This is a genomic window from Paenibacillus sp. FSL R5-0341, assembly GCF_037975235.1.
GTDB classification, from domain to species: domain Bacteria; phylum Bacillota; class Bacilli; order Paenibacillales; family Paenibacillaceae; genus Paenibacillus; species Paenibacillus amylolyticus_A.
In genome coordinates, this window is the sequence record NZ_CP150241.1 from 4611124 (window position 1) to 5072496 (window position 461373).

Genomic DNA, 461373 nt, shown 5'->3' on the forward strand with positions numbered 1-461373 from the left:
GTGACCAGCTTCATCGAAGCGTATTTAGCCAATTCTTCTTTTTCCTTCTGTGTACGACGACGGAAGTTGTCAAAATCAGCTTGTGCACGGACATAACGCTGCTGTTGCTCCTCAGCCTCTGCCTTCAGACGTGCAAGCTCATCCTGCTCCTGATCAGCGATTTCTTCAGCTTGTGCTTCTGCAGCGCCAGCTTCATTGACAGGCTCCTGCTCAGCTGCTGTTACTTCTTGTTCTTCTGTAAATGATTGCTCCTCTTTCAAGATGTTCACCTCCTTATACGAATGAAATGGTTCATTCCCGTCTCTTATTTGAAACGATGCGTCAGCATCGCCGTCAAATCACGGGATAGTGTATTTAAAATATGAATGACACGTGCGTAATCCATCCGCGTGGGTCCCAGAATACCGATCGAACCCAAAGCCTCGCCGTCCAATGAATAGGAGGCTGTAATCAGGCTGCAGTTAGCAAAGGCTTCATGATCATTCTCAGTGCCGATTCGCACTTGAATACCAGATCCACCCGGCACGGGCATCATCAATTTCATGAGTGTTGGTGTCTCTTCCAGCAGATCAAGAATATCTTTTACCTTTTCGATATCTTTAAACTCCGGTTGAGTCAACATGTTGGTGGCACCACTGAGGAACAGACGATTGTCATGTTCGTTGTCAAAGGCACTGTTCAGCACCTGCATAACTTCCTCATAACGTGTAATATGCCGTTCCATCTCTTGCCCAAGTTCGGTATAGAGACGGGATTTTAATTTGTAAATTGGTACGCCCACAAGCTTGGTATTTAACAGGCGAACCACATTCTCCATCTCGGCGACCGAGATTTCTGGTGGAATCTGGACCGTCTTGTTCTCTACCTGACCTGTGTTGGTCACGATGATTGCCACAGCTTCACTCTCGTTCAGCGGAAGCAATTGGAAGTGACGAAGGGACGTATGGAATACTTCCGGTCCAAGCAGGATCGAAGTATAATTCGTCATATGTGACAAAATATTGGATGCATGCTGAATAACTTGTTCCATGACGTTCAGCTTTTCGGCGAAGAACGACTTCAGATCATCCAACTCTTGAGGCTCCACCTGATTCCAGGGAACCAAATGATCGACATAATATCGATAACCTTTATGGGAAGGAATTCGTCCTGCCGATGTATGCGGCTGCTCCAGAAAGCCCATATCTTCAAGGTCCGCCATTTCATTACGGATCGTCGCCGGACTGTATCCAACATCTCCCCTTTTGGAAATGCTCCGGGACCCTACGGGCTCAGCTGAACGGATATAGTCATCCACTATAGCGTTCAGAATCATTCGTTGACGCTCTGTTAACATGGTGAGTATTCCCTCCTTCTGACTGTACTGTCCCATGTCGTTAGCACTCCGGTTAGATGAGTGCTAAGCGGTAATACAAAAATACCAAACTGACGTGATCATTGTCAAGTGAGTTTGATGAGTGGGCTCATCTATTTATAGTATAGACCAATGTCGGCGAGTACTAACAACTTTATTGAACATCCTTTGAAGTAAAAAGGACTGCATGTAGGGCAGAGGTTGACTCGGCTCGATCCATGCAGTCCATTCAGTTGTTAGGCCGAAACGTTAAGCTCTTTCAATACCGCGATCTCATCACAACAATCCTGCTTGCTACAATGAACACAGTCGGTCCATACTTTCTCGGGGAAAATCTCTTTCTCCACCACGGCAAAGCCGTTTTTGAGGAAGAAGGACACTTCATACGTTAACGCCATAACCTTAGGGATTTGTTGTTTCTCCGCTTCTTCTACCAGTCGGTCCAGCAATCGGGAGCCAATACCGAGCCCTTTGTGTCCTTCCGAGATACCGAGTGATCTGACTTCCACCAAATCATTCCCCAGACGACAAAGCGATCCGCAACCCACGACTTCACCATCGACTTCGGCTACAACAAAGTGCTCCAGCTGTCGGTGCAGTATTTCCCGTGATCGCGGAAGCATGATCCCACGCTCTGCATAGCCCTTAATCATTTCATACAGTGGTTCAACATCTTCCGGCACGGCTTTTCTGCATATTACCGACATCCTGCTCTCCTCCTATTACCAAGCTTTCCAGAGGAAAGCTGACTTCGTAGTTGTTAAATTAACACGCTCTGTAAAATCAATATGAATAAATATACAACAAAGCGTATAGAATTTCAAGCTACGAATTCAGCGATATGGACCCGATAAACTCCGCAAAAACGTCATTTCCGAACAGGATACCCTGCTCGCTCAGTCGGAAGCCGTCTGCCGTACGCTCAAGCAGTCCTGCGTTAAGCATTTTGCCCAAAGGCTTCGCAAACACTTCTTCCATGGACTCTCCGAACTGTTCGCTAAATCGTGAGGCCGAAGCTCCCTCCAACATTCTCAGTCCAACCATCAGATAATCTTCCATGGCCTCCGGGCGAGCAATCTCGAAATGATCCAGACGAGGCAGCCCTGCGCGTGAAGCTTCAACATAAGGATTTATACCTTTAATATTCATATGCCGTTCGCGGCCCACATATCCATGTGCACCTGCACCCAGACCATAGTAGTCCTCATTACGCCAGTAGGTAATATTGTGACGACTCTCGAAGCCTGGCTTGGCAAAGTTACTGATCTCGTATTGTCCGTAGCCTGCTTCCTTCATACGTCTCATTAATAGAAGATACATCTCCAGCTCGTCATCTTCATGAGGAAGAGGTAACTGGTTCTTCTGATACAGGGTATGGAAAAGTGTATTCTCTTCTACTTTCAGGCTATAAATGGAGTAATGCGGCAGATCCAGTTCCAGCGCTTTGTCGATACTCTCATTCAACATCTCTACGGTCTGGTTCGGCAACCCGAACATCAGGTCAATGGACAGGTTATTCAAGCCCGCTTTACGAGCGTTCTCCAAACTACGATATACATCATCCGTGTTGTGAATACGCCCAATGCCTGTCAGCAAATCATTCTGAAAAGCCTGTACCCCAAAGCTGACGCGGTTAACGCCGCCTTCTTTCATCGCAGCGAGCTTCTCCGCATCCGTTGTTCCCGGGTTGGCTTCCATCGAAAATTCAATATCGTCCGCCCAATTTGGGAAATACGTCTTGACTGAACGTAGAAACACCGCCATCTCATCCGGTTTCAGAGCTGTTGGCGTACCGCCACCTACAAATATGGTCTTGATCTCACCCGGTGGATTTGCCTTAACTGTATGTTCCATCTCCCGTTCCAGCGCTTCGAGATATTGCATCACGGGCTGATCTTTGAGAACGTAGGAGTTAAAGTCGCAATAAAAACATTTATTCGTACAAAAGGGAATGTGAAGATACACCGCTTGGGGCGCACCTGTCTTCCGGCTGTGTGCTGCCAATGTCATGGCAAGTCCCCCTCTATTTGAAAAAAGGAAAGCCATCCGGCTTCCCTTTCAGCTTAGTTATTTAATATTCTGTGTTGTACCATGTTTGCAAACAAACGTCCTAATCTAATTTGAATACACACATTCCGTGTTGTACCTCAAATTAGATTGTTTAGTCATCAATTTTCAGTACCGCCATGAATGCCTCTTGCGGCACCTCAACGTTACCAACCTGCTTCATCCGCTTCTTACCTTCCTTCTGCTTCTCAAGCAGTTTCCGTTTCCGCGAGATGTCACCACCATAACACTTGGCAAGTACGTTTTTACGCATTGCTTTTACCGTTTCACGAGCAACAACCTTAGTACCCACAGATGCCTGAATTGGCACCTCGAACATTTGCCGTGGAATCAGCTCGCGCAGTTTCTCACAGATAATACGTCCGCGGTTATACGCACGGTCACGGTGAACGATAAAGGACAAGGCATCGACTTGTTCGCCATTGAGCAAGATATCCATTTTCGCCAGATTGGACTGACGATATCCAGACAGCTCGTAGTCAAAGGATGCATATCCTTTGGTGCTCGATTTCAACTGGTCGAAGAAGTCATATACAATTTCGGACAACGGGATCTCATACGTAATCGTAACCCGGGTTGTGTCCAAATATTCCATATTCACATATTCGCCACGCTTGTTCTGACACAATTCCATAATGGTACCTACATAATCATTCGGTACGATGATGGCTGCTTTCACGTATGGCTCCTCGACATAATCAATCCGGCCTACCTCAGGGTAGTTGGATGGGTTGTCAATTTGCATTACTTCACCATTGGTCAGCGTCACGTGATAGATTACACTTGGTGCAGTGGTGATCAGCGGGATGTTGAATTCACGCTCAATACGCTCCTGGATAACGTCCATGTGAAGCAGTCCAAGGAATCCGCAACGGAATCCAAAACCTAGGGCACTGGATGTTTCCGGCTCAAAGCTGAGAGAAGCATCGTTCAATTGCAATTTCTCCAACGCTTCACGCAGATCAACATAGTCCGATGTTTCGATCGGATAGAGACCGCAGTAAACCATTGGATTAATTTTGCGATAACCCGGCAAAGGTTCCGGTGTTGGATTTTTAGCATCAGTCACCGTATCCCCGACTTGTGTATCGCCTACATGCCGAATACCAGCAACGATAAATCCAACATCACCCACGTTCAGCTCGTCCACGATGGACATGCGAGGTTTGAACGCTCCAACTTCAATGACTTCAAATGTTTTACCTGTTGCCATCATTTTGATTTTGGAACCGGATTTGATTTTGCCGTCAACAACTCGTACATATACGATTACACCTTTGTACGGATCATAATGTGAGTCAAAAATCAGCGCTTTCAGCGGTTGATCCGGGTCGCCAGTCGGTGCAGGAACACTCTGCACAACTTGCTCCAGAATTTCTTTGATTCCGATACCTGCCTTGGCCGAAGCCAGAACAGCGTTGCTCGTATCCAAACCAATAACATCTTCCACTTCCTGCTTCACCCGATCAGGATCGGCGCTTGGAAGGTCAATTTTGTTGATAACCGGTAAAATTTCAAGATTATTGTCCAATGCCAGATACACGTTAGCGAGTGTCTGGGCTTCAATTCCCTGAGCCGCATCCACAACGAGTAGAGCGCCTTCACATGCCGCGAGACTCCGTGATACTTCATACGTGAAGTCTACGTGTCCCGGTGTATCGATCAAATTCAATAGATACTCTTCACCATCATCCGCTTTGTAAGTCAGTGCTACTGCTTGTAGCTTGATCGTAATTCCACGTTCACGTTCGAGATCCATCTGATCCAGTACTTGTTCTTGCATTTCTCGTGTTGTCAGCGCACCTGTGTACTCCAAGATCCGGTCCGCAAGTGTTGATTTGCCGTGATCTATATGTGCAATAATAGAAAAGTTACGAATTTTACGTTGTCTTGCCCGAATATCAGTCATTCCTTACCCCCAGAAACAGCCTAGTGTCAATCACTTCATTATAACAGTTGATGCAGAGTGCATCAATCCCGTGATGTCTTAACTTTATAATAAAGTGTGATCATGAAACTCCCAGAGGTTATATTGTACCTTTAAATCATGGTATTTTATTCAGCAACTCCGCTAAAAAGAGAGACCACCCACTTGATTCCACTATGAGAGAGATTTTGCAATAGTCCAGCTGTTTTGTCTGCCAACACATCCACCGGAGCCTTACTCTGATCTGCCCCAAGCACTTGGCTTGGTGACTGAACAGGTACAAACGGTGGTTCTTTGACTTCCTTTTGGACAGGTGCAGTCGGAACAGATTCGGTAACCGGTGAAGTTGGCTCTGTTGTCACAGCGGTTGACGTGCCGTCTGATGGATTACCCATATGAAAGTTGCTGCCAGCCAGCTGCATTCCAAACAGCACACCCAGCAACATTAATACAGCGATGGATAACAGTCTTTTACCGAATCTGGACATATGCTTTGCCTCCTGTCACTCTCTACTATTTTGGTCTTCATACATATATAGTCCCTATCCACCCTGTGATGACGTTTCTGCACTGGCTTTGTCCACCTTCTGATCTTCCCAATACACTTGGGCAATCATGTCAGCGAGAATTTTGGATGTCCGTTGTAACTCAGCCCCTGTATTATCGATCCCACCAATCTCAATCAAAATGCTGTTGGGTGAAAGGGTTTGGTTATATTCTCCGTTGTTGGCTCCTCCACCGTCCTTGCCCCAGACACCACGGGATACCCCAGGATACTTGGCTTCCAGTTTCTTATGAATTTTTGCAGCAAAAGCTTCATTCTGCCGCCAATTCGGATTTTCATGTCCAATAATGAAATATACTTTGGCGTAGCCCAAGTCATTAATAGTAGTCGTTGTTTTGCCATGACGCTGTGAATCACGATGAATGTCTATGAGATACGTCAAATCATCATTTTGAGCGAGTGCCGCTTTTACCGTTTGACGGGAATATTTATAGGAATAGTTCCAGTTATAGTCCTTTACTTTGGTGGGGTAATCATCCTTCGCATGCTCTACGCCGATTCCCAGCTTCTCCAGACTGTCTGAGAGATAGGTTCCCACTTGAAACACATTTCCTGTTGATTTGCCTGATGATGGGTTATCACTCTTCGTGCCTAGCAGTGGATTGTAGCCTTCCCGTGGATGAGAATGATAGATGAGAACTGATTTTTTGCCTGTTGTCGGTGAACCGCTATTGTCTTTCTCGCCATCCTTCGCTGGAGGATCTTCTTTAACTTCTCCCTCTCCAGGCTCGCTCGAATCAGGCGGGTCCGTGTTGTCCTGACCTGGTGGAACATGCAGCTCACTACCGGGTTTTCCTCCATCCGCTGAAGCTGTATCCGTAAGACCAGGACCGGGCTGATAATCTTCGGGAGCCTCAGCTTTTTCGTTACCCGAGCCTGGCCGGAGCAGTACAGGTTGGTTCGAACCCATGCCCGGCATTTCTCTCGCAATCAGGCTTTTGGGGTCTTGAGGGTTTACATTCGTCAGCAATTGGAAAACAAAAGAGGTGAGATTCTCACCGGATATGGCAGAGGTCTGTTCTTTCTGGGTGAGATGGGGCATCTCCATACCGAGCATATCGACGAAAAAGCGGCTTGATACGGCGCTCGCAAATCCTTTCATGGAAGAAACGGGTGAATTATTCAAGCGTTTCTCTGCCATTCCCCCGAGACCAAGTACGACAAAAAACAAGGCAGATATGATCATAAGCAACAACAACGTACGGCCCATGGCCAGCACGTGCAGACATCTTTTTTTCCACTTCCCAATATTCCAGGCCAATATCTTGTTCATTCTGCTGTCTCCTTCCCTGCTGGACAACTCTTATACTTCAACTCTATGAGTGCGCCCAATTTGATAGAACAGGAAAATGAAAGATTCCGGGAACAAAAAAAGAAAGTCCGATAGATTCGGACCTTCTTCTCAGCAGTTTAAGTTTTAATGTGTATAGGCGGCTACGTTATCTGGATTCACTGCATCATGGAGGGCGGCGTTAAGTCCTGTAGCGATAACATTGGCGATTCCCTCAATAAACTCATCAATTTCTTTGGGAGTAACAATGAGGTCATGCCCCAGTGGCTCCAGTACCTCTTTCACCAGACTTAGTCGATCTTGCTCACCGATGTCGTCCAGCATACCCATGATCTGTTTCGTCTGATCCGTTTCCTGGCGGAAGTGTGAGCGCATCATCTCAATGACATTGTTCACAATGGTGGACGCATAACATACAGTCGGTACGCCGATGGCGATGCAAGGAACGCCCAATATTTCACGGGTCAAGCCACGTCGTTTGTTACCTATACCTGAACCCGGGTGGATACCAATGTCGGCTACCTGAATCGTTGTGTTTACACGTTCCAAGGAACGGGAGGCCAGAGCATCAATCGCAATAATCGCATCCGGCTTGGTCCGGTCTACAATCCCCTGTACGATGTCACTGGACTCAATGCCCGTTGTACCTAATACGCCGGGAGCGATCGCGCTGACTTCCCGATACCCTGGTGCAACCTGATCAGGCACCAATTCAAAATACTGACGGGTCACCATCAGATTTTCCACAACAAGTGGACCGAGTGAATCCGGGGTGACATTTAAGTTGCCCAGGCCAACAATCAAAACCTTGGATGTTTTGTTGATTCCGGCCTTAACCATAAAATCTTCCATCTCACGTGTGAACTCGGCGGCAACGCGCTCCTGTAACTCCGTATCCCCATTCCGTAGTGACGGCACCTCCAAAGTGACATAGTGGCCTTTCACCCGACCAATGGCTTTGGCTGCTTCATCATTAAGTACATCAATACGTGTGATCGTAATACCCTCTTTTTTCTCTACGTCTTCCCGTAGTCCGGGAATCGTCTGTTTCTGTCCACCTTGCGCCATTTCCTTGGAGTCGATTGCCAAATCGGTACGAACTGTATAGTTTTGCAAATCCAGTGTCATTCTGTCCCTGCCTCCCTTACCGCATTTGAGCATATTGTGTGGGAAAAAGAGTTTCTTTATGCAGCATGTCGAACATCGTAGGAATATCTGTTGCATTTTACATGCTAGCGTGATAGAATATTTTAAGTTGTGAAACGTTTGTATTCATGCAAATGCCTTACAGGAGGTGAATGTAATGCCAAACATCAAATCCGCTGTTAAACGCGTAAAAACGAGCGACAAGCGCCGCGCACTCAACGCTTCCCAGAAGTCTGCACTCCGTACAGCTGTTAAAGCTGCTGATGCTGCTCTGGTAAGTAACGAAGTTGATACTGCAAAAGCTGCGATTCAAGCTGCTTCCAAAAAGCTGGACAAGGCTGTAACTAAAGGTCTGGTTCATAAAAATGCTGCAGCACGCAAAAAGTCTCGCTTGGCGAAAAAACTGAACGCTCTTTCCGCACAAGCGTAAGAAGCGTTACTTATACGATCCAATGGAAAAATCCTGAACAGCATAGGCTTTCAGGATTTTTTAGTATCTGATTCGTTAAGTATAAGACACAGATAAAGCGACCTTTAATCCGATGATCTAACCATCATGGAGCAAAGGTCGCTTTGTTTGTATCATAATAGTATTCTATTACGTTTACGTACTCATTCACGCACCAAGTCTTAATAAGAAAAGCTCCAGACCCAGCACTTTATCCACCGCTCCTGTTTTCATCTGGTAATCCAGTTCACTAAGGTGACTCAAGATCATTCTCAGACGATCCGGCTGAAATTTACGCGCTTGTTCACCCGCAATCTTAACGGCATATGGATGCAGACCAAGCTGACTGGCGATCTGCTGCTGGGAGTAACTTTGCTGGCCTAACTCTTTCACCTGAATCATGATCCGAAACTGACGTGCGATTAAAGCTGCAATTTTAATCGGTTCTTCCCGTTGTTTCAGCAACTCATAGAAAAGAGCCAGTGCTTTCTCCAGTCGCAAATTAGCGAGTTCTTCCACCAGCGAAAATACATTCTGCTCTGTACTACGGGCAACCAATGACTCGATATCAACGCGACGAATTGTCCCCCCATTACCCGCAAACAAACATAACTTGTCTACTTCAGCAGACAGGGTCTGCAGACCTGTTCCCGCGTAGCTGATCAACGTGTCCGCTGCTCCCGTCTCAAAGGAGACATCCCGCTGCTTCGCCAGTTTCACAATCCAATTCAACAGCTCCTCTCCACTCAGTGGAGCAAAAGCAAGAACTACCGCCTGTTTCTTGACAGCCTTCACCAGTTTCTTACGCTCATCCAGCTTGTCCCCTTGGGCCAGAAAAACAATCGTACTGTACTCTGCCGGATTTTCCATATATGTAAGCAGACGATCAACCTGGTGTTCAATCTTGGATTCTTTACCTGCGGTAAACAGACTAGCATCCCTTACAATAATCAATTTCCGCGGAACTAGAAAAGGTACAGTCTCCGCTTCTTCAATAACGACCTCCACAGCCGTTTCAGACAAATCATATGGAATAATCGCAAAATCACGATGTTCTTCTTCAATAACCTGTTCCTTTAACATATCCGTAAACTGCTGTATCTGATACTTTTCCGTTCCATACAGCACATAGATCGGAGCCGGTTCTCCACTACGTATTGCCTTTGTTGCACTTTTCACATCCATTCACGGTGCCTCCTTATCCCTCTTATCCTACCAGAAAAAACGCAAGACAACAAAGGGACCTTACATCCAGTTTACGGATGAAGGTCCCCTGTCCTACATCTATATAAACGCAAACACCAGCAGTTCTAGAAAAAGCCGGTGCGCGGTCATACGACGTCAGTTGTTTGAACTGAGATAGGACGTTTTGTTACTTCCAATATATGCTTGTCATACTGAAAATGTTCTTTCGTTTAGTGGCGTTGAATCCCAATTCCACTTATTTCGCAGAAGCTCCACCTGAAACAGAAGTTACATTAAACGAGTTCTTCGCCGTTGTTCCGTCCTTGTCCGTTTCGTAGTTAAATAGGGTACCATCCTTCGACCAACTTGCTGACTTCAGCGTCCCCTCTATATTACGTTGCTCAACCAGATTAAGAACATCCGGTTCATTGGCAGGTTTGGAGTATATGCTGATTTGATCACCAAGAAGCATAACTACATAGGAGCCGTCAGGTGAATTCCATTCTTTTGGTGCTGCCGTTGTAGCCATTCCTTGATCCGGTCCTGCCAATCCTTTGTTTCCTCCAGAGGTATCTACACCTGTACCGGAATCAGTGGCAGCATTGCCTTCAACCGGAGCATCTTCATTTGTGTTCGGAGCTGTATTTTGAGAAGCGAAGGATTTCGCGTCTCCATTTTCTGGTTCGGTTGTTCCATCCTCTTCACCATCTGTAGAAGATGTAGGAGCACTGCCTGATTCTTGATTTCTCTGCTCAGCGTCTTGGCTCTGACCCTGACTCTTCTGACTATCGGTCGAAGGAGAACTGGACGAATTATCCTGAGTTCCTTTATTCGGAGCAGGCGTTGATTCGGTAGCCGGTTGTTGAGGTGTCGGATCTGTCTGAACTTTAGGCTCCTGCACCTGATCTCCACCATTCTCTTCAGGCATTGTTTCAGATCCCAGGTTATCTCCTTCCGTTGAGGAAGCATTCGAATCATCCACAAATACATCGTTGCTGCTTGGTTGGGATGAAGTTGAAGGATCATAATTCTCAATATTTTTGCTCAATGCATTCTGATCCACATTACCGCTCTCTTGAGTAGCTCCAGAGCTCAGCAACATGGAATCGGCATTCTCAATCTGTTCAGGCTCATATCCCCAGATGGCGAATCCCAATACAACTGCCGCAGCCGCTGCCCCCATGGACATTCGTCCTGCCATCGAGTTAAGCCATTTTTGTTTTTGCTTCGTTTTCCGCTCACTTGAACGTTGTAAATTCTCAAATGCAGCGGGGACAGGATTCATTTCCTGTATGGTGCTACTTTGCTCCCTACGCGCTTCGTCTATAGCATCAAGCTGTGGCATAATCGCATCAACCAGACTAAACTTCGGGCTTACTTGCGGTAATTCTTCCAGTTCTCTGGAAAGAGCTCTGAGTAAACTAAAATTCTCGGCGCACTCCGGACACTTGGCCACATGCTGTAGCATCTGCGCGGTTTCCGCTTCGCCCAGATCATGATCCAGATAGCGGTGCATCCATTCCACCACCTCTTCGCATTTCATCCTGTCACACCACCTTTCTGATATTCCTGTAGTAGATTCTGTAATTGCTGTCTGGCTCTAAATAAATAAGATTTCACCGTATTCAACGGAAGATCGAGACAATCCGCAATTTCATTGTAGGATAAGTCCTGCAAATATCTTAGAACAATAACGGTACGATGATGCTCGGGAAGCTTGTTGATCGCATCCTGAATGTCTTGGGCCACGTATGTAGACATGACCTCGTACTCCACATCCTGATTATCCTGAAAAACCATGTCATGTTCGTCAATGGAGACGGACGGCTTGGTTCTTCTGAATTTATCAATACAGATGTTCGTGACGATGCGTTGTACCCATGTTTTGAATTGGGCCTTTTCTTCGTATGAATTGATTTTGGTGTAAATTCGGATCAACGCTTCCTGAGCAGCATCCAAAGCGTCCTGTTCATTATTTAGAATGTAATATGCGGTCCGATAGACGTGTTGTTCAATCTCCCGCAATAGGGTAATTAGAGCGTCGCGATCGCCCGATTGAGCGGCTCTGATGAGTTCCGGCTCTACCACAAAGGATCCCCCTCTCCCTGCAACCTTACAGACGTGATCATCAATAAAATTGTTGCAAAGTTAAGTATTTTTTTAATTTGCCATAACAAAATAACGGCGTATGTATTAGGGCCGCTGAAATCTTCTCTTAGAATAACAGAAATCGCATAACGAGTCACCAAACGAGTCTAAAAGGGATTCCATTACTTACACGACTCAATTCAAATGCAATGGCATACATTATAGCTAACCACTTATTTGGTCCCTCAAAATAAAAAAAGTCGAAATTTGTCCAAATTTAAGCTATTTTTAATGCAATTTTCATGAAAATAGTGTATTGTAAATTTACATTCATAAACACGAGGTGATGAGCATGCCAGCTCTTGCGAAAATTCAAGCTTTAAAAGAACAAATGCCCAAAGAATACCAAAGTATTTCCCACTTTGTGGAACACGCATTGGAGTCCATTGATACTCTGGTCGAAGAACATCGGAAGTACGTAGCTGCACAGGCATTATACGGCGATAAAATCGTTGGATCGGAAGAACGCTTGTACAGAGAAACCGTACTTGATGTTAGAGCACAGTTGTTGATGACTCTTGAGAAAACCGTAGAAGATCTGTTGCACAAAGGCGACAAACACTGGAACAAACACTTTAAGGATGGCGTGGAGTAGTTTTTATATTTCTTCTACACTTTGAAAAAATGGCCCGTTTTCCGATATTCTCCCTTCTGGAGTGTAACGGAAAGCGGGCTTTTTTTTGTGCTGTACTGGGCTGTGCTGTATTTTGCAATCAAATGAAGTGAGGAATCCCTGTCATCTCGATCAGAATAAAAATTGTTTTACTTATTTTCCTCCAACCTCTGTATGTTAAAATATATCAACTACCTTAACCTATCTTTTGTTAATATAGTTATTCAAGATGGAGGTCAATATTCAAATGACAAACACCCATAGAATCAATAGGCCGCGCGGAAAAATACTTGCAGCTTTATTAACTGCAATTGTGATTTCACTTGTAATGGGGATATATCACTACGTTCCCTTGGATGAAAGAATAGAGAATACTCACTATTATTCATTCGGGTATAAATTTACGGTTGGCTTATTGATTAACCTCGCTATTTTACTTTTCTTAATTACACCACTTTCTATATTGGTTGATGGGTTACTTTTATACAGAAAAAAGGATAATACGCATATGAGATTGCTCGTTGCTATTGCCGCATATGCTCTATTAGGTTTCATAGGTGGAATCATCTACTCGATATTTACACGTAACTTCAATACTTTTTCCGCTCAGACTATCCACATTGTTGTATGTTCTCTTGTCTTTTTAACTTCCCAGTTGGTATTAAATCGGAGTTTTCTTCACTCATCTTCACACCGATAAATAGATCGCGTGCCGTCACTCAACTCCAAACAACTTGTATCGAACATCAATCTTCCCATCTTTCACTCTCATCTGGACCTCACCCATCTGATCCGTCCGATAAATATCTGACCCGGTAGCTTCCAGACGTTCCATCACTCCTGGATTGGGATGCCCATATGTATTGTTAACTCCTGCAGATATCACGGCGGTTTTGGCATTCCAGTATTGGAGCCAGGCTTCGGTGGACGACGTTTTACTACCATGATGAGCCACCTTTAATACGTCAATGGAGATAGATGATGATGCTGAAAGATCATTTGAATTGTCCTGCAACGGGCGTGTAAGTACCCTTTGTACAACTCCCTCTGTAACTCCAATATCTACACCTTTCTGTTCAAACTGGGCCGCTAATGAGCCATCTTGAATCATATAGAGCAGGTCCTGTTCGGCAGCAGCATCCATATCGCCAGTAAACAACATGGAAGTCCCAGCCATGTCTAACAAAAAGACAACGGAATCATGATTTTGGTGTTCAGACACAGGCAAACTACCCGATACATTTACATCCACATGTGCCAGATCTGGAGCTATAAAATGTAGACTCGTCTCTTTATCAGCCTTATAGGACATGCCCTGCTGAATGGCGTATAGAGGAATTTTGCGTTCCATGGCTGTGTCCAGTAATTTATCAAAGTTTTCTTTACCACTGGTTGTGCCATTAAACATGAAACGTTTAACCGGAATCTGTTCCAGCACAGCCTGTAGTCCTCCGGCATGATCCTGATCTGCATGCGTTACAATGACAGCGTCCAGTTGATGTATACCTCTCTTTTTCAATAAGGGAACAACCACCTTGGCTCCTACCTCATACGGATCACGCCTTGTTTTCCATGACTGTTCATTGTTCCCAAAGCTCACCGTTCCCCCACCATCCACCAAAATGTGTTTGCCTTCCGGGGTTGTAATCAATGTACTGTCCCCTTGCCCAATATCCAAAAACTGCACGATGCCAGCTCCAGCAGGCTTCGGAGTCTGGTATGCCCACCACAATCCAGCAATAAAGCTGAGCGCGAGCAACCCACACAACCATTGCTGAGCTTTACTCATTCGTTCATGTGCATAATATCCGGCACCTCGTGCGGTAAACGCACTTGTATACTCCGGCCAGGCTATACTGGCTCCTAATGTCGTTAAAGAAGTTTCTTTTTCACCTACACGGTTCTTACCTTGATCCTGTGCCACGGTAGACATCGAAGAGCGAATGCCCACATTTCCCATTGAAACTGGAGGTTGTCGCCTCACAAGAGGAGCCGTCTCCTCCTCAATAGACGCTGTTTCTCGCTGCTCACCATTGCCACGATACAATAGGTAGAGTAAGGCATACAACACAGCATAGTATGCGGCAATCCATAACAAGGAAGGTGTCGCCCAGATCAGCACAAAACCTGGCAGGCTGTTCATCCACTCCACGCTTACAAATGTCAGTTGGTTCAGTTGAATCGCTATCCATGCGAGGGGTTTCGCCAAAGGAACCCATATGAATGACAATAGCATGGCGACCGTCCCTAGAGGTAATACAATAGCACTGATCAAAGAAACCAGCAGAAAGTTAGCCACAAATGAGAGTAAGGAAAACTGGTTGAAATACAAAATGGTTACTGGGAACGAAATCAACTGAGCGGTCACCGTAACCGATGCTGTTGCAGCCAGAGATTTAGGCCAATTACTGAACAGTCGATTAATCAATGGCATATAGATCATCAAACCTGCGGTCACGAGAAAGGATAACTGAAAGCTGACGCTCAGCAAAAAGTACGGGTCCCACCACATCATCAGTAATGCTGCTGCACTAATCATCTGAAGGCCGTCTCTCGCGAGACCACGACGTGCCATATACAGACCAATCATGGACATAATTCCTGCACGAATCACTGAAGGTGATCCACCGGATAGCAGTACATAAGCTGGCACCAGGATCAGAACAATCGTGAGTGCCGTCTCTCTGGTAAGCCTTAACCAAGATAGAATGAGTAGCAGCGAAGCTACATATACAGCGACATGGGTTCCAGAGATTGCTAGAATATGCGTTAGACCCAGTTGTGAAAAATGACCATAGGTGCCTGGATCGATATCATTAGCTATCCCGATAATCAGACCCTTCATATATCCTGCATGAGGCTCAGGAAATAACTGCTCAACCGCCGAACCCAACGTATGCCTCGTCCAATCCGTCCATCGTAGTACGTTAAATAGTCCAAGCCCTTCAGGGGGAGCTGCTGTAACTGAACTGGCTCCCTTCACTTTGAACAACCAGTGTATGTGCAATGTTCGCAAATAACTCCGATAATCAAACCCGCCAAAGTTCCTGGCTTCTCCAGGAAGGGCAAAAGAACCATTGAGCGTGATTGAATCGCCCCTCTTCCAGCCTGCTGCTACCTGTTGTTCTTCTTCCTCCACCAGTCTGACTTGCACCATTAATTGTTCATCTATTTTGAATACAGATGATGCTGTCAGATCTGTATCTGCTGATGAATCCGATAAGGGCAATATTGAAGACATCTGTATCTTAAAGTCTGCCCGATCTCCATCAATGCGTACATTTGACACAAGCTCACCCTGAATTTCGGCTGCCAAACCGTCCAACTCTCTAGCAGAGATATGAGTAGTCTCGGGCAGTCTGCTATGATTGCGTGCATCATTCCATTCCCAATGTGCAGCACCTCCAATAAAGGCAGTGAGTAAAAATAAAATGGACCATCCACGAACATCAATGAAACGAAGTAAAAGTGGCAGACACGCCAGCGCTCCAATCATTCCCCAGATCAATGTCCAGCCTGTTAAAGCACATGCCATCCCGCTACCGCATAACCAGCAAATCGTAAAGCTTAGCAAAGGTCTACCTTTCATTCATCCCGTCTCCTTCATTTCACCCGATGAACGCAGAAAAACCCCCGGAAAGCCAATTCAGGCTTGCCGGAGGTTCTCCCTCGCGTATTCGACCATATTCACATTAATTGCTCACAGTCATCATCGTTTCCCGCGGGGGCTGATAATTCTCCAGTCTGCGGAACGTTATGCCCTTCTGTTGCATCATGTTGGTAACCTTACCGGTATCTTTAGGATAAGAACGATGAAAGACGATTTCTGTAATTCCACTATTCGCCAGCATATTTGCACATGTCCAGCAAGGTTCGTCGGTCACATACACAGACGAGCCTTCACGGTCAATTCGATCTGTGAATAAAAGCAAATTTTGCTCCGCATGGATTGTGCGAATGCAGCGTTGCTTTTTGACCATTTCTTCCCGACCATCGGTCACGACCAACTCATATTCTTCTGAAATCATGCAACCAGCTTCAGAACAATCCGGGACGCCGGTGGGTGCACCATTATAGGCTGTTCCCAGCAGTTTCTTTCCCTGAACAAGAACGGAACCTACGTGACGACGCGAACAGCGGGAACGGGTCGAGACCATATATGCAATGTCCATAAAATACGTGTCCCAGTCCTTGCGTACCTCTACTGTACTCATGCTGCTTTCCTCCCGCTCAACAAAATTTTTATTCTAATATTACCGGATCTGCACATACGGTGCCATCTTCTCCAGCATCTTCATGCCGATTCCTTTGACCTTCGTCAGATCACTAACTTTCGCAAAAGGACCATGTGCATTCCGATAGTCCACAATGGCTTGAGCTTTCTTCTCCCCAATTCCGGGAAGCTCCGTAAGCTTGGAGACAGGTGCCGTATTGACATCAATCTTGCCATTGTCGCCAGATTCTTCACGAACTACAGGTGGATTACTGTTCAAAGCCGTCTCGGAGGTAACCGAAGGATTCGAATTCGTACTTTGCGCAACTGGTTCAATCGAATTTGAGGTGTCCGGTGGATTAGCATCCGTCTGACTTGTAGTTTGAACTCCCGAATTACCTTCAACTGAAGCGCTCGCATGCTCTTTCGACTTATCTGCCTTTGCATCATTCCCAGTCTGCATTTCACTTGCATCCGATCCTGAAGATGCTCCTGTATTGCCCTGAACCGAAGTAGCCGACAGTACAGCAGGGAGTTCCTGCTCTATCGTCGGCTTCTCGGTGCCGAGCTGCAAGGGTTCCCAGCCACTAGGTGGTTGTTCACTTTTGCCCGACCATAATATAAGTATACTTCCAACCACCGCAGCAGCAATGGTCAGTCCTTTATTCCATCTCATTCTTCCACACCTCTCCCTGAATTCAAAATTATTCATTTCGAACACGGGCGGTGCTTCCGAACCGTTGAACTTTTCCTGATGAAACAAGTTATGCATTTTTCATGTCATGTGAAACAGGTCCTCACGCATAGAATAGAGGGAATGAACTGCGCCAGTACCGTAAAGCATGAAAGGAGGCCTGAAACAATGAAGGTTGGATTTATCGGAACCGGCAGCATGGGCAGCCTGCTGATCTATGCCCTGATCCAATCGGGTGCACTCGAGCCCCGGCAGATCGCCGCCAGCAATCGAACCCCGTCCAAAGTACGTCAGTTATCCCTCCGTTACCCCGGTCTGCATGAATCCCAGAGCAATCGGGAAACGGTGATCCGAAGCAATATCATCTTCCTGTGCGTGAAGCCGCTTGAATTCAAACATGTCATTGACGACATCCTGCCTGTCGTGAATCCCAATCATATAATTGTCTCGATCACCAGTCCCGTGCAGCTGCGACATCTGGAATCTTCACTTCCTTGCAAAGTCTCCAAGGTAATTCCCAGCGTCACACACCAAGTCGGCAGTGGAGCGTCCCTCTGCATACATGGCGAACGAATGACCAGTGAAGACCGCGCTGTGTTGGAAAGTCTGCTCAGTCATATAGGCAGGCCGTACCAGGTGGATGAAGCCTGTACAAGAATCACATCCGACTTCTCCAGCTGCGGACCTGCATTCATTTCGTTCTTTTTGGAACAGTGGATCGAAAGTGCCGTCAAGCTGACAGGCATCAAAAGGGCAGATGCCTGCGCTCTGGCTGGCGAGATGCTTCTGGGAACAGGCAAGCTGCTCACCGAAGGAGGATACACGCCGCAAGAACTTCAAGCTCGTGTCGCTGTACCTGGCGGTATTACCGCTCAGGCACTTGCACTGCTGAAGGTTAGTCTCGACGGTGTTTTCGACAATCTGATCCACACGACACATGACAAATATGATGAAGATTTGTTAAAGCTGGATGAACTATTCCGAGCCGGTGAGATTAACCGGCAACAATATTAACGAGTTTGCCTGGAACGGCAATGACCTTGCGAATGGTCTTGCCTTCCAGCGCCTGCTTAACAGGTGCCAGCTCCATCGTAAAGTCCTGCATACCCTGTGCATCCAGATCCTTCGCGATCGTAGCACGGGTTACGATTTTACCGTTTACCTGAACAACGATTTCTACTTCCGCATCCACTGTCATGGACTCATCATATTCAGGCCAAGCCACGTAAGAGATGCCACCTTCATGACCCAAACGGCTCCACAGTTCCTCTGCCATATGCGGTGCCAGTGGTGACAACAACTGCACAAAGTTCTCCATCGCTTCACGAGGCAGTGTATCGGCTTTGTATGCATCGTTGATGAAAATCATCAGCTGGCTGATAGATGTGTTGAAGCGCAGGTGTTCCAGATCTTCCGTAACTTTTTTGATCGTTTTGTGGGCAGTCCGTTTGAACTCATCCGTTCCACCGTCCACCGTAATCTTGTCATTGATGGCTCCTGTGTCTTCGTTAATGAAGAGACGCCATACACGTGACAGGAAGCGGTGCATGCCTTCAACCCCGTTTGCATTCCACGGTTTTGTCGCTTCCAATGGTCCCATGAACATCTCGTACAGACGCAATGTATCTGCACCGAATTCATTGACAATTTCATCGGGATTGATAACATTACCACGGGATTTACTCATTTTCTCATTATTTGTGCCCAGGATCATACCTTGGTTAACAAGTTTATGGAAAGGCTCTTTGGTATCGACAACACCCAGATCATACAGCACTTTATGCCAGAAACGAGCGTATAGCAAGTGAAGTACTGCGTGCTCTGCTCCACCAATATACAGATCAACTGGCAGCCATTGCTGCTGTTTCTCCTTGGAGATCAGTTCCTTGTCATTGTGCGGATCGATAAAGCGCAGGTAATACCAGCAGCTACCCGCCCATTGTGGCATGGTGTTGGTCTCACGACGTGCCTTCATTCCCGTTTCCGGATCTACTGTATTTACCCAATCCGTAACATTCGCCAGTGGTGATTCTCCAGTACCCGAAGGTTTGATCTGGTCGATATCAGGCAACAGCAGTGGAAGTTGATCCTCCGGTACTGTTTTCATCGTTCCGTCTTCCAGATGCAGAATCGGGATTGGTTCACCCCAGTAACGCTGACGGCTGAACAGCCAATCGCGCAGACGATAGGTCACTTTCCCTTGTCCTTTGCCGTTCTCTTCCAACCAAGCAATCATCTTGGCAACCGCTTCTTCATTGTTCAGTCCGTTCAGGAAATCGGAATTCACATGCGCGCCATCACCAGAATATGCCTCTTGTGTAACGTCTCCACCTTGAATAACCTCAAAGATATCCAGACCGAACTGCTTCGCAAATTCCCAGTCACGTGCATCATGACCCGGAACAGCCATAACCGCACCTGTACCGTAACCTGCAAGAACGTAATCAGCAATCCAGATCGGCAGTTTCGCGCCATTAACGGGATTGATTGCATAAGCGCCGGTGAATACACCTGTTTTGTCTTTGGCCAAATCTGTACGTTCCAGATCACTCTTACGAGAAGCCTGCTCCTGATAGGCCTGAATCGCTTCACGTTGGTCATCGGTTGTAATCGCTTCTACCAACTCATGTTCCGGAGCAAGTACTGTAAAGCTCGCACCGAACAATGTGTCCGCACGGGTAGTGAACACCTTGATGACTTCCTCGCGACCCTCAATGGCAAAAACAACTTCTGCCCCTGTGGATTTACCAATCCAGTTACGCTGCATATCCTTGATGCTTTCAGACCAATCCAGCTCTTCCAGGTCTTCCAACAGGCGCTCTGCATACTCGGTAATTTTCAGGACCCACTGGCGCATCGGTTTACGTACAACCGGATGTCCACCGCGTTCACTTTTGCCATCAATAACCTCTTCATTAGCCAGTACCGTTCCAAGGGCTTCACACCAGTTAACTGCGACTTCATCCACATAAGCCAAGCCTTTATTGTACAGCTGGATAAATATCCATTGCGTCCATTTATAGTATTCAGGGTCCGTTGTGCTGATCTCACGATCCCAGTCATAAGAGAACCCGAGAGATTTGATCTGGCGACGGAAATTGTCAATATTGCGGAATGTAATATGCCGTGGATGTTCACCTGTATCCAGTGCATGCTGCTCAGCAGGCAGACCAAAAGCGTCCCAACCCATTGGGTGCAATACATTGTAACCGCGCATACGTTTATAACGAGAAATTATATCCGTTGCCGTATATCCTTCCGGGTGGCCTACGTGCAGACCTGAACCGGATGGGTAAGGGAACATATCCAGTGCATAAAATTTTGGCTTAACTGGGTCCTCACCCGTTTTAAACGTTTTGTTTGCATCCCAGTATTGCTGCCAACTTTTTTCCATGACTTGTGGCTGATAGCCGTGTTTCGGCTGGTTATTCTCACTCATCTATTGTTCCTCCTTCAGGTTATTCGCTTTATCTTTAATTGCAACAAAAAAACCTCAGCATCCCGTAGCGTTTGCAGCGCTAGGGACGAGAGGTTGAATTCCCGTGGTACCACCCTAGTTAGCGGACGAACGTGCTTCGTCATCCACTCCCTTTGGACCTGTAACGGCGGTTAACCGATGCGGATTTCCATTCCTGAACCCAAGCTTTATACAAGCAGGTTAAACAGAATGGTGTAATCACCGCATTTCTCCAAGGCGAGTTCGCAAATCACTGTCAACCGGCTTGCACCAACCGCCGGCTCTCTGTTATGTACAGGAATTACTACTAATCCTTATCATCGAAATATGTATACAATATCGGGACCATTATATAAAAAAGCAAGCCCAAAGTCAATATTACACGTGATAATTGCCATCTTGGAGAACACAGTTCGAACCGTTCCATAACACTAGTTGTTATTTAGGATAAGCGAAAACGCTCAATGCCTTCCTCCAGATTATGAATGGTCCAATTCACATGTTCCTGATTATCATATTGGCGATAAGCACACTCAATACGTAGTACAAGATCAAAGTACAAGTCATACAGACTTCTTCTTCTCAGCTCACTTTCAGTCGTAATCGCATGCCCATACCCTTTCACAAAACCGGGAGTATAGTTAAAATGACTGAAATAATGCTCCATCAGAGGGTCTGCCCACAAAGAACGTTCAAAATCTATAATCGCTGTGATATGACCTGCATCCACTAACACATTGCCATCCCACAGATCCCAACTGACAAGCACAGGTTCTTTGACATCGTCCAGCACATCCGATTTTTCTTCAATCAAGCGTCTCAACTCAGGGTAATCCATCGAAAATGTAATCCCGGCTTCTTCCCCATCGACAAGAATGTCATCCATCAAATTCATAAATGCTTCTTTCCATGTGGAATATCGCTGTTTTTGCTCCGAGAAATATCCGAACTGCTCACCCTTGATTTCATTAATTCGACGATTGTACTGACCTAGCTGGTGTTCAATGGCTTCCTGCTCTTCCGCAGAATACAGATCCTTGACCTGATTATAGGGTGTTCCAGACATATACTCCATGATAAAATAACGCGCTGGAGCAATGGTTAATGAATCATCATAAGCCAGCAATTGGGGTACGGGAACATCCTGCAGCTCGCTGATAAGACGCAATGCCCCAACTTCGGCAATCATCAGATCCTGTTCACAGCGCATCAGATTTGTCGAAGCTGAAGGAGCAATTTTGAGTACCACTCGCTGTGCATCACTCAGTGTAATGAGATATGCGTGATTGGCCCAGCCATCCACCATTTCCTTGTACTCCTGTATACTTGCAGAGAAGTGCTGCTCTATTATGGCATTCAACTGTTCTGTCGAGAGTCTAGTTTTATATGTACTTTCCACTTATACACCTCACCTTGACTATTTATTGATTTTCTTAGAAAACGCTTTCCATCCGACTATTATGGCCTCCTTTACTATAACTAGCAATACTTTTTGTCACGTAATTATGTCTTTCCTAGCATTCCCTTGGTAGATTATAGAAGCTTGTTATTCATTTTCCATAGAAAATCAAACAAAAAAACTGCCCTTATGCATCATAAGGACAGTTCTCATTATTCGCTCTCATTTCACAGCAACGTAGAACAAGCGCTGTGCGCTGTCTCCGGCCTCTTTCCATTCAAAATCCGCATATACCTTCACGTCTCTGAAGCCTGCCTTGGACAACTCCAGCTTCATCCAGTCCGGGTCATACGCACGCTGAACATGAACTTCTTCAAAGCGCTGGTACATATCCTTGCTACCATCTTCCACACGCGAAAAGATACTGAGATGATGCTCGATCTCACAGCGATCCTGGTCCAGATCACAAGTCCAAATATAAGATACGGAGCGCTCATCCAGTACGAAAGGCTGCTCCTCATCATAACGAATAAGGGTATTGGGATGATGCACATCAAACAGGAACGTTCCACCAGGCTTCAGCATCTCATATGTGCGCTGGAATGTACGAACGACATCTTCTTGTTCAAGCAGGTAATTGACGCAATCACAGAAAGATATTACCGAATCCACAGGCTCCGGAACTCGCCAATCGCGCATATCCTGCTGCACCCAACGTACACTGCCTTCCCGATATAAGCGATGACCCTGAGGCGTGGCCTCCATCTTGCTGCGTGCAACCGACAGCATATCTGCTGAGAGGTCAATGCCTGTAACTTCAAAACCGGAGTTTACGAGCGGGATCGTAATAGAGCCCGTCCCACAGCCAAGTTCAGCGACACTTTTGGGCATTCCATGCTGTTCCCATGCTGTTCTTGCAAACCTTATCCAGTCCGGATAAGGCATATCTTCCATTAATTCATCATAGACGTAGGCAAATTTCCGGTAAGACATGTCAGGCACCGCACTTTCAATTTCATTTTCCAATCCTGTTAACAAAAGAAAAAGCAGGGGCATCCGGTGTATACCCAGCCTATCCCTGCCTTATCCGAGCTCCATGTTACAACTATTTAACCAGTAAAATTACTTGTTTTCACTTTGATCCGCAGGAGCAGTTTCGGACAGATACGTCCAGCTTTCCTTTTGAACCACCAATCCGTCTTTCATCAATTTGCCCAAGGCACGCTTGAAAGCAGACTTACTGATGCCAAAACGCTGCTTGATGATATCCGGCGGGGTTGCATCCGAGTAAGGCATGCCGCCCATAGGACGCTCTTTCATAAAGGCGAGCAGCTTGTCTGCATCTTCGTTACGTCCAACTTGTTTGAGTTGAGTCATGGCCAGATTCACACGTCCGTCTTCACGTACCAGTGTCACCCGACATTTAACTTTCTCACCAAGACGCAGCATATGGCTACGTTCAGATGAATGAATCATCCCAATCGCGCCAAAGCCCAGTACACCGCCCTCTACAAGTACAAAAGTACCCATCTGCAGTGGCTTGTATACCGTCGCTTCAACCCATTCGTTTAACCATGAAGTTGGCGCATGGAAAGACAAGGGTGAAAGCTCACGTTCCCCGGCCAATTTGGCACGCAGACGTCCCTGCTTGTCATGTTCCATGATTACAAAAACTTCATCCCCTACTTGAGGACGCAGTTCTTCCAATTCAGGCAGTTCACGAATAGGAAGCAGTAATTGCCGCCCAAGTCCCATTTCCAGGAAACAGCCCAGTCGTGGGTGAACATCAGCCACAACCAGTCGTGCCATTTCTCCAAGCATGAGATAAGGCTTTTTCATCGTTACGGCCAGACGATCTTCTGTATCAAAGAATACAAATACCTCTAGCATCTCACCAATCTTAATATCCCGTGTTAACTCGGTGTAGTGAAGCAGTACATCTTCCGATCCTGTCGTCAAAAAGAAGCCAAACGGAGACACTTCACGTGAAACCGGCAAAGAGACGACTGTTCCAGCAATCAAACTCATACAGTTTCCACCACTTTGGCATCAGACCATAGACGTTCAATGTTGTAGTATTCACGCTCGTCGCGGTGGAAGATATGAACAACAACATCGCCCATGTCCATCAGTACCCAACGTGCGGAATCCATACCTTCGATACCTTTGATCGTCGCTCCGGCTGCATGAGCCTGTTTGCGAATTTCAGTGGCAATGGCCTGTACCTGTGTATCGGAATTCCCGTGACAAATAACAAAATAATCTGCCACCAGAGAAACATTAATTAGATCCAACGCTACAATATTGGATGCCTTTTTGTCGTCAGCGGCAGCAACCGCCATATTCATAAGTTCTTTCGATGATACTGTCATGAACCAACCTCCATAATCTATAATTGTGCAATTAAGTCATTCCGCGACAGCATAGTCAAAGGATAAATGACACGTCGTTGCGAAATCAGCAAGCTGATCGTCGAATCGAATCCGGCAATTAAACCTTCCTCCAGACTACGTTCAGCCTGTTCGCGAATATGATCCACTCCCGGGAAATCTCGTCCCGGTTCAATGTAATCGGCAAGACATACCACTTTGTCCAGCAAGCTCATGCCTACCCGACCCGAGGTATGCCACCGGATGGCATGAATAACTTCGGAATCCGTTACACCGTAATCACGCTTGGCTACAAAAGCACCGACTTCGGAATGCCAGAGCTGCTTGTCATGCTGCAGAAGTTCCTGGTTTAATCCGTTATCACGGATGACCGCTTCCATCTCCGCTACGGGCCAGTACTTCGCCACATCATGCAATATCGCTGCCAGATCTGCTTTCACAGGATCAGCACCATATTTTTTAGCCAACATCACAGACGATTCCATCACGCCCAGTGTATGCTTCCAGCGTTTTTCCGGCATTTGACCAGATACGGCTTGAATCAGTTCCTCACGGCTTAGTGCCATATAAACCGCTCCTTACAATGTATTGGTGCACCTCATCAGGAATCATGAAGCGTACCGACTGTCCTTTGGCAAGACGTCTGCGTACGGCTGTCGATGAAATATCCACCAAGGGCATCTCGGCTAATAGGACCCGATCCTGTAACTCGTCTGGTAGATCATCCAGATGTAACTGGAAGCCCGGCCGACCAACCCCAATAAAGGTTAAGCGTTCGGCAAGTTCTTCAATCTGCTCCCATTTGGGAAGATAGTTCACCATATCCGCCCCGATAATGAAATAAAATTCATGTTCAGGATGGCGACGCCACAGTTCCTTCATCGTATCGATTGTATAAGACACTCCGCCCAGTTCCATCTCGATGCCCAGCACCTCATATTGCTGTACACCCTTCACTGCCGCTTCCGTCATGTCGAGACGTTGCTGTCCCGAAGCTCCGGCGCCACGTTTGTGAGGTGGAACATGGGAGGGCATGAACCAGATTTCATCCAGTGCATGTGAATCCCTTGCCGCCTCTGCTGCCAGGAGGTGCCCCATGTGGATCGGATCAAACGTACCACCCATGATGCCGATCTTCACCTGCGTCACGCTCCCTTATCTAGGTAGTTCGATTTGTTTGTTATCGCGCGATTCTTTGTACAGGATGATGGTGTTACCGATGAGTTGTACAAGCTCACTTCCCGTTTCACGGGCAACTTCTTCTGCCATCTCTTTTCTGTCCTCGTCATTGTTGTTCAACACTTGCACTTTCATCAATTCGCGCTTCTCAATCGCATCTTCGATGTGACGGAACAGGTGTTCATTCGTTCCACCTTTACCAATCTGAAATACAGGGGTCAGGTGATGTGCCTGTGACCGCAAAAAGCGCTTTTGTTTACCGTTTAACATGAATACTCCATACTCCTTATGTTGAGCAGGCCCTGATTGACAGTTCAAAGACTGTCCAGGCCTGACCGTTCAATTATTATTTTCACACTTCAAAACTGTTTAGTACAGCTCGTCTCATCGTCTCCACTGGAGCCGGAATACCGAGCCAATGTTCAAAGGCCACTGCACCCTGGTATACAAACATACCCAGACCACCGTGTACCGTGCACCCGCGTAACCGCGACTCCCGGAGCAGACGGGTTTCCAGCGGATTGTAGATCAGATCACTCACCGCTGCGCCTTCACGGATCAGTGTGGGATCAACCGGTGCTTCATCAACATGTGGGTGCATGCCTGCAGCCGTTGTGTTAATAACGATATCAGCCGTAGCCAGTACCGTTGCAGCGTCTTCTATGCCACTACCCGAGATCTCTCCCAAGCCATGGGCACGTAAATCCGAAGCGAGTGCAATAGCTCTGTCCGCTGTACGGTTCAGAATGTGGATGCGTTCAGGCTTCTCCAATGCAAGTGCATATATGACACCTCTCGCTGCTCCACCTGCGCCCAAGACAGCAATACGTTTACCCGCAAGCTCCGGCACAGCCTCTTCCTTCAGAGATCGGACATAACCAATACCATCCGTATTGTACCCTGTCAGTGTTCCACCTTCATTGACGATGGTATTCACCGCACCAATGAGGCGAGCACTTTCATCGATCACATCCAGATACTGCATTACCTGCTCTTTGTGCGGGATGGTGACATTGACACCACGATAGCCCAGTGCCACAATTCCCCGAACTGCCGCTTCCAGTTGATCTGGATGAACATGCAGTGGCATATACATTCCATTCACTCCTGCAGCCTGCAGAGCCGCATTGTGCATTGCCGGCGACTTGGAGTGAGCAATAGGATCACCCATGACACCAAGCAACACGGGAAGTGAAGAGTTGAAATTTTTCTGCTCAGACATAGGTCCGCCTCCGATCCATCTGATGTAGAGGTTCTGATAATACTAGATCAAGGATGGGCGGATCTGTACGCGAATGCCTTTTGGAGCATGAACAGCAACCAGTGCGCCAATATCGCCATTTACCTTAATCCAGCCCAGACCCGAGATGAATACATCCGATTGACTGCCGCGTTTGATGCGGAATTCATGTCTGGTCCATTCAGCCATCTCTGCTGCATCCTCACGGGTTGGTGGAGACAACAATTCTCCCAGGTGGTCGCGGTACAAGTCGTCTGCACGCTCCAGCTTCGTCCGGTGAATATCAAGCGCAGTGCTGATAAAACAAGTGAACGACTGACGATCACCTTCAACAAAGTCAAATCGAGCCATGCCGCCAAAGAACAGCGTCTGACCGGAATTCAACTGATACACAGCCGGTTTAAGCGGTTTTTCCGGCATGATGGCAGCGAGATCTTTACGTGAAACAATCTCGCTGAAACGCCATGGATACACGATTCCAGGCGTATCAATGATATATTTTCCATCATCCAGCGGAATGTTTACCATATCCAGCGTCGTTCCCGGATAACGGGACGTGGTCAGTTCCTGCTCCAGATCGCTGTAATCACGGATCAGACGGTTAATCAGTGTGGATTTACCCACATTGGTACCGCCAACCACGTACACGTCACGATCTTCGCGATACGTTCCCACGAGCTCAAGCAGTCGGTCGAAGCCCTGATTTTGCTTCGCACTGCACAAGACTACATCCACTGTGCGCAAACCTTGTTCCTTGGCTTGCTTTTGCACCCAGTTGCGAACCTTGTTCCAGTTGGTTACCTTCGGAAGCAAGTCCGTTTTGTTCACAGCAAGTAATACCGGGTTGTTGCCTACAAAACGTTGCAGACCGGAAATAATACTGCCATCAAAGTCAAACAAATCAACGATATGGATGACAAGTGCATCCTTATCCCCGATTTTGCTAAGCAGCGCCAGGAATTCGTCCTGATCCACCGTAACGGATGATGACTCATTGTAGTTTTTGATACGGAAACAGCGCTGGCATATAACCGGTTCACGATCCAATGCCTTCTCGGGGATAAACCCTGGTAATTCCGAATTTTCTGTTTGCAGATGCACGCCGCATCCGCTGCACCTTACGGCAAGATTGCCGTTATGCGGTTCTGTCATTTCTTCTTTTCCTCCTCAAGCCATAAGCCTTTCCTGCGTAAACTCGTTAGAGCAATCCGTTCCACGCGCCGATTGAAGCGGGTCATAAAGCCTTCGTCTCCTATGGAGATTGGCAGTACCAGAACGGTATATAGCCCCATTCGGTTCCCTCCATAGACGTCCGTAAGCATCTGATCGCCTACTACAATCGTTTTTTCAGGAGATAACTCCATCATTTTCATTGCTCTACGAAACGGTACATTCGATGGTTTGCGTGCACTATGCACAAACTGGATATCCAGCGGGGTCGCAAACAGGGATACACGATTCAAATTGTTATTGGACACAATCATTAGCTTGAAACCTGCCTCTTTCACACGTGCAAACCATTCAATCAGTTCGGGCGTAGCATCAGGGGCTTTGGCTCCAACGAGTGTGTTATCCAGATCAGTTATAATTCCACGGTAGCCTTGAGCGTACAGCTCTTCCAGATTAATGTCAAAAACCGTGTCTACACGCAGCTTGGGCATTAACATTTTAAACAAAGAAGTCACCTCAGTTTCATACGACACACTATATCACAAATCCGTCTTTCCTGAAAATGCATACAGCGCCTGATGGCATAGGAAAAAAGGAAAAACGGGACGGGCAACAACTATGCCCGTTCCGCTTTCAGTTCCTTCCGCAGCTTCAAGGCGGTCTGATAGACACCCTTCCAGTCGTCGGCAGTTACGGACGCCGGACTGTAGCGAGTCTGTTCAAACTTCGTAAGAAGCTCATGCAATGTCGCTTCTGCAGCCGGTTTGGCCTGGCTCCATCGAGTTACCGATTCACGAAGTGTTTCGTCTCCGCTCCGGGTCAGTCCTTTGCGTTTCACATACTGAATCCAACGCTCGGTCTCTGCCACTACCTTCTGTTCAGGGGTGAGCGGTCCACCTGTCCGTAGACGAAGCAGGAAGAATCGCATGGAGAAACGATTACGCCAGAACATGTATGCTACCCACAATACGATGATGGCTCCTGCAGCCCAGATAACAAAAGTCGGGATGGCAGACGTTGTCTGCTCAGGTGCAGGGGTCTGCTCTTCCTCTTGTACCGGCTCCTCTTCTGGCTGTTCTTCAGGCTCATCTACAGACTGTACATCAGGCTGTTCCGTGAGCAGCGGCATATCAAAGCCCGGCGTTGCTTCAACGGGAATCCATCCATACTCACCAAAGTAAACCTCTGCCCAAGAGTGTGCATCTGCATTGGTAACGGTGTAGGTCGTCTCAATCTCCGCGCCAGGTTGACGCGGAGCCTGCATGTCCGAATTCAGGGACAGTTGTCCAGGCGCATAACCTTTAACCCACCTTGCAGGAATGCCCTCCGAGCGCGCCATCATCACCAGCGCAGTGGAGAAGTAGTCACAGTAGCCCTCCATAATATCGAACAGGAAGCCTTCCACAAAGTCGCTGCTTACTTTTCGAGATAAATCCGGATTGTTCGTGTATTCAAAATTAGTTTGTAAATAGTTTTGCAGTAATGCCACTTTTTCATACGGCGTATTCGCAGATGCCGTTATCTCGGCTGCCAGATTCGACACCCGGTCAGGGAAACGGGATGGTAACTGCAAGTACATATCATCTGCCGGATTACTGTTATACAGATCTTCAAAAGACTTCGTACGAAGTTCATCCTCCACAATCACAGGGGCTTCAGATACGATGGTATATGTCTTGGGATACTGTGGTTGCTGACGGTCTGTCACCACATGCAGTTCAGCCTGTTCGGCATTCCACAGCATACGTTCCGTTCTGTCCTCACCGTTAATTGAACTCACTTCCGAGATCGAATAAGCACCAAACAGAATCGGATAGACATTGTCATTCAGCATCGTTACGTTCTGAGTCACTTGTTTGGTGTTCACGTTACCAGATTCATCATTCTCCAAAGGCTGTCCTGCTTCAACATTCTCTGTCGCACCGCGTCCACGGTCGTCCCAACCTGTGCCTGTGTACTCCGCACGTGTCTCACCGCGCCAGTAACTGCGCTCATTGGTCGTGACAGACATGACAGGGGTATAGTCGAAGTTGAATCCTCCACCAAGCTGATTGTCTTCCCTGCTGTATCCCGATTCAGTAGCCGCCGGAATATCGAGGTTACCGTTTCCAGCCTGACTAGTGGACGTTCCGGTAAAGTTACGCCAAGCCGTATATGGGTCCGTCAAGGTGGGTGGAATCTCCGGCATATTGACACTGGCTACAATAATCAAAGAAAAGATAATGGCAATATTGGCCAGGATTTTATAAGGATACCGGATAATTCGTTTCCATCCTTGTGGATACTGTAGCTGATAATTACGGAAATGCTGACATACAAGCCATCCCATGCCCGCGAACATCACCCAAGCGATTTCGATCCAGAGTGGAATCTGGGTAAACGAATCGAGAATCCCCATCGAAATGATGTTAACACCCAGAAAAACAAGAATTCGACGTGTTGTGGTCACGAGGCGCAGAGCAGCTTCAAGCATTACCCAAGCACACAAGGAGAACCAGATGTACGGCGTCATGTGCAATATAAACTGCTCCGCCCGGTCCGTTAAAGAACCATAAGGGACGTATACCGTGTAATCAATTAGCGTTTTATGCAAAATGTAAACAACGACAACCGCCTTGATGATCGTCCGATACACCGTTTTGAAGGGCAGAATGACCTCCAGCACACTGACTGCTGCAAGTGTCCATAACACCAGAGAAGTTGTCTCCGTATACCACGATTCCTGCGTAAACGATATCCACTGCATTCCAATCAGGAAAATCCAGAGCAATGAAGCTGCATGATACCAGGATCGTTTGCCTGTAACACTTTCATTTCCTTTTGTACTCATACAGAACCTCCCCCCATCACCGTTGGAAGCTCCTGCAAATGAGAAACCGTGAATGACCGCGTGCCTCTTCCACGCAACATGGCATTCCACTCCGCACTCCGGCGGGATTCACTGGTATCGATCAGAATATGACATGGAGTCATGCCCCGCGTATCGGCCCAGCGCAACAGTTCCAATATTTTTTCATCCTTTTGGGGAGAAATCACAACAAAATAAGCTCCCTGGGGCAGCTGACGCGCTATTCTTTCCACCCCAGGCAACAGCTGGGCATCCTGCCCGTTATATTGAATATCCACCAGATGATGCATCATCTTCTGTCGTTCCAGCAGACTTTCACTGGGGGCCATGAAGGATGTCTCCTCAGACAATGTCAATAATCCCATCCCCATCCGTTCCCTGGCACCATACTCCAGCAGAGAAGCAGCCGTGGACACGGCAATTTCGAATGCTTCCCCATGTTCATAACTTGCTGCCAGCGCATCGAGAACCAGAATGGTTTTCGGTACAGACTCATGCTCGAACTCCTTGGATTTCCAGTTTCCCGTCTTCGCCGTTGCATTCCAGTGAATACGGGAAAGTCGATCTCCGTATACATAGTCACGTACACCATTGATCTGGGTCGTCTCTCTCCTTGAACGAGTTAGCGCCGTCTGAGGACCGGATAACCGTGATTTGCGGTCGTAGAGCTGCCAATATGGAATAAATACCGTTCTTGGCAGTACTCGAAACTCGCCTTTGGCCTTAAACTTTCCGCGATGTTCAATCAGTCCAAATATGTCCTCACTGGCACATTCTGTTTCCGAAAAAACATACTTGCCCCGCTCAAGTGGCGGTGTCTGGAAAGACAGCTCGCCATTTCCTCGCATATTCGGAATCAAACTTTCTTTGAACGACCAGGATTCTCCGTTATGCCGGTGCAGCATTTCACGTACAACCACATAGGGAAGCGGGAGGAATCCCGGAATAGTCAGACTCAGCTGTACTTGAACCTGGTCACCTGCATGCAGCAGTTCTTCGTGATCCGGACCTGAAGATAGCTTGCGCACTCCCTGAGCACGTCTTACTCCGCTAAATCCAGCAATGGCAAGATACACACAGAGCAGGGTTACCATCGACAGCAACATGAGTGATGTCTTCCCGCCCTGAAACAAAACATAAGCCAGACAGCACATCCACACCATTGCGATGCTCCATACGCGTGGGTGGCGCAGCCCTCTATTGACTGTACTCAAAAGCGGCTTCATAAACTATTGCCCCATGGAGACGGGCACGCGTACCTGCTGGAGTACGGCATTCAAAACGGCCTCGGAACTCATACTGTCCAGTCTCGATTCGGGACGAAGCACAATCCGATGAGAGATCACATAAGGGGCCATCGTCTTCACATCATCTGGAAGCACATAATCACGTTCCTGCAAGAAAGCAAAAGCTTTTACGGCCATCATGAAGGATATGGCTGCCCGTGGGCTGGCACCCAGCAATACAGATGGGTGGGAGCGGGTTTGACGAACAACGTCAAGCAGATAGTCCATGACCGGATCACCAATAAAGACTTCCTTAATCTCCTGCTGGATTGCCGAGATTTGGTCCATATGGGTTACCGATTCAAGACGATCTACAGGTTGACCCAGCTGATGTGTCTTCAGCAGCGTTTTCTCAATCTCTTTATCGGGATAACCGAGACTTATTTTCAACATAAACCGGTCGAGTTGCGCTTCCGGCAATGTATACGTACCTTCAAAATCAATCGGATTCTGAGTTGCACAGAGCATGAACGGATGTGGCAGATCATACGTATCCCCATCAACGGTTACGCTGCGCTCCTCCATGACTTCGAGCAGAGCCGACTGCGTTTTCGTTGTTGCCCGGTTAATCTCGTCAGCGAGCAAAATGTTGGTCATCACGGGACCTGGACGGAAATAAAAGCGCTCATCCTTCGGATGAAACACGGATACGCCCGTAATATCACTTGGTAAAATATCAGGATTACATTGAATGCGTCGGTACTCTCCGCGCATGGATTTCGATAATGCCTTAATCAACTGCGTTTTGCCAGTTCCCGGTACGTCTTCAATCAGAACGTGCCCGCCTGCAAGCAAAGCTGTAAGTAAAAGTTGAATTTCAAAGGATTTCCCCATAATGCAGGATTCCAGATTCGAACGAACTGCGGATATGATTTGGATCGACTCTTTGCGCACAGGCATGTGGTCTAACCTCCTAAAAAAGCATACAGATTTCCTTTTATTGTACATGATCCACGGGCCTGAGTACACTCGAAGGAACTCACAATTTGTTTCCAGCCGTCAGATTCACCGCAGTTCACGCATGAATACGACAAAAAAGGCCCGGATACAAGTTATCCGAAGCCTTTGCTGAATCGCCTTATGTTAAAGTAGATATTCCATTCTATGTCAGCCTTTTGGCCTAACCACCAATGCGGCGAGAAATGAAAAGATGATCGCTGACGAAATCCCTGCCGCGGTCAGATCGAATATTCCCGTAATGACACCAAGCCATCCCTCTTTCTCCAGTTCCGTCAATGCTCCGTGCACCAAGGAATTACCGAAACTTGTGATGGGGATTGAAGCACCCGCACCTGCAAATTTAACCAAGGGGTCGTACAGGCCAAATGCATCCGCAAGCGCACCTGCCACAACAAGTGTGCTCATCGTATGTGCCGGAGTCAATTTGACACCATCCATCAGAAGCTGCCCCACAACACAGATCAAACCGCCAACGATAAACGCCCACAAGAACTGCATGACCTTTATCCCTCCTTTTCTATGGCTACCGCATGAGCAATACAGGGAATACTTTCACCCTGCTGGTACGAAATTGGAGACAGCAGTGCCCCGGTAGCAACGACGAGCACTCGCTTAAGATCACCCTTCTGCATTCGATTCAAAATGTGACCATAGGTTACCGTGGCAGAGCACCCGCATCCACTTCCCCCGGCAACAACATAAGGCTGTTTCTCCCGATCATAGATCATCAGGCCGCAGTCATTAAAAACCGTTTGTTCCATAGGAATGCCTTCTTTTTGCAAAAGCTCTTTGGTAATTGGCAGACCGACGGAAGCCAGATCCCCGGTAACAATAAGATCATAATAACTAGGCTCCAATCCCGTATCCCTAAAATGGGAAATCAGGGTGTCGGCTGCTGCCGGTGCCATCGCTGAACCCATGTTAAAGGGATCTTTGATGCCCAAATCCATAATGCGTCCAATGGTCGCTTTGGTAACTACAGGACCATCACCGGTACGAGAGACTACACCACACCCTGCACCTGTGACGGTATATTGCGCATAAGGCGGCTTCTGGGAGCCATACTCGGTCGGATAACGAAATTGTTTCTCGACCGTGCAGTTATGGCTAACCGTTCCTGCAAGGACGTAATCACCAGCTCCCGAGTCAACAATCATGGACGCTAGCGCTAACGTTTCCATGGAAGTAGAACAGGCTCCAAAGACACCCAGATAAGGCACACCCAGTTTTCGCGCTGAAAAGGAACTGCTAATAATCTGGTTCATCAGATCTCCACCGACAAAAAAGTGAAGCTCTTCCTTGGTGATATTGGCATTAACCAAAGCCAACTGGGAGGCCTGTTCCAGCAGTTTGCGTTCTCCCTTTTCCCACGTCTTCTCGCCGATCTCAAGATTGTCATAGACGTAATCAAAATCAGATGACAAGGGACCCTTGCCCTCATCAGGTCCTACAACTGCCGCTTTACCGATAATTCGTGGACGATCCTCAAACTGCCACGTTTGGCGGCCCAATCGCTTCATAGATGTCCACCTCCGAATCCCAGAAAGGCGTAAACGATGCCTACGACAAATGCTGCCACGACACCGAACACGATTACGGAACCAGCAAGTTTAAACATGTTGGCCCCTACACCAAGCACCAGTCCTTCAGCACGATGTTCCAATGCAGCAGAACACATGGAATTGGCAAATCCGGTAACCGGCACAGCCGTTCCTGCTCCTGCCCATTGAGCCATTTTATCGTAAACACCGAGACAAGTTAGAATAACCGATATGAGAATCATCACCGCCACTGTAGGACTGGAAGCCTCCTTGGATGTCATGTCGAAACCGGCCATAAAAGCCTCTTGAATGGCCTGTCCAATCAAACAGACGGTTCCACCAACCAGAAATGCCTTGAGGCAGTTCTTCAGGATTGGACGAGGCGGCTCATGTTTTTTGGCGACTTTCTTGTACTCCTTTTCATCCATGGATAGGGACGATGTTTTTTTTTCGCTTCCGGATGCAGATTGAGCTGGCAAGATACAAGACCTCCTCTATGTGAAAATGGATCAAAGCTATGGCTGAATGCCAATGGGTGTAATCCTCTATTCATTGTTTGTTAATGATCGGAAGGTTATGTATCCGGCGACAGACAGCATATGTTTCCAACAGGACATGCCGTGGAAGCAGGAATGGATTACGCCGGACTGAACACTTATTTAGTTACGTTCTATAAATAAAGAAGAACGATCACGAGCAAGATAAAAAGAACGATAAACAGTACTTTTTCCGTGCCCTCTTCTGGAGGCTTCATCTGATATCCTGGCTCCTTCCTGTTGCAGACAAGCGAATATTAAACATGAAGACCTTCAAAAAATGATGACATCTTCTCCATATATTCATATTCATTGCAGTGGCATCAGGACTGCGACTACAGCGGATAGAATCTTGAAATTCGGACACGATCCGAGCCCAAAACATGCCTTAAATACGTGACATAAACATGGACAATCACTAACGCAAGGTTCATACTGTAATGTGACCAGTGGTTAAATAACAAGTCCTCAGCATATTAAAGTGCATGTTCAAAAAGATAAAAGACTTTTTGAACTACATCTTAAAGGACAACAGGCGGGTAGCCGTTCTACTATGACCTGAACTACATACCAACAGAGGAGTTGTTGACACATGAATGAAAAAACGATGGATATGTTCCGTACATTAACGGAGTTTCCTTCCGCATCCGGTTTTGAACGTGAGCTTCGCGGATGGATGAAAGAGCAACTTTCCGCTTATACCGAGGAATTCGTACAGGATCGCCTGGGAAGTCTTTTTGGTGTATTGCGCGGGGAGGAATCCGGCCCTAAAGTTATGGTAGCCGGACACTTTGACGAAGTAGGTTTCATGACTACAGGCATTACAGAAACAGGCATGATCAAGTTCCGTCCACTGGGCGGATGGTGGAGTCAGGCTGTACTGTCTCAACGACTGGAAATCATCACACCTGATCGCCGGATTACCGGAGTTGTAGGCTCTACACCTACACACTTGCTGGACGAGTCCCAGCGGAGCAAACCTGTGGACCTGAACACCATGTATCTTGATATCGGGGCCGACAACCGTGCGGAAGCAGAATCTTGGGGCATCCACCCAGGTATGCAGATCGTGCCGATCTGTGAATTCACACCCATGGCCAATCCGAAGAAAATTATGGCTAAAGCGTGGGATAATCGTTACGGTGTAGGGCTTGCACTTGAACTGGTTGAAGCACTGCACAAGGAAAAACTGCCTAACACGCTCTATGCTGGTGCAACGGTTCAGGAAGAACTGGGGCTTCGCGGTGCACGTACGGCGGCCAATCTGATTCAGCCGGATATCTTCTTCGCACTCGATTGTAGCGCGGCGAATGATATGACAGGTGACAAGCAGTCCTTTGGACATATTGGACAAGGGGCATTACTTCGTATTTTTGACCCAGGTATGTTCACCCATCGCGGAATGGTGGAGTACGTGCAAGACACGGCTTCGTCCAATCAGATCAAAATGCAGTATTTCATCTCACCAGGCGGCACCGATGCAGGTCAAGTTCACCTGAGTGGAATTGGTGTGCCATCCACGGTTATTGGTATCTGTGCCCGTTATATTCACACCTCTTCTTCCATCATTCATACAGACGACTACGATGCAGCCAAAGAGCTGATCGTGAAGCTGGTGAAGGGTCTGGATCGGACAACAATGAATACCATAATTAATAACGCGTAACAGCTGACAAGAGACCTCCTAACTATATCGGGAGGTCTCTTTTTTATATCCACAACTATATTAGTTGAACTCATTTATACAGAAAGGTTATTCTGTCATCGGAGTAGCACGTGTAAATATTCTTTAGTTCCACGTACGTAGATCAATAGGCCGAACATTATAGGAAATTACACATAAGATACAATAACGGAAGATGAATTAAACACCAAACAGCGGGGGACCTGTTATGGCAGTGGGAAGGAACGGAAAATCGAATAAGGGTTCAAAAAAAACAAATGCCGCAAACACCCTTCTCAATGGCAACCTTAAAGGAAGAAATCTGGAACTTATCGTTGCAGCATTACTGGTAAGCGGGAAGTTAAGAGTGGATGCGGTCACGTTGTTTCGAGAAGCTACACTGGTCGTTGAACTTGTCGGACAATATAAAACGCTCCAAAATGTTACCCCGTCAAATCAAGATAAACTGGTGCAATTCCTTGATGAGATCGGTGGCGATATGACGTTGAATGACGTTATACGGGCTTTTCAACAGAGAATCAATTCCTAAACGCCAAGAAATGAGGTTAAAGTGATGTCTGACTTTGACGGAAATGGGTTCGCTGAGCTGTTAATCATTGTCATTCTCGTTGTTTTATTTGTATTCGGTTCTTCCGATATTGACGATCTTACCGATGCACCTTCACAATCCTAAATGGTCGCACGGATATTACAATCCATTGCACTACGAACTGTATACCTGTTGTAAACGCCAGTCCACAGTTTAGTGGACTGGCGTTTTTGGATGACTAGAGAAATAACGGTGAGAAAGCAATCCAGGCCAAAATAAGGGTAAGCACTATGCAGACATTCTCCACAACGGCTCCACGCTTGGTTCCTGTACTCATCAGATTGGCCCGTATGCGCCACTTGAGTGGTGGTAACGGGCGAATCCCCCGATTGGTTAGTGAATCAGCCAACAAGTGCATGGCATATGCCGTACCTCCCGCTACCCAGATCTCCGGTCCCTGCTGCTGAGTCGTGCTGTAAAGCAAGCCAGCCCATATTGCGGTTCCATACAATGTGTGTGTCAACCCCCTGTGGGTTAGCGTGGTACAGAGCATTAACAAGCTGCCTGTAATTAGATTCCATGGTGCGAATGCGTGACCATAGAATACCAGCCCGAGTCCAATGGCAAACATCAGCACTTTGCGGAGTGAACGGGAAGGCAGGAATGACACGAGCGCAATGAGGATCGCAAGCAACAGGTTCCACGGTTTGGCATGCACATAAAAGTACACGAAGACAGCTGTAGGCAACAGAATCGTCTGTAACAACCTGATCAGGCTGTTAGGTAACGCTCTCGATACCAGCAGCGAATTCGGCTCATCGATGTCAGGCAATAACGAACCAATCAGAGCAACCGTAACTGCCGGTGCTGTCACCGGCATACCAGCTAACTGCAGAACAGATAGCGATACGCCTGTCCCGATAATCAGGTGGGATCTTCCCATCATGATGCAAAAACTTCCTTTCGAAGAAATAGGGAACATATACGGCCCAGTTCCGATTTTACAACGAAAACAAAATAAGAACAATAGTTCGCATTTCTTATTTGTATGAAAATAAATATAACTTTCTGTGACCGGGCTCACACTATTAAATTTATGACTCTTCTATCGTTATTAGTGAATTAAATCACATAAACTGTCGTCAGCTACTTGTATAATTTCAAATATAAACCACTAAAATTGTTGGTAATGTACAGCGTCTATCCAAGGAGGCATACACACATGAACGGAAGAAAAGAGAAACTCGTTATCATTGGTAACGGTATGGCAGGAATCAGTACGGTTGAACAAATTTTGAAATTAACTTCGCGATTCGATATCACCGTTTTTGGCACAGAGCCTTACCCTAACTACAATCGCATTATGTTGTCTTATGTATTGGAAGGTAGCAAAACACTGGATGACATCGTGCTGAATGATCTCCACTGGTATGAGGATTATGGGATTACTCTCCATACAGGAACTACTGTAGCCCGAATTGATTCGGATACGCTTGAGGTCGTTACGGAGGATGGAAATCGCTTCCCTTATGACAAAATTATCATTGCCACTGGTTCCAACTCCTTCATTCTGCCGGTACCGGGACATGACAAAGAAGGTGTCGTTGGTTTCCGCGATATCGCCGATTGTAATGTCATGCTCGATGCTGCTAAACAGTACAAAAGAGCGGCCGTTATCGGGGGCGGACTGCTGGGTCTTGAAGCTGCCAAAGGTCTGGTACAATTGGGCATGGAAGTTACCGTAGTACATCTGATGCAGGATCTGATGGAGCGTCAGCTTGATCCGCAAGCTTCAGCCATGTTGAAGGCCGAACTGGAGCGTCAGGGTATCCGTTTCAAAATGGGTGCGCAAACGTCCGAACTGCTGGGGGGCGAACGCGTTGAAGGAATTCGTTTTGCCGATGATTCCGTACTCAATGTTGATTTTGTGGTCATGGCTGTAGGCATTAAACCCAATACGGCTGTAGCCCGCGAAAGCGGTATGGAAGTGAACCGGGGGATTGTCGTGGATGACTATATGCAGACTTCACTTGCGAATGTGTACTCGGTCGGGGAATGTACAGAGCACCGCGGGGTATGTTACGGCCTCGTTGCCCCATTGTTCGAGCAAGGCATGATTCTGGCGAAACATATCTGCGGAGTTGAAACGGCTCCTTATGAAGGTTCTGTTGTATCCACGAAATTGAAAATTTCGGGTGTGGACGTCTTCTCAACAGGTGAATTCATCGACAGCCCTGAGCACACCGTCATTTCACACAAAGATGACTGGAAACGGACTTACAAAAAAATTCTGCTTCGTGACAATAAAATGGTTGGTGCCGTGCTCTTCGGTGACATTACGGATTCTGCCGAATTGCAGAAACTGATCAAAAATCAAACCGAAATGACCGAGGAATTGTACGGTTCGCTCATGGGCACAGGTTGTGGCGGTCATAAGAAAGCAACCTCTGTTGAAACGATGCCCGAGGACGAGATCGTCTGCGGATGTAACGGGGTCACTAAAGGAACTATTGTCGATGTAATTACAAACCAGGGCCTTACCACTGTAGATGAAATCAAAGCCTGTACCGGTGCAACCCGCTCTTGTGGTGGATGTAAACCAGTTGTGGAACAAATTCTGCAATACGTGCTGGGAGACGGCTTCAGCAGTGGAGCCAAACAGGGAATATGCGGATGTACTTCTATGGGCCGAGATGAGATCGTAGCCGAAATTCGTCAAAAAGGACTGCAAACGACCAAAGAGGTCATGAATGTACTGGGTTGGACTCAACCTGAAGGTTGTTCCAAATGTCGTCCAGCGATCAACTATTACCTTGGCATGATTGCACCGGACACACACGAAGATGAGAAGGAATCCCGTTTTGTTAACGAACGCATGAACGCGAATATTCAAAAAGATGGAACATATACGGTTGTACCTCGGATGTATGGCGGGGTGACTACACCAGCGGACCTCAAACGCATCGCTGACGTTTCGGTCAAATATGATGTTAAAGCTGTCAAAGTTACCGGTGGTCAGCGTCTCGACTTGATTGGTGTCAAAAAAGAAGATCTGACTAAAGTCTGGGCTGAACTGGATATGCCTTCAGGTTATGCATACGCCAAATCGCTGCGTACGGTCAAAACATGTGTCGGCTCCCAATTCTGCCGCTTCGGTACACAGGACTCCATGGCCATGGGCGCTCGCATCGAACGTAAATTCGAACGTCTCGATCTGCCAGCCAAGTTTAAATATGCTGTTAACGGTTGTCCGCGGAACTGTGCAGAAGCATGTACAAAAGATATCGGTATCGTAGGTAATGACGGCGGCTGGGAGATCTTTATCGGCGGTAACGGCGGTATCAAAGCAAGACTTGCTGATTCCCTGTGCAAAGTGAAAACGGATGAAGAGTTGATCGAACTGTGCGGCGCCATCATGCAATATTACCGCGAGACAGGCAACTATCTGGAACGGACTTCCGAGTGGGTGGAACGCATGGGTCTGGAGCATATTCGCTCGGTGGTCGTGGATAACCTTGAGGAACGTAAAGCGTTGATGCAGCGGATTGAGTTTGCACTTGAACATGTTGAAGAGCCTTGGCAAAAAGCGATTCGCAATGAGGAAGGCCAAAGCAAAATGTTCCATGGTATCGAAGTATCGGCTCGTCCATAAACAAGCACGCAAGATCAATACTGGCGGAATGTTAAATAGATAAGGAGTGGTTTAAGATGACGACAAAACAATCAGGCACCTACTTCCCTGCCGGAGTAGTTGAAGAATTCCTGCCACGAATCGGAAGAGTAGTTGAAATCCAGGATCACCAGCTTGCTGTCTTTCTTACATCGGATGGTACCATCTTCGCTGCGGATAATCACAACCCCCACCCTAAGGGTGGGCCGCTGGCTGAAGGCATCGTGTCCGGGCATTATCTGTACGACCCACTGTATGATTGGAAAATCGACCTGACGACCGGACTTGTGCAAGCACCAGACAACGGTCAAGTACAGATGTATCCGGTGAAGGTAGAAAACGGTCAGGTCTGGATCGAAATATAGCTCCATTGAAACGTTCACAGATTGATGCAAAATAATGGGGGAAACCGTGATGTATACACCAAGTGTTGAGGGAATTATTGAAGCTGCGGTTAAAAAACGGGATCAAATGAACGCAAGCCTGCCACGTTACATGGTTGCTGCCTTGATGGCTGGTGCCTATGTGGGACTAGGCATCGTTCTGATCTTCAGTATTGGTGCTCCGCTCCTTGCAGCGCAATCACCACTGCAAACCATGTTGATGGGCATGTCCTTCGGACTCGCGCTCACGCTGGTCATCTTTGCCGGATCGGAACTGTTCACAGGTAACAATATGTTCTTTACCATGAGTACACTGGCAGGCCGAACCACAGTTAACGATACGCTGAAGAACTGGGGACTCGTCTTTGTTGGTAACCTGCTCGGCGCAATTCTATTAAGTCTACTCATTGTCGGTAGCGGCCTGTTCAAAACGGCTACACCGGAACATCTGTTATTCGTCGTCTCTGCCAAAAAGATGGCCGCTCCCGTATCGGAGTTGTTCTTCCGGGGCATTCTCTGTAACTGGCTCGTCTGTCTGGCGATCTGGATGGCAGCACGTTCCAAAGAAGATATCGCCAAACTTGTTCTCATCTGGTGGTGTCTGTATGCCTTTATCGCAAGTGGCTATGAGCACAGTGTTGCCAATATGACATTACTGTCTTTATCCTGGCTGCTGCCGAACCACCCGGATACAATCACAATGGCAGGCTGGTTCCACAACATGATTCCGGTGACACTTGGTAATATCATCGGTGGTGCCCTCTTTGTCGGCATGGCGTATTGGTATACTTCACCGGTGCGTAAAAAAGCCTAATTTTTGATTTTACTGCACATATGTAGCGTAGGTAACACAATATCTATACACTAAAGCCACGATGGATGCCGAACTCACGTTCAGTCACACATCGTGGCTTTTTATTGTTTGTCGATAAGCTGCTACTCTCTCGTACACCTCCCTTTCACCCTCTCGTCCTTCTATAGAGAATTAAAACTTCATTTTACCTTTGTCGCTATCCGCGTTAATCCACAGTTGACATAGCTGGCGTATAGTCGATGGATACTCACACTTATACTCAACCAGCAAAGGATGAACGCTTATATGGGAATTCACACGTACTTCAGGTCACTAAACGATCTTGAACGTATTATTCGTACACCTGGCAAATTCAAATTCGAAGAACACAGCGTATCCGCCCATTCGTGGAAAGTGGTACAGTACGCCAAAACGCTCGCAGATATTGAGGAACAACATGGAGTCATCATCGATTGGAAGAAGTTATACGAAATTACGAGCAGTCATGATTATGGCGAAATCTTCATCGGTGATATTAAAACACCCGTCAAACATTATTCACTGGAGCTGCGTTCGATGCTGCAAAAGGTGGAAGAAGGCATGGTTGAACATTTTATTAATGAAAATATTCCTGAAGAGTTCCAGCCTATTTTCCGCAGACAGCTGCGTGAGGGCAAAGACCAATCGGTTGAAGGACTGATTCTCGAAGTCGCAGACAAGATGGATCAAGTATATGAAGCCTTTGCTGAGCTCCAACGTGGCAATACGGAGAAAGAATTTATCGTTATGTACCGTTATGCCTTGGTCAAAATCAAAAATATCGACCTCCACTGTGTGCAGTATTTTCTGGAACAGATTCTCCCCGACATGATCGATGAAGGTATTCGCTCCCCGTTTGATATTCGCAAAATAACCGAAGAAGCTTTGGCCCAGTAATCAGCTCAAGTCAACATGGTGGTGCTCATCATCCATGGACAGGGCTTTTTTTCGTTCCTGTAATTGCAGTCGATACTCGCTAGGATACATTCCGGTTTTGTTTTTGAAGATCCGGCTGAAATAGTGGGAATCACTATAGCCTACCGCTCCGCCAATGGTCTTGATATCCATATTCTCGTGCGTGACAAGCATCCGCTTCGCTTCATTTATTCGCAGGCCTGTCATATATTTCAGCGGAGTCTCCCCTGTTACTTTCTTAAAACACTTCCCTAGATAGTCCACACTAAAATGCATCTGTCCCGCCATGTCCTGGAGTGTAATCTCATGCATGTAATTCTGCTTCAAATACAGCTTAACAGCCTCTGCGATATCCTCCGGCTTCACCTGCTCATCCAGTACGGCACTGACATGGGCAAGCGAATCCACTGCGCTCCCAAGCTTCAATTCCATCGCATCCAGCAGTGTACGAAGCTGCTCTTCCGACAATGGTTTGAGCAGATAATCCTCCACCTTGTAGCTGATCGCCTGTCGTGCATACTCGAATTCATGATAACCACTCAGAATGACAATCTTCACATGCGGGTAGGCAAAATACAGATATTTGGCCAATTCCAATCCGTTCATCACCGGCATCTGAATATCGGTTACAACCAGATCAGGCACAGTATGTTCAATGAGCTGTAATGCTTCCTGACCGTTCCTCGCTTCACCAATCACCTCAAACCGAGTGCCCAGCTCCTTGAATTTGCGTGATACATTACGGCGAATCAAGGCCTCGTCCTCCACAATAATCGTTCTGTACTTGATCGTCATGGGTTCAGTCATGCTCCTTTCGAATGGAACCACCTAGTGTAATCTGGACACCGCCGGAAGGCTTGTTTGCAATATGCATGTGGGCTGCAGTGCCATACCATAATTTCAATCGGACCCAAATATTCTTGAGTCCCATTCCGTTAATTTCGAGATCGGGCATACGCTCCCACTCCTGTGATTGTTCGATGTAATGCATGATCTTGGCAAGTGCCTCGGGTTCCATGCCAGGCCCGTTGTCTTCCACGTGGATCTGCCAAGTCTCCTGTACCGTATCCATTTCCCCAGTAATGTTCAGTCTCCACGGAGGGGTATCACCCAGTCCATATTTCATGGTGTTTTCGAGTAGTGGTTGTACCATCAGCATCGGAACCTGGATATGTTGCATCTCATCCGGAATATGGAACGCGTAGTGCAGATCATCCTCGAACCGAATCTTCATACACTCCAGATATCGCTCGCAATAATCCAGTTCCTCAGACAGTGGGACCCCGTTCTTACCCGGAGTAGAAATATAACGGAGCATGGATGCAATATGACCACAAAACGCGACAATCTGCTCATTCATGCCTTCTTCCGCCATGATGCTAATATTCGTGATGTTGTTGTAGAGAAAATGCGGGTTCATCTGGGATTGTAACGCCAGTAATCTCGCTTCTGTCTCCTGAGATTTCATCGCCAGCCTGTCCTGAAAGGACTGCATAAGCTGTTGATTCAACCGGATAAACGTATCATTCAACTCATCCATCTCTCGGATGGAACCGGGATGATCCAGCTTGAACAAATGCGCCGAAGCCTGACCTGATATCAGATCGTTCTCACCCGTCTTCTGAATAATGCGCTGTAAGCGATGGAGCGGTAAAGTGACCCGTTTGGAGATCAGATACGAGAGAACCAGAATCAGCATGAGAGTAGCTAACGTCGCACCGATAAACATCACAGCCATCCGGTTAAGACTCGCGAAAAGGGACTGCTTCGATTGCATGACAACAACGGTCCATCCCGTCTCCTGTGACGTCATGTACGTCATCATTTGTTTGGAATGATCGAGAGGATCAGTTACTTCTTGCATGGTATCCGGTGGAAATGAAAGATTTTGAATCAAGTCCACATCATCGAAATGGCCTGCTTCGGAAGCATCGGCGTCCGACGAAAGCGGATATAACCGTGTATTTTGTTCATCCATCACATAGATGCGAAGCTCTTCGTTACTCGCCTGCAAGTCATTCAAATGCTGGAACAGGGTTCCGGCATCCTGCAAAATCTCAACAACGCCCTGGCTGACATAATTGCCATCTTTGTATACCCGGGTAAGCGAAATGTAGGGTTGATCTGATTTCCCCTCCCCTGTTGGCATGGGCAAAGCTCCTCCCTCTAACAGACGGATCACTCGCCAGCCACTCCGCTCCCACGTTTCCTTGTACCAAGGTCGCTGAGTCAGATCTACCGACAGTTGCCCGTTGAATGCACCCGCACCCAACATCTTACCGTTCACATCATAGATATTGGCCTGCTTGGCTGTATTGGAGCTGCTGATAATCGCCAGAATGACATCAATCAGTGTGGTTGTATCCTTATACAATGCCGGATCACTCGTCAGTGTCTGCTCACTGTCCTCTGCTGGTGCCAAGTAGTGACTGAAGTGTTCTTTTACCAGATTGGAATAGACGATATTCATGGAGAAGTTGTTCATTTTCACCACTTCCTGATCCAGATTGCCGACAATCGATACCCCCAGTTGTTTCTGCTGTTCTTCACTTCGATGACGAATGTCACTTGCGAGAAAAACATACAGAAGCCCCGCCACAATGAGCGAAAAGATAATAAATACCGCAGAGTAATAGGCAAACAGACTTTGCTGAAGCGTTCCAAATCGATAGCGCAATCCCCACACACCTCGTCCTATGATGATATTGGTTACACCCATCGAAAATGTCCACCCAACAGAACGCTTTTGTCTATTGAGCGCATTCGTTCTTCGCAGTAAAGTTATCCACATAAGAATACGCTTACATTAAGTGTTTCGGCAAGTGACAATTTTCTTTATATTCCGGGAGGTTCAATGATGAGAAAACGATTTCTATTTTCGCTTGCAAGTGTGCTCTTGCTCTCCACCCTGCTGCTTGCCGGGTGCAACTCAGGTAAAAGTGCGGAAGGTTCGGGTAAGGTGACACTCACGTTTGGAACAAGCCAATCGGGTATTCCGCGTACAGGCATCATGCAGACGATGGCCAAGGAATATGAGCAGGAGACGGGTGTCAAAATTGACTTTCAGGTCGTTCCTGACGCACAGTGGCGTGACCTGATCAAGGTAAAGCTGGCCTCTGGCGAAGCACCTGACATTTTCAATGTCGATGTGGACCCACTGAGCATGCCGGCCAATGTAAGACCGGAGGAAAATGCCATAGACCTGACCAATGAGGAATTCACAGGTCGGATGTCCGAAGAGATTTTGCCAACTGTCAGTCACAATGACAAGGTGTACGGGGTTTCTTTTGCACCAACGAAAATCTGGTATGTGTACTATAACAAACGTATCTTCGCAGAGCTTGGCATTGAGCCTCCTACATCCTATGCCGAATTCAAGACAATCAGCCAGAAAATTAAAGATAAAGACATCATTCCGTTCTATCAAGCACCTGCCAGCGGGTGGTATCAGGTTCTGCCTTTGTTCGAAACGGGGCCTAACTATGAACAAACGACAGCTGGAACCTATGAGAAGCTGAACAATAATGAGATGAAAGTAGCTGATATGACACAGCTTAAGACGGTCATTGAGCAGTTAAAGGAATTTGCGGATCTCGGTTATTTCGGCAAAGACTTCTTGTCCAATACAGTTGAAGCGGGAATTGAAGCGTTTGGTCAGGAGAAAGCGGCTATGCTGCTGCGGGTGCCAGGTACGGAAAAGGAAGTGTCCGAAGCGTATCCGGAAATGGAAGACAACATGGGATTCTTCGTCATGCCATGGGGTGACAATCAGACGATTGGCGTGAATCCGGGCGGATCGGCTGCGATGTTCGGCAACAAGAACAGTAAACATCCCGAAGAAGTGCTGAAATTCTTCCGCTGGATTACCGAGCACGATCATCTGCAACGTGTGTTCGATGAAGGTGAAGGTAACCTGACGATCTGCTGGCCGGAAATCGAACCGAAGCTGACACAGGATTATATTGATTATGAGAAAAATCATGAAAAAGGTACGGTCATGCAGGCCGCTGTGAAATATATTGATCCACAATGGATGGATATTGGCAAGGACTTGTCAGGTATGTTCGCTGGAGCCATGACACCGGATCAGATTCTGCAAAATATTGATAAACGTCGGGCTGAACAAGCCAAAGTGTTGAAGGATGAAGCGTGGCAATAATAGCGTATCTTTCAGATAAACATAAACGCTGAACAGCGTTACATGCAGCGGGCATTTGCCCGCTTGTGTATTTTGGCAGGAAGGAAAGGTGTTACCGGTTATGAATGCAAACAAAATTTATCCCTGGTATTTTTCAACTGGAGCGATTGTGTTATATCTGCTGTTCATTGTCGCTCCCGCCCTGCTGGGCATCTATTACTCCTTCACTGACTGGAACAGCTATAGTTCGGAGAAGAACTTTATCGGTCTGGAGCATTTCCGTACGATTCTGGCGGGTGATCCGACCTATCTGCTTTTTATCAAAAATACAGTCCTGTTCACCCTGGTTACATCCATCGCCAAGACCGTTCTGGGCTTGTTTCTGGCCCTGCTGCTGGTCAGCGGTGTAAAGGCCGCCAATCTGCACCGGATGATTATCTTCTCCCCGCAGGTGCTGTCGTTCCTGATTGTTGGACTTGTGTTCAAAAGTCTGCTCGACCCCAACAACGGGTTCGTTAACGTAACACTACGTTCTATGGGACTGGACGTTCTCGCCCAGAATTGGCTGGGCTCCCTGACCTGGGCCATGCCATCCATCATGGCAGTGGATACGTGGAAAGGCATGGGGTACATCATGGTGCTGTTCATCGCCGGACTGCTCGCCATCCCCCGCGATTATTACGAGGCAGCATCCATTGACGGCGCCGGGTTCGGGCAAAAGCTGTTCCGAATTACGATTCCGATGCTGATGCCTACCATTACGATCGCGACGGTACTTAATATTACGTATGGGCTGAGAGTATTTGATGCCGTATACGTGCTCACCAATGGTGGGCCCGGCAACGCGACGGATGTCATTAACACGGCGGTCTATTCCTCTTTTGCCAAAGGGTATTGGGGACTCGGGAGCGCACTATCCACCATCCTGTTTGTTATCATGGCGATCATCTCCTTCTTCATCATTCGTTTGATGAATCGAAAGGTGGAATACTGATATGCGATTGAGAAAAAGACTGGCTTCGATCGGGTTAAATGCACTCGCCTGGCTGCTTAGCCTGGTGGTCCTGATTCCTTTTGTCGTCATCGTACTGAATTCATTCAAGTCGGACGCCGAGGCCAAAGTGCTGAAACTGACGCTGCCCGAGAAGTTTATCTTCGAAAATTACAAAATCGTCTATGAACAAGGACACTTGGGAGGTTCTTTTTTCAACAGTCTGCTGCATTCCGGGGCCTCTTCCCTGCTATTGGTGTTTGTCGTGGCTTTCTCAGCCTTCACGTTATCACGTAACCATTCGAGGCTCAGCAAGTTTCTGTACTTCTTCCTGATTCTCGGTATCACACTGCCGCTCAACTACATTCCGCTGATGGAAGTGATGAAGTCCATGGGTATGATCAATTCACATGTCGGCATGATTCTGCTCTACACGGCCATGGGCATTCCGATCTCGCTGTTCATTACGTATGCGTTTGTGTCTAACATCCCCAAAGAGCTGGATGAAGCCGCCATCATGGACGGATGTAATGGGATCAAGCTATTCCTGCGAATCATTGTGCCTTTGTTAACCTCGGTGCTAGTGACGGTATTTGTACTGAATTTCCTGAGTGTCTGGAATGAATTCACTGCTCCACTCTATATGCTCAACACGGTGGAAATGTGGCCGATGACGCTGGCTGTATATAACTTCTTCGGACAATTCAGTGCCCAGTGGAATCTGGTCAGCGCGGATATCGTGCTAACGTCCTTGCCTGTGTTAATTGTGTTCCTCATTGGGCAAAAGTATATTGTAGGGGGACTAACTTCAGGAGCCGTTAAGGGGTAAAAGATCTAGTTGACAACAACTCACTTTGTAACTATTATGGTTACAACGGTGGTGATTATCCATGAGACAAATCAGCAGTCGCTTTTCCATTGCGGTTCATACCCTGTCCCTGATCGCTGTTATGCCGAATGAATGCACCGGAGATGTGATTGCTCAGAGTGTGAGTACGAATCCCGTGATTATCCGGCGGATTATGTCCAAGCTGAAACAAGCTGGCCTGATCGACGTCAGACCCGGTGTGGGCGGTGCTTCCTTGTTGAAAGATCCGGCAGACATAACCCTTCTCGATGTATATCGAGCGCTTGAGGTCGTGGAGGATGGGGAGTTGTTTAACTTTCACAAACATCCCAACCCGAAATGTCCGGTGGGAAATATGATCGAACACACCTTACGTGCCGAACTCATTGAGGCTCAGACAGCCATGGAACAGCGCTTGAACCGTGTAACCATACAGCAGATGATGGATCAGATTCATGTCTCTGAATAAAAAAAGCTCATTGCGAGCTTTTTTTAACCCTTTCGTTGTAATCACACCTGTTATAACATTTTTGATTACAACCATAACAAAACACATATCCTAGGAGGAAAAGAAGATGAAAGTTTTGGTTACTGGCGCAACAGGTCACTTGGGTTCACTGGTCGTAGAGGCATTGTTAAAAACGGATTCTGCCAAGGATTTGGCAGTCAGTGTACGTAATCCGGAGAAAGCGGAAGCGCTCCGTTCTCAAGGTGTTGACGTTCGTCACGGTGATTTCGATCAACCGGAGACGTTGGAGAACGCTTTTGCTGGTGTAGACCGTCTGTTGCTCATCTCCACCGATGGTGACAATGAAACGCGTATTCGCCAACATCAGACAGCCGTGGATGCTGCCAAAAAAGCAGGCGTGGGCTTCATCGCTTATACAAGCGTTGTGAATACAGAGAAAAACACCCTGTCCCTGGCTGAAGTACATCGCGCTACAGAACAGGCTATTCGTGAGTCTGGCATTCCTTATTCCCTCTTACGCAATAACTGGTACCTGGAAAATGAAGCAGGCAGCCTACAAGCAGCAACGCAAGGCGCACCTTGGGTTCATGCCACCAACGACAGCCAAGTAGGCTGGGCCACACGTAGTGATTATGCTCATGCTGCCGCAGCTGTACTTGCAGGTGAAGGACATGAAAATACTGTGTATGAATTGTCTGGCAAACTGCGCACGCAAGCTGAGCTGGCTGCCATTGTTGGTGAAGTGCTTGGACAGGAAATCAACGTGCAGAACGTGGACGATGCCGCTTATGCTGACATCATGAAAGGTGCAGGTCTACCGGACTTTGTCGTATCCATGCTCGTTGATATGCAAAGTGCCATTCGTGAAGGTGCACTGGCTATAGAAAGTAATACATTGGAAACATTGCTTGGCCGTCCGGCTCAGCCACTTAGCGAAGGTATCAAAGCGATTGTAGGCAAGTAAGTTTTGAATATAAAAAGGGACACACCAACGAATGTTGGATGTGTCCCTTTTTTGGTATAGCTGAAGATCAATATAACGATATAAAAGTTGTTGAATGGATAACTACTATAAACTCAACCCATTCATTTACGACTGCAATTCGATAGGTGTTTGTTAATTTCCACGACAGTTCATCGCTCATTGCTCATAAGTCATGCTTCAAGAATATAACGTGCAGGAATATGATCGGCCAGCCAGATATTTTCATTTCCATGATAAAAGAGGATTCCATCTAGGGCCGCTTGAGCAGCATTGATTTTCAGAATGACAGGCTGATCATCCCGTCTTCGTCCCACCTGATTGGCCGTATCGATATCTGCGGACAGATGTACATATTGCCTCTGCCGTGGCTGTAAGCCATGTTCCATAATGGAATTCACTGCGCGTGCCGGGGTCCCATGGTACAGGATTTCCGGTGGCTCGGCAGGTGACTTGGATATCTTGTGCGGAGTCGAATGTCCATACAATGCCCGGATGCGGCCTGAAGAGATCTCATGTCTCTTTTTCTCCGAGGCTTGAATCATCTGCTCCAGATCAGCTTCCGTGACTTCCTTCCACTGCGGACTTTCATGCAAAGCCACCAGCAATTGCGAAATTCCCACCCAACCCTCTTCGTCCAGCTCCAGCTCATACTCCCACGGGGCATGTCGCAGAGCGTATGAGAGTTCCTTGCTTAATTTCATCAGATCCAATGTGATCACTCCCCAAATCTAATAAAACTCAATAAAACTCGTCTATTGCTGCGATTGAACCGCTGTTAAAATCTCCTGAATGTTACGAGCTAGCCCTTCATCGTCTTCCTGATTGAATTGATGGTGCCCATCGATCCCGCGATGAATAATGGTGTTCATCACCGGATGAACTTCCCGGTCAGAAGCCACTCGAATCAGGTCATCGGCAAAATCGACGGCTTGTTGCTCGCTGTAGTTGAACGGCTTAATTAGCATCCGAATACTCAAGGCATGAGCCTGTGGCTCCGCCAGCTGATCCCGATGCGTGATGCCATATACCGCACCAAAACCAAACGCAGCCATCACCTGACGCTCTAGTTCTGTCGTCTGTTCCAAAGGCGTGCCAATCAGCTCACACATTTTGTCCACCATCTGCTCCAGCTCGTTTGCCGCCGCAGCCAGAATTACGTCATTAATATCGTCAGCGTTGATAAATTCAGTCATATTGGTTTTCTCCATTTCTGAGCCGTATTTAATCCATCTCTCAGACTCTATGAGAACATTGTATCGGACATAGGGTGTTCCTTTCAAATCCATTTGTGCATAAAAGGCGAAGTGAATGCTTTCGAAGCAACTTTCTGACAGAAAGCTATTAGCTCCGCTTAAAATCTCTATTTATGCGTAGAGCAGTTTGGTAACTGTTCATATGCGTCATTGTTAATCCCGGCGTGGTTCATCGTTTGGCGCAGCTCCGAAACAAACTCCATAAAATAGATCTCAGGACTGCGGCTTCCGGCATAATACTGCAGGTCATAATCGTAATTAAACCTCGAATACACATCATGCAAATCGTCAACTAGCACCTTTTTCATATCCGCTCTCGTAATAGCCGGGTCCATACTGCACTCGTTGACCAGGGTCTGTAATGTCTCTTTGAGCGCCTGCTGATCGTAGGACGGGTTAGACAACAGATGCTGCAAATCGTACAGATCTTTGAAGCGTGGCCTCACTATTGTTTGATGCAGTTTCCATGCAATTTGAATGGAGAGTGGTACGGTGTGAGGAACGACAAAAGCTTCTCCAACCAGGGGTTGGTACGATAGAGCAACAGACTTCTCGTCCAAGTCGAGGTTAAAGGATATATCCAGATGTAGCTCATCGTCATCTTCATACACATTTTCGCTCCTTGGTTCACTATCAATATAAAAGGCAAGTTCCGTGTTCACCGTAGGGAAATCATCCGCCATCGCGTAGTCTATTCTGCGCCAGAAAGCATTCTTACTAAAGCTTCGGAAGACGATACCGTCATTCAAATCCATCTCTGTTACCCGGATCATCCAGTCTGTAAAGATTTCATTGGCCTGATCCTCAGTCTCAATTCGACCTGTATACAGAAAGTCGATGTCGTCCACATAACGAACATTGGGATTCTCCAAATACTGTCTTGTCAGTAAGCTTCCTTTTAATACAAATGGACTATTCACCAGAGAGGCACGCTTCAATAGAGCTTCCAACACAACAATGAATCTCTCATCCTCATTCAAGCTATGTAATTGTACACTTTTTCCGGACATCGTTCTCCTCCTCCATTCATCGTACTCAACTTCTGATTAGATCCATCCACGATCCAGTTCTTCCCGGCTGTCATAGATGCACAGTTCATATTGCTGTTTTAACAATTCGATCTTGTTCATTTGCAAAATGTCATGAATTTCTCCCACTCTACGATAAAACTGTTCTGCACTTTCATATTCCCGGACGGTTACGAATCTCACTTTCCCATCTGCATTCAGCGAGTTCCGTGAGATATGTCCGCCTGAGTCGGCGCATAACTGCTTCAACGTGCCCACATCATCAACATAAACTTTACCGTGCCATTCAAAATAAGGCTTGGACTGCGCCAGCATCGGCTGATCAAAATACGCTTCTTCCTTTGCCTGAATTTCCACCTTCGTCCGAACAACCGTGAATCCGCTATCCCGAAACTTCGCGGTAACCTTTTCAATAACGTTCTTCATTTCTTCATAATCCGTGCTATGTACAATGCCAGTGATCATCGGTTGATTAATATATTCACCTTGGTCCAAGACGATCAACACGGGCTTCACGTCCTGTTCATTGCAGATGTTGATAAAGGTTTCCTTCTCATTCTGCTTCAGATCACTCATGGTTACATGATATTCAAATTCCATCGGGTCACTTCCTTCTACTAATCTTGTGATATGAAATAATCATAATAAAAAAACCAAATCTCCTCTTTTACAAGTCGAATTGGTTTTAATTTGTTGTACAAATACACTTATCTTGCATACCATTTTATAAATGAGATAAAAGATTTTATGAATTACGCCGTCTCATGCTGCTTTTTCGGCTCCACTTCATAGACCTGCGTATGTTCGTTTTCAGCCAAAGACCATTCCACCGTTCCAGGTTTACGCACTTTCCACACCCAGGCTTGAACTCGGAGCGAACTTCTGACCCAGACCAGAGAAGCACAGCGTTTCTCGGAACGCACCGACAGCCCCCAATGAATAACACGTGCAAGCCAAGGATTCACATATTCATTATGTGAACGAACAGATGGCAGTTCATCCTGGAACAACCGTTGCTTCACGTCCATTGGTGGCTGACCGCATGTCCAATAATGGAGCAGAGCTGCAAGGCTATAGATGTCCGACATAGGTCCCTGACTGGATTTTTCCGAATAAAACTCCAGCGGAGAATAGCCAGCCGATGTAAATATCGCCTGTTTCTCTCCAGATTGCATAGGCCAACGGGTCGCTGAGCCGAAGTCCAGAAGTTTGGGCGTACCATCCTCCATCACCATAATGTTGGAAGGTTTCACATCCCGGTGAAGAATGCCTTGCTTATGTATATAATCCAATGTATCCACCAGTGGAAGCAGCGTCTCCGTTATGAATGCAGCATCGAGCGCATGATTGTGTTCATTCAGATACTCAGTCAACGTAATCCCTGTGCAGTATTCCATAACCAGATACCCCGTATCATTCGCTTCAAAATGATCCAAATACGAAACAATATGAGGATGATCCAGTGTCGATAACAGTTCACCTTCGAGCAGAAATGCTGCTAGCAACTCCTGATATTGCCCACTAAATCCACGCGATGAACAGAAGACTCCCCGCTTGTCTGCCTGACGCTCAGCCAGTCGCAGTGGGAAGAATTCTTTAATGGCTACCTTGGCACCTGTATTACGATCTCGCCCTGCATATACAATAGCCAACTCGCTGCTGGCCAATACCTGTCTTACCTGATATGTATCATTTATAATCACATTGCGTTGCAATGCCATTTTGCAATTGTCTTTTCTCATAACAGACCTCTTTTCAACCTTGTCGATCGGAAGACTTTCCGCGTAAATGCATCACTTGGTTCAACCAGTCAGCAATTCATCGCCAACCATCTATATAAACCAAATGATGCAATTTGAAACACCCAACGCGAAATTTTTAAATATTAATGATATCAAGCTTTCTACGATCTACTTCTAATCCCTATTCATACTATTATATAGAAGAAACGGGTTCTCTTATATAGAGTATCGACATATGGGATGAATTACTTTATTAAACTGGAAAAATACATTTCTCCATTCAACTATTACAGCTTTTTTAATAATTCTTTTGTAAAAACTGCCCTATTTCCTCGTTCATTTGAACCAGTACGTCCTGTGAAGGAAAATGTCCTGTATCATACTTGATGGCTTGAACATTCGGAATAATTTTTTGAGCCCGTTCAATACACTTATCCGCTGGGAAAAATACATCCTTCTCCCCCACCAACAACAAGGTTGGTGACGTATAGTTCACCAGTTCTTCCCGCTCCGTGAGCTTGGGCAGATCCTGATCTATACTGACGTATTTAAAAAGTTTGCCGATAATGTTTTTGTCCATTTCTTTCATGCAGTTGCACGACATGGTGTCCGTAATTTTTTGCAAAGAAGATGGTGAAGACGTCATGCGGTACTTGACGAGCGGTAGCGTGATATCCTGAGCTGTTTTGATTTTGGAATTGACAGCGAGACCCGCAGGAGCAACCAATACGGAGCACGAAATGCGTTCCGGAATATAGGTGGCCAATCTGAGGATAATGCCTCCTCCAAACGATGGACCGATAAATGCACTCTTTTCGATATCATAGTGATCCAGCAGATCCGACACCCATAATGCCAAACTATCAAACCGTGTCGAGATGCTGGCTTCCTCACTATAGCCGGGATGACCAATCGTATCAGGAGCAATAATCCGGTATTCTTTAAATAAGGAAGAGAACCATGACAACGTCATCGGATTCACACAATTACCGCCCTGAAGAATAAATAATGGCTTGCCATCTTGAGGACCTGTTAATAAAACATGCGTCTTCCCAAAACGTGTCTCCACATACTCCCGTGTAAATCCCTCACCCAACTCATTCAAATAAATCTCATACTCTTCAAGAATGCTACTCTTGCCTTCTTCACTTCTGTAAATGGAACTCATGTCTGCCTCCTGCAAAATATACTCAAATAACCCATTCTAGTGAATGGACTTGCTAATCAATGGACCAAAAAGATAAAGAGGGCCTGCAGATGACAGGCTCCTCCATATGTTTAACTAATCATATTCAGATGATTATAGAGCGGAAACTGGAAATTGTAAATAACGATTCTAATAGACCAGAAATAAAGGGCTCATCTAAAAAAAATATACTTATTTTCGGCCGTAATCCGCCTTGATTTCGCCCCACTGCTTGGTCTGCCATTTTAGCACTTTATTGCTGTACGTATTGGTCTGGAGCCACTGCTCCGCACGGTCAATCATCAGCCAGATCTCTTCCGTGGAGTTGTCCCGCGCTAACGTCGTGGCTACTTTTTTCTGCTTCAGCCATTTCATGGCATTGACCGAGTCGGTATACACCGTTTTGGTGCTGCCTTCTTTCTTCAGATGTGCTAGAGCATGTACAATGGCCAAAAATTCGCCCAGATTGTTTGTGCCTTTGGAAATCGGTCCAACGGAGAAAATAATCTCACCTGTGCGCGTGTCTACCCCTTTGTACTCTACTGGTCCGGGGTTCCCGCGTGTCCCCACATCAACAGAGATGCTGTCGTAATCCACTTCTTCCGACGTTTCCATACCTGCACTTCTTCCGCTACTGGCTGACTTCGTCTTCGACGCTCCGCCTGCACTTGAACCCCAGTTCCCTTTCCATCCGGCGCGATACGCTTCTTCTGCAGCCGCTTTGGATTCATACGATTTATATTTTGCTCCGGTAAAATGATCCGTTTGCGCTTTGCAATCCGCCCATGTATTATATACGCCTGGCTTCTTACCTTCCCAGACAACATAGTATTTCTGTTTCGCCACTGTGACCCGCTCCTTCATTTGCTACATTCAATACCTTATTGTAAACGATTGGGAGGTCGGAATGAAAGCAGTGGTTTGTTCTTTTAAAGAAAGAAGGTTATGAAAACTCTCCTATGTTTGGAGGATCACCCCATGTCCTCAACATCTCTAAAGCTACTTCCAAAAGCTTGCTTTGATTGTTTTGCATTTGTAGCTCAGTGATGTGTTGATACCTAAGTATTTGTGAATCCGATAGCCTATCCATCGCTTGCTCCAATAACATGAATGACTGTGCACTCACTTCCAGACTGGAATCCCCGATAAATGGGATGATGTTCTCTATATGTAGTATGTAATCCAGGTGTTCAAGAGCGTATAACAATGTGCCTCTGCTGCCCAAGGTCTTGGGGTCTGTTATGACTTCCAATAATGGCTCGACTGCTCGATTATCTCCAATATCAGATAAAGCGATGGCAATTTCATTTCGTAATACATTGTTTTCTGTAGATTTTAAAATTTCAATCAGAAAGGTTAATTGAGATGTATCCCTTTTCTCACCAATACATGCTACTTGTTGGATAGCACCTTCCATATCTCCTTTAGAAAGCATTTCTTGTATTATGTTCGTATACATCGTACGTAATATCACTCCTCTTTTGTTATAAGAAAGGACTACTTAAATAACATCGGTAATTTCCTTATTTTAGGATGTAGGATAATAGTCCCTTTATTATGGGACTATTTCACTTACTCCCCTTTCTTCCTTTCAATTGCATAATTCCCCCAACTCCAGAACAGCCTAATCACAGAGCATAGTGGATATAGAAAGGAACAAAATCAATGGACTGGATATGGAAATCCGTTTTACTTGTACTCATCGGCATGATTCTGTTGCGAATTGCAGGACGCAAGTCGATCTCGCAGATGAGTGTCGCCACAACGGTCATCATGATCTCCATCGGAACAACAATTGTGCAACCTATTGCGAATCATGAGCTTGGCAAAGCGATTGGGTCGGCATCGGTATTCATCGCAACATTGCTTGTGGTGGAACAGCTGCAATTGAAATTTAATGTTTTTGAACGGCTAATGAGTGGTAGTTCCAAAATCGTGGTAGAGGATGGAAAGGTCATTATCCCGAATCTGAAACGTATGCGTTATACGATGGATCAGCTTGAGATGCATATGCGGCAGAACGGAATTACAAGTGTAGACGATCTGGAGACGGCAACGGTGGAGCCCAATGGGCAACTCGGTTACGTGCTAAAACGACATGCTCGTCCCGTGAAGATTGGAGATCTGGAAGAGATACTACGAAACTATACGATTACAGGTAACAGTCCAGCAACGGGAGATCAGCCGCAACAACACAACAGCAGCAAATCTTCAACGCCTAGCGATAACTCCACAGATATTTTCCAAGAAGTCAGCAAAGGTGCTCATGCTCAGCCCGTCGACCCGAAGCTTCAATAGATGCTATCTAACCTCTCCAAAAAAACAATAGACCGGCCCTGCGAGCACGCAACAACATCGCTCCAACAGGTACGGTCTATTTTCACTTCAATTGATTATTTACAAGATTACTCCACGTCATCCAACCCAAGATATAGTCGTAATCAACGTGTGCTTAGGTAAGCAATACCCAAGCCACCCGTAACCGGGTTCTCATAGATTTCACAGTCTACATCGAATACCTCACCAATCATCTCGCGAGTCAGAATATCAGCCGGTTTGCCATGGACCACAATCTGCCCCTTTTTCACCACATAGAGATAATCGCAATATTCTGCTGCTAGTTCGAGATCATGGAGCGCTGCCAATATGCCAATGCCGAGTCCACGGACAATATTCAGAATTTGTAGCTGGTATTTAATGTCCAGATGGTTCGTCGGCTCGTCCAGAATCAGAAATTCAGGTTGCTGTGCCAGGACACGTGCCAAGACCACACGCTGTTTCTCTCCACCGGACAGAGAGGCGTAATTACGATCAGCATGTCCAGTCAGATGTACTTTTTCCAGAGCCTGCTCCACGATTTCGTGATCCCTTTCATTATCCGTTTCCAGCATTTTTTTGTGTGGGGTACGACCCATCATGACCATCTCGCGCACCGTAAAATCAAAACTCAACTCATTAAACTGGCCAACAACGCCCATATGTCTGGAAACAATCTTCGGGCTCGATTTGAGGATATCTGTATGATCCAGAAAAACCTTGCCTTGCTGCGGTTTAATCACTTTATAGATGCTCTTGAGCAGCGTTGACTTGCCACAACCATTTGGTCCGATCAGTCCAACGAACTGTTTACCGTTCACCTGTAATGAAATGTCCTTGATGATGTCCGTGTTCAGCACAGAGATGGATACATTTTCTACATTCAGTTTCATGTTTAATTTCCTCCAAAACCGTAGCCTTTTTTGACCAGCATATACATAAACATTGGCGCACCAATCATCGCCGTAATAATACCGATCGGCAACTCCACACTGGATATGAGAGATCGTGCGATCACGTCCGTCCAGATGAGGAAAATGGCTCCAAACAGTACGGATACAGGCATCACTTTACGATGGTCAGAACCCACCAGACCTCTGACGATATGTGGAATGATGAGTCCGACAAAACCAATCATGCCACAGCTCGCCACCATGACGCCTGTCACCAAAGCAGTTAACAACATGTATACCCTGCGGTACACACTCAGATTAATACCCAACGTAACGGCTGCTTCATCCCCCAATAACATCGTATTGAGAACTCTGGACTGCAACAGGAAAAACAGAATCGCTACCAGCACAACGATACCGACCAGCGGAAGCTTGTTCCATCCAGAAGCCGCCAGGCTGCCCATGGTCCAGAACGTCACCGTTTTGATGCCTTCGGCATTGTTGGCAAAATAAATAATAAAATTGGAGAAAGCGCTACATAGCGCATTAATGACCATCCCAGCAAGCACCAGCTTGACCGACGTCATTTTACCCCGAATCCCTGCCAAAGTCAGGACCAGTAAGGACGCCCCCATCGCACCGGCAAACGCCCAGAAAGCCACCCCGGTCTGTCCAAGCCACCCAATGGCACCGAATCCAATGAGAATCGCAAAAGTCGCTCCAAGTGAGGCTCCTGAGGATATACCCAGTATGTAAGGATCAGCTAGTGGATTCTGCACAGCAGCCTGCATAACAGCACCACACAATGCCAAGCCTGCACCAATAAACATCGCCATCAGCACACGCGGGAAACGAATCTGCCAAATGATATCTGTAAAAGAGCCCGCTTCAATTGGTGTTGCCCCCCACTGAAATCCCGTTAGTTTGTATAAAAGAATACGATATGACTCCGCCAGCGGAATACGAACCTGTCCAATGGAAACCGCAATCCCTACAGAGATAAGCGTAATAATGATTAAAACTGCAATCAGTAAGGCAAACCCCGATTTACTATGAATCAAAGACTCTCTTTTCCCCATACGCTGTGTCTGAACCTGAACCGTCTGTGCCATCTCTTCCCCCATCAATTCGCGTAAAATGTAGAACAAATTAAATTTAGCTATTTACAATGTGTTTTCTCGGATTATAATTGAGAATGATTATCTTTGTCAATTTAAAACACATAGAAAAGGGGTTCATCGTTTAATGAAATTCACATCTAGAACCATTGGCTTCGCTGCGCTAAGCCTCCTGTTACTGCTACTTGTAGCCTGCTCGAATGCTTCAACTTCTTCCCCTGCCGAAGAAACAACTTCAACAACTAACGCGACAGAAACTTCAGCTCCTGCTGAGAATACAAATAAAACGACGTACCCGCTCACCATTGAGAATTTCACGATCTCCGGTGAGGGCGGCGAGTGGAAACCGAAAGCGCAAGTATTCGATAAAGCGCCTGAACGTGTTGTCGCGAATACCCAATCTGCGGCTGAGATGCTCATCAAGTTGGGTCTGACTGATAAAATGGTCGGCGTTGCTGCTCTATACGGTTCCGTTACACCCGATGTCGCGGATGATTTCGCCAAAATTCCGGTATTGTCCAAGGATTATGTCGGTAAAGAGCTGGTTGTAGGCGCAAGCCCGGATCTGGTACTCGGACGAGGCGACTTGTTCGCAGATGCGGACTGGGGCGTGGGTACCGTGGACGGATTGAATGATATGAACATCCGTACATTCCTGCAAACGACGAATCACAAAGGCACACTCGATAGCCTGTATAGCGATATTGCACAACTTGGGCAGATCTTCGATGTTCAGGAAAATGCCGCAACATTCACGGAAAGTCTGAAGACTCGTGTTGCAGCCATTAAGGCAAGTGTAGCCGATCAGCCTGAGCACAGTTTTGCCTATATCGTACCGGCTACGGAAGACACGATTACCGTAAGCAGCATGCAAAACGATACGTTTCAACTTGATGCACTCGGCCTGTTGAAGCTGATAAATACGTTTGATGGAGTGCAAGGTGAAGTTAGTGTGGAACAGCTGATTACAGCGAACCCAGACTACCTGCTCTTGTCCGCTTATGCCGGTTCACCGGATATCGATAAGCTAATTGAGAACCTGTATGCCAACCCTGCCCTGCAAAGCATGAACGCGATCAAAAACAAACAAATCTATGTCACAGATTTCAGCCAGTTCTGGGGTTATGGATATCAAATTCTGGATGGTATTGAGAAAATGGGACAGGAAATGAAAGCTAATCCAATCAAGTAATCGCCGGATGTTGGCTTGTAATGTAGTATTGCAGTGAAGTATTAAAATGAAATAAAAGCAAAGGAGCAGGAGAAGACATTCTCACTGCTCCTTTGCTTTTATCCTCGTGTGCAATAAGTCATGGAACAAGGGCTTGACATTAGTTTGATAACAAACTATATTACACGTATGAAAACAAGAGACGCTATTTCACTCATATCCAAAATTAAAGAGAAGGTCAACCGCTTTATCCTGGCCGAGATGGCTGAGCAGGGAATCCAGGATCTCGCTACGTCTCATGGGGATATTATCTATGCCCTGTACAATAATCACAGGATGACCATGGCTGAAATCGCCAAAAAAATTGGCAAGGATAAATCGACGGTGACCGCACTTGTGGACAAATTGGTGCGGACAGGATACGTCCTCAAGGAGCGTGATGCAACAGATTCACGAGTTGTTCATGTGGCTTTGACTGCAAAAGGCGAACAATTAAAGCCGGTCTTTGAAGAGATATCGCAGCGCATGCTGGACGTGTTCTATGCGGACGTTACGGAAGCGGAGAAAAAAGAACTGCTGCGAATTTTAATGAAAATTCATGGCAACTTCTAATTTTTTTTGGAGAAATAGTTTGATATCAAACTAATAGTTTAGAGGAGGTTTTTGGTATGACGGACTACACTCAATGTTTACCGGAACATGAGGTAAAGAAGATCGGAGAACATGATTTACACTTGGAAATATTCCAAGGAACCCCGCCTCATGACGAAGAAACAACGACCAAGAAGCCCCCACTGCTGTTCGTTCACGGTGCATACACAGGCAGCTGGATGTGGAGCAAATATATCCCCCACTTTGTCCAGCACGGTTGGACCTGTTATGTCATGAACCTGAGAAGTCACTACAAGAGTCGGGTCATGGACATGACAAAGATTACGTTTGACGATTATTTGGAGGATATTCGTGAAGTGTTAGCCGAGTTCAACGAACCTCCCGTTCTCATTGGCTTTAGCATGGGTGGGATTCTCAGTCAAAAGATTGCAGAAACCGCTACTCTGGCAGGCCTGGTTGTGATTGACGCCAGTCTGAGCAGGGAAGTCCATGAGCTAATCCCCTACCCGGAAAGCAATCGTATCACACCTGGGATCATCATGCCTGCACCTGTCCGTGATGAACTGACCAGTATAGATGAGACGGCAGAAGACATTGCTTTTCAGCGTAAATATCTGCAAACGGAGTCTGCGAAGGCATTTGCTACCTTTTCAGTTCTGTGTGGAGCCGATGGAGTATCCATTAATGGTGATCAGATCTGTTGCCCCAGCTTGGTAATCAAGGCTGTTTCCTGTGAAGACGAAGATCAGAGAGGCAAATTAACCGCCAAGCAGCTGGATGCCGAATATGCCGGACTGTGGGATACGACCCATACGGGGTTACTGGTAGGCCAACGGTATATGGAAGCTGTCGATATCATCTTAGAATGGTTAGACAGATAGCAAGAATGTAAATACAAATAACCGCCCAATATCACTGGGCGGCTTTATTCTGCAACAAAAGTAAGACCTACTGTCTGTTTGGTCAAGACCCCATTTAGTAGACATTATAAAAAGACCCTAGGCTGCAAACTGGCGTCGGTACTCTACCGGCGTCAGTTTTTTCAGTTTCCGTTGTGGCCGTTTTCGGTTGTAAAAACGGATATATTTTTCGATTTTGCTTTGTGCTTCGCTAAGCGTTCGGATATGATAAGGATAGAGTCCTTCCGTTTTGAGATGCGAGAAGAAACTCTCCATCGAGGCATTGTCATAACAATTTCCTCGGCGAGACATGCTGATTCGGGCGCCAACCTTTGGCAGCATGTCGTGGTACGCATGAGACGTGTACTGGAATCCCTGGTCGCTGTGAACGACCAGTCCAGTCACGTCTTTTTGCTTCGCAAACGCCTTGCTGAATGTGCGAAGCACCAGTTCATTGTCGTTGCGTTCGCCTATTTCGTAAGCCACAATTTCGTTATTAAACAGATCCTTTATGGCTGAAAGATATATCCAGCGCTCTCCCACACGATATTGGGTAATATCCGTTACCCATTTATGATTCGGTTTTTCTGCACTGAAATCTCGCTTCAAGAGGTTCTCTGCTACACGCTGCGCAGGTGTATACGAGCTGCTGGAGCGTCGTTTACGACGGATTCGAGATTGAATACCGAGCATTTGCATCAGGCGGAGCACCTTTTTGTGGTTCATCCAAATCCCCTGATCTTGCCAAAGGAACAACTGGAGTTGCCTATAACCATATTTGCCTTCATATCGTTGATACGTTTGAAGCACCTGTTTCTTCGCTTTTGCGTCGCGATCGAATCGTTTGCGTTTTACATAGGCATAAAATCCACTCCGTGACACGCCAAACACATCACAAAGTTTCTGGATATCACCGTATCCCGCTACTTTTTCTATGATCTGAAATCTTTCTTGTTTGCTTCCTTCCTCCAGATTACCAAGCACTTTTTTAGCAACTCATTCTCCCGTTTCAGTTTTTGTACATAGCGGTCTTGATCCAAGTATTCTTTACGTCGACCTCGCTGATCCATCAGTCCAAATTCACCTTGTTCCCGATATTTTCGTATCCAGCGCTTCATACGTCCTGGATCATGAATCCCCAGATGTTCATTAATCTTTCGATAAGTCCACCCCTCAACCGTATGTAGACGAATAGCCTCATTTTTTATCTTCTCCGAATACGTTTTAAACTTTTGTCCCTTAATCGCCATAAAAAATACACCCCCTAGAATTTCATCGGCTGAACCCAGGGGTTTTTCCAATGTCTATTCTAAGGGGTGCACTTCAGTTAGCGCTCAGGTTTCTCTTTTTGAGAAGATAGATCCCCGCAACCAGGATAAACCACACCGGCGTAACAAACAGTGCAACACGCGTATCCTCGGCCAATGCCAATACTACCAGCACAAATACCAAAAACGTCAGAATTAAGTAGTTCGAGAACGGATATAGTGGCAGTTTGAAGCGGCTGCGACTCGCAAGTTCCGGCTGAGTACGACGATATCGGAGATGACAGATCACCATGATGCCCCAGACAAAGATGAAGCATACAGTCGACACGCTCGTGATCAGCGTAAACACGCCCTCTGGCATGATATAGTTCAACACAATCGCGATCAAAATAACAATCGTGGAGAAAAATAACGCGTTGGAAGGTACTTTTCTTTTATTCAGTCGTGCAAATGACTCAGGAGCGTTGTGATCTTTTGCCATGGAGAATACCATACGGCTTGTACTGAAAATGGCACTGTTACAAGCCGACGCTGCGGACGTCAGTACCACAAAATTCACAATCCCGGCGGCGGCTGCAATACCTACAGCTGCAAACACCTGTACAAATGGACTTTCAGTAGGCACTATAGCGTTCCACGGATAGATGCTCATAATAATCAGCAATGCGCCAACATAGAAGAGTAAGACCCGAATCGGAATCTGGTTAATCGCCCTCGGAATAACTTTCTCCGGGTTCTCCGTCTCCCCCGCTGTCAGTCCCACCAGTTCCATGCCTACAAAGGCGAATACCACCATCTGGAACGATATGATGAATCCATGCAATCCATTCGGGAACCATCCTCCATGACTCCACAGATTGGTGAAGCTCGCTGGACCCTGATTCGTTGTAAAACCTTTGAAAATCATATATAAACCAACAACAATGAGTGCCAGAATAGCCACGACTTTAATCAGGGCAAACCAGAATTCCATCTCACCAAACAACTTGACCGTTGCCAAGTTCATAATTAGCAAAATGACCAGCGCAATTAACCCTGGCATCCACTGAGGTACATTCGGAAACCAAAACTGCGTATACAATCCAACGGCCGTAATGTCAGCCATCGCAATGGATATCCAGCAAAACCAGTAGGTCCAGCCTGTAATAAATGCCGCCATATTTCCCAGGTAATCACGCACAAAATCGACAAAGGAATGATACTTCAAGTTGCTAAGCAGCAGCTCCCCCAATGCACGCATGATCAGGAACAATACAACACCCGTTATAATGTAGGCCAGCAAAATGGATGGCCCTGTTAGTTGGATCGTTTTGCCTGCTCCGAGAAACAAACCTGTACCAATCGCCCCTCCAATTGCCATCAGCTGCACATGCCTGTTTTTTAATCCCCTTGTTAACGTTTCTTCCTGCATGGTAAACCACCACTCTCTTTCTGCAAATGCTCTCTACGATGAAAAATAATATTAATCATCATATAATAATTTGCCCAGAATACCTATCCCTCTTTTATATATTTTTTTTTGCACAGCAAAGAGGGCCTCTTTGTGCAAGGTGCCCTCTGGTTTTGTACATATGTACGATCCCTCGTTATCTCATATCATGCTGATCATACATACCTAATGAAATATATTAAAATATATACCAAACATAGAACGGAAACGACTAAAAAGGCAATCGCCAATGAACGTTCGTTTTTCCAAATTCGAATCGCATTAGCAACACTAATCATCACTAGCGCAATCAAACTAATAACACTCGAATACAAATAAAATGAGTTGAACACGATCATCATACATCATACATCCTACGATCCAGATGAACCAATACCAAAGTGGAATCTTCTGAAAAAGCTGCTTCATTATGATTTAATCCTTATATATTAAATTGGTCAGTGTACAAGATATTCTTCAACAGGAATGAAATTTCCTTTATTTAGGTCATAATCCCAAATAATTAATACTATTTAGACCCGATTTTAAACATCTTCACAGTAAAAAGGGCTCCCTCTAAAGGCGCCCTCTGGTCTGTTCAGTTATTATTTTTGCTTATCCAATCAGTTCTGAGGATATCGATCAATGTAATTTCATCGCCCTCTTTGTCCGTACCAATTTCAGATAGCGCGGTGTATCAAATTTTCGATCTTAATGCATCTCGCTACAAATACGGAAGGTTCAGAAAGCACCATCTTTTTAACGAAAAGTGCTATCTAACCAACAACTATTTTTGCTTGTAAAACTCGTGATACAGCTTCATTAACGCCCGTTTCTCAATCCGCGATACATAAGAGCGTGAAATGCCCAGTTCCTTGGCAATCTCGCGTTGGGTGCGCTCTTCCCCGCCTGCTTCTAAGCCGAATCGACCAATCACGACTTCTTTTTCCCGATCATCCAGGATGTCGAGATTGCGATAAATTTTGCTTTTTTCAATCTTGAGCTGCACTTTATCTACAACGTCGTCGGCTTCTGTTCCGAGGATATCAATCAGAGTAATTTCGTTACCTTCTTTGTCCGTACCAATGGGGTCATGCAGGGATACGTCTTTACGTGTTTTCTTCAGGGAACGCAAGTGCATAAGTATCTCGTTTTCAATACATCTTGCTGCAAACGTAGCGAGTTTGGTTCCTTTGCCTTGTTGAAAACTTTCGATCGCCTTGATCAAACCGATGGTTCCGATGGAAATCAGATCTTCCTGATCTTCGCCAGTGTTGTCGAACTTCTTGACGATATGCGCGACGAGGCGCAGATTGTGTTCAATGAGCAAATTGCGGGAGTGTGCATTGCCTTCAGCCATAAGGCGTAAATGCTTGGCTTCATCATCCTCAGCCAGTGGCTGGGGGAACGCATTATTTTTGACATACGAGACGAGTAACGTTAACTCTTTAATGAATAGAGCAATTGCGGTAAACAATCCGGGCACAGATGACACCTCCTGCAGTTTTACAACGATCTGGCCTGAGCACGTGGGGGAACAGGGTCGATCTATTGTATGTAGGCAGGGGCCCAGAAGTGCACGTACACTTGAAAAAGAGGATGATCTTGCGAAGATTTCATACACTCACGGTAACAATCGACCCGACCTTCTGAAGAAGAAGAAATTCTTTCTCGACACTTTGAATAAAATATGTTTTCTCACCAAATAGGACGACATCATTCTCGACTAATGGAACATCGCTTTTGAAATAAATGAAATTATCGGTTTCTCGAAACGCACCTTTGTAGTAGAACATAATACCCCTCTCCCACTAATCGATATTTAGAAAAAAACCTCCACTCCCACATGTTAATGCAGGAGCAAAGGTCTCACATTCCAATTTCTAATTCACCGGAGCTGGCTCCACAGCATCCGGGAATTCCGGCAAGCGCTGTTTGCGCTCCATCGCCAAACTGATGAACAACCCTAGCAAGCCTAACCCGGCAATTACTGCTGCATACAAAGGCACGGATATAAGTCCCGTATGAGTAATTGCATATCCGCCAAGATAGGCACCGCCTGCATTTCCCAGGTTAAATGCGGAGTGACTTGAGGTTGTCGCCAAAAGCGGAGCTTCACGGGTCATATTCATGATTCGAATCTGCAATCCTGGCATAATACCAGAGGCCGCAACACCCCAGAAGAATATCGTAATTACCGCGAGATAAGGATTGTCCAGCGTAATCGTAAGTGCAGCTAGCAATACAGCCAAGATCCCAAAGTTGACGATCAGGGAAGGCATCAGCTTCCAATCCGCCAGACGACCACCAACCATGTTACCCAAGGTAACGCCGAAGCCGAACAGTACCAGAATCCAAGTCACATTCTGCTCGGCAAAACCACTGATGTCCACAAGCATTGGGGTGATGTACGTGAACACTGTGAAGAGACTTCCACACCCCATCGCTCCAACGAGCAGGATCAATAGTACTTGTGGACGCACCAGGTTCCGGAACTGCTGTCCGAGATTAGCAGGTGCACCTTGAGGTAGGATGGGAATAAAACGGATGATACCAATTAACGAAATGATACCCAAAATCGTAATCGCCCCGAAAGATGACCGCCATCCGAGCTGTTGTCCGATAAATGTACCGAACGGAACACCAATGATGTTGGCGATCGTAAGCCCTGCAAGAACAACGGATACAGCTCCTGCCCTTCTCTCAGGTGCAACGAGCCGCGTTGCCATGATTGAACCTACACCCAGGAACGTACCATGGGCAAATGCTGTTAATATCCGTGCCGAGATTAATAACCCGTAGGTAGGAGCAATGACAGACAAGGCGTTACCGATAATGAAAATGCACATCAGCAGCACCAGCAGTTTTTTCTGCGGAATCTTGTGTGTAAACACGGTCAATATTGGCGCACCCACCGCTACACCAAGCGCATATCCCGTAATGAGTTGTCCTGCCTGCGGAATACTTACATTCAGGTCTGTCGCTACATTGGGCAGTAAGCCCATAATAATAAATTCAGTCATACCAATTGCAAATGCGCCAATCGTCAGGCAAAACAGGGATAATGGAAACGCCCCTCGTTTACTGGGCTGTGAAGCCTGTGGTTCTGTTGTGTGTCCTGTGGTGCTCATAGATGTTCTCTTCTCCTGTCTCTTAATCAACGATTTTCTGTCGCCTTCAACCACAAGGCATCTGTTAATTGATCAAACGTTTCACGCATAGCCAGTTTGTCCCGCCAGTGTGCCGGAATGCCGCTTAGCCCGTAATAAGCACCTGCGATTTGTCCGTACACCGCACCCGTGGTATCCGCATCATCACCCAGATTAACAGCTAGCAACGCGCCTTCCTCAAAGCTTGAGGATTTATGGAACGCCCATAATGCTGCTTCAAGTGAACGAACCACGTAGCCACTGCCCTTGATTTCTGGCGGTTCTTTGCTCTGATACGAACCCATGACAACCTCTTCAATTGCGGGTGAAAAAGTAAGCTCTTCCCTCCACTGTCGGCATGTCTCCGGCATCAGCATGACGTTCTTGTCCGCTCCGCGCAGGCCAGCAACAAGTATCGCAGCCAATACCTCACATGCCTCCACACTTTCCGTTGCGGCATGTGTTGTACGGGAGCTCAGCCCTGCATAATGAACCGCCTCCTTCGGACGATTGGCGTAAGCCATCGCGACAGGCGCAAGTCTCATAATAGATCCATTGCCCGCTGTCATCGGGTCGGCTGATCCGCTGTAGGCTTCTCCAGTTAATTCAAACCTCTCCAAGGCACTTCGTGTGGCCCCGCCGATGTCAAAGCAGTCGCCTGTGCTGCTCATATACCCGACCTTGTACCAATTGGTATATCTGCGCATCTGATCCGCAGGATCAAAATCTGCCTTACGTACCAGACTTTCTGCCAGACATAAAGCCATGGATGTATCATCTGTCCACTGCCCGGCCTCAAGCCCGAATACGCCGCCTCCCACAATATCGGTAACGGGTTCGAACGTACCCGGAGGACTGAATTCAACCGTAGTTCCGAGCGCGTCACCCACTGCAAGCCCGATGAGGCAGCCATTGAAACGGTCCTTTTGCAGCATCTTTGTGTTCCTCCCTTACTCCATATACTTTCAGAATCTTTCTTTCATTTTCCCACATCGCTTCATCCGGCGTAAAGCTAATAAATCCAATAACTTAAGTTCCATTTCTTCTATTATAAAAGTGTCGAAAGCTGTTGAACGGTCAGTTCATCCCATTTTCATAAAAAAGTTTTATTTTTTTGAACTGAAAAAACGGTTTATTCAGTACACCGCTTACATGTAAAGGGCTTAACGGTTTGCAACGTTTATCATTTTCTGAAAACAAGTCATTCACGTGAAAACTTTCAATGTAAACATTCATGACGCGCTTGACCCTTCAGTTTGTCCTATGTTACGGTTTTATTAGCTTCAACGCATATTTTTTCCCAAATTAATATTCATTTTCGATCTACTGCGTCAACTAACATCCCGCAGTTTAATGAATATACGGGAATGAATTTGCAGAAAACTTTCACTTTGTTTTATCCCCAAACTAATTCTGAAACAGGAGGAACAAATTTATGATTAAGGCACTGGTGTTTGATTTCGACGGAACGATTATTGATACAGAGACAGCATGGTATATTGCTTTTCGTGATGCTTACAAGGAACACGGCGTGGATTTAACCCTGGAGATGTATTCACAATGCATCGGTACCAGTCTGAAAACATTTAATCCATATGAGTACCTCATCACAGATTTGAATCTTCCGATCGATCGGGAAGCGTTCAGGGAATCCGTTCAGTTGCAGCACGCTGCATTGATGAACAAAGAGGTCGTTCGTCCGGGCATTCAAGAATATCTTGATCAAGCACGTGAAGCAGGACTAAAACTGGCTGTGGCCTCTAGCTCCAAAAGAGAGTGGGTCGAACAGCATCTGGAACAACTGAAACTGAAAGATTATTTTGAAGTCATCCGTACGGCAGATGATGTTGCGAATGTTAAGCCTGACCCAGAACTTTACAATCAAGCACTTGAAGCCCTTGGAGTAACTGCAGACGAAGCCGTAGCGATTGAGGATTCACCTAACGGCGCGCGTGCAGCTGCTGCGGCTGGTATGCACTGCGTAGTCATCTCGAATACCATCACAGGAACATTGGAATTCGATATGCCTCACCAACGGCTGTCTTGCTTGACCGACCTCGCATTTAACGATTTGATTTCGAAGCCACTCGTCACTACCGTCTAAGGTCTGCACGAATTTCGCGATTTAATCCTTAAAGGGGGAGTTCACACATGAAAGCTGTACATTTTGGTGCGGGCAATATAGGCCGCGGTTTTATCGGTCATATGTTGTCCGCTTCCGACTACGAAGTCTGCTTTGTCGCACGTAACCCGAAGAAAATCTCCATGCTTCAACAGAGACAGGAATATCCGATTACCCTGGCAAATAGGGATCAGGATACAACGATTGTCAACAACGTGACTGCCATCAATGTGAGTGAAGAGGATCGTGTTGCCGAAGAGATCGCTTCAGCCGATCTGATCACAACCGCCGTGGGTGTATCTGCACTCGGAGATATCGCTGAGCCGATCGCCAAAGGCATTCAACTTCGCATGAAAAACAATAATCAGGCTCCGCTGCATATTATCGCTTGCGAGAACGCCATCGGTGGCAGCACCCGACTGAAAAAACGCATCTATCCATTCCTGGATGAATCAACCCGTAATAAAGCCGAACGTTATGTTTCTTTCCCCAATGCAGCTGTGGACCGAATTGTTCCGGCTCAAAACCACAAGGACCCGCTGCAGGTCACTGTTGAACCTTTTTACGAATGGGTCGTTCATCGTCCAGCACTTCTGGATGGTTTTAAGAAAATAGATGGCGTCCACTATGTGGATTCGCTTGAACCTTATATTGAGCGTAAAATGTTCACGGTAAATACAGGCCACTGTGTCGCCGCATACTTCGGCTATCTCGAAGGATTCAAGACGATCCGCCAGGTGATGAGTAATTCCACCCTGCGGGCCAAGGTGCGCCATGTTATGGAAGAGACCGGTCAAATGCTCATCCAGAAGCACGGATTCAACGCTCAGAAGCATAACAAATATATCGACACCATACTGGAACGCTTCGCCAATCCCAACCTGACGGATCAGGTTACCCGGGTCGGACGTTCCCCCCTTCGCAAGCTTTCGCCTCATGATCGGCTTGTTCGCCCAGCGATGCAGGCCAGTGAATTCGGAATTGAAATTCCTCATTTAACTTCTGCTATGGCGGCCGCAATGCTGTTCAATGACGAACGCGACGAGGAAGCCATGAAGCTCCAATACATGATTCGCGAAGAGGGTGTCTCCACCTTCATCCGTGAACGCATGGGAATTCCCGACGAACATCCCGTTCATCAGAATGTAATCGCCCGCTATCAAGAACTGAGAGGGCGCAAGGAATCGACTATACTAACCTGATATGATCTATTAGGGTTACTGGTTCGATCCCGCAAACTGAATAGAAGCATGGCCAAGAAGCCGGGAAGAACCTATGCATCAGCATTGTTCCTTCCGGCTCTTTGTCTTTGCACAGCACGGTACACTCTGTAATGTAGTAACCCCGTCAATAAAAACAGCGTATCTCCTCTCTCAAGGAAACACGCTGTTTAATGGTATCGTTTTAACTTACTTTATCGTTTGGCTTAGGCGTGTAGCTCATCCATTTTCTACTCATTCATGATTGAATTAAGGGACGCATATGCCATGGGCAGGAAACCTTCGGACGGTTCACCAATCGGTGCATGGATGTGGAAAACAAAACCATTGCCATCCAGTTCCTTAACAATAAAGTACTCTGTTTTCTTATCATTCTGGGACATCATGTATAGTTGTGCATCCTTCATCGGACCATTGCTGAGTTGTTCAGCCGTTAATTGCTTCACTTCTCCGGTTTCGGACAACTCTTCCTTGGCATCCATCTTCAGCGCATCCAGATTGTAATCCGCCGGCAGCTTCTCAATCTCTACCTCATAATCCGGATCAATCTTCATCGATAATTCCTGGTCTTCCGCGTCAAAAGCCATCGGTTCAAACACATAAAGTGAATACCCTTTCGCTTGTGCCAGTGTCACTGGGCGCTTCTCGGTCATTCCTTCTACCGTTACTTCCAGCTCTGACGTCTTCGGACGATCGGACGTTACAGTACCGCCTGCATTGGAACCGTTATTGTCATCACTTGATTCGATTTTTGCAATCTCAGTGAGGACCAGCTGTTTCGTTGTTGCATCAATGGTTTTCTCTACATATTTGAAACGAACGGAATCTTCGTCATCGATATCATCCAGTGACTTCTGCAGATTTTCGCCCACCTGGAATGACATCGGTTCTTCATTCACTCGAATCTCGACGGTGTGCGGATCAGCCCATCCAGTCAGAATGCCTTCGGCTTCGATTGCAGCACTTTCATTCGGCTGTTGCTCCGGTGCGGGTGACTGTTCTTCCGTATTATTCACTGGTGGCTGTGTAGCAGGATTGCTGTTCCCACAGGCCACAAGCGAGAATCCCATAAGTAAAACCAGTAGTGATGCACTGACTTTCATTGTATTTCCTTTTCGCATATGAACACCTCCGTTAGCTTATACGCAATGATGCTTGTCCATGTTGCTTCTCATCCATTGGCTTGGCTGTATACTAGTACTTACACGGGAGACAGGCGGCTCAATCATGCAAAATGTCTGAATGGTTGCTCAGATCCTCTGCTTAGCTGGCCTGATCCATCTGTACCAGTTTCGCATTGGCTCCGTTAAATGCTTTGGTCTGAAGATTAAATTGCTTTCGGAATTCAGCAAGCTGCGCATATTCGCTATTCCGTACCCGGATGGCTCGCTTGATCTTCACCAGATTAGGTTCCACACTTTCACTCATCAGGCCATATAACTGCTCATCTGCATTCAGACTCTGCTGATACGAAGCCACGAAATTTTCAAATGCACGTGCTCTTGCTTCAAATTGATCCAACACCTTCTCAGCCTGGGTCAACGTTTCTTCATTTTCAAACGATAGTTCCTTAAGGGAGCTGCGCAGGGCCACCGTCTTCTCGTTGGTTTCTTTCATGGCCTCTTCCGCCTGCTTCAACAACGTTCTTCGTTCATGAATATGCTCTGCTGCCTGATCCAGAAGTGCTTCGAGATCACTGTTTTTATTCTTGCCTTTATCTAAAATAGTCTTGTATAACTTCATGTCTTCCTGCTCATGACCAGCCAAGGCCTTCAAGCTCTGATCGATCACCTGACCGCTGAGCACCAATTGATTCACCTGATTTGCCGCAGGCTCCTGCGGCTCTCCACAACCACTTGCCAGCAGAATTAGCAATACGCTAAGTGCCGCAAGCGCCACTTTTTTACTCGTTAGCACCCAAGCCCTTCCTCTCTTGCATCATCTTGTTGTTATATTACAAGCGGCTATCTCCGCTAAAATTGGCTACCCAGTGTGCATCCGGATCGTATACTTCGAACTCGTAGCCCCGATCTTCCAGCAGTTTCAGAATACGTGGCAAAGCCTGCACCGTCTGCTCGCGCTCATGCATCAGAATTACTTCCTTGTCCCGATGTACACTTTTGCTCACCCGGGCCACAATCTTATCCGGCTGACCGGGAAGATTCCAATCGAGTGAATCTGTCGTCCAATCCCACATTTTGAACCCGGCCGCCGCAATGTCACCTCTGAACTTTTCACCGATCTGTGGACTGCTGCCATAAGGTGCACGAATAAGATGAGGTGTAAAACCAATCAAGTCCTGCACCATCTTCTGCTCTTTCTTAAACTCTTTCACAAAGTTCACAGAGCTGCCGCTCTTATACAGCTTTTTATAGTTGTGCGTCATGCTGTGGAGTCCAGGATAACTACCTTCCTTCAACAGCCGTTTCACTGCATCAGGATGCTGATTCAACTGACGTCCGATCATGAAAAAGGTAGCTTTCGCCTCATGCTGCTTCAATATATCCAGCAGTTGTTCTGTATATTCAGTTGGCCCATCATCGAACGTTATGTATGCCAATTTACGAACCTGACCCTGGAACCGTGCCGGCTCCTCCTTCGCATCCGGAGTAACTTGTATCATGCCGAGCTTGGCGGGCTGTTCTATTACAGTAATCGGAGGCGGCGCCACAGCGCTTTTGATCCAATGCGTCATTCCAAGGAATACATATGTAATACCGGTAACGAACAGTACCAGGAGCATTAGAGCTATGCTAATCCTTCCATACCGAATTTTTCTTCGTTTATGTGTTTTCGTGCGACTTGTGCTAGGCGGAATACTGCCACGTTCTCCCGCTCTCTCTTGTTGGACTCTCACTGTAATGCCACTTCCTTACTTTCATTTTTTCCCGATTATTGGTATATTATCTCGTTTCATGTCTCTATATAGAAGATTAATAGAAAAATGGATCGGGAGAATGACAGAATAGTTACAAGCCCGGTTACAATCTACTTATCTCTTCGTTCTCTTTATCTTTCCTGCGGTTACCTTCTCCTGTATAATGAAGTGATTTACGCCATCAGACTTCAAGAAGGAGCTACACCCATGACAAGCTTGAACCGTGCCGGCAGATCCATCTATCTGCTATTCTTTGTCGGCATTATCGCCCTTTCTTTTTCTTCGATCTTTGTACGCTGGTCTACCGCAGATGTTGCGGTCATTGCCATGTACCGTCTATTTCTGACCAATCTGCTAATGCTGCCTTTTGTCTGGAAATACAGACATGAGATGATGCGCCTACGCTTACGGCAGTGGGGCTTGCTGCTTGCATCCGGTGTGATGCTGGCCCTTCATTTCCTGCTCTGGATGGGTTCGCTGCGGCTCACCAGTGTTGCCAGTTCCACCGTTATTCTCGCGCTGGAGCCTATATTGATTCTTGCCGGTTCGGTATGGCTGTTCAAAGCCAAAATCAACCGCATGATGATCATCGGCATGGGCATCGCCCTGCTTGGATCAATCGTCATTGGCGCAGGAGATTTCCAGTTAGCAGGCACTGCACTGCAAGGTGATGTGCTGTCTTTGCTTGGCACAATAGCCGTCGCCGTCCATATGCTGCTGGGTCAATTTTTGCGAGCGGGACTTAGTGCATTTTCGTATAACTTCTGGGTATTCTTCGTGGCTGCTTGCACGCTGGCGGTATATAATCTGATCATGGGCCACCCGTTCGGGGGTTACGCTGCGTCAGAGTGGGGAATCTTCCTGCTGCTCGCCATTGTGCCAACGATCTTTGGACACTACCTTTTCAACTGGCTGCTTCAATATATGAATGCCACGACGGTATCCATGGGCGTACTTGGAGAACCCGTATTCTCTTCATTACTGGCCTGGATGCTGCTCGGCGAGTCCCTCAGTGCATTACAGATGTCTGCCGGGGTCGTCATTATATTCGGGGTATGGATTTTCATTCGATATGGCAAAACCAAACCTCAACCCATTCCTGCTGATGCTCCTATCGCTGGCAAAGGGCCTGTTGAACCTACAGTGGTGTAACTTGCGTTTGTATTAGGATTTTTGTAAAAACAACTGGGACTTGCACCACGCAGATTCCGGTTAAATCCATCCCACTACATATAAGGCGGTGTATTTTGATGAAAAATATTGTATCCATGCGCTGGCTGCTCGCCAGAATGTACGAACCGGATGTCGTCATTGCAGATTGCCGATTCTTGCTCGGTCAGCCGGAGGCTGGAAGACAAGCCTATGAAGCTGGACATATTCCAGGAGCTGTCTATCTTGATTTGGAAAAAGATCTGTCCTCTCCTGTGTCTGCGCACGGAGGACGTCACCCGCTTCCTGATCCGGCTGTGCTCGCAAGTCGTCTCTCCAAAGCTGGCATCGGCTCCAATAGTCGTATTGTTGCTTATGACGATCAAGGCGGCATGAACGCCTCACGATTGTGGTGGTTGCTTCGCTATATCGGTCATGAGCAGGTGTATATCATGGATGAAGGCTTCTCCGCTTGGCAAAATGCCAAGTTCCCGGTAACAACAGATGTGCCGGTACAGATCCCGTCTTCCTTTGATGTGAACGTACAGCCAGCAATGCTGGCAAGTGTTGAGGATGTGCAACAAGCCTCGGCAAGTGGCAGCTCCGTGCTGATTGACTCACGCGATGCCCGCCGCTATGCGGGTCTAGAGGAACCGATTGATGCCAAGGCCGGACATATTCCGGGTGCGTTGAACTACTTTTGGAAAGATGTGTTGGATTGGGATGGACGTTGGACAGGTACTGAGGTGTTAGAAGAGCGTTTCAGTAAGCTGGACAAGGATGGCGCGATTATCGTGTATTGCGGATCAGGCGTGTCGGCTTGCCCGAACGTGATTGCACTGGAAGAAGCGGGATATACGAATGTGAAGCTGTATTCCGGGAGCTGGAGCGACTGGATTAGTTATGAGGAGAATCCGGTGGCGACGGGGGAAGAAGACTAATTTTTATTCAATATACGGAGCTACTTGAATCGTCGAGCCTTGTTTAGCTTTGCTGAGGAATATCGCTTTATACTTCAATATCGCCACATTTGCTCTAGCTGCACTCGTACTGCAATTTAATCTTCAGCAAAAGGTACCAAGATATTAATATCTTTTGTAGTTATGTTAGTTGCAATTTGAGGAAGAAGTGAAGCACCTGTCTGATTTCCGCGAGCTGACTGAATTGACTTCGGCTTTTCTAGCCCATTTTCATAACGGGCTGGAGAAGCCGGATATACGAAACCTTCAGATCGGCTGTTTACATGTCCACTTGTCATTAAATCATCGATAATATTCATAACATCATCTGAAATAGGAACTGAAACGACATTTTTTTTGTATAAGACCTTCAAGCATAGTTTCATCAATCGGAACCCCCTTTTGCATTTTACGTTCAAGCTTTTCTTCCGCAGCTTTTTGAATATCCATTTTTTCACACTCCCTCACATCGACATGACATTATTACACGTAATTTATAAAGTCATTAGGTCGCGTTTCTCCCCCAAAAATCGAGTGAAGTTCTTCGCAAGTTGATTCCTGTGTTGTTTGTTCCTATAGCACGAAAAGAAAACATTTTATTGCTATCGGACCGTAATCCCAATTGAGCATTTCATAGTTGCACACCACACTTACCGCATGTAGGACATATGTCTCCTTTTCTACGAAAACGATTAAAAAATCTTTATAATCCACACAAAATGTTCGATATACAACAAATGAACATCCGCATATCCCATGTATGCATCCTGAAATCTACCTCAGAAATGTGGCACGGGAGAACAGAACAATACATATAACAGCTTGTTAGGAAACAGAGAAAGTTCTGTCTGGTTGAAAGGCAGGAACTAACAAAGGAGAGAAGATATGAAGGGACGAACGAGTCACAAACGAAACACAACCAGCATCTGCGTAAACTTGCTGTTATCCATGCTATTGTTGGTTAGCAGCTTGCCGCTATGGCCTAGCAAGGCAGCAAACGCTGCTGCAGAAGGGTCATATCTCTTATCCCTGAACAGACCGGTGTATAGCTCCTCATCCCTTGGTGGGAATACAGCCGATCATGCCGTGGATGGCAACAAAAATACCCGATGGGAAAGTGTGTGGCAACAGGACCCTCAGTGGATCTATGTTGATCTGGGTGCAGTTGCCTCCATCTCCAACATCTCGATTGAATGGGAAAATGCCTATGCTTCCTCCTTCGACCTTGAAGTGTCGGATGACGAAGTCAACTGGAAGCAAGTGTACTCCACAACGAAGGGTCAAGGCGGTCTGACAGAAGTGGAGGTTTCCGTCAATGCACGATATGTGCGTTTGTTCAGTCATGAACGGGCGCAGCAAGCCTATGGTATTTCTCTGTACGCGTTCGATGTGTATGGAACGGGTGGAGCAAATCCACCTCCAAAACCGACTGCCGCAAACCTTGCCCTTGGTAAATCGGTTCTAGCGTCGTCTGAAGAGATTGACGAACCTAGCCGCTCCGCCGAAGATAAGGCCAAGATGGAGAAGCGCGATTATGAAGCGCGCAATGTCACGGACGGTGATCCAGGTACACGCTGGTCTTCAATATATAAGGATCAGGAATGGATCGTTGTGGACCTTGGTCAACGTCAGGAAATCGGAGAAATTTCTCTGCAATGGGAAAATGCGTTTGGGCGTGCTTACGACATTCAGGTATCCGACGACGCAAAGCAATGGACTACGCTGTATCGGGAGTTACACAGCAACGGAGGACGGGATGACATTCCTGTATATTCAGAAGCCAGATATGTCAAACTCGCAGGTCTTGGCCGAGGTACAACCAACGGTTATTCACTCTATGCCCTTGATGTATATGAGTATATCCAAGGAGATGAAAAACCGGTCTACACCATTCCGTCTATCCCGGAGATGAGCTCGGTACAAGTCGGCGCTGGCAGTTATGCCATTAATGACATCACGATGCTGCAGCCGAAAAACCCTAAAAATCGCACTGCTGACATCACCGCCCCGATTCCATCCAATGACTGGTGGCAATCGATTCTCGTCTCGGATTTAGGAGACGGAAACAGTCTGGTCACGCTCCCATTCAAAAATCGATACACCAAACAGGGCCTTCATATTTTGAATCCTGGTGCTGGATACGTTTCTGCTGATGGCAACTCGATGGATGCAGACGGTGAAGCAGACCTCATCCTGACAACAAGCGATATGAACCCAGCCAAAGTCAATACCAAGATCGCAGGATACGGGGATTACTCCGCTAACATCATCATGAGTGATGATGACACAGCAAAGGTCAATACAACCTTTGTAAAAGGCTCCCCTTTCCTGTACAACACGTTTGAGAACCCGGACACCATCCTGATTCGTTCACCGAACATTACACGTCTCTTTGATGATCAAAACCGTGAGATTGTGTTGCAGGATGGGGAATCATGGACAGGAGATCATATCGGTGTAGAAGTCACCAATCAGGACAGAGCGCCTTCGCCGCAAACTTTTACAAGAAACTATGGTCTTTATGCACCTGAAGGAACCACATTTATCAAGCTGGGCAATACACTTAAGATTAAGCTGGGGTCAAGCGAAAATTATTTGTCGCTCGCTACTCTGCCATCTGCATCAGAATTAGCATACTATTACCAGCATGCCTATGCTTTTGTAACGGATACGAAGGTCGATTACGACTATAACGAAAGCACTTCACAAGTTACAACAACCTTTAACTCCGTTACACAAACGAAGCGTGCCAGCTTTTCCGCCGACACATTAATGGCTTTGTTCCCACACCAGTGGAAACTTGCAACAACTCCACTCACGGAGCTCGCTTACCCTTCTATTCGTGGAATGATGAAAGTGAGCGAAGGCAACAGCTTTACGACACAGGATCGTTTCTACGGCATTATTCCGCAATTTGTGGAGCCGGATGATCCGACATACTCACGCGCGCAATTAATCAGTTATCTGGATCAGCTTGATGCAGATACGTCAGGCAATTTAATGAGTGAAGATCCCTACTGGCAGGGGAAAAAGCTTCATCCGCTTGCGCTCGGTGTGCTCATTAGCGATCAGCTTGGTGATCACGAACGTCGGGACCACTACCTGTCCCTGTTAAGAAGCATTTTGACCGACTGGTACACCTTTTCACCGGATGAACGTCTGCACTCCTATTATTTTTATTACTCGGAGCAATGGGGAACGATCTTCCCTTATGGAAGCGGGTTCGGGGTCAATACCGGGCTGACGGATCATCATTTTACGTATGGCTATTACGTCTTTGCATCTGCAGTGCTGGCAACGTATGATCCAACTTTTGTACAGGATTATGGCGATATGGTTGAACTGCTGATCCGGGATTATGCCAATCCTTCACACACAGACGATCAATTCCCATGGATGCGTAATTTTGATCCTTATTCTGGTCATTCCTGGGCGGGCGGTTATGCCGACAATCGCAGCGGAAACAATCAGGAAGCTGCAGGCGAAGCTCTGTTCAGTTGGGTCGGACAATATATGTGGGGCGAAGTCACAGGGAACAAAGCCTATCGCGATGCGGGCATCTGGGGCTTCGTCACCGAGGAAAAAGCGGCCGAGCAATATTGGTTCAACTACGATGGGGACAACTGGCTGGAAGGATACAAACACGCTACTGTAGGGCATGTATACGGCAGTGCTTACCTGTATGGCACGTACTTCTCCAACGAGGCCGAGCATATTTATGGCATTCACTGGTTGCCGCCCGCAGAGTGGATGACCTATTACGGTCGTGATCCGAAGAATACCGCGGCACTATACAACGGTCTGATCAAAGATCTTGGTGGTCAGCAGGAGCACACATGGCAGCACATCATCTGGCCCTTCCAATCCATCGGGGACCCGGAGACTGCTCTTGCGAAGTGGGATACAAAAGAGATGCAGCAAAACGAAGTCTTTAACGCCTACTGGTTCATGCATAGCATGGCATCCACAGGAACACGTACCATGGATATTTGGGCAGATTCTCCCGCAGCAACCGTATACGAAAAGGACGGTGTCTACACGGCGCAAATCTGGAATCCGTCAAATACCGCCAAAACGGTTCGTTTTTATAATGCAAGTGGGGCCCTGGGTTCAGCTACCGTCTATGCGAAGGCTCAAGTGAAAGTAAATCCATTGGAGCATACAGTAGTCAAGCAGCCAGATGCTTCACAAGGCGTCACCTATCTGGATCGCAGCGAATGGACGATTACCGCCTCTTCCAGTTCGGAAGCAGTCGAACGCATGATTGACGGAGATTTGACTACCCGCTGGTCATCTGGACAAACGCAACAGCCTGGAGACTGGCTCCATATTGATCTGGGCAACGAGCAGATGATGGACACACTTTTCATGAACTCCGGCAACAACGGAGGTGATTATGCCCACGGGTATGAAGTTTACGTTTCGAAGGACGATGAGAACTGGAGCAAGCCAATTGCACAGGGAATAGGCTCATCTCCAAGCCTGTCCGTCGATTTGGGTATGCAGACGGCGCGTTATATCAAAATTGTATTGACTGCTCCCGCAGACAGTTGGTGGTCCATCTCGGAGCTCAAGCTCGCCCGATTTGGAAAATTGCCTCAGACCCCTGAGGATCCAAATCCAGTTCCGTTGTCCGATCGCTCAAACTGGATCGTGACCGCTTCCTCCACGCAAGGAACAGATGTCACAGCTCACATGCTGGATGGAAAACAAGACACATTATGGACGAATGGACGAAAGCAAACGAGCGGACAGTGGATTACGATTGATCTTGGGAAAACGAGTGCTTTTGATGCAATAGAGCTGGACCCGGGGAACGCGAAGAATGACTATCCGCGGCAATATCGTATTTTCGTTTCCGATGACGGGCAAAACTGGGGAACCTCTATTGCTGGAGGCGAAGGCGTGTCAGGACGTCTCTCTATCACCTTCCCTGAGCAGCAGGCACGTTATGTGAAGATCATGCAGACAGGTGAATCCGATCAATGGTGGTCGGTCTCTGAGCTATTTGTTAATCACTATGGAACAGGTAAACAAAAACGTCTGATTTCAGGTGCATGGTCCGTCACAGCGTCTTCCAATGAGGAAGCTGCAACGGCGATACTGGATGGCTCGAACCAAGCACGCTGGACTTCCGGTCAGGCACAAACAGGCGGTGAGTGGCTTCAGCTGGATCTGGGCAATTCAGAGACAGTGAACCGGATTGTACTGGATAGTGCGCACAACAGTGAGGATTATGCTCGCGGTTATGAAGTATACACCTCTCTGGATGGCATGGATTGGGGTAAAGCTGTGGCTACGGGTGAAGGGAAAAATGCCTTGCTCTTCATTGCATTCCCTGCTCATGAGGCCCGCTATATCAAAATCGTTCAGACCGGAACGGATTCTCACTGGTGGTCTGTAGCTGAAATCGCAGTTTATACTGCCGATCAGACACCATGGACACCCGGGGAACAGGATGATCTGCTGCCTACCGAACTGGATCGGACGTCTTGGACAGCTAAAGCTTCCACGTCTGAAGACGTTGGTGCACTGCTGGATGATGATCCGAACTCACGCTGGACCTCTGCATCCGGACAACAAGCAGACCAGTGGATTCAGATCGATCTGGGAAGCATCCAGAATTTCAGCCAGTTAACTATGGACTCAGGCAACAGTACCAATGACTATGCACGTAGTTTTACAATCGTCACTTCAACGGATGGTGAGCAATGGAATTCGGTTTCAGAAGCTGTGGGAACAGATTCTTTAATCTCAGTGACATTCACGAACCAGAAGGCACGATATGTCAAAATTGCTTTGACTACAGACAATGCTGAGTGGTGGTGGTCTATTGCTGAATTGAAGCTGTACCATTGATACGCTGAATTAAAAACCATCAATCTTACGCAGCATTAAGAAATCATTAATCAAGGATTTAAATATCGTTCGTGCAGCCACCTCTCTCCCTCAATTTTGCGGGACAGGGGTGGTTTTTTTTTGGTAATCACCCACTTCTAAATATAATAAGCAGTTATCTCGAATTAAAAACGTATTTTCAAATCACGAATACGAACGGCGGCAAAACACACATATCCGCCTAAGCAACTTTAGAGACCTGCATGTGCTTCTTTGCGCTGTTCCAATCAAAATATTGGGAAATTTAGGATTGACAGCGCAAGTTATCCAATTTACTATAATCATAGTGGAAAACTATGAATAAAATCAGTATCAATAAACCCACTAAAGGAGACTAGAAAATGGCTGCCCTCCAAACGTTTAAAGCATCTGCTCATCTGCAAAACGGAGTTCAAGTGAAAGTAACATCTCGAAACTTCGAGTTTATTATCGACGAGCCCAAAAACTTGGGTGGAACCGATACCGGCATGAATCCGGTGGAAGCTTTACTCGCCTCACTGGGAGCATGTCAGTCCATCGTAGCTAGGGTATATGCACCTAAATTTGGGGTGAATCTCAAGGAATTCTTTGTGGATGTAGAAGGCGATATTGACCTGGATGGCTTTTTCGACAAATCAGAGGTGCGTCCGGGCTATTCCGATATTCGGTATACATTCCGTATCAAAACAGATTCTCCCCAAGAGCAGGTTGAAGCATTTGTAAAATTCCTGGAGAGCAAGTGCCCAGTTGGAGATACGTTGGCAAATCCGGTTAATCTCAAGTTGGACAGAATTATCATCGAAAACTGAACAGTCTATACATACCGTGAAACCGGACTGATATTGAATTGCTAACCGTATAACATATTTAGATATAACAAAGCCCGCGTTTTTCGCGGGGTTCTGGTCATATCTAAATAAACTCGGTTATAAACTTCGTTTGGCCCTTTGAGAAAATATCCTGTTCGAATTAAAGACACTCTCCTTATTTGTTTCCAGCAACCGCCTTTCTGTACGAAGTAGATATAAAGTAGCCGCTTTTTTTTGATTCATGATAACAAAAAAACCGTGATGGACATCTGTCCACCACGGTTGAATAATGAAATCTATTATTACTTTGTACTTAACGATACATTTGCTGTTAACGTCTTGTCGATCGTCGTCCAGTTTACATAAGCACCTAGTATTTCATTAATAATAGAAACCGGAACTACGGTTTCGCCTTTTAAAAGCTTTGGTACGTTACGATTGAACACTAGTTTATCGTTAATTGAATACACATCTGAACCAATTTGAGCACTTATATTTTTCGCGCCTAATTTGATTTGCGTTGTACGCGTCTTATTATCCCATACTACTGTACCACCCAATAGCTCGGAAATGGTTCGAATCGGTACGTAGAACTCATCGTTATGAACAACCGGTTTGATTGTCGTACCACCTACATTCATGGCAACGTCAACATATTCAAGGAAATCGGTCTTTCGAATGAGTCCATGAACCCCTTTCGTTCGATCTACGACCTGAGATACTTCATAATCCGTTGCGGCCGATAGGTACGCATAAGCTACACTTCTATCCATATCAAGCTTATCGGATAAGAATTGAATCGATTCACGTACGGATTCTTTCATTGCTTCATCCAAATCAGGGTCCAGTCCAATTGGAATCCAATAATCCTCGGTTTCAGCAAAGGGTTGCGTGAATTCTCCACGATGTGGTAGTGATGGATCACCTTTCTTTAACACCGTTAACCGAACTGTCCCCCTTAAGGAAGCTTCCAATGCAGTTAACGCTACTTCCCCATCTCCTTGAGCAAAGTGTGGATCTCCAGTATAGAAGAGCCCACCTTTAACTTGAATCGGATAATAGATAGTTGCACCAACACCCAACTCATTAATATCCATATTCCCTCCTGTTTCAATAGGTGGGATAGAACTCACAACCTCGCTGGTATTTGGTGCAACCCCCATAACACCTAGAAACGGGTTAATTGGAAAACGAACATTTTTGCCAGCTTTTGTTGGTAATACACCATACCAATTGCCGTTAATTTCTTCAATAGGCGTAAATATAGATACATTATTATATAATTCCGGTTTTGTTGCGCTAGCTCCCTCTTGTGGGCCTGTATTTTCTGGAAATTCGTTAGGAAGGGCACCTTTACCATGGCGGTTAGAAATGACACCATATGGAACTCGAGTCTGCAACGAAAGGACTTCTACTTTAAGAACATCTCCTGGCTCCGCTCCCTCAACCGCTACTGGCCCAGTGATAATATGAGGTCCGTCTTCTACATAATCATGCTTAATCGCAGAAGCCGCAATCACCTTCGCATCATCCAACACTCCATCGGGTGAGATACCGAATTTGCCGAAGTACTCCACTGGATTTCTCCCTTGATCCTCCATCAGTCCCTCATGCGATACCGTATCAAATGTTACAGCACTTCCTGATGGTACAGTAAGAATCGGAGAGCTGTCTCGATTAGGCAGTGATCCCCAGCGAATGTTCTCAATCGCAGATGTTACATAATAATCACCTTCTACCTTATCGATGGTAGTTGGTTGCAGCGGCATACTGAAGCCCACTGAAGGTAAAGCACATGTAAGCATACCTATAATCCCTACTGAAACCCCAAATTTCCTAATGGTTCGGTTAATAAACATTACATCCCCTCCACTACTTATGTAATATTACCTAACACTTAAATACACACTATCATATAAATATATTTACAACAATGTTTTTTTGTTAATAAAAACAACATTATAAAGCTATATATCAAGAAAAATATATAAATATAAATTTTATCTCAATATACTTATCATATATAAGGTATATAAAATTTAAATATATTTAGTAAACTTGAGGATTCTCCTTCAGAGATTTGAACAAACGAAATTAAGTTACAGGGAAATTATGTATGTATTTCATGTATCTGATCCCGCCTTAGGAACACTACTGCATTCCGGTTCCGGTATAATCACCTGTCCACATGTGATTGCACTGGAAAAAGCGGGATTCTCAAATGTGAAGCTGTATTCCGGAAGTTGGAGAAATTGAATTAATTATTATCAGGAGAATCCAGTGGCTATCGGGGAAAAATAAAGACTAAAGAGCCCATGTTTTCGGCATACATCGTAAAAATCTTTTGAAACAATGGGTTTGAAGATATTTATATACTCCAGCATAAAAAATTCATGCTCGCCAATTCGCTCTTCATGAAGGCAGATTCGAGATACAACTTTAACGTTCTTACGTGGAGGCTGTTGTACAGATGCAGCAATGACCGCTTTGCGTCCATATTCCGAACGTTCATAATCGAAAACATCCAAACGATCAAGCTGATGTACAGTCCAATAGTTTTTTTCAACCGAACGACCGTCGTGGTAACACACCGTTGTCGGAATAAACTGGGTGTTTGTTTTCGTTTCCTCCAACAGCGTTTTAAAATGATCTGATACGTGTCTCGTTCCTGTAATCGTCTCAAAATAATCCACGTTCAGGTTGCGCACCGTAGACAGCAACTCAACCTCTGCCGTTGTCCCCTCTGGCAACGGATTCTCTATCGCCAAATAATTCATATCTAATTGGGGAGTGAAGGTCGTTCCGCCACTAATAAACCCTCTACCTGGATATTGAGATTCCAGAAAATAATAGTTCATAGAAAGAAGTCTCCTTTCCGAATTATGTGCTTTTCAAGTGTGGAGTGATCTTAAAACCGGGAGAGCCGGCAAGGTTCTAATTCATTTCTTGTGCCATCAATAATTTCACTTGCAGCCAGATGCGCAATCAGCGGTGCCAGCGTAATTGCAGAATGCATCACCGTCAGATAAAGTCCATTACTATGATCTTGGAAGCCCACGATCGGATAACCGTCTTCAGGCATGGGTCTCCATCCAACCTTTATGCTTTCCAGTTCCAGTTGATTTCCATGTTTTAGACTACGACGCAATGTGTCGAACGCTCGCTTACCGACCGCCTGCGGTCCGTTTTCCTCCGACTCGTCGATATAATCTTCCGCAGCCAGCAGCGTATAATCCGTCAGTTGACGCGCTTCAAATTGCGCATTGGAGATTAATGTGTGTATCAGTTTATTTGCAGTTTTCATCCGAATCAGAATGGAAGGTGACGACGTTACAGGCACGTGACAACCTAACGGGTTACAAAGTTCGGGTGTACCTGTTCCAGCGGCCAATACCACGACATCTGACTCCACAAAACCCTTGGACGTATGAACGCCAATCAGGCGGGAACCCTCCTGCTGCAGCTCTGTAACGTTGGTTTCGAACTGAATTCTTGCTCCATACGCTTGCGCTTTGCTCAACAACAGCTCCGTTACCGCTATAGGGTCCAGCGCACCTTCTTCGCTCACAAAAACCGCTTCATCCGGATACTTCTTCAGATTCGGTTCCAGTGCCTCAAGCTGCTCCCGGTTTAATTTTTGAGAGCCATGTTGCTCCCTTAGAGGCGGAGTGTCCCAAGTTAGCGCTCCATGCCAATGAATTTTCAGTTCAGACAACTCTTGCTGAAGTGTATGATATTCTTCCACAGCTGCATCATACAAATGCCAATATTCCGGAGCTACCCTATGCGTGGTATGTATCCAGGCAAACGATTTTTCCGTGACTTCACGCGCCGCGGCAGGGTGTCGTTCAATAACGGTGACATCTTGGTTTCGTTTGGATAGATGATAGGCCATACACGCCCCAACAATCCCTGCACCAACAATCACAATTTTTTGTTTATTCAAAACTAACTCTCCTTTGTCACCCTATCACCCCAAGGAATCCATTTTCCAAAGTTCGGAAGGGTTTGCTCCTATTTCGTTGATTAGACATTCTCCACCAACTTAACGATCTCGTCCAATTGCCCATCGACCGCCAGCGGTGTGTACATCCACCATTTGTCGTAGGATACCTTATGCACGTTTCTATTCCGAACAGCATTCAAGCTCCTCCATACTTCCGAACGACACAGTTTGCGAAAGGCGGCTTCGGCACGCGGGTTTTGCCCATTGACCATGATAAACAATCGATCCGCGTCATAATGACAGAGTTCTTCGAATGGAAGCTTTTCCGAGAAAGCGTTATGACCATTATAGTCATTAATGAATTGCTGCACGAGCGGATGAGGCTTCAATTGAAGAGAGCGGTACAGCACATGCCCCATGTTCCGGTCACCTGCCACGCGAAAGCCCGTATCATCGATCACCAGTGCCGCATACGTATCTTGCAGTCCGATAGTGGAACAGAGTCGCTCCTTTGTCTGGGCAACCTTAAGCTGATGTTGTTCCATCCACTCTCTGCTTCTCTTACGTTTGTTAACAACGGCAGATACACTGTCTAACTGTTGGTATACGTCCTGAGATTGCCAGGGGATACGTACCACCTCGGCGATCGTGGAAAATTGTTCGTATTCCCCTGTCGTCATATGCTCATATCCCAAAATAAGATCTGGCTCCATTTCGCGAATCGCCTCAAGATCGTATGGTGCCCATACAAACGGTTTCATCTCAGGCAAATACGGACGAACGTACTCGTTGCGGAATAAATGATAATCCGGTGCTCCGATCGGCGTCATGCCAAGTGCAAGCAAATGGGAGGTAAACAGCAGACCGATAACACGCGGCTCATGTTTCTTGATATAGACGCTGGGAGATACGCCTTCTTGCTGTTTGAACCTTCGGCTGAAATAAAACTCGTCCTTGAATCCAACCTGTGTGGCAATAGAGTGCATGTCCCGGCTTGATGATCTCAGCAAACGTTTCGCATGGTCGACTCGCACACGATGCAAATAATCCATTGGGCTTGTTCCTGTTACCTGCCTGAAAATATGGCTATACTGCCTCGTGCCAACGCAGGCGATAGCAGCCAACTCCCCCACCTTCCAATTGTGCTGGTAATTTTCCTCCATATGAGTGATGGTCCGCAGCACAGCCTCCTTGGTACTCGCCGGCTGATTCGCACAAGCCTTGACCGCAAAGTGAAAAACCGCTTCTTGCAGTAAAATTTCCCGCCTAAAGCGGCTCATCCCCATATCGGTCGTCCGTAGCTCAGCAATTTGATCGAGTAGTTCCATCAGATTGGCCAACGGCTGAATTGCAACCACTCGGTTTCCGATCATTGCCAGTGGATGTTCCTCTGGTTCTCCTTGCCAGTCGGCATCAAACTCTAGCTTATGCCCGTGCACGATATGTCCAGGCTGATGCTCCCACTCCAAGATCGTACCGGGGAGAACCAGAATACTGCTGCTTGGAACGATTGTAAGGCGTTGTCCGTCCAAAACGGCAACGCCTTCTCCCTCATCAATGACCCATAGTTCATAATTGTCGGGTGCAAACATCGTGTGTTCTATACCCGAATGAAACGTATATACATCAAGCCCAATCCAACGTAATCGTACGTTATCCATGGGCAAATCGAAGTTCTGCCACTCCACCGTATGTCACCTTTTTCTAAATGAAAACAATTCTCATCTACAACTTATTGTACGACAATTCAAATATGCAGAAAAGCCCCCTTTATCCAGGGAGCTTTTACACCAATTCTTCATTATTGATTATGTTGTTTGAACAATTCCACGGCTTCATCCAGCAGAGCATCCGTGGAGAATAACGTGTAAGACCACCATTTGTCATGTGGCACAATGAAGACGTTGCCGTTTTTGACCGCAGGGAGGTTTTCCCACAGGCTCGATTCCTGCATTTTTTCATAAAATTCCGTCGAACCCGGTTGGGTATCATTGACCTTAATGATCAAATAATCCGCGGTAAGCTCCGGCAATTTCTCCAGTGACTGCGGCTCCGTGTACACGACGAATCCATCGCTTTTATCAACCTCTTCCTGAACCCATGGCATGCGCTTTAATCCAAGCAGATCGTGCAATACATACCCCATGTTTCGGCTACCTGCTACTTGGAAGGAATCCTTGAAGATTTCTACAGCCGCTACTGTCTCGTCTGCTCCAACAAGATTGCTCATTTCAGCTTTGCGTTCTACTACTTTGGTTTCATGTTTCGTGATCCATTCTTCTGCTTCCGCTTTTTTACCCACGATATCGCCAATGTATCTCAGTTGATCGTATAGATTGTCTTCCCATGGATAGATAATCGTCGGAGCGATTTTCTCCAGTTGCTCGATTATATCCGCTTCGACAAAGGAAGAAGCGATAATTAGATCAGGCTGAAGTGATGCCACTGCTTCCATATTAGGTGGATAGTCTCCGGCAATTTCAACTTCGCTGGCAGCATTTTTTAGATAATAATCCTGTTCGATTTCATATTGAAGTCCACCTACTGGCGTAATGCCCAGAGCCAACAGTTGCGTTGTTGCACTGATGGAAAAAATGCGCTGCGGTGTCACGGGAATCTCTTTTGTTCCGGTAGGATCCGTGAAAGATTTCGTTTGTGAAGCGTTGGCGGATGCCGCCTCTTCCTGACTCGCAGTTCCTGCGTCCGTTGATAATGAAGCTGTCTGACTTCCGGTGGAAGAACCGCTATCGGCCTGTGTGCCACATCCCGCCATAATAAGGACCATCAGTAATATCATTGCTGCAGACATCATGCTATAGGTACCTCTTCGTTTCATTAAATAAATCTCCTCGCTTTGCAGTATTCAGTAATGAGAATCAATATCACTTAGAATAGAATACCGGACAGTCCTCTACTTTGCACATGGAGAATTCGGCGATTTTCTTTAGATCATTGAGAGGTCAAGACATCAAACATTTTTCGTCTTTATACTCGACAGTTATAAGAAGAATCCGGTGCTACCGAGGAAACGTTTTGGAAAGTGACAAAAAGCCACTAATATTATTATATAATAACCTCACCACATATAAGGCTGGCTTCAGCAGCTCATGGAAGGAAGACAACTCTCTATTGAAAGCAACCTTGAATGTACAAGAGCACATACTCATCTGGAATTGTGCATCGCTCAAAATCATGGATGTACGACATATTGTCATACAAGCCGACGAGTGCGTACGTCCTTACCTGTTCCCTGCCAGCGCCTTTCTGTACGTAACGCATGGCAGTGCAACTGTGATTTTGGACGGAAATGAGCATGCTACCAAACCATTCTATATGCTTCATGGGGGCAAAAACACCCGTCTGGACATCATGCCAACGGACGAATCCTTTCATTATTACCTAATTTTCTATAAAGCCTCCTTCCCGCTACCTGGCAAGCAGCATACACTTCAACAACCAGATCAACCATTGCCCTTCCACCTCCAGTACGGTTTTATTCCATACCATCCTGCCATCCTCTACGAAATCGCTGAGCGTATGCTGGGCGAATGGAATAGACCGGGACGCTTGGAGCGGCTCCATACCAAAACACTATTCTATCAATTTGTATATGAATTGCTCAGGCAAATGGATCAACAGCAGGTCAGCATTGTTAGACCTAACCTTGCTTCTCAGCTTATTCGCTATATGCAGGAGCACTACGCCCAGCCGCTGACGCGGAAAACACTCGCGCATACATTCCATTACAGCGTCCCTTATCTGTCCAAGTACTTCCGACGTGAAACTGGCGCAAGTATAATCGATTACTTAATCGGTATTAGGATGAACAAAGCAGGAACGCTGCTGCAAAAGACCGAGTTATCGCTGCAAGAGGTCGCTGCAAGCGTCGGATATGGTGATGTATCCTATTTTATAAGAATGTTCAAAAAGCATACGGGAGTCACACCAAAGCAATTCAAGGATGAGTCCGGACAAGTGGCGAGAGGTTCTTATCGTCCTATTCTTAGGCTTCGATCATCCATTGCTCCGCGTAAACTCCGTCGTTATATTGATATCAGAGATGATAATCATTATCAATATAGCGAAAAAGGAGATTTACGGATGTATAGAAGCAAACTACCTGTAGGAATTACCCTGCTGTTGTGCCTAACTCTATTGGTTAGCGCATGTTCCAGACCAGCAAACACGAATGGAAGCACTGGCAGTACGCAGAGTCCAACTGTAGGTGCAGAGAGTAATATCAGTAACACAACAACCGGCAGCTCGGAGATGGTAACCTATTCTGCGGTTAACGGTGAAGTACAAATCCTAAAAAAACCTCAAAGGGTCGTAATGGTGGCAGGAGCCTTTACCGGTCATTTGCTAGCGCTGGGCCTTAAGCCTGTTGGAACTGGTGATGAGTCCTTTAACAGTTATACAGAAGGAAAGCTCGATGACGTTGTCAACATCGGTAACGATGTACCCTACGAGAAAATCATGGAGTTACAGCCGGATTTAATTGTCGTTTGGAATGACCCTGAAACAATCGAAAAGCTGTCCAAAATTGCGCCGACCGTCGCTGTTGAATATGGAGTACCTCTGCGGGAGCAATTGATGGATTTCGGCAAGATGACTGGTAGAGAAGAGCAAGCGAAGGCCTGGATCGCAGAGTGGGACGCTAAAATCACTGAGTACAAACCACTCGTGGAGCAAGCGGTAGGTGATCGCACTGTTTCGATTTTTGATACGGGAAGTGCCAAAGAATTTTATGCCTACGGGAGCTTTGGTAGAGGTGGAGACATTATTTATGGCGAGTTCGGTCTGAAGGCACCGCCGATCATTCAGAAGGAAGCCATTGGTAGCGGCAAGGGATGGGCCAAGTTATCACTTGAATTGTTACCACAATACGCAGGAGATTATATCTTTATTAGTGGATGGACAGGTGATGAGAGTGGGGATTCCGTTTTTGAAGGTCCGATCTGGGATAACCTCCCTGCTGTCCAGAATAATCACGTTTATCGCGAGAACAGCCGTGGCTTCGTGTTTAGTGACCCGATTTCATTGGAAGCCCAACTTAAATTTGTCGTAGACAGCCTAACCTTAACAGAGTGAAATTCAGTAAACCAAGTTATGTACGAGGCGAGGAGCAATCCTCGTCTTTTTATGTTTTTGTATATTTCTTATCTTTCATTTGAAGAGAGTTTGAAAACAACAGCACACAAATAAACAGGGACCTCTCACCATGGTCGCAAGGGGTCCCTGTCTATGAACTTGTTATATAGTTAATTTCCGTTAAGTGATGGTAAGACCGCCGCTTGCATATCCGGCTACGGTCGTAGCCACATCAATTCCGGCTGTTACTGATGCTGAGAAGACCATAAGCAGGCGGTCACCGGCGGATACCGGAATACTCAGTCCCGTAGTCAAACCACTGGATATTGTGCCCAGCGCCAAAACGCCGGTCAGTGGAGGAGCCAAGGTTACCAATGCACCCGGTACAGCTGTAAAGGAGTTATTAGGTGCAGTGGAACGGAATAATTGTGCAGTTATAGTTACTGTAGATCCAACCAAGCTAAGTCCAGCTGTCGTGCTGAAATAACCGGCCAGTGAAGTAATCGTTCCTGCACGCGATGCGGAGAAAGCAAAGTTAAGCAACGTGCCCGCAGCGCCTGTGAGATCAATAATTCCTCCGTTCACACTTACTCCGGTAGCACTGTTGCCAAAACCAACTAAACTGGAAGTATTCAAAAGTCCACCCAAAACTGTAGTCAAAACCACTGGAAGTCCGGATGCATAAGGAATGATTGCTCCAGAACCTGATGCACCTGTAGCTCCGGTTGAACCTGCTGTGCCTGTCGCCCCTGTTACACCCGTTGTACCTGGTGTTCCCGTTGCCCCAGTCACTCCCGTTGTACCTGGCGTGCCTGTTGCTCCTGTCACTCCCGTTGTACCTGGCGTGCCTGTCGCCCCAGTCACTCCCGTTGTACCTGGCGTGCCTGTCGCCCCTGTTACACCCGTTGTACCTGGCGTGCCTGTCGCCCCAGTTACTCCCGTTGTACCTGGTGTGCCTGTTGCTCCGGTTACTCCCGTTGTACCCGGTGTGCCTGTTGCTCCGGTTACTCCCGTTGTACCCGGTGTGCCTGTTGCTCCGGTTACTCCCGCTGTACCCGGTGTGCCTGTTGCTCCTGTTACTCCCGTTGTACCCGGTGTGCCTGTTGCTCCGGTTACTCCCGCTGTACCTGGCGTGCCTGTCGCTCCCGTAGTTCCGGTTGCGCCTGTGGCTCCGGTGATGCTTGGGGTTTCACCCAGCAGTTCGGAAGAAACCAAACGATGGGCTGTTACCAAAACGCCTGTGCTGCTCTTACCCCATACGGATACTTGAACAGGATCATTAACCGTCGCTGGTGTTGTAAAAGTAAACTCAAAGGCATCAAAATTGGCATAATAATTGTTGGTTATGACTTGATTGGGTGTGATGTCAAGAGACTCACTGACATACAAAACTCTTATTCCACCATCCAGGTAATACCCTTGTATTTGTACGGTTGAGGCTGTCACATCACTGCGGTTATCTATTCTGACGGTAACTGTCTGAGTCGGTCTTACACCGCTAACAGCATTATTTTCTATCGGCCCGGTTGATAAAAAGCTCATCGCTACATCTCCTCTTTTGGGTATATCTTATCTGTTAGATGTCATTAACTGTTTTTTCCTGGGTTACCACCCGGTGTGCATCAACCAATTGTCCAGACGCCTGTTTGCCCCACACTGAAATCCCTACTTCCTCCACACCTTCCACATCTGTTCCAAAAACAAACTCAAAAGCATCTAAATCTGCAAAATAATTTCTGGTCACTGCTTCGTTAGGTGCAATACTGATCACTTCACTCACATACAGCGTTCTAGCTGTGCTTAGCACATAACCCTGAACGGATACAGTTACCGAGTCCACAGCAGCCCGACTTACCAATCTAATCGTTACCTGTTGTGTTGGTCTTACACCGGAAACCGGATTATTTTCTATCGGCCCAGTTGATAAAATAGCCATTTTCCCCATCCCACCTTTTTAAGAACCTCATACTCTAGCAGTATTTGGCATAAGCTCACCTGATAGTAATATTCAATCACTCAACCAACGGTGTGGACAAAACACAGGGGGCAATCCACCATTATCAATAAACAACAACCGTCTAAGCCCCAGGCTTTAGCTAACAAAGACGGGAATATATATAGCAAGGAGAAGAATTTATGCTACCGGAAGATAAAGAGAAAATAAGAGACTATATTTTTATAACTACTAGCATCAATTCCCGAAAAAAAACAAACGACCGTTCCCCCTTTAAATTACAGGGAAACGGCCGCAGCTTAAGACGTCTTTTTTCGTATTTACTTGATGAGGTTAGGACTACGCATATTAAAAACCTAAAACAGGTGTTGCCTCCGCCTGAACACCAATATCATCAACATCCAGAGCCTGAAAATAAAATAATAGTGGGGCGGTTCATTTCCTATCTAAAAGACTCCTTCGTAATCAAAGATTGCCGGAATAGCTGGCTCAGCTCCAGGAACTGATCTACCTCCAAACGGTGAACCGGTCTGAGCTCTTCGCTGCTTCTGGCTCTGGAATGAAGCGTAAGCTTCAGCCCTTCTTGTTGCAGCAAGTACTTCGCGTTGACCGGATAATGACGCCCCTCGAACAAGTGAAGTGGGCCAAGCAAGGTCTGTAATCGTTCGGCTCTTGCTTGATCCTGCTGCCAATTTTCAACGATCCATACGTACAAGTCCGGATGGAAGTTGGTCAGAATCCCACTGTAGCCGTGCGCACCTGCTTGCAGCGATCCCAGATACGAAGTGCCGTTGGCATTATAAATTTTGAGCGGTGTCCCTTGAACGGCTGCGACCTTCTGACGAATCTGTTCCAGATCACAGCTTGTTTCCTTGAGAAAGAAAAAACGTCCGCTATCTGCGCACCACTTCAGCAGTTCTGGAGACAACAAGCGATGGTACGGGATTGGACATTCGTACAGCCCCAGCCTCACATCTGGCAACCGTTCCATGATGGTGCTCAGATTGCGTTTCCACACCGCATCGTCGTCATCTGGACCTGCTATACGGCTTGTCACAAGAATGACAGCATCGACACCTGTCTGCGCAATTGCCGTCAACTCCGTGATTTGTTCCTGCAAATCATCCGAATTATGACCGGAAGCAACAACCGGCACTCTCCCTTTTGTTTTCTCCACCACGAATTTGGCCAAGTCTACTCTCTCTTGTAGCGATAGATGGAGCATTTCACTAGAAAGACAAACCGCGAATAGACCGTGCACACCCTTATCTAAATACCACTCAATTAATTCTTCTAATGCCGTATAGTCAATCTCATTGTCCTCCGTAAACGGAGTGAGCATAACTGGCCACACGCCGTCCGGGAATAAAGTATCGTTCAACATACTGCCTCCTCGCTGACGCCAATTCCATTCTCAGAGATGGCGACCTCCTGATATAATGAGTTCATACCTATCCCTATTATAAAATTGTAAACGCTATTATCGAATGACATAATAACGCCATTTCATGACATCATGTCGCCATGCGTGTCGTGCTGGAGAGAGTGTGGGTGAATCGAAATGGACATCGTTCAATATCAATTCTCGAATTTTTCCAAAATCCATAACGTCGATCTGAAATTGTACTATTGCGGTACAGAGCAGTGCTTGCCTGGACATGAGGTAGGCCCTATGGTGCGTGATTATTACAAAATCCATTATATCCATAGCGGTAAGGGGCGTTTTCATACGGGAGGCCGAACGTACACGCTGGGCAAAGGGCAAGGGTTTCTGATCAGTCCCGAGAAACTAGCGCATTACCAAGCCGATAATGAAGATCCATGGACATACTCCTGGATCGCATTCAATGGCATGCAGGTGGAACGCTATCTCAAGCGATCCTCTTTATCCAACGAACAGCCGTTATTTTCGTCCAATCGAGACGAATATATTCAATCCTGCTTTTTGGAGATGTTCAAAGCAACCGAGCATAACCTGACAGACGAACTTCGGCTGTTGGGCGCCCTCTATTCCTTCCTGTCCGTCATATTGGACCCAGCCTCCATGCCCGTTACCTCACCGGGGGCAAGAGGTCAATATGTGGAGCAAGCCATTGCATTCATCGAGCACAACTATGCAACGGATCTGACTGTCGAACAACTGGCTTCACGCTTGAAGATCAATCGCAAGTATCTGTCCAAAATCTTCAAAGACACCACCGGGTTCACACCTCAACAGTATGTGATTCAATACCGGATGAATCGTGCCAGCGAGCTTATTCAGAAGTCCTCCCTTTCGATGAATGAGATCGCATGCAGCGTCGGGTATAAAGACCCCTTTCAGTTCTCGCGTATGTTCAAAAAAGTGATGGGAGCAGCTCCACGAGACCACCGCAACGAAAAAAAGAAGTAACCTGCCCGAATCGTTCCATAAGATGCTCCCAACCGCTTCAAATGTCAGATTCTTGACGATCAAGTCAGAACCGTACGTCCAGGTAGTCAGCGTCATGATCATGATCAATTGAAAAAGCCCGCACCATATGGCGCGGGCTTTTTCCCGAATATACTCGGATCAAACTTTTTCGATACTTTACTTTATTCAGCAATCATCTTTGGAAACTCATCCAGCAACATATCGCTCGTCAGCATATCTTCATAATTCCATTTGGACTCGATAAAAGTAACTTTTCCGTTTTGCACAGCAGGTAGTTTTTTCCACAGTGGTGTTTCCAGCAGTTCCTTGAAGGACGATTCGGCTTCATCATTCTCAGGATACAATACGAACATATGGTCCCCCACCAGCATCTCGTGCATCAGCTCAGGTGAGATTTCAATGAACGGGGAGCCTGCGGCCGGCTCAATGCCTTTCACCTTCTCAGACATCTGGTAGCCTTGCGGCTGATACAACAGTTCAGGCACGCCGCCTGTTTTCATCAGATACATCTCGTCCGATCCCAATAATACATCAGCACCACAGCCGTTTCGCCTTCAGCGACTTGGCCTTGATCCCGTATCTCGCTCCACATCTTCTCTGCCTTGACATTGTAATCAGCCAGCAATTGCTTGGCCTCATCCTGTTTGCCTGCAATCTCCCCGATCACCGGAAGACGCTCGTTCAATGGCAAATTCTGATCAAAGACAACGGTCGGTGATATTTTGGATATTTCATCATACTGCTTATCCAGTACATAGCCCAGCATGGTCAGATCAGGTTCCAGGGACAGAATTTTCTCAAAACTCGTGGGAAAACCGATATCCTCTGCGGGAGTAATCTCTTTATCCTCATATGCCGAATTGGCAATAAATCTACGGTCGATCCCGACAGGCTGTACACCCAGCGCAAGCAGATCTCCAATCGAATTTCCCTGAAGGCACAACACGTTGCGGCTTCTCCGGTATGCTGACTTCATGTCCCTGGTTGTCTGTGTATAGCCTTTCGGAAGGCGTTGTAATGGCCTGTTGACTCGTTTGCGTTTCTACAGTGGATGTAGTGGTTGTACTTGCATTCCCCCCGGCAGGTGCGCAAGCGCTGACCATAATGGTCAGGCATAACAGCATGACAGCCCCCAATGATACTTTGGTATTTCTGTACATCGATAAATCGTCCCTCTCTATATTTTGATAATGATTATCATATTCATTACCAATATAATCTTGTCTTCTGCGTTCTGCATTAGACAATCTAAGCCTGGTTATAGGACGATCCATTCTTTTCGTTTGATCACGAGCTTCTGACCTATAATTACCGGGTGTTACTCCCACCGTCTTCTTGAAAATGCGGATAAAGTAAGATGCATCCGTGTACCCCACACCCGACGCCACTTCTTGTAAAGAAGCCTCTGTTTGTTCCAGCAATTCACAGGCTATTTCCATTCGAACTTGAATCAAATGATCAATGAGACTGTTTCCGGTCTTATTTTTGAACTGTTTTGCTACATATGGAGCACTATAGTTAAGCCGCTCAGCAACCGTGGATAACGTTATTGATTCCCTGTAATGTTCACGTATGTATGGAGCGGCTTGCTCAACTAGATCAGGTTTAACATTAGCTTCCGTATGTATCTTCCACTGTCTCTCAACTTCGTACGCAAACTGATACAGCTGCGATTTCACCTGCAATCGTTCCAGTGAGTTGGGCTTCAGCCAGATGTGAAGCATTTGCTTAAGTTGAAGCAGCAATTCCACCGGATCATTGGGAGCAAAAGCATATTTCCTTTGAAATGGACTACTGCTCTCAAATTGTCTTTGGACAGACGGTACAGCCGTGTTGGAGAGAGAAGTTTTATATAACACCAGATAGCATTCCATTCTCTCTCTAACTGGACCGATATCCAGACGACCTCCCTTCCCACTATGGATGATATAAAAACGTTCAACATCATGCTTCACACCATCGAGCCGAAAACAAGCGGTACCACGAGCAATATATAAATAGCCAGATGCAGGAAAACGATAGGAGCTCAACGCTTCACCTGGATTCAGAAACTTATAGCGAATATCCATGAGTTGAATATTGGCATAATCCCATAACATTAAGTCATCTTCGTTCAAAATAATTCCCCCTTTCCTATGGGAAGTATAATTGATAACGATTATCATTTACAACAATAACATTTTAACTTCTACATCGTTCAGTTCAAAACGAAAGATTTCCGACTTCATAGATGTATCGACATTCAACATATCTTCATTCAAGCTTCATTCTTTCCCTCTCACTTCTATAGTAAGATGATGTGGACTTACCCATGAACTAGATACTGCAATTCCACAAGGAGGATTTCCATATGAAAAGTTATCTTGTGTTCGGTGCAAGCAAAGGATTAGGAGATGCCTTCGTCAGAGGTGTGCCCGAACAGGGCGATAAAGTCTGGGTCGTTTCTCGAAGCAGACCGGAAAGCCTGGACTTGAGTGATGGTGTACAGCGGATATGGATACAGGCCGATCTTTCTGAGCTGAATGCCGCTACCATTGTTACGGACCAGTTGAAGCATGAACCTTTGGATGTACTGATATACAATGTAGGCATTTGGGAGAAGGAAGGCTTCGAGGATCACTATACGTTCGATAAAGACGAGCCTGCGGACATCAGTCAGCTGATCCATGTTAATATCACTTCAACGATAGTATGTATACAGGCATTATTGCCTCATCTAAGACAATCTGCAGCGGGCAAAATCATTCTTATTGGTTCAACAGCCGGCTTGAATAATGCCAGTAGTACACAAGTATCTTTTGTCGCCTCCAAGTTTGCCATTCGCGGAATCACTGAGGCTTTGAGAGAACATACCAGACATGACGGCATCGCCGTTACATGTATTAACCCCGGAGAACTGGCAGCAGAGATCCCTTATGAAGAAGGACCGGATCGAGCTCTTACTGCGTATGACGGGACACGTATTCCGCTTCAGGATATGGTTTCTATCGTTCGCTGTATCGTGAATTTGTCCAAAGCAGCCTGTGTAAAAGAAATCAACATGCCAGCACTAACGGATATGAACACCTAGCTAGAATAAGAAGAAGATTGCTATACTTAACTGTGCGCCAAAAGCCCACTCTCTTAAAAAGAGAGCGGGCTTTTGGCGCAGTTTAACCGTCAATACCTTTAAATTTTAAACCCTTTGACAAGGTCGTTAAGACGTAGCGCACTTTCCTTCACTTGATCCGATTGACTCGTCACTTGCAGTGATTGCTCGATAGAGGACACCATATGTTCAGCAATATGCTGACTTGAAGCAGCGGATTGCTCACTGGCTGTCGCAATTTCATGAATCGCTCTCACCAACGTCTCAACAGTTTCATTCACCTGTCGTGCTGTCGTGTGGAGATCATTCACCGTTTTGGCTTGTTCAACTGCATGAGTGTAATACTCATCTGCCGTATCTTCCAACAACTTATAGTCATTGCCCACCTGATTGAACATAAAGGTAAGCATTTCCTTCGCGCTAGAAGACAGAAGAGCGACAGACGCTGTAACTTCACTTGTAACATGCCGAATCTCGTCTGCAGCTTGTCTGGAGCCATCTGCCAATTTGCGGATTTCCTCAGCTACAACGGCAAAGCCACGTCCTGCTTCACCTGCACGAGCCGCTTCAATGGAAGCATTCAATGCGAGCAAGTTGGTCTGCGAGGTAATATCCAGAATGGACTGGGACAGAACACCGATCTGGTCCACTGCATGTGCACGCTCCAACGCATCATTCATCTTCACGCTTGCACTTGTATACATTTCCTGAGCTGCCTTACTAGACACACTAGCCTCCTGCTTCAGAACCTCAGCTTTGCCGCTAGTAACATTAGCAGACTCGGCCTTCTCCTTAGTACGGGCGGAGATGTATTCCGCCGCTCGAAGGACCTCATTGACGGATTGATTCATATTCTCGGTATATGCAGAAGTCTCTTCCATCGTTGCCGACAACTCTTCTACCGTTGCAGACACCTCACGTATGCGCTCATTGAGTTCCGACATGTTCTGATTCGTGAGGTCACTCATCTCATTGATCTGCTGAGACTCATTCACCACACTTGTAATTACATTTGAAGTGGAACCCGTCATGTTATGAATGGCACGGGCAATGACACTAATTTCATTCTTACCTTGGAGCAACTGGGGAGCAATGGTAGCTGCCAGATTGCCCTGTGTAACCTCTTCACAGTAGCTATTGATCGCACGCATCCGACGATGAATATTTCTAATCGTCAGATAGGACATAATGACCAAAACAGCCAGTGAAGTGAGGAGAACTATACCAAGAAACAGCGCTGCATCTCGAATGGTATCTTGGGTTTGCGCATATAATTTTGCAGATTCTTCTTCATTATATGTACTTAACTTCGTAACCGTTTCTACAATAGCTGTACTGCTTTTATTAATTCGATCTCTTTCCTCATCATCATAGGTTCCCGTTGTTTTCTTGACGTTCATGATCTGTTCAATGTCCTGGTCGTAAACTTCCAGCTTCGCCTTGAGATCATTGAAGATTTCTTGTTCTGTTGCATCAAGAGTTCTTGCGGAAAACTCGCCCATTCCACCCATCACATTTTTCTTGTTCTTCTGAACTTGCTCATATTGCTTGTCCGTATATTCTTGCTTATCGAGAAGCTTGGTATAGTTGGCACGCATATTATAGAAATCAGCCTTAATCTCCAAAATATTGGTCTGATGCAAGAATCGATCTGTATATAACGCGCCCTGGGCCAGTCTTACATCATTCATACCAAATATGCCGAATAGAAATAGTACAACGAGTCCAATCAAACTAACGGCAATCATTAATATCAAGGTTGTCGTTATCTTCAGCTGTCGAATCCCTCTCCCCCCTGATTTACTACTCCCTGATTTCTTAGACATACATACTCCTCCGGTTCTCCATAGGTCTATATTTCACAACGTGATACTTATAGTATCGGTGCATAGTAGTCTCAATTGTTAGCTATATGTAAAGTTGTGCATCCTTCTGCCCCAATATGATGTCACTTCCACTACTTTCTCGATCCGATCTTAATTCCATTTCTGTTGATTATTTTTCGTTTAGCCTACGGAAATCTACATAAATATATATATTATTCCGACATATAATTAGGCGCTTTTAGCTTAATACACATCTGGGGAGATGGAACATGTCAAACATTTTAAAGAAGCGGGGACTAAAGAAACCACGAACTTCCAGCATCGCGAACACATTATCCATTGTGCTATTGGTCATTATCGTTGTCGTCTTTGCCGTCCTGGGGACGTTCATGTATTCAAGCACACAAAACATTCTGGTCAAACAACAGGAGTCTATGCTTCAGACCAAGACACAAGCGATTGTAAGTGAGTTCGATGCATTATTCAAAGAAAAAGGTTCACTGGTTAAGCAAATGTCAACAAATAAACTATTTCGACAATATATAGAAACGACTGAATCCGCAGAGGTAGCCACCACTTCCACGTATGCAGCGGAAACACAGGACACACTCGCAGCCATTGTAAAAGAAGAACCTTCATTTGCGGATGCCTGGATCGCCGGTCTGGATGGTAAGGGGTTTTGGCTTCAAAATGATGGTGCGGCTTCCGCTCCGGACTTTGATATCCAAGCACGACCGTATTATGAGCCAGTATTAGCGGCAGATGGTCTTTACTACTCTGATCCATATATCGATATCGCATCGAACAATGTACTTATGGGTATTTTTTATCCAATCAAAGATGACAGCAATACCATGATCGGATTTGCCGCGGCCGATATTGCATTTAAGGATATCCCGGCGATTATGGAGAGTTATTCACTAGGAAGCACGGGTTACTCCATTCTACTTTCCAAGACCGGAGATATTCTCTACCATCCGGATCAGGAGAAAGTGTTGAAAGAAAAGATTACGGACACGACTGGCGATATTGGGGACATCGGCAAAAAGATGATCGCTGGAGAGTCTGGAGTGCAGCTAATTAATGACAACGGGGAACGTCGTTATATTGGCTACGCAACCAGTAAAGATACAGGGTGGTCCGTAGGTCTGACCATATCCGAGAAAGAAGTTCTCGCGGAATTAAAAACATTCACATGGATTACGCTTGGCGGATTTGCCGTTGCTACCATTTTGCTCGTGATCATCAGTTACATTACACTTCGTTATCTGCTCAGAGCAATTCCACAACTGCTTGCCAAGATCAAGCTGATTGAACAAGGTGACCTGACAGTTGAACTGGATGCGAAGTCCAATAATGAGATCGGTCAGATTGCTCAAGGCTTGAATTCCATGGTGCAGAAGATTCAAGGCATGCTGCAGATGGTTGGTAGCTCGGCTCATGTCTTGAATCAGTCGTCTAATGATCTGCAAGCCATATCTTCAAGAACGGCAGGGACCATGAACGATACGTCTACAGCCATCAATGAGATTGCCAATGCGACCAATTATCAATCCATTGAGACGGAAAATATTTTACGCAAAACAGGTTCATTATCGAATCAAATCGATGAAATTGCGACGGATGCTCAAGCGATCGAGACGATGGTGCAGACATCTGTTGATCAGAGCGGCCAAGGACTCTTAGTCGTTGAACAACTCTCCAAATGGGCTGAGGAAAACCACAATTCAACACAGGCAATGTCCTCCATTATTCAGGAGATTGATCTGAGCCGTAATGAAATATCCAGTTTTGTGGACACCGTAAAACAAATTGCTTCACAAACCAACCTGCTGGCACTCAATGCATCGATTGAAGCTGCTCGTGCTGGTGAACAGGGCAGAGGTTTTGCTGTCGTGGCCGAAGAAGTGCGTAAGCTTGCGGAGCAAACTGCACAGGCGACAGAAGAAATCAACAAGAAAGTACGTGTCATTGAAGAGAAAACCAACATATCGGTTGAACATACCGTGCGCGGTATGAACATTGCGGATGAAAATGCCAAATCTGTAGAGGACACGAAACAAGTCTTCTTCAGTATTAACAAGGACCTGGAAGATTTGAAATTGCGCATGGTCCAGATCACTGGTAATACAACCAATGTTCATAAGCATAAAGATGAAATTTTCCAAGCGCTGGAGATTATCTCTTCTACTACAGAAGAGAACTCTGCTTCAACGGAAGAAGTTAGCGCAAGCACGCAGGAACAATTGGACAGCATTGAACAGGTGGCTGATCTTTCGAAGCAGTTGAATCAGTTATCCAATAAATTGCAAGACGAATTGAGCCAGTTCAAGGTTGAATAGTATAAGTGACGGTCTCCCTCCTCTTCTCATTTGCGCCTGATCCATTTATTATAAATAGATATGTGTGTACGAAGAGGATTGGAGGAACACATCATCATGAACTTTGCTAAACGTATGGACCACTTCGGTGAAGGAATCTTCACTCGGCTGCTGGAGATCAAACGCAATCGCCTGGAGAATGGACAACCTGTCATTGATCTCAGTGTAGGTACACCCAATATTCCACCTGCGCAGCATATCATCACCGCACTATGTGAAGCTGCTGCTGATCCGTTGAACTATATATACGCGGTGAATGACCAGAGTGAGCTGCTGCAAGCTACAAGTGAGTGGTACAAGCAGCGCTATCAAGTCGAGTTGGACCCGAAGACACAGGTATGTTCCTTACTCGGTTCACAGGAGGGACTGGCGCATATCTCCCTCTCCATCGTGGACGAAGGAGATCTCGTTCTGGTACCTGATCCCTGTTATCCTGTCTTCGCTGATGGACCTTTATTGGCCGGAGCAGAGCTGTATTATATGCCGCAAAAAGAAGAAAACGGATATGTTATTCAGCTTCAGGATATTCCGGAAGATATCGCTCATCGAGCGAAATTCATGCTGGTCTCCTATCCCAACAATCCGACAACAGCGATGGCACCGGATCAGTTCTATCTCGACTTGATTGCCTTTGCCAAGAAGTATGATATTATCGTGCTCCACGATAATGCGTACAGTGAACTCGTATTTGACGGCAAGTCATGTGGAAGTTTTCTTGCGTTTCCTGGCGCCATGGACGTGGGTGTGGAATTCAATTCCTTATCCAAAACCTATGGCCTGGCCGGAGCCCGAATCGGCTTCTGTGTGGGCAATGCAACCATGGTCTCCATGCTGAAAAAGCTAAAATCTAATATGGATTACGGTATGTTCCTACCGATCCAAAAAGCAGCAATTGCTGCCATTACCGGAGATCAGTCCGAGGTTGAACGGGTCAGAGCGATCTATGAACAGCGCAGAGACATCCTCTGTGAGGGCTTCAGCAATCTCGGTTGGCCTATTGCCAAACCTGAAGCGACCATGTTCATCTGGAGCCGAATACCGGCCAACTACGACAGCTCGGAGCAGTTCGCCATGGATCTGGTTACACATGCAGGAGTCATCGCAACACCAGGGAGTGCCTTTGGTCCTTCAGGTGAAGGTTATGTGCGATTCGCCCTCGTTCAGGATATTGAAATATTACAGCAAGCCGTACAGTCAGTCGATGACAGCGGGATTTTGAAATCCAGCTAACGGGAGTAACATTCGAATGTGTTCAATTCAAAATCCCCTCAAGGTACACGCAGGAGTAAGAGCTTCACGTTAGATAACGTGACTCTCGATTCCCTGTAGACCTGAGGGGATTTTTTTCATTTGCGGAGGACTAGGCATTGGGCGAATGGTACCACGTGACAGCAAAAAGCCTGCTCGGGGAGCAGGCTTCTTGCCTCAACAATTTTTTATACAGACTTCCGCCAGTTGGAACGATACATCAGATACAGGAAGTACGGCGTTCCAATGATCGCAATGAGTATACCTGATGGAATCTCTGTCGGCGCCATGACCGTTCTACCGATCGTATCGGCGAGCACCAGCATGACTGCACCCGCTAATGCGGATAAGAACATGGATTGTCTTAACTTGTGCCCCGTCAGTAGCCGCACCATATGGGGTGCAATCAGACCAATAAAACCAACGGTTCCTACGCAAGCAACAGCACCTGCAGCAAGTAGTACACCCACTGTCATGGCCAGCAATCGTGTACGACGTACACCCAGACCAAGCCCCGATGCACTATTGTCGTCGAAAACCAGCAGTTCGAATCTGCGTGCCAGCCACCAGGCCACCGGTACCAGAATAACTAAAAATAATCCGATAACCTTCACCTGTTCCCAGGTACGAGCATAGGTGCTTCCTGTCAGCCAGATATACCCGCTGCTACCGTAGACGGCGCCACGGACAATCAGAATCTGAATACCTGCTCCAGCAATGGCAGACATCGCGATCCCTAGCAACACAACCGCCGAAGGGTTCAGCCCTTTCTTCCAAGCGAGGGAGAACACGACCACTGCAGCAATGGCTGCACCGACAATGGCTGCAATCGGTAGCAAGTACATTGGAAGACCCGGCCATAAGATGATGACCATCATCGCTCCAAGTCCTGCACCTGAGGACACCCCAACGATTGAAGCATCCGCCAGTGGGTTACGTACCGCCATCTGAATGAGCACACCGCTAATTGCCAGTGCTGCCCCTGCACCTGCGGCAACAAGTGTACGCGGAATCCGAAGCTGAACTAATGCGGAGAACAGTCCATCCGACTGGAATAGGCTCGGCAACAGATCAGCCAATGGAATTCGCATGCCGCCAAACATTGTACTGAGCAAGATAAGGGCGATCGTAATGACTGAAAACAATACGGCTATCGGGCCAAATGCAAAACGACGTGCAGGTGCTCCTGTGCTCATCGAAGTGGACATGCCTGAGCCGTTCGCAGCCTTCATGCGTGTAAGCACGAGCCAGATGAGCCACGGTGCACCAATGATCGCCATAACCGCACCCGTTGGTAGTTCCATGCTGGAGTTATGCACCATCTTGGCGAGGACATCTGCTCCAACCAGGAGCGCTGCTCCCCATATGAACACACCGGGTAAAAGTAATCGGTTAGAACGTACACCACTCAATCGAACCAGATGTGGTGCGACCAGTCCCACGAAGCCAATCGGCCCAATTACACTGACGATGACTGCAGCCAGCAATACTGCGAGAATTAAACCACCCGCACGAGCCAATCCAACCTTTTGCCCCAACGAAGAAGCGGTTGATTCATCCAGCTCCAGCATATCCCACTGTCTGGACAAAATTAACGCGAGAAGGGTAATGCCAATTACCCAAGGCCAAGCATAGGACACACCACTCCAGTCCTTCTGCACAAGTGTTCCGGAACCCCAAAGAAACAACCCTTGCGTCTCCATGGAGAAAAAAATATGTAATGCGCTTGTAAATGAACCGAGCACCATCGATACAATCATACCGGACAATGCAAGCCGAACCGGGCTTGATGTTCGTCCGCCGCCCATGAAATAAGCAGCAAATGCTGCCAGCAGACCACCAAGAGCTGCGAAGAGAAAAGGCGACTGACTTAACAGGCCTGGAAAAGCAATAACTCCCAGTACCACCACAAAGTACGCTCCTGCATTAATGCCCAGTGTATCTGAAGCAGCCAGTGGATTACGAGTAATCGTTTGCAGCAAAGCGCCCGCAACAGCCAGTGCGCCGCCTGCAAGAATACCAATCACTGTACGCGGCATGCGCAAATCCCAAACCATATTGTGTTCTAATGTATCCTGTCTGCCTGTAAGTGCATCCCAAACGACATGCAAAGGAATGGAAGCTTCTCCATAACACAGACTTACAAAAAAAAGCACGATGAGAGCGGTTAGACCGCCCCCATATATGCTTATTGTGCGCCAATTCATAGCTGGCTTAGATCCTTGAACCGAACTCATTTGGTAATCGCCTCGACTACCCCATCAACCAATACTTTGGAGGAGATCGGTCCACCAAATGTCCATGTTGTGCTATCGAGTTGATATGTGCGTTTTTCCTTCACAAAGTTCAGTCCGTTCCATACCGAGTTATCTTTCATGGCTGTGCCAAAGACGTCATCGTCTGGTTGTGTAATATAAATGAAGTTACTGTCCTTCACATCGGTTAAGGATTCAATGCCTACTGTGGAGAAGCCGTAGTTTTCAACTTTGTCCGGCTGCCAATCGTTAACCAGTCCGATTTTATCCAATGTACCAATCACAACTGAGTTATCGGTAAACATGCGCAGGCTGACTGCATTTTGATATGTGAACGCTTGTGTCAATGCAAAATTGAAGTTTTCTTTCCCCGCAGCAGCCAGTTTTTCTTTGGCTTCTACATAGTGCTGATCGAGATCACTAAGAACTTCTTTTGCTTTGTCTTCTTTACCCAGAGCCGTTGCAATGTTAGTAAAGATCTCTGTCATCTTGTCATAATCATAGCCATTACCATCATACGGATCATATTCAATCGTTGGAGCAATCGCGTTAAGCTGATCGTATACCGCCGTGTTATTGTCTGCATTAGCAATGATGAGATCAGGCTTCAATGCAGCAATAGCTTCGAGATTCGGTTCACTGCGTGTTCCGATATCCGTTACACTGTCATCCAGTGCTGCTTCGGATGTTACCCACACTTTATAGTTAGCGTTATCTGCGTTACCTACTGGTTGAACACCCAGGGCAACGACATCTTCCGTATATGTCCATTCAAGTGTAACAACACGCTCTGCTGGCTTGTCCAGCTTAAGCTCTCCACGTTTATGCTTCACGGTAACAGGACCTGCTGTCTCTTCAGCCGGAGCACTACCCGAGTCACTACCTTGACTTGTATCTGTTGTAGTGGTGGTTTTACCACAACCCGCCAAAACCAGCACAAAGGCCAGCATGATCAACAATCCGTTTAACCCTTTTTTCATATCTGTATCTCCCCTGTTTGTATGTATTTATATGATAACAATTATCATTATCACTATTGGATTATGCCGTAGGAATTGATTTTTGTCAATGCAAAGTACCTTATTCCCATTCTTTTATGAAATAAAAAAGGAGAGGGATAGCTCAAATGCTATCCTTCCCTTCCATTGCTTGCCTGTTTACATTAACTCAACTGCATCGTAGTGATGCATGTATTATCATTTTCGTATGTAGACAATTGCGTTTCTGCAACCTTTCCATCTCGAACAATACGAATCAGATAGGTTCTGTCTCTAGGCACCCAAAAATCCATAAATCCGTTCGCACCAGACTTAATCACATCATCTTTCATAAAAGTGTTGCCTTGAGAATCGTGAATGGTAACGCTAAATTCCTTATTGCTCATTTCCCCCTGACAACCGGTCAAGCTATGAATTGCGCAGGGATGGGTCTGGTCCACATAGGGCGCAATGGAAAGGAAAAATTCATTTTCAGGCAAAACGTATGTAGTGGTCTTTTTATCTTGATCAGTGACAATTAACTCTTTAGCATTAATGGAGGCAGATTCCGGTGTCTCTTTGCCTGTGCTGATATCTTCCACCAATTTTCTGATGTTGGACGCACTGACTGTACCCGGCTCATCCTTGCCCGCCTTGCTTGCAAACAGGTAGGTTCCGATCACAATTACAACTGCAACACTTGCAATGATCCACATTTGTTTTTTCACCTGGAGTCCATCTCCTCGTCCGTTTTGGTTTATTATAAGGGAGAACACAGCGTTACGGACAGTTAACGACACCAAATTCACCATATATTCACATTTTTTGTATTGCAGTACGAGTAATCTGCAGCTTGTGCACTGTATCATTGATAAGTAAGGGAGGTTGTGTATATATGCTTAAGTCTCCATCCGTATCTGACACTGATCGAAGAGTAAACAAATCCAAACTGGCTCTAAAGACAGCCCTTCTGGAATGGATGTCCCGTAAACCATTGGCCAGCATAACCATTACCGATATTGTCAAATCCGCCGATCTGAACCGCAGCACATTTTACAAGCATTATGTATACAAAGAAGACCTGTTTGATGAATTGTTAAATGACGTGCTTGACGATCTCAAATCAGCCTATCGAGCACCCTATCAGCATTTCCGAGATTTCGATATGAAGGACCTTAACGCCTCAGCAATTCAAATTTTTGACCATGTACTGGCTCATGCCTCCTTCTATACATTACTGGTTCGTTCTAACGTGCTGTTGGATTTCAGGGATACACTTTATATAACCCTTAAAAACTTGTATCTGGAGGATGTGACCGATCTGTCGCCTGATCCAAGGTTGGATAAGGAACTTCTCGCCTGTTATCAGGCTAATGCCGTTCTCGGTTTAGTTACGGGTTGGGTGCAAAGCAACTTCAAATACAGTGCCTCCTATATGGTGGAACAACTGTTGGAATTCACACGCATGAACCGCTCCCAAGAGATTTATCGGTCTAATCTCCATTCTGCAACGAGTCCATCAAAATAAAGTTACGCTACAACTCTGTAGTGGTATCTGCTCTTAAAAAGAGGTACTGTCTCCCCTGAAGCTTGAGAATACAGTACCTCTTTATTATCTCGGAACATTCTTTGTAGTTAGTTGCTGATCCAGCCACCATCTACAGGCAACTCAACACCTGTAATGAATTTGGATTCATCAGATGCCAAAAACAGGTAGGCGTAAGCAATATCCATAGATTCACCAGCATGTGGAGGCAGTGGTGCAAGATTTTTGTAATGCTCCCCCATCTCCACCTGGGATTTGATGCCTGCTTTCTCCACCATACCCGTAAACACAGCACCCGGGTGTACGGAGTTCACACGGATATTATCTTTGGCGAACCATTGTGCCCCGTGTTTGGTCAATGAACGTACAGATCCCTTGGAAGCACTATAAGCCGCGCCCTGAGCATCCGCGATTCCACCAATGATTGCTGCAATGGAAGAGGTATTAACGATGGAACCTTGTCCATTCTTCTGCATATAAGGAATGACTGCCTTCATGCCGAGCCATACACCTGTTCCATTAATGGACATAACCTTGTCCCAATCCTCTAACTCAGCTTCCAAAATGCCTTTGGCCATATGGATTCCAGCATTGTTGACCAGAATATCTATTTTGCCGTATTTCGATACGGTTTCTTCCACAACCGCGTTCCAAGACTCTGGGCTGGACACATCCAGCTTCAGCGCAATGGCTTCTCCGCCATCAGCTACGATCTGTTTAACCTGTTCCTCCAAAGCTTCGACTGCCACATCGGTAGCCACTACCTTGGCTCCTTCTTTTGCAAATAATTGAATACCTGCCAATCCCATGCCACTTGCGGCACCGGTTATAATTGCAACTTTTCCAGTTAATCTGCCCATTTCATATCATCCTTTCCTATTACGATGAGTGCCTCATGATGACACCCAACCTGCTAACACCTTTAGTATACGGATGAAATGAAAGCTCTTTCAATCAGCAAATAGACAGGCTTTTGTGGGATAACCGATAGTGTGTGCCTCCTTTTGTCTGTTATGTCAAAGTTAATCCACAAATCTAAACCCATCTGTTGTTTTCTCTTCTCATACTGTAATTCCATCTCAACGTGCCATAATCCGATCAGCCATTTCCTCGGCCTGCAGCACCGCAGACAAAGGGTCAGAGAGAAAATATCTATTCCAATCAAGGTTAATAATCTGGCAGTGATCTGTCTCGATGGATTTCTGCCATGGTTTGCCTGAAGCTTGATCAAGCCCAGGTCTTGGACCATTATCCAACACCAACAGGTAGTCCTCCACGTACCCTCCAACCGCACTCCTCGCAATATCCAGGTACTCCAAGCCCGGCTCCAACAGTTCCTGGCGAACCTTTCCTGCTGGCCTCAAGTTCAGTAAGCCATAGGCTGCCTTCCCCCCACGAGTTCCCGTATTTCCCACAAGGGTAATATGTTCTCCCCAATTCGGATCAATGACGGTAAATGTCTTCTCTGCGGAGACCTTGCCCGTGATCGTTTGCTGCAAAGTATGTACTCTCCGCACGTATTCCTTAATCCATGTTTCGGCTTCTGTCCGGCGATTCAGAATACGTCCCATCTCTCGAATCTCCTCCGCGACAGAGCCATTACCACTCCCTCCATAGACCACCGTAGGTGCAATTCGGGCATAGGAAGCGTAGGCAGCAGGATTCCAGGTGATAATCAGATCCGGCTCCAGTTCAAGTACTTTTTCGAGGGAGATAAAATTATGATTGCCGATATCCTGTACTTGGTCATAGATATACGGCTCCAGCATTTGGTTGCTCTCAATGAGTGAATGTGGTGCTCCGAGAGGTGTTACCCCCAATGCCAGCACTTCTCCCAAATTCCAGTCGACGACAACACGACTAGGCTTGTTGGGTATCGTAATCTCGCCCATGCTTGTGGCAAGCATTCGAGTTCTGGCTCTTGGCAGCGTGGCCGCCGAGGACTTCCTCACTTGGACTCCTTTCAAATCTATAATCTCCTGATTTGGCCGGGTCTGGTTAGCTTCAACGATGGATAACGTTCGTCCGCTACATCCCGAATAGTGACTTTCCAGAAAGGCGTGTGGTTGGAATGTTTTCGGATCTACATCTGGAATACTGCTCTCTCGACGCTTCCTGTAAAACTCAGGAGAAACCCCATAATGTTTCTTAAAATAGCGACTTAGTGTATAGCCGTTCTCATAGCCTACTCTCTCCGCGATTTCCTGTAAGGTACCTTTCGTACTCACCAGTAGTTTCAGTGCCTGTTCCATCCGAATCTGTGAAAGCACACGACTGGGACTCATATTCAATTGCAGCTGAAACAATTGGTTCAGATACCTCGGACTGCATTCCAGCATTTCAGCTACCTGTTCCACCTTGAGTGGTTCAGCGTAGTGACGGTTCAGATAACGTACTGCCTGATTTACCCGATCCAGTTTCGTACGGTTCTTCCGCTGCTCTTGCATTTGTTTCAGCATCTCGGCGAGCCATTGATAGAACAAAGCCTTAGTTTGAATCCGGCCTGCTGACTGTAGTTCATTCCACTGTCTGTATATCAACTGCATGATTTCAATTAATGGCAATGGATACGTTGGTTCAAAACCAAAACTGACTTGCAGCGACTCCGCCCCAGTATATGTTTGGGATTCTTCAGCATTTGGCTTCTCTGACTCTGGTGACGAATACGACAACACATGTAATTCCATTCGCTTCTTAGCCAGACAATCCAGACGCATTCCTTTGGAGGCGTGCAGAATATAAGCTCCTTTAATAGAGTGTATCTCCTGACCGAGCCAGATCTTCCCCTTGCCATTCGTTATTAATAAAAAAGCATTCGAGGGAAGCGTCCACGTATTAGGATCTTCACTGGTGTTAACCGTCATGATTCGAATATCCAGTAATCGGATCGTTATATGCTCCCATAATGCCCCGTATTCTTCTATGTTCATCGTCATGGACCTTTCTTTATTTCCTCGTTACTACATCCAAAGCTTCGCCTCATCATATATGATAATCATTCTCAGTTCAACCTGTACGTCTGTTCTGAAATGGTTATGCTTTCGCTTCCGAATCGGTTATTGTGCAATTGCGGGTTTCCCTCTAGAGTTATATAAATGAAAATCATTATCAATTAGAAAGAGGGTTCGTCATGTTGTTTAAGAAAGCTTGGTATCGTATGGCCCTGCCGGTTTTGCTGATCATGGCCGTATTCATTAGTGGTTGTACCCAAAAAGAGACGGCGGAACCCGTCGCGACAGAAACAGAATACGCCGCACCACAGACAAGAATACTCTCTACGATGATGGGAGACGTCACCGTACCCCTCAACCCTGAGAGGGTTGTCGTTGACTGGAATATAGGACATGTTCTGGCTGTCGGCGTAACCCCCGTTGGTGTGCCGGGCAGCCTGCTGGATTATGGAATGTTCCTGCGTGACAAGCTTGTAGATAGCGCAGATTTGGGTAACCACAGTGAGGTCTCACTTGAGAAAATGGTAGAGCTGGAACCGGACCTGATTATCACATGGGACCAGGAGAAATTTCAGACCTATTCCAAAATCGCTCCGACTGTCGTATTCGTACCAGATCAGTATGATTCCATGGAAGCCGAAGTGACCGCCATGGGCGAAATTCTGAATCGACCTGAAGAGGCCATAGCGTGGAACGAATCATTTAAACAACGGATCACAGCTGCTCAGGCCAAAATCAAAGATGTGATTCCGGACGGCGCGACCTTTACCGTTGCCGATTTTAACTTTTTGAAAAATCCAGCCATTATCGGCAACAGCGCTAATCGTGGTGGAAGAGCAGCCTATGAATTGCTAGGACTAACTCCAGCACCCAAGGTGAAGTCAGATCTTCTGGACCAAGGCAAAGAAAACCTGGAAGCTAGCGCGGAGGTATTCGGAGAGTACGTAGGTGATTACCTGCTGATGATGGTTACAGAGGGCACGAAAGATCACTCCCTGTTGCCTACCGTCTGGGACAATCTGCCTGCCGTGCAGAACAACCATATCTTCAAACTGGATATCCATAAATATTTCACCGCTGATCCCTATACCTCCATTCTACAAGCCGAAGAGATCGCAGATCGACTCGCAAGTGGACAGACTGAGCTGAATTAGCGCGAGTCTTCAAATCTAGTGAGACCCGAAACCGAACCTACAGTCTGGAATTCAAGACTTTTATCCAGCTCAAAAAAGATTACACAAACAGCGCCCACCAGAATGATTCAAGTGGGCGCTGTTTTCATTTGGTTTGAAATATGTCGTTGTTGCCGAAATACTATATCTAGTTACATAAATAAGTGTTCATACTTTCGAATTTGGGATCTTAAAATCTGAGCAACTCTCCCCAGATCTTGATCATGTTGTTCAATGAATTGTATAACTGAAGATCGATCGAATTGAAGATTTGTTTCCAGCGCACGTGCTTGTTTTGAAAAATCACTGCTAAATGGCTTCGCCTTAATCTTACGCAATGCAATACTTGTTGGCATGCTTAGCGGATAGTCTGTTGTATCTGACAAAAGGCTTAGACCGTGATCGAAAAGTGGGCAGAGTCTATATCCATCAAGACCATGTATAAATGCAATATTATTCAAATGTCGGTCTTCATTTAGCAGAATAGCGTCCAGTGGTAACATGATTGAGAAGTACTCTAGCGTATCTAATTTCAACACATCTTTGAGAAAATCAACAACTAAAAGCACGGAATCTCGTGTGCTTTGTCCTTGCTGCAAATCATCAAATTTGACACCATAACTCTCCAAAATGCGATGCAAAGTAATGATACTTTCTCCCGGCTGCAGAAAATCTTCAGAATAACAACCCGGATATTCAACGTTTTCCTCAATCAGAACACACTGTGTATAAGGAACTATAAGTCCTGATGGAATGTTGGATCGACTAATTAGCTCGAACGCTACCCACTCCGCCAGTCCTTCATAACCAAATTTATTAGCTTTTCCCCACTTATTCTCAATTTTCCATTTTAATTGGTCACCCTTGCTACTACTGACAAAAGTCTTACGAGAATCCTTGCTCACCTGCAAAACGGGGATGGACATCAGCACAAGACAACTCCTCATTAGAAAATCTAATCCAGACATAATCATCATATAACACACCATGGGTTTGTTTTACGATCTCCGAAGCTACATAATCATTCAGACCCAATGATTGCAAAATTTTATCGGCATGGTGTCTGGTGCGAGGGAAGCATCTGGATTCGAAGTAATCCAATACATCTCCTACGGTTACCTTGGACTTGCTTGGAAAAGGGAGAAAAACAGGAGATACACTTTTATCTTGCCACACATCAACCGTTTGATTACTATAATCCAACTTCACTTTGGCAATCACCTGGTCATGCTCCAAGACCTCAAACTCAAGAGGAGAAGATATAAATTTGTTTATTTTTTTCATCTGCTACCTCCCATAGTGATCTTTCATATTTCTTTGTTATGATTATATCATTTCTTCAACTTGTATTTCAGTTCCTTACTGCACCATTCTATAAAAAAAAGCCCGACGCAATTTCGAGAAAATCTCGACGTTGTTCGGGCTTCTTCAGATTGCCTTCCATCCATACAAACCTATCTACGTACTGGAGAGAGCTTTGTTTTTCTCATAAAACCGTGCATTGTGAGAAGATACACCCGCCATGTCGGAAGCAGCAGGTTCCAGATACGTCTTGGCACTGTTAACTGCGAGCACCGCATCGTTAAAAGCACCAGCGATCAGCCTGACTTTGCTTCCATAAGTGATGAAATCACCTGCTCCGAATATACCTGGAATGTTGGTACGCATGCGCTGATCAACGGACACGCCGTAATCTTCACGCGCCAGCCCCCACTGCACGAGGTTGCCAAAATCACGATCATACCCATGGCTTACGACAACTTCATCCACTTCAACAAGTGTGATCTCACCGGTTTCCACATGGGCCAGCTCGACACGCTCGATTTTGTCACCTGTACCGTATAAACGTGAGATGCTATATGGCGTCATGACGTTCGCTTGAGCTTTCATCTGGGCAACCGGCGACTCATGTCCGGTAAATTCATGACGTCTGTGTGCCACCGTAACTTCACTTGCTATTTTGCCCATTTCATTCGCCCAGTCAACTGCGGAATCGCCGCCGCCCGAGATCAGAACACGCTTCCCGGCAAATCGGGATAGATCAGTTACGGTATAGTGCAGATTCGTCAGCTCATACCGATTGGCACCCTCGACATCCAGCTTTTGCACCTGCGTCATGCCTCTGCCCGCACATAACAGGATGGTACGTGTGTAATGACGCTCGCCTGTTTTGGAAATCAGTACAAATACACCATCATCAAGTCGTTCAAGCTCGGCTATTTCCTGCCCAAATACAATCGTTGGATCGAACGTTCTCGCCTGTCTCTCCAGCGATTCAATCAGCTTCTCACAGCGAATCGGATCAACCCCGCCCACATCCCAGATCAGCTTCTCCGGGTACGTACGCATGAATCCACCCAGTTCCTGTTTGGCTTCGATGATCTTGGTACGCATGGCTCTCATACCACTATAGAATGAGGCATACATGCCAGCAGGCCCACCACCAACGATGGTAATATCGTAGATATCCAATTGTGTCTCCGTCGTCATTTACGGCACCAACTTTTCAACAACGTAGTCCATCAATTTTACAGAACCAATTGGACCCACACCGGATACGAATTGGCTTGTCTTCAATGGGAAGACATGATCATTCTTCACAGCCTCCAGATTCGCCCACACCTGGCTAGCTTTCAGATCTTCCATCGATTTCTTCGTGTCATAACCTACGAGGGTTCTGTCTTCCAGGAAAATATAATCCGGATTCATCTCAGGCAAGAATTCCAGGGAGAACTGGCTAAACCAATCTGTAGAGTCTTTGATCGCTTCAGGGCTATTCAGGCCCAGGATATCATAGAAGAAAACACTGCTGCTTCCTCCTTTGGGACCCATGAAACGGTAACGATTGTGCTCAACCCGGAGAACCAATACAGTCTTGTCTCCCAGGGCTTCCGCAATTTTCTCTTTCGCTTGTGAAGCTTTCTCGTCGAATTCAGCCAGTACTTTGGCAGATTGTTCGGTCTTGTCGAATATGGCACCCAGCTTCGGCATAGCACGCTTCATTTCACTGTTGGCATCCAGTGCCACCGTTGGAGCGATTTTGGATAACTCATCATATACGCCCTGCTCCATACCTTCGCCAGCGGTAAGGATCATATCCGGTGACAACGCCAGCAACTGCTCATAGTTATATTGATATTGCTCAACTTCAATGATCTGAACGCCGTGTTCTTTCAAATAATCAGGGCGGTATTCCGCTTCAACTTCCGGAGTTAACAAAACGATTTGGGGTGTGACACCCATCTCGATCAGATACTCGGCATAGATCGAATCGAACACAACCAGATTTTGAGGATGGGTCGGAATCGTTACTTCTCCAAACTGATCCTGCACCACCTTAGTCGCACTTTCATTCGCTGCTTCTTCGGTTGTGCTTGCTTCTCCTTCAGTCTGGGTACTTGATGTTCCAGCTGCAGTATTCTCTTCATTAGTTCCACTGGAACATGCCGCCAGCATAATACTGATCGCCAACAGCATAATGCCCAACCCTTTAAATCTACGTAACATGATATACTTCGCCCCTTATATATATTGATAATGATAATTATTATCAAATAGTATCAAATAAGAAGTATTGCATCCATAGCATATCGTGCGTAATCAGTTGGATTATTGTGCTCTCTCATGAAGAGATTTCGTAAGATTGCGAATGATCTGATTCAGAATCAGAGTATGTCCCGTAATTCCATGACCGTCTACCCACAGATGGGTATCTACGTAAAACACCCGATTATTTTTCACAGCACTCAGCTCGTTCCATTGCGGACTCTCCCATAGTTTCCTCATATTCTCTTCAGCACTGAAGTGCTGCATGATCCGCTTCTCGACAAAAAGATAATCAGGATTGGCTTGTGCCAGCAGGTCAAGCGAACAAGGGTTAAACCAGGCTGCACCTGGTTGTAGTACTTGCGGAAGTGCTAATCCAAGCTGTTCATATAACAATTGTGATACCCCGTGTGAACGCCCACCCAGATATCGATAACCAAACGCTTCTACCCTCAGCAGCATGACTGTGGATGCGGATTGAATGATGGGTTGTAACTGTTGCTTCGCTACACTGACCTCATATTTCATTTGCTCATGCAGTCTATGAGCCTCTTCTTCTTTGAGGAACCAAGCTGCCAATTGATCGAGCATTGGTTCCACATCTTGATGAAGTCCGGTTAGAATCGGTGCAATTGTGCGCAGCTCCCTTTTGACCTCTTCCGTCAATACGTTACCTATCAACATCTCCGGTTGAACTTGGCGAACAAGTTCTATCTCCACCTCATACTGTGTAACCTCCAGCATCTGCACTCCATGCGCTATAAATTGTTCCCGATGATGTGGGGACAGCAGGATTGGAGTGACCACTACGGCATGGGGGATAACTCCGAGATGAATCATCATTTCGCCGCAGATGGGAGACAGTGATACGATCTTTCGCTGCGTCATCGTCTGTCTATATTGCTTAGGTGATACGCCAGTTAGCTGTTTGAAGCGCCGGCTAAAATAATGAGCATCCTCAAATCCAGACTTCTTGGCAATATCCTGAGAGGTTGCTGTAGTTAATAACAGTTCTTCCTGCGCGCGATAGATCCGGTAGTGGGCCAGATAATCCAGAGGTGGCTTACCATATCGTTCACTAAATTTGCGGGAATAATGCCATGGACTAATACCAGCGATCTGAGCTAACTGTGTACGTGTAATCACCTGATCATAATGCTGCTGCATGTAGTCAATAGAGCGAAGTATGCCGTGTTCTGACTTCAACTCGTTATCCGGCTGTTTCCGATACAGATTTCTTAACAATTCATATAACAAATGCTGATTCCCAACCCATCCTGCACTCTGATCCTGTGTATCCTCTTCACTCCAATGCTGAATGATGCTTGCCAGACTTCCACCAGACAGTTGCACCTTTTGATACGCTTCTCCTGACGGTAAACGCCATTCGAACTTCTCAGCTTCCCGTCGCTCATGCAGCACCGAATATGTATCGAACTGAACATGCCAGCCTGCCAAATCCAGATTACCACCTTCAATGACCTCCATTACGGAGTTCTCTTCGAGCGCAATTAATTCTCCAAAGGAGACGTGAACCCGGTGTCCATTTATATTCCAGATCGCTTTTCCATCAATAATAAATATCAGGGTGTGACTGAAAAAGTGGTGCAGCTCGCCTTTCGTTATCCATGCATTGGTTAATGCCTTCGTCGACTTCCACTGAGCGATCCATTCCATGTTGTCAGACATATCCTTATCCTTTCAAAGGGATTCATCATCCCGATCTATACGTTCCACTATATCAAAATACATGACAACTCCATAACCAACAAGTTATGGCTTGAATAAAATGGTGGACTGCTACTGAGCATTTCATACTTGTATTACTCAGATACAAAAACACAAAAAGCCTGTACCATCAGGCACAGGCTCTTTCTTATAAATTTTGATAAGTACTTTGCAATAGTACGTTTTACGTATTACTCCATGCTAGCTTTCGGTGATGCCTGTCCCAATGTCTGACCTTTTCCTGCCATCCAATACGTCAGTCCACCTGAGACCACAAAAGCAATAACCACACCAATGCAGGTGTGTAACAGATTCAGGCTACTCTCTTCGATGAAGAGCGGTAGGCTGATCAAGCTCGGATTGCCAACGATAGCAAATGCCTTGACAGATAACAACCCGAAATACAGTCCACCCGCGGCTCCACCAAGCAATGCCGCGTAGAAAGAGGATCTTTTTCTCATGTTGACCGCGTACAATGCAGGCTCTACGACTCCCAACAGTGCTGTTCCAGTAGCCCAGAAAGCCAGTCTTCTGGATACTGGCTCTTTCGAGCGCAGTCCGTTTGCAAGCGAGGCCCCTGCTTGTCCAACAATCACCACCATCATAGCAGCAATCACCATGGAACCACCATCCATAACCATTTCATTAATGATGATGGCAAGTACCCAGTAGTGTAATCCCATAACTAACATCAGCGAGAAGACCGCTCCCAATAACATTACCGTCACCACTGGAGCGTTAGCTAACAGTGAATCCAATGCCTCTGGCAGATATTCATCGACCCAGGTGCCGACTGGACCGAGCATCATTAAGACCAATGGGACAAGAATCAATAACGTCAGGAATGGTGCAACCATCCCTTTGGAGAATTTTGGACTTATTCGTTGAACGGCTTTTTCCAGATAGGAGGCTGCACAGATCGTTAGAATGACCCAGATGGCAGTAGTGTAAAAAGCCGGCTGGGACACGAGTGGCAAGCCCAGGAAATGGACGTCTTGTTCACCTGACATCATCATGGTCATCTCCGGATGGAACATCAATCCGCCAATAGATGCAGCAACATAGATATTGCTCTTCAACCGATACGCTGTGCTGATTGCTACCAATACAGGCAGTAGATAAATAACACTATCTCCTATAATCCTGAATATCGTAAAGGTCTGGTTGTCCATCAGTGCAGAAGAATCCGCTGAACCGTGCGTATCCATTAACGTAATTATAGCAAGTAAAATCTTAATAACGGCGGCTCCGAGAAACGCAGGCATCAGGGGCCTGAACACATCGGATACAAAATGTAAGATCGAGAATCTGTGCTTCTTCGTGTGTCCCGCTTCCTGCAATGTTGTTCCTTCAGCTTCCCACATGCCCGTACTCTGTAGCGCATTGTAGATCAGGAAAGATTCATCTCTTATTGCCAGATGACACTGCTCACCTGTTACCCGAATATCTGCCACAAACTCTGTTGAGGCAAGAACCGACATGTTCAATTGGGTACTGTCCTTCAGTACCAACGTCGTTGTACCCTTATCGTGTTCTACGAGCTTGATGTTCTCCTTGCCACCTGCGAGTTTCAACCAATCTTCAATCTGTGTGTCATGCATGATGTACAATCTCCTCATGTTACGGTAAACCCGTGTTTTGTGATGTGATACATTCTAATAGCCTCTATCTATATAGACATTTCCATGAAAAAACTTCAATAGGATAAGAAAACTAATTTTCCTTACATTACATGTTCATTTACACAAGGTATATTGACCTACTATGGTTAAAAAAGCAAAAAAGCCTACTCGCATGTAGGCTCTTCTCCAACTTTATTTATGAGTCATACTCGCCATATTCACAACCGACATTCGCAGTCATCAGATGATCAATAAGTATCACGCTACCCTGCTGTTTTTTATACAATTTGATCTCTCCCCGCCCGGTTCCACCATTCCATAGCCGATTGTGAAGTTTCTTCCCGTTCGGAGCTTCGTAATTCACCAGCAACATCTCGTTCTTCGGACATGAAATTTCAATCTCAATGGCGTATCCACTATTTTGCGAGGACACGTTCCAGACAATCTCATCATCGGTTTCATGGCAGTCGAACTTCGTGCGGGTAAACGTCCAAAATTTGGAGAAATTGAACTCATAGCTCTGACCCTCATAATAAAAATCAATCAACAGCTTGCGATCCAATGGAACGCCAAACACTTTGGGTTTACCTCCTCCTACATCAAAAACGGAGTTTTCCAGCCGTCTGCCACTGATCTTGCTGATCAGATTACAGCTACTGAGCCAGACCCAAGGGCTTGTAAAATCCCCACCCCAGTTTTTATCCGCATATCCATATGAAGTTTTAGGGGAAATAGTATAGGTCACACCATCCAGTATGACGGTTCCCTCATATTCCGTCTTCATTCCTTCCGCGTGCCAGAACATCTCAAAGGCATTCATCGCTCGAAACATACTCGCGGCACCATATCCAACATGGAATGCAACCTGCTTGTCGATCTTAAGATCCCAGCTCATCTGCCCACTATCGCTCATATACTCCGGGTGCTTCTCACATTCTTCCTTCGATAGGGCTACCGAGCCCTTCATGCTTGTTTCGGATAACGTACAATCTCCTACAACCAAATCAAGCTGCTCCGAACGCATCTTCATATGATCGATACCATAGAAGCGATGGATTTGTTTCGCATTTTCGCCCCAATGTCCTGCCTTGATCATGACATACGAAGGCTTGTTCGTTGTGCCCGGCAGCTGTCCAAATACGGGGTGTTCTCCACCCAACACAGGGTTAATAATAAAATACTCAATAAAAAATGATTTTTCTTCCCCTGTCTGTTCATTCTTGCCTGTAAAAGAGTGCCACCACCAATCATAACCTCTGGATGCCAGTGGTCCCTTCTCCAACATGTATCGATTTCTGCGTTTGTCCTGTTTATTCATAATGGAATGACCTGCCTTACGGAGGGATAGATTTCGTTTTACACTGTAATGATTATGTATGCTACTGTTGATCCCATCCTAACTGAAGACCTTATCATATGCAATAATACGCTCCATGTTGTATCCTCATAGCAAAGAAGTCGTGCTACGCACGACTCCCCTATATACTTTACTGTATCCTTTTCCCCTTATGACAGTGCCAACATGGCGTTCATATCTTCTTCTGCCGTTGTAATTAACTTCAGACCGAACATGTCCACGAGTACATCCAAGACACCTTCCGATATGAACTCAGGTGGTTTCGGTCCAATCCGAATGTCCTGAATGCCAAGGCTGAACAGGCCGAGCAGGATCGCAACTGCTTTTTGCTCAAACCAGGACAACACGATGCTGACAGGCAACTCGTTAACGGTACAGCCAAAAGCATCCGCCAAAGCCATGGCAATTTTCACCGTAGAACCGGAATTGTTACATTGACCCAGATCGATATAACGCGGGATACCCGTGTCCCCAACCGTTCCGTAATCCACATCATTGAAGCGGAACTTACCACAAGATGTTGTCAGAATAACGGTGTCATTCGGCAACGATGTAGCCAATTCACGATAGTAGTTGCCACCTTTGCCTGGTGCATCACAGCCTGCAATAACGAAGAATCGACGGATATGACCGTCTTTCACTGCCTGAATAATCTCTGGCGCAAGTCCAATCACGGTCTCATGATGATATCCTGTCGTTAAGACTTGCTCAGACTGTACATTAGCCGCAGGCAGTGACAATGCACGTTCAATTAGAGGTGAGAAGTCATCCTCTGTAATTTTGGCAACGCCCTCCAAACCCGCCACTTCGTATGAGAAAAAGCGATCTGCATATGTGCCTTTGATCGGCATAACACAGTTCGTCGTTGCGAGAATAGCACCCGGGAATTGTTCGAACAGTCTGCGCTGATCGTACCATGCTTTACCGATATTACCCTTGAGATGGGCATATTTCTTCAGCGCAGGATAACCGTGCGCAGGCAACATTTCCGAGTGAGTATAGATGTTAATTCCTTTTCCTTCCGTTTGACGCAGTAACTCCTCCAATGCATACAGATTATGCCCTGTCACCACGATGCACTGTCCTTCGATCTGGTTCTGGCTAACCGTAATCGGTTGCGGTACACCAAAACGGTCCGTATGCGCACGATCCAGCACGTCCATAATGCGGATTGCTGCATTACCAACCTTCATTGCCATCTCCAGATGTTCTTGTACATTAAAATTCGAGTTCGTCAATGTCATATATAATGCCTCATGTGTAATCCGATCCACCTCAGGATCAGAATATCCCAACTGGCGTGCGTGTGTCGCATAAGCAGCGATGCCTTTTAACGCAAAGATCATCGTATCCTGCAAACTTGCGATCGTTTCATTTTTACCGCATACCCCAACGACGGTACACCCGCCACTCGGCGTCTGTTCGCATTGATAACAAAACATATGGATTCCCCTCCAAACATAGATTTAACACGCTTCGTTATAAAATAGCCTAACAGACCCCGATAGGAGCGAGTGTGATGGTGCACACAGTTTCTGATCCAACATCTATATATCGTTCTCTGAGACTATCATCCAATCCATACCCTTCCTCCCAACATATGCTATCCAATAGACCAATCTGTCTTATCAGCCAGGTTGTCTAAATGCAGAGGGGGAATGTACTTTGAATAAACCTGTTTCGATCTCGCGGACGTATCCACGTCTGGCCGTGTATAGTCAAGAGAATTTCAGAGGATTACGAAGAGTATACCGTGGTAACTTGGGTATTGCCGATGTTGACGCTGTCCTAACCGGGATTGAGAGTCTGCGATTCTTCTCAACCAATCCGAACGCCACGCTTGTGCTGTTTGATCGGTCACGCTTTCGTGATAATTTCTATATATTGCGGGGAAATCGCAGCATTCGCGAACTGGATGATATCCTCAGAAGAGGTGACGTGGAGTCATTAATCGCTACAAATCAGCGGTTAACAGCAGCTCAGGTTCGCCGAATCCAGCGTACAGGAAACCTGCCTCCAGGCTATCGTCTGATCTAAACTTTTCCCATTGTTATAACCAGTTCTAAGTTCCATTCCAGTGATGTCTGTTATGTCTGTGCATCACTGGAAATAATAACATTGGAAAAGAAGCATATCTCGGCTCATTCTGAAAAATACTGTGTACATAAAAAATATGGAAATGAAACGATTCTAGATTTTACCCGTAAGGGTAATACACAGAGAGAAATCTAATATTCAAGGAGCTGGTCAATTGCAACATTACAGACACAGTGCAGAGGAAACCCTTCAGGATGTGCAAAGTTCCTCCAAGGGACTCACGACCTCCGAAGCTGCGAAGAGACTTGAAACCGAAGGATATAACGAGTTAAAAGGCAAAGATGCAACGCCTGTCTGGAAACTGTTCCTCGAAAATTTCAAAGATCCGATGGTCATCGTGCTGCTGATTGCAGCCGCGGTACAGGTTGTACTTGGACATCTGATTGAATCGTTGATCATATTCCTGGTTATATTGCTCAACGCGGTAATCAGTGTTGTGCAGACCAAAAAAGCCGAGAGCTCGCTCGACGCGCTGAAACAAATGTCTGCTCCCGAAGCCAAGGTCATTCGTGACGGCCAGAAAAAGACCATTCCAGCGAGGGAACTCGTTCCCGGTGATATTGTTATGCTGGACGCAGGCGATTATGTCCCGGCTGACGGGCGTATACTGGAATCAGGCAGTCTGAAAATTAACGAAGGTATGCTGACCGGAGAATCGGAAGCTGCGGAAAAACACGCGGATGCCATCCCGGATGAAGCTCCAATTGGAGATCGGCGCAATATGGCCTTCAGTGGCTCACTGGTTGTATATGGACGTGGCATGCTCGTCATTACGGGTACGGCACTCAAAACCGAAATCGGCAAAATTGCCGAACTGATTGAAAATGCCGAAGCCAAGAACACGCCACTACAACGCAAGTTGGAATCATTCAGCAAAAAACTGGGCTTTTTCATCCTTGGCTTATCGATTCTCATCTTTGCCATTGAAGCTGGTCGTGTGTGGTTGACCGAAGGTACGGAAAATATCGGACCATCCATCGTGAATGCACTGATGTTTGCCGTAGCTGTTGCAGTAGCTGCCATTCCTGAGGCCTTATCCTCCATTGTGACTATTGTATTGTCACTCGGTACGAACAAGATGGCCAAACAGCATGCGATCATTCGCAGACTGCCAGCTGTGGAAGCACTCGGTTCTGCAAGCATCATCTGTACGGATAAAACAGGAACGCTAACTCAGAATAAAATGACTGTCGTGGATTATTACATTCCCCATGGCACCAAGGACGAATTCCCGGATGATCCCGATCAGTGGTCGGAAGAGGAACGCCGTTTGTTACATATTGCAGTGCTCTGCAATGATTCGAATATTAACCAGGAAGGCAAGGAACTGGGTGACCCCACCGAAGTAGCCCTCATTGCCTTCAGCAACCGGGTGAACAAGGATTACAATGAAATCCGTGACCAGTTCCCGCGTGAAGCTGAGCTTCCTTTTGACTCGGATCGAAAGCTCATGAGTACGGTGCATACCTTCGAAGGACAGACGGCTTTGCTGACCAAAGGTGGACCGGATGTGCTGTTCAGCCGCTGTAGCCATGTGTTTATCAACGGTGAAGTTCAGCCCCTCACACCCGAGATTCGCACACAGTTTGAAGAGAAAAATGAGGCCTTCTCCAAACGCGCCTTCCGTGTGCTGGCCTATGCGTACAAAAAATTCGATGACAAAAACCAGGTCACCATTGATGACGAGCACGATCTGACACTGGTTGGCCTGACAGCAATGATTGACCCACCGCGTGAAGCGGTATACGGCTCTATTGAAGAGTCCAAAAAAGCGGGTATTCGCACCATCATGATCACCGGAGATCACAAAACGACGGCTCAGGCCATCGGTGTGGATATCGGACTTGCCGAACCGGATGATCTCGCCATTACCGGAGCCGAACTGGACAAAATGTCCGATGAGGAATTGGATCAACAACTTGAACATATCTCGGTATACGCCAGAGTATCACCTGAGAACAAGATCCGCATCGTGCGTGCATGGCAGCGCAAAGGCAAAGTTGCAGCCATGACCGGAGATGGCGTTAATGACGCACCAGCGCTGAAACAAGCCGATATCGGCGTAGCGATGGGTAGCGGAACAGATGTCGCCAAGGATGCGGCTGCCATGATTCTGACGGATGACAACTTTGTCTCCATCGTGAATGCAGTCAGTGTTGGGCGGATGGTATTTGATAATATCAAAAAAGCCATCGCATATCTGTTCGCCGGTAACCTCGGTGCCATTATCGCCATTTTGTTTGCCTTGATCGTCGGCTGGGTCAATCCTTTTACGGCGCTTCAGCTGCTGTTCATCAATCTGGTGAACGACTCCCTGCCTGCCATTGCCTTAGGTACCGAAAAGCCCGAGCCAGATGTCATGCGACGCAAACCGCGTGATATTAACGAAGGCATCTTCGCAGGCGGAACCCTGCAAGCTGTGATTACCCGTGGTGTCCTGATTGGTGCGGCTGTTATCGTGTCCCAATATATCGGACTAGGCATATCGGAGGAAATTAGTGTCGCGATGGCCTTCACAACCTTGATTCTGGCACGCAGTCTGCAAACATTTGCAGCACGTTCCAACACACAGACCATCTTCAAGGTGGGCTTCACGACTAACAAACTCGTGCTCGGTTCCATCCTGGTGTGTCTCTGTCTCTATGCAATCACACTGATTCCAGGTGTTCGCGGCGTCTTCGCCATCCCGGATACATTTGGCTGGAATGAGTTCCTGATTGCAGGCGGACTCGCTCTTGCTGCCGTCATTCTGATGGATGTCATCAAGTGGATTCGCAATCGAGGGAAACAAGTGACTGCGGCATAAGTTCTGCAGATACACCATGCACAAACAGGCGCCCGTGATCGGAGCGCCTGTTTCTTTGTATAATTATCCCTGTTTGATGCCAAAAGCAATCCATCGTCCATCAACATCCTCGATTACAAACTCCTTGTTATTATAGTCTGTATGATTGAGGTCACGTACGATTTTCACATCGGCGTTGATCAATTGTTGCTGAAGCTCTTCCTGGTTCTTCGTAATAAAATATGCATCATATCCATAGCCATATAATTCTCTGTTGGGAATGACCTTCTGTCCATTGCTTTGGGTTAAAATAATCTCGGTAAGATCACGATACAGGCAAATATGAGGTTCCGCGGTATCAAGATATTCGACCACCCGAAAGCCCATCTTCTCTTCATAAAACTGTGCGGTTCTCTTCATATCCAGCGTCGGAAATACGCTGTGGGACATTAATAATGCATGAGTCATCGGTATAACCCCCTTCATTTTCAGTATGCTATTATGTGTTGCTGTTTCTAATGCTGTTATGTATGTTCAATAATCATTTTAGTTAAATACAGGAAATTCGTCTATTGTTTATTACTAATATCTTTCTATGCTCATCACTTCCGAACGAATCAGTATGACATTATTGCCATATGACGAAATGGAGTGTAAAATGATATATTGCTTTTCATCACATTTTCATCTAGGCTCAATCCGAATTCATATTCATACCCAAGACAGGAATGGTACCGTGAAAGATAAAATTGTCATGCCACTCTGGACATGTTGCCTGTTCATCGTTGTGATGAACACCACCATGTTCAATGTTTCTTTGCCAGTCATTATTCAAGATCTACAGATTACCTCGGACCTGGGGTCTTGGGTCATCTCAAGTTATTCCATTGGTTACGCCTTGTCGACGGTGATCTACAGCCGTTTGTCAGACCGTATCCCGGTACGCAAACTGCTAACGGTTGGACTCCTGATCCTGGGATTATCTTCGTTGCTCGGGTTGTTCGCGCATAGCTTCGCGATTCTGTTGCTGACACGCATTCTGCAATCTGCGGGTGCAGGGGTGATGGCGGGTCTGGGTCTCGTCATTGCAAGTCGTTACATCCCGGTGGAACGACGCGGAGCTGCCATCGCACTCATCTCATCAGGCAGCGCCATGGCTTTTGGTCTGGGCCCCATTGTCGGCGGACTCATTAGCGAGTACTGGGGCTGGAACGGACTTTTTGCCATAACGGTGCTTGTCCTGCTCGCCCTGCCCGTATTGCTCTATTTCCTCCCACGGGAAACGGTCAAAACAGATCAGCCGTTTGATGTTATTGGCGCCATATTAACCGTTATTAACGCCACTACACTTCTTGTCGCAATCACCCAACAATCCTGGTTCTGGTTTGCCATCGGCGTTATCTCGCTTATTGCACACCTCTTGTATATTCGGAAAGCGAATCTTCCGTTTGTGAATCCACAAGTGTTCCGAACGCCAGGATACACCCGGTTAATCCTGATCGGATTCTGTGTGCTGGTCGTGAATCTGGGCAATCTGTTTTTGATGCCACTTGTGCTCGCTGATCTATATGGGCGCTCTTCGCTCGCCATTGGTTTGCTGATTGCTCCTGGAGCTATTGTTGCAGCATTTTGCACCCGTTTCGTCGGACGCTGGATCGACCGTTATGGCAATATGCGATTTATGATCATCGGACACATTCTGCTGGCAGCTGTCCTTGCCTTATTCATGCTCGGACTTGATCAGTCTGCCTTGATCATTACCAGTGGTTATCTCTTTTTCTCGCCGGCACTCTCAGCCTCCATGGCATCATTGAATAATGAAGCGTCACGTGTGCTGCCCAAATCGCAGATCGGTTCCGGTATGGGCATGTTACAACTGATTCAATTCTTCGGTGGTTCGGTGTCTGTAGCCGTGTGTGGGCTGTTGCTCCACAGCATTCCGGGGGTCTCGGTAGAGAAAGCTTACCATGTGGTGTATGCATGTCTGTTGCTCGTCTGCGTTGTTTCACTCGGATTGACCGTCTGGCACAGCAGAGCTTCACGCTCAGGCATTAAACCTGTCACATTGGACAGTTAATCATTAAGTTCAAAACAAAAAGGCCCGCGCCAAGCGCGAGCCTTTTTTAGTTTGGAACAAAAGTACCGTTTTTTAAAAAAGTGGATTACTCAATGAACTTACCGGTTACTTTCCTTATTCCATCCTTCAGCAGCATGCCAACTATTTCCCGTCCAGTGCGAACTTCCAGGCCTCCATGATGCTAATTGGAGCCTTACTGCTGATCTCGCCGTCACCTTCCTGCGTCCAAAGAGGTGGGTAATACGCAAACACTTGTCCTGTCTGGAGTTGAGACATATCCTCTTGCCAGCCTTTCCAACGAAACGTCTGGTAGAACTGCTCCAGGTCGCCATTCGCCAGCCAGTTGATGAAACCTGAATATGCCAGTTCTGTCGATTCCCATTCGAGTGTATCCGGGGCAAAATAATAAATGTGTCCCGTGCGGCCATACTTGCCTGTATCCATTCCGAAGAAACCGCCTGCCGCATCGTATGCGACGACCATCATGCCTTCCAGTACGTCTACCCAAGGTTGCTCACTCACACCATTCCAACTGGTTAGACTTCCCGATGTACTGTCACCACCCGCACCAAGCAGCGTGATCCAGCCATGGTCCAGTACAATGGCTTCTGTCTCATAAGCAACAGCCCCCAAATAGGATTTGGTGCTTATTTGCAGACGATAGAGCGTATCCCCTCCAGCCTCCTGCTGTGCTGGTACATACTCATATGTATTTTCACCGCTATCCAAGAGTTCCTTGAGTTCTTCCCATGCGTGATTCTCACGATCTACTAATTCAGCTATCGTTAATGTATTCATGAGCAGTCTCCTCGCTGATTTTATAAGAGCATATCATGGGTTATTAACCCGTTCAAATCTGCTATAATCTAGCTTCAAAGCTAAATACAAGGGGGAAACGATTTGACTCGCTTAGTTTTACTTATGATTCCAATTCTGATGCTGTTCGTATCCGGTTGTCAGGATCATAGCCAGTCCATGAAGGCACCAGTTTCTGTTCAAAAGTCTGATCCTCAGGTCATCCATTACATATCCCCTCAAGGAAACGACTCGAATAAAGGAACCATTCAATCTCCATGGAAAACATTGCAGCACGCTGCCGACCATGCTTCACCAGGAAGCACGATCTATTTGCGTGAAGGGGTCTATCATCAGAAAGTCAAAATCACCAGGAGCGGTCATTCCTCCAGTAATCCGACCCTATTTTCCAGTTATCCTCAGGAGAAGGTTCTCCTTGATGGTAAAGATCTATCCGTTCGGGGGATTGAAGGGTTGATTGAAATTGAAAATGCCAGTTATATTACGATTCAGAATCTCGAAATTCGTAACTTCACAACCACACTAGGGGGCCAAGTCCCAAGCGGGATCTATGTCCACGGAGCAGGTGAGCACATTCAGCTATTAGGCAACACCATACACGCGATCGCTAGTTACGCATCTCCTGAAGGTCCCGATTTGCGGGGCAGGGATGCCCACGGTATTGCCATTTATGGCACAGAGCACCCTCAAGCATTACGCGATATCATCATCAAGGATAATGAATTGTATGATCTGACACTTGGTTCAAGTGAATCACTTGCAGTCAACGGTAATGTTGATACGTTTGCCATACAGAACAATATCATCCATGATTCCGACAACATTGGTATTGATCTGATCGGGTACGAAGGTACGTCCGAGGACGATACGTACGATCAGGCTCGGAACGGTGTTGTACGAGGCAACGAAGTATACGATATTACATCCAATAACAACCCATCCTACGGTACAGACCTGCCCAATGATACCAACTCGGCGGGCGGCATCTATGTAGATGGCGGGAAAGATCATATCATTGACCAAAACCGGGTGTATCGGAGCGATATCGGAATTGAGATTGCCTCAGAGCATGCTGGACGTTCGACAAGCAACATTACCGTGCGGGATAACCTGATTTATTCCAACCGACTGACTGGCATTGCCATGGGTGGATATGACGAAGAACGGGGAGCTACCGAGGATAGCAAAATTATGTACAATACGCTTGTTGGGAATGATACGCTGAATGCAGGCAATGGACAGTTATTCATGCAATCACGGACGAAGAACAATACGTTCATGCGTAACATTCTCGTATCGGGCAGCTCGGAAGTACTGATATACAATGAATATACTAGCAATACCGACAATGTGTTTGACCATAATGTCTATTACTCACCAGGAGAGCAGCAAGATGCCCTGTGGGTTTGGAAAAATAAAGCCTACTCCGGCATCGCCGCCTACATTAAGGGATCTGGCAACGATGCACACTCTCTATATGTGAACCCGGCATTTACGGATGAGTCCAACGAAGATTTCCGTCTCCAGGCGAATTCTCCGGCGAAGGCGTATGGTTACCTTGCCCCACGGTAAAATAACCCTGAGGAACCCATGTTTGATTAGGGGGCTCAAACTCGCTGAAGTGCACTTTCGGAATCTTCAGACACGCCCTGGTTCATTCTGTTTCACGCAAATAAAAGGAGCCTGTGCTATGTGGGATCATCTCCCTAATCATGCACAGGCTCCTTGTCGTTTTCTTTTGATGCCATCCAACCCTTAACTTCTTACCATCTGTGCTGCATGTGTCACCCGGTTTCGTCCTCCAGTTTTGGAGGCGTACAGGGCGTTGTCCGCTTTTTGGAACAAGGACTTTTCCGTATCTTCCTCGACCACAGTGGCCGCCCCGATACTCACAGTAATGTTATATTCACCCCAGTCGGCTGAAGCAACCTGTGAACGATATCGTTCTGCGATACCGATCGCCTGCTCCTCTTCACAATCTGGAAGAATGATAACAAATTCCTCTCCACCGTAACGCGCCACCACATCCGTACTACGCGAGACCGATTGTAGCAGTCCCGCCAAATTTCCGAGCACCAGATCTCCGATCGGATGTCCGTAGGTATCATTAATGCTTTTAAAATGATCAATATCCACTACCAGAAGAGAGAAATAACGTTGTTTCTCCTGGAACAACAGCAAGCTTTCAACCATTTTTTCCTGGAAAAATCTGCGGTTCTTCAGTCCTGTCAGCAAGTCTGTGGAGGCCAGCGTTTCCAACTGATCATTCACTTTGATAAGGGCCTGCTCTTTGATCTTATATTCCTCGTGTAATCGTTCAAGCTCCTTGTTTGCTTCTTGGGTCGCCTGATACAGCTCCTGCAGCTTCGTTTTGGTATGCAAAATATCCTTCTCATGTTCGATTCGCTTACGCATGACTACAACAACACAATCGACCACGCTTTCCCCGTTACGGGTCTGTCGAACACCGTTAAGCAGCACGGGAACAGGCTGCTGATCACGAGTACGAAACGTGAAGTACATCTCGTCCACATGTCCATATAACTGGATGTAGGGATAGAAATACGTATGGAAAAACACCTTATTGCTCACCGACATGGTGGACTCAATGTGTTGCCCCACAAGCTCATCGCGCTCATATCCAAGCATCGTAAGCAAAGTTTGATTAATCGATTGTACGATGCCCGAATCCGAGATAGAGAAATATCCACAGGGAGCCAGATCTAATTGTATATCCATGGAATAACGCCTTTCTACCGAGTTTTATGCGCTCGTCAAATAATCCTTAATCATGCGGATCGTTTCTTCCGGTTGACTTAGATGCGGATAATGTCCCTTGGCCGTCATCTGTTGCAACCTGCTGTTCTTGAGATGAGCGTGCAAGTAATCCCCTACTTCAACCGGAGCAATGCTGTCTTCGGAACACTGAAGAATCAGCGTTGGCACTGTTGCCTGATTCAGATCAATACGGCAGTCAGATAAAAACGTCACTTCGGCAAATTGTCTCGCAATATGCGGATCTCTGGAGCAGAAGCTTTTCTCCAACTCTTCCGTCAGATCTTTCCGTTCCGGATAGTTCATCACAATGGGTGCCAGATAACTCGCCCACCCAATAAAATTCATCTGCATCATCTCAAGCAATTCATCGATATCATTCCGATCAAAACCTCCATAATAATTCGGAAGATCATTCACGTAACGTGGGGACGGCCCCAACATGACGATTTGTTTGAAATATTTGGGGTTCTGAATCGATGCCAGCATGCCAATCATGCTGCTGACGGAATGCCCGACAAATATGGTGTCCTGTAGTTCAAGTACTTCCATAATTTCCAGCACATCTTGGGCGTATCCTTGGAGGTTGCTATATTTGCCAGCATCGTAATAGTTAATTTGAGATTCACCAGATCCAACATAATCAAACAAAATTACACGGTAGTTCTCCGTAAAACTTGGAACAATGTAACGCCACATATCCTGATCGCATCCAAAACCATGTGCAAATACAATCGTTTGGCTACCTGAACCAAGCACTTTAACATTATTTCTTACAAGCACATCTATCGTCATTTCATATCACCTCTCTGAGGTAGTACTCACTTGAGTCAATCTATCTGATTATTATATCGGAAAATGTTGGGATATGGATTAAAAATGTTTAATCACTTCTTTCACCCACAAAAAAATTCGTTAATCAATGCTCTGAATACGCGCTTTACATTCTGACTATCGTCAGGTAAAATCGATTCAACATGTCGCGCGACAGAGATCAATATTACGGAGGAAAATCATGAGTACTTCAACACACAGCCATTCACCTCAGCATCTATGGGGAAGATCATTCATATTTATCATGTTAGCCAACGCAATATTGTTTATGGCCTTTGAAATGCTGCTTCCCACCCTGCCCCTATTCGTCTCTAGTTTGGGTGGAGAAGCTTCCCAGATTGGGCTTGTTACCGGCATATTTATGTTTTCTGCCATCTTGATTCGTCCCTTCACATCTGTATTAGCAGCTCGAATAGATAAAAAATATCTGTTGATTATCGGTATAACCATCTGTGCAGTAATGACTGGCGCATACTACCTATCGTCAGGTATCTGGATGATTCTCGTGTTCCGGGTAATCCATGGATTTGGATTTGGTTTAGCGACGACATTTTTTGCAACGATGGCTACGGAAAATATACCCAGAGATCGCCGAGGAGAAGGCATGGGTTATTTCGGGGTAGGGGAAACCGTCGCCATATCCATCGGTCCACTGATCGGAACAAGCCTGTTGTTTAAGTACGACTATCAGAGTTTGTTTATGGGAGGTATGTGCATTTTGCTGTTGGCTCTCCTGATGGCCGTGTTTGTTTCCAGAAAGCCTAGACCGTTATCTGGTAGCGTAAGCTCTGAACTTCCTGCTGCGACCGTCAAGTTGATCGAAAAGAAAGTACTGTTCCCTTCGTTGCTCATTATGCTCGTTGGCATTGCAGCCGGGTCGATCATGTCCTTTGTGGCTTTATTCGCTGCCGAGAGAGGATTCAACAATGTCGCCTGGTTTTTCTTTATCGTCGCTATCGCCAGCTTCGCCGTCCGACTCTTTTCCGGAAAAATGTTTGATCGATTGGGACCAGGCTCCGTGTTATTACCTTCAGCGGTGTTTGCAATTGCAGGACTACTGGTTCTGACAATCGCCCAGAATGAGCTGCAATTCCTGATCGCTGGTGCGTTATACGGCTTTGGCTTTGGTGCTATATTCCCGGCTATTCAGACCTGGTGTGTGAATCTTGTAGAAGAACACGAGCATGAAAATGCGATGGCTTCCTTCTTTAATTTTTTTGACCTCGGGATTGGTGGTGGCTCGTTGATCTTGGGTGTGGTAGCTTCTGCATTTTCCTATACGGTGGTGTATGCTATCTCTATAGGCATTTTTGTGGTATATATCTTGTTATATTTGGTATACTCCCAAAAACAGCAGAGGTATACAGCTCGCCAACTGGAGGTAGACATTGAGTAAAAAACGAATCAAAGAAATTGCCATTCAACATTTTAATCGTCTGGGTTACGAGGGGACCAAGATGGCGCAGATTGCCGAAGAGGCAGGCATTCGCAAGCAATCTCTGGCTTATCATTATTCATCCAAAAAAGCGTTATTGCTGGAGTTATATGAGGAAGTCGTGCAGGAGGAACAGCAGTTTGTACGCCAATTCTTCAGCGAGTCTGTTACCCAAACTCTGGATCAGCAGCTATATGCTTTTTTGCATGAACACAAAAATCGCTTCCTGACTCACCCGAACGTTGCTTTTATGTATATCCTTTCCTTTATCACACCGCTTGAGGTGCATGATTTTGTGCTGGCCCAATATCGAACGTACCTCGGGACACTGAAGGAAGAGCTGGCAGCCGTATTTACCAGACATCCTGATATACGCCTGAGTCCGGAAGAAGCCACCGTAGCCTTTGTCACCGTGATGGATGGATTGGATGTACAGCTCGTGTATGAGACACGACAATCCTATGAACAAGCTTTGGCGATCACCTGGAATGTCTTCTGGTCAGGCATCCAGCGCTAACGAATCGATTACGATCAGACTACAAAAATAAGAGGGGCGTCCCGCCAGTCATGTTGATGACTTTTGGGACAGCCCCTCTATTTCTTTATTTCACGGTTAGGATCACACGTTGATAATGCTTCAACTGATGCTCTCCATCATCTTGTACTTCGGCAACGATATGAATGGTATCGCCTGATTTGGCATCGTCAGGAATGGTGAATGTCACCGCTTCGGTGTCACTGCCCTGCAATTTTATCGTATCCACCTGCTCATCCTTGGCAAGGTCACGATGCAATCCAAGTTGCAGATCACCCGCCATTTCTGGCTGAACTTTGTTCTGTTCTACTTTGGAATCCTCATATGTGTCCGCTTCGAAATATCTCCACCACGTATACGTCAGTTGATCTCCATCCGGGTCAGTGCCCTCCGCGTGAAGAGTAACTTCCTCCCCAGGACTAACACTCAGATCCAGCCCTTCCTTAATCGTTAATGACGGATTATGGTTGGCACCTTCGTAAGTGTCTGCAACTGCCCAGTCTGCACGTGCTGCAAAATCATCCTGCACATCGTCAAACCATCTCATCAGAGAGTATTCGGCTTCATAGCGTTTGGTGTAGGGATCGTAATCAAGCACATTGTTTCTAAACAGCTTGTCGTTCACGACGCCAAAGCGTCCACCCCAACCGCCGTAGGAAGGGTCTTCCATACTGCGCAGCCCATTATCGATCAGATAGAAGAAGGATGGAGAATCTCCCTCAGATATAAAATCGTACTTGTCATATTGCGGATTGTTCTTAAGATATTCAGCACTTCCGCGCTGTTCTTCGGCCAGTTCGCCTTCGATCATTTTGCCGTCACCCATTGACGCATACATATCCATCAGCTTGCCATGTCCGTCCAGAATGTTCTTGACCATCCAGTCGCCATGAAGCTTACTGTTCACTTCTTCGGCATGCATCTTCCATGCATAGGCAAAATGCCAGAAGTTCGATTGGTCATTGAGAATACGGATATCCGGCCAATTCTTCGCAATGTATTCGTTGTAGCTGTCATCCTGATCGAGAATGATATACAGGACCAGTTTGTCGCTGACTTTTTTGCGAATCGTATCCCACTCAGCCGTGTCTTTGTACTGTTCCTCAATCGATTTCAGCGCTCGGGCTGTGGTATTGGTACCACCCCATGTCTGAACAATCAGATCTCGGGAATCATTGTCGAGGAAAAGAGTTTCGAGGAATTCGGAACCTTCGGTTTCCTTCTCCATCTCCCCTTTATCGGAAATATTCCCGATCTTGGTCATCGCTCGAAGCTGTTCCGGCTCCGGATAACCCTCCGCATGTTTGGACAAGTTCGGATAGATCTCGCCATAGGCATCGATCATGTCGTACACCCACTGTGTGCCTGTCCAGCGGAACGGTTTGATCCCCGCTTCCTCGTCTCCAGCATAATGATACACGGAGCTGGTCAGTACAATGCCGGCGAGATCCATCTCATTCGAATACAGGAGGAAACGAATGACCGAGTTCATATCATCCACTTCACCGTCGGTTGTAATCACCGTTCTGCCTTTGGCAGCTTGGTTGTTTGCAGGTTCCTGGGTTTCATTTTCCGTCTGCTCTGTTGCCTGATTCGGTGTGTCACTCGCGGTTTGCGGTGCTTTGGTTGCGCATCCACTAATCACCAGAATGATACTGAGACAACCTGCGGCAAAACCGTTTAACCATTTTCTCTTGTTCATAATGCTCCCCTTTCTTGTGTACAGCGTGATGTTGGTGTCGGGATAAGTACGTACTCTGTTTTTCTATCCTTAATATGGACCGTAGAATGCAAAAAAACCCGAACAACAATATGAATGGCACAAAGTCCACGCATAGTGTGTTCAGGTTTTGCCTGCCCGAAGCAGTAACAATCCTTATTTGAATGAAATTATATCATGTTCACAAATGAATGTAAACGTATTCAAACGTTTTTTTCGAATTTATCTTTGATATAGTATAATGCATATAGCCAAGAATCAAATGGATCGGCGTAGGACTAAACCAATTCTCCAGGAGGAATCAGACATCATGCAACAACTGGATGCGGCCTTGAGCCGTTTTGTGGAACAGCAGGATTTATATAATGAAGCTTATGGACTTTTCCAAAATCATGATCTGCGTCCTCGCGAACAACATCACCCACCGGAAGTGGACACACGAATACCTCTTTCTCCAGAACTTCAGTATCTGTACAGTCATTATGAAATGATGGATGCGGATGCGGAAGGTACACTCAAAATGAAAAATGCCGCCGTCGAGATCGGTGATGCAGCGCTGATCGCCTTTGTTGCACCTGAACATCTGCACCGTCAGCAACGAGGTTACCGCTGGATTGGCATGAATGAACCCTATGAAGAATCCTCCACTTGGCCAAAAAATCACATCGTCATCGCAAATGTGAACGATGATCCGATCATTGTAGATGTGGAAGCACCGAACTCTCCCGTATATGCCGCTTTTACAGGTGGAGAAGCCAATCGTGTCGCTGATTCGCTGTCTGATTTTTTCAGTGCACTCGCTATCCTGATCGAAGCGGCACGGAGCTATGCCGGGGAAGTGAAAGATGAAGAAACCTATGAAACCAAGCCCGAGTATCTGGAGCATGTGGAACCGCTAATGAATGATCTGTTGGGAGAAGAGCATACTTCACATCTTTTCGAGTATCTGTCATTTTGTTAAATCATTGTCTTAAAGGAATTGGAGGGACATCGATATGAACTATGTAGCTTTGTTGCGAGGTATTAATGTAGGTGGGAACAATAAAGTTAATATGAAGCAGCTGAAAGAAACGTTTGAACAAGCAGGCATGCTGGATGTCGTGACCTACATCAACTCTGGCAATATTATCTTTGCCGATCATCAGGAACGTGCCAATGCGAATGCGGAGATATCCCATGTGTTAGAACAGGCCATCGCCGCCGATTTTGGCTTACAGATCAGGGTGATGGTGCGGAATATGGATGAAATCCATAGCGTTATTCAGGCGCTGCCAGAAGAATGGGCTAATGATGACACCGCCAAAAGTGATGTGATGTTCCTCTGGGATGAGATCAATGAGCCCTCCGTGCTGGACAAGCTGCCCATCAAACCGGAAATAGGCACGCTGATCTATGTACCCGGAGCCATTTTATATTCGGTCAGCAGAGAAGATGCGTCAAAAAGTGGCATGAACAGGCTTGTGGGGTCCAAAGTCTATGCCTATATGACGGTTAGAAATGTGAATACCACACGTAAAATCTATGCACTAATGCAGGCAGCCGCTGCTACGCGTTAAACAGGTCGCCGTATCCGGCTTCGCAGCAGCTTGTCTCTATGGTGCATTGTAGCTTAAATCACGCAGCTAACTAATGAGATCCGGCTACCGATTGGGGCTGGTTCTTTCTCATTCCCAGCATCATGATTGCCATGAAAACAACCAGAACAGCCACGAGCGTAAATGGAATATGTTTGTCCACCTGATAGAGTGTCGTTGTAAGTATTGGAGTAATGACGGCGGATATCCCCTGAATCGCTGCTACCAATCCCGCTGCTCCTCCCTGCTGTTCTTTGCTAACCGCGAGCGAAGCACCTGCCATGAACCCCGGCATCATCAGACCCGAACCCATACCGAACAGGAAGAATGAGAAATAGTACATGGGCAACTGGGTGAATACAAGAAACAGGATCATGCTTGCGATCAGGAAAAGGGACCCTAGCAAAATCATCGGACGCGGCTGCCATTTCAACCACTTCATCTGAATGACTTGCATGATCAACATGGCTGCTCCGGAAAACATGAGTCCAAACGAAACCATTCGGGCCGTCGCCGCTGGAGATAGAGCCAGTTGATCCTGAAAATAAAATCCCCCGACAACCTGCAATGTCATGATGCCAATCATCGTAACCAAGCCGGCAGCAAGGTACATTCGTAGACCGCGTTGGAATGGGTTGACTTTAGGCGGCTTTGCCTGAATGACGGGTTTGGCTGCTGGAATTAACAACAAAGCGATAATAAACGCAGCAATCGCTATAAAAATGCCAAAATAAAGTGGCCACAGCAGACCGATGATCGTAAATGCTCCTGCAATGGCGGGTCCAAATACAAGGCCGAGTCCATTGGCAGCGCTGATAATCGCCATCCCGCTTCCCCGCTCCTCCCCTTCTGTCACATCACCCATATAGGCTTGAGCAGAAGAGAGTACGGCTGGTATAAACATGCCGATCAGACTGCGCGTCACAATCAGAAGGGTAAGCAACACGCCTCCTCCAATCCATGCATTCAATCCCCCATACAATGCCAGGGCAAATAATGCAAAGCTAACAGACATCCCTATGAACCCAATCAATATGATGGGTTTTCTACCCTTCAGATCACTGAATCTGCCCCATACCGGAGCCATAACCGCCATCATAATGGAACCAAGCGAAATAATAAGACCGGAATGACTTTCTTTCATGCCCAACTCGCGAATAAGCGGCGGCATAATGGGTGCAATCAGCATCAGACCCAACATCGCTGCAAATACGCTAAAAAAAATACTTCCTCTGATTCGGTTCATGCTTATACACTCCTCTATATTTCAGTACAGTAACCACTGTACCTGGAGTATACAAGGCTGAGAGAATGCTTACTGCCTCTATACGGAACAATTCACCGCAAGGCGGATTTATTAATCTTATTTTAAAAAAGATCAACCCATAAAACATTACACCAGACCACTACGATTACAGTACCATCTTCCGATCGCTGTTATCACCGGATTTCTGTGAATCCTTATATGATGGGAAAAATCCGTTGATAAAGGCGAACGCTCCGCTTCTCCAGACTGGTTCTGCACTCTTCGTTCTCGTGTAATCTTTCAATTCATCTTATTTAATAAATCTTTTTCATCTCAGAAGGCCTCACGCCGAATTTACGATAAAATTGCTGCGAAAAGGCACTGACATTGCTGTAACCGACCGCAATGGCGGCCTCGGTGACGTTGTTATCCTGATTGCGCAGCAACTTCATGGCGCTGTCGAGACGAACCTGACGCAAATATTCGAAGACCGTACTTCCGAAAAGTGCCTTGAATCCTTTTTTTAATTTAAAATCGTTAAGTCCCACTTGTCTGGACAATGCTAGCAAGGACGGAGGATCTACCATGCAAGCCTCCATAATCTCCCGTGCCGTATGTAACTTCCGGATGTCCTCTCTGGAGAATCCCGATGGGATTGGCGCCAGATCAAACAGTTGGATCATAAATCGATTCAAGATTTCCAAGGCTGTCGCTTCCATCATTAAAGATGATCGATAACTGTTGTTTAACTCCACAATCAAACTGTCGATCATCGTTCGTATCCGGTTATCCAGTTGAAAGACAATCGGCTTGAACACCTTGCGCCCCAATACCTGATTAAACGCAATCGGCTTGAAACTGCCCAATTGGGCCGCTGCATAATTGAACAGAGAGACCGGAATCCCTAGCGAAAAAGAAGTATACGGCTCCCCGGCTGGAGGATGAAACCATGCTTCAAAATCATACATGAAAATGAGGGCCCCCTGCCCAATGGATAACGAATAATCCATGCCGGAAATATCAACATGCCGTTGACCCGACAAGGCAAATTGCAGCTCCACAATAGGCGTCTCGGATGCAAAATATGTTGGATACGGCTGATGATATTCAACTAGGGAATATAAAATCTCAATGCCACTGTAAGTCGTTACTCTTTTGATATTGCCACTGCCCGCCTTGGGAGAGAGCAGATACGTATGTTCATCCTGCTGACTATAAGGTTCCTGGGTCAGGTAATGCTGATATACTACGCCTAATGCATCATCCGTGCGCATCGGTATTCACCTCGTCTATAACTTGATCAGACTCGTCAGTTAAGAAAGCCTGAATTAATTGATAATGATTCTCAATTAATTCTAGCGTATTTTCTCCCGTTCGACCAGACCCATGACAAGATCGTTACCCTTTAGACTGAAACCGATCCAGAAAACGTTGAATAATAAGGTTCGAGGATTTGCTCTCCCGCATGACCCAGCCAATTGAAATAACACGTTGTATGCCCTCAATCTCAAGGGTGGTAAAGTCATAATGCAATACACTTCTGTCATGTGTGAAGGAGTATTCATGCCCAATCGTTACAGCATTTAATTGAGCAAGCGCGGCATTGACTACTTCAGAATTGTTGGTTCGAAATAGTACATCCACCTCGCCTACCCTTTGTGAAAGTTCCCCTATGAAATCATCCACCAGCTCGTCATTAAATAACACAAGCGTCTCATTCTTCAACTCGTGCAAGGAGATTGACTTTTGATCTGCCAACCGGTTCGTAAGATTCACGCACGCGCGCATGACGCCTTCATCAATCGGTACAAAGTGTAGTCCTGCCAGGTGCTGCTCCATATCATCTTGGTAAAGGGCAATCAGACCGAGATCCACCTGTTTGTTACGGACATCTTTGATAATATTGCGTGCAGCACTCTCGGAAAGTTCAAATTTTAGATCAGGATACCGCTTCTTCATACTCGCGATCGTAGGTATAATACCGGGTACACCACCGGGTATGGCTGACAATCGCAGTTCTCCACGGATGGACTCCCCAATATATTGGGCATCCTCTTTGATCGTTTGTACCATGTCCACGATGGATTTCATTTTATCCAAAATCGGCTTGGCCTGCTCCAGCATAAACGCACCATTACGGGAACGACTGAACAAGAGCATGCCAAGCTCATTCTCCAATCGCGTTATGGCCTGACTGATGGTGGATTGCGTTACTGACAGGGCCGAAGCAGCCAGCGTAATTGATTTTGTTTTTTCCACTTCAAGTGCATATTGCATTTGTTCCAAATTCATAGATAACCTCTATCCTTCTATCATTAATTTTATTTAAGTTAACTACACTTTTGTTAAATATACATGAATCATAAAATTAAGTATACTTTGAACTGAAGGTAAATGTAAGCGAAATCATGTTATCTCACTAGACAAAGGAGTGCTAGATATGAATACGTTTGAGAACCGTTTTGCGGGTAAAGTAGCCATTGTTACGGGCGGAGCATCCGGTATCGGTTATGCCATTGCAAGACGACTTGTCCAAGAAGGGGCTTCTGTACTTGCCGCTGATTTGAATACTGAACGTTTGGAAGCGATCCAAGGCGAACTTGGGGAACGTTTTGTCGGGGTTAAAGCCAATGTGACCGTCGAAACAGATGTGGAGGACATGGTTCAAGCCGCAGTTAAACGATTCGGAAAGCTGGATCTGGCCTTTAATGTGGCTGGTGCATCCCGAGCAGGCGTAATCACTGAACTCTCCGAGAAGGACTGGGATTTTACCGTGGACCTATGTATGAAGGGAGTCTTCCTGAGCATGAAACACGAAGCGATTGAGATGGCCAAACATGGTGGCGGAGCCATTGTGAACGTAGCTTCTCTCAACTCCCAGGTACCTATGTATGCCGGATCAGCCTATGCTTCTGCCAAAGCTGGCGTCGAAATGCTCACCAAGAACGGAGCGCTTGAAATGGCTCGCAACGGTATTCGCGTGAATGCTATCCTTCCTGGCCTGATCGATACACCGCTAACTGCGGAACTGCTCTCCAATGCAGATATTAAAGAAGCTTATATGGAGCGCATTCCTATGAAACGGGCTGCACAGCCGGAAGAAATGACAGGACCTGCCTTGTTCCTCGCGAGTGAGGATGCGGGTTATGTATCGGGTTCCAGTCTGATCGTGGATGGTGCTTGGGCGACTACCGGTTATCCTGACTTGAGCCGCTGGTTCTAACCTATCAAAAGGTATAAATCTCCTGGGCTCTGCCCCACACTAACGTAAAGAAAGCCTATTGGACAGAAATCATTCTGCCGATAGGCTTTTTGTTTGCATTCATATCTGGAAGACATCATTTTTTACACAAATTGCAGACTTCTCTTACCTTTCCTTAACATAAGCTCCCTATACTAAAACAATTGTACAACTCATCACACACGAAACGATAAAGGGGATCTGGAACATTGAAAAAGAGAAATCAATGGCTTGCCGTTCTGTCGATGACTGCTATTCTAACCGCTGGAGCAACAAGCTACACATCCATGATTCATGCTGCTGACGCAAGTAAAACCACCAATGATCATGTCGTATTGCGTACAGCCATACAGAATATGCAGGGTACGGTTACATGGAACGGAAGCAGTCGCAGTGTTGATATCCAGATCGCAGATACCAAAGTACAACTTCCTGTAGGAACGTCCTCAGCCACCATCAACGGTGTGAAAATTCCTCTGGATAGTAAAAGCTATATCACCAACGGGACAACGTATGTATCTTCCCAAACACTTCAATTAATCACGGATCAATTGATCCTGAAACAAAATAAAACCGGTTTTGAACGGACCGCATCCTTCCAGATGCCCAGTGGCAAAGCAGAAATATCAGCCTCTACGCCAGATGGACAGCGCCTGCTTGTAACCGAAGCGGACAATGGCAGCATTGCCATACTGGATATTGCTGACCTAAAAAACATCAATGTATTGAAGACGGTCAGCTTCCATGACCTCTCCGCCAAAGCTGAAGTCACAAGCGTAACCGTGTCCAAAGATGGCAAATATGGTCTTGCAGTTATTCGCACAGGGGATACGGACAGTGAAGCAAACAAAGGTTTACTTGCCATTGTGGATCTGACAACCTACAAAACGGTAAAAACATATGAACTCGGTATTGGTCCTGACTCGATTGCACTGTCACCTGACGGTCTGCATGCGGTGATCGCGATAGAGGATGAAGAACTGAATAAAGCTGCCGATGAAATTGACTATGCCAACACCAAACGTCCGGGTAGCATTATGGTTGTATCTTTTGCTGGCGGGAACGTATTGGAGGGTGAAATCACGAGCTTGCCGGTATCACTGGACAATGTAGAAGGTGCTATCTATAAGCATGATCCACAGCCGGAGTATGTTGCCATTAGTCCGGATAGCAAAACAGCAGCCATCACGTTACAGGAGAACAATGTCGTGGCCATCGTAGATCTGGAGACCAAAAAGATCAGCTCCATCTTCGCGCTGGGTACCACTTCACATCAAGCAGACCTGAAAGATGACGGTATCGTTCAGTTTAAAGAGACGTTGACCGCTCGTTATGAACCGGATGGGATTGCTTTCTCGGCAGGTGGTAACTACCTGCTGACAGCCAATGAAGGGGACTTGGGCAAGGATGAATTTGAGGATGGTGTAAAAGCAGGCGGACGTAATATTGCTGTCTGGAATCTGCAAGGCCAACGGATGTACGATAGCCAAAACCTCATTGACGAGGCAACCGCCATGGTTGGCTTGTACCCTGATGATCGTAGCCCCAACAAAGGTAGCGAAGTGGAGAATCTGACCGTTGCTACTGTAGACGGCACAACATATGCCGCGGTAGCTTCCGAACGGGCAGATGCCATTTTGTTCTTCGATCTTGCTGATCCGGTCAATCCGGACTATCTGGGTCTGATCCCTACAGCCGGAGAGTCGCCGGAGGGAATCCATCGGGTAAATGGACGCAGTCTGTTTGTGAGTGCTGATGAAAGCACGGGAACACTTAGTTTTTTTGCCAAGAAATAGATCGAGCGCCCTTGGTAAGCAAAGGCTGAAATGAATGGTTTCACGTTGTATTGAGCAGGAAGGGGCGAAAAGCCCCTGTCCTCTCAAACTGTTGTACACGCTATTTCACGTTTCCACATATAGTTGATACCAAACGGTCATCGACGCTTCATATTTTCCAATTCCCGCCTGTTCCGCTCTACTTCCTCTTGTAATACGCGTACTTCCATCCTTAATGCGGATACTTCCTCTTTGACGCCAGACCTCTTCATCACAAGATAGAAAACCAGATATAATACAAGACCAATCATAATAAAGAAAATTAATAGCGTTATAATACCTGCAATACCAAAATTACTAACTCCATCCATAATGTACGTTTTCCCCTTTCCCATATCTTATTAATTTATATTTACAACAATACCATATTTAAGTATAACGAACAGTACAAAAAGCCAAGAGAGCATGCTCCCTTGGCTTTCAATTTATCTATATATACCTTCCTATCCGGTAATCCTTATTCCCAGAAGAAACGACCTGCGAACACTTTTTCCGTCAACAGTTTATACGTTTCTTCAGGCAATTCTTTTTTCATCTTCGCCATAACGGCGTCTTTGCCTTGATTATATTGTGTGGACATGCCAATCTCTGCCGTTGTATTGCTCGCATCCAGACGCATGATTGGGGCTTGAGCATCTTTCGTCCAAGGTGTCCATGCCTCCAGATCAGGTGATCCCCCCGTACCTGGATTGCCTGTGTACAGGAACTGCTTCAGATATGCTGCCATCGCGGCGGACAACTGATCACGTCCTGGTTTGTTTGTATCGCTAAAGTACCCCTCAGGGAAATAGGCAGCAATTCCGTCTGCGTGTCCTGTATAGAAGTCCATGTCTGCACCATGTGGTGCGCCAAGTAATGTAAGCAAACGCTCAGAGATGACTCCAGGTTGTGTGCCCCATGCAAAACGATACGCATATACCGGTGGCTGACCTGCTTTACTTGTCAATTGTTCTGCCACACGCTCTGCATTAAAGCCTGCATAAGCTTCGCTACCGTATTTCAACGCAGCGGCATATTGCTCCGCCTTGGTTTTATCGGTAAACAGAGTCTCATCTGCGATGGATGGAGCGAAGTTCGGATCACCGAAGGCAAATCCGGAGAACTCCGTTTCCAGGCTGCCGAGCAATACAGGTACTTTTTTATAATTGCCATTATTGATGGCGTCAAATCCTTCTTTTGGAATCACTGTACCATCACGGAACAGATGCGGGAATGGGTCCATACGGATTGCGGTTGCCCCAAACGCTGTGACCAACTTGTCCGCAGGCAGTGCACGCAGGTAGCTCTCCAGCTGTGCCTGAGATTGCTTGCCAATCCATGCTTTTGCTTCTTCTGCGTTAGCCGTTTTCCCATCTTGTACGATTAACTTCACGAGTACATCCTCGGATTTTTGCTCACCTTCTTCCGGTGATGCTGTCGTCAATCCTCCGCTGAAAGCGACTGCTTTTTGATACAGTCCTTTGCCAAGTGGAGAGATCAGAGTTGCCAGCACATCACGTGCACCCGCAGATTGTCCGGCTAATGTAACATTACCTGTATCTCCACCAAACCCTTCGATATTATCTTGCACCCACTCTAGTGCACGGAATGCATCGAGCAGACCGTAGTTACCGGAGTCATCCAGGGCATTACCTGTTTTCAGCGCTGCATTCTCGAAGAATCCAAGGGCTCCCAAACGATAGTTCACCGAGATAATGATGCTGTTGGTACTCCGTGCAAGCTGTTCACCCTGAAAATCTTTACCTGATCCGGTCATATTCCCGCCGCCGTGCAGGAACACCATCACCGGAAGTTTCGAACTGGTTGTGTCGGGACGCCAAATATTGAGATACAACGAATCCTCGCTACCTACAGTATTTTTACCGGAAATCTGTAAGCTGTTCGCTGCAAATTCCTTAGCCGATCTCGTTCCTGTCCATGCTTCCGGTTCTTGTGGAGCTTTCCAGCGCAGTTCGCCTACCGGAGGTGCCGCATAAGGAACACCAAGCCAGCCGAGCGTGCCATATTGCTCATAGGTTTTGCCATCAATTGCACCATATTTGGTCTGTTGCAGTGTTTGAGGTTGGAACGCCCCAGCCTCTTTATGTTTCAACCAGCTCTGCTCCAAGGTTCCACTGCCATTCTTGAGCTGCGTCTGCAATGCCTGTGCGGTTGCCTCTGCCAACAGGCGATTGGTAAGTTGACTCACGCCCTTCCCTTGAAGCGCCTTGATTCCTTTACCAGCCGCATAGGTGGAAGCCGCTCCTTGCTCATAATCCGTACCCGCTTCATATCCAAGCACCTTCAGCAGCATTCCGGCGTAACCTTCCGCTGTAAGCGGTGCATTAGGTTCAAACTTCTCCGTTCCTGTTACGATCTCAGACACATACGGATGCTGCTTCAAGTAACCAACGACCGGTTGCAATACTTTGCCTGCCTGAGCCGCATCGTCATACGTTTCCGATCCCTGATAAGCGAGTGCTTCTTTCTCCAATCCGGACAAACGCAAGTACAGTACTGCGGCCTGAATGCGTGTAGCCTTTTTGTTCAGATACGCCGCATTAACACCTTGACCGCTACCGCGAATAAGTTCGGATTGGATCAGCTTGTCCATCGCTGCTGAAGAAGAGGATGCTGTATTGCCTGCTGCATAAGCTGGTAGAGCGGATACACATAACCCCAGAATTGTTGCTACGGCAATCGAACGTTTAATGGTTTTCATGTCATAAATCTCCTCGCTGTCAAATAGTGTGTGATGGGATAATTTCATTGGAAATGATCATGTGAGATGCATATCTGAGAATCAGTATTCCAATGTCTGGATGAGTCTATATCTCTATTTAGGAAAACTTATATCTGCTGCGCTCCTTTCTGCTCAAAATTTCTGCTACGGCGCTTGCGGACATGCCATCAGGCATTTTTTTATATAAAAAAACCTGAACCGAAGGCAAACAGACATCGCTTTAGCGTGGTCTACTGCCCTCAATTCAGGTTTTGCCTGCAATCAGTAACAACCCTGAGGAATGAGGTTCACTCCATATGAAAATGTAAACGCAATCAATCGTTTGATGATGAAAGAACCAACGAATGAACTGACACAGGTATTGCCCTAACACGGTTACAATCCTGTTGTTATGGTGATGTTAGCACAGAATGAAAGCGTTCGCAATATCTTTTTTAATCATCTTGATATGATCTCTGACAGGGTTAACACTAAAAACCCGCATTCTCATGCGGGTCTGAACTTAGCTTATATCATGATTTATCTGGACCGCTAACTCTCCATCCATCGATATCTGCATCTGTCGTCCTATAAATCCTTCATTTACAGTGTCCGTGCCAACTTCTCCAGCAGTTCTACCGCAGGGACCAATACCGCTTCATCAATATCAAATTCAGGATGATGGTGCGGCGCAGGCAACTCGCTGCCAACAATCATATACGTGGCTTTGCCACCTTGCTCCTGTACTCGCCGGATCATATAACTGGCATCCTCGCTGCCGAGTGCAGCACTATCCGAAATGGCCTCCGCATGGGTGAACCCAGCGATACCTTCCGCTTGCTGAACCGCAAGCGTTGCAAGTTCCATATCACACCGAATCGGAATGGCACTTCCGACGACCTCAACTGTAGCGGTCAGTTCGTGCATGGCTGCGCTATGCTCAATGATGTGCCGCACGCGGCGCTCCAGCTCTCGATTGGTTTCTTCACTCGTCGAACGCGTCTCAATAACCATACGGGCATGCTCAGCAATAATATTAGCCCCTGTTCCACCTTCCAAAATACCTACATTGATCCGGGTATCTGCCGAGCTGAACCGGGGTAGTGCATGAATATTGAGCATGGCGGTCGCTGCGCCTAGCAGCGCGTTCCGTCCTTCCTCCGGTGACGCCCCTGCATGGGAAGATACCCCGGTGAAGTGTGTTTCCAGCTTGGTCGTTGCCAGGAACCCGGCAGACGCACCTCTAATATGACCGGATGGCACACCGGTACCCAAGTGCATACAGAACAGGCGATCCACCTGTTCCAGCATTCCTTTTTCCACCATAGCATATGCTCCGCGCACACCTTCTTCAGCAGGCTGGAACAGCAGCCGAATCTTGCCGGCAAACTTCCGGTTACTCAACCGTTCTGCAAGCGCTAGTCCAATCGTTGTATGTCCATCGTGCGCACAGGCGTGCATAATGCCCTCATGACTGGAACGAAATTGTGCCGCTTGCGGCGCATGTTGTTCCAACTTGCTCTCACGGATCGGCAATGCATCCATATCAAAGCGGAACGCCGTTGTTGGCCCCTCCTGCTCCCCTTGAATCTCAGCAACAACGGCGGTGAATCCCCCTCGCATCTGCTCCACGATCACCGAATCTGCACCTTCCCGGAGGGAACGCTGATATGCATCTTCCAGCACTTCAGGCTTGGGCAGCCCCCGCCGTGATGTGTCGTCAATCGCATCTTTTCCATAAGTGACGCTATACCCTAGCTCCGTCAGTATCTGTACCACTTTGGTCGCGGTACGAAATTCCGTAAAACCCAATTCAGGATGTGCATGCAGATCCCGGCGAAGCGCGATAATATCCATCATGTGTCATTCCCCTCTCTCCAACCTCTTTCTATTTCATCGTACGTACAGTCCTACACTACTCATTCAACGTTATAAGTCACTAAGCCTGCTCCTGCTGATCTTCTACAATCTTGCGTTTACTCCCGGACCAAGCGGCAGATTGAAGGCGTACCATAGAATGACCATAACCACCCACACCGAGAAGAACGCAATCGAATACGGCAAAATCAGTGAATAATACGTTCCCAGCTTCGCATCTTTACGATACTCCTGCAGAAATCCTACGAACAACGGTACAAAAGGCGACACTGGAGCCAATGGAATAACGACCGAATCCGATACCCGGAAAATAACCTGAGTGAATGCCGGATGGAAGCCAAGCAACATCATCATTGGAATAAATACCGGGGCTAGAATCGACCAAATCGCCGAGCCACTTGCGATAAACATCGTCAGCAATGCAGACAGGAAGATCAGGCCGATCACCACGGGAATGCCGTTAATGCCCGTCTTTTCCAGCAAATCCGTAATCGTCAGTGCCAGAAATTTGCCCATGTTGCTCCAGTTGAACATCGCCACGAATTGGGACAACGGGAATACCATCACGATAAATCCAGCCATCGTTTTGATCGGTTCAATAAGCAGTTTCGGCAGATCGTTCTGGTTTTGGATCACTTTCAGTTTAATGCCGTAAGTCAGTGCCACGGTAAAGAAGAACAGTAAAATGACAGGAACAATCCCGGCCAGAAAAGGCGAACCCATGACACTTCCCGTTTCCGGGTTACGTAGCACGCCATTGGAAGGCACAACCATGAATGCAATCACGGCGATAAAAAGCAATGCAGCGATCCCCGACGCACGCAGTGCCCGGTTCTCTTCAGGTATTGGCGCTTCGAGCTTGTACACCCGCTCCCCTTCGTAACGGCCCAGACGTGGTTCCAGGAATTTGTCAGTCATGAACCCGGCAACGAGAGTCAGTACAATAACGGAGGCGGACATAAAGTACCAGTTATCCAGAACCGTAACACCCACATTGGGATCTACAGAGGCCGCAATCTCGGTACTGATGCCTGACAGCAATACATCGGTGGTCACAATGAGCATATTGGCTGTAAAACCCGCTCCAACCCCCGCAATGGCAGCAATCAATCCGGCAACTGGATGTCTGCCTACGGCAAGAAAGATCAGCGCTCCAAGCGGAGGCATGATCACAAGCGCTGCGTCCGAGGACACATGGCTGAAGAACGCGATGAAAATGACGAGATAACTGGCGTAACGCGCAGGTACCCGAACAGCCATTTTACGCATGACCGCTTCGAGAAGACCCACCTTCTCCGCCAGACCAATGCCTAGTACCAGAGCGAGGATGGAAGCCAGTGGTTTGAAATCGGCAAAGTTCTTGACCACATTGGGCAATAGCCACTGAATTCCCTCCCTGCTCAGCAAGTTCTTGACATGTACCTGTTCCCCGTCAATCGGGTTATGTGCCGTCGCATTAAAAAGCGATAACACCAGTGTGGCAACCATCAGGGCGACAATGAGATAGATAAACAATAAAAACGGATTGGGAAGCTTGTTCCCCACTTTCTCTACCCAACCAAAAAGTCCTGTGTTCTCCTGTCTGTCCGATTTGACCATGTAAACTACCCCCTGACTGTGATGGAACTGCCTCTGGATAGACTGAACAAGTCGATGAAGGTCTTGTCCCCGTTAGCAGATCATTAACGTACATTTAACGAAAATGTCGTAATTTTAGGACATTATATAATTATCACCGCACAAAGTTCAATACCTGTGTCATGTATTTTAACACTGTAAATAAAAAAACCGCTGAGCTGTCCTTATCATCTCGTCCTCTCCACACGGACATGAGACATAAGGTTGCATCATCGGTTTGATTACTTCGTTCTATGTTCGCTAACCTAACGCAAGAGACGATAACGGTTACTCGGCCTACCCCGCCTTGTATTCAGCTCATTGCCAGCAATTTCGGCCAGTGCAAAAGCAGTGAGGCTACCCATAATACGTTGTACGTGCCTGATGGTCATGGACAGTCCGGAAGCCAACTCTCCAGCTGTAAATTCTTCTTTGCCCATTCGGCGTATGTATGCCTTTATTTTCTGGAATGTACGAATACTTACGCCTGCTTTGTTCAATTGTTCCAGCAATTCGATATCACTTGAATAGGTTTCGTAGGATAATTCGTGGTCTTCTCCTGCCGCCTCCACAATGGTTCCATCTGTCTCATAGATAATGATCCGTCCAGCCTCATCATCCTTGGCATACTGAATAGCTTTACGTGCATGACGTTCGGCATCAAACGCCGTCTCTCCGAACCCAATCCCGGCAAAAGAAGGCAAGTCTGTATCCAGCTCCAGCTGATGCATGGTCGAATGAAGGGAATCCATATTACGGGCCATCACACCTCTCGAACCATACATTAGGTACCTTCCGGTGCCATCCTGATGAAGTGATCCATCGATTAGTTCACAATGTCGCAGCAGCACACCCTTGATCTTCAGCTCCATATACTGCAACTGGTAACGCTCGGTCGACAGTTCTCCCGCTTCATGCAATCGATCGATCTCAATCATAAGTACACCAATCTGACTGTCCTTGAACGCGGAACTGCGAATCTGTTCAATCAGCATGCGTACGGCTTGTACCGTTTCCTGCTTGGTTGAATCAATTTTGAAGACGGGTACCCCGCGTTCCAGCAAACCTTGATACACCGCATACAGACATGTAATCGCTGCTTTGGTAATCCCCTCCTGCCAATGCTGCACATGGAACCCGATCATTTCTTCCACATCATAATCGATGGAAAACACGTATTTCCGTAATTGCTCCTGTGAGAAATTCAGCTCTTCCAAACTGTCCATCAGCCCCCAACTCTCGTTGTCCGTCATATCAATGGAGATATCTTTCACCGGACTGTCCAAGGTGTAGATGGCCTGAAGCATCGCCTTATACAAACTGGCCCCAGTAGGAGGGCAGTATATCGCATGTTCTTTTTCAGAAAGTTCAGCTTGGGCACTCAGATAAGGAATCGGCCCGGTAAATACCCATCCGTGTACATTCTCCCGATTTCGTCTAATGATGTCTCCCGTTTCTCTTGCATGCTCATAGGCATATAGCTCGTAGCTCGCCCCCAGATTGTGTCCCTGCAACGCACGCATGGTTCGCTCAATGGAAGGCTTCGGCCCTACAATTCCGATACGATACATGCACACCCCTCCTTCTCTCACTCCACATTTCAACATATATCATATCGCTCCGAATGTTCCGTGAGTTATAAGCTTTAATTATATACAGAACCGCCAATATAACAAAACAGGCATAGGTGGATTCACCTATGCCCCGCACTGCTTATCACACGACTTAGCAAAGTCCACACTTATTGAATGAATTGGTCCCTATTCCTGTCTGTTCGTCTGAAGTCTATCCTTTTCATTAATCGTAAATTTTACATATAGTTAATCCATTTCATACATTGGTTTAGCATTTGTTGTATACACTGGGTTCTGGATACAAAACAAACTATACATATATTCTAGGAGGATGCATTCATGTTAAACCGGTTTAATGTCCGTGCAGCCAAAATGATGCTCGCGGTGACAACGATTGTTACGGCTACACTCGGAGGAAGCACTGCAGCGTGGGCTGTGGAAGACACCACCTCAACGACATCTGCATCGCCGATTAAAAATGTCATTATTCTCATTCCTGACGGCATGGCTAACGATGCCACTGCTCTGGCTCGTTGGTATAAGGGCTCGTCCCTGACGTTGGACTCCATGGCAAGCGGCATGGTTCGTACACACTCCGCTGATGCGCCGATTGCGGACTCGGCTCCTGCCGGAACAGCTTTTGCCACAGGTTATAAATCGCATACCGGATTTGTTGGCGTACTGCCGGACAAGGCTACGATGCCTGGACAGAAAGCAATTGCGCCTGGAGATGCAAGAAAACCTGTTGCTTCCGTGCTGGAAGCATCTAAACTCGCCGGTAAAGCAACCGGAATTATAGCCACATCCGAGATTATGCACGCCACACCAGCGGACTTCTCTGCGCACTATCCGGATCGCAAAAACTATGATGCTCTCAGCAAACAACAAGTCTACAATGGCATGGATGTTGTGTTAGGTGGAGGTAGCAAATATCTTGAGCCAGCCGGACGTAAAGACGGCGAAAATCTGGTGTCTTCCATTAAGGCACTGGGTTACGATTACGTCACTACACCGGAGGCGATGAAAGCATCCGATTCAAATAAATTATGGGGCATGTTCGCACCCGCAGGTATGGCTTACAATATGGACCGTGATCCTGCCAAGCAGCCGAGCCTTGCCGAGATGACATCCAAAGCCATTGAAGTTCTGTCCAAAGACGAAGACGGCTTCTTCCTGATGGTCGAAGGCAGCAAAGTGGACTGGGCAGCTCATGCCAATGATCCGATTGGTATTATCAGTGATGTGCTGGCATTTGATGATGCCGTAAAAGTAGCCATGGATTTTGCCAAAGCCGATGGAGAGACTGCCGTTGTGGCTGTTACGGACCATGGTAATGGTGGACTCACCATTGGTAACAACGCAACTAGCGGCACGTACGATAAAGAGCCGTTGTCCACATTTATCGGACCTTTGAAAAAGGCCAAGCTGACAGGCGAGGGCGTTGAAGCGAAGCTGAATGCGAAGCGTACGAACATCAAAGCAGTGATGAAACAATACTATGGCATTACGGACCTGACTTCCGAAGAGATTGCCACCATCAAAGCGGCCGAGCCAGGCAGTCTTAACTATGCAATTGGTCCAATGATCAGCAAACGCGCAGGGATCGGCTGGACAACCGGTGGTCATACAGGTGGAGATGTCGTGCTGTACACGTATGCTCCGAACAATGACCGTCCATTCGGTGTGATTGACAACACGGATGTCGCCAAATATATGGCTCGTGTACTGGATCTGGATCTCGACAGCGTGAGCAAACAATTGTTTGTACCTGCCAAACAGGCATTTACAGCCAAAGGCGCGACGTACAAGCTGGACCTGACCGACGCCAAAAATCCGAAGATCCTCGTTACAAAAGGTAGCACCAAGCTGGAACTGCAAATCTACAAAAATATTGCACTGGTGAACGGCAAAAAGACAGCCTTGGAAGGTGTCATTGTCTATAACGGTGTAGAAGCCTTTGTTCCACAGACGGCTGTGGATCTGATTCAATAATTCGTTAGAACTACTGGAACCACAGGAAATTGCACCATTTGGCTGCCGAATATTTCGGCAGCTATTTTATTGTTTGCTGATATGGGGTAGGTTCCTGCTAATGCCTATCGTATAATAAACGTAACAAAAATACATATCATGCAAGAAAAAAGGAGATATTCACCTATGTTGATCAAATTAAACTGGATCACGCTGAGGGTCCTTAATTTGGAAGCTTCGCTCGGGTTCTACCACGACATGCTCGGACTTCCCATTCAGCGCAGATTCGAAAGCCGTGGACGACAGATTGCCATGCTTGGCATGGAAAATGAAACCCAGCTGGAACTGATTGAGGGCAGTGAATCCATTCTTAAACCAGAGGCCGGCGTGTCGATCGGCTATGAGGTGAACTCGTTGGAGGAAGCCATGGAACGATTGGCAGAACTGAATATCCCGATTTTACGCGGCCCTATCCAGCCCAATCCGCATCTGCGGTTTATTTACATTACAGATCCAGACGGCTTCGAGGTACAACTCGCAGAACATGCCTAATTAGGCGAGTGTAACTAAGCACTAAGTGTACGTATCCGGATGACCCGTGGGGTGTGCATGTGTGCAGTCAAACCAGCTGCAATCCCACGTCTGCATCGGGCAGCGTAAGCACGTCTTTGTGTCTGTTTACAGCTTCATGCGGCGCATCAGCGGCACACCTACGCGATTCAACAACCGATCAAGCAACAGCCAGCACCAGCGCCTGCCCCACGGAAGATGGAGCTCATAGACTGCGGAATACTCGAAATCAGCCACAGCTCCACGATTGCGTTTGAACTGCGCAGCCCCGGCGCTCTCATGCAACAGATGACCGTTCTCGCGAGCCTGCCCGATCAGACAGGCCGATAACATACGGTATAGTCCGACAGACTGGGGCGCCGCTGTGTCGTAACCGAACAGCGGTGTTGTCATGATTCCATTTCGGCAGAAATAACCCATGACCGCATCCAGGCGCCCTTCCTTCCGCAATCCATATAGCCTGAGTGTCCCTGATGCCATCGCAGTAGCAATGAACTGCTCGGTGAATTGCGGATTGTGATAGGAGTATTTTTCAAGGTATAACAGCTTGTAAAGCTCCACGATTCGCGGAATATCTGTATTGGCCATATCTGCTGCGGATACGAGTTCGTATTCATGCTTGGCCAATAATTCGTAATCCCTCTTCAGCAGCCAGCGTGACTTCGAATTGCCAAAATTCGGATCATGCGCTCGATATAGGTATATTTGTCGGCTCGGAATCAGTCGACAACCTGTTTCTGTCAGCCTCGCTGTCAAATCAGGATGAAGTCCCGGACACAAGGAGCGAAATACAATGACATGCTTAGGGTATCGCTCTTGTACCGCTGCAAGCAAACAAGCCGCCTGCTCACCGGACATGGCTGGATACAGATTGGTGGACAACAGCCAGTTGTTCACATGCACGACTTTGTTGATCTGCGATTTCTTCATTCCCCAACCTATTAGACTGAGTAACACAGAAAGACCTTTTTCCAACACGGGCTTCTGCAACATGGTCAATTCCTGCTTGGCGTAACTCACGTAATGCGTATATGGCGAGCAGACATAAGCATTATCATACTCCGTATCATTCACGGTTAGCGGAATAACGAGATCATCAATCCGGGCGAGCAGCAATGTCGTTTCCACGTTGGACATAAAGCTTCGGGAACCTTGCTGCATCATAGGTTCCAGATAAGCTCTGGCATATCTGCCATCCTCCGTATTGGGCCAGTCCATGTCTTTGAACGAATGCTGATCATAAAGACGCACGCGTTCAGCACGGTTATCATTCCTAACTTCATATGTACGGTCACCATAGGCCGAGCTGTCTTTCATTCCTTTACTCTTCAACCTTTTACTCCCCCATGAGGTAACATCATCTGTTCAACATCAAGTTCAGTTCCAGTGCTACATCTTCATACTCTACACAACACTGTATAGGAAAAAAATGCCGGCATCAAGCTGTACTCCAGATGATAAAAGCCCGTCCAGTACGCAAAATACGCACCGACAGGCCCTTAACTATTGATTATTAAAGTTTATTCTCAACGGAAGCAGCCTGCTGATCGGAGACTAACTCATTCAGGTCCACAATCAGTTGCTCCAGTTCTCCGAAGCTCTCCACCATCTTCTGTGTCAGGTTACGTTGTTCTTCCATGCTCGCCAGGATTTCTTCTGTCGCTGCACTGGATTGCTCCGTTACACTCGAAATCTCGGAAACCTCATTCACAACTCTGGTGGAAGACTCCCTCATCGTAGCCGAACTAATCTCAATATCTGTCGCTTGATTCAATACATGTTGAGAGTTGCTGTTGATCGTACGGAACACTTCATCTGCCGTTTGCACACTGTCTCTTCCTTGTTGTAACGAAAGACGAATACGTTCGAATCGATCCGTCAATGCCTGCGTCTGTCCTTTCAAGCGCGACAGTATGGTTGCAATATCACTCGCTGATTGACCCGAGTTCTCGGCCAGCTTGCGAACTTCCTCTGATACAACGGCAAACCCGCGTCCATGCTCGCCCGCACGAGCCGCTTCAATGGCTGCGTTGAGCGCGAGCAGGTTGGTCTGATTCGCAATATCCGCTATGCTGTTCAGCATAAGTGTCATGGATTCACTTTCCTCGTTGAACTTTCGCATGTCACTAGCAGTTGTATTGATCGTCTCATATAGCTCTTGCATCTGAATGTTCAGTTGGTCCATCTGTGTGCTTCCTGTTTGCGTGCTCGTTGCCATACTTGAGGACAATTCTTTCATCTGCTGGGAGTATAATGCAACGTCCTTGATATGCTGATCCGACACAGACAAGGATTCCGAAATCTCGGCAACACTGGTCGCCTGGAACTCAACGCCTTTGGCAACTTCACTGAACCCAAGCGTCACCTCATTGGTGATGGAACCAGTCGCATCCACCTTTTGCTTCAATTGATCCGTATAACGAGACAAACCATCGACGGATTCCTTTACACGTTCCAGCATGGTTTCCACTCTTTGTTTCGAGCGCTCTACCTCATTCTGACGTACTTCACTTTCATGAAAGAGTCTTTGATTCAGCTGTGAGACCAGCATCAGAATGGCTCCCGTGAGAGCAAATAGTCCCACATTGACGATATTCCCTATTAGCTCAACAGAATCAACGGTATTCATAACAAATAACTGAAGAACACTGTTGACTAGTAAGACCGAAAATCCAACCACAAAAAATTTCTTGTTAGGAAATAACAATAGAACCGCGGTTATAACCAAACTTAATGCAAAATTGACCGTTCCCCAACCGACATAGACTCCACATATTGTCAGTAACACGGTAATCAGCCATGGAATGAGATGAATATGTTTCTTTTTCGCATTAGCATATGTAATCCAAACTACAAAGATCAGAGCTACTCCATTGGACACAAGTAACTTGGGCATCGTAAAGGCCAGACCCATACCAATGGCAATAATAATCCACAAAATGATACCGATTAATTTGTTCCTTTTCCAAATAATTTCGTCCATACGATCCATGCATACCCCGTCCTTTTATGTAGGTTAAATGTAAGTTGTAGGGCCTTTCTGTACTACATCTACTAGTCTTTGGTCCTGCTTATGCGCAAATCGCAAATACGCAGCGTCTTAGCATAGTACATATTAACTTCATAAGTATGAAATCAGCGCTACTTTATGTATATCGGTATTCAACATTTAAAATGAATATGAAATGTAAAATGATATGCAGGCATATCATTTTACAAACAAAAAAAGGTCTGTCTTATACGTTATGGCGTACAAGACAGGCCTTTTGGTTGTGATATGGATGTGCAGTAACGCTTACTTTCCGAACACAAGCGTCGTATTGGAGGAGCCTGCATACTTGGTGACGAACTCACGCGCATAGCTGGCGCTCTCTACTTGATAACTGTAATTGGTGCTTGGTCTCCAGTTCGTTTTAGGAGAAGTCGGACTACTAAGCGCTGGCGTACTGCCCGTATCCGTAAACTCACCTTTTCCTTTGTCATCCAGGATGCCGCCCTTTTCAGCGCCAGCACCAAAATAGTTGTTTTCGGAATAAATCCGTGCTTTTTCACCAATTGTGATGGCCTGATTAAAGTTATTCGCATAGTTGTTTTTGAGATGGAAGTAACCATATCTTAAAAGTCCAGGACCACGTACATATAAATTTTCGAAGTAATTATTGGACATCGTCACATGAGGTACGCCATTGTAACTGCTGTTACCATCATTCGGATGACCCAGGATGACGCCATACTTATGGTTCGCAAATTTGGAATTGCTAATCGTAATGTAGTCAGCGCGATCACCGATATACAGAAGCTTGTCCAGATCACTTCCGCCAGAGCTATAGCTGTGGCCAGCGAACGTCACATGATCGATCCAGTAATTGGAGCCAGATGTGATGTATACCTGGATATCATCATTGCCGTTGATATTCGCTGAATGTTGAAAGGTCAGATTCTGAAAAATCACATTGCTCGAACTGCTTGTAGATCTGAAATGAATATTCGTTAATGTATGTTTGTCAAAGGAACCTACCAGTGTTTTGTTCGCTCCAAATTCAACCTTTTGCAGAGAGGAAGAAGAAATATTCTGTTCAACAACGACAATTTTGGCTGTAGAGCCTGCCATATGTGTTCTCAGGTCATTGAGATTACTAACGTAAACCACCTGACCGTTCTTGCCACCTGTTGTGGCTGCCTTGGATACACCACTCTCATTCTTGGCACTGCCTGCAAAACCGGTCAGCCCGTTCGTACCTGTGTTTGGATAACTGGCCGCACCATATGTAGATGGAGCCGTTGAGATCGTTAACAACAATAGCGTTACCGCGAGTAAAAGCATCGAAAATTTCTTCAAAATTTCACCATCCTTTATAATATTATCCTCGAAGACAACTCGATTATATCGTGTAACTTTGGCTGTGACAATACAAATATTGCAAAAAGACAACAATTATCACTTTTATGCAACAGTAGATCAGATATCGTGAATAAACGTAATGCCAGGCCTTTCTTGCACACAAAATAGAGCCGCTAATTAGCGGCTCTATAAACGAGTTCGGTTCGTTACAATTTGCTCACTGACGAAAAACCATTCGCTTGCGGATAACAATATATCATGACTTCTGATAGCTGCGGCGGAAGGCACCAGGTGTGATTCGTTCAAGCTTCTTGAAGATTGCTCCATAATAGCTGGTCGATTCGAAGCCAACTTGACGAGCAATATCCTCCATCCCACGCTGCACATTGTCGAGCAGAAGTTCCTTGCTCTTGTTGACCCTTACCTGATTAACATAGCTGATGGGACGAATACCTGTCGTCTTCTTAAACAAATGACAGAAATATTCTGGTGTGACACAGATCAATCCAGCCAGCGTTGGCAAAGTAATCTCTTCAGCATAATGCTGTTCAATATAATCCAGAACCGGCTTTAATCGCTCATACTGCTGCCCGACGGTATCGCTGCCCTCCACAGATACGCGTTGAATAATCTCGGTCAATAAAGTATAGAGGATAGCTGAGCAGGCGTAATTGCTTAATGTCTGCTCTTGTGGTGTTAAGGCTGCTTGCAGCAGCTCCCGCATGCGGGATAGAAGGTATTCAGGCGATGCAAGCGTGTATACGCATGTGTCGACAATGCCCACGGTTTCAAACAAGCTCGCTGACCCGCTGCCATCAAAAATGATCCAGTCGACTTCCCAGTTCTCGGATAGGGCATAGTATTCGTGCTTCTGTCCAGGGAACAACAGTATGCCCATACCCGGCTTGACGATATATTCCGTTTCACTTAGCTTAAGCTTGCCCACACCGCTGCGACATTGTATCCACTGATAATCCTGAATGCCTTGGTCTCGGCGTATATGCTCCTGTTCATGATGCAGACCGATGCCAAGCAAATAAAAAGGGAGCAGCTTGTCTCGGGCAGATAATACCGGGAAATTGCGATTGGGAAGAGGCATAGGACTAACTCTCCTGTTATCTTAATATTGTTATATTATATTAATTATTTAAGATATTCACTCTAATTAATATAGCATATAATCGCAATATATTGATAAATAAAGGAGATCAGAGGATGACAATTAAGATCGGAATTGATTATTATCCAGAGCAATGGGCTCCGGAATTATGGGAGAAAGATGCCGTACTTATGCAAGAGACAGGGGTTGCTATTGTGCGAATGGCAGAGTTCGCCTGGAGCCGAATGGAACCGACTGAGGGGAATTATCAGTTTGAATGGCTGGATGCGGCTATAGAAGTATTCGCTTCGCGCGGCATGGAAATTGTGTTATGCACCCCAACCAATACTCCGCCAAACTGGATGACAACCCGTTATCCGGATGTGCTGCCCATGGATGAGCAACGCCACATCATTCGGCCAGGTGTGCGTGGACATCGTTGCAACAACAGCCCTTCCTTGAGAATGCTGGGCTCCAAATTTGTGGAAGCGATATCACAGCGCTATGGTAAGCATCCCGCTGTTATCGGCTGGCAAATCGATAACGAGATGCACTACCAGGAGTGCCATTGTGATACATGCAATCGTGCATTTGTCGCTTGGCTGCAAAAGCGTTATTCCAATCTGGAGGAGTTGAACCGGGAGTGGGGTACGGTCGTCTGGAGCGGTGAGTACAGCAGCTGGGCTGAGGTAACAACGCCGCTCGGTACCAGCAAACCAATGAATCCTTCTTATCTTCTGGAGTACAAACGGTTTTGTTCCGACAGCGTAGGCTATCTGCTGGGATGGCAGCTTGAGATTTTACGCCGTAACTGTCCAGATCAATTCGTGACGCATAACATGTGGCAATATCCGAATAGCCTGGACTACTATGATATGCACAACGAATTGGACTTCGTCTCTGTCGATTATTATCCGAATGAGCTGTATCGCGATTATGGCGATCGGTTTCCGAGGAACGGAGCGCTTACGCTAGACTTGGTTCGCGGTATCAAGCGCCGGAATTTCTGGGTAATGGAACAGCTCAGCGGAGCACAGGGTGCCTGGATGCCGATTCAGCGTACCCCCTATCCTGGACTGATCCGAGCTCGCTCTTGGCAGACAATCGCTCGCGGTGCGGATATGGTCGTCCATTTCCGCTGGCGGAGTGCTACCGTCGGAGCCGAACAGTTCTGGCACGGGCTGATCGACCACAGCAATGTTCCTGGACGCAGATTCAGGGAATTCTCGGAGCTTACTCGCGAGGTGAACCAATTAGGAGAACTGCTGGCCGACTCAACCATTGTTACCCAGGTTGCGATTCTGCATTCGCATGATCAGCATACAGCGCTTTCTCTTCAGCCGCAGGCGGAAGGGGGAATGCACTATATAGATAACTTGTCCTCTATGCATAATGCATTTCTGAAAATGGGCGTCGGTACAGACGTTATCAATTGGACGGAGGAGCTCGACGGGTACAAGCTGGTCATTGTCCCCTCCCTCTTCCTGTTAAATGAAGAAGTAGCACAGCGACTGGAGCGATTCGCAGCCAAGGGTGGTACGGTTGTCCTCACCAATCGGACTGGCGTGAAGAACATGAGGAACGTATGTGAGATGTTGCCTCTGCCGGGGCTACTGGCTGAAGCGGCGGGTGTTGTTGTAAGTGAATATGATGCCATCGGCAACAGTGAGCATCGGATACGGAACGCGGAGGGCAAGACCTTCGCTGCGAAGCAATGGTGTGATCTATTGGAACTGAGAGGTGCAGAGCCGATCGCCTGGTATGACAACGACTTTTACGAGGGTGTACCGGCGATTACTGTCAATAAGCTTGGTGAAGGTGAAGTGTATTATGTCGGCACTTGGCCGGATCCATCGTATTTCTATCAGCTGTTTGAAGACATATTGAAGGAAAAAGGGTTGGCGCCCGAGATCCAGTTGCCGGAAGGTGTCGAGCTGTCGATCCGAACGAAGGGGGAGCAAAACTTCCTGTTCCTGATCAACCTGACGAATGAGCAACGAGAGATTACGTTGGACGTTCCTTATCGCAGCTTGTTGACTAGCGAGAGATTGAATCAGAAGTTGACGCTTCCAGCTCTGGGAGTAGACATTCTAACTGTATAAGATCAGTAGCTTGTCATATTTAAGAAGGGATGTCTCACAAGGCTTACGACCTTGCGGGACATCCCTTCACTTACTTCACTAACGTCCACCAATTCGAATAAGAGTTATTCCAGTTAGTTCATCTTATTTGATTTTGATCCCCAGTTCATCATTCTTGGCTTCCTGCAAATCATCATAGACCTTATCTGGTTTGCCACGAAGTTTTAATATCATCGACTTCGGATTGTCCAACAGATTGCTGCTGAAAGAATACATCATTCCATCTTCCGTTCCGCTCCCGTTTACCATGGATAAAATGGTCTGCTTCCCGTCTTTAGTGGTAGTTACAATCTCAAGAGGCTGAACGACCTCACTGATCGACAACTTCGTTTTGTAATCGATCTCTTGCTCCGGCTCAAAAACAAATCTAACCCGAGTCACAAGCGGTGATAATTCCACTTCTGACAACATAACTTCATAACCCCCAACGGTAAAAGTACGATTAACGTTCAAGATTTCCGTTTTGGGGATAGAGAATTTGGGATCCAGCGCAAAAGAAAGATTCATTTTTTTGGAAAATTGATATTTCCGTTCCTTTTCCCCGTTTTCTGAATATTCCACCACATCCGGAACAACGGAAGAAAGCTGGAATTGAAGATTCACTTGCTCAGGCAACGGTTTGTTTCGATTCCGTTCAAGTGTACTTCGACCATAGATAGTATGTTTATCATTTGAGAAATGCACGCCTCCTATATTTCCGTTATCCAGAACATAACCTGTTCTTGCATCCGTCATCTTGGTATTGACGATCGAATATATCTCTTGTGAAGCATCCGTTCTAGCGGTATACAATACGGTTATCCTGTTCTCATCTGCCATAACCGCATTCACGGTAAACTGATATATGCCCGATGTAACCGTCTGATCCACGAGTTGCACATAACCATTATTGAGCGTTGAAGTAATCGTAGTACGTTCCATATCCGAAGTTAGCCGGCCACGAAAGGGCTCAAGTACTCCCCAGTGGGTTACAGGCTCAGTATATGTTGCCGGTTGTTGCCCATAGTTTCCAAGCGGGCCCATAAGAAACCAACCTGCAGCCAGAACCGTGACAAGCACTGCCGTGATCCATTTGACACGAAAGGTCCTACCTGATCGTTTTGTTCTGCCCTTTGCGAGACCACGTTGAATTGCAGCAGTCGTGTCCGTCGGATTCCAGTGCTGCTTCTCTCTTTTCACCTGATATGCATCTGCAAGAAGTGCTTTCTCCTCCGGGTTAGTGGTCATGCCAATCCCTCCTATTCTTCATCAACTTGCGCAACTGCTGGAGCCCCTTGTGCTGCCAGGTCTTGATCGTACCTTCCGGTTTGCCGAGGATCGAGGCAATATCCGTCAGTGTCATGTCGTTATAATATTTCAGCAATAATACATGGCGATATTTCGGTTTCAACTTTTGCAAAAGAGATTCCATAGCGATTCGATTATCATCTACACTGATCATCCAAGACGCCGGAATGCTGTCCTCTATATCTTCCTTCGCCAGAGGTGTCGCCCGTTTGCGCCGCCTCTGCTCATCGATACAGATATAGATGAGAATCCGAATGATCCACGACTTGAACGCCTTCTCATTGTTCAGCGTCCGACGCTTGATCCAAGCTCGGCACGTCATCTCCTGTACCGCTTCCAGCGCGTCTTGCTGGTTACGCAAATAACTGTAGGCAATGCTAATGAGCGTATCTTGATGTTCCATAATGGATTGCACAAATGCCGTCTCGTCTTCGGTCTGTACATATATCCTCTGGTTCATCTCTGCTTTTGTTTCCACCCCGCATCCCTCCTTCTCTCTCTTTCTGTGGTATAAGACGGGTGAGTGAAGCAAACGGTTTTTAATATTTGTTCATCAAAAAAGCTCCGCCATCATCATGAGGGAGCTTGATTACATAGCACTTCGGCCGCCGGTATACAGAATTACGCACACGCATGAACAATCCAAGATCAACTGACTTACAGGTTGCCGGTGACTTCAATCCCGTCAGCCAATTGCAAATGGTTTCTCACCCAAGTGGTAAACTGATTCAAAAACATCCGTAATTCAGGCTCTGCAACCACCTGTTGATCCAACTCTGATAAAATCCCCACCCACACTTCCTTCGTAATCGGATTCTCCCAGCAGGGATCTAGAGCCTTCATCTCTTCTCCAGTTCGCGGGTTAATTAAGGGAAATACGCGATCCAATGCAGGACGAATGTAGTCAAAGTCTTCATGATATATGAACAGCATGTCTTCCATCTCTACTTTAACCGATTCTTCTATGTATAAAGGGGATAACACAAAACCCACATTCCGCTGCGGACCTTGATACTGATATATGAGCGTAGGAATAGTCCTTTTTGATTTTTTAGCCATATAGAATCCTCCTATTTCAGGCAAAACTCCTACCGATCAGAGTTCAAACCAGATTAAACCACCTTCGACCTGCCTGGTTTCCTGCTCCATCTGTTGCATCCAGCCCCGCGCCTCTTCACCCCAGATATGAAACAAACAGTAGATATACAACGCTCCGTCCGCAATCTCTTCCACGCCTGAAGCCTCTTCGATCCACACTTCCAGTGCTCTAGGCCAGGAAGGATCCTCACGGTTCAATACAAAGCCGTTGGCATGGTGTTCCAGACTATATATTTCGGTAAACGTTAATGCACCTGCCAGACGCTTCACGACTTCAGGTAAAATCGCAGGCTCCGTTGCTCTAATCCCATATTCCCAGCCCATATGCACAACCTCCTTCAGACTTCGTTCGCTCCAGATTGTTGCTTCTGTTCATGCATTTGATGGATTGAACGATCCAACCACAACTCATACCAGTCCAGAAAATGTAGTCGATTCGTATTGCCCCAATACTGATCAGGATAAATTCCATTGCGGTTAGCCCGGTCATCAACCCAGATCTCTCCGTAGGAGGCTCCCTTAACAATTAGATTCATGGATATGCCACAACCAAAATCACTGATGCGCAGCATGCCTGCCGACCACTTTGGATCAAGATATTCATGTTCCAACGCTTCCCATTCCTCTTCTTCTTTGCTGTCTTCGAACCAGTCATAGTTCCAGTTCCATGCTCCCGTGAATTGAAAAGGGTCCGAGATCGCATTCAGCTCATCATCATAACCAAGCACAGCATATACGCCGTCATCCGGGTTCTCCAGACCATAATAAGGTCCTGCACCACCCGTTCCCATATGAAGAAGCCATGCCTTATACTCCTCCGGCAACTTAATTTGCCATTTCTGTTCAAATTGCGTGATATCCTCCTGCGTCCACACAGGCTCCAATTCATATTCATGGTTTTCTGCACCGAACAGGTCCAGATCCGGGTCCAGACTTCGGAGAGTGCTCAACTTTTCACGCATACGTTCCAGTTGTACATTGTACATGGCCTACTTTCCTCCTTCACTACTCCATTACGTCCGTTCCACGGGGTACCCGCGTTGCTGCAACTCATCCAGTGCTGCTGCCACATCTCGCTCAGGGCACAACTGCTTGATCAGACTGGCAGTCACCGGCTTCTCTTCATATACTTCAGCTACGGCTTCCAATGGCAGATTCTGCAGGTCATAGTACCCTTTGGCCCAATCAACGTAATCTTCCGAGTTCTTCTCTATATATCCAAGTAAAAATTCTGCACCACCTCTGGCGTCCGTTTCATCTTCCTCGGCCATCGCCTGCTGAATCCAGTTACCAACCTTCCATGGCAAGTCGTTTTTCCCTTCCTGCCATAGGCAAAAGGTCACATCCTCCTGATCCAACGTTTCTTCCTGATCTCGCAGAACAGCCATCAACGTCTCCGGTACTTCATCGTACATGCCTGGGTAGATCTCACCATCCTCACGAGCATGCGGGCTCAAGGGTGACTCATGATCGAATCCTTTGATCAACGTGCCTGAGTTCGTAAACAAGACATGCAGATGATCACCTGCGCCGTTATTGATGCTTCCCCATGCCACACCTGGCTGAAGCTCAGCTTCATAATGATGAACACGTAGCCATTTTTCCTCCGAAAAGATGATATCCAATGCAGCAAGTATTCTCATTCGTTTACGCAAGCTATCTGCATTCATCATGGTTGTATCGTTCCAATCCTGCATATGAAATGCCTCCTGTTCACATATGTACACTACATCCGAATTAATTCATCCAAGGTGTTATTTCCCTGTATACTTGGTGTCATGACAATCGCGATCCGACTGGCTTCTCTGGAGACGATACACGCATAATTTCCGGGCTTTAACTGAAACAGAACCCCTTCACACGTCTCATCCGGCTCCAATTCACCGCCACTCACATCATCTGCTGCTCCCAGATAGACGTGTCCAGACGGAACTTGCAAATGATATACTTTTCCACGTTCTGCTACACGTTCTGGATCTCCCTCTACATCCTCCAAACTCCATTCCACCTCATACACTCCATCCGCACCCAGATTCAGGAACAGACAATGGCCTGCATTCACCTCAGCCAGCTCATCCTCCGGAATGGACCACCAGTCCGAAGTATCCTCGACACGATGCTTTAACGTCGCCAGATCATACAAGCACATTGTTGCCGTATCTGTAACCATTTGAAATGTTCTTCGCATATTCAACCGTCCCTTCTGTCTGATTCAGGTCTAAACTCAGAAATATATTCCATCATTATATCAAGCCTGGTACACGTGTAAAAGGAACCCCTGAACCATCTCTGGCTTTCACAACTCTTCATTTATCGCTCCAAACGGTCGATATAAGCATAACTGACTTTTTTGAACCTGATGGAGGAAGCCAAGCCATGTCAATTAACAATAGAAAAGAACCCTTTCGCTACACATTGAAGGAACCGATCAGCTTTGAGATCTATATTCTCAGTATCAACGGAGTCAATGCACCACCCAAGCCCATTCAGGCCGAGCTGTGTGATATCAGTCGATCCGGCTGTCAGCTGTCATTTCCGCTGTCCCTTCCTGTAGAGAACAACGATATCCGAATTGGAATGAATATGTTGCTCTTTGAAGACCCTCTATATATGGAAGGCACTCTCCGCTGGGGTCAAGAAAAAAACACCTCATGGCACTATGGTGTTCAACTCGAAATGCAGGATGGGAACCAGGATCGTCTCTCCCGAGAGATGCGAATGCTTGCAGGGCAAGGAAAAATTATTGTGAAATAGTCATATAGTCTGATAACAAAAACAAAAAAACAGCCCAAGCGAATTGGACTGTTGCATTATTTAGACTCATTATGCCGCTTTACTAGCTGTCACTGGTTGTTCCATTTTGGACCAGTTCACTGTTTTTTCAAGTAGTAATGATACCAACACTCCCATCACGAGACCATTGCTTATAATGGGAATGAGATACATGGGCAACGTTTGAAAGGCTTCTGCAGGAATATTCATGACAGCAACTCCCGTGAGGACCGGCAACGCTACACGATAGATCGTTTTAGAATTAAACGTTGTACCTTCAAGCGTTCTTAGTGCCGTGCCGAACATCTGCAGATAGGCCACGAACAGAACAGCACTGCCGACGCTTGGTGGTATTTGTGCAAAAAAGGCCGTAACCGAAGGTGTAAGACCCATCATACATAACAAGCCCGCTCCAATAATAAAGGCAGCCCGGCGCAGAATGCGAGTACTTTCTAGGAACCCGATTGAAGATGCAAATAAACCAAAGGGCAGCACACCCACACAGGATGACAACATCGTGAACAGACCCGTTAGTGCATAGGATCGCTGATATTGACGGCTTGTTGTCTCTGCCTGATATAGCTTCTCGACTGTGCTTAAGGTGGTGATCGAATTCGTCATATTCACCAGCCCTACGAAGAAAGCAGTAATGACAATGCCCGGTTCCCATCTGGGTGCTCCCCATGGAAACAGCGTGAGGCCTGTTGTTGTCTGATTGGGCTGTCCACTATGCTGTCCAGGGAACAATAGACTATACGCGATCCAGCCTGCCACAATCCCAATCAAGATTGCGTAGTTCCCCAGTTTACCCCTGCCCTTCAATTGAATCCATGCCACCAGAAATGCAATGACGACGGACAATGCCGCAACAGGCAGATCAAAACGGCCAAACTCTGTATATCCAATCATGCCTTTGAAAAAGTTCATGGTCAGTTGAATCGTCATCAGAAATAGCATGGCACTCTTCACCATAGGTGTGAACAGCTTTTGCAGCACTTGCGCTGCCCCCAGCCAGCCCAGAATCATCATCGTTAGTCCCGCTAACAAAAAACCTGCAGCCAGCCCACCACCAATACGCTCCAGACTCATACCCGCTGATGAAGCAGATACCGTCAAGCTTAACGTCAGACCCCACCACAATCCTGATGGACCATCCATGACCGCATATCGATGACCGAACACGGCTTGAAGAATACACACCGCTCCGGTAAGTATAAATGCGTGCTGCATGGAGGCAGCGATCGCATCCGGGGACAGCTGAAAATTATGTCCAATCGATAACGGAACAACAACGGTATTGGTAAACAGGAAGAAAAACCACTGTATGCCCGCCAAAATCAGTGAAGATACGTCCTTCATATTCTTTTGTGAAAACTGCTCTAGATGTCTGTTCATTCGTTAGGAATATCCTTTCACTGTTCTGTATCATAAATGTAAAGTCGCTTCAGACTTGGGTTAATAGTCGTTCCATTTCGGTATAATGATGCTTGCGCGCATGTTCAAGTGGTGTAATCCCGTCCCGATCCGCGATCTTTGGATCCGCACCATATCGCAAAAGCAAAGCGACAATTTCCTGATGACGTACTCCACCATCTCCCAAAATGACCGCTTCCAGCAAGGCTGTCCACCCCAGGTTGTTGACATGGTTCACATCCACATCGCTGCGTGTCAACAGCAGCTCCACAATGTTCACATGGCCACGATCCGCTGCAGGAATAAGGGCTGTACCGCCGAAACGATTGGTTAACCTTGTATCTGCACCTGCTGTAATCGCTAATTCCACCATGTCATACATACCCTCGGCACTCGCGTATAACAGCGTGTTATCCAATCGTGCATCCTGTAGGTTAATGTCCGCACCGGCGTCAACCAGCATCCTTGCCGTATCTATCTTATTACCGTGTACCGCAGCCATCAGAGCTGTTCTCCCCAATGCATCCTGTTCATTCAACCGGCTACCCTGTGCGATAAATCGAATGACCTCATCGGTATGCCCTGCGTAAGCAGCATCATGTATTGTTCTAACCAAGTTGCTTCATCCTCCAATTCAAGGTCTTTCTCATGCAGTAACATTCATATAGAAACCAAGCCCTGTTAGTCAGGTATGCAAATCTAATGTATAGTAACATAAGATCGTAGTATATTAAAAATACATGTTTTGTTGGCTTTCTATACGAATTACATATACATTGCAGGCAAAGGAGACAACCACTTGGATATCAAACAATGCCGCTATTTCATTGCCATTGCCGAGGAGAAACAGATTACAGCAGCAGCCCGAAGACTGCATATGGCTCAGCCACCTTTAAGTCAGCAGCTTAAGTTAATGGAGGAAGAGCTTGGTGTGATTCTATTTGAACGCAAAGGGCGCATGATGGAGCTAACGCAGGCGGGTCGCAGCTTTTATGATTATGCGGTTACCTTGACCAAATATATGGAGGAAGCTGTAATGGAGATGCAAAGTTTCCGTCACGGCATACGGGGCAAACTCGCCATCGGCATCAATACCATATCGGATCGCCTGATCCCGCAAGCACTTCAGCAGTTCCGCACCACTCACCCACAGGTTACCTATAAAATTCAGCAAAATGAATCTGCGCAATTATGCCGATTGCTGGAAGATGGCAAAGTTGAACTTGCCTGTGTACGCATGCCTGTCCAGACCGAACGCTATGAGGTGCTGCACCTGCCACAGGAGCCCCTTTTCTATATTTCTTCAACACCGCTGGATAGCCCGACAGAGATGGGCGTAGGAGCAGAGATGGGAACTTATTTTGAGCAGCTTACAGGTATCCCTCTCCTGCTTCCAAGTACAGAAGGACTCGGTATGTTCGAGCTGATTTTGGACAAGTTCCGGGAACACCAGGTTACCCCCTCCATCATGGGCGAATGCTCGGACATTAATATGTTGCTGGAGCTGGTCCGACTCGGCTTCGCCAGTTCCATCGTGCCACATACGGTACTGCAACTATACCAAGAGCACCCTTTCCACGTATATCGCATTCAGGATCAGCATTCCACGGTTGGCTCGGCGCTGGTCTGGCTGCAGAACCGCTATCTGTCCAAGCCTGCACAACACTTTGTGCAATTGGTACAGGGAATGCTTCCCGTGATCTAAAAAGCTATAAACAAAAAAAAGCAGCTTTACCGGATCACACTCCGGTGAAGCTGCTTTTTTATACTTATGGTTAAGCTTTAGCTGTGAACAACAAGTCTTTTTCTTTGATCGTAGTGCGACCAGCAGACTCAATGGACTCATATTGATGCATGTTCGTAATAATGACTGGTGTAATCGTTGTGTAACCGGCTTTTTCGATCTGTTCCCGGTCGAACTCCATCAGTACATCACCTACGGCAACCTTCGCACCTGCTTGAACTTTAGGTGAGAAGAATTGACCTTTCAGCTTCACGGTATCAATCCCGATATGAATCAACATTTCTGCGCCTGTATCACTTACCAGACCAATGGCATGTCCACTCTTCGATAACGAGAACACCGTTCCGTTGATCGGAGAAACTACGCGGCCTTCAGATGGTTGAATCGCGAATCCTTTACCCATAATCTCTTCGGAGAATGCAGGGTCTGGCACTTCGCTCAGCGGTTTAACTTCACCCGTGATCGGGCTGAATACTTGCTCATCTTGTGCTTTTGCTTCTTCAGTTACAGCAGGAGCAGAAGTTGTTGCAGCTGGTGTTGCAGGCTCAGCTACTGGTGCAGCTACTGGCTCCGATGCATTTTCTTCTTGGAATCCAAGAATGTACGTCAGTACCGCAGCAGCTACGATAGCAATCAAACCACCTGCCAGGGCATAGAGTAGTGTGCTAACTGCCGGGCTAATAAATGCTGCAATACTTGGCAGACCTACTAGACCTGTAAGTACATAAGCTTTAACATTGACGATCCCCATGAATCCACCTGCGACAGCACCACCGATAAGCGCTGCAATAAATGGTTTTTTGAACTTCATGTTGATACCATACATCGCTGGTTCCGTGATCCCCATAATAGCCGTAAGACCTGTGGAATAAGCAAGCGATTTGGTTTTAGCATTTTTCGATCTGAGACCCACACCAAATGCTGCGCCACCTTGTGCCAAGTTAGCTGCAAACATCAGTGGAATAATAAAGTCGTAACCCAGGGATGTCATCGAACCGACAATGATCGGCAACAGTGCATAGTGCATACCTGTAATGATCAGCAGTGACATCGTACCACCAATCAGGATACTTGCGAAGATGGACATGTTGTCGAACAACCATGAAATACCACCTGACAAACCATTACCAAGAACCGTACCGAGTGGTCCAACAGTCATCAACGTCAGTGGAACCATAATTAATAGCGTAACCGTTGGAACAATAAGAAGCTTCAGTGAAGCATGTGTAACGCGATCAACAGCTTTCTCTACATAAGAAGCAATCCAGATGGCGAGAATGATCGGAATAACCGTAGAAGAATACGTTGCTGCTATAACCTTAATCCCCACAAATGTGGTGTCACCATTGGCAAGCAACGCTGTAATTGTCGGGTGCATAATGCCCGCTGCTAACGCTGCGGCAATATACATATTGCTACCCAGCTTACGTGCTGCACTGATTGCCAGAATGATTGGCAGGAAGTAGAATGCACCGTCACCGATTGCAGACAAAATGATGTAGGTTGAGCTGGTATCGGACAACCACTCCAGGGCTACCAGGATAGCCACGATCCCTTTGATCATACCTGCACCTGTAATTGCTGGCAGAATCGGTGTAAATATGCCGGAAATGAAGTCGAACAGAGCACTTACCGGATTTCTCTTTTTCTTTTCTCCAGTTGAAGCACCAGATGATGCATTATCTGCGTTTGGTGATTTGGACATGTTGCCAACAAGTGCGTTATACACTACAGGTACATCGTTACCGATGATAACCTGGAACTGTCCACCGTTCTCCATCACGCCCATAACGCCCGGTGTATTTTTCAGCGTCGCTTTGTCCGCTTTTTTGTTGTCATTCAGGTTAAATCTGAGTCTTGTCATACAGTGTGTGACTTGATCGACATTCTCTTCGCCACCAACAAGCTTCAAAATATCCTTGGACAATTGTTGTTTATCCATTGTGTTTTGCTCCTTTTATGTGTAATGAAGGTTAAAAAAAAACCTAAACACTGAATAATGACAAAGCAGATCAGCTTATCATTATTCAACGTTTAGGTTTTGCCTTTTTAGCAGTAACAATCCCAATTTTATTCGATTGTTTGTTCATTTCTGACAACTCGTTCAATATGAATGGTCAGATACAGTATTTCTTCCTTGGACAACACCCGATTATAGATCTTACGAGTATAATCACTAATCCTTACTGCACATGCATGTGCTTCCGGATACTGCTTGCTCACCAAGTCATGAAGCGGATTATCTTCTTCTTTATCTTCAATCGCCATTCCTTGCAACACACGTTGGGCAAAGAACTTCAGATGAGTTAAAAATCGATAATAACTCAATGAATCTTCATCAAGCTCAATTACAAAGCTGCGTCTTACAATGTTAAGTATGTCCTTAACGATATTCGTAATGCTGATCGTTTCCCTCATTTCACCGTTCATCTGGGCATTAACCAGATGCATCGCAATGAATGCGCATTCGTCTTCGGGAAGCAGGACACCTAATGTTTCCTCAATAATCTGTAGCGCCTTGAGTCCAATGGCATATTCCTTCCGGTACATGCGCTTGATCTCCCAAAACAGTGCGTTACGGATCTGCAATCCTTGACGATGTCGATCAATAGCAAAATGAATATGATCCGTCAGTGAAATGTAGATGCTTTCATGCAGCTTCTCACCTAACACCGTCTCGGCATAACGGATAATCTCATCCGAGCACTCGACATATTCAACCGGGATATCAGACAGAAGCGTTTTGAGTTTCTGTGATACTTCCTTACTTTCAAGCGAGAATATTTTTTCGACGAGACTCTCGTCTATCGATTCACCAGTATGCTTTTTGAAGGCAATTCCACGTCCCATAACGACCAGTTCGTTTCCTCCCGGATCAATTACGGTAACTACGTTGTTGTTAAGCACCTTCTCAATTTTCATTTCTTCACATCACCTTGCACCGTCAAAGTAGTAAAAGGCAAAACCAAAGCAGGTCACGAAATATGCCCTGCTTCTGGTTTTGCCTGATTGAACAGTAACAATCCAGTATTCATTAGCCTTATGCCCATCTTACCATATAATTATCCATATGACAATGTTTTTGTGAAAGCGGTTAATGTGCGTTAATGTGACATAAGAAGATGCTTTACAACTATGCTTGAAGAACTAGTATTTACTCATTGTTGTTCTTAAGACTTGCGCCATTCGTACTTATAACTTCTTTGTACCAGTGGAATGATTTTTTCTTGTAACGATCCAGTGTTCCTGAACCATCATTATTGCGGTCTACATAGATGAAGCCATAACGTTTCTTCATCTCTGCTGTTGAAGCACTTACCAGGTCAATACAGCCCCATGACGTATAACCCATCACTTCTACGCCATCCTCAAGAGCTTCGCCCACTTGTACCAGGTGGTCATTCAGGTATTGAATACGGTAATCATCGTTCACCGTTTTATTGCCATTTTCGTCGGTAATCAGCTCATCGACTGCACCCAGACCATTTTCGACAATAAACAATGGTTTTTGATAACGATCCCAGTATTTGTTCAAGGTTACGCGCAGTCCTTGCGGATCGATCTGCCAACCCCACTCACTCGCTTTGAGGTAAGGGTTTTGTACACCTGCGAACAGGTTTCCTTTACCTTCGATACGTTTCTCGGGATCACCTGTCTCACAGATACTTACATAGTAACTGAACGAGATAAAGTCTACGGTATGCTTCAGAATTTCAGCATCGCCGTCTTCAAACTTGATATTGATATTATTTGCTTTGAAATAACGATTAATGTATTTCGGATAGTAGCCACGTGCATGGATATCAGCAAAGATATCATTGCGCTGTTCAGCATGCATTGCTGCAACCACATCATCCGGATTCGGAGTCAACGGATACGTAGGCATGCTCAGTACCATACAGCCGATTTTGGCTTCAGGCATAATTTCATGACCCAATTTAACAGCCAAGGCACTGGCTACCAATTCATGATGGATCGCTTGGTACAGATCCTGCTTGGACAGTTCTGCTTTTGGCGTGTAGATTCCGCCGCTCATGAATGGCTCTTCCAGTATGGAGTTGATTTCGTTAAACGTCAGCCAGTATTTTACTTTGCCTTTGAAACGGTTAAACAGCACTGTTACATAGCGCTCGTAGAATTCGATCATTTTACGGTTAACCCAGCCATCATACGTTTTGGACAGATGCAGCGGTGTCTCATAGTGAGAGATCGTTACGAGTGGTTCAATACCGTATTTGTGGCACTCATCGAACAGGTCATCATAGAATTGCAGACCTTTCTCGTTTGGCTCCAGTTCATCGCCTTTAGGGAAGATACGGGACCAAGCGATGGATGTACGGAATACTTTGAAGCCCATTTCGGCAAACAATTTAACATCCTCTTTGTAACGGTTGTAGAAATCGATACCGATCAGTTTCAGGTTATCTTCAGTAGGTGCTTCCGTTCTAGGCGTTGTAATCCCGTGTGGCATTACGTCCTGAACAGACAGGCCTTTGCCATCTGTATTATAAGCTCCTTCAAGTTGGTTGGCTGCTACAGCGCCGCCCCATAGGAAATCCTTCGGAAATGGTGTTGTCATGTCAATCATTCCTCTCTAATAACGGTATTTTAATTCTTTGTCTAAATGCATTACTCTATCCTTTGCCGACAGGAAAAAGCGGACAATCTCCAACTAAAAGGGCCATCAGGAAAATTAGATTCCTTCCATGCCAACTTTTGGGTTAGGTTTTGCCCGCTTTACATGCGGTTACAATCCTGGAAACGAGAGAACTACAGTTGCTCACCATTGCTGGAGATTACGTTTTTGTACCAGTCGAATGAATCCTTTTTGGAACGTTTGAGTGTTCCGTTACCTTCGTCATCCAGATCCACGTAGATGAAACCATAACGTTTGGACATTTCGGAAGTAGACATACTCACAAGGTCAATCGGGCCCCATGCTGTAAATCCAATCAGATCCACACCGTCTTTGATCGCTTCTTTCATTTGTTCAATGTGTTTTTTCAGGTAATCCACACGATAGGAGTCATGGATCGAACCGTCTTCTTCAACACGGTCATATGCGCCCAGACCATTTTCTACGATGAACAATGGTTTCTGGTAACGATCCCAGAAGTTGTTCAGGGTTACGCGCAGACCGATCGGATCGATCTCCCAGCCCCAGTCGGACGCTTCCAGATAAGGGTTTTTCACGCCGCCAGTCAGGTTACCTGCTGTTTCTTCCTTGTCTGCGGATGCAGATTTGGTTACGGACATGTAGTAGCTGAAGGAGATGAAATCAACGGTATTGTTCAGCAAGATCTCATCATCGCCTGCTTCTTTTTGGATCACGATGTTATTTTCTTCAAAATAACGAGCCATGTAGTTCGGGTATTTACCACGAGCATGCATGTCCGTGAAGAAGAGGTTAATCTGATTCTCGTGTTGAGCCAGACGAACATCTACCGGATTACAAGTTGCTGCATAAGTTTCCATACGAGCAAGCATACAACCTACTTGGGAACCAGGCATAATCTCGTGTGCAAGCTTCGTTACCAATGCACTTGCTACAAATTGGTGATGCAGCGCTTGATAAGTGGTTTGTAGCTTGTTGTCCACTTTATCGATCAGAATGCCGCCGCCAGTGTACGGGCTGAACAGCATGACGTTAATTTCATTAAACGTCAGCCAGTATTTTACTTTATTTTTATAACGGTTGAACACCGTTTCTGCATATCGAACATAGTGCTGGATTACTTCACGGCCAGCCCAGCCGTTGTATTTTTGCGTCAAGCCAAGCGGTGTCTCATAGTGAGACAATGTAACGAGCGGCTCGATGCCATATTTCAACAATTCGTCGAATACTTCATCATAGAATTTCAAGCCTGCTTCATTCGGCTCTTGATCATAACCGTTCGGGAAAATACGTGCCCAGTGAATGGACAAACGGAATACTTTGAAGCCCATTTCAGCGAACAATGCAATATCTTCTCTAAAGTGATGGTAGAAATCGATACCAAAACGTTTCGGGAAACGTTCTTCGATTTTGCCGGAGAGGATCTCTTCAATTCGGGAAGAGGAAATTTCCATGGCATGTCCGCCTGTACGCTTCTCTTTAGGAACATGAGCGATCATGTCCGCTGTGGAGAGGCCTTTGCCGTCCTTATCGAATGCACCCTCCAATTGATTGGCAGCTGTAGCGCCGCCCCATAGGAAGTTTTCGGGGAATCCTTTTTTTGCCGTGGTCATGAACAACAACCTCTTTTCGAAATTTATTTTGGTTTTTCCAGGTAAAAAACTGTACTTCAGAGCAGAAAACAAGAAAAACCTAAACTCAAGGTAAAATAGCACCAAAAAAAGGGGCCTTCATTTCACCATCAGTTTAGGTTTTGCCTGTCTTCACAGTTACAATCCATCAAAAGATGTTATTGCATATTCTGTTGTGTTTGCTCTTGTAATGTAAGCGTAACATATCTATTTTGCAAAATCAACTTCACGATTAGTCGAGTTCGTTGGCAGGACTTTGGACCTCCAAATCCGGGATTTTATCCTTTCCTGATCAAACTACGCCAGATAAATACCTTTCATACTCATGTAAATTCACTCCTCGTCTTACAGTTGGTGACCCCGAAAGTCCTATCTCTTACAATTCATCCTAAAGCCGCTTGAAACCACCCTTGGAACAGGTAGACTTAATTTTAAATGTTTTTTCGGGGGAAAGACTATTCTAGGAGGATTTAGAAATGACACATGAAGAAAACACATCCGGTTGGGACGCGATTGATCAAGCGATCGGAGAACTGTACGGAGAACAGGAGCCACATCATTATGGCACATCCATTCCTTATATGCTTGGAGGTCCGGACCCGCTCGACGGCATCAGCGTGTATTCGGCGAACACACCTATGCCTCACTGGCATTTTGTCACATATGGTTTCTCTGAATTATATGAGAAAGAATCCGATCAATTATCACAAAGTGGATATGGATTCGAGATTACATTTCGTCTTACACGTGGCGAAGAAGAGAACGAACCTCCAGCCTGGGCACTGAATCTATTACAAAATATGGGACGATACGTCTTCAATAGTGGAAATGTCTTCCGCGCAGGCGATTACATGGATGCCAATGGCCCCATCTGCTTGGCGTCTGATACCCTGCTGACAGCGCTCGCTTTTATTGAGGACCCTGACCTGCCCGAGATATCAACACCTAATGGTTCAGTGCAATTTGTTCAAATGGTTGGCATTACAGGTCGAGAACTGGAAATGATTCAAACGTGGAACGCTCGCGGCTTCCTGTCTGCCTGCTCCAGTTTCATGCCCAAATATGTGACGGATCTGATGCGAAATTCGTACGCAGATATTCCTTCTGTTATACAGGCAGTCCAGCTTGGAATCGAACAGGATGGCTCAAGCACAGCGTTTTTATTCATACAACAACTGGGCTGGGAGTCCCCGCGCAAAAAAATGCTGCAAAAAACGGTTCCGGCCAAACTCCAGCTTGGAGCCAATCAGGCCGTTTTGATTGGCAACATTCTTCGCAGCCGAATGTCAAAAGGTGAATCTCTGTCGTTGATCGGACCGGATGTAAATATCATGTTCAAAGCCGGAGAACAGCCTGCCTCATTGGAATCAGATAGACAAATCACACTAACCGTGAACAAGCAAGTTGTTGAAGAACTGGCGCAGAATCTCCATCCGGTTGAAGGGACATTCGAGATTATTTCTTTGGATCGTCTCCTCGTTCAGATTGTTAAAACAGAGATTAAGGACCAGGAAGGACACGTCATTAAAACGATTGGCTAAGACCACTCTCAGATGCAATAAAAGAACTACGTTTTCGCTTAACGACTGTGCAGCAAGGAGGAACAACATGCCTGCCATTACATTTGCCTCACGGCACAAGGAGTCCGCAACTCGCTCGCATGCAGCAGGAACGGCTCCGTTCGACTATTTACCAAAATCCAGTCTGGATAAACTAAGCAAAATCAATCATTTCCTGATTCATGCTTTCCAGAACAGCATCTCGGATATCAAGGAAAATTTAACAGGCACCTATCTTTTTCTACTCACAGATACGGACGGTGTGTTACTTTCCATGGATTACAGTTCAGATCTTGAAGCTGTAGTCGAACATTCTCCCATTCGTCCAGGCATGATCTTCACCGCACAGAGCTGTGGAGTAAACGCCATATCTGTAACGATGAACAGCAACGAACCTGTATGTCTTCTACCCGAGCAGCATGAAAGTCCATATTTTCAAAGTTGGCATTGCTACGCCTCGCCTCTGACCATGGGATCGCAGCATTTCGGTTATTTGGATGTGTCCACCATTAACGCGGATATGCAGGGCGAACTGATTGCCATTGCCAAGCTGATTCCTGCTTATATGCAGAACAGCTACCAGAGTCAACAAGCTGCTGAACTTTCTGAGAAATCAGCGGTTGAGTTCACGGAGCGTCAGTTAACCATTCTGGAGATGATTGCGGAAGGCCTGACCGTAAAAGCCATTGCTTTGAAATTGAAGATCAAGGAATGTACCGTGAATCATCACAAAAAAGTGATTTTCAACAAATTAGGTGTGCAATCCAGCACAGAAGCTGTTTCAATTGCCAGCCGATTGTCTTATTTATAGAGGACCCCTATAGATTCCTATAGGTAGTAAATGAGAACGTTTGTGCTACAATTTAGAGAACAAGCAAGATGTAGAGAGAGAAAACACACACATTTCAGGAGGGTAATATGACAATTCCAAAAAAAGCTTCTTTATTCGCCATGCTCATTATGATTATGCTGGTTGCATCCGCTTGCGGTGACAAAGCAGATAACACAGCCGCAACAGAAGAGCCTACCCCGACAGAAACAACGACGGGAACTGATTCTGATACAGCGAATACAGAAGAAACAGAGAACACAGAACCAGCAAGCGAAGAGTCCAAGGAAACCGATAATTCCCAAGACGTTGAGCTGGGGACTACGGAAAAAGGCTCTTACACCAATGACTATTTCGGCGTATCTCTGAAATTCCCTGAAGCTTGGGAGTTCCAGGATGCTGCAGGCATGAATGAGCTGACTAGTGCTTCATCTGAAGCGATTGCTGGTGATGATGAAACGAAGAAAAAACAAATCGAACTGTCTCAGACCAAAACATTGAACTTGCTTATGGCTTCACAGTACCCATTGGACGGCGGTCAAGTTGGTCCTTCCGCTATGGCGATTGCTGAGAAAGTAAGCCTGCTGCAAGGCATTCGTACAGGTAAAGACTACCTGGAAGCAACCAAAAAATTCATGGTAGATAGTCAGTTCCCTTACGATTACAAAGAAATGACGACTGAAACCATCGGTGGCAAAGAGATGGATCTGATGCAAATCACGATGGATGCAGGTGACGGTTCAACGATTACTCAGGACTACTACAGCACGATTATTGAAGGGTATGCTTTCAATTTCATCTTCACTTACATGGATGATGAGACCAAATCCGAGATTGATAACATCAAAAAATCGGTTCAATTCAAATAATCACTTTTGATTACTGCTATTATACAAAGAACATAAAACTCAACCCCGATAACGATCTGTGGAGATCATCGTCGGGGTTCTTTTGTATTTGAAAAAGACTATATGTTGCATTTACTAACTAGATATTGCGACCCAATGTCCATCCTTGACTTCTACCCATCTGGAATGTTCCAGATTATAACGGTCCTCTACTTCAACATTTTCTCTAGCGGTTTCTTTGACAACATGTCTCTTTTTCTTCGCTTCTACCTCCGGATCAGGCACAGGAATAGCAGACAGCAATGCCTTGGTGTAGGCATGTTGCGGGTTGGAATACAGTTCTTCGCTCTCTGCAAGCTCCACAATTTTCCCGTTATACATGACAGCCACTCGGTCACTGATATGTTTAACCATGGACAAGTCATGCGCGATGAAGAGATACGTCAATCCGAGTCGCTGCTGTAACTCTTCAAGCAATTGTACGATCTGAGCTTGTATCGATACATCCAGTGCAGACAACGGCTCATCACATACGATGAATTCCGGCTCCACAGCCAGAGCTCTTGCAATGCCGATCCGCTGCCTCTGTCCACCCGAGAATTCATGCGGATAACGCTGCGCATGGGTGGGATCGAGACCCACCATCTCCAGCAATTCCTCCACCCGCTTCTCCCGCTGAGCGGCAGTACCTGCAAGCTGATGAATATCAAGGGCTTCTCCAATGATATCCATAATTCTCATTTTGGGATTCAGAGATGCATAGGGGTCCTGGAAAATAATCTGCATATGTCTGCGCATTGTCTTCATCTCCGAAGCGGACAAACGATTAAGCGGGACTCCCTTAAACAGCACATCTCCACCTGTTGGCTCATGCAATCGCAGAATGGCACGCCCCGTGGTTGATTTTCCGCTGCCGGATTCCCCCACAACGCCGAGTGTCTCTCCTTGACGAATATGGAAACTGATATCATTAACAGCCTTTAAGGTATTACCTTTACCCAGATTAAAATGTTGTCTGAGCGATTTCACCTCAAGTAACGGCTGATCGTCTTCCAGATCTCTAGGGACCAAGGATACGGGTTTCGGCTTTTTTTTCTGATCCAGACGTGGTAATGCATTCAGAAGTCTGATCGTATATGGATGTTTGGGGTTAGCAAAAATCTCTGTTGTAGTCCCCGTTTCCACAATCTGTCCTTCCTTCATAACAACAACCCGATCGCACATACCTGCCACTACGCCCAGATCATGTGTAATCAGGATAATCGATGTACCCAGTTGGTCCTGCATATCTTTCATCAAATTAAGAATCTGTGCCTGAATCGTAACGTCAAGTGCGGTTGTCGGCTCATCGGCAATGAGCAATTCAGGACGACAAGCGAGTGCAATACCGATCATGACCCGCTGACGCATGCCTCCGGAGAATTCGTGCGGATATTGGTTGTAGCGTATTTCGCTGCGAGTTATCCCCACCCGCTCCATCATGGCAATCGCCTGCTTCTTGGCTTCCCTTTTGGACACTTTCTGATGTTTGATCAGACTCTCGGAGATCTGTTTACCCACTTTAATAGTCGGATTAAGGGAACTCATCGGATCCTGAAAGATCATGCCAATATCACGTCCACGGATGCTCTCCATCTCTTTCTGCGTTTTATTGGCGAGGTCGACTCCTTTAAATAGAATCTCCCCTTTTTTCATCTGTGAGGGCGGCGATGCAAGCAGCCTCATGATAGAACGTGCTGTTACACTTTTTCCGCTGCCCGATTCTCCTACAATGCCCAACGTCTCGCCTTTTCGTACTTCAAAACTCACTTCTCCCACTGCCTGAAACTCACTCTCTCCAGAGTGAAACGAGACAGATAGATCATTAACTTTCAGTAAAGGTTCCATGCCATCACCAGCTCTCATCCATTTTTCACATACACATATGTATACAATTATTACCTTGACAATTGTTTAGACCCTAAATAATATATACTATATCAATCGGAATAATGCAATTTAAACCTGAATGAAAGGAGGCACGCTTGGTTTGAATCTTGCAGAAAGCAGCAGACTCTCGCGGTTGGTACACAATTTAAGTTTTATTTATGGCAAAATGCTGCTTCATCCTTCCTACCGATATGTTCTGTTCATTCTTGGATTACCGATCAATTTGGTCGTGTTTCTAATATGGCGTTCGAATCGAAAAAATGACGGCTGGGTAGCTGCCAGGCAGGCAGCTGAGCAAGAACTGCTCGCTTCTTCCTACCGGAACAAGCTTAAGTTGGAAGTCGAAGAACAGCTGCGTCGCAAACATCGTTTTTTCCAGCAGCAGGTCAGTGAGGGAGAATTCACACGTCAGACCGAGGAATGGTTGGAAGAAAGTGTTCAGACAGAGTTGAAGGAGCGGACGTCCCGCATACTTCAGGAACAAGGACATCAACGACTTACAATGGCCGATACGTTCCACACCCTTATCGAAAAACCATGGTTTTTCGCGATATCCATTATTCCAGGCTGTCTGATGTATAGCATTTTGTTTTTGTATGGCAATCCTTATCTAAAGTACATATTTGAAAGAATACTGATGACGGTATTCGTCATTCTGGGCGTAGCAACACTCGTATTTACGATTTTGTATCTGTCTCCGTTTAACCCGGCAGCTAACATTCTCGGAGAGACAGCGACGCAGGAACAGATTGCAGCATTCAATCAGGTGTATGGCTTGGATCAGCCTTATCTTACACAGCTTTGGAACAATATCAAGGGAGTTGCCTTCTTCGATCTTGGCAAGTCTTTTGCAGGAAATGAAGATGTCACAGCAACGATCGCAAGGAAGTTTCCAATTACATTGACGCTGGCGGTCATCTCCTTGCTACTGGCACTCGTCATTGCATTACCCATTGGTATCATCTCTGCAATTAAGCCTAATTCGTGGTTCGACTACACCTTCATGTTTATTGCTCTGATTGGATTATCGATTCCGAATTTCTGGCAAGGACTTATTTTCATTCTGAACTTTTCGATCAAAATGCAGTGGCTTCCCGCCACATTCAACCCGCAGAACTGGCTGTCGATTATTATGCCAACCATTGTTCTGGGTACGGGACTCACAGCTGCGGTGGCTCGGATGACCCGTTCTTCTACACTGGAAGTCATTCATGAGGATTATGTCATGACCGCCCGTGCCAAGGGGTTAAGCGAACGTCAGGTCATGCTAAAACACGCTGTACGCAATGCATTGATTCCCATCGTAACTGTGGTTGGACTTCAATTTGGAGCCATGCTGGGTGGGGCAGCGGTAACGGAGAAAGTGTTTAATATCAGCGGTCTCGGTAGTTACATTGTGGATAAGCAATTTATCCCCGATATTCCGAGTATCATGGGCGGAGTAATCTACACAGCGATTACGATCTCCATTATTAATGTAGCGGTTGATCTGCTGTACGCTTTTATTGATCCAAGAGTGCGTTCCAAGATGAAACAATATTAAAGCAGGTGTACTATGACAAAATCAGGTTCCTTTACACAAGAAATGCGTTTCCGGCTTAAGTCTTCTCGCGAATACAGTCAGGCCAGCTTCGCCTGGGTCACGTCCCTTCTCTTGACTGCATTGTTGCTGTTCAACAGTTACGACTGGAGCGGGCAGACGTTCAAACCATTTCTGCTAACGATACTTGGGATCTACTTATTCTTCACACTGGTCCAAAGTGTTATCACCTTTCGGATTCGAAAAGACTTGATCCGTAACGGTACGGTCTCTGCTCTGACTCGCAGGTTAGCCTGGGTTCAGCTACTTGCTATCATTTCAGGCAATATATTTATCGTAACGGCCGCCTTTCATCTGATTCGAAAATCCAGGAACGTGGAGTATACCTTTGCGGTGTACATGCTGTTAACCCAGCTGTTCGTGATCGGTGTATCGGCGTTAAATATCTTCAAACCTTATGTGGCGGACAACTTTTTGCCAGCCATGGCGGTGCTGATATTTATTCTGGTGATCGACCTGGTCGTACTGCTTATCGTATCCCGATATAACGCGACCTCGATCCTCCCTCGCTGGATGATCGGTGTCAGTGTAGTACTGATTCTGACCTCGATCACAGGTAATGTATTTGCCCTATTGCTCGGCATTTCCATCATCGGACGCATTCGCAGACAGGGGAAACAAAAATCAAACTTCTGGAACGATCTGTGGGAGCGCCTTGCTCCGAATATGACTGCGATGTCCGGTTTGTTTTTTATCATTTTTCTGTTCTCGATATCGATCTGCAGTTTCTTCACCTTTGACTACAGCATGGCTGTGGAAAATAACTACTCGGCTCTGCTTCAACCGCCTTCCCTTGCGTATCCCTTGGGAACGGATGACTTCGGACGATGTTTATTTTCCCGGATTGTATTCGGTGCCCGGATCTCCTTGATTGTAGGTTGCATGTCGACCATCATTCCTGTGTTGATCGGCGGAGTCCTCGGAGCATTCTCCGGCTTCTACGGAAGACATACGGATAACATCATCATGCGGCTGCTCGATATTCTCTATGCAATTCCGGGTATTCTGCTCGCCATTGCAATTATTGCAGCGTTCGGAGCTAATACGGTCAATCTCATTCTGGCGCTGAGTCTGGGTTCAATTCCAACGTATGCCCGTACCATGAGAGCCAGTGTACTCTATGTATCTACTTTTGAATTCGTGGAAGCTGCACGTGCACTGGGGTACAACAATCGTACGATTATTTTCAAACACATTATTCCCAATTCCCTTGCGCCCATGATTATCAAGTCCACACTCACGATTGGTGGAGCCGTTATTGCTACCAGCAGTTTGAGTTATCTAGGACTCGGCGTGGAGCCGCATATTCCGGAATGGGGTAACATTCTGAAGCTCGGCAGTACATACCTGGAGACCCACTCTTATCTGGCGATTTATCCAGGCTTGGCTATTATTCTGCTGGTTCTTTCGTTTAACTTTCTCGGTGACGGTCTGCGTGATGCGCTTGATCCCAAGCTGGAAAAGGCCTAAATGATTCATTGAAATGAATGATATATAAAAAAGAATTCACACATCACACATTCAAGATATGGAGGGTAATCCCATGAAAAAACGTACACTCATCTCATTGCTATTAATTCTCGTCATTGTGATTTCCGGCTGCAGTGTAAAAACGAAAACCGAATCCCAGGCGGAGACCGCACCAGCGGACACAACAGAAACTGCGCAAAAACCGGCAGACATTGAACTACTCGCCATGAGTTCTTCCGAAAATGATGTAAACATTGTCCGCGACCAGCTGACTAAAAATGGCTTCAATGTGAAGCTGAACCTGCAGCCGGATTATGGCAGCTTCAAATCCCAGCAGGATGCAGGGAATTATGATCTTGCCTTGTCCAGCTGGACAACAGTAACGGGAAATCCCGATTATGCGGTGCGTTCCCTTTTCAAAACAGGTGGCGATTACAGTATCCTCGCCGATGGGGAGATTGATAAACTTATCGATCAGGCCGCTACCCAAACACCAGACGAATACAAAGACACGTACAAACAATTGGAAGATCGTTTGGTAACGGATCAGGCGTACATCGCTCCTTTGTACATTTCCCTGAAAAGTCAGGCTGTGAACAAAGACATTCTGAATGTCGACACCGTTCGTCTCTCTAAATCCCGCGCCATGGCTTGGGAACCGATTGAGTTCAACGACAGCTCCAAAAATGCCAAAGATCCGTTGATTCTGACGCAAAGTGCATCCGTACTGACTTCCCTTGATCCGATCAAAGGAAACGACGGTTCCATTAACCAGTTAAACACCAATATGTATGTACGTCTCGTTAACTTGACAGACGACGATCAGCTGACAGCAGATGGATCATTGTCTCATAACTTCAGTATTGCTGAAGGAAATTCGGACTACTACTTCATCCTCAGAGACGATATCAACTTTGCGAAGATTGATAACAAAAAAGCTGTAGATACAGGAGAACGTGTCGGTGCAGATGATGTTATCTTCTCCCTGGATCGTGCTAAAAACAAAGATTCCGTTCCGGATCACCGGACGTACAGTTTGCATGAACACATCAAAGAAGCTGAGGTTGTAACGGATCTGAGTGCATTGCAATCCATTAAACAATCCAGTGGCAATGGTACAATTCTCGAAGCATTGGAACAAGGATTGGGCAGCAAAATTTCGGAACTCGTGACTGACAAAACCAAAGCAGATAATAGCGCAGGTAAATATCAGGTCGTTAAACTGACAACAACTGAACCTTTCCCACAAGTATTGAACTACCTGGCTCACCAATCTGCGGGTATCGTGTCCAAAAAACAGGTGGAGAGCATCAACACATATGATGTAGCTTCCTTTGACGTGAATAAAGATATTCCTTACGGTGACCAGAACACGGTGACTGAAGGCGCAGCATACAATAACACCCTTTATACTAGCGGACCTTACATTTTGTCTTACAAAAATGACTATGAAGCAGTATTCTTGCAAAATCCGGGATATCGCAAAGGCACTGAATATGCACCAAAAATTGCTCAGGTCAATGTCCGGTTCATCGCGGATGCAGACAGTGCCCTCTCTGCTCTTCGCAGCAGTGAAATTCACTTATACTACGGTGTACCTGAAACCAAGTATGATATCATCGAAAATGACAGCAAGCTGAAATTGCAAAGTCTTCCAAGTAACGCTGTCTCCTATCTGTTGTTCAACACGGCCAATCGCGAGGTTGCCAAGAGCAGTGACCTGAGAAAAGCCGTGCTGTACTCCATTAATCAAGATGAGATTTTGAGTTTCTACAAGAACAACAAACTCAAAGCATACTCTACAGTAAGCCCGCTCGTTCAGACCGGGAATGAATTGAAAGCTGATCCTGCAAAAGTAAAAGAGTTCTTGAGCAACTATAACGCTTCCAAGTAAACGTATAACAACAAAAGGCTGCCATCAAGATCATGTATTTGATCCTGATGGCAGCCTTTTTTATTCTTCCAGCACACGGCAATCTGCCAGAACATCGGGGAAATTCCGCATGCTGTCCTCTTCCGTAATTTTGCGAATAACGCTGCACGGTACGCCTGCCGCAAAAGAATGCGGTGGAATATCACGCGTCACCACACTACCTGCTCCGATGACACATCCGTCTCCAATCGTTACGCCTCCGCACACTGTGACGTTTGCCGAGATCCATACATCGTTTCCAATCGTGACCGGTTTGGCATAACATAGCGACTTCACATCACCGTTCTGGTCCAACATCTGTCGCCGCTCACGGGCAATCATGGGGTGAACGGGAGTAACAATCGTAACGTTGGGTCCAAAACTGGTATAATCCCCGATCGTCACTTGCGCGTCGTCTTGTATCGTCAGATTGTAATTACCGAAGAAGTGGTCGCCTATCCGGGTATGCACACCATAATGAAAGAAGATGGGGCCTTGCATGAATCCGCCTTCTCCAATCTCTCCCAGCAGCTGTTGCAATATCTGATTCCTTTCCTCAGTCTGTTCTTCAAAGGTCTGACTGTAACGCTGACTGAGATTATGGGCCTGTCTTTTGATGCTCTTTAATTCCGGATCACTTGGACTGAACAATACGCCCTTCATGATTCTCTCTTCTTCACGCATCATGAATCCTCCTCTACAAGAGTTAGCTTATCAAATAAAAGCCACAGACATGGCCTGTGGGTTATAAGGCTTCTGATAGAATGCCTGACTTCAACGCCTGAAGCACCATTCCTCGTAACCCAGCATCAAAATCATGTTGGAACGAGTCCTGATGTACAATCTCCGGCAATGATGGCATGGGATGATGCTTCCCGTACTGTTTCCATGCCAAATCCAGCTCTTCTCTCTCCACACGTTCCTGATAAATGACAATCTGGTGCGGAGCAACGACGGCATTAATCGTTTGCAGAATATGACATACCTGCACTACAAAATCATCTTTGCTCATGTCACTTTTCCAATCAGGTGAATACGGAAGATACTTAATCTCACCAAACATCCCTTTATTCCCGCGGATCATCTGTCCATTCAACATCATGCCCATACCCGGTGGATATCGGTTCGGAAAATAAATGCCTGCTACACTCTGTTGCTTCATATCTGCATGCTGTGTACAGTATCCGCTAATCGCTGCATTAACGTCATTTTCCACGAGAACTTTCAGTTGGAACTCGCTCTCGATCTCCCGTATTAGATGTGAATGGATAAGCTCTTCATGACTGCTCACCGTGATGTCCCCATCCACGGCTTGCCCCGGAATACCGATGCCGATCATATTAATGGAAGGATACTCCGCAATGAAACGCGCGATAAGTTGCAGCACATGCCGTTTATCGAAAGCAGGCAAGACGCTCGCTTCCTTCAACACAACTTTATTCTCCAGATTCATGACCGTTGCCGAAATCAATTCCTGGCCTTTCATCTCTTTGATGTAAAGAACCAAAGCAAGCTTGAAATTATAATTATATCGATATGCCTGAGCAGGACGACCGCCGTTAGAGGGAACCACTTTATCTTGGAACAACTCTCCGCCATCACATAATTCCTGGATCAGTGCATTAATGGTAACAACACTAAGATTGGTTAGTGAAGCTAATTGCGGTTTGGTCGCCGTCTCGATCTGCTGCATAACTTCACGCACATTATTCATATTGATGTATTTCATCATTGTAGCATTGGCTTTTTTCATAACCCTCTCGTTTCTACTCTGGTTCAATCGAGCCAAAGCAATGGTATGCATGTAATTTTACTCCATATCATAGCACAACATAATACCTTACTCGAACCTTTGGGTTCCTTCGTGCGGACAAAGAATCGAAATTGTCAGAGCTACTCTGGTTTACTCAAACAAATCATCCATCGACTTCACAGGTTTCACTTCTATCGGCTGCTTTGACAAGACCATACATGCATAGGTACCCACCCAAATTATAACTGCCATAATAACGTAGACCATCCATGCTCACCTCCCTGTTTCCTTCGAATCATGATTTTGCGGTTGAGCGATTCTGTAATCAGTTAATAAATATACTTTATAAAGTTTATATCGTAAGTATGTGAGAATGATCCTTTTTTGTCAATATGATTTGTCCGAGTCCTTTTAAACAAGTGGGAAGTATTATTTAAAACGCATTATCTCAGTGCCAATAGTAAATAGCTGCCTCCAAGATCATGTATTTGATCCTGACGACAGCTACTTTTATATCATTAGAGCGCTATTTATTTCGAGTATTTTCCCTGTATGCCAGGTAATAAGGTCACAACCTGAATACCCACTCCCCATGCAAAATAGACCAAGTGAATGAGGGAGACATCCTGAATCCAGTACACCTGCACCATAATCCAGATGATGAGAGCAAAACCCGTGTACAAGGAAAACGTCCAAGCCCAGTAGCGGTCAGAATAGAGATTCAGTCTCTCACCAAGCCCCCAATGAACATAGCGTAAGAGCGAGATTGCAATCATTATGGGCATCACGCCAAGAACCAGCAATAGGATGATTCCCGGAAACAGAAAACTGGAAAATGGGGAATTCCGCAACAAAGATTCGGGCAAATTCACCATACTTCCGGATGGGTCCATGATTAAAATGACGCCTCCAACAATCGCCCCAAGCCCCAGCATTCCATGCATCAAAATGAGTAACCACGATCTGCCTATACGCTGCTTCATCATGAATTGCTCCTTCCTTCTCTCGTTTCACAAACCCTCCAGTATCATTCTCACACAAACTGCGAATTGTTCCTGTGCTTCTTTTCACTATATAGGCCTTGAAAATCATTCGTAATGGTAAAACTTGATAAAAGAACGTACGTTCGGTATAATGGGATTATCCTGAATAAGCGAGAGGCAGATATGGACGACAAATTTATTAAGGAATTACGCGAGATTAGTCGGGATGACAGACGAAGATCGGAATTCATGATTCAAGGTTTGAAGGAAACACTGCAAGAACGCAAAGAAGAAGGCATACTCAAGCGCTGGATACGGCGTAAGAAAACAGAGAAAAAAATCTCCCAAAGATTTAATCAAGATCCACACTCGGATCAAAAGTAACAACATAAAAAGGAGGCGGAATACGCCTCCCTTGCTATTTACATATTTGAATTATTTAGTTTGTTTGTTAGGCTGATCCATCATTTGAATTAATCTGCAACGGATGTATAAGTACCCTTTGTGCCCCCCCCCTCATTAACTCCAAGATCTGCACCTTTCTGTTCAAACTGGGCCGCCAATGAGCCATCTTGAATCATATAGAGCACGTCCTGTTCGGCCGCAGCATCCATATCCCTGGTGAACAACAAGGAAGCCCCGGCCATTTCCAGCAAAAAGACAACGGAATCATGATTCTGGTGTTCAGACACAGGCAAACTGCCTGAAGCTTCTACTTCCATGTGTGCCAGATCTGGAGCTATAAAATGTAAACTCGTCTCCTTATCAGCCTTATAGGACATGCCCTGCTGAATGGCGTATAGAGGAATGTTCCGTCCCATGGCTGTGTCCAGTAATTTATCAAAGTTTTCTTTACCACTGGTTGTGCCATTAAACATGAAACGTTTAACCGAAATCTGTTCCAGCAAAGCCTGGAGTCCTCCAATTAAGTTTGAAGAAGGGATTGTTGATTATATAACCAATTTATAGATTTTGTTTAACGATGGAATGTCACACTGTCCTCGATTGAGTCACGACCCATCCGCAAACCATTTACTGGTGCTTCTTTGTCTGGGTAACCAAATGATATTCCAAATAATAATTTTAGTTCGCCCGATACTCCAAGAACTTCACGGACAGTATCAGCAGAAAAGCCTAATGCTGTCTGGGGAATACCGCCTATCCCACGTGCCTCAAGCGCTAGTAGAAATGACTGACCATACATTCCAATATCAGATGCGACACGCACATTATCTCCAAATGAAGGCATAAATAAGAAAGCAACATGGGGTGCATTAAAAAAATTATAATTTTGTGCAGCTGCCTGCTTGCGACCTTTGTAATCTTCTCGTGCTATTTCTTGTGATTCATAATAAGCTTTTCCATGCGTATTTTTGCGTTCGCCATATCGGCCGTAAAAGGCGTTCATATCAAATGTAAAATCTGGTGTATGATTCCCTTCCTCATTCGCGCGTAACAAAGCTTCACTCAATTCATCCTTCTTATCACCTGAAACAATATGAACATTCCAAGGCTGCGTATTGCAATTAGACGGTGTATATTGAGCATCTTCGAGAACCTCACGAATCACTTCTTCCTTAACGGGTGTAGAGAGAAATTGACGCACAGATTGTCGAGAGCGTACAACTTCTTGAAAAGATTTAATAGTCATTAGTGTAACCTCCTCTTGTTTTTCGATGTTTCTTCACATAATGCTTTTGATAAATCCATGCTTATTTGGATATGATTGAATTGTATTGATTGTTTTTGTTACATTCATCTTCTAGAATAAAATCATTGCTCATCTTTTGGAAGAGGGCAATTTAAATTGCCTTAGTACACTTTTTTGTACTTATGGATAAATAGAGGTCCCTACCATTTTGTGTAAACGTTCTTCACAAGCACCAATAAGGGATTCGCTAACAAAACATTAATGTTGCGAATGCACCTCTTTACGGTTGACTACGCCGCGGCGAATGAAGAACGCTGTGACCAAGCCAATTAGAGCCAGGATAATCATGTACACAAATACGTTGTATGCTCCTGCCGACATCGCGTTTGCCATCTCGACCTGTTTGGCAAGAGCCGAGAAGCCGTGGAGGTATTTATCCATACTGCCCATAAGGATACTGACAGCTACAGCAATTCCGATCGCCCCCGTAACCTGCGGCAATGTGTTTATGACTGCCGTACCGTGCGGGTACAAGTCTGGCGGCAATTGATTTAGCGCGTGCGTTTGAGCAGGCATTAAGATCAAGGCTGTCCCAATAGAGAGCCCTATGTGCACAGCCACCATAAAGGCGATTGAAGAAGCAGGAGATAGCGTAGTGAAGAGCCATAACATGACTGAAACGATCACAAATCCGGGGATAACGAGCCATTTTGGCCCATGTTTATCGAATAAGTGCCCTATGCGCGGGGAGAGTAGACCGAAAAGCGCACTACCCGGTAAAAGCATGAGTCCCGCAGTGAACGGAGACAATCCGGCGCCCGTCTGCAGAAACATCGGCAGGATAATCAGGGTCGTCATAAAAATCATCGGGCATAACGCTACCAGAATCAGCCCAACAACGTACATCGGATACTTGAACACGCTCAGGTTCATCATCGGACTACTCATAACGTTCTGACGCAACACGAACAGCACCAGTGCGATGAGGCCGACAATGATTGAAGTGATCACAACCGGATTCCCCCAGCCTTCAGATCCTTCGCCTACTTGACTAAAGCCAAAAACAACTCCGCCGAATCCAATCGTTGACAACAACACAGACAGTAAATCAATCCGCTGCTTTTTGACATCGGTAACGTTCTCCAAATACTTCAACCCCATCAACAATCCTACGACTAAAAATGGAAGTGAGAACCAGAAAATATACTGCCATGTTAAATATCCGACTACCAGCCCCCCAAAGGTCGGTCCGAGCGCTGGGGCGAACATGGTAACAAGCCCGACTAACCCCATCGCCGCTCCCCGTTTATTCTGCGGATAGATGACGAGAATTGTATTGAACAATAGTGGGATCAATGTGCTCATGCCTACTGCCTGTAAAATTCGACTGAACATCAACATTTCAAAATTAAACGCCAACGCCGCGATTAATGTACCCACGATTAAACTGATGAGCGAAACTGTGAAGAGCTTTCTCGTAGAAAACATCTGCAACAACATTGCGCTTATTGGCGTTAAAATGCCTATCGTCAACATGTAGCCCGTCGTTAACCACTGTACCGTCGCAGCCGAGATTTGGAATACTTCCATCAAATTAGTCATTGCAATATTGATGGCAGTTTCGCTTAGATAGCCGAAAAAACCACATATAAGCAAAGCTGCCATAATCGCACTCGTATTGTATTTTTTCATCTCCAAAGATTTCAACCTTTATTCCTCCATCATATATAAAGTATAATTACCATATTGTTTCGCTCCGTAATCTTATTAAAGTATCTTACTTTAAACAAGTACGATCATTTTTAGAACATACTATAAAAAACAATACTAATGAGTTATTACACGCTTCTAAGAACCTGTATATTTATTTTGGAGGGGAAAATATGTATCACAACAACAAGTATTCGTCTGATTGTGGACTAAATAAAGTACAAAAAATAGTTGCAGGGAAGTGGAAATTATCGATCTTATGGTATATTGCTGAGGAAACTAGAAGGTTTGGGGAGATAAATCGTGTTTTTCCGGATATTACGCAATCGATGCTAACGAAGCAGCTCAGAGAGTTAGAAAGTGACGGACTCCTACATCGTGAAATTTATAAAGAGGTTCCACCAAGAGTCGAATATTGTTTAACCCCTCTTGGTAAGGGATTTTTACCAATCCTTCAAACTATGTGCAAGTGGGGAGATTACAATTTAGAATAAGAATCGATAACTTTATATAAAAAAAGATTAAAGATTTTTCAACAAATAACCTAATCCCACTCATTTATCAATTTTAGCAGATTTTTTATTCACTCTTGTTCAACTAAACTGCCCGTTAGTTTAACTGAAAAACAGCCGACTATTTAGCCGGCTGTCTACTTGAGTATCATTCTGAGTTCTGTGCCTGATTTATCTATTTCAGCTTTTGATCTACCCCGTTTTATGGCAAAATGGCAAATGATCGGACTGGAAAGCCAGATGCTTTATCCGCCTTCGGTACAATGTTGAAGATTACCGCGCCTTTAGCTGGCACCTGATCCAGGTTTGTTAACAACTCAACCTGATATGTATCCTGAGCAAGTACATAATATTCTGCGAGAAGTGCCCCATTCTTCTGATAATCCACAGCTGAATCCGTGTCAAAGGTTTCATGCCCAATAGCTTGTACTTTTCTCTCCTCAAATAAAAACATAAGCGCACTAACCGACCATCCAGGTGCATGACTGTTGCCCTCATCATCCTTGTTATCAAATGCTTCATGGTTAGGCCAGCGTTTGCTCCAATCTGTACGTAAGGCTACGAAACTTCCAGCTTCTATCACACCATGCTCTCTTTCAAATTCAAGAATGTGCTCCACATCCAGTGTGAAATCCGGATTGTTCTGAACTTCAGCGGACTGGTCAATGACCACAAGCGGTAGTACAAGCTCCTTTAAACCCAATTCATCGAGATAGCGGGTATCCCGAACGAAGTGAATCGGCGCATCAAGATGCGTCCCGTACTGACCCGGGAACCTGAAGCTCTGGGCAAAGAAACCTTGATCGTGATCAAACAGGGTATCAAATTGTGCAGCATCAAAAGCTGAAAAATGTGGAGATTCCGGTCCAAATGTATGGGTCAGATCCACCCACTTCTTTTCTTTCAATAATTGAATGGCTTGAATGAGTTCGTTGGACATCCTAATCACCTCATGCACAGAATGGAATAAATTTCTCCTATTATATCTTATTCCACCACAATTGGGGAGCAGTCCCTATCTGTTAAATATCAAATTTATAAACTTTACTGACCGTAGTTGTCAGTAAAGTTTTTTTATAATACGAGAGTAATCCAATCAATCATGAATAACAAAAGGAGAGTGTATGATGCAAACGAGGAACGTATATTTATATGTATTCGATACGATGTCAGACTGGGAGGTAGGTTATTTAACTGCTGAACTGAACTCGGGAAGGTATTTCAGGAAAGGTATTGAGCCTTTACAGGTCGTAACCGTAGGCGTAGATAAACATCCGGTAACTACCATGGGCGGATTGAACATCCTTCCTCATATTTCTATTGATGAATGTGCATTGAAAAGTAACGATGTCATCATTCTTCCAGGAGGAAACACTTGGATGGACACCATCCATGATCCTCTACTGAAAAAAGTTACTGCCTCTATAGAAGAAGGTACAGTTATTGCGGCGATTTGTGGTGCCACCGTTAGACTTGCAAAAATGGGGTTACTGGACTCCAGACAGCATACAAGTAATGATTTAGAATACCTGAAGATGATATGCCCAGATTATACTGGAGAAACATATTATGAAACGGAGCCAGCAGTAACCGATGGAAATGTAGTTACTGCATCAGGCATAGCTCCGTTAGAATTTACGATGCATGTACTGAAGAGACTGGATGTATTTGCACCAGAAACATTACAGGCCTGGTACAATCTGTATCAGACCCTTGAGCCAAAATACTTCTACGAGCTAATGAATTCTATTGCACCTGAATAACGAGTTTCCCGCGGGTATGATGGGTTTCACTCTTCTCATGTGCTTCCCTTAATCCCTGTTGAGTTAGCGGGTATGTTCCATCAATAATCGATTTGAGCTTGCCTTCCGCAGCCAGTTCAGCCAGCTGATCCAGTTGATCCCCTTTGGGCTCCATCATGAAGACGTTGGCCGTTACTCCGGCCTCCTTGGCAAGCTTCTCATCCGGTTGTTCCACCAGAGATACCAGATGGCCACCAGACTTCAGCACCTTGAAGCTGTCGCGCTGAATATCGCCGCCCATCGTATCGAGTACAACATCATAACCGGAGAGAATCTCCGAGAAATCTTCTTTTTTATAATTAATAAAATGATCCACACCCAACGAGCGAAGCAATGCTTCATTCGATTCACTCGCCGTGGACGCCACTTCAGCACCGAGGGACTTGGCAATCTGAATGGCATATGTTCCCACTCCACCTGCGCCAGCATGAATGAGTACCTTCTGTCCTTTGGCTAACCTTCCATGATCCACAAGGGCCTGCCAGGCCGTCATCGCTGCCAGCGGGATCGCTGCCGCTTCCTCGAAACTCAGTTTCTCCGGTATACGGGCAATAATGTCCGCATCGACAGCAACATATTCTGCATAGGTTCCGAATTGACGAGGACGCGCAAACACCCGATCACCTTCTCTGAAACGCGTGACATTCGAGCCAGCTTCAGCCACCGTCCCTGCAACATCACCGCCCAGAATCAACGGAAAATTCTCAACTGCTTCTTTCATATCGCCTTGTCTGATTTTGAAATCCACCGGATTGACCGACGTGGCATGCGTTCGAATTAGCACCTGATTCACTCCACATGCTGGCTTGGCTACTTCCTGTTCTTTCAATTGTTCAGCTCCACCAAATTCCTCAATCACAATTGCTTTCATTAGAGATCCCAGCCTTTCCATTGGATTATCGTTATGCTCTCTCCCTTCATTACCCTTTCCCGGCGATCACTTGACCTATCCATACAAGAAATCACTACAGGTTGAGAACGCAATTTAGACCAGGAACCGTGATATAATGTCGATTATCGATTAGGTTTAACCTTTAGCCAATAACTGAACAAGCGAGGTAACACGATGGAAGTAGAAGTAAGTACATTACATTCATTTTCGGACAAGGTTCTTGGCGGAAACCCCGCAGGCGTTGTTCTACAAGCAGCGCATTTATCTGAATCCCAGATGCAGGAGATTGCCAGACAAGTCGGTTTTTCAGAGACAGCATTTGTTATGCCATCGGATCAGGCTGATTTCAAAGTGCGTTACTTCACCCCAAGTGATGAAGTCGATCTATGCGGGCATGCAACAATTGCTTTATTTTATCTAATGAAGACACAGCAGCTCGTTGATGTTGGTACATATACATTGGAGACACTGGCGGGAATTCTTGAGATAGTTATCGAAGTCAATGGAGAAGTCTATCTGTCTCAGACGTTGCCTGAGTTTGGGAAGATCGTGGATCGACAGCAGATTGCCGATTCGTTACGTATTTCTATGGGGGATTTGCATTCCGAACTACCTGTACAGATCGTATCTACCGGTCTACCCGATATCTTGATAGCCGTTAGAGATGTTGATGTTCTGACCAAAATCGACCCTGACTTCCAGCGGATCACTGAAATATGCAAGGCTCATCATGCCGTAGGTTATCATGTGTTTACACTCGAACCAGATGCTACGGACGTTCTGGCAGAATGCCGCAATTTTGCACCGCTTTATGATATACCGGAAGAGAGTGCAACGGGCACATCCAATGGTGCAATGCTCTGTTATTTACATCAGTACAACCAACTCGCAGATCCTCATCAACATACGTATATGATCAGACAAGGGTATACCATGAACCGCCCCTCCGAGATCCGAGCCAGATTAACTCTGGGTAGCTCTAATGACATCACGCAGATTCAGGTTGGCGGTAGCGCCGTTCATATCGAAAATATCCAAATTCACCTCCCTTAATGGGAGGTGTTTTACATACTCAGGGTACTTAGGATACGGAGGGTACGTAAAGTACGCAGGCTATGAAAACGATCTATACGAAGGAATTTCAAGGCTGTTGGTCTTCATTGAATCTGCTGTAAAAATCGTAACACCGCCGCCTCCAGCTGCTTAAGTCCTGGTTGCTCTATAGGGAAATGGCCTGCACCCTCCAAGATCACACATTCCTTTTCCACCACCAGTCGATCAAAAAAAGATTGGCTGAACCGGATCGGTGTCATGGGGTCCAGTTCAGGGTGAACCAACAGGACCGGACACTGGCCGAACTGTTCCGGGCTTACCTTAGGCTCCTTATTAAGGAATGTTCTTAACAGTTCCAACGGAATTCGTGTGGCTGCCGCTTGTGGATCATTTATAATAAGCCGGGTTAAGTCCTCGTTATTGGTAATCAGTTGCATGCGGGATACCTGCTTGACCGAAATATGTACATGATCCAGTAGACCAGGAAACAGATCCATCATCCGTTTTCCCACACGGCTCACCAGACGATTCGGCGCGAGCTGATCACGCATTTCCGGATTACTGGTGTCTACAAATGTAGTTGCGATCAAACCCCTAACGTGCTTGCTGCGAGCACTGGTGTGATAGGCAAGCATCCCTCCGATGCTACTTCCCAATACGACGATTGGCTTGCCGTCTCTCTTATATTCCCGATCAATGAGTGAAACAAGTAGGTCTATCCATAGTTCATAGTTAATACGTGTGCCAGGCCGTGCGTAACTTAGCCCATACGGTGGAATATCTGGCGATACCACTTCGTATCCATTCCGCTGTAACATGCGGGCATACGGAGCGAGCAACCTGCCATTGCCTCCCGCACCATGAATGAACAGAATTTTGATTGAAGACTCCGGTGCGGGTAATCGATCAATATGTAGATGAACCCCATTCGATTCCCACCATTCTTCTTCAGGCGCTGTAATATCGTCCAGCCTGACTTCTTCCGGGAAAAAGACCTGATACTGCTTCCAATAGGGATGTGTTGTCTGATAGGAAGGCAAACTTTTTGTCATGCGGTACATTCTCCTCTTTTCGTATACAAAAAAAAGCCGTACAATGTACGACTTTTCGTTATAAACCGTCTATGATCATACTTCTTTGTATAACACCCTCATATATCTGTCAATCGGGAAATTGTACATTGCCCGGTACGATATATGCACCACCCGATCCATCATTAGGCAGAGCAGGGATCGTATCATTCAACACCTGACCGCGAATATCGGTAATACGAATGTTCAGTTTTTCTTTGCCCAGTCCCGTTCCAAGGAAATGATTATAGTCTTGCTTTTCAAGATTGAGCCACGTACCATCCTTCTGTTTCACTTCGAACTTCAGCACCGGATATTTGTGATTACGAACCTGAATAGCTGCCCACCACTGACTGCTGCCTTCCTTGATCCGATAGGAGACATTACCTTGGATTGGCGCTTTGACCACTTTCCAGCTGATATTGATTTTGCCTGCCTTCGGGTCACCGATCAGGTTAAAGGCATTCGGCGAAAGATCCAGCGCTCCACTGGCGCCCTCTGGATAGAGGTCTGTTACATAGACGGTTGTTTTGCCTTTAGGGCCCTCCACTTCGAGATAGGCTCCCGCCAAAGCGGCTTTGACACCGTTATAATTGAGCTGGTATGGATTAAGTGCAGTAATCTTCATGTCTGCCGGGATGGGATCAAGCAACACCGCACCTCCCGAGTAGCCTGAGCCCGTATACGTCGCGTAACCCTGATATGTATCATTCCATGCAGCAGATGCAGGTAGAGCAAATAATACGAGACTGAGCAACAACCCTGTACCGGCCCATTTTAACCGTTGAAATCTACTTTTCTTGTTCATCAACTATTCCTCCTCGTCATTCTACCTTCTGTTACACTGAAACATAAGTTGAACAAAAGAATATTTACACTTGCCACTCCGATGACAGAATAACCTTCCGATCACTGTTATCCCCAGATTTTTTTTTGCAAAGGTGAAAATCTGTTGATAAAGGCGAAGTACATGCTTACGAAGTAGCTTTCTTCCAGAAAGCTTTTAGCTCCGCTTCTTCAGGTCTCTTCTGTCCTCTACGTTCTCGTGTAAAATATCTATTCAACTGCTAGATTTGAATATAACATTATTTTACATAATAACTGTTTATTTTCAATCCCTATCTACCAAATCACATCTATAGTCCTGCCCGTGGACTTAAACATTCACGACCACGCACAAGATATGGATACATACCATAATTTGGTGAAATAGGTATAATAACAAGGCTGTATTGGATGGGTTCCCAGTAATAAAAAAAACGCCACACCCTGGAGTGATTTCTCTCTCCAAAAGGTGTGACGTCCTATTAAACACTACGGTCAGAATTCCCGATCTGTCTAAGGACAGCCAGCGTTCGACTAACCCGTTTCCCTTCGTTTCATCCGCTTCCTTAGACGCTCATACTGAGCATAGATCCGCGGAGATTCTTTCGTCAGGATCGGCCCCAGCACAGCCAGAATTAACACATATAATACGGCAAACGATTGGATGGACGCCATCAGTCCTCCGGCCTTGCCGATGTTCGCCATGATAATGGAGAATTCGCCTCGGGAGACCAAGGTAAAGCCCACGTTCAACGAGGCCTTTGGACTCATTCCAGCCAATCTGCCAGCGATCATGCCTGCACCATAGTTACTCGCGATCGTCAGAATAACGGCAATAATCGTCATGCCCACAGCTCCGCCAAGTGATGACGGCTCAATGGTCAGGCCAAAGCTGAAGAAGAAAATCGCACCAAAAAAATCTTTGAAAGGCATGATCTGATGCTCAATCCGGCTGACATGTCTTGATTCGCCCAGCACCAGTCCCATCATCAAAGCCCCGATTGCTTCGGCTACATGAAGTGTCTCCGAGAAACCTGCCACCAAGAAGAGCAGTGTCATAACAGTTAACAGAAACAACTCCGACGACTTAATGTTCAGTGCCTTATCAATATATTTGATGCACTTTCTGCCGATGATCAGGAACAGCACAATGAACAGCAACGCAGATAGGGACACCAGCAGGACACTTAAGAATGAAGTTGCCCCGCTGAGCACAAGTCCGGTCAGAATCGAGATATGAATCGCGATGAACAAATCATCAAACATGATCATACCCATAATAATCTCTGTCTCCGGGTTCGCCGTGCGTTTCAGATCTACGAGCACTTTAGCCACGATGGCTGTAGAAGAACTGGTCATGATGCCACAGACAACAAGTGTCTCTTGGAGCGGCAGATTCATGAACCAGCCCAGTAGCAGACCCGAGACAAAATTAAGACCTACATAGAACATGCCCCCGGTCAGAATGGCTTTGCCAGACTTTAATAGACGGGAGACCGAGAATTCCAGACCCAGATAAAATAACAAAAACAAAATGCCAAGCCTGCCCATAAATTCAATAAAGGTCGAACTTTCGATAAAACGTAAATCCACAATCCCGATCTGTGGTGCATGTGGTCCTACAGCCATACCAATCAGGATATAGAAAGGAATGACCGAAAAACGTAATCGTGAAGATATCAGCCCCGTAAGTGTAATCAGCGCAACGGCAATTCCCACTTCGAATATGAGCATATCCATAGGCTAAGTCCGTCCATCAGTCAACAATTGTTTGAGCTGTTTGATCTGATCCCGTTCACCGGCAACCACAATTGTAGCTCCAGAGGTAAAAACGTAATCCGGACCGGGATTAAATTGCTTTTCCCTGTCCTTGGTTACAACAGCCAGAATAACGGCCCCTGTAGACTGCCGAATATCCAGTTCACCAATTGTCATGCCTATGCTTGCCGCGTGAGGCTCGATTCGAAGCCATTCAATCAACAACCCTTCAAGCATCACTTCACGTTCATTCTGAAACTGAGGTTTGTAGGTCATCCCACCGACGATAGCGGCTACCGCACGGGCTTCATCATCGTCCAGGGTCACAAGAGATACCATATCACTCAGTTCTTCAGGCGTATCCCCTGATTCCATATGGAACAGGTCACGTCGCTCGTCGTTATGAATCACAATAACCAGGTGCTCACCACTGCGGGTATGCAACCAGTATTTACGTCCAATCCCGGGTAAGTCCGTCTCTTTAAAGTGCATGATCTGCACCCCCTAAGGCCAACCCGTTCAAGGTTTCGCTCTTCAGCTCAATTCCAGTGATTCGTATCCGCATCGAGCCTGATGGCGTATGAACGGACCGCACTTCCCCTTTACTGCCAAGCAGTAATTGACTCCCTACAGGGGAAAGGAAGGAAATACGTCCCTCATCCGGATCCGTATCATCTGGCATGACAATCATGAACGAATCTGACGTATGAAAATCGATATATTCAAAATCAATATGACTGCCGATCAATACAGCCGAGTCCAGATCTTCATCAGGACCGAGGAGCAGTTTTTCCACATACTGCGTATACGCCAGCAGCTGTTTTTCCAACTGTATTCGCTCCGGATCACGCACGTCAAAATAGGCGTCGAGAAATGTTCTTTTCTCTTCACCCAATGTAAATAGCTGGCTCACCAGCTTCTCTCTGCAATTTTGGCGGGAAGTCCTATGGTTCATAATAGATTTCACCCCCTATACAAGCCTTGTTCTCCATGTTGATTGGCATGTTTCTCTTCATCATCTTGTTTTCCTCCTTTGTATTGTTAAAAGCCCCCTGAATACGAGACCTTCTTACCATCTTACCAAAACTAATATATTAATCCAGTATATTCGGCTAACTTGCTGTTTTATTATTATTAGTGGTCATATCTTCCATTTTATAATTGAATTCTTTACATCAGATGGTAGATCCATAGAACATTTTAATTACTGTATAAAAAACATTTTATGGATTTCTATCTCGTATTTTTATTTGCTTTCCTGTATATTTAACTACAAACTTTTATGCAATTTATACAAATAAGCATCTACAGACTTTAACACAATAAAGGAGTGCATTGAAAAAGTGTCCACGATAACAAAAGAAACTACAGAGTCAGCTCAAGTTACTGCCGCAGAATATGTTCATTCCGTTTACGAGTCGGTTGTCGCCAGAAATCCGCACGAAGATGAGTTCCATCAGGCTGTCAAAGAAATCCTGGATTCCCTTATTCCTGTCATTGAAGCACATCCCAAATACAAGAACCACAGTCTGCTGGAACAGCTTGTCGAACCTGAACGTGTAATCACATTCCGTGTTCCATGGGTAGATGATCAAGGCAAAGTTCAGGTTAACCGTGGATTCCGGGTACAGTTCAACAGTGCCATTGGTCCTTACAAAGGCGGACTTCGCTTCCACCCTTCCGTATACTCGGGCATTATCAAGTTCCTCGGCTTCGAACAGATCTTCAAAAATGCTTTGACCGGACTGCCTATTGGCGGTGGTAAAGGTGGTTCTGACTTCGATCCCAAAGGAAAATCAGATCTGGAAGTGATGCGTTTCACGCAAAGCTTCATGACAGAGCTGTACAAATATATCGGCTCCGATACGGATGTACCGGCAGGTGACATTGGTGTAGGCGCAAGGGAAATCGGTTACATGTTCGGCCAATACAAACGTATCCATGGCGGGCATGAGGCAGGCGTATTGACAGGTAAAGGGCTGCTGTACGGAGGAAGCTTGGCACGTAAGGAAGCGACTGGCTTCGGCTGTGTGTACTTTGTGAAGGAGATGCTGCAATCCAAAGGGCTCAGCTTCAAGGACAGCACAGTCGTTGTCTCTGGCTCTGGTAATGTATCCATCTATGCCATTCAGAAGGCACAGGAGCTTGGAGCTACCGTCGTGGCGTGTAGTGACTCAGGTGGCTACATATACGATCCACAAGGCATCAACCTGGATACCGTGAAACGTCTGAAAGAGGTTGATCGTCTGCGCATCAGCGAATACATCAAAGAACACCCGCATGCTACATATACTGAAGGCTGTGAAGGTATCTGGTCTATCCCTTGTGATATCGCTCTTCCATGTGCGACGCAAAACGAGATCGATGAAGAAGCTGCGGCCCTTCTGGTCAAAGGTGGCGTGAAGGCCATTGGCGAAGGCGCGAATATGCCTTCCACTCTGGCTGCCATTGACGTCTTCCACGGCGCAGGCGTGCTGTTCGGTCCAGCCAAAGCGGCTAATGCCGGCGGTGTAGCCGTTTCTGCTCTTGAAATGTCACAGAACAGCATGCGGTTGTCCTGGTCATTTGAAGAAGTAGACGCGAAGCTGCATGACATCATGAAGAACATCTACACCAGCTGTGTAGAAGCTGCAGAAGAGTATGGCTGCGAAGGCAACCTCGTAGCCGGAGCGAACATCGCCGGTTTCCTTAAGGTAGCCGATTCCATGATCGCTCAAGGTGTAGTTTAAGTTAAATACAGAATAATATGGAGAGATACCTGAATAACGGTAGGTTTCTCCACGATCAAAGGGCGTTCCTATTAACTTGGGGAACGCCCTTTTTTCCTTGTTATCAATTGATCTAATCCCAGGGCAATGGTAAAGTGGTACTGACGTAATTTCATCTATTTGTACTATTATTTTGTACTATTATAAGGAAGTGTTTACATTGTCTAACCAACCATTTGCCAGCACTGCGAGTCCTCATCTGAGCGCAGACTGTGAGCAATGTTTTGGCCTATGCTGTGTTGCCTTGCCCTATGGCAAGTCATCGGACTTTGCTTTTGAAAAAGCCAGCGGCACACCCTGCCCCAATCTGCGCACGGACAATCGCTGCGGTATTCATACCCAGCTTCGGCAGAAAGGGTTCAAAGGCTGTACGGTATACGACTGTTTCGGAGCTGGACAGAAGCTGTCACAAGTGACCTACGCGGGCAAAGATTGGCGTGATCATCCGGAGTCTGCAAACGAGATGTTCGATTGTCTGCCTGCCTTGCGACAACTTCACGAGTTGCTCAGTTATATGAAGGAAATGATGATGAGACCGGAAACGTCATCCCTTCACTCGGCATTCGGTGAGTTATATCAGGAGATCGAGCGCTTGAGCAATCTGGAGCCTGCGTCCCTTCTCCGTCTGGACATCGCCGACCATCGGTCCACTGTGAATCAACTCCTGGTTCAGGCAAGTGAAATGGTACGTGCCAATGTGCCACCCAGCGCTCATGGACAAGGGAAGTCGAAGAAGAGTAAGAAACGTACGGGAAGTGACTTTTTTGGTGCCAACTTAAAGGGAGCTGACCTGCGGGGCGCAAGCTTCCGGGGGGCATTAATGATTGCAGCCGACCTCCGAAATGCAGATACACGAAATGCGGATTGGATTGGCGCAGACTTGCGGGACACGGATCTGGGCGATGCGGACCTGAGAGGTGGCATCTTCCTGACGCAATCGCAGATTAATGCAGCCAAAGGTAATGTGAATACCAAGTTGCCAGATCATTTAAGCATTCCCTCACACTGGATGTAGGGTGCCATTTCCGCAAGAGCATGAGCAGGAATATAACCAGCAATGTACCTTGCTAATTCATACGAATGTATGAATCGTATACAGCAAAAAAACAGCTCGTCCTATATATCCAAGGACGAGCTGTTTGTTATACAAATCACAGGAATGAATCAGAATTATAACAAGTCGCGGCGAAGATCTTCAGCCGATTTCGGAGACAGGTGACCGAGCGGAATATCAAATACCGTTTTCGCACCCTTATGTCCTTCCACGCTCAAGCGTTGTGCAGCTCTTGCATACGCTACAAGTACGCTTGCTGTAAATTCAGGATTGCTGTCGAGTTTCAGACCAAATTCAATAATTTGCTTTTGACCAGCCCCTGTAACCCCACTGCGAATAACAAATCCACCATGCGGCATACCTTCATGCTCGGATTTCAATTCTTCTTCGCTAATAAACGTTACAGTTGTATCGTAATCTGCAAAATAGTTAGGCATCGACACAATCGTCTCACGGATCTCATCCTGATTAGCACCATCTTCTGCTACCACATAACATTGACGCAGATGTTTCTCGCGTGTAGACAGCTCTGGTGTCTCCCCTGCACGAATGCGGTTGATCACCTCTTCAACAGGTACAGTATACTGTACACCAGCCTTAACGCCTGGAACACGACGAATAGCATCCGAGTGGCCTTGGCTCACACCTTTGCCCCAGAACGTGTACTCTTTTCCTTCTGGCAGGATGGACTGTGCAAGCAGACGGTTCATGGAGAACAAGCCTGGGTCCCAACCTGTGGAAATGACACTTACGTGACCGCCTTGCTCTGCCGCAGCATTAACCTCTTTGTAGAATTCAGGAATCTTAGCATGTGTATCGAAGCTATCTACCGTATTGAACAACTTGGCGATGGCTGGTGTCTGCTCTGGAAGGTCGGTTGCAGAACCACCACAGAGGATCATAACATCAACCTTGCCTATGTATTGCTCCGCTGCAGAGATATGCTCAAAACGTACTTCTGTGCTTTCAGCGACCATCTGCTCCGGATTACGACGTGTAAACACAGCAATCAGTTCCAGATCCTCGTTCTGGGAAATGGCTTTCTCTACACCTTTACCCAAGTTACCGTAACCAACAATACCCACTCTAATCATGTTCAATCCTCTCCTGTCTTCTTCTATAGTTGTCTATTACTTATAATGATATAACATACCATGTAACCTGTCAGGTTTCCAGTTCGAAATAAAAATACCTTGCAGCGGTGCAGCAATAATGCGGCTCCGTATGCAAGGTATTATGGCGTTCATTCGTTATTTTAGGAAGAAAGTTAGCAGGAAAGAAAAATAGCCCTTATCTTCTGCTTAGGATTCTGTCCAGGTCAACGTCAGTTCAATGACGCCTTCCTGTCCCGCCAATGTTCCTCCAATCAAGGACCAGACATCCTGCGTCTCCGGGTCGGTTCCCTGAATGATAATATTTTTGTCATCGATCGTCTGACCTGCATCCGTCAACTTTTTGGCGTTGAAGTAATCTTTATACAGCTGGGATACGGTTTTCATATCTTGTTCAGTCGAGAAAATCACCATGGCTGATTGCTTTCCTTCATTCTCACCGGAATTGGCTAAACGAATCGTTGCATCTTCCGGCAACGGGAAATCACTTGGCAAGTTTTCCGGCAACTCATTGGTTCCAGCAGTCGCTTCCTCACCACGATCTGAATCCGAGTCGGTTGGTGCAGTCGTACCTTCCGTTTCGGTCACTGTACTTGTTGTTGCTTCGCTTGCACCTTCATTAGTCGCTTGTTCACCAGTTCCGGAGGAAACTTCAGTGTCCACCTTCTCCGTATCACCTGTCGGTTCGTCTGCCGCACTGCTGCAAGCACTCAAGGCCACCATCATCGCCAGTGCCGCACAGACTATTACATAATTCCTTCTCTTCACCATCCGTTATCACTCCTTCTTCTTCGTTTATGTGCTAATCACGTTCAAACGACTGGATCACAGGCACCGCATGAACGTTATTCTTGACCCATATCACGGATACAGATAATACACTTAAAGATAATAGACAACTGGCTACAAGTATGGATAGGAATCGGGTGATTACTCTAAACTTTTTCATGCTTCCCTCCTCCTCATCCTGTTCATCATGTGTTTGTGGAATTATGTTACTCATAGGTCACTGGACGGTGTCACTAATTTCATGATCTCGGCAGCGACAATATCCGGCTGACTTTTATGAATACTGTGTTTCGCATGTGGAACTGTCAGTTGTGTTCCATGTCTTGACCATGAAGCAAAATCCGCTTGATCGGTCTGCCATGCCTCACTGTCCTCAGCCGAATCCTCCGAACCGGCTGTCAGGATCGTCAGGGGGAAATCGAACTTCGTTTTGTTCTCAAGCACACACGCTGCATTCGTTCTGGAATTCCGAACCTCTTCCATGACATTGTCATTGTACGCATGTCTTAACGTGGATATCATGACGGCCTTTTTCATCGGTTCCGTTACCAGTTTCGGGTCAATGACCAGAGATGCCATCATACGATCCGATTGTAGCAACGTTCGTGCGATGCCTGTTTTCACGAGAAAACGGGACCAATCCATCATCCATTCCGGTATATCCATCTCCGCACGGCTATAGTACTCTGGGCTTCCACCATCGATCATGACCATGCCAGCAACCTCATCAGGATACCTTTGCGCGAACCGTAGTGTCTCCAGCGCACCCATAGAGTGACCTACCATAATGTAAGGCGGACGTTGACCGGATGTTCGCAGCAATTGGTGGATCTCTTCCGAGATGGTGTCGACATCACGAGGTTCATCCGTATAATCGCTGTATCCATACCCGAACCGATCATATACCGCAATTTTCACCTGTGATTTCAACTTGTCATATAGCGGGCTGAAATCCACATAAGGATTGGGCGTACCCCAGTCTGAGGCAAATACCACCGTTACCTCTCCTTTGCCAGCCGTGTAGAGATGCATGTTGCGACCACTCACTTCATAATACTTGCCTGGCGGGGGATAGGACTTCATATCCTGCGTGGATTGATAAGCCTCATACGCCGTTCCCGTCAGCAGTAAAAGCCCTGTGGCGAGCATTATGCCTCCCAGCACCTTCAACCCTCTCCGTAACCCCTTCTTCATCTTCTCTACCCCTTATCCCAAAGGTTCATCTGTATATGTATGCTTCAATCGTACCCAAGAAATAGCTGAATTGAAACAATCCGGAGTCCAGTTCTTTCCCCAACCAAAGTCCAGTCTCTCCCCCCTACCTGTGAAATAAAAAAAACTGCAAATCTCCCATTCAGGAAACTTGCAGTTCATCTATGCCTTTACAGTTGCAAAGTAAGACCCACCGGGCAATGATCACTGCCCATCACGTGGCAGTCGATATGCGCATCTGCCACCTTAGGTGCCAATTGATTGGATACTAGAAAATAATCAATGCGCCATCCCACATTCCGTTCTCTAACTTTTGGCATATAAGACCACCAGCTGTACACATCCGTACGATCCGGGTACAGATGGCGGAAGCTGTCCACATAACCAGAAGCAAGCAAATCGGTCATCTTGCCACGCTCTGCAAGGGTAAATCCCGAGTTGCCCAGATTGGGCTTCGGATTCTTCAGATCAATCTCCTGATGAGCCACATTCAGGTCACCACAGACGATAACTGGCTTAGTCTCCTCCAATTGCAGAATGTACCCCCGGAATCGATCCTCCCATTCCAGACGGTAAGGCAGCCGGGTCAGATCCCGCTTCGCGTTAGGTGTATAGACGTTCACCAGATAAAAACTATCATACTCCAGTGTAATCATCCGGCCTTCCGGTTCACTGTCTTCCTCCATCCCGTAACGAACGGATATAGGCTTGATGCGGCTAAATACAGCGGTACCGGAATATCCTTTTTTGATCGCATAATTCCAATATTGATAAACATCTTCCCCCAGGTCCATCTCAATCTGTCCGGCTTGCAATTTGGTCTCCTGAAGGCAGAAAATATCCGCCTGACTCTCCTGATAATAATCCATGAATCCTTTGGTCACACATGCCCTTAAGCCATTCACATTCCAGGACACCAGCTTCATATCCTCATCTCCTCACATCTCTCCAATATAGCATGGGCACATTCAGAGGGACAAGCCTTACGGCTCTGGAATGAGATGGAGTCATTGGAATCCTTATGGGCTGACTTGCCTATGTTTCGCTTCGCAACTTGGAGAACACCGCAAGGTCAATATATCTGCCTTTCTCAAACTCATGTTGCCGCAGTACACCTTCCTGTTGAAAACCAAGTTTGTGTAACAGGCGAATTGACGCCTCGTTTTCCGGTTCAACCTTCGCTTCAATCTTGTTGAGCTGCATATTTGTGAATCCAAAATGTAACACAGCATGTGCCACTTCCGTCATCACACCGCGGCCCCAGAAAGAGGAACGCAAGTCGTATCCAATCTCTGCACGGTGATGTACATCTTCATAGTTCAGGAACCCACAGGTTCCGATCACTTTACGAGTTTCACGGTCTTCAATCATCCAGCGTAAACCCGTGTGTTCCTTGAAAATCTTCGTATACCAGTTCATCTCACCCTGTGCATCCTCCACAGATTCAAAGGGAGTGAATGGCATATATTGAATCACAGCTTCATCCGAATATAACGCCAACAAATCGTGACTGTCCTTGGCCTCGGCTGACCGGAGGAAGAATCGTTCTGTCTGAATTAATGGAAATAGATCAAATCTAAATTGCTCACTCATGCGAGGTCTCCTTTGCAACATTCATTGTAGAAGTCCATTTTACTACACTTGCCTTCATCAAGCTTTTACTATTAATATGTTCTATTAAGGCATTACTGTAGAAAAGGATACATAGGAGAGGACGTGCTATTATCACACAATCATATGACGTTATTATCGTTGGAGCTGGCTCCATGGGCATGAGTGCAGGTTATTATCTATCGCGCAGTGGATGCAAAACTTTATTAATCGATGCCTTTGATCCTCCGCATACGGAAGGAAGTCATCACGGAGATACAAGACTGATACGCCATGTGTACAGTGGTGGGCCTGACTATATTGCTATGGCATTACTTGCACAGAAGTTATGGCACGAGCTGGAGGAAACGACCGGAGACCAACTTTTTGTTCCTTCTGGTGTAATAAATGTGGTTGATCCGGAGATTCATTCCTTCCACAACCGACTGAGCCATGCAGATGATGCAGGCATTCGTTATGAAACGTTGCATGCAGCCGAGGTGATGAAACGCTGGCCAGGTATTACAGTACCTGAACATTACGAGGGTATGTATGAGCCTGATGCGGGTTATTTGTATAGTGAACGCTGTATCCGTGCCTATCGCAAGGCAGCAGAGGCTCATGGTGCTACCTTGTTAACTCACACTCGTGTGGAGCATATCGAATACGGACCACATTCCGTGGCCGTTCAGACTTCAGGTGGTGAGACATACCATGCGAATCAAATTATCCTGAGCGCTGGTGCCTGGTTTCAGACGTTAAAACCTTTCGTGGATCTTCCGATTCAGGCTGTGCGTAAAACGGTTGGATGGTTTGATGTACCAGAGGCTTTGTATGGTGAGGAACATTTCCCCGGATTTACACTGGCAGGAAAAGAAGGTATATATTATGGATTTCCAAGCATTGGCGGATCAGGTCTGAAGATGGGGCGTCATGATACAGGTCAGGTGTGGACACCAGGAAATACAATGGATCCTTTTGGTGCGGAAGAAACGGACGAGGGTGATCTGCGCAGGCTGCTCGAACTTCATATGCCTCAGGCAGCTGGAGAATTAAGACGTGGTAGTGTGTGTAAGTATGAATTCACTTCAGATGAAGATTTTATTATCGACCGGCACCCTGCCCATGAACGTGTGTGGCTCGCAGGCGGTTTCTCCGGCCATGGCTTCAAGTTCGCAAGTGCTATTGGGCAAATTCTAGCCGACTTGGTGCAAACGGGGCACACGGATCAGGATATTAGAAAGTTCGCTTTGTCACGTTTTCGTTAAGTACAAGACGGGTGAATGAACATATGCATGTATAAAATAGCTACTTTCCTAGAGGGTGCAGTGTTGCTCAAAGCACTGCACCTCCAAGAAAGAAGGAAACGTAAGAAAGTTATTTCATGCCGACCCACACTAATTCACTTTGACGAGACTCCATTGCTGATTGGCACCGCCATTGTCGGCCCATTGAATCGTGGAGGCACCTGCGGTCAAAGAACCTTGATTGATGTCAACCGTCAGGCCACTGTTTCGATTGGCAAGTACCACATATCCTCCCACATCAATCGGCAGCCATTGCTGATTATTGCCCCCGTTATCCTGCCACTGAATCAGAGAAGCTCCGCCTTGTGTGGAACTTGAATTCACATCCAGCAAAAGCCCACTGCCCACATTGCGGATTTTGTAATATCCGTTGCCTGTAGACTCCAGCTTCCATTGCTGGTTGGCTGCTCCATTATCATTCCACTGAATGATCGTTGCTCCACCTGTAGTAGAAGCAGCGTTCACATCGAGTGCAAGTCCACTGTTGCGGTTGATTAATTTGTAGATGGCCCCAGCTTCATATCCTGTACCACCATTGTAAGTTGCACCGGAAATGACGTAAGTTGTGACCGAGTTGGCCTTGGCCGTAGCGGTAAAGGTTTTGTTTTGCACCGAAATATTGGTCAGTTGCTGCAACTTCTCTGTTGAAGAGGTACGATATACTTGAGCAGACGTGCCTGTGTTAGTAAAACGACTGAGATCATAGGTTACCGTTGTATCCGTCGATTCCGAATTGGTTGTAACCAGCACAACTTTGCCGGAAACAGTATCATAGGCTGCAAGGGTATTCGCATCACTCATGCCGATAATCTTGTATCCAGGACGAATAAATTTGCTGTAATTGCCCATGACATAATATTTTTGGTTCACCGTGTAGCTGGTCGTTTGCGTATTGTTCAGCACATTTTTGAAGAATCCCCATCCTTCTGCACTATCCACGGCTTGCCAATACACCCACGCACTTGCGCCCATATTGCGAATATCCTTGAGGATGGTACGTGACATGGTAAGTCCACTTGCATCCCCGTCCCCGTATTCCGAGGTCCACAGATGTTTGCCCGCAGACGTCGCTGTGTTGCGCAAAGCAGTTCGATTACTTCCACCATACGTATGTGTGTTGATCTGACTGATTGCTGATTTCACCGCGGTGCTGTAGCTGTTGAACGACACATTGGTATCATCGATACTGTATTCTTCCGGTGCACTCAGCTTTGTAGACAGGCCCTTCGCACTCAACGAGGCTTGTAATTGACTCAGAATCGTGTTCTGATCCGCCCGTTCAAAGTGCATGCCCTCCTGGTCATTGCCCTGCTTCCACCACGTCGAGATTGGTTCATTGAGCGGAGTTACGCTATCGAATGTGATTCCCCAGTTATCCCGGAAATGCTTCACGACCTCAGTCAGATAGTCGGCAAAATCATCATAATAATCTGGCTTGAGGTTATTTCCTCCATTAGCCGCACCGGACACACCACCACTGATCGTCATCCAGTAAGGTGCGGAATTCGCAAAGGCTTCGATGACATTCACGCCTTGAGCTTTGGCAGCTTGCAGCATATAACGCTGGTTCGCATCTGCATTCCAGTCATACACGCCGGGAGAAGGCTGGTAACCAGGAACGGCTTTGCGGTATTCGAGGATATTGGATGATGGATTATCCCCGCCTCCAATGTTGTACCGTAGGATGTTCAGACCCAGTCCGGTATTCGCGTTGAACATTTTCTCTACGTACTCATCGCGATTGGAATACTCTCCAACCACTTTGCCCCACCATGCGAGAGATGTTCCCCAGCCTTCCATCGTCTGATATTGCTTTGATGGATCGGCAACAGCCGTGTAAGCTCCTGCTGCAGATGCTTCTGTCCCCAGACCCAGGCTGCCTGTAAGCAAACTTCCTGCCAGAAGCAACGAGCTCATTCGTTTTAACCACTTCATCCGCTTTACTCCTTATGAATTTACACTTGCACTCCGATGTCAGAACAACTTTCCGATCGCTGTTATCCCCAGATTTTTAATTATTCTTAAAAAGGGAAAAATCCGGGGATAGCGTATGCTTCCGATGTAGCTTTCTTTCAGAAAGCTTTTAGGCGCACGCTTCGCTTCTTCAAGTTATTTCTGACCTCTCCGTTATCGTGTAAATGTATAGTTTAACTTAGAAAATAAACACCCATTATTGTGCAACTTCTCGGAAAGTCGCGTCTGACTTATCGAGTGCAGTAACGACAGCTTCCAATTTCAGCACATTATTATAATGTCTCAGGTACAGGTTTGGATTACTAAACGAGGCATACGATGTCCAACTGGCATTAGCAAGTCCATTTACACGTTTGAACGTGGCGTCATTTCGGAATGTAGCACTGCCGTCATTTTTCACGAGTGTAATGCTAACATTATTATTGCGCAGGAAATAACCCGGATAATTCATGGACTCAAATGAAATGCCTGTTGCATTCGCCAAACCTGGAACGATGCGGAACTGCGCATCCTCCGCTGGACTAACACTCGCATCAATCCGTGCCTGATAGTTGTAATGACGAATGAAGCTGCCAGGCACATTGAAGGACTCCAGCTTGCGGATATCACCCGGTTGTCCGGACTCTTTCAATACGGTCATATGCCGGACGAGTCCGGTGAGACCCGCAATCTCCTGCTTGGCACCCCAAGTCTGGAAGTTGTCAGCAGAGTCGCTGTAATAATATTTTTGTGTCGCATAACCGTCAAAGTAGATTCGCCATGAACCATTATCCAGCTGAACAAGCGCCGGACCTTCCACCCAAGATCCCCAACCTGCCCAATCTCCTGTGCCTTTAAAAGTATAAGGACCGGTCAGCGAGGTAGATGTCGCATATTCAATGTATTTGGTGGTCTCATTCTTGGTAAAAGCATGATAGGTTGATCCTGTCTTCACGATAAATGTGTCGATATAATTGGGAGCAATGCCTGCCAGTTCAGTAGGTGCGGACCATGAGGTAGACGTCAGATTGCTGCCTGAAGCGGTGATGACATATGGTTTGAAATTCTCATAGTTACCTGGTGAGAGGGACACGATAACGTGCAGACTGCCGTTGCTGTCTTTGAACCATTCTGGTGCCCAGGTGTGTGCAATCGTGGTTGGTGTGGATAATATAATGTTACGGACAAACGTCCAGTTTACCTTATCCGGGCTGGAGGCGATGCCGATGGTGTTCCCTGACCAATTCGTGGTGTAGACGACGTAATATAGACCATCGGTGTGCTTCATGATGCTGGGATCGCGGATCAGATCGGCCGGAGGTGTATAGGCTGGCCCTTTCAGCAAACCATAGTGGGTCGCATTATAGGATTCGTAGATATACATATTGGACTCACTTGTGTTCGTAAAGGCGGATATCGTATAGACACTTGTTGCTGCTCTGGCTGTATTCGGGAATACCATGGTTAATAGAAGTAATGTTCCGAGCAGCAGAATCATTTCGGCCTTAAAACCGCTAGATCCACTTGCTCTATCTTTCCTCTTCGTTAACATCAGGTCAGCTCCTTATGCATGAATGATAAACATGCCAAAACCTTGTACCTTATTGTTAAAATAAAATAACTTGGGAGTAATCCCTGTGAGCAACACCTCTCGGCTACTGTTCGAATTCCAATTACATGAAGCATCACTCCCTTCACAGATCATGGATGAACACTCATTAATTATGTAAACGGTTACAAATATTGATGTTACAAGTGTTACAGTTGCCCATTCTACAGACCCGATCACCACAGTTCACCCATTCCCTTAGCCCAATTTACTCACAAGACTGAATCCGAAGATTCACGAACCCGGGTTATTCAGGCTAAGAAAATGAGGTGGTATGACTGGGGTAAAAGGTATATTTTTACGTTACGTGATGCTATTTTCGAGTCCTACTCCACGACAACCCATGGATAACTGGATAACTCATCCAGCAGGAATCGTACCCGTTCTGGTGTTCTGCCTTCTTCATCGAACAAAAGTAGTTCATTCTCTTCCTGTAGCCAAGCTACTGGAATCTTGTAATCCTCTTGCGGACCAATCTGCCAGTAACGACCCAGATGATGTCCGTTCAAGTGAATGGTTCCTTTGCTCATTCCCGTTAGGCGAAGCATCAGGTTCACTTTATGATGCTCCGAAACCGTAGGCTTCGCGAAACGCCAGCGGTACCAGACCGGCTGACAATACGACCCTTGGACTGGAACAAGGTTGGATACAGGTTGAGCCCTCTCACTTACCGTAGCACTTGAGATCCCATCATCCGAGGTAAGGGTCACCGGATTGGCATTCCAATTGCCACCTTGGGCGATACTAGGCTGTGCCACACGCTGGATTGACCCCTGTACTCTACGATAAGCCGCTCCTTGAACTGCCTCGTAGCTCTCCCACTGTTGCGGAAGCAATGCGTCCGTGCCTGCCATACGCCAATCCTTCAGTTCTCCCTGACTCGGATACGTGATCAGTTCCAGTCGATTCAGCGGTGAACGACTATACGGCATTTCCAGTGTGTTCGTCTCTCCCGGTTTGATATAGAGGGATATGTCTAGCGTCTGAAAAGTAAACCAGTCCTGATATCCTTCCATCGGAACTTCGATGCCATTGATACGAAGACCTTTGCTCAAGGCACCCACGAGAATGGCCCGATCCATGCTATCCAGTGTAAAGCTTCTGCTCAGAAGTGGAGCCCCTTGGAGAGAATTCACCTCATCAAGATGAATACTTCCACTCTCTGTACGCCAATCCTGACGAATATCTTGAACTTGGCCAGCCAGATACACAGGACCAGCCAGACCTTTGCTCTCACCCAAATACGGGGAGAAGTTCAATCTGCCCATATGTTGCATCAGAATCTGAAGTTTGTTCTTCCCTTGGGCTACTTGTAATTGCACTCCTGCGGCGCCTACCTGACGTACTAATGCCTGTTGAACACCATTAACGATGATTCTGGCGGTATCCTGGATATCCGGCAAAATGAGATTGATGATTCCTTCCGTCGGACTCTCGAAGTCGCATTCATACAACAAATAACCAAAATCTTGTCCATACCGGGAAAAGTCCTCCGGTTGTGCACTCGCCGAGCGCTGCTTCGCAATTAACGTAACACGTGACAGCTCCGGAGAAGCAGGCAACGTTGGCGCAATCGGCGCTGTCCTTGAAGGATGCTGAAGTCTTTCTACAACAGACTCCTGACTAAGCTCACTCGGTACAGCTTGTGGGGTGGATGGCGTTGGGGTATCTCGTCCCTCTGGATTCAACACATCGTACTGCACACCGTTTTCCTCGCTAGCAAGGAACTCACGGCCTGTTAACGTCTGTTCTCCATCGTTCCAGTCACCAAGCAGCGTAATCGTGCGATCCGGATCAGTAATCATGCCCTTGACCTGACCAGATGACAACACATCCACATCATCGAAGCCGATCGCATAACGCAGTCCCTTCTGATCTGTTGCTTCCAATCGCCATGTTCGATTCATCATTTCTTGATCCAGAATGATGAAACGGATCGGTGTGCCGTTTGCTTCCAGCTGGATCATTCCAGGCTCTTGGAAATGGAACAAATCGAAGCGGTATACGTTCCTGGCTGAATCATGTTCGACCAGCACTTGCACCGTGCTACCTGTGACGTTCAATGCCCCTGCTTCCAGTTCAACAACAGAACGCTGTCCTGCAGCGGCCACGATGAACAGGTTCAATTCTCCGTTGATCATTTCATTGCCCATAATCATCGTACCCGCAGTCAGGTATACGTGTTCGGCAATCTGTACTCGATCCAGCAATGGAATAATCTGTCCTGGATTCAGCGATACGGGAAGAGTTCGGCCTTCTTCGAGCGTAATGTGCATCGTCTCGCGTTCATCCTTGTGACTCTCCAAAAACCAGATCTTCTGGTTATCAGCCTGTCTGCCTCGTACAGATATGCCTTCAGGATGACGTACAACGATCTGTTCTTCTGGAATTTCCTCTGTTTCCATCAGGAGTGGCCCAAATGCATGGACGAAATAGGACAGATTCTTGGTTACTGCATATTTCGGTGTCACCCGTCCATATTCATTCAGCGGTGCATCATAGTCATAGGACGTAATCATGAAGATGTCACTACTACCCATCGTTCTGCCGCCATATCCACCAAAATTTGTACCGCCGTAGAACATGTAGTGACTGATTCCGGTATACCCGGCACGCAGAATCTCCATGATGCGTCTCTCCAGCAAAGGCGCTGTCTTCTGAATGGCCGAAGGCCCTCCCCAATTCTCAAACCATCCGGTCCAGAATTCCGTGACCATCTTCGGGGTGTCCGGCTGTTTGGCTCGAAGTTTCTCATAATGCCCGTCAGCACCTGACCAGAAATTAGCCCCTTCAATCGTGCCTTCCGCCCCGCCAACGCAAGTGATCAGTGTAGAGTCAATCCCACGCTGCAACAATCCATCTCTCAGCGTATTCATATGGTCACTTGCAGCAGCGTCATCCATCAGATACCCGTATTCATTCTCCACCTGAACCAGAATGACCGTGCCCCCAGCGGACAGCTGACGTTTCCGAATAATCGGCACAATCCGGTCAAAATACAGGTTCACATAGTACAGATACGTCTCATTATTTTCCCTAAATTTCACGCCGTCCTTCGTACCAAGCCAGTACGGGAAACCGCCAAAATCCCATTCCGCACAGATAAAAGGACCTGGACGCGCGATAACCCACATACCCAATTCTGCGCACATATCCAGAAAAGCACCGCAATCGTTGTCCCCTTCAAAGGACCACTGTCCTTCTTCCGGTTCATGCACATTCCACGCAAAGTAGGTGTCGATGCAGTTCATACCTGCTAGCTTCGCCTTCAGCAGAACCTCCCGCCATTCCTCCTTCGGCATGCGGAAATAATGGATCGTTGCACTGTTCAGAAATATACGCTCTCCGTTCAGGAAAAAACTGCGTGCATCGTACATTAACTCGGATTGAACACCATTCTCAGCCCTGGCGATGTTCTTCTCCTGTTCCTGGAGCAAAAGGGATGCTTTCTCTGTCAAAGATATCCCCTCCTTCTCTTTATTTATATAAATTGAACTAAAGATTATTTACACTGCACACTTCGATGACAGAACAACCTTCCGATCGCTGTTATCCCCAGATTTTTTGATTTCCTTTACTCAAAGGGGAAAATCCGGGGATAGCGTATGCTTCCGATGTAGCTTTCTTGCAGAAAGCTTGTAGGCGACCGCTTCGCTTCTTCAAGTTTTTTCTGTCCCCTCCGTTTGGTGTAACTGTTTAGTTGAATTTATATAGTTTCATATGTCCTATAACTCTTTTAAAATATAAGGCGAACTAAATGACAATCTATATCGGCACTGTGATGACAGAACAACCTTCCAATCGCTGTTATTACTTCGACTGCAATGTTACGCCATCCAGTACAACCGTTGTGATGGAATTGTCTGCGGTAGGCACTTCAAGTCCGTTCGCATACACCGGAATGTCTTCAAGCTGTTCCATGTTCCGATCCGGTGAAGTCTGATACACCTGAGCGGTGGATGATTTTCCATACGTATACCCTTCCAGTTCAAACGCCGTTGTTCCCGCTGACAATTCATTACGAATCACCAGCACCAGTCTCTGACGTTCCGCGTCATAGGCAGCCAGCGTGCGTCCACCATCGGTTGGAATAATCGTCGCGCCAGGACGAATGAACTTCGTAAACTGGGCCATGCCATAATACTGTTTGGTCATCTCATACTGCTCTTCACCGTTAAAGTTCGCATGAATGAAGCCCCAGTTATTATTGGCACCTTCATCTTCAACGGCCTGCCAGTATACCCAGGCGGAAGGCTGCATGATTTTCAGATCAAACATGATTCGCTCTGCTAGCTCCTGCACCGAGGTCATATCCTCATGACTGTGCGGCTCGCTGCCACCTGTTCCGTACTCGGACATCCACAGCTTCTTGCCATTGCGTTCTGCCAATGTGCGCAGCTCTTCCATTTTGCTACCATTATAGGAGTGGGTATTGATCTGCTGGATTACGTCCAGCGTGTCCTGATCATAGAGGTTGAAATTAAACACCGTCTCATCAATGCTGTTATCGTCTGCGGCACTAATGACGGTTCCATTCAGTCCTTTGCTCTTCAGCGATGCAGCGACTTTCTTGATAATCTCGGCCTGTTTCTCATTCGTAAAATGACTGCCTTCCTGCATATTGCCCTTCTTCCACCAATCGGAGGAAGGTTCATTGAGCGGATTGAGTGTGCGGAAGGTGATCCCCCACTCGTCCCGATAATGCTTCACGACTTCGGTCAGATAATCGGCAAACGCATCATACTGATCGTCCCGCAGATTATTGCTGCCATCCACGGCTCCGGTAACCGATCCACTGATCGTCATCCAGTAAGGTGGTGAATTGGAGAATGCTTCGGCAATGTTCACGCCGCGCTCCATCGAGCCCTGTAAAACAGCACGCTGACCTGCATCGGCATCCCAGTCCCACTCTCCAGGTTCAGGCTGGAAGCCAGGTACATCCCCGCCTGGACGGAGGGCTTTCATCTCCGGATTTTCCTCACCGCCGATATTGTAACGAACGATGTTCAGACCTAATCCTTTCTCCGGATCAAAGACCAGATCCATCACTTCACTCACCTTCGCCTGATCCTTCCATCCACCAAGATCGTTGGCCCACCAGGCAAGTGACGTACCCCAACCTTCAAAATGATCATAGGACTGATCCAGCTTAAGACGTACAGGTTCCTCTTGGAATACAAGTGTCTTGGATGATTCATTGGCAAAATGATTGATAACAATTCCTCCTCCTGCCAGCAGGGCAATCAAGGCCACACCCATAATGATATAGTTCCGTTTGCTCCTGCTGCGTTGTTCTTTATGCGCCATGGGCTATACAATCCCTTCTCCATGTACGATGATTACTTCGTTGACCTTGAACGTCAGGTTCAATACATACACACATTACAGACACTTCGGTTACTTGATTCCGCTGCTTCCGCCGCTAATGTTGGCCTCATAGACATAACGCTGTCCGAACAGATATACCAGCACCATCGGAATGGTGAGGAACAGGGAAGCGATCATGACAAGGTTCCATGGTGGCATCTGCCCGCCACCTACCGTAGTCAACAGCTGCACGCCGAGTGCCAGCGGCATTTTCTCCGGATCATTGATATAGATGAGCGGCCCCATGAAGTTGCCCCAGTTGTAGGAGAACGAGAAGATCGCAATAGCCGCCAGAATTGGATAAGTCAGTGGCATGATGATCTTCCAGTAGATTCCGGGATGGCCCATACCATCGATCATGGCGGCTTCATCCAGTGATTTTGGAATACTCATGACGAACTGCCGAATCAGGAATACGTTGAACGCTCCGGCGAAGAAGCTCGGTACGATCAGCGGGTAGAATGTATTAATCCAGTCCAGATGACGGAAGATGATGAACTGCGGTACCATCGTCACCTCACCCGGAATCATCATCGTACTGAGCAACACAATAAACAGGAAACGGCTGCCTTTTGCCTTGATTCGGGCAAAGCCGTAAGATACGATCGAAGCTGATAATACCGATCCGACAATCGTAAAGATGGTAATGATGACCGAGTTTTTGAGATACGTGCCAAGATTGTTATTCGTGAAGATGGTATAAAAGTTCGACCATTGGAACTCCATTGGTACGAAGGTAAAAGCTGATTTGACGGTTGTTGCGTCACTTGCCAGTGCAATGGAGATCATGTACAGGAAAGGCGAAGCAAGCAGCACCCCGACCAGAATCAGAAAAATATACGATATCGTCTTCTCCACAGTCGATGGATTACTCATTGGCTTTTCCCTCCTCGTAGTGCACCCATAGCGCCGATGAACGGAATACAACGAGTGTCAACGCCATGATGATGATGAATAGTACCCAGGCAATCGCCGATGCATATCCCATTTTGTAGAATTGGAACGCATTCTGGAACAAGTAGGGAACAACCATCTGGCTTGCATTGTCAGGTCCCCCGGCTGTGACGATAAATACCTGCGCGAAGGTCTGGAGCGCTCCAATCATGCCGGTGACGAGATTGAAGAAGATGACGGGCGTTAGCATTGGAAATGTAATATGGAAGAACGATTGTGTACTCTTCGCTCCATCGATGGCAGCGGCCTCGTACAGCTCCTGTGGAATACCTTTCATCCCTGCAAGCAACAATACCACGCCACCACCCACACCCCATAAGGACATGAGAATCAATGCAGGCTTAACCCAGTTGGGATCAAGCAGCCAGGCAGGGCCCTGAATACCGAAGATCGCAAGTGCCTGGTTGATCAATCCTTCCGTCGGCGCAAGCAAGTGGATGAAGAGCAATGAACTCGCAACCACCGGAACAACGGAAGGCAGGTAGAACAGAATACGGAAGAAGGTGATCCCTTTGATTTTCTTGTTGAGGTAATATGCAATCCAGAGCGAGATCGACATGCCCAACGGAATGGATATTAGCGCATAGAAGAAGGTATTGCCGACGGATTTCCAGAAGATCGGATCATCGGTCAGTAACGTTTTGTAATTGTCGATACCGATGAATTCAGGGGACTGGAACAGATCCCAATTCGTGAAGCTCATATAGATGGAAAACAGGATCGGACCCAAGGTCAGCCCCAGAAACCCGATCAGCCAAGGCGAGATGAAGATGTAGAACCATTTCCCGTCCTTTTTTCTCACGTTAAGCCCTCCCATGACGCAGAGCAGATGGAACCCGCATTCACGCCGATTCCACCTGTCCTGCTGTCGCTGCTATTTGTGCATGTTCAGAAAAATCCTCTATTTGTAGAGTCTTTCCAGTCCACTCTGAATTTCGGTTACGGTATCATCAAGCGAGGCTTTGTTGTTGAAGTACACACCCAGCTTATCGTTAATGAGCTTCATCATTTCGTTCCATTGCGGGTTGAACGGTTCTGCATAGATCGTCGATTCACTGAACGCAGCCATGTTGATTTTTTTGCCGCCGTATTCAGCATTCAGGAATTCATCACTGGACAGACCTGCTTTGGTTGCAGGAGCATCCTGACCGGCTTTGACCATTGGCATCTGTGCTTCCGGTGTGGTCAGTGCTTCGATGACTTTGAAAGCTTCTTCCTTGTGTTTGGAAGCGTTGGTAATCGTTAACCCGTTGAAGAATGCGTTTGTTTCGCCCCATACCGGAGAGATATCCCAATTAATGCCTTCCACCTTGGCAAGTGAACCGATGTTCCAGAACCCTGTCGTTTCCATAGCGATCTTGCCTTGAGCGAACAGCGGATCGGCTCCGATATTCCCCATGTCGGCAATTTCGGTTGGCGTTGGTCCCGCACCATATGTGAAGGTCAGGTCATTCATGAATTGTAATGCTTTGCGCACAGGCTCTGTATTGAATGTCGGTTTGCCACTCTCATCGAATATCGAGCCACCGTTCTGGTAGATCAGTTGCATCCATTGCGGCCACCAGCTGCCTGGGTAGTAGCCCCATTGAGTCGTTTTGCCATTCTCCTTGACCGTCAGCTTCTGAGCTGCCGCCATCAGGTCGTCTTGCGTCCAATCTTTGGTTGGGTATTCCACCCCAGCCTTGTCGAACAGGTCTTTGTTATAAAAGAGGACCATCGCGCCTGCCCGATCTGGCAAACCGAATTGTTTGCCATCGTACTTCATCAGGTTTGCGATATCATCGGAATAACGCTCGGACACGTTCACATTGTTCGCTTGAATCATGTCATCCAGCGGTATAATCTGATTCTTGGAGGCGTAAGCCTGGTAGTTCTCGGCAATCATCATGATGTCCGGCGCTGTTCCCCCGGCGATCATGGTCTGTACTTTCTGGTCATAATCCCCTGCCACCACGTTCAGCTTCACGTTAATATCGGGATACGTCTGTTTCACAATGTCGAGTCGCTCCTGATAAATCTTCTTCTCATCCTCCGAGCCCCAGATCGTCATGCTCAAATCAACCTTGCCACCGGACTCGCCGGAAGAACCGTTGTTACTCCCGCTGCTACAGGCTGTCAGACCCATTACCATGACCAGCATCAATAACGAAATGACCTTAAGACTTCTTCTCATACGCTACGCCCCCTTGATATAATGAATGGATGACTACACTGAAACCCGTTTCATGAAATGGGTTTCATTAAGCTGAAACATAAAACCCGTTCCACTTTATGAAAGGGGTTTCATTCACGCACTCATTATATTTCACCCTTCAAGGAAATGTCAACGCTTTCTTTTCCAATTACAGGGCCCCTTATCTTGCAGCAGGTCCTGTACTTTGACGCACAATCAGCTCCGGTTGCAGAATGATCTGCTTCTTCGGTTTGCCTTGGTTAATCAGCTCATGCAGCACGTCCACAGCCTGTTTGCCAAGCTGATACGTGTTCTGGGACACGGTTGTCAGTTCCGGTATAACGGCACTGGCGAGCGGCGTGTCATCGAAACCCACAATGGATATATCCTTCGGAATCGAGAGCCCATGCTCAATCGTCGACTTGATGGCACCAATCGCCGTGTTGTCATTCACACAGATGACTGCGGTTGGCGGATTGTCACGATCCAGCAATTTGGACATCTCTCGTTTACCATCGTCGATGGAGAAGCTGCCGAGTAATTGCCGTTCTTTTGGTATTTCCAGCCCATGCTCGCGAAGTTTCTTCTGCACAGCTCTGACCTTAACCATCGTGGTGGACAACTCTTTCAACCCGCCGACAAAGGCGATATCACGATGCCCCAGTTCAAGCAAATGCTCAGCTACAAGAGCTGCCCCTGCCCCTTCGTCCGTGTACACTCGGTGGAATCCGCCTTTGGCAATATTGCCATTAACCAGCACAATTGGCATACGTTTGCCCATATCAATCAATTCCTGAGCCATATCATCTGGACAAACCTGCATGTTGATTCGCCCGCCGAGAAAAATAATTCCGTCTACCCGCTTCTCTCGCAGGATGGACAAATATTCAGATTCCCTGTTGTAATCCCCTGCGGTATTGCACAGAAAAAACGTGTACCCCAATCCGCGAGCCTCATTCTCCGCGCCCCAGAAGACTTCCGGAAAGAAGGGGTTCGTGATGTCTGGCAGGATGATGGCAATGGTGCCCGTCTCTTTCTTGATCAGACTGCGCGCCTGCGCGTTCGGCTGAAACTGGTGTTTTTCGATGATGGACATAATCTTCTCTCGGGTGCTTGCACGCACTGGTGCCGTGTCATTCAGCACCCGGGAGACCGTCGCGACAGATACGTTTGCTTCCTTGGCGATGTCATATATAGTGATCGGTGTCATAGCGGAACCTTCCTTTTTCTCTAATTTTCCCTATTTTCCCTGCTTATCATACCAGATAAGGAATGGTGATGAAATGGGTTTCAGTGACGGGCGAATGATTTCACACTGGACCAATAGAAGTTCCGGATATGACATTCATACGTGAATTGTTCGATGCATTACTCATTAGCGTCATTATTTTCACAGGACATGTTTGCTTTTCTTTATTTCCCCTTCTAATCTGCGTTTATGGTCCATATATTAAATTGTAAGCGAATTCATTGGGATTAGAGGAGTGTGAACAACGTCATGATCATTCAAGTCAGTCCGCTGGCAGAAGCAAGACTTACTGAAAAGCTGGGAGATCGACCAGGCTATTTCAAATTGTTTTATGATACCGATGGATGCGGTTGTGACGGAATTGCGGTGCTTCTGATCTTGAACGAGCCGGATAGCGATGATGTTACCGTAGAAGCCGGTTCGCTTCCCTTTGTAATCAACAAACAGCAGCAGATTTACTTTGAACCCTGTCTGCGTCTGCAATCCGAGCACAGTTTCCCTTCATTTCGACTGAGTAGCGATTCCATGATCTATGGCAGTAATGTCAAAGTCCATGATCTACGAGATACTGCAGACATAGCTCCTCAACCCACTGGATGGTTTGTACGATAAACGTTGAATTCACACTATAATCAAAACCTCCCAATCCCACGTTTTCTGCGGGACGAGAGGTTTTTTATCAATTTCGAACGAGTTAATTAAGCACTATTCTTGTAAACATTTCATCTTCGTGCAGGCCTCTGTACCTCTCCCGCTCTATTTCCAACAATTTTTCAGGACCAAAAGGTGACAGCTTGATTAATCTCTCTAATGAGATTGAAATTACTGAATGAAATACTAAGGTGTACTGCTATTTCAAAAAAATAAAAAAGTCACTAATATAGCGACCTTTCAATGGTGACCATTTAATCCTTGCTAATTCTAATTATTATTTAGAACTAGATGTTAATTGCTTGAATTAAATTACCTAATACAATATTTTCAGTTGTGTACAAAATATGAATCTCGTCAATAATGCTTTGAAGATCACGTTTATTTCGATTGTACGCATACTTCATAGCAATATTCCGTACTAGTAGGGCTTCCATCTCAATACTAGTTAATTCATTAATATATTTTTGATGACAAATCCCTTTTTTAGATAGATATATCACCAGTTCTTTAAGAACCCTTTTATGATCCAGTAATAAGCAGAATGGTAAAATAGTGAACCGAGCTGTATCTCTTTGACAAGCTTCACAAAAATCGACGATCCTTTTATAGACGCTAATTCCAAAATAATCATTAGTATCTGTAGAGATAAATATCTTGTAGGTTTCAGACGAATTCCTTGAGAATACATAATCCATAAGGGAGCGGAGCATTAACTTCATATCAAATTTATGAATATACTCCTCATTGTATGCTAAAACTCTTGCCCATCGTTTCGAGGCATCCGACAAGAATGATGTCTCAATCTCATCAAATGGTACTTTTATTGCTTCCAATTGTCTATTTGTTGTATACGTATAGTCATACACATCAAACTGACGCATATTCATATCATAGCCGAATATTAACATGTTGTTAGGGGCATGTTTCCTTTTGTACGCGTTAGTATGTTTAACAAAATAAGAGTCATAGTTTATATAGACATACTTTCCATTAGCAATGGACGTTTTAATAAAGTTCGGTATAGATGTAAACTTAGATATATAATCTGAGCTCAAGTGTTGAATAGTTAACCACGGAGCATATGATCTGAACAGAATTGAATCAAAAATATAAAAATCTAGCCAATGGGGATCTCCATTAAAATCTTTAGCGTAAATCTGTATATAATGATTTAATTGCCATTCAAGATTATTTTTAACGTTTGGAGAAATAGCAAGAGGCAATGCGTGATGCTTGTAAGTACAGACTAATGGTCTTTCAATCTGTAATTTTTCGATAGCGTTCATAACATTAACCCCCTATTTATTTTTGCTGACTAATTCATACCTTGGAGTTTATCCCAAACTTCCTTTACTTCCTGAGTTAGACGAGGGTGGCTCACTCTTTTACGGCGTGGAACAAGTTCCTTTAAATATGGAGCTATATCGATTCCAATAAAATTAGAAAGCCGATCGTTTTCAATGCCTTCACAAAGACGCTGATATTCAACAACAAGATAACGTTCCTTTGATAAAGCAGTAATCTGCTCAATAGCTTCGGCATGCCATGAAACCCACTTTTTTAAATTTCCAGTGACCGAAATGGGACGCCATGGGCGATCTCCTTCCCACTCCATTACAGATGAAGCAACATCATATGGATCTCGAAACATAAGAATATATTTGGCGTCAGGTACTACGTTGTTAAGATAAGGGAATATCTGAAGATATTCATTATATTTATCTCCCCACCTTGTAAAACCTTTATAGCTTTCGGAAACAATTCGCCTCCCTAACTCAAGTTCATTGCCTTGATATCCCTCAGCAACATCAATCGCAACTTCTCGCAGCACTTTCTCAACCTGATATAAATATCGTTCTACTCCGATTCCACCTGGGACACGGCGTTTCAATGAAAATAATATTTCATCCACACGCAAATGACGATAACCAATATCCTTCATAGTGAGCCATCGATGTAAATAATACATCAATTTTCCATTTACGCTAAACATCCCATTATCTACACCAAATGCTTCGCTTAACTTATGCGCAAATACTGTCGTCCCAGATCTCTGGAAACCGAGTAAAATTATCGGAAGCGTGCTCTGGTTATTCATTAAGATACCTCATTGATATAAGATAACAGTCGCTGCATACATTCTACAGAAGCTTCATACCCATCCATAGAAAAAGAATCAAACCATGGATTATCCCGTTGTTTTTGGTCAAGCACCCGTCCTTTTCTCCAATGAGTTTCCAGAGAGACATAACCCTGATAATCATCGTTCTTCAATGTTTGAATGATATTTCGCCATGGAACATCACCATCACCTAGTCTGACGTATTGACTCTGACCATCCGGATCTTTAATATGTATGTGCTTAATGAACTCTTTCCCCAAGGTATAATCTTCTGGAAACGGATTCAAGTCTTGACCGGAAAATACCGAATTACCAGGATCCCAAACAATACCTAATCGGTTATCGGCAACCTCATCTAGGAATTCAAGCATATGCTTTATTGTAGGTGTATTTGTACGCATACCAGTCTCCACATAAATTTGAATATCATCTGAAACAAGTCCATCAACAATTTGTTTTACAGCTCTTGCAGCTAGCTTAGGTTGTGCTATCCCTTCTCGATAAAATGTAAACACCCGAACAAAACCGGAATTTAACAACCGAGCCTGGTCGATAGCTTTTGCCAAAGATTCCCGAGAACTTTCCAGCAATTCATCTGTCGACGGGAATTCTACTTTAAAACAAGGAGAATCAAAGCCAGCTATATTTAGTCCTGCAGAACGAACGGAATCACGGATCAGCTCTAATTGTTCATTATCTAATTGGTCCGGACGTGTATTCCAGACGGAACGGACTTCAATGCCATGGAATTTATTTTTCTGAACCGCGTCAATTACTCGATGCAAATCTTGATCTATTTCATCCCCAATAATAGCTAGTTTCATTGTTGATTATCCCCTTATTATTCAGATTCTCGTGCTAAGAGCGACTGCAAAACCTTGATATCCTCCACTGCACTTCCTGACCTAGTTTCAACTGTAACTGAACAATTCGTATCCGCCAGCTTCTGCAAAATGAGATAAGTTCTATTTATGTCAGTCTCGGAGAGTGGAACGTGTATAGTTTCATATGGGTTATCCCAATTAAATCCTTTAGTTTGTACCCCAGAAATGAAGCGCATTAGACTCGTCGTAGCTTCGAGAGGGTCCTTAGAAATACATGCAAGTCCCAAAGTATCCAACAATACGCGGGTACCAAGCAATTCACTTATTCGAACGAGTTCCTCTACACCACAGTTTCCTTTGTGAGTCTCCACCCAGATCCTATCCATCCCTCCTGCAATGCTTGCTAACACTTGCACTTGCTTCTGTGTTGATTCAATCTGCTGGATTGTAGTACATCCGGGTTTGGAAAAAACTTTTAAAGGAATATCAGCATAAGGAGCTATTGATTTGATGAGAGTTTCTTTATCAAATCTGTCATCGCCAAGTGTAAAACTTATACCAATAAAAGCAATGTCAATACCCGATTGCCTTAAGGGAGTAAGGCCCTCCTCTTCCCAAGAGTGCCCTTTTCCCACCCTTAGGTCGACCGTATTGCAACCAGTCTCATTTAATTTTTGAATTAACTCGTTTGCAGTGAGATTCGGCATACTACCAGAAGATAAACCGATTCGAAATGACATTAAATATGTATGCCCCCATTCATCGCGATTTGTTCTAATAAACGTGTAACTCCACGTCCACCCTGTAAATGACAACGTTCCGGTTGTTCTTTATTTATTATAGAAGAGGCGAAATCCATATAAAGTTGTTTTCGCATCTCATGCGTAGATTCGACAGGATACTGTCTTAGATTACCTTTGTATTCTAAGGCAGACCTTCCATCTTCGATAGTTAGACGAATATCTGGTCCATACAACGACAAGCGCTCTTTACGTGCTTCTGCTTCGCATGTAACAACAAATGACATTGCGGCTCCAGTGGAAAATTCAATTGTTCCTACCGTGCGTAAGTCAATACCAGGAGAAAACTCTCTCCTTCCTGCTTGATGAAACGAAATAGGTTCTCCAAGCATTTGGCAGGCCAAATCTAAATAATGTATTCCAAGATGAGCTGTAATCCCACCAAAAGATAAAGCAGGATCTTGTCGCCAGTCATTGAAGTATCTGTTTATGTCACGCGGCCGCGAAACTTCCAAAATAGCTGTTGTTTGATGATCCCAGTTAACGTTAAATGCTTCCTCAGGAAGTCGATATCTATGCTGAAACATGATTCCGATGGTTTGGTTCGCATCGTTTGCAGCTTTCAATAACTGATCAAGTTCTTTTTCCGTCGTACATGGTGGTTTTTCGAGAAGGACTGACTTTCCTGCATCCAATGCTTCGAATGCCTTATTCGCTCTTCCGCCAGGTGGGAGGCACAATGCTATAGCGTTTACATCAGGATTGGATAGTAACTCCTCCCACGAGGTAAATCGATAGACACTATCTGTATCGACTATCGGATTTTTTTCGTAAATACCATAAAGTGAAGCGTGATTCATATCCAATAGAGTCTTTGCATGTTGACGTCCTGCAGAACCATAGCCAACGATAGCTATATTTACCGCCATATCTTAAAGACCTCCTTTATAATTGAAACGAATTTTAATTTTCAATCTCTAACCAACTAAATACAACTGACGGTAGCTACCCATTTGGCTTATCAATTCCTCATGTGTACCCTCCTCCACCACTTGCCCCCGTTCCATAACAATAATTTTATCGGATTGAACAATTGTAGAAAGACGATGAGCAATAATGATTACTGTTCTACTTTGTGATAGGGTTTGAATAATATCCTGAATTTTTGATTCATTTTCTGAGTCTAAAGCTGAAGTTGCTTCGTCTAGTACAAAGATGGGAGAAGGTTTTAGTATAGCTCTTGCGATTCCGACTCTTTGACGTTGTCCACCAGAAAGTCTTATTCCCTTCTCTCCTACCTTAGTATCATATTGATCTGGCAAGGTAGTGATGTAATCATGAATTTGGGAAAGCTTTGCAACCTCAATAATCTCTTGATCGCTAGCGTCTAGACGTCCCATTCGTATGTTCTCTCTTATGGTGGTATTAAATAGGTAAGTATCTTGAGGAACATATGCAATTAAATCTCTTAGATCTTTATGATTATATTGACTAATAGATTTTCCGAATAATAAAATATCTCCAGAATCTGTATCGTAGAAACGCATCAACAATTTAGCTAAGGTGCTTTTTCCAGAGCCACTTGTTCCAACCAAAGCTATACTTTGATTCTTAGAGATAGATGTATTAACATTGTCTAAGATTTTTTTATCTCCATAGCTAAAAGTTACACTAATAAAATTAATGATACATTCAGTTAGCTCTTCATATTGTCTTTCCGATCTAGATACTTGTTCTTCTCCTTCAATTTGAAGAGAAAGCATTTTTAGAACTCTTTCAGTGCCAGCTATACTATTCTGGAGTTGTACGATTAATCTGCCTAAGGTGTTAAACATCATACTCACACCAGCATATAGTTGCATGATTGCAACTACATTACCGAGAGAAGTAAGGTTGTTCACTACCATATAAGCACTAATAAACAGTAGAGTCGTGAAATTTAACCAATGAATGAGTGTATTAAATTGTTGTTGTTTTGCTCCTTCATGAGTTGCCTTCATGCCTAAGTTGACCAAAACACTGTTTGTCTTTTCAAATTTCGGATAAATGAAGTTAGCATAGAATTTAAATACTGACAGACCATGGAAAACCTCTAACATCACTTTAGCAAGCACAGCATTATTTTCCGATTGTTCTTTGGCTATCTTTTTTCCGATACGTGCAAACTTAGAGTTCACAGCTGTAGCGAGTAACGCAAAGATAATTAAGAAAACACTAATTCTCCAATCAAGAATCATCATGAAAATAGCAGAATACATACCTGTCATTACAGATGTAATTACATTACGTAAGTGCCCTCCATATACCATCTCCATTAAAAACTGATCATGATTTAGAGTAGATAGTGCGTCCCCGCTGTGGGTCTTATCAAAATAGTCGACGGGCACCAGTTGTATTTGTCGAAATATTTTTTTCTTCACATCAGTCATAGTCCTTCTAATACTTGTTCGAAAAGTGTAACTGAAAAATACATACATCGTTACGAGCAATATCATACCCGAACCAAGTATATACACGCTGGTACGAAGCAAATTGCTTTGGCCATTGACAGAGAAATCGATTACGAACTTCATCCCGAAAGCTAAGATAACAGGTACAATCGCGTGAGTCATACTTAGTCCAAATAAACCAATTAAATACCAGCCAATTCTAGGCCGCATAAATGCATACAACTGCGAGAATACACTTCGATTTTTTTGTTCCATTACTGTATAACCCTCTTTAACTGAGTGGATTGTTTTTCAAATAAATGATAATAAACTCCTCTTTGCAGAATGAGTTCTTCATGAGACCCTTTTTCCACCAGATGTCCGTTTTGAAGTACGAATATGGAGTTTACATATGTAATAGATGAAAATCGATGCGAAATAATAATGACATTCTTTCCTTCAAGTTTGGTGAGAATATTATGAAAAATTTGGCTTTCATTCTCGGAGTCTAAGGCAGAGGTTGACTCATCCATAATAATGAGATCGGAATCTTTTAAGAGCGCTCTTGCAATACAAATCCTTTGTTTTTGTCCTCCCGATAGCCCGTTTCCGGACTCAGATAAATACGTGTTGTAACCCTCTGGAAGACTCATAATAAAATCATGAGCATTGGATAATTTGCATGCTTCCATGATGTCTTTAAGTGAAGCATCAGGTTTCCCACATGCGATATTTTCCAAAATTGTGCCTGAGAACAAATAAGCGTCCTGAGAAATGTATGCAACCCGACTTCTTAATGACTCTAAATTCCATTGCTTTAGATCGCGTCCCATTACTTTAAGAGACCCCTTGTAATCATCGTAAAATCCACAGAGTAGCTTAGCTAGTGTACTCTTACCACTCCCACTTTCGCCTACCAAAGCAATTTTCTCACCTTTTTCAATCTGTAGAGACAATTCATTTAACCTTATTTGAGCATCATATCCAAAGGTAAGCCGACTAGCAGAAATTAAATCGTCTTCTATTTCTGTCATATCACTATCACCGGTAGTTCTCTCTTTAGTTTGATTGACCACTTCAAGTAAACGTTGACATGCGCCTTGCATACTGTAAGTATCAATTATCATCTCAGGAAGAGTACCCAAAAATCCGGTTAACCTTCTCAGTATTTGTAAAAAAGCTAACAGTTCTCCGGCACTCATAGAACCTTGTGAGGTGAGAAATCCTCCATAACTTATGCAAATTAACATAGGAATAAAATCAACGAAATAATTCATTGCTCCCATCCAAGATTTTCTTCTTTCAAATATAATTTTCTTTTCAAGTGCTCTATCAATGTAGCTTGCATACTTCTTAAACCAATGATTTTCCAGATTATACGATTTAACAATTTCTCTGGCACGTATACTATCTAAAACGATTGTGTTTGACTTAGACACAATTTCTTGCTCTTTTTTGCTCAAAGATTGTGTAGAATTTTTAAATATTCTGGTTATTAAAAGGATAACTGGGGTAATTGAAATACTGATTAAAAAGAGCTTCCAATCAAGTACTAACAAATAAATAGCAAAGCCTATTGAAAGAATTAGAGTTCTTGATAAATTGATGAATGTAGAACTTAAATAATTACTTACAACTTGTAAGTTATTTGTAATTACTGATGAGACCTTACCTGAGTCAAATCTTTCAGCATAAGAAATGGGCATGCCGGAAATTTGTTTAGCAATATAAATCCTTAATTTCTTCAGTGTTTGAACTGAAAATTTACCACTAAAAGTAACCTCCATGTACTCCACAAATATAGCGATTACAATAAATAGAACTATATATATTAAAAAATCGAAAATTTCACTCATTTGCCCACCTAAGGTAAGGTCAATCATCTGCTGAATAACGTAGGCCTCTGAAATCCCCACAAAGACCTTAGCAATCATAAAAAGCATACAAATGGCTAGAGTGAACCATTCCAAAAAGCATACGGAGTAAAAATTACGAATCGGGCGTTCCTTCAAAGAATGATTCTCCCCTTCTGAAAAAGGAGACCATACAATGGTCACCTTAACAATAAATTATACCTTATCGTATTGTAGGAAATTGTAAACTTTCAATTTATTACTTTTCTCATCAATAGTTAGTTGTTCCTGCAGACTCACTATAATTTCAAGCTCAATCCCAAGCTTTTCTAGAAAAAATGATTTAATATGTGTACGAAGTTCTTCTTGAAAAGAGGTATAATCACTTACAATTTTAAACTCGAAATGTTGTTCTTGTAGCTGCGTAACTTGGAATTGTTTAATATATGTTTTCTGTTTCAGAACATTGAAACTTTCAATACAGTTTTTAAAAATATGCGCGTGTACTTTATTGGATCCGTACATAAAAAATTCTGATGTTCTTCCGCTTTTCAACTGAAGAACAGGTTCTTTCCTCCCACAACTGCATGGTTTCGTTTGGATTTTTCCAATATCCCCAATACGGTATCGAATAAGTGGCATAGCGTAGTTATGAAGACTTGTAATAATAATCTCTCCATATCCTTCTTCATCTTCATTGACAGTCTCAACATGTAGTTGTTCAGAAACAATATGAAGATTATGGTTTGCACAAGAGTACGCTACACAAAAAAATTCTTGGGTACCATAATTATTAGCTACAATTGCACTAGGGAATGCTTCAATAATTTCATCTCGTATATACTCAAACAAATACTCACTCCCTAGCTCGATGTATTGTGCTTGAATATCCCTAGTACTCTTATTATTTCTTTTACAATATGTAACCAGTTCAAATAAAATTGAAGGTTGGCAGCGGATCATATACGGGCTGAATTCGATCAAAGCGTCATAGATTTTCTCAACGTAACTGTCTCCAACATTTAAATAGTTAATATAGAGTGTGTTACCGTCACGCGCAATCAATCCATTACGAGTGGAATTTGCATGCCTGCGATTACCTGCATGAAAAATCGCTATTTTCTGTCCCATAATATCAGGAGAATTCTTTTTCCGTTCTCCCCACAGAGCTAACGATCTTCTGATGCGTTCATTTTTATCATACCTACAGTTTAAAGGAATTCCCGACGATCCACTCGTTCTTTCTAATAAAAGAGAATTAATATCATATTTATCTGAAATAATCTCTTTCTCATTCGCTTGGATATCAGCTTTCGACAAGAAAGGGATTTTTGCAAAGTCATTGATATCACCAGTGTTAATTCCGTTATCTGAAAACAGTTTTGAATAGTACTCCGTATGATTCTCTGCATATTGCAACAAATTTACGATTTTTTTACCATCCACTATACATCCCCTCCTTTTACTTTCACCTTCTCAAGAATATATTCAATAACCTTCCCATATATTTGAAAGTTACTTATAATCATATCTTCAGCTGGAATCTCTATTTGAAACTTTTGTTCTACAATAACGATTAACTGAATCATATCAATTGAGTTTAAGCCAATATCTTGAATTAAATCGACATTGTCATTAATCTCGGACACATCTGCCGATGTAAGGCCTCCTACAATTTCTTGCAGTTTACTACGTACTTCCAGCTCAAAGTCACTCATTTTCAATACCCCTCTTCTATGAATTAGAATTTACTCTTGAACCACGTTGAACTTTTCCAGTTTCTGTTCTCTTAATCGAGTCCACTACATTAACAGACTTCGGAATCTTATATTTTGAAAGATAATCTGAACAAAATTTACGAATATCAGACAACTTAACTTCGCCTGAACGTACTACAATCTCTGCGACTACCTGTTCACCAGTCAATGAATCCTCTCTTCCATAAACATAGGCATCGGAGATATCAGGAAAACGACAAAGTATTTCTTCCACTTCTTCAGGGTATACATTCATACCACCGACTATAATAATATTTTTGGACCTGCCTAGAATAAAGAGTTGATTCTCGGCATCAATATATCCGATGTCCCCCGTTTTCAACCACTCTTCTTTAGGTTTTTGAGCGTAGTCTTTATTTCCTTTTTCATAATATCCATTATATAGGGATGGACTATTAACCCATATCTCTCCTGGTTCGAACAATAGACATTCTGTTCCTTCGTTTTCTTCTCCCATCACTTTAATTTGTACACCCTTAAGTGGGACCCCTGATGAATCATTAGATACAACCTTGTTTTTCAGTCCACATGAGACCCTAGGCCCTGCCTCAGTTAGTCCATATGCTCTTACAATATCCGCATGTTTAAACATCTCTCTTGCTTGGCTGATTGTCTCTATGTCTGTAGGAGCTCCAGCACAAACCATAAGCTTAAGCGTTTTCACATCTTCAGGAGAAGGTGGATTTAGTACAAATAACTTAAGGTGAGTAGATACGCAGCCCATACTTGTGATCTGGTAATTACGAATAGTCTGATAGATATCCCGCGGGAATAAAACACCATTGTGTATTACACATGTTCCTCCAATTAAGAGCTGTGCTAAAAATTGTGTTGTATGTGCGAAACTTGAGGTTAGAGGTAGAATAACAAGCGCAATATCATTACTCCTCATATCTAGGTGTTCATTGTGAGCCATTGCGTTCCAGATCAATGCTTTATGGGACAATTTTACTATTTTCGGTCTTGAGATACTTCCCGACGTTGGAACCATGACTGCTGTGTTGTCGTTTGTTGTTAATTGTTGTTCAGATTGCAGAAGATCAAAATTAGCCTGCTCAATAGAATAAACGAAGACTTTCCCAATAAAGTTAGTAAAGTCTGTTCTGTCGGTGAATAACACATCGCAGTCTGCTTGCTCTAGCATGGTAATAACTTCAGATTGTGATGAACTTGCTGACAACAATAAGATTTGCCCTCCGCCTATCAAAGATCCTAAATAGACTATTGCAAATTGTATTGGATCTTTGATACAAATACCAACGCGCAATGGTCTAGTGAACCGGTTGGCTAAATCACTTGCTCGGTTAACCAATTCTAGATATGTTACGGATTCATTTAAGGTAATAATAGCTTTTTTATCACGATACATCTCTGCAACAAGTAGGATGGATTCGTGAATTGTTGTTGGGACTGTACAATCTTCCATAAATCAGATTAACCACTCTAAAAATTCCAACCGATTTTCAAATGGATCATTTACATAAAATCTAATTGCTCCCTCAAGTGGCTCGTCATCTTTAGTCTTTATCCCAGAACGCTCTATATGTTCTTTTAACTCCAATACATTTTTTACGTGAAAGGCAGGATGGGCCTTTTTAGCGGATACAAAATTTTCTTGTACTCCAATATGCAATTGATGTTGACCACATTGAAACCATACCCCTCCACGCTTCTGTAAATTTACTGGCTTTTCAATCTCCTGCATACCTAGGACTTTGCCAAAGAATTGACGAGCTTGCTCCTCACATTGTTCGGGTGCTGCGAGTTGTACATGATCAATTCCAATAAAATTATAATTCATAGTAGATCCTCCTCGTATTTGTTTAATTAATACACGCTTTAGTCTGACAGTAGCTACTCTATATGTTTATTCACAAGCCCAGTCTCAAGCTATATCAGGCTAAGCTGTAACTGGTCATTAATTAACTTTAATTTATTGTACGTGCCCACTGCTATCGGAATACCTTCTTTCCTATGCTCCATTGCTCTTTTCTCTTTTTCTCCAGGTATCAGTATCTCTTCCACCCCATCAGCTTTCAAACTGTTCTTAATACTTTCTAGCCAATCTTGGACTCTTCCATTGAACTCTTCCAATGGAGCAATCTTGGAAACATCCAACGCAATAAAGGTATGACAAGATTCAGAAATCTTATCAGCATGTACTCTCTGACGCTTTACATTCACGGAGTACGAACCACCACTTAAAACCCCTGTAAGTAAATCTACGACCATTCCAATACCAAACCCTTTATGACCACCGAAAGGAAGTACAACTCCCCCATCGATAAACTCTTGTGGATGAGAAGCAGGCTGTCCTGCAGCATTAAGTGCCCAAGTCCTAGGCATCTCATTAATTCCTTTCTCAGCTAGATCTCTAATTTTCCCACAAGCCACCTCTCCGGTAGCCATATCCAGCACAAATGGAATACCTCCATCATTCGGTAAAGCAACGGATAGAGCATTATTCCCAAGAACAGCTTCTTTCCCTCCCCAAGCAGCCACATTAGGCCCAGAATTTGTTAGAACAATTCCTAGTTGGTTTTCACTCGCAATCATCCTAGTATAGTATCCTAACATTCCAATATGATTGCTATTTCTAACCATAACAATCGATATACCATTCTCATTTGCTTGATTTATGGCATCTGTTGCAGCCTGACAAGCCGTGACTGGTCCTATACCACCATCAGCATCTATAATTTTCATGAACGTTGATTCAAAGATGACCTGTTTTTTTGGATTTTTAAGAATCCCCCCTTGTTCAATTCTACGCAGGTAGGTTGGCAGTAGATCTACACCATGGGAATCCATCCCCATTAAATTTGCATTAATCAATACGTTTGCTACAATACCTGACTCATCCTTCTCAATACCTGAAGCGATAAGTGCAGATACGACAAGCTCCGTTAATTCTTCAATGCACATGGTTTTTGTATTCATAAGAACGATCCTCATTTCATATTTTTAAGCTGTATCTCACGTTTTTGGATTCTTCCAAGAAGATGAATGGCATTTAAACTCCAGTTTAAAGATGCTATCCAAAAAGTCTTTCCAATTGCACTCTGTTTCACTGCCGCTAGATTTCTCACTGAATCTCTAAGACTGACTTGCTTTGGGTGGAACTTCCCTGAATTGTAGGCTTCAATTACAGCCTTCATCAAACCTTTGCTATTGCGGTGTAGTATAATTAATTCTGGAATGAAATGAATTTTAAAACCCTGATTTTCGATATCTATAACAAAGTTATTATCTCCACCACTTCCCAACGAATTAAAACCATTCACTTTTTTAAATAATGTAGTCCATACAGCAGAATTACCACCAGAGAAAAACTGGACAGGTTGCTCACGTGAAACACTCAAATATCTCATATCATACCTTGCTTGTCGTGCAGCAGATACGATACCACTATCAAAACGTAATACTCTTCCCGTAATTCCTCCTCTATTTTCGAGGAGCTCTCTTTTAATTACGGATAACCAGTCCGCTGTGGGGACAGCGTCATCATCCAAAAATGCGATTACGTTAGACTCAACTGACATTCCGGCAATGTTACGACAAATAGCAGCTCCCTTTGGTCTTTCGTTACGAATCACCCTAATCGGTAAATTAAAACTCTCCACTAATGGACTAATTGTTGTTTCAGAACCGTCATCAACCACAATAATTTCATGGAGTAACTTTAAATCATTATCTTGAATTCCTTTAATACACCGATGCAGATCTTGAAGACGATCTTGAGTCGGAATTATCACTGTAATTCGAACCATTGTTCCCTCCAGCTTTTAGCCATTGCTGACCAGATATTCATTTGTCCTGTTGGTACGTACGTACGACGTATATTATTTGGTACTTCATTCCAGGGATTGGGAGGTGCTTTAACTGTCCCGTAAGCTAAACATCCTTTCGGAAAATCCAGTGCTTGTTGAGGAATGAATCCGTATGGGTATGCAAAATGTATAGGATTTTCGGGATTACTGCAGTGTTCTTTTACTTTTTTTATGGACTCTTCCATCTGCCATTGAGAAGTTTGCATTGAAATCTCATGCATTTTCGGATGGGATAAGGTGTGTGCACCAAGTACATGTCCAGCATTTTCTATTTCAACAAGGTCTCTCCAATTCATAAAAAGATGTGAATCGTCCGAATTGTTACAATCCTCACTATGAGACTCCATATTATTGGTAATAACAAAAAACATTGCCTTTACTCCGAATTGCTCCAATATAGGTACTGCATATTCAATATTATCCTTATATCCATCATCAAACGTTATGAGAACAGACGGTTCTTTGGGTAACCATTTATCGCACTCATAGGATACAATCTTTGGATCCACACTTCCTCCCACTTCATACAGAACAAGATCAAGTGAACGAGCAAATTGGTCAGGTGTTAGTGATGTATAATGATCAATTTTCGGATGAATGTGGTGATAATATAAAACAAGTGGCCAACCAGGCGCTGAACCAATGCTTGGATCAAAAATATGAAACCAACTCCCCCATTAACTAATGCTCATTTCTTAAGAACTAACCGTCCACTCTCAAGCCGAAAAGTAGTATCAAGGCAGTCTTTATATCCCTCCAAATTGGATGAGAGTAGAATTGTTGTTCGATTTGCAGATCGCCCTTTATTGAGAACCAATGATATATTTTCACTATTAATAGAAGTCTCTGCATCGTCAATGATGAGCAAACCAAAATTTTTCTGCTCCAGGGCCATCAACAGTGGAGAAATATTGGAATGACGTTTAGAACCGTTTATTAATATGCTTTTAAATTCACCTTTCTGTACCTCTCCATACTTCGGTTGTAGATCTCCTACTAATACAGACGCAAGAGTTGATTTACCGGATTTAGAATCACCTTCAATTCCTATTACCTTGCCTGCTGAAACATTAAGGTTTAGAGCTCTCAGTACAACCACTTCTCCACCTTTCTTGCCGTATGAAACTACGATATCTCTCGCAAGCAACACTGATATCCCTCCAATTTAGGATGATAAACTGGTACTATGTTTTGCTTCTGTATGAACATCTTGAAAAGTTATATAATGACGTTGTTCCAATAATGCCACGACTTTCATGGCACATTTCTCAACTGTTTCTAAATCTGTTCTTAGTACCAAATCAGCATTATTTGGACGCTCATAAGGATCATTAACTCCAGTAAAAGATTCAATTTCACCTGCAATTGCCTTTTTATAAAGACCTTTAACATCCCGTTTAACTAACTCAGAGAGTGGTGCATCGACGAAAACTTCGATAAATTCCCCAATCTCTTGACGTGCCATTTCTCTCATGTTCTTATATGGAGAAATAAATAAAGCTAACGTAACAATTTGATTTTTAGTTAATAGTTTAGCGACAAATGAGATTCGCTCAATATTTTTGATTCTATCCTCTTTGGAGAACCCTAGGTCTTTGCATAACGAACTACGAACAACGTCTCCATCCAGTGTTTCAACTGCAATCCCTCGATCTTGAAGTATCCCAGTAACATATGAAGCTATCGTAGTTTTTCCTGCACCGGAAAGACCGGTAAACCATACTGTCACCCCGCGTTGTGACATTTAATATCCCTCCAATAATTAAAGAAGTATAATTTTCTCCCTATTCTCCATTACATTTTTCGTTGCATTTCGAGTATCTATGATTATCGGGGCATATTTAACAACGTTGTCATAGTCTATAAAACTATGATCTGTAACAATGACAACTGCATCTAAATTTTCCAAAACGTTTTCGTTCAATTCAACAGAATAAAGCTTGTTTAGACCAGACCTGTAATCGAATTGAACACTTGCTATGTTTGGGTCATGATATATCACTGAGGCTCCTCCACTATAGAGCAATTCTATTATTTTTAGTGAAGAAGACTCTCGGTAATCTGCAATATTTTTTTTGTACGCCACTCCAAGAACTAATACACGAGCATCACGTAACGGCTTTCCCCTATTATTTAAGGCTTTAATCGTCTTATCGATAACGAAATAAGGCATTCTTGAATTCACATCGCTAGCTAGTTCTACAAATTTCACCGGAAAATCGTATTCCTTGGCCTTCCACGCTAAATAGTGAGGATCTATGGGAATACAGTGACCTCCTATCCCTGGACCAGGATAGAACTCTTGCAATCCATAAGGTTTAGTGAATGCAGCTTCGAGCATTTCCCAAACATTGATACCCATTCGATCACATAGCAAAGTAATTTCATTCACCAAGCCAATGTTGACCATCCTGTAAGTGTTCTCATATACCTTTACCATTTCTGCAACAAGTGCAGATGATACTGGAACAACTATTGCCACTGATTCAAAAAATGCTTGTGCTATTTTCGTGCAAACTGATGTGCTTCCACCAACAACTTTAGGGACATTCGAACGAGTATAATTAATATTTCCAAAATCAACTCGTTCTGGCGAGTGTGCTAAGAAAAAATCAACCCCTACACGAAAGCCCGTTTTTTCCAAGCAAGGCAAAATCACCTCGTCCGTTGTCCCCGGATATGTAGTGCTTTCCAATATAATTAACTGTCCAGAATGTAGGAAACCAGCAATCTTCTCCGTTACACTTCTAATAATTGAAATATCGGGTTCTTTATTAATTGATAATGGTGTCGGGACACAGATAATTACGATGTCCGCATCTTTTAAAACTTGAAAATCAGAAGTTCCAATGATTCTCTTTTCTCTAACTAAACTAGAAAGTTCATCAGTGGATACGTCTTCAATATAACTAATTCCTAATTGGATCATTTCAATTCTTTTCTGGTCATCTTCTAGACCCCATACAGTGAATCCAGCCTTAGAAAGTTGCACAGCAAGTGTGAGCCCAATGTAGCCAATTCCAATTATTGCTACATTCGCGCTTTTTTTTTCGATTTTGGTGGATAGTTCATATGCAATCGAATTCATATCCTCCAATAAAGCTTGTGCTGTATAATCTCTCAACCCCTGTGACGCCCCTCTCCGTTAATGCAGTAAAGTATCAATACAAAAAAACACATTCAAAATTAGCACGTTAAACTACATTCATACTAGATTTGTGAATTTGATAGATTAACATCTCGATACATTAATACCAAAAAAAACGCTTACAAAATAGTGGGCTTCTTACTAAGTTAAATACATTATCATTACCACAAAAAATATCACAAATATTCTCTGTTATGTTAAGTCATGAAGGCGATTACATGATGTAGCATATAGCATCTCTTATGTCGAAGTAAGGGGAAATTTGTAGAAAAGAAAAAAATCTTGTGATTAATTTTACTGATACTTCACAAAAAAGCGTTTGATACGAACATGTTACAAGAAACATTTAATATATTTAATCAACAAAAAGATGATTTCTTCCAATTCACTTCAAAATATTGACTAAATTGAGAATGAGGTTATTATGTAATTTAACGTAATTTACAATGATAGCATCACCCATATTAAAACGTACTCAACCAGAATAAAGTCTAATTTTTTGATTACGAAATGGAGCAACTACATGTTCAAAACTGTTAAATTAGTAGGTTTTAAAGCATTCTATGTTATGTAATCCCCATACTGAATTCAAAAAAGAAGAGCAGATCAGGAATGTCACTTACAGATCTATTCGCCAATTCGCAACTTTAATTTTAATTCTTTTGTCAAACAGGAATTCTTTTATTAGATACAAAGGAGCGGGTAACATGTCTTCAAAAAAGTTATTCATGAATGATAATCCATTGCTAAATACTTTCAATACATATGCTAGTGTGCTATCCATTATTAGCAGAGATAATACTAATATCTCACCTTGGTTATATAATAACTTTATCCAAATTCGTTACGTACATGATTGGAATACTTATTTTTTTGACAACCATCATCATATTTTCGATAATTGTCCATGGATCAATCATCATGTGATTCCTGGAACAATTATAAAGAATAAATGGACCTCTTTACATGAATTCATTATTGATGCAATTAACGAATCGCGTTATGTGTATCTATATGTTGATCGCTACTATATACCGGCTTCAAAAGCCTATCAAAAAAATCACAATTGGCATGAAATATTTATTTTCGGGTATGATCTAGAGAAGAGTACCTTTCATGTAGCGGACAACATACAAGAAGGAAAATATATCCATACCGAATGCACGTTTAGCGAATTAGATGAAGGCTATAATGCTTTGAACTCGGACAACGAATTCTTTCAGAACGTCCATTTATTGAGCATAAAAGAAGAGCATGAGTACAAATTTAATTTACAGCAAATAGCCTTAACATTAGAAAATTACGTATACTCCAAACCTACAATTGATATGTCATTTAAAGAAGAATCGACATTTGGAATAGGTGCTTTAAATCTAACTATAGAAGCTGCCGTTAACTACGATCAATGTAGTTTTCGTTTCGATAAAAGAGCATTCCATCTATTTTGGGAACACAAAAAAATGATGATCCTACGGTTAGAGTATATGTACCAATCTTCATTAATCCCTAATGGGTTAGAGTTAATCAATAACTACAAAGAGTTAGAATCGAGCTACTTGATGTTAAGAAATTTAGTTATCAAGTACAACATAACTAACAAAAATACTTTACGCCAACAAATTATCGAAATCTTTAAAAGCAATATTAACAAGGAAAAAGAAGTTATATACAATATACTTTGTGAAATACAATGATTTATGGATAGTAATGTATACTTTTAAATTTTTACCCACCTCTTATGAGGGGATACTTCCTTGCCATACATCGGCAGCAGTCGCTGATCACCTAAACCAGGCAGCTGTTGATCATCCTTATCATATGTAACTTTATTTCACGCAATTTAATAGATACACATCTTCGCACCTCAGCATTTTGTACTATCTGCTTAAAAATCCGATATCTTTTAACCTCTTTATCCAAACTCTTCTTTACGCCCACCTCACTTAATGTTAGATTTTATAACATATTATTATGAAAGCGAGTGGGTTGAAGATGGATCTGCAACAGTTATTGACTATCCCCATTCTCTCCAAAGCAAAGGTTATTGCCGGACATCGCGGACTAGATCGTTTGGTACAATCGATTAACATTATGGACGCGCCAGATATTGTACAATTCCTGAAGCCAGGGGATATGCTGCTGACGAACGGTTATATCCTGAAAGACCGCCCCGATGCTCATCTTGGATTTATTACAGACATGCATGCAATTGGTTGTGCGGCGCTTGCTGTCAAGACACAGCGTTTCTCTCTTGAATTATCTCCGCAGCTGCTTGAGACAGCCGACAGGTTGGGCTTCCCGATCATCGAACTGTCCGAGATAGACAATACACTCGGTGAAATATTTCAACATTCGATCAGTGCCATCCTTCAGAACAAAACCCATGAGCTTCACTACGCCCTGTCTATTCACAAGCAATTTTCCACGATGGTGATGCAGGGAAAAGGCATACCATCCATCGTAGATACGTTGTCTCAGTTGCTATCTTCACCTGTACTTCTGCTTGGCTCTAAGAAACAGATTACGGCAAGCTCCCATTATGCACAACAGATGGATGACCAGTCTCTCGCCTCGCCCTTACTGACTTTTATAGATGAGCACCCTTCCTTCCATGCCACAATCTCGATCTGTCTGCTTACTGCTGATAAATATCGACATGCCGAGCTTCATCCCATCTTCACGGATCGGCACGAGGGCTACTTGATCGCACTATACGATAGTTCTACAACCTCTAAGCTCTCCACTCTGGCACTGGAGCAAGCGGTCAATGTGATCGGTCTGGAGTTAACCAAGAAACAAGCGGTCAAGGAGCGTTCCCGCCGTTACAAAAATGAATATTTCTCCGATCTCATTCAGGGCTTCATTCGTTCGGAACAAGAAGCGCTGCACCGCGGCAAGAAATATGGGCTACAAGCAAAAGGGAACTCCGTTCTCATCATCGCCAAGATGGATGAATCCTTAGCGGGCATATTTAAGCAGAACTCTACTTCCTCCGGGGAAGAGCGGTTCATCTCGGAACGAGACGCTAATTACGAGCTGATTAAGCAGGAGTTCGCCAAATTGGATCTCTCCTTCGTCATGTTCACAAAGAATGACCAGTTCGGCATACTCGTCTTTTTGGCCGAATCGTCTTGGGACGAACATACCGTTGTTCAACAGCTTGAGCGGATGGCGAGCAATCTGTATTCAGAGTCGCAGCTCAGCCTATCCTTCGGCATAGGTAATTCCTACACCAATGTGTTGGATATCGGACTCTCCTATAAGGAAGCAGTCAAGGCCCTCCAATCCGGCTATCAGATGCGAAAGACCCGCTTCGCTCATTCCTATCAAACCATGGATATAAGCCGTCTGCTGCGCATGATTCCCCACGATGAGATGCTGCAATTCCATCAAGAAACCTTTAAGCCCTTCAACGACCGAGATCCAAACGAGCGCAACGAGCTTATGAAAACCTTGTCCTCTTTCTATGAGAATCATTGCCAGATCGTCGATACAGCCAAAGAGCTGTTCGTACATCGCAATACAGTGATCTATAGGCTGGAAAAATGCGAGAAACTGACCGGCAGGAACATCAAGGACCCAATGGAGAGCCTGCGCTTCCGACTCGCCTTCGCACTTGAGTCCCTTCTGAATGTTAATCCAGCCCCTAGCGATGCTAATCATACGTCTTAAACCGAGAACGTGTCATGTATAATGACACGTTCTTTTATTTTCTTTTCATATTCAATCTTCATTTGTGCATTTTAACTGATTTAATTCTATTTTTATGTTCAGAGTGACTAATGACAATTATGCAAACAGTCTATATGATTAGAAATATATTCATTAATGTCATGTTAATTAACATCAAATCACATCAAGAAACGAAAAAACATCAGGCTGTAGGAAAGGGGCTACCTATCATGGCTATACAGATACAAGGCGTATCCAAATCATTTGTCAGTGCAACCGGAGAAGATATTCAGGTACTCGCTGAGGTTTCGATGCAAATCAAGAAGCAGGAGTTCTTCAGTATCGTGGGACCGAGCGGTTGTGGCAAAAGTACGATTTTCAACATTATCGCAGGTCTGCTTAAGCCAACAAATGGCAAGGTTATCGTCTGTGGCGAAGAGATCGATCAGACTACCGGGCATGTCGGTTATATGATGCAGAAGGACCTGTTACTTCCTTGGAGAAGCATCCTGGACAATGTCACGCTAGGCTTGGAAGTGAAGGGCATGTCCAAAAAGGATCGCGGCGATATTGCCATGGATTATCTGGATCGTTATGGCCTGGCTTCATTCGCAGAAGCCTATCCCTCCACCCTATCAGGCGGTATGCGCCAACGTGTAGCCCTCATTCGTACCCTCGTTACCCAGCCCGATATTATATTACTGGACGAACCCTTCTCCGCACTTGATTATCAGACCAGACTCATTCTGGAAGATGAAATCTTGTCTATCCTAAAATCCGAGGGCAAGACAGGCGTGCTTATTACACATGACATTGAGGAAGCCATCGCCATCTCCGACCGTATTGCCGTTATGAGCAAAAGACCAACGACCGTAAAACAGGTCTACGATATCGGTCTCGCTTCGCAGTATGGCTCAGCATTGAAAGCCCGCTCCGACCAGAAGTTCAAGCAGTATTTTGAATCAATCTGGTCAGAGCTTGATATCCAGATGGGGAGGATCAGCTAATGAAGAGCACATCACCTGAAATTACCCTTGCCGGAAAGCCTGCTGGAGTTGCGAAGAGTAAACGCAGACAATCTACCTTCTCCAAAGAATGGCTGATGACGATGCTGTGGCGGTTCATTATTGTTGCGGTCATCCTGGTGATCTGGGAATCCGCCGTTCGATTGAAGCTCGTTAATGGATTCCTCATGGGATCACCAAGCGCCATTATCGATGCCGCCATCACGATGGCCAGCTCAGGGCAACTGCTTACAGACGCGTTTGCAACGGTGAATGCCACCGTTATCGGCTTCGTAGCCGGAAGCTTAATCGGCTCATTGGCAGGACTGCTCATGTGGTATTCCAAGTCCGTTGCCCGTGTGCTCGATCCATTCATTGTAGCCATGAACGGCATCCCGAAGATTGCCCTCGCTCCGATGATTATCATCTGGTTCGGTTCAGGCATCTTCTCCAAGATTGCTCTGGCCTCCGTAGCAACATTTATCGTAGCGCTGTTATCCGCCTACCAAGCGACGCATCAGATCGACGAATCTCAGATTAATCTGATGAAATCCTTCGGTGCGAAGAAATCACAAATTTTCCGCAAAATTATCGTTCCTTCCTCCCTGCCATGGATCATCTCGGCCTTCCGGATCAATATCGGTTTGGCATTGGTGTCTGTCGTAGGTGGAGAATTCATCTCTTCTGACAAAGGGCTCGGACACATGGTATTCGTCGAAGGTAACCTGTTCAACCTTCCGGCGGTATGGGTCGGCGTGTTCATGCTTATGCTGGTCGCCATGCTCCTCTACACCTGTGTCGGTTATATCGAATCCCGTCTCCTTCCATGGAATGACAACAAGACCAGCAGCAAATCCACATCTGTATAGCTGACCTACAACGATTAAAGGGGACTGATGACTAATGCTTACATTCAAAAAGATAGCTTTTCTAGCAACGATGACGGTTATGTTGACTACACTGCTCAGTGCATGCGGCAGCAATGCCACAACACCTGCGAGTGGTGCAGGTGCATCTAATAGCGGGGGGCAAGCAAATGCGCAGGTGGACAAAATTATGGTGTCCGAGGTGTATCACAACCTGCTCTACCTTCCGCTGTATGTAGCGAATAACCAAGGATTCCTAGAGGAGAATCGCATTGAGCTAACCTCCATTCGCGCTGCCGGAAGCGGACCAACAGCATTGTCTTCGGTGATCTCAGGCGAGTCTGCTTTCTCCTTCCACGGTCCTGAGCATGTCGCATTCGCTAATGCGAAGGGCGGAGATGCTCGCTCACTGGTCCTTTTATCGGGTAGTGCTCCAGTATGGGCGGTTGCGCGAGAAGAAGTAACCGTGAACTCAACAGCGGATTTCAAAGGCAAAACTATCGTTGTGGGCTTGGCACCTACAAGTTCGAACAGCTTACTCCGGAAGTTATTCGCAGACAACAACATCGATTTCGACAAGGATGTGACGATCACCGAGGTTCAGAATGGCTCCGAGCTAGGTGCTGTATTAGCCGGCAAAGCCGATATTGCTATCGTTTACGAGCCGCAGCTGGATCAAGGCATTGCAGAGGGACTTCATATTGTCCATGATTTCACCAAGGATTACCCTGACTTTGCCTTTGCAACGATGAATACAACCGCAAGCTTCATTGAGAAGAATCCTGATCTCACCCAGCGCTTTGTCACCTCTATTGAGCAGGCCCTGGACTACATTCAATCAAATCCTGAAGGCGCAAAAGCAGTTGCCGTGAAGGAATTCCCGAATCTGGACAAAAACGTCGTGGAGCAAGCGGTACAACGCATGATCGACAGCAAGGTATACCCTGCTGAGGGGCTCATCAACGAATCCGCCTTCGAGACCGCAATCGATATGCAGCGCTTCATCGGCAATTTGAAGGAGGACCTCGCTTACGAGGAGATTATCGATTCAAGCTTCACCAAATAGAGAGAGAAAGGGTGATTACTCTGAACCAAGACGACTATCTCACACACCGCCGTACAGAAAGCGCCAAATATGCAAACGGAGTTATTACCAGCGAGGAGCTTGCCCTATTTACAGCCGACTTGAAGCTGATTCGAGGCTTCAAATTGCCAGAAGAAGTTGGACCCAATTCACCGCATAGGAGGGAGCCTCTGCGATGATTACGAAACCACTGAACGAGCTAACGATTGCTGAAGCCGCAACACTGATTAAAAACAAGACCATATCTCCTGTCGAGCTTACGAAATCCTATTTGAATCGCATTGAGAAAGTAGAACCTGCTGTGCAAGCCTTCGTTACAGTCACCGCTGAGCAAGCCTTGCAGGCTGCAAAAGAGTCTGAGCGCAAGCTGATGAATGGCGAGTATCTCGGTCCTCTGCATGGCATTCCCTATGGAGCCAAAGATATTATCCATACCGCTGGCATACGCACATCGGCCGGATCAAGTACCTATCCTGACTTCGTACCCGAAACAAATGCTACTGTAATTAATAAGTTGCAAGCTGCAGGCGCTATCCTGCTCGGCAAGACAACAACGACGGAATATGCCTTCCAAGGAGGAGAACCACCTACCCGCAACCCGTGGAATCTAGAACATACGCCGGGCGGTTCCAGTTCAGGTTCCGTCGCTGCAGTAGCGGCTGGCATGGCCTCCTTCTCACTCGGAACACAGACTTTCGGATCTCTGCTTAGACCCGCAGCATACAACGGATTAACCTGTATGAAGCCCACTTACGGCAGGGTTAGCCGTAATGGTGTCATCACAGCCAGCTGGAGCCTGGATCACATTGGCGCCTTCACTCGATCGGCCCAAGATAACGCGATCGTTCTGGAAGCGATGGCCGGGCAAGATGAGCTGGACTCCTTCACGCTTCCTTATGGCAAGCCAGACTTAACAAGTGCTCTTGAGCATCCTATTTCAGGAATGGTGATCGGTCTGCCGAGCAACTTCTTCCAGACGGATGAACCGGCAATCTTGTTAGCCGTAGAGTCGGCAATCGCTGTGCTTGAGAAGCTGGGCATACAATGGAAAAAAGTTGACCTGCCTTCTTATATGGAAGAGACCATTGCTGCTCATCGTACGGTTATGCGGGCAGAAGCTGCGGCCTTCCACCAGGAACGATTCGCTGAAGCTTCTGATCGTTACGGACATACGATGCGAGAACAGCTTGAACTCGGCTACCAGACGAGTGCTGTTGACTATTTGCAGGCACAGCGAATCCGAACGATATTCCGGAGCGAAATGATGATGCTTTTTGATGAAGTAGATGTGTTATTAACTCCATCAACACCGTATGTGGCCCCATATGGCTACAAGACGGGGAGCCCTATTTTCAACGGACCGTTCACCAATACGGGTCTACCGTCCATCACCGTCCCCATCGGGTTCGATACGACCTCAGGGAAACAGTTACCTATCGGCATGCAGCTGGCGGGTCCACTCATGAGAGAAGACCGCCTGTTGTCCATTGCTCATCATTATCAGCAGTCTACGAACTGGCATCAGCTAACAACAATCATACACACTCATTAGGAAAGGAATGACAGCTACGATGTCTACCATCATACATGCAAGTGCAGCACCCAAGTTCCCGCTTCCTTTCTCTCATGCTGTCCGCGCAGGAGATTTGGTCTACGTCGCAGGTCAAGTAGGTGTCGATCCACAGACGCTTGAGCCCATCGGTGGCATTAAGGAGCAGACTGAGCAGTGCATTCGTAATATTGAGGTGATCCTGCAAGAAGCCGGACTTACACTCGATCATATTGTGAAGGCAACCACTCATCTGGCCCGAGTCGAGGATCAGTCCGAATACAATGAAGTATATGCGCGAATGATTAAACAGCCATATCCTGCTCGTATTACCGTATTCAGCGGGTTAGGCCCTTATTTAATTGAGATGGAAGTGTTGGCGTATGCACCATCCGTTCGGGGAGAGTAGCGCATCACAAATACACCTGTACCCTTAGATGGGTACAGGTGCTCACTTTGTTGAGAAACCCGGTTCTCTTTTGAGAGACGGGTTTCTTTCGTATTCCTATTTTGTTTTGAAGCGGGATGATTCTTCTGCAAGTTGTTTGGTGAGTCCATTAATGGTCTGCACCAGCTCTGCCAGATGTCCAGTCATGCCTGATTGCTCTTGCATCGTTGCCGTAACTTCCTCAATGGATGCCGAGACCTCTTCTCCTGAAGCCGACAGATTCTGTGCAGCTCCAAGCACATCATCCTTATCGCGCTCAATGGACTCGATCTCGGAAGCGATCGCCTGTACCTGATTCATCATGTCCTGCATATTTTGGGTGACAAAATTAAAGGTTTCCTTGGTCTGGCTCACACTGCTCTTATGCTGCTCCGCAATCGCCTCAATGGCATGTACACTGCGGTTATTCTGCTCCACATGTGCTATCGTCTGCGTCACAATACGATTGATGTCCTCTGATTGCGCCGTTGTCTGCTCAGCCAGCTTGCGAATCTCGGAAGCAACGACTGCGAAGCCACGCCCCTGATCTCCAGCTCTTGCCGCCTCGATGGAAGCATTCAATGCCAGCAACTTGGTCTGATTCGCAATCTCGGCAATCGTGCCCGTAATCTGATGAATACCGGAAGAACTCTCGGCGAGCTGAACCGTAATTTGTGAGATGTTGCTCACTTCCGCCTCATTCTGCCCGTTCACCGCAATAAGGGCATCGATGACCTCATGATTATTTTTAAATGCGTCCGTGATCTCATCCGCCTTAATCATAACGGACTGTGACATCTCATTCACGTTCTCAATCTTGTTCCCAACATTCATGAATTTATCCACGATGGATTCCGTGTCGTTCGCCTGTGATTCCATCGCCCGTGAAATTTCAAGGGCTGTCGCTGTTGTATCGGTTATCGAAGCCGACGTCTGCTGTGCAGACTGGTCCAGCTCGGTAGTGCTTGTATTCAGGACCCCGATGGAACGGTTCATGCTGGAGATTAGTTGTTTGTTCCCCTCGGCCATCGTGTTGAAGCTGTCTGCCAGTTCTTTGAATTCACCGGTATACTTGCCTTCTGCCTGCACAGTCAGATCTCCTCCGGCCAACTGTTTGAACAACAGCGTTATTCGGCTAATCGGTCTGGTCACCAGCTGCGAGATCAGGATACCTGCGATGATAGACACAGCAATGGCACTGAACAAAACAATGTACATTTGCTTCGCCATACCTACCAGCGGCTTCCGTACATCTGTATATGTATCCTCGACGATCACGGTCCAGTCGGAACGCGGAATCTTCGAGTAGAATACCACTTTCTCGTCCGTACTCACTTCGCCCTGTTGCAATGTATCACTTGGAGCCAGATCAATCAGAGACTGGTACTCCCCCGATTCCAGCGGTTTTCCTGCCAGACTCTCGTCTGCCGAATGATACATGACCGTTCCGATTCGGTCCAAAATAATGACTTTACCCTCTTCGTTAATCTTGACGTTCTGCAACTGATTCACGAAGAATGATGTAGAGGCAGTAGAGACAAGTACCCCTTCTACTTGCTTGTCCTCATTGTAGATTGGGGATGCAAACACCGTACCCAATGTGCCCAACGTCTTGGAAATGATGCCTTCGCTAATGACGTTACGTCCCTTGATGGCTTCCTGGAAATAGGCACGGTCTGCCCGTTCACCTCCAAGTGACTCCGGGTCGTTCGCCGCAACTACGGTTCCATTGCGATCCACCAGAATCAGAACACTGTTGCCCTCCATGCCAGCTAAGCTATCTGCCAATATCCCATTGGCTTTATTAACAAGTTCACTGTTTTCCTCGAAAAATGCTTCGTTATCTTCGCCCTCCGCTGCATTCCGAATCTCCAGCAAATCTTGGAATGTCCGATGTGTTGTGATCAGAAACGTAGACTGCTCTTCCAGACTGAGTGAGGTAAATAGTCCTGCACCAATCCGGTCAGAGGTCGACTGGATCTCATCTCTGCTTTTGTCCAATGTAATGTCCTCTGCCACTTTGTAGCATAGCACTGCCGTCACGGCTAGTACGACGCACACCAGTTGACCGATCATCAGTGGCAATTTGAAGCGAAAAGACATGTTGGTCAAGCGTTGCCTCGCCTTTGTAAATAACATGAATACATTCACCATCCATCCTCATTCTTGTTGGGTCCATTTTTTAATATGGGTTAACTTTATATCGGTCGTTATCAAATAATCATCCAGCACTAAAACGCTTACAAAAATATTTTTCTTATCCTTTGGAAGTGGATGATTGTAGGTCCAAGGCCGCTGTTGACGATTGGAAAATGTAGACTTTGGGTTAATACAAAATATGACATCAACATCGTATAATGTATGAAATACATATCGTGCAGGAAGAGGGACGACTTATTGAATACGAAAATGCCCACTTTATTAAATGTCATCCGTGCCCTGTTAGGGGTACAATCCATCTTCATTGGGATTTCCATGACATTCCTTATTGCAGATCTATTCCGTAATAGTGCGGATTACTCCGCGTTTCCGCTATCGGATCAGATCGCCTATTTTACAAGTATCGGGCTCCGAGTCCTCTTGGTTCTGGTTCCCCCGATTCTGACCATCGTATTTATCTCCAGACGAAGCTATAAGCTAACGATTACGTTTATGAGCCTGGCCTTATTTTTCGGCGTTGTGTTCTTTCAGAATTTTCTCGTCTTGCTGCACATCTTCATGTTGCTTACCCTGTTACTCCACAAGCCCAGCAAGATGTATCTAAAGCAGGAAAGCTCTCGGGAAGAATACAACCAGAAGAATCTGCGGTTATAGGTTCGAAGAGAATAGGAGAAGTGGTATGGTAAAAACAGCATTACCCACGTTACTAAATGTCGTACGCATTTTGTTGAGTGTAAAACTGATCTACGTGATTGTGTCCTTTATCGCGTTCCTCATTGACTTCAACCAAAACATGGAGGCCTATCTCGCCTTCTCATACAAAGGAAATGATCTGGCTTACGCCTCTGGCGTAATTATAGCCAGAATGTTGTTTATCATCGGTCCCAGCCTGCTCGCCGTTATATTCATCACCAAGAGAAAGTTCAAGCTCACGGTGACGTTTCTTAGTCTGGCCCTATTCGTTGCCATTCCGAATGAGAGTAACCTGTTCACCCTGGTTCATATCTTCGCCCTGCTCATCGTGCTCTTGCACCGTCCAAGCAAGTTGTATCTGAAACGAAAGGATCCCCGTGTTAATGAGACAGTAGTTGAAGCGAAGGATTAATTCAAGAAGGAGATGTTGAGCGCACAAGATATGATGTCATAATAAAAACAAGGACGCTCCTCAGTATTGCAGGAAGGCCCTTGTTTAGTGGACTCACTATACATAGTGAATGTGAAATTTACACTTACAGTGCGGCTTGATAGATTTGCACTACATCTTCACGTTGCAATTTGTTGAAGAATCCGAACGGACCAAATCGCATCGCTTTATCAGCCATCACATCAATCTGGCTATCGTCAATGTCATAGTCCGCCAGACGGCTAGGGGCACCAATTGAAGTCCAGAATGTACGCAGCGCTTCAATGCCTTCTTCAGCAACTTGTTTATCCGACTTTCCAGTAGGATTAATATCAAATACATTAACAGCCATACGTTTGAATCGATCTACATCCACATCCAGATTATGCTTCATCCAGTGTGGGAAGAGGATTGCAAGACCTCCCCCATGAGGAATGTCATACACAGCCGATACGGCATGTTCTATATTGTGAGAAGCCCAATCTCCGGCAAGACCCATATTCAGGACATCGTTAAGCGCCATTGTTCCACAGTAGAGGATGGTCTCGCGCAGTTCGTAGTTTTCCGTATCTTTGATCAGGCGAGGGGCTGTATCGATGACGGTACGAAGAATCGTCTCACAGAATCCAAGCTGAACCGGTGTATTCGTATCCAGATGGAAATAATGTTCAAACACATGAGACATCATGTCCACCATGCCGTATACCGTCTGATCCAGAGGTACCGTGTATGTGTTCACTGGATCAAGAATGGAGAACGCTGGGAAAGAATACTCGCTGAACCATGCCCATTTCTCCTGTGTGTCCTGATTGGTAATTACTGAACCGTTGTTCATCTCGGAACCTGTCGCTGCCATCGTCAGAATTGTACCCAGTGGAAGTCCCCCTTCTGGGGTTGCTTCGCGCACAACAACATCCCACATGTCTCCATCGTATTTGGCTCCTACTGCGATGGCTTTAGCGCAGTCAAGTACACTGCCGCCCCCAACCGCAAGAACCAGATCAATGTTATGTGTTCTGCATAGTTCTACGCCCTTATGAACCGTAGACAGACGAGGGTTCGGTTCTACACCAGCCAGTTCCGTCACCTCTGCTCCGATTTCGTTCAGCTGGCTGATTACCTGATCGTACAGCCCGCTACGTTTGATGCTTCCACCACCATATACAAGTAAAATACGCTTTCCGTATTTTGGAACTTCGGTTTGTAGTGCTTGAAGTTGCCCTTTGCCAAAAATCAGCCGGGTCGGATTGTAAAACTGAAAAGATCTCATAACGTATGTTCCTCCAAAGAAGTCTGAAATTTTGTGCACCCATCATTATAGTTCTCTTTATTCGCAAAAACAAATACAGGCAAGAAGGAGATAACAGATGAGTATGGCGTCTATCATGGCTAAACAATGTTTTCCTGAACAAAATAAGCTCCTGCCAGCAATGGAGTGCACCCCTTAGAATAGACATTGGAAAAACCCCTGGGTTTAGCCGATGAAATTCTAGGGGGTGCATTTTTTTATGGCGATTAAAGGACAAAAGTATAAAACGTATTCGGAGAAGATAAAAAAAGAGGCTATTCGTCTGCATACGGTTGAGGGCTGGACTTACCGAAAGATCAATGAACATTTGGGAATTCATGACCCGGGACGAATGAAGCGCTGGATGCGAAAACACCGGGAACAAGGCGAGTTTGGACTGATGGATCAGCGAGGTCGACGGAAAGAATACTTGGATCAAGAACGCTATGTGCAAAAACTGAAACGGGAGAATGCGTTGCTAAAAAAGTGCTTGGTAATCTGGAAGGAGGAAGCAAACAAAAGAGATTTCAGATCATGGAAAAAGTAGCGGCATACGGTGATATCCGGAAACTCTGCGATGTGTTTGGCGTGTCCCGGAGTGGGTTTTATGCCTATGTAAAACGTAAACGATTCAATCGCGATGCCAAGGCGAAGAAACAGGTACTTCGAACGTATCATCGCTATGAAGGCAAATATGGTTATCGGCAACTCCAGTTATTCCTTTGGCAAGATCAAGGGATTTGGATGAATCACAAAAAGGTACTCCGCCTGATGCAAATGCTCGGTATTCAATCTCGAATCCGTCGTAAACGGCGCTCCAACAGCTCGTATGCACCTGCGCAGCGTGTAGCAGAAAACCGCTTGAAGCGAGATTTCAGTGCAGAAAAACCCAATCAGAAATGGGTAACGGACATTACCCAGTATCGTGTGGGAGAACGCTGGATATATCTTTCAGCCATAAAGGATCTGTTTAATAACGAAATTGTGGCCTACGAAATAGGCGAACGTAACGACAATGAACTGGTGCTCCGCACATTCAGCAAGGCGTTTGCGAAGCAGAAAGACGTGACCGGACTAGTCGTTCACAGCGACCAGGGATTCCAGTACACGTCTCATGCTTACCACGACATGCTGCCAAAGGTTGGCGCCCAAATCAGCATGTCTCGCCGAGGAAATTGTTATGACAATGCCTCGATGGAGAGTTTCTTCTCGCATCTCAAAACGGAAGGTCTCTATCCTTATCATATCGGAACGCTTACCGAAGCACAAAGCAAAATCGAAAAGTATATCCGTTTTTACAACCGAAAACGACCACAACGGAAACTAAAAAAACTGACGCCGGTAGAGTACCGACGCCAGTTTGCAGCCTAGGGTCTTTTTATAATGTCTATTAAATGGGGTCTTGACCACAAAGTGGCAGGAGCTTATTTCATAGGGATTCAACATGAACAACGCATGATTCATGCTTCCATAACATACATGGTCTACATCCCCTCAGATATTAAGAATTCGGTACTTAGGTTCTAACCCAGATCCGCAATCCGCTGTCCAATACGTGGAAAAAGCCCAAAGGCATTCTCGTAGAAGACTTTATCATGATGCTGTTCCGGTACAAGTCGGCGGACAAATTCGGCATACAGATCGATAGGAGCAAGCGGCCAGTCGGTGCCAAACAGCATTTTCTCGTAATGATCCGAATAGACCAAAGCCCGGCGGAAATGATCCATGAACAAAGGTTCGTTCATGAACCGTTCAAAATGAGGCCGATCCCCCACCACAAGACCAGACAAATCCGCATACACGTTCGGATTCTTCGCCACTACTTCTGCTGCATCCATCACCCAGGGATCACCCAGATGACAGATCATAAAGTTCACACCGCGCTGCTGAAAGGCCAATTCATCTACCGTCAGTGGATGCGAATACTTGAGCAACCCATTCATGGAGTACGTGTCTCCTGTATGAATCACCACAGGCAAGTTGTACTTGGCTGCGAGTTCATAGACCGGAGTATAGATTTTGTCATATACATAGTGATGATAGTATCCGGCATAAAGTTTGATTCCGGCTACTTCAGGGGATCGCAGTCTTGCTTCAATCCGGTCAAGCTCGTCCTGAGCGTGTTTACCATCTAGCGCATTAGGATTGATTCCCACGCATTCCATGAGGAATGAGGGAACCTTCTCTTCCAGATCAAGTCCCATCGGATTAGGGGAAGTAGAATCCGGGAATGCTCCCTTTGTCTGCTCCGTAACCCCCATTCCGATACCCAGAATGACGTCGTTCTTATCGAACTCCGCTTTCAGACCAGCGGCAGAGTAATCCACTTTGGACAGATCAATCGCTGTTTGGTGAAAGCTGTCGATGTCCGACAGATGAATGTGAATATCAATGATCGGCATGTAAAGCCTCCTTTTCCTCGGTAGAAGTTGCAAAATTCAGTTTGAGAAGGTCACGTACATCCGGTGAACTCAGTGGGAGTGGCCCCAGGACAAGATATGTCGGCTCCGTCCAGACTGTTTCCCCATGCTTGATTGTCAGATGATGATTCACGTTCAGACCAGTCACCTGATTATTGGCAAAACCCCATGCACTCTGATTCGGGTAACGATGGACCGCATGCAGCATGTTATCACGCGAAACCGATCCGACTCGCAAAAGGTCTTCAAGTGGCAGGCCCACATCTACCTTGCCTAGCGGGAATCGATCTTTACCCGGTTGCTCGATCCAACCTTCCGCAAAGACAGATGAAGGCTGGAGGAAACGTTCCTCCGCAAGCGAGTAATTCGTCAGCGTCAGACCGCTTTCGTTTGTCACTTCAAGCAGCGTACAGAGCACAGGAACACCGGGTAGCATTACATAATGCTGGTGGATCGTGATTCCCCGATTCGCTTCATGCTTCTCAATTCGGGTGGTCAGCTTTATGCCTTTCCAGACGTTGCCGTATTGGTCCTTGTGCTCTGTCCAGGAAGCGGCTCTTTGTTCCAACTGGCGGCTGAAACCATTCATGCCCGGAACCCCCACACCCAACCCGCCGTACCACGGATTCCACCACGAGCGTGGAGCGGGTTCAGGGTATGAGCTGTCCAACCATTCTTCTCCTGCATATTTCAGAGAGTGTACTACACTTCCGAATTCAGGAGCAACGGCGATCGACAACACTCCATTATCTACGATGTACAAAGGTCCAGATGAACCTTCTTCAATCTTCTGCTTCACCTCTGTTCCGCTCTGCGGGAACCAAAGGGCCGTTCGCTCCTGAATCCGATCTTCGCCCCGATATAGCCCACGAACTTTCCAACCACTTACGTGCTGGTCTCGGTCCGCTTCGTCTGGTGAAAATGTCAGCTTGGCGGAGTTTAGATTCTGCTCCGAATTGAATTCCTTCGCATTTGCCATACCCTCCGGTTCGCCACCCTGCTGCGCATACAGCTCCAGCTTGCCCGCAAGCGGAACCAGTTTATGTTCATTCAACGTTGCTTGAAGCACATCCGGGGCAAATGGATTCCCCTCATTCAGTGTCAGATCCAGATGACTGTCCAGCAACGGAATGATCGGATTACGCTGCTTCCGTGCAAACGCACGGAAATCATGCCATTTGGCAAACGTGTTCAAAGCATATACAGTTGCTTTGGTCCGCACAACGGCTCCTGCGGCAATACGGCCAAGCTCATGCTGCAACCCCAGCGTGTATTCCGGGCGAAGCAGCTTCAGAGAAGGGTCCCAATAGATACCGCTGGCACCATACTCTTCTTTGCAGAACAGCCAGTTCTCCGTAATCTGTGAACTGTCCCAATGGTTCGGATCACCTGCATAATCATCTTCCATATCCACAAAACAGCCTTGGTAAGGTAGAATTAGCTGGTTTCCGTAGAAACCGAAGTTATTCATCAGAAATAGGTCTTCTTCCCAAGCCGTGTCTCGTGTATTTTCAACCTCGTGGTGGAATTCAGCGATTCCATTCGCAGACAGCTTGACCACGGACTTAATCTGCAAGCCTGGGAAATCCTCCGAGTCATACAGTGCTTCAAGAACCTGACGTTCCCCTTCGGCATAAATATTCACTTCTTTGGCTTGTTTCTTGGATAACTCTTCGGCAAACGGCTTACCCAGCTTCGGATAAATCCACCAGAATGAATGACGGGACCCGGGATATTCTATCCACATGTTATTATCTTGTTTGCTCATATGAAGAGAGAATGCGCCATTGACAGCCACCCATTGATCCTCAATCTGCCCGCCATATTTCCCTTCGATTCCCTTCATCAGTACAGAAAGTTTGCTTGTGAAAGAGATCGCCGGGTTCCCCGCTGGGACTGCCGTCACTTCTACTTCTTGGGAATAGAGACCATACGAACGCAAGGTGAAAGGTACTGGCACAGACACTTTGCCTTTGGCAGGCACCGTAAAGCGCACCGAACGCTCTGCCCATTCAAGGAATTCATCCTCAGGCAGGTCCAAGCTGAACTCCGTTTCGGCATCCACATTATTTTCCACGTTCAGAACCAATTCCGCCAGGATGCCTGGATAGAGCTCCTTCACAGGCAAAACGGTCTTGATCTTGGCCGGGAATTTCGGAGCGATACCCAACCTGAACTCCGCTTTCTTACCGTTGATCAAACATGTGCTGGCAACAACGGGATGCGTCTTATTGTTATTCTGTTCTTCTGTAATCGGATCAAGGTGAAACTCACCTTCCACGATGATGGTTTCTCCCGGAGCCACTGCTCGTGCAGCATCCAGCGCAAATCGAATGTTTTTGTTATCCTCACCCTTGATCTCAATCGCCAGTTCGGAAGCTGAAGTGTTCTTAATGCGATAGCGAACCTTATAACTGGAACCGAAAACCAGATCATGATCATCGACTTCTGTTGAGATTTCGTAATCCGGGGTTTCGAGGGCAGTCAGGCCTCGACCCGACTTTTCAAATTCAGCCCGCAGGGAGACATCTCCCTTTTTCCACGTGTAGTCAAAGAAATCAAAACCACGCTCCCGTCGGCCATCTGGCTCGATCACGAGTTCACGCGTGCTATCTGCATACCAATCCAACTCCTCGAAATAAGGAGCGAGTGCTTCGGTCTGCAAGATCGTGGGGATGAAATTCATCAGATGCACATTATCATCTTTTTTCTCCCAGAAGAATCCACATTTCTTGTACATCGGTACAGCCTTCGTATTCCCTGCCCACGTGAACAGATCTAGGCGAGGCCATCCGGCCTCCACGGTCTTGCGCACAGCATTCAGAATCAGGTTGCGTCCAACCTTGTAACCGTGATAGTCGGGGCGTACGTTAAGCAACGGTACATATAGTGCTCTCTCGTCATAGCGGTAATGAGCAAAACTGCAGAAGCCAACAACCTCTTTCTCATGAACAGCTAGAAACGCATAAAGATTGGACGAACTCTCCATCTCCCGGCGAACCGTTTCCTCTGTCCTAAGGTTGGTGCCACCTCCCCAGCTTTCATTACTGCGGTTCCACATATCCGCCAGTGCGGCAGCGTAAGAGGGATCGTATTCAATAATATGGATCTGGTCGATAATCGAAGTTACAGTCATGTTCTGATCTCCTTCTCTTTATGTACAGGATGGTGAAGAAGCTAGTGATAGTCTTATCATACTATAAATGGAAGAATTTTCAGAGAATTAAAAATCATTCTTTCCAACTTATATGTGCCTTTCGGAAGCTCTTGTTAGAAGCGTCAAGGATGGACGAATCTATTTAGGCATGAAAGAAAAAATCCACGTCTTTTAGTTAGACGTGGATTTAGGAATATGATCAGCTACTAATTTTCAATTATGCCAATATAGAACGGACATTGCGTAGAACTGATTTCATAAATTCAGAGGTTGGTTCGGCATGCCCCGCAATTTGGATACGTCGTTGCCGCACATCAAGACTCTTCAACTGATCCGTCAAAACAACACCTGAAAATGGCAGCTCTTCTGGTAGTGTAACTTCAAAAGGATAATCCTTGGCTTGGCTCGTTATGGGACATACAACGGCAAAACCCGTTATTTCATTGAATTCAAGTTCCGATAGAACAATAGCCGGTCGTCTCCCGGCTTGCTCGTGACCCGCTTGAGGATCAAAGTCAAGCCATATCAGATCGCCTCGTTTGGGAATAATCAAAGTAACTCTTTCCCTTCGGTACCAAAGTCTATTTCTTCATGTCTTGTATCCTGTTTCACTTTAGAGAGCAAAGTCTTTAGATGGTTACGTAGTTCCTCATTGGACTCTACAGGCTTGGTTTTTGGACGCAACAACAATTCATTATCTTCTGTCACCAAAATCTCGATTTCCGAGCCTTCTTCCAGATTAAGACGCTTAAGCAATTGGTTAGGAATGCGAATTGCACTGCTATTTCCCCATTTGCTAAGTGTGGCTGTAGTCATGGCAATCCCACGCCTTTCGTTTGATTGATGCTCCAATTATACCTCACCTCCCTACAGTTGTATATCTATATGATATACATGAAACAATAAAAGGATACATTGTATTCAATCATAATATGGATCTGGTCGATAATCGAAGTTTCGGTCATGTCTTGATCTCCTTCTCTTTATGTACAGGATGGTGAAGAAGCTAGTGATAGTTTTATCACGCTATAATTGGAAGCATTTTCAGAGGATTATATCATTGCTTCGTTATCCAGTTCTGTATTAAGTGTCAATGAATCCATGCAACCCTTATGTACGGGTAAACATATTGCTGACGTACGTACTGAAAAGGCCTTTCATGTGAGTTTTGACAAGCTCTATTCGCTATTGTTACTCTTTGTACAGGAGTGTTTCTTTTATATATAAAAAAGATAGATTCATGGAGGGAAAGCATGACAGAATGGATCACGCAATTTATACTCTTCTTTAAAGATTTGTCATACGCAGGTCTCGTCATTGCCTTGTCGTTTGAATTCGTACCCGCTGAACTTGTACTGCCCATGGCGGGATATTGGGTGTATCTGGGGGATATGAAACTGTGGCTGGCAATTCTGGCTGGTACCGTAGGCGGAACGTTCGGACCTCTGACATTGTATGCCCTGGGACGATACGGCGGCAGACCGATGGTCGAAAAATTCGGCAAGTATTTCTTGATTCGCCCCCATCATCTGGACGCTTCCGATAAGTTCTTCGAGAAATATGGCAGCGGGGTAGCTTTCTATGGACGTTTTGTACCCGGTATTCGGACCGTGATCTCCATCCCATGTGGTATGGCGAAGATGAATGTGTTTAAATTCAGTCTCTTTACATTCTTGGCCATGCTTCCGATCACCTCATTGTACATCTACTTAGGCTTCAAATTAGGCTCTCAATGGGAGCATGTGGATGAGATTGTTAAGCCTTATATCGTTCCGGCAGCGGTGGTTTTCTTGGGCGCATTTGGATTGTATGTGCTTCTGAAACGTTGGAAAAGAAGAACGGCTTTGAACAAGTCATAGGTTTTGCTAAGGAAATGCGGACTGTATAGTAGAGTAACTGGTATTTGATAAAAAAATCCTTACTCTACATGACCTGTGGTTATGATTTGTTAAGTTACTAGTGATAGATGATATACCGTACTAATCTACTCGTATATTCATATGCAAAGCCCCACCGATCATGGCGATCCGTGGGGCTTTATCATTTCAATTGATAACTATATCAGTTCCTGCCTTCGCTTCAAATACACATACAACACTACGCCAGATGCCGCACAGATCACAGCGCATAGACCGATGAATCCATATCCCGCCTGAAGTCCACGCAGCAGCCCCAACTGAGTCGTTGGACCGTACATATTCTTCACGCCTTCAATGACCCAGCCAATCACATAGTTACCGATGACACTACCGACGCCCATGAGGGTAACCGTGAACGTAATCGCGGTGTCACTGCCGTTCGGATATCTGCGTGCGATAAACGCCATAACGGTCGGATAGATCATCGCAATACCTGCCCCCGATACAGCAAAGAAGAACGCAAGTTCCTCCCCGCCCCCAATCGCCAGGAATGTACATACCGCCGAGAAAGCAGAGAAAAGAATGAGCGATAGCACAAATCCGATTCGGTCCGTCAGTGGACCAAGCAGCAGACGTCCCAGCGAGAAGCTGAGGAAGAACGCAGACAGGAGCCCAGATGCTTTGACCGTGTCCCAGGTGTAGGCTTTCTCCAGAAAGTTAACGAGCCAACCTCCAACCGCCAGTTCAGATACCACGCCAAAAGAAAGAATGAGCACCATCAGCCAGATGGCTGGATCACGTGTTAACGTCTTGAGCGAAGTCCGATCTTCATGAGGAAGATCGTCACCCGGGAATTTGCTGCGCAGCGCCGCAATGATCGGCAGCAGACAGAGTGACAACATCACGAGATACATGCCTCGCCAGTCCAGTACGTGTCCGAACACGCTCAACGACATCACCCCAGTCGCCAGCAAAGGCGCTACCGTTGAACTTAACCCATAGAAGAAATGGGACAGGTTCATCATCGTACCTGTGTTTTTCACAAAGATCCGCGCACCCAGAATCGCCAAAGCAATCTCGAGCATGCCGTTACCGATGTACATGAAGAAGTACGATGAAGCAAAGAGTGGATAGGTATGAGACACATAAATGAACACACCCGAGAGGATCATTGATGCAAACGATATGATGCTAACCGCCTTGATGCCCCATTTGCGAACCAGAATAGCCGTGAAGGAGCAGGCGATCAGGTAGCCTAGTGCGTTCAGGGACAATAACGTCCCGAGCTGTTTCTCATCCAGATTAAAGTCGAATTGAATGCGCGGAATGGCCGGGCCCTTAATATTTTCCGATATGCCAAAAACGATAAATCCAAGAAAGATCGTTGCCAGCTGCATGGCGTACAGCTTGTTGAACTTTCGTTTGTTCCCTTGCGTACCTGCTTGCTGATTCAAAATAAGTTCCTCCATTGTGTTCAGGAAAATGATTGCACGTTATAACTACGATTACAGTACCATCTTCCGACCGCTGTTATCCCTGTATTTTTTTGAATCGTTCCTAAAGGTGAAAATACAGGGATAAAGGCGTTCTTCAGATTGGTTCTGCCCTCTCCGTTATCGTGTCAATGATTTGTACATATGAAATAGGAAACATAGTTAAGCATTATTCCTAAAAATAGAATACTTGTAAAAGTTCCTTTGTCCTTTACCACTGCTTCTCAATCACCTGAATGCGGTAGGTCAGGCTCTCCAGCGTCACCGCGACCAACCCCGTAACATATTCGCGCCGAGTGTCTCTCTGGATGATCAACTCCGGCATATGCTCCAGTGGAATCATTCGATCCAGACAACCTTGCGTCAAGCCATCCCGCATAGCCGGGTCCATCGTATCCCCTGTAACCACAATCGTAGCCGGGTTAATAATCGCGATGATGGATACCAGCGTCTGTACGACCAGTTCCTGCAACCCTTCCACCGTTTTCAACATTCGCAACTGCTCTTCTCGTGACACGCCAAAAGGTAAGAAGGACACCTCGCCCCCAAATTGCGTATTCCCGGTCAGCGGACGACCATCAATGATAAAGCCTGCACCTGGAAAATGGTTCTCCGGAAAAGTCACCACCGCAAAGTTCTTCTCTTCCTCAAATTGCTGCTGGTTATACAGCCCGTAGACTGTCAGGTTCATGTCGTTGCCAATGACCACTTCCACGTCTTCATATTGTTCCTTAAGCCTTGGCCCGAGTGGCTGATACATCAACTCCGGTACATCACAGATCCCAATAACGCCGTTGTGCGCCACCCCAGGTATACCAATACCAATCGCCTGCACATTGTGGTGTTGTTCGATCAGGTTTGAAATTAGATTCTCTACTACCGGGACATTAATCTCATCCAAAAAGAGTGTCTGTTCGTCCGCCATCTCTCCGTTCAGATTGGCATATGTATGTGTGATCGAGTGAATGCCGCCCTCCGTTCGAATAATCAGGCACAGTACACTGGCGTAGTCCGCATTGAATTGATACCGACTCGCCGGTCTCCCCCCGCTCGATTCATCCGGACCCAGATCAATAATCTCACCCGTTTGGAGCAATTCGTTCAGGATCGTGCCACATGTAGCTACGCTGAGTTTGGTTAGGTTCGCAATGGAAGCCTTCGTGCCTACGCCCATGGATCTGAGAGTGTTCTTCACAAGTTCAACGTTGATCCGCTTCACCTGTTGGGTGTTGTGTGATGTGGGTAACATGGTTAGTTATATGCCTCCTTTCGTTCATTCCGAACCATTCAATGAATGTTTTTAAAAGTATTTTAATAATTGAAGTGTAGGGGGATTTGGGAGAAAAGTCAATGCTACATTGGGAGCGAAAAACGTTTGGATGGACAGACAAAAAGACAGTTCAAGATCATCTTGTGTGATCCTGCACTGTCCTTTAGTTGAGGTGGTTTTATGTAGACTGGCTAATTTGATTTGCCAAGATGCTCTTCTCCAGCCGGACTTCAAATAACTTGCGGTTTAGATCCTGTTCCATGGAATGAAGGTGAAATGCTGCTTGTTTCACCGTGTCCATGTCTAACACACCTGCCTGCTTTGCGATGATGTCCATGGCATCGAGGATGAGTTTGTTGCATGTGACCAGTTGGTTAACGTAATCGTCTTCTTGTTGAACAAGTTGTGCGTACTGCAAAGCGAGGTCTTCGCTGTTGGTACTTGTCATGTCACCACCCCTAAAATTGGTACGCATAAGAGTACCAGATATACAAAAAGTATATGGTACGCTCATGCGTAACGTCAAGACCATATGGAAATTTTAGGAGTGATACTCATGGCAAAGAAAGTCGTTGTCAATATTCACAAACTTACGGAAAAACACAATATCTCGTTGCGTGAACTAGCACGATTGTCTGACATTCGCCACGCCGCTTTGAGTGAGTTGCAGTCTGGGAAGCGAGAGAATATCAACTTTGCTCATATTGAGCGGATTGCTGAGGCGTTGGGTATTGACGACATACGGGAGATTATTGAGATTCGAAATGTATGATGTAAAATTTTATAGTATTAATTCACTTATGATACATTTGAATCTAACAAAACAAGTTCATATATCGAAAATCCAATTTTTTCTATGAAATCGATAACTTCAGTTACATCCTGTTCACTTATTGGTTGCCTTTGTAACAAACTGCTCGAATAATCACCTTCATGAACGATTTGGTTACGTCTAATAGAAATATTTTTCAATTGTATCTTAGTAAAATTTTCTTCCAAATTTAATTTTTCCGATATTTTTTTCCATTTATGAGGCTCTTCCCAAATATTTGATAGTGCATCGCTAATTTTCTCAGGTTCTTGAAAGGATAAGAACCCATGTTTATGTGTAATTTGTTGTTCTAACAATATACTAGCAGTAGTAGGATTCTGAATCATTTGAGAATGGACATCAATAGTTAATCCAAAAGAAAGGAATTTCTTTGTAGGTTTACGGCTATTAAAGAAACTCTCCTGCATCCCTACTCTTACTAAATCATGTATTAATTTGTCTAATGCTGAAACTGATTGAGCCCACTGCCATCTTAGTAAATCTGAATAATCATATGGAGGTTTAATCACATTCTCCAAATAATTATATAATGCATTAGTATTTCTAGTATCTTCTATAATTGACTGGAACAACGCTAATGATTTAATCATTTGACAATCTCTATTATATAATTAGCTAAATTTTTAAATATCTGATCGAATCTGTCTCTATTAATAGCCATTTGATCTAATACCTGTCCACTCTCTCCTATCTGCTCATTCGTCAGTGCAAACACAGGGACATAATGAGTATTTGCCTTCTGAATCAAAGAACCAAATTCGGATATTTCAGCTAAACAATAATCGTTTATTCTCCCTTGGCTAATAAGTTCACTGAGGTCGTATACCATTGAGTGTTTCAATAGTTCCGGTACCAAATCTTTTTCAGTATATTCTCTAATTTCATCTATTTTACCTTGGTATGGACGGGCTGCTTTTTGTTTTCTTATATTAAATCTTTGGATTACCTCACCTATAAACTTCATTTCTGCATCAGGGAGGGGATATGAAGCTTCTTTGAATAGTTCTCTAGATTGAACAGCCCATTTTTTCCATCTTGGTAAAATATTTTTTAAAGTTCTAAGTGCCATAATAGAAAAAGGGTCAGGGTTAGTTGGAATAATAAAACCATCAGATGACATAAATAAAGTTTGATTTATTGCACTTAAACCAGGATTCATATCAATCAGAACATAATCAATTTCATATTTTTCTGAACATAATCTAATAAGTTCATAAAACGATCCTGGAAGATTTTGCAAAGTCGATATTGCATTGTTACTATTCAAAGCCAAACTCAGAGATGGATCATACTCAGACAAATCCATATGACCAGGGATAATATGTAATTTATTGTTCGTTTCTGGAATATAGCAATCAATTGCTGTTATTGGTTTCGGCTTCCCTTCAAAAGCTACTTTTACAGAATCCTTTAAGTTTAAATTTTTAGTGGTTTCATCTGTGTAATACTGCTCAAATGATTCTCCTAAAAGCAAACTTGTAAGGTTACACTGAGGATCTGCATCCACTAATAAAACTTTTTTACCTAAGTCTGTTAATTTCCATCCTAAATTATAGGTGGTCGTTGTTTTGCTGACACCGCCCTTGTGGTTAAACATTGTAATAATCTTAGCTTCCATTCCTACACCTCATTTTATATATTTGTATTCATAACCATCATACTATGAATTATAAACTTTAGGGGTTCAAACTAAAAAATAAAGGTTATATTTTACAATTCGTTAAACAATGTCGACCGCATTCAACTTGTATGCCTGCTTTGTAGAACATCCGGTTACCTTTAAAGAATTGTCATCGTTAGATACCTTTATTCGAGAATATCCCCCTTAAAAGGTTGCATTCGTAAAACGACACTGATAATATTTTATGATCTCCTTTTGAAAATATCGCATGTTTTTCAACGAAGCAATATTCCCTCATCTCCCATTTGACAACCCCCACAAAAAATTCTATCCTAATAACGAATCACCTATTCACTATTAAGGAGTCGTTCCCGATGGTGCAAGCCAAGAAAGACGAAGTCAGGAAAGAGATCGAATACGCGGCGCTCAAGGTCTTTTTTGAAAAGGGCTATGTGGATGCCAAGATGAGCGATATCGCGGATGAGATCAATATTTCCGTGGGCAACATCTATACTTATTTTAAGAACAAGAAAGAACTATTCTACGCCGTTGTGCCGCCGGATCTGGTGGATTATTTGAAAAATGTGCTGGTGGAGACCATTCACTTTGATAACCAGACCTTGTTCGAGGAAACGGATAGCGAGCGAAAGTCAGCACTGTTGCAGGAACAGGTGGATGTATTACGTAAATACCGGAATCAGATTGTGATCATCTTCGAAAAGAATAAAGGCACCATCTACACCAACGCCAAGAACGAACTTGTCGAGCTGATGATCGAAACCAAGAAGGCCTACCTCAAGAATCAATATAAACGGTATGAGATTGGCACTGAGGAGAACTTGATCTTACTGAACATCCTCGCACACAACGTCATCGACATGAATCTGGATCTATTGAAGCGGGATATGAGTGAGGACAGCCGGAAGCAAATCTTTGAAGCGTTGTATGTATACAGACTATACGGCATGAAGAGCCTCAACGAATAACGCTCCACCTCATCATTTATGCCGGATAGCCAAAGCGTGCAGATCAGATCCAATTCACTTGGTTTGCACGCAAAAAAACATCTAACATTAAGTCGCTATATTTTTTTGATTTAAAAATGAATTAATTATTCATTTTTAAGTTGAATGTTACCATTTACCAAACTATTTAAGTTGAACCTACATTTACACGATAACGGAGAGGACAGAAATAACCAGAGGAAGCGAAGCGTTCGCATTTATCACCGGATTTCCCCTAATAAGAGAGTATCAAAAAAATCTGGGGATACCAGCGATCCGAAGGTTGTTCTGTCATCGGAGTGATAAGTGTACATACCCATCATTCAACTTATATAGTTTCACCCACCATTCTAAGGAGGAACACAATATGAACACCGCTTACGCATTGAAAAACGTCCATCTGATCCACGGAGATCTGAACCGCAATCTGCAAAAAAACATGACCATTCTCGTCAATGAAGAAGGCCTTATTCAGGATATCGGCAAAGAAAATGAACTGCTTATCCCTAGTCACTACACAACAATCGACCTCTCAGGGAAATACGTAATGCCAGGACTAATCAACGCCCACGTACACCTCTTTGCAGATGGTAAACCATTCAGACTGTCTGCCAGCGAAGGTATGTTGAAGTTCGCATATGATCGGATATTGAACACGAAGTTCGGCAGAAACGTATTGAAAAAACGCATGAAACGCAATGCGCTAACTGCACTCCATGCGGGTGTGACAACGATGCGCAGCGTGGGAGAATTCTTTTACACGGACGTCCAGCTGCGGGATGAGATTAACAACGGTGACTTTGTCGGCCCTAATCTGCTTGTCTCCGGATTTTTCCTAAGTGTCACTGGCGGACATGGTGCTCCATTTCTGGCTCTGGTGGGCGACTCTCCGTGGGAAGCACGAAGAAATGTACGGATCAATGTGAAACACGGCGTGGATCTGATCAAAATCTGTGTTACGGGTGGCGTGACGGATGCGAAGATGGTCGGCGAAGCTGGACGTTTACAGATGACGGTGGACGAAGTTGCGGCGATCTGCGATGAAGCGCATAAGATTGGTTTGCGGGTGGCAGCTCATGTGGAAAGCACGGAAGGCGTAAGAGTTGCTTTAAAAGGTGGCGTCGATACCATCGAGCACGGTTCGGAGATGGACGACGAAATCATTCGTTTGTACAAAAATAATCCCAATGCCCTGAATGGCTACACCGCACTCATCCCCACACTGCAAGCCGCTTATCCCTCCGCTTCACTGGATACCAGCGTAACGAAGGTAAGTGCAACGGTAAAAGAGAATTCCAAACTCGTCTACGGTTCCATGCTTAAGGGCGTCAAGCAGGCGATCGAAAACGACATCACCATAGGAATAGGCACTGATGCCGCTATGCCTTATGTGACTCACTATGATATGTGGAGAGAGATGGACCATTACATGAGACAGGCCAACCTGAACAACAAACAGGTCATCGACATGGTGACTCGAACCAATGCGAAGATTCTCGGTGTTGACGATGTTACAGGGACGGTCGATATCGGGAAACATGCCGATCTGATTATCATGGAGCAAAATCCGCTTGAACATATCGAAACCTTGTCAGACATCTCTATGGTCATGGTCAAAGGAAATCTAATTCAAACACCATCTGTCACAAGAATCAAAGAGGTGGATGAAGTGCTTGATTCTGTGTGGTGAGAGCGATTGGGGCCAACAAGCTCATCATTGCCTTTACGCCCTCATTCAACAAAAACATGACCACCCGTTAGATGAGTGGTCATGTTCCTCTTACAATGTTCCAGCTTTTTTCTTGATTCGTATCAATGCACTGCGTGTTATTCTAGCATCGTGGTACACAGCGAAGGCTTCGCTGAAATAGTTCAAGTAATCGGACTCGTGGGATTTGGGGGATAGAATAATCATTTTGCGTGCCAATTCGTCACGGTATAGTTCAAATACTTTGGCTTTCCTGCTCTCGTCCAAGGCACTGTCGAATTCATCCAGCATAATGTAGCCCGGATTCGCGTCAATGGTTTTCATGAGTGCCAGCGCAAACAGCAACGAACCTAGCGATTCCTCGCCGCCGGATACACCCTTCCCAACCTTGCCGCTTCGGCCCTTCATGCTGATCTCTTCCAGTGTGCCCCGATGCCCTTGCTTGCGTGCTTTAATATGCAGGAAATACTTGACGTTCCCCTGCTTCTGCTCCTGCATATCCCAGCTGACTTCACCATCGAAGGAGAACTTGTCCATATACTGAACAAAGCGCAGATGAATTCGTCTTACTTCATAATGAATGGTATTCATCAGCTTTTCCTCCAAGTCCTCCAGACTCTCTTCGAGCTGCTGCAAAAGCGAACGCGCCTCCAGCACCTCCTGTGCTCCACGGTCATATTCCTGCTTCACTTTCTCATAATTTTCAAGTGCATTCTCATCTACCGTTTCTCTGCAAGCAAGCTGCAATTGCGTTAAAGCCATTTCCTTCTCATGTCGAGCTTCTGCTTCATTCCAATGCATCTTGACCGGAAAGTCCGGTTGCTCTTCTGTAATAGCTACCAATACAGAGGGAAGCTGATCTGCCCAATTCAGATAAAATTGTTGTTCAGCCACATAAGCTTGCTCCGCCACACCACAACGCTCGCTAACCTGCTGCTTTTCCAGCTTCAGATCATCCAGAACCCGATTGGTTGCTGTGATAAATTGCGCTTTTTCCCGAAGTCTTCGGGCCGTAGATTCCAGCGTACGCTCCAACTGATCGCTCTCCGCCAGTTTGTCCTCCAACTCGCGCTCTAGCAGTTTAAGGTGTGACTTGCCACTTTCCAGTTCATGCCCCAATTGCCGGAGACGTTCCAGTTCCACATTCTGATCACGGGCTTCGTGATAAATGGTCATGTATTCTTGCAATGTCTGAATCTTTAACCGCAGCATCACAATAGGCTGACTTAATGCCTCTTGCTCCAGTTGGAGCTGATCACGCTTCTCTTTCCATCGTTGGAGTTCATGAATTGTACGTTCCCACTCCTGCTTGGCCCAATCTCTTCGAGCCACATCCGCGATCACACCCTCGGCCGTACGAATCTGTTGATGTATGGATCGAATCGACGTCAAACGTTCTTCGCATGTATCATACTGCTGATGGATATCCTCCAGACGCTGTTCCAGCTTGAGCACTTCTTCATCCGTTTGTCTGATTCGTAGAGCAACGCCCCGCGGATTAAGCAGCCACTGCTCTTTTTCCTGCGCTCCCCGGCGGCCCCATGAATCCAGAAGCTGTCCGTCCTGTAAACCTGGTTTATGTTCTGTCACTTGCGAATGCAGCGTATGAATCCACCACAGGGCTTTCTGCGCAGCCGCATATCGTATATCATCCAGTCCCTGCTTGACCCTCAAACCCTGCTCCTCCAACACATCGAGCGCTTTTTCGGGTACAACACTTGGCAATTCGACGTGATACAGATCAGTTGGCGCTCGGAATCCTCTACCATTCACAAACAACGTATATTTGATCGGCTCCAGCCTTTTTTCCAGTTCCAGTGGCGAATGTTCATCCATCTCAAGCAGATCCCTTAACGTATACACCGTGAGTCCCCGCTCTTCCAATCTGCGAATCGATGTATCTTGTCTAATGCTTCTGACTTCATCCCGAGTTAATGCTTGTCTCTCCTTACGGAGTAATTGCAGCGTATCTTCAAGCTTGCGCCGTTGATCCTGTAATTCAATTCGTTTCTTCTCTAACTGCTGCGCTTCCAGCTCCAGACTGCTGCTTGCGCCATACTGCGCAACCATCGCTTCTGCTTCTGTTAAATTGATCTCATGTTGCCTGAGTTCATAATCAAGCTTGGCCGAAACCTTCGTTAGCGCATCCCACTTTTCATCCGCATGAATATGCGCCTGTTTCTTTTCTATAAGTTCTTGCTCCAGCCGATTCAGTTCAGCTTGATGGGTTCGCAGTCGTTCTCTTACCTCTGCTTCTGCATAGGGTACATTCTGAATGCGCTCTTGCAGTTCCTGTAACTGATCCGCTAACTTTCGGTGCTCCAGCACCCGTGCATCATGTTCTTCGTTAAGGTGATTCATCTGGCTCTCCAACTCATCCAGTACACAATCCATGGCTTCTTTTTCCTGAGTGCGTTGCTTCATTTCCTCGTCATAACGTTTATGGTCGCTCTCCAGCTTCATCCATTTATCTATTTCCTCACCGTGACGATCCTCGATCTCTTCCAGCTTGTCCTTCAGCCTGAGATATTCCTGTTCATATTTCTCACGGAGTGTGGCAGAAGCCGTTAACGTAAGCCGCAGACCAAGTAAGCGCCGTTCATTACGGCTGAGTAAACGCTCCTTCTCCTGCTGCCAATTGCCCAAATTCAGCTTGTGTTGATGCTGGTTGCTTTCCGCGGTCTGTAACGCTTGCTGCGCCTCTTTTTGTTCTTCTTTTACACTCTCCCAATGCTTCTGCATCCGGTCAATACCTGTCATTTCGCTGAAGATACGGAATCGTTCCTCCGGACGCATCACCGCGAACTGATTCACGTCCTGCTGATACCAGATGAGATAAAACGTATCCGGGTCAACTTTGTACTTATGTTGCAATTGATGTCGATATTCATGTAAATGGTTGGTGCTATCACCTGCGACATAGCGAGTTTCCTTATGCCAGTTCCACGCTTCTTCACCTTCGTATATCCAAAACTCTTTCTTAACGGGATCTCCAGGTTTTTGCTCCATATTAAGCCGAAAGCCAACATAATCGGCAGCTTCCACTTGATGATTGCCCACATTCTCAAACACCAGTTCAATCGTTGCTCTCCATACCTGATCAGGCGGCAAGTTACGGGAACGTAAACCATCTGGCAGTACCTTTTGAGAGGCCAGCACAGCCCCCATGCAAAAGCTGATTGTCGATTTACCCGATCCATTCGGTCCACCAATTAGAACATGATCTTGCCTGTCACCCAGTTCAAGCTGTATGTCCACAAAATCCCGAATGCCGCTAAAACGAATGGCCCAAGGATTCATGAGTCTGCACCTGCCGTCAAGTTGTAACGTTTGAAAAACTTCAGCACATCATCCATATGAAGCTGCTGGGAATGGCTGAATTCGGCAAACCGTTTCAAATACGAATCCGAGAACAAACGACTTCCGATCGTCGTCAGCGCATACGCTTCCTCGTTAGAGGGATTCTCGTATTTCACAACTGCTCCCAGTTTCATCAGCGTATCCAGGTTCATCAGAATTTTACGCCGCACATCCAACGATTCATGCCCAAAAGCTTCGAGCAACTGAGCAAATAACGTATATTCATTCTGTAAAACCTCCTGATGATAAAAAATGAACATCAACAGCGCAAGGCTTTCAGATGAAAGCAAATCTCTGGCCTGTCTGGCAGGAACATGAATCAGGGCCACGATCCGGTCTCTGCGCTCATCATAGACGACCTGAAAGTAACGACTGATGGCTTGGTTTACCCTTTTCAAAAAGGAAATGAGTCCTTGCTCATCCTCTTGCTTTAACTTCAATATCTTCATCAACTCACGCTTGGACAATCCAAAACTGTCACTTCGCACGGATGCTGAAGAAGAAAACATAATCTGCACAAACGCATATTCCTCATCCGGGCTCAGTACCGCGGTCAGTCGTTCCATCGCCCCCAGTGGAAGCTGACTGTGTGTCTCCTCCAGTTCGTCGAACGGCATATTTACCCCTTCCTTTCTCTACAATTTCCCAGTCTATGTCCTGTTTTGTTACTTCAGTTATAATATTTGAATTTACATCCGTATCCTCATCAATTGCCGCCTTTTGAGCACCGGTTAGTGCCGCGACAGCCAACAACGCATTGACTGCATCTGACCAATGCTGCGATCCCGCCTCGAATATCAGCTCCTGTAATCCCAAACGCTCTTTCTCCTCCAATACACGCTCCACTTCATCCGTTCGAATGTTCGTCTTGGTCATATGCCACTCCACTTCCTGCAACCTGGCTTGCAATTCCTCTTCGGTCCACTCCTCTGCTTGTATATACTGCGGCTCTGCATATTCATTAACAGGTTCCGTTGAAGGAACATAATTCTCCAGATAGTTCACGGTATCGGCCAGTTGACGGTTGGAGATGTGAGAAGCAAATTGAACCGGAACCCACATGCCGTCCAGTCTCTCGCCAGGAATACGGTCCTGCTCCAGAAAGCTCAAAATCTCATGACCACTTGGTAATTCGGAATCCGAACGCTTGAGAAACGATTGAATAATAAATTGACGAATCGCTTGTGGAGATATCTCTTGTCCAACTTCCGTTTGTTGTAGATGCGAAAATTTCAGAAACTTGTTCAACGTACCCATTGATACTTGAGTCCCCTCGAACATTACTTCCGTCCCCCGCTTCAAAATCGGCGCAAAGCTAAAACCTTCTTCAAATGTAGAAAACCGTTCCAGACGTTCATCCATCCGGGCATTTAATTCCTGCATAAGCTCTACAATAATCTGAATCTGCGGCAGCGCATGTCGATCAGCGAGAAATTCCAGTTGGCGTTCTTTCAATTTGTCTACAGCATCTTCAACATTACGAATCATGCTTGCAAGCCGATTACCTCCCGAAATGCCTTTGTCGTCATAAGCCTCACTCAGGTCCGCATCTCGCTTGGCCTGAAACAAGGAACGGGCAATTTCATCCTGCATGTAATACGCGAGTGAATCATTGGCAAGCCGGATGAGCATGTCCATCATGCGTTTTCCCGCATCCATCATCGTCAAGCGTTTCTTGCCGCGAATGATCCAGTTATATTTTTGCAACACATGCAACAGACGCTCCATCGGAATATTCGGCTCAGTTCCATAACGATTCCGAAAGCGATAAAACAAAGCCTCCTGATCCTCCAATGGCTCGTCCAGTCCAAGGGCTTCACGCTGAATCAGATTCAACATTTTCAGAACCTCCAACACTTTCAGCGGCTCCTCGAAATATTCACGGAGTTCGGTTAACACACCCGCCAGCTTGACGATATCCCTTAATGCTTCCTTTTGCAGATGGTCAGGGGTATCTGCGCCCAGAATCGAGATCATACTGCCAACCAACTCATCCAACGCTCCATACCTCCCATCTCGGCTTCCTGTTCTCCAGCGTGCCCGAGAGCAAGCCTTTTCTCCATTTCGATCTCAAAAGACGTCCAACTGTGGACTTCACCTTGAAATTTCTCCCATTGATTGGCAGACGGGATCGGAAGAATCCATTTTGCACTTAAAGCTGTGTGAGACTTCAACAGGGATTGCACATTTTTGGAGATAACGAACCCCGCATCATCGACGTCACACCAGACCACCACTTGCTCCAAGTGATTGGAATGTGTCAGCACATCAGCAATAAACTTGCGGTGTCCGCTTCGTAGTTGACCATCTATGCCCAGCACCAAACTGTCTGAACGCGTCAAAAAATCAGGCTCTGCTACCATTCGTGTAACAACCGCACGATTCTCCACGATCCAGAGAACACGACATGTCGTATAGAAATGAGTGCTAAATACCGTCAGATCCGTCGTAGCATGCAGGAAACCCTGTGGATACTGAAATCCACCCGTTCCGCTTAATTGACCTGCAAAATAGACAGGTGTGATCACACCTTGACTGGACAATCCGATGACATGCAACGGAAATCCGAGATTTTGCTCGAATTGCTCCAGGAAAGAGAGCTTGTGTATATCAAAACGTTTGGAACCACCGATAGTACGATAATGTCGTGCCCCAATCTCTTTCCAGTCAAAAGAGGTCTTGACGGATACAATCTCCGCAACAGCTATAACGAACTCGACATACAGTATAAGTTTCTTATGCGTCCAGGCTGAACGATCCATCTCTAAAGAGTCAGCTATTTCGTTCATGCCAGATGTTTGCTTCAATTCTGCAACGAACCTCTCCACAAAGCGCCAGAAGGCTTGGTGGTACTCATATATTTCACTTACTTTCGCTGAAACTTCTGAGGAAATGGGGGGGTCCTCTTTTACAGAATCCAGCACAGTCATTAAAGCACTGCGCCAATCCTCAACTAACACCTGGCTTTTTTCTTCTTCTTGCACCTTTTTCAGCTCCAGCAGCTGGTATAACTTGTAGCCCATCCTGTATTCACTTCGTTTTTCCGTCTTTCCATCGGATTCATACTGTACCATACGTATAATAAAACCTTGATGCAACAACGCTTGTATATCTGATTCCAGTAATCCACTTCGCTTCAAATCCGTGTCTGTTTTTCGAACACCCGTGCTGTAAAATAAATGGATTGCCCTCTCGTCTATGTCGCTAAAAGCATTTAAGCTCCGATCTTCCTCGTCCTCCATCATCATAGCCGTAATTCTAGCAACTCTTTTCCTGATTCTAGCTGATACCTGATAGACATCCAATGCATATATTATGCCAGCGTCTGTGACTGGATTCTCTTCAAGTTCCAAACCCTTTTTCAAGTAATGTTTATATATAAACTCTTTCATCTCGGGATTCATGATCCATGCTCATCCTTCATCATTAATATCTTGTATTGTTAATATAACACTGGTATAACTACATGCAAATAAAGTACGCTAAACACGAAAGCTCGAACGCTTCTTTACGAATTTGACCAACAAACACGTAAACGACATGGTGATCCGTACAAATGCGAAGATTCTAGGGACGGTATCGTTACAGGCCCCGTGATATTAGCAAACAGGCTCATGCATGTAATAACCGAGCAAATAGAGGCAAGATCCCTTCATTTTCAGTTGGATATAAAAAAGGCTATTCCCAGACGTCATACGGATGACAGGGAGAAGCCTCTTGGAACTTGTATTATTCTAACGAATTTAGGAGTGTATAATTACTTATCAATCATTCAATCCTTTGCCCTCCAGGATCGGCTGCATGTACTTCTCTATTCGTGACACTTTTGTTTTGGATTGCTTCGGTTGTGAGAAATAATAAAGATATGCCCGCTGCCGTCCGGGTGTCAGTGCTTCAAATGCATCCCGGAAAGCAGGATTCTCATCAAACTGCTGTTGAAGTTCCTCAGGAACGCTATATTCGGCAGTTTTTTTCATTTCCACTTGCAGTCCAGCCTGTTCCACTTCAATTGCTTGCTGGATATAGGCTTTGATCATAGCCTCCTGCTCCACAATCTGCTCCAGACTGGTGAAGCGAAGCTGGCGTTCTGCCTGTACATTCTCCGTTTGCTGGACCAAAATGCCGTGCGAGTCCTTCAGCAGAGCACCTTTGAAGAACAAAATAGCCACGTATTCTTTGAATCCATGGATTAAAACGATGTTTTTCCCATCCAGCATGTAACAAGGGTGCATCCATTTCATATCCTCTGTCAGTTCAAAATCCCGAATAATCTCTCTCAGCTTTGTGGACTCTTCCTTCAACGTTTTGAGTTTCTTTAGATAGCCGTCAACTTTGCGATTCCCACTTGTATCGGTCATGGAGAAATTCCTCTCTTTATCTCATGTTCTTATAGGTTCAATTGTACTGGTTTTCAGTGGATTGTACAGCGTTGCTTACAGAGCTTTTATTGACTTTTCCACTTGAATTTAAACCTTCATCGCAACAAAGACCATCCTGTTAGATGGCCTATCATTTAATCCAATCTCATCTAATAAGTTTCAATCGACAGTTCACCATACCCATAGTAAAATAATGGAATGTCTATTGCCATAATTCCAACATACGAAAGGATGATTTAAATGAGAGAGTATACAGTTGTTCCAGGTCCGAAAAATGTTCAAGTAAACCGAGGTGATACTCAGGCTGCTGTTAATTTATTTGCGGATATCATTAATCACAAAGCACAATCTGGATGGACCTATCAATCGATGGAGTCGCTATCCGTCACTGAGAAGCCCGGTTGTCTCCAGCAACCTGTTACAACGCATCATTATATGCTTATTTTCTACAGAGAGATTTAATAATAGTACAACAATCATGAGAAACTCAGAATCTGAGGAACTGATATATAATAACATGCCATCCGAAGAAGAACTTATTAGACTCTTACATACACATCATGAAGAAAACGATCCTCGAAGCAGTTTCTATATAAGAACTCATGTTATTCCAGAAATTGATTGGTTGAAGTCTTTGCTTAACGTTACACTTGCATTATTCACAGGGCTAATCATCTCTATGATCTGTTTTTATCTCTTGAATCCATTCATTCCAGTATATGCTTTGCTAAGTGCCCAGATTGTTTTCATAACAAGTATGTTTTTCATAGTTCTACGACATGTTAGAGCAATCCTGATATGGAGTATTAGAATTTATCAACGTTTTGCCCCCATTGAAGTGAGGAACAAATGTCGTTTTGAACCAAGCTGTTCTGTGTATATGATTCAAGCTATTGAGAAATACGGGGCGATTAAAGGTCTTTCCTTGGGCATCCATCGTCTTCGCAAATGTAATATCAACGGTGGAGGATATGATTATCCATAAAGCAAAAAGGTCCATGGACAATCTATGGGCCTTTTGGTTTGGTTAACATCTCTGGCTTAAGCTAATATCCAGTAGTGACAATGTCTCATTTTCCAACATGGAGGAAGCTATCATCATGAAGTCTTCAGCCCCAATTTCAAAGTGACCTTTACGAAATGGAAACCCCCAATTGCGATTCCTGCGTGTAAAACCGAGTTGGTCTAACAACGTTGCGATCTTTACTTCACGACACGGAAAATAACGGAGATCTCGGCGAAAGGGTATAAAGAATTCCGACATCTGATATTGGTATATCCTGTCGTCGATAATTTGACCAATAGCGGTAAACGCCTGAAGTGGCTGCCCCGTTGATATGTCTGTGCGTGGAGAATAGTATATCAGCCAATCACCCGCGGACATCTGTCGCAACATTGCTGACTTGCCATGGCATAGCTGCGCAAACCCTCCCTCTACGGCTACATTCACATGAGAACCAGATACAACGCCAATCCAATATCTAGTGTCCTGATTTGGTTTCATTGATACCCCCCTTTCCCTTCTCTCGTTTATATTTCCAGATTTGATATCAATCGATCCAATTGTAAAAAATGATGTCTGTAGTGCATCTCTATTAACAAAAACCACTCCTGAGCGTTTAGAGCGCCAAGCCTTGGATGATATATTTTGTTGTTTACCGATGCTTGGTATACAAGAGGTTCTGTACTTCTCATCCGTTCCACGACCATGTGAAGACCATCGATTAACGAATCCTTGCTCTCGGGTGGTTGCGGGGTGTACTGAGGGGAAGCAGGAACCTTTACGGGAATAGGAGGGAATTGTCCTAATTTAAACACTTGCCTACCCAGTTCTGTTTTTTCCTCATCCGAGTTTAATGTTGAATCCCCGCTGCTCAAACACTTCTCAACATTATGCAGATGCAAGAAAAGCGCTGATTGAATCAAATGTACATACATCTGTCCAATGGACCATTCCTCTTCACTTTGTTTTTCAAGTAAGCTATCCATATCCAATTTGTTCAGTTCTGCCAAATAGCGTTCTACTGTCGTTTCCAATGATTTCAATACTTCAGTTGTACTTCTCATCCTGCAACCCACTCCTCTTAATCTGTGATATATCAAAATATAAAAAAACACTACTGACAGGTGTATGTCAGTAGTGTTTTAAGATGTTTTTGGCTACTTCCTGCATTCGAAAGCGTAAAGACTCCGGCTCCAAGACCTCGATATCTCCACCCCAACCAAGTAAATAATGCAAGATTTCCTCCGGGTAGCGGACACGAAAATGAAAAATCACACCTTCCTCTTGATCCTCAAATGCATCCATATAAAAATGAAGGGCCTCCATAATTTTGTCAGCAATTTCAGGTTTAGCCCTGATTAATATATGTTCGTTACGGTCGTCAGGAGGTCGATAACTGTTTAGATCAAAATCCGGCGGCAAAAGGAATTGATCCTCCAGCATAGAAAGTTCAGTCATGCGTGACAAACGAAAATGACGGATGTCTTGTCGCATATCACAACGTGCAATTAACATCCAATTCTCCTGAACCAGTGAGAGGCCATAGGGTGAAACCTCACGCATGTTATACCGATTCCCATCCGTTCCTGGCATTTTTTTCAGATACATAAAGCTGATTTTACGTTGATCCAGAATGGCATTACGTATCTGGTTAAGGTATGTTTTCACCCGTGCTCGGGTTAAAGGTTCAACCGTATGAAGCAGTCGCATCGTTTCCCGAACACGAGTTGATTCATTACGAACGGATTCTGGTAAGATCGCTTCAATTTTTCGTTGAGCCGACTTAGCCTCCATCGCGTATTCTGTATCCATTCTCTGTTCGATAAAATCAGCTCCCATGAGCAGGGATACGGCTTCTTCTGCGGTGAAGCTTACCGGGGGCAGAAAATATCCTTCCATGAGGGAATACCCCTGACCCGGAGCTCCCATGATCGGAACACCAGCCTCACTTAATGCCTGAATATCTCGATATATCGTACGTACACTTGTCTCAAATTGAGCTGCCAAATCTTCTGCTCGTAGCATCTTTCTTCGCTGCAATTCAAGCGTAATCGCAAGCTGTCGCTCCGTTTTGTTCATTTTCTAAGCCCCCACCGTTTCATCATCCGAACCTAAATCATTCTATCACAGTAACGTGTCTTTTCGTTTCGTGAATTAAAGCTATGGAACGTCTTACATGCCACCCGAAGAAAATCTTTTGTGGACTGGGTAGTGTGTTGTTTGTAAGATCCGACCTATCTCCACTTTATATTTAAACTGGAAAAATACGATACATAAACCGATAATGTTGAAGATGGCTAACAACGCAAAGATCCATATACATTGAAGGAGTTGCACACTTTTGAAAAGATTCTATCTAGGTTTTGGATTAACGATCACCATTATCATTGGACTATTATCAAGCGCTACTCCAACAGAAGCAGCATCGAAGAAAGTAAACTTAAAATTGTCAGATGGAGCGACGTACTATGGTGAAGTTTTAAACGGGAAACCTCATGGTAAAGGAACCGCAAGATGGGGAGAAACCGAAGTTTACTCTGGAGATTGGGTGAGTGGTAAGCGGCAAGGAAAAGGCAAATATACATATACATTAGTTGAAGGTGGAGGTGTCCCCTTTGAGGATTACAATGAATCTAATATGGGCCATGGAACAGGTGAATTCACTACAAAAACCTACACCGGATCATGGATTAATGATACATATCATGGTAAAGGAAAAGAAATTACGCAATGGTTAGAAGTACAGTATCTTACTTCTGATGGTAAGGTTTACCCTATACTTGACAGATACATCAACACCATTAACAATGGAACATTCAATCAGGGCAAGATGACTCAAGGATATTACGCAATTCACTCTTCAGATACTGTCTCACTAGGATATACTGATCACACAACTACGATTGCTCTCAAAAATGATTATTTCAACGAAAAGTTAACCGGGGACAAGGACTTTTTTGACACGATTATCGATTATAAAAAGAAACACGGTTCTTCTGAAAAATATATTGGGATTAAACCATCCGAATTCTCCAAAGGTACATTAACTAATGGCAAATTCACGGGGGTTACGCATCTAATCGATTATAGTAATTCAGTTAGTTATTCTAAACAAGTCATAATGAACGATAACGTATTAAAGGAGAATCACATAACATCTGGCGTATTTCATAAAGATCGTAAGAAGAACATTAATGAATTCCTGCAAGCTATTAAGCCCTACTCAGTCAAAATCAATACCATCTCTGACGAGATTATGTCATTAAAAGACATTAACTATGAGGGAATGATCCCTAGGTAGTGGAGGTCACAAAATGAGCAAAAAGCGATGGATTGTGAGCATAGTCATTTTGATTATCATACTTTTCATGAGCGAATTGATGATGTTGTCCTCAGGAAAGGTTGGAGTTCTCAACATAACGCAGAGAATCATTTCAGGTGCACCTCATGTTATCGTTCAAGGGCAGACACTGTCTTACCAAGGTAAGGTTCATTGGGAGGATATCCAAAGTAGTATCGAAGAATATTCCGCAAGCGATGAAGGAACGGTCTTGTATAAAGCACTAGGCACCCCTGTCCCACCACCTTGGATATATGTGAGAAAAGGAAACCATCAGGGTTTCCGATATAAATTCCCCCAGCTTCCCTGGAAACTATAAATGATCTGGGAACTTCACGAGCGGACATCACCAGATGTCCGCTTTTGCTATGAATTTGTAGTCTACCTCGCTCAATGGTGACATGTCCTATGGTTCAGGTATCAAATACAATCCACACTATTGTTCCTCTCACTTTTCTTCCAATCCGTTAAACTGCCTGAGCATGGCGGTGAAATGCTCCAGTTCCTTATCATCCCATCTGGATATACGGTCATAAAAAGCTGACTCCTTCTCCTTGAGCGCACCAACCGTCGATTGTTGACCAAGTTCCGTAAGAGACAGTAACACCCCGCGCCGATCCTTGGGGTCTTGCTCTTTGCTAACATATCCCGACTTTTCGAGTTGTTTGATTAATCGGCTGACCGAGCTGCGGTCCATTGCATTCGCTTCTGCCAAAGCCGCGGCGCTTGTTGGGCCATAGGAGTAGAGCCACCGTACCAGTTGAAAAGCGGCAGGTTGCAGATTCGCATCAAAACGCTCGGCAGATCGAACGTTAAGCGCATGCGAAGCACTGATCAGTGCATGAATCTGCTCACCCAGCGCTAGCTCCAGGGTTGCTCTATCTTTGGTTTTGACTGGATTTTCACTCATTATTGTTAACTCCCTCTCCCAGATACATGAAAGTAGACTTCTCGAAATATAGTTGACAAATATCAATTAATATTTATAGTTGATTTATGTCCATTATATAATTCCGAATCTATTCGTGTCAAAAGGAGATCTTCTCATGAAAACTAAACATCCCATTATTGTAATTACCGGAGCAACAAGCGGTTTAGGGCAGCTTGCAGCCATGGAACTCGCCAAACGCGGGGCACATCTTATACTCACAGCCCGAAGCAAGGAACGTGCCGAGGCTACCAGGTACAAAATCAAGGAAATCATGCCTTCTGCCAAAATTGAATTTTTCTATGGAGACTTGTCCTTACTGAGTGATGTAAAACGCGTTGGGCTTGAGATTGCAGCCGCTTATCCACGTATAGACGTACTTCTGAACAATGCCGGACTTCATGCTTTTGAACAGAGAGTCACGTCCGAAGGATTTGCCGAGATGATTGCCGTGAATTATTTGGCACCTTGGCTGTTAACGCACACATTGCAATCTTCCCTGTTTCAGGCGGGCCATGCCCGAGTCGTCAATGTTGCATCTGAAGCTTCGCGGAATCATGGCACACTGGTATTGCCAGATGACTTAACGGATATCACTCCTTTTACTGCACGCGGTTCCTCTCCAATCTATGGCAAAACTAAAACCAAACTGCTCAATATTATGTTTACTGGTGAACTAGCCAGACAATGGCGTGGAACCGGAATTCGCGTAAATGCCTTGAATCCTGGCTTTAATGTTACGGGTCTTGGACGAGAGCTATGGTTTGCAAGTGTGCTTGAACGCATTTTAACCTTTTTGCACATTGGCGACCTGCGCCGGGGTGCGGATATCATAACTCGGTTGGCTGTGGATTCGAAGTATGGCGAGGTATCAGGAGGATATTTCAATGTGGGAACTGGAGCATCTATTGTTCCTATACATCCTGGCGGAGATGAGGCCATGCAAAACAGACTGTGGGTGGTTACGACACAATTACTGAAAGAACGTGGTTTGTTGGATTAATAGAAAGCAGAAAAGGGCTGTTCCATAGCCCTTAACATGGCTGGAACAGTCCTCCTTTTTTCAGTAGCTTATATTGTCGCAAACACCTTATCGAATCCAGCTTTTGACTTGGCGAACAACTCACTTGAACCAAGATTCGATGCCGGGGCCAGTACTTCCTGAGCCACCACACCATTGTAGCCAATCGCCTGCAGATTTCTCAGAAATCCACCCAGATCAATGACCCCTTCGCCGGGATACAAACGCTCATAATCCAATAATTCTTCCACAGGCAAGTCATAGGCATCATTGATATGAACATGAACAATCTGCTCTTTCTTCAGCTTCAACAGATCCTCCATCGGTAGACCATTCGTATGCCAGTGATAGGAATCTACGAGCAGGCCAACATTTGGCGCATGGATCGTTTCGATCCAGTCCAGGGTATCCTCCACACGCCAGATAAACGGATTCTTCCATTGCGTCCGCAAGTGATGGCAGCCAACAAACTCCAGCCCTAGCTTAATCCCGTAAGCGTCCAAGATATCTGCGCAGAGTCTCAAGCGTTTCGTAGCCGCTGCCATAAATTGCGCTGCCGGTTGATCCGTTGAGGGTAAAATATACGTGCAACAGCTGTGACAGTCCAGCAAAGCAGAAGCTTCTGCCATAGCGACCAAAGATTGCAACCCCTCACGAAATTGCTCATCTGTCGTCCGCCACTCTACCGTCAGACCCGATGAACCGATGATCACCTGATTGCTTTCCAGCAGGTGTTGCGCCCGTTCTTTGCCATACGTTTCAATCAATGAGAGCGGATTCAAATCTACAGATCCGAATCCGTGCTTGGCCGCATCTATAATATATTGTTCATCAGACTCGATGTTGCCCAGTCCCGCATTCGTTAACCCTCTAATCATCCCAATCTCCTCCTGTGACTCGTCTGGAATTGCAGATTGTCCAACACTTTCTCGTCCCCTTAACCAACACTCTGGCTTGAACAGAGCATAATTTTATAATAACAGGACTCTCTCAAAAAGAAACCATAATGTCCCATTCTTGAGAACACTAGAGCACACCTCTGCAACTTTTGTCCAACTTTCACGTATTAAAATCAACATCTAATTAAGGAAGGGATTGGTAATCTTAAAAATGAACTCCATACCCAAAAAACATGTCCCTACCCTAATTTTTCTGGTATGCGTTGTCGTCGTGTCCTTACTTGTCGGGATATTATCCAGACCCTATTTTACGGAGTCCATATTCTATGTAGATCAGCATAAATACACTTACGATCACGAGCAAGATAATCAAATTACGTATGAGAGTAGTACAGCAGACCCAATTCAGGTCACCGTCAATCAGCAGAAGCGTACGGTCAGCATCGATCAGCAGAACTATGTCATTACCCAAATCGCCTCAACACCTATTGCAACATATAACGTGTCTTATGCTGACGGTCGCAAATATACCGTTGAACAACAATCCGAGCAATTATTAAGCTACGATGAACAAGGAAATATGCTCTCTCCGGTCAACATGTACATCGATGGTCAAAGAGTCATTGAAGATCACGAAGAGTACTATAATCCAGCTACGCTCGTAACTGTTGCATATCCAGAATATCATCACACGCCAGGTACACCTGTTCTCCTATTCATCGCGCTTGCCGGACTCATCTATGGATGGTGCAGCTTCTATTATCCAAGGTTTCAGAAGTTTCAATTCCTGCTCTCCCTCCGCTGGATATGGTTAAAAGATCCCGAACCTAGCGAATTTTATTACGCAATGAGCAAAATTGGCGGTATAGCCTGCATGATCGTAGCGATCTGGGGCGCGTTTCAGGCATTTTAAGATGTTTTGAGTCTGAATTGGCTCAGTGTTAGCACACATCACAAAAACGGTAATCACGTCCAATTCGTGGATGTGACTACCGTTCTTTTTTTGAAGTTGCTCGAACGAATGGTACCAGCATCTATCTCAAGATCATTTTCTAAAAATGTTTTTATCTCACACGCTCTAACGTATATCGATTACGCGGAATCTCAAGACCCAGATTCTCCCTTAGCGTCTCATGCTCATACTCCGTGCGGAACAGCCCTCGTTCTTGCAGAACCGGAACAACCAGCTCCACGAAATCTTCCAAGCCATTGGGCACCACGGTACGAACATTGAATCCGTCTGCCGCTTCGCCTTCAAACCATTCCTGAATCTGATCTGCGATCTGATCCGGTGTACCAATGAACGATGTACGCGGGGTAGACACCAGCAAAGCCACTTGGCGCAGGGTCAGCCCCTGTTCCCGTGCCTGCTGCTTGATCTTGTCTGTTGTACTGCGGAAGCTGTTGCTGCCGATCTCCCCAATCTCGGGGAAAGGTTCATCCAGCGGAAACTGGGAGAAGTCGTAATGATCGAAGTAACGTCCCAGATAATTTAGCGCCTGATCAATACTCACCAGTTCGGCAATTTCCTGATATTTCTGCTCCGCCTCTTCCGCTGTTCTACCCACAATGGGACCGATGCCCGGGAAGATCAGGATATCCGATGCCTGACGTCCATACGCCACCGCTCTTGTCTTCACATCCCGGTAGAACTCCCTTGCTTCCTCCAGCGTCTCATGTCCTGTGTATACGGCATCCGCCGATCGGGCAGCTAGATCTTTACCAGATTCGGATGAGCCCGCCTGGAAAATCACCGGATGACCCTGCTTCGAACGCCCTACATTAAGCGGACCCTGTACCGAGAAGTGCGCTCCTTTGTGATTCAGCGTATGTAACTTGGCAGGATCGAAGAATACGCCCTGTTCCTTGTTTCCGACAAAGGCATCGTCCTCCCAGGAGTCCCATAGACCTTTGACCACATTCAGATGTTCTTCCGCAATTTCGTAGCGCAGCGCATGGTTGGGATGTTCTCCTTTACCAAAGTTCAGTGCCGAGCCTTCCAGAGGTGAAGTGACCACATTCCATCCGGCTCTCCCATCGCTTAACTGATCCAGTGAGGCAAATTGCCGCGCAACCGTGAAGGGTTCACTATAGGAAGTAGATAATGTAGCAACCAGCCCGATATGGGAAGATGCCCCGGCGAGTGCGGATAGAAGCGTCAGAGGTTCGAAGCGATTGAGAAAATGAGGATTGGACTTCTCGTTGATGAAGAGGCCATCTGCAATAAAGAGCAGATCAAACTTCCCTTTTTCAGCGATACGTACCTGCTTCTTGTAGAATTCCAGACTAACACTCGCGTTAATGGGAATATCCGGGTGACGCCAAAAGGAAATGCTGTTCCCCACTCCGTTCAGATTAGCTCCCAATTTCAATTGTCGTTGCGACATATATATTCCTCCCTATGTTGTGGTGATGACACTGCCCAAGCCGCTCCCAGCAATACAATCCCTGTGAATAGAAAAATAAACGGAATGCCGATCCATCCACCGAGAAAACCACCGATTAACGGTCCAAGCACGATACCGAACTGACTCGCCGTCTGACTCAGACTGACAGCCCTCCCACGAAAATCGTGATCAGCATATTTGATGATCAGCGCATTCAGCGCCGGATAAACCGCGGCAAAGAACAGACCGTAAACAAATCGCAGGCTGCCAAAATAAATCAGATTCGTTGCTGTCATTTGCAGCAGACTGCCAATCCCACCGCCGATCAGACCGATGAACAGTGTTTTTTCGTACCCGATCCTTCCACCAATCTTGCCCCATCGCGGCCCCATGATGACGGTTGCCACACCAATCGCCGAGAAGACAATACCTGCACTAAGTGTTGCGCTGCCAACATCTCCACCAATCTGGACCACATAGAGCGTCAGCACCGGTTCGATGATAAGCACGGAGGTTGAGACTAGCAGAATCAAACCGTAGATTCGCATCAAGCCGGGCGTGGAAGCAGCTCTTTTCAAATCCCCTATCATCCTCGTTGGAACGATCGTACGAGCTTGTCGTGACTCCTTAACACCGAGGACCATGAGAGCCGCGAGGAACGTAATGACAGCTGATGCAATGAAGCATCCCCGCAGTCCGATCCAATGACTCAGCACACCACCGGCAAGAGGGCCGAGAATCCCGCCCGCAGCGCTGGCCGTGGAGATCACACCAAGTGCATAACCCACATGTTTCTCCGGAGTATTGGTGCCGATTAGTGTAATCGAGGCAGGATGAAAACCAGCCATGAGTCCCTGAAAGACCCTCACTGCGATAAACGTATATGGATCGTAAACAAAGAAGTTAGCCAGATGCGCAATGCCTAGCCCAACTCCTGAACGGACGAGCATCAGTTTGCTGCCATATTTATCAGCCAGTGATCCCCAGAAGGGTGCGCATAATCCACTGATCAGAAAGCTGATGGAAATGGAAATCCCCGACCAAGCTTCTAAGCCGCTCTGGATACCGAGATCATTTTGCAGGAATATAGGAAAGAACGGAACGGACAGCGAGTACGCCATATGATTGAAAAACAGGCCGAACCACAGAATATATAGATTTCGCTTCCATTGTGGCATCTTGGCATTCTCCATACTATATAATTCCTATATAAAAAGTAGGTTATTATCCATATTAGGGTAACGTCATCGGAAAGTATAATAGAAAAGTTCAATAGACCCATTCAAAAATTAAATGAATGGGTCTGTTATATAACTTGAACTAAAGATTTTACACTGAACACTCCGTTCCTGTGTAAAATCTTTAGTTCAAGTTATATAGATGTACAGTAGAAATTACTGAACTTGAACGGACATGAACACATCGACCTCATCTTCACTGTCCAATATAAATCCAAATCGTTCATACAATCGCCGAGCGGGACTTCCCTGCAATACATTTAAAATAACCTGTTTCCCCTGAACTTCATCCTGTTCTAGCAACATGCTCAGTACCTGCGTTCCTATTCTCTGGCCTTGGTAATCGGGATGTATGTAGAAATGTTCCAATAGATATGCCTCAGACTTGGGCTTCAATGCTACACAACCTACCATGGAACCTTCCACTTCAATAATCCTCGTATGGGAAGGGTCGAACGTATTTCGAAAACGTTCACGTACTTTCACATCATCGTATCTCCCCAGCCTGGTTAGATCATCGTACAGTACTAACGCCCGCAAATCGGCGAGTTGCTCTTGGTCTGCCTGGACAGCTTGACGCATTGTTATATGGTTCTTCATTGGTTAGATTCCTTTCCATTCGAGACGCGTTAGATTTTGAATGTCTTATCGCATAATAGGGATAGGACATTAAAAATCATACCTTTGGCAGCTCACTTGAGCAACATCGGATTTTAGAACGCACTTTTTTTTCAAACATATTAAACTCCTCAAAAAATAAAAAAAGCCCAAAAAGGACGGTGCAGTCTTGCTTATACAAATAAGCGAACGGCAACCGTCCCTTCTGGGATGTAGATTATTTAAGAAAACTATGAAGCATGTGAAGCTTGTGCTGCATGTTGCAATGCTTCCAGACCCAATGCGAGCGCACCACACAGACCTGCATGCTGGCCCAATCCGGGCTGGACGATATATTGGTCAATATGTTGCGTAATTGGGGCTGCATTCACATAACCATTCAGATTCCGTACAACACGCTCCCGGATTAGTCGAAACAGCTGATCTTGCTGCATTACACCACCGCCCAAGATGATCTTCTGCGGCGAATGAAGCAGGATGGCTGTGGTGATCGACTCCGCAATATAAAAGGATTCCATCTCCCACGCCGGATGATCTGCGGGCAGTTCACTGCCGGGACTTTGCCAACGTGCTTCAATGGCTGGTCCTGCAGCCATCCCCTCCAGGCAATCGCCATGGTACGGGCATAATCCGGCAAAGCGATCGTCTGGATGGCGTCTTGTGCGAATATGTCCACCCTCGGGATGTAACAATCCATGTACTCGTTGGCCCCCTGCTACGAGTCCAACACCAACGCCTGTGCCAATCGTGTAATATACACAGTTGTCCAGTCCTTGCGCCGCTCCCCACGTCATTTCACCGAGCGCGGCAGCATTCACATCCGTATCCCATCCAAAAGGAACCGGAAATTCATGCTTCAAGGTTCCAACCACATTACAGTTCTCCCACCCTGGCTTAGGTGTGGTCGTAATATAGCCATAGGTGGGACTATCCGGTTGCAGATCAATCGGACCAAAGGAGCCGATCCCCATCGCTTCCACATCTTTATCCTTGAAATAGTCGATCACCTTGGCAAGAGTTGTCTCTGGATGTTCTGTTGGAAAGCTGATTCGATCTTCAATCTGTCCATGCTCATTCCCTACACCACATACAAACTTCGTTCCGCCCGCTTCTATGGCTCCAATACGCATCGTTCTGCACTCCTTCCCTTCATTACAATTGACCTTTAGCCTTGGTCGGTGAGATCTCATAGATATGAATTGAAGAGAATAGCAGATCCGTATTTTCGGCATGAACAGAGATACCCTTGGAATCCACATCCGGATAGATCAGATCCGTAATAACCGTCTGACCATCATTTGCAAATACCTCCACAGATGAATGATCTACAAAGATACGTAAACTTTGGTTTACATTTACCTCTTTTAACTCAGCTGCATGGCGACCCAGGAAATGTTCATGAAAATCGCCGATACCCGATCGACTACGATCGATATACACTTCACCTCGGTTAGCGTCTACGCCAACGAGCGTTTCGTTGTCAGCTCCGCTTCTTAAGGCAAAATGGAACGACTGATTCGGAGACCACGCTGCATGGATCTCATAGTTCACTAGTTGCAAATCGTTCAACTGCTGCCTCACTTGCTGAATCGAAGCATCCTGTAAGGACAATACTGGCGTACGGGCTTGCTCAAGCTCACGCACAGGACGTTGAATCAGGATAACTTCTCCGGCTCTTGTCTCCAGTGTCAGCTCCCGGGCAATGGTCATGGCTCCACGGTAATCATTGGTCGGCGTCTGATTGGCATACATCCAGTTGCTCATCCACCCCATAAACAGGCGTCTGCCGTCTTCAGCCGGAATGTCGGACCAACTAACTCCAGCGTAGTTATCCCGGCCATGATCAATCCAGCGGATCGTATGGGATGCCTCGTCTGGGATAAATGTACTTCCATCAAAATCTCCCGTAAAATATTGCGTTCTGGAGCCTTCTATAAAAGCAGGATCTGCACCAATGCTAACGAGCATCACCCATTTCTCCTGCCCTGAATCTCCATCCACTGCAAGCGGGAACAGGTCCGGACACTCCCACACGCCATCGTGTGAACCGATCCCTTCGCCAAATTCACTTCCTAGCGTCCAATCCTTCAGATTGGGAGATCGGTACAGACATACCGTTTGACCACAAGCGATAATCATAATCCACTCCTTGGTCTGCTCATGCCAGAACACTTTGGGATCACGGAAATCGACAAAGGACTCATGCTTTAATACCGGATTACCCTCGTATTTAGTCCAGGTTCTGCCGTTGTCTTTACTATACGCCAGACTCTGGGTTTGTATGGCATCATGCTTTTCAACTTCCAGGTGATGGGTGAAAATAGCAACCAACCCCGGCTCATCGTCGAAAAGTCCTGAAGTATTATTCCAGTCCACCACAGCACTGCCCGAGAAGATCATGCCATGTTCATCCGGCGCCAGAGCTACAGGAAGTTCCTCCCAATTGACAAGATCTCGGGTCACCGCGTGACCCCAATGCATCGGTCCCCATGTTGTACCAAACGGATGATGCTGATAGAACAGGTGATACTCCCCATTGAAAAATACCATGCCGTTCGGGTCGTTCATCCATTTCTCTTTCGGTGAGAAATGGTATTCGTTTCTGTAATCTTGTTTAAGAATTGTCGACATTATGGTTTCTCCTCCACACTTTTCTTTATTGGTTATTACGGTCATACCCGGCTTGTTTAATCTGTAGCCATTCTTGCAATCCAAGGCGATCCAGCTCTTTCAAGTAAGCATCCCATTCCTGATCTATTTTCCCGTTCTGATACCACTCCGTACGCAGACGTAACACGTAGGCGAAGAGATCGGTCTCAATCGTGGACAATCGATCCAGTTCATCAATAGAGAAGAACACACTTGGATATACGTTCTCTGCTTTCATATGCGGAACCATAACCTTATCAAGAAGTTCCATACGCCAAGCTGCATCTTCTGGTTTGGTTGTGTATTTATCATAGTAACTGTCGAGAATGGCCAATGGTCCGGCGATACTGGTCTTTTGTCTGAGCTCCACAGGTGCAGATCCTTCCAGTGGAAGATGCTTCAGCATCCCTTTGGCTTCATCGAATTCAAAAATATTCTGCTGACTCTCATCTCCATAGGTACCCCAGTTGTTCTGCACAGATTGGAGCGGATCGTACAATTGGTCTACCCACTTCGCTGTGGATTCCAGGTTTTTATTGCTGCTGGTAATGACCATGCGACCACGATCAAGTCCAATTCCGTTTGTTCTTGTGACATTGACCTCTCCGTTAGGGCCGGCAACCGGAGGCAGAACATCATACGTATCATTCATGCCTGTAATGTTAGCCTTATCCCAAGTGAAGTACATGCCGTACTTGTTGTCCTTGCCTTTTGCCAGATACGTGTTCCAATCCTGCTGGTACGATTCGACATCCACGAGACCTTCCTGAACCAACTCATGAATGTATTTAACCGCTTCCTTGTAACCTTCATCAGCTGCCGTGAAGACCACTTTCCCATCATTGGTTACCACGGTATGATCCCAGTTCTCTCCGAGTCCAAATGCCGCAAAGAGAAATGTCAGATCTTCTCCGCCCGGTTTGTTAATGAAAGATAACGGAATTTCGTCTGCCTTACCGTTGCCGTTTGGATCTTGGGTTTTGAACGCAATCAGCACTTCTTTTAATTCCTCGGTTGTCGTTGGCATCTTCAGTCCGAGCTTGTTCAGCCATTCCACATTAATCCAGGGCAAGTTATCCACTGACTGAATCCGTTGTTTGCCACTTCCGAGTTCTTCAATCCATGGGAATGAATAGATATGGCCGTCTGGAGCCGTGATCATGCTCTTGTATTCGGGAGCTTCCTCCAGCACCTTTTGCAGATTGGGCATATATTGTTCAATCATGTCCTCAAGTGGAATGATTGCCCCGTCCTTCGCCAGTTTCAGGAGATCATAGTCCCCGTAACCTGCATCAAAAATGGCATCCGGCAAATCACCGCTGGCCACCGCCAGATTTCTTTTTTCTGCAAACACATCACTCGTATAGTTCTTCCAGTTGATATGCACATTGGTTTTCTCTTCGAGTCGCTTGTTAATCAGCTTGTCGTTTGGATCAGCGGGAGCCAGCGGAGAGCTCTGTGTTATAAAATTCAATGTCACCTTGCCATCAGGGGATTGCGCCTCACTTGCCGCGCCGCCTCCACCCCCGCCACAGGCGGTTAGAAAGAGCATTGCAGATAACACGGAAATGGACGCCGTTGTAACGGCTTTTCTAGATTTGTTTACTTTTTTCATAATAATGACCTCCATGAGTTGGATTGGATCAACTTACTGTATCGCAGGCTGTTCACTATTTGAGGGAACCGACCATGGCACCTTTTTCGAAATACTTCTGGAAGAACGGGTACATGATGATGAGTGGCAGACTCGAAATGACAATCGCTGAGTATTTAATCATCTCGGAAAGCCGTTTCAGTTCTGCCATCGCGAGCTGATCACTGATCATGCCCGGTGCAGCCTGATTCTGAATCAGAATGGAGCGCAGAACGAGCTGTAACGGATGCAGGTTCGGATTATCGAGATAGATCATTGCATCAAAATAGGAATTCCATTGCCCAACGAACGCATAGAGTGCGAGTACAAAAATGATCGGTTTCGACAACGGAATGACGATCTGGAAGAAAATCTTCATCTCAGAGGCGCCATCCACGTTTGCAGCTTCTTTCAGTTCTCGAGGGACTCCTTTGAAAAAGGTTCTGGAGAGAATGATGTTCCAGACGTTAACGGCTCCAGGGATGATGATCGCCCACACCGTATCGAGCATGCCGAGATTACGTATGAGTAGATACGTAGGGATTAATCCCCCGCCGAAGAACATGGTAATAATAAAGATAATCATGAAAAATCCACGTCCCGCGAGCCTGTCATCCGACAATGCATAACCTGCAAATATAGATACGGTCACGGTGATCAGTGCAAAAGAAACCGAGTACAATACCGCATTTGCAAACCCCCGAATCATGGCTGGATTGGACAAAATCATCTGATATCCGTCCAGACTCCAGTCCGATACATTAAAGGACAGTCCACGATTCAGTAACACCGTGGGGTCCATGAATGAGGCGATAACAATATAAATCAGGGGAACAACCACAACCAGTACAGCACAGGTGAGAAAAATGGCATTGAGTGTGAGGATCAATCGATCCATTCCCGTGTGTTTAACAACCATGGATAATACTCCTTTCCTAATAGAGGCCTTCGCCTTCATTCAATTTCTTCACAATCAGATTCACCGTCACCAGCAAAATCACATTGATCACCGAGTTGAACAATCCTACTGCGGCAGAATAAGCGTAATCTCCAGACTGTAACCCCACCTTGTAGACATACGTGGCAATAATCTCGGAGGAAGGCAGGTTCATGGACGTCTGCATCAGATAGGCCTTCTCAAATCCAATGGACATAATGCCACCCGCTGCAAGAATAAAGACGATAGCCATAATCGGACGAATCGTTGGAAGGTCAATGTGGCGAATACGCTGAAGGAGATTGGCTCCATCCAGATTAGCCGCATTGTGAAGCTCTGGATCAACATTGGCTAAAGCTGCGACGTAAATGATCGAAGCCCAACCCGCTCCAGTCCAGATATCGGACAAAATGTAGATCCAGCGGAAATATTCCGGTTCAGACATGAACATGATTGGCTGACCTGTAATCCATGTGGCTAATTGATTAATCGGCCCTGTCGGTGAGAGGAAGATGAACAACATACCCACCACGACAACAACCGAGATGAAATTGGGTGCATACAGAAACAATTGAATATTTTTCTTGATGCCAGCTTTGCGTACCTGATTCAGCATGAGTGCGAGTAAAATGGGCACCGGAAAACTGAATATCAATCCCAAAAAGCTGAGTTTAAGCGTATTCATTAAAATGATATCGAAATTGGGTGAAGCTATAAATTTCTCAAAATGCTTCAGTCCTACCCAATCACTACCCATGATGCCTTTGATCGGACTGAAATCCTTAAACGCAATGATGGCTCCGTACATCGGAATGTACTTGAAGATAAGAGTCAAAATTAAGGCCGGTGCAAGCAACATATATAAAAAGTAATTTTTTTTGAGCTGCTGCAACCTATGACCGCTTGTCGTCCTCACTTTCAGTACCCTTCCCTCGCCCTTTTTGCTGTCGGCTATGTTATCCAACACGATACCCCCGTTCATTCTAGAAGTTGACAATTGTTTTCAGTAAGGGCTTTCAATATTTACAATTGCCTATTTAATAATTTACAATTTATCAGTTATCTACGGATTTAGTCAATACGTTTTGTAAAAAATATTTGTGCATTTGATCACTTTATCTTTGCATCAATGTAACTAAAGAGGATTAAATTTGCATATATATAGTACTGAATCGTCAATACTAGCAAAGATATTTCTATAGCATTACTGTAATAGATCATCATTGTTACATAGTTAAAGAAACTTCTGGAACAATTATGAAAATAGAATTCGCCTATCTAAATGTAAATACAATTGTGCATTTGTAAAACAGAGATTGCTATTTGTCCCGTTCTATTATACATTTGACTTAGAGAAGATTATGGATGACTATTGAGGATTAGAGGTGAAGCATTAGATGGCTAAGGAAAAAGTCACGATACAAGACATCGCTGATGCTTTGGGGATCTCCAGGAACACGGCTTCCAAAGCATTAAACGATAGCGGAAACATCCCGGATGAGACCCGAAATCGTGTAATTAAAAAAGCAATTGAACTTAAATATAAGCAATTCGCCTACATGGAAAATGAGCTTGTTCTAACGAAGACTCCGGGCAATATCGCCCTGTTAACTGAAAACCTGCCGAATACATCTCACTTTGGTTCGTTGTTGATCAGTGGTTTGGAGAAAAGAATCAGTGCGGAGGGATACAATCTCTCGATTCATATCGTGCGTGAAGACGATCAAGATACGCTTACACTTCCCAACAATTTTGATATCGCTAAAATAGACGGCATCATTTGCATTGAATTATTTGATCTGGAATACACTCAATTGATTACCGATCTGGGCATCCCCACGATCTTTATCGATTGCGCTTCCAACATATGTTATCCCGAATTCCAAGCAGATTTGCTCCTTATGGAGAATGAACATAGCATCTATCAGATAACCAAAAAATTAATTGAGAGCGGCTTCACAAGTATCGGATTCGTGGGAGATTACAATCACTGCAAGAGCTTTAATGAACGATGGGTTGGATATCACCGTGCTATGCTGGAGGCGGGGTTGCAGGTGGACCTGTCTCATTGCATCCTGGATAATGATCGCCTGTGTTTCTCCAAGCCAGGATGGTTGAACCAGCGAGTGGCAGAGCTGGCCTCCCTACCTTCTGCTTACGTATGCGCTAATGACTTTTTAGCAGTTGATCTGATTCGGGCGTTAAAAGACAGAAATGTCGCTGTGCCACAGGATATTGCGATATGCGGATTCGATAATGCGCCCCAATCCCGAATTATTGAGCCTGCATTAACGACCGTTCATATTTACAGTAATGAGATGGGCATCAAGGCTGCAGAGATGCTGTTATCCCGGATTAATAGCCCAACACAACCGTATCAGGTCTCACACATTGTGACCAAACCCATCATCAGGGAGTCTACGCCAGCAATCATGGCCGATCATTCTCAGATGGTTCATAGTTCTGCAAAATAAAAAAAACGTATGTCTCACGAGTAACAACTCGTGAAGCATACGTTTTTTTGTGGTTTCGATTTGGCTGGATGTAAACTCTATCCTATCCATCGCGGCCCACATAAAGACAATCTCAGAACTAGATCTCTTTCAAGATGCCTTTTACCAAACCGATAAAGGTTGTTTTCACTTGCGCAGCCACTTCAATAACTTCATCATGACTTAACGGCTGATCCAGAATACCACAGGCCATGTTGGTCAGACAGGAAATGCCCAGTACCTTCATACCGCCATGAATGGCAACAATGGCTTCAGGTACCGTGGACATCCCCACAGCATCCGCACCCATCGTACGAATCATGCGAATCTCCGCTGGTGTCTCATATGCCGGGCCACTCCACCATGCATAGACACCTTGCTGCAGGCCAACATTTTGCTCTTTTGCAACCTTAAGGGCAATGCTGCGCAGTTCGCGATTGTACACCTGGGACACATCCGGGAAACGCACACCCAGTTCAGCGTTATTCGGTCCCATCAACGGGTTATTACCCACCAGGTTAATATGATCTGTAATAAGCATCAGTTGGCCCGGTTCAAAGCTTGTGTTGATCGCTCCGCAGGCATTGGTGATAAGCAATTGTTCAACACCCAGCGCCTTCATGATGCGAACCGGAAATGTCACTTCATCCAGTGTAAAACCTTCATAATAATGAAGACGCCCCTTCATTGCTACAACCGTTTTGCCCATCAGTTCACCAATAACCAATTCATTGGCATGACCGATAGCCTCCGATTGGGCGAAATACGGAATCTCTGTATACGGAATAACGGTCGCGTTTTCAATCTCATCCGCAAGCGCTCCCAGTCCTGACCCCAGAATCATGCCTACGGCAGGTTTGGTATGGATTCGGTTTAATATGTAATCTCTTGCTTTCTGAATATGTGCGGATTGATGCATAATGATATCCTCCTGATGATCTGAATTGAGTTAACGAAAACTGAGTTAATGAGGTGCTACTCATCAAGTGTAATGAACAATGGTCTTGATGTAAATGGAAGCTGTTCTATATGCAATAAAAAAACGACCCTATGCTCCAGAATCGTTTAAAAACATGGACATCCCCTAATCCAATGTATATTTGTTTCTACTTTTCATGTAATCGATTGTCATGATCAGCAACAGCATGAATGTAGCAAACATCAGCGGTTGGGCAAAAGTACCTTCTTCAAAGATAAAATAACTAAATATAAAATTTCCGGCAAAAGTAATTAAGTAGTTTCGGATGTAATCCATCTTCTCATCTCATTTCAGGAAAGAATTTGGTTCACCATTTCTTCAACCTTATCACATAATTCCATTTAATACCATATCCTTATCATCCACACAAATCAACGCCTCGATCATGCACGAGATAGCCCTACTGTATAATCTATATCGACTACAGCAAAAAATCGGCCACATCGTGACCGATTCTCTCCACTTCCCTGATGTTCAGGTCATAGGGTTAATGATACGCCAAAATGATTCCTTTGGCTGCAAATGTTGATCAAATACAAAGGGCCAATTTTTACGTCCACGTACCGGGAAATGATCCAACCAGGTATAATTGTCCGCTACTCCCCAGAATGTCACAGAGGTGATGGAGGATTTATACTCACGGAACAGATCGAAGATTTCTTCATAGCGACGCTCCTGCAACTCGGCCATTTCCGAAGTGGGCGCAGTGAGATCGGTCCGACGATCCTCATAACGAAACACCGACAAGTCCAGCTCGGTAACATGCAACTGTACATCCAGTGAAGCGTATCGTTCAATAGCCATTCGGATTTCTTCAATGGAAGGACCATGGATATTCCAGTGCCCCTGCATGCCGATTCCATGTACAGGTGCTCCCTTGTCCAACAAAGAGCGCACTAGATTGTATATTTTCTCCCGTTTGACCGGATCCGTCTCATTATAATCATTATAGAAAAGTAAGGCATTCGGGTCTGCTTCATGAGCCATGCTAAATGCTTGCTGTAAGTAGTCTTCCCCCACCAGCTCTAACCACTTCGTGTCCCGCATGAACAGGTCTGTCTTGTCTTCAACAGCTTCATTAACAACATCCCACGCGTATATTTGCCCCTTATACCGACCTACTACCGTATCAATATGTTGCTTCAAGCGAGATAATAGCAGCTCTCTGGAAGCAGGAGCACCTGAGGTATCCTCAAAGACCCATTTCGATGTCTGATTATGCCAGACCAACGTATGTCCACGAACCGCAATTCCTTGGGCAACGGCAAAATCAACAATTTTATCCGCCGCCTCAAAAGTATACCGATCCTCTTCCGGGTGAATTTCTTCAAATTTCATCTGATTTTCAGCCGTGATGCTATTGAAGTGTTTGGCGATGAAATCCCCTTCGGACTGCAACATTCTGGTATGTACAGCAGCACCTATTTTGAACGTATTAGCGTAAGCAGCATGTAGTGATGGAATTTCGGTTGGCATTTACAATTCCTCCCTGCCATTTTTTATCCATCATATCGCTTGTTGAATACGCTTACAATGAACAAATTATACTTCTTCCCCCTCATATTTAACTATTTATAATCCTCGACCGTGTTTGCACAACAAAAACACCTCCACGTATGTCCGACTGCTCATCGCAACAGAACATTAATCTGAAGGTATTTTGTGATCGGGATGTTCATATAAATTCAACTCATGTACAAAGAGGGTATGAAGCGTTACAACTTGTCTACCTGTAACAAGGTCACCTGTTTCACTGTGCATGCTGGGTTAATTTGCTCCTCGGACAGAATGTTCAGCTTGATCAGGCTTTTCAGCTTATGGCTGTCTACCTTGGACAACAATCGCCAGATGTCCGGGTCTGGAAGAGAAGCATACAGCTTCTGATCATCGTATTCCTTCCGGTTCTGCAGCACTGTTTTCACGGTGTAACCACCAACCTGCGTCTCATAGACCCCTTGTTCTGCACAATACGCAACAATCTCATCTCGTAGTACAGACAACTGCTGCTCAATATCTTTTTGCTGCTGCTTCAGTTCAAAGTAGATTTTCACTCTCTGCTCCATATCGATCACGCTCCTCTACTATCATAGGTATGCGAGGATCGCTAGTTTAGGACTGGCTATTTATTTTATTTGAAAAAAGTGGTCTTTCCATTACTTAATCGTATACTGTCGTCATTGTGTATCCCCGTATTACGATTACAGCAGGTGTTCATTCAAATATGGATTATGGACAGCCATGCTGTGAACCCTTTCCATTACATCTGGCCCCATGGGTACATCCCCAACGCGCTTTAACAGAATCCAGCGAAGACAAGCTATTGCTCCAAAAACCTGCTCCTCTTCCAGCGTGTACGTATAACTTGCAGAACGTGCAAATTGAGCGTGATACATCTCGCCGTAACTTTCCCCATTATAGATGGTGATCAGAAACACAGACCATGCCATATCGTACCTTGGATCACCGTATTGGCCGTTAGTCCAATCGATAATGGTGTAATCGCCTTCCATTTCAAGAATGTTTCCCAGATTATAATCACCATGAATCAAACAGTCCTGTCTGATTTGGACATGCTGAATCAGGTTTGCGAGATGCTGATGAATATCTTCATGTGACTGCATTTGAGGAAAAAAGTATTCAACAAAATCATACCTGGATATGTATTCTCCATCGTCTCCAGCACTCACTTCATTCACCGGATAACGATGGACCTCCATTAATCGCTCAGCCAAATGTGTCAGTTTGGTTTGTGTTAATTGGGTAACCGGCTTTCCATCATAGCTCGTTAACAGCACTTGATTCTCTTGCTCGTCTAATCCCCAACCGTAGGGTTCAGAAACACGAATTCCACTTTGATAAAGCTTGGACAATAATCGATATTGTTTGGCGATATCCGGTTTGGAATCCTTGTCCCAGACTTTCAATACGTACCGCTGATCATTCATTTCGATTCTCATCACACTCGCTTCCAGTCCAGGTGGCAAGGGAATGATCTGAACCTCCTGTTCAATGACCTGCTGGATACGTTCGTCCAGTTCTATCCAATTCATCCGGCTAAGTTGAATCGTCATCGTTCTCCTCCTTCCATGTTATGACAGCATCTCCCTGTTAATCAGGTATGATCAGACCTTTGCCAATGACGTTGGCGGATACTGGCTGTTTGCCCAATTCTCTGGCCCATACCGACAGCTGTCCCATATGGTGGATCTCATGGGCGATCACATGTCGCATAACTTCTCCCCATGAATCTGTAGCGACTTTGCCAGCTGAGCGATGATCAATATAAGCTCTTTTTTCCATACTCGGCTCCCATGCTGTAATAAATGCCTCTACATCAGGACGTAATTTGCTATCCAATCGTCTTACCGCCTCAAGATTCTGGTAGTTTGCAAAATCTTCCGCATCATCCGGTTTGCCCTGAAGCAATTGAAGCCAGCTCCACTCTACATCAATGATATGAAAAAACGTCTGTAATATGTTGCCTACTCCGCCCGTACGAGGCCGAAGCAATTCTTCAAGCGGTACATCTTCACACCACACATACCATTGCTCACGCACCATCCAGTTATAACGAAAGAAGCTTTCCATTGGTATATTCCCCTTTATCGATGTTTTTCATAGAGATTTGATCAATTCTGTATCGGCAAAGGTATCCTCCGAATGTTTACACTGGCCACTACGATGACAGAACAACCTTCCGATCGCTGTTATTCCCAGATTTTTTTGATTCATTTTATGATGGTAAACTCCGGGGATAAGCCTATGCTTCCGATGTAGCTTTCTTTCAGAAAGCTTTTAGGCGAACACTTCGCTTCTTCAGTTTTTTTTCTGTCCTCTCCGTTTCGTGTAACTATTCAGTTCAAATTTATATAGTTAATTTCTTTTTTATATACAAGATCACATGAATACCTGTATAAATAAGCAGAACATTGAACAAATATAGAAGTACATTTAAAGAGATGCCAGATATAAACCAGATCGTTCCCTCAGAATTAGCATAATGATAATCCGTAAAGAATCGGATCGGGAAACCATACTCTGTTCGGAGCGGTCCATCTTCAGTATGTAAAGTTCCAGGAATGCATATGATGGCTAATACAGCAAGCCAGGCTGATAGATTCATTATTCTTTTGTTAATCGTCAATACCTCTCCTCCTCATTCATCCTTAACGGGATCTTTACCAAAATATGTCCCTTCCAACTTTTGATCCAAAAAGTCTCTTAAGTCCTTTTGATCAAGTATATATTTCGAATCTCTATTAAATCTGCTTTTTCTGGATACAATAATCTGCTTCCGATTGTATTGAATCGTAATTTCAGCGTTATGCTTTAATTTCAAAGCAATTCCTGCACTTATGCTTCCTGTGACATCATCTACTGGTATTTTGGATGATTCCGGAGCTGCATTCAGCCAGCCGACTATACGGCTAATGTCTTCTTTACTTAACGTAACATTGTCAATGCTAACGTGTGCTCCACCGTCGCCTGTCCTGGTGTACACGGCTATGCTCATCTCTGTGCTTATCACTTGATTTCTTGAAATCGGCTTATTTGGATCTGGATTACTCGTGATTAGAAAATACAGAAACATGATTGCCGCACCTACGAAAAGCCAGAATCGCCTAAGTTTTCCTAGCATTAAAGCGCATTCTCCGTATCCACCACGTTGGCAAACAGTCTCAGTACCGTATTGTGATGTTCTATAATCTGATCCGCTTGAAGTGCGTTTGAATTCCACGTGCTGTGCGCATCTTGAACCAGATTGACCGTGTATCCCAGACTGTATGCTCTGCGGCAAGTCGTGTCTACACATACCTCTGTCTGCATTCCCGTAAGGACTAACTCCTTCACGCCACTTTCTTGCAATTTCAGATGCAGATTGGTTTCGTGAAACGAATCCGGTGTCTCTTTTTCGATAACAAGGTCACCAGATATAGGTGCAATAGACGGATGAATGGCCCACCCTGAAGTTCCTCGTTCCAGTGGACTGCCTGCTCCTTCACTGTGCTGGATATATATGATGAAATGCCCTGCTTCACGGGCCTTGGCCATTAACATCTGGATCTTCTGAAGTAACTGTTCCCCCTGATATACAGGATCTGCTTCATCAAACATCGCTACCTGTACGTCAATGATTAGAAGTGCACAATGCGTTGTCACTTTGCTTTCCTCCTGACGAATCAATATAATTTAACTCTTTCTTCTTCGCATCTTTAACAAAACTTCCAATCCCATATCAATCAGTACAAATAGAATAGCAGCAAGAACGCCGAATAAGGTCAGAACTAACGTCTCTTTGAAATCCAAGATTGCTTCTCCTGCACCCATGACCAGATAATAAATATACATACCTAAAACTCCAGCACAGGCATAACTCAATATCCTCGTACTTAGATACAAAACACGATTGACGAATTGTATTCGGCTGAGCAGATAGTCCAGCAATATCGATAAAGGTAGCCCGATCAACAGGATCAAGGGAGTCGCGTATATCGGATAAATAAGAATGTAAAAATCAAAACTGTAGGATTCATTCATCGATATGAGACTTGCAGCCAAAGTAAAACAAATGATGGTTAGAACCGTCGTCATCAGCTTTCTACCCATGTTCATCTCATCACTCCAAGCAAGTTATCTCTACCGATTATATCTTCTCATGCGTCAGATTTTGCCGGTTGCCATCCGATATCTTGAGACCAACGATGTGCTCTCTGTAATATGCTCCACACCATTGGCCCTTTTCCTTCAACATATTTGGGACGTTGATCTTTATACAATGACATGAGTCTGTGCTTTTCTTCTGCATATTTCAAACAACCTTCTGGGTGCTCCCTTAAATAGTCTCTGAACAGCAAAGTCATCTGCTCGGAGAAACTGCCTGCCTGTCTAACGTGTATATGTATCCTTCTGCTTCCGGGCTCTTCACGAAAGTAACGTTTAGACTTATCTGGATTTTCTGCTCTGAATACAAATCCGACTGTTTCGATCTCACGTTTGTAGTCCAACAAATTTTCATACTGGGAAACAGATATTTGTATATCTATGATGGGTTTGGCATCTATTCCAGCAATTGAAGTGGATCCAACATGGTCAATCCGCACAGCCTTTTCTCCTAACGCTTCTCTTAATTTCGAACTCGTTTCGAGAAACAAAACAGGCCATGCCGGATCATACTTTGCAATTCTCCATTGATCTTCCATGCAACTCCTCCTTGGTTATTCAATCTAGCTATATAATTAAATAACACGCTCTCTTAACCTTTTGTTACATATGGATTATTTAGTGATGCCATCTAGAGATCATGCAAAATCATCATTGTTTATTCCCAGATCTATTTGTTTTTTGGATTCAATCATGTATTCGTACACATCATCAATTTCTGTTATACCTTTAATATTGTCTTTTAACAGTTCAATAATTAAATTATTATCACTCTCTCTCATCCTTATATCTTTCAAATAGTTATCGCTATAGTCATCCATAAAATCTAATTTGTTCTTATAGAATCGAAATCTTTCCAAAACATACACTTCCTTAAGATTAATAAATAATGCTACAAAATCCTTAAAGTTTCTGGCTACTAAAGTTACTTGATTACCAAACGCCGTAGGTTGGATAAAGATAACCGGAGCTTCTTCCAAATCACTAATCGATCTGTTAAACGTGAAAAAAGCAAAATGATCACCATCTGCTCCTGTTCTTCCAAATATGATGGCATCGTCTGGCGTACAGTAGTATCTATCCTCATCATTGTTAAAACTAATATAAAAACCCATATAATCTTGGAGGGTTCCATCATGTTGTTTACGTAATTCCTTATCTATTCGAACGATGCCTTCTAAGGATGCTGGCATTTTATAATGTACTCCCAAGTTTAAATACCTCTCTTCTGTTAGCGTTTATTAATATACTTATATTTTGACACAAATCCAAAAAAAGAGAAGGACCTTAGGTCCTCCCCTTCACTTCTTAATGATAGTCACACTTGAAGTTTGTAAACTCAGCTACAGCATCTTTACCCGTCGCATATAGACCAATAAGCACGCCTGTAAAACCTCCAGCCACTTCCGATGACAGGTATCTCGTCTGTGCCGTGCCTAGCAGAATCTCTTCACCATCTGCTTGAAGCAAGAAGCTGTAACGTTCCTGACTTGAGCGGATGACCAGCGTTGCATGCTGTTTATTTCCCAGATCCACTTCTTGTTCTATCGATTTGATATCACCGATATTCAGACGCTCGATCACCTTATAGCCATCTTGCTCCTGACGAATTGCCACTTCATAATGATGATTCTCATCCATATAGATCGTGACACCAGCTTCCCCATTCGTCAGACTGACATCGACAGAAATTGTGGCATTAAAGTCTTTCTGACGTAGCCCGATGAACGTCGGGGATGCCGGAACGTCCAGCGTTACATCAGTTCCTGTTAGCGTAAGCTTGTCTGATTCAAGCTGATAATGCTCTGCATTCGGATGACGAAGGTAACACCAGTCCAGGCTCCAGTTTGTATTTTCAAACGTATAATGCTTCTTGTCCTGCTGGGCCACGGTTTCTGGGATACGATTAGTCTCAAAACTCGTCAGCGTTGTACCTTCATGCCCGGCTGTAAACCATCCGTCTTCACCAAACGTAATCGGAGTCAGGAATACTTCCCGGCCCAGATGATGGAACGTAGCCCATCTGCCAATCTGACGGAATCCCAGGTGAAAGAGCCACCAGTTGCCCAAATCATCCTGAACCAGGTCACCATGTCCAACCCCCTGCAACTCATAACCGCCCAAATTACGATTGGTCAGAACTGGATTGTGTGCATAAGCTTCAAATGGACCTGAAGACGAAGTTCCCCGAGCATACGTAACCATGTGACCATACTCCGTACCACCCTCAGCTGCAAGCAGGTAATAGTAACCGTTCATTTTATACAGATGCGGGCTTTCCAGATATCTTCCGCCAGTACCATTCCATATCGAACGACTCGGGGTCAGTTTGCGCCCAGTTTCAATCTCAAGCTCACACTGGACAATTCCGCCAACGCCTTCATCATCTACCCCATTACTCATAAACAAGGTCTTGCCATCTTCAAAATACAAATCCGGATCAATCCCGCCTTGATCCACGTAGATAGGCTCAGACCATTCTCCGTAGATATCGTCCGTCCATACATAGAAATTCTGATGTGTCGTATCATTCGTTGTCACCATATAAAAAAGTCCGTTATTGTGTCTGATCGTCGGGGCAAATACGCCCCCGGAACTGCTCACGGTCTCGAGCTGAATCTGACTTTTACGAGTGAGGCAGTGACCAATCTGCTTCCAATTCAGCAGATCCTTGCTTTCAAAGAGCGGTACGCCCGGAAAGTATTGAAAAGAACTGCACACCATATAGTACGTATCGTTGACTTTGATCACACTTGGGTCTGGATAGAAACCTTTAACAACAGGATTATTGTATTTCACTATACTCCACCTCTTATGCTAAAATTCATAAATATAAGAATCCAACTTTGTAGCAACTAAAAAAATTAAACACCATTGGCTATCAACTTGCAATGAATCTGGATTGTATCTTGGAACAAATTTTATTGAATTAATATATATATGATTTTAGAAGATTGAGGGTAAGGAGTTGTGCAGATGATCAAAGCAAATGGGGAGCCCCAGTTCCTCCCTTTATATGAGGCGCTGGCAAGCGAGGTCAGATGGAGAATCATGGACATGATTGCAGATCGCGAAAAAAATGTGAAGGATATTGCGGCAGCATTAGAGCTCAGCCCCTCCATTGTCACGATGCATATTCGCAAACTGGAGGATGCGGGCTTAATCGGGAGCAGACGAGTTCGGATTAACGGAGGAACACACAAATTATGTTACCTCAAGCAAAATCAGATTGAGATCGAGCTGCCATCGGCAAATCAAACTTCACGAACCAAAGAGCAGACAATATCCGTTGGGCACTACACTGCTTTTGATATTCACCCTACCTGTGGGCTAGGCACACTTGAGAAAGAAATCGGGATATGGGACGATCCACGTTACTTCCTTGATCCTGAGCGGGTACACGCCGCGATCCTGTGGTTTGGGAAAGGTTATGTAGAATATAAAACACCTAACTTTGTACTTCCTGATCAGACAACTGATGCTATTGAGATTTCGATGGAACTGGCTTCTGAAGCTCCTGGATTGCGGGATCATTGGCCTTCGGATATTCGTTTCACTTTCAATGGTGTTTCTCTTGGAACGTGGACAAGCCCTGCCGACTTTGGCAGAGCAGCGCGCGGCAAATATACACCAGATTGGTGGCATCGCAATGTGAATCAGTATGGATTATTGAAGACCATCCGCATTGATGCCTCCGGTACGTATATGGATGATGAGCGGATGTCGGATATTACTCTTGCGGATATTAAGCTTAGCGAACCGTTCTGGACGCTTCGTTTTACGGTTGACGAGGAAAGCCCCAACGTAGGCGGTCTAACGATCTATGGTGCCGGTTTCGGTAACCATGATCAGGATATTGTTATTCGTGTACTAGGGTAATTTGGCTCGCTGTACAGGAATCCTCCCTTTCCTGACATAAAGGAGAGGGAGTGATGGAAAATGCTGTTCCTCAGCTAATTTTGAAGCACATACGTCGCTAAGAACGCTCACTGTCCCCCCCATACTCTCTCTCCAACTGATTCCCATGGAATGCCTTCAAAAGAAAAGCCCGATCCGGAACGTTCAATCGTTCATACGATTGCAGATATTCCCTGTTGTCATATGGAACGCCAATGAATTTCACATCAATTCCCTCATCTTGGAGATCCACGATACCGTATCTGGCAATGGCAAGATCGTTACAGCCTAAAGCGCCCGGATTCAGATAGATTCGTTGATCTGTCTTATAATAATGAAGAATATGATGATGACCAAAACAAACCAAATCATGGGCCGTATCCTGATACCTTGCGTCCAATTTGATCCCGGATGGATCTTTATCGATGACATCCAGCTTGTCGTTGTTCATGTGATAGTGAGTTAGAAGGAACCGACGTCCTTCTACCTCTTTTTCAACGAATTTCGGTAGAGCTTGTATTCTCTTGATCGATTCCGCACTTAGATGTCGACCAATCCATTCATGATGCTCGGCTATGCCTTTATGCCCTTCTAATGGCCCCTTATTTTGGAGCAAACTCAATACGGCTTCTTCGTGATTTCCTGTAATCGCTATCAAATTCTCACGGCTGTACAACATCTCGATCACTTCATTGGAGTGAGGGCCAATACCGATCATATCCCCCAAACAAAACGTATACTCAATGTCTCCTCTGGAATCCATATCAGCCAGTACCGCTTGAAGCGCTGGAGCATTCCCATGAATATCGGTTAAGATGGCAACCTTCATTGTGATTCCTCCTCAGGAATATACATCGTCTGAATCTCCTGTACACCCGCAATAAAGCCCAGATTCAGATATCCGGACTCGGCATCATTTCCTTGCATCACATACAATCGCAGCACGGGATACTGACCCTTAAGCGCATTCAAAGCTCTCTGTAACATCAGTGTAGCAAGCCCTCTTCCTCTATATGCCGGCCGAACCCCTATGCTATATACAGCAGCCTGATTATCCTGCAGACAAAGACGACAATTTGCAATCAGTTGCCCCGTTTCCTTATCGTATACAAGCGTGGAGGCTTGAGTCAGAATCTCATTTGTATAATTAGGATCTTCGTCAGGTATAAAGTCTGCAAGGGAGGTTTTATTTCTTCGTGTAGCTTCAAGACTTCCTGCAAAACTCTCCAGGTCACATTGAGAAATTTCATCTTCATTCACATATTTTCTGGTGCCGGTTTCACTTTCAATAATCTCTGGACTCTTCACGGTTACCCTGCTGTCCCACTCGATCTCAAAATGATCTGTAGGCCGCTGCATCCACCGACATCTGAACTCCACTGGCCAGAATCCAGCTCTTGCGTATAGATCTACTTGGTCTGGAAGAATCTCAAAGGTCAGAATGCGTTTGGTGCGATCGGACCACTGTAATAATTTATGCTTCAGAAGCTTCAATACCTCAAAGCACTGCTGGAATGGCGGGATAAAAAACAAATGATACATCCGGTTAGGCTCCATTCTCACGCCGCCTATTTTGCTTTCCCCCTTGTAAATCCAGTACGCACTGATCTTGGAAGAACTGAACTCTTCTTCCCTGAAAAATCCGACATAACGCATATCATAATAAACCGTGCAATATAATCCCCATTCGGCAAAATCAGCTTTGCGAATTGAATATTCATCCGACAGATCATATTGGAGAATATCTGTAGACCACTCCGTTAAACCCATACGTCATTCCTCCTCAGTTCTAATTACATGTACAGCAATTAAAGAACCTTTCTATATTCCACCCCATGAACATGAATTAACACATGCTGTGCCTGCAAACGTTCGAAGAAATCCAACATGTCCTTAAACGGATTCTCGAAATACGCAGTTAGGTAAGCAATCTCTGGCGTTGTTTTGATAAAATTATAAAAAAAGTAGGGGTCCATGTTACCCACATCTTCTGGACTACCAAGGGAAACCTCCAATGTCTGCCCTGTTTCTGTATTTTGGAACATACAGTGCTCACCATGAATATCAAAATACCAGTTTCCCGTTAATTCTTCTTCTCCATGGATTACTTCCGCATTGGACAGCAAATGGTACGCACCTGCCAGGATCTCCATGCGATCAGGCTGATCGGTTTCTAATATCAATTGGTCGATCAATTGCCGCGCGATTCTTTGGTACATATCCATCACAGTCAATAATTCTTCTGTAATTTCCTGTGTTATCGATTTCATCATTTCAGATCCTTATCCGGGTATCCAATTTCTGCAATTTCACCTTCGATATCACTTAATCTCAGTTCATCATTTAATTGCTGTAGTAAGACCTCATCGATCGGCTTCATATCAAATACCTGTTCAACCAGTTCGATATCCAACGCTATCTCGTAGTAATCCTGTGCCCAAGCATGATAATATTTCGCGCCGCCTACCAAAATCTCTAACAGTTCGTATTCATGATCCCCAAGCACCGTGCCTGCAGACCACCCTTCCTGATCCGCCTCACTCCAGATACAGAACGTCGTCTGATCCATTACAAATGCCGGCTCTGCCAAAAATGTATTAAATGCTTCTGGAACACGCTTTACCACATCAGTCCTGTCAACCTTATGCTGAAGTGTATACTCTTTATCAAAGCCTTTAATAATCAGCCCATTTGGATTGAATATTGCAAAATAATGATCTCCTTGCCCATCTCTCATGGATGCCATTTGCTCATTCGTGTCCCACTGGGAATTATACGAGTAATACCTGTACTCCCATTCCGGCATCAAAATGGCATCCAGCATCGCTGCTGCCTTTAGAATCTGTTTGCATTCACTAATGTGAGGAAGTTTATCGATAAAATTAAGATTACCCATCGTGTGATATTGCCTCCTTGATGTCATTTTTATAAATCAATACGCAATAGCTGTTCCTTTACCCGTTCGAATGGAATAATTAACTGCTAGACCTTGCGGTTAGCAAAGATACGATAACGTATCCAAAAAGTTGAACCGTAAATACAATAGCGACAAACTCAACCATCATGCTGTTCGCTGCATTGAAATCATTAACAAGATCCACAAAGATCTTCCCAGGCCTCGACAACACATCCCACGAATTCCACCGATTAAATCTGCCAATGTAGACCCCTATACTGCTCAATAGCAAAATAGCGCCTACAACCATCATGCTAATGTACTTATTGACTAATTTGTTTAACATGCCATGGATTTGAATGATCGAACAAGTCGAGAGCAGCAATCCGATGATCGCTACAGCAAACGTCAGGGTGAGACTGTACCAAAATTCAATATTAACCCAAAATCTAACCTCCCCCTGAGCATCAAAATATCTGAATGAATGCAGGATCTCCGTAAAAAGGTAGGCCGCATTGGGCAGAAAAAAGAGCCATACTCCACACATCAACCCTATACATATCGCGCTCGTTGTGGTTACTTTCTTATTGAATATGTACCTAATACAGGATGAGATGATGAATGGTACCCATGCCAGAAACATATCCCAGCTTAAAAATCGATACATATTCGTATCTGATTGGGCACGTAAATACATCACAACACCTAGACAACAAAGAGTAGCCACGAGCAAAGTAACGATGAGTCGGAGGTCTTGAACCGGATGTTTGTTATCTTTCATTTCTTTGCTTCTACTTCCTTTTCCTTGATGAATGTTATACGTTATAAATACTTTTTAAATGCCTTGCTGGATTCGCCGTTGTACCCCAATTTCGTATAAAAGTGATGTGCTTCGTTTCTGGATAATCCGCTCGTAAGAAACACCTTCACACAATTTTTCTGCTCACATACATGCTCTATATGTTTCATCAATTCAGATCCATATCCATTGCTCTGCACATGTTCCGTAATGATAACCCGCTCAACTACGCCGAATGGTCTATTTTCCACCAAAGCATCCAGACAAATATGTAAATGAGCCGTGCCGATCACCTGATCACCCAGTTCATACACAAACAAGAAACTGTTTGGGTTATTCCGAACTTCTTCAATACGCTCTGCAAGCACCTTGGTGTTTAAGTTGTTCGGCAATAATTCTTTATACAGCCTTTCAATCACTGCTGCGTCCCTAGCTTCTGCCTCTCTTATCACCTAGCTCCCTCCATTACCTCATCTGATAACTTAAAATGATATCACCGTTGTCCTCGAATTCACCCGTGTCCTGAAATCCGCAACGCTTATACAGCGCATTTGCCGCAATGTTATGTGGAACATGGGATACCCTGATTTGCTGGCAGTCACTTCTCTCTTGCAACATACGAATCACTTCTTGAATAGCCAGTTTACCGTAGCCCTTACCCTGGTGCTTCTCATCAATCATGAAGCGGAGAATCCAGTAATACCCGTCATTGTAGATCTCGTTATCAAATAAAATAAAACCGACCATCTGATCCTCTGCCAAAATACCGTATGGTTTAGACGTAATTTCCTTCGTCGCATGCATCAATGAATCCGCATTGCTTGCAACCAAATCCAGCTGATCTTCCCGCGGTTTAAGGTGGATGCAATCGAGTTCATTTTCTTTGGTTATAGGTTGTAGCGTCACTTGCTTCACATCCACAATCTTCTCTCCTTGCAGCTTATTTACTAGATTTTCTTGATCAAAATAATCTCCAAAGGCTGCACATCCAGCAACAAAGCCCCAGCATCGACATACCCCAGCTTTCGATAGAAGTGTTGGGCATGTTCATCTGATTGCGTTGAAGTCATCACGGTATCGAAGCCTTGTTGCTTCATTAGACTTTCCCAGTGATGCACGACTTTTCTGCCATATCCGCCGTTCCGATAGGGTTCATCAATCCAGATCATATTCATGAAGGGAAGGTTGTCCCAAAAGTAACCGTACCTCATCCATCCAACTCTTGATCCCTCGTCCTCGTCCCATAGGATGAATATTTCTTTCTCACTAATCTTCGTTTTCACAAGTGGCTGATGGATATGCCGATCTCTCTCCATGATATATTCGTAGTCGGCTTCTGTTGCATATTCAATCTTCATTCGTATTTCTCCCTTCAATAACTACGTCCATCATAACCCAAAATGTGGTATATGCGAACAGTTCCTTCCTCTTTTTCTCCCATGCCAAAAAGCCACGGTTCCCCATGGCTCTAGACGCTCTATTTTCCTCAATCCGATGTCGATCCGCTCACCAATTGCCCCTTGTACCATACGGCCTGCCGCGCAGATCGCCGCGCAACAGCTTCCGCCGAACAACTTGCATGAACCAGTACAAAACTCGCTGCATCACCTACCTTCGGCCATACCTGCTGCCCATGTGAATTCAGCGGTGTGATACCGCCTGTTACGAATGCCAAAGATTGAGACAAGGACAGTTCATCACTATATCCATACAGTTCTGCGAAGCGTCCTGCTTTCTCAAGCAGATCCCCATTGCCAAAAGGAGACCAATGATCCGTCAGGCTATCTGTTGCCAGCTTCACGTTCACGCCCATACGGTGGAGCATGGGAAGGGGCATCATCGTTCTGCCAATGGGCACCGTGGAAGCAATGCTCATCCCAAGCGAAGCCATTCGCTGCGCCATATCTTCTGCTTCCTGCTGTTCTGCGTGGGCGAACCAGAACGCATGACTCACGGTAACTTTGCCCTGAAGCCCTGCTGCTTCGGTCAGATTCGCGAGTTCCAGCAACGTTTGTTTGCCGGCGTGCCCACCATCATGCAGATGAATATCTATGCCCGCCTGGTGCTGAACAGCCAGTTCAACCATGGCGTTCAGTGATTTCTCGATCTGTTCGTCCACCGTATGAGGATCAAGTCCGCCCACATGTGTTGCACCTTCCTTCATCGCTTGACCCATAAGCTCCACTGAATTGGAGCGAAGCAGTCCATGCTGCGGGAAAGCCACGATTTCCGAAGAGATTTTGCCCGAAAATGATTCCAAAGCCTGCCGCGTTGCTTCCAGTCTTTTCAACCCACTAACGGGTTCAATATTGCAATGACTACGCACATGTGTGGAGCCATACCCCTGGATCAAGGTCAGAATACTCTCCGCTTGACGCTTCGCATCTGGTAGCAGCTTGGGCAACAGAACCTTCTCTTCTTCAATGCGATCGAAAATACTGGAGATCCGTTTAACCGCTGCCCACGGCCCATCGTAGTAGGTTTTATCCAGATGAATATGTGCCTCCTCGAACGAAGGCAGCAGCAAAAGTCCCTTGCCATCTACTTGTGGTAGATCACTAGACAACGGGTTGTTTCCATCCACGATCGCCGCGATCACTCCATCTTCAATCCGCAGATGAGCAGGGCTTGTCCGTGTCCCCGTCACCTGTTCTCCTTCTCGAACATAACTCTGCTCCACAGTCACATTGGTTAACCAGTAGGCCTGCTTCATCATGTCATCCCTCTTTTCTCACCCGGCATTACGTCCCCCGGATACCGATTGTTCTATGATCCATGGTACCATACGGTTTCACCAGGCAAAAATATGTAAAACGTTGGTTTTCCATACGCGGAACGTTTGCATGCCTTCCTTAATACATGCAAAAAAACAGGCACAATAACGTGCCTGCCCTGTACATATCACCTTAATCTGCTTAATTCCGCTCTTCCATTAAAAATGAAACCGTGCATGTCCTCCATCGGTCACGCCCTCAATCTGTTCGATATCCAGCAGTCTGCGCTTCATCTCCAGGCCTCCACGGAATCCGGTCAGCTTGCGATTGGCTCCGATAATACGGTGGCAGGGTAACAGAACCGGAATCGGGTTGGCTCCATTTGCAGCACCCACCGCTCGTACAGCTGAGGGTCTTCCAATCGCTGCAGCGATGTCACCATAGGTCCGAATTTCACCGTAAGGCACACGCCCTAGCTCTCTCCATACCTCCTGCTGGAAGTTAGTTCCGATCAAGTCCAGTGGGATCTCATCTGTATAAGCCACCGGTTCCTCTGCAAAATAGGACTGCAACCAGTCCATCATGCCTGTTTGTTTCAGCGCATGCTCGTTCTCTTCCAGTTCCACGCCAGGTGCAACTTTCTGTATCCAGCCGTTCCAGTCCTCCAGTGTTTCATTGGGCATGACCACTCGGCACAATCCCTGTTCCGTAGCGAGCAGCACCCATGGACGACCGTCCAACTGCATCGTGGTGTACATCAACTTTTTTCTCATCCGTTTATCGCCCTCTCCCCGGTGGAATGCTTAATGCTAGGACGTAGCCTGCTTCTTCACCTTACGTTTCATACTGCGAATCATCTGCTTGGTCTCCGGGTCAACGCGATAAGATTCCGTGATTTTCTGAAGTGCCTTATTATACGTAAAATCGTCCAGGGTATTATGCTTCAGATAGCGCATGGTCACTTCAGGTTGTTTCACATAGGCCATCGAGATGGCCCAAGCGACTGCCATTTTCACGTAATACGCCTCGTGCCTAATCTGATCCAATGCGCTTAGAACCTGATCGATATATCTCTCATCCAGATAAAAATTCAACAGCATCACCACGCCAAACCGGATTTCATATTCCTGATCTGATCGCAGATAGGGCTGCAAGAACGTCCACATTGGCTCCGAATGCATCTTCGTATATTTTAGTCCCGCACAGAAGCTGTCGCACACTGACCAGTTATCGATCTTCGGCACAAATGCTTCAATGGCCTTCAGCAGCTCGTCCAGATCGGCCTGTACATGTCCAATCACCATCGCTTGCAGCATCACTTCTTCAAAGTATTCATCATCTGCCGTCTCCAGATATGTGCGCCAGTCTCCGGCGGCAAGCTGTTTGGCAATCTTTCGTAAGACTGGCAATCTCACACCTAGTACATTCGTGATATTAGGAATGAGCGCAGCCGAGAATTTCTGATACTCCGGCTCAGCCAAGCTGAGCAATTGTGTTCTGATATCTATTTCCACAAACCCATGTCCTCCTCGTCTGTTGCCATACAACAAGTATATCCTTGCAACGCCAGTTTGTAAGCTCATATCGAATGTTTGAGCAAGATTACAATATCGTTTTGGGTACTCTCTTTTTCTCTTCCTTGTTTAACCGTCAACCCATTTCGTTTAAAAATATGAAGCTGACCGTTTAGAAAGGAGTGTCGATATGAAAGAATCTGATTCCAAGAAAGATTTCTCTGTTGAAGAGATCACCGAACAACTCGTACAACATATTCAATCGCGGAACCTTTCCGATTTCTATAAATTGGTGAAAGAACTGCATCCCTACGACCTCTCACTCGTATATAAAAAGTTCCCTGAAGAAGAGACCAATCGGTTTCTGCTCCTGTTCAAACCCGATGCCCTGGCGGATCTCGCCGAGACTCTGAAGCTGCACGAACAGATTCAACTGTTTGAACGACTCGGCCCAGAACGAACGCTTGAAGTCATGCAGCAGATGGACAAAAGTGATTTGATCCGGTTCATGCACGATTTGCCTGCCAAACGCAGAGAAGAATTGCTGTCCAACATGAATCTGGATCACTCAGCCATTATCCGGTCCGTACTTAATTATCCGCCGGAGACGGCAGGACGCATCATGACAGATCAGTACCGGACCCTGCTCGCCCATGAGACAGCGAAGGAAGCCTTACGACAATCGCAAGGTACCATGCATATCTCCGCCTCCAGTTACCTCTATGTGACCGATAATGAAGGCAAACTGGTCGGTGTCGTGAGTTATCGCTCCCTCGCCTTGGCCGACGACAAGACTCAAGTTGAAGAACTGATGACTCGGCGGGTAATCCATGCAACGGTGGATATGGACCAGGAAGAAGCCGCACAGCTTTTGCAGCGTTATGAGTTTATGGCGCTTCCGGTGGTAGATGAGAATCATAGATTATGCGGTGTCATCCAAATGGATGATGTCATTGATATTATTATGGACGAAGCAAGCGAGGATTTGGCCAAGATGGGTGGTGGCAGCAAGGATATCGATTTTGATACCAAACCGCTCGTGGCGGTCAGACGCAGACTTCCGTGGCTCATTCTTTTGCTGTTGATTGGCCTAATCTCGGGAAGCATTGTGGATTTCTTCGAGGATACACTGAATCAGGTTGTCGCACTGGCGTTCTTCATGCCGATGATCGCGGGTATGACGGGGAACACAGGGACGCAGTCTCTGGCTGTTGTGGTACGCGGACTGATTGGACGCAAGCTCGACAAAGCCACCGTACTCGCACTGATTGGTCGGGAGATCAAAGTTGGCACGATGATAGGCTTGGTATGCGGCTTACTTATCACCGTCATTGCTTATTTCTGGCAAGGGGATTGGCTGCTAGGCGCCATTATTGGGGTGTCTCTGTTCCTCACTCTCGTCATTGGTACACTGACAGGTACCTGTATCCCGCTTCTACTTAGTCGCTTCAAAGTCGACCCAGCTGTCGCCTCTGGCCCATTAATCACCACATTGAATGATATCTTGTCCCTGTTTATCTATTTTGGGATTGCCACACGTTTCCTCGATGCCTTGATGTAGCAGCGTGACCAGGCCGCCTTTTATGAAGCGGTTGGGTTACGCTGTTTTCCTTTTCTACATATGCAGAGTCACATGCTGCAATAATGTACTATATGGTTTTTACCTCTGGACGTATGATCATGGAACTAGACTACAACCAGAGGAGAGCATCATCATGAATCTTGCATCTTTTTTAATCTACTGCATCGTCGTTACGTTCACCCCAGGCCCCAGTAATATCGTAATTCTTTCTTCCGTGCAACAGGTTGGGGCGCGTCAAACGATGCAATATGTGTGGGGAGCTACGCTGGCATTTGGTCTGTTGCTTGCCGCTTCAGCTTTTCTCAATCATCTTCTTGCGGGAGTGTTACCCTTAATTCTGAAGGTGATGCAGATTGTCGGCGGCCTGTATATGGTGTATCTGGCGTACCAGATTTACAAGATGGGTACCACTGAGGATGCACCGAAACAAATTACCGGATTCTGGAACGGTTTCATCATGCAATTTGTGAATCCAAAGGTGGTCTTGTTTACTTTCACTGTCATTCCAAGTTATGTATTGCCCTTTTATCAAAGTTCATTTTCATCGTTTCTGTTCGTGCTACTTATTACCTTTATTGGATTTCTCGCCTATTCCAGTTGGGTTGTGTTTGGTACGGTTTTCAAGAAGTTATTGAATCGCCACCAAAAATTACTAAGTATTCTCATGGCCCTTTTTTTGTTATACTCAGCCATTATAGTATCCGGATTGATCTAAAGCTTGGGAGGTGTGCTGCATGGAACGGTTTAATTATAAAAAGTCGCAAGACGTGCTGGCACTATCCGCCAGCTTTACCGATTTCACCTATAAAAAGCATTGCCACGAAGAGTATGCGGTTGGCGTAACCCTGCGCGGTATTCAACAATACAATTTGGATGGACAATATCAGGCTTCTCACCAAAATGGTGTCATGCTGTTCAACCGTGAACAGTCCCATGATGGAAGCTCCTATGATAAAGCTGGTATTGACTATGTGATGCTGTATTTGAAGCCCGATTTGGTAGAAGAGATTATAGGTAAAAAGGAATTGCGTTTCGCAACTCCCATCGTCTATGAACCTGAACTTGCATGGAGCATTCTGATGCTGAACGATGCCGTTCAACACAGACAGGACGAAGCCCAGTGCAGCGAACGGGTCTTCGATCTGGTTCACCTTCTGGCACAGAAGGAAATGGATACGAAGCTCTGGTTGCCTCAGGACAACCTGGTCCGCAAAGCCAAGGAGATTATGTTTTGCAGCACCGAAGATGTGCTCAAGCTGGACAACCTGAGTTCCGAATTTGGCATGTCCAAGTTTCAATTTATCCGTGAATTCAAATCACATGCTGGCATATCACCCTACCAATTTTTCTTGAATTGCAAGGTTGAGCGTGCCCGTCAGTCCATCGAAACACACAAGGACGTCTATGCTGCTGTTGCCGATTGTGGATTCGTCGATCTGACCCATCTGAACCGACATTTCAAACGGGTATTTGGCGTCACCGCTTATGAATACATGTTGCAGCTAAACTATACAAATTGAACTACAGAATATTTATACTGCTCACTCCGATGACAGAATAACCTTCTGATCGCTGTTATCCCCAGATTTTTTTGATCCCTTTTTATTAAGGGATCATCCGGTGATAGCGTATGCTTCCGATGCAGCTTTCTTATAGAAAGCTTTTAGGCGAACACTACGCTTCTTCAGGTTCTTTCCGTCCTTTTGCAATCAGATTCTTTTCTTACGTCTCCAGACCCACACGATTGCCAACGCCGCCAATAAAACGACTGCACCGGATAAGATGAGATAAAGAGGCCCATTTTGCCCATCGTTGGTTTCTCCAAAATCTTCTTTACTTACAACCTTGCCCGCGCCCAGTAATTTCAGATCATCTCCGGCTTGTTCAATAGGAACATTGCCACTGCACAGATTCGTATGAAGTTTATGATCCAATACATTTTGATAAGCAAAGATCAGATAGGACTGATTTTTCTCAAATTGAATGCCACAGGATTCAGACCCTCCGTCACTCCCTAAGATCTTCATCTTTTTGGCACTGACTCCCTTCCATGCCGTATCTACATCAAAGGTATACTCTCTTAACATGCCATCATTCTTCGATTGTTGAGAATGGCCTTTGTTCACCACTTCTCCCGTAAATACCGTTGTCTGGGTCTTCAATCTCTCTTGAACATCACTCTCGACACAGCTGCAAGCATACACTTTCTCTCCGGGAAATAGAGCTAACCCAGACGTAACCAACAGTAAGACCAACATGCACATCACCAACCATCGTTTCATTCCGACCGCTCCCCTCCTACATTCTCTGCTTGAACAACCGTTGTTAAGGTTACATATTTTTATTGCTGCTATATTTATTGTAAAATTATAGCACAATACAAATATCGTTATGTCCGAGATACGCAAGGACACAACATACGAAATCAACGATCACGGAGGAACTCAACATTTGATGCACAACTGGAAAAAGAATATCTCATTCCCGCTGCTCGTTGCAGCGTTATGCATGATCGCCTTTGTAAGCATCGCCCTGTCCATCAGTGACAACCAGATTCATCGATTTGATGATACGCTGATCGGCTGGATTCAGGGGTTGGAGTCCCCCGGCATGACGCAATTCATGCACCTGTTTACCTGGATCGGCAGTGAAATGCCTGTGGTCTTCATTACCATCATCGCCATGATTGTGTTATACGTTTGCCTGCGACACAAACGCGAACTACTCTTCCTGGCTTGTGTACTTGCAGGTTCAACCCTGTTAAATGCTTTGCTCAAACTGGTATTCCAGCGTGCCAGACCTACTATTAACCGAATTATTGAAGTGAGCGGGTACAGCTTCCCTAGCGGCCATTCCATGGCTGCATTTAGTCTGTATGGTGGACTGGCCTTTCTGATCTGGAAACATGTTCCTACCGTCACCGGACGTGTGTTGATGATTATTGCCAGTGCCGTCTTTATACTCACCATTGGTATAAGTCGTATCTATTTGGGTGTTCATTATCCAAGTGATATCGTTGGCGGATACTTTTTAAGTGGGTGTTGGCTCTCCACCTGCATATGGTTTTACCGGCGTCACTTGGAGCGCATGTCCCAACTGCAGTCCAGAAGACTGGCATAGTCGCGACCAGCGCGTGAATATAAAAATACCCGGCTTTCCTTCACTAAAGGATTGCCGGGTATTTTTATATTCATATATAGTAGTCCTGAACTCGTTCAGGACTACATGGACCGCTTGTCCAATTTAAGGGAACAGGCGGATCTAGTTTTTTTCACACCAATTTATAGCTCTTCACCATTGGATTCAATGACTTTTTTGTACCAGTGGAAACTCTTCTTCGGTGTTCTGCTCAAGTCTCCGTTACCATCGTTGTCCTTGTTAACATGAATGAAGCCATAACGCTTCTTCATCTCTCCAGTGGATGCGCTAACAAGGTCGATACATCCCCACATCGTGTAGGCAATGAGATCTACGCCGTCAGCTACTGCTTCTTTCATTTGTTCAATGTGACCTTTCAGATAATCAATGCGATAGTCATCCTGAATGGAGCCGTCTTCCTCGACCACATCTACAGCGCCCAGGCCGTTCTCGACCACCATCAGTGGAATTTGATAACGATCATACAGATGATTTAAAGTGTAACGCAATCCTTTCGGATCGATCTGCCAGCCCCAGTCGGAAGCTTCGAGATATGGATTTTTGATACCGCCTAACAGATTACCTTCTGCTCTCTCCAGCGTCTGATCCGCACTTTCAACCAGAGACATGTAATAACTGAAGGAATAGAAGTCTACGCAGCCTTCACGCAGGGTCTGCTCGTCTCCCGGTTGCATCTCGATCTGAATGCCTTCTTCGGCGAAGAAACGTTTGGCGAATCCAGGATACGCTCCACGAACCTGTACATCACCACAGATCATGTTGGACAGCTGGTCTTTCTTCTGTGCAAGCAGCATGTCGTCCGGATTACATGTGTTTGGATAGGTGGTCATGAACGCAACCATACAGCCAATTTTGAACTCAGGGTTGATCTCATGTCCCAGTTTTACCGCTTTAGCACTTGCAACAAATTGGTGATGCAGTGCCTGGAAACGAGTCTGTGGATTATCGATTCCATCCGTCAAGGCTTCTTTGCCTTCCAACAAGATACCTGCACCCATATAAGCACCCATTGGCATTGTCAAAATGTTGATTTCGTTGAACGTCAGCCAGTATTTGACCTGATCCTTGTATCGATTAAAGAGGGTTGTACAATAACGGATATAACAATCGATAACTTCACGGGAAGCCCAGCCGTTATACTTCTGTGTCAGACCGAATGGCGTTTCATAATGGGAAATCGTTACGAGCGGCTCAATATTGTATTTTTTCAACTCGGCAAAGACATTATCGTAGAACTGCAATCCCTCTTCGTTTGGCTCTAGATCGTAACCGTTCGGATAGATCCGGGACCAGTTGATGGACATGCGGAACATTTTGAAGCCCATCTCTGCCATCATGGCAATATCTTCTTTGTAATGTCCGTAAAAATCAACCGCTTCATGGCTCGGATAATACGTGCCCTCTTCCAAGACAGGCGTAATCCGGCGTGGAATCGTGTGGGTTCCCCCTGTCATCATGTCAGACGTGCTTGGCCCCTTGCCACCTTGGTTCCATCCACCCTCGAATTGATTGGCAGCCGTAGCGCCACCCCAGTAAAATCCTTCTTTCATTGTCATGATCAGTTCCTCCTTCATATCTCAACAAGACTATGTAACCAGTGTACCACCCATACCCTGACACCTATTGTCATGGTATAATCAGAGCATGGAAAATAACCGACTATTTCGAATGTTGCTTTTGTTATTGGAGAAAAAAAAAGCCACTGCACCAGAGCTCGCCCGTTTGTTCGAGATTTCTGTACGTACAGTGTACCGAGATATCGACAGGCTGAGCGCTGCAGGCATTCCCATTTATACGACGACCGGCAAGCATGGCGGCATTCATCTGATGGACAACTATGTCATGGACAAGTCGCTACTGTCGGAAGAAGACCAGAACGAAATTTTGATGGGACTCTATAGCGTCAGTGCGATTCCCCATCTTAACAGTGCCCATATGTTGCAACGGTTAACCGCTCTGTTTGATCACAAACTGGATTGGATCGAATTTAATTTCTCACCATGGGGTAGCATTCCCCTCCAGGAGAGAGAACTTTTCAATCAGGTGAAACAGGCTATATTAACGAATCAACTAATTACGTTTCACTACATTAATTCGGATGGTGAGAAGAGCATTCCTACCGTGGAGCCACAGAAACTTATATTCAAAAACAGTACATGGTACTTCAAAGGATATATCCATGATGATCCTGACCGGAGAGAATTCGAGACATTCAAGATGAAACGGATTACCCAGTTGACATTTCTGGCGAGAAAACACGATCACCCTGTTAATGCGGGGTCAACCTATCCTGAATCAGAGATAGCTCCTGCCCTGACCCCTCTGACACTCTCGTTTTCCAGCACCATTGCATACCGAGTACATGATTTTTTCGAACCGTCCCTCATTAAAAAAGAGCCTGATGGCAGGCTCCGTGTCTCTCTCGAACTGAATGTTGGGGAATGGCTCTACTCCTTCCTGCTGTCGTTTGGTTCCGAGCTGACCGTCATCGAGCCTGCTCATGTTGGACAGGAATTGCTCAGGCGTCATATCAAAGCTGTTGAACATTTACAGAACGTCATGAACAAACAACCCGACAATGAATGATATAATATAGGCCTATACAACTTTTGAGCACAGCTGACTCTCTGTCATGCATCTGACCGAAGGAGGTTTATCCATGCAAGACATTAGACGCAACAATGTGGAACGTTTCAAAGGTTTCGGTACGTTATACGATGAGAATCGCCCAGCTGCTCCCACTGAAGTGGTGGATATTCTAACGACATATCTTGGCAGTACACCGCGTATGGTCGCAGATGTTGGCTGTGGCACCGGTTTATCATCGTGGATCTGGCTTAATGAGGCAGAACGCATCATTGGCTTTGAACCCAGCGATGACATGAGGTCTGTAGCGGAATCCAAGTGGGAATCTGCCGGCAAACCGGATAACCTCCGGTTCGTGTCCGGCTTGTCTCATGACCTCGGGCTCCCGGATGGTAGTGTGGATGTGTTGACCTGTTCGCAATCGTTTCACTGGATGGAGCCGCAACCCACACTGCGCGAGTTTGCACGTGTACTTCGTACAGGGTGCATATTTGCTGCCTACGACTGCGACTGGCCACCAATGCTGGACTGGCAACTGGAACAGGCCTATATGCTGCTGAATACGGAGGCAGATCATCGAGCAGCCAGTCTCGCCCCGCAAGAGAATCAGGCACACAAATGGAGCAAAGATGGGCATCTGCAGCAGATTCAGCAGTCCGGGCTATTCCGATATGTTCGGGAAATTGTGTTTCATCACCACGAGACATTCACAGCCGATCGTTACGTCAATCTGGCCTTGAGTCAAGGCGGCTTGCAAACGGCGTTGAAGCTCGGAGCGGATGATCTATTAATAGCTGCCGACGACTTTAGAGCGCTGGCTAATCGTGTATTTGACGGAGAATCAAGAAAAGTACTATTCTCGTATCGCATGCGCCTTGGTATTGTCTGAAAGTAGTACGTTGCTTGCACCTTTTGTACATACCAAATGAAATAAGGAGGTCCTACACGTCATAAACTTGACCTGTAGGACCTCCTTTTTATAGCGTTATTCTGCTCTAGCAAATCGTGAGACTCTTTGCGTTCGAGATTTAATTATATGCTTTTGTCTACATCATCATGAGGAGAACAAGTCACTTAATTGGCCTTCCTGTACATTCAATGCCAGTACCAATTTTGTTGGGTCCTGCCTTGAATAAATGACGTTAATGATATGACCTTGCTGCACCTGAGACAGCGCCGACGACAAAATCTCTTTTTGCGTCGTCACATTGAAGGTTTCACCGTTCGTTTTCGTTATGCTGAGTTTGAGCTGAAGCTTGATCTTGTTACTGCCTCCACTCCCAAGTGGGGTGACATCGAGAATCTTGGCCATCGCTTTTTCACCTGTTCTCGCAATATCCATCATTTCAGGCGATACCCCCTGCTGTACCATCTTCTCATCCAGTAATTGCTGCATATCTTCTTGCGACAACCGCCCTTTCAGATCAAGTCCTACCTTGCGCTCATCCTTTACAGAAACGACTAACGGAATGAAACTACCCGGTTGGAACTGTGCCAGGGAGGTCAATGGAATGACTGTTTTCATCTCCGTATCGTATTTTTCACGCCCCTTACGCGACACCGTCAGACCCAACCGGACCTCAGGCTGTTCATTAATATACGTACCTGTCTGTTGTATAGTTTTAATGACCCCAACTGCTGGTAAACCTGTCTTCACTCGACTTACGCCAAATATATTGCTCAAAATCGCAGGAACAAAGATCAGCGCGAACCCGGCAAAAATCGCCGGAGTATACCACCATGCCTGCATAATCATAAACGGATCATCCCACAGCCGCTGTGCCAAAAATGGAGAGAATCCCACTCCGAACACCGTTAATACGCCAATCAATCTCAGGAAACCTACCATATGATCCACCCTCTCTTAATCCTTCTTTTAACATCTCTTTTTATCGTTGTTATACGCATTATATAAATAGAATATCACTGTCTTATAACCAAATACCTTCTAGATAGACAATAGCCCCATGTAAATCAGCTCAGACGGATTTGCTGGATTCTGGCCCAATCCCACCCGATCGCCTACTCGTGGAATCTGCATCTTCGATACCAGTGTCTCCAATGTACGCTGATACTGGTTACCGTTTGTCTCCGTCACATCCAATACAAGCACAACAATCGGATCAAAGTTGATCAGTTTCCCCGTATCGGTGATTGTCACCACCGTAGCTGTTGCAGTTAATGGAAGCGAACCACTCGCCGCCAATTGTGCCTGCTTTGCCGAATCCAGACTCTGATTGATGGCCTCCCGATGTTCCTTCGATACAAAGCCTTTCATCATCATGCCAGTGAGTCCTTTATTCATCAGTTTATCCGCTTTAGCAATCGCATCTTCCTGCTTGTTCTTTTTACCGAACCATCCCATATTAAGCACCTCATTTGTTTTATTTTATTTTTAGAAGTTGTTCAAAAAGTCCACTTTTGATTACGAATCATGCCTAGCGGCATCATCAGCATCGAATATGAAATTCAGCCGAAATGTCCGTTGCTCACGTAGGTCTCCTACGCTCCGCTACTCCATTTCTAGCTTCATTCCATCTTCTCGGTACTGAAAACCAGACTTTTTGAACACGTATTTATAGTTAAATTATAAACACCGCGGCTTGTCCTTGAATACCCTTCTGGCGGCATACAAAAAAAACGAAAAATCCCGCAATTGAATTACGGAATAATCGTTTCTTTGGTAAGGATTGAAGCAAATTTGGCAAAAAAGATCTGCTAATCCGATCTTCATTTCAAGATTGCTAGCCATATTTTGTGGAAAGTAGGTTGGTATTGCACGTAATTAAGCCATAATCAGGCTTTTCCAAGCCGATTCTCGCTCTATTTTTTGCGTAACAGGTATACCAGCTTCCGATAATACATCGCCGCTTCCTTGTATTTCCGCTGATCCTCAGACACTACAGCCATTCCCTCATATAAAGGTTCAAGCCGCATGACATGCTGCGCAGATTCAAAATAAGGCAGACACGCAAGTGCCCGCTCCATGAAAACCTCGCGATCTCCATGTGCAAGAGCCAGATGGCTCTGGTAGAAGGTTGCGCTCATCTGCTGGTCCTGTGTTGTTGCACATTTCAAAAGTTGATCTACACTCTGCGCAAGCACGCCCCAGTTCTTCCGCGTCAGAGCCACTTCACATCGATACACACCGATGAGCGGCTGCATGGCCTGCTGTGTTTCTTCCGGTTCCTGCTGCAATAGCGACTCGAATCGTTCAATCTCTGCCTGTGCCTGATCCAGTTCACCTGTCATTGTCAGCATGACAATCCGATTGTTCGCAATTGCCGTCACCAAATCTCCCTGGTTGCCGGCATACACAAGGTTTGCCTCCGCCATGGTTAATGCCGAGAGTGCCTCCTGAACCAGCCCCATTGCGAAACAATAGCCACTATATGCCACATATAACCCGGACAACCGGTGGAACATCCGCTGATCATAGACATGACGCATCGTAAGCTCAAATACCTGTTTTGCCTCTTCATACTGTTTGACCTGAATGTAGGCTTCCATCTTGATATTTTGCACAGACAGCCAGAATTCACTGCCAGGAAGCGCCAGCTCACTGAGCCTGGTTGCATGAGTTAATACATCCACAAAGGCCATTTTGGAGCGATAATATTGTATTTTATAGAACAAAAGTGCTTTGGCTAACGGACGCGGCAGATCAATATCATCCGGACGACCGTACTTCTCCAGGTAAAAATTAAGATAGGACGTATGTATATACTCATGAGCCGTTGCATCGTTTAATTGCTGATAATAGACCGCCTTCATCAAGGCCGTTGTCAGCTCGACGGTCAGTGTGTCATCCCGATCTGCCAATGCATGCACCGCATCTTCGGATATCGCCGACGCTGGAACAGACATTTGTTCGAAAACAACCTCTGCCCGTTCGAGTGTTTCCTCGTCCTGAGCCGCAGCTTTTAGAATATAGGAAGGGGATACCCCAAGACGCCCGGCGATGGCTTCTGCCAAGTCCTCAGGTAGAGGATAACGATCAGCCAGGATATTGGCAAAGTGGGCCTGCGTGACCAGACCTTCCACAAGGTCTTTACGAGAGATCTGTTTTCTTTTGCTAAGCAGTTCAATGCGTTCTTTCAGCATGGTTTCCCTGTCCTTTCTATCCTAACGAGCGAGTGAATTTCTATTCACATCATCGCAAAATTAGAGATATAACGCTACCCTTCGGGTGAAATCAAACGAAACGGTTTCCGTTTCCGAGGTAATTGTTTTACAATAAGGAGGTATGTGTAAGAGCATTTTATCGAAATGCTGAAACATGAGCTGAATATGAAAGGATGCAAATAAATGATTATTAAACCAAGAACACGTGGTTTTATTTGTACTACTTCCCATCCTGTAGGTTGCGCTGCGCAAGTGCAGGAACAGATTGATTATGTGAAATCCCAGCCACAGCTGAAAGGACCTCGTAATGTGCTCGTCATCGGTGCTTCCACCGGTTACGGACTGGCATCACGCGTTGTCTCTGCTTTTGGGGCGGGAGCGAATACGGTCGGCATTTATCGCCCAAGCAGCTCCACAGAGAAACGTACAGCGTCAGCAGGCTGGTACAACTCCGCCGCATTTGAAAAAGCCGCTGAGGAAGCAGGCCTGAAATCGTACAGCATCACAGGCGATGCATTCGCAAACGAAACAAGAGACAAAGCCGTTGAACTCATTCGCAGTGAACTCGGTCAAGTGGATCTGGTCGTATACAGCGTAGCTTCGGCACGTCGTACCGATCCAAACACGGGTGAAGTATTCAACTCTGTGCTGAAACCTATCGGACAATCCTACACGAACAAAACAGTAAACTTCCACACAGGCGAAATCAGCTCCGTTACACTGGAGCCAGCAAACGAAGAGGAAATTCGTCAGACGGTATCCGTTATGGGCGGAGACGATTGGGAACTGTGGATGGATGCCCTTCAACAAGGCGGCGTGCTTGCTGACGATGCAACAACGATCGCTTTCTCCTACATCGGTCCTGAGCTTACCCATGCCATTTATCGTGATGGTTCCATCGGTCAAGCCAAGAATCATCTGGAAGCGACTGCACACAAGCTGAATGATCGTCTAAGTGCAAAAGGTGGACGTGCGTACTTAACTGTAGCCAAGGCGCTAGTGACTCAATCCAGTTCTGCGATTCCAGTTGTGCCGCTGTACATCTCAGCATTGTACAAAGTCATGAAAGAAAAAGGCTTGCATGAAGGCTGCATCGAGCAATTGCAACGTCTGTTCGCTGATCGCTTGTATGCAGGAGGAGAAGTTCCAACCGATTCAGCAGGTCGCATTCGCATTGACGATTGGGAGATGAGAGCTGACGTTCAGGAAGAAGTGGCGAAGCTCTGGAATGAGTTGACCACAGAGAACATCTACGATCTGTCCGATCTGGAAGGTTACCGTCGCGAATTCTTCCAGCTGTTTGGTTTTGAAACCGATGGTGTGGATTATGAAGCAGATGTTGATCCAAACGTTGAAATGCCTCATCTGGTGAACTAAAGAAGTTTTTGCGTGGACGTGAGCATAGGTTTACGTTAGAACTAGCTGCGGATGTCATGCTAAAGATATGATTTTATAATCAAAACAGGAGGGGCCCTCTGGCTCCCCCTTTTTTGTCCTTTTCATATCCGTTCATCAATTCCAATTTTGTATCCATACACTGCTTCGTATATCCCCTAATCAAATCGATTTAAGCAGCTTTTTCAGCTCTTTCGGTATCGTCTTCTCGATAGTAATGGAACGCGCTCCATGCATGGACGCAAAGAATTGAAGCCCTTCCCGAAAATCCGTGATCCATTCCTCCAGAGGTGGAGCAGTCTCTTCCATCGATAACAAACGAACAGTAAGCACTCCCGTTTTGCGATCAAGTCGCGGGTCCATACGTCCGATCAACCGATCACCGTGAAGAATCGGCATAGCATAATAACCGTAGGTTCTTTTCACCTCTGGCGTATATATCTCCCATTTATAATGAAAATCGAATAAATCGACAATACGTTCTCTTCTCCATAACAGGTTATCCAGCGGCGGCAGGAAACGTACCGGACCAGACGGATCATAGTCGGCCCTGGCTGTCTCCAAATTCAACAGCATTTCTTCATCTTCTGTACGAATATAATATGGCGTGGCTACGTCCTCCACCTTAAGTGGGATCATTCGCCCATCTGACACACGGGCGGCAATATGGGCGCGTCGTTCAGCCGCTGTAGATTTTAACCAACCCAGACGGGGATCACGGGCATCCACCACTCTATAGGCATCTATGTATTTATCCATAAGCGCTTGATGCTGATTAAGCATAACCTGTTCTTCTCTTGAGGTTGACTCCTCCCTACGTAAATCCGGTTCGGTAATCTGAAAATATCGTTCATTCCCTTGCCTTGCCACTACCCGAATAGCCGCTGTATCCAACAAAAGATTTAGTGCCAGGCTTGTGTCCTTCGTCTTAGGTGTATCCGGGTGGTCCCAATACCCACTGACCCGCTCAACTGCACGAAATGCTTTGGAGGGCAAAGGTCCTTCCTCAGCAAGACGTTTCATAACATGCTCCACGGTACCTTCCAAACCTTGCAGGGATGGTGCGAGACGTTCTCTCATTCTGGCACGCACAGGTTCAAAGAGGGCATAGTCTTCGATTGGAATCACACATGCCGCATTGGCAAAATACTCAAATACCTTGTGATTACTTAGCAATGTATGTAAATACGCGGGGCTATATCCCGGATCACGGGCACCCAGCACCAAATGCTGATTTCCGGCTACCGCAGATACCGGATCAATCTGCACGCAACCGAGACTGCGAATTAGCTCCATGACCTGATCCGGCCCGGAGTGCCCCGCTTCCGCTGGCCAACGTGCCAGTAAACCTTGCGTGTGCAGCAAAAGACGTCGAACAGCTACTTTACTTATACGTAGAGGTGTTGTCATCGAAATGGCTCGTCCCTTCTAACTTAAATTCATGATCAACCAGAAGCTTCCCCAATCAAAAGAAGGTTTATAGGAACATTATGCACTTTTTCGCACACATTGGACAAAATAAAAAGAAGCACCACCATCCTGGATGATCTGCTTCTTGTGTTTGACCTTTTGCAATTTTTCCTGCTTCGTAGGCATGAGGCGTACATGCTGGGATAACGCACCATAATCTCCGTTGACTCTCCGGCTCTGTTCCGAGCACCATTGACCTGACCGCTCTGCTTTGCGTAATGCTTTTTGTGTTTGTGTACGTGCCATAATGGATCACACACTCCTTTGTTGATATACATTCAATATATCATGTGCAGCTAAGCAAGTGAAGGTGAAGCATTTTTTGTTGAAGCGGATAAATTAGTACTACTGTTCTTGAAATCAAAAAAGGCCGCTATTATTAGCGTCCTTTTTTGATCTTTCATCTTCTTTATTGTTCAACTTTAAACCATGGACCTGCATTTTGTATGACACCCCATAGTTTCGCTGGCAACAAAAGATCACTAACTTTGGATGATTTAATCACGTTTTGAATTTCCGATTCTCTCCCTTGTTGAACTTTTTCAATCCACTCTGGATCAGAGATTAATACACGCCCAATTACTGCTAACGAAAGTCCTCTCTCCAAGCTTTCAGAGACATCCTCTGGGCTTTCCAAGGAACCCGCTGCAATGACTGAAATTCGATTATTGGCATGTTCAACAATCAGCTCAAGATACGTTTTTTTGTTATCTTGGTTATATTTTGGTTTTGACATAAGGGCTTGTACCAAGGAACCATGAACATAATCAACATTTTCTTCAATCAGTTTATCAATCAGTGCGTAAGTATCCTTCATTCTAAGGGCATCTTGTTGATGTTCTTCTGGGGAAATGCGGTAACCTAAAATAAAAGGTTTTGTCGAATATTTTTCAATAGCTCTTTTCACCTCTCGAATAACAGCTATTGGAAAACTTAGACGTTTTTCCAGTGAGCCACCCCATTGATCTTGACGTTTGTTGAAAAATGGAGATAAAAAGCTTTGAAGTAAAAAACCGTGAGCTCCATGGAGTTCAACACCATCAAAACCAGCTTCAATTGCACGTCTTGTAGTTTCACCGAACGCATGAATAATTTCCAGAATTTCTTCATGGGTAAGCTCTCTAGGGGACACTGCTTCAGTCAGAGCAACACCGCTTGGACTTACCACGTCGCCATTAGGAACTAATTCAGCAATCGCTTTATCTCCAGCATGGAACAATTGAAGAATTGCTGGAGCTCCTCCACTCTTAGCAGCATCAGCCAATTTTTTTAGACTAGGGATAAATGAATCATTATATGCGGCGAATTCATGTGTAAATCCAATACCATTGGGTAGGACATGAGTACAGCCAGTGATAACTAAACCTACACCATGAACTCTTTTTTTATAATATGCAACTTCCTCATCGGAAATCGTGTAATCATCATTGCTTGACCATGTCGTCATCGGAGACATGACCACTCTATTCTTTAAGGTAATCCCTTTATTGAATGTAAAAGGTTCAAACAAGTTATTAAATTTACTCATTGTACGTTCTCCTTTATATTTTATTTCTAAGTGCTTATTCATGGAACAGATGAAGGTGACCTTATCTCATCCATCCCAATCACAAGTTCTACACAAGAATATCAGGTTAACCTAAGGGGAAGTAAAGTAGGAATTGATACGTAATTTCAAACGATTTTCTTTTAATAATCTCATATGTGATAGAATAACAGTTACAGTAACTGTAACTATGGAGGCGATCAGATGTTTTTTTCAATGAAATATGTGGTGGAGAATTATAATATAACTGCAAAGACACTTCGATTTTATGAAGAGCAAGGGATATTACCGAATATTTCGCGCGACGAAAAAGGCAATAGAGTCTATACCGAACAACAAATCGATTGGATTTCTTTTATTCTTTGTCTCAAAGAAACAGGAATGCCACTTTCTAAAATTAAAGAATACAAGGAATCTTATGAGATGGGGAACTCCACCTATTTAGAAAGAGAGGAAATGTTAAAGACACATAAAATTGAATTACAACAGAAAATCGAAGAAAGTTTGAAACATATGGAAGAAATAAATTATAAATTAGCTATGTATGAACTTCAAAAAGATGAGGTTAGGAAAAATCCTAACCACAATTTTAAATGTCACGGCCTTGAGGTGAATATTGTCGATACCAGGGGGGTTGAATCAAATATTCAGAATGCTACAACCAACAGATGAACAAACGAAGCTCGAAATACCTATCAAAAATAACCAGTCGCGGGTATTGACCTAGCGATTGGTTATAATTCGATTATATTAAAAAAATCTACGTTAGAGCACATTACTACAATGGCAACCTAGCGGGATTGCCGCTTTCGCCTGGATTGCCACGTCTCGATCGGTTCGTGATCATCTTCTTCGATCAGTTCCAGTGCTTCTTCCACTCTTCTCGCTTTGAATAACAGGATTAACTCCATCAGGTCTTCCCGGTCCAGCAGCTTCACTCCATTAACTGCTGCAAGCGTCCGACAGGCTTCGGTGTAACGGGCGGACGTCAATACAATAGACCGATCAGCTTCATAATAACGCATCGATGTATAGATCTCCTGCACTGCACTCAATCCTACGGGATGGTTCGCACCATATCGCTTCGCTTGTATCACACTTCGTCTGCCGAGTCTATCGACAAACACCAGATCTGCCCCAAAATCCCGGCTGCTCGTCGTCTTATGAACCTCGTCATACCCAAGTTCTTCAAATAAATGATAGAGATATAATTCAAACTCCGAACCATCCTCCATCTTGTCGATATCCTTTATCGTAATCTTCCGGGGATTGGCTTCACTTCGAATCCGCTGCCCGCGCCCGATAACACGCCGAATAATCCAAGCAAGCAACAACAATACGATGATACATCCAATGACCCATAGGGTCATATTTTCACTCCAATTCATAGCTGTTCTCCTTGTTCATTTCCTATGTTCTATCCAACGTCTTACGCAGATATGGCTTGTCACCGCACTAAATATATCAGACTTCCACCTCCATCGAAAGAAGATGAAATCCCTGTAACCGTTACACTTCACTAAACAAAGATGATACGCAATACGAATGATAAAAGGTTACAGTACGTTCGGTTGAATTCAACTTGACATCAATGGTAAAATTCAACAATCGGTTCTGTTTTGAACCGAAGAAGAAAGGTGGTTTATCACTTGCATACATTGACCAAACACAAGTCCAAAACATGGGCTGCCCTCATTCTTAGCGGCATGCTCCTCTTCACCATGAATACAACGAGTTACGCCGCTGTCTCCACCGAATCCCTGCCCAAACCCGCGTGGACGTCATCTTCCCTGATGTTATCTGAGGCCAATACGGAGAAAGATGTCCTGATTAAGGGAATCCATGCCGTGCCATCCAAAAACCTTGTATATGTACATGCCTCCCAGCCTGTGACCAAAACAAGCAGCAAAACAACGCTGGACTGGCAACTGGACTCCCTTCAGGCATTGGATGCTACAACTGGACAATTGAAGTGGAATACGATATTCCATGAGAAAAGTGGTCCTTACACCACCTACTCCGATTCGGTATATGCCAGCAACGGTACAGCCTATGTATATATGGAATATTCGGACAAAACCAAAAAATTGTACTCATTCAATACATCTGGCAAGACCAACTGGGTCAAAACGGTGAATTCACCTGCAAGCATATCCCTACTGGATAACGATACGCTGATGGTTGCTTCAAGTCAGGGCGTACAATCGAATGGCTCGGTTCGCTCAGCTATCTCGTTATATGACAAAAAGGGCAAGCTAATTACCGAAAAGGCCATTAACGGCACCGTGCTTAAGGCTGATCATGGTCGAATTGTAGTGGATGCCAGCAAACAAACCAAGGTAGGCAACTTCTGGCAGCAAGCTGCGAATCCCAAAGTGGAGATCTATGATCGTACACTGAATCGCCTGTCCTTCTACCAATTCCCTGCCAACGCAAATACACTCGGAGATGGCGGCGGTGAATCGCTGGCCATTCTGGACGATGGTTCCATCCTTATGCGTGCCAATTTCGCGAACACCGGTAATCGGCTGATGGGCTTTGGCACCGATGGCAAGCTCGCTTGGGGACGTGCCATTGCTGGTGATGCCTACATCCAGACGGCTGGCAATAGCTATACGGTTCTTACAGGGCAGAAGCTGGAACTCTACACGATGAAAGGCAAAGTGACTGAGCGTACGTTCAAGGACGCACAACCTGCATTGATGCATGTCGATCAGACGCAGGATGGTCAGTACCAGCTTGATTTTGCCAAAACGGGATATATTCTTGATTCACTTACGCTGGAAGACGTGCATATCTACACGACCAGTGCCTCCGTTCCTTCATTAGAAGGTGTCTCTACTTATGTGGATGATGTCATCTATTCCATGAACGATGAGACATTGTCCAAATATGTACTGAAGTCCAATCCTGCAAAATAAATACTCGATTTAATAATAAGCCGGGAGAGTTCCATAAGGAGCTCTCCCGGCTTATTTCATGGACAGGATAAAATTATCCTATTTCCAATTTTCGTCTATAAATTCGTCCCGTCCGGATAATGCCCGGTCTTCCTATGTTTCTCGTTTTTCTTGTGGTAATCCTGATGATAGTCTTCAGCCGGATAGAATACGACGGCATCCCGAATTTCCGTAACAATTGGTTGAGTGAATCGTTCGCTCGCTGCCAGTTCCTGCTTGGACTGTTCGGCAAGCTCACGCTGACGTTCATTATGCACAAAGATCGCAGTACGATACTGTGTCCCCCGATCCTGGAACTGTCCTCCGTCATCCGTCGGATCAATCTGTGGCCAGTAAAGCTCCAGTAGTCGTTCATAAGGGAATACATCCGGATCAAATGTAATCTCAATCACTTCGACATGACCGGTCTCTCCGGTTTTGACCTGCTCATATGTTGGATTCTCGACGTGACCGCCCGCATAACCCGATACAATACCATGAATGCCCGGTTGTTCTTCAAATGGTGTAACCATACACCAGAAACATCCGCCGGCGAATGTAGCTTTTTCCATTCCGTTCATCCTCTCTTATCTAAACTACCTTTTACACTTACCACTCCGATGACAGAACAACCTTCCGATCGCTGTTATCCCCAGATTTTTTATATTTGGCTTTACAAGGAGAAAATCTGGGGATAAAGGCGAGTGTATGCTTTCGAAGCAGCTTTCTTGCAGAAAGCTTTTAGCTCCGCTTCTTCAGGTTATTTCTGTCCTCTACGTTCTCGTGTAAATGTTTAGTCCAATTTATATAGATAGCTAATATGCATATCTTCATATATTCTAAAACAACAAGAGGTTGATTGAAAGCCATGGTTATGGCTCTCAATCAACCTCTTCATTGGTAATTCATTTAGCTGACAACTAATTCAATAAGTTATCTTGAATCGGTTACCCGCGACTACGTCCCATCGAACGGAAGATCAAGCTTACGATGGCTACAAGAACGATCGCACCGATCAATGCAGGTACAATGTGGAATCCGCCCATCTCAGGACCCATATCGCCCAAGATTACTCCACCTAACCATCCACCGATGAAACCAGCAATGATGTTACCAATAACACCACCTGGAATGTCACGACCAACGATCAAACCTGCCAACCAACCAATGATACCACCGATAATTAATGACCATAACCAACCCATATCATTCACCTCTAATTAAAGTTTTTGTTGTTGTCTGTCTACTATTAACCGCTACAGAAGCATTTAAACAATTGGCATGAAAATTTTTGCATATTACCATTTGTTCCAATACATCTTTCTCTGCAAAACAGGCCTTAGCCCGGTATGGAAACAGATCGCGTCACTTTCCGGCATCTCACCAGCTCAGGGCTGCGTTATGTACCTCCCGAAAGTCATTGTATGTTACAGCAGACAAGGTTAGTATCACCAATCGAGGTAGGATTATTTATAAAATTTCGTCATATTATCGATTGAATTGGTTAGATCTGATCAATAAAATCCTGCACGTCCCTTACCCGGCTGTGCCAGCCAAGTGTGTTTGTGGCTCTTGTCCAGCTCGCCACGCATCGACTGAATGACTTTCTCAATATCTGTCTGTCCATTCTGATGCCATTCCAGCGCAGCGCTGACATACAATTCACCCAGCTGCGCAAGAGAGAACGTGTCGGTCAGACGAGCAGCCTCAACTGTACCTTCTTCACCAGCAAATACGGTGAAGCCCCGTTGCTGCAAATATTGCAGGCGCAATGCTTCATCGGGCAACGGAATCTCGTAAGCCCGGTCGAACCGTCCAGCACGGTTCATCAGGCCCGGATCTATTTTCTCCGGATAATTCGTTGTCCCGATCAGGAAAATGCCTTCTTTCGACGTAGCGCCATCCAATGTATTCAGGAAAAAGGAACGGACTTCATCCGGCATCGAATCGATGTCCTCAATGATCAACACCATCGGTGCAAGCCGTTTGGCAGCCTCGAACACTTCACGCACCGATTCACTGTTGGTATACTCCGTAATCTGCCAATACGCAGCCGGTCCCGGAATACTTCCAGCAATGGATTTCACCAATGTGGTCTTGCCGTTTCCCGGATGCCCATACAATAAAATGCCTCGTTTGTACGGGATATCGTAATCTCTGTAGAAGGAACGATCCGCTTCGAAGAACTGATCTAGCGAACGGAAGATATCCTGCTTGATCTCCGCCGAGAGAACAACATCCTCTCTTCCCACGGAACGAGTAATGGATTCGACATGACGATCGCTGCCATTCCGGGCATCGGTGTATACCGTCACTTTTTTCATATTTTGCTGACGTTCCCGCTCTCGGACACTACCCAGAAACTGCTTCATCTCCTCATCACCGATGGCAAAGACAAAGTCTTCACTGTAGATCCCGTTCTCGCGGAAAAATGGAACCCGCACAAGTGCTACGCCCCATTTCGGATAGGCAAATACGTTGTTGCGAATGGAGTAATGCACACCATAAGTCGGCACATCGCCATCGTCGTCGTAATGCAAGGTCTGAAGCTCCAGATCCTCGAATATGCGGGCTACCAATTCCACTTCCTCGCTACCATTTTGCAAATCTTCCCGGAGTAACTCCCAGTATTCATTGTTCGGGTCAGAACTCGCATAAAGCTTGTATTCAACCCCATAGCGCTGATGGAGCGCCTCACTAATTCCACGAATCAGCCTTGAATAGATGGCGTACCCTTCCACTCGAATTCGGGTATCATGCTGTTCATCATAGGTATAAATCGCCTGCGTTGGATCCGTTTGTTGTTCGTTTATTGTCATTATTTCGCTCCCTTTACCGCTACAAGCGGTTTACATTTGGCTACAACCTGAGCCAGGCCTGCGCCAGTAACACTGTCTATAATTTCATCTACATTTTTATAAGCCTGAGGTGATTCATCAATAATGGATTCAAGTGAGCGTTGGTTTACCACGATCTCATCTTCTGTACCCACGCCTAGTGCCGTAGCAAAATCTTCCACGGAAACCAATCGTTTCGTTGCTGTCCGCGAACGGATCCGACCTGCACCATGACATATCGAATAATAATTATCAGCACCTTGTGGCTGACCCACCATGATATATGAAGCAGTTCCCATGGAACCGGGAATAAGCGCTGGATGTCCTGTTGCCAGGTATGGCTTTGGATTGTCCGGGTGACCTGCCGGCAACGCACGTGTCGCCCCTTTACGATGCACAAAAACCGAACCTTGGTCCGCATGGGATTCTTCCCAGGCATAGTTGTGCATCAAGTCGTATAATGTACGGAATTCACATTTGGAGCCAAACACATCCCGGAATGCTTCGCGAATAGCATACGCAATCAGGTGACGATTGACAACAGCGTAATTCAATGCAGAATACATCATGTTTACATAATGACGACCTTCCGCATGCTCCAGTGGAGCAAAGACCAGTCTCGGATCGGAAGTACCCAGGTTAAGCCGCTGCATGACTTTGGCAATTGCTGACGAACTCATCTGACTGACATAACCACCCCATGCACGAGAGCCGGAATGAATCATAACCACGACCTGTCCATCGTACAATCCCCAAGCTTCGGCGATTTCACGATTCTCTTCAGCGATCTCAATCGCCTGAATCTCGGCAAAATGATTCCCTCCACCCAGTGTACCGAGCTGACGATGCGAACGATGCCACGTCATATCAGGAACATGATTTAACACATCCTGATCGTAACTGAACTTGCTGCTTTCCACATGTGTCATCGAGGTTGATTTTTTCGGTGTGTAGCTGTCCGGAATATACTTTTTGGGTAAACCATGCAGCCCTTTACGAACGATATGCTCCAGTCTGATATCCGAGTAATGACCTCGCTGGTTCGCCTCCATCGGCAATACTTTCTCAATAGCCTTGACGAGTTTGCGGCGGAGTTTGATGTCTTTCAATTCGTCCTTATGCAGGTTCGTCATATGCACTCGCATGCCACAGCCAATGTCACTGCCCACAATGGAAGGAGATACGTATCCGCTCTGTGCATCCCACACGGCTGTCGTTCCAATGCAGGTGCCTACACCGACATGCACGTCTGGTGTGTAACTCATATAAGAAATTCCCGGAATCTGCAGATTATTGTTCGCCATCTCGAACACCTTGTAATCGAGCGAGGAGAAGAGCTGTTGCGCCGCATATACGGTTAGGTCGCCTGCAGGCAATTTCACTTCGTGCCGATAAGCACCTGCGAATTCGTTTGGATTGGTAAATAAATTAAATTCTGTATTCATAAAAGTGTATTATTCCTTCCTGTACGTTCAGCAAATTCGGTTTGCCGATTCATCTGTGTAAAATATAAATAAAAAAAGCCATAGGCTAATCGCCCATGACTTCTACTAATGACAATAACGGAGAACAGAACAGCATGAACATGCTGTGTGTCTGTCATCCATCGCTATAATATAAGCGAAGAACGCATATCGATTATAAGCTGCTAAACGATATGCCTATCCCCTATGTCGACCGTATGAGGCCAATGAGACGATGAGCCGGATATGCAATTGTGTCTACGTTGCGCCCTGTTTGATTCAAATCATAACCAAGCATCATGTCTCTCGGCCTCCCTTCGTTAATGTTAGTCTTATATTAAGGGGACTCGATTTCATGTGTCAACCCTTTTCTTGGAAATTGGTCTATGATGCAGATGACATATGTAAACAAAAACAGGAGACTGTCCTAGGACAGCCTCCTGTTTTTCTAATAATAATGATGTTGTTAGCGTAACATGATTATTACAGTCCTGCTTGTTTTTCCAACTCTTCAACCGGATTCTCGTCTTCTTTATCAGGAGCTTTGGAAGACAGGAACCAACCACATACCGCAATGGTGATCAGTACAATATAAAATCCGAATTTCCAAATTTTATTTTCCGGGAAATGCTCATCCAGAACACCCAATGAAGGGTGTGCGAGTGTAATAACTGCCAGCTTAACCCCTACCCAACCTACGATGACAAAAGCCGCAACTTCAAGCCCTGGACGGGAATGAAGCAATTTCACAAAGTATGTGGCTGCAAAACGCATGATCACAAGCCCGATGAATCCACCGAGGAAGATAACGATAAACTGTCCACCGTCAAGTCCGCCAATTGGAGGCAATCCACTTGGTGGCAACGCCACGGCCAAAGCAACGGCAGCCAAAATGGAATCGACTGCAAATGCGATATCTGCTACTTCGACCTTGAAAACGGTCATCCAGAAACCAGATTGTTTTTTCGGTTTCTTAGGCGTTGAATCAGCTGCTTCATCTGTCTTATTTCGACTACCCAGTATCTTTTTAACGATGTGGTTAATCGAGATATACAGGAGATACAGGGCACCGATCGCTTGCACTTGCCATACATCGACGAGGAAAGAGATCAGGAACAACGAACCTAAACGGAAAACAAATGCACCCATCAGACCATAGAACAACGCTTTTTTGCGCTTATCTTCAGGTAAGTGTTTAACCATAATTGCGAGTACCAATGCATTATCTGCTGCAAGTAGTCCTTCAAGAACTACTAAGACGGCCAGCACCCACCCATATTCCAATAATAATGAAACTTCCAACATTGACTCCTCCTTAATATCCTTATGATGTACAAAAAAAAGGACCTTTACCATCGCTGGTAAGGTCCTTTTATATCCACAAAAAGAGACCTTTACCGAGCATGAAAACTTGGTAAAGGTCTCGCTAACAACAAAATTGCTGCCAATAAAGCCGGGGATATGATCCCGAATTGACGACTTTACTGTAAAAGCTACTCCCCTTTAACAGGAATATGTAGTTTTAGTTGAAACAGGTTGTTTAACCTATACCCATAATATTTCATAACGTTAAATAAAGTCAAGCTTTATTTAGTTGACGGTATAACTTACGAAATACAACAACATCGTAGATCATGTTCCCCAGCGGAATAAAGGAAACGAAGAATAGAGCAATTGGACGACGCAGACGCCACTTCTGTGAAGTATACAAACTCACCATAAATAACAAGTGCATTAAAAACAAAAAACCATATAAATTTCCAAACCATGTGACAGCCTGCGGCATAATCCCGGCATCTCTCAATGGAAAAGCAACAAACAGCAGCAATACGTACGAAATGCCCTGCAACCACAACATTAGCCGGAAGCGCCCCAGCATAGAATGTAACATCATTTTCCTCCTGCTTCTATACATGTAACGAACTCAATAGTTCCCGTACAGTATATCACAAAAGCCGAATATCTCCGCTTCAATCCAAACAGCAGATTATTCCTGCACGCTCATATGGGTGGTTCACCGGCCTGTTCGCAGGAGCCAAATGCTGCTGCTGCTCATAGGATATATGACGAAGATTGTTAACGATGTCGGACAAGGAGGAGCCTGTTAATGAAAATAGCTATGGTTGCACCCGAGAAATTGCCTTTGCCCGGAAACGGTTCAGTGGAAATATGCATCCTAGGGATTGCTCGCGAACTTGCACATCGTCATCAGGTGACCATCATAAGTCGTCAAATGGCAGGTCTCGCCACCACGGAGCTAATCGACGGTATCACCATTCAGCGTGTCCCTGCATCAAGTCCTGTTGGGTACACCAAAGCAGCAATACGTTTGTTATCCAAGCAAGCTTATGATGTGATTCAAGTGGATAACAGGCCCCGCAGCATGGCTGCCATTAAACGCGCTTTCCCTCGCACCCCGGTTGTACTCTACCTCCACTCGTTAACATTCGCGCAACCTGGGCCTTCCAGACTTGCATTGATGAAAAAAGCCGATTGGATTGCCGTCAACAGTCAATCCTTGCGACAAAAGCTAGGTCGCCGATTTCCGCTCGTAAAACGCCGGATGAGTGTTGTTCCACTAGGTGCAGATTTAAGCCGCTTCAGGCCTGCTGAGTCCAGTGAAGAACAGCTTCGCCTGCGTACACAATTTGGAATAACTAAACCATTCTCTATTCTGTATGTCGGCCGGCTCATCCCTGGCAAAGGTGTAGACATATTAATACGTGCGACTGCCCTTCTTCAGCAAGAGGTGCCTGTTCAACTGGTTGTTGCAGGCAAAGGCCCTCCGTATTATATGCGCAGACTTCGCGATCTTGCTCGAAAACAAAAAGTCCATATATCCTTCAGAGGTCAGATAAACCATGAATATATCGACCAGTTGTACCGGGCAGTCGATTGTCTGGTATGTCCTTCTCAAGAACATGAAGCCTTTGGGCTGGTTAATGTTGAAGCGATGGCTTCAGGATTACCCGTCGTTGCCTCTGATAACGGAGGTATTCGTGAAATTATTGAATCAGGTAGCAATGGATACCTTGTCACCTCTTATAAACGTCCACAACGTTTCGCTTCTTGCCTGAACAAACTTGCAAGCAATCCGGCTTCTGCCGAATTGTTAGGTAAGACTGGCCGAGATAGCGCAATGGCACATTTTAGTTGGGCTAGAACAGCCATACATCTGGAAGCCACCTATACCAGGCTCATCCGAGAATGAGCCTCCTTCAGTTTTTTATAATCAACTTGCCCCATAAGAAAGACACTCTTTAGGATGATTAAGCTTTTTCGCGAGATTGCCATCCGGTAATAAAAGAATCCATTTGCGGAACAGGAATGTGGCTCATCTCAATTAACTCCATAATAACCATATCCCTCATCATGAAGCGCACTTTGGCACACGTTAGTTGATGAAAAACATCATAGAATGCCGTCCCGGTCCAACATCCATGCGGTACGACAAGCGGATCATTAACGATATAACCTACAGCTCCAATCGGGGGAATAACAACCTTAATCGCTTGACGGTCCAAACGATTATCTGGATCTTTGACGAGATACACGGTGTCCCCCACATGTAAAGCTTGCACTCCATGGAAATACTCCATCCCATACATCGCTGCGAATAATTTGGTGTTCATATCACCTGCTCCTTTTCCTGTATTTCTCCATTATGAAAATTTCACAAAGATACTTCGTTGTCATAATGCTTCAACCACTCCACAAGTTGCCTGCGTATCTCTCTACGAAACTCACGAGGTTCAAGTACCTCTGCCTCGGGTCCGAATTGATATAACCATTTCAAAAATTCTCGGCTGCTATTCAGTGTCACTTCAAATAACAATCCCCCATCCGACATATCCGTCATTCGCGGGCGAACAAACATTTCTTCTTCTTTTATGTAGGGGGCTATTTTCTCAGAGAATCTTACCTTGAAATGGATATTCTCGTCGCCACGGTCAATGGACCATGTGTTCTTCATGTACTGCGTTATGTTGAAATCACCCTTGTCGAATCCGGCATGTGTTCTTGTCACATCCAGAAAGCGGCTAATTCGAAACAATCGAACCTTTTGCAGCAAATGACAGTATCCAATCAAATAAAAACGTTGATCACGAGGAATGAGATAATAAGGATCGATATCCCGGACGGTAATCTCATTTCTTGTCAGCGTATGATATTGAGTACGAATCGTTTGCTGGCTTAGGATCGCTTCAATGATGGGAATCAGCAAATTGGGATCTTTTCCTTCCTCACGATAAGCTGGCGTACCCATTCGAATAATTCCCGCAATATTCTCTACAATGTCACTGTTTCTTGATTTTAATTTGGTATGAGCCGACATGACCTTGTCAAAAGCTGAATCAAATTCAGCAGGCAACTTGGAGGTATCAACTACGGATGGAAGCATGGAGAAGACCATCGCTTCCTGTTCAGTAAAGTCTAACGGATACATCGCAAACTCACCAATGAATCGGTATCCCTTGCCGTATCCTTCGTTCATAATCGGGGCGACCCTGTCCAAAATCCGGAGATCACGATATATCGTGCGTACAGTTGTACCGCATTTCAGCGCCAACTCCTTGGCGGAAATTCCGGGATTTGCTTGTATAGCCTGAAGTATACGCAGCAGACGAATTAATTTCTCTGTCATGTAGTTTCTCCCCTTCGATATTTTATCGGCAAGGAAAACTAGTTCCTTTAGTACAGAACTAAATCTTTAGTCCCAATATTATTTTCGCACTTTCACCGTTTGTATATAGTTCAATTGCACTCTTACCCCCTTTTAATATACATTCTCTTACTTGCTTGCGTAAAATATTAACCCAAAAGGCCTTCTACCTAAGCCTGAAAGCCTATACAATTTTCTAAAAATAATACAAAAAAAGCCCTGATCTCTATAAAGAGACAAGGCTTTTCTCAGAATTACTGGTTATTCAACTGTAATAATTGATCCATCACATTCACCATATGCTCACAAAGTTCAGGAATATCTCCCATCTGGTCCTCATTCACACTGCGGTCAAAGTATACGTGAGCCGTGACATTAAACGTACTAGGCTGTTCATCAAAGATATATAGGATGTTCTGGCACACCCTCTGCTCAGGCCAGCTCTGCTGCAATATCGAACGAATAGCCGGACACTGCGTCTCAGGCTCCTTCACAATCATGCCAAACCGAAGTTCCAGACGGCAACCCGGATGTGCTCCAGACGTCTCCAGAATCTCAGCTGCAAGCTCCTCAAGGGAACTGCTGAGCACGACCTCGCCTGTTACTTCCAAGCGATCCCTGAGACAGAATTGTAACATGAACTCTCTGGACATTACCGCTATCTCCAGCCGATCTTTACGCCCCGTAATCTGAATACGCTCATCCAGGTTATCCATATCATAGAGATGATTCTCAAACCCGACTTTCAGATTGTCATACACCGTTGGATCAAACATTGAAATAAACCCACTTTCTTATCCTTTAACATATATTGTAGTATATTCTCATTTTTCATGCGACCTTCGAAACCTCTTGTTCTGGACATAAAAAAAACCCAGTCCTTAGGACTGGGCTTTGGTTAAGTACGGGATCTGGTGAGATCCCTGCGCTTAGTTTATTCTTCGGTAGCTTTTTCTTCAGCTGCCGGTTCAGCTTCCTCAGCAGAAGCTGTTGGCTCTTCCTCAACCGCTTGTGGCGGCATGACGGACGCGATGATGGATTCAGGTGATGTTACGAGTGTCAAACCTTTATCTAGTTTGATATCCGCAGCAGTCAAGCGATCACCAATGTCCAATCCGCTCACATCAACCTCAATAGAAGTTGGCAGATCCGCAGGCAATCCTTCTACTTCCAATTGTGTTTCTTGTGTCTGGAATACACCGCCAGCTTTCGAACCAGCTGCTGTACCCTGGAAGTCGATCGATACACTTACGCTGATCGGCTTATTCTTGGAAATTTGCAGAAAGTCTACATGCAGCAAACGTCCGTTACGCTCTTGCTGATCTTTGATCAGCACCGGAACCGTTTTACCACCCTCAACATTCAGGTTGAACATTTCGGAGCGGCCTGTGCGTGCCACTTTCAGCATTTCTTTTTCATCTACATGTATGGAGGCACCTTCTTGTCCCGGGCCGTATACGACAGCGGGAACTCGTCCACCTTGTCTTAACAGGCGCAGTGCTGCACCTTTCTTTTCAGTTCTTGGCGTTGCTGTAAGTTGAGCCATTTTTCCGTTGGATTTCATGATTGAACATCCTCCTTCAAGGGATCACTACATTATATTTGTTGGAAAGCGCTAAGGCTTCTCTCGTAGACCATAATGGTCTTTTTTCTTTGGCCGAATCGTGGGCCATATCTATATTTACCCCAATGATAGAGGATCTCAAACACGAAACAGGACATTTCTTTATTTTTTGGCAAGCTATGCTACGTATAATAAGACTAAAAAAGCAGTCGGAATCTCTTCCAACTGCTGGTTTATCAAGGGTTTTGACGAACTACGTTCGACGTTATAATAAAAGAAACTATGCGCTATCACGATCCTCCGTTTTTTCACTTTCGCGAATGATCTGCATCTCATCTGATCCGCTACGGACAATAATGTGTACATCCCCGTCTTCAGGTACAATGTCCACATAACGGTCTCCGCACGTATCTTTAGCTTCCCATTCGTTCAATCGAATGATCAATCCCAGGTGATGCAGACCGGGAGCAACGCGGAAGCGGGCTTCGGCGGCATTTCCGACTTGTTCCAGCCGTACTGCTCCGTCCTCCATACCGGTGCCCCATACCCAGACATCCCAACCTTCATAATGCTGGTCTTCACGTTCGTATCGAAGCGTGACGGTTCGCGAAATCTGTTTATGAATCGTTACGCCAAGCGTTGCCCGAATTCCTCCAGCTTCAGCTATAATATGGGTTACTCCAGGTGTCATCGCACGTACGATCCCTGCTGCACTCACCGCTGCAAGTTCTGGATGAGAAGAGCTCCAGCGTATAATCGAATCCTGAAGCGGCTGACCAAATTGATCCAAAACCAAGGCACGGAAGCGACTGATTCGAGTCATGTACATGACAGGTTCGCCAACAATTTCGATTCGTTCCGCATGACGATAATCCACCTGTAACATACAGCTTGCCGTTATGTCCCCACAGTGGACTGTAATCGAAGCTTCCCCCCGTTCCAGCGCTTCGATTGTTCCATCAGGTTGTATCCGAATAATATCCGGATCAGAAGAAGTCCACGTAACCGGGGCGTTCTCTACCATATTGCCGATGCTATCCCTTACAATTGCTCGCAGTTGAGTGGTCTCCTTCGGACTATATACCTGACGTGGAAAACCAATCTCCAGGGTGGTCGGTTCAGTGCCTCCAGCATGCTCTGTGTCATACAAAACCATCAATGACCACCGTTCTACCTGAACAGTGCCACGAACGGTCTCGATCAGATCTGTACCTGCCTGATGATCATTGACCACGACATGCCAGTCCCCTTCCCCCAGGTCCACATGTTGCTGATGTTCCGTTCCGTTATAAATGACCATAATCTGATTCCAGGTATCCTGATTGGCACCATCCTGAAGAATAAAAGCAACCACATTGCCGTCGCCACGAATCACACGAAGGTGATTCCTTACCTGTTCGGCATCAATCATACGAAAAGCCGGATGTGTGCGCCGCAGATGAATAAGACCACGGTAGTAGTCAAACACCGGTCTGAACCGCGATTTATTGGCCCATGTGATGGTGTTCACCGCATCTCCGCTCCGATAACTGTTATGATCACCGGCTTTGGAACGGAGCAGCTCATCCCCTGCATGCAGAAACGGAATGCCCTGAGAGGTAAGCAGAATACCGGAAGACAGCAACGAGCGACGAACCATCTCATGATCCATTACATCATCTGCATCGACATACCGATAGGGAACTGCTGCTTTGACAGCCGACTCAGCACTTCCGCCCCCCACGGGCTGTCCGTCCTTCCATACGGGAAAACCTAATTCGTGTCTAAGGTTCATTGTTGTCGCTATTTTATCCCATAAATTGAGATTGTCATGGGCAGTCACATAATTGACGGTTTCCACAGGTGAAGATGTAAAATCATCCAGCGCTCCTGCTAATCCCCTAATAAGCTCATATTCCTGCCCTCTGGCACCCGTGACAAACCCTCTGCCACTGCCATCACTATCGCCCTTGATTGCACTGCGAAAATGATCATTAAATACGGCAAATCCCTGACCCCGCTGGGTTCCTTTTAACGTTTTGCGGTCCAATGGTGAGTCTCCACCCGTCCAGGGTTCCCCATAGATCAGAAACGCCGGATCGATCTGTTCCCGTAGTTCACGCGTTAATTCATTCATCGTTTCCGTATCAATCAGGGCCATGAGGTCAAATCGAAATCCGTCCACATGATATTCTTCTGCCCAATATCGGAGAGAATCCAAAATATATTTTCGCACCATGGGACGTTCAGTCGCCAATTCATTGCCTACACCAGAACCATTACTGAGAGTGCCATCCTCCCGATAACGGTAATAATAGCCTGGTACAATCCGTTCAAAAGGTCCCTCTTCCACGCTATACGTATGGTTATAGACAACATCAAGTACAACGCGAATGCCATGTCTATGCAACGATTGAACGAGGGATTTGAACTCTCGGATGCGAACTGCCGGATCACGTGGATCTGTCGCATACGAACCTTCGGGAACGTTATAATGCTGAGGATCATATCCCCAGTTGTATGGTGCTCTGACATTTGAGCCCACATCCGCCGTAGCGAGTTCGTTGACCGTCTGATAATCCGCTACAGGCATAAGATGCACATGAGTGACGCCCAGTTCGGCAAGATGATCTATCCCAATACTATAGCCCGCTCTATCGGTGAGTCCGGATGCCGTGAATGCCAAATATTTTCCCTTATACGGAATGTCTGCATGTGGGTCCGAGGAAAAATCACGGACATGTAACTCATATAACACAGCATCGACAGGACGCAGAAACGCAGGTTTGACATCCAGATCCCAATCGAATGGATTGGTGGTCTCAGGATCGATAATGGCTGTTCGTTGCCCATTAGCTGTTACCGCTCTGGCATACGGATCAGCAACCACTTCAATCCGCTGATCATCATGGATGATTCGGTACATATAAAAATGTCCTGCCCAATCGCCGTTAAGCTCCAGACTCCATATTCCATCCGCATCGCGCGTCAGAACATGTTCCTGCCCACCTTCATGATCTTGTACTTTGCCACTATCGCTGTAATGACCTTCATCCTCAAAAACCAATATATAAACCTGTTGTGCCGTAGGTGCCCACAATTTAAAAGTACTTGCTGCACGAGTATATGTTAAGCCAAGATCGTTGCCATCGTAACGAAAAGAAGTCCATTCCGGCATCGTTCCCACCGCCTTTATATCCATTAATTTCGTGTTGTCCCGATGTTACGGAGTGGGACGTTGTTTGTCAACCCGGGGTTGTCTGTACTAACATATCGGTTCAAATCGAGTATTCAATTAGCAATCGCTTTCAAAATATAGATATGTAAACAAGCGCCATAGATTGACAGCATTTGTACCTGTCCCGACAAAAAAAGTTCGAAATATATAAGAATAATTGCAGATTGAACGTGCTTTGAACGAAAACTATACTTACGCTCGGTATTAATCTGGCGAATTTTAGTATAGTTTTCAAGCATGATGATATCCTCCTGCGGACCAGACCAATGGTCTGTAACTCAACACAAAATCCCCCTTTCTCGAAGGAAAGAGGGATTTGTTTTTATGTTGTACTAAATTATCTGTTGGACATCTTGGACGTGCCCTTGTGAGCACTGTCCTATAGCTGGCACGCTTCATTTCTTGGCAACCAATGTAGCGATCAGGACTTCGAATACATCACCGTTATAGATAAAGCATTCACAGTCACCTGTCCATCCTGTACGGTACATATCACCTCGATGCCTGCTTGTCCTTTTTCTACAACCAAATTCCATGTCCCTGTGGGAACAGAGACGGTACGGGGTTCTTTTGCAGCATTATAGATGACAACAATGCGTTCCCATGAATCGCTAACGGCCGCGCCTTCCAATTCATAGGCTAGTATACCATTACCTTTTTCTATTTGACGAACATGCTTCTCGATCTCTTCCCGTGTACGAAGTCGAAAAGCTGGATGCTCTCGCCGAAGACGGATCAGCCCACGATAATAGTCAAACACCGGCTTGAACTGTCGCTTTTGCTCCCAATGAATGGCATTGACTACGTCCCCACTCTGATGGCTGTTGGCATCCCCATATTTGCTGCGAAGCAGCTCATCTCCAGCCGCGATCAGGGGGACACCCTGGGAGGTTAGCACGATACCATTGGCAAGCAGACAACGCCTAACCGTCTCATTCTCCAGAATGTGATCCGGATCAATCTGCAGGTAAGGCTTGGCCTTCTCTACAGCCTCTTCCACACTTTGGCATCCCCGGATACTTCCATCCTCGTTATAGGTGAGGAAATTCAAGGTATCATGGAGTCCTTGTGTACGTGCGACTTTGTCCCACAGGTTGAGATTATCATGCACCGTTACATAGTTAATGGTTTCGGATGGACCATCCGCAAAATCATCGATTGCTCCCCGTACGCCTGTCCACAATTCGCCTTCTTTCCCGTCCGCGCCCGTCGCAAATCCCGTACCCGTTCCATCGCTGTCTCCCTTGATCACTCCGCGGAAATTATCGTTAAAAACGGCGAAACCAGCTCCACGCTGTGCTCCTTTTAGAGTCATATCATCTCCAAGAGGTGAATCCAGTGCACCCCATGGTTCACCATACAACAATATGGATGGGGCTACTTCGGCGTGTAACTCCGCTGCAAGCTGTTTCATCGTAGTTGTGTCAATCAGGCCCATTAGGTCAAATCGAAAACCATCCACATGATACTCCTCTGCCCAGTATCGCACCGAATCGATAATGAACTTGCGAACCATGGCGCGTTCGGTAGCCACCTCATTGCCTGTACCTGAACCATTACTGTACGTCCCATCGGCGTTTTGACGATAGTAGTATCCTGGTACCAGTTTTTCAAATGAACTGCCTGCCGTATCAAACGTATGATTATATACCACATCCATTATGACACCTATTCCCTTGTTATGAAGGGCAAGCACCATGGACTTGAACTCACGAATTCGTGTCTTCGGATCATCTGCGCGTGAGGCATAGGAACCTTCCGGGACATTGTAATGAAGTGGATCATATCCCCAGTTATAGTTGGAGGCATCAGACGTATCACCATCCACCCTGGATTCATCCACCGTCGCAAAATCAAATACAGGCAGCAGATGCACGTGGGTAATCCCCAGTTCAACCAAATGATCAATCCCCAGCGTGTTACCCTTTGAATCGCGCAGACCTGCCTCGGTAAAAGCCAAGTATTTGCCTTTATTCGTTATGCCAGATGATGAGTGAATGGAGAAATCACGCACATGCAACTCGTATAAGACTGCATCTACAGGACTTATCAATTCCGGGCGAATATCCTCATTCCATCCAATAGGATGCGTCTGCTCTAGTTTGACAATTACACCCATTTCTCCGTTCATAGTCACCGCTCGTGCGTATGGATCTACAGCAGTCGTTGTATGTCCATCTTCGAAAGTAGGCTTGTACATGTAACGGTAGCTACTTAAATCGCCCTCCAGTTCTAGAAACCAGACGCCTTGTTCTTTCTTTTGCATGGGTAAGACCTGCTGTTTGCGTTGATTGGGCTCTTCCTCCGGGGTCCCCCCTGTCAAAGGTGGGTAAAGAAGTAGTTCCATCTGAACGGCTAACGGTGACCAGACTTTGAAGCGACAGGCTTGTGCTTCTAATGTGACACCCAGATCTCTTCCTTCGTATGTATCTTCTGAAATCAACAGTTCCTGCTTATCCTCTTCAATCATATGTGTGGTCCCCTCTCGTTGAGAAAATTAATGAATATGGATGGAACAAATGCTCCTTACCCTTTATACCCGTTCTGTTGACCAACCATAATCGAAATTACGCAAAAGAAGACAAACGTCATGTGGATTCACATAACGTTTGTCTTCCTTAGGGGTACAACAATGTCTAATTAATGCGGTACTTGGGATTGGAAATCATTACGGCTGGATTGATCGGCGTGGTACAAAACCACGTCCCCATCTTGCATCGACCAGCTTCTCCCCTGACCATCTACCGGGCTGTTATCGAAACCCTCCATCTGCCATTGATTCATCAACGGAGCATAAATATATTGCAGGTGTGGTGCATTCGTATTGCCGCTGCGCAAAGTTTCGATATTGAAATTAACCACGATGTAACCGTCCCTCAGAAATACCATTGCCTTCTCATCCAACTGATTTTGTCTGGCGAGCGATTCGAGATCGGTTCCTTTGGGCACTGCATATACATCCGCTGGTAAGCTATATTCCCCATACCAGCGCTGAATCGCTGCATTTGCCCGATCCACATTAACACCAGATGGAATATCTGTTTTGGGGCCAATGAGTGTACGGATCTGTGAAGGAAGAATCATCCAGTCATAACGGCCTACCCACGTTTTATGATGAGAGGTTTGATCCACAAAACGAACCATATGTTCCGCCATTGTACCCTGATTGCGTTCCTCCTCTGACAGTTCATAAGTATACTGGTAGCGCGCTGTATCACCTAACTCCGTACCGGGTACATTCCGCAACCGTGAGTTAAGGACAACAAAGCGTTTTTCTAAATCCTGTGCCGATCCGATACGAATGAGTCGTTCCTGTCCTCGATGATAGTATAAATCCACTTCTTGCCGGGTGGTGCCATCTTTACTCACAAAAGAGAACGTCGGTGTAATTCGAATACCATCCTGTTTCCCAAACATATTGCCCTTGGTTTTCAGATCAAACTTAAAATGGTACCCCGTCTTCACCGCTGCATTTCGGAACCCCTGTACGGGATGACTGCCGGGACGAATAGGCAGGACATAGGGAGCCAAATTACCTCGGAGATCTCCGTCGATACTGTTTCCTCCGGTCCAGTAGCTCACACCCGTTGGTTCCGGGCTGCCCATCCGCTTGCGGAACACATTCTCCCAGTTGTAATCTGAAATATCGGTGATGTGAAAATCATACAACCGTCCGATAACCTCTACAGCAACGGTATCTGCTGCGACATGATGGGTCAGATTTGTGTTCGCATCCTGTTGTTCCGTAAAGTTGGCAGGTGCATTTTCGGCGATATTACGGAACTCAATCTTGTAATTCCCTTCATCTACCCACACCGGGAGATAAAAAGGAGTGTCCAACTGATTTACCGGAATATCCACCCATGTCAGGGCCGGGATAAACTGACTTCTGGCACCGTTATAGACATCGAATGGGAAACGAACCTGTTTGATCCGAAAATATTTTGCATAATCACGGTTTCCATAACCAGGGTAACTTGCTGCATCCAAATGTTGACCTGAGGTGGGTATCCTTACTAGGAATGGGCGCTCTAGAATAAGTGCAGCCCTGGTCGGATCAGGCGTGGTCTTCTGGTTATGCGGCTGATCATCTGACACCCAGGCATAGTTTACAACCGGAGTATGTACCGTCACCGAGTTGATACCCAGAATGGGAAACTTCTGATCCTGCCCTCCGTTAATGTTACCAGGCAGCAGCCCATATGTAATTTCACCCGTGGTCGGCTGATTAGCTTTGTTGATCAATGTATTCTTGATCGTCAGCCGATTCTGGTACAGAACATCATCTCCAATCATGCCAGGCTGTGGGATCGTTCCAGGTCTTGGAGCTGTTTTCTCCACCGGAGCAGGGTCCATAATCGTCGCTCCATTAAAGGTTACCTTGTCATTATTGACAGTGTTCTCCCTAACCTCTGCTTCAGCCTTAGATTGAAACAATGATGTTTCATTTGGCGTAGGCGGTTCAGTCGAACCACCCGGAACCCCTTCGGTGCCAAGATCAATCTCTCGGCATGATGCAGGTTTCACATGATTGGTAACCGCAGGATCCATAGCCGATTGCAAAGTCGGTGGAGTATATGCATTGGGCGTCAGGGTCACGGTATCACCATATCCACCTAGCGCATAGTTAGATACCTTGGCCTCATTTAACTTGTATACCTCCAGGTTATCGATCTGCCAATAGCTATATGTCCGTGTTACTCGCATAGCCTTGTCACCAGGAACCTCAAGTTCTCTGGGCTCAGGAGGAGTTCCCGGATCCCCCTCACCACTAGAGGGTCTTCCCGGAATCGTCCAGGTTTTATGATAAACCTTCTTCACATTCACGGTATAAGTCACCGTTCCGGTCATGTTGACCCAACGGTGCTGGAACAGATATCCCTTAGCCAACACATTGGCATAGAGATCTTCTGAAGTTGGAATACCACGGGTGACATCAAACTTCTCAGCTCCCCGGTCATCTGCCTTCAGCACACCTCGAACAGACGGGTCCATGACCGTTGCTTCAATAACCGTACCTCTACTAGGCGGGCTGATGGTTACAGGGCAAGCGTTCACAGGGTCGCCCCCCGGATCACTACCATTACCGCCTTCTCCATTATCCGTGCAGTCCTTCACCTCAAGCACCTGAGTCCCTTGTTCATCCAGGTGCTGAGCAGAATCAAGAAAATGAGCTTTGATAGTGGTGCTACCCACGATCCCTTTCGTCGTGATTTTTCCATCTGCGCCGATCGTTGCCACAGCCGGATTCGAGCTCTGCCACGTCAATTTGGGATGAGCCGTCAGTTTATGAACAGAGCGATCCGGTTTGGTTAGAACGGCTTCCGCCTGGAGAGGTGTTGTATTGGCTTTGCAAGCATTCGGCAGGTTCACCACGAGTCCTGGCTCAGACGTTACGGTAATGGTGGCTGTATCCGAGATAAGGTATGTACCATTGTTCCAGATTGCACGCACAGTGACCGTGCCTGGACTTTCAGCTTTTAACATCCCTGTTTTCAGTTCAATGCTCGCAATCGTCTCGTCAGAAGAAAACCATTTGATCTCCGCTTCCCTGCGGGATACGTTGATGCCCTCACCAAAGGCTGTCGCACCATAACCCTTCGTCTTCACCAAGGCTTCCATCTGCTGAGTTTGACCTATGGTAAGGGTTGAATCTGGGGTTACATCGATTTCTTTTTCTTCGTGAATCTTACCTTCCCAGAAGATGCTAACAGGGGTGTGGTATACCATCTTATATTTGGGTTTATTGCCTGGCCTAGTCCCATAAGGTTCCCTTTCAAAGAACTCAAACCCCTTGCCTGTATATGTTCTAAGATCCGCATTTTTTTCACTTGTAACTCTTGGACTACCTATTCCTTCATAACTATTTACCTGCTGATATTTTACACCATCAGGGTCGTTCTTTAACTTAATATCAGTTACCATTTCCTTATCAATTCCTATACCTCTATATGGCTTCCAACTTAGTGGCGGCCATCTACTCATATCAACATTATCAGGAATTTCTGTTTTTACAGGGTATGCATCATAATCAGTTCCTCCGTTATCCACATCTTTGTGTGTGCCTTGATATTCTGCCCTAAATTCTCCTGAATCAAGTTGATACCAGTAAACCCCCGGTGTTCCTTGAGTTGGGTTTGCATCGACTGTTACCGCTGGCCCTTTCATGGATTTAGGACCATATTGTGCTTCTACGGCATTAGCTTTAGGAGTATCATATGTGCAGTAATAGACTGGTATCATCATAAATATAATTACTAAGACTTTATATAAACTGTTTAAACAATATAATAGATAACGTTTAATATTAAATTTAAACACCACCAAAAGTTCTATTGATAGATTTGAACTTCTTTACCAGCATCATTCTTCAACATATATCCGCCTTTCACAGGATCCAGAGTATGTGATGACCAAAACTTAGTAGGCACTCCTTGCTTCAACATCGCATTTGAATCGTCTGGTAAAGTAATAAACCCTTTTTCTTTCAAATAGCTCACATTAAATAATCGTTGAATTGGAATAGCTATATTATCATTCGCTCTAGCAATAGTTAAAAGATTTGACTTATCAAGTTTTGAAGTAAACATTATCTCAGCGTAGGTGGAGAAGCGACCTCCTTGTGCCCTAGTCAAGTTGTTTGGATCTACAAATAACATGGCGTACATTCCCTTGGGCTTAACCCCTCGAGTATCCACTACTATAAATCTATGGTACCTTACGACCCCCACATTATTTTTCAACGTGTATTCTGTGTTAACTATATCTCCGAAGTTCCCCTTGATATATTTGTAATTTGTTATCGTCGTCAGATTCGTACCCGTCGTGCCGACCTCTCTCATCTCATTCAGGTCACTATACTTCCCGGCATCCGTGTCCTCCACATCCATATAACGCAGCAAAATGGCTGACACTTCTGCACGAGTGGTAGAATCCGCAGGTTTTAATGTGCCATCCTGAAAACCACCGACAATGCCTGTTCCACGAACGAGGGCAAGATACGGAATTTGTTCGGCACGAATGGTGCCCCGGTTCACTTCCGGTGTGGGAAGCAGCGTATCTTTCGTGTCATTAAAAGCATCTTGGAAACTCCCCCCGGACTTCATCAGTCCATTGGCAATCCACTTCATCATCTCGTATCGCGTTAGCTCCGCATTCGGATTGAACCCTTTGGCGTAATCGCCAGCATTAATGAATCCTTGTCCGACCAGCTGGCTAACCGCTGCTTCAGACCAATGACCTTTGAGATCGGCAAAGGGATTCTGCCCCTCTACCTTCTCCAGTCCAGTCGCACGGGCAAGTATGGTCGCATATTCCCCACGCGTGATTTTGCCATTGGGACGAAATGTTCCATCTTGATAACCAGAGATCAAATTCTTTTCATAAGCTTTGGCAATCGTCGCTTGGGCCCAGTGGCCTTTAATATCCTTGAACTTGCTAAGGGCCGTGTCACTTGTTCCAGATGCAGCTATCGCTGTTGAGGTCAGATGTACGGGTCCAACGTTCAATAGAGTTCCTGCCAATACAGCTGTCGTTAACAACCCTACGATCCACACATTCCGTTTTTTCTTCTTCTCATGTCCTTCGATCTGCTTCTTCAATCTACTCACGCTCCTATGTACCTTAGTATGGGGGTGCTTTGCTTAGTCAACCTAGTTACTTCTCTTCACAACCAAAACCTAAATTTGCCATAATAATCAATATTCTACCATGTTGAACTAGGCTTTTGGTATTATTTTTCGTCCATCCCCATCACTTCAAGGCGTGCACCACTCCTTCCATAGACCTACTTCATTCGCTTAAAAAACAAAAAAAGGCTATGAATCCGCAGATTCATAGCCTTATGCTTTAAGGGTGTGTGGTCTTTCTTATAATATTGGAAAATGAACTCACTCATAGAATAAACCATATCATTCCATTTGATCAACCCTTTTTTATTCCATTGAGCTTTATTTTCCGTTTAACTCCTTATAGGATGCTTCGAGTTCAGTGATCAATTGATCACCACCAGCTTTTCTCCAGCTCGCGATTTCCTGCTCCCAACCAGCATCATCGATTTTCCCCATAATGTACTTGGTCTGCGCATCCCAGATCATTTGATCAAGCTCCTGACCACGCTCAGTATAGATCGCCGAAGACAAGGTGAGTGCCGGATTGGCTATGGCATACTGCTCATTCTCACGCGCCATCTTCGTTCCTTTCATGCCAATCGGAACATCGACTAGTTCAGGCACGTTATAGCCTTCTATGCTTAACAGATTATCCCGATATGGCTTCACTTCACGCTGATAAGCGTCAAAATCCTTGAGTTCGGTTTTCCCATCAGCAGTCTTGGTGTAGTGCACATCGAGCAACCCACGGAGCTGCAACGCGCTCAATTCCTCATCCATCAACTGATCCAGGAACGTGAGAACCTGCTTCAATTGTTCCTCATCCGTTACGGACGCCTTCGGGATCACCAGCATTCCATAGTTTCCTGGCTCCCCGGCGATTCGAATACCATCGGTTCCCTGGAATGGAGCCACATCAATCTTCCCATCCGGAGCATTAGGCGTAAGCCGTTGCTGAGAGGACTTTCCGTTCTGAGCCACACCATTCAGCTTCATGCCAACCAGGCCCGAATCCATTTTTTTGTCCGCATCGGAAGGGTCAAGGGCAGGGAAGTCACTATTAATTAATCCCTCGCTGAACAGTCGCTTGAAGAGCTTCATCGTATCCACATATTCGGTGGTCAGGAACTCCGGAGTCAATTTCCCGGCATCGTCCACACCCCATTTGTTAACGCCGCCAATACTTACAGCAATCCGTGTCAGTGGAGAAGAGACACCCTCATTATACTTTTTAAAGAGCAGTGCACCGTACGTATCCTCTTTACCATTTCCGTCAGGGTCATCCTTACGAATAGAGCGCATCACTTCATACCAGTCATCCAGCGTTTTGGGTATATCCAGCTTCAACGTATCAAACCAGTCCTTGCGATATACGATCGCAGTCCGGCCAATATCCCGGAAGTTCGGAATACCGTAGACCTTGCCTTCAATTTTAATATTGTTAAAATAAGCCTCGGATTGGGCAGACAGGTTTTTATAATCCTTCAAGTAAGGCCCCAGTTCCCAGAACAGTCCCGTTTTGGCGGCATTAAACGTTGTCGGTACATAATTCACACGCATAATGGTAGGCATCTCGCCTGAAGCAACCATAACGTTCACTTTATCATCAAAAGCAGACTGAGGAATCCACTGTACATTGACATCCGTATTCGTATATTCCTCAATCTTCTGTTCAATCCCGTTCTCCTTGGCCGGTATATCACCAACCTGCATTAAAGAGATGGAAATGGGAAGTTTACCTTCCTCTGCAGCAGGTGCTTTCTCTCCCCCGCAACCTGCAAGCAGCCCAGCGGACATTGCACCAATAACAACGATTCCGCCTAAACGGGACATTGGACCTTTTGGACTCATGAACCATCTCTCCTTTTGGATAAGGTTATGTACACAGACCACTCCGATGACAGAACAACCTTCAGATCGCTGTTATCCCCAGATTTTTTGATTCCCTTTTAAAAAGGGGAAAATCCGGGGATAAAGGCGAACGCTTCGCTTCCTCAAGTTATTTCTGTCCTCTACGTTCTCATGTACATGTTAGTTGGACTTGTAAAGTTCAATCTCCACCCCTGCCAAAATGAACGGAGCGACCGATTTCGGATCATTGATCCGAATGGATTCAGTCACATAATACTCGTATGACCCGTCACGATACGGGCTTCCTCCGAGACCGGCTCCGCCGTTACACTGCGTCAAGGACAGCACGCCTTCACGATCCGTTTGCAACAAATGCTGCAGCAGACCCTGATACCCTTTTTCAGCAACTGCTTTGAACTTGCCACTCAGATATCCTTTACGCACACCCTTGGCCAATGCATAGACAAACATCGATGTCCCGGAAGCCTCCAGATAGTTCCGCTCACGTCCCGGTTGATCCAGCAGATGTGGCCATAGTCCAGTCTGTTGATCCTGCACATGCACAAGTGCATTTGCTACCCGTTCGAAGATACCCACAATCTGTCCGCGCTGCGGATGATCTACCGGCAGGTAATCCAATGTGTCCACAACCGCCATCACATACCAGCCCATCGCCCGGCTCCAGACATGTGGAGAACATCCCGTCTCCCCCGAACTCCAGCGCTGCTCTTTGCTCTCATCCCAAGCGTGGTACAAGAGACCGCTACGCGGATCACGTGTACGTTGCTCCACCAGCAAGAGCTGCAATGCAGCCTTGTCAAACCACTTCTCTTCCCCTGTCACTGCGCCATACTGCGTCAGATACGGAGTAGCCATGTACAATCCATCCAGCCACATCTGGAAAGGATAAATCTTTTTATGCCAGAATCCACCTTCACTTGTATGTGGCTGTCCTTTGAGCTGAGTCATCAGCAACTCCGCAGCTTTGCGGTACTTATCTTCTCCCGTTTTTTCGTGCAACAGGAACAACGATTTCCCCTGGTTGATCTGATCCAGGTTATATTCCTCGATCGTATAGGAGCGAATCGACCCATCGTCCTGCACGAAATGATCCATCAGCTCACGGATGTAGTCAAAATACTTTTGCTCGCCCGTGTGCGTATACAGCTCCTCCAGCGCTTTCAGCAGACAGCCGTTCTCATAATGCCATTTGGGGTACAGCTCATGATTGCGATAACTTTCCATGAACTGCTGTGCCATGCGCACGGATGTGAATTGCAATGTTTCCTTCATGATCAAGCCTCCGCTTCCGGCTCCTTATTGAGCCTGTTTTTTGTAATCTTCGGCATATTCCTCACGAATCTTGTTTCCACCCGCATTACCCCAATTCTCGATTTCCTTTTCCCAGCCACTTTGATCGATCTTGCCCATAATGTATTTGGTTTGTGCATCGGCAATCACCTGATCCAGATCCGCCCCACGGTCACCATACGTTGGAGAATATAACGTCAGCGCAGGGTTTGGCACAGCGTGCTCCGCCAGTTCCTTGGCAAGTGCCGTACCTTTTTCACCCAGTTCGGTATCCTTCAATTTTGGTACGTTGTATCCTTCAACATAAGGAAGGTTGTCACGATAAGGCTTCACTTCACGCTGGAATGCATCGAAGTCACTCATCTCTACCTGATCTTCGCCCACTTTGGTGTAATGTTTGTCTTCCATACCACGCATCAACAGGGTAGCCATCTCAGGGTCCATCAATTTATCCAGGAAGGAGAGCAGGTTTTTGAGTTCTTCTTCCGATTTCACCGTTGATTTAGGGAATGCCAGAATGCCGGAGTTACCCGTCTGTCCTGCAACACGATCACCGTTCGCTCCAAGCAAACCAGCGATGTCTACTACACCATCCGGATTGTTTTTGGACAGACGCTCTTGCTGACTTTTTCCGTTCTGCGCAACACCAACACGAATACCGACAACACCGGAATCATACTTTTTCTCCGCTTCCGTAGAGTCGAATACGGCAAAGTCCTGGTTCAGCAGTTTCTCATCGTACAAACGTTTCAGCAGATCCAGCACCTGCATATATTCCGGTGTCATAAATTCCGGCGTGAAGCTGCCATCATCTTCGACCTTCCACTTGTTAGGTGCACCAAAGCTTACGCCAAGGCGCGTTGTGAAGGAATATTGGTCCTCATTATATTTTTTGAAAAGCATTAGTCCAAACGTATTATCCTGACCATCTCCATCCGGATCGGAGGTTGCCAGTGTCTTGATCGTTTCATACCATTCATCCGGTGTCGTTGGCACCTTGAGATTCAGCTTCTCGAACCAGTCCTTGCGATAGATCACTGTAGCCCGCGCAATATCGGAGAATACAGGAACCCCATAGATTTTGCCCTCTACCTTGATGTTGTCAAAAAAACGCTCGTTCTGTGCCGACAGATTTTTGTAGTCTTTCAGCAAAGGTCCCACTTCCCAGAACACGTCATTGCGCATCGCGCTGGTTACCGTTGGGTTATATTGCACCTTCACAATTTTCGGCATATCGCTTGAAGCGATCATCACGTTGATTTTGTCATTGTAGGCCGAAGCCGGAATCCATTGGATATCCAGTTTGGTATTGGTATACGCTTCAATCTTTTGCTGAACTTCATTGCCTTTGCTTGGCACATCACCCACCTGTGCAATGGCTATGGACACATTTTGTACGCCGCCCTCGGCAGCCTGACCCTCATCTGATCCGCATCCTGCCAGCAAACCTGTCACCAGTGCCAGTGTGCTCAAGACAGCTACGGCTTTCTTTTTAGTTACTTTCATAACATAAAAACCTCCCTTTTTTTATGCAGTCATAGTGAACTGACTTTGAACCATGTGCCGACTCAACCTTTCACCGAACCCAGCATCACGCCTTTAGCAAAGTGCTTTTGCAGGAATGGATATACCAGCATAATCGGAATCGTAGAGAATACGATAACGGCCATGCGAATGGTAAGTGGCTGGATCTCGGTCTCTTCAATACTTGTGTCTCCGATTCGGCTCTGTGCCAGAATGACAATCTCACGCAGCCAGACTTGGACAGGCCACTTCTCACTATCGTTAATATAGATAACAGCGCTGAAGAAACTGTTCCAGTGGGCCACCGCGTAAAAGAGTGAAAATGTCGCCATCGCTGGCATGGACAACGGCAGTACAATCCGGAACAATACGCTGACATCGTTACATCCATCAATTTTGGCTGCATCCTCAAGTTCGTCCGGAATGGCCTGGAAGAAGTTTTTGAGTACGATCAAGTTGAATGCACTAATAGCGGTAGGCAGCATCAGCGACCACAACGTATCTGTCAGGTGCAAGGATTTCACGACAAAGTATGTTGGAATCATCCCGCCACTGAAGAGCATCGTGAACAATACACCCAGCAATATGGGCTGGCGTCCACGCAAATATCTTCTGGAGAGCGGATACGCCATAAGTGACGTAAACAGCAGGTTAATGAAAGTACCGATCACCGTAATATAGACCGATACACCCAGACTGCGAATCAAGGTATCTGTAGAGAAAATGTAACGGTACGCAGCCAGAGAGAACTCTTTTGGAAAAAGAATGAATCCTCCCTTGGCCACTTCATGCGGACTGGTAAACGAGACAGCCAAAATATAAATGAACGGGATGACCGTCACGATTCCAATCAACAGCAGCAAGCCGTGATTCACAAAATCAAAGATCCGGTTGCCCCACGTTTTATCCTGTTGCATCTTAATGTTCACTCCTGTCTGGTGAAGAACGTCTGCACCCGAGGGTTAGTAGACGCCTTCCTCCCCGAATTTTTTGGCCAGCGTATTGGCACCAAGGACAAGCGCCAGCCCGACAACCGATTTGAACAACCCGACAGCAGCACTATAACTGTACTGTGCCTGGGTAAGACCCTTCGTGTATACGTAGGTATCGAATACCTCGCCCACATCCCGGTTCGTCGGAGTCAGCATCAGGAAGATCTGTTCAAAGCCTGTATCCAGGAAATTGCCCAGACGCAAAATGAGCAAAATGACGATCGTACTGCGAATGGCCGGCAGCGTAATGTGCCAGGTTTGGCGCCAGCGATTGGCACCATCAATCCGTGCAGCTTCATAGAGCTGTGTATCCACACCGGAAAGCGCCGCCAGGAAGATAATCGTGCCCCAACCAACCTCTTTCCAGATGGATTGTCCGACAATCATCGTTCGGAACCATCCGGGTTCAAGCAGGAACGCCACTTTTTGTCCAGTCAGGTTATAGAGCAGTTCATTAATGGCACCGCCCTCGGTTGTGAACAGCATGTAGAATACACCGACAACAACAACCCAGGAAACAAAGTGTGGAACGTAGACGAGCGTTTGTACAAATCGTTTGAACCGTTCACGGCGAACTTCATTCATCATGAGTGCCAGTACAATCGGCAGTGGGAAAAAGAATACAATGTTATAAATGGCAAGCAAAAACGTATTCCGAAATAATGTCCAGAACTGCGGTTCTCCAAAGAAACGCTGGAAATGTTTGAACCCTACCCAGTCACTTCCCAAGATGCCCTTGTAAGGCGTGTAATCCTGAAAAGCCATCGTGATGCCATACATGGGTATGTATTTGAAAATAACAAAGTAAAGCACACCCGGTATTAACATGATATACAGCCACCGGTTTTTGATAATGTCTCTCCACAGCAGGTTTTTGTCACTGCGGGTAGCGGGCCGTGTTCGAGCCGCCGTTTCGGCTTTCATATTGTCTTCCTCCCCACATTGGAAACGATTACAAAATATCACTTCCTGAATTCATGTCTTCATTGTGGAGGATAAACGAATGACTGGCTATCGTCTCGTTTTAGCCTTTTGTTTGCCCTTGTGCAGCAAGGCTTTAGCTCATTTCCATCACAGAATTTAAAGGAGCGATGAACTGCTTTCAACCTCCATATTCCTGTCTTAACTTCATGGAGAAAAGCGTCTTCTTCCTTCATCCGGACATGAAAAAGCCTGCCTGCCATGGCGGGCAGAGCAGGCTTGTTTTATCGCTGCTGCTCCCGGTACTTGCCGGGGGTCGTTCCTGTGATTTTGCGAAATGTACGGATAAATGCGGTTGGATTGGTATAGTTTAATTTCTCGGCAATTTCCGATATTTTAAGATTCGTCGTTTGCAGCCAAGTCTTCGCTTTTTCCATACGATACTCTGCGAGATATTCCGTAAAATTGACTCCTGCTTCCTTCTTGAATACCCGACTTAGGTAGACAGGATGAAAATTAAGCTCAGCGGCACAGGCTTCCAGCGACAATTCACGATCATAACGTTCCTCGATCAAGCGAATCATGCGCCTCGCAATATTCATGTATTGGGATTCTTCCTGCTCTCGCCAGAAACGGATAACGGGCAGGAACAACCGCTTGCGGAACCAATTGGTCATCTCGTCCAATGTGGACAACTTGAGCAAATGTGCCATGGATGCTTTTTCACCCAGCACTTCGGCTACATCTCCGCCTTGCTCCTGCACAAGCTGATATACACGAGACAATAACTGAACCATAATGACGGGGTATTCACTGAAATGAAGCTTCTTGTCTGCAAGCAACCCCAAATATTGCTTAAAGTAGGCGTCCGTCTTCTCTTCATCTCCTTGCTTGAGCGCAGAAGCGAGCTGATCCTCGATCATGCGTAATTGGGTATACAACGCAGCCTCCATCTGACCACGTGGCTGTATATCCTCGTAATGTAAAATAATACGGCTGCCCAGACTCACCCGGCCTTGCAGTGCCTCGCGGCTCTCCTGAACTGCTCTTGGCGTATCTCCAATACAAGTGTAAGAACGACTGATGCCGATACTTACAGGCAGATTCAGATAGGTCACGACACGTTCGCGAATCCAGTCTGCCTGGGTATGCATCCATTCCTTCAGCTTCACCTCATCCGTCAGTTCGGAGGCAAGTACGGTGACCTGAGCATCGTCCAGCATGACGGGGGTGAACCGAACTGCCGAAGGAAGGAGCTCACCTACCATATTGTTGACAGCAAACAGCAGCAGATCGCGATCCTGTTCCTCATATCGGGTCCCTTCCAAGGTATCGATCTGGAGCATGAGTACGCCGAGACTCGCCCACCCTGTCGGAAAATCGTATAATTCTCCCTGATATCTGAAATCCTCTTCCGAGATTTTGCCTGTCAGCAGTTTGGTCATAAAAAACTCCTGGAGGTGCACATGCTGCCCCTTCATCTGCTCACGCATCGTTTTCTCCGAACTGAACAACGTTGACAGCTGCTCCTCGATATAGATAAATTCATCCTGACGCCGCCCTGATGGAGCAACTGGAGCATCCAACCCCTTCGTAAACTGCAGCAATCTGGAGATCGGTGAGTACATCCGCCGACTGCCGTATATGGCGAACAATCCCGTTACACATAACATGACCAGTGTAGCGATACCGGTAACCAATGCAATTTTCTGTGACTGGGCCGTAATCTGTCCAAGAGATACAACGGACACGTATAACCAGCCGTTGAGCGGAGATTGCCTATAGCTAACTGCCACCTGGTTACCTTCCACCTCCGCACTGAAGAAACCCTCTGGCTCTCCCGTCGTCTGGACGATCTCGTGGATTTCTTTATTTAAAGTGTCATATTTCGTACCTTGCTGGGTATCATTCAAAAAATATTTCTGTTCCCGGTCCAGAACGTACAAGTCCCCGGAATTCGGATTGCGACTCAGAAATGTACTAAGCTCCGCGTCAGCAATATCGATGACCAGAAAGCCTTTGGGTTTCACATTCGTCGGTACCATCGGAATCTTGAATACCATGCTCACCACATTATCGGATGATATAAGGGTAGGTGCCTGTTCGGGTGTTAATTCACCCATGCCTGCTGACACAGGTACACTTTCTTTGGCAGAACTCGCATTCTGAGTGACCCAGAACAGACTGTTGGTATAGGTCAGATAGGAGCCAATCCGGTCTCGAATGCTGAAATCATCCAATTTGCCAAAAGAACGCATCGAAACAACCCAATCTTCATCCAGATTAACCAGATAGGCTTGGTCAATGTTCGTAACCGCTTGCAAGTTGTTAAAGCCGGAAGTCAGATCACGAATCTCCTGAAACTCGCTGCTGTCTAGTGGCTTCTTCATCGCTTGTAGTACCAAAGGCGAATTTACATACTGGATGGATGATAATTGCAGGCTGCGCAGAACTTGTTCTACCCGCATTTGGGTCTGATGCAATATCTGAAGATTGCTCTCACGTACCTTCTGCTCAATGTCACGCGATGCAATCGTATACGAGACGGAACCAATAACAATGACTGGAAGGGCTCCGAGAATCAGGGTAAAGCAGAGCAAACGCAGTAAATACTTAGGCAAGAAGAGCATCCTCCTTCTTATAAAATCGCTTTCATTGGATTATTTTACTATTGTTATTTTAAAACCCATTCTTATTCAAGTCCACTCATTTATTCTAAAGGTTGACTTCAAACCAATTTCCAGTTTATATTGGTTGCATATTCCTCAATCAAAGGAGAGATTTTTAATGTCGGTGAATGTTCTTAACTAACCAAGTTTCATATCCAGGAGTTTGGCCTTTCATTGCGCTTGTGCCCATATGGCATACGTGTATTTCATGATGCGCCAGATCCCTGTACTTAGTTAAGAACAGCGGATATCATAAATCGCCTCCGGGATTGTCATTGTCCGGGTCTATTTCCGCGCTGAGTTCAGCGCGGATTTTTTCATATAGACCTGTAGCGGACTCTGCTTTCCCATATATTTAGGGCGGAGAATGACGTTTGTTCATTCTCCGCCCTTTTTGCGTTTTCCAGGAATATGTTTCAGCGTGTCAACTGAAAATTCAATTCAAATCCAAGGAGAGATTACGCATGAATGAGAACACATTAAACAGTTTGGGTTATCCACAAATTCAAAAAAACGTTGCAGACTGCGCCATTTCTTATCTGGGCAAACGTTATGCCAGAGAACTAAAACCGATGGTAGATGCTCACCTGATTCAGCTGCGCCTGGAAGAAACAGCAGAAGCGGCTGCAGTGATTCGTTTTGGCGCCAGTATCCCCCTCCCTTCACTGGACGGAATGGAAACCATTATGGATCTGCTCGGCACCGGTTATCTATTCAGTGAACGCGACTTCAGTCATCTCGCTCAGTTCCTGCGGAGCTGCGCACAACTCATGAAATACATGGAGGGCAAATCAGGGGCCGCTCCCACCGTCAGTCGCTATGCAGCATCCATGATTCTGATCGCACCTTTGCTGAGTGAGATTGAGCGCTGCATCCATAGTGGACGCATTCAGGATCAGGCCAGCAAGGAACTGATTCGAATTCGTAAAAAAATGACTGTGAATGAGGAGCGTATGAAACGAAAGCTCGATTCTCTCGTGAGTAAACATCGATCCATTATGCAGGAGCATGTCGTTAGTCAACGCGGAGGAAGAACAGTTCTGCCCATTAAGAAAGAGTTTCGTAAACAGGTGAAAGGCAGTGTACTGGATGAATCGGGAAGCGGGCAAACCGTATATATTGAACCCATTGAGTTAGTAAGTCTGCAGATGGAATTGGCCGCTCTACAAGCGGAGGAGTCCCGGGAGGAGATGAAAATTCTCGGTGATTTAACCTCCCTGGCCGAATCGTATAACCGTGAAATCGCCCTGAACACCGAAACGGTAGGTGTATTGGACTTCCTATTTGCCAAAGCCAAATATGCCGCCACCATGGACGGACGTACCGTTCGAGTCAATACTCAGGGCCACATCAGCCTTCAACGTGCACGTCATCCATTCATGGGTTCTTCCATGGTTCCCCTTGATTTTGCCATCGGCAGAACGTACTCGTCGCTCGTTATTACTGGCCCGAATACCGGGGGTAAAACGGTCGCACTCAAAACACTTGGTTTGCTAACCCTGATGATGCAATCCGGTCTACTTATCCCAGTGGAGGAAGGTGGTGAGATGGCTGTTTATAACGAGGTAGCGGTTGATATTGGTGACGGGCAGAGTTTGGAACAAGCGCTCAGTACATTCTCCGCACATATTCGCAATATGATTGGCATACTGGAACAGGCCAATCCATCGACGCTGGTGCTCATTGATGAGATGGCTTCTGGCACAGATCCCGGTGAAGGCGTTGGTCTTTCTATCTCCATGCTGGAGGAACTGCATAGCCGCGGAGCAACCGTTGTGGCGACAACACATTTTGGTGAAATCAAACATTTTGCTGCTGCCACCCCAGGATTCGAAAATGCCCGTATGGAATTTGACACCGTTTCTCTCCAGCCGCTGTATCGATTGCGTATCGGAGAAGCTGGTGAGAGCTATGCTTATTCCATCGCATTAAAGCTGGGCATGCCACAGCGTATTATCGAGCGCTCCAAGTCCCTGTCGGATCAAAGTATTTCGAGAGATCGTACATTAGGGTTCACGTCACCTCCTTTGGAAACTAAGGCCCTGCTGCCTGCTCGTTCCGTTACAGTATCAGACGGCCCAGCAGAGTTGTCCAAGTGGGATAAGTGGAAGCAACCAAAAGATTCATTAGGTCTCCACCAAAAAACAACACCAAGAGAGTCAGTTCCCCCTGCTCCTGCCAAAAATTTTCGCAAAGGGGATCGGGTATATGCAGCCTATCTCAATCAGTCGGGCATCGTCTGTGATGGGGAGGATAGCCGTGGAAATATCGGGGTCATGCTCAAGGGACGCAAAGTCAAAATCCATAAGAAACGCCTGACCCTGCATATATCTGCCAATGAGCTTTATCCAGGTGACGATTATGATTTGGATATTGTGCTAGAAACAAAGGAAAATCGAAAGAAGCGTAAATTGATGGGACGCAAACATGTGGAAGGCCTTCAGATCGAATTACCGCCTGAAGAATAGCCGATAGGAGAAACAGATGTAGCGGGATGGAACTCATATGCACAATGAATTCCATGATCACCAGCACATTTCTGTTATACTGGGACCAGTATGTTTAACTTCAGCTCGTAGCTATTCACAGGGAGGGAAGAACCCAATGTCTGCAGAACAAGACAATCAAGAGCACATCCATATCCATGTTCTTGTCTGCCCATTATGCGGGGAAGCTAATCGCTGTTCCTATGCCGCAGGACATCCTCATTCGGAATGCTGGTGTAACCGGGCTACTTTCCCCGAGGGTGTGTTTGACCGCATTCCGCCAGAGCAGCGCCGAAAATCGTGCATATGTCAACGCTGTTTGGATGACTATGCCAATAAACTCCAACAAAAAGAAGAGCCACACAGTTAACAACTGTATGGCTCTTCTTCTATTATGCATTATCTAGACTGTTAGCCTCGCTACCACTGCTCTTACATTTGGTTATACTGGGCAACAGCCTGTTCCAGCACCGGATGATGCTCATCCATGGAAGTATACTGGTGGAGCGCAGCTGCAATCCCCTTCTGACGGATCATGTCCTGCAGTTCAACTGCTTCCGGATCATCGGAGACATCGAACTTGCAGGCTGCGGCCATCCCCATAGCCAGATATGTCGTTTCAGTTCCATCCGCATAGGCCTGAAGGGCCGGGCGAACCAAACGATCATTCGGAGACAACTTGCGTAGCGGGGAACGACCAACACGAGTAACCTCATCGGTGAGATACGGGTTGACGAACCGTCCCAATATTTTGAGAATATACTGCTCATGCTCTACTGGGTTGAATCCAAACCGCCTCACCAGAACTTCTCCGGTTTCCTGCAAAGCACCATATACAATGGATTTCACCTTTTCATCGGCAATAGCCTTCTGAATCGTGTCATACCCATGCATATTACCGATGTACGCAGCAACGCAGTGTCCTGTGTTAACCGTGAACAGCTTCCGTTCGATATACGGCTCCAGATCATCGACATATACGATGCCCTCAATCGGTTTGAATGCGGGAGCCATCTGGGAACGATCTACCACCCACTCGTAAAAAGGCTCCACCTGTACATGCAAAGGGTCTTCATGATGCTGAATAGGCACGATCCGGTCTACGGCCGAATCTGGAAAATAAACGTACTGATCCGCAAGGGAACGTACCTCTTCATTGAGCAGAGCATATACATGCTCTTTCAATTGTGTACTGGCTCCAATGGCGTTCTCGCAAGCAATAATGTGAAGCGGGTTTTGAGCAGGACCGGAACTCAGTCTTTTCTCAAGTCCCTTCGCAATACCTGGTGCAATATGCTTCAGTACGCCCACGCCCACTGCGGTTGTAATCAAATCAGCTTCCACCACGGTTTGGGCAACCGTCTCCAGCTGGGCTCCATCGATTGCATTTACACCTGTGACGGTCTCCTGATCCTTGCTCTCGTTGGCCAGTTCCACCGTATACTGCCCCCGTTGCTGGAGAACTGTTACCAAGGTCTGATTCACGTCGGAGAAAATCACCTCATACCCTGCACGGGAGAGAATTAATCCGATAAACCCGCGTCCAATGTTACCTGCGCCAAAGTGTAGGGCCTTCATAGCTCCATTTCACTTTCCAGAATAGCAATAACTTCTTCGGCAGTTTTAGCCAAACGCAGGGCCTCCATATTCTCATCTTCAGCACAGATCACCGCAATGCTAGTCAGGATCTCCATATGTTCCCCGCCTTGAGCCGCGATACCAATGACCATATACGCCTTTTCTTCGCCAAAATCAACACCCTGTGGATACTGAATGACAGAGATGCCTGTAGATAAAATGAAAGCTTTGGACTCCTTCGTACCGTGCGGGATCGCAAGTCCGTTCCCTACATAGGTCGAGACAATCTCTTCACGTTCAATCATCTTCTCAATATAATCAGCGGTAATATGTCCCGCATCCTTCAGAATCTGTCCTGCCATACGAATCGCTTCGTATTTATCCTGAGCCGTCGCATTCATGATGACTTTATCTGTTGTTAACATACTCATAATGGTTGACCTCCAATTTCTGTTTTACTACGATAAAATCCAACAAGTTCCTGGGAGAGGTAATGAATGAGTTCATCCCTGATACCCTTTTCCAGCAATGTAATCATCTCTTGCTGCAATAACAGAGCGCTGATCTCACTGAGAACCTCCAAGCTTTCCTTGGATAATTCTCTTGGACCGAGCATCAAGAGAATATGGGTAACTCCTGCCGGATCATCCGGCGTACGAAGGAGTGGCTCCGTGAGCTGAAACAGACTGATAGATGGCCTGTAGATCCCCTCACTTCGTGTATGAAAGAGCGCAAGTCTTGTGCCGGGAATCTTCTGACTCCCCACTGCCTCACGTGCCTCCAACCGTTTCGCGATCTCCTCCGGCTCCTTCAATACACCAGATCCATGGAGTACATTGCACATCGCATACACGGTTTTATAGAAACCAATATCTTGATTATCCAGCGGATACACCTGAAACTTGCCAATAATTCGGACGATTTCAATCAGTGTAGCTTCCATTCCGTCAGGGTCCGAGTAACGACTTGTCGTCTGAACCTCTGTTTCACGGGGCTTGTTATGCTGCTGTTGTAACGTTGTGGTTTTAATAAAATGCCGCAGGCGCTCGCTCTCTTCTGCTGTAAGCAGTGGACTCACTTTGTAATACTGATGCTCATCCATCGGCAGATCGACAGTGGATAACACCAGATCATACTGATCTGTAGGTATCCGGGCAGCTTCATACCAGGACACGCTATCCATGATCCGGATCTCAGGAATCTCCTTGGACAATCGGCTGGAAAGCATACGTGATGACCCGATTCCGCTTGTACACACGATGATGGCCCTGATTTCCCGTTTCAGTGCACGTAACCTCTCAATGGAAGCTCCAAAATGCATGACCAGAAAACCAATTTCCTCATCCGGAACGTCTGTGCCTGGCCAAGCTTGCCCCACGGATTTTTTGACATCTTCGAAGAGTAAATCATAATCCTTGCGAATCTGCTGCAATAGCGGATTACGAATCATCTGTTGTCCTTCAATTCGCTCCATGACAGGTTCCATATGTCCAAGTAGACCTTCACGAAGCAAACGATCCTCATGAAAGGCATAATGCGTTCTCGCCTGCATCTGATCAATCAGTGAATGTACCCTGTCCAGTAAAATCAAGTCGTCTATTGGCAACAGCCTGGAAGAGTGAATCCGTTGCTCTGTCTCAACTAATAGTCTGTGAAAATAAGCTTGCTCATCTTCGGAGAATGTCAGCCCCAGCTGGGTGGATAACACACCACACAAGCGGGATGCCATATAAGGTGGAACCTTCATATCATCCTGCTCTGCAACGTCATCCCCCGTTTTCTCTCGTGGAGACATACGGCCAATACCAAAGCCTTTACGAATACGTACAACCGCTACGGACAATTGAATCAGCAGTTTCATGTATTGGCGTTCCGGGATGTTCTCCAGCCATTCGATATCTGGTTGCCATAACGCATTTTCGACCGTAAGCACATCACCGTGTCCGATCATATCCAACAGTTTTTGGTTTACGATGGAGCCCCCTTGTTCAGGCTGTCTTCCGAACAAGTCAGACTCATCCAAAAATTCCAGTGCAAGTGCAGCTATGGCTGTGCGATGAATCGTCTCACTTCCGTTAATCTTGACACCATATCCACGTCTGCGAACCAGCTTCAGTCCCGCTTGACGAATCCGTGATTCCAGATCGTCCAGATCAGTAGTTACGGTAGATACAGTCACTTTCAGATCGGAAGCCAGGGCGAGCAACTTTACAGGCTCCGGTTCATCAAGCAGGATGCAAAGCATGAAGAGCTTACGCTCTTCTGGCGTAAACTCTACGTATTCTTTACCCTCCAATTGCTGGCGCAGTACAGCCAGATCATCGGAACCAGCATCGATTCGGATACCGGTTCCTGATTTTTTTTCCAGCTTCATGCCCAAAGGTTCAAGCCATTGTTCAATCATTTGAAGCTCCCGGTGAACCGTTCGGGTACTGACCTTTACTTCAACGGCGATTTCGCCGGCTGTTACTTCATGTGGATGCTCTAGCAGGAACTCCACGATTTCACGTTGTCTTTTGGTAATACTCATATCTCAGCCTCCGGCTCAGGGAAAACAAATGCGTGCAATTACTTCAGACGTTCAACGAGCGCATCGTATTCCGGGCTTTTTAGGAAGTTGTCGATGGATATATGTTCTGCGTTCGGCGCAACGGAGCGAGCACGATCCGTTAATATTTGTTGTGTGATGACCACATCTGCATCCGGCGGGATGTCACTGATGGCCGTATTGGTCACCGTAACATCAATCCCCTCTGCCTTCATCTTCTTGCGTAGAATGGAAGCGCCCATGGCACTAGATCCCATACCTGCATCACAGGAGAAGACAATCTTCTTCACATCTGTTTTCAATGTAGAAGTAGCCATATCCGCAGTTCTGTCTGCTTCACTTTGGTTAGCGGTAATGCCAGCGTTTGGCACAGTTCCTTGACTCTTCATGTCTTTCATCCGGCTGGATGCGGACTCCAGATCTTCGTCCTTTTGTTTACCCGTTTTCAGCAACAGTGCTGCCACCAGGAAGGAAACGACTGCTGCTACAAGAACCCCTGCGAGCATCGGCAGATATCCACCTTTTGGTGTTAAAAGGAAATAGGCGATAATACTACCCGGTGATGGTGCCGAAACAAGTCCTGCTCCGGTTAGCATGAATGTTAATGTACCTGCAACGCCACCCGCGATTGCTGCAAGAATCAGAATTGGTCTCATCAGAATGTAAGGGAAGTAAATCTCATGAATTCCCCCGAAGAAATGAATGATAACAGCACCTGGTGCAGAAGATTTGGCCATTCCGCGTCCGAAGAAGCAGTAAGCAAGCAAGATACCAAGTCCCGGACCCGGGTTCGATTCAAGCATGTATAATACAGATTGCCCTAATTCTCTCGCTTGATCTGTTGCAATCGGTGTGAGAATCCCGTGGTTGATCGCATTGTTCAGGAACAATACTTTACCCGGTTCAATAATCAGGTTGACCAGCGGTAACAAGCCCAGATTCATTAAGCCTTGTACCCCGGCAGACAATACTTTACTAATCGCTTCTACAGCAGGCCCGATGCCCAGTAGCGCAACGATCCCCAAGATCCCGCCAATGATACCGGCTGAGAAGTTATTAACCAGCATTTCAAATCCGGCTCTAACTTTGCCTTCAATGGATTTATCGAATTTTTTGATAATCCATGCTGCCAGAGGTCCGGCAATCATCGCACCGAGGAACATCGGAATATCACTACCCACGATGACCCCGATGGTCATAATGGCACCCACGACGCCACCACGCTGACCATGCACCATCGTACCCCCGGTGTAACCAATTAACAGCGGCAGCAAATATTTGATCATCGGATCGACTAGCTGTGCAAGCGTCTCGTTAGGGAACCAGCCTGTTGGAATGAACAGAGCCGTAATTAATCCCCAGGCGATGAACGCTCCCATATTCGGCATGACCATACCACTCAGGAATCGGCCAAAACGCTGCACACCTACCCGTAGCCCACCTTTGGAATTGGACGATTGGTCCAAATTACTCATTGTATTATCCTCCTTGGATCAAGTCATTATGTTTATGAAAGGGGTATCATTTCTCCCCTGCTGTAATCCTAAGCGAGAATGCTCTCCTGTTCAATCAAATGAAAGCGTACTTTCGTCATGAACAATGATGACAACATTAGGTTATGTAATCGTTTTAATCTATGCATATTAGCTGAACTCATTGGTACATAAGGCTTTTCTTGCCTATGACTTTTATCATTTCCAAAATAAATTTCTAACCTGTAGCTTGTTCCAATCAGGCGATTCACATCCATAATCTGCTTCAATCTGCATTCAAAACCATCCTCGGAAAACACAAAAAACCTGTGCAAGCCTCAGGCTCACACAGGTCGAAACAATATGAAGCATATCTCATTTTGTTATAAAATATATGTTAATAAGTACAAGTTCGTTCATACTATTCTTCCGTATGTTTACGATACGCGTCTGCATTCATCAATGTAGACAATGCTGCTGTCAGATCTCCCTCAACGCGGATCTCAATCATCCAGCCTTCCTCGTAAGGAGAGCTGTTCACAAGCTCAGGTGAGTCCTGTAACGAATCATTCACCGCAATGATTGAACCAGTGACTGGAGAAAACAAGTCCGACACCGTTTTGACCGATTCGATCGTTCCAATGCTATCTTCTGCTTTTACATTGGATTCAAGGTCAGGCAATTCCACAAACACAATGTCACCCAGCTGATGCTGCGCGAACTCGGTAATGCCAATACGTACAGTATCCTCCCCTACGGTTTGCACCCATTCGTGCTCTTCGCTGTACAGGAAATCACTTTTCAATTCGCTCATCGATATCCGCCTCGCTTTTCATTAATGAGTGCATGCGTTCTTTGACCTTAACCTTTTTCCCAGAACATAGCGTATGATATTTTTGAATCAAATGTCAATATACCTCACAAATTATTTAATAATGGCCTCCTCAAACCGTAACCTGAATACACTCTTTCTACATATACTGGTGAATATTAGAATAGTAAGCGTAGTCTTTTCAAATACACGAACAATAAAATTACAAACTAAATAAATATTCGGTTTTAAATCATTTTCTATGATATCGTTCTTGACATCAGCAGTGGATTCACGTTTTAATGAGAGGAGTAAATGTTTTTTATTGGACTATGTTATACCCGCGGATGAATGTAAAGGGAGAGATTACCCGTGACACCCGATTCGGGATGTGCATGAGGTAACGCCGAAGGAGTAAACCACCGATAAGCGGGGGTGAATCTCTCAGGCAAAAGGACTTTTACGGGACGCAACTCTGGAGAGCATCTATTCGCCCTGTGCGGGCGTTATGATCACCCAAGGGGAAACCTGCTGCACTAATGCGGCGGGGTAACTCTCAGGTACAAGGGACAGAGCCTTAGAATACAGCGTGCTACTTGGCATGCCGGTTCTTTGGCCTGTCCTTTTCCTTTTTCCCAAAAAAACGAAAAACAGGATTCAGATCGGAATCGGCGCTGTCATAGCTGCCTTACCATACTTATCTACCAAAAATCTGTGCTGAAAAATTTAAAAATACTCTGGTTCATTGATCCACGATTGCATATTCGGCCGGTTGACGGCCCATGACGAGGTGATTTGATGTCCGATTTGCTTAGAACACCACTCTTCCCCCTATATCAGCAATATGAAGGCGTACGGTGCATTGATTTTGGAGGATGGGAGCTTCCGGTGCAATTCAGCGGAATCCAGAAAGAACATGAAGCGGTGCGTGAGCGTGCTGGACTGTTCGATGTGTCCCATATGGGCGAATTCACCGTACAGGGTGAGCAGGCTGAAGCGTTTTTGCAACAAATGACGACCAATGATGTGACCACGCTGGTTCCCGGTCAAGCCCAGTACACCCTGATGTGTTACCCAGATGGCGGTGTGGTGGATGATCTGCTCGTGTATAAGCTGGAAGATCAGCATTATATGCTCGTCGTTAACGCCTCCAATATCGATAAGGATTGGGCATGGCTGCAAGAGCACCTGATCCCTGGCGTAAGCATGACCAACGATTCGGAGCAGACAGCGCTGCTCGCCCTGCAAGGTCCGCTGGCTGTAGATATTATCGGAAAAGTTACAGATACGGATGTATCCACGATTGAACCGTTTCGTTTTGTGCAGGACGCCGAAGTCTGTGGAATTAAATTGCTGTTGTCCCGTACCGGTTATACCGGTGAAGATGGCTTTGAACTATATGTTCCTGCGGACCAGGCCGCTGCGGTGTGGAATGGATTAATGCAAGCTGGTGAAGGTTACGGACTCGTACCAACCGGACTTGGGGCCCGGGATACGCTGCGCTTTGAAGCGAGGCTCCCCCTGTATGGACAGGAATTGTCGGCAACCATCTCTCCGCTCGAAGCTGGCGTTGGCATGTTTGTGAAGCTGAATGCCGGACCTTTTATCGGATACGAAGCCTTGTTACAGCAAAAAACTGACGGGCCTGCCCGTAAACTGGTCGGCATCGAAGTGCTGGAGCGCGGCATTCCCCGGCCCCACTATCCGATTTACGCCGAAGGCGTACAGATTGGTGAAGTGACAACAGGCACGCAATCACCTACATTGAAGCGTAATCTGGGGCTTGCCCTCATCGACAGTAAATACGCTGCGCTGGGAACACCCCTTGAGATTGAGATCCGTGGCAAGAAACTAAAAGCCGAGGTCGTGAAGACCCCTTTTCATAAACGGACACGCACGTCAAAGACACCTACCCAAGGAGCTGATCAAGCATGAGCAAGCACCGTTACATTCCCATGACCGAGCAAGATCAGAGCGCCATGCTCGCAACCATCGGTGTGGATACGCTGGAGGATCTGTTCCAGGACATTCCAAAAGAGATTCGTTATCAGGGCGAGCTGCCCGTATCCTCCAAACTCGATGAATATGCACTGACACGTCACATGTCCAAACAAGCTGGAGCCAACGCCAATTTTGAAACACACGCCAGCTTCCTCGGCGCAGGTATATACGATCATCATGTTCCTTCCGTCATCAATCATGTCATTTCCCGTTCCGAGTTCTACACTGCCTACACACCTTATCAGCCTGAGATCAGCCAAGGTGAACTACAGGCGATTTTCGAATTTCAATCCTATATCTGTGAATTAACCGGTATGGCTGTAGCCAATGCCAGCATGTATGACGGCGCAACTGCCTTTGCGGAAGCAGGAAACTTGGCGGCAGCAGCAACGCGTCGCAAACAGCTCATCGTATCCCGTACCGTTCATCCGGAAGCGCGTCAGGTATTGCAGGCATATGCGCACGGACTCCGTCTGGAGATTGTCGAGATTGGTTATAAGGATGGCGTCACTGACTGGCATGCCCTGCAAGCTGCCATATCGGACGATACCGCAGCGGTCATGATCCAGAGCCCGAACTTCTTTGGTGCCGTGGAAAATGTGAAGCAAGCCGCTGACCTCGTGCATGCGCACAAGGGTCTGCTTGTTGTAAGTGCTAACCCGCTATCGCTGGGTCTGCTGGAAGCCCCAGGCAAGCTGGGTGCCGACATCGTTGTTGGCGATGCGCAGCCCCTCGGTATCGCCGCTTCACTCGGCGGCCCGACATGCGGATATTTCGCCGTATCCCAGCCTCATATGCGCCGAATTCCTGGCCGAATCGTAGGTCAGACCACCGATCGCAACGGCAAACGTGGTTTTGTACTCACGCTGCAGGCGCGTGAACAGCACATCCGTCGCGAAAAGGCGACGTCCAACATCTGTTCCAACCAGGCTTTGCTTGCGCTCAGCGCATCTGTATATATGTCCATCATGGGTAAACAAGGCATGATCGATGTCGCGGATCTGAATCTGCAAAAGAGTCATTACACCCTGAATACATTAACTGCGATTTCCGGCGTTAGCCTGACGTTTAATGCACCAACATTTAATGAGTTTGTGATTAAGCTTCCTCAAGGAACCGATGTGGATGCCCTTCAACTGAAACTGTTGGATGCAGGCTTTATCGGTGGCTATGAACTCGGACGTGATTATCCCGAGCTTGCCGGACATATGCTGATTGCTGTTACAGAACGACGCAGTAAGGAAGAGATTGACGAATTCGCACGAGCATTGGAGGGATCGCTGTGACTCAGGAAACGACGACGACAACATCGGTACAAGGACAAACGGAAACAGGTACCTCTGTCTCCACTTCGGCTCAACCTGAGACGGATACAACATTCAGTGCACAGACCTTATCTCCTGCTCCAGAACAATCATTGATTTTTGAACTCAGCAGCCCTGGACGTGTCGCTTATTCCTTGCCAGAATGTGACGTTCCTCGCCAGTCTGCCGATACGTTGATTCCCCGGGAAATGCTCCGTTCGGAAGCAGCGGCACTGCCGGAAGTGTTCGAGGTAGATGTTATCAGGCACTATACTGCGCTGTCCCGTCGCAACTTCGGTGTAGATAACGGATTTTATCCACTGGGCTCTTGTACGATGAAATACAATCCAAAGATTAATGAGGATGTAGCCCGTTACAATGGATTCGCCAAAATCCATCCGTACCAACATGAATCCAGCATTCAAGGTGCACTTGAACTGTTATATACGTTGCAAAACGACCTTGCAGGTCTGACAGGTATGGACGCTGTGACCCTGCAACCGGCCGCTGGTGCCCATGGTGAATGGACTGGACTCATGATGATTCGTGCCTACCACGAAGGTCGTGGTGAACAACGTACCAAAGTCATCGTGCCCGATTCTTCTCATGGTACCAACCCGGCAAGTGCAACCGTTGCAGGATTTGAGACTGTGACAATTCCGTCCCGTGCAGACGGACTGGTCGATCTGGACGCACTCCGTGCAGCCGTCGGTTCGGATACAGCAGCATTGATGCTGACGAACCCGAATACACTTGGTTTGTTCGAGAAAGACATTCAGGAGATTGCATCCATCGTGCATCAGGCTGGTGGCTTGTTGTATTACGATGGAGCCAACTCGAATGCCATTATGGGCATTACCCGTCCGGGTGATATGGGCTTTGACGTGGTGCATCTGAACTTGCACAAAACGATGAGTACGCCTCACGGCGGTGGTGGACCCGGTGCCGGACCAGTCGGCGTGAAGAGTCGTCTGATTCCGTTCCTGCCTAAACCGATGGTCATTAAGAACGAACAGGGCGTATATGCACTGGACCGTGAAGGAGATCAATCCATTGGTCGAGTGAAAGCCTACTACGGCAACTTTGGTATTTTGGTACGCGCCTATGCCTACATTCGCACCTATGGACCGGAAGGTTTACGCCGTGTATCTGAGTGTGCGGTACTGAATGCCAACTATATGATGGCCCGCCTCGCACCTTACTACGAGATTCCATATCCAGGTGTATGTAAACATGAATTCGTCATGTCTGGTCGGGGACTGAAGCAGTATGGTGTACGTACACTGGACGTTGCCAAACGATTGCTTGATTTTGGATATCACCCGCCTACGGTGTACTTCCCGCTCAATGTGGAGGAATGCATCATGATCGAACCGACAGAGACCGAAAGCAAAGAAACGCTGGATGGGTTCATTGATACGATGATACGGATTGCCAAAGAAGCGGAAGAGACACCTGAATTGGTCCTGAACGCACCTTACGGTACACCGGTTACTCGTCTTGATGAGACGACCGCGGCCCGCAAACCTGTACTGAACTGCGCTTGCAGTTAAGCACTAAGTGAATTACTAATCCATGCTCTTGCTGATGTTAACTACATCAGCAAGAGCATTTTTTTGGCTAGACATTACAGAACCTTTCTCCTTGAACTCCCCTTCTAATCCCTATACATTCGAGCAACAAAAAAAGCCAGTACCCGCTGTAACAGCGGATACTGGCAAAATCGCTGCATCAATGCAGCTCATTATCGGAAAAAGAAAAACCTCAAATCCGGAGGAAACCCCGGCAAAATTACGCTTTAATGCTTTGAACCAATTCAACGACTTGTTCAGCCGTTTGCATATCCAGAGCTTTAGCAGCCAGTTCCTGCATATCCGCACGGGACAGCTTGGTGATCTGACTACGAGCAGGCAGAATGGAAGTTGCGCTCATGCTGAACTCATCCAATCCAAGACCGAGCAGCAATGGAATTGCTGTTTCGTCTCCCGCCATCTCACCACACATGCCAACCCATTTGCCTTCACGATGCGCTGCATCGATAACCATTTTAACCAAACGCAAAATGGCTGGGTTGTAAGGTTGGTACAGATATGCCACTCGTTCGTTCATACGGTCAGCAGCCATTGTGTATTGAATCAGATCGTTCGTTCCGATACTGAAGAAATCCACTTCTTTGGCAAACTGATCCGCCAGAACTGCAGTCGAAGGAATTTCGACCATGATTCCGAGTTGAATGCTGTCAGAAACAGCAATACCTTCAGCAACCAGCTTCTCTTTCTCTTCGAGCAAGACAGCTTTTGCTTCACGGAATTCACCGAGTGTTGCGATCATTGGGAACATGACACGCAGGTTTCCATGTACGCTTGCACGCAGCAATGCACGCAATTGTGTACGGAAGATATCCAGACGGTCCAGACACAGACGAACTGCGCGGAAGCCGAGGAATGGATTCATTTCTTTTGGCAGATCCAGGTATGGAAGCTCTTTGTCTCCACCGATGTCGAGTGTACGAACAACGACAGGTTTGCCTTCCATTTTTTCCAGTACCGCTTTGTAAGCATTATACTGAATGTCTTCGGAAGGAAGCTTGTCTCTGCCCATGTACAGGAACTCGGTACGGTACAGGCCTACAGCCTCGCCACCGTTCTCCAGAACACCTGTTACATCATTCGGTGTACCGATGTTGGCTGCAAGTTCAACATGAACGTTGTCCACCGTTACCGTTGGCTCATCACGAAGTTTTCTCCACTCTGCACGTTGTGCATCATACTGTTCCTGTTTGGCACGGTATTCAGCAATAACTTCATCAGTAGGGTTAACCAGTACGTGACCATCCAGACCGTCAACAATAATCATATCGCCTTGTTTCGCTTGAGCCAGGATGTCCTTGGTTCCAACAACAGCCGGAATTTCAAGAGAGCGAGCCATGATCGCCGAGTGAGAAGTACGTCCACCAATGTTGGTTGCAAAACCTTTAACAAATTGGCGGTTCAATTGAGCCGTGTCGGAAGGCGTCAGATCCTCCGCAAGCACGATTACTTCTTCATTGATCTCAGCCGGACTCATGAAGTCGATACCAAGCAAGTGATTTAGCACACGTTTGGTAACGTCACGCATATCTGCTGCACGTTCCTGCAGGTATGCACTCTTCATGTTCTCGAACATGGAGATAAATTGCGATGCCGTTTCGTTCAAAGCAAATTCTGCATTGATCATGTCATCTGCAATTCTAGCTTTAACCGGATCAATCAGTTCCGGGTCATTCAGAATGAGCAAATGCGAAGCAAAAATCTCAGCTTTTTTCTCGCCAAGCTCTTGTAAAGTACGCTCTTTGATCGCCTCAAGCTCAGCCTGGGATTTACCCAGAGCTGAGTCGAGTTTCGCGATCTCTGCGTCAACGTCGTTAATTTGGCGTTTTTCTACAGAGTAGTCAGGATGCTCCAAGATAAACGCCTTGGCGATAGCAATACCCGCCGAAGCCGCGATCCCGGAGACATTAAGCATTAATTTCGCCCAACCCTTCGTTAACCATAACGTCAGTCAAAGCTTGAAGAGCTTCAGCTTCGCCTTCACCTTCAACGATGATGCTGATAGTGTCGCCTTGTTCCAATCCGAGGGAAAGAACGCCCAGGATGGATTTCAACGTTACTTTTTTACCGTTAGCTTCTGCAAAGGATTCTGCACCTTTGAATTTGTTAGCTGTATTAACCAGGGCTGTCGCCGGACGTGCGTGGATACCATCTTCGTCTGTAATTCTGAATGTTTGTTGCATTACAATCATCTCACTTTCAGTAATTTGGTTTAGGCATTGCATATATTTACACTTGCTTGCCATCGTCGTAACACTTCTTATTTTATCTCAATGATTGGCTGATCGCCAACTTTGAGCACTCCACTCTTCTTCAAGGTCACTGTGGAGCCCTCTGGCAGGTTGGTGAAAATAACTGGTGAAATGATCGAAGGAGCGTTTGCTTTGACATACTCCAGATCCACTTCCATAATCGGCTGACCAGCCGATACCAGATCACCTTCCTGCACCAGTACGTTAAAGCCTTGACCTTTCAGCTTCACCGTATTGACACCTATATGAACAAGCACTTCCTTGCCACCGTCAGACATGATGCCCACGGCGTGTTTGCTTGGAAATACATTAAACACTTTACCATACACAGGAGAAGTTATTGTGCCATCATGTGGCAAAATAGCGAATCCATCACCTGTCATTTTTTCAGCAAAGACCGGATCAGGTACGTTCGAAATGTCCAGCAATTCACCGTTGACTGGCATCACGATATCCTCAGCAACAATACGCTCGCCTTGCTCACCTTGTGCCTTCTCCTCTTCAGGAGTTGGTTTGGCAGCCGCTGGCGTTGGTGCTGGTGTTCGTCCTGCAATAATATCCTGCATTTGAGATTTAATCGTATCGGAACGTGTTCCGAAGATGGCTTGAACATTATTACCCACTTCAAGCACACCAGATGCACCTAATTGTTTCAAACGGTCTTTTTTCACATTGGATTTCTCATTGACTTCAATCCGCAAACGAGTAATACAAGCGTCCAGATGTTTGATATTCTCTTTGCCACCAAAAGCTTCGAGAATGTTATGAGGCAGATCATCCGTTGAACCGGAGCCTCCGCCAGACGCTGTTTCAGGCGTTGCCTCTTCGCGTCCTGGTGTTTTGAGATTGAATTTGCGAATGATCAATCGGAAACCGAAGTAGTAGATCACTGCAAGAATCAAGCCGACGATAATCACGTCCCACCATGGTGTACGGTTCGGAATAATACCAAAGATCAGGAAGTCAATGAACCCACCAGAGAAGGTCATACCGATCTTGACACCCAGAATTTGCATGGTCATGAAAGACAAACCTGCAAAGATACAGTGTACTGCAAACAGGATTGGAGCTACAAACAGGAACGAGAATTCAAGTGGTTCAGTGATCCCTGTCAGGAACGAAGTCAACGCTGCCGAACCCATAATACCTGCAACATACTTTTTGTGTTCTGGTCTTGCTTCATGGTACATCGCAAGAGCAGCCGCTGGCAAACCGAACATCATGAACGGGAATTTACCAACTTGGAACGTTCCCGCTGTGAGGTCTGCACCATCACGCAATTGATTGAAGAAGATCTGCTGGTCTCCACGAATGACGTCTCCAGCTTTGTTTACGTACTCACCGAACTCAAACCAGAATGGGGAGTAGAAAATGTGGTGAAGACCGAACGGAATTAATGACCGTTCCACGACTCCGAAGATGAAGGCCGACAATGTCGGGCTTGTATCTACCATGAAGTGAGACACAGCATTCAATCCATTTTGAATCGGTGGCCAGATAATCACCAGAAGCAACCCGATTAAGAGGGAAACAACCGAAGTGATAATCGGAACAAATCGTTTACCTGCAAAGAAACCCAGATAAGACGGCAGTTCGATTTTGAAAAATCGATTGTAACACAGCGCGGCGGCGATACCTATGATAATACCTCCGAACACGCCTGTACTTAATGTTGGGATACCCAGGATGCTGGCATAACCCGGTACTTCGCCGATCATTGCCGGGGTAACCCCTACTGCGGTACCCAGTGTGACGTTCATGACCAGATAACCGATGATGGCTGCAAGACCTGCAACCCCTTCGCCACCGGCCAATCCGACGGCTACACCGACGGCAAACAGCAATGCCAGATTATCAAATACGATCTGACCTGCGTTCATCATAATTGTTGCGATCGAGTTCACCCAAGGGGTGTCGAGCGCCGTTACATATTGCAAAAAGTCTGGATTAACCAACATGTTACCAATGCCGAGCAGCAAACCTGCCGCAGGCAGAATGGCTACAGGCAACATGAGAGCCTTACCGACTCTTTGCAATACACCGAAAAGCTTTTTAAACATCGCGTCGTATTCTCCCTTTCGTCTAAGTTGTGTGTCGTGATGCAAGCAAGGGGACACAAAAAAGGCATGAATTAATAAAGTGAACTGTACCAACCTTGGGGTATAGCATACCCTGTACAAGGAAAGAACAATCACACTCTAGTTAACTCATGCCTGATCGAGTCAGTAACACGTCGCTTTTGTTTATTCAGTTGCTTGATTACGGAGACCATTGTAGCACCAGTTCTAATCCATTGCAAGCCTTTACAGCAAAAAAATCAATCCCGCATTCCATCATTGGAATGATTTCACTTATTCTCTTCTTCTTTCCGCTGATACAGCCGTTGAAGATGTATGGTCAGATAGCCTACTTCCGCAGGATAGACAGGCAGACTCAGCCTTTTCTCCATCACTTTGGTCAGCTTCCATGCAAGCGAGTACATTTCGGGGTACTCCAATTTAAGCAGCGAATCCAATTTATGAAGTTCTTCGACTTTGTCTCCACGGCGAACACGCTCAAGTGCGAATCGAAGATGAGTCAGCAAACGGGAGTAGTCAAGCGATTCCGTTTCAAACGAATAATCGAGTTGGTCGGACACCAGGCTCACCAAATCGGTGATCAGCTGTGAATGTTCACGTACCTGGGATATATTCTGGTTGGTCATTGCGCTATAGATATGAAGGGCAACAAAACCAATCTCGTCCATCCCCAAATCTACACCCATTTTCTCCTTGATCAGACGAACAGCGTATTCTCCCATCCGATATTCTTCAGGGTAGATCTCACGAGTTTCATATAAAAACGGGTTCTGTATGACAATTCCTTGCTCCTTGCGTTTTAACGCGAAAGAAATATGATCGGTTAATGCAATATGGATATGTTCATTCAGCGGAACGTCCGTACGCTCTGCAATATACGTAATGACTTCGTTAATAATCTCGATCAACGCTTCATCCACTTGTGGAAGAAGCTGCTTGTACTGCTCTTGCTCTTGCTGGTTTCTCAAAATGAACATCTTCTCTACAGCCATCAGTGGAATAATGTCATTGGTTTTCCTGTTGAAGCCGATGCCTTTACCAATCACGACAACTTCCCCATGTTCAGGATGTTGTGCAATGATTACATTATTATTTAGCGCTTTGGCTACATGCAGGCTACTCAAAGTTTGCACCTCTTTTTCACACCATCTTAGATGTGATAAGTCACACCCTAGTTAAGAACGAAAAGACATCCGGAGCAGGCAAATCGCGCCGGACGTCTCGCTTAAAAAGTAACAAAAATTCGCCTTAAGGTCAATAGAACAACCATGCAACATTCGAAGTGCTTCTTACTCGTCAACCCCAGCTCTTTCCACAATCTTGTCGATTATCGAAGGAGTTGTAACTGCCTCGCTCTGTTGGATGGCAACCGGCGCAGGTGTTTTGGTCTTGGTAAGGCCTTTAATCAGCTGTTCTACATCGATGCCGGATACGCTCTTGAGCATCTCTGGTGCCGTCGCCATTAACTCGGTAACATAGTTACTAACCCGCGTAGCACCTTCACCTTTACCTGTATCTACCACAGTCAGTTTATCAATGGATGCAATTGGCTCTGCAATTTTGCCAGCCAGTTCAGGCAACATTTTGACAATGATATCGAGTACAGCCGCTTCGCCAAACTTCTGGAACGCCTCGGCCAGTTTTTCCTTCGCTTCTGCTTCCGCAAGACCACGTAGACGAATAACCTCTGCATCCGCTGTACCTTTGGCAAGTTCCGCATCCGCCATAGCCTGACCTTCAAGTCGCTTCTGTTCAGCAGTTGCTTTGGCATGCGTTTCGATGGAGTACTGTACCGCATCGGCTTCACGCATTCTCTTGGCTTTATCCGCTTCAGCCGCCTGCTCCACCGCATAACGATCTGCTTCGGCCTTTTTCTTCACTTCAGCATCATATTGCTTCTCACGTACGACGATTTCTTTTTCTTGCAGATCGATCTCACGTTCTTTACGAACGAGTTCAACCTTCATTTCTTCTTCCACCACGGTCTGTCTCGCACGAGCTTCATGAATATGATACGCCTGATCGGCTTCCGCTTTCGCTGTATCCTGATCCCGCTTAAACGTGGCTACTTTCAGTTCTTTCTCTTTGGCTGCCTCAGCGATATTGGTATCCCGCAGCAACTCCGCTTTTTGACCCTGCTCTTCCGCATTGGCCTTCTGAATCCGTGCATCACGCATCGCTTCCGCTTCAGCAATTTCGGCATCACGCTTCACCGCGGCAATTCTCGGTTTGCCGAGAGCATCCAGGTAGCCCTGTTTGTCACGAACGTCCTTAATGGTAAATGAGACAATCTGCAATCCCATTTTCTTCAGATCTCTAGCTGCGACTCCTTGAACCTCTTGCGCAAACCGATCCCGGTTCCGATATACTTCTTCCACCGTCATCGTACCAAGGATGGCCCGCAAATGCCCCTCCAGTACCTCCTGTGCTTCGCTTCTCAGCGCTTCTACAGGTTTACCGATGAATTGTTCAGCTGCCGTAGCAACGTCCTCTACAGCGCCCCCAACCTTGATAATAGCGACACCGTCAGCAATAACTGGAACACCTTGTTCCGTGTACACTTCAGGTGTGGAGACATCCAGCTTGTGGGACAACAAGGAGATAAACTCGGATTGCTGGAACACTGGCAGGATAAAAGCACCGCCACCACGAACAATTTTAATTTTCCGGCCAGAATCATCATCGGAAATATTTTTGCTTCCCAAGAATGATCCCGTAACGATCATCGCTTCATCCGGTCCAACCGTTTTGTATCTCGCCCAGAAAGCCAGACCCAGAATAAGAATGACACCAACCACAACTATTGGAATCAACAATACATCCCAATTCAAATTCAAATTTTCCATTCCACATCTCTCCCCTTATTCATTCATGATGAGTGCTTAAATTACTTAGGTAGTAAGAATACTTTATAAATCTTTAAGTACGTTTTCATCCCATTCCGACACACGCAGTACACCATCTACAACATCCACCACAACAACACGCGCTCCCGCCGCAATGGGGAGGTGTTCAAAACTGGATGCTGTCTGAATCGTACTACCGGAAGCAAAACGAATCATCACTTCGCCAAAACCTTTTTCCGGCACCGGAATGGTAATTTCCCCAATTTTCCCGGACAACTCTTTCATTGAAAATGCAATCGAGACATCGCTGTTACGCATCGGTTTGATATATGCGAAGAATACCAGCATGGCTGCAGCAATACCTATAAGCAGGGATAATATTAGACCCGACATCGCACTTAATGAACTGTAACGTGTCAGCATAATGCCTGCCCCACCAAAGGTTGTAATGGAACCAGCTAACACAACGGGTTTGAAAAAATCAAGACCTGGCATTTCGAAGGCTCCGTCCAGCAAGCCATCAATCAAGTCACCCAGCACAAGGCTGACAACCGCAAATATTGCTCCTCCGATTAGACACCCCCAATAAATCGTCTCCATCCCCTGTTCCTCCTCTCCTCTGCCGCAAATTCATCCTAACTGGGCATTCCACATGTAAATAAATACGTAACTAACCTCAGAATGTTTCAAAATCTTTCCTCAAATGTATTCTGGAGCCGATAATGGGTATTACATAAAAAAACCGCAAGCCCCCATGAAGGAGACTTGCGGCTATTGGACAACAGGATGTGTCCGTCCACTTGTCAGTGAGTATAAAATTACAGAGAAGCCTTGTAGATGGATACAACATCTTCCCGTTGCAGTTTCTTGAAGTTACCGAATGGGCCGAACAACATAGCTTTATCAGCCATAACGTCGATTTGGCTATCATCGATGTCATAATCAGCCAAACGGTTAGGAGCACCAATGGATGTCCAGAATTTGCTGAGTGCATCAATGCCTTCTTCGGCAATCTGTCTGTCCGACTTACCTTCAGGACTCACTTCAAACACATTGATCGCGAGACGTTTGAATCGGTCCACATTGACATCCAGGTTATGTTTCATCCAGTGCGGGAACAAGATCGCCAGTCCGCCACCATGTGGGATATCATACACTGCGGATACCGCGTGTTCGATATTATGTGTTGCCCAGTCTCCTGCGAGACCCATATTCAGCACGCCATTCAGTGCCATTGTTCCGCAATACAAAATCGTTTCACGCAGTTCATAGTTCTCCAGATCTTCAACCAGACGTGGTGCTGCTTCCATTACGGTACGCAGAATCGTCTCACAGAAGCCGAGTTGAACCGGCGTGTTGGAATCCAGATGGAAGTAATGCTCCAATACGTGGGACATCATGTCAACCATACCGTATACCGTTTGGTCCAGCGGAACAGTGTATGTATTCACCGGATCCAGGATGGAGAATGCAGGGAATGAATATGCGCTGCCCCAGCCCAGTTTTTCTTGTGTATCCTGATTTGTAATAACCGAACCAGAGTTCATCTCCGAACCCGTTGCTGCCATCGTCAATACCGTACCAAGTGGAAGAGCGTCCTGTGCAACAGCCTTACGCTGAGCAAAATCCCACATGTCGCCATCATATTTAGCACCTACAGCAATAGCTTTGGAGCAGTCCAGTACACTACCGCCACCTACAGCGAGAATCAGGTCGATGTTATTGGTTTTGCAGAGGTCTACCCCTTTATGCACTGTAGAAAGACGCGGGTTCGGTTCAACGCCTGCCAGTTCAGTCACTTCTGCTCCAGCTTCCTTAAGCAAACCGATCACTTGATCGTACAGCCCACTGCGTTTGATACTGCCGCCACCATATACAAGCAGAACCCGTTTACCGTATTTCGGTACCTCTGTTTTCAATGCTTCCAGTTGTCCTTTACCGAAAATCAGTCGGGTTGGATTATAGAATTGGAAAGATCTCATATCTATTGTCGCCTCCAATGGAGTTTAGAATTTTAGTGCAACTCCAATTATAGTACCCCGTTTATAGAAAAACAAATCGATAGCCACTCACTTTATAACAACCCGTTAATCTCCAAATGGGCTCTAAACATCTCGCTTGTGGAAGGCAAATCCTCAGAGTCCACCCATGTTTCAGCCGACCATAATCCAGCTTGTTTGAATGCTCGCGGACAATGGATAAAGCTTTCTTCCACATCAACTATGACAGCCGCACCAATCGTTTTACCGGTCCAGCCCATACTGGCGATAAATTCTTCATCCTTAGTAATGGACGCTGTACCATTAATGCGCAGCACTTCATTCAGACCCGGAATCAAAAAGAGCATTCCGATACCAGGGTTAGACAAGATGTTTAACAAGGAGTCTATCCGCCGATTGCCTGGCCGTTCGGGATAGACGAGCCGGTATGTATCATATACTTTTACGAATCCTGCTCCGTCGCCCCGTGGTGACACATCACTCTTTCCATCACGATCGGACGTGGAGAGGAAAAATAATGGTGACATGGATACAAAGTTCTGAACATGTGAATCCACAAATGAGATTGCCTTGTTACGCACATGTTCATGCGGTTCACCCACCATGCTTTGCAGTTCTTCTGCGTCTGTAATCAACGGAATATTCAATGCCTGCTTTTCCAAATCATTCCCCCCATTCCCTCAATTCATTGTGGTTCTCTAAAGACTTCTCCCTATTATAACTGGCCCGGAAGTTCATTCCAATGCGCATAAATGACAAGAACACCAGCCCTTACATAGGGCTGATGTTCATCGTTATACCTGTTTATTCAGTGTATCCCATGCTGCTTACAAAGCGACGGAAAGCCTGGCGTCCTGCTTCATCATATTTGTAGACACCTGCATGCTCCAGAATCTCGGCAAATTTCAAGCCGACTTCTTGCTGTACAATGGCAACGGCTTGTTCTTTGTCCAAGTTAGGACCAAACCGTTCAATCAATTCTTCCGCCCAGCCCAGATGCTTGTTCAACACATGATCAGAAGCTTTCGCTGCTTCAGCAAGCTTGGCATCGCCAGCGAGGATATCCGCGATACTGTCCAGCTCTTCTTTCAAACGACCTGGCAGGATTGCAAGCCCCATCACTTCGATCAGACCAATGTTTTCTTTCTTCAGATGGTGCATTTCACGGTGCGGATGGAAGATGCCTTCAGGATGCACATCATTCGTACGATTGTTACGCAATACGAGATCCATCTCGTAGCCACCGTCTGCACTACGACGAACGATTGGTGTTACCGTATTGTGTGGTACTTGCTCCCCGTCCACTTCACTGAACGCTTCGATATCCACAGCTGAATCACTGTAGACCTTCCAAGCTTCATATACAGCGTTACCCGCTTCAAGCAGCTCTGCAGGATCGTGTGAAGCCAGACGCATCACGGACATTGGCCATTTTACAAGACTCAGTGTAAGTCCGGGTGCATCCGCATGGCGGAAGACCGCTTCAGGCTGTGCATTTTGAATGGCGAACGTATGACGACCACCTTGGAAATGGTCATGTGTCAGAATCGATCCACCAACAATCGGCAGATCTGCGTTAGATCCGATAAAGTAATGCGGGTACTCTCCAACAAAGGCAAGCAGCCTGCGCAAGGTATCCTTTGTCAGTTTCATCGGCACATGATCATGATGGAAAATGATGCAGTGCTCGTTGTAGTACACATACGGCGAGTATTGGAACAACCAAGGCTCGCTGTTAAGCTCCAGCGGAATGACTCTCAGATTCTGGCGGGCCGGGTGATTCACCCGACCAGCGTAACCTACATTTTCACGACACAGCTGGCATTTTGGATATACCGGTGGCGGAAGCAATTTCGCCATGGCAATTTCTTTTGGACTTTTCTCCGGTTTTGACAGGTTGATGGTAATCTCCATGTCTCCATAGGCGGTGTCCTGTGTCCAGTAGACGTTCTTCGCGATCCGATCCATCCGAATGTAGTTGGAGTTAATCGACAAGTCATAGAATTGAGATGTGGCCGCCTCAATGCCTTCCGTCTGCTCCGTGTGGCGGAATGCGCGAACCACTTCGGATGGGCGTGCCATCAAATGACCCATGATTTTAGCATCCAGCAAATCACGGAACGTATCGCTATTTTCAGGAATAAGTCCAATGGTGAATCCATAATCAATCAACGTATCCAGCATCGCCTGTGGGCCATCGGGCACTGTCGTATCCAGTTCTCCGGCATAAGGCTCTGAGAATCCGAATTGTTCCAGCAAAAGGTTGCGGCTATAATCCCAATCCGCTTCCTCAATTAATTGTTTCTGCAAGGCAAATGCAACCAGACGTTCAATGGCATGCAGTGCTTCCTGCTGCTCCGGTGTCCGCTCTGTGGCACCTGCTGCAATATGAGTCTGTGACATAAGGTGTTCGCCTCCTAGTTTTTTCCGTAGCCGTCAGGACGTGATTGGTGCCAGCTCCAAGCGCTTTGAATGACATCTTCCAGATTGGTCCATTTCGGATTCCAGCCCAGGACGGATCTCGCTTTTGCAGATGAAGCTACCAGCACAGCCGGGTCACCTGCACGACGTGGTTCCTGTACAACCGGGATATCGAGGCCAGTTACTTTTTTAGCTGTTTCGATCACTTGTTTCACTGAGAATCCTGTACCGTTACCCAGGTTAAACACGTTACTGTTCTCACCTTTGCGAAGATAATCTACAGCTCGCAGATGCGCATCAGCCAAGTCGCTCACGTGGATATAGTCGCGGATACATGTTCCGTCTTCTGTAGCATAGTCGTCACCAAACACGGCGATGTGCGGACGTTGTTTCAAAGCCGTTTGCAGCACCAGTGGAATCAGGTGACTCTCTGGTTGGTGATCTTCACCAATTTTACCGCTGTCATGAGCACCGGCTGCATTGAAGTAACGCAGGGAAACGTATTTGATATCCTGAACTTTATCAAACCATGACATCATGCGTTCCATCATTAGCTTCGTTTCGCCATATACGTTGGTTGGCTCTGTACGATCACTTTCTTCGATTGGCACTTTCTCAGGCTCACCGTAGGTAGCTGCTGTAGAGGAGAAGACGATGCGGCGTACGTTCGCTGCATTCATCGCTTCCAAGAGACAGAGTGTACCAAACACGTTGTTGTCATAATATTTAGCCGGGTCTTTCATACTCTCGCCTACGAGTGAGTTGGCCGCAAAGTGAATAACTGCATCGATTGAATTTTCAGCGAACAGCTTCGCCAGAATTTCTTTGTCACGCAGATCCCCTTCATACAACTTACCGCCGAGCAACGCCTCACGATGCCCTGTCTGCAAGTTATCCAGTACAACAACCTCTTCCCCACGTTCCAACAATGCTGCTACCGTATGAGATCCAATATACCCTGCTCCACCTGTCACCAAAATTGCCATTTTACTTCGCCTCCTTCAATTCTTTAACACCGTCGCCTACGCCGCACACATAAAAATCACCTTTGAGACTGGTACGCGCTTCATATGCAGCGCCCACTTCGCTTACAAAACGCTCGACATCATCTTCATGCACAAGCGATACAGTACAACCGCCAAATCCTGCGCCAGTCATCCGAGCACCGAGCGTGCCAGGAATCCGCTGAGCTTCTTCGACCATAACGTCCAGCTCATCACAGCTTACTTCGTACAAGTCGCGAAGCGATTCATGAGAAGCGTTCATCAGCTTGCCGAAGGTTTCCAGATCATTACCCTGCAATGCTTCTACCGATGCGAGCACACGAGCGTTCTCTTCCACGACATGCTGTGCACGCTGTCTTACTTTCTCATCCTTGATCTGATCCTGTAGCGTTACGAACTGCTCTGGCGTCAATTGAGCCAGGTAATTCAGTGCAGGCAGCTGTTCCTTCAAGATGGCAAGTGCCTGCTCGCATTGGGAGCGACGCTCATTGTAAGCCGAATCCACCAAACCACGGCGTTTGTTCGTATTACCGATGACCAATTTGTAGGAACCTGTTCGGAAAGGAACCTTTTCATACTCCAGTGTGTCACACATCAGCAGGATCGCATGATCCTGAGCACCGTTTGCGACAGCAAACTGATCCATGATTCCGCAGTTCACGCCTACGAACTCATTCTCCGCTTTCTGGGAAAGAAGCGCCAGTTGAACCGTATCAATATCCGACACACCCTCCAGAGACTGCATCGCAAATCCGGTAAGTACCTCCAGAGATGCAGACGATGAAAGTCCTGCCCCGTTCGGAATCTCCCCGTGGTACAGGAAGTCGTACCCTTTCGTTACATTCACGCCTTTGCCTTGCAGTTCAACCATGACACCCACAGGATAGTCGATCCATTCTCCGGTTTTCTCTTTACCGATGGTGGAAGTATCCAGTACTCCTTCATAAGACATGTTCGTGGAAGCCAGTTGCAACTTGTTGTCCTGACGCTCACGAATAATCAATGTTGTTCCGAATTCAAGTGCTGCCGGGAGCACGTATCCACCGTTATAGTCAATGTGCTCACCGATCAGATTCACACGCCCAGGGGCATGAAATACACGGATGTCCGCTCCACTCTCTCCGTACTTCTCAATAAACTTTTGTTTCAATTCAGTTACGTTCACTGCTGGTGCACCTCGCCTCGTTGTTGTGGTTTTCTTAATGTTATTATATAAGAAAGCGATCCCTCATGTAATGCAACCATGTGTGTTTCATATGGATAAATGTGACCTTAAGGCGTATAATGATCGGAGCATCCCGGAAAGAAGGAAACGACCATGGCAGACACATCCAACTCCAAGAAAGACCCTCTTGCATCTTCTATAGATAAAATACAGGAATCACCTTCCGGTAAAAGTGGAGCGCTCAGTTATTCGGTTGCCTCCAATCCCGTCTATTATGAACAAGGGGCACTGCATGTCCTGTTTGCCGGAGCAAGCCAGACACTTCCCGGTCACGCTCTCGGACCCAAACTCTTTGATTATTATCTGCTGCATTATGTAGAAAAAGGGGCGGGTACGTTCCGTACCGAACTGCACACCTACGAGTTATCCGCAGGTGATTGCTTCCTTATTCATCCCGGGCAACTGGTGAGCTACCAGTCACATGCCCGCAACCCATGGCAATACCGCTGGATCGCCTTCACAGGCAGTCAGGCTGCCCAGCATGCCGAGGAGGCCGGATTCCGCCCGGAGAAGTCCGTTTTTCATGCCGGACCCTCTTGTGGAATTTCCGATTGGCTATCCGTGATGCAGGATGCTTTTGCCGAGCGCAAAGAAAGCTCCCATTTTACATCACTGGGTACGTTATATATGATTCTAGCCGAAGCGCAAAATCACCTTTCACAGGGCCAAACCTTAATTCCAGGTGAATCCTCCATCCGACGTACGGTGAAACAGATGATTCAATATATGTCTACCCAATATGCCTACCCTGTCTCCATTGAACAAATGTCTGCGAGTCTCGGGTACAACCGTGCGTATCTATCCCGTATTTTCAAACAGGAAACCGGGCTTTCGCCAGTCACTTATCTGCTGAAACTGCGGATCGACAAGTCGCGCCAACTCCTAAGGGAACGCCCGGATCTGTCCATCGAACAGGTATCTGCATCGGTGGGACTGCCTGACGCACTATACTTCTCCAAACAGTTCAAACGATTTCATGGTGAAGCGCCCAGCTTGTATCGAGAAAAAATACTGTCCCGCCCGCCACATCAAGGGTTACAGAAGAACGCTCAACACAACAAACGGTAAAACAAAATGACGGACGGAACCATATACGACAAAAAAGGTGCATTCCGCCATTATGGCTAAGATGCACCTTTTGCACTTTATTTATTTGTCATCAGGCTCCGGAGACAGAATGGATTCAATCCGTTCCAATTCCTCTGTAGAGAAATCCAATTGGCTGAGTGCAGCCACATTCTCTTCGATCTGGGAAGGACGACTTGCACCAATCAGCGCAGAAGTTACTCTGCCATTCCGTAGCACCCAGGAGAGTGCAAATTGGGCCAAGCTCTGACCACGGGCTGCTGCAATCTGATTCAGTGCACGCACTTTGCGGAGCGTCTCTGGAGAGATGTTATTTTCATTCAGGAATACCGACGGACCTTTGGCACGTGAGTCTTCCGGAATACCATTCAAGTATTTGTTTGTGAGCACACCTTGTGCCAATGGACAGAACGCAATACTGCCTGTTCCGTACTCATCCAGCACATCCTGTAAACCATCTTCAATCCAGCGCTCCAGCAGCGAGTATTTCGGTTGGTGAATTAACAATGGCGTACCCAGACCTTTCAGAATTTCGGCGGCCTGTCTTGTCTGCTCTGCGGGATAGTTGGAGATTCCTACATAGAGGGCTTTGCCCGAGCGAACAATATGATCCAGTGCCATCATCGTTTCTTCCAAAGGCGTTTCGGGATCATACCGATGTGAATAGAAAATGTCTACATAGTCCAGGCCCATACGCTTCAAGCTTTGATTCAGACTGGATACCAGATTTTTACGTGAACCCCACTCGCCATAAGGCCCGGGCCACATATAATATCCCGCTTTGGTGGAGATCACAAGTTCATCACGATAAGGTTTCAGATCCTGAGCCAGTACTTGTCCAAATAGCTGCTCTGCCGAACCTGCCGGTGGGCCATAGTTGTTGGCAAGGTCAAAATGTGTAATGCCCAGATCAAATGAACGGGTAATCATATTACGGCCGTTCTCGGCATTGTTAATACCGCCAAAATTATGCCACAGCCCCAGTGAAATCGCTGGCAATTTCAAACCTGAACGCCCAACGCGGTTATATTTCATCGTTTCATAGCGAGTATCGCTTGCTACGTAGACCATTATGAATCCCTTCTTTCCCCAGGTTCCGCCTCTGTTGTCCGGTCTATGCCGGAGAATGCGGTTATTCAGTCCATGCGTTTAACCAAGAAGCTGGTCCACATTATTCATTACCTCACCAATTGGCTCTGTAATCAGCAAATCAGCCCGGCGGTCGTAAGCGGTAGGTGTGGCGTTAAGAAGAACGGTATGTTTTCCCTGAAAATACGTAATTAACTGGGCCGCTGGATATACCGTCAGTGACGTGCCTCCCACGAGTAATAGATCTGCAGAAGACAGCGCATCAATGGAACGATACAATGTCGTCTGATCCAGCTCCTCTTCGTACAGCACCACATCCGGCTTGATCACACCACCACATGCGGTACAGCGAGGTACGGTATCTTGGGACTGTATAATATCATTCAGCGTATAAAACTGTTTGCAATCCATGCAGGCGTTACGATGAACTGAGCCGTGAAGCTCAAAGACATTACTGCTGCCTGCCTTCTGATGCAGTCCATCAATATTTTGCGTGATGACTGCCTGAAGTTTCCCCTCCTGCTCCAGACGGGCCAACAGTCGATGACACCCATTCGGTTCCGCATCTGGATGAAGCATTTTGCCACGATAAAAATCATAAAAAATATCGGCATGTTGATCAAAAAAGTGTCGGCTTAACAACTCTTCCGGTGGATAAGGTGAATGCTGCTCCGTCTGATACAGACCCGCAGCCGAGCGGAAGTCGGGAATCCCGCTTTCTGTTGAAGTCCCGGCCCCTCCGAAAAAAACAATACGGGAGCTTTCCTGAATCCAGGTAGCCAGTTGTTCTGTTGCGTTCATCCTCTCTCCTCCTTTTATATCGTTCAACCAAGCCAGGGTGACTTATATAATAACGCTTATCTCATTATAATGACGAATAATGGCATGGGCATCAACCAGGTGAGATCCTTGATCTAACTGCGGACAGTAACCGAGCGTATAAGATACTCCTGCATGTCGCCCCATCTGCATATCCCCATTGCTGTCTCCAATTACAAAGGCCTCCGCAGGATCGATATGTAATTCGCGGCAAGCCAACAGTGCAGCTTCTCCATCCGGTTTCCCCTGGGTCACCCGATCACAGCCCACAATGGATGTGAAAAAGGAACGGATCCCCATCCAATCCAGATGTGTTTCTGCTGCCGCTGTACTGTCTGAAGTGACGACCGCCAGTGGTATGTCTGCTGCCCTGCATTTCTGCAAGAAATCCAGCAATCCTGACATTGGTTCAGCCAGTTTTCTCTGCCTAACCTCTCGCATGGCTACACTTGAAAATTGGCGTATCGTTGTGATCGCTTCATTCCACGGCATGCCCGCCGCATATAGCTGCCCTGCAAGTAATCCCGTGCACTCATCAACAGTCGCAATTGCCAGCGGACCTTGCGGATCATATCCAACAATATGACCTTGTTCATTATGGATGGTACCAAGAACATGCTCCAATTCAACCGTAAAAGAAGCCCCAAGCTCATTCATACGTGTTTGTAACTGATTGAGCAGCGTCTCTGCCCACGGCCCCCATAGCTGGAGAAATTCCAGCAGTGTTCCATCTTTATCGAACAGGATACCTTTACATGGAATTTGCGCTCCATGCACTTGAAGCATGGTCATCCGTATCACCTCCATCAAGTTATGCTATAAATGCATACAGCCCTTAATGCAGAATAATTAAAATCTACTTAATCGTACTTAACCAAGCCAGTACCGTCTTGACCGTCTGATTCAGCTGTTCTTCTCCACTCACTTCCGGCTCGCCATCCCCTTTTTGATGACCATAATCACCGAACTGGGCGTGGTTTCCACCTTCAATAGTGTAATATACCGTGTCCTCTGGAAGATACATCCGTCCACTCTGATACTTCGTGGCATTCACGACCTCATCATTAGTACCCAGAATAGATAAAGCAGGGATTCCGAGTGCCTTTACGCTTCCTTTTTCATCCGGGTAGGAGGCCAAGAAGAAGATGCCCTGAAGTGCATCAGGATGCGCAGCTACATAACGTGCAGCCATGGACCCACCAAGAGAGTGTCCACCCATAACGAATTGTTCGCCCGGATATGCGGCCAGAATCTCATCTGCCAAGTTTGGCTTGAGCACTGCCAGGTTGACCGGCATTTTGGCAATAATCGTGTGATGACCGGCAGCGGCCAGCTCATGCGCAAGCGGTGCATAACTTTCCGGTTTCACCAGACCACCCGGGTAGAAAAGTACACTTTTCCCAGTCGGTTTATCTGGCACAAAGTCAATCCAGTTCTCTTGTTCGCTCACCGTCACCTGATTGGCTGTTTCCATTGCGGTTTGAGCTATTTCCTGTGGACCGTATGGTGTGAATAATTTCCACGCAACAAATCCACATCCAATGACAATGAGCGCCAGAAGTACGAGCAGGAATTTCCCGATGCCCCTCTTCTTGCGCCCTGTATTATACCGATTTCTCAACGTTCATCACCTTTCTTCACTTCCGCAGGTGCCGCGGCTCACAGAAGTGGGAGCCTTCATTTATCAGGCTCCCCTTCCGAATTCCAAAAAATATTATTCAGCCTTGGCCTTGCGGTAAGCATCCATATATTGTTCCGCTTTGCGACGTACATGACTCAGGTCACCCGTCTTCACCGCTTCCGATGTCAAGTCGGAGCCGATACCTACAGCCACCGCTCCACCCTTGATCCAATCGCCCAGATTAGACAAGGATACCCCGCCAGTTGGCATAAAATTCGCCTGCGGCATAGGGCCCTTCATCGTTTTGATAATGGAAGGATCATACAGATTTCCCGGGAACAACTTCACAATGTCCACTCCGAGCTCTAATGCGCGCTGAACATCAGCAATGGTCATTACACCAGGCAGAATCGGAATTCGATATAGGTTACAGATCTGCACGGTATCCGGGTTCAACGAAGGTCCGACTACAAACTCGGCACCCGACATGATAGCTGCTCTCGCCGTCTGCGGTTCGAGCACCGTTCCCGCACCAATAATGGCAAATTTCTCTGGATCTTGTGTGTTCCAATGGTATACACGGCTTAATTTTTCAATGGCTTTGAGGGCACTAGGTACCGTCATCGTAATCTCGATAACTTTAATGCCACCCGCAATCGCTTGCTCGGCCATGGCAATGACTTGATCCGCAGAATCTGCACGCAGAACCGCCACAACACCATTATCCGTAATCTTTTGCAACAGCTGAAGCTTCTTCATTTCATTCTCTCCCTTGTCAATGTGGTGGTTGTGTATACAAGCCTTACATTTAAGAACGAAGATGAGACATATATGATTTCAGCAGCGACTAGCGCTCAACATGGGCAACATTGTTCAGCTTGGCCTCGACCTGCCCCCACGTCGGGAGCGCCTCCCAATCGCCAACAGCCTGTATAACCATGGAACCGGTCAAATTGCCGAGACGGGTTGCTTCCTGCGGGGAGTATCCTTTTAATAAGCCCGATAAAAATCCCGCGCAGAATCCATCTCCTGCTCCTACCGTATCCAGAACATGATCCGCCTTAAAGTACGGAACTTCCGTTAGGGTACCATTCGCCAATACGTAGGTCAAATCAGGGCCACCCTTCACGATGCACACGGCCTTCATGGCAGATAGACGCTCAAGTACTTTTTGATCATTTTCTTCGTTATATAGAAGTTTCATCTCGTCCAGACCCGGTAAAAAGTAGTCCGCAAGTTCAGCCAGACGCAGTATAACTGGACGGGCCTCATCCGCTGACCATAGTTTGAGACGCAGATTCGGATCAAAGCTTACTTTCACACCTGCCTCCTTGGCAATATGTATGGCTGCTTCTACCGTAGCAAGTCCGGATGGGCTTATCGCTGCGGTAATACCTGTAACATGCAATATCTTCGCCCCTGCAATATAATCGGGATCCAGATCATCAGGTGTGATCGCACTTGCAGCGGATAACTTCCTATAATAATGTACCGAGGCTTTCCCGGAAGCGTTCTCACGAATCATCAAACCTGTGGGCTCGTGATCACTTAACCGTACTCGGGAGACATCTACGCCTTCACCGCGAATGGCTTTCAGAATCATGCTGCCGATCGGATCATTGCCCAAACGTCCAAACCAACCGCTGGTATGACCCAGCCGCGATACGCCAATGGCCAGATTGCTCTCGGCACCCCCGAAAGACTTGTCCAGCGTGGCCGCATATTCCAGACCTCTTGTATCCTTCGCAGTCAGCAAACCCATACTTTCCCCAAATGTAATAATTTCCGGGCTTGGATAGGGACTCGTTGACATGATTTCTTCCCTCCTTATATTTACATTTCCTCATCTTCTGTTACTATTGTCATCCTCTATGCAACCGTTGTCAATCCCGGAGTGTTCATTTTTTGTCACAGCTTTGAGAAAAGATAACGCTTACTAATGTGAATTAAATCACAATAGACAATACACTTCCATATTACCCTTATTACAGATGCAAATGACCTTGCAAAAAGGGTCTATAAGGGGGCTGCACCATGAAAAATCAGACACTGATCCGGGATGATCAGGAATCTTTCTTTTACAATCTGCGCTTTATGCTTATCGTCTGTGTCCTTGCAGGTAATGCACTTGAACCACTCATCACACGCTTTGCAGGAGCGGAAGCTCTGTTCCTGTGGATATATACGTTTCACATGCCACTCTTTGTATGGGTAACCGGGTATTTTGCGACACACTCACTCCAAGGTGCACCTGGGAGAAACGTCCTGAAGCAAATCGCTCTACAATACGTACTGTTCCAGTCCTTGTACGCATTAATGGACTTTACCGTGTTCCACACACCCCATATGCGGCTATCCTTCTTTGCACCTTACTTGCTGTTATGGTTTCTCGCGAGTCATTTCTGTTGGCGATTGTTGCTGCGTCTTACCATCTCGTGGAAACCGATATATCGGCTGATTGGATCAATTGCGCTCGGTGTAATTGCCGGGTATTTGCCCATCGACGGGTTCTGGCTCAGCTTCAGCCGTACGTTTGTATTCTTGCCGTTCTTTGTCATCGGTTATGACTATGGAGCATCCATCCGTTCTCGTTTATTATCCGGTTGGGGGCGAAAAACCGCAGCCATCCTCTCTGCTGCACTGCTGGTATGGATCGGGTATGGCGGTTTGAATATTTCATCAGGATGGTTACTCGGTAGCATGACGTACGCCGAACTGGGTCATCACGAATGGTATGCCGGCATCTTCCGACTGGGTGTCTACTTGCTGGAAATTGCATCGGCAGCGCTGTTCTTGGCATGGGTACCTTCCTTGACCTCCAGACTGACGGACCTTGGACGACGCACACTCTATGTTTTCCTGTTGCATGGATTTCTCGTTCGTCTCGCGATCTGGTCCGGAGTCTACAGTTATATGGGAAGCTCGGCGTATATTCCAGTCATACTTGTCATTGCCGTTCTATTCGCAGTCACATTGGCTCTGCCGGCTGTTCGTCACACGTTCAAACCCTTAATTGAACCAGATATATCGCGGTTTTCTTTCAATCGACATGAGGTATTTAAACGGTCGGCCTAATCCTCTGACGGATCTCTTCACCATCGATTCTATCCTGGTGTGTTGTTTCATGCTGGAAATAAGGTGGTAAATTAGGGATACGCGCTACAAAAAACAACTTATTGTTGTAAGGAGTGATTTGTAATGGCACGTCAACCGACGTCAGAACGCAAGATGAGCCGTGAAGAAGCCGGCAGATTAGGTGGCAAAGCCACTTCCAAAAACCATGATCGAAGCTTCTATCAGATGATTGGAAAAAAAGGCGGAGAAGCGACTTCAGATGCCCATGACACTGACTTTTACAAGCAGATTGGCCGCAAGGGCGGTGAAGCCACTTCCGAAACCCATAATAAGGAATTCTATCGTGAGATTGGACGCAAAGGCGGAAGCAACTGATGAATCCCGCTCGCCACATCGAAACATGATCATAGCTTTCCCGCAAATCAAGAAGTCTAATTCCATGAAAATGGTTTGAGGCTTCTTTCTATTGATTGTAGAAATATGACGACGGTTGTGATAGACTCAATAGAAAAACCGGGTGTTCACGGGTTTAAAGCAGCAAAGAATTTCACAAACTACGGGGAGCTCGACACCGGCATGCCGGTCCTTTTTTTTAGAGTACGGATGAAATTAAACGACAGATGCACTGCCATTTACTTTTCCATTCATGTTGCTCAATATTATATATTTGGGGGGAATACACCATGTCAGCCAAGAAGATGCGTTCCGATATGATCAAAAAAGGTTTTGACCGCGCACCACACCGGAGTTTGCTCCGCGCAGCGGGCGTTAAAGAAGAGGATTTCGGCAAGCCGTTTATTGCCGTATGTAACTCATACATCGATATCGTGCCCGGCCATGTCCACCTTCAGGAATTCGGTAAAATTGTAAAGGATGCTATTCGTGAAGCCGGTGGCGTTCCATTCGAATTCAACACCATCGGAGTAGATGATGGTATTGCCATGGGACACATTGGTATGCGTTACTCGCTGCCAAGCCGTGACATTATTGCGGATTCCGTGGAAACCGTTGTATCTGCACACTGGTTCGACGGCATGGTATGTATCCCGAACTGCGATAAAATTACACCAGGCATGATGATGGGTGCACTCCGCTGTAATATCCCTACCGTGTTTGTCAGTGGTGGACCGATGAAAGCCGGTCGTGACAGCAATGGTAAAGCTCTTTCCCTGACTTCCGTATTTGAAGGCGTGGGTGCTTACCAAGCAGGTAAAATCGATGATAAGAGCTTGCTCGAACTTGAACAGTTCGGCTGTCCGACATGTGGATCATGCTCCGGTATGTTTACTGCAAACTCCATGAACTGTCTCGCTGAAGCAATGGGACTGGCTATGCCAGGTAACGGAACCATCCTTGCCGTTGCTCCTGAGCGTCGTGAGTTTGTTAAACAATCCGCTAAACAACTGATGGAACTTATTAAAATGGATCTGAAACCACGTGATATCGTAACTGTAGAAGCGATCGATAACGCGTTTGCACTCGATATGGCGATGGGTGGTTCTACGAATACAGTACTGCACACACTGGCACTGGCTCATGAAGCAGGCATCGAGTATCCAATCGAACGTATCAATGAAGTAGCTAACCGCGTTCCGCATCTGGCGAAACTTGCACCTGCTTCCGATCTTCACATCGAAGACGTTCACAATGCAGGCGGCGTAAGCGCAGTGCTGAACGAATTGCTCAAGAAACCAGGCGCAATTCATGGAGACTGCATTACGGTAACAGGTAAAACAATCCGTGAGAACGTTGAAGGAAAAGAAATTCAGGATACCAACGTTATCCACCATCTGGATAACCCACATTCCGAAAAAGGCGGCCTGGCTGTATTGTTTGGTAACCTTGCACCACAAGGAGCGATCATCAAAGTTGGTGCGGTTGATGCTTCGGTTGGCGGATACCACAAAGGTCCTGCCATCTGCTTTGACTCCCAAGAGCAAGCGCTCGAAGGTATTGCTAACGGCAAAGTTAAAGAAGGTCATGTTGTCGTTATCCGTTATGAAGGACCAAAAGGCGGACCAGGTATGCCTGAGATGCTGGCTCCAACTTCCCAGATCGTAGGTATGGGTCTTGGTGCTAAAGTCGGTCTGATCACCGATGGACGCTTCTCTGGTGCGTCCCGCGGAATCAGTATCGGACATATCTCTCCGGAAGCAGCTGAGGGTGGTCCAATCGCCTTTGTTGAAGAAGGGGACATCATCGAACTGGATCTGAACAACCGTATCATTGAATTGCACATCAGTGACGAAGAGTTTGAACGTCGTCGCGCAGGTTGGAAAGGCTTTGAACCGAAAGTAAAAACCGGTTACTTGGCTCGTTATTCCAAACTGGTTACGAATGCAAGTAATGGCGGCGTACTGAGTATCTAAATCATGAAATCCGTTATCTAACCTAGCGGAAACAAGCTAATAAATAAAGGGTTGCTCTTCTGCCATATCTGGCGAAGGGCAACCCTTTTCTTTTACGCTAATTAGGACGTGTCTGAAAACTCGCTGAAGTGCATCTTTTACCGCCTTTTCGCCCCCTGCTGCGTCACTTTCCCTTGACGTGCCCCGGCACGCCTGCGGAAAACTTCCTGGCTTGGAACGAAAATTCGGCAAAATCTGCCTCTTAGGAGTTTTCAGACACGCCCTAGTTCCGCTCTGGAAGTATCTCTTGTTCGATCACAAGCGATCCAACCCTAACCTCTTCTGCTGTTGCTGCCACCTGTGTTTTATGTTGACCATAACGTTCCAGCAGCAGTTCCAGCGGCATGGCAATCATCTTGGGCACCAATTGTTCTGTGCGCTGTTTCAGACGTTTGGTTCCTGCCGGATGAATCACACTTAACAACAGCTTCAGGTACACTTTGGATGCAGCACTGAACGGTCCAGGGGGCAAATCTTGTATGGTGAAGCCGAACTTTTCCGGACCTCTATTAATCATACTCACACCGTATATGGCCTTGGCAGAGCGTAAATCAGGTTCGAGTGCTACCATGCGTGCCAAGTCCGGTAATTGCTGCTCCATGGTCCGAATCATGCGAATAGCCAAATGCATACTGGACCGTGAAGTCACCCCAAGCTCGAACAATTTCTGATTGTCAAAATGTAGTTCAATCACCGGATCTCCGTTTTGAATGACATGGCCGTCATTCATCTCCACCCGCGCTCCGTGATATACACGGGATCTGAAGTGCAGCATCGGGTCCTCTGGCGAAGCCGTCCGCAGATGATATACCCAGTGGAACAGCTTTTCCCAGCCCAGCCATAAGGCCACAACGATTCTTTTCCACAGCTTCAACGGTGCCTGTGATTGAGTCCTGCTCTGAGATTCGCTCACTGTCATACCTCCCATTAACGTATCTACGCGTACACTTTGCAGCCCAAGCCGTTCAGCTTCCTGCAAGACGACTTCCAGCGCCTGAAGCATCTGCTCCGGCGCGTGTGCATCAGCACCGAGAGTGGTTCCTCGATCATGCAGCAGCATGACCTCTCCACCTCTTAGTTCCTTCAGCATCCGTTCGGTCAATCTCTGGGCACCTACTCGGCTTCTCCAGTCTTCAAACATGGAAGACCACAGTACGATCTTGCGTTCTTTCTTGCTGAAAAAATCAAACAGATTCATAATCCCCCACGGTGGACGATAATAACAAGTCTTCTCTCCGGTTACTTCATGAATAATCTGACCGGTTCGCTGGATCTGGTTACGAACGGTACGTGGCCGCATGAGCCAGTTCGTTTTGTGAATATAGTTATGAATACCAATAAGATGGCCTTCCTCGTGAATGTGCTGAATGAGTTCTGGATGTCTCGCAGCATGTTCTCCAACGACAAAAAATGTTGCTTTGGCTTGATGCTGACGAAGCAGATCAAGCAGTCTCGGCGTATAGTGTGGATCTGGCCCATCGTCAAACGTTAAGGCAAATTGTGTATCACTTCTTCCCCGTCGGAATACACGAAAACCGAAAAGCCTGCTAATCAAACTTGGAATAAAGGCGTAAAAAGATGAAAGATACAATAACCACAGTAGAATACTCTGAAGTATCGTTGTCATGTTGCAAGCTCCCCACTTCTCCTGCTGAATTACGGTGCGCCATGGCACTATCTAAAATAAACCGCCTTTAATTTTATCATAGTTCAGACTTTTCTTGAATCCTGTTTTCCCAAAAAGATAGCTATCGTGTACAATAAATACAATCTAATTATTGCCATTAAAGGAGCCATGTCCATGCTACCGCTTTACAAAAAATACGGGCGAACCGTCTTTGACATCGCATTGCTCGTATTAACCGTGTATGTGATCATGTACGGTTTCAGTCAATTATACCAAGTGGCTGCACCCGTCTTTTTATCATTCATCGTGTATTGGATGATTGAACCGCTGGCCAAATTTTTACACCGCAAAGGATTGCCCAAGACGCTTGGAGCCGCCATCTCCGTCTTGTTGTTTCTTGCATTAATTGTCGCTGCCTTTTTTGGTGTAGGTTTAATTATCATTTCACAAATTTCCAATCTTCAAGATAATTTTCCCGTATATATTGAAATGATACAGCGTGAATTCACCAATCTGGTTCTATTTATGCAGGACAAGTCGGATGCTATACCTGATGGTATTATGGAAAAAGCGAACGAATATTTTGCAACACTGACCGGTTTCCTATCCAAATGGGTAACGAGCGGAGCACAGTTCGTCGTCGGTTTCCTCAGTTCATTCTCTTCGTTTATTACGAACTTCGGCATTGCGATTATTCTGGCATTCTTTCTCAGTATCGAGATCGAATCGTGGCGCAAGTTCGCCCGTGCGAAAACGCCTAAAACTTTAAAATTAGCTATTGAATTCATACGTAATCATGTGTTCAAGACGATCCGCTCGTATTTGAAGGCACAGATGATCATGATGCTTATTACGTTCGTATTGATTTATGCAGGTTTGTTGATTTTGGGAACCTCTAACGCTTTTACCATTGCAGCCATCTGTGCGGTCTTTGATCTGGTACCTTTGCTCGGTGTTCCTGTTGTATTCATTCCTTGGATTGTCTACTTGTTTATTATAGGCAACAGTAGCCTGGCGATCGGCCTGATTGTCATTCTGGCAGTAACAATGCTGACACGACAATTGCTGGAACCGAAAATTTCGGGTAACTCGATTGGTGTGTCCTCGGCGTACTTGATGCTTTCGTTTATGCTGATTTCCCTTTCGATCTTCGGCCTTGCGGGTGTAGTGTTATCTCCAGTGCTCCTGATCCTTCTGAAAGAACTGTTACAACAAGGGTACCTGCAAAAGTGGATTCACCTGCCAAAAGATGAATTTGAGTCCTCTCCATTGGTGATGGACCCACCCGTTAACAAGGCCTCAGCAAAATCTGCCGAGTCTACGGGACAACGTCCCGTTCCTGGGAAGGATCACGAGGACTCAGCCAAATAGTCCATGACCTTCCCGAAGATAGCCGTCGCCTGATGACGGCTATCAGGAGAGACATTCTGGACAAGAACAGCTACAGCGTACTTGGGATGCTCTATCGGTCCATAACCAATGAACCATTGATGATTGCGCTTCTGCCCATTTTTCTGTACCTGAGCTGTGCCTGATTTCCCTGCAAGATGCCACCGCGCATGCTGCAGGGATTTTCCTGTTCCCTCACGGACTACCTTATTCATCCAGGATAGCAGTTTATGCGCTGTTGCGGGAGCAATCTGTCCTGCGGTTGAAGGTGAATCATGCAAGGGCATCTCCAGCATGGTGCCACCATCCGCATACCGGATGCGCTCAACGAGACGCGGAGCACTAACCTTCCCATCATGCAACAATGTCACGATCAGATTGGCAGCTTGCAGCGGTGTGACCAAGACATCTCGCTGACCAATCGCTGTCTGAATTTTTGCTCCTTCATCGTCAGACGAAACTGTCGCTGTTCTCACACGCCCGTGATCTTCATGATCAAAGTGCCGTAAGACAGGCATCCCAGCCATCTGTTTCCCCTCCCAACCAACAGGACGTGCCAGTCCCAGACGATCTGCCGTCTGCTCCAGTTGTTTCATGCTAAGTCTGCGCGCGGTTTCTGCAAAAACGATGTTGCAAGACTCGGCAAACCCTTGCGCCAGATTTAGGTTTCCATGCCCATGCTCCTTCCAGCAGGATAACCCATACTTTCCGTACTCACCCCCACAATGGAATTCTTCTCCGTTAGAAACCGCATGGTACTCCAGCGCAGCCGCCGCAGTGACGATTTTGAAAATAGAGCCTGGAACGGCTCCCTGTACTGCTCGATTCCTCCAAGCCGATTGTTTGGGGTCCACGTGTTGTGGCTGATAGAAAGGACGTGATATCATGGCACGAACATCTGCGTTAGCGGCATCAAGCACAACAACGGCCCCCTCTTCTAATTCAGCTTCTTCTGTCAGCTGCTCCAATCCACGCTGTAAGTCAGCATCCACCGTGGTTTCCACACGTAAAGGATAATGACTATTGGCTGGTGCGATGACGTGCGGCTGTATCTCGGGGATAATCTCTCCACCGCCCGAGACCATACGTGATACCAGCGTAGGACCTATGCCCATCAACAGGGGTTCAAGCGTTCTCTCCAGTCCAGCTGCCCCTGATTTCATGGCAAAAGGCTGTTTTACTTCATCCTGATGCCCAGGTTGTCCTTTGGAAGATCCCGGCTGTTCAGCCAGATAACCCATCCACTGCATTCCCGTGTATCCCTGAAGATACCTAGTCATCATCGGATATATGCCAACTCCTTGCAGGTGCAGATTACGGAGACGCTCTATCTGAGCATCGGTCAAATGAACAGGCTGATGTGCACCTGCTGTCCAAAAATGAGGGGTACTCTCCTGATTCCATTCCTTCTTCAATTGATGCAGATCCGTATGTAATATCGCTGCCAACTGTGTCATCTCGGAGTCTTCCAACGCTCCATACTTGCGTAATTTCTCTGATAGATCTGCCTGTGGGAAAAGAACCAGGCCCCATTGCAGCTTCCCCGTTAAAGCTTCGCCTTTGTAATCCGTAAATTGTCCCCGCCCTGGATCAAGCATCACGCCGCGTTCACGCTGCAATACAGACATTTCTCGTACGGTTCGGTGAAACCCAGGCATGGTCTGATTGACCTGAACGATCTGAATCCATCCCAATCTCAATATAAGTAACCCAAAGACAATTGTTAGAAGAATACAAACTATATAGATCCGCCGTTTCGCAAGGAGATGCATCCCAATCTCACCTTTTATCGTTTTGACATATTATTGCTGATAAGGCTTGGAATTATCCGGTAAACATAAAGAAAACCTGTCCCATGTGCGGGACAGGTTCTCCTCATTTCAACCTTAGCTTGTTACACCGTAAAGCGTGACAATGTTTCTTTCAGTTCAGTGGACACGTTCTCCAGTTTGCCAGACAGATTGACCAGCTGGTTACTGATATTTTGCTGTTCACTGCTCAAGGAAGCTACTTCTTGAGACGTTGCAGAAGATTCTTCAGCTACGGCGCTGACATTACTCATCGCTTCAGACAACGTACTTTGAGATTTGTTCAAATCTCCAATAGAACCTGTCACCATGCCCAAACGTTCTACAAATGCACCCATCTGTTCCTGTACGGAAGCGAAGATGACGTTGGTATCTTTAACCGCATCCATCTGTTCCTTGAATAACGGATAGGCTGCAGACAAAGCATCTACTGTCTCATTCATTTCGGTCATGATTTTGTCTGTGATCTCTCCAACCATCTCAATGGATTGTCTGGATTGAGCCGCCAGCTGACGAACCTCATCCGCCACCACCATGAATCCGCGTCCGGCTGCACCGGCACGTGCTGCTTCAATGGTTGCATTCAGGGAAAGGATATTCGTCTGTTTTGTTATGTTTTGCAGCACTTCAAGCACTTTCAGAACAGAAGACGTACTCTCTTTCAGCGAATCAACCTTATTCACCAGTGCACCAATCATTTCTTCTGTCTTCTGGGTTTTGGTCATCAACTGATTCAGATGTTGTGAGCCGGTATGACTGGATTTCTCTACATGACGAGCAGAATCGCCCATCTGTTCGTTGGCAGCGATCACGCTCTCCATCTGACGAGAGATATTATCCGTCAATTCATTGCCACGTTCCGCTTCCGTTGCCAGACTGCCAGCACCACCTGCAATTTCTTCTGTAGCTACAGCGATCTCAGAAGCAGACACAGCCGTTTTCTTGGATGCACTGCTTAGCTCGGATGCGGTATCCAGTACTTCCTGTGCAGAACGATTGGTTTGTTCAACCAGCTTCGTAATCTGCTCCATCATCAGATTAAATGCGGATGAGAGCTGGCCAATTTCATCTTTGGAACTATATGGGGTACGAACTTTAAGATTACCTTTCGCACCTTCCTGCATCAGATCTTTCAATTTGCCAAGTGGACGAGCGATCATGCGTACCATCCATATCCCGATCAACACTGCAATACCCGCATCAATCAGCGCCATCCACAGTGTAAGAGTCAGAATACCTTTTGCATCCTGAACCAAAACAGAGGTAGGTATCATACCAACCAATTTCCAATTGGATGTCTCCATCGTGCTGTATACAGCCAGCATTTCAGTAGGTTTGTCATCCACCGTATACTCCGTATTCGTGCTACCTGCTGGTTCGGTCAAATCTTTAACAAATGCAAGCTCTGTATCTTGTCCCGTACGATCCGGGATGGAGGATGCAACCACTTTATTATCCGGAGCGATCAATTGCAGAACAGCTCCTGGTCCTAGATCAAGCGATTTCAATTGTTCTTCCAGAACCTCCAGTTTCAGTTCAATCACCAAAACATACGACTGGGTTGTTCCCTGCAGGTTCTTCATCGAACGTGCAATTTTAAACGTTGGGGTTGAGCCATCCTCCTTGACCTCTGTTGGAAGCCAGCGGTAACCGCCCGCCTCAATCAACTCACTGTACCATGCTTCCTGGCGAATGCTGCCCATGGATGAACTGTTGCTACCTGTACCCATAATGGATTTTGTATCGTCCGTAGGTACCAAATAAATCGCTTCCATAGATTTATTTGTAAATGCAACATTGGACAGTTGCTTGTTGATTGAACTTGAGTTTATGAATGTATCATACGCAGTCAGATTTTGATCTGACATTTTTTGTAGCAAGGACTGCATTTCCGGATCAAAGAAAATCTGTGTGGATGTATCCACAAATCTCTCCAAAATGATGTCCATTTTTTGTTTGGTTTGATCAATCGTCTCCTGATTGGCACGTGATGCATTCGTCTCTATGGTACCCTTGGCTTTCGAATAGGATAATAGACCCAAACTCACTACAAAAATCATAATCCCCGCAAAGAAGATCAAGAACAGTTTAACCCCTACGGATTTAACCGGATTCGCCTTCCTAATCTGTTTGAAAGAAGACCCCCCAAGATTTTTCCAATCCCGGTTTTTTAATTGTTTCTTCACCCAATCGGTCTTGATCCAGCCCAACTTGAGTTTACTACGATCAATCTTGAACAATCTTTTGCCACTACCTGTCGTTTTGCTTTTGACTACTTTTTCTTTCTTCACTTTCTGAACCTTCTCAGGCTTAACCTGCTCGGCTTTTGTCACTTGTTCCCCACTGTCTTTCTGCTTCTTTTGAACCAATCCCATTCACCTGCCAGTAATTTACTTGTTGGATTTTTCTTTCTCTCCCCTATAAATATGTAGTATTCGACAGCTTTCTTCTTTCCCCTTTCACATCCCAGAAATATTTTACAACTTTATTCCTATTTTTCTATAAAAAAAAGACCCCCATATGCCGATAAACGGAGGTCCCAAATGTAAATTTCATAACACTATTTTGTTAAATTATAATACAATATTGACACATTGTAGGTATTTGAGCCTACTTCTTTTTTCTCATCATATCGAAGTACGAAACCGGCTGATCTACCTTCATTTTAATCAGTTGCAACGGGTGACGAGCAGCATCGAGAACATTGCCTTCCTCGTCCTGTATTTCACCGACCACCTGTTTGAAAAAGTGACCTCCCGGACCGAAAAATTCAATTTCCTGTCCCGGTTTGAAGTGATTGCGCTGTTGAATGGTTGCCATTCCCGTTTCAGCATCATACCCCATGACCAATCCAGCGAAGTCAAAAGGTACGGCCTTTTCTTCCGGTTCATAGATATGGTCTTCATGATCTGGTGTATCATAGAAAAATCCGGTATTGAGCGGACGGTTCGCTGCTTTGTTCATTTCTTCAACCCATTCAGGCTTCAGAACATAATTTTCCGGGTCAGCCATATAAGCATCAATCGCTTGACGGTATACGTTAACTACGGTCGCCACATAGTGAATTGATTTCATGCGTCCTTCGATCTTGAAACTGTCCACACCCACATCAATCAACTCGGGGATATGACCAATCATGCACAGATCCTTCGATCCCATGGAGAATGAATTGTCCTGTTCCTGGAAGAGGGGAAGTTGGTTCTCACCCAGTTTGAACGGCGCAGGTGTCTGCATCTGCATGTCCTCTTCGCTGACCCACACTGTATCTTCTCTCGCATCCTCGAACAGATCATACTTCCAGCGGCAAGACTGGCAACAGCCCCCCCGGTTGGAGTCCCGATCCGTAAAGTGATTGGAGAGCACACAGCGTCCGGAATACGATGAACACATCGCCCCGTGAATAAAGGCTTCAATTTCAATATCCACATTCGCTTTGATTTCTTCAATCTCTTCGAAACTGGTCTCACGTCCGAGAACAACACGCGGGAGTCCTTCATCTTTCCAGAACTTCACGGCTTGCCAGTTAAGTGTGGATTGTTGAGTACTCAGATGTACCTCAAGACCCGGCACAGCACGAAGGGCTACTTCAATGATAGCCGGATCGGCTACGATGATCGCAGAGATTCCCGCATTATAGAGGTTTTGCAGGTACGTTTCGATACCCTCAACATCCTCATTATGTGCATAGATGTTTGTCGCTACGAACACTTTGGCTCCATACTTTTTCGCAAACTCCACACCTTCACGCATCTCTTCAAAGCTAAAGTTATCCGCGTTGGAACGCAGTCCATAGGCCTGTCCACCGATATATACGGCATCTGCACCGTAATGGATCGCAAATTTCAGTTTTTCCAGATTACCCGCCGGAGCTAGCAGCTCCGGTTTGTCCAGACGGTTACGTTTACCCGAGAACTTCCGCTGTACCGCCACTGTTTCCATTCTGTTCACCTCGTCTATTAATACACTTGTTCTTTATAGAAAAATCCAAATGACAATTCACGTTCAGGGTCCTGTAATTGCCGCACCTCAGCGAGCCAATCTTCAGAGAACGCATATGCATCGGCATCGGCTACATAACTGTCAATCGCTGCCCGATACGCACGTACAACAGCTTCATTGTAAGCAAGCGATTTTAACATGCCTTCAACTTTGAAACTGTGCACACCCGCCTCCATCAACAGATGAAGATCTTCGAGGATACATATATCCTCGGAGCTCATAATGTGCGTGCCGTTCATGTCCTCATAGATCGGGAATTTCTCATCGCGGCGTTCAGCCTCAATCAGGAACAATCCCCGTTCTTTACCCAGATGTCCCTCAACCGGCCGTCCTTGATGAGCCATATAACTTTGCACCAGACTGCGCTTGGAATGATAAATATTCGTCATACCATGCACCTGGACCTGAGCTTCCACCTTCAAAAAAGGAACCATTTCCGTCAGCTCGTCCATATTCAACTCACGGGCAAGCACAACACGACTAGCTCCCTTGGTTCCCCAATAGTTGGCCGTCGCATAGTTCGTTGAAGTCATCTCTGCATTCCAGTGCAGCTTGACATGTGGCGCGTATTCCTTCATGGTAGCCAGCACAGATGGATCATTAAACTCCACACCATCCACACCGATTTTATCCAAAGCCTGAACATATTCAGGCAATTCTTTCAGCAGCTCGTTGGACATCAGATTAGTCATGGATACATACACACGCGCCTGATGTTTGGCTGCAATGGCAACCACCTCTGCTGTCTCTTCCACACTGAAGCTACCTGGGAGACGCATGCCGAATCGATCATCTCCGATAACCAAAGCATCTGCTCCAGCCTGAAGCAACACTTCTGCCTCTTTCACATTCGCTGCTGTAACGAGCAGTTCATGTTTCTTACTCATATAATCCCCTCCGCTTATTGCGCAGCCTTACTTTTGGCTATATTTTGCTGATGTTCCTTATACGTTTTGGCAAACAAATGTCCGGACGAACCATCCTTTTTCGTCACATAGAACAGATACTCCGAAGCTTCCGGATTTAGCGCTGCCTCGATGGATGGAAGACTTGGACTGGCAATTGGACCTGGTGGCAAGCCTTTGTTCAGATACGTATTGTAGGGACTTTGCACCTTCAGATCCTTGAAAAACAATCGCTCCTTCGGCCTGTCGAGCAGATATTGCACGGTAGCATCGATCTCCAGCTTCATATCCTGATTGATGCGATTGTAGATCACACCTGCAACCAAAGCACGTTCCTCATCCACGACAACTTCTTTCTCCACCAGTGACGCAATCGTCAGCAGCTCATGCAGAGAAAGGTTCTTTTCCTGGAGCTTGGCTTCCAGATCAGGAATGGAATTGATCTTCGTCTGGAATTCTTCCAGCATCCGTTGCATCACATCCTGCGTGGAACTTCCCTTTTTCAGCTCATATGTCTCCGGGAACAGATATCCTTCCAGTACATACCGAAGTTCTTCATCCACTGGAATATCTTTGACGAAATCCACATCGAAGGCCGAAGGATCATTGGCCAGCTTGATGAATTCATCCCGATCAAGAACATGCTCATAAGAAAGCTTACCCGCCATTTGCAGCACGGTATAACCCTCCGGAATTGTAAACTTCACCATTTCTTCTGGTACAACTTCACCACTACTCAGCTTGCTAACAATCTCGTCATATGTCACGCCAGGATTCATAGAATATGTACCCGCCATGAAATTAGAACCTAGTTTTTTCCACTTCAAATACCCTTTGAAGGTTAACCCGCTTCGAATGAGCCCTTCTTCTTGAAGCTGATCCGCGATTTTCGAAGTTCCCGATCCGCTCTTAATCTCGAATACGACCGGTTCTGTAGAAGCTTCCACAGGACGCATCATACTCCATACGTATCCACCTGCGCCTCCGGCAAGAACTACAATGATAAGCAGTATGACTACTATTGCTTTCCCTTTCAAAAAAGAAACAACTCCTTTACACAACCAAAAAGAGCGGACTTCTCCGCCCTCCCGGTTTCTTCAATTTGAAGCTGATTAATCTTCGTCAATGGGGAGTGTACATTCATCATACAGTTCCGAGATGTTCTCCCACTCATCATCATCGTCAATCGTAACTAACTCCGGCATGATCTGGTCTTCACTTCCAGGCGATACCCGCAGAAGTTCAACCTCGTCATAAGGTCGCAACGAACTGCGGAGCACCGCGTATTGCTGACCGCCGACTTCGAACTCAGCCAACAAGTCATACGGTTGTGATTTACCGTTCTCTTCTTCGAGCTCAACATGAGCACCGAATGCCAGACGCAGTGAATCTGTCCATTTCAGGTCTTTGCGGCTATATTCCGTCATTTAGTTCGCTTCCTCTTCATCTTCAGCAAGAAATGTATTAAACGTCTCCTCGACGATATCCCACTCGGCATCATCTTGGATGACGAAAAGTTTAATATCGTCGCCCTCTTCTTCATAACGGAATGCATATACATCCGTTTCGCCATCTTCAGGTTCAACCGGAGCAACCATCATGTACTTGGCCTCCGAACCATCTACTTCAAACTTCATGATGACTTCAAATTCCTCTTCATTACCCTCGTCATCCGCAATGTAAATAATTTCCGCTTCTTCTTCCATACCCAGTTGATCTTCAGCCATTGTTGATCCCCCTCACCTTCTACTATTGGCATCCAAATAATTTTGCAAAATCAAGCTTGCGGCCATTTTGTCCACAACCTGCTTGCGTTTTTTCCGACTGACATCCGCTTCAATCAGCGTACGTTCTGCTGCCATGGTTGTCAGCCGTTCATCCCAAAGGTGAACAGGTAAATTCAGTTCATCCCGCAGGCGTTCGGCAAAAGCAATACATATCTCACCGCGCGGTCCTACGGTGCCGTTCATGTTTTTGGGAAGTCCGACTACGATCTCACTAATCTCATGCTCACGCACAAGTTCGGCAATCCGAGCGAACTCGCCTTCATCACGGCGGCGTTCTAGCACTTCCAATCCCTGGGCAGTCCAACCGAAGGCGTCACTCGCGGCAACTCCGATTCTTCGGTCCCCATAGTCCAAACCTAATATTTTCATCCATGCTCTCCCATCCTGGGGCCTGCTCAGGTCGATTACTAATAATCGCCTTCTCAAGCTTCAGGCTGTCTTCTGTCGGTTCATTTCCCGCTGCCTGCATGGCTGCAACACAGCGGAAGCGGCGTACATTACCGGTGATTGGCCAGATAGGAACGTACAAGCTCTTCAATCAGCTCATCGCGCTCCTTTTTACGGACCAGACTACGTGCGTTGTTGTGACGAGGAATGTATGCCGGGTCTCCGGAAATCAGATACCCAACAATTTGGTTGATCGGATTATACTCCTTATCGACCAATGCATCATATACCGTGAGAAGAATCTCTTTGGATGATGCTTCCTGTTCGTCACCTTTCACATTAAATTTAACCGTCTTATCCATGGAGTCCATTGATGACACCTCGCTCCTGCATGAACATGGGGACCATGTCCTGCCGAATTGATTTCTGTTTATATAATAACATATTCTGACTGCCACAAGTAAACAAAGGATAAGGCAATTGTGTTTTTTGCTTGTCCTTTACTGGCTTCAGCATAATGCATCATTCGATTCCACACGCTCTCGGGTACAAAAGTTGGGCGGGAAGAAGTATCCCGATCCAACCTTCGTATAAACGAACAGAACCTTTCGAACTATATTTTGGCCTTTGAAAGCCCCTCGTTCGATCTATGCATTATGCCCGCTAACCAGCGAAACCGCCAGTTTCAGCGCTTCATCCAGCTTGGTAGCATCCTTACCTCCGGCTTGCGCCATATCTGGACGTCCACCACCGCCACCGCCGCATACTGCTGCGACTTCTTTGACGATTTTGCCTGCGTGTAATCCTTGTTTTACTTGTTCAGCAGGTACAGCGACTACAAAATTCACTTTGCCATCGGCTGCGGCACCCAATACGAGTACAGCGTTAGGCAATTTGACTTTCAACTCATCGGCCACTGTGCGAAGTGCATCCATGTTCGGAGCATCTACCCGTGCTGCGAGTAATTGTGTATTTCCTGCTTGTACCACTTGATCGGTCAGTTGACCTGCTTCCATGGCACTCAGCTTGCTTTGCAGGGATTCAGTCTCTCTAGCTGCTTCTTTCAGTTGAAGGTTCAGACCTTCAATCCGTTTAGGCACATCAGCCACATTTGCTTTGAGCAACGCTGCTGATTGCTTGAGCAATTCCAACTGGCTTTCCACATACAGATATGCGCCACGGCCAGTTACAGCTTCGATCCGACGAACGCCGGAGCCGATCCCGCTCTCGCTAACCAGTTTAAAGATTCCGATCTCTGAAGTATTATTTACGTGACAGCCGCCACAAAGTTCCAAACTGTAGTCTCCAACTTGAACGACACGCACAATATCTCCATATTTTTCGCCAAACAGGGCCATCGCACCCATTTCTTTAGCTTCTTCAATAGCTTTCAGCTCGATGTTCACGTTCAGACGATTCCAGATCTGTTCGTTTACCTGACGCTCAATCTCTGTCAACTCTTCCGCGGTGATGCTGCCGAAGTGAGAGAAGTCGAACCGCAGACGCTGTGGCTCTACGAGCGATCCCGCCTGGTTTACGTGTGTGCCGAGCACATCTTTGAGCGCTTTGTGCAGCAAGTGAGTTGCCGTATGGTTTTTGATAATGTCGCCGCGTTTCGCAGCGTCTACTTGAGCATTGATCACATCGCCTACACGCAGTTCACCGGACTCCACTGTCACCAGATGTACATGTTGTCCAAGCGGAGCTTTGAACAAGCCTTGTACTTTCGCTGTTACACTAGCACCGCGCAGCAAGCCCTGATCACTCACTTGACCGCCACTTTCCGCGTAGAACGGAGTCTTATCCAGAACAACCTGGCAAGTCTGTCCTTCGCCTACAGTGTCAACAAGGGCGTCACCGGCAACGATGGCTACCACTTTTGCTTCCGTCAACAGGTCAGTATAACCAACAAACTCGCTTTTAACCTCCAGATCAGCAAGTGGTCCGCCTTGGACTTTCATGCTCTCGTTCTCTTGACGCCCAGCACGTCCAAGTTCACGTTGTTTCTGCATGGAAGCATCAAAACCTTCACGATCCACAGTCAGACCATGCTCTGCGGCATAATCTTCTGTCAGGTCAAACGGGAAACCGTACGTATCATACAGTTTGAAAGCTTCAGGTCCGCTAATAATGGTGCGTCCTTCGGATTTGGCAGTGCCACTGATATCAGCCAGAATAGCCAGACCATCTGTGAGTGTTTCGTGGAAACGCTCTTCCTCGGTTTTGATCACTTTGGCGATGAACTCCTGTTTGTCCACTACCTCAGGGTAGTACATGCCCATCACTTCACCAACGGTTGTGGTCAGTTCATACAGGAATGGACGATCGAGTCCAAGTACTTTACCATAACGAACTGCACGGCGAAGCAAACGACGGATGACATATCCACGTCCTTCATTACTTGGCAGAACGCCATCACCTACTGCAAAGGCAACGGTACGAATATGATCGGCAATGACTTTCAGTGCAACATCAATCTCTACGCTGTCGTTATATTTCACACCCGCAAGAGCGGCTGTTCTCTGAATCATCGGTTGGAACAGGTCTGTGTCGAAGTTGGAATCCACATTTTGCAGAATGGAAGCAAAACGCTCCAAACCAGCACCTGTATCAATATTTTTATTAGGAAGCGGTGTGTAGCTACCATCTTTGTTATGGTTGAACTGGGAGAATACCAGGTTCCACACTTCCAGATAACGTTCGTTTTCCCCACCTGGATACATTTCAGGATCACTCATGTCGTTTCCGTAAGCTTCGCCGCGGTCATAGAAAATCTCGGTACAAGGTCCACATGGACCTTCGCCGATATCCCAGAAGTTTTCATCCAATTTGATGATACGCTCCGCAGGCAGTCCCACTTTTTCGTTCCACAGTTTGAATGCCTCTTCATCTTCCGGATATACCGTTACGGACAAACGCTCCGGATCAAAACCGATCCACTCTTTGCTCGTCAGGAACTCCCATGCCCAGGTAACCGTCTCTTCCTTAAAGTAATCTCCAATGGAGAAATTGCCCAGCATTTCGAAGAACGTATGGTGACGACGCGTTTTACCAACATTCTCGATATCATTGGTACGGATACACTTTTGAGAGTTCGCTAGGCGCGGGTTCTCCGGCTTCTCACGTCCGTCAAAATAAGGTTTGAGCGGTGCCATACCCGCATTGATCCACAGAAGAGAAGGATCGTTGTGAGGTACGAGCGATGCGCTCGGCTCGATTTTGTGACCTTTACTTGCAAAAAACTCTATCCATTTGGACCGGATTTCACTGGCTTTCATACTGGATGCCCCCATTAAATTATAATAGTCCGTTGCGTATTCGCTCCGGTTGGTCAACATTTTTTTCGTAAAAATAAACACAAAAAACGCCCCTGAATAATCAGGGACGATGTTATCGCGGTACCACCCTGGTTATTGCTGTTCATCCCTTGCTGCACGGACAAACAAACAATCTCCTCGTTCATGCGAAATAACGGTCGCGCCCGGCAGGGTTGTCCTGCACTCCGAAATTAGCTTTCCGCCGCTTCATCTTTCAAGACTCTTCCAGCCATCAGTTCAGGCTCACCCTGATCTGAAGAAGTCTATTCTCTGAGGAAAGGAACCCTCGGCGTACTTTATTTCATCATCGATTTCATGTTCTAAACATACACACTCATTATATCGGTAGCATAAGCGGGTGTCAACGCGGCTTCTTTGAAGGTCTAACCCTACTATTTAGTCAGTCCTTCGTTTGATGTAATAGGCGAAAAAGTGCTGAACGATCACCTTCAGGACGGCAAAAACGGGCACCGCCAGAATAAGACCTACAATGCCTGCCATTTCACCTCCGACGAGCAGTGCGAATATAATCGACAGTGGATGCAGATGCAACGTGCGCCCCACCACTTGAGGAGAGATAACGTTGCTTTCCAGCACCTGGCACAGTGTGTTCACAATGACAACAAGTAGCACCATTTTAAACGATACCGTCGATGCCATGACCACAGCAGGGGCAGCACCAAGGAACGGCCCCAGGTAGGGTACAATGTTAAACACCGCCACAATGCTCGCAAGCAGCAGCGCATACGGCATATCAATGACGATATAACCTATGTAGGCAAAGATACCAACAATGACACAGACAATAAACTGTCCTCGTATGTAGTTTCCCAGCGCAGTATCGATCTCTTTCATCACCGAGACAATCGCTTTGCGACGTGAACGAGGAAGATACGCCACAATGGTGCGTTCGAACACCTCAAAGTCTTTTAACATGTAGAAGATCAAGAAAGGCACGATAAACACATTGAACAACACATTGATGGTCGCCCCGATATTGTCCATTAGCACAGTAATCCCTTGAGTTAGTCGATCCTCCATCTGAAAGAACCAGCTGTTCATGCCTGTTCGCACACTTGGTGGCATTAATTTGTGATCCATATTGTTCATCAGGCTCTGGGCGCGCATGGACAGCTCTGGCATATGCTCGTTAAGTTCCTCCAGCTGTTCAATCAATACTGGAATGACATTCATCAGAATGACACCGATACAGGTCAGGAAAAAGGCATATATGAGCAGTACTGCAATCGTACGCGGCACCTTGCGTCCTCCCAGCATGCTCACAATCGGATTGAGTACATAGGATATGATAAGAGCTACGATAAAAGGTGCCAGCACTGTTTTCAGGAAAGCATATATGTGAAGCAGTAAAGGCCGCAGCAGCCATATAAAATACAAAATGATCAATCCGAGCAGCAGCCAGATCGCGTAACGGAAAAACTTGTTTTTGGTTAATTGCTCCACTTGTATCTCTCCTTTTGGACTGGCTCTGAGAGTCAGTATATGTAGGAAAGGTAATATTTATTAACACAGCGCAGAAGTGGAAACGGAATCTCACATTTTTTTCTGAACCAAAAAACGCCTCCTTCATCAGAGAAGGAAGCGCATCTTGCAGTCCAGGGGAGCATATAATCAACCATGCCCCATCTGAACCATTATGTAACCGCATCTATATACATCTGCCTACAAGTAACGACAGCATCCCATGACAGACATTGTCATGAAACCGCATATAGAGGAAGTTATCCTGCTTTTTAAGAAGAAGCGTGAAGATGAGGGAAGTCTTGTGGCAGCTCGTCCCCGAAGAACAAATCATCCAGGGAGCTCAGCGTACCGTCTTCTTCCACCTGATATACAGACATTTTCTCACCGTTCACCGTTAATTCAATAAAGCATCCCCAGCAATAAAACTGGTGGGAACCAATTTTCCCGATATCTTTGGAACTACAGTTTGGACATTTCATATTCATTCACCTATCCATTAACAGAATGAATGGCATTTTCCAAGCGTTGTTCACTCAGAGACGGCACCATAATGGCACTTTCCCCGATGGACATATCGCTTGTACATGGCAGCCATTTACGGCCCTCGATCAGATCGGACACAAAACCGTCCGTAATTTCAATCCCTATTATTGTATTTCCCAACTCTTGGTCAAAATAAACATCGGAGACACGCCCAAGCAGCAAACCTTCTTCGGTGAGCACGGACATCTCCTTCAATTTAGACCGACCGAGGAGGTACGTGTATTTTATGTCGTCGGCTCCCGTCTTGCGGACAGCCTGTTGATTACGGATCATGACGGCATCTTCGCCGTAGGCAACGATATCTTGCCACTGCACGATTTTGACATGATTGGTAAACAGACCTTTGTTCTCAAGCTCAATGCCTTCGATCTCCCAATCATCATTCACAATGAAATCCTGGATTTTGCCGACCTGCTTCCCGTCCTCAACATCAAAAACGGCAAGTCCGATCATTTCCTGAAGCTTCATCGCTGGGTCCCCCTCATCTTCTTATCATTAAATAGGCGCGGCGCTATTGGTAGGTATGCCCAAAGTTGATGAGTGGCAATCAGGCGCCGATCATCAAAACCGCTTCTATCCAACCGATGAAATGGAACTTCTTCCCTCCTTCTGTTCCATGTGTAAAGTTCCCCTTAGGGTCTATTACGCAGTCGCCCAAGAATGGTTCCAATTTTTTCGGCGGTTATCATGATTTCTTCCGTAGTATTACCCAATCCCCAGCTAAATCGAATCGCAGAGTGTAAAAAAGTCTCAGGCAGATCCATCGCTTTGAGCACGTGAGATACTTCAAGCGAACCGGAAGTGCAGGCAGATCCGCTTGCCACTGCGATTCCTTCCATATCCAGATTCATCAACATCGTCTCAGTGGACACTTCCGGAAAGCTGATATTCAGAATGTTTGGCAACGTATGCTCTTGGTGCCCATTCACATGAAAGTGCTCCGTCCCCACATGAATCTCAAGCTGTTCTAACAAAAGCTTCCGTAATTCCAAATCATGCTGACGATGCGCCTCCGCTTGTGCTGATGCAATCTTGAGGGCCTCTGCAAATCCAGCAATACCTGCAATATTTTCAGTACCTGCGCGTCGTTGACGCTCTTGCAGCCCACCGTGTGCTCTTGCTTCCAGCACAATTCCTCGCCGTACATAGAGTGCACCCACGCCCTGAGGTCCATTGATTTTATGCGCTGAGAAGCTGATCAGATCCACAGGAAGATCCTTACAGGAAATATTCTGGCTTCCCAGAGCCTGAACCGCATCCGTATGGAACAGAATGTCATGCTTGCGGGCAAGCTCACCCACCGCACGAATAGGTTGAATAGTGCCCACTTCGTTATTCGCATACATCATGGTAATCAGCACCGTATCCGGTCGAATGGCCTCTTGCAGCTCATCCAGATTTATTCGTCCATGACGATCCACAGATAGATAGGTTACTTCATAACCTTGCCGCTCCAATTCCTGACACGTATGCAAGACAGCATGGTGCTCAATTGCGGTCGTAATAACGTGTTTCCCCTTATCTTGTCTTGTTGAGACTGCTCCAAAGATTGCCAGATTGTCGCTCTCCGTGCCACCTCCGGTGAATACCAATTCGTCCGGGAAACAGCCCAAAGACGCCGCAATGACATCCCTTGCTCCGCTGACGGTCCGTTTGGCTTCACGCCCAAAGGCATGGATACTTGATGCATTGCCAAATTGTCCTGTCATGACGTTCATCATCGCTTCTGCGACTTGTGGATGCATAGGTGTCGATGCGGCGTGATCCAAATAAATTCGTTTCATTTATCTTCACCCCGTTATATGTTAAATTTCTATCTCATGGCGAACTGTCAAAATTGGAAACTGAAACGGATGCTCTATTGTCACATCTTCGTGTATAATGTTATATATCCATTTCAAAAAGGAGAGAGAGACATGAGTGATCCCATTCTCGGGCAGATTCTGAATCAGCTTCAACAAATGGACAAACGATTCGACAGCATTGATGGACATCTTGGAAAAATAGACCACCGGCTTGATGCTATGGAAGAGAGGCTCGGTGCCGTAGAGAGCAGACTAGACACTGTCGATGACAGACTTAATGCCATTGAGGAACAAACTAAAAACATTCCGCTTCTTCAACAAGCTGTTCTGGAAACATTGACAGTTACGAAACGTCTTGACGCTTCCCAATCCGCCTCTGAACGCAAAGTAACTACCGAATTGAATACCCATCAGCACAGCATTGATATTTTGAATCGCCGTCAGTTACGCATGGAAGCTGATATAGAAACCTTAAAAAGTCGCTGATTCACAAGATAGACAGTTAGGCTCCAACTTGACTAACTTGTAAATCTACGGCTTTGAATACATAGTCCCTACTCAATTAAATTAATCTGTAGAAAAAATGAAGAACAAAGTACCCATTGGCATGTCTAAAGCCCCCAAGTTGGGGGCTTTATTGTGTCTTCTGTGATGCGAATGAATGATCTTAAATATAAAACATGTAGCTATCTTTTTTCTCTTGATCCTGGAATGTAATCAGGTCTTTCAGTGTTGTGGAATCCAACACTTCCGCAATCCCGTCACGAATACGCAACCATAGATCACGCTTCGCCGGATCATCTTCCTCCGTGAAGTCTACTGGGGAAATGGGTCCTTCCAATACACGGATCACGTCGCCTGCAGTCACGGTTGCAGGATCACCTGCAAGGATATAACCGCCGTAAGCACCTCGAATGCTCTTCACCAGTCCTGCATTACGCAGTGGAGCGATCAATTGCTCCAGGTAATGTTCCGAGAGCTGGTTGCGCTCGGCAATGCTTTTAAGTGATGTAGGGCCTTCGCCTGTTCTGGCAGCCAGCTCCATCATGATTGTGAGGCCGTAACGGCCTTTTGTCGATATTTTCAAAGGAGTCACCTCTTTCAATTTTCAGAAACGATTGGAAACTTTATATTTTATCCTGTAGTCCATGACCGTCTGTTCCACGATCTGTCCACAGCGGAGATGCATTGAGATTAGCATAAACCTTCTAATCCTCCGTATTCCGATCATAACCCTCAGCTAATGTTAACATATCTGCATGCTTTATGGAAAAGAAAGATTGACGATATTCCAAAATGTGCGTCTGTGGTGGACACTATCCAAAATTGGCCGGGTGTATCGTATCTTGAGTCCGGTTATGCTAGAATAAGAAGCGAAACACATTTATATATAGAAATGGTGATAACGATGTCCAAAACTATTGAAAATACACGGGTCGTCGTTGGCATGTCCGGAGGTGTCGATTCTTCCGTTACCGCGCTGCTGCTGAAAGAGCAAGGTTACGATGTCATCGGCATTTTCATGAAAAACTGGGATGACACCGACGAGTTCGGCCACTGTACCGCTGAAGAAGATTCAGAGGACGTACGCCGAGTATGTGAACAGATCGGTATTCCTTATTACACTGTCAACTTCGAGAAAGAATATTTTGATAAAGTATTTACCTATTTCCTTGATGAATATAAGTCGGGCCGCACGCCAAATCCGGATGTCATGTGTAATCGTGAGATCAAATTTGGTGAATTCCTGAACAAAGCTCTGGATCTCGGCGCAGATTATGTAGCTACAGGACACTATGCTCGCCTGATTGAAGAAGATGGCACGTTAAAGTTGCTGCGTGGTGTGGATAACAATAAGGACCAGACGTATTTCCTTAATGCACTCAATCAGAACCAGCTGTCCAAAGCCATGTTCCCGATTGGTCACCTGCCCAAACCGGAAGTACGCAAAATCGCAGAAGCGGCTGGCTTGTATACCGCGAAGAAAAAAGACAGTACAGGTGTATGCTTCATCGGCGAGCGCAATTTCAAAGAGTTCCTGAGTAACTATCTGCCTGCCAAAGGCGGAGACATGGTTGATATCGCGACTAGTGAAGTCAAAGGCCGTCATGACGGTCTGATGTACTACACACTTGGACAGCGCCAAGGTCTTGGCATTGGCGGTTCCGGCAATGGTGAACCCTGGTTCGTTGCTGACAAGAATCTGGACAAAAATCAATTGCTTGTTGTTCAGGGCGATGCCCATGCAAGCCTGTACTCCACGGGTCTAACCGCAACAGGTGTGAACTGGATTGCTGGTGCAGAGCACATGCCTAATGTGCCATTCCGTTGTACTGCCAAATTCCGCTATCGTCAGCCGGATCAAGGTGTGACACTGACCTGGCAGGAAGATGGAAGTGTGGATGTACAATTTGACCAACAGCAAAAAGCCATTACGCCAGGACAAGCCGTTGTTTTCTATGACGGAGAGGTCTGCCTGGGTGGGGGTACGATCGATCAGGTGCAAAAAGTACCTGTACCCGCGATGCAATAATAGAGCTTGTCCATTACAATGCGGATTATACACAATACCGTGTATCCCCATTAAAAAAGCCGTCTTTCATGTATACCATGAAGGATGGCTTTTTTCCTGCTTTTCTTTGCAAAAAAATTAAAAATAGTTCGTTATGCAGTCAACCAGACTCCTGCCCAAGCGGCCAACACCCCAACTACAACCGAACTACCGACGTAGAGCGCCGCTCTAGCGTATCGTTGTCTACCCATAAGTCCTAACGTTTCATAGCCAAAGGTGGAGAATGTAGTGTACGCACCGCAAAAGCCGGTTCCCCATATCAGCCAGATTCCATCTGATATCATCTGTGATTGGTGCCAACCATATAACAACCCAAGCAGCAGTGAACCACTGATATTGATGATCCATGTTCCCCATGGAAAAGCCGTCCCCAGCAAGCCAGAGACCCATTTTCCCAAACTGTAACGCAATACCGCACCCAGCACACCTGCAAACCCAATCCACAAGATCATGAGACATCACCCTCTTGTCTTTGTGCTCCCAACATACGCTGTCCAAGGCTCATTCCCAGCGCACAGAGCAACAACCCTGCCAATAGACTTACAATCATATAAATCGCAGCTTTGACCCATTCGCCACCCTCGGATAAACGAACAATATCCAGTGTAAACGTGGAGAATGTCGTAAATGCGCCAGTAAAACCTGTACCAATCGCAAGTCGGAGTTGTGGTGTTATTTTGCCTGGAACAGCTATGGTAAAGAACCAACCCAAAAAAAGGCTGCCAATCGCATTGATTAGCAGCACTGCCCAAGGAAAACCCACATGAGCAGCTGGTATCCCTAACTGTATGGCATATCGGGTCAATGTACCGAGAAATCCACCTACTCCTATATACAAAAGCTCTTTCATGTTATGTGCATCTCCCGAGTGATCTGACTGATCTTACAAATCCCTACGCCGCTGTTGGTTCAACCTGATCTTCGATTCATTACCTTGCTCCGTGGCCTCATAAAATACTCTCCGTGAGAGCTGCTTTGGCAAATATTCTTGTTTCACGTAATGTCCCGGATAGTTGTGTGGATATTGATAGCCCTCATGTCCAAGCTTCACGGCACCTGAGTAATGCGTATCTCGTAAGTGAAGCGGAACTTCTGCCGATTTCACCTCATCAATCGCGTTCATGGCTTTGGAAATGGCGGTGTACACCGCATTGGATTTTGGACTTTCGACCGCGAACAGAATCGCTTGTGCAATGTTCAGCTTGGCTTCGGGCCAGCCGTTATTCCGATACGCATCAAGCGCTCCAATGGCCTGTGTCATGGCTTGCGGGTTCGCAAGTCCAATGTCTTCACTGCTCGCTGCGATCAAGCGCCGAATGAAGGTCATCGGGTCCATGCCGAGCTTCTCCACCGCGTATAGAAACCAGAACAACGCCGCATCACTGGAACCCCGAATACTCTTGTGAAATGCAGACAGTACATCATACTGGGTGGATTCATCTGCCTTCACAATGGGGCGCCTAATAGACTCTTCTGCTACACCAAGCGTAATATGAATGGATCCATCCTTCTCCGGTGGCGTTGTCAAGGCAGCCAGTTCAAGTGCGTTAAGCGCACGCCGAATATCCCCGTTGGCCATCGTAGCAATATGTTCAAGCGCCTCATCGTCCGCCTGTAGTTCCATGAACCCCAAACCTTTGTCCGCATCACTCAATGCTCTGCGCATTGCAATAAGAGAATGCTCCTTGTTCAGTGATTCCAGCTGGAACAGGGTGGAACGACTCATCAAGGCTCCATTGACATAATGAAAAGGATTCTCTGTTGTCGCGCCGATAAAAATAATCGTGCCCTTCTCTACCGCTGGCAATAGCGCATCCTGACGTGAACTGTTAAACCGATGTACCTCGTCGAGGAACAGAATGGTTTTGGTTCCATACAGCTGTTTGTTCGTTTGCGCCTGCTCAATGACCTCACGCACATCCTTGACGGAAGCTTCCACTGCATTCAGGCGAACAAATTGCCCTTGTGTTTGCTGAGAGATAATATGTGCCAGGGTTGTCTTGCCGCATCCCGGAGGGCCGTATAACAAGATCGACGAAATCTGGTCAGCCTCAATGGCACGCCGGAGCAATTTTCCCGGTCCAATAATATGTTCCTGTCCAATATATTCATCCAGATGCTCTGGCCGCATGCGGTCCGCGAGCAATCTGGCTTGTGGTTTTGAGTCTTGTTGAAACGAAAATAAATCCATTGCTCATCACTTCCTTAACGGATTGCCTTGGCTTGATTACAATTACACTTCTGATGGTTCTCCACTCTCTATCATATCATACTCCCGCGGTAACATAGCCATAAATGCACCAAGTGCACTGCTGACAAACGCATCCTTTCGTGTAATAAAACGAGTCATCATTCGACTTATGCCAGAAGGGAGCGAATGTTTGCGAAGATTTCCACTTTCGATTTGCTGCCGAATCACAATCTCCGGTAACAGAGAAATCCCCATTCCGGACGTTACTCCACTAATAATCGCTTCCAGAGTTCCAAACTCCATAATCACCGGACGATTTACCCCACTTAAGTGCAACCACTCCTCTAACGTTTGTCGGTAAGAGCATCCCATGCTGTAGACAAGGATCGGTTTACGGGTAAGCTCTTCTTCCGGCCCCATACCAGATGATACCACATAGAGCTCTTCATCAAATACATTGATAGACTCGATATCAGGATGATCACAGGCACAGCCAATAAACGCTCCTTCTAATTCATACCCAATGACTTGATCAATAAGCATCTGCGAATTGCCCGTAGCCAGTGACAAGGACACATCGGGATACTGTCTATAGTATTTTGCAAAAAGCTCAGGTAAACGAACCGCTGCAGCAGTCTGTGTAGATCCTATTCGCAACGGCCCGGATGGTGTACTCGTCGATCGAAGCGCCTTGGAAGCCTCATTCAGCAAACCAATAATTTTGTCCGCATAGGTCAGCAGCATCTCACCGGCTGGAGATAACGTCATGCCTCGGTTATGACGAATGAACAGCGTTGTACCCACTTCTGCTTCCAGATGCCTGATGCGTGCCGTTACGTTGGATTGAACATACCCCAGTTTAGACGCAGCTTTGGTCAGATTGCCTTCCTGTGCGACACACTGGAATATTCTTAGATCCCCGCTCTCCATGTTCCCTCCACTCTGACATCATTCAAAATGATATCCACTTCATTACCAATCATTATACTTCATATGTAAACCGGACTACAATTCATGTAGATCCCAAACCAGTCATCTGACTGGATGATGATAAGGAGTGTTCAACATGACATACTGGAAAAATAGAGTTGCTCTGATCACAAGTACACGCACCATTCAACCCTTGAAGTATACAATTTTGATCATTTTGACAACGTTAATCATGGGAACTTCTTTTCCAGTCGGCAAGATCGGCATGTTATATGCTCCACCTTTCCTGCTCATGGGCATACGTTATATGCTGGCAGGTGGCTTGATGGCCTTGTTCCTTCGTAAACGTCCTTTGCCTAATGGATGGCAGTCATGGTTGAAAATAACCCTCATTGGCCTGTTCCAATCGGCAGGAGTGATGGGCTGCGCCTACTACAGCATGAACTGGATTACATCTGGCGAATCCGCCATTATTACATTTACCAACCCGCTACTGGTCATTATCCTCAGTGCTCTCTTATATAGAGTGACCTACCGCTTCAGTCAGTGGATCGGTGTTATGCTCGGTTTCATGGGGATTATGTTAACCTTTGGATGGCAGATGAGTTTTAGCCCTGGAACCTGGATTGGATTTGGTGGTGCGGTCTCCTTTGCCGTGTCCACATTGCTTATCAAACGCTGGGGCGATGGCTACGATACTTTTGTCTTAACTGCCTATCAGATGCTCGCTGGAGGTTCTGTGCTTCTTCTACTGAGCCTATGCACGGAACAGCCTCACCTTATAGTGAATACCACCTCGGTTATGGTGCTGCTCTGGTTAACGCTTGTTTGCTCCATCATCCAGTTCTCACTCTGGTTTTATCTGCTGCAGAATAGTGACCCAGGCCAAACCAGTTCCTATCTGTTCCTGGCACCGTTCTTTGGTGTAATGTCGAGTTGGTTTTTGCTGGGAGAGCAAGTCCAGTGGTTTGCATTGGCAGGTGGTTTATTCATTGGTGTCGGCATATTCCTGGTGAACCGTCGCTCGTCCAGATTGAGAAATAGCGTAACGTAATCCTGAACTTCTTCATCGTTCTTTCACGGAGAATTAAGCAATTCTCGCACAAAAGCAAAAAGGCATGCGCTTATGGGACTTTCCCATGAACGCTATGCCTTTTGTTGTATAAGCAAATTTATTTACCCGAGCTCAGGCCAACCTTGAATGGTTACAGGCTCGCCGTCGGGATTATGTGTTGCAGCCGCGTATTCTGGCAAATCACCCTCGTGGAACAACCACAATTCGTGCAAGGCCCTTGTACAACCAACGTACAACAGCTTAGCATCACCTGCATTCGGCAAATAATGCTTCTGATCTACGTCTGCCACAATAACGGCATCAAACTCCAACCCTTTGGACAGATAGACAGGTAAAACAGAGTGTCCACCCGTGTACTGCTTTTTGCCGCCATCGATCAGGTTCAGATCCCAGCCTGCGCTCTGTAGGTCACGGTGAAGTTCCTCTGCTTCATGCAGGGTACGGGTCAGGATAGAGACAGTTCGGTAGTCTTTAACGGTTAACACCTTCAAAGCCTGCTCCAGACTTGCCGTCCTACCTTCGCCTCCATAAGCCAACGTCCGAACCGGATCACCACTACGAAAAACAGGAATCGCCGTAATTCCGCTCTTGACGCCACGTTCCAGAATCGTATTGGCATAATCGATAATTTCCATCGTCGAACGATAACTTCGGGTCAATGCAAAGTATGCATTCTGTTCCTCTGGAAACAGAGAACTCATCTCTTCCCACGCATGAACACCACGGTACTCATGAATCCCTTGGGACAAGTCACCCAGTATGGTGAAGGAATGCCCTTTGACGAAACGATCCAATAACGCCACATGGAAAGGTGAAAAATCCTGCGCTTCATCGATCACAATATGGTCGAATCGCTCCGAACCCTCAATATCATGGACCAGTGTATGAATGTATACCAATGCAGGCAGATCCTCTTCACGGACGATATCCTGTTTCAGATCTGCTGCGGTTTGTTTCATGACTAGTTTTGGAATAAGCCCGCTGAGCGAGGCTGGCACAGAGCCACCCTTTGCAGCTTTGAACAGCTGTTTGTATAACGTAAGCGGCTCATATTGAGGCCATTTTTTGGCATAGGCCTTCTCACGAGTTGCTGCTTTCTTCTTGCGTTCTTTGCGAACAGCTTCTGGCATCGGTTTCTTGAGTTCCATCTCAATCCAGCGGTGAACCCGCGCCATGACCCGCTCTTTTCGTTTGGCCAGCGGATAATGCTTGTACTCCTCACCGAACCAGTTCTCAATCTCCGTCTTGCTGAGCACCTTACCATCCCATGGACTAAAGTCCATATCCGGCACGGATTCTTCTTCCATGCCCGACAGCCACTCACGAATAAGCTCCATGAAGCGGATCGATCCTTTGTAACGTCCAGGTACATCATCATTCAATTCAGGACGTGCATCTGGTGTTTCAAACCAAGTGTTCAATGTATCCGACGTATCCGCCAAAGGCATCTCCAGCCCCAGCAGGTTCATCGCCCAGTCCGGGAATGTCCGCTGCTGAATGTCCCCTACTCCGAGTTCCGGGAGCACATCCGAGATGTAATCCAGGAACATGTGGTTGGGGGCAAAAATAACCATTTTCTCCGCAGATACCTGCTCCTTGTACTGATACAGCAAAAAGGCAAGCCGATGCAGGGCAACCGTTGTTTTCCCGGATCCGGCTACACCCTGAATGATCAATGCGGTGTTTCTCGCCGCACGAATAATCAGATCCTGCTCCGCCTGAATCGTAGATACGATGTCACGCAGTTTGTTATCCTTGTTCTCTCCCAGACGATAAACGAGGAATTCATCAGATACTGCTGGCTGGTCGCTGTCACGGTTGTATGTATCCGCCACACGTTCCAATATCCGCTGCCGAATGACAACGTTTCGTTTCAGGTACACCAGACCTTCGATAAGCCCTTCCGGGGCTTCATACGTAGCGGAGGCTTCGCCTCCCGTAAATGAGTAAAACAGGCTGGCGACAGGAGCACGCCAGTCGATGACGAGCGGATGCTCTCCCACCTCTTCGCGGTCTACGCCGATTTTGCCAATATACAGCGGTTTCCGTGCACCACTGCCCTGTTCTTCGAAATCCAAGCGTCCGAAATAGGGTTGCTGCGCGCTCTTGGACAAGGCGGTGCGGCGCTCTTCGCGTCCAGCTTCCAGCACTTGTTCTGTGAAGTCGTGGCCGGTGTATACCGGAATATTTTGCAGTCGCTCCAGCTGACTGTCCACTTCCTCCATCGTTCGCTCTAACCTGTACTCTTCTTCTTGATAGGCACTTTGAAAGCTGTCTGACATGTTTCAGTTACCTCCTAAGAATATGTTTTGCTCTGCATCGCCTAGATCTGGCAATACAAAAGGATACTTACTATATCACATAGGGCAATTGAAAGCCACATCCGTTTTGTAGGCTTACTTTTGTAAGGTATGAAGATTATCTGAATTGATAATTAATGATGGCACTGACAAGCGCACAACAACCGAACAAAATAAACCACCATGCCCACTTGTTTCTGGTCTGCCTGCGCCTGCTATTCCATGCGCCGTAAATCCCGATTAGCAGTACGATGGTGGAAAAGCTTATTCCTACGATCCAACCAGCCATTATATCTGCCCCCTTTGTTTTTACTACACACGAACAGTGTCTCATTTCCTGGATTTCAGATGAAAAGCTCCTCCTCGAATATCCACTTGGAATTCACTTTTTCCACTTTTGTGTATTAAATCGTTGCTGTCCCCATGAAGGGGAGTCAAATCAAATTCACTTTTTAACGCTCCTGATCTTCTTTTAAGTAAAATTCGGAAACCTTCGTTATCTGGAATGGAAACTACTGCCTTTGTCCCTGTTGATACGGAATGCATACTCTCTGGCATCTTGAGACAGTCCATATTTAATTCTCTGCCTATTGTGGTAATTTGCAAGTGACTAAACTCCCCCGAAATGTCGATCTTGGCTGAACTGGATTGAAGATTAAGCTTATCTGCACTAAGGTGTTGTCCTTTCACTACGGATGCCACTGCGCACAGTTCAAGCTCCTCCATCCTTCCTGATAGATCTACATGACCTGAGGTTATCTTGCATTGACAGCGAGTGGCCAGAAGGTGATTCAACTGGAGTTGTCCTCCTATGGAGTTTAGTAAAATACGATCAAAAACCCGATCAGGAAGCTGAATCTCCAATGTTGTTCTACCAATATTTATTCCAACAAGACCTCTTCTTTTTCTCCCGTCCACAATGCTTAAGGTATCCCCTCGTATGTTAACTTGCATAAGCCTTCGCTTGGAAAACCACGCATCCGCATATTGTATGACGTGGATAAGTTCATCCACACTCGGAAGAACTCTGATATCTCCTGACAACCAATTTAGCTTTACATCATGAATGGATTGATCAATGTCTATGCTCTTGCATATGGCAAGCTCACTACTTTTCAACATCATTTCCCTCTCCATTTCAAACCATCAGGTGTATGTTTATTCCGCCTCGGCATATCCTCCCGTGCTAGCATGCCGATTCGTAATTCGCTGAATGAGCCGTTCGCTAACGATATCTGCTCCCAAGAGCTTCATCATGTGCTGTAGAAACTTGAGTCTCTCCAATGTCTGTTCCTGATTTCGGCTAAAAAGAAAGGGATTAATCCAAATGTTGACGAGTAACATGAATATTTCGGCACACTCCAAAGGAAATTCGACTGAAATGGACCCATCCTCCTTGCCCTGTTCCATAATGTCGGCAATAATTCGAGCATCCTTCAGAACACCCTTCCGGATTCCTCCAAATACAAACTGTGGATTCTTGATCTGAGTGCTTAGAACCTGATCAATTGAGTTAGACTGAATTCCAGGATCAACGATAACATTTTCCAAAATACTGATGAGCTTCTGTCTGGCATTCGGAGCATGCGTGTTCTGGATGAGTTCCATAAACATGTCTTCTGCCCGCCCAAGCTCCTTCTCCATCACTGCACTAAGGATATCCTCCTTGGACTTGAAGTGATGATATATTGCACCTTTGGACATGCCTAATTCATCTATAATGTCTTGAATACTGGTCTTTTCATATCCCTTTTCGGTAAACATTTGAGTTGAGACTGCCAGAATCAGGTCCAGTGTCTGCTCAGGGTATTTATTTCTGGCCATAAGTTCCTCCTTATACATACCAACGGTCGGTATCCACAATATAGATTATGTTGGTCTTACTGTCAATATGAGGAATTTAAAGAAAAAGAAAAAAGGATCTCCGTTGAAATACCTCATGGGTATAACGGAGACCCTGCATTAATGGGAATTACTAATCATTTTGTACTGTAGCTGCATTTCCTTCCTGTGCCACAAACTGCTTCTGTGCTAACTCACGATATACCGGATGATTGCTGATCAATTCAGCATGAGTTCCAGTTCCGGTAACATGTCCATGTTCCAATACGACAATTTGATCGGAGTCGACAACGGTAGATAACCGATGGGCAATAACAATTGTGGTTCTGCCTTCCATCAGGTTGGACAAAGCCTGTTGTACTTCATACTCCGAGGTACTGTCCAGGCTGGATGTCGCTTCATCCAACATAAGAATATCCGGACTGCGCAGTAAGGCACGAGCAATAGCAATCCGCTGACGTTGGCCCCCGGATAACTTGATTCCCCTCTCGCCCACTTCCGTGTCATAACCCTGTGGCAGCTTGTCGATAAAATCGGCAGAATAGGCCATCTCAGCAGCTCGCCTTATCTCATCCATCGTGACCTCACGGTTCAATCCGTACGTGATGTTGTCTTTGATCCTACCCGCCATTAGCGGACTTTCCTGAGATACATACCCAATCTTGCTGCGCCAGGAGGCCAACGAATAATCCGTTATGGCTTGTCCCCCATATGAAATGTGGCCTGAATCGGGCATATAAAACTGCTCCATCAAAGAAAACAGTGTTGATTTCCCGCTACCGCTTGGGCCGACAATCGCCGTCACCTTGCGTGTGGGAACCGTCAGATTGATTCCGTGCAGCACTTCCTCACCTGTAACATAGGAAAAATGTACATCATGGAATGCAATCGTCTCATTTCCTTTTGGAGCTACCTTGGTGCTGTCATGTGGCTCTTCCTCATCGGCAAGGATCGCTTGTATGCGCTCTGTTGCACCTACGACTTTTTGCAAACGAGAGTATAACGTCGTGAATTGTCCCATAGGCATAATGACCTGGAACAACAGCAAAATGAACGCAACCAGTTCACCAGGCGACAACAGTCCAGACGCTACGCGCATCCCCCCCACACCCAGAATAACGACCAGCACGGCAGTCATGACAAATGTAAACAAGGGACCGATCAGAGCAAGGATCCGTGCTTCCTGCAAGCCAAAAGCAAACATTTTGCGAATCCGGGAATCCCCTGCTTCCACTTCCTGTTTCTCCGTGCCGTAGGCTTTGACCAAGCGGATCTCGCCAATAACCTGACTGAGCACGGACGTAAGACCTGCCATCTCGTCCTGTTGTTTCTTGGAGATCTTGTACATCTTCTTACCGACTGGCAGAAGAATCAGAAGCGTAAGTGGCACCAGACTCAGAATAATGAGCGACATCACCCAATCCAAGTAAAATAGTAATGCCACTCCACCCACAACAGCAACGATGTTGGACACAAAGGAAACCAGATAATCTGCGATCAATGTCATGATCTGGCTTGTATCATTGGTAATCCGACTCATCGTATCGCCTGTACGATTGCGATCAAAATACGGCATTCGCAGCGACAAGACCTTGTTCCATAGCTTGGTACGAAGGGTTGCTACGACGCGTTGTCCGGCGTAATTTAACATATAAATGCTAATGCCCGAGGCAATCGCCTGAATCACAAATGCCCCCAGCAACAATAAAATTACAGATTTGTTCAATGCCGAAGTGGTAAGTCCATCAATCAGACCTTTGGTCATCAGTGGCACGATCAGTCCAGCTGTTGTTTGAATCAGGGTTAAGATGAGGGCCAGAATCAGGATCAGCTTTGGCGGATTCGTGGAAGCGATCAGCTTGACGAAATCCTTAAATCCCTTTTTTCCTACCTTCGGTTCATTCTGCCCTGCTTGTTGCTGCTCTTCCATTCCCGTTCCTCCCGTTCTCCATCTGCTCACCAGAGATCATACGTATGAACTTACATGACGTTGCCTTTTGTTATTACAAAACTCCATGCAACACAAAGTTGGCTAAAAAGAGGATGGAGATGCCATACATGACTACAGGTACCTGTTTACCTTGACCTGCGGCCAGCTTCGCTAGAGGATACGCAATAAATCCGAACGCCATACCGTCCACGATGCTATATGTAAATGGAATCATAACCATGATTAGAAATGCTGGGAATGCCTCTGTGAAGTCACCAAAATCCATATCTTTCACACCTTGCACCATCAGGCCACCAATAATGATCAAAATGGGTGCAATCGCACTGTCCGGAATGTAACCGAGCAGCGGGATGAAGAAGAACGTAGCTCCGAATAACACGGCTGTAACGAGCGGAGTCAAACCTGTGCGACCGCCTGCCGCAATTCCGGCTGTAGTCTCAGCTGCAGCAACTGGAGGACTGCTTCCGAACACCCCTGCCAGCACGGTACTAATAGATAGGGCACGCAGACTTCCTTTGAATCGCTCTGGATGACCAATCATCTGTGTCTGAGCCGTAATTAATCCGATATTTTCGAACACCACAATCAACAGTAGCAAAAATACCGCGATCCAGAACGCGACATCAGCCAGCTTCATCAAAGACAATTCGCCAAACAAGCCGCCGTATTGACGCAGCGCATCCATCGCTGATACGGATTCACCCGGGTTCACTGCACCAAGTACATAGGCAAGGCCTGTGCCGACCAGAATACTGATGAGAAGTCCACCCTGTACATTTCGTATAAATAAAATCAAGGCAAGCACCAGCGTAACGCAGGCTGTAATAACATTCGGATCATTGAAATGCCCAATCGCGACAAACGTAGTCTGATGTGCGATAACGATTCCACTTTTTTGCAAACCGATAAATGTCAGAAACAAACCAATCCCGACCGTAATGCCATGCTGCAGATTTTTCGGGATCGCTTCGCTGATCATTTTGTATAGTGACGTAAACGCAACAATGGCAAACAGTATACCTGTAACGGTAACAACGGCCAGCGCTTCCTGCCAGCTTAATTTCATGGAATGTACGAGTGTATACGTAAAAAATGCATTAATCCCCATTCCGGGTACAACGATAATCGGTGATTTTCCGCCAAATGCCATGAGCAAACAGCCTGCAATGGACGTCAGCAGGGTTCCAACCATGGCTGCCTGTAAGGGCATCCCGGCATCGGAAAGAATTGTAGCATTGACCATAACGATATAGACCACGGCAAAATAGGAAATGGCTCCCGCCACAACTTCCTTCTTCCACTGGTCTCCTGGCTCCATGCCAAGACTTCTGGTCATCCATCCGTGTTTCATTTCGTTCTATTCCCCTCTCTCTAGCTGCAAATTCATTATGTATGTATCATCATTTCGCGCAGCAGTGAATATCATACACGGTTTTGACTTTGAAGTACATGACGTAACTCTGACATTTATCTAGAGATGCAGTTCGGCTATCATAGACGATTGACGTCCTGTCGCTTCGTCTTTTGTCGTATGACCACACAAAAAAGCGCAGATGTCTTATCGACATCCACGCTTCTTCAGTTGGTAGCAAGTTACTGCTGCTTGTTCTCTGCAATTTCTAACAAATCCTTAATCGCAACACTGACCATAATCAGTCCAGCTACCGGAGGCACAAATGAGTTACTCGCAGGTGGCTGTTTAGCCTTACGAATTTCCGGAGCATTCTCGGGAACGATTTTTTGTGTTACGTCCTCGCGTGGTTTCATCGGCTTTTCAGTCGAGAAGACCACTTTCACGCCTTTTTTGATGCCGTCTTTACGAAGTGTCGTACGTACAACACGTGCAATCGGGTCCATGGTCGTTTTCGAAATATCCGCAACCTGGAATTTCGTTGGGTCCATTTTATTTGCCGCACCCATGCTGGAAATCATCGGAATTTTACGTTTCAGGCACTCTTTAATGAGATGGATTTTGTAGATAATCGTGTCGGATGCATCCAGCACATAATCCAGTTCATATTTGAACAATTCCTCGTACGTTTCTTCCGTGTAAAACATATTCAGGGCAATCGCATCACATTCCGGATTGATCAGCTTCACACGTTCCACCATCAGGTCCGCTTTTTTCTGTCCCACTGTTGTGGTCAGCGCATGAATCTGGCGGTTAATGTTGGTGATATCCACGACGTCTTTATCAATCAGAATGATGCGCCCAACGCCGCTACGGGCAAGAGCTTCTACAGCAATTCCACCTACGCCGCCAATACCGAGCACAGCGACTGTACTATTCTTCAACGTGTCCAGACCTTCCGGTCCGATCGCAAGTTCTGTTCTTGAAAATTGATGGAGCATTGAGAATCGATGCCTCCTTTATTTCTTTTCCGCTACCGGTTTACGGGCTACACGGATATGAAGTTGTTCCAATTGTGAGTCATCCACTTCGGAAGGTGCATTCATGAGCAGATCCGTTGCACTTGCCGTTTTCGGGAAGGCAATGGTTTCACGCAGATTCGTGCGGCCTGCCAGCAACATAACGAGACGGTCCAGACCAAAGGCAATACCACCATGTGGTGGAGTTCCGTATTCGAATGCTTCCAACAGATAGCCGAATTTCTCATTCGCTACTTCTGTAGAGAGTCCAAGGGCAGCAAACATTTTCTCCTGAACATCACGTTTGTAGATACGCATCGAACCGCCACCTACTTCATAACCATTGAGAACAAGGTCATAGGCTTGAGCACGGATTGCACCCGGATCAGTGTCGAACAGATGTACATCTTCGTCTTTTGGACGTGTGAACGGATGGTGTTCTGCCACATAACGTTTTGCATCTTCATCATATCCGAGGAGTGGGAAGTCCACAACCCAAGCAAATTTGAATTTGCTGTCATCGATCAGTCCGAGTTGACGGCCGATTTTCAGACGCAATGCGCCAAGAACGTCAGCAACCACTTTTTTGGTGTCTGCGGAGAAGAGCAGCAAGTCGCCATCTTCAGCACCTGTACGTTCTTTGACAGCTTCGATTTCTTCAGGCGTGAAGAACTTCACGATTGGCCCTTTGAACTCGCCGTCTTTCACTTGAATCCAAGCCAGACCTTTCGCACCGTAACGTGCAGCAAATGGTCCAAGATCATCGATCTCTTTACGACTCCATGTGCCACAGCCTTTAGCGTTCAATACTTTCACTTCTCCACCTTTTTCGATGACAGAAGCAAATACTTTCACACCACTGTTTGCTACGATATCGTTCATTTCAACTAGTTCCATACCGAATCGCAGATCTGGTTTGTCTGAACCGTATTTACCCATTGCATCTGCATACGTAATGCGTTGGAAAGGCAGTTCCAGCTCAATCCCTTTCGTTTCACGCAGCAATTTGGCCATCAGTTCTTCCATCATTGGCAGCAGGTCATCCTGTTGCAGGAAGGAAGTCTCAATGTCGACTTGAGTGAATTCAGGTTGACGGTCTGCACGCAGATCCTCATCCCGGAAACAGCGAGCGATCTGATAATAACGCTCAACGCCACCCACCATCAGCAATTGTTTGTAGATTTGTGGGGATTGTGGCAAGGCGAAGAATTCACCTTCATGCACACGGCTTGGTACGAGATAATCACGCGCACCTTCCGGGGAGCTCTTGGTCAGGATCGGTGTTTCCACTTCAACAAACTCTTCTCCGTCCAGGTAGTCACGGAACACTTTGGATGCTTTGGAACGCAGTTTCAATGTTTCGAACATTTCCGGACGACGCAGGTCCAGGTAACGATATTTCAAACGAAGGGATTCATCAACTTCGACACCATCTTCAATGAAGAATGGAGGTGTTTTAGCTGCGTTCAGCACTTCGATTTCTGTAATCTGAACTTCAATTTCGCCTGTAGGCAGGTTTTTGTTAACTGTTTCTGCATCACGTTTAACGACTTTACCCGTTACAGCGATAACATACTCGCTACGTACGCGATCTGCGATTTGCAGAGCTTCACCGGAGTAAGCCGGGTTAAAGACAACTTGTACAATCCCGCTGCGATCACGCAGGTCGATGAAGAGTACGCCTCCCAAGTCACGGCGGGTCTGAACCCAACCGTTCAATGTTACTGTTTCACCGATGTGTGCGGGTGTTAATGCGCCGCAATGATGACTTCTTTTCATAACCAAACTCCTCATTATGTGAATTTCCGTTCTGTATGGGCAGTTAGTGCCTGCTCTTCAACAGTCCGGTTACGTGTAGACCATGTATTCGAAAAGGCATATTACCTCTGGCTCGCCAACTTCCGATTAGTCGAAAATGTTAGTGAACCTCAGTAATTTTACCGGATCAATTGTTCCAATTTTACAGTTTCAAACTCGTACTTATTTACCTTCGCGAATTGCCGCTACAAGGTCATCGAGCTTCACAGTTTGCTGCTCACCCGTATCCATCGACTTGAGGGCGATCTCACCACGCTCCAGCTCGTCATCACCAAGGATGGCAGTATAGCGGGATTTGAAACGATCAGCTGATTTCATCTGTGCTTTCATCTTACGGCCCAGATAATCACGTTCCCCAGACAGTCCAGACTGACGAAGTTTGAACAACAGACGGTTCACTTCACGATCAGCAGCTTCTCCCAGAGCAACAAAGTATACATCCAGTGGAGCCAGCGTAGTGACCTCAATGTTTTGGTGCTCCAGAATCAATTGAATACGCTCCAGACCAATACCGAAGCCGATGCCTGGCTGATCTGGTCCGCCGATATCTCCAACGAGACCATTGTATCGACCACCACCGCCAACCGTATCAATCGCTCCAATCCCTTGGGCTTTTAATTCAAAAGCAGTCAGTGTGTAATAATCCAAGCCCCGTACCAGACGATTGTTCACAGCATAATCCACTCCGAAATCATCCAGGTATGCCTGCAGCTTGGCGAAGTGATTCAAAGACTCTTCATCCAGGCTATCCAGTATGGACGGTGCCCCAACGAATTTGTCCTGATCGACTTTGCAGTCGAGTACACGCAGCGGATTGCGCTCCATGCGGGACTGGCAGTCCTTGCACAGGCTGTCTTTCATCGGTCTGAGGAACCCAAGTAACGTCTCGCGGTATTCTGCACGACTGGTCGAGTTACCAACGGAGTTGATTTCCACTTTGACATCCTTCAAGCCAAGTTCTACACACAACTGGTAGCCAAGTGCGATTACTTCCGCATCAATTGCCGGGTCCAGCGCACCGATGGCTTCTACACCAAACTGGTGAAACTGACGCTGACGGCCTGCCTGCGGACGCTCATACCGGAACATCGGACCGATGTAATAGAGCTTGCTCACATCCGGTTCGCCGTAGATTTTGTTCTCTACATACGCACGGACAACACCCGCTGTTCCCTCCGGACGAAGAGTCATGCTGCGATTGCCTTTGTCATCAAAGGTATACATTTCTTTCTCAACGATATCGGTAGTCTCTCCTACACCGCGAACAAATAAAGAAGTCTGTTCGAAGATCGGTGTACGAATCTCGCGGTAATTAAACCGTCGACACAGATCTCGTGCTTTTTCTTCTACGTACTGCCATTTCTCGACAACTCCAGGCAGTAAGTCCTGCGTTCCAGTCGGTTTTTGAAAAGCCATCTTGATCCCTCCAGCATTGATTTTTTTCTCTAAAAGTAAAAAAATTCTACACGTGATCACTGCGCGGGCAGAACAACCTTACAATCGCTGTTATCCCCAGATTTTTTTAATTAATTTTATAATGTTGAAATCCGGTGATAAAGGCGAACGCTTCGCTTTTACAGGTTTTTTCTGCCCTCTCCGTTTTCGTGTATTTCTTTTAAATCAACTTATAAAACAAAAAAATCCCTCGCCCTGTCGCTGTGTATACAGCGAACAAAGGGACGAGAGATTGTGTAATATACATTCACCCGTGGTACCACCCACATTCCGGAAACCTGACACTTTAGCCGTTCAGGTGATCTCTGATGATTCAGGTTTGCCCAAGGCATTCTGATCAAGCAGATATTCCGCTCTACGTGTAACGCACGTCCTGCGCAGGCCGGCTACTGGTCAACAGATCATATCTGCTGTGTTCGCCGTCTGTTCTCGGGGAAGTCATTCGTCCGCTCATCAAGAGAATCCTTACAGCCTGGGGATTCCTCTCTGGTCATGTGGGCACGGAGTACTTGGTCCCGTCATCAAATCAGTAATATAGTTCAAAAATCGACTTGTATTGACTATAGTCAACGTATTATTTTCTGATTGTAATGAACCGCAGTACTAAAGTCAAGGGTTAACACGAAAAGATAGCATGAAAAAAATTCACTCCCACACCGTAAGGTATGGGAAGTCCACTGAAATCACGGCTAATAGAAGCTGGATTCCTCCAATGAATTCCAACTTCTATTGCTTCAAAACGCTATTGTTTCAGCATCCACTTCAACAGATCCGGCGCGCTCGCCCATAAACGGGAATGCATAATGACATATTCAATCGCTTCGTCGGAGTCGCCCATTCCGACAAAGTCAGGGAGGTTATGCGGCAGCCGTTTCAAACCCAACAGGTAATCAGGCACATGTTTGTTCACACCCCGGGCTACACGGTACAGCATTTTGAGCTGGGAGGTGATTCCGTTTTTCTTATACTCCAGAATAATCTTGTCATAGGCAAAGGCAGTTGCAGCATCACCTTTTTCATACTTCTCGAGCAACTGCTCTGCCTGTTCCAATTGGTTGCTGTACAAATACACAGCAGCGAGCAGGTAACGTGCTCCGGTATTATCTTCTGTATTAAGCTCTAGAATATGCTCCAGAATTTGTGCCGCTTCTTTGGCATCTCCACCAAACCAGCAGGATTCGGCATAGCTTTTGCATATCCGGATATAGGGACGAGTCTCATGAAGCCCCCAGAAGTCCCCTTTGTTCTCCTCAAAGAAAAGTTCGCCCAGTTCACGTTTACCAGCAGCGATTCCTTCCTTGAGGTAAGATCGTGCATCATGCTCATTGTCCGATTCCTCAGCTAGAATAAGATTCGCATCAGAGCTGTCAGGATACATCTCCAGCGCTGTTTCCGCCAGATGTACTCTCCGTTTGGAAGAGCTCACTTCCATCGCCTTAGATAGCAGAGCCTTTGCTTTATCTTTCGATGTGCCTGGACCGTTCAGCATCAATAACTCGTCCGTTTCGCCGCCCATGCCGTATTCTTCGATGTAACTATTCATCTCCTTAACCTTCCGGGAGATCGTGCCTGTCGTTACCTCATATTTATCAGCCAGCTCAGCCTTTGAGACATTGAAGCCGTATTCTTCGGACAGCAAATACTCAATTGCAGCACAGAACGAGCCTGTCTTCTTCACAGTAGGACGGGTCTGACGGGAGTAGCCGTTCCATAACACCAGAGCTTCCAAAATTACCTCTGGCTCGTATTGTTTCCTCATGTTCTCAATAGTCTCCAGGGCCAGTTGTTCGTGAGCCGGATGCTCCCATTTCAAATCGCTTGCCACCATTTTTTTTAGCTTGGTCAAGGTCAGCTTGCTCTCAGGCTGAATGGAGGCTTCCTGAACCGGTTGCTCCGTTGATATTATCCCCAGTATGGATTCTACTGCAGAGGACTCCTTGTTCAGACAACATTTTTTATATTTTTTCCCACTTCCGCATGGGCATAAATCATTTCTTCCAACCTTACTCAAAACTAATTCCCCCTTAAATCTGTCTCTAGCCGTTCGCATGAGAACTCTGTTGCTTTAGCATTGTAGGTGTTAATTCTCAAACGAGGCATTCTATATAACTTTTAATTTCCATCGATCAGGCAGAAACGGCTGCCTCGTACTTATATAAATAGGGCGGGGCCGTTTCAGCGAGTATATGTTCATCTGGAATATGACGTATCACTCTGGCGATGAATTCCTACAAGTCGCTGTAGTATATATAAACCCATCTCTCTATTCTAGCAAAAATTGAATAAAGGGGTAAGCTTTGCCCAAAACATACACATTCTCAGCTCAAAAAAAATAGCCTGCACACGGTGTGCAGGCTCAAAGGATATATAAAAAAAGGGGGTCATGTGTGTTATTATAAGCCCACTATGTTAAAGGCTTATGTAACTAATATTACAGTAATATTACAAAAATGATAGCGCTTTATAATTTTGTTTTGTTAATAACTCATGATTAAAAAGCCCTTGCACATCACTCGACTGTGTGGGTCCAGCAGTGCAAGGGCCAAGAGGTATCTACACGTTAATTCAAATCTTCCACATAGGCATGGTTGGAACGAAGCTTATGAACAATTTCGTCATAATCCTCATCACTCACTTTGGCAGACAGAACATAATGCAGATCATCATAATCGGCCGAAGACACGTCCGCTGCATTCAGCAAGTCTCCATCCTCATTCACTCTGTCACGAGAATCCCGTTCTGCATCACGGTCCACATTCGCTACCACAGGGATCACATTTTCGCTGGCAGGAACACCTGGGGCTGCACCTACACCCATTGCTCCGTTGGTGCCTACGCCACCTGCTGTATTATAGGGCACCAGTGGCACCATAACACGGGTATCTCTACCTACCGCACTGTCCAGTTGACCTACTTCCAAATGCTCTGTACGAAACGTCTGAAGCGAAGTTCTTGCTCCCTCTGCCTCGTCTTCGGTTCGAAAATACGCCTGAATATGTTTTGTCATGTCAAACCCTCCTTTTTCGGAATGAAATGCAACGTGAAGTTGTAAGCCTCACGATGTAACGTAGTTAAGATACATCCATGTATGTCAGTGGAACTGGGTGAAGTTAAATGACTTTTAGCAGTTCACGTACAAATGCTGGCTCATCTTCAGGCGTGCGGGATGTAATATAGTTTCCATCCACAACAGCCTCATGATCCTTGAACTCTGCCCCTGCGTTTACCATGTCATCCTTAAGTGGTGGATAGGATGTAATCGTGCGACCTTTCAACAGACCGGCACTTGCCAAAATCTGCGGACCATGACAGATCGCTGCGATCGGTTTCTTCGCACTGTTGATCTCGGTGACGAACTTCAAGATGTGCGCATCACTTCGCAAATTCTCAGGGGATGATCCACCAGGAATTACGACTGCATCATAATCTGAAGCGGATGCATCGGAGATCGCTTTATCTGCCGTATAGGAGGCCTTTCCACCTTTACCTTTAAGGGTTTCACCCGCTTTTAATCCTATAATTTCCACTTCATGTCCAGCTTTTTTTACTTCGTCATACGGAACCTGCATCTCCGAATCTTCAAAGTCATTCGCCAATAAAAAAGCAACTTTACTCATAACGTATGTTCTCCTTTCCGTGTTCGAACTTTCTTTAGAGATCGGGACTTGTAGTACATTGGCACTTCGTTGTGCCTCGTTTTGTTATTACCCTCACCAGAGCAATTTATAACAGCACACAACAAAAAGTCCTGATTCGATAACTACGAACCAGGACTTTTCACAATCTGTATAATCCAAATTTCGGATGTTTTTATACCTGTGCAGACATTCAAGATCGCGGAAGATAAGTTTGCTTCCCTTTGTCCGAATCCTGAAGTGCCCAGATGGTTGCAACACATTCAGCAGCTGCACGGGCAAGATGCAATGATTCATTCAAGTTTCCAGGGAATACCAAAGGTTCCGTACGAGTACGTGTTTCTTTCGCAGATTGTCGCATAATGGATTGGATACTCCTTTGATCATGAAATAGTCATCAACGAATTATCCCTCATTATGGCCTGAAGTCCATGAAATTATGCACGTGGTTCCTGACGAATCGGACTTTCAAGCATCAAAGTCACCGGTCCCCAGTTGGTAAATGTTACATCCATCATCGCTCCGAAACGACCCGTTTCAACCTGAATGCCTTTATCGCGTAGTAGCTGATTAAACGTTTCATACAACAGTTCTGCCCCTTCAGGTCGAGCCGCAGCCGCAAAGCTCGGGCGCTTTCCTTTGCGACAATCCCCGTACAGGGTGAACTGGGAAACTGATAATACAGCTCCACCTACATCCAGCAGGCTGAGATTCATCTTCTCCTGATCATCCTCAAAAATCCGTAAACCACTAACTTTATCAGCCAGATACTGGGCATCCTTCTCGGTGTCCTCATGGGTAATGCCCACGAGCAACATTAATCCAGATTCGATCTTACCTGTCAGCTCGTCTCCCACGGTCACCTGAGCCTCTTTACAACGTTGTACAAGCACCCTCATCTTACAGGCTCCTTACTGCATAATCCGATGCACCGAATAGACATCTTTCACCCGTTTAATCCGTTCTACAACGGATTGCAGATGATCCGTATTACGAATCAGAATTGTGACGTGCACCAATGCTAATTTATTTTTATCTGTCCGTCCTGTAACGGCAGATATATTGGTTTTACTTTCGGATACAGCCTGAAGTACCTCATTGAGCAAGCCATTCCGATCATGGCCTGTAATCTCAATATCCACACTGTAACTCGCTTCAATATTCTCTTCCCACTCGACCTCAATCACGCGTGCTGCTTCTTCTCCGTCTGCACTTGTCGGAATATTCGGACAGTCACTACGGTGTACAGAAACGCCGCGTCCGCGTGTAACGTATCCGATAATGTCATCACCAGGTACAGGATTACAGCATCGTGCGAATCGGACAAGCAGATTATCAATGCCTTTGACACGAATACCGTTGGTTGGTCGATTCCTACGCTCAGGTGCAGGTTTCAGCTCGCGCATCTCGGAATTTAATTCCAGCAAACTGGATTCTTCCTGCTCTTTACGCAGTTTTTCGGTTGCTTTGGTTACAATCTGTGCAGCAGTAATCCCACCGAAGCCAACAGCTGCAAGCATGTCATCAATATCGTTAAACGCATATTTTTTGGCAGCTTCCATCAACTTGTCATCGGTCATCCACGCAGAAGGATCAAGCCCCATGCGTTTCAGTTCGCGCTCACAGCTATCCCGACCTTTTTCAACGTTTTCTTCACGGCGTTCCTTCTTGAACCATTGCTTGATCTTCGCTCGTGCATGAGATGATTTCGCAATTTTTATCCAGTCCTGGCTCGGTCCGTAAGAATGTTTGGACGTCAAAATTTCGATGATATCGCCTGTCTTCAGGTGGTAATCGAGCGGAACAATTCGACCGTTCACTTTGGCACCAATGGTCCGATTACCAACCTCCGTATGGATTCGATAAGCAAAATCCAAAGGAACAGAGCCGATCGGCAGTTCGATAACTTCTCCTTTTGGCGTAAATACAAATACCAGATCCGAGAAGAAATCCATTTTGAGTGATTCTACGAATTCCGAAGCATCCTGTGCTTCGTTTTGAAGTTCAAGAATTTCACGGAAAAATGTAATCTTATCTTCAAAATGATTTCCGTTCGCAGCGCCTTCTTTGTAGGCCCAGTGTGCAGCGATACCAAATTCAGCAGTCCGGTGCATATCCCATGTCCGAATCTGTACTTCTGTTGGTTCACCATTGGGACCGACTACCGTTGTATGCAGCGATTGATACATATTCGCCTTTGGCATCGCAATGTAGTCCTTAAAGCGTCCAGGCATCGGTTTCCATAGCGTGTGTATAATTCCCAGGGTAGCATAACAATCCTTGATATTATCCACAATAATACGAATGGCAAGCAGATCGTAAATTTCGTTAAACTGCTTGTTTTTGGTGGTCATTTTCTTGAACACGCTGTAGATATGTTTCGGGCGGCCCGAAAGGTCTGCCTGAATTCCCATCTCATCGAGTTTGTTCGTAATTCCATCCATAACCGTATCAATATATTGCTCACGTTCCGCACGCTTTTTGTGCATCAGGTTTGCAATTCGATAGTACTGCTGCGGATTCAAATAGCGGAGGGCGATGTCCTCCATTTCCCATTTGATCGCAGAGATACCCAAACGGTTCGCAATCGGACAGAAAATTTCCAGCGTCTCATATGAGATCCGGCGCTGGCTTTCTTCCGACTGAAACTTGAGTGTCCGCATATTATGCAGACGGTCAGCCAATTTAATCACGATGACACGGATGTCCTGCGCCATGGCGATGAACATTTTGCGGTAGTTCTCGTTCTGCTGTTCTTCCTTGGAGCGAAACTGAATACGTTCCAGCTTCGTCAAGCCGTCAACAAGCATGGCACACGTATTGCCGAAATGATTGCGGATCTCTTCAAGTGAGACCGTAGTATCCTCTACTACATCATGAAGAAGCGCTGCTATTATGGAGATGGTGTCCATCTGCATGTTCACAACAATGTCGGCAACCGCAAGCGGATGCAGAATATACGGTTCTCCCGATTTTCGCGTCTGTCCATGGTGGGCCTGATCAGCAAATTCGTAAGCTTCTCGTATGCGCACCAGATCGGGTTCTTTGATATATGCCCCGGCCTTCTCGAGTAATTGCTCTATGCCCATTCTGATCTGTTCCGTGTCCTTTCTATACCAAATGGAACCCGTGACATTGCTGCAACACAGGTTCCCCGTAAAAGTAATTTCCTATAATTATGACGCTTCGCCCGTTTCCCGTCAACTGCTGACGAATAAGAGCGCTTATCCAATTTTTATATTGGTAATCCGCATTAGATATAAGCTGATTCCCCATCACTCACAGTTGATTGCATATATTGCTTAATTCTTATGTATTATTGCCGTTATTTGCTGAAATAGAAGGAAAATTCATGAAAATATAAATTCCATCGCTCTTCTGCGTCAAAAATGTTATTGCTTAATTAAGAGAAACTCTGTAATCTATTGAAAGTTTGTGTTTCGGAAAAGGAGATGAAATTCATTGCAACGCGAAATTCAGGTCAATCAAAAGATGCCACTTGGCTCAGGTTCACTGCTTAGCCTTCAGCATTTGTTCGCCATGTTTGGCAGCACGGTGCTTGTGCCGAACCTGTTTGGTGTCGATCCAAGCATGATCCTGCTGATGAACGGAATTGGGACACTGTTGTACATACTCATGTGTAAAGGTAAGATTCCAGCATATCTCGGATCAAGCTTTGCCTTTATTGCACCTGTCACAATGGTTTTAAAACAACATCCAGAGAATGGCTACTCCATGGCACTTGGAGCTTTTATCATAACAGGACTTGTTTTCTGTCTCGTGGCCCTCATTATTAAATTTGCGGGTACCGGATGGATCAACGTTGTATTCCCACCAGCGGTTATGGGTGCCATCGTTGCTCTGATCGGTCTGGAGCTTGTACCTGTTGCAGCGCAAATGGCCGGATTGATTAATTCTAATCCTGTAGCTAACCCCAACTGGGTTCCTCAGGCCAAACCCATTATTTTATCCATGGCCACGCTAGGTATCACTGTTATTGGAGCCGTAACGTTCCGTGGATTCCCCAAAATCATTCATATTCTTATCGGTATTGTAGTGGGTTATATACTTGGATATTCTATGGGTCTGGTTGATAAAGCGGCTATTAGAACTGCTGATTTTATCTCTCTTCCTACGGTAACAACGCCTACATTTGACTGGTCCGTTATTTTCACCATTTTACCTGTAGCACTAGTGGTTATCGTTGAACATATTGGACATTTGCTTGTAACGAGCAGCATCGTAGGCAAGGATCTGTCGAAAGACCCTGGGCTCCATCGTTCCCTGCTTGGTAACGGCGTATCCACCATTCTGTCCGGGTTTGTAGGATCAACTCCCAATACAACCTATGGCGAGAACATTGGTGTTATGGCCCTGACTCGCGTATACTCCACATATGTCATTGGTGGCGCAGCAGTCATTGCAATCGTACTCTCCTTCTCAGGAACATTCTCGGCGCTTGTAGCCAACATTCCTGTGCCAGTTATGGGTGGTGTATCCCTGCTCCTGTTCGGGGTTATTGCAGCATCCGGTCTGCGTATTCTGGTTGAACAGAAAGTCGATTTTGCCAAACCGACCAATCTACTGCTTACTACACTTGTATTGGTCATTGGACTGAGTGGTACAGAAGTTACCTTCTACGGCATTCATTTGAAAGGGATGGCACTGGCAACTATCGTCGGAATCCTGATGAGCTTGTTGTTCAAACTGTTTGAAGTGCTGGGTTGGTTGAATGATGATTCAAAAAAACAGCCTATCACTGAAAAGACGCCCCATTAATTCCAACGTTTAAACATCAAAAGCCTGTTCTTTCCAACCCTAACGGATGGAGAGAACAGGCTTTTTCACAATCATTAATGCTGTATATTATTTCCCGGGAAAAGGGAAAAGCAATTCAGGTTTTAATCACAACACTCCAAGTGGAGATTTTAAACTTAGTAGTTCATCAATGTGAATACATCGATTTTCTCAGGCAATTTAGCACGACCATTCAGATCAGACAGCTCGATCAGGAATGCAGCACCGACAACGTTCCCACCCAATTGTTCAATCAAGTTGATGGAAGTTGCAATCGTTCCACCCGTTGCGAGCAGATCATCTGCGATCAGGACATTTTGACCTTTTTCAATCGCATCTGTATGCATCGCGAGTGTATCCTTGCCATACTCGAGATCATAACCAACTTCAATCGTCTCTCCAGGCAGTTTTCCACTTTTACGAATCGGAGCAAAACCGACACCTAAAGCGTATGCCAGAGGGGCGCCCACAACGAAACCACGTGCTTCAGGTCCAGCAATGACGTCAATTTTGAGATCAGAAACCATCACTTTCAGTTCATTGATCGCCTTGCGGTACATTTCTCCATCTTTCAACAATGTTGTAATGTCCTTAAAGCTGATTCCCGGTTGTGGAAAGTCAGGGATGACACGAATATAATCTTTAAAATCCAAAATAATCTCCTCCTAAAATAAATACACAAACTTCCATCTAAGATACGCCCTTCATCCGGGATATCATCCATTGTGTCAGTTGCGGTGTGGCTGCATCCAGCATCACCTGTTCTATCTCAGCCATGTTTTCGAGCGCCTGATAGTGACGTGAGGCGGTTAGTTCACGCTTAGGTGGATTATCCACAAACGCAATTTTGCCGTTATCACGGGTAATGAAGGACAACTCTTCGAATACATCCAACATCATCGTAATCATGCGCGGCGAACATCCACACTGACGACTGAGCACAGGAGTAATCTCTTGTTCCTCCACGGGTTCAGCTTTCCATTTCAACACCTGCATATAAATACGCTTAAAGAGTTCTCTGGAAGGCATCTGAAGGCGATCTCGGCGGTTGCCTGATCCGTGCAGAAGGATGATATTCTCAGCTCCACTGAACAAAGCCAGCATGGCATCAAGTTGTTCCGGGGTTTCCGGCGTATCAAACACAAATAACGTCCGGACCTGTTCCTGTCCATAATGCTGTGCAGCAGCATTACACGGAAATAACCCGACCTTTCTATCATATACCCAAAGGCAAGGTTCATACAATGAATTTCCCTCGGAAACGTCTGTTTCTTTACGAACAATGGCACCCACAGAACCTGATTTGTATCGTAGATGCACCTCAAGTGAGCTCAAGAAATGTTTCATCGCATTCAATGGCTCGACATTACCGCGCAAATCAAATACTTGGACCTGAGGAACATGAATGTCCTGAAGCATCAATTGAGGTTTTCTCATCCCATTCCATTCATTAACGGACAATTCTCCCATCACATCAATAACGGTGCCTGGGAGAAGGAACTCTGCTAACGCTCCCTTACCAAAAGCGACGGTTTCCAGTTGCTGACCATCTTGCTCCAGAACCAGTTTCAGATGGCGTTTCTCTCGTCCCATCGTTCTGGTTTCCTTCACTTTCACACTTCTCAATACAAACCGTGGCGAAGGATTGCTCATCCCGAAAGGCTGCAATCTGTCAATCTCCTGGATCACTTTCAGCGGAACATCACTGATTCTGCATTCATCATCTGCAAGACGCTGAGGTACAAAGTCCTCTTCGGTCAACACGGTTGCAGCAAACTCATTCAAGCCAGCCTCAAGTTCTTCCAGTTGATCCCGATGCAGGGTCATACCTGCTGCAGCAGGATGTCCACCGTAATGGTCCAGGTTGTGTTTATTGACTGTGAGCGCCTCATAGATATCAAGGCCCTCAATGGAACGCGCAGAGCCCTTACAGACACCGCTCTCTGAATCGATCCCAAGAATAAGTGTAGGTCGGTAATAGCGGTCCAGCAATTTGGAAGCCACAATACCAACCACGCCAACATTCCAGCCCTCACCAGCCAACACGATTACATCTGGCACGGATCCTGAACGAAGCTGTATCTTTTCTTCCAACTGTGCTGTTGCTTCTTGTAATATGCCCTCTACGACTTGCTGACGCTCCCGATTCAATAGATCCAGCTGGCCGGCAAGCGTATGAGCTTCATCCAGATTCTCGGTGGTGAGAAGTGACACTGCTCTGCCGGCGTGATCCAAACGTCCACTGGCATTAATACGCGGTGCCATGGCAAAGGCAATATTAATCGAAGTCACCTGACTCTGATCTACACCACTGATTTCGAGCAATGCACTTACACCGGGAAGACGTGAACCGCGCATGGATTCAATTCCATAACTGACGATAACCCGATTCTCCCCTTCCAAAGGCATCAGATCGGCAACGGTGCCGATAGCGGCTATCTCCATCCATTCACCAGGTACTTCCCCGATCAATGCCTGAGCCAGCTTCAAGGCTACTCCCGCTCCTGCCAAACCTTTAAAAGGATATGGACATCCCGGAAGTTTTGGATTGATAAGTGTATAGGCTTCGGGCAAAACTTCAGGCGGCTCGTGGTGGTCTGTCACAATGACTTCGATGCCTAGTGTTGCCGCATAAGCAATCTGTTCAACAGCACTTATTCCGGTATCCACGGTAATAATCAATGAAACGCCTTGTTGATGGGCCCAATCCAACGCATGGTTGTGTAACCCATACCCTTCATTCGAGCGATGAGGAATATATATATCGTACGAGGCACCAAGGTGACGCATCAAATGGATCATCAGCGATGTGCTGGATACGCCATCAGCGTCATAATCACCGTAGATTAAAATGTGTTCTTCCCGCTCCAAAGCCAGCTTGATTCGAGGCACTGCTTCATTCATGCCGAGTAGCAGATAGGGATCATGCATCTGATTCAGATCAGGATACAAAAAACGTTCTGCCTCCTTCTCATTGTGCACTCCTCGACTCACAAGCAAACGTCCAACAAGGGGTGAAACGGAAAGCGCCTGCGAGAGTCCCGCAGCCGCCTCCAAATCGATATTCGGTGTATTCCACCGGTATTGCGAATAAAGCAATGATAACGCTCCTTTCCTGATCTACTGGACCCGCGCTTCACTACTGAATTAATGTCGCTTCGTGATCGGGCAGTTCATGATTGGATTTATAAGGATAACCTGGATCATAAGGTATCGCTTGAATCTGTACTTCTTTCACATGACTGAACCGAGTTAGCAATAGTGTCTTGGCCCGATTCGCAATCTCCTGTGCTTCCAGTATTGAGATCCTCGGATTCACACTAATGACCAGTTCAATCGTAACGTCATGTTCCTGTTCACGTGCCACCAAATGTTCGATGGTAATGATGCCATACACCCGCTGTACAGTCTCTTTAAAATCGGATGCTTCTTCTTGCTCCAGTTCCTGAACAAGTGAACCATATACCGTGTCCACAATCATTCGGTAACCCTTGTGAAGCACAAAACAGGAAGCAATCAATGCAGCCGTGGGGTCCAGGTAGAGCAGCATGCTCAGACCCATCTCCTCACCAGCCATCGATCCGATAATGCCGATTAATACGGTGAGCGAGCAATAAAGCGCACGGCGATGTTGCTGTGCATAGGCCAGCGCCTGAGACTGATTTCGTTTACGGAAATATCTGTACTGAAATTGAAAGATTGCTTCCTTCACAGCCAGAGCCGCAACAGCCACCAAAAGTACTGACTTGCCAGGTGCTTCCGGTTCACTCCCGGAGAGGCTACCCAATGCAGAGATGGCAAGCTGCAATCCACCCATAAGGATCAAAACAGATAACAATACTGAAATTCCCGGCCTGGCAACACGTGAATGTTCTTTGAACCGTTCCCTGCGAGCCTTGCTCTTATGGCGTACAGACTTGGAGGGAAAGAGACCGGCCAGGGCAGAACCAGCTTCAGAAGCAGAATACAAGCCGTCAGCGAGCAATGATTTGCTGTTTGCCATATAACCGACTCCCGCTTTGATCACCGCAAGTCCCATATTACCAGCAATACCGCTCCATGTGGCGGCCTGAGCTGATGGGATATGTTCTCTGGTCATGAATATTCCCCCTTAATTCTGTACATAAAGTTGCAAAACCGCGCCTGGCAGACGCGGCTTCACAATAAGATGTTTAGTTAGATTCTTTAGCTACTGTTTTTGGCTTATCTACTTGTTTACCTTTGAGCATCAGCCATAGTGGAGCAGCGATATAGATTGAAGAATATGCGCCGAACAGTGTTCCGATAACCATCGCAAGCGAGAACATGCGAATGGATTCTCCACCGAATATGAACAAACAGATTGAAGCTGCAAACACGGTGAACGTTGTATTCAAGGAACGTGTCATCGTTTGAGCCAAACTGCGATTGACTACCTCACGCAAGTCGGCTTTGGTTGTCTTTTTGGCAAAACGCAGATTCTCACGAATCCGGTCAAAGATAACGATGGTATCGTTAATCGAGAAGCCGACAATGGTCAATACTGCGGTAATAAAGGTCAGATCCACTTCCAATCGGAAGATGGAGAACACACTTATTACGACAAATGCGTCATGGAAGAGTGCGATAACCGCAGCCAAACCAAAGCGCCACTCGAATCGGATCGCAACGTAGATCATGATCCCGATACTCGCAATGAGTACCGCGTAAATCGCGTTGCGTTCCAATTCTTTGGCCATCTCCGGATCAACGGTATTTACTTCATAGGAAGCTGATGGATCCAGTTTGGTGAATTCTTCTTTGAACTTACTTTCTTGATTTTCATCCAGTTCATTCGAGAAACGAACGTTAACCCGGTCCGCCCCAGTCGTAATCTGGACATCACCTTCATTAACACCAAGGTCATTTACAATCGGATTAATCTGCTCCGTTGTAATTGCTTTGGATACGGTGATATCCACATTCGATCCAGCACGGAAATCAACCGCGTAATTCAAACCCAAAGCCAGAATGCTGATGATCCCCGTAATCGTCAGAATAATCGAGAAGATATAGGCAATCTTGCTGCCTTTAATATAATCAAAATTCCAATTAAAGCGCACGAATTTCACTCTCCTTCACTCCGAAGTACTTAGGCTTCTTCAACACGTTACCCCGTACAAGCAGGGTCAACAGGAAGCGGGAGAAGAAAATATTCGTGATAATACTGGTGACAATATCAAAAATCAGCACGAGTGCAAACCCTTTAACCGCACCTGTACCCAAGAAGAACATAACAGCCGCAGCAATAATGGTTGTGATGTTGGAGTCGATGATTGTCCGGAAGGAATGCTTGCTTCCCGCTTTAACGGAAGACAAGATCGACTTACCACTGCGCATTTCTTCTTTAATCCGTTCGTAGGTAATGATATTGGCATCGACCGCCATACCTATACCTAGGATGAACGCCGCAATACCTGGAAGGGTAAGTACGAATTCTCCCATATAGAAGATCGCAAGTACCAGCCACGTATGTGTGATCAAGGCAAAACTCGCAATAATACCAGGAATGCGATAAAGCCCAATCATGAACACCAGAATAATAACGGAACCAATTAATCCCGCTTTAATGGTCTGATCCAGAGAAAGCTTACCGAGTGTTGCACCAACACTTTGTGAATACTTCTCTGTAAGTTTCAGTGGCAATGCACCCAGGTTAATGGTGTCACGAAGCTGGTTTGCTTCGTCACGGGTGTAGGCACCCGAAATCTGAGCGGAACCATCTGTCAACTGTTGTCTAACGGTTGGAGCAGAGAGCAACTCATCGTCCAAATAAATAGCGAGAGGTTGTCCAATCAAACGTTTGGTAATCTCGGAAAATTTGGCTTTGTCTTTCACTTGAATGTCAATCATCGGCTCATTCAATTGAGTGAATACAACTTTGGCTGCATTCTCAACAAATTCATTTCCGCGAAGTTCGATTTTGGTGTATTCGCCTTCCTTGTCATTCTCAGCTTTACTACGGAAGGTCAAAACTGCTGGTTCTTTCATTTTGGCTCTAACTTCAGCCTCGTCCGTAACCCCTGCCAACTTCAATCGAATCCGGTTGCTTCCTTCAGTGGTTACCTCCGGTTCGCTTGTTCCGAGCGCATTGGCGCGGCTTTCAAGACTCTTGGCCGTTTGCACCAGTGATGCTTTGGTGACTTGTTGTCCCTCATCGAGCGGCTCTGCTTCATATAAGATCTCGTAGCCTCCCTTTAAATCAAGGCCCAAGCGTATATTTTTGAGCAGCTCCGGGCTTGTTCCCACCATTACCCCTGTGGTGACAAGCACGACCAGAATGAAACTGATAATTCTTTTCATGCCGTTCCTAGATCCCCTTTCGTTCTCAATATTCCTATTATAGCGATGCCGTAAAAAGCAGTCAATTTTCAACAAAAAAGATCCCTTTCGTCTAGAAAGAGGACCCCCGGTATGCAGACACGGTCATAAAGTTCATAAAGCTTGTTGCTTTCAGTGACAAAATGTCGTTCACCAGCTGGTGAAGCGGTGGAATGCCCTGTTTTTCATATTTATGACTGACGCAATTCCAGACATCTTTGCTGGTGACATATTCGTAACCGACAAGCCTTAATTCCTCCGCCTTGCTACGGCAGAGCATCTCTATTGACTGTTCCAACTCCACATCATTCATTTCTTCCAACGGGGAGCCTCCCTTCGTACATCCAAGCCTTTATGCGGCATCAATATTACATGATTCGACTTCACCTGATCATATTCCTTCTTGCTGATTATGGTTCTTTTTGTTAATCGTGTCCAAGTTGTCATGAGAAGAATAAGGACTGGCATAGGATGAAGAACAACGGCTTTGTCCCGTTTATGTTGATAGCCTGTACTTTCAACCGGGAAAGAGGGGTAGTCTTGAAGAAACAGACATTTATCCAGGGGGCCATGATCCTGCTCGCGGCAGGCATAATTAATCGAATACTTGGTTTCATCCCGCGCATTGCGCTGCCACGAGTCATTGGTGCAGAAGGTGTTGGCATCTACCAATTGAGCTATCCCTTTTTTATCGTACTGGTGACATTAATTACGGGTGGTATTCCGCTCGCCGTAGCCAAGCTCGTAGCCGAAGCTGACACTGGTGCCAATCGATATTCCCCCCAGCGCATCCTGCAAATAAGCTTAAGCTTCACGCTGACGCTGGGTGTAGTTTTCATGTTTTTATGTATCATATTTGCACCATGGGTTACCAAGTACGTGCTCACAGATGAACGGGTGTACCACACGTTCGTTAGTATGAGCCCCATGATTGCCATTATCGCCGTATCTGCCGTCTACAGAGGGTACTTCCAAGGCAAGCAAAATATGATGCCTACTGCCATTTCATCCATAGTTGAAACCATCATTCGTATCGTCTGTGTCATCTGGTTTGCCTGGCTTCTTCTCCCCCACGGTATTGCCCAGGCTGCTGCTGGTGCCATGCTGGGCGCACTTGTTGGAGAATTCGGCGGTATGCTTGTTTTATTGTGGAAGTATAGCAGACAGAAGAAAGAATTACCGCTAGCCACGCAACAAAACATGTCCAATCTCTCAGCCAAGCCTATAACCATAGTTACCCCAGTTCTGAAAGACACAGGTACCCCGCAGCCCGGATTAATTCGGCGTTTGCTTGCGATTTCTGTTCCGGTTACAGCAGGTAGACTGGTCGGCTCCTTATCCTATCTTGCTGAGACTATTGTTACCGCCCAGAGTCTGGCTCTGGCAGGTATATCTAAGGGACTTGCCACAGCGCAGTATGGTGCACTACAAGGAATGATTATCCCTTTACTACTGCTACCAGGAGCACTAACCTCATCGCTCGCGACATCACTTGTGCCTTCACTATCCGAAGCTTCTGCTCAGGGAGATCGCGCACTGATTCACAAAAGAATGCATCAGGCATTACGCTTGGCACTTGTGACAGGTGCTCCGTTTTCCGTGTTTATGTATGTGCTTGCCGAACCGATGTGTCTTGTTCTGTATAATGATGCATCGATCGGAAGCATGCTGAAGCTAATGGCTCCTTTTGCTCTGTTCATTTATATTCAAGCCCCTCTACAAGCTGCATTGCAAGCCCTTGACCGTCCAGGTAAAGCACTGCTGAATACATTTATCGGTGCAGTTATCAAAATCACGTTGATTTTAATGCTCGCTTCCCGGCCTGAATATGGCATCTTCGGTGCGGTCATCGCAATCTGTGTGAATTCTACGGTGGTTACGCTGTTACATGCCCAAAGCGTGCGTAGTCTGCTACAATTCCGCTTTAAGATCATGGATTGGGTCAAAACGGGGGCCGGCATGTTTATTATGGGAGCAGCCACCCTGCTTGTTTACGAAGAGACTGCCATGATATTGCCTTTCTGGGTGAGGATGCTTCTCGCGCCTTTCGTTGGCCTCATTGTTTATTTCATCGTTATGGGCTGGACCAAGATGATTGACTTTCATGATCTGTCCCGTGCTCCTTTTATAGGTTCATGGTTCAAGCGTCGGTCAGGCAAATGAATTTCATTTTTTATCATCTTTTGGACTTACATACACCTTGCCATTGTGATCGATAGAACATATAAACACATCTTTAAAATCCATAATTCCGTTATGCTGAATTTGATTTTTTAGCCAAAATCTCGTTTTCTGGATGAGTTCCAGATTCTGATCCTGAACCTTGCCGTCCATAATTAAGGGCAGTGGCAGACCTTCATATTTAATATTTGGAAATCCATCAATCTGATCTTTTCCTGTTTTGGATTTACTGGAAGAAGACTCGTCTGAATCAGACCCAGAAGAACTGCTGTCGTTAGAAGCATTCTGATCTTTTGGAAAAACGGTCAGCTTACCTGTGGTCTCCAAAATAGCAAAATCCACCTCACCGATACTGTCTACATTCTGTTCACGGAGTTGTAGCAACAGATCATCCAGGTTATATCGCTGCTTACGCATCTCATCCCGATGAAGAACGCCTTTGGAGATCAATACCGTAGGTTTACCATCAATCATCAAACGAAGTCTTCGACTCTTCAACCCGACAAAGGCCATTCCAATTTGCACGATAATGACCGTCAGCATGGGAGCAATGCCATGAGACAGAGGTTTATCTATATCTTCAATGACAAAGGCAGCCATCTCTGCGAGCATAATCGACACGACCAGATCAAACATGGATAGCTTACCGATCTCACGTTTACCCATAACCCGAATAGCACAATACACAAGAAAGTACATGAGAATGGTTCGAAAGATATGTGCTCCGACATCAGGGAAGTTCACAATAGGGGTCCTCCTTCGAAACTGAGTTTTTGGCAGTTAACTGTAGTGCAATCCCTATTTTGACCTGAACCTTACATGCTCATCCAGAAATAATCCGTTCATTTAATGGAAATCAGTTCATAAGTCCGAAGGCTTGACCATACACTGTATTAACTTCAAACTTGTACAAGGGGGTTGCTTCATGCAATTGATCCGCCGCTTGGTTTCGTTTCGAGTGTCCAATCCGATTCTGTCAGGCCTCTGTCAGGCTTTTGTATGGATGTTTATCGGAGCATTAATTCTCTCCCTCTTTCTCTGGATGAGCGGAATGCGGGAACAGGACCTCTCGTTGTATACCTATGTTGTTCATGGCTTGTCGCTATTGGTTGGTGGTTTTGTGGCAGGCAAACGTTCTGGTGAAAAAGGATGGTACTACGGAGGCATTACGGGAATCGTATATGGACTCCTCGTGCTGTTGATCGGATTTCTCGCGCTGGACGCTTCGTTTAATTGGAAAGATAGTTTACAACTGCTCAGCGCCTTCTTCATCTCAGCTCTCGGTGGCATGTTCGGCGTTAATACGCATCGTTCCTAGCTGACTGGCGAAGAACATCGACCTTCCCACAAAAAACAAAAAAGAGAACCGGGTCTCCATGGAGATCCGGTTCTCTGCTAGGGAATACGCCACAAACGTACCCTCGTTAATTTATGTTACAGTAACTATTCAACAGCCGTTTCACGAGCTACAGCCGTGCTAATTGCATTACGGTCAAACGTAAGCTTAGTTACATCATTTACACGCAATACAACCACATCGTCCGTAATCTCAGCGATCGTACCGTGAAGGCCACCAATCGTTACAATTTTATCGCCTTTTTTCAATTGGCTCAGCATGGAATTACGTTGCTTTTGCTTTTTGTTCTGTGGACGAATCATCAAGAAGTAGAAAATTGCAACCATGAGTACCAAAGGTACAATCAAGGATACAATGCCTCCGCCCGCTTGTGCTCCTGCTAGAGTCATTCCCTGAAACATTTAAACTCCCCCTTATCGACTATACGTACAGATATTGCTTGTTACGCCGGTTTCCTTTACAGCTTAATCAGAAACCTTTGTCATTGTCATGAAGACCATATTGATCGAAAAATTCATCCCGGAAATCAAGCAAACGATCTTCCATAATGGCTTTACGTACATTACGCATCAAATTCTGCAAGAAATGAAGATTATGGATTGTCGTCAAACGCAGGCCAAATGTTTCATCTGCTTTGATCAAATGACGCAGGTAAGCTCTGGAATAGTTGCGACAAGTGTAGCAATCACATTCAGGGTCAAGTGGCCCAAAATCAGTTGCAAACTTGGCATTGCGAACTACCAGACGTCCTTGGCTGGTCATTGTTGTTCCGTTACGGGCAATCCGAGTAGGCAGAACACAATCGAACATGTCCACTCCACGAATTGATCCCTCAATCAACGCATCGGGCGAACCTACCCCCATCAAATAACGTGGTTTATTGGACGGCAACAAAGGTAACGTGTAATCCAATACACCATACATCAAATGTTTCGGTTCTCCAACACTCAGTCCACCAATAGCATACCCCGGGAAATCCATGGAAGTCAAATCTGCGGCGCTCTGACGGCGAAGATCTTCATGCATGCCTCCCTGTACGATGGCAAACAGACCTTGGTCATGCGGACGAGCGTGACTTTCGAGACAACGTTCCGCCCAGCGGCTCGTTCTTTCGAGT

Annotated in this window: 408 protein-coding genes, 2 pseudogenes, 1 riboswitch and 1 other annotated feature (2 of these 412 cut by a window edge); of the genes and pseudogenes, 108 read left to right on the forward strand and 302 right to left on the reverse strand. The window is 46.0% G+C overall.

The genetic code is table 11. The annotated features are described in order from the left end of the window. The 8 genes from grpE to gpr form a co-directional block, all read right to left on the reverse strand. On the reverse strand, window positions 1-263 hold the start of the coding sequence (gene grpE / locus MKX75_RS20690) for a nucleotide exchange factor GrpE (protein WP_260986657.1). Its footprint begins 304 nt before the window's first position; 263 of the gene's 567 nt are visible here — the first part of the coding sequence; its start codon is at window positions 261-263; its stop codon lies beyond the left edge, outside the window. Between the two features lie 41 nt (window positions 264-304). Further along, the gene (gene hrcA / locus MKX75_RS20695) at window positions 305-1336 is read right to left on the reverse strand and encodes a heat-inducible transcriptional repressor HrcA (protein WP_036615092.1); all 1032 of its coding nucleotides are present in this window, start codon (window positions 1334-1336) and stop codon (window positions 305-307) included. A 254-nt stretch (window positions 1337-1590) separates the two neighbouring features. Further along, the gene (locus tag MKX75_RS20700; RefSeq protein WP_017687214.1) at window positions 1591-2061 is read right to left on the reverse strand and encodes an N-acetyltransferase; all 471 of its coding nucleotides are present in this window, start codon (window positions 2059-2061) and stop codon (window positions 1591-1593) included. A 118-nt stretch (window positions 2062-2179) separates the two neighbouring features. Then, entirely contained in the window at window positions 2180-3364 is a 1185-nt protein-coding gene (gene hemW, locus MKX75_RS20705) for a radical SAM family heme chaperone HemW (protein WP_036668565.1), read from the reverse strand. Between the two features lie 151 nt (window positions 3365-3515). Next, window positions 3516-5330 (reverse strand): translation elongation factor 4, encoded by a 1815-nt coding sequence (gene lepA / locus MKX75_RS20710; RefSeq protein ID WP_145151008.1) that lies wholly within the window; start codon window positions 5328-5330, stop codon window positions 3516-3518. Window positions 5331-5476: 146 nt separating this feature from the next. Beyond that, the gene (locus MKX75_RS20715) at window positions 5477-5836 is read right to left on the reverse strand and encodes a hypothetical protein (protein ID WP_145151005.1); all 360 of its coding nucleotides are present in this window, start codon (window positions 5834-5836) and stop codon (window positions 5477-5479) included. Between the two features lie 54 nt (window positions 5837-5890). Next, window positions 5891-7186 (reverse strand): stage II sporulation protein P, encoded by a 1296-nt coding sequence (locus tag MKX75_RS20720; protein ID WP_339166608.1) that lies wholly within the window; start codon window positions 7184-7186, stop codon window positions 5891-5893. Window positions 7187-7330: 144 nt separating this feature from the next. Next, a complete protein-coding gene (gene gpr, locus MKX75_RS20725) occupies window positions 7331-8332 on the reverse strand; it encodes a GPR endopeptidase (protein ID WP_062835528.1) in 1002 nt (333 codons plus the stop codon). Window positions 8333-8507: 175 nt separating this feature from the next. Between gpr and rpsT the strand changes: the two genes are divergently transcribed. After that, complete coding sequence (rpsT, locus tag MKX75_RS20730) at window positions 8508-8780, forward strand: 30S ribosomal protein S20 (protein WP_024628504.1); 273 nt, start codon at window positions 8508-8510, stop codon at window positions 8778-8780. A gap of 186 nt (window positions 8781-8966) precedes the next feature. Here the strand turns inward: rpsT and holA are convergent, their stop codons facing one another. The 3 genes from holA to MKX75_RS20745 all read right to left on the reverse strand — a co-directional run bounded on the left by holA (window position 8967) and on the right by MKX75_RS20745 (window position 12071). Beyond that, window positions 8967-9983: a DNA polymerase III subunit delta gene (gene holA, locus MKX75_RS20735; protein WP_339166610.1), complete on the reverse strand. Its 1017-nt coding sequence runs from the start codon at window positions 9981-9983 to the stop codon at window positions 8967-8969. A 256-nt stretch (window positions 9984-10239) separates the two neighbouring features. Beyond that, on the reverse strand, window positions 10240-11526 hold the full coding sequence (locus tag MKX75_RS20740) for a zf-HC2 domain-containing protein (RefSeq protein WP_339166611.1): 1287 nt from the start codon (window positions 11524-11526) through the stop codon (window positions 10240-10242). Beyond that, window positions 11523-12071, reverse strand: coding sequence for a sigma-70 family RNA polymerase sigma factor (locus MKX75_RS20745; protein WP_017687205.1), 549 nt, complete (start codon window positions 12069-12071; stop codon window positions 11523-11525). The genes MKX75_RS20740 and MKX75_RS20745 overlap by 4 nt, the downstream gene beginning before the upstream one ends. A gap of 352 nt (window positions 12072-12423) precedes the next feature. Here MKX75_RS20745 and MKX75_RS20750 point away from each other — a divergent pair, with 352 nt between their 5' ends. Then, on the forward strand, window positions 12424-12726 hold the full coding sequence (locus MKX75_RS20750) for a hypothetical protein (protein ID WP_062835531.1): 303 nt from the start codon (window positions 12424-12426) through the stop codon (window positions 12724-12726). Between the two features lie 733 nt (window positions 12727-13459). Here MKX75_RS20750 and MKX75_RS20755 read toward each other — a convergent pair. The 3 genes from MKX75_RS20755 to MKX75_RS20765 all read right to left on the reverse strand — a co-directional run bounded on the left by MKX75_RS20755 (window position 13460) and on the right by MKX75_RS20765 (window position 17633). Continuing rightward, window positions 13460-16333 carry a ComEC/Rec2 family competence protein gene (locus tag MKX75_RS20755; protein ID WP_339166612.1) on the reverse strand — a complete coding sequence of 958 codons (2874 nt, stop codon included), beginning with the start codon at window positions 16331-16333 and terminating at the stop codon, window positions 13460-13462. Between the two features lie 103 nt (window positions 16334-16436). Beyond that, window positions 16437-16958 carry a dCMP deaminase family protein gene (locus MKX75_RS20760; RefSeq protein WP_062835557.1) on the reverse strand — a complete coding sequence of 174 codons (522 nt, stop codon included), beginning with the start codon at window positions 16956-16958 and terminating at the stop codon, window positions 16437-16439. Window positions 16959-16997: 39 nt separating this feature from the next. After that, on the reverse strand, window positions 16998-17633 hold the full coding sequence (locus MKX75_RS20765; protein WP_076332286.1) for a helix-hairpin-helix domain-containing protein: 636 nt from the start codon (window positions 17631-17633) through the stop codon (window positions 16998-17000). Window positions 17634-17819: 186 nt separating this feature from the next. Between MKX75_RS20765 and comER the strand changes: the two genes are divergently transcribed. Next, window positions 17820-18665, forward strand: coding sequence for a late competence protein ComER (gene comER / locus MKX75_RS20770; RefSeq protein ID WP_036668550.1), 846 nt, complete (start codon window positions 17820-17822; stop codon window positions 18663-18665). Here comER and leuS read toward each other — a convergent pair. The 17 genes from leuS to spoVAC form a co-directional block, all read right to left on the reverse strand. Further along, a complete protein-coding gene (gene leuS / locus MKX75_RS20775) occupies window positions 18646-21090 on the reverse strand; it encodes a leucine--tRNA ligase (RefSeq protein ID WP_339166613.1) in 2445 nt (814 codons plus the stop codon). The genes comER and leuS overlap by 20 nt on opposite strands. Window positions 21091-21168: 78 nt before the next feature. Beyond that, window positions 21169-21438 (reverse strand) — a binding site (T-box leader). A gap of 112 nt (window positions 21439-21550) precedes the next feature. After that, the gene (locus MKX75_RS20780) at window positions 21551-22468 is read right to left on the reverse strand and encodes an aminoglycoside phosphotransferase family protein (RefSeq protein ID WP_339166614.1); all 918 of its coding nucleotides are present in this window, start codon (window positions 22466-22468) and stop codon (window positions 21551-21553) included. A gap of 261 nt (window positions 22469-22729) precedes the next feature. Next, window positions 22730-23500: a class I SAM-dependent methyltransferase gene (locus MKX75_RS20785; RefSeq protein WP_339166615.1), complete on the reverse strand. Its 771-nt coding sequence runs from the start codon at window positions 23498-23500 to the stop codon at window positions 22730-22732. A gap of 129 nt (window positions 23501-23629) precedes the next feature. Continuing rightward, complete coding sequence (locus MKX75_RS20790; RefSeq protein ID WP_339166616.1) at window positions 23630-24535, reverse strand: S1-like domain-containing RNA-binding protein; 906 nt, start codon at window positions 24533-24535, stop codon at window positions 23630-23632. Next, entirely contained in the window at window positions 24532-24879 is a 348-nt protein-coding gene (gene rsfS, locus MKX75_RS20795; protein WP_036615136.1) for a ribosome silencing factor, read from the reverse strand. The genes MKX75_RS20790 and rsfS overlap by 4 nt, the downstream gene beginning before the upstream one ends. 17 nt (window positions 24880-24896) lie before the next feature. Next, window positions 24897-25463 (reverse strand): bis(5'-nucleosyl)-tetraphosphatase (symmetrical) YqeK, encoded by a 567-nt coding sequence (gene yqeK, locus MKX75_RS20800; protein ID WP_062835562.1) that lies wholly within the window; start codon window positions 25461-25463, stop codon window positions 24897-24899. Next, window positions 25447-26037 carry a nicotinate-nucleotide adenylyltransferase gene (locus tag MKX75_RS20805; protein WP_062835563.1) on the reverse strand — a complete coding sequence of 197 codons (591 nt, stop codon included), beginning with the start codon at window positions 26035-26037 and terminating at the stop codon, window positions 25447-25449. The genes yqeK and MKX75_RS20805 overlap by 17 nt, the downstream gene beginning before the upstream one ends. A gap of 15 nt (window positions 26038-26052) precedes the next feature. Continuing rightward, window positions 26053-26346 (reverse strand): ribosome assembly RNA-binding protein YhbY, encoded by a 294-nt coding sequence (gene yhbY / locus MKX75_RS20810; RefSeq protein ID WP_017687186.1) that lies wholly within the window; start codon window positions 26344-26346, stop codon window positions 26053-26055. A gap of 82 nt (window positions 26347-26428) precedes the next feature. Continuing rightward, complete coding sequence (gene aroE, locus MKX75_RS20815) at window positions 26429-27298, reverse strand: shikimate dehydrogenase (RefSeq protein WP_339166617.1); 870 nt, start codon at window positions 27296-27298, stop codon at window positions 26429-26431. Window positions 27299-27340: 42 nt separating this feature from the next. Beyond that, window positions 27341-28468 carry a ribosome biogenesis GTPase YqeH gene (gene yqeH / locus MKX75_RS20820; protein WP_017687184.1) on the reverse strand — a complete coding sequence of 376 codons (1128 nt, stop codon included), beginning with the start codon at window positions 28466-28468 and terminating at the stop codon, window positions 27341-27343. After that, on the reverse strand, window positions 28465-28992 hold the full coding sequence (locus MKX75_RS20825; protein ID WP_062835565.1) for a YqeG family HAD IIIA-type phosphatase: 528 nt from the start codon (window positions 28990-28992) through the stop codon (window positions 28465-28467). The genes yqeH and MKX75_RS20825 overlap by 4 nt, the downstream gene beginning before the upstream one ends. A gap of 110 nt (window positions 28993-29102) precedes the next feature. Continuing rightward, window positions 29103-31316 carry a transglutaminase domain-containing protein gene (locus MKX75_RS20830; protein ID WP_339166619.1) on the reverse strand — a complete coding sequence of 738 codons (2214 nt, stop codon included), beginning with the start codon at window positions 31314-31316 and terminating at the stop codon, window positions 29103-29105. Further along, on the reverse strand, window positions 31313-32560 hold the full coding sequence (locus tag MKX75_RS20835; protein WP_339166621.1) for a DUF58 domain-containing protein: 1248 nt from the start codon (window positions 32558-32560) through the stop codon (window positions 31313-31315). The genes MKX75_RS20830 and MKX75_RS20835 overlap by 4 nt, the downstream gene beginning before the upstream one ends. A 3-nt stretch (window positions 32561-32563) precedes the next feature. Beyond that, the gene (locus MKX75_RS20840) at window positions 32564-33520 is read right to left on the reverse strand and encodes a MoxR family ATPase (RefSeq protein ID WP_062835567.1); all 957 of its coding nucleotides are present in this window, start codon (window positions 33518-33520) and stop codon (window positions 32564-32566) included. 207 nt (window positions 33521-33727) lie between these two features. Further along, on the reverse strand, window positions 33728-34078 hold the full coding sequence (gene spoVAE / locus MKX75_RS20845; protein ID WP_062835568.1) for a stage V sporulation protein AE: 351 nt from the start codon (window positions 34076-34078) through the stop codon (window positions 33728-33730). Window positions 34079-34083: 5 nt separating this feature from the next. Next, window positions 34084-35100 carry a stage V sporulation protein AD gene (spoVAD, locus tag MKX75_RS20850; RefSeq protein ID WP_339166622.1) on the reverse strand — a complete coding sequence of 339 codons (1017 nt, stop codon included), beginning with the start codon at window positions 35098-35100 and terminating at the stop codon, window positions 34084-34086. Continuing rightward, on the reverse strand, window positions 35097-35549 hold the full coding sequence (gene spoVAC / locus MKX75_RS20855; protein ID WP_047844446.1) for a stage V sporulation protein AC: 453 nt from the start codon (window positions 35547-35549) through the stop codon (window positions 35097-35099). Before spoVAC ends, spoVAD begins: the two co-directional genes overlap by 4 nt. Before the next feature lie 700 nt (window positions 35550-36249). On the opposite strand from spoVAC, the gene MKX75_RS20860 reads away from it, so the two are divergent. Next, window positions 36250-37323 (forward strand): M42 family metallopeptidase, encoded by a 1074-nt coding sequence (locus tag MKX75_RS20860; RefSeq protein WP_062835570.1) that lies wholly within the window; start codon window positions 36250-36252, stop codon window positions 37321-37323. A gap of 226 nt (window positions 37324-37549) precedes the next feature. Further along, window positions 37550-37870 carry a hypothetical protein gene (locus MKX75_RS20865; protein WP_062835571.1) on the forward strand — a complete coding sequence of 107 codons (321 nt, stop codon included), beginning with the start codon at window positions 37550-37552 and terminating at the stop codon, window positions 37868-37870. A gap of 238 nt (window positions 37871-38108) precedes the next feature. Here MKX75_RS20865 and MKX75_RS20870 read toward each other — a convergent pair whose 3' ends face one another. After that, window positions 38109-38816, reverse strand: a complete 708-nt coding sequence (locus MKX75_RS20870; RefSeq protein WP_062835572.1) for a metal-dependent hydrolase — start codon at window positions 38814-38816, stop codon at window positions 38109-38111. A 276-nt stretch (window positions 38817-39092) separates the two neighbouring features. Between MKX75_RS20870 and nirB the strand changes: the two genes are divergently transcribed. The 4 genes from nirB to MKX75_RS20890 all read left to right on the forward strand — a co-directional run bounded on the left by nirB (window position 39093) and on the right by MKX75_RS20890 (window position 43652). Beyond that, window positions 39093-41522 carry a nitrite reductase large subunit NirB gene (gene nirB / locus MKX75_RS20875; protein WP_339166623.1) on the forward strand — a complete coding sequence of 810 codons (2430 nt, stop codon included), beginning with the start codon at window positions 39093-39095 and terminating at the stop codon, window positions 41520-41522. A 56-nt stretch (window positions 41523-41578) separates the two neighbouring features. Further along, complete coding sequence (gene nirD / locus MKX75_RS20880; protein ID WP_339166624.1) at window positions 41579-41905, forward strand: nitrite reductase small subunit NirD; 327 nt, start codon at window positions 41579-41581, stop codon at window positions 41903-41905. A gap of 49 nt (window positions 41906-41954) precedes the next feature. Further along, a complete protein-coding gene (locus MKX75_RS20885) occupies window positions 41955-42737 on the forward strand; it encodes a formate/nitrite transporter family protein (protein WP_062835574.1) in 783 nt (260 codons plus the stop codon). Window positions 42738-43022: 285 nt separating this feature from the next. Then, entirely contained in the window at window positions 43023-43652 is a 630-nt protein-coding gene (locus MKX75_RS20890; RefSeq protein WP_076332275.1) for a YfbR-like 5'-deoxynucleotidase, read from the forward strand. Here the strand turns inward: MKX75_RS20890 and MKX75_RS20895 are convergent, their stop codons facing one another. Together MKX75_RS20895 and MKX75_RS20900 are read right to left on the reverse strand one after the other, a co-directional pair. After that, window positions 43653-44477 carry a response regulator gene (locus MKX75_RS20895; RefSeq protein ID WP_339166628.1) on the reverse strand — a complete coding sequence of 275 codons (825 nt, stop codon included), beginning with the start codon at window positions 44475-44477 and terminating at the stop codon, window positions 43653-43655. Continuing rightward, window positions 44470-46389: a histidine kinase gene (locus MKX75_RS20900; RefSeq protein WP_339166630.1), complete on the reverse strand. Its 1920-nt coding sequence runs from the start codon at window positions 46387-46389 to the stop codon at window positions 44470-44472. The genes MKX75_RS20895 and MKX75_RS20900 overlap by 8 nt, the downstream gene beginning before the upstream one ends. Window positions 46390-46524: 135 nt before the next feature. Between MKX75_RS20900 and MKX75_RS20905 the strand changes: the two genes are divergently transcribed. The 5 genes from MKX75_RS20905 (at window position 46525) to MKX75_RS20925 (ending at window position 51079) form a co-directional block, all read left to right on the forward strand. Further along, window positions 46525-47829: an ABC transporter substrate-binding protein gene (locus tag MKX75_RS20905; RefSeq protein WP_339166631.1), complete on the forward strand. Its 1305-nt coding sequence runs from the start codon at window positions 46525-46527 to the stop codon at window positions 47827-47829. 100 nt (window positions 47830-47929) lie between these two features. After that, on the forward strand, window positions 47930-48802 hold the full coding sequence (locus MKX75_RS20910; protein WP_339166633.1) for a sugar ABC transporter permease: 873 nt from the start codon (window positions 47930-47932) through the stop codon (window positions 48800-48802). 1 nt (window position 48803) lies between these two features. Beyond that, window positions 48804-49628 carry a carbohydrate ABC transporter permease gene (locus MKX75_RS20915; protein WP_036668529.1) on the forward strand — a complete coding sequence of 275 codons (825 nt, stop codon included), beginning with the start codon at window positions 48804-48806 and terminating at the stop codon, window positions 49626-49628. Between the two features lie 61 nt (window positions 49629-49689). Continuing rightward, the gene (locus MKX75_RS20920) at window positions 49690-50115 is read left to right on the forward strand and encodes an Rrf2 family transcriptional regulator (RefSeq protein WP_062835579.1); all 426 of its coding nucleotides are present in this window, start codon (window positions 49690-49692) and stop codon (window positions 50113-50115) included. Window positions 50116-50221: 106 nt separating this feature from the next. Continuing rightward, window positions 50222-51079 (forward strand): SDR family oxidoreductase, encoded by an 858-nt coding sequence (locus MKX75_RS20925; protein ID WP_339166634.1) that lies wholly within the window; start codon window positions 50222-50224, stop codon window positions 51077-51079. 191 nt (window positions 51080-51270) lie between these two features. On the opposite strand, the gene MKX75_RS20930 is transcribed toward MKX75_RS20925, so the two are convergent. The 8 genes from MKX75_RS20930 to MKX75_RS20965 form a co-directional block, all read right to left on the reverse strand. Continuing rightward, window positions 51271-51810 carry an RNA 2'-phosphotransferase gene (locus MKX75_RS20930; RefSeq protein ID WP_339170543.1) on the reverse strand — a complete coding sequence of 180 codons (540 nt, stop codon included), beginning with the start codon at window positions 51808-51810 and terminating at the stop codon, window positions 51271-51273. 42 nt (window positions 51811-51852) lie between these two features. Beyond that, window positions 51853-52293 (reverse strand): Imm48 family immunity protein, encoded by a 441-nt coding sequence (imm48, locus tag MKX75_RS20935; protein ID WP_062835582.1) that lies wholly within the window; start codon window positions 52291-52293, stop codon window positions 51853-51855. Between the two features lie 167 nt (window positions 52294-52460). Continuing rightward, window positions 52461-53363, reverse strand: coding sequence for a nucleotidyl transferase AbiEii/AbiGii toxin family protein (locus MKX75_RS20940; protein WP_339166635.1), 903 nt, complete (start codon window positions 53361-53363; stop codon window positions 52461-52463). A 36-nt stretch (window positions 53364-53399) separates the two neighbouring features. Next, window positions 53400-53981 carry a hypothetical protein gene (locus tag MKX75_RS20945; RefSeq protein ID WP_339166636.1) on the reverse strand — a complete coding sequence of 194 codons (582 nt, stop codon included), beginning with the start codon at window positions 53979-53981 and terminating at the stop codon, window positions 53400-53402. A 152-nt stretch (window positions 53982-54133) separates the two neighbouring features. Continuing rightward, on the reverse strand, window positions 54134-55123 hold the full coding sequence (locus MKX75_RS20950) for a serine/threonine-protein kinase (protein ID WP_339166637.1): 990 nt from the start codon (window positions 55121-55123) through the stop codon (window positions 54134-54136). Between the two features lie 298 nt (window positions 55124-55421). Next, complete coding sequence (locus tag MKX75_RS20955) at window positions 55422-56291, reverse strand: alpha/beta hydrolase (protein ID WP_169481224.1); 870 nt, start codon at window positions 56289-56291, stop codon at window positions 55422-55424. A 210-nt stretch (window positions 56292-56501) separates the two neighbouring features. Next, complete coding sequence (locus MKX75_RS20960; protein WP_062835609.1) at window positions 56502-57155, reverse strand: ribonuclease H family protein; 654 nt, start codon at window positions 57153-57155, stop codon at window positions 56502-56504. A 97-nt stretch (window positions 57156-57252) separates the two neighbouring features. Then, the gene (locus tag MKX75_RS20965) at window positions 57253-57768 is read right to left on the reverse strand and encodes a HEAT repeat domain-containing protein (protein ID WP_339166640.1); all 516 of its coding nucleotides are present in this window, start codon (window positions 57766-57768) and stop codon (window positions 57253-57255) included. 206 nt (window positions 57769-57974) lie between these two features. Here MKX75_RS20965 and MKX75_RS20970 point away from each other — a divergent pair, with 206 nt between their 5' ends. After that, a complete protein-coding gene (locus MKX75_RS20970; protein ID WP_339166641.1) occupies window positions 57975-58607 on the forward strand; it encodes a DUF421 domain-containing protein in 633 nt (210 codons plus the stop codon). 143 nt (window positions 58608-58750) lie between these two features. Here the strand turns inward: MKX75_RS20970 and MKX75_RS20975 are convergent, their stop codons facing one another. Both MKX75_RS20975 and MKX75_RS20980 read right to left on the reverse strand, forming a co-directional pair. Beyond that, window positions 58751-59518: an ABC transporter ATP-binding protein gene (locus MKX75_RS20975; RefSeq protein WP_339166642.1), complete on the reverse strand. Its 768-nt coding sequence runs from the start codon at window positions 59516-59518 to the stop codon at window positions 58751-58753. A 2-nt stretch (window positions 59519-59520) separates the two neighbouring features. Next, entirely contained in the window at window positions 59521-60597 is a 1077-nt protein-coding gene (locus MKX75_RS20980; RefSeq protein ID WP_339170544.1) for an iron ABC transporter permease, read from the reverse strand. Between the two features lie 166 nt (window positions 60598-60763). Between MKX75_RS20980 and MKX75_RS20985 the strand changes: the two genes are divergently transcribed. The 3 genes from MKX75_RS20985 (at window position 60764) to MKX75_RS20995 (ending at window position 63300) form a co-directional block, all read left to right on the forward strand. Further along, entirely contained in the window at window positions 60764-61828 is a 1065-nt protein-coding gene (locus tag MKX75_RS20985) for an ABC transporter substrate-binding protein (protein WP_339166644.1), read from the forward strand. Between the two features lie 168 nt (window positions 61829-61996). After that, a complete protein-coding gene (locus MKX75_RS20990; protein WP_339166646.1) occupies window positions 61997-62419 on the forward strand; it encodes a MarR family transcriptional regulator in 423 nt (140 codons plus the stop codon). A gap of 56 nt (window positions 62420-62475) precedes the next feature. Then, window positions 62476-63300: an alpha/beta fold hydrolase gene (locus MKX75_RS20995; RefSeq protein ID WP_339166648.1), complete on the forward strand. Its 825-nt coding sequence runs from the start codon at window positions 62476-62478 to the stop codon at window positions 63298-63300. Window positions 63301-63417: 117 nt separating this feature from the next. On the opposite strand, the gene MKX75_RS21000 is transcribed toward MKX75_RS20995, so the two are convergent. From MKX75_RS21000 to MKX75_RS21030, 7 genes are all read right to left on the reverse strand, one after another. After that, window positions 63418-64302, reverse strand: a complete 885-nt coding sequence (locus tag MKX75_RS21000; RefSeq protein WP_339166293.1) for an IS3 family transposase — start codon at window positions 64300-64302, stop codon at window positions 63418-63420. Continuing rightward, entirely contained in the window at window positions 64251-64568 is a 318-nt protein-coding gene (locus tag MKX75_RS21005; protein WP_339166294.1) for a transposase, read from the reverse strand. Before MKX75_RS21005 ends, MKX75_RS21000 begins: the two co-directional genes overlap by 52 nt. A 73-nt stretch (window positions 64569-64641) precedes the next feature. Continuing rightward, the gene (locus tag MKX75_RS21010; protein WP_339166649.1) at window positions 64642-65997 is read right to left on the reverse strand and encodes an amino acid permease; all 1356 of its coding nucleotides are present in this window, start codon (window positions 65995-65997) and stop codon (window positions 64642-64644) included. 805 nt (window positions 65998-66802) lie between these two features. After that, window positions 66803-67501, reverse strand: a complete 699-nt coding sequence (gene sigK, locus MKX75_RS21015; protein ID WP_062329827.1) for an RNA polymerase sporulation sigma factor SigK — start codon at window positions 67499-67501, stop codon at window positions 66803-66805. A gap of 130 nt (window positions 67502-67631) precedes the next feature. Then, window positions 67632-67811, reverse strand: a complete 180-nt coding sequence (locus tag MKX75_RS21020) for a hypothetical protein (RefSeq protein ID WP_062835618.1) — start codon at window positions 67809-67811, stop codon at window positions 67632-67634. A gap of 87 nt (window positions 67812-67898) precedes the next feature. Continuing rightward, window positions 67899-69146 carry an MFS transporter gene (locus tag MKX75_RS21025; protein WP_339166650.1) on the reverse strand — a complete coding sequence of 416 codons (1248 nt, stop codon included), beginning with the start codon at window positions 69144-69146 and terminating at the stop codon, window positions 67899-67901. A 26-nt stretch (window positions 69147-69172) separates the two neighbouring features. After that, entirely contained in the window at window positions 69173-70099 is a 927-nt protein-coding gene (locus MKX75_RS21030) for an ADP-ribosylglycohydrolase family protein (RefSeq protein ID WP_339166652.1), read from the reverse strand. 500 nt (window positions 70100-70599) lie between these two features. On the opposite strand from MKX75_RS21030, the gene MKX75_RS21035 reads away from it, so the two are divergent. Continuing rightward, a complete protein-coding gene (locus tag MKX75_RS21035; RefSeq protein WP_062835621.1) occupies window positions 70600-71268 on the forward strand; it encodes an HAD-IA family hydrolase in 669 nt (222 codons plus the stop codon). Between the two features lie 47 nt (window positions 71269-71315). Continuing rightward, window positions 71316-72488, forward strand: a complete 1173-nt coding sequence (locus MKX75_RS21040) for a mannitol-1-phosphate 5-dehydrogenase (protein WP_076332258.1) — start codon at window positions 71316-71318, stop codon at window positions 72486-72488. A gap of 248 nt (window positions 72489-72736) precedes the next feature. Here MKX75_RS21040 and MKX75_RS21045 read toward each other — a convergent pair whose 3' ends face one another. The 3 genes from MKX75_RS21045 to MKX75_RS21055 all read right to left on the reverse strand — a co-directional run bounded on the left by MKX75_RS21045 (window position 72737) and on the right by MKX75_RS21055 (window position 75201). Beyond that, window positions 72737-73627: a hypothetical protein gene (locus MKX75_RS21045; protein WP_339166654.1), complete on the reverse strand. Its 891-nt coding sequence runs from the start codon at window positions 73625-73627 to the stop codon at window positions 72737-72739. Window positions 73628-73769: 142 nt separating this feature from the next. Next, on the reverse strand, window positions 73770-74423 hold the full coding sequence (locus MKX75_RS21050) for a YkyA family protein (RefSeq protein WP_339166656.1): 654 nt from the start codon (window positions 74421-74423) through the stop codon (window positions 73770-73772). A gap of 37 nt (window positions 74424-74460) precedes the next feature. Continuing rightward, window positions 74461-75201: a polysaccharide deacetylase family protein gene (locus MKX75_RS21055; RefSeq protein ID WP_339166657.1), complete on the reverse strand. Its 741-nt coding sequence runs from the start codon at window positions 75199-75201 to the stop codon at window positions 74461-74463. A gap of 390 nt (window positions 75202-75591) precedes the next feature. Here MKX75_RS21055 and MKX75_RS21060 point away from each other — a divergent pair, with 390 nt between their 5' ends. After that, the gene (locus tag MKX75_RS21060) at window positions 75592-76536 is read left to right on the forward strand and encodes a DMT family transporter (protein ID WP_339166659.1); all 945 of its coding nucleotides are present in this window, start codon (window positions 75592-75594) and stop codon (window positions 76534-76536) included. Window positions 76537-76634: 98 nt separating this feature from the next. Beyond that, entirely contained in the window at window positions 76635-77474 is an 840-nt protein-coding gene (locus MKX75_RS21065; RefSeq protein WP_339166661.1) for a sulfurtransferase, read from the forward strand. 116 nt (window positions 77475-77590) lie between these two features. On the opposite strand, the gene MKX75_RS21070 is transcribed toward MKX75_RS21065, so the two are convergent. Next, window positions 77591-77812 carry a hypothetical protein gene (locus MKX75_RS21070; RefSeq protein ID WP_339166662.1) on the reverse strand — a complete coding sequence of 74 codons (222 nt, stop codon included), beginning with the start codon at window positions 77810-77812 and terminating at the stop codon, window positions 77591-77593. Between the two features lie 4 nt (window positions 77813-77816). Beyond that, entirely contained in the window at window positions 77817-77942 is a 126-nt protein-coding gene (locus MKX75_RS21075; RefSeq protein WP_339166664.1) for a hypothetical protein, read from the reverse strand. Window positions 77943-78377: 435 nt separating this feature from the next. Between MKX75_RS21075 and MKX75_RS21080 the strand changes: the two genes are divergently transcribed. After that, window positions 78378-83351: a discoidin domain-containing protein gene (locus MKX75_RS21080; RefSeq protein ID WP_339166665.1), complete on the forward strand. Its 4974-nt coding sequence runs from the start codon at window positions 78378-78380 to the stop codon at window positions 83349-83351. A 380-nt stretch (window positions 83352-83731) separates the two neighbouring features. Then, complete coding sequence (locus MKX75_RS21085; protein ID WP_339166666.1) at window positions 83732-84178, forward strand: OsmC family protein; 447 nt, start codon at window positions 83732-83734, stop codon at window positions 84176-84178. 302 nt (window positions 84179-84480) lie between these two features. Here the strand turns inward: MKX75_RS21085 and MKX75_RS21090 are convergent, their stop codons facing one another. The 5 genes from MKX75_RS21090 to MKX75_RS21110 all read right to left on the reverse strand — a co-directional run bounded on the left by MKX75_RS21090 (window position 84481) and on the right by MKX75_RS21110 (window position 90960). Continuing rightward, on the reverse strand, window positions 84481-86037 hold the full coding sequence (locus tag MKX75_RS21090; RefSeq protein WP_339166667.1) for an acetamidase/formamidase family protein: 1557 nt from the start codon (window positions 86035-86037) through the stop codon (window positions 84481-84483). Between the two features lie 408 nt (window positions 86038-86445). Next, a complete protein-coding gene (locus MKX75_RS21095; protein WP_339166668.1) occupies window positions 86446-87036 on the reverse strand; it encodes a DUF1629 domain-containing protein in 591 nt (196 codons plus the stop codon). A 50-nt stretch (window positions 87037-87086) separates the two neighbouring features. Beyond that, window positions 87087-88124 (reverse strand): FAD-dependent oxidoreductase, encoded by a 1038-nt coding sequence (locus MKX75_RS21100; protein ID WP_339166669.1) that lies wholly within the window; start codon window positions 88122-88124, stop codon window positions 87087-87089. Window positions 88125-88204: 80 nt separating this feature from the next. Next, window positions 88205-89785 (reverse strand): helix-turn-helix domain-containing protein, encoded by a 1581-nt coding sequence (locus tag MKX75_RS21105; RefSeq protein WP_175623773.1) that lies wholly within the window; start codon window positions 89783-89785, stop codon window positions 88205-88207. 140 nt (window positions 89786-89925) lie between these two features. Continuing rightward, window positions 89926-90960 carry an ABC transporter substrate-binding protein gene (locus MKX75_RS21110; protein ID WP_076332925.1) on the reverse strand — a complete coding sequence of 345 codons (1035 nt, stop codon included), beginning with the start codon at window positions 90958-90960 and terminating at the stop codon, window positions 89926-89928. Between the two features lie 293 nt (window positions 90961-91253). Here MKX75_RS21110 and MKX75_RS21115 point away from each other — a divergent pair, with 293 nt between their 5' ends. Continuing rightward, a complete protein-coding gene (locus MKX75_RS21115) occupies window positions 91254-93215 on the forward strand; it encodes an AraC family transcriptional regulator (RefSeq protein ID WP_339166672.1) in 1962 nt (653 codons plus the stop codon). A gap of 180 nt (window positions 93216-93395) precedes the next feature. Here MKX75_RS21115 and MKX75_RS21120 read toward each other — a convergent pair whose 3' ends face one another. From MKX75_RS21120 to MKX75_RS21130, 3 genes are all read right to left on the reverse strand, one after another. Next, complete coding sequence (locus MKX75_RS21120) at window positions 93396-94757, reverse strand: exosporium glycoprotein BclB-related protein (RefSeq protein WP_339166674.1); 1362 nt, start codon at window positions 94755-94757, stop codon at window positions 93396-93398. Between the two features lie 34 nt (window positions 94758-94791). Then, complete coding sequence (locus MKX75_RS21125) at window positions 94792-95151, reverse strand: hypothetical protein (protein ID WP_339166676.1); 360 nt, start codon at window positions 95149-95151, stop codon at window positions 94792-94794. 460 nt (window positions 95152-95611) lie between these two features. After that, window positions 95612-96553, reverse strand: coding sequence for a dihydrodipicolinate synthase family protein (locus tag MKX75_RS21130; RefSeq protein ID WP_339166678.1), 942 nt, complete (start codon window positions 96551-96553; stop codon window positions 95612-95614). 177 nt (window positions 96554-96730) lie between these two features. On the opposite strand from MKX75_RS21130, the gene MKX75_RS21135 reads away from it, so the two are divergent. Continuing rightward, window positions 96731-97561, forward strand: coding sequence for an AraC family transcriptional regulator (locus tag MKX75_RS21135; protein ID WP_339166680.1), 831 nt, complete (start codon window positions 96731-96733; stop codon window positions 97559-97561). A gap of 182 nt (window positions 97562-97743) precedes the next feature. Here MKX75_RS21135 and MKX75_RS21140 read toward each other — a convergent pair whose 3' ends face one another. Genes MKX75_RS21140 through MKX75_RS21150 form a run of 3 tightly spaced genes read right to left on the reverse strand, consistent with a single transcriptional unit; the run spans window position 97744 to window position 99699 of the window. Continuing rightward, window positions 97744-98091: a hypothetical protein gene (locus tag MKX75_RS21140; RefSeq protein WP_339166682.1), complete on the reverse strand. Its 348-nt coding sequence runs from the start codon at window positions 98089-98091 to the stop codon at window positions 97744-97746. Then, window positions 98082-98528 carry an ABC transporter substrate-binding protein gene (locus MKX75_RS21145; RefSeq protein WP_339166684.1) on the reverse strand — a complete coding sequence of 149 codons (447 nt, stop codon included), beginning with the start codon at window positions 98526-98528 and terminating at the stop codon, window positions 98082-98084. The genes MKX75_RS21140 and MKX75_RS21145 overlap by 10 nt, the downstream gene beginning before the upstream one ends. Further along, the gene (locus MKX75_RS21150) at window positions 98455-99699 is read right to left on the reverse strand and encodes an AraC family transcriptional regulator (protein ID WP_339166686.1); all 1245 of its coding nucleotides are present in this window, start codon (window positions 99697-99699) and stop codon (window positions 98455-98457) included. Before MKX75_RS21150 ends, MKX75_RS21145 begins: the two co-directional genes overlap by 74 nt. Window positions 99700-99932: 233 nt before the next feature. On the opposite strand from MKX75_RS21150, the gene MKX75_RS21155 reads away from it, so the two are divergent. Beyond that, window positions 99933-100652, forward strand: coding sequence for an SDR family oxidoreductase (locus tag MKX75_RS21155; protein ID WP_339166688.1), 720 nt, complete (start codon window positions 99933-99935; stop codon window positions 100650-100652). Window positions 100653-100750: 98 nt separating this feature from the next. On the opposite strand, the gene MKX75_RS21160 is transcribed toward MKX75_RS21155, so the two are convergent. Further along, window positions 100751-102496 (reverse strand): methyl-accepting chemotaxis protein, encoded by a 1746-nt coding sequence (locus tag MKX75_RS21160; RefSeq protein WP_339166689.1) that lies wholly within the window; start codon window positions 102494-102496, stop codon window positions 100751-100753. A gap of 269 nt (window positions 102497-102765) precedes the next feature. On the opposite strand from MKX75_RS21160, the gene MKX75_RS21165 reads away from it, so the two are divergent. Both MKX75_RS21165 and MKX75_RS21170 read left to right on the forward strand, forming a co-directional pair. Further along, window positions 102766-104838, forward strand: coding sequence for a methyl-accepting chemotaxis protein (locus MKX75_RS21165; RefSeq protein ID WP_339166690.1), 2073 nt, complete (start codon window positions 102766-102768; stop codon window positions 104836-104838). A gap of 96 nt (window positions 104839-104934) precedes the next feature. Then, a complete protein-coding gene (locus MKX75_RS21170; protein ID WP_339166691.1) occupies window positions 104935-106107 on the forward strand; it encodes an aminotransferase class I/II-fold pyridoxal phosphate-dependent enzyme in 1173 nt (390 codons plus the stop codon). Between the two features lie 206 nt (window positions 106108-106313). On the opposite strand, the gene MKX75_RS21175 is transcribed toward MKX75_RS21170, so the two are convergent. The 3 genes from MKX75_RS21175 to MKX75_RS21185 form a co-directional block, all read right to left on the reverse strand. Next, window positions 106314-108362 (reverse strand): iron ABC transporter permease, encoded by a 2049-nt coding sequence (locus tag MKX75_RS21175; RefSeq protein WP_076332913.1) that lies wholly within the window; start codon window positions 108360-108362, stop codon window positions 106314-106316. Then, complete coding sequence (locus MKX75_RS21180) at window positions 108359-109360, reverse strand: iron-siderophore ABC transporter substrate-binding protein (RefSeq protein WP_145149792.1); 1002 nt, start codon at window positions 109358-109360, stop codon at window positions 108359-108361. The genes MKX75_RS21175 and MKX75_RS21180 overlap by 4 nt, the downstream gene beginning before the upstream one ends. A gap of 182 nt (window positions 109361-109542) precedes the next feature. Beyond that, window positions 109543-110085 (reverse strand): CueP family metal-binding protein, encoded by a 543-nt coding sequence (locus MKX75_RS21185; RefSeq protein WP_339166693.1) that lies wholly within the window; start codon window positions 110083-110085, stop codon window positions 109543-109545. Between the two features lie 167 nt (window positions 110086-110252). Here MKX75_RS21185 and MKX75_RS21190 point away from each other — a divergent pair, with 167 nt between their 5' ends. Further along, complete coding sequence (locus MKX75_RS21190; RefSeq protein ID WP_339166694.1) at window positions 110253-110885, forward strand: TetR/AcrR family transcriptional regulator C-terminal domain-containing protein; 633 nt, start codon at window positions 110253-110255, stop codon at window positions 110883-110885. A 107-nt stretch (window positions 110886-110992) separates the two neighbouring features. Here MKX75_RS21190 and MKX75_RS21195 read toward each other — a convergent pair whose 3' ends face one another. Next, window positions 110993-111763, reverse strand: coding sequence for a glucose 1-dehydrogenase (locus MKX75_RS21195; RefSeq protein ID WP_062835648.1), 771 nt, complete (start codon window positions 111761-111763; stop codon window positions 110993-110995). A 219-nt stretch (window positions 111764-111982) separates the two neighbouring features. Further along, window positions 111983-113839: an AraC family transcriptional regulator gene (locus MKX75_RS21200; RefSeq protein WP_339166695.1), complete on the reverse strand. Its 1857-nt coding sequence runs from the start codon at window positions 113837-113839 to the stop codon at window positions 111983-111985. 194 nt (window positions 113840-114033) lie between these two features. Between MKX75_RS21200 and MKX75_RS21205 the strand changes: the two genes are divergently transcribed. Next, entirely contained in the window at window positions 114034-115008 is a 975-nt protein-coding gene (locus tag MKX75_RS21205) for an ABC transporter substrate-binding protein (RefSeq protein WP_076332909.1), read from the forward strand. 170 nt (window positions 115009-115178) lie between these two features. Here the strand turns inward: MKX75_RS21205 and MKX75_RS21210 are convergent, their stop codons facing one another. The 8 genes from MKX75_RS21210 to hcp form a co-directional block, all read right to left on the reverse strand. Continuing rightward, entirely contained in the window at window positions 115179-115958 is a 780-nt protein-coding gene (locus MKX75_RS21210; protein WP_139331936.1) for a HipA domain-containing protein, read from the reverse strand. Then, on the reverse strand, window positions 115912-116310 hold the full coding sequence (locus MKX75_RS21215) for a hypothetical protein (protein ID WP_076332907.1): 399 nt from the start codon (window positions 116308-116310) through the stop codon (window positions 115912-115914). Before MKX75_RS21215 ends, MKX75_RS21210 begins: the two co-directional genes overlap by 47 nt. A 174-nt stretch (window positions 116311-116484) precedes the next feature. After that, window positions 116485-117516, reverse strand: a complete 1032-nt coding sequence (locus tag MKX75_RS21220) for an NAD(P)/FAD-dependent oxidoreductase (protein WP_076332906.1) — start codon at window positions 117514-117516, stop codon at window positions 116485-116487. Further along, entirely contained in the window at window positions 117517-118533 is a 1017-nt protein-coding gene (locus tag MKX75_RS21225) for an ABC transporter substrate-binding protein (protein ID WP_062835652.1), read from the reverse strand. It lies immediately after the preceding gene. Between the two features lie 102 nt (window positions 118534-118635). Next, a complete protein-coding gene (locus tag MKX75_RS21230) occupies window positions 118636-120261 on the reverse strand; it encodes a helix-turn-helix domain-containing protein (protein WP_076332905.1) in 1626 nt (541 codons plus the stop codon). A 230-nt stretch (window positions 120262-120491) separates the two neighbouring features. Next, the gene (locus MKX75_RS21235) at window positions 120492-121901 is read right to left on the reverse strand and encodes a PTS transporter subunit EIIC (protein ID WP_339166696.1); all 1410 of its coding nucleotides are present in this window, start codon (window positions 121899-121901) and stop codon (window positions 120492-120494) included. Between the two features lie 217 nt (window positions 121902-122118). Then, a complete protein-coding gene (locus MKX75_RS21240) occupies window positions 122119-123240 on the reverse strand; it encodes a tocopherol cyclase family protein (protein WP_339166698.1) in 1122 nt (373 codons plus the stop codon). Window positions 123241-123428: 188 nt separating this feature from the next. Further along, a complete protein-coding gene (gene hcp, locus MKX75_RS21245) occupies window positions 123429-124721 on the reverse strand; it encodes a hydroxylamine reductase (protein ID WP_062835656.1) in 1293 nt (430 codons plus the stop codon). Between the two features lie 223 nt (window positions 124722-124944). Between hcp and MKX75_RS21250 the strand changes: the two genes are divergently transcribed. Both MKX75_RS21250 and MKX75_RS21255 read left to right on the forward strand, forming a co-directional pair. Further along, the gene (locus tag MKX75_RS21250) at window positions 124945-125316 is read left to right on the forward strand and encodes a hypothetical protein (RefSeq protein WP_062835657.1); all 372 of its coding nucleotides are present in this window, start codon (window positions 124945-124947) and stop codon (window positions 125314-125316) included. A gap of 214 nt (window positions 125317-125530) precedes the next feature. Next, window positions 125531-128182 carry a cation-translocating P-type ATPase gene (locus MKX75_RS21255; RefSeq protein WP_339166699.1) on the forward strand — a complete coding sequence of 884 codons (2652 nt, stop codon included), beginning with the start codon at window positions 125531-125533 and terminating at the stop codon, window positions 128180-128182. Window positions 128183-128245: 63 nt separating this feature from the next. On the opposite strand, the gene MKX75_RS21260 is transcribed toward MKX75_RS21255, so the two are convergent. Further along, window positions 128246-128629 carry a VOC family protein gene (locus MKX75_RS21260; RefSeq protein WP_062835659.1) on the reverse strand — a complete coding sequence of 128 codons (384 nt, stop codon included), beginning with the start codon at window positions 128627-128629 and terminating at the stop codon, window positions 128246-128248. A gap of 268 nt (window positions 128630-128897) precedes the next feature. On the opposite strand from MKX75_RS21260, the gene MKX75_RS21265 reads away from it, so the two are divergent. Continuing rightward, window positions 128898-130238 (forward strand): MFS transporter, encoded by a 1341-nt coding sequence (locus MKX75_RS21265; protein WP_339166701.1) that lies wholly within the window; start codon window positions 128898-128900, stop codon window positions 130236-130238. A 141-nt stretch (window positions 130239-130379) separates the two neighbouring features. Here the strand turns inward: MKX75_RS21265 and MKX75_RS21270 are convergent, their stop codons facing one another. Next, a complete protein-coding gene (locus MKX75_RS21270; protein WP_339166703.1) occupies window positions 130380-131036 on the reverse strand; it encodes a DUF2625 family protein in 657 nt (218 codons plus the stop codon). Window positions 131037-131159: 123 nt separating this feature from the next. On the opposite strand from MKX75_RS21270, the gene MKX75_RS21275 reads away from it, so the two are divergent. Next, on the forward strand, window positions 131160-132626 hold the full coding sequence (locus tag MKX75_RS21275; RefSeq protein ID WP_339166704.1) for a DUF5123 domain-containing protein: 1467 nt from the start codon (window positions 131160-131162) through the stop codon (window positions 132624-132626). Between the two features lie 183 nt (window positions 132627-132809). Here MKX75_RS21275 and MKX75_RS21280 read toward each other — a convergent pair whose 3' ends face one another. Both MKX75_RS21280 and MKX75_RS21285 read right to left on the reverse strand, forming a co-directional pair. Beyond that, a complete protein-coding gene (locus tag MKX75_RS21280; RefSeq protein ID WP_076332896.1) occupies window positions 132810-133793 on the reverse strand; it encodes a sensor domain-containing diguanylate cyclase in 984 nt (327 codons plus the stop codon). 24 nt (window positions 133794-133817) lie between these two features. Continuing rightward, a complete protein-coding gene (locus MKX75_RS21285; protein ID WP_339166705.1) occupies window positions 133818-134624 on the reverse strand; it encodes an alpha/beta hydrolase in 807 nt (268 codons plus the stop codon). A 283-nt stretch (window positions 134625-134907) separates the two neighbouring features. Here MKX75_RS21285 and MKX75_RS21290 point away from each other — a divergent pair, with 283 nt between their 5' ends. Beyond that, window positions 134908-136059, forward strand: a complete 1152-nt coding sequence (locus tag MKX75_RS21290) for an MFS transporter (protein WP_339166706.1) — start codon at window positions 134908-134910, stop codon at window positions 136057-136059. Continuing rightward, the gene (locus MKX75_RS21295) at window positions 136052-136615 is read left to right on the forward strand and encodes a TetR/AcrR family transcriptional regulator (RefSeq protein ID WP_339166708.1); all 564 of its coding nucleotides are present in this window, start codon (window positions 136052-136054) and stop codon (window positions 136613-136615) included. The genes MKX75_RS21290 and MKX75_RS21295 overlap by 8 nt, the downstream gene beginning before the upstream one ends. An 85-nt stretch (window positions 136616-136700) precedes the next feature. Here the strand turns inward: MKX75_RS21295 and MKX75_RS21300 are convergent, their stop codons facing one another. After that, window positions 136701-138335 carry a DUF1593 domain-containing protein gene (locus tag MKX75_RS21300; protein ID WP_076332892.1) on the reverse strand — a complete coding sequence of 545 codons (1635 nt, stop codon included), beginning with the start codon at window positions 138333-138335 and terminating at the stop codon, window positions 136701-136703. A 328-nt stretch (window positions 138336-138663) separates the two neighbouring features. Between MKX75_RS21300 and MKX75_RS21305 the strand changes: the two genes are divergently transcribed. Beyond that, complete coding sequence (locus tag MKX75_RS21305; RefSeq protein WP_076332891.1) at window positions 138664-139314, forward strand: hypothetical protein; 651 nt, start codon at window positions 138664-138666, stop codon at window positions 139312-139314. 34 nt (window positions 139315-139348) lie between these two features. After that, window positions 139349-139909: a DUF1697 domain-containing protein gene (locus tag MKX75_RS21310; protein WP_339166709.1), complete on the forward strand. Its 561-nt coding sequence runs from the start codon at window positions 139349-139351 to the stop codon at window positions 139907-139909. 70 nt (window positions 139910-139979) lie between these two features. On the opposite strand, the gene MKX75_RS21315 is transcribed toward MKX75_RS21310, so the two are convergent. From MKX75_RS21315 to MKX75_RS21325, 3 genes are all read right to left on the reverse strand, one after another. After that, complete coding sequence (locus MKX75_RS21315; protein WP_339166710.1) at window positions 139980-141173, reverse strand: MFS transporter; 1194 nt, start codon at window positions 141171-141173, stop codon at window positions 139980-139982. 314 nt (window positions 141174-141487) lie between these two features. Then, the gene (locus MKX75_RS21320; protein ID WP_339166711.1) at window positions 141488-142447 is read right to left on the reverse strand and encodes an AraC family transcriptional regulator; all 960 of its coding nucleotides are present in this window, start codon (window positions 142445-142447) and stop codon (window positions 141488-141490) included. A 124-nt stretch (window positions 142448-142571) separates the two neighbouring features. Next, window positions 142572-143465 (reverse strand): LysR family transcriptional regulator, encoded by an 894-nt coding sequence (locus MKX75_RS21325; protein ID WP_339166712.1) that lies wholly within the window; start codon window positions 143463-143465, stop codon window positions 142572-142574. Window positions 143466-143613: 148 nt separating this feature from the next. Here MKX75_RS21325 and MKX75_RS21330 point away from each other — a divergent pair, with 148 nt between their 5' ends. Both MKX75_RS21330 and MKX75_RS21335 read left to right on the forward strand, forming a co-directional pair. Beyond that, window positions 143614-144396: an SDR family NAD(P)-dependent oxidoreductase gene (locus MKX75_RS21330; RefSeq protein WP_339166714.1), complete on the forward strand. Its 783-nt coding sequence runs from the start codon at window positions 143614-143616 to the stop codon at window positions 144394-144396. Between the two features lie 227 nt (window positions 144397-144623). Further along, complete coding sequence (locus MKX75_RS21335; protein ID WP_339166715.1) at window positions 144624-146210, forward strand: stalk domain-containing protein; 1587 nt, start codon at window positions 144624-144626, stop codon at window positions 146208-146210. A 137-nt stretch (window positions 146211-146347) separates the two neighbouring features. On the opposite strand, the gene MKX75_RS21340 is transcribed toward MKX75_RS21335, so the two are convergent. The 5 genes from MKX75_RS21340 to MKX75_RS21360 form a co-directional block, all read right to left on the reverse strand. After that, window positions 146348-146560, reverse strand: coding sequence for a hypothetical protein (locus MKX75_RS21340; RefSeq protein ID WP_017687076.1), 213 nt, complete (start codon window positions 146558-146560; stop codon window positions 146348-146350). Window positions 146561-146706: 146 nt separating this feature from the next. After that, a complete protein-coding gene (locus MKX75_RS21345) occupies window positions 146707-148950 on the reverse strand; it encodes a carboxylesterase family protein (protein ID WP_339166717.1) in 2244 nt (747 codons plus the stop codon). 603 nt (window positions 148951-149553) lie between these two features. Beyond that, entirely contained in the window at window positions 149554-150810 is a 1257-nt protein-coding gene (locus MKX75_RS21350; protein WP_339166718.1) for an amidohydrolase, read from the reverse strand. Window positions 150811-150912: 102 nt separating this feature from the next. After that, window positions 150913-152427, reverse strand: a complete 1515-nt coding sequence (locus tag MKX75_RS21355; RefSeq protein WP_339166720.1) for an AbgT family transporter — start codon at window positions 152425-152427, stop codon at window positions 150913-150915. 284 nt (window positions 152428-152711) lie between these two features. Further along, the gene (locus tag MKX75_RS21360; RefSeq protein WP_339166721.1) at window positions 152712-154016 is read right to left on the reverse strand and encodes a hypothetical protein; all 1305 of its coding nucleotides are present in this window, start codon (window positions 154014-154016) and stop codon (window positions 152712-152714) included. Window positions 154017-154358: 342 nt separating this feature from the next. On the opposite strand from MKX75_RS21360, the gene MKX75_RS21365 reads away from it, so the two are divergent. Continuing rightward, window positions 154359-156011, forward strand: a complete 1653-nt coding sequence (locus MKX75_RS21365; RefSeq protein ID WP_339166722.1) for an alkaline phosphatase — start codon at window positions 154359-154361, stop codon at window positions 156009-156011. Between the two features lie 165 nt (window positions 156012-156176). Next, window positions 156177-156542: a VOC family protein gene (locus MKX75_RS21370; RefSeq protein ID WP_339166723.1), complete on the forward strand. Its 366-nt coding sequence runs from the start codon at window positions 156177-156179 to the stop codon at window positions 156540-156542. Window positions 156543-156668: 126 nt separating this feature from the next. Here the strand turns inward: MKX75_RS21370 and MKX75_RS21375 are convergent, their stop codons facing one another. The 4 genes from MKX75_RS21375 to MKX75_RS21390 all read right to left on the reverse strand — a co-directional run bounded on the left by MKX75_RS21375 (window position 156669) and on the right by MKX75_RS21390 (window position 162001). After that, window positions 156669-157892 (reverse strand): GNAT family N-acetyltransferase, encoded by a 1224-nt coding sequence (locus MKX75_RS21375; protein ID WP_339166724.1) that lies wholly within the window; start codon window positions 157890-157892, stop codon window positions 156669-156671. Between the two features lie 181 nt (window positions 157893-158073). Continuing rightward, window positions 158074-159552 carry a methyl-accepting chemotaxis protein gene (locus MKX75_RS21380; protein ID WP_339166725.1) on the reverse strand — a complete coding sequence of 493 codons (1479 nt, stop codon included), beginning with the start codon at window positions 159550-159552 and terminating at the stop codon, window positions 158074-158076. A gap of 303 nt (window positions 159553-159855) precedes the next feature. Further along, the gene (locus MKX75_RS21385; protein ID WP_254847933.1) at window positions 159856-160884 is read right to left on the reverse strand and encodes a pectate lyase; all 1029 of its coding nucleotides are present in this window, start codon (window positions 160882-160884) and stop codon (window positions 159856-159858) included. A gap of 274 nt (window positions 160885-161158) precedes the next feature. Beyond that, window positions 161159-162001 carry an AraC family transcriptional regulator gene (locus MKX75_RS21390; protein WP_339166727.1) on the reverse strand — a complete coding sequence of 281 codons (843 nt, stop codon included), beginning with the start codon at window positions 161999-162001 and terminating at the stop codon, window positions 161159-161161. 116 nt (window positions 162002-162117) lie between these two features. Between MKX75_RS21390 and MKX75_RS21395 the strand changes: the two genes are divergently transcribed. Next, window positions 162118-164103, forward strand: a complete 1986-nt coding sequence (locus MKX75_RS21395) for a beta-galactosidase (RefSeq protein WP_339166728.1) — start codon at window positions 162118-162120, stop codon at window positions 164101-164103. A 123-nt stretch (window positions 164104-164226) separates the two neighbouring features. Here MKX75_RS21395 and MKX75_RS21400 read toward each other — a convergent pair whose 3' ends face one another. The 7 genes from MKX75_RS21400 to MKX75_RS21430 all read right to left on the reverse strand — a co-directional run bounded on the left by MKX75_RS21400 (window position 164227) and on the right by MKX75_RS21430 (window position 168715). Further along, window positions 164227-165369: a DUF4179 domain-containing protein gene (locus MKX75_RS21400; protein ID WP_339166729.1), complete on the reverse strand. Its 1143-nt coding sequence runs from the start codon at window positions 165367-165369 to the stop codon at window positions 164227-164229. Then, a complete protein-coding gene (locus MKX75_RS21405; RefSeq protein WP_339166730.1) occupies window positions 165359-165907 on the reverse strand; it encodes a sigma-70 family RNA polymerase sigma factor in 549 nt (182 codons plus the stop codon). Before MKX75_RS21405 ends, MKX75_RS21400 begins: the two co-directional genes overlap by 11 nt. A gap of 179 nt (window positions 165908-166086) precedes the next feature. Further along, window positions 166087-166488 carry a hypothetical protein gene (locus tag MKX75_RS21410; RefSeq protein ID WP_339166732.1) on the reverse strand — a complete coding sequence of 134 codons (402 nt, stop codon included), beginning with the start codon at window positions 166486-166488 and terminating at the stop codon, window positions 166087-166089. A 36-nt stretch (window positions 166489-166524) separates the two neighbouring features. Continuing rightward, window positions 166525-166851 (reverse strand): hypothetical protein, encoded by a 327-nt coding sequence (locus MKX75_RS21415; protein WP_339166733.1) that lies wholly within the window; start codon window positions 166849-166851, stop codon window positions 166525-166527. Between the two features lie 14 nt (window positions 166852-166865). After that, a complete protein-coding gene (locus tag MKX75_RS21420; RefSeq protein WP_339166734.1) occupies window positions 166866-167513 on the reverse strand; it encodes an SMI1/KNR4 family protein in 648 nt (215 codons plus the stop codon). 27 nt (window positions 167514-167540) lie between these two features. After that, window positions 167541-168224 (reverse strand): hypothetical protein, encoded by a 684-nt coding sequence (locus MKX75_RS21425; RefSeq protein WP_339166735.1) that lies wholly within the window; start codon window positions 168222-168224, stop codon window positions 167541-167543. A 29-nt stretch (window positions 168225-168253) separates the two neighbouring features. Then, window positions 168254-168715, reverse strand: coding sequence for a DUF6386 family protein (locus MKX75_RS21430; RefSeq protein WP_339166737.1), 462 nt, complete (start codon window positions 168713-168715; stop codon window positions 168254-168256). A gap of 188 nt (window positions 168716-168903) precedes the next feature. Here MKX75_RS21430 and MKX75_RS21435 point away from each other — a divergent pair, with 188 nt between their 5' ends. Next, window positions 168904-169281 carry a PilZ domain-containing protein gene (locus tag MKX75_RS21435; RefSeq protein ID WP_062835701.1) on the forward strand — a complete coding sequence of 126 codons (378 nt, stop codon included), beginning with the start codon at window positions 168904-168906 and terminating at the stop codon, window positions 169279-169281. Window positions 169282-169350: 69 nt separating this feature from the next. Here the strand turns inward: MKX75_RS21435 and MKX75_RS21440 are convergent, their stop codons facing one another. Both MKX75_RS21440 and MKX75_RS21445 read right to left on the reverse strand, forming a co-directional pair. Then, window positions 169351-170694 (reverse strand): uracil/xanthine transporter, encoded by a 1344-nt coding sequence (locus tag MKX75_RS21440; RefSeq protein ID WP_339166739.1) that lies wholly within the window; start codon window positions 170692-170694, stop codon window positions 169351-169353. A 49-nt stretch (window positions 170695-170743) separates the two neighbouring features. Then, on the reverse strand, window positions 170744-171328 hold the full coding sequence (locus tag MKX75_RS21445) for an ankyrin repeat domain-containing protein (RefSeq protein ID WP_339166741.1): 585 nt from the start codon (window positions 171326-171328) through the stop codon (window positions 170744-170746). Window positions 171329-171511: 183 nt separating this feature from the next. On the opposite strand from MKX75_RS21445, the gene MKX75_RS21450 reads away from it, so the two are divergent. Then, a complete protein-coding gene (locus tag MKX75_RS21450; protein WP_145149895.1) occupies window positions 171512-172417 on the forward strand; it encodes a LysR family transcriptional regulator in 906 nt (301 codons plus the stop codon). Window positions 172418-172487: 70 nt separating this feature from the next. On the opposite strand, the gene MKX75_RS21455 is transcribed toward MKX75_RS21450, so the two are convergent. From MKX75_RS21455 to MKX75_RS21470, 4 genes are all read right to left on the reverse strand, one after another. Next, window positions 172488-174398: a beta-glucoside-specific PTS transporter subunit IIABC gene (locus tag MKX75_RS21455; protein WP_339166742.1), complete on the reverse strand. Its 1911-nt coding sequence runs from the start codon at window positions 174396-174398 to the stop codon at window positions 172488-172490. 128 nt (window positions 174399-174526) lie between these two features. Further along, window positions 174527-175378, reverse strand: a complete 852-nt coding sequence (locus MKX75_RS21460) for a PRD domain-containing protein (protein WP_145323608.1) — start codon at window positions 175376-175378, stop codon at window positions 174527-174529. Window positions 175379-175610: 232 nt separating this feature from the next. Further along, window positions 175611-177041, reverse strand: coding sequence for a glycoside hydrolase family 1 protein (locus tag MKX75_RS21465; protein ID WP_206105795.1), 1431 nt, complete (start codon window positions 177039-177041; stop codon window positions 175611-175613). A gap of 185 nt (window positions 177042-177226) precedes the next feature. After that, the gene (locus tag MKX75_RS21470; protein ID WP_062835707.1) at window positions 177227-178684 is read right to left on the reverse strand and encodes a glycoside hydrolase family 1 protein; all 1458 of its coding nucleotides are present in this window, start codon (window positions 178682-178684) and stop codon (window positions 177227-177229) included. 494 nt (window positions 178685-179178) lie between these two features. Here MKX75_RS21470 and MKX75_RS21475 point away from each other — a divergent pair, with 494 nt between their 5' ends. The 3 genes from MKX75_RS21475 (at window position 179179) to MKX75_RS21485 (ending at window position 181959) form a co-directional block, all read left to right on the forward strand. After that, window positions 179179-180243 (forward strand): suppressor of fused domain protein, encoded by a 1065-nt coding sequence (locus tag MKX75_RS21475; protein ID WP_339166743.1) that lies wholly within the window; start codon window positions 179179-179181, stop codon window positions 180241-180243. 67 nt (window positions 180244-180310) lie between these two features. Next, window positions 180311-181072: a LuxR C-terminal-related transcriptional regulator gene (locus tag MKX75_RS21480; protein ID WP_339166745.1), complete on the forward strand. Its 762-nt coding sequence runs from the start codon at window positions 180311-180313 to the stop codon at window positions 181070-181072. Between the two features lie 107 nt (window positions 181073-181179). Then, a complete protein-coding gene (locus MKX75_RS21485) occupies window positions 181180-181959 on the forward strand; it encodes a hypothetical protein (protein WP_062835710.1) in 780 nt (259 codons plus the stop codon). Window positions 181960-182073: 114 nt separating this feature from the next. On the opposite strand, the gene MKX75_RS21490 is transcribed toward MKX75_RS21485, so the two are convergent. Next, window positions 182074-183825: an ABC transporter ATP-binding protein gene (locus MKX75_RS21490; RefSeq protein WP_339166748.1), complete on the reverse strand. Its 1752-nt coding sequence runs from the start codon at window positions 183823-183825 to the stop codon at window positions 182074-182076. A 142-nt stretch (window positions 183826-183967) separates the two neighbouring features. On the opposite strand from MKX75_RS21490, the gene MKX75_RS21495 reads away from it, so the two are divergent. The 3 genes from MKX75_RS21495 to MKX75_RS21505 all read left to right on the forward strand — a co-directional run bounded on the left by MKX75_RS21495 (window position 183968) and on the right by MKX75_RS21505 (window position 188831). Further along, window positions 183968-185410: an ABC transporter permease gene (locus MKX75_RS21495; protein WP_339166749.1), complete on the forward strand. Its 1443-nt coding sequence runs from the start codon at window positions 183968-183970 to the stop codon at window positions 185408-185410. Window positions 185411-185422: 12 nt separating this feature from the next. Continuing rightward, on the forward strand, window positions 185423-186937 hold the full coding sequence (locus MKX75_RS21500) for an ABC transporter permease (protein WP_339166750.1): 1515 nt from the start codon (window positions 185423-185425) through the stop codon (window positions 186935-186937). A gap of 73 nt (window positions 186938-187010) precedes the next feature. Continuing rightward, on the forward strand, window positions 187011-188831 hold the full coding sequence (locus tag MKX75_RS21505; protein ID WP_339166751.1) for an ABC transporter substrate-binding protein: 1821 nt from the start codon (window positions 187011-187013) through the stop codon (window positions 188829-188831). A 60-nt stretch (window positions 188832-188891) separates the two neighbouring features. On the opposite strand, the gene MKX75_RS21510 is transcribed toward MKX75_RS21505, so the two are convergent. The 3 genes from MKX75_RS21510 to MKX75_RS21520 all read right to left on the reverse strand — a co-directional run bounded on the left by MKX75_RS21510 (window position 188892) and on the right by MKX75_RS21520 (window position 191588). Further along, on the reverse strand, window positions 188892-189536 hold the full coding sequence (locus MKX75_RS21510; protein WP_339166752.1) for a sugar O-acetyltransferase: 645 nt from the start codon (window positions 189534-189536) through the stop codon (window positions 188892-188894). Between the two features lie 58 nt (window positions 189537-189594). Then, complete coding sequence (locus MKX75_RS21515; protein WP_339166753.1) at window positions 189595-190653, reverse strand: ROK family protein; 1059 nt, start codon at window positions 190651-190653, stop codon at window positions 189595-189597. A gap of 479 nt (window positions 190654-191132) precedes the next feature. Then, window positions 191133-191588, reverse strand: a complete 456-nt coding sequence (locus MKX75_RS21520) for a hypothetical protein (protein WP_339166755.1) — start codon at window positions 191586-191588, stop codon at window positions 191133-191135. Window positions 191589-191768: 180 nt separating this feature from the next. Between MKX75_RS21520 and MKX75_RS21525 the strand changes: the two genes are divergently transcribed. Next, the gene (locus MKX75_RS21525; protein ID WP_026080945.1) at window positions 191769-191969 is read left to right on the forward strand and encodes a hypothetical protein; all 201 of its coding nucleotides are present in this window, start codon (window positions 191769-191771) and stop codon (window positions 191967-191969) included. Window positions 191970-192058: 89 nt separating this feature from the next. Here MKX75_RS21525 and MKX75_RS21530 read toward each other — a convergent pair whose 3' ends face one another. The 3 genes from MKX75_RS21530 to MKX75_RS21540 all read right to left on the reverse strand — a co-directional run bounded on the left by MKX75_RS21530 (window position 192059) and on the right by MKX75_RS21540 (window position 194928). Continuing rightward, window positions 192059-192493, reverse strand: a complete 435-nt coding sequence (locus MKX75_RS21530; protein ID WP_339166756.1) for a hypothetical protein — start codon at window positions 192491-192493, stop codon at window positions 192059-192061. Between the two features lie 68 nt (window positions 192494-192561). After that, entirely contained in the window at window positions 192562-193236 is a 675-nt protein-coding gene (locus tag MKX75_RS21535; RefSeq protein WP_339166757.1) for a nitroreductase, read from the reverse strand. A 258-nt stretch (window positions 193237-193494) separates the two neighbouring features. Further along, window positions 193495-194928 carry an MDR family MFS transporter gene (locus MKX75_RS21540; RefSeq protein WP_339170546.1) on the reverse strand — a complete coding sequence of 478 codons (1434 nt, stop codon included), beginning with the start codon at window positions 194926-194928 and terminating at the stop codon, window positions 193495-193497. A gap of 191 nt (window positions 194929-195119) precedes the next feature. Between MKX75_RS21540 and MKX75_RS21545 the strand changes: the two genes are divergently transcribed. Further along, window positions 195120-195440 (forward strand): winged helix-turn-helix transcriptional regulator, encoded by a 321-nt coding sequence (locus MKX75_RS21545; protein ID WP_091028020.1) that lies wholly within the window; start codon window positions 195120-195122, stop codon window positions 195438-195440. 220 nt (window positions 195441-195660) lie between these two features. Here the strand turns inward: MKX75_RS21545 and MKX75_RS21550 are convergent, their stop codons facing one another. After that, entirely contained in the window at window positions 195661-196398 is a 738-nt protein-coding gene (locus MKX75_RS21550) for a cyclase family protein (RefSeq protein ID WP_339166759.1), read from the reverse strand. 187 nt (window positions 196399-196585) lie between these two features. Between MKX75_RS21550 and MKX75_RS21555 the strand changes: the two genes are divergently transcribed. Further along, window positions 196586-197221 (forward strand): type 1 glutamine amidotransferase family protein, encoded by a 636-nt coding sequence (locus MKX75_RS21555; RefSeq protein ID WP_339170548.1) that lies wholly within the window; start codon window positions 196586-196588, stop codon window positions 197219-197221. On the opposite strand, the gene MKX75_RS21560 is transcribed toward MKX75_RS21555, so the two are convergent. After that, on the reverse strand, window positions 197205-198131 hold the full coding sequence (locus tag MKX75_RS21560) for an NADP-dependent oxidoreductase (protein WP_339166760.1): 927 nt from the start codon (window positions 198129-198131) through the stop codon (window positions 197205-197207). The genes MKX75_RS21555 and MKX75_RS21560 overlap by 17 nt on opposite strands. Before the next feature lie 195 nt (window positions 198132-198326). On the opposite strand from MKX75_RS21560, the gene MKX75_RS21565 reads away from it, so the two are divergent. Continuing rightward, window positions 198327-199205 (forward strand): PhzF family phenazine biosynthesis protein, encoded by an 879-nt coding sequence (locus MKX75_RS21565; RefSeq protein WP_339166761.1) that lies wholly within the window; start codon window positions 198327-198329, stop codon window positions 199203-199205. Window positions 199206-199309: 104 nt separating this feature from the next. Here the strand turns inward: MKX75_RS21565 and MKX75_RS21570 are convergent, their stop codons facing one another. The 5 genes from MKX75_RS21570 to MKX75_RS21590 all read right to left on the reverse strand — a co-directional run bounded on the left by MKX75_RS21570 (window position 199310) and on the right by MKX75_RS21590 (window position 203813). Further along, window positions 199310-200257 (reverse strand): alpha/beta hydrolase, encoded by a 948-nt coding sequence (locus MKX75_RS21570; protein ID WP_339166762.1) that lies wholly within the window; start codon window positions 200255-200257, stop codon window positions 199310-199312. Window positions 200258-200366: 109 nt separating this feature from the next. Next, on the reverse strand, window positions 200367-201083 hold the full coding sequence (locus MKX75_RS21575; protein ID WP_339166763.1) for an expansin EXLX1 family cellulose-binding protein: 717 nt from the start codon (window positions 201081-201083) through the stop codon (window positions 200367-200369). Window positions 201084-201634: 551 nt separating this feature from the next. After that, window positions 201635-202840, reverse strand: coding sequence for a cation:proton antiporter (locus tag MKX75_RS21580; RefSeq protein WP_062835722.1), 1206 nt, complete (start codon window positions 202838-202840; stop codon window positions 201635-201637). Window positions 202841-202843: 3 nt separating this feature from the next. Then, window positions 202844-203350 (reverse strand): cation:proton antiporter regulatory subunit, encoded by a 507-nt coding sequence (locus tag MKX75_RS21585; protein WP_339166765.1) that lies wholly within the window; start codon window positions 203348-203350, stop codon window positions 202844-202846. Beyond that, window positions 203340-203813, reverse strand: a complete 474-nt coding sequence (locus tag MKX75_RS21590) for a GreA/GreB family elongation factor (RefSeq protein ID WP_145149926.1) — start codon at window positions 203811-203813, stop codon at window positions 203340-203342. Before MKX75_RS21590 ends, MKX75_RS21585 begins: the two co-directional genes overlap by 11 nt. A gap of 397 nt (window positions 203814-204210) precedes the next feature. Here MKX75_RS21590 and gdhA point away from each other — a divergent pair, with 397 nt between their 5' ends. Together gdhA and MKX75_RS21600 are read left to right on the forward strand one after the other, a co-directional pair. Continuing rightward, window positions 204211-205587 carry an NADP-specific glutamate dehydrogenase gene (gdhA, locus tag MKX75_RS21595; RefSeq protein ID WP_062836149.1) on the forward strand — a complete coding sequence of 459 codons (1377 nt, stop codon included), beginning with the start codon at window positions 204211-204213 and terminating at the stop codon, window positions 205585-205587. A 199-nt stretch (window positions 205588-205786) separates the two neighbouring features. Continuing rightward, a complete protein-coding gene (locus MKX75_RS21600; protein WP_339166768.1) occupies window positions 205787-206641 on the forward strand; it encodes a pentapeptide repeat-containing protein in 855 nt (284 codons plus the stop codon). 155 nt (window positions 206642-206796) lie between these two features. Here MKX75_RS21600 and MKX75_RS21605 read toward each other — a convergent pair whose 3' ends face one another. From MKX75_RS21605 to MKX75_RS21630, 6 genes are all read right to left on the reverse strand, one after another. Next, entirely contained in the window at window positions 206797-207780 is a 984-nt protein-coding gene (locus MKX75_RS21605; RefSeq protein WP_076318750.1) for a diaminopimelate dehydrogenase, read from the reverse strand. Window positions 207781-207981: 201 nt separating this feature from the next. After that, window positions 207982-208563: a hypothetical protein gene (locus tag MKX75_RS21610; RefSeq protein ID WP_339166770.1), complete on the reverse strand. Its 582-nt coding sequence runs from the start codon at window positions 208561-208563 to the stop codon at window positions 207982-207984. Window positions 208564-208594: 31 nt separating this feature from the next. Continuing rightward, window positions 208595-208741 carry a hypothetical protein gene (locus MKX75_RS21615; protein WP_165980244.1) on the reverse strand — a complete coding sequence of 49 codons (147 nt, stop codon included), beginning with the start codon at window positions 208739-208741 and terminating at the stop codon, window positions 208595-208597. Between the two features lie 50 nt (window positions 208742-208791). Continuing rightward, window positions 208792-209775, reverse strand: coding sequence for an alpha/beta hydrolase (locus MKX75_RS21620; protein WP_076332854.1), 984 nt, complete (start codon window positions 209773-209775; stop codon window positions 208792-208794). A 188-nt stretch (window positions 209776-209963) separates the two neighbouring features. After that, window positions 209964-210719 carry an exodeoxyribonuclease III gene (locus MKX75_RS21625; protein ID WP_076332853.1) on the reverse strand — a complete coding sequence of 252 codons (756 nt, stop codon included), beginning with the start codon at window positions 210717-210719 and terminating at the stop codon, window positions 209964-209966. A gap of 109 nt (window positions 210720-210828) precedes the next feature. Continuing rightward, window positions 210829-211386, reverse strand: coding sequence for a GNAT family protein (locus MKX75_RS21630; RefSeq protein ID WP_062835730.1), 558 nt, complete (start codon window positions 211384-211386; stop codon window positions 210829-210831). Window positions 211387-211517: 131 nt separating this feature from the next. Between MKX75_RS21630 and solA the strand changes: the two genes are divergently transcribed. Continuing rightward, window positions 211518-212651: an N-methyl-L-tryptophan oxidase gene (gene solA / locus MKX75_RS21635; RefSeq protein WP_139331934.1), complete on the forward strand. Its 1134-nt coding sequence runs from the start codon at window positions 211518-211520 to the stop codon at window positions 212649-212651. A gap of 129 nt (window positions 212652-212780) precedes the next feature. Here solA and MKX75_RS21640 read toward each other — a convergent pair whose 3' ends face one another. The 8 genes from MKX75_RS21640 to MKX75_RS21675 all read right to left on the reverse strand — a co-directional run bounded on the left by MKX75_RS21640 (window position 212781) and on the right by MKX75_RS21675 (window position 225956). Beyond that, window positions 212781-214625 (reverse strand): RICIN domain-containing protein, encoded by a 1845-nt coding sequence (locus tag MKX75_RS21640; protein ID WP_339166772.1) that lies wholly within the window; start codon window positions 214623-214625, stop codon window positions 212781-212783. A gap of 235 nt (window positions 214626-214860) precedes the next feature. Further along, entirely contained in the window at window positions 214861-216195 is a 1335-nt protein-coding gene (locus MKX75_RS21645; protein ID WP_339166773.1) for a glycoside hydrolase family 43 protein, read from the reverse strand. Window positions 216196-216578: 383 nt separating this feature from the next. Continuing rightward, window positions 216579-219710, reverse strand: coding sequence for a beta-galactosidase (locus tag MKX75_RS21650; protein ID WP_339166774.1), 3132 nt, complete (start codon window positions 219708-219710; stop codon window positions 216579-216581). 352 nt (window positions 219711-220062) lie between these two features. Continuing rightward, window positions 220063-221559, reverse strand: coding sequence for a glycoside hydrolase (locus tag MKX75_RS21655; RefSeq protein ID WP_339166775.1), 1497 nt, complete (start codon window positions 221557-221559; stop codon window positions 220063-220065). Window positions 221560-221649: 90 nt separating this feature from the next. After that, complete coding sequence (locus tag MKX75_RS21660; RefSeq protein WP_036617294.1) at window positions 221650-222495, reverse strand: carbohydrate ABC transporter permease; 846 nt, start codon at window positions 222493-222495, stop codon at window positions 221650-221652. Further along, window positions 222488-223375 carry a sugar ABC transporter permease gene (locus tag MKX75_RS21665; RefSeq protein WP_278298694.1) on the reverse strand — a complete coding sequence of 296 codons (888 nt, stop codon included), beginning with the start codon at window positions 223373-223375 and terminating at the stop codon, window positions 222488-222490. The genes MKX75_RS21660 and MKX75_RS21665 overlap by 8 nt, the downstream gene beginning before the upstream one ends. A 99-nt stretch (window positions 223376-223474) precedes the next feature. Then, window positions 223475-224746, reverse strand: a complete 1272-nt coding sequence (locus MKX75_RS21670; protein ID WP_339166776.1) for a sugar ABC transporter substrate-binding protein — start codon at window positions 224744-224746, stop codon at window positions 223475-223477. 181 nt (window positions 224747-224927) lie between these two features. After that, window positions 224928-225956, reverse strand: a complete 1029-nt coding sequence (locus MKX75_RS21675; protein WP_062835738.1) for a LacI family DNA-binding transcriptional regulator — start codon at window positions 225954-225956, stop codon at window positions 224928-224930. Window positions 225957-226244: 288 nt separating this feature from the next. Here MKX75_RS21675 and MKX75_RS21680 point away from each other — a divergent pair, with 288 nt between their 5' ends. Further along, window positions 226245-226607, forward strand: coding sequence for an iron-sulfur cluster biosynthesis family protein (locus MKX75_RS21680; RefSeq protein ID WP_062835739.1), 363 nt, complete (start codon window positions 226245-226247; stop codon window positions 226605-226607). A gap of 326 nt (window positions 226608-226933) precedes the next feature. Here MKX75_RS21680 and MKX75_RS21685 read toward each other — a convergent pair whose 3' ends face one another. From MKX75_RS21685 to MKX75_RS21765, 17 genes are all read right to left on the reverse strand, one after another. Continuing rightward, a complete protein-coding gene (locus MKX75_RS21685; protein ID WP_076332847.1) occupies window positions 226934-227935 on the reverse strand; it encodes a hypothetical protein in 1002 nt (333 codons plus the stop codon). A gap of 29 nt (window positions 227936-227964) precedes the next feature. After that, window positions 227965-228747: a sulfotransferase gene (locus MKX75_RS21690; protein WP_076332846.1), complete on the reverse strand. Its 783-nt coding sequence runs from the start codon at window positions 228745-228747 to the stop codon at window positions 227965-227967. Next, on the reverse strand, window positions 228747-229595 hold the full coding sequence (locus tag MKX75_RS21695; protein ID WP_076332845.1) for a sugar phosphate isomerase/epimerase family protein: 849 nt from the start codon (window positions 229593-229595) through the stop codon (window positions 228747-228749). Before MKX75_RS21695 ends, MKX75_RS21690 begins: the two co-directional genes overlap by 1 nt. A gap of 17 nt (window positions 229596-229612) precedes the next feature. After that, a complete protein-coding gene (locus tag MKX75_RS21700) occupies window positions 229613-230335 on the reverse strand; it encodes a hypothetical protein (RefSeq protein WP_076332844.1) in 723 nt (240 codons plus the stop codon). Continuing rightward, window positions 230335-231264 carry a Gfo/Idh/MocA family oxidoreductase gene (locus MKX75_RS21705; RefSeq protein ID WP_076332843.1) on the reverse strand — a complete coding sequence of 310 codons (930 nt, stop codon included), beginning with the start codon at window positions 231262-231264 and terminating at the stop codon, window positions 230335-230337. Before MKX75_RS21705 ends, MKX75_RS21700 begins: the two co-directional genes overlap by 1 nt. Window positions 231265-231312: 48 nt before the next feature. Next, window positions 231313-233040: an ABC transporter ATP-binding protein gene (locus MKX75_RS21710; RefSeq protein WP_076332842.1), complete on the reverse strand. Its 1728-nt coding sequence runs from the start codon at window positions 233038-233040 to the stop codon at window positions 231313-231315. After that, on the reverse strand, window positions 233040-234776 hold the full coding sequence (locus MKX75_RS21715; RefSeq protein ID WP_076332841.1) for an ABC transporter ATP-binding protein: 1737 nt from the start codon (window positions 234774-234776) through the stop codon (window positions 233040-233042). Before MKX75_RS21715 ends, MKX75_RS21710 begins: the two co-directional genes overlap by 1 nt. A gap of 57 nt (window positions 234777-234833) precedes the next feature. Next, window positions 234834-236063 carry a phenylacetate--CoA ligase family protein gene (locus MKX75_RS21720; RefSeq protein WP_076332840.1) on the reverse strand — a complete coding sequence of 410 codons (1230 nt, stop codon included), beginning with the start codon at window positions 236061-236063 and terminating at the stop codon, window positions 234834-234836. Beyond that, entirely contained in the window at window positions 236063-236335 is a 273-nt protein-coding gene (locus tag MKX75_RS21725) for a phosphopantetheine-binding protein (RefSeq protein WP_339166778.1), read from the reverse strand. Before MKX75_RS21725 ends, MKX75_RS21720 begins: the two co-directional genes overlap by 1 nt. A 16-nt stretch (window positions 236336-236351) precedes the next feature. Continuing rightward, entirely contained in the window at window positions 236352-237821 is a 1470-nt protein-coding gene (locus MKX75_RS21730) for a class I adenylate-forming enzyme family protein (RefSeq protein ID WP_339166779.1), read from the reverse strand. Between the two features lie 3 nt (window positions 237822-237824). Further along, complete coding sequence (locus MKX75_RS21735) at window positions 237825-238196, reverse strand: VOC family protein (RefSeq protein WP_076332837.1); 372 nt, start codon at window positions 238194-238196, stop codon at window positions 237825-237827. Window positions 238197-238285: 89 nt separating this feature from the next. Beyond that, the gene (locus tag MKX75_RS21740) at window positions 238286-239335 is read right to left on the reverse strand and encodes an Ldh family oxidoreductase (protein ID WP_175623770.1); all 1050 of its coding nucleotides are present in this window, start codon (window positions 239333-239335) and stop codon (window positions 238286-238288) included. A gap of 11 nt (window positions 239336-239346) precedes the next feature. Next, complete coding sequence (locus MKX75_RS21745) at window positions 239347-240165, reverse strand: glycosyltransferase family 2 protein (RefSeq protein ID WP_076332835.1); 819 nt, start codon at window positions 240163-240165, stop codon at window positions 239347-239349. Next, complete coding sequence (locus MKX75_RS21750) at window positions 240147-240734, reverse strand: polysaccharide deacetylase family protein (protein WP_339166781.1); 588 nt, start codon at window positions 240732-240734, stop codon at window positions 240147-240149. The genes MKX75_RS21745 and MKX75_RS21750 overlap by 19 nt, the downstream gene beginning before the upstream one ends. A 179-nt stretch (window positions 240735-240913) precedes the next feature. Continuing rightward, on the reverse strand, window positions 240914-241375 hold the full coding sequence (locus MKX75_RS21755; protein ID WP_076332833.1) for an ATP-binding cassette domain-containing protein: 462 nt from the start codon (window positions 241373-241375) through the stop codon (window positions 240914-240916). A gap of 15 nt (window positions 241376-241390) precedes the next feature. Next, window positions 241391-241969, reverse strand: coding sequence for an adenylyl-sulfate kinase (gene cysC / locus MKX75_RS21760; protein WP_339166782.1), 579 nt, complete (start codon window positions 241967-241969; stop codon window positions 241391-241393). A gap of 18 nt (window positions 241970-241987) precedes the next feature. After that, window positions 241988-243349 carry a nucleotide sugar dehydrogenase gene (locus MKX75_RS21765; protein WP_254847924.1) on the reverse strand — a complete coding sequence of 454 codons (1362 nt, stop codon included), beginning with the start codon at window positions 243347-243349 and terminating at the stop codon, window positions 241988-241990. Window positions 243350-244080: 731 nt separating this feature from the next. Between MKX75_RS21765 and MKX75_RS21770 the strand changes: the two genes are divergently transcribed. From MKX75_RS21770 to MKX75_RS21800, 7 genes are all read left to right on the forward strand, one after another. Then, complete coding sequence (locus MKX75_RS21770; RefSeq protein ID WP_339166783.1) at window positions 244081-245067, forward strand: hypothetical protein; 987 nt, start codon at window positions 244081-244083, stop codon at window positions 245065-245067. A 298-nt stretch (window positions 245068-245365) separates the two neighbouring features. Further along, window positions 245366-247045: a PucR family transcriptional regulator ligand-binding domain-containing protein gene (locus MKX75_RS21775; protein WP_339166784.1), complete on the forward strand. Its 1680-nt coding sequence runs from the start codon at window positions 245366-245368 to the stop codon at window positions 247043-247045. A gap of 230 nt (window positions 247046-247275) precedes the next feature. Beyond that, complete coding sequence (locus MKX75_RS21780; protein ID WP_036617567.1) at window positions 247276-248052, forward strand: ABC transporter ATP-binding protein; 777 nt, start codon at window positions 247276-247278, stop codon at window positions 248050-248052. Beyond that, window positions 248052-248918: an ABC transporter permease gene (locus MKX75_RS21785; protein WP_076332829.1), complete on the forward strand. Its 867-nt coding sequence runs from the start codon at window positions 248052-248054 to the stop codon at window positions 248916-248918. Before MKX75_RS21780 ends, MKX75_RS21785 begins: the two co-directional genes overlap by 1 nt. A 34-nt stretch (window positions 248919-248952) precedes the next feature. Next, complete coding sequence (locus tag MKX75_RS21790) at window positions 248953-249981, forward strand: ABC transporter substrate-binding protein (protein WP_339166785.1); 1029 nt, start codon at window positions 248953-248955, stop codon at window positions 249979-249981. A gap of 193 nt (window positions 249982-250174) precedes the next feature. Next, window positions 250175-251551, forward strand: a complete 1377-nt coding sequence (locus MKX75_RS21795) for an amidase (protein WP_339166786.1) — start codon at window positions 250175-250177, stop codon at window positions 251549-251551. Between the two features lie 19 nt (window positions 251552-251570). Beyond that, window positions 251571-251957, forward strand: coding sequence for a Rid family hydrolase (locus tag MKX75_RS21800; protein WP_076332825.1), 387 nt, complete (start codon window positions 251571-251573; stop codon window positions 251955-251957). A gap of 96 nt (window positions 251958-252053) precedes the next feature. Here the strand turns inward: MKX75_RS21800 and MKX75_RS21805 are convergent, their stop codons facing one another. Then, window positions 252054-254114: a methyl-accepting chemotaxis protein gene (locus MKX75_RS21805; RefSeq protein WP_339166787.1), complete on the reverse strand. Its 2061-nt coding sequence runs from the start codon at window positions 254112-254114 to the stop codon at window positions 252054-252056. A 258-nt stretch (window positions 254115-254372) separates the two neighbouring features. Between MKX75_RS21805 and MKX75_RS21810 the strand changes: the two genes are divergently transcribed. Further along, window positions 254373-254789: a hypothetical protein gene (locus MKX75_RS21810; protein WP_076332824.1), complete on the forward strand. Its 417-nt coding sequence runs from the start codon at window positions 254373-254375 to the stop codon at window positions 254787-254789. A gap of 25 nt (window positions 254790-254814) precedes the next feature. Beyond that, window positions 254815-255240 (forward strand): hypothetical protein, encoded by a 426-nt coding sequence (locus MKX75_RS21815; protein WP_076332823.1) that lies wholly within the window; start codon window positions 254815-254817, stop codon window positions 255238-255240. Window positions 255241-255364: 124 nt separating this feature from the next. On the opposite strand, the gene MKX75_RS21820 is transcribed toward MKX75_RS21815, so the two are convergent. Then, the gene (locus MKX75_RS21820) at window positions 255365-256528 is read right to left on the reverse strand and encodes an iron-containing alcohol dehydrogenase (protein ID WP_339166788.1); all 1164 of its coding nucleotides are present in this window, start codon (window positions 256526-256528) and stop codon (window positions 255365-255367) included. Window positions 256529-256766: 238 nt separating this feature from the next. Here MKX75_RS21820 and MKX75_RS21825 point away from each other — a divergent pair, with 238 nt between their 5' ends. Continuing rightward, the gene (locus MKX75_RS21825) at window positions 256767-257093 is read left to right on the forward strand and encodes a helix-turn-helix domain-containing protein (protein ID WP_056699732.1); all 327 of its coding nucleotides are present in this window, start codon (window positions 256767-256769) and stop codon (window positions 257091-257093) included. After that, complete coding sequence (locus MKX75_RS21830) at window positions 257081-257917, forward strand: IS3 family transposase (RefSeq protein ID WP_339166789.1); 837 nt, start codon at window positions 257081-257083, stop codon at window positions 257915-257917. The genes MKX75_RS21825 and MKX75_RS21830 overlap by 13 nt, the downstream gene beginning before the upstream one ends. A gap of 152 nt (window positions 257918-258069) precedes the next feature. Here MKX75_RS21830 and MKX75_RS21835 read toward each other — a convergent pair whose 3' ends face one another. The 4 genes from MKX75_RS21835 to MKX75_RS21850 all read right to left on the reverse strand — a co-directional run bounded on the left by MKX75_RS21835 (window position 258070) and on the right by MKX75_RS21850 (window position 262975). After that, window positions 258070-258948 carry a TatD family hydrolase gene (locus MKX75_RS21835; protein ID WP_339166790.1) on the reverse strand — a complete coding sequence of 293 codons (879 nt, stop codon included), beginning with the start codon at window positions 258946-258948 and terminating at the stop codon, window positions 258070-258072. After that, window positions 258935-262102 (reverse strand): GNAT family N-acetyltransferase, encoded by a 3168-nt coding sequence (locus MKX75_RS21840; protein ID WP_339166791.1) that lies wholly within the window; start codon window positions 262100-262102, stop codon window positions 258935-258937. The genes MKX75_RS21835 and MKX75_RS21840 overlap by 14 nt, the downstream gene beginning before the upstream one ends. Before the next feature lie 238 nt (window positions 262103-262340). Then, complete coding sequence (locus tag MKX75_RS21845; protein WP_017687002.1) at window positions 262341-262676, reverse strand: type II toxin-antitoxin system PemK/MazF family toxin; 336 nt, start codon at window positions 262674-262676, stop codon at window positions 262341-262343. Then, window positions 262673-262975 (reverse strand): AbrB/MazE/SpoVT family DNA-binding domain-containing protein, encoded by a 303-nt coding sequence (locus MKX75_RS21850; protein WP_091027929.1) that lies wholly within the window; start codon window positions 262973-262975, stop codon window positions 262673-262675. The genes MKX75_RS21845 and MKX75_RS21850 overlap by 4 nt, the downstream gene beginning before the upstream one ends. Window positions 262976-263376: 401 nt before the next feature. Between MKX75_RS21850 and MKX75_RS21855 the strand changes: the two genes are divergently transcribed. Beyond that, on the forward strand, window positions 263377-263982 hold the full coding sequence (locus MKX75_RS21855) for a DedA family protein (RefSeq protein WP_339166793.1): 606 nt from the start codon (window positions 263377-263379) through the stop codon (window positions 263980-263982). 197 nt (window positions 263983-264179) lie between these two features. On the opposite strand, the gene MKX75_RS21860 is transcribed toward MKX75_RS21855, so the two are convergent. The 3 genes from MKX75_RS21860 to MKX75_RS21870 all read right to left on the reverse strand — a co-directional run bounded on the left by MKX75_RS21860 (window position 264180) and on the right by MKX75_RS21870 (window position 267193). Continuing rightward, window positions 264180-265379 carry an MFS transporter gene (locus tag MKX75_RS21860; protein ID WP_339170551.1) on the reverse strand — a complete coding sequence of 400 codons (1200 nt, stop codon included), beginning with the start codon at window positions 265377-265379 and terminating at the stop codon, window positions 264180-264182. A gap of 307 nt (window positions 265380-265686) precedes the next feature. After that, the gene (locus MKX75_RS21865; RefSeq protein ID WP_339166795.1) at window positions 265687-266724 is read right to left on the reverse strand and encodes an ROK family protein; all 1038 of its coding nucleotides are present in this window, start codon (window positions 266722-266724) and stop codon (window positions 265687-265689) included. 199 nt (window positions 266725-266923) lie between these two features. Then, on the reverse strand, window positions 266924-267193 hold the full coding sequence (locus MKX75_RS21870) for a hypothetical protein (protein WP_339166796.1): 270 nt from the start codon (window positions 267191-267193) through the stop codon (window positions 266924-266926). Between the two features lie 108 nt (window positions 267194-267301). On the opposite strand from MKX75_RS21870, the gene MKX75_RS21875 reads away from it, so the two are divergent. Next, window positions 267302-267517 (forward strand): helix-turn-helix transcriptional regulator, encoded by a 216-nt coding sequence (locus MKX75_RS21875; RefSeq protein WP_339166798.1) that lies wholly within the window; start codon window positions 267302-267304, stop codon window positions 267515-267517. Window positions 267518-267543: 26 nt separating this feature from the next. Here the strand turns inward: MKX75_RS21875 and MKX75_RS21880 are convergent, their stop codons facing one another. Together MKX75_RS21880 and MKX75_RS21885 are read right to left on the reverse strand one after the other, a co-directional pair. After that, a complete protein-coding gene (locus MKX75_RS21880) occupies window positions 267544-268167 on the reverse strand; it encodes a HEPN domain-containing protein (RefSeq protein ID WP_339166799.1) in 624 nt (207 codons plus the stop codon). Beyond that, window positions 268164-269195: an AAA family ATPase gene (locus MKX75_RS21885; protein WP_339166801.1), complete on the reverse strand. Its 1032-nt coding sequence runs from the start codon at window positions 269193-269195 to the stop codon at window positions 268164-268166. The genes MKX75_RS21880 and MKX75_RS21885 overlap by 4 nt, the downstream gene beginning before the upstream one ends. A gap of 377 nt (window positions 269196-269572) precedes the next feature. Here MKX75_RS21885 and MKX75_RS21890 point away from each other — a divergent pair, with 377 nt between their 5' ends. Beyond that, window positions 269573-270184, forward strand: a complete 612-nt coding sequence (locus tag MKX75_RS21890) for a TetR/AcrR family transcriptional regulator (protein ID WP_090809647.1) — start codon at window positions 269573-269575, stop codon at window positions 270182-270184. 385 nt (window positions 270185-270569) lie between these two features. After that, window positions 270570-271892, forward strand: a complete 1323-nt coding sequence (locus MKX75_RS21895) for an amidohydrolase family protein (RefSeq protein ID WP_339166803.1) — start codon at window positions 270570-270572, stop codon at window positions 271890-271892. Window positions 271893-271982: 90 nt separating this feature from the next. Here the strand turns inward: MKX75_RS21895 and MKX75_RS21900 are convergent, their stop codons facing one another. The 5 genes from MKX75_RS21900 to MKX75_RS21920 all read right to left on the reverse strand — a co-directional run bounded on the left by MKX75_RS21900 (window position 271983) and on the right by MKX75_RS21920 (window position 279628). Continuing rightward, window positions 271983-275210, reverse strand: a complete 3228-nt coding sequence (locus tag MKX75_RS21900) for an AAA family ATPase (RefSeq protein ID WP_339166804.1) — start codon at window positions 275208-275210, stop codon at window positions 271983-271985. Next, the gene (locus MKX75_RS21905) at window positions 275207-275887 is read right to left on the reverse strand and encodes a hypothetical protein (protein WP_339166806.1); all 681 of its coding nucleotides are present in this window, start codon (window positions 275885-275887) and stop codon (window positions 275207-275209) included. The genes MKX75_RS21900 and MKX75_RS21905 overlap by 4 nt, the downstream gene beginning before the upstream one ends. Next, the gene (locus tag MKX75_RS21910; protein WP_339166807.1) at window positions 275802-277268 is read right to left on the reverse strand and encodes a hypothetical protein; all 1467 of its coding nucleotides are present in this window, start codon (window positions 277266-277268) and stop codon (window positions 275802-275804) included. The genes MKX75_RS21905 and MKX75_RS21910 overlap by 86 nt, the downstream gene beginning before the upstream one ends. Then, window positions 277244-278674, reverse strand: coding sequence for a hypothetical protein (locus MKX75_RS21915; protein WP_339166809.1), 1431 nt, complete (start codon window positions 278672-278674; stop codon window positions 277244-277246). Before MKX75_RS21915 ends, MKX75_RS21910 begins: the two co-directional genes overlap by 25 nt. Before the next feature lie 360 nt (window positions 278675-279034). Continuing rightward, complete coding sequence (locus MKX75_RS21920) at window positions 279035-279628, reverse strand: YdeI family protein (RefSeq protein ID WP_339166810.1); 594 nt, start codon at window positions 279626-279628, stop codon at window positions 279035-279037. Between the two features lie 261 nt (window positions 279629-279889). On the opposite strand from MKX75_RS21920, the gene MKX75_RS21925 reads away from it, so the two are divergent. Together MKX75_RS21925 and yidD are read left to right on the forward strand one after the other, a co-directional pair. Next, the gene (locus tag MKX75_RS21925; protein ID WP_036617217.1) at window positions 279890-280111 is read left to right on the forward strand and encodes a hypothetical protein; all 222 of its coding nucleotides are present in this window, start codon (window positions 279890-279892) and stop codon (window positions 280109-280111) included. A gap of 295 nt (window positions 280112-280406) precedes the next feature. Further along, on the forward strand, window positions 280407-280634 hold the full coding sequence (gene yidD / locus MKX75_RS21930; protein ID WP_339170554.1) for a membrane protein insertion efficiency factor YidD: 228 nt from the start codon (window positions 280407-280409) through the stop codon (window positions 280632-280634). Window positions 280635-280676: 42 nt separating this feature from the next. Here the strand turns inward: yidD and MKX75_RS21935 are convergent, their stop codons facing one another. The 3 genes from MKX75_RS21935 to MKX75_RS21945 all read right to left on the reverse strand — a co-directional run bounded on the left by MKX75_RS21935 (window position 280677) and on the right by MKX75_RS21945 (window position 282731). Beyond that, entirely contained in the window at window positions 280677-281153 is a 477-nt protein-coding gene (locus tag MKX75_RS21935; protein WP_339166811.1) for an EVE domain-containing protein, read from the reverse strand. A gap of 26 nt (window positions 281154-281179) precedes the next feature. Beyond that, window positions 281180-281716, reverse strand: a complete 537-nt coding sequence (locus tag MKX75_RS21940) for a DinB family protein (protein WP_339166812.1) — start codon at window positions 281714-281716, stop codon at window positions 281180-281182. Window positions 281717-281783: 67 nt separating this feature from the next. Continuing rightward, a complete protein-coding gene (locus tag MKX75_RS21945) occupies window positions 281784-282731 on the reverse strand; it encodes a YafY family protein (protein WP_339166813.1) in 948 nt (315 codons plus the stop codon). Between the two features lie 262 nt (window positions 282732-282993). Between MKX75_RS21945 and MKX75_RS21950 the strand changes: the two genes are divergently transcribed. Next, entirely contained in the window at window positions 282994-283953 is a 960-nt protein-coding gene (locus MKX75_RS21950; RefSeq protein WP_339166814.1) for a hypothetical protein, read from the forward strand. A 487-nt stretch (window positions 283954-284440) separates the two neighbouring features. On the opposite strand, the gene MKX75_RS21955 is transcribed toward MKX75_RS21950, so the two are convergent. Further along, window positions 284441-284902: a MarR family transcriptional regulator gene (locus MKX75_RS21955; RefSeq protein ID WP_339166816.1), complete on the reverse strand. Its 462-nt coding sequence runs from the start codon at window positions 284900-284902 to the stop codon at window positions 284441-284443. A 136-nt stretch (window positions 284903-285038) separates the two neighbouring features. Between MKX75_RS21955 and MKX75_RS21960 the strand changes: the two genes are divergently transcribed. Beyond that, complete coding sequence (locus MKX75_RS21960; protein ID WP_339166817.1) at window positions 285039-285923, forward strand: SDR family NAD(P)-dependent oxidoreductase; 885 nt, start codon at window positions 285039-285041, stop codon at window positions 285921-285923. Between the two features lie 68 nt (window positions 285924-285991). Here MKX75_RS21960 and MKX75_RS21965 read toward each other — a convergent pair whose 3' ends face one another. Beyond that, window positions 285992-286819, reverse strand: a complete 828-nt coding sequence (locus MKX75_RS21965) for a sugar phosphate isomerase/epimerase (protein ID WP_339166818.1) — start codon at window positions 286817-286819, stop codon at window positions 285992-285994. Between the two features lie 232 nt (window positions 286820-287051). Here MKX75_RS21965 and MKX75_RS21970 point away from each other — a divergent pair, with 232 nt between their 5' ends. Continuing rightward, window positions 287052-287753 carry a DUF6199 family natural product biosynthesis protein gene (locus MKX75_RS21970; RefSeq protein WP_076332797.1) on the forward strand — a complete coding sequence of 234 codons (702 nt, stop codon included), beginning with the start codon at window positions 287052-287054 and terminating at the stop codon, window positions 287751-287753. A gap of 151 nt (window positions 287754-287904) precedes the next feature. Here MKX75_RS21970 and MKX75_RS21975 read toward each other — a convergent pair whose 3' ends face one another. The 8 genes from MKX75_RS21975 to MKX75_RS22010 form a co-directional block, all read right to left on the reverse strand. Then, window positions 287905-289227 carry an LLM class flavin-dependent oxidoreductase gene (locus tag MKX75_RS21975; protein WP_339166820.1) on the reverse strand — a complete coding sequence of 441 codons (1323 nt, stop codon included), beginning with the start codon at window positions 289225-289227 and terminating at the stop codon, window positions 287905-287907. Then, entirely contained in the window at window positions 289209-290405 is a 1197-nt protein-coding gene (locus tag MKX75_RS21980) for an MFS transporter (RefSeq protein ID WP_339166821.1), read from the reverse strand. The genes MKX75_RS21975 and MKX75_RS21980 overlap by 19 nt, the downstream gene beginning before the upstream one ends. A gap of 216 nt (window positions 290406-290621) precedes the next feature. Further along, a complete protein-coding gene (locus MKX75_RS21985) occupies window positions 290622-291065 on the reverse strand; it encodes a GNAT family N-acetyltransferase (RefSeq protein ID WP_082762834.1) in 444 nt (147 codons plus the stop codon). Between the two features lie 248 nt (window positions 291066-291313). Further along, the gene (locus MKX75_RS21990) at window positions 291314-292213 is read right to left on the reverse strand and encodes an ROK family protein (RefSeq protein WP_339166822.1); all 900 of its coding nucleotides are present in this window, start codon (window positions 292211-292213) and stop codon (window positions 291314-291316) included. Window positions 292214-292235: 22 nt separating this feature from the next. Beyond that, on the reverse strand, window positions 292236-293714 hold the full coding sequence (locus MKX75_RS21995) for a glycoside hydrolase family 32 protein (RefSeq protein WP_076332793.1): 1479 nt from the start codon (window positions 293712-293714) through the stop codon (window positions 292236-292238). Window positions 293715-293739: 25 nt separating this feature from the next. After that, the gene (locus tag MKX75_RS22000) at window positions 293740-295347 is read right to left on the reverse strand and encodes an ABC transporter substrate-binding protein (RefSeq protein ID WP_339166824.1); all 1608 of its coding nucleotides are present in this window, start codon (window positions 295345-295347) and stop codon (window positions 293740-293742) included. 55 nt (window positions 295348-295402) lie between these two features. Then, window positions 295403-296284, reverse strand: a complete 882-nt coding sequence (locus tag MKX75_RS22005) for a carbohydrate ABC transporter permease (RefSeq protein WP_339166825.1) — start codon at window positions 296282-296284, stop codon at window positions 295403-295405. A gap of 16 nt (window positions 296285-296300) precedes the next feature. Next, complete coding sequence (locus MKX75_RS22010; RefSeq protein WP_223200008.1) at window positions 296301-297161, reverse strand: ABC transporter permease subunit; 861 nt, start codon at window positions 297159-297161, stop codon at window positions 296301-296303. 538 nt (window positions 297162-297699) lie between these two features. Here MKX75_RS22010 and MKX75_RS22015 point away from each other — a divergent pair. After that, a complete protein-coding gene (locus MKX75_RS22015) occupies window positions 297700-298776 on the forward strand; it encodes a LacI family DNA-binding transcriptional regulator (protein WP_076332790.1) in 1077 nt (358 codons plus the stop codon). Window positions 298777-298894: 118 nt separating this feature from the next. On the opposite strand, the gene MKX75_RS22020 is transcribed toward MKX75_RS22015, so the two are convergent. The 11 genes from MKX75_RS22020 to MKX75_RS22070 all read right to left on the reverse strand — a co-directional run bounded on the left by MKX75_RS22020 (window position 298895) and on the right by MKX75_RS22070 (window position 308233). Next, window positions 298895-299713, reverse strand: coding sequence for a purine-nucleoside phosphorylase (locus MKX75_RS22020; RefSeq protein ID WP_339166827.1), 819 nt, complete (start codon window positions 299711-299713; stop codon window positions 298895-298897). A 534-nt stretch (window positions 299714-300247) separates the two neighbouring features. Then, window positions 300248-301249: an endo-1,4-beta-xylanase gene (locus MKX75_RS22025; protein ID WP_339166828.1), complete on the reverse strand. Its 1002-nt coding sequence runs from the start codon at window positions 301247-301249 to the stop codon at window positions 300248-300250. A 239-nt stretch (window positions 301250-301488) separates the two neighbouring features. After that, window positions 301489-301836, reverse strand: coding sequence for a hypothetical protein (locus MKX75_RS22030; RefSeq protein ID WP_339166830.1), 348 nt, complete (start codon window positions 301834-301836; stop codon window positions 301489-301491). Window positions 301837-301971: 135 nt separating this feature from the next. After that, window positions 301972-302844, reverse strand: coding sequence for an aminoglycoside phosphotransferase family protein (locus MKX75_RS22035; RefSeq protein ID WP_339166831.1), 873 nt, complete (start codon window positions 302842-302844; stop codon window positions 301972-301974). 37 nt (window positions 302845-302881) lie between these two features. Next, window positions 302882-303361 (reverse strand): DinB family protein, encoded by a 480-nt coding sequence (locus tag MKX75_RS22040; RefSeq protein ID WP_339166832.1) that lies wholly within the window; start codon window positions 303359-303361, stop codon window positions 302882-302884. Between the two features lie 568 nt (window positions 303362-303929). Next, window positions 303930-304412, reverse strand: a complete 483-nt coding sequence (locus MKX75_RS22045) for a hypothetical protein (RefSeq protein ID WP_339166833.1) — start codon at window positions 304410-304412, stop codon at window positions 303930-303932. Next, the gene (locus tag MKX75_RS22050; RefSeq protein ID WP_339166834.1) at window positions 304412-304933 is read right to left on the reverse strand and encodes a cysteine hydrolase family protein; all 522 of its coding nucleotides are present in this window, start codon (window positions 304931-304933) and stop codon (window positions 304412-304414) included. The genes MKX75_RS22045 and MKX75_RS22050 overlap by 1 nt, the downstream gene beginning before the upstream one ends. 30 nt (window positions 304934-304963) lie before the next feature. Next, window positions 304964-305386, reverse strand: coding sequence for a hypothetical protein (locus MKX75_RS22055; RefSeq protein WP_339166836.1), 423 nt, complete (start codon window positions 305384-305386; stop codon window positions 304964-304966). A 41-nt stretch (window positions 305387-305427) separates the two neighbouring features. Further along, window positions 305428-305973 carry a GrpB family protein gene (locus tag MKX75_RS22060; protein WP_339166837.1) on the reverse strand — a complete coding sequence of 182 codons (546 nt, stop codon included), beginning with the start codon at window positions 305971-305973 and terminating at the stop codon, window positions 305428-305430. A 99-nt stretch (window positions 305974-306072) separates the two neighbouring features. Further along, window positions 306073-306627, reverse strand: coding sequence for a hypothetical protein (locus tag MKX75_RS22065; protein WP_076332781.1), 555 nt, complete (start codon window positions 306625-306627; stop codon window positions 306073-306075). Between the two features lie 115 nt (window positions 306628-306742). Further along, entirely contained in the window at window positions 306743-308233 is a 1491-nt protein-coding gene (locus tag MKX75_RS22070) for a glycoside hydrolase family 43 protein (RefSeq protein ID WP_339166838.1), read from the reverse strand. A gap of 177 nt (window positions 308234-308410) precedes the next feature. Between MKX75_RS22070 and MKX75_RS22075 the strand changes: the two genes are divergently transcribed. Then, on the forward strand, window positions 308411-309313 hold the full coding sequence (locus MKX75_RS22075) for an ArsR family transcriptional regulator (protein ID WP_076332779.1): 903 nt from the start codon (window positions 308411-308413) through the stop codon (window positions 309311-309313). Window positions 309314-309410: 97 nt separating this feature from the next. Here the strand turns inward: MKX75_RS22075 and MKX75_RS22080 are convergent, their stop codons facing one another. The 11 genes from MKX75_RS22080 to MKX75_RS22130 all read right to left on the reverse strand — a co-directional run bounded on the left by MKX75_RS22080 (window position 309411) and on the right by MKX75_RS22130 (window position 317254). Then, window positions 309411-310160, reverse strand: a complete 750-nt coding sequence (locus MKX75_RS22080; RefSeq protein ID WP_339166839.1) for a metallophosphoesterase family protein — start codon at window positions 310158-310160, stop codon at window positions 309411-309413. After that, window positions 310157-311101: a GNAT family N-acetyltransferase gene (locus MKX75_RS22085; protein WP_339166841.1), complete on the reverse strand. Its 945-nt coding sequence runs from the start codon at window positions 311099-311101 to the stop codon at window positions 310157-310159. The genes MKX75_RS22080 and MKX75_RS22085 overlap by 4 nt, the downstream gene beginning before the upstream one ends. 38 nt (window positions 311102-311139) lie before the next feature. Beyond that, a complete protein-coding gene (locus MKX75_RS22090) occupies window positions 311140-311604 on the reverse strand; it encodes a hypothetical protein (protein WP_339166843.1) in 465 nt (154 codons plus the stop codon). Beyond that, complete coding sequence (locus tag MKX75_RS22095) at window positions 311601-312227, reverse strand: hypothetical protein (RefSeq protein ID WP_339166844.1); 627 nt, start codon at window positions 312225-312227, stop codon at window positions 311601-311603. The genes MKX75_RS22090 and MKX75_RS22095 overlap by 4 nt, the downstream gene beginning before the upstream one ends. 79 nt (window positions 312228-312306) lie before the next feature. Then, window positions 312307-313008 carry a DUF1361 domain-containing protein gene (locus MKX75_RS22100; RefSeq protein WP_339166845.1) on the reverse strand — a complete coding sequence of 234 codons (702 nt, stop codon included), beginning with the start codon at window positions 313006-313008 and terminating at the stop codon, window positions 312307-312309. 41 nt (window positions 313009-313049) lie between these two features. Beyond that, complete coding sequence (locus tag MKX75_RS22105; protein WP_339166846.1) at window positions 313050-313478, reverse strand: GNAT family N-acetyltransferase; 429 nt, start codon at window positions 313476-313478, stop codon at window positions 313050-313052. A 13-nt stretch (window positions 313479-313491) separates the two neighbouring features. Then, window positions 313492-313947 carry a GNAT family N-acetyltransferase gene (locus MKX75_RS22110; RefSeq protein WP_339166848.1) on the reverse strand — a complete coding sequence of 152 codons (456 nt, stop codon included), beginning with the start codon at window positions 313945-313947 and terminating at the stop codon, window positions 313492-313494. Window positions 313948-313973: 26 nt separating this feature from the next. Continuing rightward, on the reverse strand, window positions 313974-314384 hold the full coding sequence (locus MKX75_RS22115; protein ID WP_076332773.1) for a GNAT family N-acetyltransferase: 411 nt from the start codon (window positions 314382-314384) through the stop codon (window positions 313974-313976). Window positions 314385-314512: 128 nt separating this feature from the next. Further along, window positions 314513-315739 (reverse strand): amidohydrolase, encoded by a 1227-nt coding sequence (locus MKX75_RS22120; protein ID WP_339170557.1) that lies wholly within the window; start codon window positions 315737-315739, stop codon window positions 314513-314515. A 219-nt stretch (window positions 315740-315958) separates the two neighbouring features. After that, the gene (locus tag MKX75_RS22125) at window positions 315959-316513 is read right to left on the reverse strand and encodes a methylated-DNA--[protein]-cysteine S-methyltransferase (RefSeq protein ID WP_339166850.1); all 555 of its coding nucleotides are present in this window, start codon (window positions 316511-316513) and stop codon (window positions 315959-315961) included. A gap of 36 nt (window positions 316514-316549) precedes the next feature. Continuing rightward, a complete protein-coding gene (locus MKX75_RS22130; protein WP_339166851.1) occupies window positions 316550-317254 on the reverse strand; it encodes a DNA alkylation repair protein in 705 nt (234 codons plus the stop codon). A gap of 190 nt (window positions 317255-317444) precedes the next feature. Between MKX75_RS22130 and mgtE the strand changes: the two genes are divergently transcribed. From mgtE to MKX75_RS22145, 3 genes are all read left to right on the forward strand, one after another. Further along, entirely contained in the window at window positions 317445-318815 is a 1371-nt protein-coding gene (gene mgtE, locus MKX75_RS22135; protein WP_076332769.1) for a magnesium transporter, read from the forward strand. Window positions 318816-318969: 154 nt separating this feature from the next. After that, window positions 318970-319551 carry a LysE family transporter gene (locus MKX75_RS22140; protein WP_076332768.1) on the forward strand — a complete coding sequence of 194 codons (582 nt, stop codon included), beginning with the start codon at window positions 318970-318972 and terminating at the stop codon, window positions 319549-319551. A 19-nt stretch (window positions 319552-319570) separates the two neighbouring features. Beyond that, the gene (locus MKX75_RS22145; protein ID WP_076332767.1) at window positions 319571-320356 is read left to right on the forward strand and encodes an AraC family transcriptional regulator; all 786 of its coding nucleotides are present in this window, start codon (window positions 319571-319573) and stop codon (window positions 320354-320356) included. Between the two features lie 189 nt (window positions 320357-320545). Here MKX75_RS22145 and MKX75_RS22150 read toward each other — a convergent pair whose 3' ends face one another. Further along, a complete protein-coding gene (locus MKX75_RS22150) occupies window positions 320546-321118 on the reverse strand; it encodes a hypothetical protein (protein ID WP_339166854.1) in 573 nt (190 codons plus the stop codon). Between the two features lie 172 nt (window positions 321119-321290). Here MKX75_RS22150 and MKX75_RS22155 point away from each other — a divergent pair, with 172 nt between their 5' ends. Continuing rightward, entirely contained in the window at window positions 321291-321956 is a 666-nt protein-coding gene (locus MKX75_RS22155) for a phosphatase PAP2 family protein (protein WP_076332765.1), read from the forward strand. A gap of 161 nt (window positions 321957-322117) precedes the next feature. Here MKX75_RS22155 and MKX75_RS22160 read toward each other — a convergent pair whose 3' ends face one another. Beyond that, window positions 322118-323551, reverse strand: coding sequence for a glycoside hydrolase family 1 protein (locus tag MKX75_RS22160; RefSeq protein WP_145150089.1), 1434 nt, complete (start codon window positions 323549-323551; stop codon window positions 322118-322120). A 112-nt stretch (window positions 323552-323663) separates the two neighbouring features. Here MKX75_RS22160 and MKX75_RS22165 point away from each other — a divergent pair, with 112 nt between their 5' ends. Beyond that, on the forward strand, window positions 323664-324581 hold the full coding sequence (locus tag MKX75_RS22165; RefSeq protein WP_339166855.1) for a YafY family protein: 918 nt from the start codon (window positions 323664-323666) through the stop codon (window positions 324579-324581). A 73-nt stretch (window positions 324582-324654) separates the two neighbouring features. Next, on the forward strand, window positions 324655-325470 hold the full coding sequence (locus tag MKX75_RS22170; RefSeq protein ID WP_339166857.1) for a class I SAM-dependent methyltransferase: 816 nt from the start codon (window positions 324655-324657) through the stop codon (window positions 325468-325470). Window positions 325471-325635: 165 nt separating this feature from the next. On the opposite strand, the gene MKX75_RS22175 is transcribed toward MKX75_RS22170, so the two are convergent. From MKX75_RS22175 to MKX75_RS22185, 3 genes are all read right to left on the reverse strand, one after another. Next, window positions 325636-326430: a hypothetical protein gene (locus MKX75_RS22175; RefSeq protein ID WP_339170559.1), complete on the reverse strand. Its 795-nt coding sequence runs from the start codon at window positions 326428-326430 to the stop codon at window positions 325636-325638. Between the two features lie 99 nt (window positions 326431-326529). Next, window positions 326530-326946: a hypothetical protein gene (locus MKX75_RS22180; RefSeq protein WP_264928600.1), complete on the reverse strand. Its 417-nt coding sequence runs from the start codon at window positions 326944-326946 to the stop codon at window positions 326530-326532. A gap of 458 nt (window positions 326947-327404) precedes the next feature. Beyond that, a complete protein-coding gene (locus tag MKX75_RS22185) occupies window positions 327405-328685 on the reverse strand; it encodes an XRE family transcriptional regulator (protein WP_339166859.1) in 1281 nt (426 codons plus the stop codon). Between the two features lie 204 nt (window positions 328686-328889). Here MKX75_RS22185 and fabV point away from each other — a divergent pair, with 204 nt between their 5' ends. Continuing rightward, entirely contained in the window at window positions 328890-330083 is a 1194-nt protein-coding gene (fabV, locus tag MKX75_RS22190; RefSeq protein WP_339166860.1) for an enoyl-ACP reductase FabV, read from the forward strand. 180 nt (window positions 330084-330263) lie between these two features. Here fabV and MKX75_RS22195 read toward each other — a convergent pair whose 3' ends face one another. The 3 genes from MKX75_RS22195 to MKX75_RS22205 form a co-directional block, all read right to left on the reverse strand. Continuing rightward, window positions 330264-331511 carry a crosslink repair DNA glycosylase YcaQ family protein gene (locus tag MKX75_RS22195; RefSeq protein WP_339166861.1) on the reverse strand — a complete coding sequence of 416 codons (1248 nt, stop codon included), beginning with the start codon at window positions 331509-331511 and terminating at the stop codon, window positions 330264-330266. Between the two features lie 78 nt (window positions 331512-331589). Next, entirely contained in the window at window positions 331590-331817 is a 228-nt protein-coding gene (locus MKX75_RS22200; RefSeq protein ID WP_145150102.1) for a hypothetical protein, read from the reverse strand. Between the two features lie 163 nt (window positions 331818-331980). Next, the gene (locus tag MKX75_RS22205) at window positions 331981-333099 is read right to left on the reverse strand and encodes an NADH-dependent flavin oxidoreductase (RefSeq protein WP_339166862.1); all 1119 of its coding nucleotides are present in this window, start codon (window positions 333097-333099) and stop codon (window positions 331981-331983) included. 234 nt (window positions 333100-333333) lie between these two features. Between MKX75_RS22205 and MKX75_RS22210 the strand changes: the two genes are divergently transcribed. Beyond that, window positions 333334-333789: a MerR family transcriptional regulator gene (locus MKX75_RS22210; RefSeq protein WP_339166863.1), complete on the forward strand. Its 456-nt coding sequence runs from the start codon at window positions 333334-333336 to the stop codon at window positions 333787-333789. 119 nt (window positions 333790-333908) lie between these two features. Here the strand turns inward: MKX75_RS22210 and MKX75_RS22215 are convergent, their stop codons facing one another. Further along, window positions 333909-334505: a restriction endonuclease gene (locus tag MKX75_RS22215; RefSeq protein WP_062835820.1), complete on the reverse strand. Its 597-nt coding sequence runs from the start codon at window positions 334503-334505 to the stop codon at window positions 333909-333911. Between the two features lie 261 nt (window positions 334506-334766). On the opposite strand from MKX75_RS22215, the gene MKX75_RS22220 reads away from it, so the two are divergent. Beyond that, window positions 334767-336038 carry a hypothetical protein gene (locus tag MKX75_RS22220; protein WP_339166864.1) on the forward strand — a complete coding sequence of 424 codons (1272 nt, stop codon included), beginning with the start codon at window positions 334767-334769 and terminating at the stop codon, window positions 336036-336038. Between the two features lie 78 nt (window positions 336039-336116). Here MKX75_RS22220 and msrA read toward each other — a convergent pair. The 6 genes and pseudogenes from msrA to MKX75_RS22250 form a co-directional block, all read right to left on the reverse strand. Continuing rightward, window positions 336117-336628: pseudogene (gene msrA, locus MKX75_RS22225) on the reverse strand (peptide-methionine (S)-S-oxide reductase MsrA). Window positions 336629-337003: 375 nt separating this feature from the next. Then, window positions 337004-337261, reverse strand: a complete 258-nt coding sequence (locus tag MKX75_RS22230) for a GlsB/YeaQ/YmgE family stress response membrane protein (RefSeq protein WP_062835823.1) — start codon at window positions 337259-337261, stop codon at window positions 337004-337006. A 309-nt stretch (window positions 337262-337570) separates the two neighbouring features. Continuing rightward, window positions 337571-338875 (reverse strand): AAA family ATPase, encoded by a 1305-nt coding sequence (locus MKX75_RS22235; protein ID WP_339166865.1) that lies wholly within the window; start codon window positions 338873-338875, stop codon window positions 337571-337573. After that, window positions 338875-340338: an RtcB family protein gene (locus tag MKX75_RS22240; protein WP_339166866.1), complete on the reverse strand. Its 1464-nt coding sequence runs from the start codon at window positions 340336-340338 to the stop codon at window positions 338875-338877. The genes MKX75_RS22235 and MKX75_RS22240 overlap by 1 nt, the downstream gene beginning before the upstream one ends. Before the next feature lie 501 nt (window positions 340339-340839). Then, window positions 340840-341658 (reverse strand): TerC family protein, encoded by an 819-nt coding sequence (locus MKX75_RS22245; RefSeq protein WP_062836156.1) that lies wholly within the window; start codon window positions 341656-341658, stop codon window positions 340840-340842. 277 nt (window positions 341659-341935) lie between these two features. Beyond that, window positions 341936-342271 carry a DUF3817 domain-containing protein gene (locus MKX75_RS22250; RefSeq protein WP_082762840.1) on the reverse strand — a complete coding sequence of 112 codons (336 nt, stop codon included), beginning with the start codon at window positions 342269-342271 and terminating at the stop codon, window positions 341936-341938. A gap of 192 nt (window positions 342272-342463) precedes the next feature. On the opposite strand from MKX75_RS22250, the gene MKX75_RS22255 reads away from it, so the two are divergent. Further along, the gene (locus MKX75_RS22255; RefSeq protein WP_145150110.1) at window positions 342464-343567 is read left to right on the forward strand and encodes a glycosyltransferase family 4 protein; all 1104 of its coding nucleotides are present in this window, start codon (window positions 342464-342466) and stop codon (window positions 343565-343567) included. A gap of 58 nt (window positions 343568-343625) precedes the next feature. On the opposite strand, the gene MKX75_RS22260 is transcribed toward MKX75_RS22255, so the two are convergent. From MKX75_RS22260 to MKX75_RS22325, 14 genes are all read right to left on the reverse strand, one after another. Continuing rightward, window positions 343626-343988, reverse strand: a complete 363-nt coding sequence (locus MKX75_RS22260) for an HIRAN domain-containing protein (protein ID WP_339166867.1) — start codon at window positions 343986-343988, stop codon at window positions 343626-343628. A 41-nt stretch (window positions 343989-344029) separates the two neighbouring features. Beyond that, complete coding sequence (locus MKX75_RS22265; RefSeq protein WP_339166868.1) at window positions 344030-345001, reverse strand: WYL domain-containing protein; 972 nt, start codon at window positions 344999-345001, stop codon at window positions 344030-344032. 272 nt (window positions 345002-345273) lie between these two features. Continuing rightward, on the reverse strand, window positions 345274-345795 hold the full coding sequence (locus MKX75_RS22270) for a hypothetical protein (RefSeq protein ID WP_339166869.1): 522 nt from the start codon (window positions 345793-345795) through the stop codon (window positions 345274-345276). A 158-nt stretch (window positions 345796-345953) separates the two neighbouring features. Beyond that, entirely contained in the window at window positions 345954-346583 is a 630-nt protein-coding gene (locus tag MKX75_RS22275; RefSeq protein ID WP_339166870.1) for a 50S ribosomal protein L25, read from the reverse strand. Window positions 346584-346863: 280 nt separating this feature from the next. Then, window positions 346864-349740, reverse strand: a complete 2877-nt coding sequence (gene pulA / locus MKX75_RS22280) for a type I pullulanase (protein WP_339166872.1) — start codon at window positions 349738-349740, stop codon at window positions 346864-346866. Window positions 349741-350221: 481 nt separating this feature from the next. Next, the gene (pulA, locus tag MKX75_RS22285; protein ID WP_339166874.1) at window positions 350222-352270 is read right to left on the reverse strand and encodes a type I pullulanase; all 2049 of its coding nucleotides are present in this window, start codon (window positions 352268-352270) and stop codon (window positions 350222-350224) included. 170 nt (window positions 352271-352440) lie between these two features. After that, complete coding sequence (locus tag MKX75_RS22290) at window positions 352441-356046, reverse strand: DUF5704 domain-containing protein (protein WP_339166876.1); 3606 nt, start codon at window positions 356044-356046, stop codon at window positions 352441-352443. An 86-nt stretch (window positions 356047-356132) separates the two neighbouring features. Next, entirely contained in the window at window positions 356133-357401 is a 1269-nt protein-coding gene (locus tag MKX75_RS22295; protein WP_339166877.1) for an S-layer homology domain-containing protein, read from the reverse strand. A gap of 348 nt (window positions 357402-357749) precedes the next feature. After that, complete coding sequence (locus MKX75_RS22300; protein WP_339166878.1) at window positions 357750-359261, reverse strand: extracellular solute-binding protein; 1512 nt, start codon at window positions 359259-359261, stop codon at window positions 357750-357752. A gap of 180 nt (window positions 359262-359441) precedes the next feature. Beyond that, window positions 359442-360554, reverse strand: coding sequence for a glycoside hydrolase family 88 protein (locus MKX75_RS22305; RefSeq protein WP_339166879.1), 1113 nt, complete (start codon window positions 360552-360554; stop codon window positions 359442-359444). A 24-nt stretch (window positions 360555-360578) separates the two neighbouring features. Beyond that, on the reverse strand, window positions 360579-362078 hold the full coding sequence (locus MKX75_RS22310) for an extracellular solute-binding protein (protein ID WP_145150128.1): 1500 nt from the start codon (window positions 362076-362078) through the stop codon (window positions 360579-360581). Between the two features lie 62 nt (window positions 362079-362140). Further along, a complete protein-coding gene (locus tag MKX75_RS22315) occupies window positions 362141-363013 on the reverse strand; it encodes a carbohydrate ABC transporter permease (RefSeq protein ID WP_062835838.1) in 873 nt (290 codons plus the stop codon). Window positions 363014-363058: 45 nt separating this feature from the next. After that, the gene (locus MKX75_RS22320; protein ID WP_017686861.1) at window positions 363059-364012 is read right to left on the reverse strand and encodes a sugar ABC transporter permease; all 954 of its coding nucleotides are present in this window, start codon (window positions 364010-364012) and stop codon (window positions 363059-363061) included. A 281-nt stretch (window positions 364013-364293) separates the two neighbouring features. After that, a complete protein-coding gene (locus MKX75_RS22325; RefSeq protein ID WP_339166881.1) occupies window positions 364294-366630 on the reverse strand; it encodes a helix-turn-helix domain-containing protein in 2337 nt (778 codons plus the stop codon). Window positions 366631-367142: 512 nt separating this feature from the next. Here MKX75_RS22325 and MKX75_RS22330 point away from each other — a divergent pair. Together MKX75_RS22330 and MKX75_RS22335 are read left to right on the forward strand one after the other, a co-directional pair. After that, a complete protein-coding gene (locus MKX75_RS22330; RefSeq protein WP_339166883.1) occupies window positions 367143-369146 on the forward strand; it encodes a DNA mismatch repair protein MutS in 2004 nt (667 codons plus the stop codon). Between the two features lie 136 nt (window positions 369147-369282). Beyond that, on the forward strand, window positions 369283-369534 hold the full coding sequence (locus tag MKX75_RS22335) for a cysteine-rich CWC family protein (protein WP_339166884.1): 252 nt from the start codon (window positions 369283-369285) through the stop codon (window positions 369532-369534). Window positions 369535-369596: 62 nt separating this feature from the next. On the opposite strand, the gene MKX75_RS22340 is transcribed toward MKX75_RS22335, so the two are convergent. The 5 genes from MKX75_RS22340 to gcvH all read right to left on the reverse strand — a co-directional run bounded on the left by MKX75_RS22340 (window position 369597) and on the right by gcvH (window position 375576). Then, on the reverse strand, window positions 369597-370742 hold the full coding sequence (locus MKX75_RS22340) for a mannitol-1-phosphate 5-dehydrogenase (protein ID WP_339166885.1): 1146 nt from the start codon (window positions 370740-370742) through the stop codon (window positions 369597-369599). Beyond that, complete coding sequence (locus tag MKX75_RS22345; protein ID WP_017686856.1) at window positions 370739-371173, reverse strand: PTS sugar transporter subunit IIA; 435 nt, start codon at window positions 371171-371173, stop codon at window positions 370739-370741. The genes MKX75_RS22340 and MKX75_RS22345 overlap by 4 nt, the downstream gene beginning before the upstream one ends. Continuing rightward, window positions 371170-373272, reverse strand: coding sequence for a BglG family transcription antiterminator (locus MKX75_RS22350; protein ID WP_339166886.1), 2103 nt, complete (start codon window positions 373270-373272; stop codon window positions 371170-371172). The genes MKX75_RS22345 and MKX75_RS22350 overlap by 4 nt, the downstream gene beginning before the upstream one ends. A gap of 38 nt (window positions 373273-373310) precedes the next feature. Then, entirely contained in the window at window positions 373311-374765 is a 1455-nt protein-coding gene (locus tag MKX75_RS22355; RefSeq protein WP_339166887.1) for a PTS mannitol transporter subunit IICB, read from the reverse strand. 418 nt (window positions 374766-375183) lie between these two features. After that, window positions 375184-375576, reverse strand: coding sequence for a glycine cleavage system protein GcvH (gcvH, locus tag MKX75_RS22360; RefSeq protein ID WP_145150142.1), 393 nt, complete (start codon window positions 375574-375576; stop codon window positions 375184-375186). Window positions 375577-375920: 344 nt separating this feature from the next. Beyond that, a riboswitch (glycine riboswitch) is annotated at window positions 375921-376043 on the forward strand. A 328-nt stretch (window positions 376044-376371) separates the two neighbouring features. On the opposite strand from gcvH, the gene gcvT reads away from it, so the two are divergent. The 3 genes from gcvT to gcvPB all read left to right on the forward strand — a co-directional run bounded on the left by gcvT (window position 376372) and on the right by gcvPB (window position 380431). Continuing rightward, window positions 376372-377508, forward strand: a complete 1137-nt coding sequence (gene gcvT, locus MKX75_RS22365; protein ID WP_339166889.1) for a glycine cleavage system aminomethyltransferase GcvT — start codon at window positions 376372-376374, stop codon at window positions 377506-377508. Next, entirely contained in the window at window positions 377505-378860 is a 1356-nt protein-coding gene (gene gcvPA / locus MKX75_RS22370; RefSeq protein WP_339166891.1) for an aminomethyl-transferring glycine dehydrogenase subunit GcvPA, read from the forward strand. The genes gcvT and gcvPA overlap by 4 nt, the downstream gene beginning before the upstream one ends. Window positions 378861-378991: 131 nt before the next feature. Continuing rightward, a complete protein-coding gene (gene gcvPB, locus MKX75_RS22375; protein WP_339170562.1) occupies window positions 378992-380431 on the forward strand; it encodes an aminomethyl-transferring glycine dehydrogenase subunit GcvPB in 1440 nt (479 codons plus the stop codon). 238 nt (window positions 380432-380669) lie between these two features. Here gcvPB and ptsP read toward each other — a convergent pair whose 3' ends face one another. The 11 genes from ptsP to MKX75_RS22430 all read right to left on the reverse strand — a co-directional run bounded on the left by ptsP (window position 380670) and on the right by MKX75_RS22430 (window position 394233). Continuing rightward, window positions 380670-382382, reverse strand: coding sequence for a phosphoenolpyruvate--protein phosphotransferase (ptsP, locus tag MKX75_RS22380; RefSeq protein WP_036617013.1), 1713 nt, complete (start codon window positions 382380-382382; stop codon window positions 380670-380672). Further along, window positions 382375-382650: an HPr family phosphocarrier protein gene (locus MKX75_RS22385; protein ID WP_036617010.1), complete on the reverse strand. Its 276-nt coding sequence runs from the start codon at window positions 382648-382650 to the stop codon at window positions 382375-382377. Before MKX75_RS22385 ends, ptsP begins: the two co-directional genes overlap by 8 nt. A gap of 77 nt (window positions 382651-382727) precedes the next feature. After that, entirely contained in the window at window positions 382728-384779 is a 2052-nt protein-coding gene (gene ptsG / locus MKX75_RS22390; RefSeq protein ID WP_339166892.1) for a glucose-specific PTS transporter subunit IIBC, read from the reverse strand. Window positions 384780-385066: 287 nt separating this feature from the next. Then, a complete protein-coding gene (locus MKX75_RS22395; RefSeq protein ID WP_062835850.1) occupies window positions 385067-385921 on the reverse strand; it encodes a PRD domain-containing protein in 855 nt (284 codons plus the stop codon). Between the two features lie 165 nt (window positions 385922-386086). Continuing rightward, window positions 386087-387643, reverse strand: coding sequence for a flotillin family protein (locus tag MKX75_RS22400; protein ID WP_076333656.1), 1557 nt, complete (start codon window positions 387641-387643; stop codon window positions 386087-386089). A gap of 63 nt (window positions 387644-387706) precedes the next feature. Continuing rightward, window positions 387707-388243, reverse strand: a complete 537-nt coding sequence (locus MKX75_RS22405) for a hypothetical protein (RefSeq protein WP_017686844.1) — start codon at window positions 388241-388243, stop codon at window positions 387707-387709. Window positions 388244-388461: 218 nt separating this feature from the next. After that, the gene (locus MKX75_RS22410) at window positions 388462-389625 is read right to left on the reverse strand and encodes an iron-containing alcohol dehydrogenase (RefSeq protein ID WP_339166895.1); all 1164 of its coding nucleotides are present in this window, start codon (window positions 389623-389625) and stop codon (window positions 388462-388464) included. 92 nt (window positions 389626-389717) lie between these two features. After that, the gene (locus MKX75_RS22415) at window positions 389718-390305 is read right to left on the reverse strand and encodes an MSMEG_1061 family FMN-dependent PPOX-type flavoprotein (RefSeq protein WP_339166896.1); all 588 of its coding nucleotides are present in this window, start codon (window positions 390303-390305) and stop codon (window positions 389718-389720) included. A 142-nt stretch (window positions 390306-390447) separates the two neighbouring features. Beyond that, a complete protein-coding gene (locus tag MKX75_RS22420) occupies window positions 390448-392046 on the reverse strand; it encodes a UDP-glucose--hexose-1-phosphate uridylyltransferase (protein WP_076333655.1) in 1599 nt (532 codons plus the stop codon). Window positions 392047-392060: 14 nt separating this feature from the next. Then, window positions 392061-393050 carry a UDP-glucose 4-epimerase GalE gene (gene galE, locus MKX75_RS22425; RefSeq protein WP_062835855.1) on the reverse strand — a complete coding sequence of 330 codons (990 nt, stop codon included), beginning with the start codon at window positions 393048-393050 and terminating at the stop codon, window positions 392061-392063. 1 nt (window position 393051) lies between these two features. Next, window positions 393052-394233 (reverse strand): galactokinase, encoded by a 1182-nt coding sequence (locus MKX75_RS22430; protein WP_339166898.1) that lies wholly within the window; start codon window positions 394231-394233, stop codon window positions 393052-393054. A gap of 153 nt (window positions 394234-394386) precedes the next feature. Here MKX75_RS22430 and MKX75_RS22435 point away from each other — a divergent pair, with 153 nt between their 5' ends. Next, entirely contained in the window at window positions 394387-395361 is a 975-nt protein-coding gene (locus MKX75_RS22435; RefSeq protein WP_339166899.1) for an AraC family transcriptional regulator, read from the forward strand. A gap of 81 nt (window positions 395362-395442) precedes the next feature. Here MKX75_RS22435 and mgrA read toward each other — a convergent pair whose 3' ends face one another. From mgrA to MKX75_RS22465, 6 genes are all read right to left on the reverse strand, one after another. After that, window positions 395443-396450: an L-glyceraldehyde 3-phosphate reductase gene (gene mgrA / locus MKX75_RS22440; RefSeq protein ID WP_145150158.1), complete on the reverse strand. Its 1008-nt coding sequence runs from the start codon at window positions 396448-396450 to the stop codon at window positions 395443-395445. 78 nt (window positions 396451-396528) lie between these two features. Next, on the reverse strand, window positions 396529-397269 hold the full coding sequence (locus tag MKX75_RS22445) for an NAD-dependent protein deacylase (protein WP_339166900.1): 741 nt from the start codon (window positions 397267-397269) through the stop codon (window positions 396529-396531). 42 nt (window positions 397270-397311) lie between these two features. Then, entirely contained in the window at window positions 397312-398079 is a 768-nt protein-coding gene (locus MKX75_RS22450; protein ID WP_339166902.1) for an HAD family hydrolase, read from the reverse strand. Window positions 398080-398143: 64 nt separating this feature from the next. Next, a complete protein-coding gene (locus tag MKX75_RS22455) occupies window positions 398144-398908 on the reverse strand; it encodes an alpha/beta fold hydrolase (RefSeq protein WP_339166904.1) in 765 nt (254 codons plus the stop codon). 93 nt (window positions 398909-399001) lie between these two features. Next, window positions 399002-399667 carry a bifunctional 2-keto-4-hydroxyglutarate aldolase/2-keto-3-deoxy-6-phosphogluconate aldolase gene (locus tag MKX75_RS22460; protein ID WP_017686833.1) on the reverse strand — a complete coding sequence of 222 codons (666 nt, stop codon included), beginning with the start codon at window positions 399665-399667 and terminating at the stop codon, window positions 399002-399004. Window positions 399668-399755: 88 nt separating this feature from the next. After that, window positions 399756-400721, reverse strand: coding sequence for a sugar kinase (locus MKX75_RS22465; protein ID WP_145150166.1), 966 nt, complete (start codon window positions 400719-400721; stop codon window positions 399756-399758). Window positions 400722-400942: 221 nt separating this feature from the next. Between MKX75_RS22465 and MKX75_RS22470 the strand changes: the two genes are divergently transcribed. The 3 genes and pseudogenes from MKX75_RS22470 to ilvD all read left to right on the forward strand — a co-directional run bounded on the left by MKX75_RS22470 (window position 400943) and on the right by ilvD (window position 404352). After that, on the forward strand, window positions 400943-401983 hold the full coding sequence (locus MKX75_RS22470) for a hypothetical protein (protein WP_062835862.1): 1041 nt from the start codon (window positions 400943-400945) through the stop codon (window positions 401981-401983). 123 nt (window positions 401984-402106) lie between these two features. Next, window positions 402107-402349 (forward strand): annotated as a pseudogene (locus tag MKX75_RS22475) (general stress protein); the annotation flags it as partial. A 317-nt stretch (window positions 402350-402666) separates the two neighbouring features. Then, window positions 402667-404352, forward strand: a complete 1686-nt coding sequence (gene ilvD / locus MKX75_RS22480; protein WP_074096200.1) for a dihydroxy-acid dehydratase — start codon at window positions 402667-402669, stop codon at window positions 404350-404352. Between the two features lie 262 nt (window positions 404353-404614). Here ilvD and MKX75_RS22485 read toward each other — a convergent pair whose 3' ends face one another. Continuing rightward, complete coding sequence (locus MKX75_RS22485) at window positions 404615-406018, reverse strand: polysaccharide deacetylase family protein (protein ID WP_339166907.1); 1404 nt, start codon at window positions 406016-406018, stop codon at window positions 404615-404617. A gap of 174 nt (window positions 406019-406192) precedes the next feature. On the opposite strand from MKX75_RS22485, the gene MKX75_RS22490 reads away from it, so the two are divergent. Further along, window positions 406193-407389 (forward strand): AI-2E family transporter, encoded by a 1197-nt coding sequence (locus MKX75_RS22490; protein WP_339166908.1) that lies wholly within the window; start codon window positions 406193-406195, stop codon window positions 407387-407389. Here MKX75_RS22490 and MKX75_RS22495 read toward each other — a convergent pair. From MKX75_RS22495 to MKX75_RS22560, 14 genes are all read right to left on the reverse strand, one after another. Then, window positions 407368-409107, reverse strand: coding sequence for a penicillin-binding protein 2 (locus tag MKX75_RS22495; RefSeq protein ID WP_339166909.1), 1740 nt, complete (start codon window positions 409105-409107; stop codon window positions 407368-407370). The genes MKX75_RS22490 and MKX75_RS22495 overlap by 22 nt on opposite strands. A 194-nt stretch (window positions 409108-409301) precedes the next feature. Beyond that, the gene (locus MKX75_RS22500; protein WP_076333644.1) at window positions 409302-411590 is read right to left on the reverse strand and encodes a methyl-accepting chemotaxis protein; all 2289 of its coding nucleotides are present in this window, start codon (window positions 411588-411590) and stop codon (window positions 409302-409304) included. Window positions 411591-411825: 235 nt separating this feature from the next. Further along, on the reverse strand, window positions 411826-413154 hold the full coding sequence (locus MKX75_RS22505) for a U32 family peptidase (protein WP_062835868.1): 1329 nt from the start codon (window positions 413152-413154) through the stop codon (window positions 411826-411828). Between the two features lie 17 nt (window positions 413155-413171). Further along, window positions 413172-414101, reverse strand: coding sequence for a peptidase U32 family protein (locus MKX75_RS22510; protein ID WP_339166911.1), 930 nt, complete (start codon window positions 414099-414101; stop codon window positions 413172-413174). Between the two features lie 14 nt (window positions 414102-414115). Beyond that, entirely contained in the window at window positions 414116-415156 is a 1041-nt protein-coding gene (mltG, locus tag MKX75_RS22515) for an endolytic transglycosylase MltG (protein ID WP_339166913.1), read from the reverse strand. Window positions 415157-415231: 75 nt separating this feature from the next. Further along, window positions 415232-415546, reverse strand: a complete 315-nt coding sequence (locus tag MKX75_RS22520; protein ID WP_062835870.1) for a DUF1292 domain-containing protein — start codon at window positions 415544-415546, stop codon at window positions 415232-415234. Beyond that, the gene (locus MKX75_RS22525) at window positions 415547-415846 is read right to left on the reverse strand and encodes a DUF1292 domain-containing protein (RefSeq protein ID WP_017686820.1); all 300 of its coding nucleotides are present in this window, start codon (window positions 415844-415846) and stop codon (window positions 415547-415549) included. 12 nt (window positions 415847-415858) lie between these two features. Beyond that, on the reverse strand, window positions 415859-416275 hold the full coding sequence (ruvX, locus tag MKX75_RS22530) for a Holliday junction resolvase RuvX (RefSeq protein ID WP_062835871.1): 417 nt from the start codon (window positions 416273-416275) through the stop codon (window positions 415859-415861). Window positions 416276-416403: 128 nt separating this feature from the next. Beyond that, on the reverse strand, window positions 416404-416664 hold the full coding sequence (locus MKX75_RS22535; RefSeq protein ID WP_036616950.1) for an IreB family regulatory phosphoprotein: 261 nt from the start codon (window positions 416662-416664) through the stop codon (window positions 416404-416406). Window positions 416665-416940: 276 nt separating this feature from the next. Beyond that, on the reverse strand, window positions 416941-419571 hold the full coding sequence (gene alaS / locus MKX75_RS22540) for an alanine--tRNA ligase (protein WP_339166915.1): 2631 nt from the start codon (window positions 419569-419571) through the stop codon (window positions 416941-416943). Window positions 419572-420006: 435 nt separating this feature from the next. Next, window positions 420007-421074, reverse strand: coding sequence for an AI-2E family transporter (locus MKX75_RS22545; protein WP_339166917.1), 1068 nt, complete (start codon window positions 421072-421074; stop codon window positions 420007-420009). A 290-nt stretch (window positions 421075-421364) separates the two neighbouring features. Then, entirely contained in the window at window positions 421365-421574 is a 210-nt protein-coding gene (locus MKX75_RS22550) for a hypothetical protein (protein WP_017686815.1), read from the reverse strand. Between the two features lie 10 nt (window positions 421575-421584). Further along, window positions 421585-422106, reverse strand: a complete 522-nt coding sequence (locus tag MKX75_RS22555) for a PRC-barrel domain-containing protein (protein WP_017686814.1) — start codon at window positions 422104-422106, stop codon at window positions 421585-421587. Between the two features lie 164 nt (window positions 422107-422270). Next, complete coding sequence (locus tag MKX75_RS22560; RefSeq protein ID WP_339166920.1) at window positions 422271-423422, reverse strand: cysteine desulfurase family protein; 1152 nt, start codon at window positions 423420-423422, stop codon at window positions 422271-422273. Window positions 423423-423554: 132 nt separating this feature from the next. Between MKX75_RS22560 and MKX75_RS22565 the strand changes: the two genes are divergently transcribed. Next, window positions 423555-423929, forward strand: a complete 375-nt coding sequence (locus tag MKX75_RS22565; protein ID WP_339166922.1) for a hypothetical protein — start codon at window positions 423555-423557, stop codon at window positions 423927-423929. Between the two features lie 181 nt (window positions 423930-424110). On the opposite strand, the gene MKX75_RS22570 is transcribed toward MKX75_RS22565, so the two are convergent. Continuing rightward, window positions 424111-424530: an Rrf2 family transcriptional regulator gene (locus MKX75_RS22570; protein WP_062835876.1), complete on the reverse strand. Its 420-nt coding sequence runs from the start codon at window positions 424528-424530 to the stop codon at window positions 424111-424113. Window positions 424531-424851: 321 nt separating this feature from the next. Here MKX75_RS22570 and mnmA point away from each other — a divergent pair, with 321 nt between their 5' ends. After that, on the forward strand, window positions 424852-425976 hold the full coding sequence (gene mnmA / locus MKX75_RS22575) for a tRNA 2-thiouridine(34) synthase MnmA (RefSeq protein ID WP_339166924.1): 1125 nt from the start codon (window positions 424852-424854) through the stop codon (window positions 425974-425976). 131 nt (window positions 425977-426107) lie between these two features. On the opposite strand, the gene crcB (MKX75_RS22580) is transcribed toward mnmA, so the two are convergent. The 4 genes from crcB (MKX75_RS22580) to MKX75_RS22595 are packed head-to-tail and all read right to left on the reverse strand — an operon-like array spanning window position 426108 to window position 429136. Next, the gene (crcB, locus tag MKX75_RS22580; protein WP_339166925.1) at window positions 426108-426467 is read right to left on the reverse strand and encodes a fluoride efflux transporter CrcB; all 360 of its coding nucleotides are present in this window, start codon (window positions 426465-426467) and stop codon (window positions 426108-426110) included. After that, complete coding sequence (crcB, locus tag MKX75_RS22585) at window positions 426464-426865, reverse strand: fluoride efflux transporter CrcB (protein ID WP_339166926.1); 402 nt, start codon at window positions 426863-426865, stop codon at window positions 426464-426466. Before crcB (MKX75_RS22585) ends, crcB (MKX75_RS22580) begins: the two co-directional genes overlap by 4 nt. Window positions 426866-426898: 33 nt before the next feature. Beyond that, window positions 426899-428206, reverse strand: a complete 1308-nt coding sequence (locus tag MKX75_RS22590) for a replication-associated recombination protein A (protein WP_076333637.1) — start codon at window positions 428204-428206, stop codon at window positions 426899-426901. Window positions 428207-428248: 42 nt separating this feature from the next. Then, a complete protein-coding gene (locus tag MKX75_RS22595; RefSeq protein WP_339166929.1) occupies window positions 428249-429136 on the reverse strand; it encodes a LysR family transcriptional regulator in 888 nt (295 codons plus the stop codon). 136 nt (window positions 429137-429272) lie between these two features. Between MKX75_RS22595 and MKX75_RS22600 the strand changes: the two genes are divergently transcribed. Beyond that, complete coding sequence (locus tag MKX75_RS22600; RefSeq protein ID WP_339166931.1) at window positions 429273-430190, forward strand: EamA family transporter; 918 nt, start codon at window positions 429273-429275, stop codon at window positions 430188-430190. Between the two features lie 122 nt (window positions 430191-430312). On the opposite strand, the gene MKX75_RS22605 is transcribed toward MKX75_RS22600, so the two are convergent. The 15 genes from MKX75_RS22605 to MKX75_RS22675 form a co-directional block, all read right to left on the reverse strand. After that, window positions 430313-432493 carry a UvrD-helicase domain-containing protein gene (locus MKX75_RS22605; RefSeq protein WP_339166933.1) on the reverse strand — a complete coding sequence of 727 codons (2181 nt, stop codon included), beginning with the start codon at window positions 432491-432493 and terminating at the stop codon, window positions 430313-430315. Between the two features lie 136 nt (window positions 432494-432629). Beyond that, window positions 432630-432800, reverse strand: a complete 171-nt coding sequence (locus MKX75_RS22610; RefSeq protein ID WP_186333724.1) for a hypothetical protein — start codon at window positions 432798-432800, stop codon at window positions 432630-432632. 41 nt (window positions 432801-432841) lie between these two features. Further along, window positions 432842-433636 (reverse strand): DUF4097 family beta strand repeat-containing protein, encoded by a 795-nt coding sequence (locus MKX75_RS22615; protein ID WP_339166934.1) that lies wholly within the window; start codon window positions 433634-433636, stop codon window positions 432842-432844. 33 nt (window positions 433637-433669) lie between these two features. After that, window positions 433670-434335: a TetR/AcrR family transcriptional regulator gene (locus MKX75_RS22620; protein ID WP_339166935.1), complete on the reverse strand. Its 666-nt coding sequence runs from the start codon at window positions 434333-434335 to the stop codon at window positions 433670-433672. Between the two features lie 151 nt (window positions 434336-434486). After that, complete coding sequence (locus MKX75_RS22625; RefSeq protein WP_339166936.1) at window positions 434487-436283, reverse strand: ABC transporter ATP-binding protein; 1797 nt, start codon at window positions 436281-436283, stop codon at window positions 434487-434489. A 73-nt stretch (window positions 436284-436356) separates the two neighbouring features. Beyond that, entirely contained in the window at window positions 436357-437655 is a 1299-nt protein-coding gene (locus MKX75_RS22630) for an NCS2 family permease (RefSeq protein WP_339166937.1), read from the reverse strand. A 242-nt stretch (window positions 437656-437897) separates the two neighbouring features. Continuing rightward, on the reverse strand, window positions 437898-438656 hold the full coding sequence (locus MKX75_RS22635) for a tRNA threonylcarbamoyladenosine dehydratase (protein WP_076320351.1): 759 nt from the start codon (window positions 438654-438656) through the stop codon (window positions 437898-437900). 18 nt (window positions 438657-438674) lie between these two features. Next, window positions 438675-440453, reverse strand: a complete 1779-nt coding sequence (gene aspS / locus MKX75_RS22640; RefSeq protein WP_036616911.1) for an aspartate--tRNA ligase — start codon at window positions 440451-440453, stop codon at window positions 438675-438677. Between the two features lie 201 nt (window positions 440454-440654). After that, window positions 440655-441908, reverse strand: a complete 1254-nt coding sequence (gene hisS, locus MKX75_RS22645; protein WP_017686789.1) for a histidine--tRNA ligase — start codon at window positions 441906-441908, stop codon at window positions 440655-440657. A 781-nt stretch (window positions 441909-442689) separates the two neighbouring features. Further along, the gene (locus MKX75_RS22650; RefSeq protein WP_339166939.1) at window positions 442690-443958 is read right to left on the reverse strand and encodes an SEC-C metal-binding domain-containing protein; all 1269 of its coding nucleotides are present in this window, start codon (window positions 443956-443958) and stop codon (window positions 442690-442692) included. Window positions 443959-444507: 549 nt separating this feature from the next. Further along, window positions 444508-444954 carry a hypothetical protein gene (locus MKX75_RS22655; RefSeq protein WP_339166940.1) on the reverse strand — a complete coding sequence of 149 codons (447 nt, stop codon included), beginning with the start codon at window positions 444952-444954 and terminating at the stop codon, window positions 444508-444510. Window positions 444955-445057: 103 nt separating this feature from the next. Next, window positions 445058-445564 (reverse strand): type 1 glutamine amidotransferase domain-containing protein, encoded by a 507-nt coding sequence (locus tag MKX75_RS22660; protein ID WP_062835887.1) that lies wholly within the window; start codon window positions 445562-445564, stop codon window positions 445058-445060. 211 nt (window positions 445565-445775) lie between these two features. After that, window positions 445776-445943, reverse strand: a complete 168-nt coding sequence (locus MKX75_RS22665) for a hypothetical protein (protein ID WP_167350899.1) — start codon at window positions 445941-445943, stop codon at window positions 445776-445778. 76 nt (window positions 445944-446019) lie between these two features. Next, window positions 446020-446481: a D-aminoacyl-tRNA deacylase gene (gene dtd, locus MKX75_RS22670; protein WP_339166943.1), complete on the reverse strand. Its 462-nt coding sequence runs from the start codon at window positions 446479-446481 to the stop codon at window positions 446020-446022. Window positions 446482-446493: 12 nt separating this feature from the next. Continuing rightward, window positions 446494-448671 carry a bifunctional (p)ppGpp synthetase/guanosine-3',5'-bis(diphosphate) 3'-pyrophosphohydrolase gene (locus MKX75_RS22675; RefSeq protein WP_062835889.1) on the reverse strand — a complete coding sequence of 726 codons (2178 nt, stop codon included), beginning with the start codon at window positions 448669-448671 and terminating at the stop codon, window positions 446494-446496. A 373-nt stretch (window positions 448672-449044) separates the two neighbouring features. Between MKX75_RS22675 and uraA the strand changes: the two genes are divergently transcribed. Continuing rightward, complete coding sequence (gene uraA / locus MKX75_RS22680) at window positions 449045-450361, forward strand: uracil permease (protein ID WP_339166944.1); 1317 nt, start codon at window positions 449045-449047, stop codon at window positions 450359-450361. Between the two features lie 155 nt (window positions 450362-450516). Here the strand turns inward: uraA and MKX75_RS22685 are convergent, their stop codons facing one another. The 6 genes from MKX75_RS22685 to MKX75_RS22710 all read right to left on the reverse strand — a co-directional run bounded on the left by MKX75_RS22685 (window position 450517) and on the right by MKX75_RS22710 (window position 457031). Continuing rightward, window positions 450517-451032 carry an adenine phosphoribosyltransferase gene (locus MKX75_RS22685; RefSeq protein ID WP_047844084.1) on the reverse strand — a complete coding sequence of 172 codons (516 nt, stop codon included), beginning with the start codon at window positions 451030-451032 and terminating at the stop codon, window positions 450517-450519. Between the two features lie 37 nt (window positions 451033-451069). Then, entirely contained in the window at window positions 451070-453478 is a 2409-nt protein-coding gene (recJ, locus tag MKX75_RS22690) for a single-stranded-DNA-specific exonuclease RecJ (RefSeq protein WP_339166945.1), read from the reverse strand. Between the two features lie 40 nt (window positions 453479-453518). Further along, window positions 453519-454478 (reverse strand): cation diffusion facilitator family transporter, encoded by a 960-nt coding sequence (locus MKX75_RS22695; RefSeq protein WP_339166946.1) that lies wholly within the window; start codon window positions 454476-454478, stop codon window positions 453519-453521. A gap of 73 nt (window positions 454479-454551) precedes the next feature. Further along, window positions 454552-455460: a protein translocase subunit SecF gene (gene secF / locus MKX75_RS22700; protein WP_339166947.1), complete on the reverse strand. Its 909-nt coding sequence runs from the start codon at window positions 455458-455460 to the stop codon at window positions 454552-454554. Further along, window positions 455450-456700, reverse strand: coding sequence for a protein translocase subunit SecD (gene secD / locus MKX75_RS22705; protein WP_169481811.1), 1251 nt, complete (start codon window positions 456698-456700; stop codon window positions 455450-455452). The genes secF and secD overlap by 11 nt, the downstream gene beginning before the upstream one ends. A 91-nt stretch (window positions 456701-456791) precedes the next feature. Continuing rightward, entirely contained in the window at window positions 456792-457031 is a 240-nt protein-coding gene (locus tag MKX75_RS22710) for a post-transcriptional regulator (RefSeq protein ID WP_036617497.1), read from the reverse strand. A gap of 227 nt (window positions 457032-457258) precedes the next feature. Here MKX75_RS22710 and spoVB point away from each other — a divergent pair, with 227 nt between their 5' ends. Further along, complete coding sequence (gene spoVB, locus MKX75_RS22715) at window positions 457259-458881, forward strand: stage V sporulation protein B (protein ID WP_339166948.1); 1623 nt, start codon at window positions 457259-457261, stop codon at window positions 458879-458881. Window positions 458882-458884: 3 nt separating this feature from the next. Here the strand turns inward: spoVB and MKX75_RS22720 are convergent, their stop codons facing one another. Then, window positions 458885-459643: a DUF421 domain-containing protein gene (locus MKX75_RS22720; RefSeq protein WP_260986630.1), complete on the reverse strand. Its 759-nt coding sequence runs from the start codon at window positions 459641-459643 to the stop codon at window positions 458885-458887. A 181-nt stretch (window positions 459644-459824) separates the two neighbouring features. Here MKX75_RS22720 and MKX75_RS22725 point away from each other — a divergent pair, with 181 nt between their 5' ends. Then, on the forward strand, window positions 459825-460217 hold the full coding sequence (locus MKX75_RS22725; protein WP_017686772.1) for a TIGR04086 family membrane protein: 393 nt from the start codon (window positions 459825-459827) through the stop codon (window positions 460215-460217). A 125-nt stretch (window positions 460218-460342) separates the two neighbouring features. On the opposite strand, the gene yajC is transcribed toward MKX75_RS22725, so the two are convergent. Both yajC and tgt read right to left on the reverse strand, forming a co-directional pair. Next, window positions 460343-460657, reverse strand: coding sequence for a preprotein translocase subunit YajC (gene yajC / locus MKX75_RS22730; RefSeq protein ID WP_062835898.1), 315 nt, complete (start codon window positions 460655-460657; stop codon window positions 460343-460345). 67 nt (window positions 460658-460724) lie between these two features. Then, window positions 460725-461373: the 3' portion of a tRNA guanosine(34) transglycosylase Tgt gene (gene tgt / locus MKX75_RS22735; protein ID WP_036616872.1), read on the reverse strand. Its footprint extends 488 nt past the window's final position; only the last 649 of its 1137 coding nucleotides appear in the window; its start codon lies beyond the right edge, outside the window; it ends in the stop codon at window positions 460725-460727.

Excerpts from the sequence above, each read along its gene's own strand:
- MKX75_RS22235 (WP_339166865.1), bottom strand. The coding sequence starts at position 338,875 with ATGACAATAAACGAACAACAAACGGATCCAACGCAGGCGATTTATACC.
- gcvH (WP_145150142.1), bottom strand. The coding sequence starts at position 375,576 with ATGAGCGAATTGAAAAGTGATTTCCTGTACAGCGAAGAGCACGAATGG.
- MKX75_RS21690 (WP_076332846.1), bottom strand. The coding sequence starts at position 228,747 with ATGAATAACCAGAGCACGCTTCCGATAATTTTACTCGGTTTCCAGAGA.
- MKX75_RS21425 (WP_339166735.1), bottom strand. The coding sequence starts at position 168,224 with ATGCAGGATTGGAACGATACAACCATGATGAATGCAGATAGCTTGCGT.
- MKX75_RS22565 (WP_339166922.1), top strand. The coding sequence starts at position 423,555 with ATGAGTGATCCCATTCTCGGGCAGATTCTGAATCAGCTTCAACAAATG.
- MKX75_RS21990 (WP_339166822.1), bottom strand. The coding sequence starts at position 292,213 with ATGCGTATTGGAGCCATAGAAGCGGGCGGAACGAAGTTTGTATGTGGT.
- MKX75_RS20860 (WP_062835570.1), top strand. The coding sequence starts at position 36,250 with ATGAATGAAAAAACGATGGATATGTTCCGTACATTAACGGAGTTTCCT.
- holA (WP_339166610.1), bottom strand. The coding sequence starts at position 9,983 with ATGGATGTGAAAAGTGCAACAAAGGCAATACGTAGTGGAGAACCGGCT.
- MKX75_RS21655 (WP_339166775.1), bottom strand. The coding sequence starts at position 221,559 with ATGGCGCATAAAGAACAACGCAGCAGGAGCAAACGGAACTATATCATT.
- MKX75_RS21220 (WP_076332906.1), bottom strand. The coding sequence starts at position 117,516 with ATGACGACGGAGACACAATTGGATATCTACGATATTACCATCGTTGGT.
- MKX75_RS22520 (WP_062835870.1), bottom strand. The coding sequence starts at position 415,546 with ATGACGGAATATAGCCGCAAAGACCTGAAATGGACAGATTCACTGCGT.
- MKX75_RS22485 (WP_339166907.1), bottom strand. The coding sequence starts at position 406,018 with ATGACAACGATACTTCAGAGTATTCTACTGTGGTTATTGTATCTTTCA.
- MKX75_RS22410 (WP_339166895.1), bottom strand. The coding sequence starts at position 389,625 with ATGAGATCTTTCCAATTCTATAATCCAACCCGACTGATTTTCGGTAAA.
- MKX75_RS21695 (WP_076332845.1), bottom strand. The coding sequence starts at position 229,595 with ATGAAACTAGCTATTATTGGGGATGAAATAGATCAAGATTTGCATCGA.
- MKX75_RS22290 (WP_339166876.1), bottom strand. The coding sequence starts at position 356,046 with ATGATGATACCAGTCTATTACTGCACATATGATACTCCTAAAGCTAAT.
- MKX75_RS21610 (WP_339166770.1), bottom strand. The coding sequence starts at position 208,563 with ATGGTGAAGAGAAGGAATTATGTAATAGTCTGTGCGGCACTGGCGATG.
- MKX75_RS21230 (WP_076332905.1), bottom strand. The coding sequence starts at position 120,261 with ATGTCTGACAACATGGAATGGATCGCTCAGTGGAAGTCGACGAAGGCA.
- MKX75_RS22075 (WP_076332779.1), top strand. The coding sequence starts at position 308,411 with ATGATCAAAGCAAATGGGGAGCCCCAGTTCCTCCCTTTATATGAGGCG.
- MKX75_RS21435 (WP_062835701.1), top strand. The coding sequence starts at position 168,904 with ATGTCAATTAACAATAGAAAAGAACCCTTTCGCTACACATTGAAGGAA.
- MKX75_RS22310 (WP_145150128.1), bottom strand. The coding sequence starts at position 362,078 with ATGAAAGTAACTAAAAAGAAAGCCGTAGCTGTCTTGAGCACACTGGCA.
- MKX75_RS20830 (WP_339166619.1), bottom strand. The coding sequence starts at position 31,316 with ATGAGTACAAAAGGAAATGAAAGTGTTACAGGCAAACGATCCTGGTAT.
- MKX75_RS22165 (WP_339166855.1), top strand. The coding sequence starts at position 323,664 with ATGTTGCTTTTGTTATTGGAGAAAAAAAAAGCCACTGCACCAGAGCTC.
- MKX75_RS20925 (WP_339166634.1), top strand. The coding sequence starts at position 50,222 with ATGAAAGTTTTGGTTACTGGCGCAACAGGTCACTTGGGTTCACTGGTC.
- MKX75_RS21590 (WP_145149926.1), bottom strand. The coding sequence starts at position 203,813 with ATGAACCATAGGACTTCCCGCCAAAATTGCAGAGAGAAGCTGGTGAGC.
- MKX75_RS21060 (WP_339166659.1), top strand. The coding sequence starts at position 75,592 with ATGACAAGCTTGAACCGTGCCGGCAGATCCATCTATCTGCTATTCTTT.
- MKX75_RS21570 (WP_339166762.1), bottom strand. The coding sequence starts at position 200,257 with ATGACAAAAAGTTTGCCTTCCTATCAGACAACACATCCCTATTGGAAG.
- MKX75_RS22420 (WP_076333655.1), bottom strand. The coding sequence starts at position 392,046 with ATGTCACAGACTCATATTGCAGCAGGTGCCACAGAGCGGACACCGGAG.
- MKX75_RS21875 (WP_339166798.1), top strand. The coding sequence starts at position 267,302 with ATGGCAAAGAAAGTCGTTGTCAATATTCACAAACTTACGGAAAAACAC.
- MKX75_RS21080 (WP_339166665.1), top strand. The coding sequence starts at position 78,378 with ATGAAGGGACGAACGAGTCACAAACGAAACACAACCAGCATCTGCGTA.
- MKX75_RS22500 (WP_076333644.1), bottom strand. The coding sequence starts at position 411,590 with ATGGGATTGGTTCAAAAGAAGCAGAAAGACAGTGGGGAACAAGTGACA.
- MKX75_RS22270 (WP_339166869.1), bottom strand. The coding sequence starts at position 345,795 with ATGTTTGATCCAACGGTGTATGACAATCTGAAAGTCGGGTTTGAGAAT.
- MKX75_RS22525 (WP_017686820.1), bottom strand. The coding sequence starts at position 415,846 with ATGGCTGAAGATCAACTGGGTATGGAAGAAGAAGCGGAAATTATTTAC.
- MKX75_RS21075 (WP_339166664.1), bottom strand. The coding sequence starts at position 77,942 with ATGGATATTCAAAAAGCTGCGGAAGAAAAGCTTGAACGTAAAATGCAA.
- yqeH (WP_017687184.1), bottom strand. The coding sequence starts at position 28,468 with ATGACAGAACCGCATAACGGCAATCTTGCCGTAAGGTGCAGCGGATGC.
- MKX75_RS20975 (WP_339166642.1), bottom strand. The coding sequence starts at position 59,518 with ATGAAACTGAATGTAGAAAATGTATCCATCTCTGTGCTGAACACGGAC.
- MKX75_RS22160 (WP_145150089.1), bottom strand. The coding sequence starts at position 323,551 with ATGACAATGAAAGAAGGATTTTACTGGGGTGGCGCTACGGCTGCCAAT.
- MKX75_RS21510 (WP_339166752.1), bottom strand. The coding sequence starts at position 189,536 with ATGATGCGTGAAGAAGAGAGAATCATGAAGGGCGTATTGTTCAGTCCA.
- MKX75_RS22005 (WP_339166825.1), bottom strand. The coding sequence starts at position 296,284 with ATGGTTGTTAAACACACGGGAATGGATCGATTGATCCTCACACTCAAT.
- MKX75_RS21180 (WP_145149792.1), bottom strand. The coding sequence starts at position 109,360 with ATGAAAAAAGGGTTAAACGGATTGTTGATCATGCTGGCCTTTGTGCTG.
- MKX75_RS20980 (WP_339170544.1), bottom strand. The coding sequence starts at position 60,597 with ATGGGGAAAAGAGAGTCTTTGATTCATAGTAAATCGGGGTTTGCCTTA.
- MKX75_RS21030 (WP_339166652.1), bottom strand. The coding sequence starts at position 70,099 with ATGCTGCAAAAGGACCGTTTCAATGGCTGCCTCATCGGGCTTGCAGTG.
- MKX75_RS20905 (WP_339166631.1), top strand. The coding sequence starts at position 46,525 with ATGATGAGAAAACGATTTCTATTTTCGCTTGCAAGTGTGCTCTTGCTC.
- MKX75_RS20965 (WP_339166640.1), bottom strand. The coding sequence starts at position 57,768 with ATGTATACGAACATAATACAAGAAATGCTTTCTAAAGGAGATATGGAA.
- MKX75_RS21345 (WP_339166717.1), bottom strand. The coding sequence starts at position 148,950 with ATGAAAACCATTAAACGTTCGATTGCCGTAGCAACAATTCTGGGGTTA.
- MKX75_RS21475 (WP_339166743.1), top strand. The coding sequence starts at position 179,179 with ATGACACATGAAGAAAACACATCCGGTTGGGACGCGATTGATCAAGCG.
- cysC (WP_339166782.1), bottom strand. The coding sequence starts at position 241,969 with ATGTCACAACGCGGGGTGACAGTATGGTTTACCGGTCTTTCCGGTGCA.
- MKX75_RS21235 (WP_339166696.1), bottom strand. The coding sequence starts at position 121,901 with ATGCATGACACACAGATTGAAGATTGGTTGAAACTCGCAGGTGGCAAG.
- MKX75_RS21615 (WP_165980244.1), bottom strand. The coding sequence starts at position 208,741 with ATGAAAAAGTTTAGAGTAATCACCCGATTCCTATCCATACTTGTAGCC.
- MKX75_RS21785 (WP_076332829.1), top strand. The coding sequence starts at position 248,052 with ATGAAGAGCACATCACCTGAAATTACCCTTGCCGGAAAGCCTGCTGGA.
- MKX75_RS21685 (WP_076332847.1), bottom strand. The coding sequence starts at position 227,935 with ATGAACGCTATCGAAAAATTACAGATTGAAAGACCATTAGTCTGTACT.
- MKX75_RS21705 (WP_076332843.1), bottom strand. The coding sequence starts at position 231,264 with ATGGCGGTAAATATAGCTATCGTTGGCTATGGTTCTGCAGGACGTCAA.
- MKX75_RS21905 (WP_339166806.1), bottom strand. The coding sequence starts at position 275,887 with ATGCCGTTCGACGAACTGGAGGAGACACACAGTCAGCTTCCACTGGGG.
- MKX75_RS21325 (WP_339166712.1), bottom strand. The coding sequence starts at position 143,465 with ATGAATTTGGAACAAATGCAATATGCACTTGAAGTGGAAAAAACAAAA.
- MKX75_RS20755 (WP_339166612.1), bottom strand. The coding sequence starts at position 16,333 with ATGAAAGGTAGACCTTTGCTAAGCTTTACGATTTGCTGGTTATGCGGT.
- MKX75_RS22470 (WP_062835862.1), top strand. The coding sequence starts at position 400,943 with ATGAAAAATCAGACACTGATCCGGGATGATCAGGAATCTTTCTTTTAC.
- MKX75_RS20950 (WP_339166637.1), bottom strand. The coding sequence starts at position 55,123 with ATGAGAAAAGACAATTGCAAAATGGCATTGCAACGCAATGTGATTATA.
- MKX75_RS21625 (WP_076332853.1), bottom strand. The coding sequence starts at position 210,719 with ATGAAGCTGGTGTCCTGGAATGTGAATGGCTTAAGGGCATGTGTGACC.
- MKX75_RS21070 (WP_339166662.1), bottom strand. The coding sequence starts at position 77,812 with ATGAATATTATCGATGATTTAATGACAAGTGGACATGTAAACAGCCGA.
- comER (WP_036668550.1), top strand. The coding sequence starts at position 17,820 with ATGAAGGTTGGATTTATCGGAACCGGCAGCATGGGCAGCCTGCTGATC.
- MKX75_RS20865 (WP_062835571.1), top strand. The coding sequence starts at position 37,550 with ATGGCAGTGGGAAGGAACGGAAAATCGAATAAGGGTTCAAAAAAAACA.
- MKX75_RS22400 (WP_076333656.1), bottom strand. The coding sequence starts at position 387,643 with ATGGAAAATTTGAATTTGAATTGGGATGTATTGTTGATTCCAATAGTT.
- pulA (WP_339166872.1), bottom strand. The coding sequence starts at position 349,740 with ATGCCGGAATGGACTTCTTTTCGTTACGATGGCAACGATCTTGGCTTA.
- MKX75_RS22555 (WP_017686814.1), bottom strand. The coding sequence starts at position 422,106 with ATGAAGCTTCAGGAAATGATCGGACTTGCCGTTTTTGATGTTGAGGAC.
- MKX75_RS21800 (WP_076332825.1), top strand. The coding sequence starts at position 251,571 with ATGTCTACCATCATACATGCAAGTGCAGCACCCAAGTTCCCGCTTCCT.
- MKX75_RS21540 (WP_339170546.1), bottom strand. The coding sequence starts at position 194,928 with ATGAAAAAATACAATACGAGTGCGATTATGGCAGCTTTGCTTATATGT.
- MKX75_RS21630 (WP_062835730.1), bottom strand. The coding sequence starts at position 211,386 with ATGAGTGAGCAATTTAGATTTGATCTATTTCCATTAATTCAGACAGAA.
- MKX75_RS21645 (WP_339166773.1), bottom strand. The coding sequence starts at position 216,195 with ATGTTAACGAAGAGGAAAGATAGAGCAAGTGGATCTAGCGGTTTTAAG.
- MKX75_RS21105 (WP_175623773.1), bottom strand. The coding sequence starts at position 89,785 with ATGGATAACGTACGATTACGTTGGATTGGGCTTGATGTATATACGTTT.
- MKX75_RS20765 (WP_076332286.1), bottom strand. The coding sequence starts at position 17,633 with ATGAGATGGAATAAAGGACTGACCATTGCTGCTGCGGTGGTTGGAAGT.
- lepA (WP_145151008.1), bottom strand. The coding sequence starts at position 5,330 with ATGACTGATATTCGGGCAAGACAACGTAAAATTCGTAACTTTTCTATT.
- MKX75_RS21310 (WP_339166709.1), top strand. The coding sequence starts at position 139,349 with ATGAACTATGTAGCTTTGTTGCGAGGTATTAATGTAGGTGGGAACAAT.
- MKX75_RS21775 (WP_339166784.1), top strand. The coding sequence starts at position 245,366 with ATGGATCTGCAACAGTTATTGACTATCCCCATTCTCTCCAAAGCAAAG.
- MKX75_RS22710 (WP_036617497.1), bottom strand. The coding sequence starts at position 457,031 with ATGAATGATGTGGAGTTGGAACAGTCAATAGAGATGCTCTGCCGTAGC.
- MKX75_RS21925 (WP_036617217.1), top strand. The coding sequence starts at position 279,890 with ATGAGAGAGTATACAGTTGTTCCAGGTCCGAAAAATGTTCAAGTAAAC.
- MKX75_RS21895 (WP_339166803.1), top strand. The coding sequence starts at position 270,570 with ATGAACACCGCTTACGCATTGAAAAACGTCCATCTGATCCACGGAGAT.
- rsfS (WP_036615136.1), bottom strand. The coding sequence starts at position 24,879 with ATGACAGTATCATCGAAAGAACTTATGAATATGGCGGTTGCTGCCGCT.
- MKX75_RS21460 (WP_145323608.1), bottom strand. The coding sequence starts at position 175,378 with ATGAAAATTGAGAAGGTGCTTAACAACAACGTAGTTACCGTAATTGAT.
- MKX75_RS22230 (WP_062835823.1), bottom strand. The coding sequence starts at position 337,261 with ATGGGTTGGTTATGGTCATTAATTATCGGTGGTATCATTGGTTGGTTG.
- MKX75_RS22505 (WP_062835868.1), bottom strand. The coding sequence starts at position 413,154 with ATGGAAACAGTGGCGGTACAGCGGAAGTTCTCGGGTAAACGTAACCGT.
- MKX75_RS20840 (WP_062835567.1), bottom strand. The coding sequence starts at position 33,520 with ATGCCTGTGCGCAAAGAGTCGATCCAAATCATATCCGCAGTTCGTTCG.
- MKX75_RS21165 (WP_339166690.1), top strand. The coding sequence starts at position 102,766 with ATGTCAAACATTTTAAAGAAGCGGGGACTAAAGAAACCACGAACTTCC.
- MKX75_RS22605 (WP_339166933.1), bottom strand. The coding sequence starts at position 432,493 with ATGTCAGACAGCTTTCAAAGTGCCTATCAAGAAGAAGAGTACAGGTTA.
- MKX75_RS21945 (WP_339166813.1), bottom strand. The coding sequence starts at position 282,731 with ATGAACAAAACGGAGCGACAGCTTGCGATTACGCTTGAATTGCAGCGA.
- gcvT (WP_339166889.1), top strand. The coding sequence starts at position 376,372 with ATGTCCGATTTGCTTAGAACACCACTCTTCCCCCTATATCAGCAATAT.
- MKX75_RS21970 (WP_076332797.1), top strand. The coding sequence starts at position 287,052 with ATGAACTCCATACCCAAAAAACATGTCCCTACCCTAATTTTTCTGGTA.
- MKX75_RS22095 (WP_339166844.1), bottom strand. The coding sequence starts at position 312,227 with ATGGGTAATCTTAATTTTATCGATAAACTTCCTCACATTAGTGAATGC.
- crcB (WP_339166926.1), bottom strand. The coding sequence starts at position 426,865 with ATGAAAGAGCTTTTGTATATAGGAGTAGGTGGATTTCTCGGTACATTG.
- MKX75_RS21870 (WP_339166796.1), bottom strand. The coding sequence starts at position 267,193 with ATGACAAGTACCAACAGCGAAGACCTCGCTTTGCAGTACGCACAACTT.
- MKX75_RS21790 (WP_339166785.1), top strand. The coding sequence starts at position 248,953 with ATGCTTACATTCAAAAAGATAGCTTTTCTAGCAACGATGACGGTTATG.
- MKX75_RS21005 (WP_339166294.1), bottom strand. The coding sequence starts at position 64,568 with ATGGCGATTAAGGGACAAAAGTTTAAAACGTATTCGGAGAAGATAAAA.
- MKX75_RS22205 (WP_339166862.1), bottom strand. The coding sequence starts at position 333,099 with ATGAGTAAATTTAATAACTTGTTTGAACCTTTTACATTCAATAAAGGG.
- MKX75_RS22385 (WP_036617010.1), bottom strand. The coding sequence starts at position 382,650 with ATGCAACAAACATTCAGAATTACAGACGAAGATGGTATCCACGCACGT.
- MKX75_RS21770 (WP_339166783.1), top strand. The coding sequence starts at position 244,081 with ATGTCTTCAAAAAAGTTATTCATGAATGATAATCCATTGCTAAATACT.
- MKX75_RS21125 (WP_339166676.1), bottom strand. The coding sequence starts at position 95,151 with ATGGCTATTTTATCAACTGGGCCGATAGAAAATAATCCGGTTTCCGGT.
- MKX75_RS21965 (WP_339166818.1), bottom strand. The coding sequence starts at position 286,819 with ATGATTAGAGGGTTAACGAATGCGGGACTGGGCAACATCGAGTCTGAT.
- MKX75_RS22560 (WP_339166920.1), bottom strand. The coding sequence starts at position 423,422 with ATGAAACGAATTTATTTGGATCACGCCGCATCGACACCTATGCATCCA.
- MKX75_RS21170 (WP_339166691.1), top strand. The coding sequence starts at position 104,935 with ATGAACTTTGCTAAACGTATGGACCACTTCGGTGAAGGAATCTTCACT.
- MKX75_RS21420 (WP_339166734.1), bottom strand. The coding sequence starts at position 167,513 with ATGTACAATGTACAACTGGAACGTATGCGTGAAAAGTTGAGCACTCTC.
- MKX75_RS22015 (WP_076332790.1), top strand. The coding sequence starts at position 297,700 with ATGGCTAAGGAAAAAGTCACGATACAAGACATCGCTGATGCTTTGGGG.
- MKX75_RS21455 (WP_339166742.1), bottom strand. The coding sequence starts at position 174,398 with ATGGATAAACAACAATTGTCCAAGGATATTTTGAAGCTTGTTGGTGGC.
- MKX75_RS22450 (WP_339166902.1), bottom strand. The coding sequence starts at position 398,079 with ATGACCATGCTTCAAGTGCATGGAGCGCAAATTCCATGTAAAGGTATC.
- MKX75_RS21055 (WP_339166657.1), bottom strand. The coding sequence starts at position 75,201 with ATGACGCATTGGATCAAAAGCGCTGTGGCGCCGCCTCCGATTACTGTA.
- MKX75_RS22675 (WP_062835889.1), bottom strand. The coding sequence starts at position 448,671 with ATGGGCATAGAGCAATTACTCGAGAAGGCCGGGGCATATATCAAAGAA.
- MKX75_RS21270 (WP_339166703.1), bottom strand. The coding sequence starts at position 131,036 with ATGAATACATTAACGATAGCTGAATTAGTAGATCGTGAGAATCACGCA.
- MKX75_RS20920 (WP_062835579.1), top strand. The coding sequence starts at position 49,690 with ATGAGACAAATCAGCAGTCGCTTTTCCATTGCGGTTCATACCCTGTCC.
- mgtE (WP_076332769.1), top strand. The coding sequence starts at position 317,445 with ATGAAAGAATCTGATTCCAAGAAAGATTTCTCTGTTGAAGAGATCACC.
- MKX75_RS21660 (WP_036617294.1), bottom strand. The coding sequence starts at position 222,495 with ATGAGTAATCCATCGACTGTGGAGAAGACGATATCGTATATTTTTCTG.
- MKX75_RS22625 (WP_339166936.1), bottom strand. The coding sequence starts at position 436,283 with ATGGAAGAGCAGCAACAAGCAGGGCAGAATGAACCGAAGGTAGGAAAA.
- nirB (WP_339166623.1), top strand. The coding sequence starts at position 39,093 with ATGAACGGAAGAAAAGAGAAACTCGTTATCATTGGTAACGGTATGGCA.
- spoVAD (WP_339166622.1), bottom strand. The coding sequence starts at position 35,100 with ATGAAGCGATTGGGCCGCCAAACGTGGCAGTTTGAGGATCGTCCACGA.
- MKX75_RS22080 (WP_339166839.1), bottom strand. The coding sequence starts at position 310,160 with ATGAAGGTTGCCATCTTAACCGATATTCATGGGAATGCTCCAGCGCTT.
- MKX75_RS20900 (WP_339166630.1), bottom strand. The coding sequence starts at position 46,389 with ATGGGTGTAACCAATATCATCATAGGACGAGGTGTGTGGGGATTGCGC.
- MKX75_RS21545 (WP_091028020.1), top strand. The coding sequence starts at position 195,120 with ATGTATCACAACAACAAGTATTCGTCTGATTGTGGACTAAATAAAGTA.
- MKX75_RS21955 (WP_339166816.1), bottom strand. The coding sequence starts at position 284,902 with ATGAGTGAAAATCCAGTCAAAACCAAAGATAGAGCAACCCTGGAGCTA.
- MKX75_RS20700 (WP_017687214.1), bottom strand. The coding sequence starts at position 2,061 with ATGTCGGTAATATGCAGAAAAGCCGTGCCGGAAGATGTTGAACCACTG.
- MKX75_RS21140 (WP_339166682.1), bottom strand. The coding sequence starts at position 98,091 with ATGTATCTGATGAAAACAGGCGGCGTGCCTGAACTGTTGTATCAGCCG.
- MKX75_RS20790 (WP_339166616.1), bottom strand. The coding sequence starts at position 24,535 with ATGAGTTTGATTGCTGGAACAGTCGTCTCTTTGCCGGTTTCACGTGAA.
- MKX75_RS21410 (WP_339166732.1), bottom strand. The coding sequence starts at position 166,488 with ATGGCTAAAAAATCAAAAAGGACTATTCCTACGCTCATATATCAGTAT.
- MKX75_RS22250 (WP_082762840.1), bottom strand. The coding sequence starts at position 342,271 with ATGTATAGAAGCAGGAGGAAAATGATGTTACATTCTATGCTGGGGCGC.
- MKX75_RS21820 (WP_339166788.1), bottom strand. The coding sequence starts at position 256,528 with ATGAGATCTTTTCAGTTTTACAATCCGACCCGGCTGATTTTTGGCAAA.
- aroE (WP_339166617.1), bottom strand. The coding sequence starts at position 27,298 with ATGTCTGAGCAGAAAAATTTCAACTCTTCACTTCCCGTGTTGCTTGGT.
- MKX75_RS21980 (WP_339166821.1), bottom strand. The coding sequence starts at position 290,405 with ATGCCACAATGGAAGCGAAATCTATATATTCTGTGGTTCGGCCTGTTT.
- alaS (WP_339166915.1), bottom strand. The coding sequence starts at position 419,571 with ATGAAAGCCAGTGAAATCCGGTCCAAATGGATAGAGTTTTTTGCAAGT.
- MKX75_RS22195 (WP_339166861.1), bottom strand. The coding sequence starts at position 331,511 with ATGACAACACCTCTACGTATAAGTAAAGTAGCTGTTCGACGTCTTTTG.
- MKX75_RS21160 (WP_339166689.1), bottom strand. The coding sequence starts at position 102,496 with ATGTCTAAGAAATCAGGGAGTAGTAAATCAGGGGGGAGAGGGATTCGA.
- MKX75_RS22030 (WP_339166830.1), bottom strand. The coding sequence starts at position 301,836 with ATGGAGCAGAGAGTGAAAATCTACTTTGAACTGAAGCAGCAGCAAAAA.
- MKX75_RS22445 (WP_339166900.1), bottom strand. The coding sequence starts at position 397,269 with ATGAACGCAACAGAACAACTGGCTACCTGGATTCAGGAAAGCTCCCGT.
- MKX75_RS20940 (WP_339166635.1), bottom strand. The coding sequence starts at position 53,363 with ATGTCCGGAAAAAGTGTACAATTACATAGCTTGAATGAGGATGAGAGA.
- secD (WP_169481811.1), bottom strand. The coding sequence starts at position 456,700 with ATGAAAAGAATTATCAGTTTCATTCTGGTCGTGCTTGTCACCACAGGG.
- MKX75_RS21025 (WP_339166650.1), bottom strand. The coding sequence starts at position 69,146 with ATGAGCACCACAGGACACACAACAGAACCACAGGCTTCACAGCCCAGT.
- imm48 (WP_062835582.1), bottom strand. The coding sequence starts at position 52,293 with ATGACTGAATTTATCAACGCTGACGATATTAATGACGTAATTCTGGCT.
- hemW (WP_036668565.1), bottom strand. The coding sequence starts at position 3,364 with ATGACATTGGCAGCACACAGCCGGAAGACAGGTGCGCCCCAAGCGGTG.
- MKX75_RS21240 (WP_339166698.1), bottom strand. The coding sequence starts at position 123,240 with ATGAATAAACAGGACAAACGCAGAAATCGATACATGTTGGAGAAGGGA.
- MKX75_RS22025 (WP_339166828.1), bottom strand. The coding sequence starts at position 301,249 with ATGCCAACCGAAATTCCATCACTACATGCTGCTTACGCTAATACGTTC.
- MKX75_RS20885 (WP_062835574.1), top strand. The coding sequence starts at position 41,955 with ATGTATACACCAAGTGTTGAGGGAATTATTGAAGCTGCGGTTAAAAAA.
- MKX75_RS21580 (WP_062835722.1), bottom strand. The coding sequence starts at position 202,840 with ATGGATATGCTCATATTCGAAGTGGGAATTGCCGTTGCGCTGATTACA.
- MKX75_RS20750 (WP_062835531.1), top strand. The coding sequence starts at position 12,424 with ATGCCAGCTCTTGCGAAAATTCAAGCTTTAAAAGAACAAATGCCCAAA.
- MKX75_RS21995 (WP_076332793.1), bottom strand. The coding sequence starts at position 293,714 with ATGTCGACAATTCTTAAACAAGATTACAGAAACGAATACCATTTCTCA.
- MKX75_RS22255 (WP_145150110.1), top strand. The coding sequence starts at position 342,464 with ATGAAAATAGCTATGGTTGCACCCGAGAAATTGCCTTTGCCCGGAAAC.
- MKX75_RS22210 (WP_339166863.1), top strand. The coding sequence starts at position 333,334 with ATGAAATATGTGGTGGAGAATTATAATATAACTGCAAAGACACTTCGA.
- MKX75_RS21380 (WP_339166725.1), bottom strand. The coding sequence starts at position 159,552 with ATGGATCGTATGGACGAAATTATTTGGAAAAGGAACAAATTAATCGGT.
- MKX75_RS22120 (WP_339170557.1), bottom strand. The coding sequence starts at position 315,739 with ATGAAGCAGGCCTACTGGTTAACCAATGTGACTGTGGAGCAGAGTTAT.
- MKX75_RS21805 (WP_339166787.1), bottom strand. The coding sequence starts at position 254,114 with ATGTTATTTACAAAGGCGAGGCAACGCTTGACCAACATGTCTTTTCGC.
- MKX75_RS21260 (WP_062835659.1), bottom strand. The coding sequence starts at position 128,629 with ATGACTCATGCATTATTAATGTCCCACAGCGTATTTCCGACGCTGGAT.
- MKX75_RS21670 (WP_339166776.1), bottom strand. The coding sequence starts at position 224,746 with ATGAGAAGAAGTCTTAAGGTCATTTCGTTATTGATGCTGGTCATGGTA.
- gcvPA (WP_339166891.1), top strand. The coding sequence starts at position 377,505 with ATGAGCAAGCACCGTTACATTCCCATGACCGAGCAAGATCAGAGCGCC.
- MKX75_RS22115 (WP_076332773.1), bottom strand. The coding sequence starts at position 314,384 with ATGAAGATTGAATATGCAACAGAAGCCGACTACGAATATATCATGGAG.
- MKX75_RS21575 (WP_339166763.1), bottom strand. The coding sequence starts at position 201,083 with ATGAACAAGAAAAGTAGATTTCAACGGTTAAAATGGGCCGGTACAGGG.
- MKX75_RS22175 (WP_339170559.1), bottom strand. The coding sequence starts at position 326,430 with ATGGTAGGTTTCCTGAGATTGATTGGCGTATTAACGGTGTTCGGAGTG.
- MKX75_RS21065 (WP_339166661.1), top strand. The coding sequence starts at position 76,635 with ATGAAAAATATTGTATCCATGCGCTGGCTGCTCGCCAGAATGTACGAA.
- MKX75_RS21490 (WP_339166748.1), bottom strand. The coding sequence starts at position 183,825 with ATGGAACCTTTACTGAAAGTTAATGATCTATCTGTCTCGTTTCACTCT.
- nirD (WP_339166624.1), top strand. The coding sequence starts at position 41,579 with ATGACGACAAAACAATCAGGCACCTACTTCCCTGCCGGAGTAGTTGAA.
- MKX75_RS21385 (WP_254847933.1), bottom strand. The coding sequence starts at position 160,884 with ATGCTTTTACTCGCGGTAACGCTATTGTTGTTAACGATCTCAACGGCT.
- MKX75_RS21440 (WP_339166739.1), bottom strand. The coding sequence starts at position 170,694 with ATGAACAGACATCTAGAGCAGTTTTCACAAAAGAATATGAAGGACGTA.
- MKX75_RS22065 (WP_076332781.1), bottom strand. The coding sequence starts at position 306,627 with ATGCCAGCATCCTTAGAAGGCATCGTTCGAATAGATAAGGAATTACGT.
- MKX75_RS20910 (WP_339166633.1), top strand. The coding sequence starts at position 47,930 with ATGAATGCAAACAAAATTTATCCCTGGTATTTTTCAACTGGAGCGATT.
- MKX75_RS21620 (WP_076332854.1), bottom strand. The coding sequence starts at position 209,775 with ATGAAGAAGGGGTTACGGAGAGGGTTGAAGGTGCTGGGAGGCATAATG.
- MKX75_RS21355 (WP_339166720.1), bottom strand. The coding sequence starts at position 152,427 with ATGGTCAAATCGGACAGACAGGAGAACACAGGACTTTTTGGTTGGGTA.
- MKX75_RS22330 (WP_339166883.1), top strand. The coding sequence starts at position 367,143 with ATGAATGAGAACACATTAAACAGTTTGGGTTATCCACAAATTCAAAAA.
- MKX75_RS22615 (WP_339166934.1), bottom strand. The coding sequence starts at position 433,636 with ATGATGTTGAAAAGTAGTGAGCTTGCCATATGCAAGAGCATAGACATT.
- MKX75_RS21305 (WP_076332891.1), top strand. The coding sequence starts at position 138,664 with ATGCAACAACTGGATGCGGCCTTGAGCCGTTTTGTGGAACAGCAGGAT.
- MKX75_RS22435 (WP_339166899.1), top strand. The coding sequence starts at position 394,387 with ATGGCAGACACATCCAACTCCAAGAAAGACCCTCTTGCATCTTCTATA.
- MKX75_RS21520 (WP_339166755.1), bottom strand. The coding sequence starts at position 191,588 with ATGATGAAGCAGCGTATAGGCAGATCGTGGTTACTCATTTTGATGCAT.
- MKX75_RS22240 (WP_339166866.1), bottom strand. The coding sequence starts at position 340,338 with ATGAATACAGAATTTAATTTATTTACCAATCCAAACGAATTCGCAGGT.
- MKX75_RS20890 (WP_076332275.1), top strand. The coding sequence starts at position 43,023 with ATGGGAATTCACACGTACTTCAGGTCACTAAACGATCTTGAACGTATT.
- mgrA (WP_145150158.1), bottom strand. The coding sequence starts at position 396,450 with ATGGTCTACGTAGCAAGCGATACTCGCTATGAAACGATGAAATATAAC.
- pulA (WP_339166874.1), bottom strand. The coding sequence starts at position 352,270 with ATGATTGAAGAGGATAAGCAGGAACTGTTGATTTCAGAAGATACATAC.
- MKX75_RS21725 (WP_339166778.1), bottom strand. The coding sequence starts at position 236,335 with ATGAGTGACTTTGAGCTGGAAGTACGTAGTAAACTGCAAGAAATTGTA.
- MKX75_RS22085 (WP_339166841.1), bottom strand. The coding sequence starts at position 311,101 with ATGGGTTTAACGGAGTGGTCTACAGATATTCTCCAATATGATCTGTCG.
- MKX75_RS20715 (WP_145151005.1), bottom strand. The coding sequence starts at position 5,836 with ATGTCCAGATTCGGTAAAAGACTGTTATCCATCGCTGTATTAATGTTG.
- MKX75_RS20720 (WP_339166608.1), bottom strand. The coding sequence starts at position 7,186 with ATGAACAAGATATTGGCCTGGAATATTGGGAAGTGGAAAAAAAGATGT.
- MKX75_RS21700 (WP_076332844.1), bottom strand. The coding sequence starts at position 230,335 with ATGTCATTTCGAATCGGTTTATCTTCTGGTAGTATGCCGAATCTCACT.
- MKX75_RS22185 (WP_339166859.1), bottom strand. The coding sequence starts at position 328,685 with ATGCTGAAAGAACGCATTGAACTGCTTAGCAAAAGAAAACAGATCTCT.
- MKX75_RS22155 (WP_076332765.1), top strand. The coding sequence starts at position 321,291 with ATGCACAACTGGAAAAAGAATATCTCATTCCCGCTGCTCGTTGCAGCG.
- hrcA (WP_036615092.1), bottom strand. The coding sequence starts at position 1,336 with ATGTTAACAGAGCGTCAACGAATGATTCTGAACGCTATAGTGGATGAC.
- MKX75_RS21560 (WP_339166760.1), bottom strand. The coding sequence starts at position 198,131 with ATGAAAGCAATTGTGATTGAGGAATTTGGTGGAGCTGAACAATTGAAA.
- MKX75_RS21290 (WP_339166706.1), top strand. The coding sequence starts at position 134,908 with ATGTTAGCCAACGCAATATTGTTTATGGCCTTTGAAATGCTGCTTCCC.
- MKX75_RS21415 (WP_339166733.1), bottom strand. The coding sequence starts at position 166,851 with ATGGGCTGGGAATATGGGATTAGAGCAACGGAGCCTGCGATTTTACCT.
- MKX75_RS21195 (WP_062835648.1), bottom strand. The coding sequence starts at position 111,763 with ATGGGCAGATTAACTGGAAAAGTTGCAATTATAACCGGTGCCGCAAGT.
- MKX75_RS21135 (WP_339166680.1), top strand. The coding sequence starts at position 96,731 with ATGGACATCGTTCAATATCAATTCTCGAATTTTTCCAAAATCCATAAC.
- MKX75_RS22630 (WP_339166937.1), bottom strand. The coding sequence starts at position 437,655 with ATGAAACACGGATGGATGACCAGAAGTCTTGGCATGGAGCCAGGAGAC.
- MKX75_RS22340 (WP_339166885.1), bottom strand. The coding sequence starts at position 370,742 with ATGAAGGCCCTACACTTTGGCGCAGGTAACATTGGACGCGGGTTTATC.
- MKX75_RS21190 (WP_339166694.1), top strand. The coding sequence starts at position 110,253 with ATGCTTAAGTCTCCATCCGTATCTGACACTGATCGAAGAGTAAACAAA.
- MKX75_RS21975 (WP_339166820.1), bottom strand. The coding sequence starts at position 289,227 with ATGTCGCAACGACAATTGAAATTGGGAGCTAATCTGAACGGAGTGGGG.
- MKX75_RS21780 (WP_036617567.1), top strand. The coding sequence starts at position 247,276 with ATGGCTATACAGATACAAGGCGTATCCAAATCATTTGTCAGTGCAACC.
- spoVAC (WP_047844446.1), bottom strand. The coding sequence starts at position 35,549 with ATGGATGAAAAGGAGTACAAGAAAGTCGCCAAAAAACATGAGCCGCCT.
- MKX75_RS22040 (WP_339166832.1), bottom strand. The coding sequence starts at position 303,361 with ATGGAAAGCTTCTTTCGTTATAACTGGATGGTGCGTGAGCAATGGTAT.
- MKX75_RS21430 (WP_339166737.1), bottom strand. The coding sequence starts at position 168,715 with ATGCGAAGAACATTTCAAATGGTTACAGATACGGCAACAATGTGCTTG.
- MKX75_RS22260 (WP_339166867.1), bottom strand. The coding sequence starts at position 343,988 with ATGAACACCAAATTATTCGCAGCGATGTATGGGATGGAGTATTTCCAT.
- MKX75_RS21935 (WP_339166811.1), bottom strand. The coding sequence starts at position 281,153 with ATGAAACCAAATCAGGACACTAGATATTGGATTGGCGTTGTATCTGGT.
- MKX75_RS21840 (WP_339166791.1), bottom strand. The coding sequence starts at position 262,102 with ATGACTGTAACTTCGATTATCGACCAGATCCATATTATTGAATACGAT.
- aspS (WP_036616911.1), bottom strand. The coding sequence starts at position 440,453 with ATGAAAAGAAGTCATCATTGCGGCGCATTAACACCCGCACACATCGGT.
- MKX75_RS22055 (WP_339166836.1), bottom strand. The coding sequence starts at position 305,386 with ATGAACATGGGTAGAAAGCTGATGACGACGGTTCTAACCATCATTTGT.
- MKX75_RS22125 (WP_339166850.1), bottom strand. The coding sequence starts at position 316,513 with ATGAGAAAAAAGTTGATGTACACCACGATGCAGTTGGACGGTCGTCCA.
- MKX75_RS21795 (WP_339166786.1), top strand. The coding sequence starts at position 250,175 with ATGATTACGAAACCACTGAACGAGCTAACGATTGCTGAAGCCGCAACA.
- MKX75_RS22170 (WP_339166857.1), top strand. The coding sequence starts at position 324,655 with ATGCAAGACATTAGACGCAACAATGTGGAACGTTTCAAAGGTTTCGGT.
- MKX75_RS20895 (WP_339166628.1), bottom strand. The coding sequence starts at position 44,477 with ATGACTGAACCCATGACGATCAAGTACAGAACGATTATTGTGGAGGAC.
- MKX75_RS21680 (WP_062835739.1), top strand. The coding sequence starts at position 226,245 with ATGATCATTCAAGTCAGTCCGCTGGCAGAAGCAAGACTTACTGAAAAG.
- MKX75_RS21565 (WP_339166761.1), top strand. The coding sequence starts at position 198,327 with ATGGAAGTAGAAGTAAGTACATTACATTCATTTTCGGACAAGGTTCTT.
- ptsP (WP_036617013.1), bottom strand. The coding sequence starts at position 382,382 with ATGCTTAATGTCTCCGGGATCGCGGCTTCGGCGGGTATTGCTATCGCC.
- MKX75_RS22635 (WP_076320351.1), bottom strand. The coding sequence starts at position 438,656 with ATGCTCCATCAATTTTCAAGAACAGAACTTGCGATCGGACCGGAAGGT.
- MKX75_RS21835 (WP_339166790.1), bottom strand. The coding sequence starts at position 258,948 with ATGCCGATCATTGATATTCACATTCATCTGTCGGACATCGACAGCTTT.
- MKX75_RS21470 (WP_062835707.1), bottom strand. The coding sequence starts at position 178,684 with ATGACCACGGCAAAAAAAGGATTCCCCGAAAACTTCCTATGGGGCGGC.
- MKX75_RS21985 (WP_082762834.1), bottom strand. The coding sequence starts at position 291,065 with ATGAAGAACCATATAACAATGCGTCAAGCTGTCCAGGCAGACCAAGAG.
- ptsG (WP_339166892.1), bottom strand. The coding sequence starts at position 384,779 with ATGTTTAAAAAGCTTTTCGGTGTATTGCAAAGAGTCGGTAAGGCTCTC.
- MKX75_RS21225 (WP_062835652.1), bottom strand. The coding sequence starts at position 118,533 with ATGTTACGTAGATTTAAAGGGTTGGGCATTATGCTGTTGGCGATCAGT.
- rpsT (WP_024628504.1), top strand. The coding sequence starts at position 8,508 with ATGCCAAACATCAAATCCGCTGTTAAACGCGTAAAAACGAGCGACAAG.
- MKX75_RS22150 (WP_339166854.1), bottom strand. The coding sequence starts at position 321,118 with ATGAAACGATGGTTGGTGATGTGCATGTTGGTCTTACTGTTGGTTACG.
- MKX75_RS22320 (WP_017686861.1), bottom strand. The coding sequence starts at position 364,012 with ATGAAAGCCGAAACGGCGGCTCGAACACGGCCCGCTACCCGCAGTGAC.
- MKX75_RS21035 (WP_062835621.1), top strand. The coding sequence starts at position 70,600 with ATGATTAAGGCACTGGTGTTTGATTTCGACGGAACGATTATTGATACA.
- MKX75_RS21400 (WP_339166729.1), bottom strand. The coding sequence starts at position 165,369 with ATGACCACTAACCCGGAGGAGAAAGCACTTCTTGCAGATGCATATCAG.
- MKX75_RS22265 (WP_339166868.1), bottom strand. The coding sequence starts at position 345,001 with ATGACAGAGAAATTAATTCGTCTGCTGCGTATACTTCAGGCTATACAA.
- MKX75_RS22000 (WP_339166824.1), bottom strand. The coding sequence starts at position 295,347 with ATGAAAAAAGTAAACAAATCTAGAAAAGCCGTTACAACGGCGTCCATT.
- MKX75_RS22335 (WP_339166884.1), top strand. The coding sequence starts at position 369,283 with ATGTCTGCAGAACAAGACAATCAAGAGCACATCCATATCCATGTTCTT.
- MKX75_RS21505 (WP_339166751.1), top strand. The coding sequence starts at position 187,011 with ATGAAAAAACGTACACTCATCTCATTGCTATTAATTCTCGTCATTGTG.
- MKX75_RS21710 (WP_076332842.1), bottom strand. The coding sequence starts at position 233,040 with ATGGAACAAAAAAATCGAAGTGTATTCTCGCAGTTGTATGCATTTATG.
- MKX75_RS21350 (WP_339166718.1), bottom strand. The coding sequence starts at position 150,810 with ATGATGGATATTATCGCGCTTCGCCGGGATCTGCATGCACATCCTGAA.
- MKX75_RS22695 (WP_339166946.1), bottom strand. The coding sequence starts at position 454,478 with ATGACCAGAGAACATATCCCATCAGCTCAGGCCGCCACATGGAGCGGT.
- MKX75_RS21300 (WP_076332892.1), bottom strand. The coding sequence starts at position 138,335 with ATGAACAAGAGAAAATGGTTAAACGGTTTTGCCGCAGGTTGTCTCAGT.
- MKX75_RS21675 (WP_062835738.1), bottom strand. The coding sequence starts at position 225,956 with ATGACACCGATCACTATATATGACATCGCCAAGGAAGCAAACGTATCT.
- yhbY (WP_017687186.1), bottom strand. The coding sequence starts at position 26,346 with ATGTTAAACGGTAAACAAAAGCGCTTTTTGCGGTCACAGGCACATCAC.
- MKX75_RS20990 (WP_339166646.1), top strand. The coding sequence starts at position 61,997 with ATGAAAACAAGAGACGCTATTTCACTCATATCCAAAATTAAAGAGAAG.
- MKX75_RS21830 (WP_339166789.1), top strand. The coding sequence starts at position 257,081 with ATGGAAAAAGTAGCGGCATACGGTGATATCCGGAAACTCTGCGATGTG.
- MKX75_RS21395 (WP_339166728.1), top strand. The coding sequence starts at position 162,118 with ATGACAATTAAGATCGGAATTGATTATTATCCAGAGCAATGGGCTCCG.
- MKX75_RS21480 (WP_339166745.1), top strand. The coding sequence starts at position 180,311 with ATGCCTGCCATTACATTTGCCTCACGGCACAAGGAGTCCGCAACTCGC.
- MKX75_RS21120 (WP_339166674.1), bottom strand. The coding sequence starts at position 94,757 with ATGAGCTTTTTATCAACCGGGCCGATAGAAAATAATGCTGTTAGCGGT.
- MKX75_RS21500 (WP_339166750.1), top strand. The coding sequence starts at position 185,423 with ATGACAAAATCAGGTTCCTTTACACAAGAAATGCGTTTCCGGCTTAAG.
- MKX75_RS21040 (WP_076332258.1), top strand. The coding sequence starts at position 71,316 with ATGAAAGCTGTACATTTTGGTGCGGGCAATATAGGCCGCGGTTTTATC.
- MKX75_RS21730 (WP_339166779.1), bottom strand. The coding sequence starts at position 237,821 with ATGGAAGATTGTACAGTCCCAACAACAATTCACGAATCCATCCTACTT.
- MKX75_RS22315 (WP_062835838.1), bottom strand. The coding sequence starts at position 363,013 with ATGCAACAGGATAAAACGTGGGGCAACCGGATCTTTGATTTTGTGAAT.
- MKX75_RS20870 (WP_062835572.1), bottom strand. The coding sequence starts at position 38,816 with ATGATGGGAAGATCCCACCTGATTATCGGGACAGGCGTATCGCTATCT.
- MKX75_RS22550 (WP_017686815.1), bottom strand. The coding sequence starts at position 421,574 with ATGAAATGTCCAAACTGTAGTTCCAAAGATATCGGGAAAATTGGTTCC.
- MKX75_RS21915 (WP_339166809.1), bottom strand. The coding sequence starts at position 278,674 with ATGAATCCCGAGATGAAAGAGTTTATATATAAACATTACTTGAAAAAG.
- MKX75_RS21045 (WP_339166654.1), bottom strand. The coding sequence starts at position 73,627 with ATGCGAAAAGGAAATACAATGAAAGTCAGTGCATCACTACTGGTTTTA.
- MKX75_RS21745 (WP_076332835.1), bottom strand. The coding sequence starts at position 240,165 with ATGGTTCGAATTACAGTGATAATTCCGACTCAAGATCGTCTTCAAGAT.
- MKX75_RS22655 (WP_339166940.1), bottom strand. The coding sequence starts at position 444,954 with ATGACAAAACATATTCAGGCGTATTTTCGAACCGAAGACGAGGCAGAG.
- MKX75_RS21205 (WP_076332909.1), top strand. The coding sequence starts at position 114,034 with ATGTTGTTTAAGAAAGCTTGGTATCGTATGGCCCTGCCGGTTTTGCTG.
- ilvD (WP_074096200.1), top strand. The coding sequence starts at position 402,667 with ATGTCAGCCAAGAAGATGCGTTCCGATATGATCAAAAAAGGTTTTGAC.
- MKX75_RS21090 (WP_339166667.1), bottom strand. The coding sequence starts at position 86,037 with ATGTTTATTAACCGAACCATTAGGAAATTTGGGGTTTCAGTAGGGATT.
- MKX75_RS21360 (WP_339166721.1), bottom strand. The coding sequence starts at position 154,016 with ATGTATCGTATCGGAATTGTAGGGCCGAAGCCTTCCATTGAGCGAACC.
- MKX75_RS21890 (WP_090809647.1), top strand. The coding sequence starts at position 269,573 with ATGGTGCAAGCCAAGAAAGACGAAGTCAGGAAAGAGATCGAATACGCG.
- MKX75_RS22180 (WP_264928600.1), bottom strand. The coding sequence starts at position 326,946 with ATGGGATGGTTCGGTAAAAAGAACAAGCAGGAAGATGCGATTGCTAAA.
- MKX75_RS22140 (WP_076332768.1), top strand. The coding sequence starts at position 318,970 with ATGAATCTTGCATCTTTTTTAATCTACTGCATCGTCGTTACGTTCACC.
- MKX75_RS21280 (WP_076332896.1), bottom strand. The coding sequence starts at position 133,793 with ATGGATATACAATTAGATCTGGCTCCCTGTGGATATTTCTCTATCTCG.
- yajC (WP_062835898.1), bottom strand. The coding sequence starts at position 460,657 with ATGTTTCAGGGAATGACTCTAGCAGGAGCACAAGCGGGCGGAGGCATT.
- MKX75_RS21535 (WP_339166757.1), bottom strand. The coding sequence starts at position 193,236 with ATGACTATTAAATCTTTTCAAGAAGTTGTACGCTCTCGACAATCTGTG.
- MKX75_RS22725 (WP_017686772.1), top strand. The coding sequence starts at position 459,825 with ATGCAATTGATCCGCCGCTTGGTTTCGTTTCGAGTGTCCAATCCGATT.
- MKX75_RS21640 (WP_339166772.1), bottom strand. The coding sequence starts at position 214,625 with ATGAAGTGGTTAAAACGAATGAGCTCGTTGCTTCTGGCAGGAAGTTTG.
- MKX75_RS22215 (WP_062835820.1), bottom strand. The coding sequence starts at position 334,505 with ATGAATTGGAGTGAAAATATGACCCTATGGGTCATTGGATGTATCATC.
- MKX75_RS21860 (WP_339170551.1), bottom strand. The coding sequence starts at position 265,379 with ATGCAGCTGGCAACGATCTTTCTTGGATTTATCGTTTTTGGCATATCG.
- MKX75_RS22620 (WP_339166935.1), bottom strand. The coding sequence starts at position 434,335 with ATGGCCAGAAATAAATACCCTGAGCAGACACTGGACCTGATTCTGGCA.
- MKX75_RS22490 (WP_339166908.1), top strand. The coding sequence starts at position 406,193 with ATGCTACCGCTTTACAAAAAATACGGGCGAACCGTCTTTGACATCGCA.
- MKX75_RS21130 (WP_339166678.1), bottom strand. The coding sequence starts at position 96,553 with ATGTTGAACGATACTTTATTCCCGGACGGCGTGTGGCCAGTTATGCTC.
- MKX75_RS20915 (WP_036668529.1), top strand. The coding sequence starts at position 48,804 with ATGCGATTGAGAAAAAGACTGGCTTCGATCGGGTTAAATGCACTCGCC.
- MKX75_RS21340 (WP_017687076.1), bottom strand. The coding sequence starts at position 146,560 with ATGGATGGAGTTAGTAATTTTGGTATTGCAGGTATTATAACGCTATTA.
- MKX75_RS21735 (WP_076332837.1), bottom strand. The coding sequence starts at position 238,196 with ATGAATTATAATTTTATTGGAATTGATCATGTACAACTCGCAGCACCC.
- MKX75_RS21815 (WP_076332823.1), top strand. The coding sequence starts at position 254,815 with ATGGTAAAAACAGCATTACCCACGTTACTAAATGTCGTACGCATTTTG.
- ruvX (WP_062835871.1), bottom strand. The coding sequence starts at position 416,275 with ATGAAAATATTAGGTTTGGACTATGGGGACCGAAGAATCGGAGTTGCC.
- crcB (WP_339166925.1), bottom strand. The coding sequence starts at position 426,467 with ATGATCTTGTGGATTGGGTTTGCAGGTGTGCTGGGTGCGGTATTGCGT.
- MKX75_RS20970 (WP_339166641.1), top strand. The coding sequence starts at position 57,975 with ATGGACTGGATATGGAAATCCGTTTTACTTGTACTCATCGGCATGATT.
- MKX75_RS20785 (WP_339166615.1), bottom strand. The coding sequence starts at position 23,500 with ATGTCTTACCGGAAATTTGCCTACGTCTATGATGAATTAATGGAAGAT.
- MKX75_RS21485 (WP_062835710.1), top strand. The coding sequence starts at position 181,180 with ATGACAATTCCAAAAAAAGCTTCTTTATTCGCCATGCTCATTATGATT.
- MKX75_RS22275 (WP_339166870.1), bottom strand. The coding sequence starts at position 346,583 with ATGAAATCCAACGGAAAAATGGCTCAACTTACAGCAACGCCAAGAACT.
- galE (WP_062835855.1), bottom strand. The coding sequence starts at position 393,050 with ATGGCAATTTTGGTGACAGGTGGAGCAGGGTATATTGGATCTCATACG.
- MKX75_RS21275 (WP_339166704.1), top strand. The coding sequence starts at position 131,160 with ATGATTCCAATTCTGATGCTGTTCGTATCCGGTTGTCAGGATCATAGC.
- MKX75_RS22090 (WP_339166843.1), bottom strand. The coding sequence starts at position 311,604 with ATGATGAAATCGATAACACAGGAAATTACAGAAGAATTATTGACTGTG.
- MKX75_RS21175 (WP_076332913.1), bottom strand. The coding sequence starts at position 108,362 with ATGAGTTCGGTTCAAGGATCTAAGCCAGCTATGAATTGGCGCACAATA.
- MKX75_RS22665 (WP_167350899.1), bottom strand. The coding sequence starts at position 445,943 with ATGCGACAATCTGCGAAAGAAACACGTACTCGTACGGAACCTTTGGTA.
- MKX75_RS22305 (WP_339166879.1), bottom strand. The coding sequence starts at position 360,554 with ATGAAGGAAACATTGCAATTCACATCCGTGCGCATGGCACAGCAGTTC.
- yidD (WP_339170554.1), top strand. The coding sequence starts at position 280,407 with ATGTTTTTCATAGTTCTACGACATGTTAGAGCAATCCTGATATGGAGT.
- MKX75_RS21550 (WP_339166759.1), bottom strand. The coding sequence starts at position 196,398 with ATGTCCAACGAACTCATTCAAGCCATTCAATTATTGAAAGAAAAGAAG.
- MKX75_RS22510 (WP_339166911.1), bottom strand. The coding sequence starts at position 414,101 with ATGAGTAAGAAACATGAACTGCTCGTTACAGCAGCGAATGTGAAAGAG.
- MKX75_RS20995 (WP_339166648.1), top strand. The coding sequence starts at position 62,476 with ATGACGGACTACACTCAATGTTTACCGGAACATGAGGTAAAGAAGATC.
- MKX75_RS22660 (WP_062835887.1), bottom strand. The coding sequence starts at position 445,564 with ATGAGTAAAGTTGCTTTTTTATTGGCGAATGACTTTGAAGATTCGGAG.
- MKX75_RS22535 (WP_036616950.1), bottom strand. The coding sequence starts at position 416,664 with ATGGACTCCATGGATAAGACGGTTAAATTTAATGTGAAAGGTGACGAA.
- MKX75_RS22345 (WP_017686856.1), bottom strand. The coding sequence starts at position 371,173 with ATGAGTATGTTAACAACAGATAAAGTCATCATGAATGCGACGGCTCAG.
- gpr (WP_062835528.1), bottom strand. The coding sequence starts at position 8,332 with ATGACACTGGATTTGCAAAACTATACAGTTCGTACCGATTTGGCAATC.
- MKX75_RS20760 (WP_062835557.1), bottom strand. The coding sequence starts at position 16,958 with ATGAGTACAGTAGAGGTACGCAAGGACTGGGACACGTATTTTATGGAC.
- MKX75_RS21155 (WP_339166688.1), top strand. The coding sequence starts at position 99,933 with ATGAAAAGTTATCTTGTGTTCGGTGCAAGCAAAGGATTAGGAGATGCC.
- MKX75_RS22460 (WP_017686833.1), bottom strand. The coding sequence starts at position 399,667 with ATGAAGAAGCTTCAGCTGTTGCAAAAGATTACGGATAATGGTGTTGTG.
- MKX75_RS22465 (WP_145150166.1), bottom strand. The coding sequence starts at position 400,721 with ATGTCAACGAGTCCCTATCCAAGCCCGGAAATTATTACATTTGGGGAA.
- MKX75_RS20985 (WP_339166644.1), top strand. The coding sequence starts at position 60,764 with ATGAAATTCACATCTAGAACCATTGGCTTCGCTGCGCTAAGCCTCCTG.
- MKX75_RS22350 (WP_339166886.1), bottom strand. The coding sequence starts at position 373,272 with ATGAGTATTACCAAAAGACAACGTGAAATCGTGGAGTTCCTGCTAGAG.
- MKX75_RS22145 (WP_076332767.1), top strand. The coding sequence starts at position 319,571 with ATGGAACGGTTTAATTATAAAAAGTCGCAAGACGTGCTGGCACTATCC.
- MKX75_RS22045 (WP_339166833.1), bottom strand. The coding sequence starts at position 304,412 with ATGCTAGGAAAACTTAGGCGATTCTGGCTTTTCGTAGGTGCGGCAATC.
- MKX75_RS21010 (WP_339166649.1), bottom strand. The coding sequence starts at position 65,997 with ATGCAGGAAGAAACGTTAACAAGGGGATTAAAAAACAGGCATGTGCAG.
- MKX75_RS21825 (WP_056699732.1), top strand. The coding sequence starts at position 256,767 with ATGGCGATTAAAGGACAAAAGTATAAAACGTATTCGGAGAAGATAAAA.
- dtd (WP_339166943.1), bottom strand. The coding sequence starts at position 446,481 with ATGAGGGTGCTTGTACAACGTTGTAAAGAGGCTCAGGTGACCGTGGGA.
- MKX75_RS20945 (WP_339166636.1), bottom strand. The coding sequence starts at position 53,981 with ATGGAATTTGAATATCATGTAACCATGAGTGATCTGAAGCAGAATGAG.
- MKX75_RS21920 (WP_339166810.1), bottom strand. The coding sequence starts at position 279,628 with ATGACCGATACAAGTGGGAATCGCAAAGTTGACGGCTATCTAAAGAAA.
- MKX75_RS21110 (WP_076332925.1), bottom strand. The coding sequence starts at position 90,960 with ATGAAACGAAGAGGTACCTATAGCATGATGTCTGCAGCAATGATATTA.
- MKX75_RS21315 (WP_339166710.1), bottom strand. The coding sequence starts at position 141,173 with ATGAACCGAATCAGAGGAAGTATTTTTTTTAGCGTATTTGCAGCGATG.
- MKX75_RS22595 (WP_339166929.1), bottom strand. The coding sequence starts at position 429,136 with ATGGAGAGCGGGGATCTAAGAATATTCCAGTGTGTCGCACAGGAAGGC.
- MKX75_RS21285 (WP_339166705.1), bottom strand. The coding sequence starts at position 134,624 with ATGACGATAGATGTGCTTGTAAGAAATAATGTTAAAGTGCTTGGTTCA.
- MKX75_RS21880 (WP_339166799.1), bottom strand. The coding sequence starts at position 268,167 with ATGATTAAATCATTAGCGTTGTTCCAGTCAATTATAGAAGATACTAGA.
- leuS (WP_339166613.1), bottom strand. The coding sequence starts at position 21,090 with ATGAGTGAGAATAACCAGCCGAAACACGGCTATCAGCCACAAGTCATG.
- yqeK (WP_062835562.1), bottom strand. The coding sequence starts at position 25,463 with ATGGCACTAAGCCGTGAGGAACTGATTCAAGCCGTATCTGGTCAAATG.
- MKX75_RS21525 (WP_026080945.1), top strand. The coding sequence starts at position 191,769 with ATGGACGACAAATTTATTAAGGAATTACGCGAGATTAGTCGGGATGAC.
- MKX75_RS22100 (WP_339166845.1), bottom strand. The coding sequence starts at position 313,008 with ATGAAAGATAACAAACATCCGGTTCAAGACCTCCGACTCATCGTTACT.
- MKX75_RS21095 (WP_339166668.1), bottom strand. The coding sequence starts at position 87,036 with ATGAACTATTATTTTCTGGAATCTCAATATCCAGGTAGAGGGTTTATT.
- MKX75_RS20740 (WP_339166611.1), bottom strand. The coding sequence starts at position 11,526 with ATGAAATGCGAAGAGGTGGTGGAATGGATGCACCGCTATCTGGATCAT.
- MKX75_RS22035 (WP_339166831.1), bottom strand. The coding sequence starts at position 302,844 with ATGACGATTCAACTTAGCCGGATGAATTGGATAGAACTGGACGAACGT.
- hisS (WP_017686789.1), bottom strand. The coding sequence starts at position 441,908 with ATGGCTTTTCAAAAACCGACTGGAACGCAGGACTTACTGCCTGGAGTT.
- MKX75_RS21960 (WP_339166817.1), top strand. The coding sequence starts at position 285,039 with ATGAAAACTAAACATCCCATTATTGTAATTACCGGAGCAACAAGCGGT.
- MKX75_RS21365 (WP_339166722.1), top strand. The coding sequence starts at position 154,359 with ATGTTAAACCGGTTTAATGTCCGTGCAGCCAAAATGATGCTCGCGGTG.
- MKX75_RS21320 (WP_339166711.1), bottom strand. The coding sequence starts at position 142,447 with ATGCGCACGGATGATGCATTAGGCGTAGTATATCAGCATTACCTGACC.
- MKX75_RS21515 (WP_339166753.1), bottom strand. The coding sequence starts at position 190,653 with ATGCATACCATTGCTTTGGCTCGATTGAACCAGAGTAGAAACGAGAGG.
- MKX75_RS21865 (WP_339166795.1), bottom strand. The coding sequence starts at position 266,724 with ATGTTACCCACATCACACAACACCCAACAGGTGAAGCGGATCAACGTT.
- MKX75_RS22610 (WP_186333724.1), bottom strand. The coding sequence starts at position 432,800 with ATGGCTGGTTGGATCGTAGGAATAAGCTTTTCCACCATCGTACTGCTA.
- fabV (WP_339166860.1), top strand. The coding sequence starts at position 328,890 with ATGATTATTAAACCAAGAACACGTGGTTTTATTTGTACTACTTCCCAT.
- MKX75_RS22010 (WP_223200008.1), bottom strand. The coding sequence starts at position 297,161 with ATGTTGCTTGCACCGGCCTTAATTTTGACTCTTATCTTCAAGTACATT.
- MKX75_RS21740 (WP_175623770.1), bottom strand. The coding sequence starts at position 239,335 with ATGAATACAAAAACCATGTGCATTGAAGAATTAACGGAGCTTGTCGTA.
- spoVAE (WP_062835568.1), bottom strand. The coding sequence starts at position 34,078 with ATGCAGTTCTTGTGGGCGTTTATCGTTGGCGGTTTGATCTGTGTTGTG.
- MKX75_RS22300 (WP_339166878.1), bottom strand. The coding sequence starts at position 359,261 with ATGAGTCCAAAAGGTCCAATGTCCCGTTTAGGCGGAATCGTTGTTATT.
- MKX75_RS21940 (WP_339166812.1), bottom strand. The coding sequence starts at position 281,716 with ATGAGAAGTACAACTGAAGTATTGAAATCATTGGAAACGACAGTAGAA.
- MKX75_RS21585 (WP_339166765.1), bottom strand. The coding sequence starts at position 203,350 with ATGCACTTTAAAGAGACGGACTTACCCGGGATTGGACGTAAATACTGG.
- MKX75_RS21020 (WP_062835618.1), bottom strand. The coding sequence starts at position 67,811 with ATGTTCTACTACAAAGGTGCGTTTCGAGAAACCGATAATTTCATTTAT.
- MKX75_RS21900 (WP_339166804.1), bottom strand. The coding sequence starts at position 275,210 with ATGAATCCTTGGGCCATTCGTTTTAGCGGCATTCGGGATTTTGTGGAC.
- MKX75_RS22355 (WP_339166887.1), bottom strand. The coding sequence starts at position 374,765 with ATGAGTAATTTGGACCAATCGTCCAATTCCAAAGGTGGGCTACGGGTA.
- MKX75_RS21370 (WP_339166723.1), top strand. The coding sequence starts at position 156,177 with ATGTTGATCAAATTAAACTGGATCACGCTGAGGGTCCTTAATTTGGAA.
- MKX75_RS22600 (WP_339166931.1), top strand. The coding sequence starts at position 429,273 with ATGACATACTGGAAAAATAGAGTTGCTCTGATCACAAGTACACGCACC.
- MKX75_RS21555 (WP_339170548.1), top strand. The coding sequence starts at position 196,586 with ATGCAAACGAGGAACGTATATTTATATGTATTCGATACGATGTCAGAC.
- MKX75_RS21390 (WP_339166727.1), bottom strand. The coding sequence starts at position 162,001 with ATGCCTCTTCCCAATCGCAATTTCCCGGTATTATCTGCCCGAGACAAG.
- MKX75_RS21200 (WP_339166695.1), bottom strand. The coding sequence starts at position 113,839 with ATGACGATGAACATAGAAGAATACGGGGCATTATGGGAGCATATAACG.
- MKX75_RS20955 (WP_169481224.1), bottom strand. The coding sequence starts at position 56,291 with ATGAGTTCCATTTACAGAAGTGAAGAAGGCAAGAGTAGCATTCTTGAA.
- MKX75_RS20835 (WP_339166621.1), bottom strand. The coding sequence starts at position 32,560 with ATGAAGCCGCTTTTGAGTACAGTCAATAGAGGGCTGCGCCACCCACGC.
- MKX75_RS22060 (WP_339166837.1), bottom strand. The coding sequence starts at position 305,973 with ATGGAAGATCAATGGAGAATTGCAAAGTATGATCCGGCATGGCCTGTT.
- hcp (WP_062835656.1), bottom strand. The coding sequence starts at position 124,721 with ATGTTTTGTTATCAATGCGAACAGACGCCGAGTGGCGGGTGTACCGTC.
- MKX75_RS22020 (WP_339166827.1), bottom strand. The coding sequence starts at position 299,713 with ATGCATCAATCCGCACATATTCAGAAAGCAAGAGATTACATATTAAAC.
- MKX75_RS21885 (WP_339166801.1), bottom strand. The coding sequence starts at position 269,195 with ATGGAAGCTAAGATTATTACAATGTTTAACCACAAGGGCGGTGTCAGC.
- mnmA (WP_339166924.1), top strand. The coding sequence starts at position 424,852 with ATGTCCAAAACTATTGAAAATACACGGGTCGTCGTTGGCATGTCCGGA.
- MKX75_RS21085 (WP_339166666.1), top strand. The coding sequence starts at position 83,732 with ATGGCTGCCCTCCAAACGTTTAAAGCATCTGCTCATCTGCAAAACGGA.
- MKX75_RS21215 (WP_076332907.1), bottom strand. The coding sequence starts at position 116,310 with ATGAAAAAAATAAACAAATTTATATCTTCTCCTCTTGAGTTTGAGGTC.
- MKX75_RS22590 (WP_076333637.1), bottom strand. The coding sequence starts at position 428,206 with ATGGATTTATTTTCGTTTCAACAAGACTCAAAACCACAAGCCAGATTG.
- MKX75_RS22405 (WP_017686844.1), bottom strand. The coding sequence starts at position 388,243 with ATGGAGACGATTTATTGGGGGTGTCTAATCGGAGGAGCAATATTTGCG.
- MKX75_RS22200 (WP_145150102.1), bottom strand. The coding sequence starts at position 331,817 with ATGGCACGTACACAAACACAAAAAGCATTACGCAAAGCAGAGCGGTCA.
- MKX75_RS21855 (WP_339166793.1), top strand. The coding sequence starts at position 263,377 with ATGACAGAATGGATCACGCAATTTATACTCTTCTTTAAAGATTTGTCA.
- MKX75_RS21330 (WP_339166714.1), top strand. The coding sequence starts at position 143,614 with ATGAATACGTTTGAGAACCGTTTTGCGGGTAAAGTAGCCATTGTTACG.